The following is a 329,789-nucleotide window of genomic DNA, read 5'->3' as shown; positions in this document are numbered from 1 at the left end:
GGTTACGCGTTACGCACCCGTGCGCCACTAGTGTATTGCTACACCCGTTCGACTTGCATGTATTAGGCCTGCCGCTAGCGTTCATCCTGAGCCAGGATCAAACTCTCCATTGTATAAATTCTACTTATCTCACCCGAAGATGAGACGATGTCGAGTGCTGATCCGACTCGTATTAACGAGCTTAATCGTTTTGTTACGCTTATTGAACTTCTATCTAGCAAATACTAAAATAGAAGCCTTACCAATTTGTCTTTTCCAAACATTCAAAGAACGTGTGATAGTCACTACTTGACTAACGCAGAGCTTACCGAAGCAGCTTTGTATTCATAGCATCCTCGATTAGGCTGCCTTTGATTAACAACAGTGAAACCTATTTTCGTTCACACTGCTGTAACTTTTTTTCTTAGTGCTCGTACCCTGTTGGTGAAGCGGGGTGCAAAGGTATAAAGCTTTTCTCAACTTCCAAAAAAACTTTTTATTTTTTTGGCGGCCATGTTCGAGTGTTTTCTCTAACTGCCGTTAAGAGTAGGCCACTCTCCATTATCCGTTTGCTAAGCTTTAAGCTTATTTCAAGTCACCGTCTGTGGCCTTGTTGTTAAGCGGGGTGCAAAGGTAGAAATACTTTTTCTTGTTCCAAATACAGGCGCCAAATTTTTCAAGAAAATTAGCTCTTTTCCTTAGACACAGATACAGGACACGGCAGAGAAGACAACTGTATCGAAGGCGTAGTTCCTCTTAAGCTATCATTTACAATCTAATAGCACCAACATTATAGGTTGTAACTACAGCCTTTCGGCTATTACATCGATTTCCCTTACCTCTAAGTGTTCTTTTCTTCTCCTTACGTGGTACGGTGAAGCTAGTCGCGGTAGTTGAGAGCGGGTTTACGGTCACCTAGAAGTGGCTTATATGTATAAGACCCAACATCATTCTTGAATTCATTCTTTGCCTGGAGTAGCAGGTCTGGCATACTGAACATATCTATAGCTGTTAACGCCATTGTCTTAGCTGCAACCATCATGCCCTTAGTGCCTACTTCAGTGCCATCGCAGGCGACGGCTTGCCAACTATGGGCTGGTGTTCCTGGTATCCAAGTGGCCGCCTCAAGGCCCACAGTAGGTACTACATAGCTTACGTCGCCTACATCCGTGCTGCCGCCTCCCTCCCGAGTTTCAAACTTTCCGACGGTAGCTGCCGCAGTTAGAGGTGGTACTGTAAAGCCTAATGAAGCTTGAATTTTGCGACCGAAATCCGCTTCCTGAGCGGTATATATCACTCCGCCAACTTGGTTGAGGTTGCGCTGTAGAGCGCGGGCTAGCGTTTCGTTGAGCAACAAATCATGGGTGCCCCCAATGATTTCGTAGTCCATAGTCGTTCCCGTACCCAATGCGGCACCTTCGGCAGCTTTTACAACCCGCTCGAAAATTTGCTTAACGTCGTCTTTTTTGGGATGACGCACATAGTAGTATACTTCTGCATAGTCGGGTACGACATTGGGAGCTTTACCTCCGCTGGTAATTACATAGTGAATACGGGTTTCTTGTGGGATGTGCTCACGCATCAGATTCACCATGTGATTCATGGCTTCTACAGCATCTAAGGCACTACGGCCACGCTCAGGAGCCATGGCTGCGTGAGCTGATATGCCATGAAAGCGAAACTTGGCCGATGAGTTTGCCAAATAATTATTCATCATTGCTCTGTTCTCGCTGCCTGGATGCCAGTGTACAACGGCATCAACATCCTTGAACAGCCCGGCCCGGACCATATAAACTTTGCCACTCCCACCTTCTTCAGCCGGAGTGCCGTAAACTCTGACAGTGCCCTTGATTTTGCCAGCAGCTAGTAGCTTTTTCAGTTCGATACCAGCCGCCACACTGGCAGTGCCGAACAAGTTGTGCCCACAACCGTGACCCGCATCTTGGCCGGCAATAGGGCTTTTCTCCGGAGTGGCTTGTTGCGACAACCCTGGTAGGGCGTCGTATTCAGCGAGAAGCCCAATAACTGGTTTGCCGCTGCCATATGTGGCTATAAACGCAGTAGGAATGTCGGCTGCTCCTGCTTGCACGTCGAACCCTTGCTCACGTAATGTTTGCTGCAACAAAGCTGAGCTCTGCGTTTCCTTGTACCCGACCTCGGCATACTTCCAGATTTGCAAGGCAATTTTACTGTAAGTTGAATAGCCTGCCTCAATGTTCTTGAGTGCTTGCTCTTTCATACTAGTATTACGATCTGGCCTGTCTTCGGAAACTGGCATTGCTGACAAGCACAATGCAGCAAGTAATAGCGTAGGAACGATTGGTCTCATATGCTTTCAAGTTTACGGCAGGTAAAGAAAGCAAGTATTCGTTATCGTTCTTATAAGTACAGTTTTGAGTGAGTAATACTTCTAAAGCCGCGCAATAGCTCGAGAATCTCTATAGATACTGATGAATATACTGCTAGCGGAATGCCGCTATATACAACAGCATTAGTGAGTTTAAATTATCCACTCTGAAATTCTAGGATAAGAAAACGCTCGCAATACGCTTAGTCTTGACGCTTGCTTATAAAAGTTGCTTACTAAAAGGCTAGCACCTTACTTTTTGGTAGGTACTTGACAGATGTAAAGGACTGTACGACATTTGCCGAATATTTCTCGTCCGTAGCTGGCATTCGTCTCGAATCACCCCCTGTTCTAACAATTCTGGTAAAAAAGCGGCTATACACAATCAGTCTCACTGAGGGATTAACCTTAATCTACGGAAAGTAAAATAGCTTCCTTTATTTATGTATATACATTTAATGTATATACATTTGTGCCGATGGGGCACTTGGCCCTGTGAGTGGCAGATTCATCAGCGCCCTTTCCTGCTTTACGGCAGAAATAGTCCGGTAGCATCAGCATCCAACTACTCTTGTTGCTTGACAGGCCTCTGCTGGTAATACACCCTTTTTTGCTTGCTCTTTATCAGGTTTAACCCTGTTAGGCTCGCAACGCAACCAACTTCATACAATGCTTTATTTTAAGAAAGTGGTTCTTGCCTTATTGGCTGTGTCAACTGGTGCTGACACTGACCTGATGACGAGCAAGTCAGACAGCCAATTGCTTCCCGAAATAGCTGGTTTAGAGTCTGATGTCCGGCGTGGAAGTTGGCAGGCAACAAAGTTTGTTGGCGCATCGCTTGGGAAGGGTACTGTTTTGAGCAGTCGATCCTATATGCTGTTGACCTCAACAAGAGGGCGCATAAACGGGGTTTTCTTTCAGGCAGGTCAGCAGGTACGTAAAGGTGATATTCTGGTGAAATTTGCTGATCAGAGCTTCTTAGTTGCACCCGCCAACGGGATTGTAACCCAACGGTTGGTAGAAACTGGTGAGTATCTGCAAAGCGAAGTGCCAGTTGCCGCTTTCGTGGAGTTGTCGTCGTTTCGGCTACAGTTAGTACTTAATGACCGTTCATTGGCTTTACGCCCTGAGCAGTTGGTGCAGGTGCAAAGCCGCGAACAGCCTAACCAGGGTCTGACTGCCGCCGTGGTGGCTAGCACCTTTGAGGGCGACGTGCTTACTTTAGACTTACGCCTTCGAACTTCCAGTTCGGAACCGCTGAAGGCAGGCACTTCAGTGCACGTGCACGCACTTCAGTTTTGATGCAACAGGTTTTTGTTATCTAACATAAATGTCTCTTTTTGCGCCGCTTATGCGCATGAAGAAGAGCCGAATTTAGGGTCTATCTGGCTGAAAACGTCAGGCAATCCTTCTCGGGTTGGATTCAACGCTTACCCCTTTGCTTTATGCTCGACTTAGTCATCGACGCTCGTGCTGCTTCTATCGGTCCATTTGAGGTACGACGGATACTGCCTTACCGGCTACGACGAATGTTGGGGCCATTCATATTTATGGACCATGCTGGCCCGGTGAGTGCGCTGCCTCAACAACAATCGGCGCTAGATGTGCTACCCCATCCTCATATAGGGCTTTCTACGGTAAGCTATCTGTTTGGAGGTCAAGTCACACACCGCGACAGCTTGGGGGTGGAGCAAATCATTCGGCCGGGCGAAGTGAACTGGATGACAGCTGGAAGCGGCATTGCGCACTCGGAGCGTTTCGAGGACCCGGCAGCTTTGGTAGGTGGTGCACTGGAAATGGTACAAACTTGGGTGGCCTTACCTGAGGCAGACGAGGAAATGGCCCCTACTTTTACCAATTATCAGCCGCACGAGCTACCCATATTCACCGACCAAGGGGTATGGATGCGCTTAATTGCAGGTGATGCTTTTGGTCTGCGCAACGACGTTAAAACTCACTCCCCTCTCTTCTACTTGCATGTGGTGCTACAAGCCGGCGCCCGTTTTGGCTTGCCTAAGGGCTATCCAGAGCGTGGTGCTTATGTAGCCAAAGGCAGTGTAGAAGTAAGTGGACGTACTTATAAAGTGGGACAACTGCTGGTCTTTACGCCCGGTATAGACCCAGTATTGGTAGCCCATGAACCCAGCACCCTGATGCTATTAGGAGGCGAACCACTAGGCGAGCGGTATATCTGGTGGAATTTTGTGTCGTCGCGCCGGGAACGGATTGAGCAGGCTAAAGCTGATTGGCAAGCAGGACGTATTGCGCTACCTCCTAACGACAACATAGAATTTGTGCCTTTGCCGGAAGACAAAACCCGGCCTGCTGGAACGGGCTCACCTCCACCACAAGCATTATCCTAACTGTCCGTTCCACTTGCAAATTACTGGCGTAGTTGGCACTTCAGGAGCCGCCATATCCACTCCGCGACATGCTTCGCTAATGATTATAGCTATAAGTAACCAAGCTGTATAATGGCACCATCTAAGTGTTTGGTCTTACACAGTTGCTTAAAGCTTAAATTAAATAGAAAAATTAGTAGCAGCACTTGAGCTTTTCTATTGCGAAGACTCATTGGCTCTTACACCAAAAACTTATAGTATTTATAGCATACTTTATCTTCAGCAACCATTATCTTGAAACAATACTAGCACGTCTTTGTATGTATCAGCTTTCTGCTTGATTTTCGACTCAATAACCTTTCCGGTCTAAATTTTAGATGCGGAATTATGAAAACCCGCTAATCCTACTTATTCTTGATTTATTGTAGCCAACCAAGATAAGTTAGGATTCAGCTTGTAACTCAACATTGAATGGAACACCCTTACACCAAACTTGACTCTTTCTTTCGGCTGGACTTCATACAGTTGTTGCCTTGCGCCTGCTTAGTAGAGTCATAAGTCGGGCACAGCTTTTCCAAACAAGTCCTTTGTCCGTGATGGCAGCTTTCGAGCATTTAGCTTGGGCTTTGATACAAGGCAACCACTCATAATTTTCCATCAGCCGCGCTATGGTTTTGTCTCCGTCGGCGCACAAAATGCAATTGAGATGAAGTGCTTTGCTATCGTGGTTTCAAATTCTTTTAAAGTTTTTAAAGCAAATAGGTCGTGATTTCGACTGCAGCTAACAAACCCAAAATAGCTCTAGCCAGCAGGGTTGATAGCTGCATTTTCCCTTAGATTTTCAACCGCGGCATAAGAATGATGCCGGGTGAAGAGCACAATAAAAGAGCCTTGAATATGGATATGTTATCTGCTGCGACACCCCCAACTCGCCCTAATGGGCCAAGCTTGTGGAAGTGGTTTTTGCGTAGCGTGGGGTTGGAGGCATGGTTTCAGAAAACGTCCGTGACCGCCCAGGATGGTCAAGAAGAACGGGTATTTTTGCGGCTAGCGCTATCGGGCGTTTCAAGCTCTGCCAAATCTCCTGACCCGACCCCACTGACTGAGGCATTAAATGAGTGCATGGCCGCTATTCGAGCGGGTGGCGGCCAGGTTGTTAGCAACCAAGGCACCAATTTATTATTGACTTGGCCAGTGGAGCTAGGTGCCCGTCAGGTGGTTCCTATCTATTTCCAACTGCGCGAGCGGTTGCAGCGCCGAACTCGCCAACAAGAGCTATTTGCCGCAGCTAGTCTGGGGTTGGTTACAACCCGACATAGAAGAGCACGGCTTGATTACCAGGGCGAGGTAGTGAAACACGTAGCAGGCATGCTGCGCGAAAACCAACAACTAGGGCACGACCTGCTGATTTCGGCTGCTTTGTACCACCGCCTCGATCAAACGCTGCCCTACCAGTACGAACTCCACGTTGGCTTCGACTTGCCGGGTCATCGTTATCCGGCAACACTTTTCAGAGTAACGGCTGAATCGCCTGCCGAACCAACCCAACCGTCTTTTCCTGAGTTAGCCGCCACTGCTGAGAAGGCTCCGTCTCTTCCCTATTTGTAGGTTGATTTAGTTTCTTCATTTACTCCGGATTAGCTGCCTTACCCGAGGCCCAAGGGCAACAATCCATCTTACGAGGGCATCGCAAACTCCACCACATGACACAGCAAAAGGGCAATATTGCTCCAGCAGAAGGCAAATTAGGGATTCTACTACCTGGTATGGGCGCCGTTGCGACCACCCTTATTGCGGGGGTGCTAGCAGTACGCAAAGGAGGGCCTCAGCCTATCGGCTCGCTTACGCAGATGGGCAATATCCGCATCGGCAACCGCAGTGAAAACACCTATTCGAAAATCAAGGATTTTGTGCCACTGGCGCCTCTCGACGACATAGAGTTTGGAGGATGGGATGTGTATGACGACAACGTGTACCAAGCCGCGCTGAAAGCCGAGGTGCTGGATGCTCGCCTGCTCGAAACCATTCGCCCTGAGCTCGAGGCTATTAAGCCCATGAAAGCGGCGTTTGACCAGCACTATGTGAAAAACCTGGACGGCACACACGTAAAGACTTTCACGACCAAATACGACCTGGCCGAGCAGCTCATCGACGACATTCGTACTTTCAAGGCTACGCGCAATTGCAGCCGCCTAGTGGTGGTATGGTGTGGCTCGACGGAAATCTACCATGAGTTGTCGGCGGTGCACCAGACGTTGGCTAGCTTCGAGGAAGGCTTGCATACCAACTCGCCCAACATTGCGCCAAGCATGATTTACGCCTATGCTGCAATCAAGGAGGGCATACCGTTCGTGAATGGTGCACCTAACCTGACGGTGGATGTACCTGCTTTGCTGGAACTGGCTCACGCTACAAACACACCCGTAGCAGGCAAAGACTTCAAGACTGGTCAGACCTTGATGAAAACCATTGTAGCGCCGGGTCTCGCGGCTCGCGCACTGGGCGTGAAAGGCTGGTTTTCAAGCAATATTCTCGGCAACCGCGACGGCTTGGTCTTGGATGACCCCGACAACTTCAAAACCAAAGAAGTGTCGAAGCTAAGCGTGCTAGAGGATATTCTTGACCCTGAGGGCAACCCCGATCTGTACGGCGATATGTACCACAAGGTGCGTATCAACTACTACCCACCCGCGGGCGACAACAAAGAAAGCTGGGACAACATCGACATCTTCGGGTGGCTAGGCTACCAGATGCAAATCAAGATCAACTTCTTGTGCCGCGACTCTATTTTGGCGGCGCCGCTGGTACTGGACTTGGCGTTGTTTATCGACTTGGCAAAGCGCTCTAACCTGAGTGGCATTCAGGACTGGCTGTCGTTCTACTTGAAAGCGCCGCAAACCTTGCCTCACCACCGGCCCGAGCACGACATCTTCAAGCAACTCACGACGCTGCATAACACGCTACGCCGCTTGGTAGGTGAAGAACCCGTAACGGATATGGCGCCGGAGGAATACCAGAATGCGCTTGGCGTTTGGTAGGGAAACCGGCCGTAGCGCGAGCAAGGTAATTGCCTCGGTACTGGGCATCGGGTATGTGAAAGGAGGCGGTACGGTAGCCGCTGTGGCCTGCTGCCTCCTTTTATACCCGATGCGCACCTGGGGTTTGACGCAGCATTTGCTGCCGGTTGTGTTGCTTACAGGAGCCTTACTCTTTCTAGGCACCTGGGCGGCTCATAAGGTTGAGCCAATCTGGGGCAAAGATAACTACCGGGTGGTGATAGACGAAGTGGCGGGCATGTGGATAAGCATGCTTTTTGTTCCACTTACCGGACCTCGCTTACTGGCGGGCCTGGTACTGTTTCGATTTTTTGACATGGTGAAGCCTCTGTTTATCAGAAGAATGGAGAAGCTACCGGGTGGCGTGGGCGTCATGATGGACGACGTACTAGCCGGCGTTTACGCCAACTTACTGCTACAAGCCGGAATTTACTTCCGCTTCTTCTAAGTGTATTATCCTCGCTTTATTAAGGCCCAAGCGGCATCGTTGGCTTCTACAGTCGTCGATTTCGTGGTTACTATCGGCTGCGTAGAGGTACTGCACAGCTGGTACCTAGCCGCCACTATCTTAGGCAATATTGCCGGGGGCATTACCAACTTCTGCCTCGGGCGCTACTTCGTTTTTGAAGCTACTCAGCAAAACGTTCGGACCCAGAGTGGCCGGTATCTGGGGGTGTGGCTAGGGAGCCTGCTATTGAATGCAACCGGCGTTTATTTCTGTACCCAAGTGCTGCACACCAACTATGTGGTCAGCAAAGTAGTGGTTTCGTTTTTAGTTGGCATTGGCTTCAACTACCTGTTGCAGCGCCACTTTGTATTTCCAAAATCATGACTAATCTGTTGGTTAGGTGTCACTACCTCGCGGTGGTGTATGCAATGCTACTGTTGGGTTGCCCCACAATAGCATTTGCCCAAACCACTATTGCAGGAGTTGTAACGGACGCTACGACGAAAGAGAAATTGCCTTTCGTGAGCGTGGCCGTGCCGGGCGCGGGCATAGGCACTAACACTGACGAGAACGGGCGTTTCACGCTCCAGATACCAGCCCAGTACACCTCGGTGGTGTTTACGTCGGTGGGGTATGGCACCGTCACGAAAACGATAGTGCCTGGCCGTACGCAAGAAATCAACGTGCAACTCGCCACTACGGCCACCGCGCTTAAGGAAGTGGTGGTGCAAGGCAGCAAGGCGCCTCGCTACCGCAACAAAGAGAACCCGGCCGTGGCACTGATCCGCCAAGTAATCGAGCACAAAGAGCAAAACCGCCCCGAGCGCTACGATTACGTGGAATACGACAAGTACGAGAAGATGTCGTTCTCGCTCAGTAACTTATCGGAGAAATTTAAAAACCGAAAGTTCTTTCGCAACTACCAGTTCTTGTTTCAGCAGCAGGATTCTGCCGCCGCGGGTGGGGTAAACATTTTGCCGCTTTACCTGGAAGAAAAGCTCACCCGGGAGTACTACCGCAAAAACCCGGAGAAGCGCAAAGTGGTGGCGCTAGGTACCAAGCAAGCTCAGTTCGACAAGAGCTTTATTGATAACGGGGGCCTGAGTTCCTACTTCAATAGAATGTACCAGGACATTGATGTGTACGACAACCGCATCACGCTGCTTGGCAATCAGCTCCTAAGTCCGCTGGCCAATACGGCTCCTACGTTCTATCAGTACTTTATTACGGATACGCTGCGGGAAAACACGCCGCCGCTCGTTGAGTTGACCTTTGGGCCGCGCAACCGGGAGGATCTGCTGTTTCAGGGCAAGCTATACGTGACGCTGGATGGAAATTATGCAGTGCAGCAAGCCGACTTGTCGGTGGACAAGCGCATCAACCTCAATTTTATCAAAAGCCTGGATGCCCGCCTGCAATTTGCGGAAAACCCCGACCGGCGCTACCACCTAAGCAAAAGTGAGCTAGCCATTGATTTTGGCGTGTCGTCCAACAAGGGCTCCGGTTTTTACGGCGAGCGGACAGTTGTGTACCAACAGTACCAGGTCAACCAGTCGCGGCCGGAGAGCTTCTACGAAAGCACAACGCCTACTGAGGATACTACTACCGCCCGGAGTGCAGCGTTTTGGCAGCAACACCGGCCCGATAGCCTAAACGAGCGGGAAAGTGCCATTTATAAAAATGTAGACACCCTGCAAACCATTCCCTCGTTCCGGCGGACGCTGGAGCTGTTCACATTTCTGCTGGCGGGCTACAAGTCGTTTGGTCCATTCGAGGTGGGGCCGGCCAACACATTCTATAGCTTCAACCCAGTGGAGGGTTTTCGGCTGCGCCTAGGCGGCCGTACTACCCCGGAATTCAGTAAGCGCCTGTACTTTGAAACGTATGCGGCTTACGGGTTCAAGGACGAAAAGTGGAAGTATTTCCTGAGCTCCACGTATTCGCTCAACAACAAGTCGATATACGCTTTCCCACAAAACTTTGTGCGCGCCAGCTTTCAGCGCGACACCAAGATTCCGGGGCAGGATTTGGAATTTGTGCAGGAAGACAACTTCTTACTGTCCTTCAAGCGCGGGGTAAACGATAAGTGGCTCTACAACGACACGTACCGCCTCGACTACGTGCACGAGTTTAATAACCACTTCTCGTACACCTTAGGCCTCAAGAAGTGGCAACAGTCGCCGGCGGGAGGGCTTTATTTCCGTACGGGCACCCCCGATACCAGTGTTGAAGTCGGGGCGCTCAACACCACAGAAGCGACGTTGGGGTTACGCTGGGCGCCGCAAGAAGCATTCTATCAAGGCAAGCTTTACCGGGTACCTATTGTGGGGCCGTTCCCCGTTGTTACGGCGCGCTTTACAACCAGCCTCAAGGGGTTGCTCGCCAGCCAGTACTCCTACCGCAACGTGACGCTTAACGTCACCAAGCGGTTTTATATGGCACCGCTGGGCATTGCATCGGTCACGCTGGAAGGAGGTTACACGTTTGGGCAGGCACCGTTCCCACTGTTGACTATCCATCGGGCCAACCAAACGTATTCGTATCAGTTGAACTCGTATAACCTGATGAACTTCCTGGAATTCTCGAGCGACCATTATGCCAGCCTGTTCGTGGACCATAACTTCAACGGCTTCTTCTTCAACAAGCTGCCGTTGATTAAGCGACTGAAGCTGCGCGAAGTAGCTTCCCTGAAGTTGCTGTACGGTGGGTTGCGCCAAGAGAATAACCCGAACGTTCAGCCGGAATTGTTTCAGTTTTTGCAGGATCAACAGGGCCGACCTACTACGTTTGCCTTAGGCAAACAGCCCTATGCCGAAGCCAGTGTGGGCGTGTCCAATATCTTTAAGCTGTTTCGGCTTGATGTTGTGAAGCGGCTCAATTACCTGGACCATCCAAACGTGGCGGAATGGGGCCTCCGTGGCCGCTTCAAGCTAGATTTTTAACGAGCACTCGCTCCCCGACCGCATGAAATTTGACACCCTACGCATTGCCCTTCAGCAAGGGATATACAAGGTTATCAATCCCTTCGTCCGGCTGCTCATCAAGATTGGCTTCACCCCTAATGCTGTCACGCTCACCGGCTTGGTATTGAACATTGGGGTGGCCGTGCTTTTCATTGTGGGGGCCGAGGAAGGCAACCGTGGCGACTTGCGTTATGTGGGTTGGGGCGGGGCACTCATCTTGTTTGCTGGCCTTTTCGATATGCTCGATGGGCAAGTAGCACGCATTGGCAATATGAAAAGCGACTACGGCGCCCTCTTCGACTCGGTGCTGGACCGTTACAGCGAGCTGTTCACGTTTTTAGGCATCTGCTACTACTTGGTGGCACACGACTACTTCTTCAGTTCGTTGTTTGCGTTTATTGCCCTAATTGGGTCGATGATGGTGAGCTACACTCGGGCGCGGGCCGAAGGGCTTGGCATAGAATGCAGCGGCGGCCTAATGCAACGGCCCGAACGGGTGGTGCTGTTGGGCGTAAGTGCGCTGGCTTGCGGTATCAGTTCGGCGTATCTGGGCGACGACTACAAGCTGTTTGTGCCGGGCTTGCCTTTCCACATCTTCGAGACGATGTCGATTTTCACGCTGCCTATTACTGTGCTGGCCATCCTCTCCAACATCACGGCGGTTTCTCGGCTATTGCAAGCCAAGAAAGGACTAGCCATGAAAGCGGCCACTACACCACCGCCAACTTCGTCGGCGGGCAAGAAAGTGGCGGCTTCGTTGCTGCTGGTTGCAGGCACCCTGTTCACGCATTCGGTAGGCGTTGGTGCTACGCCGTTGCCGGACCCCTCCTTTCCAACTCCGAAAGGCATTGCCAACCAGCTGTTTTATTTACAGCGCGACCCCAACACCAATACGGTCATTTATCAGCTCAACGTGAACGGGGCGGGCAAGCTCGACGAAGACGAGCCCATCCGCATTTTCTGGATACGCTATGCCGAGCAAAGCCAGCGCCAAGACTTGGATTTCATTCAGCGCAAATTCGCGTACGGGGTGAACGCCAAGAAGCTAGCCCCGGAAAAGTACGAGCTGAAGTTTTTCGCCTATGGCAAAATTCGCTTCTATCTGATGCGGTCCGCTACCGACAAGGCGTTTCACGTGTACACCACCGTAGCCAACCAGCAAATGGTGCTCGACCGTATTTTCCTGCGCATCGAAGGGGGCACGTTTTGGGTGCCCAACGTGAAATACGTTGAATTGACTGGCTGGAACCCCGCGACGCGCGAACCGGTAGTGCGACGGTTCAACGTGTAGCTGCGCCCTACTGAATGCCAGCAGCACCCACACGAGTCTGAAGTTTGTAGTTTATTTCAATGCCCACTCCTTTGCTAGCAACCAACACCTCGAACACCAGCCGAAAAGGCGGCTTGCTTGTTTTGCTTTTGTCGGCTGCGTACCTGCTGTTGTCGTACGTGTTGATTGGCTTTCGGCCGGAGCAGTTGGTGCTGGTAGGGCTATGTACTGCGTGTTACTTCTTGTCGGATACCACGCGGCGCTTCATCACCGGTTTTTCCATCTTCGTGGTCTTCTGGATTCTGTACGACTACATGAAGGCCTTCCCGAACTATACCTATCGGGCAGTGGACATTGCGCCGCTCTACAATGCCGAAAAGCTCTTGTTCGGCATTCCGTTTCAAGGAAAGTCCCTCACCCCCAACGAATTTTGGCTGATCAACCACAATGCGCTGCTAGATGTGGTGTGTGGTATCTTCTACCTGTGTTGGGTGCCCGTGCCGCTGGCTTTTGCGGGGTATCTGTTCTTCAAAAACCGGCCGCTATTCTTTGAATTCTCTCTGACGTTTCTGCTGGTAAACCTGCTCGGCTTTACCGTGTATTACCTGCACCCCGCCGCGCCGCCGTGGTATGTGCAGCAACACGGCTTTGCCTTTCAGCCCCTAACGATGGGCAGCACGGCTGGGCTATCGAGGTTTGATGCCCTTTTTGGTGTCAACATCTTTGCTTCCATCTACGCCAAGAACTCCAACATCTTCGCGGCCATGCCTTCGCTGCACTCGGCGTACCCGGTAGTTGTACTGTACTACGCCATCCGCAACAACTCTGGCATCTTCGTTCAAATCTTCGGGGTTATCATGGCTGGCATCTGGTTTGCGGCCGTTTATACCAGCCACCATTACGTGCTGGACGTAGCAGCCGGCGTTTGCACCGCATTGTTAGGGCTAGGGCTGATGCAGTTACTACTCGCCAAAAGCCGGGCTTTCAATCGGTTTGTAGCCCGTTTTTCGGAGCTCACCGCGCCCAGGGAATAGCCAGCTCGATTCCAAATGAAATCAGTTATGCCTACAGGTTTTAGTCCTGAGGCATAACTGACTTCAATGGTCTGCCGAAGTAGAAAGCATACTCTAGCAGCAGCTAACGGCTATTCACGACCACCCTGCAAATCCAAGTGCAGCTTTATTTCGGGTAGGATGTAGTGCTCGTCCGGCAGAGAGGGGTCAGAAGCGTAGGTGATACCCCACCGTGTACGATCCACTTGTACGTCGGCCTGCACGGTTATCTTTTGCTTGTTCACGTTGATCTTCGCGGGGAAGGAAATGGAGTGCGTTTGATCGAGCATGGTTAAGTCACCAGTTACCATGTAGTTGGCTCCGCTGACGGCCTTGGTGTCACCGCTTGTATAGCGGCTGACTTGCGTGATAGTAAAGCGCAGATTGGGGTGCAGGGCCATGTTGAAGAAGTCCGCGCTCTGCAAGTGGCCAATTAACAGGGGCTTTTGCGCGTCGGGCAGGTTGAAATTGACCAGTGAGGAAAGGGGCAGCACGAAGCGGCCACTTGTTACTTGCCCATTAACAACTTCCAGCTCTTCGCTGGCGACACTGATAGAGCCAGCATTGAAGTAGCTATTGCGCAAGAAGCCCTGCCACTCCGCCACCGACTTAGTTTCATCGAGCTTGTAAGAAGTAGAGGCCTCATTATGCTCTTTTTCACAGCTGCTGAAAAGAGTTATTCCAGCCAGTAATAAAGTGGTGAGGGCGAATTTCATTGTTCTTGAAGAGTTTAGTAGTTACTTGATTTCGAGTTTATTGCTCTAGCAAAAAGAAGAGCATACAAGGTCCTTCGCCACCAGAAAGGGGCTTGCGGGCTTGTTGATTTAGAAGGATAGACACTACTCAGTAGACACAACTGGGCCGGTGCGGTGAGCGTGCCAGTCGAGGGCGCAGCCCAAGCGGGCAATCAGGTCAGTGATGACTGCGCGGGGCAAGGAGCCTGAGTAGCGAGGCTGATGCTGCAACAAGTAGTGGCCGATGAGGTGATGCAGCCGGTGCATAGCGGCTTGTTGCTTTAGCGGTTGAAAACTGAGCTTGATCAGCAACAGATAATCGGCCAGCAAGTGGGCGGCTTCTTCGCTTAGCCACACGGTTTGGCCAGACAACACCAGTTGAGAGTCGCCCGCTTTGCGGAGGGCGGCCACAGTGCGTGCTCGAAACACAAAGGCCGAAGCAGGCATAACGAAAACTACAAGTGATTCTTAGGCAGCGAGCTACTCATATGAAAAGCACGCCGTACTGCTCGTGTAAGGAGCGCACCATGCCTAAGATGACATCGGCTGGGGGCGGCCCCTGCGGCGGAGTAACTGGCCCTACAGTTGCTAGCGGCTGGCTGTACTCCAGGAAGTGCCCCATAAACTGACCCGGCGTGAGCAGCACCAAGAACCGGGCTTCGGGCGAGGCAAGAACAAAGTTGTGGGGTACTTTACGTGGGGCAAATACCGTATCGCCTGCCTGGGCAACCACTGTGTCGGCCCCAATATGGAAGGTGATTTCGCCTTCCAAGAGGTAGAAGGTTTCGTCTTCGTGGGTGTGTACGTGACGTGGAGGCTCGGCGCCGCGGGGCAAAGTCAGTTCAAGCAGCGAGAAGTTGTTGTCGGTTTGTTGAGGCGTTACCAATACGCGGAAGTAACCTCCTTGGTACGCGCGCAGCTCGCCGATTTCAGCTACCAGGGTTTGGGGAAATGTCGTTTGCATAATGCTGAGTGCTTAAGTGATTGAACACTACAAAGAACGGCTTCCCAATTCACCTAAACTTGTACAAAAGCGACTGACAGATAGTACTTTGCTGTACAAATGCGACATGCTAGCAGCTATCTTTCCACAGCCGATTAAGGCGCAAAAAAGCCGACCACTTAGGGTGGTCGGCAGCGAAAACGACTATAGCAAGCTGTTCACAAAGGCAACTTAGGCAACTCCAGCAGCCAACCAAGCCGGGCGAGCGGCGGGTGGGCGCATGGAGGTGAAGCAGCGGCCGTGGGTTACAAACAGTTCTTCGGGCCGTTCGGCAAGCAGCCGCGAAGGGCGCAAGCCGGTTAGGTTGAGGAAGTCGCGAGAGAAATGCGCCTGATCGAAGTAGCCGCAGTCGTGGGCCAAGGCGGTCAGCGACAAGGTAGGATCGGCATCCAAGCGGTGGAAGGCTTGATTGAGCCGGATGATCTTCCCTAGCTCCTTAGGGGTAAGGCCCACTTTGGAGCGAAACAACCGCTCTAGATGCCGCCGGCTGATGCCCAGCTGGCTTTCCAACGCGCTTATGGTCAGACTGCCACTGGAAGCTTGCAGTTGCCCTACGGTGTACTGTACATAGTCGATAAGGGCGTCTTTGGGTACTAGGCGGCGGAGCAAGAAGGCATCAAGCTGTTGAACACGGGCTTCATCGGTGGCAGCTTCGTGCAGTTGGTCGAGCAGCGTATCAACAGGGCGGCCCCACACAGCTTCCAGGTCCAGGCTAGGCACGTCGGTCAGAGCGTCGAGGGCCAAGGGTAAAAATTGAGACATACCCGCAGGCTTTACCTGCACCTTGATTAGGCGGGTGTGGCCCGAAAACTTCAGCCAGATAGGCTGAGTAAGCTGGCCAACCAAAAAAGCCCGGGTGGTACGCTGCATAGCATCCTGCCGGCTACGGTAGCTATACTCGTGCAGGTCGCCGTAGAGGAACAGCAGTGAGGGTTGGCCGTAAGGCAACAGGCGCCACGTGGCCGCAGTTGCATCGAGCGTCGACCAATCGGCATCTACCAGCACGTAACTATCAATGTAAGGCTGAAGGGCGGGCGAGGGCGTAAATACCTGAGCTTTCATAGGGCAAGCAATAACAGGGCGTAACGTGGCCCAAAGGTGCTACTTCAATGGTCGGTCTACTTGTACAAAAGCGACCTGCTAGCTGGCATTATACTACAGTTAAAGCAAGCTCTGCGGGTAGGTTTGCTTTCACGCGTAGAGCCTGCTGCACATGGCGCTGCTCGTGCACAATCACGAATTCTATTGCCTCACCTAAGCGCAACTTCAGCAATTGAAAGAACTCGACCGGCACTGCTTTGCGGTTGAGGTCGGCATGTTGCGCCTGTCTTAACAATTCCAGCAACTGCTGCTGATGCTGCAAGAACTCTGCTAGCACCTCGCGGCCAAGCCGACTGCCGCTCGGGTTCATGCGCTTCAGCGTCTTGGCTTTTTTGGTGTTGCTGGGGGCCATCATGGCAATGGACTTACGACCAAACCAGCTATAGCCAACTTCGGCTTCAACAGCTGTACCAGCCTTAGCTAAAGCCTGAGCAAAGCGCGGGTTGTAATAGCGGCTGTAGCGGTTCAGGTGTTCGAGGCATTCGAGCACGCTCCAGGCATTGGGCGCTGGCTGCTGGTTGAGCTGAGCGACTTCTAGGGGCTCGAATTCAGCTTGTACGGTATTGATAAGCTGGCGAGTGGCTTGGGCTAGCTGGGCGAGGAAAGCGTTGGTAGTCATGGCGTTTGTTTTTGTCAAAGGTCCGGGCCACGTACCTCTTTTACCTTGATTGAAATCAATATTTACTTAAGCCTACTCAGTGTTTCGGGCGTCATGCGCAAGTAAGACGCAAGGTACTTCTTGGGTATTGTTTGGAAGATGTGCGGACTGCGCTTGCGTAGGCGTTCTAGGCGCTGGGCTGGTTCGGGCAGCAGCAAATCTATTTCGTGCTCCATGCGGCCAACAAGTGCCTTCTCCAACTCGTGGCGCCAAAGCTGAGACAGGGCCGGACTATTGTCGAGGCAGGCCTGAAATTCAGTGCGCGCTATGGCAATCAGCTCGCTCGGCTGTAGCGCTTGGATGGCGTATTCAGAGGGCTTGCCCATGGCAAACGAAGGGAACGAGCACACCATGTCGCCGGAGTGCACAAAGCCCACGCATATTTCCTCGTCCTGGGTTGGGTAGATAATGCGCAAGGTGCCGCGGTAAGCGAAGTACAGATACTGCTCGGTTTGGCCGGGCGCCACCAAATAGCCGTTGCGTGGCACGAACAGTTCCTTGGTCCAGCACGCTATGAATTGCGCTGTCTCAGTGGGTGGCAGATACGGAACGTTGCTTAGCGTGCTGGCCAGTAAGGTGCGGGCCGCAGCGGCAAAGGCAGGCGCAGGAACCATCAGGAAAATCAATCGGTGTGTTGAACTGCCTGAAATACTGAAATCGTCGGCTTACATCCTACAGCTATTCGCCTTAGCGACTGGTCTATGTCCGCAGCCCTAGACTAGGCCTGTTGAGTACCTAAGGAGTTCTACAAGCCTAGAAGAACCGCTTAAACCGCAGGCTGCACCGGATTCAAATCAGAAGGAGGCGTCAGGGGCGGCGCGTCTAGCTCTTGCGGGTGTGCATCCAGGCTTACTTCGTGGTGGCCGCGCTGGTATTGAGCCAGGGCTTTTTCGCCGAACAACCAAAACACCACCGGCGTCACGATGATGTCGAGGAAGGTAGACGAGAGCAAACCTCCGAGAATCACGGTAGCCACCGGATACAGGATTTCTTTGCCGGGCGCATCTTTGGCCAGCGTGAGGGGCACCAGGGCCAGGGCCGCCACCAGGGCCGTCATCAGCACCGGCACCAAGCGTTCCAGAGAGCCGCGAACTATCATTTCCTTGCCGAACTTCTCGCCCTCGTGCTCCACGAGGTGGATGTAGTGCGAAATCATCATGATGCCGTTGCGCGAGGCAATGCCTGTGAGGGTAATAAAACCTACCAGTGAGGCAATGCTAAACGTGCCGCCCGTGAGCAGCACGGCCACCACCGAGCCAATCAGCGCCAGCGGAATGTTGAGCATGATCTGGCCCACCATCAGTGGCGACTTGAAGTGCGAGAACAGCACCAGAAAGATACCCGCCAGGGAAAACAAGCTGAGCCACAGAATCTTGCTAGAAGCCGACTGCTGGCTCTCGAACTGTCCGCCATACGTGAGGTAGTAGCCGGGCGGCAGCTTTACTTGCTGCGCTATGCGGGCCTGTACTTCCTGCACCGTGGAGCCCAGGTCGCGGCCGGCTACGTTTAGTGAGACCGTGATGCGGCGCTGCGTGTTTTCGTGGTTGACGGTGTTCGGGCCCGGCTCGTAGCTTACGTCGGCCACCTCACTCACCGGAATCAGGGCACCGGAGGGGGTTTCGATGCGGGTGTTGGCAATGGTCGTCACGTCGTTGCGCTGGTTTTCGGGCAGCTTGACTATCAGGTCAAAGCGCTTCTGCCCGTCAAGCATCTGCGACACCACGTCACCCTGAAATAAGGTTTCTAAAGTGGCTACCACCTGTCCGCGCTCCAAACCGTAGGCCCGCAAAGCCTGGTCGCGGGGGCGTACCAGCAGCTGCGGAATCTGAACCTGCTTTTCCACTTGCAGGTCCACTACGCCAGGCACAGTACTGGCTGCGGCGCGTACTTCGTTGGCATAGCGGCGCAGCTCCAGCAAGTCGTTGCCGAATACCTTGATGGCAACTTGGGCCCGTACGCCGCTCAGCAAGTGGTCGAGGCGGTGGGAAATAGGTTGGCCGATGTTCACGTTCACGCCGGTTATCAAAGCCAAACGCTGGCGCAAATCGGCTAGAATTTCGTCGCGGCTACGCATGATTCGGCCTTCTTTCTCCAGCTCGTCTTCGGTTTTGAAGGCCACTTCGATTTCCGAGTTATTCACCGACTCGGCGTGCTCGTCGAGTTCAGCGCGACCGGTGCGGCGGGCGGTGTAAGCCACTTCCGGCAGCTGCAAAATCTGCTCTTCGCCAAGCGTTCCGAGCTTGTTGGACTCGGCGAGAGAAGTGCCAGCCGGCGCCGAGAAGTTGACGGTCAGGGAGCCTTCGTTGAAGGGAGGCAAGAACTCGGTACCGAAGAAAGGCACTAGCGCTGCCGCCAGCATAAACAGCACGCCCGTAACAGTCAGCACCACCTTGGGGTGCGTCAGACCCCAATTCAGTAGGCTGGTATCTTTCCGCTTCAGCCAACGCACCAAACCTCCCTCCTGCTCGGCCTGCCGAATCTGCTTGATCTTCGGCAACAGGTAGTAGCACAACACCGGCGTTACGGTCAGGGAAACGAACAGCGAGGCCACGATACTGGTGATGTACGCAATGCCGAGCGGGGCAAAAATGCGGCCTTCCATGCCTTCGAGGGCGAACAGCGGCAAGAACACCAGCACCACAATAATGGTAGCGTACACGATAGAATTGCGCACCTCCGACGAGGCCGCGTAAATCACCTGCAACGCCGGTTTGGGAGCGGGCAGCTGCTGGTTTTCGCGCAGCCGCCGAAACACGTTCTCCACGTCCACAATGGCATCGTCTACCAATTCGCCGATAGCAATGGCCAGCCCGCCGAGGGTCATGGTGTTGATGCTGATGCCAGCGGCCCGAAACACCAGCGCCGTCACGAGCAAGGAAAGCGGAATGGCCACCAGGGAAATAAAGGTGGTGCGCACGTTCAGTAGGAAGGCAAACAGCACGATAACCACCAGAATAGCGCCGTCGCGCAAAGCATCTTCCACGTTGCTGATCGACGACTCGATGAAATCAGCCTGCTTAAACAAACGGGTATTGATTTGCACATCTTTCGGCAACGAAGGCTTGAGCTCCACCAGCGCTTTTTCCACGGCTTCGGTCAAGCCGACGGTGGCGGTGCCAGGCTGCTTTTCTATGCTCAGAATAACGGCCTGCTTGCCATTCACGCTGCCGTCGCCACGCTTGAAGCGGGCCCCAAACTCCACGTTGGCTACCTGCTTGACGGTAACAGGCGACCCTTCGCGGTAGCCGACAATAATGTTCTCGATGTCCGAGACGGAGCGCAGGCGTCCCAAGTTGCGGATCAGCACTTCCGAGCCGTTGCGGTCGAAGAAGTTGCCGGTGGTATTGAGGTTGGAGCGACGTAGGGCTTCTTCCACTTGCGTGATAGTCAACCCTACGGCGTTCAGGCGAGGCATATCCAGCAGCACCTGATACTGCAAATTATCGCCGCCGATGGGAATTACCTGGGCTACACCGGGGATGCTGAGCAGGCGCTGACGCACAGTATAGTTGGCCAGGGTGCGCAGGTCGGCCGCCGAAGTGGCCCCGCTCCGCGGCCCGCCATCTGAGAGCGAGGAACCCGCCGAGGCACTCGGCGTCTGGTTGGTTGCTTGTGAGTAATTAGATGACAATCCCACCAGCATAATCTGCCCCATCACCGACGAAATGGGTCCTAGCACCGGCGTAATGCCGGTGGGCAGTTGCTCGCCTACAGTTTGCAGCTTTTCGGCCACAATCTGGCGAGCCGTGAAAATATCGGTGCCGTAGTCGAACTCCACGAACACCATACCTAATCCAATGGCGGAGTTGGAGCGCACTGCCGACACGCCCGTAGCGCCATTCAGCGCCGTTTCGACCGGCAGTGTCACCAGTGCCTCCACTTCCTCGGGCGCCATGCCCGCCGATTCCAAGAACACGGTTACCCGGGGCCGGTCGAGGTCGGGCAGCACGTCCACTGGTAGCTGGCGCGCCGTGTAGGAGCCAGCTACTAGCAGGCCCAAGGCGAAAGCCAGCATGAGCAGGCGGTTTTGCAGAGCAAAGCGAATGATACTATCAAGCATAGTATTGGAGCTGTTCGTATTCGGTATGTATACTCAGGGCGTAGAGACGAGCAATTCTATCTCGTCGTGGCTGAGGTTGATTATTTAGCTGTAGCGCGCAGCCTGAGCTTCGCGTATTGGTGCACGAGGTTGTTATGGCGCGGTTATTTATTGTTTCACGATTCGCGAAGCTCAGGCTTCGCGCTACATCCTTCGACACCGAACCTGCTATAGGCCAATCATTCATCGACGAGGCGCGAACCGAAGATTGGTGAAGCCAAGTGTCGCGTCACGCGTAGCGACATACAACTCAGCCATTACTGATTTAGGTAGATGGACTTCAATTGGTAAGTACCCACGCTCACCACCCGGTCGTTTTCGTTGACTTCGCCGGCGAGCAGCACGGTTTGCTGGCCATTGGCTGAGCCCGGTTGCACGTAGCGAATTTTGAAAGTTTCAGGCGCGCTGTGCACAAACACCACGGGCTTGCCGTTGAGGTCGGTGAGGGCCGAGGTGGGCACTACCAGCTCTTTTTTGCCGCTACTGCCAGCGCCCATTACCTGCACGTTGACGGCCTGCCCGGCCCGGAACAGGTTGCTGCCGGCGTTATCGAGTTCCAGAATCAGTTGGCGCGCTTGGTTGACGGGGTTAACCGTGTTGCTAAATACTACCAGCCGCGCTGGGGCGCTGCCTTGTTGGCCTTGCAGGCCTTCAACCATGAACTGGGCGTTGGCCGGAAGCTTTTCCAGGTCTTGGGCAAATACCTGCGCTTCCACGCGCAACTTGCCGGGGTTTAGCACCCGAAATAGCTCGTCGCCCTGGTTGACTTGCTGACCCACAGCGAGGGTAAACACATCTACAGTGCCGCTGATGGGGGACGTAATGCTCACGCGGCGGGTGCGGGCCTGCCCGTTAAGAATAGTGGCGTTCTGCCGAGCCTGGCGCAGGCGCAATTCGGCCGCCACTACGTCTTTGCGGGCGGCAATATCGGCTATGGTTTGCAGGCGGGCGTAGTCTTGTTGAGCGGCCCGCAGCTCGGCTTGCGCATTGGCCCGCTCCGTAGCCAACCCGATTTGCTGCGTGGCATCCAGTGTTTGATCAACAACGGCTAGCACCTGGCTGGCACGCACCGCCTGGCCTACCCGCGCGTCCAAGCGCACGATGCGCCCGGTTTGGGGCACTACCACCCGGCCTTCTCCCCCGTTGGCGGCCGATACCGTACCGTACAAGGTCAGGCGGTTGTAGGTAGTGGAGTAGTTGGCCAAGGCCGTCCGTACACCAAACAAAAACTGGCTTTCCTTTGGCAACAGCACGGCATCGGTCATAGCGGCACCGGCGTTTGGTTGGGCGGTAGCGCCGTGGTCTTCACCATCGTGGGCCCACAGGGGCGCGGGTGGGGGCAGTAGCACGACCATACCCAAGGCCAGGGCACCCATAGCGGCAAGTAGCTTATGCTTGGTTTTCATACACAACAGGTGAAGTGGTGGACACGGGCGCCTCAACGCGCCGCCGACGCAGAAACAACGCCGTCAAAACAATGCCGAGGGCGAAGGCCCCAAGCAGCAGCAACACGTTTTTCCAGGACGAGAACAGAGAAGGAGTTGCCGCTAGGGGCGCCGCCGCGGGCAGCTTTTTGCCCACTTCCAGGCCGGAAAGCAGCATCAAGTCGGCTTGGTCGCCGGCCACGATTTGCACGGCCAAGCTGTATTTCTGATTAGCTGGAAAAGCGCCTTCCACCAAATAGGAGCCCGCCGACTTTTCCGTAACCGCAAACTTCAGATCGGTAGCTTCTGGGCAGGTTACAGTTATTTTCGCGCCTTTAATAGGCGCGTTGGTAGCATAATCCGACACGAACAGGCGCATATCGGCGTCCTGACCTTTTTCCAGGGGCTCGTAGCGCAACAGCAGTTCGAACTTTTCGGACAGTGCCGCTACGGAAAATGTGGTAGCCACCGGGCCGGCGTTTGGTTGGGCGTCGCCGTGGTCTTCGCCGCCGTGGGCGCGTGCGCCAGTAGCCAGCAGCAACGCGAGCAGCAGCAAAAGCAGATTCTTCATTATTGTCCGCGCAGGTAGTTAAGTTCAACAATGGCCTGACGGTAGTCCCGAATGGTGGTCAGGTAGGTATTCTGGATGGTAAACGCTTGGTTCAGGCTCTGAATCAGCACCAAATAGCTGATTTCGCCAGCCCGAAACAGGCGCTGCGACTGGCTGATGATGGCGCTAGATTGAGGCAGGCCGGTTTGCTCGTAGTAGCTGAGCGAGGAAGCAAACTTGCGCGTATCGGCCAGGGCCTGCTGGTATTGAGTGCCGAGTTCAAGGCGCTGCACTTGCAGTTGTGCCTGCGCCGCCTTGCTACGGGCCGTGGCGGCCTGCAATTGCGAGCGGTACGTCCAAAACCAGATTGGCAATGACACACCAAACTGTAGGCGGTACTTGAAGGGCGAATTTTCAAACGCCTGGTTTTGGTATCCCACCGTCAGAGCTGGCGTCCGGCGGGCGCGCACCAGACTGATGCCGGACTGGCTGAGCGTCACGTTTTGGCTGTAGTAGGCTAACGTAGGGCTTAGCGCCACTGCAGCACTATCCTGGTTGGAGAGAGTTCCCAATAGCTCGGCTCCGGTGCGGGCCAGTTCGGGGCCGGTTTGCCGCAGGTCGGTATCCACCGCCAGGTCGGCGTTGGGCTGGCCAAGTAGTAAGCCAAGCCGCCGTTGCGCCGAGCGCTGATCCACTGTGGCTTGTTCGAGCTGATTACGCACTTGCCGGGCTTCCGCTTCGGTACTCACCCGCTGCAAGGCCGTGACCTCGCCGGCCGCGTACAGACGGTTGGTGGCTTGCTGCAATGCCTGAAACAAACTGTCTTGGTAGGTGAGCTGCCGTACTTGAGCTTCGGCAAATTGCAGCGCGAGGTAAGCCAAGCGTACGTCGCGGCGGACGGTAGCCCGATTTACGTCCAGCCCCCGCTCAGCCAGCACAATGCCCGCCTGCGCGGCCCGCGCCTGGTTGCGGTACACATTCGGCAAATCGATGGTTTGCACCACGCCGGGCGCCCACCGCTCGCCCGTAGGCGCCGACCACAAGAAATCGGGATTGGCCGGGGCAAAGCTACCTCGCTTCAACGCCCGCTGCTCCTCGATTTCCTGCGTTGACTGGCGCAGCCGCGGATGCAACCGCAACGCCTGCTGCTCGGCGCTGTCTAGATGCACGGGCACCCGCTGCGCCAGCGCTGGACTAGCCAAGAGCAATAGCAGAACCGTGAACCTCACGGGACCCCTCCAAAGCTGTTCCCCTTTCCATAAGAGAAGGGGTACCAGACGGCTTAACCAGTTTTGTTTTCGATGAAAACTCACAGTTGACTAATAGTAAGTAGCTCTTTATCAGCAAGAGCGTGTTCAGGAATTGTCATGCATTGGCAGCACGCTTCATAATGGCCCATCAGGTAGAGAGTAAGCTAGGAGCGCATCAAGCCTCACAATGGCTATGAAAGTAAATGCATGGCACTTACGCCTTTTTCTCTAGGTTCATGCCGCACTTCGGACACTGGCCAGGGGCGTTACTTTGGCCACCGTCGCCCATGGGACACTCGTATACTGCTGCTTCGGCCTTGGGCTTGCTGGCGTTTTTGGCCTGCCAGTCCTTGAACTGCTGGATTTCCTTTTGCTGCGCGGTTATCATCTGTTGCGCCATTTCCTTCAGCTTGGTATCGCGGCCGTGCGCCAGCTCCGCCTTGGCCATATCCACGGCGCTCTGGTGGTGAGGCACCATCAGCATGGCGTAGTCCTGGTCGACGTTGCCGCTGCTCGTACCCATGTCTTTCATCATGACATCCATCGAGCTTTTCATGGCGCTGGTGAATGGATCAGTAGGGTCAGCGGGCTTATAGTTGGTGGGCGCGCCGTCGAGGCGGGTGGCAATGGCTTCGAGGTCACGGATTTCCTTTTTCTGGTCGGCACTGATTTTCTCGGCCATAGCTCGCAAGGTGGGGTCCTTGCCTTCCTTAAGTTCCAGCGCCGACATATCCACGGCCCCTTGATGGTGGGCCATCATCATGTGGGCGAAGTCATGGTCGATGTTGCCAGCAGGCTTCTCGGCATTCATTTGCTCCATCATCGAGTGCATCAGAGCCATCATGCCCGTAGCGCTGGCCCCGTGGTTCATGCTGGAGTGGTCCATACCTGCCATGTCGCCGTGGCTGGCAGCGGTGTCCGTCGTTGTGGCTCCGGTAGCCGCCGTGGCACCTGTTTCAGCAGGTTGGTTGCTGTTGCAGCTGCCGAGCAGCAGGGCACCAGCAAGAGCGGCAAAGGAAAAAGCAGAGAGTTTCATATGTGCGAGTTCAGGTTGCAAGTGAGGACGAAGGCGCTAGGCAGTGACGTGGATGGTGAAGTCGGCGGTGTGAATCTGACCGGCGTGGTTGAACTGCAGGAACACGCGGTACAGGCCGGGCGCCTCGAAGTTGGTGTTGAAGCCGATGTTGGGGCCTTTGTCGGCTTGGTCGTTGGGGTGCACGTGCAGGTACTTATCGGTGTCTTCGCTGATGACCACCACGTGGCCGAGGGCGCCGAGGTAGTTGTCGAGGTCGGTAACCGGCTGGCCGCCTTTGGTTATGTTGATCTTCATGCCGAGCAGCTGGCCTACTTTCAGCGCTTTATCAAACGACAGAGTGGCTTGGTAGCCGTCCTTCTGCCACTGCATCTGGTCTTTGGTGAACTTTACGGGCGTGTATTTGGGGCCCTGCACCGTGATGGGCTGGCGGCCAAGCTGGTGGCTGCTACCATCGGGGGTGTAGTCCTGGAACAGCACGTAGTCGCCGCCTTTGCTGAAGGTGAAGGGCACTTTGTAATTGCCATCAGCGGAGAACTCCGGGTGCTCGTGGTGAAACTGCGCGAGGTCCTTGCTGACGATGATGAGGTGGATTTTCTTTTCGTGCACCACGGCCAGCGGCACCGGCGCTTTCTCGTTACCTACTTCTTGCGGCGTGAAAGCCAGCGTAACGGGCTGGCCCGCCACCGGCTGCGTGGGGGTGGCCTCGTACTTCATCTGATACGACTTACCGTTGGAAACCGCGTCGTTGTGTACTAGGTCCATGCCGCACTTCGGGCACTTTTCCCCCGGCTTAGTGCTAGTCACTTCGGGGTGCATGGGGCATGCATAGGTATGGGCGCCCGCATGCTCCGCGGAGGCAGCGGCACCAGCCTCGGTGGCGTCGGTTACAGTGTTGGTGGGGCTGCTGGAAGTATCGGACGAGCAGCTAGCAGCAAACAGGCTGGCAACAGCCAGCGCATGAACGAAAATGCGGTTCATAAAACAGGATTTGAAAAAATTGGGAAACGGGGGGCCTATCCTCACCCCTAGTTCTGGTTCACTTGAGGCGTGAAGCCTCAGGGAAAGGGCTTGGCCTTGAACCAGAAAGAAATAGCAGCCATTGGCCTATAGCTCTTCTTCAGAAGAGGCGGGTAACTCTAGGAGGATATGCTTCGATGAACCGCGCATGACAACAGACACGGTAGATGAAGCCACTAGAGTTTGGTGTTAGTCACTCTCCCTAGGGCTTCATGCTTGAAGCAAACCAGAGCCTGGAGTGAGGCTGATCATCCAGGAGGACGCATAAAAGCCAAGGCCCGCCCCGGACATAGCAAAGCCATGCCGGCGCGAGCCTTGGCGCGTCGAAGCAATCAGACAGTCAGGGACTGAATGAAGATGCGGATGTCGGGGATTTTGGGTTTTAACTGCCGCGGGGGCACCAACAAGACGCTGGCCGTCCGGTCCCAAGGGCCAGCCATAGGACGAAACTGAAATTCCACTGCCGCTGGCAATAAAGCAGGCACTGGCACAGCTACATGCTTTTCGGCCGGCGTAGTCAGCGACTTCAGCAATGAAACAGACCTGTCCTTGCAGCAGTCGTGCTTGCCCGAAGAGTTATGCGAATTGTGTGTCTTGCCTTTCACATGGCCAGCCTTAGCCCCACCGTGCATTTTGCAACCGGCAGGCATCGGCTTGGCCGGCTTCATGTGGCAGTCAGCCAGCAATGCCTTGCCTGTAGCGGCTGGAGTCATGGCGGCACACCAGCACTGCCCCACAAACACGTTGACGAAGACGACCAAGAAGGTCGTCGCCAGCAAGCGTCGGAATAGGAACAGGTTACGAAACATGACAGGCAAATTCTACTGCGAAAGTAGAGCACTTTCGATAAAAGTGCTTCACTGCCTCTTAACCCCGGAACAACGCATCAAGTTTCTAGCCTGGAACTACTTGTCTTCAAAACAACAATTGAGTAGTGCTAGAAGCTGTTTTCAGGCCTTACCGATCTGCTTTATCCGCCCCCTGCTGAGCAGAATTATGCATAAGCAAAGCGCAATTATATAAACGTTTTGGCGGGGCTAGGGGCACTACAAATTGTGTAACTATTGTTCAAGATTACATACCGCGCAGAGTAGCTGTGAGCAGTTCCTTTGCAGGGTTACTTGGTGTAGCACGTGCTTGTTTGAAGCGGCCCTACGCCTCCATCTAGCTGATTTGTTATGTCTCCCGAACTTGAAACCACCACGCTTGATATCGAAGGAATGACCTGCGCCTCGTGCGCTTCCTTCGTGGAGAAGTCCTTGAGCCGCACACCCGGCGTGCAAAATGCCATGGTGAATTTTGCGACCGAAAAGGCTACCGTTCACTACCTGCCCGACCAAGCCTCCCCTACCACCCTCAAAGAAGCCGTGGTGAAGGCTGGTTACGGCGTTATCGAGCGGGTCCCGGATACCAGCGCTGCCGAGCGCAACGCAGAAATCGACCGGCAAAAGGCGGTAGCCTACCAGAAGCTAAAGCGCCGCTTTTGGGTGGCCTTGGGCTTAGCCATTGTCATCATGCCGCTGAGTATGCTCATGCTTTGGCCTGCCCTGATGCAGCGCGTGAACATGCAGTGGCTGAACTACACGCTGCTTGTGCTGACGCTGCCGGTGTTGCTCTACAGCGGCCGCGAATTCTATGTATCGGCCTGGAACGGCTTCAAGCACCGGGCCGCCAACATGGATACACTGGTGGCCGTGGGCACGGGCGCGGCGTTTCTGTACAGCCTGGCCGCGACAGTAGTTCCGGGTTTCTTTACAAGCCGCGGCATTATGCCCGAGGTGTATTACGACACCACCGCCACCATCATTGCCCTAATTTTGCTTGGTAAGGTGATGGAAATGCGCGCCAAAACGCAGACCTCCGCTGCCATGAAAGCGCTGTTGGGCTTGCAAGTCAAAACGGCGCGCGTGGTGCGCCCCAACGGCCAGGAGCTGGATGTGCCCATCGAGCAAGTGCAGCTCGGCGACACCGTGGTGGTGCGTCCCGGCGAGAAAGTAGCTACCGACGGGGTAATCCTGGAAGGCCATTCCTCGCTCGACGAAGCCATGCTCACTGGTGAGAGCCTACCCGTAGAAAAAAAGGTGGGCGACGCCGTGTTTGGTGCCACGCTCAACAAGACCGGTTCGTTCCGCTTCCGCGTCACCAAGGTCGGCGCCGATACCATGCTCTCGCGAATTGTGAAGCTGGTGGAAGATGCCCAAGGCAGCCGTGCCCCCATCCAGCGCCTGGCCGACAAAGTCAGTGCCATCTTCGTGCCGACGGTGGTAGTCGTTGCCATCCTGACCTTTGTGCTGTGGTTTGATTTGGCCACGGTGGCAACTCGCTTACCGCTGGCATTGGTCAACTTTGTGGCGGTGCTCATCATTGCCTGCCCCTGTGCTTTAGGCTTGGCCACGCCCACGGCCATCATGGTTAGCACGGGCAAGGGAGCCGAGCACGGGGTGTTGATTCGCAATGCCGAGGCGCTGGAAAAGGCCTACCAGGTAAACACTGTACTGCTCGACAAAACCGGCACCATCACCAACGGCCAGCCCGCCGTGACTGATTTCGTAGCGCCTGGCCAAGATGCCAAGCACCTGTTGCACCTCATAGCCGCCGTAGAGCGGCAGTCGGAGCACCCGTTGGCCGAAGCCGTGGTGCGCTACGCCGACGCGCAACATGCGGCGAAAGTATCGGCTACGGGTTTTCGGGCGGTGGAAGGCAAGGGAGCCGCTGCTACGGTAGCCGGGCAAGCGGTACTTATTGGCAACCGCCGCCTGCTGGCCGACGAAGGCGTGGCGCTTTCACCGGAACTCGTCACCCAAGCCGAACAACTGCTTGATCAAGCCAAAACGGTGCTGTACGCGGCCGTAGCCGGCGAAGCCGTAGCCCTGATTGGCGTGGCCGATTCCGTGCGCGAAACGTCGGCCGCGGCCATCCGAAAGCTGCAAGCACTAGGTATAGAAGTAGTGATGATGACCGGCGACAACCCGCAGACGGCAGCCCAAGTAGCCAGCCAAGTCGGCATTAAGCGCTACTTCGCGGAAGTGCTGCCCGGCGATAAAGCCGGCAAGGTGAAAGAGCTGCAAATGGAAGGCCGAATAGTAGCCATGGTCGGCGACGGTATAAACGACGCGCCCGCGCTGGCCCAAGCCGATATCGGGTTGGCCGTTGGTTCGGGAACCGATGTGGCCATGGAAGCGGCGGGCATCACGCTGATGCGCTCGGACTTGAATGGAGTGGTGACAGCTATTGAGTTGTCGCGCCAAACCATCCGCACTATCCGGCAGAACCTGTTCTTTGCCTTTATCTACAACATCTTGGGCATTCCTATTGCGGCCGGGCTGCTGTATCCGGTGCTTGGCTGGCTGCTCTCGCCCATGCTGGCGGCCGGCGCTATGGCGCTAAGCTCGGTGTCGGTACTTACCAATTCGTTGCGCCTACGCGCTTTCACTAACCGTTAATTGCTCTTTCTCATGGATACCGCTGAAATCATGGTGACGGTTGGGGGCTTGGCGCTGGCCGTGTTTGTGGTGTGGTACTTTTTCTTTTCGTCACGTCAGACTGCGGCGGCGGTTTCGTCTTCGGGTGGCGTGCAGGAAGTGGCCGTTACGGTGAAGGGCGGCTACTCGCCGGCCGTAATTGAAGTGGAGCGTGGCAAACCCGTGCAGCTAAGCTTCTACCGCGACGAGGAAAACAGCTGCTCTGAAGAACTGCTGATGCCCGACTTCAGCGTCCGCCGCGACCTGCCTGCCTTCAAAACCACGCTGGTAGAGCTGCTGCCGCAGCAAGCCGGCACGTTCGAGTTTACATGCGGCATGGGTATGCTGCGGGGCAGCTTGGTAGTGAAATAGATTCCTATAGCAACACAACAAGGACAACCTTCTACTTACATATGCCTCACCCCTATGGGTGGGGCATTTTGGTATCCACCTAGAGCAGCCGATGGAGGTAGCTAGGGTTTCTAAACGAATGCTGTGCGGGCAACCTAGAATAGGTCCCCAAGCGCAGTAGCAGTTTGCAGGGTAGTGCTGGTCAATGGCAACTTTCCAGTAAATCGACCGGTAGAGAAAAACTGCTCTTGCTGGTGGATTAGAAGTGACATTACATGCCTCCCTTAGCTTTGAGCATAACGCCTTCAACACCGAAGCATGACTTCTAACCCTATAGGTAACCGGGAAGTAGGCCGTCCACTCGACCGGGTCGATGCGCACCTCAAAGTCACTGGCCAGGCGCGCTATACGGCCGAGATGCCGGTACCGCACGTAACGCACGGCGTGCTAGTACGCAGCACCATTGCGCGGGGCCGTATCACGCACATAAACACAGAGGAAGTGGCGCGGTATCCGGGCGTGCTGGCGATACTCACGCACGAGAATGCGCCCCGCATGAAGCAACCCGATGAGTTCGATCCAAGCAAAAGTGAGCCGAGTGCGGCGCCCACAACTTTGGTCGCCCTCAACACCGACGAAGTGTTCTGGCATGGGCAGCCGGTGGCCGTGGTGGTAGCAGAAACGCTCGATCAGGCACAGGAAGCGGCAGCGCTGCTGCAAATCAGCTACGAGCCCGGCGCACCCGGCCGCTTGTCGTTGCACGAAGAAAAGCCTCGTGCGTTCGTGCCGAAAAAGGTGATGGGCGAAAAGCCGGAAGTGAAAAAAGGCGATGCCGAAGCGGCCCTGGCCGCGGCTCCCTACAAAGTAGATTGCATCTACACCACGCCCCCTTACAATCACAACCCCATCGAAGCGCACAACACGCTGGCGTATTGGGAAGGCGACCATTTGACGGTGTACGATTCCAGCCAATACATTACCGGGGGGCAGAAAATGCTGGCCGAAATGTTTCATCTGCCTAAAGGCAACGTCCGCGTAATTTCTGCCTTTGTGGGAGGCGCCTTTGGCAGCAAGGGCCGGGCTTGGCCACACGTAGCCCTAACGGCAGCGGCGGCTAAGGTGGTGGGGCGCCCGGTGAAAATCGACTTGCCACGCAAAGACATGTTTTACATGGTGGGCGGCCGCACACCTAGCGAGCAACGCGTAGCCTTAGGCGCCGATGCAACCGGCCAGCTAACGGCCCTGATTCATACCGGCATTACGGCTAGTTCCACCAAAAACACGTTTCCCGAGCACTTCTCGTTTCCGGCTCGTCACCTCTACGCCTGTCCCAACCTGCTAATCCAGCAGCAACTCGTGCGCCTCGACATGGTCCCTAACACCTTTATGCGCGCCCCCGGCGACGCGCTGGGTATGAACACGCTGGAAGCCGCTATGGACGAGCTAGCCTACGTGCTGCACATGGACCCTGTCGAGCTGCGCCTCCGCAACGATACGGCCACCGACCCTACTGAACGAGTCCCGTTTTCCAGCCGCCATTTAAAAGAGTGCTTCGAGCTGGGCGCCGAGAAGTTTGGTTGGCAGCAGCGCAACCCCGAGCCACGTTCCATGCGCGACGGTGAGTGGCTGGTTGGGTGGGGTACGGCTAGCGCCTATTACCCGGCCAACAAGCGCCAGTCGGAAGTTAAACTTATGCTGCAAGCCGATGGCACGGTCGTGGTGCAGTGCGGAACCCACGAAATGGGCAACGGCACGTCTACTATCATGACGCAATACGTAGCCGAGCAGCTAGGTTTATCTGTACAGCAAGTTCGCTTCGAGTACGGCGATACGCGCCTGCCCAAGGCCAGCGGCAGCTACGGCTCTACTACCACGGCAACTGTGGGAGCAGCCCTTGCGGAAGCCTGCGCTACCCTGAAGCGGCAACTACTCAAGCTTGCGCGCAAAGACCACGCGTCGCCCCTATGCTATGCCACCTCAGCCAAAGTGGACGCTCGTGATGGGGGCTTGTTCTTGAAAGCTGAGCCGACCAAGGGCGAATCGTACGTTACCCTGCTGACTCGCCTCGGCCGTAACAGTTTGGAGGTTAGTGGCCAGACTCCTTCTGGCTGGTACGACAAGCTGACGCAAGCTGCTTACTCGTTCCAATCGTTTGGGGCGCATTTCTGCGCGGTGCGTGTGCACCAGGATACAGGGGAGGTACAGGTTACGCGCTGGGTGGGCGTGTACGACTGCGGCCGCATCCTCAACACCAAAACGGCTAACTCTCAGTTTCTTGGCTCCATTACCATGGGCATTGGCATGGCGCTGTGGGAAAATACCGCCTGGGACCAGCGCGACGGCCGCATTCCCAATGCCAGCCTAAGCGAGTACCACGTGCCCGCGGCGGCTGGTCTCCCTCACATCGAGGCCTATGCCCTTGACATTCCCGACCCACACATGGCCTTAGGAGCGCACGGAGCAGGCGAAATAGCTATGACCGGCGCGGCTGCCGCCGTGGCTAATGCGGTATACCACGCCACCGGCAAGCGTATCCGCGACTTGCCTATCACACCCGATAAATTGCTGTAAGTTAGTGGCCTTGGATACTTGTAGCCATCAAGCACAGTGTTGGATGAAGCCGTTAGATTCACGTCGAGAATGTTGTGCTACTGTGCATGAGCTGTTTACTATAAAAGCAGCAACGATAGCTCGACCAATACCCCAAGTGGCTCCGATTACAACAGCGGAGTTTACTACGAGTCTGTTGATACGGCAGGTGCAGTGAACTGATTACCCATGATCAAGCTTCCAGGCAATGTTGACAGCAATGGGATGCAACTAAGAATAGTTATGCTGTAGCACAGGAATCGCAGCAGTATGATAGGGAGTGCGAAGTAATAGTGCTAGTTTAGCAGCACTTACACTTTCTATTCGTTATGCTCCGGGTTACTGTCAAGCGGACTATAGGTATCGACACAGGTCTGCTTAAGCCTGATAAAAAAGCGGAGGCGTATTACGTGGCTCAGATCAAGAAGAAGCTTCAGGATGTGCAATGCACAACCCACGGTACCCGGCCCTTTATCCACTTGCTACCCGAGCTCGGTGGCTACTCGGTGAGTTTAGAGAATGAGTGCTGTGCTGCTTTCAGCGACTTGTGCCTCCGAAAGCTACACTAACCTCTTACAAAAAGCACGAAGCTTTAAGTAGTGTTGAGCGGCCTTTTGTGCGCCGCTACCAGCCGTAACGCCATACGGCGCAGGTCAAAAACAGAAAGACCAGGACTAAAAGAGCCCAGCCAATTTTATCACTCGTGCGTAACTCTTGATATACAGGCCGGCGGCGCTTTCTGGAATGAGCCCTCCCAAACATAACCAGTTCTATCTATACGTGAGCCCCGAAGGTAAGAACTCGGTTTCTAATACTCTTCGTTTAGGGGACAACTATTTCCTGGCATTGTACAGCTAGCTGAACACTAGATTTAAGGAGACCTGCGGGCTCTTTTTTCTATAGCTCGCATTTTGCGTAATCCGCCTGCCAAGCACAAAGCTCACTTTAGCAGCTCAAGCAGTAGCTTATTCTTCGCGTGCCAACCGTACTACTCGGTCACTTAGTATGTCTAGCATAGACCGGCTACTACGGCAGCTATCCTTAACTCTTTACTGGCCTTTGCAGCTAGTAACCGTAGAGGTTTCTATTAGAAAAAACCTGGTTAATAACAAGCATAAGCTGCTGGAAATTTGGACATCAGAAGACAAGTTAATTCTGAAAATGCTTCGTCCTATTTGTGCAGCTCTACACGAAACAAACTAATGCGTTATCCTGCTTCCATAAAGCAATTATGAGCTGTTTTTGCTTAATCAAGAGAAACTAGCACCTAGGAAATATTCTAATTCTCGAAAAAAGTTTAAAAATTCATCGAAAATTCTTTTCGCTTATTGAGGTATTCACAAAAAATATCAGAAAATTTACATCTGAAATTATAGAGCACAACCATTAGAGTATTTCAGATACGCAACTGAAAAGAAAGCTTACACATACATTAATCTAGCGCGGGAAATGATATGAATTACGGCTACTTCTTATCTAGAAAATTGAATTATTCCGTCTGCGATCCAAAAGTCTGGCGTATTCGCGTCATCTAGATTGCACCTGTCAGCGCACGGCTTTACGAGTTCGTCTTGCTTAGGATACTAACACGGCTACTTCCAGCCAATCAAACTTATCCCGCCAACGACGGCCCCGTGTTCAAGCAAGCATTCCTAAGTCGTGAGGCCCTTCCACCCACCAGCCTTTCATTCGACCTTCCAAGCTGCCTCTGTCAAGCAGTTGGTACATCAAAGCGCCTGCTTCGATGTGCTAAATGCGCAGATACAGCTAGCCGACCATCGGCCACTCACGAAGTATCTGTCAACCTGTACAGGCGAAAGCAACTGCTCAGCCAAGTCTACTACAACCAGTACTTGCTAGTCAACAGTTGCCGCCTACCTCTACCACCAAAAACAAACTATTAGCTGCTCTCAAAGCAAAGGTCACCTTCCTTGTAAATCCGCTACCATGAATAAAAACCTTTACTACGGCAAAAGAAGCCTCTACCAAAGGAGCCTTTGGGTGACTTCTTTTCTTTACTTCTGCTTTGGCGCTATCCTTCCCGGGGAAGTGCTAGCTCAGTCACCAGTTAACAAGGGCATAAGCCAAGCTGCCAGCCAAGCCCAACAGAACAAAGCGGCAGCAAACGACAAGCCCAAAAAGAACGCGAAATTGCCCGCTGCGCCGCTCATTGGAGCGCGCCTAGCGAATGCGCAATACAACTTCTCGTTCTCGCCGAGCGCCCTGAAGGGCGCTACACTAGAGTACCCAACCTCGTTGCAGTTCGGCCCCGATGGTCACCTGTACGTTTCGCAGCAGAACGGTATAATCAAGGACCTAACTATCCGGCGCAATGCAGCGAATGATTATACCGTAACGAGCGAGAAAGAAATCAACTTAATCAACTTAATAGCCAACCATGACGATAACGGACAGGTCAACTCAGGCGTTACTGTCCGCCAAGTAACAGGCATCCTCGTCAAGGGCACATCGAGTAGCCCTATCATCTACGTGTCGTCGAGCGACAGCCGCGTGGGTGGTCCCGGCGGCGACCTCAACCTCGATACCAACTCCGGTGTGGTCTCGAAATTAACCCGCACGGGCACTACTTGGAGCAAGGTGGATCTGGTGCGGGGCCTGCCCCGCTCCGAGGAAAACCACGCTGTCAATGGTATGCAGCTCGACAACAATAAGCTGTACTTGGCTGTCGGCGGCCACACCAATGCCGGCTCGCCTTCCGTCAACTTCGCTTTCACTCCTGAGTATGCTCTTTCGGCGGCTATCCTCTCTATCGACCTCGATGCCATAGCCAAATTGCCTGTTAAAGGCACTGGCAACAGCTCCTACATATACGATCTGCCCACGCTTGATGACCCCGACCGGGCGAACCTAGCCGATGGCAGCGACCCATTTGACCCCTTCGGCGGCAACGATGGCTTAAACCAAGCCAAGATTGTGGCGGGCGGGCCGGTGCAGATCTTCTCCCCTGGCTACCGTAACCCCTACGACATCGTTATTACGCGCGCCCGGCGCATGTATACCATTGACAATGGCGCCAACCAGTATTGGGGCGGCTACCCTGAGAACGAAGGGGGTGGAAACGCTACCAACAACTATGTCGACGGCGAGCCCGGGTCCGGTGGCCCTACAGCCACGGAGAATATAGTCAACAACCTCGACAACCTGCACTACATTGGCAACCTTGCTACGTACACGCCCGGTAGTTATTATGGTGGTCACCCTGCTCCCACTCGCGCCAACCCAACCAAAGCTGGTTTATACACCCACGATGGTACAAGTGGCGTGTTCCGCATTAGCAAAACGGGACCTACTCCCTTGCCTGCCGACTGGCCACCAGTAAGCCAAGCCAACCCCATTGAAGGCGACTACCAAGCGCCTGGAAGCGCTGCCAGCAAATCATTGCTCACCTTCGAAGCTTCTACCAACGGGCTTTGCGAATACACGGCCTCCAACTTCGGTGGCGCCTTACAGGGCTCCTTGCTGGCTTGTAGCTTCAATGGCGATATTGTTAAGATTTCACTTACGGCCGACGGCACAAACGTAACCAACCCATACAACCCAGCCAACAAAGTCAACTCTGACTTGCCCTTCGCTTCGGGCTTTGGTTCCACTCCTCTTGATATAACAGCGCAAGGCGACGGCGAAATCTTTGCTGGTTCGGTGTGGGCGGCTACCTACGGGGCTAGCGCCATCACCATCTTCGAGCCACAGGACTTCCTTACCTGCTCGGGTGCCTACAACAGCAACGACGACGACCAGGACGGCTACACCAACGCCGACGAAATCGACAACGGCACCCAGCCCTGCTCGGCCGCCAGCAAGCCCAACGACTCCAACAGCAACAACATCTCTGACCTCAACGACCCCGACGATGACAGCGATGGGCTGGCCGACAACAAAGATTTCTTTGCCATAGACAAAGACAATGGCCTGGCCACAAACCTACCTGCCAAGTACGACCTACTTAACAATGGACCAGGAGGGTTGTACAATGTTGGCTTCACGGGCTTGATGTGTAACGGCGACACTACTTATTCTGATTCGTATGTGTATGAGAACATTACCGGAGGCGGAACGGCTGGCATTTTTACTATCGTAAAGGTGTCGGAAGGTGATGCGCTGGGAAAATTGAACACGCAACAGAACGGTTTCCAGGTAGGCATCAAGTCCACCGGTTCGCCCTTTACCGTGCAAGGGCGAATGCTAGCTTCTTTCTTCGGTGGTCAAGCGCCACAGGGCTCTCAATCGCAAGGCATCTACCTAGGTACTGGCGACCAAGACAACTATCTAAAGATTGCCTTAGCCGCAAACGGCGGCGCAGGAGGATTGCAGATTGTACATGAGAATGCTGGCGTACCGGTTACCACCAACTTTGCTTTACCCGGCGGGCTGCCAAGCACGTCCATCGACTTCTTCTTCGCAGTAAACCCGGCCGCAGGTACAGTACAAGTCAAGTATGCCATTAATGGTGGTAGCACCATAACCAACATAGGTAGCCCCATACAACTGAGTGGGGCACTGCTGGCGGCGGTACAAAGCGGCAAGTCTTATGCGGTAGGCTTGATCGCTACCTCGCGCGGCGCATCCCCTTTTGGGGCCTCGTGGGACTTTATCTACGTAACTGCGGATCAGGTAACTGCCTTGGGTACCTGGAGCACGGTAGCACCAACTACTGGCAATTTTACGGGGCGGCAAGAAAACGCCTATGTTGCTGCCGGCAACAAGTTTTACTTGCTCGGGGGCCGGGGCACGCAGCCCGTGCAGGAGTACAACCCAACCGCCAAGAGCTGGGCGACGAAAGCAGCACCACCCGTAGAACTCAGTAATTTTCAAGCCGTGACGCTGGATGGCCTCATCTACGCCATGGGCGCTATGAACGGGACGTATCCGCGCGAAATTCCGGTACCGAACGTGTACGTCTACAACCCCGTCTCCGACAAATGGAAAGTGGGCGGCACTATTCCGCAGGCACGCCGGCGTGGATCGGCAGGCACGGTGGTGTATAAAGACAAAATCTACATGGTAGGTGGCATCACCGATGGGCACTGGGCCGGTTGGGTGTCGTGGTTTGATGAGTACGACCCTGCCACCAACACCTGGAAAGCCTTGGCTGATGCGCCGCGCGCCCGTGACCATTTCAACGCTACCATCGTCGACGATAAGTTGTACTTGGTGGGTGGCCGCCGCTCGTCTGTGTCGACCAACCAACCCGTCGAATTGACGGTTGCTGAAGTAGACGTGTACGATTTCACGACCGGCAAATGGTCGACGCTACCCAATGCGAGCAACTTACCCACCCCACGGGCTGGCACCGCTACAGCGGTATTAGGCACTGAATTGCTCGTTATCGGCGGCGAAAGCAGCCTAGCTACGGCACACAAAGAGACACATTCGCTGGACGTAACAACCAACACCTGGCGCCGGGTGGCCGACCTACAGGCAGGCCGCCACAGCACGCAGGCCATTGTCAGCAACAGCGGTGTATACTTGGCTGCTGGCGCTACCACGCAAGGAGGAACTTCGCTGGCCTCTTCCCAAGAAGCATTCTACCTTTTCGCTCCTACCTCGCCGAATGGCACTGCTCTTACGCCGAGCAAGCTGACGGCAGTAGCTACTTTGGATTACGGTTTCCAGGCTCCGAATACGGATAGCACCCGGACGGTCAAGCTAACCAATACGGATGGCAACCAAGCCGTTTTGGTATCGGCCGTTACGCTCAGCGGATCGTCGTCCTTCTCTTATACCACTCCTTACATCCTGCCTTTCGTTGTTGCGGCTGGGAAGAGCATTGAAGTCCCCGTAAAATTCAGCACGGCTGTTGGGGGCACTCAAACCGCGAAGCTTGTTGTATCGCACTCTGGCGCGGGCGACACCACCGTTACGGCTCTTAAAGGAGGCGGCAGAATGGCACCGCTGTACCGTGTTCGAGCGGGCGGTGATGCCGTAACTACTTCGACTGGGACCTTCTCGGCCGACCAGAACTTCAACGGCAACGGTAGTACGTATTATGCTGGCAATGCTATTACGGGCACGGAGGATGACGCACTGTATCAAGCTGAGCGCTATGGCACTTCCTTCGGCTACGCCTTCCCCGTCAGCAGCGGCCAGCAGTACCGCGTCGTGCTCCACTTCGCCGAAATCTACGCCACCGCCGTCGGCCAGCGCGTCTTCGACGTGAGCCTAGAAGGCAGCAAGGTGCTCGACAACTACGACATCTATAAGAAAGTGGGCACCAACGTGGCCACCACCGAGACCTTCACCACCACTGTGGCCGATGATGTGCTCAACCTGAGCTTCAGCTCGCTGGCCGCTGACGGGGGCGTGGACAACGCCAAGATTTCGGCCATCGAGGTCTACCGCCTCAGCTCGGGCACCAACCAGCCCCCCCTGGCTAATGCCGGGCCCGACAAGACGGTTTCCTTGCCCGCTACCAGCACGAGCCTAAGTGGCTCGGGCAGCGACACGGACGGCACGATTGCCAACTATGCGTGGACGCAGGTAAGCGGACCTAATACGGCTATCTTCTCCAACAAAAACGTGGCGGCTCCAACGCTTAATAACCTGGTAGCCGGCTCGTATGTGTTCAGCCTTATCGTCACCGACAACGAAAACCAAGCCAGCACCGCCGACCAAATAGTAGTCAAGGTGAATCCGGTTCCGGCAGGGGTGGCGCCAATTTACCGTGTGAATGCAGGTGGCTCAGCGGTTAGCGCGTCTATTGGCACCTTCGAGGCGGACCAGTATTTCAGCGGCGGTACTGCCGCCGACACGCAAAATCCTATTGCGGGTACCACCGATGATGCCCTGTATCAGACCGAGCGCTGGGGTACGATGTCGTATAACCTACCGGTTAGCAATGGCACTTACACCGTGAAGCTTCACTTCGCCGAGGTGTACTGGAGCAATGCTGGTCAGCGTGTATTTGACGTGACGGCTGAGGGCACTAAGGTGCTCACAGCCTATGACATCGTGAAGAAAGTGGGCCAGAACACGGCTACCACCGAAACCTTCACCGCTACCGTAACGGACGGCCAACTCACCATTGCTTTCACGAAGGGAACGGCTGGGGCCGATGAGCCCAAAGTGTCGGCCATTGAAGTATTGACTACTGCCACGCCCAATGCAGCACCAGTGGCAAATGCTGGTCCTGATAAGAGCACGACACTGCCCGAAAGCACTGTTATTCTTACTGGCTCGGGCACCGACTCCGATGGCACAATTGCTAGCTACGCCTGGACGCAAGTCAGCGGACCAAACACCGCTATTTTCTCCAGCAAAACCGCAGCCGTACCTACTGTTAGTGGACTGATTGCCGGCCCATACGTGTTCAGCTTGGTTGTGACCGACGATGCGGGTCAGGCTAGCACTGCCGACCAAGTAGCCGTAACCGTCAACGCGGCGGCTAACGCTGCCCCAGTAGCCAATGCTGGCCCCGACAAGACTGTGACGTTGCCTGCCAGCAGCACCGCATTGGCTGGCTCAGGCACTGATACCGACGGCAGCATTGTCAGCTACGCCTGGACGCAAGTCAGTGGGCCGAATACCGCTACTTTCTCTAGCACAACCATCGCTACTCCTACTGTTAGTGGGCTGGTAGCTGGCGCGTATGTGTTTAGCTTAATTGTGAGGGACAACGCCGGACTAGCTAGCCCCGCCGACCAAGTGACAATAACCGTAAATGCTGCAGCCAATGTACCACCAGTAGCCAATGCTGGCCCTGACAAAACTGTAACACTGCCAGCTAATACAACTACCCTATCTGGCTCGGGTACCGACTCGGATGGCAACGTTATTACCTATGCCTGGACCCAAGTAAGCGGACCGAATATTGCTACGTTCTCTAATGCCGCCGTAGCAGCTCCTAGTGTAGGCAATTTGGTAGCTGGCGCTTACGTGTTCAGCCTCATCGTGAAGGACAACGCCGGACTAGCTAGTACAGCGGATCAAGTAACCGTGACCGTTAATTCCGCCGCCAACGCTACACCAGTAGCCAACGCCGGGCTTGACAAAGCCATTACGCTGCCGGTAAGTACTACCACCCTGGACGGTTCCGGCACGGATGATGGCACTATCATAACGTATGCCTGGACGCAAGTGAGCGGCCCGAACACGGCTGTCTTCACCAACAAGGCCGTAGCTCAACCTACGGTTAACAGCTTAATTGCCGGCTCGTATGTGTTCAGCCTGGTGGTCACCGACAACGCCGGCCTCGCAAGTTCTGCCGACCAGGTGACGGTGATCGTCAGCCCCGCTTCCTCCGGCAGCGTCACTGCCCTCTACCGCCTCAACGCGGGTGGCCCGGCCCTGACTACCTCGGGCATGACCTTCTCGGCCGACAACCAGTATGTGACGGGCGGCTTCCCCTCCGGCGGCGGCTCGGCCATTGCTGGCACCGTCGATGATGTGTTGTACCAGACCGAGCGCTGGGGCACGATGACCTATAACCTGCCCGTGACCAACGGCACCTACACCGTCAAGCTCCACTTTGCTGAGGTGTACTGGGGTGCTGCCGGCCAGCGCGTGTTCGACATCGCCGCCGAGGGCACGAAGGTGTTCACCGCCTACGACATTCTGTCCAAAGTTGGTCAGAACACAGCTAGAGTCGAGACACTGACCGTGACGGTGACCGACGGCACGCTGAACCTGGCCTTTACCAAGGGAACGACCGGCAAGGACGAACCCAAAGTGTCGGCCATCGAAGTGCTGTCCACGGGTGCGGCCAACACAGCCCCCGTGGCCAATGCTGGCGCCGACAGAACCATTACGCTGCCCGTTAGCAATGTTCAGCTGCTAGGCGCAGGCACGGATGCCGAGGGTAGCCCCTTGACCTATGCCTGGACGCAAGTGAGCGGCCCAAGCACGGCTGTCTTCACCAGCAAAACGGTAGCGCAGCCCACGGTTAGTAACTTGGTGGCCGGCCCGTATGTGTTCAGTTTGATCGTCACGGACAACGCGGGCTTAGCTAGTCCTGCCGACCAAGTGACGGTAACAGTCAATGCTGCCGCTAACGCGACGCCAGTGGCTAACGCTGGGGCTGACAAAGCTATTACGCTGCCAATAAACAACGTAACGTTAAATGGTTCCGGCACGGATGATGGCACTATCATAACGTATGCCTGGACGCAAGTGAGCGGCCCAAACACAGCTGTCTTCACCGACAAGACAGTGGCCCAACCCAGCGTCAGCGGGCTCATCGCTGGGTCTTATGTATTCAGTCTGGTGGTAACAGATAATGCTGGTTTGGCCAGTCCCGCAGATCAAGTAACGGTGGTAGTGAACCCGGCCGTTGCCGGCACGCCGGTCTACCGCCTCAACGCGGGTGGCCCGGCCCTGACTACCTCGGGCATGACCTTCTCGGCCGACAACCAGTATGTGACGGGCGGCTTCCCCTCCGGCGGCGGCTCGGCCATTGCTGGCACCGTCGATGATGTGTTGTACCAGACCGAGCGCTGGGGCACGATGACCTATAACCTGCCCGTGACCAACGGCACCTACACCGTCAAGCTCCACTTTGCTGAGGTGTACTGGGGTGCTGCCGGCCAGCGCGTGTTCGACATCGCCGCCGAGGGCACGAAGGTGTTCACCGCCTACGACATTCTGTCCAAAGTTGGTCAGAACACAGCTAGAGTCGAGACACTGACCGTGACGGTGACCGACGGCACGCTGAACCTGGCCTTTACCAAGGGAACGACCGGCAAGGACGAACCCAAAGTCTCAGCTATCGAGGTGTTAACCACTTCTACCACGGCTGCTCGTACCAGCGCGGCTACTAGCACTAGCGCAAGCACGCTTGCTACCACCTCGACCGTACAGGCGGCGCAGGTAGCCAACGTAAGTGAGCTGGTGCAGGTTTATCCTAACCCGTCGACTGATGGGCGCTACCAAGTGCAGCTGCCTTCTGTCTTCCAGGGTGAGGTAAGCTACTCGCTTATTTCGGCCCAAGGTGCCCTGGTGCGCCAAGGCAAAGCAACGCTTAATGGCAGCACGCTTCTGCTCGACTTCTCGCAGCAGATGCCAGCTGAAGGAATTTACCATCTGCAACTGACTACTGACAAAGCACACGCTAAAGTCAAGCTTCAGCGTCACTAATCCCCCGCAGTAGGATGCACTACGGCAGGTAGGTTAGTGGTTGGTCGTCGACTAATCACTGAGCTACCTGCCGTTATGCAATCAGGCCACTTACCACTCTATTACACTCCCTTCCATACCCCTCCGATGTGCCCCTAGTCCGCTTGTTCGATCCACCGAACCAGCTAACGCAAAGGGCGTGCTTGATGACCTGATTAGAGCAAACTACACTTTCCTACTCCACAAACAATGAGAAGATTATTTACACCATGGGCACTGGTGCAGTTGCTAAGTGCCTTACTGCTGATGTGGCTCCCTTCCACTGCATCAGCCCAAACCTGGACCACTATAGCCCCTACCGGCACCCCCCGCTGGGTGGGGTTCAGTGTGATGATCAACAACAAGATGTACGTGTTTTCGGGGTTCGACAACCCCGAGGTGCATACCACGCCCAAGTGTGAAGTGTACACCCCAACCACCAATACCTGGGCATACATAACCGATATGCCGTATCCCGTCACCCACGCGGGTATTGCCGTGGATGGCACAAAGGTGTATGTAGCCGGTGGCTTTTTGGGTGGCTTAGGCGGCGACCCGAACTCCGACTTGCTACAGATCTACGATGTAAACTCTAACACGTGGAGCTTTGGGCCAAAGCTGCCAACACGAAGCGGCGGCAACCAGTTGGTACGCGTCGGGAGGAAGCTCCACTCGTTTGGCGGTATGCTGGACGACCGGCAAACCGGGGCTACCGCGCACTATGTGCTCGACCTGAGCAATACCGCCGCTGGCTGGACCACTGCGGCCAGCATGCCCGTTCCGCGTTGCCACTTTGCTTCAGCCAATGTGGGCGGCAAAATCTACGCCTTCGGTGGTCAGACTGGCCACGACGGCCCCATCGAGGACGTGGATGTAGTGCAGATGTACGACCCCTCAACCGACACCTGGACGCAGCTCAAGAACATGCCGTACGTCCGCTCGCACAGCGAGCCGGGCACCTTTGTGCTCGACGGTAAAGTAACCCTGGTGGGTGGCCGTAGCGGCCGCATCAACGGGACGGACGTGGTGCTCAACAAGGTGACCACCTATGATCCGGCTACCGACAGCTGGACCGAGAAAACTCCGCTGCCCGTCAACCTGTTTGGCCCCGCCGCCGAAGTTATTGGCAGTGAGCTGTTCGTGGCCGATGGTGGCCTCAACCAATCAACCAACCCACAGACCACCGCCCGCAAGATTAGCTGGGCCAGCACGCCCATCAACAAGATTGGCTTCCTGCCCACCACGCTTAATTTGTCGGCGGCCGTTGGCTCCAGCGCAACCAAAGAAGCGGTGCTGTGGACCCTGAGCGGCACGCCCTCCTACACAATTGATACCAGCACGCTGCCGTCTTGGCTTAGCGTGAGTCCCACTTCCGGCACCATTGATCTGCTAGGCGGCACGGAAGTAAAAGTGACAGCCACGGCTAGCACGGCGGGCTCTTACTCGGCTACCGTCACGGCCAAGGCCGCCGGCTACCCCGATGCTACGCTTACGGTCAACTTCAACGTTTCGACCTCTAAGCCCCAGGTGCTGTATCTGTACGGCAGCATACCACCGTCTATCCACGACATGAAGCTGACCGACACCGGCGACCGGGGCATGTCGCAGTTCAACCAAGTGCTTCAGGATGCTGGCTTTAGCACCACCCAAGCCCTAGATGCTAGCGTTACGCTGGATGCGGCCACTCTCAACAAGTACAAAGTGGTGATTCTGAGCTCCAACAACCGACGGTTCACGGCAGCCGAGCGCACGGCAGTAGCCGCTTGGGTGAATGCCGGTGGTGGCTTAGTTGCGTGGTCGGATGCGGCTTTTGGGTGGGAAAATGGCGGACTGAACAGCTCGGAAGGGTCGGTGAGTGACAACGACTTAACGCAGCAGTTCGGCATGCAGTTTTTGCACGACAACGGAGCGCCAGTTTTCACGCTCAACCAGTGGGCCGTCAATCACTACCTCAACAAGTTCAACAGAAACGGGGGCGTGACGATAGAAGCAGAAGGTGCCAGCCCCATCCGCACCAGCGCCCCGGCCACTATTCTGGCGTATTTGCCGTCTGCTCAGGCATACCTCAATTCCCAAGACGGAAACATCACCTCGGCTGATGCCGCCATGGCCATAGCCAAAGTCGGGCAAGGCCGCGTACTCGGCTGTTTCGACCGGAACGCTTTTTGGAACAATGGGGAAGGCACCTTCCTGAGCCGCGCCGAAAACCGAATATTCGCGCAACGGTTGGTGCTTTGGGCTTCAGGGGCCGATGATTCGACCACGCCGACTGCTAATGCGGGCCCCAACAAAGCCATTACCCTGCCTACTAGCAGCACTACGCTCAACGGCTCCGGCTTCGATGATGGTCCTATTGCCAGCTACTCTTGGACGCAGGTGAGCGGCCCGAACACGGCCGTCTTCTCCAGCAAAACCGTAGCCACACCTACGGTTAGCGGATTGGTTGCCGGCTCCTACGTATTCAGCTTGGTGGTAACTGACAACAGCGGCCAGACCAGCGCCGCTAGCCAAACCACTGTCACCGTCAACCCGGCTGGAGTAGGTGGTACGCCGCTGTACCGCATCCACGCGGCCGGGGGCGCGCTCAACACCTCGATAGGAGCCTTTGCCGCCGACCAATACTACAACGGCAACGGCCAGACCTATGGCAATACGAACCCCATAGCGGGCACGGAGGACGACGCGCTGTATCAAGCTGAGCGCTACGGCACCAGCTTTGGCTACGCCTTCCCCGTCAGCAGCGGCCAGCAGTACCGCGTCGTGCTCCACTTCGCCGAAATCTACGCCACCGCCGTCGGCCAGCGCGTCTTCGACGTGTCCATTGAAGGCAGCAAGGTGCTCGACAACTACGACATCTTCAAGAAAGCCGGCACCAACGTGGCCACCACCGAGACCTTCACCACCACCGTGGCCGATGATGTGCTCAACCTGAGCTTCAGCTCACTGGCTGCTGACGGGGGCGTGGACAACGCCAAGATTTCAGCCATCGAGGTCTACCGCCTCAGCTCGGGCACCAACCAGCCTCCGGTGGCCAATGCCGGCTCCGACAAGACCATCACATTGCCTGCCAATAGCACCGTGTTGAATGGTACAGGCACAGATTCTGACGGCACGATTGTTACCTACGCTTGGACCCAGGTCAGCGGCCCCAATACTGCTTCCTTCTCTAATGCTGCAACAGCGACACCTACTGTCAGTGGCCTCGTAGCGGGTGCGTATGTGTTCAGCCTCGTGGTGACCGACAATGCGGGCCAAGCCAGTGCCGCTGATCAAGCAACTGTAACCGTGAATCCTGCTTCAACGGGCGGAGCCACGGCCGTCTACCGTATTCGTGCGGGTGGTTCGGCCGTAAGCACCTCAATCGGAGCCTTCGCGGCAGACCAATATTTCAACGGCGGCAACGCGGCCGACACCGGCAACCCGATTGCGGGTACCGCCGATGATGCCCTGTATCAGACCGAGCGCTGGGGCTCAATGACCTACGGCCTACCGGTCAGCAATGGCACCTACACTGTCAAGCTTCACTTTGCTGAAATCTATTGGAGTGCCCCCGGCCAACGGGTATTCGATGTAACAGCCGAAGGCACCAAAGTGCTTAGCGCTTACGACATTGTGAAGAAAGTAGGGCCGAACACCGCTACCATCGAGACTTTCACGGTAACTGTGACCGACGGCCAACTCAACCTGGCATTTGCGCCGGGCGCGTCTGGGGCCGATGAACCCAAAGTATCGGCTATCGAAGTGCTGACCACGGGTTCTACAACCAACCAAGCCCCCGTAGCTAACGCCGGCGGCGACAAGACAATCACCTTGCCGACCAGCAGCACAATCTTAAGCGGCTCGGGTTCCGACCCGGACGGCAACGTCGTTAGCTATGCCTGGACGCAAGTCAGTGGACCCAACATGGCTACCTTCACTGATAAAACCGCGGCTCAACCCACCGTCAGTGGGTTGGCTGCTGGCGCCTACGTCTTCAGCTTAGTAGTAACCGATAACGCGGGCCAAGCCAGCGCCGCTGACCAAGTAACCGTAACCGTGAATTCTGCGCCTACAGGTGGTGCGACGGCCGTGTACCGCCTCAACGCCGGCGGGCCAGCAGTTAGCACTTCTATCGGTGCATTCACTGCCGATCAGTATGTGACGGGTGGCTTCCCTTCCGGAGGCGGCTCGGCCATTGCCGGTACCAACGACGATGTGCTCTACCAAACCGAGCGCTGGGGCTCGATGACGTACGCCTTGCCTGTGAGCAATGGCACCTACACTGTCAAGCTCCACTTTGCGGAAGTGTATTGGGGCGCCGCTGGCCAGCGCGTGTTCGACGTCTCGGCCGAAGGCACGAAGGTGCTTACGGCCTACGACATCGTGAAGAAGGTCGGGCCAAATACGGCTGCCATTGAAACCTTTACCGTCAACGTCACGGATGGGTTCTTAACTCTGGCCTTCGCTCCGGGCGCATCTGGAGCCGATGAACCCAAAGTGTCGGCCATCGAAGTGCTGACCACGGGTTCTACAACCAACCAAGCCCCCGTAGCTAACGCCGGCGGCGACAAGACAATCACCCTACCGACCAGCAGCACGATCTTAAGCGGCTCGGGCTCGGACCCGGACGGCAATGTTGCTGGCTATGCCTGGACACAAGTCAGTGGACCCAACACGGCTACCTTCACTAACAAAGCTGTGGCTCAGCCTACAGTTAGTGGGTTGGCTGCTGGTGCCTATGTGTTTAGCTTGGTGGTTACCGACAACGCGGGCTTGGCCAGTGCGCCCGATCAGGTGAACGTGACGGTCAACCCCGCCGCAGGTTCTGGACAGCAAGTGGTAAGCTTCTCTTTGATTAATGCCGACACCGATCAGCCTCTGCAAACGCTCGTTGCCGGTCAGGTGCTCAACCTAGCCACCTTACCCACGCGCAACCTTAACATTCGCGCCAACACGAACCCTGTTACGGTGGGCAGCGTGCAGTTTGCACTGAGCGGTGCCGCCACCCAGAACCGCACCGAAACGGCCGCTCCTTACGCTCTCTTCGCCGATGCTAGTGGCGACTACTACGCCTGGACTCCGCCCGTCGGCTCCTATTCGCTAGTGGCGACTCCTTACACCGGTGCCGGTGCTACGGGCACGGCAGGCACGCCACTCACAATCAATTTCTCGGTTATCGACCAAGCTGCTCGCACGAGCGCTAGCCAGTCGGCCACGGTGCAAGCGACGCAGACAGCGAAGATGAGTGCGCAGGTGCAGGTGTATCCTAACCCATCGGAGGATGGACGCTACCAGGTGTTGCTGCCGGCCGCCTTCCAAGGCGAGGTTAACTATACGCTTGTTTCGGCACAGGGCTTGATCGTGCGCCGGGGCACCGCAGCCGTGAGTAGCGGAACACTGGCGCTCGACTTCTCGCAGCAGATGCTAGCGGAAGGTATCTATCAGTTGCAACTGACCAGCAACAAAGCACAAGCGCACGTCAAACTGCAGCGTCGCTAGATGGTAAGGAGCGGTACTGCTCAGTACCGCTCCACTATTCAGTAGCTGGTGATGATCAAGTAAGCTTGTTCTAATGACCTCATAAAAAAGCTCTGGCCACTAGGTCAGAGCTTTTTTTATAGAATCTCACTGTCTGAAGCATCGTCACTGCTGCATACAGCGGCAGTAGAGACCGTATGTATTCTAATCAGGCTTTTTCCTTATTGGCTCACGACAAGCCGTTGCGTGTAGTTTTTGCCGTTGAGTTGGAGCCGGCAGATATAGGTGCCGGGCTGTAAGCCCTTGGCCGCTAGCAATTGCTTATAGTCGTGTCCTGCTTCCACTCTGCCTTCGAAAGGAGTTGCTACTAGTTGGCCGAAAAGATTGTAGACCTGTAGGCGAGCAAAACCTGTTTCGGCTATGCGCCAGTGCAGGTTGGTACGCGTCGAAAAGGGGTTGGGATATGCCTCCAACAAAGCTTGCACTCCTGCTGCTTGCTTGGCAGTTTTGGCGGGCGCTTGGGCTACTGCCCCCGGGGGTGGCACCACCACTTCCAAGGCCGCAAGCTTGGGATTGTCGATGCCTCCGTCGGCGGCGAGGGCGCTGAAATCAAGGTTGAGTTCCCCGTCGGTGACGGTGACGAGGAACGTTTCGGTGGTGGCCGTGTTGGGAGCTACTTTGCGCAGGATGTCGTAGTCATCGAGCACCTTTGTGCCCTCGGCAGTTACGTCGAAGAGGCGCTGGCCGGGAGTATCCCAATAGATTTCGGCGAAGTGCAGCGTAACCAGGTACTGGTTGTTGGGCAAAGGCAGCGCATAAGAGAAAACTGCCCCCTGGCCGTAGCGCTCGGTCTGGTAGAGTTCATCGTCGATGGTACCCTCGATAGCGACATTGGTGGCGAATGTGTTGCCAGGCAGAGGTGAAAAGTACTGATCACCCGAAAAAGTACCCCGAGTTGATTCCACCCGCCCGGCACCAGCCTTGATTTTGTACACCACCAGCGGCTCGGTGCGGGAGTTCAGGCGCACACTGGCCGAACCACCACTCAGGCTCGGCGAAGCAGCCGTGACAAAATCCAGAGTACCATCGTTGTCGAGGTCCCCTACGGCCAGTGTCCGCGGGTTGTCGTTTACGATGACGGCTTGCTCGCCACTGAAATTGCCCTGGCCGTCGTTGAGCCGCACGCTAACGGAATTGGGTGGGCCGCCGGCGAGCAAGTCTAAGTCGCCGTCGCCGTCTACATCACCGAACTTGCCGAAAACGGAATAAGAACCCAGGTTGATGTAGCTACTCTCGCTGAACGTGCCCTGCCCGTTGTTGAGCAGTATCGTCACGGTGCTGCCGGAGTTGACGGCAGCCAGATCCAGGTCACCATCGGCATCAACGTCGCCGAGCAGGAGCCCTTCCTGCATGGTGGCTATGCTGAGTTGCTGGCCGCTGCTCGCAAAAGTGCCTAACCCATCGTTGAGCCGCACACTAATTGACCCGTTGCTGATGCTGGAAGCTATCAGGTCGAGGGCCCCGTCGTTGTTCACGTCGCCGAGTACCACGTTGGCCGAATTGGCGGCTACGGGCACTAGCTGGCTTTCGCTGAAGTTGGCGTTGCCATCGTTCAGGCGCACTCGCACCACTGGGCTGCGGGTAGGCGAATTGGTAGTAGTACCTTCGGTCAGTAAATCCAGGTCGCCGTCGCCATCTATGTCGCCGAGTGTGTGGCCTCCCAAGCCAGCGGCTTCGCGCTCACCAAACACGCCACCGTAGTTGAGCCGCACTCCGTCGGTGGCTATTAGGTCGAGGGTTCCATCACCGTTTAAGTCGCCGAGCCGCACATTGCCCGTACCCGTGCCACTTATTTCTTGCCCATTGGTGAAAGTGCCGTCGCCAGCATTGAGGCGCACACTTACCGTACTGGTGGTGCCGGTAGTAACCTGGTTGGCCGCGAGTAGGTCGAGGTCATTGTCGCCGTCTATGTCGCCCACCGTGATGCCATACAGGTTGCCGAGGGGCACATCGGGTCTGCTTCGGAAAACCGCGGAGCTAGGAGCCGTTGCGATATTGAATTGAAACACAAAGGGCTTGGCCAGATTCTGCAGATTGCGGTTTTGCACCCCGGTAGTAACAGTTGCAAAAGCCGTTTCGCCGGCGCGGAACAGCTTGTTGGAAAGAAGGCCGAGCCGGCTGTTTACCACAACGGGGCTACCGGCTCGCTTGCCGCCACTCTGGTGGCTAAATACCGACAATGCCTGGAGAGTAGGCAGACTGTCGCTCAGAAACTGGTCGAACTCCACTGCTACTCCCACAAATGGTGGCGCAGTTGTGGAGTTACGATCAGGAAATGTGCGAACAACGGTTGGACCTTGCGCGTGGGCGCTAAAAGCCACCAAAAGTAACAGCATAGACAGCCTTAGGCGCTTGCTGCCGTGCGTAGAAGCGGCAGTAGTAGGCTGCTTGGAAGTGGAAATGATGGGTGGGAGTAGGAAAGGAGGCATAGGCGTATAGTACCAGTAAAACAGATGATTTAGGTACCCGCAGGCGTCGCCAAGGGGGTAAGTAAAACTAAAAAACGCCTCCTTTAAAGTCTAGACAAACATTCGAATTATCATATAAACATTGCCTTCCCTTTGCACATATCCTTTAGCCTTAACTCGGAGGAAGCCATCATTATAAACGCATGTTGCAGATTGATTTACAGCTAAATCGACTGTAGTAGCTTAGCAGCTTCGGCTGGATAGGGCAACCGTTGCGGTGGCGTTATAGCTGCTATTCTATTCAACCAAAGCGCACTCCCTAAGCCTGCTTCACCACCGCTTGCCTTAGTCGCGTAAAATCAGATGCTACTACCCTTGTAGTGGCCGCCGCAGGAGCAACAATATCCAGCTTCAAGCGGAGCGCCTGCTTCTCAACCAGGTGCCACGATGCCCACCCCAGAGCCCATACCGTAGGAATGCTCAGTAGCGCCAGCACGGGCTGGGAAGGATGCAGCCCGTGAACCAATGCTTGCTGCACCGGCCACCCCCAGATGTAGACACCGTAACTGATGTCGCCGTAGCGGTGCAGCCAATTCAGCCAAGGATAACTGGAAGTCCCGAGGGCAAGCACGAAGACGGGCACCAGTAAGAATTGTGTCTGGTAAAAACCGCCAAAGTACAGCACCGCCACCAGCCCAAGCCCTGTGGTCCATACCAAAATAGTCCGCACGCGGGCTTGGCGTAGCACCGCAGGAAATAAAGCTAGCAGCGCGCCAGCCATGAAGTGGAGACCCAGAAAAATCAGTTGGTCGGAGTACAACGACAGCTTATAAGTGGAGTAGAACACTTGCCCTGTGTAGTGCAGCACGAGCAAGCCCATAAATCCAGCCAGCACCAAGCCCCGCACCACGTAGAGGCGGTGCCGGATAAAAAACAACGGCGTCAGCAGCAAGTAGAAAAACACCTCGTAAGGCACCGTCCAGAGCGAACCGTTGACCTCGTACGGGTCCGGATTGTTTGGAAAAACTCCGTTGATGCTGATATGCAGCCGCAACACTAAATTCAGCAGGTAAAGCGGCACCGAGTGGTCGGTGAAGTAGGCCCCGACACTTTTACTGGAGAAAAAATAGCCCCCTACCAACGTAATTCCTACCATGATCCAGAGAGCAGGAAAAACGCGAATAATGCGCTTGAAGCAGTATTCGGTTATAGACCGGCTCCGCATCAAGCTCTTCAGAATCAGGAAGCCAGAAATAACAAAAAAGCCCCGCACGCCAAGCTTCGAAAGTAGCAATTGGCCGTGGGAGAAATGCCACAAAGTGTCTTGCTCGGGTAAGCCAGCCAGCACGTAGGAATGGGTAACGAGCACAAGCGTAGCAAAGAGCAAGCGCAAAAAATCGAAGTTGTTGATATGATCCGGTGAAATGGCATCGGTTGTTTTCATGAGCAGAGCGCGTTCAGGTTGGAGAAGCATAGCCCAATAAGTTTTCGCAGGTAAGCAGATAGCGGAGTAGTATTTCCAGCTCTTGCTTGTTGGCCTGCGGCCTGTTTCCAAGCAGCTTATCTTCTGGCTAGGCAGATAGGTAAGGCAGGGCGTACTCTTCCAAGGGTCCGCATTTGGTTGCGGCCCCAAGGGGCACACCGGTTCCATGCGCTCTAAAAGCGGAATAGAATGGCCATAAGAAATTTCGCCAGGCACGTAGCCGCGAGGTAGCCTAACTGCAGGTTGCAGCCGAATAGCTGGTGCCAACACCGACAGGCAACCACACAGAGCTGCACCCGAGTACTGGCGCCGTAGCGGCGCCAGTACACAGTGTTATTGATGCAGTGGTAGCGAAGATGGATTTGGCAGGGAATTGTTGAGCGGAGAACTCACTTCTTGGGCTACGAGCCAAAGTGCATCACCCCAAGAAATGACTCTCGGATCAACCGCGCGTACGCGCAAGCAAGAAGCTACTAGTTGCTACTACGTTGCCAGGCAGCTATAGCAGCAAGGCTACCATTGATGTGCCCTGAAGCACCCACTTTAGAATAAACTGAAGACAGCTGGTGAATGGCTGAACTAGGCCAAGAAGCGTTGTGGCTGATATCGGTTACTTGGTTCTGGATGAGCAAGGCCAAGCGGTGGCTTTCACGTTGTAAAGCAGCGGTGTCGAGAAAGAAATGTACCGGCGAGAAAACCACGCGCCAGCCCCGATAATTGGTTGGGCTCATCGTTAAGCTGCTCCAAAAAGCATGGGCGCGCTTCACACGTGTTGACGGAAAAAATAATAAGCTGGAAAAAGAGCCAAGGCAATACATGAACAGGACATGTAAGGGTTGAAACCAATGAAGTGATGCTAAGGGCATGGAAATGCCCAAATAGCGGAGCCACGGCAAGCCTCCAGCCCGAATACGGGTGGAGATAGTGCTGCCAAAGCAAAAAGAGCAGAGATGCGCTGCCAGCATGCCCGAGAAAGGACATGAAAGTCTTGGGGTCGAGTAGCCGAGGTGGGCGGGCATGCCGCAGAACCCACCTTTCAGCTGTTCGACAGCTGACTACCAGACGCTTCAAGAAATGCAAAGGCCACTAGGCCAAGTGCCAGGCAAGAACAAGCCGGAATGCATATCCGCTCACCTACGATGCCGCAGGGACGTATTTCGGAAACCCAGCTCCGAAGTAGAGCCGGCCGATAAAAATTCGGCTAAACAGATTTCGTGGCGCTACGCCCGTACGGCTTGAATCACATTGGAGTAGAATGGCTAGTGTAAAACGAAGATAGAACACGAAAACAATAAAAACCTATTTTTAATTCTATTTTAACTTGATTAATTCGCATTTAAGGCGACTAAAACCACATTCATCTGACCAAGAATCCAACTTTACTCTACCAATCCACCCCAGCCGCTGCATGTACAATGCATAAAGTTGTTTTCAACCATAAATTGAATATCCGCGCTTTATTACAGGCTTACAAATAAGCATGTATAACCGCCACATAAAACATAAACTACTGTTATAAAGGCATTTATTATACAAATAACAGCTAGCTTATTCTAGACTGTTTTTATTACTCTTATCATAAGCCATATTCGCCTAATGTGACTGCATAGCCAGAGCAACAGATTCACTTCTTCTCCGCAGCTTTGTCTATAACCGCAGCAGTAGCATAGCCATAATATTATTACTGCGCTAATCAGTTGTGTGCGAGCAAACGGGCAAAATTCCCGCCATCGACTCCAGTTGGATTCTAGTTGAAAGACGAGCATAACTTAAGCTCATTTACCGGAGTTTGAACCTTTGCGTTGAGCCGCTATTCGATTCGAAACCAGTCGATGTCGGTATTGCCGGCATCGTTGAATTTCGTGGGGCGGGTGCTGAAGAGGCCGACTTTGGCGCCAATCCATTTGCCTTCTCTTGCCTGAAATTCGGCCCCGAGGGGCTGAAATGTCTGCCCATCGAGGCTATAGCTGAACTGGCACTTGGCGCCGGCTTTCGTCGCGACGCGCAAGTACAGCGGCTTGCCGGCGTAGGCAGCGGGCACCTCCACCGGGGAGGTGCTGGTCTCAGGGGTAAGCTTGTCGGCATCTAGGCAGGTGCTTTCACTAAGTTGCAACTTGCCGCCTTGGTTGGTGATGGAGATATAGGCGTAGTTTAAGCCCATCATCAGTAGCCCGACCTTTTCGCCTTCCACGCGTGGCATAAACGCGAGTTTGGTGGTAGCGGTAAACACGTCGGCGGGCAGCTTTTGCAGGAGGAGGTTGGGCACCTGCCACAGGTTCTTATAGCCTTCGGGCAGCAGCACGGAGTACAGGCGCAGATAGCCCTGTGGCCCGTTGAGGTAGGCCCAGTAGTCTTGCGGGTTGGCGTGCCACTGCCATTGCAAGCCGAGCGTGCGGCCACTGAACTCGTCGGAGGTGGCGGGGGTGGCCCGCGGCTGCGGCTTGCCCTTGATGTTGGGCTTGCGATACGTCAGCACGGGCTGGCCTTTACCGTCGCCATCGGGGTCTTCGCCGATGACGGGCCAGTCGTTTTTCCAGACCATAGGCTGCAAGTGCACCACGCGGCCGTACGCATACTGGTCCTGGAAGTGCATGAACCAGTCTTCGCCGGTGTTGGTGTTGATCCACGCCCCCTGGTGCGGACCGTTAATGGGCGTCTTGCCCTGATCCATCACAATCTTTTCTTCGTAGGGGCCGAACACATTCTTGGAGCGCAGCACCAGCTGCCAGCCGGTGGGCACGCCGCCGGCTGGCGCGAAGATGTAGTAGTAGCCGTTGCGCTTGTAGAACTTGGGACCTTCGAGCGTGGGGTGGTGGGCATGTCCGTCAAATACCAGGGCATCGGCGCCGATTAGGCTGAGTCCGTCGGGGGCCATGGGGCTCACGGCCAGAATGGTCTTGATACCGGCGCGGCTACCAGCAAAACCATGCACGAGGTAAGCTTTGCCGTCCTCGTCCCAGAGCGGGCAAGGGTCAATCCAGCCGCTAGCCTGCTTGACGCACACCGGCGCCGACCACGGTCCGGCGGGATTTTTGGCCTTAGTGACGAAGATGCCCAAGTCCGGGTCAGGGTAGTAGATATAGTACTCCTTATTATGGTAGCGGATAGAAGGGGCCCACACGCCATTGCCGTGCTGGGGCAACGCGTAGCGCGCCAACGGTGGCTGCTGCTCAAACACGGCCCCGATGAGCGACCAATTGACCAGGTCCTTGGAATGCAGAATTTGCAGGCCGGGCACGGCGTTGAAGCTCGAGGAAACCAAATAAAAATCGTCGCCGACCCGCACCACGTCAGGGTCAGAGTAGTCGGCGTAAAGCACCGGGTTCTTATAGGTACCGTTGCCTAGGTCCGGCACCCACACCTTCGACAACGATGCATCCTGTGCCTCCACCGAGTTGGTCAACAAACTGAGTATCAGCAAAACGAGCAGCAAGCTGGGCCACCAGCGTGACTTTACCAGGATGGGGAGGTGAGAGGGCCTAACGCATACAGTCTTCATGTTGAGGAAAGCAGAATGAAGCACCCGAGGGTGACCGAAAGAGAAGCGTGCGGTTGAAAGGTAAAGGATTATTGCAAATTCCAGCCACTAAAAGCAAAGCACATAAGACAACGCCGATAGGCTGTATCGGATGAAATTATACTTTACCAATGATTCTTCATCTCTATAAAACGCAATAGATTTTCAATGCATAACCTAAAGTATGCTTCATCTAACGGCAGCCATTTTGCGAGCCTTTATTACTTATAAAGCACTTATTATCAGTTATTTAATCTATAATTCAGATGTTTACTCAACTATTAAATGGCTCAAATACCTGCTTTGCGTTTTACTACAGCGGCCTTTCCGGCAACGTTGCCGGCAACGTTGCCGGGAGTATTTAGTTGAATTTGCTTATTTCTTACTAAAGTTCTATTCATATTTAACCGGCATCAACTTCTGATTTACCGGTTCCTTCTCTACTCTCAACCCCCCATCCCTACAGTACAGGTGAGTGCAACACAGGATATTTCTCATATTTATTACGCTCGACGGCAGTCTGCATGCAAGTAGAATGGGCTGCCTTTCAGATTAACCTGCTCTCAACACTCACTGTATGCGCAACTACCTTCTGAAAACCGTTGCTAGCCTGATTTTGCTTTGGTTAACTGCTTTCAGCCTGCCCCCTAGCAAAATCACTGTCTACCTTGTGGGCGATTCAACCCTGTCGATAAAGGAAACAAAGAACTACCCCGAAACGGGGTGGGGTATGCCTTTCGCCTACTTTTTCGATGAGACCGTGACCGTAGACAACCGCGCCCAAAACGGTCGCAGCACCAAAACCTTTGTGGCCGAAAACCGGTGGCAACCCGTGGCCAGTGCCCTCAAAGAAGGCGACTACGTTTTCATTCAGTTCGGCCACAACGACGAGGTACCGACCAAGCGGAGCTACACCCCGGAAGTGGAGTACAAAAACTACTTAGTTCGCTTTATCACGGAAACTCGCGCCAAAAAAGCAACGCCCGTGCTGCTGACTCCTGTAGCACGCCGCAAGTTTGACGCGGCCGGTAAGGTAGAAGGTACCCACGAAGTGTACTCCGAAATTGTGCGCACTACGGCTCGGGAGCAGCAAGTTGCCCTCATTGATTTGGACCGGGAAAGTCAAGCATTGCTCCAGCAGTTTGGGCCCGAAAACTCGCGGCTCTTGTTCAACCAGCTTGCGCCCGGCGAGCACCCCAACTACCCCGACGGCAAAGAAGACAACACGCACTTCAATGAACTTGGGGCCCGCAAAATGGCCCAGATTGTGCTGGCCGACATTCGCACTCTTAAGCTGGAATTGGCCAACCGCATTGTACAGCGAGCCGCCGCTAAAGCCGTCGATCCGCAGGCGCGCTAGCCTCTCCAGAAACACTTTATGAAGCATTTTCTCTCTTTTCTGTGCCTAAGCTGGTTGATGCTTGGGCGAGCCTTTGGCTACGATTTTGTGGTGGCTCAGGACGGCAGCGGCACCTACCGCACAGTGCAGGAAGCCTTTAATGCGGTGCCCGATTTCCGGAAAAAGGTTACCACCATATTCATCAAAAAAGGCATCTACAAAGAGAAGCTGATTTTGGCCGGCTCCAAGAATTTGGTGAAAATCATCGGCGAGGACCTCACCAAAACGGTTCTAACCTACGATGATTACAACCAGAAAAAGAACATCTTCGGTGAAGACAAAGGCACGTCGGGCTCGTCGAGTATCTACATCTACGGCGCAGACTTTTCGGCCGAGAACATTACATTCCAAAACTCCTCTGGGCCAGTAGGCCAGGCCGTGGCCGTATGGGTGGCCGGCGACAAAGCCCGGTTCAAGAATTGCCGGTTCCTCGGGTTCCAAGACACCTTATACACCTACGGCTACGGCAGTCGGCAATACTACCAAGACTGCTACATCGAGGGTACTGTGGATTTTATTTTTGGCAGTAGCACGGCCTGGTTTGAGAACTGCACCATCTTCTGCAAGCAGAATGGCTACGTAACAGCTGCTTCTACGCCTGACAGCACCCGCTACGGGTACGTGTTCAACCGTTGCACCATCACCGGCGATGCACCGGCGGGCAGCTTCTACCTCGGCCGGCCTTGGCGGCCGTATGCTAAAACAGTGTTCCTGAACTGTGCACTAGGCCCGATGATTAACCCGGCTGGTTGGGACCCTTGGGGCAAGGACAGCAACAAGCAAACGGCCTACTACGGCGAATACAACAACAAAGGCAAAGGGGCGCAGCCCAAGCAGCGCGTGCCTTGGTCGCACCAGCTTACCGAGCAAGAAGTGAAGCAGTACACCCCCGACGCAGTGCTGCGCCACTGGAACCCCACCCAAGATTAACTGATGCCTCCTCTGAAATATCTCGTAGTCAGTGGCCTCTTGCTAATGGCCGCTCCCCTATTCGCTCAGGTTACGCCCCCGCCGACGGCTACAACTAAGCCAGCCGAAGCGCCCTCGTTCAATAAAGCCGTACGCCTAACCGTAGCGCCGGACGACTCCGGCGACTACCGTACCATTCAGGAGGCCGTTATGGCGGTGCGCGACTTTATGCAGGTGGAAGCGACCATCTTTATCAAGAATGGGACCTACCGCGAAAAGCTGGTGGTGCCCTCGCAGAAGACCCACATCACCCTGCTGGGTGAAAGCAAGGAAGGCGTGGTCATCACCTACGGCGACTACTCTGGCGACGCCGAGAAACACACTACCTACACTTCTTCCACGGTGCGCGTGCAAGGCAACGACTTTACGGCTGAGAACATCACGTTTGAAAACTCGGCGGGCCCGGTGGGGCAAGCCGTGGCCCTGCACGTGGAGGGCGACCGGGCTACCTTCCGCAATTGCCGTATGCTTGGCCACCAGGACACGCTGTTTCTGGCCATCGAGAACAGCCGGCAGTACTACCAGGACTGCTACATCGAAGGCACCACCGACTTTATCTTTGGGGCCAGCACCGCCGTCTTCGACCACTGCATTATCTATAGCAAGCGCGACTCCTACATCACAGCGGCTTCCACTACCCCGCGCCAGCAATTCGGCTTTGTGTTCTTCGACTGCCAACTCACGGCCGCCCCGGAAGCCAAGAAAGTCTACCTGGGGCGGCCTTGGCGCCCGCACGCCCGCACCGTGTTCATCAATACCGACATGGGCGCCCACATCACCGAAACTGGCTGGGACAATTGGCGCAACCCCGACAATGAAAAAACAGCCTACTACGCCGAATTCAACTCCCGTGGCCCCGGTGCTCCTGCCAAAAACCGCGTAGCATGGTCGCATCAACTCAAGGCCAAAGACGCCAAGCAGTACACGCTCGAGAAGATCTTCGCCGGACCTACTGCGTGGACACCACAACGGAAATGACGAGGGCAGACGTGTAAGCTAGCTGCTAGGCGTTCAGCTTATTTTTGCTCTTCCTATTGGTATCTCAGCCATCTAGACGGCAAGTAGTTGCACGTCCCTTATCTTGGAAAGTATACGCCTTACAAGATGCCAGGAGAGCAGCCAGAACGTGACACAACACTTGCCGCTGTTGCGCAGCAGCGCATACTGAACCAGCGCATTGGGGCGCAGAAATGCGCTGATCCGGCGGCGGCGGTACGTTGGATGGGAGCAATGCAGGCGCAGGATTAAGGGCAGGCCATGTGGGCTGTTGGATTGCGCACCCAGGCTTCGTCTAGGCTAGAAGTTGAACAGGCTATTGCCCGCAAAAGCATAGTCCTGACGTGGCTTATGCGAGGCACTATTCATTTGGTTTCTGCCGAAGATGCCCGGTGGATGGTGCAGCTCTTTGGGCCCAGACTGTTGGCAGCCGCTAGCACCAGACGCCAGCAGCTTGAGATAGATCAAGAGTTACTTAGTCGAGTTAGAACGCTTTTTTGCGGCGCCATGCAAGGCAGCCAGCCAGTCCCGCGAACGGAGCTTATGCAGTTGCTGACGCAGGCAGGTATCAGTCCGCAAGGGCAGCGCGGCTACCATCTGCTGTGGTCTTTGGCATTGGAAGGGCTTATTTGCTTTGGCCCCCGGCAAGACAACGAGCAGACCTTCGTCCTGTTGGAAGAATGGCTACCCACCTTGCGAAGTCTGTCGAGAGAAGAGGCGCTGGCTGAGCTGGCCATCCGCTACTTCACCAGCCACGGCCCGGCCACTTTACACGACTTTGCTGGCTGGGCTGGCTTACCTATAACCGAGGCCAGACAGGGCCACGAAGCTATAAAAGGCAACCTACTAGTAGAGAAAGTGGCGGGTAGCACCCAGTGGCTGTCCACGCCAACGGCCGATGCTGCCGCGCTTGTGCCGCCGCGGGTTTGCCTGCTGCCTGGCTTCGATGAATATTTTCTTGGCTACAAAGACCGCCGCGCAGTGGTAGCTACCGAGCAGCTCTCTGAAATCTGTCCGGGTGGCAATGGGATATTTAAACCGATGGTCGTAATTGACGGGCAAATCGTGGGCACCTGGAAGTCAACAATCCGCAAGAACAAAATGCTTATTAAGGCCCACCTATTCTTGCCAATGCACGTGCCGCATGCGGAGGTTGAAGCTGCCGCGGTGCAGTACTGCCAATTTGTAGGGGTGCCGCTTGAAGCAGTAATACTAAACGAAGGATCAACTACCTAGGCTATGGATGTCTCCTTACTAGTAGTGCCCTATGACTCGGCTCGTGAATCTTGGCGCATGGGCGCGGGACCAATACGGTTGCTGAAAGAGTTGGAACCACGACTCCGCCAAGCTGGCCACACCCCTACCCCGGAAATAATCAAGCTACAAGACCCTTTCCCAACCGAAATCAGCTCCAGCTTTGCGCTGAATCGGCAGCTGGCTGAACAGGTTCGGCAGGCGCAGAACCAGGGCCGGTTTCCGCTGGTGCTAGCCGGCAACTGCGGAGCATCCCTGGGCGTAGTGGCGGGATTGCCTTACCAAGAGGTAGGGATAGTTTGGCTGGATGCGCACGGCGACTACAACACCCCGGAAACCAGTACAAGCGGCTTCCTCGACGGCATGGGCTTGGCTGTAGTCACCGGGCAGTGCTGGCAGCCCTTGGCTTGTTCGGTGCTCGGTTTCAAGCCGGTACCGCCAACGCGCGTGCTCCACATCGGGGGCCGTAATTGCGATACGCTGGAGCTAGCGGCCCTTCAGCAAGCTGGCATAGCACTGGTAGCACCCCAGCAGGCAGGCGCACCAACTTTTGCGGCCGCACTTGCGCCCTTGGTGACAGCACTGGCCGCGCAGGTAAAGCATTGTTATGTACACATAGACCTGGACGTGCTGGACGCCGAGCTAGTGGGGCGCGCCAACACGTATGCCTCAACGGGCGGACTCACGTTGGTCCAGGTACTTGCCGTAGTGGAAACCCTGCAACAGTCCCTTTCCATTAGCGCCGTCACGTTTGCCTCGTACGACCCACAAGCCGATACGGAGGGCCATGTTCTGGCCGCTGCCTTGCGCATAGCTCAGCAACTGCTGCCTTCTTCTTAAAAGTGCTACTTAGTTGTGCCCGCCAGGTTAGATCAATCTGGCGGGCACGACGTAAGCTTATCCTAAATGCCAGCCATTGCGGTATTCGCGCTTCACGAAGCGGTTCACCTCGTCCAGGTTGGTCACTTTCATCTGCTGGTTGTCCCACAGCAGCTCCACGCCTCGACCGGGGTACGACATGCCCTGGCCGCTGGCATTTGGGCGCTGCAAGTCGTAGCCTCGAATAGCTAGGTTGGCCATGTGCAGCGCTTCCGTCAGAGGACCTGCTAGCTCGAAGGGTGAACTAACCTCCTTGTTGCCGTAGCCAGCCAAGCAGGCTTCCACCCACTGACCGTAGTGGCCGTTGGCTCCTCCGGGTACGCGCGCTAAGGTCTGCTTTACTTTCACTTCCTGCGTGCGCGAAGTGGGCAGCAAGCGTGGATCAGCCGAGTAGGTGCTAGCCATCATCTTGCCTTTCTTGCCCACGAAAAGAATGCCGTTGCCGCCATCGCCAAACACTTCGTTGGGCCCTAGCTCCTCGGGGCGCTCAGGCTGAATGCCGCCGTCCATCCAGTGCACCGTCACTTCACCCTTGGTTTTTTTAGTTTTCGGGAACGTGAGCGTGACGTGGCTGGAAGGTGGGCAGCTTTCGGGGAAGTAGCCTCGCTTGAATTCATCGACGTACACGCTGCCCACGCTGGCTTGTACTGATGTTGCATACTGTAGGTCAAGCACGCGGAAAGGCGCTTCCAGCAGGTGGCAGCCCATGTCGCCTAGGGCGCCGGTACCGTAGTCCCACCAACCCCGCCAGTTGAAGGGCACCAGCTTGTCGACATACTCCCGATAAGGTGCCGTACCGAGCCACAAGTCCCAATCCAACTCGGCGGGTGTGCTGGCTTTGGTGGTAGGCCAAGCTATGCCCTGGGGCCACACAGGCCGGTCGGTCCAGCAGTACACCGTGTGCACATCGCCGATGACTTTGGCATCGTACCACTCCTGAAGCTGCCGTACGCCGTCGTTGGAGGCGCCTTGGTTGCCCATTTGGGTTACCACTTTGTAGCGTTTGGCGGCTTCGGTTAGGGCGCGCGCTTCGTGCAAGTCGTGGGTGAGCGGCTTTTGCACGTACACGTGCTTGCCGAGCTGCATGGCTGCCATGGTCACAACGGCGTGGTTATGGTCGGGCGTCGACACCGAAACGGCGTCGATGTTCTTGCCTTCCTTATCCAGCATCTCCCGCCAATCCTTGTAGAACTTGGCCTGCGGAAAAGCCTGCACGGATTTGGCTGCCCGCCGGGTGTCCACGTCGCAGAGGTAGCCGATGCGGGCTTTACCGGTTTTGGCAAATGCGGCAATATCACTTTCGCCTTTGCCTCCCACTCCTACGCCAGCCACTACCAATTGGTCGCTCGGGGCGGTGTAGCCGCGGCCCCCGAGCACAAAGCGTGGAACAATCATGAAGGTGGCCACAGCCGCAGCACTCTGCTTTATAAACTCGCGGCGTGACGAAGAATCGGGTGTTTGACTCATATAAAATGGGGTAGGACGAAAGATGGAAAGAACAGAACGGGGAAAAGATACGGAATTGTCTCGCTTATTCCTCCAAAGCTAAATCGTTTTTGCAATGTACACCTAACAGTTGCTGATTTCTGTAGCAATTCTGACATTCTGGTGCTTAGGCTCGCGCAAATCCGGCCATGTAAGCTAGCCGAAACGCACAGGTAAACTTTGGGAGAAACAGAAACCAGAGGGCTGCCACTGCCCGCCTCGCCGACTAGTTAGGGAGCATAACAAAATGGTAACTTCTCTTAGAATATCTTGGATCGTTGCCGGGCACTAGCTTTGGCCTAGCGTCCAATTGATTCAGGAACGCAAGCAGAATTCCATTACCCTTGTTCTCACTCCTGCTCCGTGCATACCACTCGTAAGATACTTTTTGGCTGCTGGCTGGCACTCAATGCCTCCACTGTACTCACAACGCAGGCACAGCAGCCCGTTTTCACTAGCCAGGCAGGGCGAGTGTTGCTGCCCAATGGCTGGTACTTGAGCCCCGCGGGCACCAGTTCATTGCCCCTTGGCGACTTGCCGCTGAACCTGCAGGTGTCGCCCAACGGGAAGCTACTGGCCGTTACCAACAACGGACAGAGTGAGCAGAGCATTCAGCTGCTGGACCCGAAAACGGAAAAGCTGCTCGATGAAAAGGTAATCACTAAATCCTGGTACGGTCTGAAATTCAGCGCCGACAGCAAGCAGCTCTACGCATCCGGCGGCAACGACAATGTGATTCTGGCTTACAGTACGGTAGGCAACAAGCTCGGCCAAGCCGATACCATTCGGCTGGGGAAGGCATGGCCCAAAGACAAAATCAGCCCCGCTGGCATTGAGCTTGATGATAAGCAACACCGCCTGTATGTCGTCACCAAGGAAGATAATTCGTTGTATGTGGTGGACACCGACACCAAAGCCACTCTAAAAAAGGTTGCCCTCGGGCACGAAGCGTACGGCTGCTTGCTGTCACCCGACAAGAAGACGTTGTTCGTCTCGCTTTGGGGCGGGGATAAAGTAGCTCTCTACGACACTCAGACCGGGCAAGTAACGGGTGAAATTGCTACCGAAAGTCACCCCAACGAGCTAATCCAGACGCGCAACGGCCGGTACCTGTTCGTGGCCAACGCCAACGACAATTCGGTTTCGCTGATTGATACCCGCGCCCGCAAGGTGCTGGAAGTAATTTCTACAGCGCTTTACCCCACCAAACTAACAGGCTCGACCACCAACGCGCTGGCGCTTTCGCCCGACGAGAAAACCCTGTACATCGCCAACGCCGATAATAACTGTTTGGCGGTGTTTAATGTCGCTACTCCTGGCAAAAGCTCCGCGCGGGGTTTTATTCCGACGGGGTGGTACCCGACGAGCGTGAAAACCCTGGGGCGCAAAATCCTGGTGGCCAATGGCAAGGGCTTCTCATCGTTGCCTAACCCGGCGGGTCCGCAGCCCGTGAAGAAAACCGACAACAGCGGTTCCCACACGGGCATCACCGGACAGCAGCAGGTACAGTACATCGGCAGCTTGTTCAAGGGCACCTTGTCGTTTATTCAGCAACCCGATGAAGCGCAGCTAAACGCTTACTCCAAGCAGGTGTATGCCAACTCGCCTTTCACGGGTCAGCTGGAAGCGAAAGGCACGCCTGAGGCTGGCAACCCCATTCCGAAGCGGGCTGGGGAAAAGTCTCCTATTAAGTATGTCTTTTATGTAATCAAAGAGAACCGTACGTACGACCAGCTCCTTGGGGATATGCCCGAAGGCAACGGCGACTCGACCCTCTGCATCTTCCCTGAGAAGGTAACGCCCAACCACCACGCGCTGGCCCGCGAGTTTGTGCTGCTCGACAATTTCTACGTGAATGCTGAAGTAAGCGCCGACGGCCACAACTGGAGCATGGCTGCCTACGCCACCGACTACACCGAGAAAACCTGGCCCACCAACTACGGCGGCCGAGGCGGCACCTACGACTACGAAGGCACCCGCAAAATTGCCTATCCCCGCGACGGATACATCTGGGACTACTGCCAGCGGGCGGGCCTGAGCTACCGCAGCTATGGCGAGTTTGCCGATAACGGCAAAGCCACCCTCAAGTCGCTGGAAAACCACATCTGCCCAAAGTCGCCGGGGTTCAACATGGACATCAAGGACGTGGAGCGGGTCCGGATCTGGAAGCAGGACTTCGACTCGCTGCTGGCAAAGGGTACCATACCGCAGTTCAGCACTATCCGCCTCAGCAACGACCACACCAGCGGCCAACGCAAAGGCAAGTACACGCCCATTGCGGCCGTCGCCGACAACGACCTCGCCCTCGGGCAGTTGGTGGAGCACTTATCTAAGAGTGCCATTTGGAAAGAGTCGGCCATCTTCGTGCTGGAAGACGACGCGCAGAACGGACCAGACCACGTAGATGCGCACCGGTCGCCGGCCTTTATTATCAGCCCCTACACACGCCGCGGCACCGTCAACCACACGCTCTACTCCACCTCCGGCGTATTGCGCACCATGGAATTGATTTTGGGCTTGCCGCCGATGAGCCAGTACGATGCCGCTGCTCTGCCCCTATCGACTTGCTTCACTGCCACGCCCACCCTCACTCCCTACCAAGCAAAAGCCGCCCGCGTGAATCTGGATGCCCGCAACGTGGCTTGGAACAAAAGCGCAGAAAAGTCGGAACGCTTCAATCTCTCCAACGAGGACGCTATTCCGGACCTAGAACTGAACGAGGTCATTTGGAAGGCTATTAAAGGCGAAAACGCCGTGGCGCCCGCTCCCCGGCGCGGGGCCTTCTTGCAGCTAGAGCAAAAGCGCAAGGACGACGACGATGACGATTGAGTTCTGCGCTCATAGTTTAAACTATCAGAGCCCGTAAGCACGTGTCAAGCAGAGCAGATTTTAATGGAGTCGAAGTGCTGCCATGTCTAACATCATATATGTATCGTCATGCTGAGCGGAGGCGCAGCCGGAGTCGAAGCATCTCGCGTGCTAACGTTGCCAAACTAACAGTCATGCTGAGCGCAGCCGAAGCATCTCGCGTGCTGACGTTGTGATAGTAAATGATTTTACCACACTAGCGAGATGCTTCGGCTTCGTTGCACTGCGCTCAGCATGACCGTTCATTACGATTACTATAGCAAGGTCATTAGTGCAGAGAAAGCAAGGCGGAAAGCGTACCTCGGAATAGTTTTCTCTATTAGCGCTTCGAGAGGCTGTTGACTGGACCGAGATTTTTGCGGCGCAACAGGGCTTCCATGAAGTAATAGTCGGCGTAGATGAGGGGCACGTCAACTTCGCTGTTGGCGGGTTTGGAACCGGTGCTGTGCAATAGCAGAAACCCTCGGCTGCCGCCGGGCTTGGCGGTGTAGTGTTTGGTCAGGCTGCTCATCATCTTGTCGGCTTTGCTGCGGTAAAGAGCACCGTTAGCAGTGTAGGTGCTCAGCTCATACAGAGCCGAGGCCATAACGGCTCCTGCTGACGCATCGCGCGGCTCGTTGGGGATGCTGGGAGCGTTTAAGTCCCAATAAGGAATCAGGTCCTTAGGCAAATTGGGGTGGTTGAGCAGGAAACCGGCTACGTTCTCGGCCTGCGTGAGGTAGGCCTTATTTTTGGTTTCGCGGTAGCACATGGTGTACCCGTAGAGCGCCCACGCCTGCCCACGCGCCCACGCCGACTCGTTGGCGAAACCCTGGTGGGTGGTTTTCTTTACTACTTGCCCCGTAAGCGTGTCGTAATCGACGACGTGGTAGGAGCTGAAGTCAGGCCGGAAGTGGTTGCGCAGCGTGGTGTTGGCGTGGCTGACGGCTATTTTATAGAACGAGGAATCACCGGAGAGGCGGGTAGCGGCAAATAGCAGCTCCAAGTTCAGCATGTTGTCGATGATGACCGGGTAGCCCCAGGTGTCGCGGTGGTGGTCCCAGGAACGCAGCGCTCCTACCTTCGAGTTGAACCGCGTGCTCAGGGTGCGCGCCGACTCCAGAATGACCGCACGGTAGGCAGCATCTTGCGTGAGCCGGTAACCGGTGCCGAAGCTACAGTACACCTTAAAGCCCATGTCGTGGGTGGTAGCGTTGGTTTTCTCGGGCTCGATGTTGGCGGTGTAGGCTTTGGCCGCGGTGCGCCATTTCTCCTGACCGGTGGCTTCAGCTAGCAACCACAAATAGCCGGGGAAAAAACCGCTGGTCCAGTCGCGGGAGGCTACCAGCACCAGTTCGCCCGTGGGCGTGAGCGTGCGCGGCGACACGAGTGCGGGTTTGCCGGACGGAGCGGGTTTCGCCTGCGCGGCCTGCGGCACCTGTTCCAGCAGAAGAGCCGCCTGCGTTTCGGCCAGCTTCATGGTTTTCTTGGGCAAGACTGCCTGGCCCAGCGCTTGGGTGGACAGCAGTGCCAGAACTAAGCCGATGCGTATTGTTTTCATTGCAAGTTGCGCTGAGAGTGTAGCTCCCGCGTAATGTCCGGGAGCAAATGGGAAAGCGGAATCAACAGCTAATTCTCGTTCAGCCAGATGAGGGGGTTGCGGACAGGCAGGTTGCGAATCACTTCTTCTACCTCGGGAGCATGCTCCAGGCGCTGCCAAGTGGCAAACCAGTCTTTATTGCCGAACTGCACCGCCCCCATTATCAGGAAAGGCTGCGCCACCGGCCAGTTGTCCCAGTACATCACATCTTTGGCGAAAGGCCACTTCTGCTTGTCGGCCACATAAGGATATAGATACTCGATGCCCCGGCGAATACCTCGCCCATCGGGGGTTTGGTAAGTCCAGAGGTTTTCGCGCTTATCGCTCAGGATCTGGCAGATCATGGTCATGGCGTCCAGGTTGAACAGCGAGTAGCCGTAAGGTTTGGTGCGCTTGGTTTCCAAGGGGAAAGAGCCGTTGGGTGCCATTTGGGTGGGCAGCAGTACGGTTTTGTACCGCTCCCGGCAGAAAGTTAGCAGTTGCTGATTACCCGTTAGTCGGGCAAAGGCTGCTACCTGCATCACCCAACACGTGCCATGGTTGTTGGCGGCGTTCATTTCGTCTTTGCCGTATGGGTGCGTTGTGAGCCAGGTGAGATACTGCGCAAACCAGTCTTTGATGCCCGTTAGATCTTGGCTGTTGATAGCCTTGGCTTGTTTAAAAACCAACACACCCTGCGCTACTTCCATCAGCTGAATGGTGTCGATAATGCCGATGCCACGGCCTGTGAAGCGCCCCATGATGGCCTGCGCATATTGCAACGATGGGTTCATGCGCGTGGCAGGGTCCGTAAACCAAGCCCGCAGATGCACCAAGGCATGCTGAACGTATTGCGTGTCATGAGTGAGCTGATAAGCAGAAGCTAGCGCCCCGATGATACGGCTAAAGCGGATCATAGCTTGCCGGTGAGCCACGAAGTTTTCGGGGTTGGTGAGGCCGTCGCGCTGGATATAAGGCCCAGTGGGGTTGGCGGGGTCGGGCCACCAGTAATCACCCTCGGAAAAGAAGTCGTGTGGGCCGCCCGCGCTGCGTGGGCTGGTGCTGCTCGTCACCGTGACCGGAGCTTGCTGCAAGGCCCAAGCCGCTTGCGCCAGTACCTGCGCCCGCAGTACCTCTGCTGCTTGTCGTTCCAGCTTACGGTCCGGGCGACTGGCTTGGCTACCGAACGTTATCAGCCAAAGCAGCAAGAGGCAAAGTGTCTTTCGGGTCATAGCAGTGAAGCGCAAGCAAAATGATTCATCGGTGTTTCCTAGACGCTGTAGAGACGCGACACTTCGCGTCTGCTTATTGCTGATGTTGTTAAGTCTTCTTGTTGCTGAGGTTGTTAAGGTTGTATGGTTCCAGTCGTTCAACGCCGAGACGCGACCCGGAGGTCGGCGAAGCCAAGTGTCGCGTCTCTACAGCGTTCAGAAAACCTAGCCTATTTACAGCGTCAGAAGCACTGTTTCCAGGCCCGGGGACTGAACAGCTACAGCGGTTTTACCCGGTTGTGCGGCTAACCGAATAATGGCGCGGCCGTTGTACACCTGCACCTTACGGGAGCCACTGCTTGTGCCCAAGTCGTCGAGCAGTTTGCCCGCGCCAGCTAGTGAAAACTCCACCCAATTGGCGGCGTCTAGGCACGGCACGCCTTCGGCATCGAATAGCTTTACTTCCACGGTGGTAAGGCCATTGGCTTCCGCTACTTTTTGCAGCGTGAGCTTGGCGGGCTTACCCCATTTTTGGGTTTGGTAGCGGAAGCTAATATGGTCTTCTACGGTCTGCTTGCCTTGGCGGGCCACTACTCGCACCTGGTTTTCGCCACTCGCAAAAGGCACGTTCCAGTGCAGGCCCGCCGCCGGGAAATCTTGGCTGTCGCGCTTTTTCACGCCGTAGCTTTTGCCGTTCACAAACAGCTCGGCTTCAACGCAATTCGAGTAGACTTTCACCATTTTCAACTCGCCCTCTGCCCCCCAACGCACTGGCCAAGAATGCCCATACAGGTGCACCATGGGCGCCGTGGTCCAGTACGACTGGAACACGTAGAAGGCTTCTTTGGGCGTGAAGTCGCGCTCCACTACGCCCTTCTGGTTCATGTAGGGAATGGGATTGTCGGGGCGTACGGGCGTCGAGAAATCCTTGAAGGGCCAGTAGGCTGTGCCGCTCAGCCATGGCATGGTTTCCTGCTCCTTGAGGTGCCAATCCACGAGGTTGCAGAGGTAGCTTTCGCTCCAGTCGCCGTCCTTGGAAACGCGGGCACTGCCCCCAAACAGCGAAGCATCGCCAGCTCGCTCGTCGGCTTCCTTGCTGGCGGTGACTTCCGCCAGCGCGTTGTCGGGGTTTTCAGAGTGGCGGCCGGCGTGGCTGTCGCCGCCCCATTCCACGTGCAGCATGCGCTTCACTCCCTGAAATTCTTTCTCGGTGGCTTCCTTGTAGTCGGTGTAGATGCCGCGGTACCAGCCGGCCCAGATCGAAGGCGAATACACGTCCACAATGTCCTTGCAGAAGTCGCAGCGGCGGATGGCGGTGTAGCGCGAGCGGTCCAGCTGGTGCGACAAGTCGTTGAGTTCGGTCATGAAGGCCCGAATTTTTTGCTTGTCGAATTCGGGAAAGTCACCGGGCCAGTCGTTTTCGTTGCCCAGGCCCCAGATGATGATGCTCGGATGGTTATAGTGCTGCTGCACCATGTTGGTGAGCATGCGCTTGGCTTGCGCTTGGTACACTGGCCCGCCCAGCCCGCCGCGGCACCACGGAATTTCCTCCCACACCAGTATCCCGAGCGAGTCGCAGAGGTTGAGTACGATGCGCGACTGTTGGTAGTGGCCCAGGCGGATGAAGTTGACGCCCATCTGCTTCATCATCACCATCTCCTGCCGAATCATGGGCTCGGTCATGGCGGCGGCCACGCCGGCGTGGTCTTCGTGGCGGTGGGTGCCACGCAGCAGCAGGCGCTGGCCGTTAAGCTTGAACGGGCCTTTCTCCACAAACTCGGCGTGGCGGAACCCTACTTTTTCTCGCCGTTGATAGGCCTGCGGACCGGTACCCACCGTAACAACCACCGTATAAAGCTGCGGCCGCGTCGGGGACCAAAGCTGCGGATTCTTCACCGCAAACTGGTGCACGTCCTGCTCCTGCGCCCCTACAGACAGCTTGCCTTGATAGTTGCTGACCTGCTTGCCCCGCGGGTCCAGCAACCGAACCACCACCGGAACCGGCGCCATAGTGGGTGTTGCAGTGGGCAGGAAGCTTGCCTTCAGCGCCAACGAACCTGCTTTGCCCGCGGCATCTACCTCCGCCTTCACCGCCAAGCGCTCCACCGACACGGCCGGCAAGTACTCTAGGTTCAGGTAGCGGTACAGCCCCCCGTACACGTTGAAATCCGACAGGTTGGAGGGTATCATCTCCAGGTCACGGGAATTGTCGCAGCGGATGCTAAGCGGAATTTTGCCTTTGAACTGCTCTTTGTACGCCGGCGTCTTCTGGAAATCGGCAATGGCTTGCGTGAGGTCCACGGTCCATTCGTCGTAGCCGCCCACGTGGCTGCCTACTTTGGTGGTGTAGAGGTACACGTCGGTTTTCTGGCCCGCGCCCTCGAAATGCAGGCGAGTCCGGCCGTTGGCGTATGGGTTTTGCACATCTAGTTGGGTGCGGTACCAGCCGGGGCCCTGGTAGTAGTTGACGCTGGGGTCTACGGCGTCGCGGGCGTTGAAGCAATGGGGCAGCGTCACGGCTTCCCACAGCGGCACACTTTCGGGGTTGCCGGCACCTACAGGCCGCACGGCTTCCCATACGCCACCTAGCTCTTGCTGCACGTATTCCCACCCGGTGGTCAGGCGGGTAACACGCTGGGCCGAGCCGGGAGATACAGTTGCCAGTACGACGAGCAGGGTGGCAATCAGTTTAGCTTTTAACACGGTTATACTTTTCCTATTCGGTTATCGAGCCGCCTTGCTTTGCGCTAAGGAAGCGGCCGGGCAACCGGTGAAGTGTTCTGGTAATCGAGAATCAGGACGTGAAACGGGTCAGATAGCCCAAGGCGCCGCCCGAAAATCTGGGTACAGCGCCAGCACTTGCGCGGCGTTTAGGGAGGAGTACTCCTGTGCTGCGCGCTGGTAGAGCATCAGCGCCGTTTCGTTGGAGGTCGGCGTCACGTCGGCGCGCTCTAGCTGCTTTTCCCGCAGCAAATACGGTTGAAACCACGCCACGGCTTGGCGCAACCCGCGGCCGTCGGGGGTGCTGTAGTTCCACAAATCCACGCCTACGTGGCGGGCCAAAACGGCCAATTGCACCCACCCTTGCAGGTTCATGGAGGTATAGTTCCAGGGCCGGGTGCGGTCCAGTTCCAGCGGCTGCGAGCCGTCAGGGGCAAACTGCACGGTTATGCGCGGCAGCGTCTGGGTTTCAATAGTGCGGCGGGCCAGCGCTTTGTTGCCCGTGAACAAAGCAAAGTCCACCACTTGCAAATCGTAGAAGGTGCCGTGGTTGTTTTTGTTGCCACTTTCGGCCTTGCCAAGCTTGCTGGTTGTCAGCCATTCCGTGTACTGGCTGTACCAAGTTTTCAGGCCAGATACCAACTTGGCGTCCACCTTGGTATTGCTACCAAGCAGGGCCAGTGCCTCCGGAATTTCCACCAAATGGCGCGTCTGGATGATGCCGTAGCTGCGGCCATCGGTCGTGCCGGGAATACCCTGCCCGAAATTCAAGTTCGGGTTCATGCGGGTGACCGGGTCCAGGAAAAAGTTGCGCAGCTGCTGGGTGGCCTTGGTGGCGTACTTGGCGTCACCGGAAAAGTAGTACGCCAGGGCCAGCGTCTTCACGTCCTTGCACACGCCCGCCAGGTTGGCGTCGTCTTTCATGGCCTTGGCCTCCGGGTTGACCAAGCCATCTTTTTGGATGTACGGTTTGCCGTCGGGCTTAGTGGGGTCGGGCCAGAAGTAGGGCGCCTGCGACATGAAGTCGTGCTTGTCGCCACTGGGCGGCAGCTTGGTTTTGGTGGTAATGGTATACAGCTCGTGCGCTAGCGCCTGGTCGGCTTGCCCGAGCAACGCCTTGACTTGCTGCGTTTCCTGCTGGTCACCGCGCTTGTAGGCCGCTTTGAAGGCGGACATCTTGGCGGCATCGAGCAGCAGGAAGGGCTGAACCGGAGCCGCTTGCGCTACCCCAGCTGCGGCCCACAGGACCCAAAGCAGGAACCACGTGGGCCATTTCGTAACGGTGCCCATTAGATATGACCCGGGTTTTGCGTTAGATTCGGGTTCAGCAGCAACTCGGGCTGCGGAAGCGGGAACAAGTAGTACTTGTCGTCAACTACCCGCGTGGGGGTGCTAGCTTGCACGGCCTGGCGCAGGCGCTTAAAGCGCACCAAATCAAACCAGCGGTGGCCTTCTTGGCACAGTTCCCAAGCACGCTCTTTCACCAGCAAATCCACAAAGGCGTCCTTAGTAGTCGTGCCCGTCAGCGGGGCCAAGCCCGCACGAGCCCGCACTGCGTTGATGCCTTGGTATTTGGTGACGTCGTTGGCATTCAGGTTGTTGAGCACCTCCGACTGCATGAGCAGCACGTCGGCGTAGCGCGTAATCAGATAGTTGACGCGGGAGTCGTTGACGATGCGCTTGGGGTCACGAAACTTGTTGAAGTAGTAGCGCGGTAGCGTGGTAGTGCCGGCTTGGTTGCTGATGTTCCAGGCCCGGCGCACATCGTTGGCGGCGTAGGAGGCCACGAAGGCATCTTCCACGGTGAACGTGCCCAAACCGGTCAATTGCGAAGGCAAAAACTGCCGCACAATGATGCTACCCGTGTTCGGGGGCAAGTCAAACTGAATCGAGAAGATGTGCTCGGGGCCGTTTTCCTTGTCTGGGTCGAATACGTCGCCGTACACTGGCAGCAGGCGGTAGGTATTGGAACCAATAACCTTGTTGCAGGCGCTCAGCGCGTTCTGGTTGTCGGTGCCTTGCGCGGCGGAGGTGGTGGCACGGGTTAGGTACACTTTGGCTAGCAAGGAGGTGGCAGCACCGCTCGAAACCCGACCTTTCTCGCCGGCGGGTATCTGGTTCTCAGGCAAGCAATTCGCTTCGGCAAACTGCAAGTCCGTGATAATCTGCTCGTACACCTGCGCCAACGGCGCACGGGGCGGCCGAATGTCGTCGGAAGGGCCCTTCACGGTGGCTAGTACCAAGGGCACGTCGCCAAAGCAGCGCACCAAGTCGAAGTAGCCCATGGCCCGCAGAAACCGCGCATTGCCCTCGATGTTGTTGCGGCGCGCTTCGTCCATGCTCACGGTAGGCACCTTCTCGATAACGTCGTTGGCCCGGTTGATCATCCGGTAGGTGTTGGTCCACCAGCTGTTGATTTCGGTGTTGGTAGACGTGTAGGTGAAACGCGAAAGTTGGGCCCGTTCGTCGGTGCTGGAGCCCACCCGAATGAGGTCGGCGGGCAGTTCCGTGATTTGCCAGCCGGTACGGCCGAAGTAGGTTTGGGGCAGCAGCGCGTTGAACACGCCGTTGAGGCCAGCCACGGCGTCGCCTTCGCTTTTGTAGAAGTTTTCGGCGGCAATGAAATCGTAGGGCTTTTCTTCCAGAAACTTCTCACAGGAAGAGAGACTTAGCATAGCCAAGCCCAGCAGGATGGTATATTTTTTCATCGGTAATAGGAGTTGAAGAGAACGGTCATGCTGAGCGCAGTCGAAGCATCTCGCTAGTGTGGTAATCTCAACGAGGCGATAGAAGTGCTTCGGCAAGCGGACGCCTGAGCGAGCATGACGCTTTTGGAAATTAGAAGCCCAGCTTCAGGCCGGCGATAAAGGTGCGGGTACTCGGGAAGGCGTTGTAGTCGGTGTTCAAGCTCAAGTTGTCGGAGCCGAACGAGTTGACTTCGGGGTCGTAGCCGGAGTAGTCGGTCCAAGTCACCAAGTTTTGCGCTGTCACGTACACGCTGGCCGACTTAATCACCTTGCTGAACTTAGGCAAGGTGTAGCCGAGCGTCACCGTTTTCAGGCGCACAAAGCTGCCATCTTCCAGCACGTCGTTCACGATGCCGGTGGAGCGCCGAATAGTGCTGCCCGCCCGCGGAATGTTGGTGTCGGTGTTGGTTGGCGTCCAGCGGTTTACCACTGTTTTCAGTTTGTTGGTTGAGGTTATGCCCGATTCCAATTCGTAGCGGTTCAGGTTCAGCACGTCGGTGCCCTGTACGCCCTGGATGAACACGCTCAAGTTGAAGTTGCCGTACTTGAAGCCGTTGGTTACCCCGTAGATGAAGTCGGGTTGGGCCCGCCCAATAATGGTGCGGTCGGCAGCCGTAATAGCGCCGTCGCCGTTCAAGTCGCGGTAGCGCGGGTCGCCGGGGCGGACTACGGTTCTGGTGCCGCTGTTGCGAATCTCCTCGGCCGACTGCCAGATGCCATCGAACTCGTAGCCGTAGAACGAGCCGATTGGCTCTCCAATTCGCAGAATACTGGTCTGGCCCAGACCCGAGCCCACAAACAAGCTAGAGCTGGAGCTGCCCACAAACCGCTCGTACTCGCCGTTGAGGTCCAGCACTTTGTTGCGGTTAAAAGAGATATTGAGGTTGGTGTTCCAGGAAAACTTCTCGCCATCGAAGTTGGTGGTGTTCAAGGCAAACTCGACCCCCTTGTTTTGCACGCTGCCCGCGTTCAGGTAGATGCTGTTGTAGCCCGTGGTGCGCGGCGTCGATACTTGCAGTAGCAAGTCGGTGGTTTTCTTGTAATACGCGTCGGCTGTAACGGAAATGCGGTTTTGCAGAAACGCCAAGTCTATGCCCACGTTGCTGGCCGCCGTCGATTCCCACCGCAGGTCGGGGTTCACGATGTTGAGCGGCACCAAACCTACCAAGCGGCTGCTACCCGAGGCATAGGCGCCCACGTCGTAGCGCGCCAGCGACTGGTAGTTGCTGATTTCCTGGTTGCCGGTCACACCGTAGCCGAGGCGTAGCTTCAGGTCGCTCAGGAAACTGAAGCCTTTCATAAATGGCTCGTCGATGAGGCGGTAAGCAAAGGCCGCCGAGGGGAAATAGCCCCACTTGTTGTTGCGCCCGAAGCGCGACGAGCCATCGGCCCGCATCGTGAACGTAAACAAATACTTCTCGAACAAGCGGTAATTGACGCGCCCAAAGTACGAGGCCAACGAGTTGGAATACCGGCCCGAGCTTGGCGTCAAAATATTGGCGGCCAAGGCCAAGTTGTCGGAGCCGAGCGTGTTGGTAAAGAAGTTGTTGGCCGAGGCGCCGAAGTCGTTGCCGTAGAACCGCTGGAAGGTAAGCCCCCCTACCACATTCAGAGCATTGTTCTCGTTGAGCTTACGGTCGTAGGTGAGCGTGTTTTCGTTGAGCCAGCTGTAACGGTTGGTTTCCCCACGCGTGGCCGAGCCGTTGGTAAGGCGGCCCAAGAAGATGTCGGAGGGTCGGTACACGTCGTTCTGCGTAGTCCGATAGTCAAAACCCGCCGTCACGCGGAAAGTCAGTCCCTCCAGCAGCTCATAGTTGCCAGCCACGTTGAACAGCCCGCGGCCGGTGGTGCGGTTGTCCTTGGTTTTGTTGGCGTACGCCACCGGGTTGCCCACATCGTCTACGTATGGCAGCGGGCTGTTCGAGTAGGTGTAGTTGCCAAACTCGTCGCGCACGGGCACCACGGGGCTGATGCGCAACGCGTCGAGCAGCACTCCGCCGAAGCTGCCGCCCTGCGAGTTCACCAAGGCTCGTTTTTCCAGCGTGCCCGCAATTTGGCTCGCCAAGCTGAAGCTCAGCTTGCGGCTGATTTTGCGGTCCAGGTTCAGGCGGATGGTGCCGCGCTGAAAGCCCGAGTTGAGGATGATGCCCTGCTGGTCGAAGTAATTGAAGCTAAGGTTGTAGCGCGTTTCGTCGTTACCGCCGTTGAAGCTCAGCTGGTAGTTGCTCATCCGGGCTGGCCGCAGAATTTCATCCTGCCAGTCGGTGCCCTCCCCCATGGCGTCGATTTGCTCTTGGGTGTAAGGCAGCGGCAGCGGATTGGCAGAGCCTTCGTTGCCCTGCGCTTGCACGTCGTTGAGGTAGGACGCAAACTCGGGAGCGTTCATCAGCTCGTACTTGTTGCGCACCACCTGCACGCCGGTATAGGCCTCGAAGTTGATGGTGTTGCGGCCAGCTTTGCCCTTTTTGGTGGTGATGATTACCACGCCGTTGGCCCCGCGCGAGCCATAAATAGCCGTAGCCGACGCGTCCTTGAGAATCTCCACCGATTCGATATCCGAGGGGTTGATGGAGTTCAGGTCGCCGCCGCCGGGGAAGCCGTCCACCACAAACAGCGGCTCGTTGCCGGTGTTGATGGAGTTGGTGCCTCGGATACGAATCGAGACGTTGCCGCCCGGCTCGGAATTGGTTTGCGTTACTTGCACCCCACTCACGCGGCCCTGCAGAATTTGGTCGGCGCGGGCAATGGGCGTTTCTGCTACTTGCTCGGCCGAAATGGAAGCCACCGAACCCGTCACGTCGCGCTTGCGCTGCGTGCCGTAGCCAACTACCACCACGTCATTGAGTTCGGTGGTTTTTTCCTTTAGCTGCACGGGCTCGACCACCGAGCCGCTGCCAACGCGCACTTCGGTTGGCTCGAACCCAATGAACGAGAAAATCAACACCTGGTCGTTGCCGGCCGCTACCGGCAACGTGAACTTGCCGTTGGTATCGGTGGAAGTGCCAGTGGTAGTACCCTTGATGATGACCGATACGCCCGGCAAGGGTGATTTGTCGGTGGCGCTGAGCACGGTGCCCGTTACTTGTCGGGTTTGGGCATGTGCTGATAAGGAGAGGGCTAAAGCCGCGGGGAGCAGCAGGTGGGTAAATTTTTGCATGGTACTCAGAGCTAGTGGGAAGGAAGTAGAGACGTCTCGGTTGGCTTGAAGCAGCTATGTAATTGCTGTTCGGGCTAGTCAGGCGGAAAAGCAGAATTGCGAGCTAGCTTAGTCAGCCAGAAGAAAGAATAGGGCGTTCCACTCGAGTGGGTGGGGCATTGACCGTGCTGGCTCGTCGCAGGCATTCGGCGGGGTCGCGCTGCTGCAGCCAATCAACCAGCAGAGATGCCAGGAAAAAGGACCCATTAAGCGGCTTATCCTGGCTAGCTGCCGGTGGGCAGGTATATATTTCGTGGTTATGCCAGAGCAGAGTGCAACCCGTTTCCTGCAGCACGCAAATGGTCTGTAACCCAAAGCGCCCGGCCAGCCAGGGCAGCGCAATGGCGGGCTCGGCAGGTTGATTCAGCCATCCCATAATTTCCGTCAGCTCCTGCTCATTTAGCTTCACCAAGTCGGCCTGCTGGAGCAAGTATTTCACTACTTCGCGGCTGTAGTGCTGCGGCCGCAGGTTCACATCAAATACTTTGAACGGGGCGTCGAGCAGTAAGCGGTAGAGCGTTTCCCGGGAAGTGAAGTGGCGGGCCACCAACGAACTATAGACCAGCATCTGCGCTTCCCGAACAGCTGTGCGAACCGCCGACGAGCACTGGATATAATCCCAGGCCACAGGCTCGACTATTTTCCAACTGGCAGCGCGGCCGTGGTGGTGCGTGGTTTTAACGACGCCGGTTAGGTGCGTTTTGCTTTGCTGAATCAGGTGGTTTTCCAGGCCTCCATCGGCGGTGTAAGCAAGCAGCTCGCGGCCCAATTCGTCGTCGCCAACGGAGCTGATGAGCTGCACTGGCTGGCCGAGTTGGTGCAAGTGCAGCGCCACGCGCAGGGCATCACCGGCCGGCCGCCGGCCTGTTGGCAGCATGTCCCAAAGAATATCTCCGAAGCAGGCGATGGTAGCTGGCAAACTCATTTCGGCAGTGGTTTATGCAAATGTGCGCTACCACTCCTGCTCGCTGTTTGCTGATTTCTTTCAAAGAATGTTCAGATAAGTAAATTTATCTAACACTCATTCTATCAACATTTTGCGCAACAAAAAACCGAGTCTAAACTAGGCTCGGTTGTAATTTTGTAACATGCGTTTCAACAAATCTTTCAGTTGGGTGGAGCCAGCTGCAAAGTCCGAAACTCGGAGGGTGAGAGCTGGTAACGCGCCTTGAAGCTAGTCGAGAAGTAAGACAGCGAAGAGAAGCCCGTTTCGTAAGCGACGTCGGTAATGGTGAGCGATTCATCGAGCAGCAAGTCGCGGGCTTTGCTTAGGCGCAAGTTCTGAATGAAGTCGGTGACGCCAGTGCCCAGCACGGCCTTGACTTTGCGGTAGAGTTGCATCCGCGAGATGCCCAGGCTGCGGGCCACATCCTCGACGCTCAGGTTGGCTTTCGTAAGGTTAGCTTCCACGATGGCCGTCAGCTCGGCCACAAATTTTTGATCGGGATTGGCTGCTGGCGCCACTGCCGCCACCGATAACTGCCGACGGAAATGCTCGCGTTGCCGGTTGCGGTTGGCGAGCAGCGTACGTAGGCTTTCGAGCAGGAAGGTAGGATTGAAGGGTTTGGTGAGATAGAGGTCGGCCCCGGCCTGCACGCCTTCCACTTGCTGCTCGGGGGCATTGCGGGCTGTGAGTAGCACCACCGGGATGTGCGAGGTCCGCCAATCGTCGCGCAGCTGCGTTACCACTTCCAGCCCGGTAAGGCCCGGCATCATTACGTCGCACACTATCAGGTCCGGAATCAGATCGGTGGCCAGGCGCAGACCGGTGTGGCCGTCGGTGGCACTTTCCACCCGGAAATGGGGCCGCAGCTTGCGGGCCACAAAGTCGTTGACTTCCGGGTTGTCTTCAATCACAAGGACCAGTGTTTCGCTTTCTGTTTCCGGGGCTGGCTCTTTTACCTCGGTATCGAAACTGCTGACAATGGCTTCGGGCTCCTGCAGCGCAAAGCTGGTGGGCGCTACATTGCCGGTGGCGCGTAAGTTTTCGGGCAACTCGCGGGGCAGCGTCACGGTGAACGTGCTGCCTTGGCCCACGCGGCTACTGAAGGTGAGTTGGCCTTGGTGCAAGCGTACCAGCCCTTGGGCCAGCGCCAAGCCCATGCCGGAGCCTTTGGCGCCAGCCTCTTGGTCGCCTTGGTAGAACCACTCGAAGATGTGGGCCCGGTCTTGGTCGCTGATGCCGCGGCCGGTGTCGGCCACACTCACGCGCAGCGCTTGGTTGTCATGGCTGGCTTGCAAACTCACGGTTATCTGACCTTGGTCGGGTGTGAACTTGAGGGCGTTGGATAGCAGGTTGAAAAACACCTTGTCGAGCACGTTGCCGTCGAACCACGCTGTTAGCTCGGGCTCGGCAGCCAGAAACTTGATGCGCACACCGCGCTGCCGCGCTGGCTTTTCAAACAAGTCTACAATGTCGCGCACAAACGCCACTAAGTTGCCTTCAGTGGCGCGCACCGCCATCTTACCGACTTCGATTTTGCGGAAGTCCAGCAGCTGATTCACTAGTTGAAGCAGCCGTTGGGTGTTGCGGCGCACCAAGGTCAGGTCTTGCTGCTGGGCTACCGTCAGGTCGGGGCTGCTGGTTAGAAGCTCTTCCACAGGACCCAGGATCAGGGTGAGCGGCGTACGGAGCTCATGCGAGAAATTGGTGAAGAAGCGCAGCTTGGCTTCGGTATCGGCGCGGGCTTGCTGGGCCAGCAGTTCCAGTTGGTTGCGCTGCGAGAGTATCTCCTCGTTTTGCTTAACCAACTGGTGGTTGATCTTCACATTCTCAGCGTTTTGATCGGCTAGCTGTTGGTTAATCTGGCGGTTGCGCCGAGCCGAATGCCATGCAAAAGCGCCCAATACCACTGCTCCAAACAGCGTGGCTATCAGGCCGTACAAGATGCTTTGCTGGCTGGTATACGTGGCGCGTAGGCTTTGCAGCAACCGGTGCTGCCGCTCGATGTCCCGCTTATCAGTAAGTTGCTGCATGTCCAGCACGTTGGTCGAGTCGATGAGCAGCGTGCCCATGATATTTTCGCGCTGGAAGGGCTCGTTATTGAGTATTTTCAGCGCCGTCCGAATTGCTTCTTCGCCGCCGGGCGTGTACTGCACCGTAGCTGTCAGCACGCCCTGCTGCACCAAGTCTAGGCCCCGGCCTTTGCCCACAAGCCCATCTACGCCGATAATGCGCACCTGTTTGGTTAGGCCAAGCTCCTGGCACACTTCGTAAGCACCGCGGGCCATACCGTCGTTGTGCGAGAAAATCAGGGTTACTTCCGGATGCGCCTTCAAGGCGGCGGTTAAGGCGGGTTTCAGGGCTGCTTTTTCCCAGGTACCCTGGATCTGGCTTACCACGTGCACCCCAGGCGAAGTGGCCAGTGCTCGAACAAACCCTTGGTGGCGGCCGGAAGCAGCCGAAGAACCGGGCAGCCCGAGTATCTCGATGATGCTGCCCTGCTGGTGTAGGAGACGCGCCGCAAACCGGGCCGCCAACTCCCCCACTTCCTCGTTGTTGCCTCCTACATAGGCCGTGTACTTATTAGAAGTAATGCGCCGGTCGAGCAGCACCACCGGAATGCCCCGCTCGTAGGCTTCCTCTACCGCCGGGGTCAAGGGCTCGGCCTCGTAGGGCGAAACGATGAGTAGGTCGATGTTGCTGCGCAGCAACTCCTTGATCTGCTGCTGCTGGCGGCGGCTGTTGCTTTCCGCGTTCAGCATTTGTAGCTGTACTTCCGGATGAAAGCTAAGCTCCCGTTCCATGCCTTCCAGCAAGGAGCGGCGCCACGGGCCCGTTACGCTATACTGCGAAAACCCAATTCGGTAAGCGGGGCGCTGCACCGATTGCGCGCAACCTGCCAGCAGCCACCAAATAGGCGCCAACAGCAAGAGCAATCGTAATCGGAGTCGTAACACGCTGTTCAAAGAAAGTTGCGCGGTGCAGTGGGTAAAAGCCAAGCAACTAATCAAAGATAGAACATTCGAGCGAGCCTGCCACGTTGAAAATAGCACGGTTCGGTGCAGCCAGAAGCGGATTTATCAACGAGAATAAGTTGCCTGCAACTACCGCGTTATCAGGCCACAAACCCTACTTGCCTTGGCTCCCGCAACCCATACGCGGTAAGATAGAGGCCAGAATTTCTAATGCTATCTACTGTTGAGTGTTCACCTGTTTGGAGCCGTTTTTGCTGGCGAGGAGCCTATTTTTCAACGGTAGTAGTAGGAGGTAACAAGGCTTCACGACGATATGTAAAAACTATAAAAGCTGCTCAAGGCTTCGGTTGGTGACTTGAAGCAGTTGCTTGCTTGGTACTAGCGAAAGCTGGCAGTACCTGTACCCCGTCGCTTCTGCAGCTACCAAGCTCCAGGCAAACCAAACTTACCGGCTAGTGGTATATTCTTTTATCCTCCTTTCCCCTGTTTATCCTAATGCTGAACCCCGCTGCGTTTTTTCTCAACCAAGCTGAAGCTAGCTCTCAAATTCATTTCGTCTATAACTTAAAGGATCAGCGGGTTGAGTACGTCAACGCTGCCTACGAACGGGTGTTGAATGGAAAACAAGCGCAGGCCAACGACGAGTTGCCGGCTTTGCTTGCTCACCTTCCCCCCGACGACTTGCCGTGGTTGCGTCGCTGCTGGCAGCTCTGGACTCAGGGGCGGCTCTCCGACGAAGTGGAAATTCGCTTGCTGCGCCCAGGCAAGCCCGATCAGTGGCTGTGTCTGATGCCCGGCTGGCAGCAGGACGCAGAGGGTACCGTCCGGTTGGGAGGCTCACTGCGCGACATTACCACCAGCAAACGCACCCAGCAAACGAGCTTGAAATTCAGCACCAAGAAAAACACGATGCTGGAAATTCTAGCGCACGACCTAGCTGGGGCCTTCGTTTCGCTTCAGCAGTTGGCTGGCTATATCCGTGAGGAAATGACCGTCCAAGCCAATCCGCAGGTAACCGAGATGCTGCACCTCATGCAGGACACCAGCCAGCGGGGGGTGCAACTCATACGGGACCTTGTCGATCAGGAGTTTCTGGAGTCGGCGGCTATTCCGTTGAAGCGCGAACGGGTGGACTTGCGCGAAAAAGTGCAGCAAAGCTTGGAACTGTTTCAGCGCGCAACTGGCCGTGAGGCGCAGCAGTTACGGATAGAGCTACCTTCCGAGCCCGTGTATGCCGATGTAGATGTCAGCAAGTTCATGCAAGTTGTCAACAACTTGATAAGCAATGCTTTGAAGTTTACCCCGGATGATGGTCGTATTATCGTGCGTGTAGAAGCTGCACCCGACGGTGTGCTTTTTGTAGTAGCCGATAACGGCATTGGTATTCCCGCCGCACTACAGCCAGTTTTGTTTGAGCGCTTCACCAAGGCCCGGCGCCCCGGACTACGCGGAGAGCCTACCACTGGCCTTGGTTTGTCGTTGTGTCAAACTATAGTGTCGCTTCACCAAGGCACCCTCACAGTAGACAGCACTGTAGGCGAAGGCACCACCTTCACCGTAAAGTTGCCCAAATCGACGCCTGCTCCTTAAGTGAAGCGGAACAGAACTATAAGGCATTTTTACACTCGTCTACTCACCTGAAAGGCAGGCCCTTACTGCACAGACCGAATACTTACATCCAGTCCGGTTTTGGCGTGAGCTGAGCGCAAGGATAAATCATTTGTATCTGCTGCAGGATTTGAATTACAGTTGATACTGTATTCGGTTTGGTTATTGTAACATCACCGAAATTCCTGGGTATAGCCTGGAAGTTTTCTTCGATAAAAATTTTAAATAAATTTACTTCTCTTGCCTGTTTAGGCTATTACTAGTTGTTTTATATTTACTAAGCAGCGGAAATCAGCTATTGTATTTTATTAAGGCAATGAATCAATTATATTTTCAGGCTCCACCGGCCATGCTTTCGTCGGTTGAAAAGGAGCATTGGCTACAACGTTTGAGAAAAGCCGAGAACCTTGTTGGTATTGCTGATGCTGGAATACCCCAAGTTAGTTTAGCAACCCTGGACTTACTTCAACGCTATGTCCGTGGCGAATTAACCTTGGAGCAAGTTGTTCGGTTACAATCCCAACGCCTGCCTAATCATTGAGGTTAAAGGCTTATTACTTAAAAGAATATACCGCGTCATTAGGCATAAGCAATTAGCAACCACTTATTAATTAGTAGAATCATTTATTCACTAAATTGAGGGGTAAGCGGATTGGAGAGGTTCAGGCAGATTGGCTAACGAATATAATTGCTGAAGCCGCCTGCGTATTTAAGCAGAAGTGGGCTTTACCTTTTACGAGCTTATTTCTAGCTGCCTTCAGTTAACACACATTGTGCAACTACACTACCGTGCGAGGTAGAGCAGTATCGTTATGGCTAGGCGCCTTTAAGCCTGTAACCTAACTGCACATTGTTTATTAAGTTTTTTATATATTTAATTGCTCTTTGCTTTTGGGTACGTTCCTTAACACGGGTACCCTGAAATCAACCGGCTGCTTACAATCCGTTCAGCAAGACTTGAAAGAAGCTAAATCTGTGACCTCCGATGTTCCAGCAGTTCTTTCGTTTTCTAGGAAACTTATACACGTTGGTTTGGGGGTTCCTGCTGACTGCTTTGCTGGGTGTGGCTGTACTGGTAGCGTGGCATTTCTATCAGGAAGAGGTATTTCAAACTCAACTCCGAAGCCAAGGTGAGCCAGTAACTGTACAGGTCAACCGCGCCGACCGTACGCACCGGGCTCTGTGGGATGTGCTAGGCACCGCCGTTTACATTGGCTTCACGCACCACAATCGAGCTTACGAAACCCGTTACGTGTCTGATACTCTGTGGCTCTCGGAAGGAGACCGAGTTACCTTACTTTACCATCCGCCATCGGATCGGTTTGGACAGCTGCAACGGGCACCTACTACTCCCGACACCCGTGTGGTTTCCCGGCTGATTGACTGGAGTGTGCTAGCCGATTTCTCCCGCGAATCGAAGTCGCTAGGGCTGTTAGTTCTGCTTGCACTGGCCTTGTTCTTTGTGGGAGGCGGCCTGGTAGTGCGTGTTACGGGCCTGACTTTCATTCAAACCATCGCACGGGCGCTGTTAGTGGTTGTGATGGGGGCCATGGCCTTGTTTATCTCCTACGATGCTTATCAGTACTATCAATACGGCTCCCAACTGAAACGCAACGGCCAAAGAATGGACGTTACAGTAATGGATACCGACCGCCTTTCGCATGGGCGCAAGTACCATTGGTATACGTATCAAGCTACATTTCTCTTCAAAAACCAGCAACGCGTAGTGGCCATCACCGAAGCAGAGTATGGTCGGTTGAATGCTGGCGCAACCCAGCTTGCCGTATTGTATGATCCTACCCCGAACGACTTTGTTGCCGCCGACTATTCCCTTTCCATATCACCAGTGGGAGCAGCATTATTTTGCTGGCTCATGTTATTTCTTTTGCTCCGGCCAACACCCGCCAAACCAGCCGCCGTTCAGCCAAACCGACTGTGAACGTAGCTAAACGTGTTTACATGCTCAGGGCTTGCACCCGAAACCAAAGTCGGGCCTGACTACTGCAGCTACTACATTGCTTTCGTGTGTGCCGGTGTCCTACCTTGCACGCTCTAGTGTTTGCTGCCCGTGTTTGCTTTTTCGTCGCCGTTGTTTTCTTGGTTTGCTGTGCTGCTAGTGCTGGCCGCGGGCATGGTTTACAGCGTACGAACCGGTAAGCTAACCATCCCGGGCGCCGCTACCGGTGGCCTTTTGGGCATCCTGTTGTTTCTGGGCGCGGGTTTTACTGGCTTGGCACTTCTGGCAGTATTTTTTCTGCTTGGCTCGGCAGCTTCCGCTTGGAAACGTCCCGATAAGCAGCGCCTCGGTTTGGCAGAGGCCAATAAGGGGCGGCGGACTGCTGGGCAGGCGCTAGCCAATGCAGGCGTGGCTAGTGTTGCGGGGCTGCTGAGTTGGCTGAGTCCCGCTCATGCGCCGTTCTTCCAGCTTCTGCTGGCTGGTAGCCTGGCCGCCGCTACCGCCGACACGCTTTCCTCGGAGCTGGGCAATGTGTACGGGCGCCGCTTCTACCACATCCTCACGCTGCGCCCCGATGTGCGGGGGCGCGACGGGGTAGTTAGTCTGGAAGGCACCGCGCTAGGGCTGGTTGGTAGCGCCCTCATTGCAGGCGTTTATAGCGTTGGGCTGGGCTGGCACCCAGGCTTCGGATGGGTTCTGCTGGCAGGCGCCGTTGGCAACATAGCTGATTCGGTGCTGGGTGCTACACTCGAGCGCAAAGGGCTACTTTCCAACAACGCCGTGAACATGCTCAACACGCTCGTGGGCGCAGGTACCGCCGCGCTTTGCTATGCGCTGTTTGGGCCACTATAGACTATACCGAAGTTAAGTCGGCATTCGTGCGTCCCAAATACCCTGCCTATTGAGACCCTCTGCAACGTTTTTCAGGAGCAATAAAGGCATCTGTGCGATTCCTAAGTTGCGCTTTACTCTTGCAATTAGGCTCGGTAGACGATCTTCACCAGAGTTTAAACCGTCAGCATCCTTAATACTTGCGCTGCCAGAATCGGTACCAGTGCTTGTTGGCCGGGTAGTGACGGGTGGGCGTTAGGTTGTTTACCAGCATAGCCACTACCAACAGAATCAGTACGCCTGATAGCACGGGCACCAGCACGTACCAATAGCCGAGTGCCTTAAGCTGTGCGGAGCCAATAATGGCAATCAGAGCCGTGGCGCCGCCGGGCGGATGCAGCGTCTTGGTAATCTGCATCATCACAATGGACAATGAAACGGCTAATGCACCTGCCAACCATTGCTCTTGCGGAAATAAACGATACATCATTACGCCAATAAGAGCGCTAAGCACATGCCCACCTATCAGGTTGCGCGGCTGGGCCAGCGGACTATTGATGACGCCATAAATCAGCACTGAAGAAGCGCCAAAGGAACCAATGAGCAGGGGTGCATCGGAGGCAGGCAACCGATACCGATTCAGCAAGCCTATCAAACCAATTCCTAAAAACGCCCCCAGAAAGGTGTACAGGTGCTCCTTGTAGTCGAATAGAGTTTCCTGGTAGACAATTACTTTGATGCGGCGGGCGTGCCTACGTAATCTGGTTCGCATGCTTTGTGTTGGCCTTCGATGCCTCCGCTACCTGCGAGTACACAAGGCAAGCAACAGACGCAACTGATAAAGGAGAATACTCTCCGCAAGATTACGGCCGGAATTTCAAATACTCCGGTTGGTACTACCCTGCCTCTCCCCTACCCTCTCCAAACAAAGTATTTCTACCCCACTTTGCTGTTATTGGGCCGCTTAAACCACAGCTTAGGTAGAGTGGCGTAAACGCAGACAAGTAAGGTGCGCCTAACTTCGATACTGTTGGGCGCACAAAGACTGCCTTGGTTGAGTAACCAAGGAATATAACTTGAAACAATGCGGCAGTTAGCGCACGAAAAACCCTTTGGCTTCCCAGGCTTTTACGTTCTGGGTACGCACAAAGCGCGTTTCAATATGGCCCCAGGCATCCTGCTTGTACATCACGGTTTTGCCTTCTTCTCGCTGGTGTAGCGCAACCAGTTGGTCGGCATGAGATACGATAGGGGCAGCAACTTCAATGGTTTTGCGCGGGCGCGGGCGTTTAGGAGATGTCGACATACCTACGCAACGAGAAGTGATTGAAAAGGGTGCATTTCCGGACCGGCATTACGCTGAGGACATTGTTCATGTGGTAGTTAGGCCTCTACTACTCTTAGCTTCAACCCACTCAATAAAAGCGGTTTACATGCCATGCTAGCAGCTATAGCGCATAACGGAACTATACCTATTGATGCACGAATGCCACTACTTTACTCTGTTTTCACTTGTCTGAAGTGAACTGAAACACTGCACTTTAACTTGGTTTATGAATTTTTATAAGGCAAAAAGACCAACCTAACGTGCTTACTGGCAGTAGTAAGAGAATAACAGTAGAGTTACACAGAGGAGAAAATACGACGTTGGCAGGAGCGATGGAGAGGTCACCTATTTCAAAGTCAGTTTCAAGGTTGGATTTACTGGTCTTGCATCAATTATTGTTTTAGGCTTCTATAAGAAAGTGCTTATGAGTTCTTTTTCCTCATTGATCCCCCTAAATGATGTCGCCCGGCTGGAAGCACTCCATCAGTATCAGCACTTAAGTGTTTTTGGCGAAGAATTATTTGATGACTTAGTGCACTTAACGGCCAAGCTATTCATGGCTCCGATTGCGCTAGTTTCTCTGGTGGAAAAGGACACCGTTCAGGTTATTAGCTTTGCAGGAATTCCAGATTCTGAGCGTATTGGCCGGCACGAAAGCTTATGCTCGGTGGCCATCCTTCACGAGGGAACCACTGTGTTCGAGAGTTTAGCTGATACCCCCTGCCCCCTCATTGACCCATGGGTGATTGAGTGTTTGAATCTACAGTTTTACGCCGGGCACCCCTTGCGTACACCGCGCGGTTATGCTATTGGCAACTTGTGCATAATTGATTACCGGGCCCGGGCTTTTTCAAAATTAGAACGAAAGCTACTGGCATCGCTGGCGAAAGTGGTGATGCATTTATTGGAGTTGCGCGCACTGATGGGACAAGATGCCGAGGTGGCCGCTTTGTGGTCGACCATTTACCACCGCGTACTGCCCCCACTAACACGTATCCAAACGTTGGCCGAATTAAGTAGCCGCCACGAAGACCCCGATACGACAGTGGTTCATTTTTACCGCAAAGCAGTGTGCGAGGAAGCAGCCCTGATGGCGTGTATTCTCAAGGAAGAAGTTCACGCGTCGCTCGCGCGCTTGCCATAATAGCTAAGACGAACAAGAAGCTCAGACATCTGCCTGACTAGAATATGTTCCAAGGATATAGTTACAGAGCGTCTACGCTGCACTAAAACCTTTGTCATCACACTAGCACCTTGTTTCTAATAGAGGTTGACTAATGCAATCCGACCATTCAGTGGGGTTTAAGCATCTGTAATTCAAAAATGACTGCAACACATTACAAGTATTTTTATAATTTTTATACACTTATCTCACATATTGCATAGTACATATTTCATAACATTATAAAAAATAACTAACAGCTAATATATTAACTTACAAAGTTCAAATTTTCATAAAGCCTCAATTCGCCCATAAAATCAATTATTTTGAACGACAATCTATAAGTCCAGTGTTGCGATAGCACGAATCAACCACTAGCTTATTTTGAATTATTCTTCTAATAAACAATTAGCAAAGTGTTGCCATATTATAGCATTATTCCTTCTGCTGTTTTCTAAAGAAGGTTTCGCTCAATCTGGCTCTTGGCGCCCTGTAGGAGCCGACTTTTCATACCCACGAACTTTACTTAAGGCAGAAGCTCTACCCGGTGTGCGTGCTTCGTTGGCAACACTGGTGCCTTATACGCTCTTTAGCGGCTTGTATAGCAGTGTCTTTACAGCGCCGCCTAGCGCAAACAACACAACCGACACTCGACGCGCACGAGCTACGCTGGCTAAGAACATGGCATTCATCTTCTTGCTCGACCGCTCTCCGAGTGCCGGCACCATACGGCCCCTGACTTTGGCCGAGCAAGACACCCTTCGGGCCCGTACCATACGCCTGCTTGCGCAATGCAATACGTCAGTCGACAATCCTACTGCTTATAGTGAGTGGCAGTGGCGCTCAAAAGAATTGATTGACTATCTGATTGCCTACGACCTACTCCGTGGGGCCGGTATTCCGGCGGCGGCACTGGCCGCCGGCCAAGCCCGACTGCAGGAATTTGCCAGCAACATACAGCGCCAATCGACTACTGCGGCGTTTGGTTTATTTTACAGCCAAGTAAAGAACAACCACGCCCTAATGACGGCCGCTGCCCTTGGCATGGCTGCCGTAGTACTCAACGATGTGGCGGGCACGGCCGCGCATCAGCAGCCCCTCACTTGGATTAATACAGGCCTCTACACCATCGATAACGTGCTGTGGCGTGACCCCCAACGCCAATCGGACTCTACGGCTATTGCTGGCTATGCCGAGGGGCCCTACTATTTCAAGTACGCCTTTCTGAATTGCCTGCCGTTTTTCCGCGCCATGGGCCATTTTCTGCCCGACCAACGTGGGCGCTATTCGTTTGGCACCACAACCCGCTCGATTCGTAACCCTTACTACGACCCCAAATACAACCTGCTCTACGAGTGGATTACCCGCATTCAGATGCCGGACGGGCGGTTTCCAGCCCTCGAAGATTCGTATGTGGATATGGGCATGCCAGAACTGGCGCTTACTGGCCAAAGCCGCTACCTAAATCCTTTACACATTAGTCAACTATCTGGCTCCGGCCTGACCTCGCTCACTGCTCAGCTGCGCGACATTACCGTAGACATGCGAGCCGCATACTTGGCTGCTAACCTAACTCCTTCCGACCCATCTAATCCAGCCTTGACTGTATTGCCGGAAAGTGGCAACCTTATTTTTCGCTCGGGTAACGATTCCCTTTCCAGCTATTTGCACCTGTACGGCCAGCACGGCCTCGCCCAAACCAACGGTGGCGGCCACAGCCAGGGCGACGCCAGCAGCTTTATCCTATATGCCCAGGGCGAGTTGCTAGCTTTGGATGCGGGCTACCTAAGTTATACCCGTCGGGGTGAAGTCAGCCAAGCCCTCAATCACAACTTAATTCTGGTCGATGATGCGGGTCCGGCCCCCGGTACTCCAGGAGAAGCCAACGATGCCGAGGCCACCATCCAAAACGGCTTCGCTTCGCGGCAGCTAACCTACGGGGAAGTGCAGACCACTTATCCCAAGCAGAAAACCACTATTACACGCAAAACCTTGTTTGTGCGCAACTCCTACTATCTGCTAGCCGATTTTGTGGAGGCCGCTGTACCGCACACCTACACGTGGCAACTGCACGGGCATGGTCTGCAAAACAGTCCCTCTCCTAGCGTCACGGGCTCTTTCACCGACCACCTAGGCACTCACGAGGGATTTTGGCAAAAAAACCAGGCCCGCTTAAGTGCGCACGTAACGGCCACCAACGGCGCCTCCAGCTACTCGACGGCCACGCGCCAACACGAAACCACTTACAACACCGCCGCAAATCATACCACACTGCTTGTGCGCAAAAGCGGACAAGCCCAAACCCAGTTTCTGGCAGCCCTCGTGCCCGGCACTACCACAAGCCCAGGCCCAGTGGTGCGCACCATCACGGCGCCCAACTCGGCTGCCTTGGTTGCAGCAACAACCGATTTTCAGGATCTAGCCTTTGCTCAGGCTGATACGGTAGCCACTTCAATTGCTGGCGGCGCGCTGCCGCAGCCCCTCGAAGCCGACGGATTGCTAAACTTCTATTCTCTTACCGCAACCAACACCTTCGCCCAAGCTTTCCTTGAAGAGGGTACCAGCCTGCGCTACGGCGGCACGCCTTTCGTCTCTTCCTCGAAGCGGGCCACCATCAGCTGGCAGCAAGATGCCACTTCCTTTGAAGGGTACGTGAGCCGGGGCACCGTCCTTACTTTGCGGGTAACTGAGACACCATCGGCTATTTCTGGCGAAGGATTAACCAGCTACGCCTACGATGCCGCCACTCAACAGCTGAAGCTAACCTTCGCGCAAGCCAGCCGCTTTCGTGGGCAACTGGCCGCTCGCCCCCTACCTGTACAGTTGGTAGACTTCACCGCGCAGCGTCAAGCCGTTGCAGTGAAACTGACGTGGCGAACCGCATCCGAGTATAACAACCTAGGCTTTGCAATAGAGCGTAAGAGCACGGCCACCGCAGAGTTTCAGCAAATCGGATTTCAGCAGGGCGTAGGCACAACTACCAAGCCCACTACTTATTCCTTTCAGGATGTCGCCCCGTCTGCCTCTCTCACTTACTATCGGCTCAAGCAACTTGACCAGCAAGGCGGCGTGCAGTACTCGCCGGTGGTGGCTGTGGGGGCCGCTACTTCCCCTGCCTCGCTGACTGCTTTCCCTATCCCGGCCCGGCAGACACTTACCGTTTCATACTCCGAGCCTGATGCAACTGTGGAGATATTCTTGCGCAATCAGCAAGGCCAAGTTGTGTTGCACCGCCCTTTACATCAACAAGCCATTTTGCCGGTGCACTCCTTGTCTCCTGGGCTTTACTATTTGCAGGCTATAACTGCCTCGGGTTCAGTGGCTGCTAAGCCAGTCAAAGTAGCTATCAGCCGGTAAGAGAGGGTTAGGGCCTTTGGTTACTTCTTCCACTTCTGGGCAATGTGGATGGCGGTTTCCAGCATGTACGGCTCCCAGCTTTCTATTTTCCAATCGCTCTGAGCCAGTGAGGAAGCAGCTAACAGTTGCCGGGCCCTTTCGAGGGAAGGAGCTGTTTCCAAAATCTGCGAAAGTTGCAACTGCTGCTCATAAAGCGGCTCGTCTTCTACCGCGGGGCCAGTCAGAAGAAGCTGTGGTGGTAGAAACAACTCGTTCGGGCGTGTAGATAAGCTGCTTGCATTCAGCTTCACGATCCTCTCCATTTCCAAAAAATCGTGGCGGAATAGGGTTCTGCTGCTTTCCGTTTTCAGGCCGTTTCCTAATTGCTCCAGCACCACATATTTCAAGTTGGGGCACCTGCATATCGTACGCTCCAAAAGTTGAAATACCTCTTTCGGCACAGAATCGTCGTGGGTATCTCTTCTTACTTTCTGATCGGGACCTAGCGCTGAGTCCTCCCAACTGCCTCCCGAGATATGGATTTCCCGCACCCGATCCATGGGGTAGAGAGCTATCAATTCGTCGTATGAAACCGAGAAGTTGTGGAGCTGGCAGTACAGGTTGTGCAGGTCGAGAATGACGAAGCCATTCACTGGCTCAATTAACTTTTCCAGAAATTCACCGTGTTGCTTTACCTCATCAAGTGAGTAAGCAAACGCTAAATTTTCCAGCCCCACCGGGCACTGGCAGGCCTCGTAAATTCTCTTCAGCCTGTCCTGCCCAATACGCAAAGTAATATCTGTGTACGGTATGGGAAGGGGCGCGCCGTAATGAAAGTTTTGACCCGTAAAAAAGCCAAAATGCTCGGTAATATGATCGAAGTTGAACTCCAGCGACAACTGCTGTAGCTTCTGCAGCCATTGCTGCTGCTCTTTGGTCCACCTACTCGACAGCAAAGAAAAGAACACGCCATGGCCGATCAGTCTTTTCTGCTCGCTATAAGCGCTTAGTAGTTCCGTAAACCAATCAGGAACTTGCTCGGCCCAATAGAGCGTGTCAAAAGACCACTCCAGGGCCTCAACTTTGCCTTCTTCCAGCAATGGAAATGCCGCCGACAGAATATTTGCGTCTAAATTACAGGCAATCGAAGATAGAATGGTTGGCTGCTTTTCCATCGCTGAATCAGGATGCATTTGATCCGCTTATCCCATGCCGCAAGCCGGGCAGTTGAAGGGTACTTTAGCTTCTTCTTTGCCCTTCTTGCCAACATTCTCCCCATTGGGTTCTGGGGCGTCCTTCTTTGTGCAACTCGTTGTTTGCACAGTTATACCAACCAATATGGCACCGAGTAAAACTTTGGGCAGCTTCATAAGTGTATAGTTTTGAGTAGGTGAGGTTCTTCTCCTAGAAGAGCCACTTGCTTATACAGAAGTTGCATGCCGTTTTAAGACCTTGCTATTTTGTTCTAGTATGGCAGGCTCTCGTCTGGGTTCAAGCCATCTATTTAGGGTGAGCAGATCAACACTTCTTTTAAATACCCAAACTCGAAAGAGAAAGGCTCAGTGAAACCTTTACTTAGTAAGGATTTCACTGAGCCTTTCAGCTTTTATAATTCAAGAAAGCAAGCAGTAGCATTACCAAAGCAGCGACCCTCAACATGCCTTCCAAGAAGTCGATGGTAATTCTACTTACGATTTAGCCACGCTTCTTATAGCCTTTGATTTTGCCTTGGTTGAGCACTTCCTGCAATACTTTGGGAGGAAGCGGCGTATTTGCCCCTTCGAACTGGTCAAGATAGTAGTTCAGAGCCTCATCGGTGAGGTCCTTGATCTTAACACGGTCGTAGAATTGAGCCTGTTTGATGCGCAAATACGTTTCAAACTTGATCTGTGAGTTGAACGGAACCTGCTCCGGCACCGACGAAGGAGTTGCAGTGCTTTCTACTGGAGTTGCTACTGGCCGCGCCTCTCCCCTACTCTGAACTTGTGGCGTGCGAACTACTGGTACGCTTTCCTCGGCCACTGCCGGGCGGCTTGGTGGCGTGTCGCGCAAGGCTTCAATAACGGGTACCGGTGGCGGGGTGCCGGCCGGGTTGTCCGATAAGGTTGGCCGGGGTTTGTCCTTGTAGCGGTCCAGCGCCGGCCGCGACGTAGTTTTGGCTGAGTTAGTTGGCATGGAGGTGCAGTAAAATTTCGTCGGTCAAGGCTTCGTAGTCTTCTGCTCCCGTCGAATCCGGAGCGTAATCGAACAGGCCAGTACCGGCCATTTGAGCGTTCGGAATGGCCGTGCTTTGGCGAATGGTGGTTTGAAATACAGGCACCTCTTTGCCGTAATGATCTTTAATCAAATCGACGACGTCGTGGCGCAGGCGAGCTCGGTAAGCTGGAGAGTACTTAGTGAAGAATATGCCCCCTACTTGCAACGTCGGGTTGATACGCCGACGCAAACGGGTGCAGGTATTGATTAGGTTAGTTAACCCTTCAAACCCATAAAACTCGGGGTCGACAGGGATATAGAGTAGGTCGGTAGCAGCTAAGGCAATCCAGGTGAGAGTACCAATGCTGCCTTTGGTATCAATTACGCAATAATCGTATTCCGGAGCCACCATCTCTAAAATGTCAGCTAGCCGAGTGGAGTGTTCTGCATCCCAACCGGGAAGCTGGGCTTCATTGGCTTCCATTTCGGCGCTAGCAGGCAGTAAGTCTACGTTCTCGCCCACTGGCCGAATCACTGCGTGAATATCGTCGAGGGAGAATTCGCCTTTGCGCATGAGTAGCATGCCTACATGCTCTGGGATGTCAGCTCCCTCAAACGAAATAGTAAGGCTACGTTGGGGGTCGCAGTCGCAGAACAGCACTCGGTGGCCCCGTCGAGCTAAAGCCAAGCCGACATTAAGAGCAGAGGTAGTTTTCCCTACCCCACCCTTGTTGTTAGAAAAGCAGAGGGTTCGCATAAAAGACAATCTAAAGGTGTATGGCTGCAAGTAAAGGATATTTACGCAAATACGTCAAAACGATAAGACATATATATTTTCTCACGTTTATACGTATAAACGTAAACACACAAGAACATTCGTCTCATACTAACAAGAATTTAGATCGAATTCTTGTATCCAAAAAGCTCTTATTATTAACGTACGTTTATACGTAAATACGTTTTTACATTTACATATATACAATCGGAACCAATGAGAGCAATCACTAGGAATTAGCACCCAAAACTAGTTTTGCAAGCTGATTTTAGCGTAACGAAGGCAAAATTGTATTCTGTTACGCTAGAACGTTCATACGTTCTAGCGTAACAGAATGTATGCAACCAAGTGTGGAAACAAAAAGATTTGACGCACGGATGTTATTACATTTTTACGTATAAACGTTTATCTGTTTCTGCGTAATTACACGCTTATGTATCTCTACGTATACATATAAGAGTTTACACATAATGGCATACGAATGCAAAACGCTTTTACGTTCATACGCTTTTACATAATAGCATACATATGTAAGGAAAGTAATCGTAGCTACAGGCTAAACTAGAGGTTACACTTATAACAAACGTTCCTGTGTCCCTCCCCCTTAAAGGTCAGTAATAGCCCTTATCGAAAGTTATAATTGTGCAGAAGACCAGGAGTAGTGTAGAGCTAAATGCTCTTAACTAGCCATTCTACTCCATCAGCATCTTTCTCTTGATGGAAGCCCTGAGACAGATAGACAAGCGTTAGGTTCTCTTGAAATGTAGCACCCTTGGCCGTTTTTTGACGAGCCATTAGTTCGTACGCTGCTTGCGCTTCTTCAAGCCGGTAGCGGATAGGGGATACGGGTGCACTGCTCTTGTTGCCTGAGGTCTTACGAGATGCACCCTTTTGGCGCTGCATAGCCTTCCGGTATTCATCTGCTAAGTGCCCTTTTGTAAGGGCGGTAAACACGGACCCGGCCAGGCTTTTGATCTTGCCCTCGCTGCTTTTGCTGCGCTGGTGTTGCACCACGTACTGCACGTAGCCGGGCTCCATCTCACCTCGCTCAATAAGCTCGCCAATAGCTGCAATGCTACTAGCCGAAACCCCCACTTCCAGGAGCGCCTTTTGCCACTCAGCAGTGGCCGGCAAGGAAGGCAAAAGAACTTCGCTGGTAACCGGTGTGAAATGAAAACGGATTTCCTCGACACTGTTGCTTTTGCCGCGGATCAGCTCGTATTGAAACGCTAGGTTTGTTTGCGAAAGCTCCTGCTGGGCTCGGTCTAGAACCCGCAGTTTGAAAAGGGGAAATTGCTTGTACTGTCCTTCCAGATCCAGAACCCGCTTCAACTCATCGACCCGGATAGTACGGGTACCGAAACTGCCATACTGCTTTAGTAACCAGTAAATGCGGTAGGAGTGGGCACTCTTCAACTTCAGCAGCTGCATAAGCTGGGCCTGCGTGAAATTGCCGTCATTGAGTTGCAACAGATGCTCGCGCACCCGGTCGTTGAAACGTACTACCAGCGCCCGCTCCTCGCTGCTATAGTCGGCATACGCCATTAGGGGAGTGTTGGAGAAGCTCGGTGCTTCTTCAGTTGTCTGCCCGGCTCTTTTCGACTTTTTCTTGCTAGGCCGCTCAATGTAAATCACTCGAGAGGCGAGAAGCGCGCACATGTCTTTTAGCTGCTGATAATCGTTGCTACTCGGCCGGCGCCCCGACAAAGCCACCACTTCCGTTACTGGAATTCGTAGCTCATGAAACTCGGTATCCTCCCGGTTGATGCGAGCGAGCATGGCCATAAACAACCGCATTTCCAGGGTTGTCAATGCAAAGCGTGCGTTGACCAAATCATTGCGCTGCACCACCAACTTGCTGATGGGCTCCGGCTTATCACTGACGAAAAGTTCTCCTTGCATAGTGAATAGGAGGGGAGAGTAGCAGGTAGTACGGCAATAGTATCACAAAAAATATTTCGTTAACAGGTATTCGTGCTTTTTGTAATAGCAAGAGGCTCCGCGCTTTTACGTTACTCTAGAAAACCCTTCGTGCTTTTTGTAATAGGCATTCGTGCTTCTTGTAATACTCACAAGAAGAGTACGTCGTGGTTTTTGTAATAGATAGATAAATCAAGTGTTTGTCAATCAATAATTTATTGAGCTATAACACATATCAAGTTAAAAAGCAGGGTAATAGAAGCAAGAATTTGCTCCCTAACAAGCTGCAACTGATATGGCTTTATCAGTCGTTCCACAGTTTAGCCTCACATTTAGCTACCCGTTACAAACGCTAGCTGGTTAGGAGTGGCATTACCTTTCGTGCTTTTTGTAATATGACCTCAAGTTGTTTTGCTTCGTAAGCACCTTGTAATCAACTGTTCATTGTGTGGTGCCTGACGCAATACTTTTATAAAATCCTGTAGCTAACTATTACAAAAAGCACGAACCACAGAACTCACTTCCCTAATCGGCTCTATCTATTACAAAAAGCACGAAAACTTTATTAAGGGTTTTATATACATCAATGCCATCCTTCGTGCTTTTTGTAATAGATAAGGCTTTTGTGTACATGCATCAAGACAGAGAGTACGATGTAAATTGAGCCTTCATAGGTTTAAACAGCATAGATCAGCAGTATTATTAAAGAACAATTAGCTTGCGCAATTACAATCAAAATGTAACTGCTTGATAAACTGATAGTAGACTCACACTTCCTTGATGCCATAGCAAGAATAGTAATGCTGGAAGAGGAAACCGCGTTGCATGAACAGGACGCGCAACGACAATCATTAGGATCGGTAAGATGCAGGCGCGTTTACCATCAATGGGAGTTGAATAGCACGTTGAATGCGCTAACCACAAGCCTTTGGCGTCTATTACAAAAACCACGACGGTCTCTTCTTAGTGTTAATGCTTAGGCTTTCCAAACAACAAAAAGGCTTCTTGCTGCCTGTTATGAGGCAATCCTGCGTGGTTCTTGTAATAGATGCCCTGTAAGATCTATATCTGAGAAGAACAAGTGTTTGCGCCGTCGTGGATTTGGTAATAGAAAGGTGCTTCCTGGCGAATGCAATCGGTCAGTAGCTTTTAGCTGATGACCTGAAATGTAGCTAAAATGCCTTGTTGGAAGCTCCTAGAGGGCTTTATAAGCAAAAAACGGCTGTATAGGAAAGTAACTATTACAAAAACCACGACGGCCCGGCGGCCCGCCCCTTTCATACCCGCTATTGGCTCTCCTCTTTCTTTGTTCCAATCTTCACCAATACCTTTTTCTAAAAATAAAAGACGACCTGTTTAAACCAGTTGTTTCCTTTATTTATAAACCTTTATAGGTTTAGGGGTGCCACAACTACCTTAATTTCAGTAAATTAAACGGGTTATCTATTACAAAAACCACGACTATCTATTACAAAAACCACGCAGGGTTATTACAAAAAGCACGAAACAGCTATTACAAAAACCACGACAATACTTGGGGTGCCTATTACAAAAACCACGTAGGCCTATTACCAGAAGCACGATTACCTATTACAAAAGCACGAAAGCGCACTATTGGTGTGGATAACTATTACAAGCTTGTCGACTTGTAATAGTTGGGGGCATTGCCGAACTTACTGCCGGTAGCCACTAGGTGTACTATCCATGCAAACCAACCTGTTCGACCCCACCCCTACGCCCGAACTGCCCGTCAGCAAGATAGTGGTCCAGCACAATGCGCTGGTAAATGCTCGTTTCGACCTCTCTACGGTTGAAATGCGCTTGTTTATGGCCATGCTTTCCCGCATTGGCCGCGACGATAGTGAGTTTCGGGAAATGCGGATTCCTTTGACGGAAGTAGTGGCTTTATCGGGGCGCCGGCCAAGTAGCAAGGATTATCAACAAGTAGCAGGCATGTGCAACCAGCTGGTGAGCCGCATCCTGCACATCGAGCGGCCTAACCCTGCCCGCCGGGCTAATCGTAAAAACTCCGATCCGGACTTCGACAAGATTCCCCTGATGGCGTACGCCAAGTACCGCGGGGAAGAAGGCGCCCTGCACGTGCGCTTCAACGATGAAGTAATGCCCTACCTGCTACAGTTGCAGCGCAATTTCACCAAGGCACAGGTAGTGCAGCTACTGAAGCTGAAGAGCCCCCATTCGTACCGCATTTACTGGTTGCTCAAGGAATATAGCGCCTTTGGCACCCGCACTATCGGCGTCGACCAGCTTAAGGCCTTGCTGAATCTAGAAGGGCAATACAAGCAGTTTCCACTGTTCCGGCTGCGGGTGCTGGACCGCGCGCAACTGGAGCTAGCCAAAACCGATCTACCCTTCGAATACGATTTGATTCGGCAGGGCAAAGGGGTTGCGGAAATCAAGTTCCGCTTCACGTCTTTGGCTGCCGGAGAAGGAGAGGCCTTGCTAGCCGCCAGCAGCGCCTGGGAAGAAGCTTTGCTGCAAGCTGGAGTGGCCGCGGCCAGCATTGTAGCAGTAGGCGAGCTTATTGAGCGGGGCGAGGTAGAGCCTGGCTACGTCCAGTATGTGGTGCAACACCAGCGCAGCAAAAGCAACGAGGGCAAGATCAAAAGCCTGGCCGGGGCTATTGTTTCGGCCATCACCAAAAAGCACCTAACCGCTGAGTACAAAGAAGCGCAGAAGCGTAGCATAGCACCTGCAAGGAAACCAGCGCCGGCCCGCCAAGACTCGAAGGAGGTGCGTTACCGGCTCGATGAGTTGCCAGCCATTTACCAAACGATGGTGCGCAAAAACTTAACAACGGCGTCTAGCTTCGAAGAGCATTTCCAGTCTGTCTACCTCGACCAGGGATTCGTAGTCGAGACCGATGGGGGAGGTGTGCAGTGGGCGGTGAAGAGGGACTAAAGAGTCAGTGGCCTTAACGAGCAAGAACTAGATAGGGGAGCAGGTAAGCTTAAAGGCTACGGTTGGCGTTTGAGAGAGTCGCGCCGGTTGATAGCATCCATGGCCTGACGAGCGGTGAATTCTTTGTTGACGTCGATGTAGCCAGTGGGGGAGATAGAGCGGCCACCGCTGGTGATGAAAGTAGGCTTTAGGCGTAGCGTCAGGCGCATTGGTTCTTCGCCACGGTCCGATAGCCCGAAAGCAAAGTTAGCGAGGCTCTCGCCCGACTGCTCACCTAGGGCATCGCGCAGATTGCTTTCCAACGTGACCGGAGCTAGTGCCACTCCGCCGTTGGGAGCCACTTCAATACGTTGGGTGGTTCTTCCGGTGGCTATTTGCTTGCCATCGAGCAGGGCGATGTAGTCGAGGCCGTTGAGAGCCGCCATCTCGTCGTTGGGATTACGGATTTCCAGGTTCACGAGCATGCGTAGAGGCAGATTGCCAGAGGCATAAGCAGCAGCCAAGCGAGCTTGGTTAAGCGTGCTCAAGTCACTGACCTTGCGAACTTTTAATACGTCGATACCCGCTACAGTAGCTTGTTCCACAGAAGCCAGGCGAATTTCAGCGTCCTTAAAGGCTTTGGCTTGTTGCACTTGCTCGCTGATGCCACAAGAATTGATGCCTATAAGGCAAACCAAGCTAGTGACGAGTAATAACACGTAGTACTGCGCGGAGGTGAGAAAACGCGGCATAATCAGACAGTAGAAAGTGAAGCCGACGTGGCCCTCTTCCTACTCCTCTGCTTGGAAATAGTTGTATAGCCTACCTGCCTTTGATTACAAGCTGCCCACCGTTACTAAGTTTGAAAAGCTGGTTTAAATAGCTTCTTTCATTGCCATGAGTATAGCGCATAGATTTTGACTCGCGGTAGAGGCAACGCTCTGGCTACAAATACTATCTGCTGATTGGAATGGCCGTTTGTTGTTTGAACTCGGGCCTCGCTGTTCTTTACCGCTCTACTACAGATTCTTATGCAGCTGAATTCATTTTCGCACCGCAAGCTACTCTGCATCCTGTTTATGCTGGTTTGTTCCGTCAGTTCTTGGGGGCAAGGAAAAGACAATGGTATAGCTGACCCTAATTCCGAAGCTCGCAAAATCGTGGATGACCTCGGCAAGATTGTAGCTCCCAATGGGGTGCAGGAGTCGTACGAAGCTAGCATTGGAGGGCTTAAGCAATGGGTGTTTGTGAGAGGGCAAGACCGAAGCAACCCCATCATCTTGTTTGTTCATGGCGGTCCTGCTTCTCCCATGGCTCCGGTAGCTTGGACGTTTCAGCGCCCCCTCGAAGAGTACTTCACCGTGGTGCACTACGACCAGCGGGCTGCGGGCAAAACCTATGCTTCCAACGATACCGTCAAGCTAGGTGCTACCTTATCCATTGCGCAGTATGTGGATGACGCCGTTAAGATGGCCGAATCTATCAAGAGAAAATACGGCAAAGACAAGGTGATACTAGTGGGCCACAGCTGGGGCACGATTGTGGGCATGAAGGCCGCCCTCAAACGCCCTGATTTGTTTTACGCTTACGTCGGAATTGGGCAGGTAATCAATACCCGAGACAACGAAGAAGTAAGCTTCCGCTACGCGCTAGCACAGGCCACTGCCCACAAAAACGAAGCTGCATTGAAAGAGCTTCGTTCTATTGCGCCCTACCCAGGCAACCAGCCCATCACCCGGGAAAGAATCATTATTGCGCGCAAGTGGCCGCAGTACTACGGCGGCCTGTCGGCCTACCGCGACAAATCCTCTTACTACTTCCAGGCACCGCTGCTCTCGCCATTGTACACCACACAGGATGTAGCGGCAATCGATCAGGGTAGCTTGTTTACGTTGGGGCGCGTGTTGCCTGAATTCTTGGCGGTTGATTTCAAGCCCGTCACTTCATTTCCTATTCCGGTCTTTATGCTGATGGGGCGGCACGACTACACCACTCCCTCGGAGCCGACGGCTGCATGGCTTAGTAAGCTAAAAGCGCCCTTGAAAAAAGGAGTTTGGTTCGAGAATTCAGCTCACTTGATTCCGTTGGAAGAGCCGGGTAAGCTGCTCGTCACATTACTTACCGACGTGAGGCCCGTGGTCACAAAGCAGGCTGGAGGAGCTAAAAAGGGAAAAGTGCAGCAGCCTTAGTGAGTACCCTATTCTGGATAAATAGTGCTACTACCCGCAGTAAGTAGATTGAACGCCAGGTTCGGGGTTAGGCCCGAAGCTTCTACCAAGCCCCACTGTTGGTTTTGCACCCTTACTGATTTGGCACTTGAAGCCGGTGGACGTGAATCCCACCGAAGTATGCTTCGTCGGTGGTGAGCTCAAACAGCGTGTTGCCGGATTGGAGCAGGCAGCTATAGCCGGTATTGTTGGCGTAGCCACTTGGGGCGGCATCGAGGTCATGGAACTCGGGTTGGTCGCGGCTGTAGCGGCCGTATTGGCCTAGGTAGGTGCCGTCCTGCTTGAAGAGCCAGTGCTGATTGGAAAAGAAGCCGTTCTGGCCGTCGTAGCTGCACACCACGTACTGCCCTACCGCATGAACAGCGACGCCAGTATGGCCGCCAAAATCGGAACCGGAGCCTTGCGCTGGATAGTAGCCCGGTACGATTTCCTGGATGTTGGTCATTAGCTTGTTGGGCAAGGCCAGCCAATTCCACTTGGTTTGACCAGGCTTGATGCCGCCTAAGTGGAAAGCGCCCACTTTGGTTTGGGGCGCCCGAAAGCTGATCCAAGTACCGTCGGCCGTGACGGGGCACTCGTCTTGCTGATTCCAGCCGCCATAGCTAAGCGGCCGGTTGTTTTGCTTGGCCAGCTCGGCAATGAAATCCACCTTTTTCTGCACTGCCCCAAATACGGGATTGTTGTTTTTGTCGAAGCCTTCGAAGGGTTGGAAATAGCCGCACTGCCGCTTGTTGCCGGCCCCGTCGTCGGTGATTTCCCACCACCGGATACCCTCCGGATAGATAATCTTACTGCGGCCGGTGTTGGGGCCGTAATCGATATGAATGCCGGTGCGCCGGGCCACTCCGGAAGCAGGTAATTCCACTAATTCAGTTTGCCAGCCTTGGTTGTTGAAATCCGAATCGTGGCACTGCGCAAAGGTGCGTTTCACCCCTTTGCTGCTGTAAGTCACGACGTGCAGAAACGGTCCGAGCTTACGACTAAACTGCGCGGACCAGTTCTTCTTCAGGAGCCAGGTAGGATGCGCCAGCTGCGTTTGGTCGCCACCCCGGATGGGCCGCGTCCAGTCCACTTCCAGTTCCATAAAATCGGAGTGAACTCGCTTGACGTCGTTGGGGTCCACGGCAATTTTGTAGTGGCAGGGCAGCCAGCCAAACTGCCCTAGGTATTTCCAGGCGGCGCTGTAGTGCATGACGCGGTAGTTGCCGGCGTCGAGCAGCCAGATCGAGCCGTCGGGGGCTACGTCGAGCGAGCCCAGCGGCTTGTCGTAGTCGCTGTTGGTGGTGTCCTGGGTGCCGAGGCTTTCGCGGTTCACAAACAGGAAACTCGACAAGGTAACGTCGGGGCGCAACTTGTTGCCGCCGGGCTTGGCTGGGAATACGCCTGCGGGTCGTCCGTCGGGCAGAAATTCTTTTACCTGCTGGTGGTTTCCGCCGTCTTGCACCAGCAACGTACCATTGGGGCGCATGGCCAGCGCCACGGGCTGTTGCAAGCTCTTGATAGTGGTTTGCAAAACGAAATTGGGCGTAGTGCGGGTGCTGCGGTTTACGTACCGCTTCACCGCTCCCTGACTTATCACCCAAAAGTCGCCCGAAGGAGAAAACACGCACTTTTCCGGCGCTGGCAGGCGAAGCGTGGAGAGCAACGTGCCAGTAGTTTTGTGGAAGAACTGAACTGTGCCCTGGTACTTTCGGCTAATTGCCAGCAAACTGTTGTTCCGCTCCACCCGCATGCCGCTGATCTGCTGGGACTTTACAAAGGCCGGGTCCCAACCGCCGATCTTCTGCTTCAAGCCGATTACCCCGTCGTAGCCCGCGTCGCTGTCGTGGGCTTTGTCGCCGGCAAAAGTTGCTCGGTCTCCTTTCGGAAAAGGGTGCAAGCCCCGATCCGAGCAGCGCCGTGCCACCACGTACACCGAGCTGTTCTTGTCCCAACCGTTGTTGTTGCTGGCTATGTAATACAGCTTACCATCGGTATCGACGTGGTCGACTACGGACAGCATGTTGTTGGCCAGCGCCCGCCGCGCGTTGCGCGTTTGGTCGGTGAAGGTGCTTACGTTTTCGTGCGTTTCGGCGTAGCCCGCCCCCACAATGCCGCCCGCCGGACCATACGCCACGGAGCGGACAAAGGACGCACCCCGCCACGGTTTCACCGAGAAATTGTCGCTGGTAGTGCCGATAATGCCCGCCCACTGGTAGGGGCCAGACGGAGGTGGGGGAGAAGGGAGCACAGGTGGCTCGCCGGGTTGAAAACTCTTCGCAAGCAATGCTTCCACTTTAGAGCAAGAATTTGCTGAAAGCAAAAACAGTAAAACGAAAAATGCACTCCTCATACTTCCTTTTATCGGGTAACGCTTACGCAAGCGAAGAACAATATAGCGCGGTACAGAAATTTTAGGGTGCCAACGGAAGGGAGCTTCTAGCGCATCAATTTCTTGCGCGTCGAGGAGATACGCACAGCAGCGAGGGCAAAATCAGTAAGCTGAAAGAAGCGGCGTGCAAGGACCTACCCGAACATAACTGGGGTTGGTTGCCGCAGGGCGTAGTAAACATGCACTACCCGGAGCATCGGGGCTATGTGCAGTTTGCCAGCCAAACCGGCACTGCCTTCCGGCCGTCCTATGCCGAGTTGCAGAAACGCTATTTGTGGTTGAACTACTATCGTCAGAAACAGCACCGCAAGAAGTTCGGGCGCTATGCTGCTACGCTATGCGAGTTGAAAATCACGTCTTAGGTTATGCGGAAGAATCAAGTCAACTAGCTCCAACTAGAAGCCACGGCTCAATAGTTTACAGCCACGATTACAGCCCAAACAACGCCTCCGTCCGACTCAACGACTAAGGACTACCTACTTATTCAACGCCATAATGAGCCGCCGATTTGTTGATGACTGTTTATTCCTCTTGCTTGCTTGCAGGCAGTTAGGGTTGGCTTAATACAGATTGAGGACGGTTTTGCTTAGCTACGCCCCACGTAGTGCTCGGTTTGTTGCCCATCTGGAACACCAACTTGCCGCCGGCCATTAAGTCCTTGTGCAGGATATACGACTTTGAGTACGGTTTACCGTTAAGCGTCACGCTTTGGATGTACTTGTTGGCTGGGCCGTTGTTCTTCACTTCGATGGATAGTGTTTTGTTGTTGGCTAAGGCCACAGACGCCCGGTTTACAACTGGGCTGCCAAACACATACGAGCCATTGGCCGGGTTCACGGGGTAAAAACCGAGCGACGAGAAGATGTACCAAGCCGACATCTGCCCGACGTCTTCGTTGCCGATGATACCGTCCGTTTTGGCGGTGTAGAAGTTGTCTACTATAAACCGAACCTGATTGGCCGTTTTCCAAGGCTGCCCGACGTAGGAATACAGGTAGGCAATGTGGTGGCTCGGCTCGTTGCCGTGCGCGTACTGCCCAATCAAGCCGCTGATGTCGTTGGAAGCCTCGGCGCCCATGTCGCCTTTGGCGGTAAAGAGCGAATCCAGCTTCTGACCGAACGCCTTGTCGCCGCCTAGCAAGCCAACGAGGCCTTCCACATCTTGCGGCACCAGCCAAGTGTATTGCCAGGAGTTGCCTTCCGTAAAATCGTCTTTGCGGTGGCGCGACTCGAAGGGGTTGAACGGGGTGCGCCACTGATTTTGAGCTACTCGGCCCCGCATAAAGCGGGTCTGCTTGTCGAAGTAGTTCTGATAGTTTTTGCCGCGCTTGCTGAAGTAAGCGTAGTCGTCGGCTTTGCCCATTTTCTTGGCCATTTGGGCAATGCACCAATCGTCGATGGCGTATTCCAGGCCTTTGGCTACGCTTTCGGTTTCGCTGTCGGCTGGGATGAAGCCTAACTCTTTCACAGATTTAAGGCCGTAGTCGTCGCGCATGGCAGTAGCTTTTACTGCCTCATAAGCAAGGTTGGCATCAAAGCCCTTAAACCCTTTCAAGTAAGCATCCACTACTACCGGCACGCCGCTGTAGCCCACCATGGTGTTGGTTTCGTTGCCCATCAGGTGCCACACTGGCAACTTGCCTTGCTGCTGATACACTGCCAGCATGGAGCTAATCATGTCGTTGACCCGGTTTGGCTGCAAAATGCTGAACAAAGGATGAGCCGCCCGGTACGTATCCCAGAGGGAGAAGGTAGTCAGGTTGGTGAACGGAGCTTTCTTATAAACCTTTTTATCGGTGCCCAGATAATCGCCATTGTGGTCGTTGAAGATAGACGGGGCAATCATGGTGTGGTACAGAGCGGTATAAAACGTTTTTAGCCGCGTCTCCGAGTCAGCTTCGATTCGTACTTTCTGCAACTCCTGGTTCCAGGCTGCATCGGCCGCCGCCACCGTTTTATTAAAGTTCCAATGTGGAATTTCGGCGCGGATATTAGCCAGCGCGTTTTCCGAGCTTACCGGCGAAATCCCCACCTTCAGCTTCACTTTTTCGCCGGCCTTGGTAGTGAACGTAGCCACCCCTTTGAGACGGGTACCTTTGGTAGCCGCGGTGGTAGTGCCCAAGGAATCGATTACCAGCAAGCTGGTAAACTGGCGGATAGGTTTCGAGAACACCATGGCAAAGTACACGCGTTGGTCGTTGGCCCATCCTTTGGAATAGCGGTAGCCTACTACGGTGCTGTCGTTGCGTTGCTCGATGAACGTATCAGTTGGTTGGTCCCAGCCGATACCCTGCTCTAAATCGAGGATGATGTGTGCTTCGGCTGCTTGAGGAAAGGTGTATTGGTGAAAGCCCACCCGCGAAGAAGCTGTAAGCTCTGCCTGAATATTGTAGCGCTTCAGCTTAACGGCATAGTAGCCCGGCTTGGCGGTTTCATCGCGGTGCGAAAACAAAGACAAGTAGCCTTTGCTCGGGTCTTTCAATCGGCCTTTCGTCACTCGGATGGGCCCCGTTGTGGGCATCACGGCTATATCGCCAAGGTCGCCGATTCCGGTACCGCTGAGGTGAGTGTGCGAAAAGCCCACGATGGTAGAGTCCGAGTAGTGGTAGCCAGAGCACCAGTCCCAGCCCTGCGACAAGTTGACGGGCCCCAGCTGCACTGCGCCAAACGGCACGTTGGCTCCCATAAACACGTGGCCATGGAACCCGGTACCAATGTAAGGATCGACGTAGCGGGTAAGGCTAGTGCTATTTCCTTTGCTGGCAACCTGTTGGCTGTTGGCATACGTGGTCATGAACAAGACCAAACTGGAAGCCAGCACAACAACAGATTTCACCATATGCACAGCGTTACGCTTCATAACAGACTCGGAAGTAATTGGAAAGGTGGTAGGGGTTCTGATTCAGCTATTGCCGGCTCGGCAAAACAGGTAATCGTAGTTGACGCCTCTTAAAGAGAAAGCGCCGTCTGAGGCGTAAAACTCAATTCTAGTTTGCTTTTGCAAACCGCGGCGGCCCCCAATACGGCAGCGTTGCCAAGTTCCGACGGGGCTATTACCAGCCGGTCGGTAATTATCTTGAACGGAAACTCCCGTACGCTTCTGTGAAGAGCTTCCTGGAAATACTGGTAGCATTTGCTGATCGAGCCTCCCAGAAATATGGCCTCCGGCGACAAGGTGTACAAAATGATTTTGATGGCATTGCCCAGATGCTCGCCATACTGCGAGAAGGCCTCCAAGGCTTTCGAGTCACCACGCTGGGCAAGAGCATGAAATTCGGTGCCGGGCAAACCGTAGTTCTGGACGAAGAACTTGCCGCTGCAGTAGTCTTCTATGGTCTTGTCACGATAGGGGATGCACCCAAACTCGCCGGCACTTGAGAGCGTGCCCGAATAGACGCCGTTGTTGATGATAATGCCTGCCCCAAGCCCGGTTCCGAGCGTTATACCAACCAAATTGGTGTACTCTTTACCCTTTCCGTACATCTTTTCGCCAATAGCAAAAGCGTTGGCGTCGTTGGTGATGTAGACGGGCTCCTTGAAATAGCTTGCCAGGTGTTGTTTCAAGCCTACTTCTCGCCAGGAAGGTATGTTCTGTACGTTGTGGACAATACCATTCTGCTCATCAACCAACCCTGGTACGCCGATGCCTATACCGGCCACCTCACCATCCATCACTGTTTTGATGCTGTCCACCAACGCGCCTAGGATCTGTTCTTTGGGTGCAGCAGCGGAAGTTTCGAATTGAATTTCCTGGATGATGCGCTCATTCTGCACCACACCGATATGAATTTTGGTGCCCCCAATATCTATTCCGATGTATTTACTATGGCGGCTATCAGTCGGGTTGGTGTAGTTCATAATTTGCGGTAACAAGGTGAAACATCAGGCTCACCGGAATGATATCTATGAAAGGCGTTTTGTGGAGCAGAGGCTGTAAACCAGCTAGTTACTTTCGAGTAGCTCAGTTTATTGAAGAAGCGAGCTGTCCGAATTTCTGCGCCAGGTTGTTAGGCTTGCTCCGCGACAATAATCTCTACGCTCTGCTCCTAAAAGCAACCAACAGCTACCTCCTGCTAGACCAGGGGTGCTAGCCATAGTTTTCCGGAACCCAAGTCCTTTACTGCTCATACAAGAAGCTGCCTTGCGAATAAGTTGACCGTCTGAAATGCAGTCTAGCCGGGTCAAGGTAATAAACTATTTAAATTAATTATCGAAAAAATGAAAAGTGTGTGCGCGCACACCTGCTAGGTTTAGGTTAACATTGCTATACCATTGCCAAAAATGGAAGCTTGTGCTATAGCAAGTCATAGAGGACTACAGAGGATAAGTAACAGGCCGCAAGCCGTGATGGAGCGTGCCTAGCAAAGGGGTATACAGTAGAACAGGTGCTTCGGAAACAATAAAAACTTTCTTTCTTTGGGCTTCACTCCTTAGTTCGCCTTCCCTATGCCTTCTCGCAGAAAGTTTCTTACCTCTTCCACCGCTGGGCTGGCAGTACTCACCTTGGGCCAACGTGCGGAAGCCGCTGGCATCGGATTGCCCCCGCAACCCGTAGTTGGCAAGCCATTGGTAATTTCCACCTGGGATACGGGTTTAGCGGCCAACCTAGGAGCCTGGAAAGTATTAAGCAAAGGGGGCCATGCCTTGGATGCAGCAGAGGCGGGAGTGATGGTAACGGAAGCCTCCCAAAACTGCTGCGTAGGCCTAGGCGGCAATCCAGACCGGGATGGTATTGTGACGCTGGACGCCTGCATCATGGACGATAAGTTTAACTGTGGCAGCGTCGCTGCTCTGGAGCGCATTAAGCACCCTATTAGCGTAGCGCGGCGCGTTATGGAACGCACGCCCCACGTGATGCTGGTTGGTGAAGGAGCGCAGCAGTTTGCCGTAGCCCAAGGCTTTCCGCTAGAGCCTCAAAAGCTCAGTCCTGATGCCGAAAAAGCGTATCGAGAATGGTTGAAGACCAGTCAATACAAGCCCGTAGTCAACATCGAGAATTCGGGCTCGAAGAAACCCATAGGACCTGTAGGTGGCGCTAACAACCACGATACCATTGCCCTACTAGCTCAAGATGCGCAAGGCAACCTCAGCGGAAGCTGCACCACCAGCGGTATGGGTTTCAAAATGCGCGGCCGCCTCGGCGACTCCCCTCTGATCGGCTCGGGTTTGTTTGTTGACAACAGCGTGGGTGCGGCCGCTGCGACTGGTCAGGGCGAGGACGTGATACGCATTGCTGGTGCGCACACAGTTGTGGAACTCATGCGCCAAGGACTCTCCCCGAAAGCAGCCTGCAAGGCCGCCATCGAAAGGGTGGCTAAGATTAAAGGCGACAAAGCCCGCGACATTCAAGTTTGTTTTATAGCAGTCAACACCCAAGGCGTGCACGGTGCTTTTGCCTTGCAAAAAGGATTCAGCTACGCCGTTTGCGACGCCAAAAATCAGCAGCAGCTTATTCAAAGCGAATACTTACTATCGTGAAGCGGGTGCTGGAAATTTGTGCTAGCTCGGTGCAATCGGCCGTGGCGGCGCAGGCGGGCGGAGCCCAACGGATAGAGTTGTGCCAGAATCTGGAGCAAGGAGGAATTACGCCTTCCTTCGGTTTGCTAAGCCAAGTACTGAAACTGCTTTCTATTCCGGTGTTTGTGTTGATTCGGCCTCGGCCTGGCAATTTCACATACGATGCCAATGAACAAGCCATTATGGTGGCTGACATTATCCAGTGTCGGGAGGCAGGGTGCGCGGGGGTGGTACTAGGTGCCCTTACCCCTGACGGACATGTGGATTTGGCTTTTTGCCGGACACTTATGGAAGCAGCCGGCTCTTTGCCCGTAACATTCCATCGGGCCTTTGACGTGTGCAGCGACCAGGCGCAGGCGCTGGAAGAAATAATAGTATTAGGCTGTCAACGCGTTCTTACTTCAGGAGGTGAAGCCACTGCACCGGCTGCTCAAGCACAACTAGCTGCGCTGGTCAAGCAGGCTGCTGACCGTATTAGCATCATGCCGGGTAGTGGCGTAACGCCTCACACCATTCGAGATTTGGTGGTAAACACCGGTGCTTATGAGTTCCATGCTAGTGCCAAGCGTTCGGTGGTTAGCTCTAATGCACCCTTTTCCCCAATGTTTGATGCTGTTCTGCCAGAAGCTGACCCATTGGTTGTAGCAGAGCTAGTCGCGCAACTTGCTACATGAGCACGCATTAAGTTTTGCAAGAGCTATCCTGTACTAGCCTTGCCAATCAAGTAAGTTGTTATAGCCCATGCATGCCGTATAGCCATAGGTGTTTATCCTTACCTGCGTAGAGCAGTACTCAAACCGTGGCTTCAGCTCTAAAAGCTCTCTGATTTGGCCTTAACAAAGCGCTTCTTGTAGCACTTGGGGCCATGCTAACACGCTAAGTTCTTCGTCTTGCTCTTGGTATCGGGTTGACCCTTTTTTAGGGAATGAGTCCGATATCGGATCGTACCCTATTGGCCACTCCTCGCTTGGCAGTTCATTCCAAGAGCAGATGGGGTACGGGGGAACAGGATCAATTGGCCAGAAATAGGTAAATAAACCCAACAATAGCTTGTGTACAAGTTGCATAATAGGCAGGTAGGAGCAGTATAGTATAAACTTAATACTTGGCCAAGTATAATTCAACAAGTAAGGTATAATTATTTTAGATATGGCTTCAGGGTCAAGTACTAATTCTGAAAACAGATTAATGGACTTGCCTTTTAGAGAAGCTAAACCTTCAGTGAATTGTAATATCACGCGTTGCGTGTTGAATATATACTGTAGTGAAAAAGCATTTTTTAATAATGCCACGGCATCTATAGTCTTATAGGGGAGCGTCAGCTTAAAAAGAGCTAAATACGTCCTAACACAAAAGCCTCATCCGACGACGAGGCTTTTGTTGCATCTACTATCAATTTCAACATAAACGCTTTGGCACTAATGAAGCTCGAAACTTTAGTGGTGTTATAAGGCTGCTTCGTTGATGCTCATAAAGACGATGTCACTTTTCTTAAGGGCTTTGCTGGATTGGAACGTCACACTCTTCTCTTTACCCGGAATCAAGTCGAAATAGTTATCCGAGAAGATGATGGCGTCGTCGCCGGCTGATACGCGCAGGTTTTTAGCTAGCTGCGTGCTGTTAAGCTTGAGAACGTAACGGTCTTGGTCTTTGGTTAGGGTGTAGTTGATGGCGGGTTTGTTGAGCTTCAAATTCTTGGGGTTTTCAAAGTACAAGCAATTCTGCGCTAGTTCTTGATTTTCACTAAGCAAGCGCACATCAAGCAATACGTTGTTGCGGTTCGCGCCTTTTAGCAACGTTTTCACTGAAACCCGATACACGTTGGTACTTGTGTTGGCCGACACATTGACACTTGTTTTACTTTCGTTGAGCACTTTGCCGCTGAAGTCCAGCAACCGGATTTGCAACTGCGCGGCTACGGGTTTCAATTGGTCGGATACTACGTATACCTGTACAGAATCCTTTTTCACAATCGGCGATACTAGCAAGGGCTCGAAAGCCCGCTTCGATTCGTACTGCTGGGCTTTCCAGAAACCGTTGTAGTCCATACTCGACCACGAGGCTGCTGGCCAGCAGTCGTCGATCTGCCAGTACAACGAGCCCATGCAATAAGGTTTAGCGCGGCGGTGCGCTTCAATAGCCAGCTTAATAGCCTCGGCCTGTAGTACTTGGCCAGTGTACAGAAAGTTGGGGAAGGACTTTGGGACTTTATACCAAGCTTGCATGTACTGCAGAATGGCGCCATTGCCCACGTAAGAGCGTTGGTGCGCCTTCATAATCTCGGAATTGATATCGTAGTCTTGGGGTGTAGCAAAGGTTTTGATGGTTTGCATGTCGGGAAACGACTGGAATCCATACTCGCTCATGAACGGCCCAATATTTTCGAGGTACAGTTCGATGGGCTTTTTGCCACCCCATACTTCCCAGTAGTGCACGTCGCCGGAGGTGCGGCTGTCCCGATTGGTCGTAGACCAGTTGGTTGGTTGCGGCGAAGAGGACCAGTAAAACTTCTCGTCGTCGTAGCCTTTCACAACGGCGGGCAATATGCTGTGAAACACCTCCTTGTAAGCATTGATAACACTCATGGAATCTTGCCGGTTGCGGAAAGCTCCTTTGGCATTGCCCCAATAGTTGGAGCCCATGTAGATGGCAATTTCGTTGTTGCCGCACCACATGGCAATGGAGGGATGGTTGCGCAGGCGTTTCACGTTTTCTACAGCTTCCTCATAGATGTTCTGCATGTGGTTTTCCAATGGGGGTACCATAGCGCAGGCAAACATAAAGTCCTGCCAGATCAAGATGCCTTTCTCGTCGCAGAGGTCATAGAACAAGTCGTTTTCGTAGATGCCGCCGCCCCATACCCGTAGCATATTCATGTTGCTGGCCACGGCCGTGTTGATGACGTGCTCGTAGCGGACCTTGTTCACTCGAGGCAAGAAGTTGTCTTGCGGAATGTAATTGGCACCTTTCATAAACATCTTCACCCCGTTCACCAAGAAGTAAAACGAGTTGGCTTTCGGACCAGTCTCCTGTATGACTTCCACTGTCCGCATCCCGCGACGTACCTGTTTTTCGGTCAGCGCCTTCGAGCCATCCTTCAGCACTGCCCGAAACGTGTAGAGCTTTTGCGCTCCGTAGCCGTTGGGCCACCATAGCTCGGGCTTAGGCAGCGTGAAGCTGCATACCAAATTATTCATCCCCTTATCCAAGTACACCGGTTGGGAGTAGATAGGGGTAGCACTGCCATCTACAGTTACTTCCAAGTGCTTGGTGCCGGCAGTCAAACTTTCCACTTCCAGATGGGCTTCCAAGCTAGCCTGCTCAGTGGTGAGCTGCTTCTGTTTGATGAACAGGTCCTGGATGCGGGCAACGTTCATAGGCACTAAATACACGGGGCGCCAGATGCCCGCGGTAACCAAGCGCGGGCCCCAGTCCCAGCCGTAGTGGTAGCCGGCCTTGCGCGTGAACACGCTCACTTTGTGCTCCCCTGGTCCGGCCTGGTCGTTGTCGCTAGCAGGTACCTGGAACGGCAGGCTTTTAAACAATTCCTCGCCCTTCACCACAGGGGCGTGGAAGTACACCCGTAGCGAATTATTCCCGGCTTTGAGTTGCGGCTTCACATCCTTTTTCCACTGCCGAAACATGTTGTTAGCTTCTAGCACCTTCACGTCGTTCACGTATACATCGGCGTAGGTATCGAGCCCCTCGAAAACCAAGTACAGCTTGTCGCTCTTGAGTTGGTTGGCATCGAAGGAAAGCGTGGTTTTATACTCCCAATCTGTTTTGCCGATCCACTGCTGGTCTTTCTCGTTTGTGCGGTAGAAAGGGTCCTGAATCTGATTGGTGTTGAGCAGGTCGGTGTGTACAGTGCCGGGAACTGTAGCCGCACCCCATTTGCTGTCACCTGCTTTGCGAAACTCCCACTTGTCGGTTAGTTGCATAAGCTGCTGGGCCTTTGCATTGAAGGCAAGCAGTAACAAGAGCAGCACCCCAAATAGATTCTGTTTCAAGGTAGATATGAGCATTTTAGACAAGGAGTATAGGTGCGTCAGGGCAGCCAAAAAGGCAAAAACGATTTAGCCCCAGACGTGACAATCTACTTAATTCTGGCGTGAATCCGGAAAATGAAGCTCTCCTAGCTAAGTAACTCAACCGACACTACAACAAGTATTTTTCTCCCTACTTACAGCACGGATTTGTCCTGGTCATAAGCATGACAAGTGATACGCTTCTCTACAGAAAGGGAAGCAGGAAGATCCTAGTTGGCGAGCAAGGGCGCATTAGTGGCGGGTAGCACGTTTAGCGCCGGCCACTAATGATTTCGCTAACTTATCTGCCTGCTAGAGTAGAGCAAAGTTTCTGCGCTTATGGGCGCGGTGCAGTGCCTAGTACCAATGCTCTTTAATAAAGTTTTGGTGGTAGTTGAACTGCTCTACCCAATGCGGTTGTGCATAGAAATTTGTCCACACGCGGGTGACGCAGTCCACTGTCAGCGGGAGGTCTTGCGCATTGCGGTAAAGAAATCCACGGGTAGGGTCCCACACAACGTAAGCAAAATAAGAAACGCCTTGGCTGTCGCCCCGCTGGAATACCTGCACAATATCAGCTTCGTAAACTTCCTGGCCTTGATCGTCCAACACGCCGCTTGCTAGCATCAGCCGGTATTTGCGTTTGGCTTTGTAATCTCTTAAGTCCCGCGCCGTTACCTGATAAGGATGCCCGTCGTACTCGATAGTGTCGCCAACAGTTAGGTCGTAGCGCATATACCCTCTGGTATGGGGCGCAGTCCAGTGGCGAAAACGGAGCGTATTTCTCATAGGCAAGCGGAAACGAAAGCTATTCAACTAGGTTGCAAGCGGGCATATAACGCCTACGAGTAGACTCGTTTCTTACACCGGTAAAACATTCCGAAAGGTAGGAACGGCAACTAAAATATAAGCTTGTCGACCTACCGAATAGTTGGCCTTGGATGTGGCAACGATGTAGTAAGCTTCTTGCCTTGGTTGTTGATAGCGAAAAAACGCCATAGCTGCCCCCATACCGCTTTTGATATTGCAGTATGGGGGCAGCTATGGCGTTTTCTTGAGTTAACCCGCTTGCAGGGTCGCTAGTCGCTCAGACGAAACAACGCTTATTCCGTTTTGCTGATGCGTTGTACCAATCGGCCATCTACAGTGAGCAGATAAGTGCCAGCCGATAAACCGCTCAAATCAAGCTTACCTGACGTAGGCAGAACGCTCGTGCGCTGCAAGCGCCCCATTAAGTCATGTACTTCGGCTACATGACCAGCCGAACCGTTTGCCAGGCGCACGGTTACGCTTTGCTGTGCGGGGTTAGGGAAGGCTGTAGCCTCTGCTTTGTTGAAGGCAGAACGAACAGCCAATGCCGTAGCAACCGGGCTCAGCGCAACACCACGGAACACAGTATTATTTGGCGCCGTCACAAAGGCGGCAGGTAGGGCCGCAGTGGTGGGAGCCGCATTGTAGCCAGCAGTATCGTCAACCGTGTAAAGTCCATCCACACCACTTGCAATTAGCGTTACAGTGGCGCCCGTTACTTTGCCGGTTAGGCCCCGCACACCTGCCGTAGCGCTAGCAATAGTGCCATTTTGTGTCCAAGTGCCGCCCACCAAGCTCCACTTTTGAATTCCGCCACCGTTGGGCGTAGTGCCACTTGATGGAGTCCGGTCGTCGGCCACGTATATTACGTCGATACCAGGCACGGCGCTGCTTTGATCTGTGCAGAAGAAACCGTACGAGCTTAATCCAGAACTAGGAAAGCCCGGCAACAGCGTCAGTGCTTGCCCTGCCGCCGTAGGGGCACCGGTCCCTACTTGCATTACCCCAAAGCTGCCCGAATTGGATGCCCCCACGTACAAGTTGCCACCGAAGAAGTTGATAGTACGTAAGTTGGCAGGAGTACCAGTGCTTAAAGCAACTGTTGCACCTGAGTTACCGAAAGGCAGGTAACGAACACCGCTGTTGGCTCCTACTGCGTAAAACGAGCTGCCATCTAATGAGGCGGCCGCACGGATATTGTTGCCATCAAAAGCGTCGTTGATCCGCGTTGAAGTGTTGATGGTGCCATCCGCCGCGATGCGCCCAATTACGCGGTTGGTTGTGGCAACCGCCGTGTTGGCCACAGATGCGGTGCCGATAGGGGAGTTGTAACCCGTCAGCATCAGAAAGCGGCCATCGGCAGAGCGCGTGAGGTTTGCATCTGAAGTGGCAGTGCCGCTTTCATTCAGCGCGTAGTTGGAGCCGACAGTTGTGGTAGGTAAGGGCACTTCCTGTACCAGCGTACCGGTAGGAGAGTATTCAACTAAGTAGGCGGCAGTGGCAGCATTAGTTAGGGGAGCTGAGCCGTTGCCAATGCGCACAACCACATAGTTGCCTACCGTGAAGGGTTTGACCGTTTGCGCTTGCGCTACCTTGCTTCCTAAGCTTAAGGCAACACCTAATAGAAAAAAGCTTCGAACTGGAGTAGAGAAATACTTCATAGATGAAAAAGAGGGGATAAAATCTGTTGCTTACAACTAGCGGTTTGTTCTTCAACTAGGCCATGAACTGTGTCCACCCAAAATGATTTAGCTTTTTAAACAGCGTTCCGTAATGCACAGATACAGCTACATAAACTTGTTGCCGCCATGCAGCCCCGTACCAATAAAAAGCTAAATGTTATAGGCGAGCAAAAAATAGTACTATAAAGGGGTGATTCTTAGGTGATAACAACCCTTTATTGGCGCAAGATGCAATTATGCGTCTATATTCTTGTTGCCCCAATGTTTCCTTTTCACTTGCTAGTGCAAGGCTGACGATAGAAAAAACGAGTAGGTGCTAAGAGATAATCAAGGTTGAAACGACCAGAAATTTAAGTCAGATGCCTTCACTCAATGGCTATTTTAAAGCACTGATGGCAGAGGTTTGCCTTGATAGAAATCCAAGGCCTTTTGCTTGAAAAAGCAGTCGTATTTGGCTTGCACCAATTCTGATTGGGCAGTTACTAGCCGACTACGCGTCACGCTATATTCCATAGCATTCAGGCCGCCGAGCTCCAGCATTTTAGCCGCGTACCGATGTTCTTCGCTTAACAGGTTGTATTGCAATTGCAGAACCCGATACTTCTTAGTCGCCGCTTTGTAGTCCAGCAACGCACCCATTACCTTGCCACTCACGTCTCGCTCCACTTGCTGATAGCTTAGTTTCGCCGACTCTGCATTCAATTTGGCTAGTTGGTCGGTATTCCGCAACTGATAACGGTTGGCAATGGGTACGTACAGAGATAAGCCAACCCGCCGATTTAAGTTATCGAGTACCTGGTTGGTAAATACCTCAGTCTTGTAGTTCGATGTGCGCGTAGCTAGTTGAGCAGTAAGTGCAAAGGTGGGTTTGTAGCTAGCCCGTTCTAGCTGCCAAGCGTGTTGGGTAGCTTCAACGCGAGCTTGCGCAGCTTTCAAATCGGGCAGCGTAGTGGCTGCGCTGCTTACCACTTCCGCGCTACTTAGCTCCGTCGGCAGCCAGTCGTCTGGAATTTTGCCAGTCTGCACCGTTATATCCTCGGTAAGTGGCAAGCCAACAGCTTGTTTCAAGTTGAGTATGGCTTTATCCACTCCGTTTTCGGCGTACACAGTTTGCAGCTCTTCGGCCGCAACCTGAGACTGTATGTCCAACCAGTCTCTTTTGCTGAGCACTCCCTTATCTACTTGGTTTTTTACTTTTCTCTGCTGTTCTGCCAGGTAAGTGGCCCGTTGCTTGGAGTTTTTCAGTTGCTCTTGGCCTAGCAAAACTTGCAGAAACGCATAGACTATATTCAGCGAAATGCTGTTGCTGCTTACTTGGTAGTCATAGGTTGCGGCGGCGACCTGTTGCGTCCGAAGCCTTATTTGATGCGAAGTGGCGAATCCATTAAATAAATTCAAATTCATGTTCAGCGCCGCCTGATTGCCGAAATTGAATTGATCAGATAATTCGTTGGTAGAAGGATCAATAAGGAAACCCCAGTTGCCCGTTGTGCGCACCCGGGCATTTACTGTGGGCAGGAAAGACTTCTTGGCCGTGTTCAGTTGCACTACACTTTTATCCTGCAGCAAGCTAGCCTGCTGCACTTGCAGATTATTTGTTTGGGCAAAGCTTAGACAGTCGCCTAGCGTCCAGGTTTTTTGCGCGGAAGCAGCGTGGCTTGCCAACAATAGCAGAACTGCCGTGCAATTTTTTAAAAGCACTGTGCCTGATAGTCTGGCCTTTTCTGAACCGAAAGTCCAGCTGCGGAACGGTAGGGGTAAAAGTTGATGCATAGACTTGGTAAGGGTAGCCGCTATACTTCCAAAGCGAGGGTTACTTGCTTAATACCTTCCACTTCCTTCAGGGCATCTACCAAAGCCTCACTGCTACTGCCATCTTTCAAATTTGTCACGTATGAAAGCTGCATAAACAGGCCTTTCTTCTCCCTTGAGGCTTGCGTACTTACCACCTTGTAGCGCTGGCAGAAAGCCTGCAGAATGGGAGCATAATCACTTTCTGGGCTGACGGATGCTTCCCGAATGATGGTCAGTATCAAATTTTCTGGTTGGGAGTTGACCATGGCGCGGGCCATACCAATAGTCACCAAACCAATAAGCAGGCAACCGGCCAACGACACAGCATATAACCCCTCGCCGCAAGCCAACCCTATGGCTAGGGCGAAAAAGAGAAACATAAAATCCTGCGCGTCCTTACTAGCCGTCCGAAACCGGATGATAGACAAAATACCCACCATGCTAAATGCCTGCGCCAGGTTGTCTCCCACAACCATCATCACAAAGGAGGTAATCATGGTCAGCATCACAATGGACTTAACCAGATTGACCGAGTAGGTTGCCTTCCGAAAAGCAATAGTGTAAAAGAAGGAGATAAGCAGGCCGCAAAGCGTGGCCCATACGGTGTGGCCGAGTACTTCCCGGACCGTAATTGAAAAATTGAAAACCTGCTGAACGTCCTGATGCATAGAAAGAAAAGCTCAACGCGGAGCATCAACCAAAGGAATAAACCAACCCAGAAGAATAACAGATATAAGCGTGGAGCTTAATAAGTAAGCAACGTTTGCGCTATCCGGGCCACATGGTCGGCCACGGAAATAGATTCGCACGAAAGGCTAGTTCTAACGACCATGCCCGGAACGAGCGGCGCATTCTTTTCTTCGATCAGAGCAGTTACAAAGAAGGCTTGGCGACCATCTACAATCTGCACCGTGTTATCAATGCCAATTATTTTGCCGACTGCCGTTTGCGTTGTGCCCGTAACCGCTACTTCTATTCGCTGCTGCTCCTGCACATAGTTGCGCTCCAAATAATTCACTGGCAGAATAGCGACGAATGAAGAGTTGTCGGCTATCGATACAAGCACTTCTTCGGTAGGATTTACCGGAGCTTTCTTCAGCAATACTGCCCCTGAAACCGGCGAAACAACGGTGAGCTCCTTCAAGCTTTGCTGAATATGACGAATTTGTTGTTGTAATGAAATAATTCGGGTACGTATGACTCGTATCTGCTCCGGTTTGCCACCGGTTGTAACAGATTTGTACTCCGCCACAATCATGCTTACATTCAATTCGCGTACCCGGAGCTTATTGAGTGACAACTCGTAATTCTGCAAAGAGGTCAACGAGTCTTGATGCAAGGCCTGGGCGCGTGCTGTAAGTGCACGTTGGGATGCCAATTCCTGCTTAGCCAAAGCCAGTTGATTGGCAACTTCCTCTACATCAGCCGGTTTCTGGCCAGAGTTGACAAGCTGCAACTCTGCTTCTTGCACTGCCAATTCTCCTTGTAACTGCACCAGCCGCTCCTGGTCTTGGTTGGAGTACATCCGGGCTACGGTGTCTCCTTTAGTTAAAGATGCCTGATGATAAATTTTCGGGTTAAGCTGAAAGTCAGCCTGATATCCTCTTTGAAAAACGGAAGCCGAAAACGCACTCAACCGACCAGTGCGGTTGTCTTTCAAAGCAGAAATCAAGTTGCCGTTTTGCGCCCTACTTAAGGTCCATTCGCTGACGGGCATTATTAAACTGCTCGTCTCTATAGTATAGGGAAGCGTGAATGGCCCTTGTATCAGCGCCATTTTGAATAATAAGACAGGGGTAGCTGCCAGAAATAAATTTCTTTTCAAGAACATTTTAGCCATCAGTACACAGCACCCTCGTCAGTCCTAACTCAGAAAAAATTTGCCTATTGGAATCGTTATATTATATTAAGTGGTAAAGGTATCGATAAATAAATTATAAAGCCAATGTTAGATAATTGGATCATGCCAATAGAGTGTGAGCTTTAAGATTTCGGTTAACGAGAAAAGTATGCCTTGGTCTATAGGATGAGGTATCTGCATTGAGCTGAGTATGCTTCCTGGCGAAAATTGCATACTGCTGTTATAGCTCTTTCGATAGATGAATTTCGATAGAGAAAACGCAGCAGGACGGCCACAGAAAGACCTATGCTGCGCGTCCTTGAAGCGGCTGTTGCCCTAGCACACAGGTAGCCGCTTCGTCATTTGCCTATCTGAACAGAGGTATTCGGTTTGTCAACTGAAACTCTTTAATGCTGTAAAACACCAACCCCTACTGAGTAGCAATTGCTCGCCGTTAAGAAAGCAGATGCTACTCAGTAGGGGTTAGTCTGAAAAGCTGAAGCGTAGAATACGCTGGCTGTTCTTGCTCGGTATTTACTGCCCTAAGTAAGGGCGCAGTAACGCGTATGCTTGATTGGCGCGCTGTGTATCACCGACTTGCTGCGCTGCTAAGTAGAGTTGCTGGAGAGTGGCAAGGAGTTGGCCTAGCTCCCGGTCGAACACGGAATTGGGGTTGCTACTGTAGTAACTCAGAGCGTGCTGCGTCCGCCTAAATAGTATATCCTGAAGCTCTCTGGCACGCTTTTGCTCTCCACCGGCTATCAGCGCGGGCATTAATTGTGGAATGTAATAATCATACGGAATGGCCTTGTCGGGCATCACTGCCAAACATTTGTCGGCTACTTTGCGGGCTGTGGCCGAGTCGCCGGCGGCTAGGTAGGTTGTGGCCAAGCGCGCAAACTTTTCGCGGTAGCTGGCCGGGAACATCAAGCTGTTGTCGTCGTGGAAAAGGGACGGATTGTCGAGGCCGCGGTAAGAGAATTGCCGCATCAGCTTGTCGTACAGAATGCTTTTCTCTACGTATCCGGCTTCTCCGCGCGGGTCGTAGTTAGGGTCCTTCAGTGGCAGGACGCGCCAAGCCAAGCCTTCTAGCTGGAAATAGGGTTCGAGGCCTAGATGATCCTGCGGCAGCGCCACGCTAGTGGCAAAGTAAACGGGGCGTTTCCATTGGTTTGCAGCCAGTATATCGAGGACTAACAAGCCTTTCTTCTCGATGGCACCCTTGCCCAGATTGAACTCCATCTTGTCAACCAATTGACCACGCCGGCTAGGCGGAATGATGCCAAGCTTTTTTACGGCGGCAGTATCCACGGGTAGATAGAACTTGGGCGAGGGAAAAGACATCAAGGTGCCACTGCCGTCGCCGTAGCTGACTTTCAGCAAGTCGCTGTTCTCACGTACTAGCCCAATGAAGTCGTAAAGGTTGACTTCGCGGACATTCGGGTTTTCCACGTAGGGCAGGTAATCGTTGGTGCCTTGGCGGTAACGGTCGGGGGGCAGCGAAACGGGCAGCGGCTGCGACTTATACGAGCGGTTTCGCATCTGCTCGACGTACCAGTCCGTGTTCAAGTAGCTCAGCACGGCCACCCGTACGTCGGTGCGCACGCCTTCCACGGTTTGGGCATACCAGAGCGGAAACGTGTCGTTGTCGCCGTTGGTAAACAGGATGGCATTGGGGGCGCAGGAGTTAAGTAAGTTTTTGGCAGAATCTACAGAACTGAAGCGGCCTGACCGGTTGTGGTCGTCCCACCCCTGCGCGACCATAATGCCCGGCACCACCAAGCTTAGCAGCGTTGCCACACCGGCGCGGACCATTTCGCCCTGCCTCAACTTCTGCAGCAATTCGGCCAGCGCAACCACTCCCAAGCCTATCCAGATGGCAAAGGCATAGGTAGCCCCGGTGAAGGTGTAGTCCCGTTCGCGCGGCTCAACGGGGGGCTGGTTGAGGTACACGATGATGGCTAGGCCTGTGAACAGGAACAGCAACGCTACTACTAGCGCGTTCTTGGAGTCGCGGCGCACCTGATGTACTAGGCCTAGCAACCCTAGCAGCAGGGGGAGCGCCAGAAAATTGTTGCGGGCTTTGTTGTCGGCAATGCGCTCGGGCACTTGCTCGCTGCTGGTCGTGGGCCACAGAACGCCCGCGTGCTGCACGTCGCTTTCGCGGCCCACGTAGTTCCACAGGAAGTAGCGCCAAAACATGTGCCCCATCTGGTAGCGGAACAAAAAGCTAAGGTTTTGCCCCATGGTAGGTTTAACGCCTTCCTCGATATCCACCCATTTCTGATAATAGGCCAAGCGTTGGGCGGCAGTGGCACTGCCATCAGCATATATGCGGGGCAGCAGCATCTTGTCCTCGTCGCGGTACACCAACTCCTGTCGTTGCTCGGCTACCACATACTTGTTGCCTTCGCGCACGTAGCGCGGGCCGGTATTCACTTGGGCAATGGGCTGCGCAAACACATGCGGCCCGTACAGCAGGGGCCGCGAGCCGTACTGCTCGCGCTTTAGGTAGCTCACGAAGCTGAGCACATTGTCGGGCGCATTCTGATTGATAGTTGGATGGTAGGAGCTGCGAATCGGAACGATCAGGTAAGACGAGTAGCCGATCAGCACAAACACCAATGCCAGCAAGCTGGTGTTGAGCAGGCGTGAACGGCGGCGGTACGAAAAGCGGAATCCGCCGATCAATAAGCCCAGCAACAACAGCACGAAAACAACTACGCCCGAATTGAAAGGCAGACCAAACGAGTTGACGAAGAAAATTTCGAAACTACTCGCCAGCGTAGGCAACCCCGGAATAACTCCCACCAGAATAAAGCCGACTACTACACTACTCACGAGCAAAGCCAGTACGCCGCCCCACAAGGTAGGAGCGGGCTGTCGGCGGAAGTAGTACAGCAGCCCTAGTGCCGGAATAGCTACCAGGTTCAGTAAGTGCACCCCGATACTCAAGCCCACCACGTAGGCAATCAGCACCAGCCATTTGTCGCTGTCTGCTTCGTCGGCCCGGTTTTCCCATTTCAGCATCAGCCACACCACGGCGGCCGTGCACAATGCGGATAAAGCGTACACCTCGGCTTCTTCGGCATTAAACCAAAACGAATCAGAGAAGGCAAAAGCCAGTGCCCCAACTGCCCCCGAGCCTAGAATAAGCATTGTCTGGCCGGGCGTGGGGGAGAGCCGGCGGGCGTAAGGCTGGGTGGCAGCGCGCAGCACCAGCTTGCGGGCCAATAGGGTGATGCTCCAGAACAGAAACAACACTGTGAATGCGCTGCTCAGTGCCGAAAGCGAATTAACTAGTACCGCCACTTTGCTGGTGTCGCCGAAGCTGAGCAACGAAAACAGCCGGCCCAGCAGCAGAAACAAGGGGGCACCGGGTGGGTGGGGCACGAGCAACTTGTAGGAACAGGCAATGAACTCGCCACAGTCCCAGAACGAGGCTGTAGGCTCCAGTGTGAGCCAGTATATAATGGCGGCAATACCAAACACCAGCCAGCCAACCAGATTATTAAGCTTTTGATAGGAGCGCATACTCGACAGTAGAAAACCTGCAAGAGCAGAAATAGCCTGCCCAGGGTTGCGCCAACAAAGGACCAGAAGCGGGGTGTAAACGACTGTTATTTTGTGTTAATGATTGTTAACAGCTTGGTTGAGCGTGGCATCCCCCGTACTTTCGACTAGTTGCTTATCAGCAGCTTCCACCCGTCATGAAAAGCCGTCTGCGTATTATCTTTTGGCTGATGAGTTTGTGTATGCTGGGCATCAACGGCTTCCAAGCCTACTGGCTCTACACCACGTATCAGTTGACCACGGTCCAGTTCACGCGCACGGCGCACGAGGCGCTGCTGGCGGTGTTGCAGAAGCAGCAACTAGCCGAATTGCAGACCCTGCTACAGCCCACCGCGCCCGGTCATGAAGCATACAGCCACGTTGCGCTGCCCATCCAAAACCTAGATGATGCGGGCCGCGCCCAGCTGCGGCAGCTCCTGCAAGCTAGTAGCCGGTTCCCGGCCGATAGCCGCGTTGCGCGCCGGCAAGAAGACAGTGTGGCGCAGGCATTTCTGCAGTTTTTGCTGCGCAACACGGGTGCCTCGCCCACGCTCAACCTCACGCGCCTCGCCACGGCCTATCAAGCCGAGCTGAAGCTGCGCGGAGCCGAAGCGGCTTTCCTCTTCGACACCGTCGCGACGGCCGCCGACCTGCGCCTGCAGCCAGTGCAGGCCGGCTATGTGCTGCACACCCCACCCGTAGCATTACCCGCCTTGCCAAAGGTGGCGGTGCGGGCTTCGTTCCAGCCGCCCTTGCCGTATGCACTGCGCCGAATGGGGGGGCTGCTGGCTGGCTCGTTGGGCTTGCTGTGCTTAACTACAGCTTGCTTCGGGCTAATGCTTTCCACCATCCTGCGTCAGAAAAAGCTGTCCGAGATTCGCGAAGACTTCATCAACAACATGACCCATGAGCTGAAGACGCCCTTGGCCACGGTAACGGCGGCCGTAGAGGCGTTGCAGCACTTTGGCGCTCTGCAGAATCCGCAGAAAACGCAGACGTACTTGGCTATTTCGCAGCAGGAGCTGCAGCGGTTATCGGGGCTGGTTGATCATGTGCTGCATATGGCCGTGGCCGAGCGCCAACCGCTGCAACTACGCCCCGAAACCGTGCAACCCGCCGAGCTGGTTGCCGAGCTGGTAGAGCAGCACCAGCTCACTACGGCCAAGGCCGTCCGCTTTGCGGTGGATGTGGCGCCGGCTGCTATCCACTGCGACCGGCTGCACCTGCGCAACGTCATCAGCAACCTGATCGACAATGCCATAAAATATTCCCGCGAACAAGTAACCATTACTATTCAGGGGCAACCAGAGAATGTCGGTTGGCGACTTACCGTAACCGACGACGGCATCGGAATTCCGAAAGACTATCAGCCGGCCGTTTTTGACCGCTTCTTCCGAGTGCCGACCGGCAACCTGCACCCAATCAAGGGTTTCGGGTTGGGGCTCTTTTACGTTCGGCAGGTGATTGAGCGACACGGTGGGCGGTTGCAGGTGCAAAGCGAGTTGGGTAGCGGCAGCGCCTTCTCTTTCTGGCTTCCCTCGCTTTAACTGCGGCGTATGGCAACGGTTCTGCTGGTTGAAGATGAAGCGGCCCTGGCTTTGATTATCAAAGACAGTTTGGAAATGCGGGGCTTCACGGTGCAGCATGCCTCCGACGGCGAGCAAGGCCTACACCTGTTTCGGCAGCAAGCCCCCGATATTGTGGTGGCCGACATCATGCTTCCGCGCCTCGATGGTTTTTCACTAGGCGAGCAACTGCGCCGCGAAAACCAGACCGTTCCGCTGATTTTCCTAACGGCCCGTTCCCAACCCGCCGACGTGGTACGGGGCTTCGAGCTAGGCGGCAACGACTACTTGAAAAAGCCCTTCAGCATGGACGAGCTGGTAGTGCGTATCCAAGCGCAGCTCAACCGCTTGGGGCTACCTACCAGCTCGCCGCCCCACGAACCGCTCAGGATAGGCCGTTACATTTTCGCGTATACGCAGCAAAAGCTCCGCCTCGGGGAAACCGAAATAGAGTTAACCAACCGCGAAGCCGAACTCCTCAAACGCCTCTACGACCACCGCAACCAAGTCCTCGAACGCTCCACCGTACTGCTTGACCTGTGGGGCCAAGACCATTTCTTCAACGGCCGCAGCTTGGATGTATTCGTGACCCGCTTGCGCCGCTACCTGCGCGACGACCCACAGGTACAGATTCTCAATGTCCGGGGCATTGGGTACAAGCTGATATTTTAGAAGAGTGACCTGCTGGCTTTCATACTTTATGCAATAGTCTCATTTAGCTAACTGCGAGGCCGTTTATTATAAGCTGGATTGCAGCGCAATTTCAATTTTCCCTTGAGAAATAGGTGCTTATTTTTTAGCCCCTATTTTAGCTTATAAGTATTATTAATATGTTTCCCGAGTGTTATAAGTAGTTTATCAACGTTCTGTAAATATAGTTCTAGGCAATTCTTATTTATAGTTTGGTAATATAGGTTTGATTTTACCTTAATAGGGTGCCGATACTTTTGCAGCGAAACAAAAAATCCTGCAAATGGTACAAAAAATACAAAAACTACTAAGCTTCTTTTTGTTCTTGCTCGTCTGTTTAAATCAAACAGAGGTGCACGCGCAAACTTCGCAAGCAGGCATCAGTGGCACCGTCACCGACGAAAAGAAAGAGCCGATTCCGGGGGCAACCGTGCTGGTGAAAAACGAAGCGACCGGATTTAGTACGGGTACCAGCACCAGCGCCAAAGGGGAATATACCTTCCGGCAATTGCCCTTGGGCGGGCCTTACACCATCACGGTTTCTTTTATCGGGTACAGTACCCAAACCCGCAGCGGCTACACCCTTAACTTAAGTGATATTCTGCGACTGGATGTGCAGATGCAGACCTCCACCAACGTGCTGGATGCCGTAGTGGTCAACGGGTCTAGCATGCAAAACAACATCCCTAACTTAGGAGCCTCCACCGCAGTAAATGCCCAGAACATCAGCAAGTTGCCGGTTCTTGGCCGCAACTTCACGTCGCTGATCGACCTTTCTCCTTTGAGCCGCGGTGGCAACCTATCCGGGCAATTGGCGACTTCTACCAACTATACCATTGATGGGATGACCGCCAAAAACGCCACGTTTGGCGGTACGGCGGGCACTGGCGCACCTTACTCGATTTCTATTGAAGCAGTGCGGGAGTTTAAAGTCGTGACCAACCAGTACGACGTTACGTACGGACGCAGCGGCGGAGGTACCATCAACACGGCTACCAAGGCCGGCACCAACACCTTTAGCGGCAGTGCCTTTTCTTTTGTGCGGGCCGATTGGTTGTCGTCACAATACGATATCCGCGGCAACAAGCGCAACGTGCCGTTTTCTACCTATCAGTACGGCTTTTCATTGGGCGGGCCCATCATTAAAGACAAGGCGCAATTCTTCGTGGCATACGACCACCAGCGGGATGCACGGCCTTTGCAGATTGCCGATATTCAGGGGCCTGCCGATGAGCAGCGGTTAAATATTACGCAGGGTAGCTTGGACCGGTATTTAGATATTGCGCGCAATAAATACGGAGTTGCTAGTTCGCCGCAATTTGGCTCGTTCGATAAACGAGAAAATACCGATGCTATTTTTGCGCGGTTGGATTTTCAACTCAACGATAAAAATTTATTAACCATTAGTAATAATTACATCTACGACAAAAACAATCAAAATATTGGAGATAATACAGCTATTAATCTTTATGAAGTGTATGGCACTAGCCGCAATAAAAGCAACAGTACGTTGGCGTCGTTGCGCTCTACTTTAAGTTCGCGCCTTACAAATGAATTGAAGGTGCAGCAATTATCGGCTTCGGTGGAAAGTATTTCCGGTAGCCAGTTGCCGTCTGGTTTTTCAACTATTCCGCGTGCTATAGTCGAACGAATTCAATCGACGGTGGCGGACCGCAGCGTATTCACTTCTGTTCAGCTAGGTGGGCAACGGTACGCGCCGGAATACTTTTTCAGCAACGTGTCGCAGCTTACCGACAACGTGTACTTCAACACCGACAAGATCAACTTCACCTTCGGGACGGATTTGATGTATTCTCACCTTAATTCGAGGTACGGCAGCGAGGTAAACGGCCGCTTCTATTTCACGGGTCTCGATAACTTCGAGAAGCAGGCTCCCTACCGGTATGCGCGCGAAATTCCGTTGGTAGCCGATCCGAGCGTAAAGCAGAACTTTATCAACGCGGGCCTCTACGCCCAAATGCAAACCAAGCTGGCCCCTGGCCTGGACGTAATGGCCGGCATCCGGGCCGACTACACCACGTACCTCGACAAGCCTAACTTCAACCAAGTGGTATTCGAGGATCTGGGGTTGAAGTCCGACCACTCCCTGAATACGTTCCAGCTTCAGCCCCGGGCGCAGCTGACTTGGGACGTGGGTGAGCGCCAAAAGGATATCGTCCGCTTGGGGGGTGGCATCTTCGGGTCGGATATTCTCAACTATACCATGATCAACAACATGGTATTCGACGGCACCAAGCTGGCTTCCGTAGACATCACCAACTCGGCCGCACGGCCCAACCTGGTACCTACGCCCAACTTTCCGGGCTACCGCAACGACCCTTCCACTTCGCCCGGTGCCGAGCTGTTCAACCTACCCGGTGTGCAGCGCCTGTCTACCATCAACCTGAACCGGGAAAACGTGCGGATACCCGTGGTGTATAAAGCCAACTTCTCTTATAACCGCTTCCTGACGGAGCGTTTACGGGTGGGAGTAAGCGCCTACGCTAGCCTGGGCCGCAACAACTACATGTACACGGACGCCAACATGGTGGACCAGCCGTACTTCCGCCTAACCAACGAAGACAACCGCGGCGTGTACGTGCCAGCCAACACCATCAGCCCAACCAACGGTGCCGCCGACTGGACCCAGGGCCGTAAAACCAACCGTGTAGGCCGCGTGCTGGCCTTGAACAGCGACGGTAAAGTAAACCAGTATGCCTTGGTGCTGGATGGTACCTACCGCTACTTCAAGGACGGTGAGCTTTCGTTTAGCTACACCTACAACGATTCCCGCGACAATACTTCCTACAACGGCAACGTAGCCAACACCGCTACCCTGGCCTTGCCCGTGCGCGACGACCCGCGCGACCTAAGCAACCTCACCGCCTCCGACAACCAGTTTCGCAACAAAGTGGTGGTGTACGGCACCCTGCCTACCCTCTATGGCGTGAGCATTGGATTGCGCTACTCCGGCATCGGGGGCACCCGCTACTCCTTGCTGGTTGGCGGCAACGTGAACGGCGACTTTGTGGCTTCCAATGACCTTGCTTACGTGTTTGACCCCAATGACCCGAGCGTGCCGGAGACAATTCGCAACGGCATTCAAAGCATCCTCGACAACCCCAACGCCAGCACCAGCCTCAAGAACTACGTGCGCCGCAGCATTGGCAAAGTGGCGGAGCGCAACGGCGGCGTCAACGACTTCTATGGTCAGTTCGATATTCGCGTAGCTAAGCGCTTCAAGACCTTCGGCAACAAACAGTACGTGGAGTTTTCGGGCGACTTGTTTAACGCGGCCAACTTCCTGAACAAGAAAAACGGGGTTATTGAAACGCTCGGCAACCAAAGCATTTACTCTATTGCCAGCTTCAACCCCACCACTAGCCGGTACAACTACAACGTCAATGCTAACACGGGCGTGGTGTCGCCTTCCGGCAACCCGTACCAGTTTCAGATAGGCTTGCGCTACGGATTCTAAGTGTTTAGCTAGTCTCTTAGGCCATACAGTTCTATCATGAAAAAGCCCCATTCCATTGCGGAGTGGGGCTTTCTGTTGTCGGTACTAGCTAAAGATTCTCGCGAAGCAGGTTTGCAGTTCCTCGTACAGTTCGAGCGGCACACTCGGCTCGACGTAAAGACGGGCGCGCTGGTTGGTTAGCTCTAATTTGTAGCAGGCCTCAATGGCCAACCCGTGCGCTAGCAAGTAGGCCCGGTGGTTGTAGGCAACCTCCATTACGCGTGCTAAAAACATCCGCTTCCGCGTAGCATTGTTCTCTCCTAATAGTAAGTCATTGAAATTGTCGTGGTCCATAGGGGGTTGGGCATTAGGTGTGCCTAGCTAGGTAGGTATAGAAATCAGGGCTTCAATTCAGGTCTACCAGTAGTGGTAAACTTCGGGAGCAGGGGTAATTCTGCACGCGCTACGTGCCTCTCACGATGAAGCATTACGTAAGGTTTTCTTTTTGTTGAGTGCGGCCCCGCGTTGTTCAGTTTAAGCGTAATACGTTAGGCAAATTTCCTCTGGTACACACGCAACAAAGCCCCAACCATACGGAAGGGGCTTTGCGGTGTGCCGCCTTCTGACCATCTAAGACGTTCAGAAGGCTGCTTTGCTTGTTAAGTTATTTACGCATCAGTTTCACGCGGGCTTGGCCCTTTTCTCCTTCTAGTTGCAGGTAATACACCCCTTCGGCCAGCATTTGCTGCGAGAAGTCAAACGAGAGTTGTGGAGTTCCGGCGGATACAGCGCGCTTGCCGCTGCTAACCGTCTTACCGTGCGACGACACCAAGGTGTATGAAACCTCTCCTTGGAAAACAGCGGGCAACCCGACGCTGAATAGTCCGTCGGCCGAAGGGTTCGGGTACAGCGTCACTTGCGAACTGTACTCGGGAAGAGCACCTGGTTTGGCAGCGGCTAGTGGGCTAGAGTTGGAACTGGCCGCCAGCGTGCTGGAGCTAGCGTCTGAACTAGAGCGAGTGGCCGAGCCAGTCAGCACCTCAATAGCCGAGACTTTGGGTTCGTCTTTACCGGTTGAGCCTTTGGCAAAGGCCAAAGTCAGGGACCCGTCACTGACGGTGACGGTGAAGGTCTCAACTCTGGCGGTATTGCGCGCTACTTTCGACAGGATGTCATAAGCGGCAAGCACTTTGGTGCCCTCGGCCGAGACGTCGAATACGCGCTGGCCAACGGCACTCCAGTACACCTCGGCGAAGTGAAGCTTGACTGTGTAGGTGCCATTGGTTACCGGCAAGGCATACGTCATGGTACCCCACCGCTCACTCTGGTAAAGCACATCATCGGTGGTGCCCGCAATAGCCGAACTACTAGTGGAAGGGAAGCCACCCGAGAAGTACTGATCTGCTGCAAAAGCGCCTATAGAGGTAGTGGCCGCCGAACCGCCGGCGTTGAGGCGGTACACTACCGTGCCGCCAACCGGAGCCGAATTCACGGTCACGGTTACCTGATCGGCAGGGCTGCTGAGGCCGCCGTTATCCGTCACAACAAGGCTGAAGACGTACGCGCCAGCCACTAGTCCACTAACGGTAGGTTGCGCCACCGCTTTGTTGGAGAAGACGGCCGTATTCGGGCCACTGACCTGCGCCCAGGCGTAGCCGGTAATGCTACCGCCCACATCGGTGCCAGAGCCCGTGAGTACAACACTGTTGGTAGGCAGCGTCACGCTCTTGTCCGTGCCGGCATTGGCCACTGGCGCTGTGTTACCTGTAGAGCTGAGGCTATAGATTTCGATGGCCGAAATCTTCGCATTATCAACTCCCCCATCAGCAGCCAAAGAGCTGAAGTTGATGTTAAGCTGATCATCGGCCACCGTTACTGTGAAGGTTTCGGTGGTAGCTGTTAGGGCTACTACTTTCTTGAGGATGTCGTAGTTGTCCAACACCTTGCTGCCTTCAATGGACACGTCGAAGACGCGCTGCCCAACATTGCTGGCAAAGATTTCGGCGAAGTGCAGCACAACGCGGTATTGCTTGCCGCTGCTGACAGGCATAGCGTAGCCAAACGAATTGCCGTAGCGCTCCGATTGGTAGAGGGCATCATCGTCGGTACCGGCAATAGCACTGGTGGTAGCGTAGGAAGCGCTGCTGTTCGAGAAGTATTGGTCGGCCGCGAAGATGCCTTGTGAGGTTGTGGTCTGGCCGCCGCCCGCATTTATGCGGTACAAGGGCGTGCCAGTTGAAGCCGGGTTCACGGTCACCGTTACCTGATCTGCGGGGCTACTCAGGCCACCATTGTCGGTGACAACGAGGCTGAAGATGTAGGCGCCCGCTACCAGGCCGCTAACCGTAGGTGTAGGTACGGTTTTGCTGGAGAAGACAGCCGTATTGGGGCCGTTCACCTGGGTCCAGGAGTAAGTTGCTACTGTGCCGTCGGCATCGGTGCCCGAGCCAGTTAGATCCGTACTGCTAGTAGGCAGCGTGATTGTCTTGTCGAGCCCGGCATTGGCTACTGGTGGCGTATTGCTTGAGCCAGCAGCAAGCACCTCGATAGCCGATACTTTCGGCTCATCCACACCCGCCGTTCCCTTCGCGAAGGCCAGGGTCAGTACACCATCCGCAACATTGACCGTGAACGTCTCGGTGGTAGCGGTGTTCTGGCCTACTTTCTTCAGGATATCATAGGCCGTCAGCACCTTGGTGCCCTCGGCTGAGACGTCGAATACGCGCTGGCCGGCGGCATTCCAGTAGACCTCGGCAAAGTGGAGCTTGACGGTGTAAGTGCCGTTGCTCACGGGTAGGGCGTAGGTCATCGTACCCCAGCGCTCGGTCTGGTACAAGGCATCATCGGTGGTACCAGCAATGGGGTTGCTGCTGCTGGCTGCGTTACCCCCGCTGAAGTACTGATCGGCAGTAAACGCGCCGATGGAGGTAGTGAGGGCGGGGCCGCCGGCATTCACGCGGTGCGTTGACGCGCTAACCGGTTTCAGAACCTCGATGGCGGAAATTTTAGGCTGATCCACGCCAGTAGTGCCGGGGGCAAAAGCCAACGTGAGCACGCCGTCGGTGACGTTGACATTGAAGGTTTCGGTAACAGCCGTGTTGGGAGCTACCTTCTTAAGAATATCGTAGGCGGCAAGCACCTTGGTGCCCTCGGCCGACACATCGAACACGCGCTGGCCCGCAGCGGTCCAATAAAACTCAGCGAAGTGCAGCTTAACAGTGTACTGCCCATTGGGTACGGGCATAGCATAAGTGGAGGCTCCGTAACGCTCTGATTGATAGATGACATCATCGGTGGTGCCCGCAATAGCTGCCGATGAGGTAGCCACACTGCCGCCCGAGAATAATTGGTCGGCGGTAAAGGTGCCAATAGAAGTGGTTGCTTGGCCGCCGCCCGCATTCACGCGGTACACCGCCGTGTTGTCGCCGGTGGGTTGATCGGCCGTGACGTAGATGAAGTCCCACTTCGCTACGAAGGGCGTAGCCCCGCGCGAAGTAGCAATCAAGCCCACCGCGTAGGCTTTGCCGCTTTGCACGGCTGCCAGTAGCGCCCCACTCAGCTGCACCGGACTGCCAATATTGGTTGCTGTGCCCCCGTTGGTTGCGTATTTCACCTGCACAGTGCCCGTGGCTGGGTTGACGCTGAAATAGAAATCGAGCGACGAACTGGGCAGCCCGCCCGGCAGCGCGAAGTTGGTTGTAGTAGGCACCCCGGCATTCTCGTATACGATTTGCAGCCCGCCTACGCCGCCGTTAGCCGTGATGGCCGCTTTAAGGTAGTTGTTCTGGTCGCCGGTGCCGAGGTAGATGCCCTGCGACTGGAAGTTCTGCGGCACTTTACCACTGAAGAAAGGCCCGAGCAGTCGGCTCTGCACCGTGAAAGGCGAGCCAGTGGACTTAACCCCAAACTGGAACGCGTCCTCCTGCGTGTTCAGCGTGCCAAGCGCATCTCCCGGCGCTACCGCCGTGATAGAGAAACTACCCACTGCCCCGCCGGCCGTTAGGTTCTGCTCGTAGAACAAGTCGGAATAGATGCTGTCGCCATTGCTCATCAGGCCCGTGAAGCCAAGGCCGAACAGGCCCGTACCGGGGAAGTTGTTGAACAGGTCGTACTTGATGGGCAAGTTTGTGGTCAAGCCATTGTCCTTGTCGAGCGCGAAGAAGTCTTTGTTGTCGGCCAGCCCATCGCTGTCGTCGTCGGGGTCGTTGAGGTCCGAGACCTTGTTATTGTTGGCATCGTCAGGGCGGCTGGCAGCCGAGCAGGGCTGGGTGCCGTTGTCGATTTCGTCGGCGTTGGTATAGCCGTCCTGATCATCGTCGTTGCTGTTGTAGGCGCCCGTGCAGGTCAGGAAGTCTTGCGGCTCGAAAACGGTGATGGCACTTGCTCCATAGGTAGCCGCCCACACCGTGCCGGGGAAAATGTCGGTGTCGCCTTGCGCCGTCACGTCCAGTGGGGTCGAGCCAAAACCCGAGGCAAAGGGTAAGTCGGTGTTGAGCTTGTTAATTGGGTCGTAAGGATTGGTCACGGCGGTGCCGTCGGCCGTGAGCGAAATCTTGACGATGGTACCATCAAAGGTGCAAGCCAGCAACGAGCCTTGCAACGCGCTACTGAAGTTGGATCCGGTGTACTCGCACATGCCATTGGTGGAATTGGCGAAGGTGAGCAAATCCTTGCTAGCGGCGCTGCCGGGCATTCGATAATCACCTTCCACAACATTAGCCTTGGTTACTGGTGGCCAATCGGCAGGTAGTGGGTTGGCGCTGCTGGTGCTGGTGCGGAATACGCCAGTAGTGCCATTGTGCGTGTAAAGGCCAGCTCCGGTGGGATTAGCGCGTGTAGGATTGGGGTGGCCGCCGTAGTAAGTACCAGCTTGATAAGTAGCCAGGTCGCCAATGTAATCGAGGTTGTCGAGGTTGTTGACCATGCCTTCGGTGGCCGAAGGGCCGTTCGAGCCTGGCTCGTTGACAACGTAGTTGTTGGTGACGTTTACGGTGCCCTCGTTTTGCGGATAGCCCCCCCAGCCCTGGTTGGCCCCGTTGTCGATGGTGTACATGCGCCGGTTGCGGGTGATAACCAAGTCGTAGGGGTTGCGGTAGCCAGGCGAGAAAATCTGCACTGGCCCATTGGGCACAATCTTAGCTTGGTTCAAGCCGTCGTTGCCGCCGAAGGGGTCCATAGCGTCGGGGTTGCCAGCGCGGGTAGGGTCGTCGAGTGTTGGCAGGTCGTATTTGTAGGCTGTGTTGCCACTGCCCTTGGTGGCCATGGCATCAATAGCAGCCAGGTTGATGGAGAGAATGGCCGCAGAAAGGGTGTACTCGGGCGTGTAAGCAAAATTGGTGGAAGGCGAACCCGCGTTGGTATGGCCACCCTGGGCCAGGTAGAGAATGTTGTTGTCGAGCTGCATGCCATTGGAGGAGTGGTTTTCCTCGGAGCGGGGCAAGCCACGCACCAGGTCCATCTTGCTCCAGGTGCCATTGGTCCGCGTCAGGCGCGACACAATACCAGAGTTGGTATCCAGGTTCAAGTCCCCCTCGGGCCCACCAATGCGACTGTCGGAAGACGAGACGTAGAGGATGGGGCTGGCAGAAGTGCCTTTAACCAGAATGCCCGTCACTTGCCGCGTAGTTACGCTCGGATTGAGGGTGCCGTCGTCATTGTGATTGGGAATCTGATTGATTAGAGTAATGGTTTCGGTAGCCGTTACCGAATAGTCGTTTACTCCATTCCGCTTGATTGTGAAAGCCTTGATTAGGCCATTTTGCTGCGAAACGTAAAGGCGGTTGTCGGGGCCGAACTGCAGCGACGTTGGGTTTTCCAGCGTAATGCCTTTCAGAGCGCTAGGCGAGAACGAGAAGTTGTACTGCGCGTTGGCCAAGCGCGCACCTATCAGTGGCTCAGGTGGCAGCTTCGCCTTTTTCTTTTTCTTCTCTTTATCATTATCTGCCGCTGCAGCTGTACGGTTAGTCGGCCCTTGTGCCAATGGGCGTAGCAAGGAAGATTGGGCCTTCACGGGTACCGGGGCAGCCGTTGAGAAGCAGAAACCAACAAAGGCGATTAACAGGTAGCCCAAACGAATACACCTGCTTGGGGAGTAGAAGTTGTAATCCATGGATGTGGGAATAGGAAAGGGGGTGGACGTTTGCTGTCAGCAGCAAAAGGCATCGGCCCTGCTGCGACCGGCAATTGAGAGAGTAGTTTTGGAGAGCTAACTGCCTGTACCTAGTGCCCGATAAGGCGAGCTCAGGCATTGAGAAAATTGGGGGAACCAGTTGTTGAGTTAGCAGGTGGAGCTGCCAACCAAGCCTGCCTGCGAGTGCCACAAATTGGACGAGTCAGGCTGTCGAGCCAAGAGCTATAAAAGCTTAAGTACACCAAGCCCTTGCTTCCGCAGAGAGTTGTGCAACGCGAGCGAGAAGCAGGCGTGAGTTATCGGTTTTCCTTACAGGCAGTGAACAAGTGAATGTCTTGTTCAGAATTAGGTGTAGCTACATTTCAATAATGTAATTTTTAAAATATATTTTAAATCAGCCAATCTTCTGTTTCACGCTAGTAACTACTCGGATTTTGATATATGCGCTTACTCTCCACCTTCTCAGCACGATTTCCTGTAGTTTCTAGACCAAGGACCAACAACAACTCCGTGTCTATGCTTATGTAAACTATCAAATAATTATTGTAAATACTCTAATAAAAAAGCAGTTTTTTTGGGTGCTGATCAAGCATGATCACAAGGATTTGGATATTTAATTGACTAGCCACAGTTAGTGGTCTTAATAAGTTGGCTCTATTTCATGCTAAAGGGAAAAACGGTAAGTATGCATCAAAAAAAATATGCACTATTAGGATAATTTCAATAAATCAGTATAGTTGTATTTTGCCAGTTACAACCTGCGAACAGTGAGTTTTGCCTAGCCTTCAGCCGGTATGATATTCCCATTCAGAATTACTATCCGATGACACAATCCGTATTGGTACAGAGTTACTTCATTACAAATCCGTACCTCTTGCCATGCCTAGTTTTGCTATGAGTAGCAGGTTTGAGGAGCACTTATGACAAGCAGTAGGTTGAGGCAACAGGATGTTTTATGTGCTACTAGCCAGGGAGTAGGAAACGTTGGCCAGCATACATTCCTGCCTTCCAAGTTGTTATTAGATTAGTGATATTAGAAAATACGTAACATCGTGTACTGAAGTGACTTAACATTTATATTATTAGAGATGTTACGTTAGTTATATTTGTTGATCTATACACTCTATATTCTTAAGCTGCATGGCTGTTGCTGTCGCATCTTCTTTTACTTGTGATTATCTAGCTTCTTCCCCCACCGATGAGCGGGCGTGGCGCGTGTGGGCCGAAGAACGCTTGGCGATGCTGCAGCAGGCATTGCTTGCGGCCCAAGCTCAAGCTCAGTTTCAAGAAGCCCGTTTCAATAGCTTGGTGGAGGCCTTGCCCGGTCACGTTATTGTCACTGCCGAGGATGGCAGTGTGGTAGCCGCTAACCCGGCTGGCCATAATTGGTTGGAAACAGCAGAAGCCAGTAAAGCAGGGGCAGATGCGGCATCGACCTTGCAGCAGCAATTTCAGAACGCAACAGATTTCTTGTCGCGCGCGCATGCTCTGCAGGCAACTAAGCAAAGCGTATACGACCAGTCAGTAGTATTAACTGACGGCCAGGCAACAAGATGGGACTACTTGGCGCTAGGCAACGGGTCCTTGGGTTACGTACAATGTTTCCAGCCATATGCACCCGACCCGAATGGATTGCTAGCCAACCATCCCCATCCCGTATTCCAGCTGTCGGCAGCCGGGCATGTTCTTTATGCCAATGCCGCCGCTACTGCGCTAGTAGAAGCCCTCGACCCGCAAGCCGCCGACATTAACAGTCTCCTTTGGCCTATAGCAGAAGCTGCCTTACAAGCGGATATTCCGCTAGAGAAAGAGTTGCAAGTAGCAGGCCGGCACTACCAAGCTACCGCTGTAGCCGCGCAAGGTGGTGTACAGCTTTACTTAACTGATACTTCGGCTTTACAGCATGCCAAAGCCGAGCTTGATACGCAACGAGAATTCTACGAAGCTGTTTTGCACGAGCTGCCAGTGGAAGTTGCGGTTTTCGACGCCTTGCATCGGTACCGGTTTGTGAATGCCCATAGCATCTCTGACCCCGAGCTGCGTGCGTGGGTAGTGGGGCAGGACGACTTCAGCTATTGTGCCTACCGACAGCGCCCGCTCGAGGTAGCTGTCCATCGGCGGCAGCACTTCGAGCAGGCGGTGCAAACTCGTTTAGCCTCTACGTGGGAAGAAACTAAAACAACTGCTACGGGGCTGCGGCATGTGCAGCGGCATTACCGGCCCATATTTGCCGCAGATGGCTCATTGCATCTGGTAGTAGGCATGGGCGTAGATGTAACGGAGCGGCGGAATGCGGAAAAGCAACTCGTCGACCAGCGGGAGTTCTACGAATTTGCCCTAGATCAACTGCCCTGCGACGTGGGCATATTCGACAATCAGTTCCGGTACTTATACGTCAACGCCAGCGGAATTAAAGATCCGGAGGTGCGAAAGTGGGTGATTGGCAAAGACAACTTCGAGTACTTCGCCCGCAACAAGCGCCCGGTAGCCATGGCCGAGGAGCGACACGCCCGCTTCGAAGAAGCTGTGCGCGAGCGTCGGTTGGTGACGTACGAGGAAACCTTCTTCCGCCCCGAAGGCACCCGGCATCAGTACCGGTGCTTGCAGCCCGTATTCCACCCCGATGGCTCTTTGCACTTGATTATAGGATACGGGTTGGACGTAACGGACCGGGTTGCCACCGAACAAGCCTTGCGCCACGCCAAGCTGGCAGCCGAATCGGCGGTGCGGGCCCGCGAGATTTTCTTGGCCAATATGAGCCACGAGATTCGCACGCCCATGAATGCTATTTTGGGCATGAGCCAGTTGCTCGCCAAAACATCGCTCACTCCAACTCAGAATAGCTACCAGCAGGCAATCAGCACCTCGGCAGAAAACCTGCTGGTTATCATCAACGATATCTTGGACCTCTCCAAGCTGGAAGCCGGCAAGATGGTGCTCGAACAAGTGGGTTTCGCGCCAATTCAGTTGCTGAACCAAGTAGAGCAGACGCTGCACTACAAAGCTGCTGAAGCGGGCCTCACGCTACTCACGCAGGGCAGTTCGCAGCTGCCAGCCGTACTGCTAGGCGACCCGCACCGCATTACGCAGGTGCTCTTGAACTTGGCCGGCAATGCCATCAAGTTCACTGAAAAAGGACAAGTGGTAGTTTCGTGCGACATCGTGAGCACAGACCAAGAGGGGGTAGCAGAAGTGGTGTTCCAAGTGACGGATACCGGCGTCGGTATCGATCCGGCCTTCCTGACGCGCATCTTCCAAGAGTTCAGTCAGGAAGATGCGTCGGTAACGCGCAAGTTCGGTGGCACCGGCCTAGGGTTGTCTATTTGCCGCAACTTAGTGAAGCTGATGGGCAGTGATTTGCAGGTAACCAGCCAAAAGCAGCAAGGAACGGTGGTGCAATTCACGTTGCGCCTGCCAGTAGGTTCCTCTTCCGACTTGCTGCCCCAAGCGCAATTACCAACCGATAGCTCGGTCTATCAGCAGCTGCGCTACAAGCACGTGCTCTTGGTGGAAGACAACCATTTCAACCGGCAAATTGCCAAAACCTTCTTGCAGCACGCCCAAATGCAAGTCACTGAAGCTGAGCATGGTGCACAGGCAGTGGCTTTGGCTCAAGAACAGCCATTCGACCTAATCCTGATGGATATTCAGATGCCGGTTCTTGATGGCTACGCCGCCACCGATGCTTTGCGCCAACAATTGCACCTGACAACTCCCATTATTGCCCTTACAGCCAACGCCATCAAGGGGGAGCGGGAAAAATGCTTGGCCGCCGGGATGAATGCCTACCTGACGAAGCCGTTTAAAGAGGCAGAGCTATTGCAGGTAGTAAGCGAATGGATAACGCCTTGCTCAACCGTGCTTGCTCCTACCAAGAGCTTGCCGACGGACATAACTCCAAAGACTGCTCTTTACGAAGTAGACGAGTTGTTGCAGGTCGGCCAGGGCGACCTTTCCTTCGTGACCTTCATGCTGGAAACCTTTATTGAAAGCGTCGAGGAAACGCTGCAGGCCTTTGGGCAAGGGTTACAGGAACAGTCTGTGGCGCAGCTGAAAAGCGCTGCGCACACGCTCAAGCCAAGCTTGGCCCATTTACACATCTGGCACTTGCTGCCCCCCGTAAGCCAAGTAGACGAGTGGCAGGCAGAGTTTCAGGAGGCGCCTTTGGCTGCTTTGGTAACTACTATTTCGCGGGGGCTGCAAGAAATTGTAACCCATATGCAGCAGTCATTCTCGTTGGCCTCGTCGTCTGCGGTCAGCTAAAACCCGGCAGAACCTTCCATTAAATAAGGATAGAAGAGAGGGTCTTGCCAATAGTAGCTGAGTGCTGCTCGCAAAGTATGAGGCCTGTGGTAAGTTATTAATTACCACAGGCCCAGGCTCGTGCTAGTACCAGATCCGTAAAGGTGCGCAATTCAAATGGCAGCTTCTGCTCGGCTGTTTCTTGAACTTTGCCAATCAGCATTTTATTGAGCGGGTCCGTCGCCTCGATGCGAGCGAACCGCTTGACTCCCACGCCTACTAGCTGAGGTAGCACCTCTTTCGCAATCCAGTCCAGGTCGACGGGCCGCACCGGGCCGAGCAGCCGGTCGTCGGCAATCCAGCCGCTAATGCGGTGCTGGCGAGCTAGCTTCACAGCGTCTAGTGTCACCTCGCGCAGGAGGGCGCTACTCACAAATCCTTGCCATTGGGCTTCTATGGCGCGGGAAGCACCTTCGTGTAGAAAGAGGTTTACAAAGGGGTAAGAATCCAGGAGTTGCATGTGTGACGTTCGGATGGGGTGTGCTAGGCCAGCAACTTCATATTTGCTGTTGTGCTTGCAACGCACACGCGGCGCTTTAGTTTAGGTCGATAAACAAAGAATTATTCGCAGCTTATAGTTCTGCTTACAGTTCAGGCGCACTAGGAGGTAAAGCGCGGGCATCAGACACTGGAATGCCGAGAAAAGCACTATCGTTGATTCTAATATTCAACCACTTTTTGGGGTGAACTTCTAAGCTATTCAGCAAGAGTCTCGGTCAGAGAGGGTTGCCATCAATGAAAAGACTGCAAGAGTTGCCTCACAACGGGAAAGCTGAACTATGTTGGGAAGCTCTTGTTCCAAGCCAAGATTCTCAACAGCTTTGATTTAGTTTGACTCTTATAACGTTATGAATAGGCTCCTTCGCCATCAGGTTTCTATGTACGGATCCGGTACAAAGCCTATGGTGTTTTCGCACGGGTTCGGCACCAATCAACACGCATGGCGCTTCGTTGCCCCAGCCTTCGCTGCTCAGCATCAGGTAGTGCTTTTCGATTTGGTAGGAGCTGGAAACTCCGATAAAGCAGCCTACGACTTTGCCCGCTACCGCACCCTTGATGGCTATGTAGACGATCTGCTGGCTCTGCTGCGGGAGCTGCAACTACCTAAGGTGGTATATGTTGGTCATTCCGTGAGCGGTATGATCGGCGTTCTGGCTGCTATTCGCGAACCTGCCTTATTTGAGCGGCTGATTTTGCTGGCCGCTTCTCCTTGTTACGTCAACGATGGCGATTACCAAGGCGGCTTTGAGCCTTCCGATTTAGAAGAGTTGCTTGGGTTCCTTGACCGCGACTACCGCGCGTGGTCTTATTCGACGGTACCCGCGTTAGTGGGCGGCGACATGCGGCCTGATTTGCTTGATGACTTGCTAGACAGCTTTTCGCAGGTAGAGCCGCCCATTGCCCGGCAATTTGCGCGGGCTGCGTTTCTGTCTGATTATCGCACTGATTTGCCTAAGCTACAGGTCCCGGCGCTTATTGTGCAGTGTGCGGAAGATTCGGTGGCACCTTCTTCGGTGGGCCACTACCTGCACGCTCATCTGGCGGGCAGCACGCTTGACATCTTGAATACGACGGGACACTATCCACATCTGAATGCACCCGTTGCCACTATTGCGTCGTTGCAACGCTACCTAGGGTTGGGAGTTTCACAGTATGCAATAGGAGCATAATGCCAGCGCCGAGGTGCTGACACGCAGCAGCCTCGGCTTGGTTTGTCTACTGATTAGGTAAGTTGCTTGTTGCTCCAACGTAGTGGAGTTCTCCGTTTTTGTATTCGGCGCTTATTAGAACCGCTAGTCTTTGCGTGGCGTCAAAACGAAGGTTTTCATCATCTGCAGCAGCAGCGCGTCGGCGGCGCTTAAGCCGGGGGCTTGCATGTCCATATTGCGGGGCTCGACGTAGCCGGTAAGTTCCGTAAACTCTTCGGGAGAAACCACCTGAAAGCCCATAGACCAGTCCTCGAAGCTGCGCTGTAAAATTTGTTTGTCGGCTAGCTTTACCACGTTGATGTGGCGTGGGTCTTGCAGCAACTTTGCGTAGAGCGTAGCCAGCACACTTTCTTCTCCTTCAATGATTTGCATGAACTGGCCGTCGCCATATACCAAGGCGCCGGTGATGCCTTGCCGCTCGTTTTCACTCCGGGCTTGTTGCAACAAGGTTCTCAAATCAGTTTCGCTCATCGAGCCCACGCCGCGGCTCATATAAATAATGTGATGCATGAAAACTACAGTAAGTGAATTGGCAAGATAGGCATCCGAGGTATGTACTGAAAGCAGCTTGCGGCACGGCTTTCTTACCTGTTAGGCCGAGAGAAATAAGAAGGTTATTAGAATGTGGTGGCGGCGCAAGGTGTGAGCGTGACCGGTCCTAAGAGGCCAGACGGCTGCCACGACCAACTGGCCGCATCAAACGGCTTGTAGGCTAGGTTTACGAAGTTGATTTCGTGGTACTTGCGCCAAGTAACCTTGCGCTGGTCTAAGTCGATAATGCGGTTGGCCATTAAGTTAGCTACCTCGATTTTCAACTCGTTGCGCCCCTTTTTCAGGTAGGCGCCAAGGTGGCACTCGTAAGGAAAGCTCCATACCAAGCCTGCGTCGTGGCCGTTGACCCATACGTGGGCACTTTCGCGCACGTCGCCCAACTTCAGTACGTAGTCGGCAACGGGCTTGGTGGGTAGGGTGAAGGTGGTGGTGTACTCGGCGCGGCCGGAAAAACGGGTGGCACTGGCTTCGGGTAATTCCGTCCATGACACTAGTTTGGCGAGTTGCTGCGCCTTGGGTAGCTCGGGGCCGCCCTGCGTGAAGCGTAAGCTCCAGGGGCCCGCAATAGACTGCGCCGGTCCGGCTGGTGCGAGGTAGGGCCACGCCGGGCCCCCGGGAGTTGCGCCGGTTGATGTTTTCACAATCATGGCCTCGCCGGGTTGCAACTGGAGCCGAACACTGGTGCCGTTGCCTTCCGACTTGCTAGCAGCTAGGCCACTGCGGCCGGTTTGCGGGTCGAGAAAGAGCACCGAGCTAGCGGCTGTGTTCAAGGGCACCCAAGAGTTTACGGGTTTCGCAGTGTGGTTAACAAGGTAGTAATAGCGGCCATCAGGTACGGCGCGGCGAATGAATTTCAGGCCGGAATCCGTAAGGGTTTCTCGAGTGATTTTCTGATAGTCGAGGGCTTGCTGCACGTTGGGCGCCAGCAAAATCTGGCCGCTGCCGACTTTGGCCAGCTGCACGCCCGCGCTGACGGTAGAGAAGTTTAGGCCTGCCACAATACTGCGCAGTCGTTGCCGCCGGTTTTCGAGCTGGTGAAAGCCGGGCACATCATTGGGCATTTCCTGGATGATAACCGTTGCACCCTGTTGGGCCCGCTGCACTATGTTTTCTAGGGTTTCAACGGGCATGAAATCAGCCTTGGGCACCACCAGCGCCTGGTAGATGGCACCTTGGGGCGCCACTTGCAACCGGCCACCGCTCACCTGCGACTGTTGCAGGAGCTTGTCGGACACGAAATCAACAGCGTAGCCGCTTTTTATCAGCTGCTGCGCATCCGGGTAGAACGCGGTGGGTTGCAGCCACTGGTCGATGGTGTGGATGCTAACCATCATATCGAGCTTGGTGGGCGGGGCGTAATGGCGCACGTCGTAAACGGGCCAATAGAGCAGCACGTCGCTTTCGGGGCGGCCGGCTTGCAGCACCGATTGGCAGCGGGTGATGTAGTCGTTCAGGCCCGTTAGGTGGGGCCACCAACTGTTGGAAGGCGCGAAATTGGTGGAGGCGTAGAACAGCCAGCCGGGCCAAGGGGCCTCAGCCGGCGAGTAGGTAGTGCCGTGGTAAAACACGTGGTTGACGCCCGCCAGAAACACCTGTTCCACTTCTGGCTTGCAGTTAGAAAGCGGCACCTTGAAATGCTCGCCCAGCCACGTAAACGTCTCCGACGACACCAGTGGTTTGCCCAGCACATGACCGGCCGACGACGCAAATTTCAGCATCACCAAGTCCGGCGGCGGATTCGTGTAAGCGGCTTCTTCGGAGTAGTACCGGATGTCGGGAATCGGGAAACGGGTGATGCCGAACGTTTCGCACTCCGGTATATCAACGGTGGCGTAGAGGTCGAGTAGGTTGCCGGGGAAGCCGTGAGACTGATTGCGGGACAATCCCTTTTTGCCGTGAATCCAGGCTGTCCAAGGAGTCACGAAGTTTTCCTGGACTAGCTCGGCCATAGTTTCGCGGTAGTCGTCGCGCAGGCGGGCCGCTTCATCGGTAGTGCTTTTGCTTACCAGTTCGCGCAGGTAGGGCCGCACGTCGTAGCCGCGGCGCTTCTGAAACTCGTCGAGTAGACGCGGCGTAAAGTCGGCCTCGAATACTTCGTAGCTGTCGTTGAAGAAGGACCGCACGCCGGTTGGCTGGCCGGCAAAGGCTTGGTCGAAACGGTTGAGGTAGGTTTTCAGCGCCTCTTGCGAGAGGTGGTCGAGCACGAGGCCGGCGCCACCGGGAGCCGCCCGTTTCACCATCTGGCGGGTGTTGCCGCCAAAGGCCGCATATAGTTCCCAAGTGCCAGCGGTTGGTTGCCAGTTCAAAGTACCATCGGTGGCAACTTTGCTGCGTAAATCCAGCCGCTCGCCTTTGCTGCCGTAGGCGGTCAGCGCCACCAGCGGGGCGGCGCGCAATTGCTTGGGGTCTTGCAGCGCTAGTTTCTCCTTGAGGCGCTGCCCAGCACTTAGCGAATATTTCTGCACCACGAGCTTACTGGCTGCTTGCTCGGGTGTGATTTGGGGGCCGCCGTAGGGCCAGCCAGTGCCCACGTTCATATCCACGCCCAAACCGAGGCTATCGGCCGTGCGGGTGGTGGTGCTTAGCATCTTCAGCCAGGTTGGCGACAGGTAGTCGATGTACTGCTGCTCGTAGCCGACTGCGCCGTAGATAGGCGTGATTTCCGCCCCGCCCAAGCCAACGTCTTTGAACTGTGTGAGCTGTAGGCGCAGGTTTTTGGCATCAACCGCGCTGCCCATCCACCACCAGCGCACCCACGGGCGCGTCTGAGTGGTAACGGTGGGCCAGGGCGAAGCGACAGGGGTGGTGGCCACACTGGCGGTAGGTGCGGGTAGCTTCTGGCAAGTTGTTAGCCCGCCGAGGAGCAGGCCAGCGGCCACCAGAAGTTTGCTGTGTTTGCTATGCATGATATGGGTAGCCAAGAGAGGCACAAGGAGAAAAGAATGGTTCCCGGAAAGCCTGTGGTTGCGTGCTACAGTGGTTCTGCGGGAAACCATAAAAGCGTTGCTGCTACTTGCGTTGCAATAGGTGGACGCGCATAAACTCAGCGAAAACCGGGTAGTCGGAGGGGATGATGCCGTGGCCGCCGTCGTGCATATAGTAGCTTAAGGTGCCACCTACTTGTTGGCTGGCCGCGGGCAAAGTGTTGGTTTCAATTCCCTTCTTGCCAAGCAGGCGGTAGACGGGGGTAGCCGCTATGGCCGCTAGAAACTCGCCTTTCGGGTCGCTCCAATTGTCGGTATTGCCGGTTTGCAGCAACAGCGGGCGGGGCGCCAGCAAGGCCACGAGCATGTGCGAGTCCATGGGCGCATCGGTTTGATTGGCGAGTTGCTGATAGTTCTGGCAGAATTGGTAGGCGTAGCGGGTGGGAGCCACCAAGTGGGCAATGGTTTCGCCGTAGTTGCGCCGAGCCAAGGCCGCCCCGCCTTCACCGGAAACGCTGGCGATAACCATGGCAAACCGCGGGTCGTTGGCCCCGGCCCAGAGCACCGTTTTGCCTAGCCGCGATGCGCCCAGCAGCACTACCCGCTTGCTGTCTATGGCTTTGTCTTTCTCGAAATAGTCGAGGGCTCGGCTCAGGCCCCAGCTCCACGCCGCAACAGCGCCCCACTCGTCGGGGGCCACTTGGGTTTGGCCGGGTTTGAGGTAGAGGCTGCGCACGCCGTACTGGATTCCGCCGTTGAAATCGGGCTCGATGTCGCCGTAGTACACCGTGGCTACGGCTATGCCCTGAGCCAGGAACGGCTCTACGGCGAGCTTCGCGGGGCCAGCGGGGTTATAGGCAGGGGCGGGGACTTTCTGCTTTTCTTTGTTCCAGATCTGCCCAGGCCGCACGCCCGGATCATCTACCAGCGAGGAATTTGCTTGAAAATTGACATTGAGCAGTAGCGGTACGGGCTTGGTGGCAGCCGCTGGCAGGTACACCAGCAAGTCCATCTTCGGGCCATCGTTGCGCTCCGAAAAGTACACCGTCACTTGCTTACGGGTGGCTTTACCGTTAAAAGCCGGAGTGCCTTTGTCGAACACGTCGAAGCGCAGATTGCGGGGCCGCTCGGGGGCGCGGCCGTACACATTTTGTTCAAACCAGGTCCTGATTTCCGGCCGGCGCTGCTTGTTCCAAGTGGCGGCATCGGTTACTTTCTGGCCGTTCGGTAGCACCAGCGGGTCAGGTAAGGAGTAGGTGCCGACCAGCTCTTCGTTGTAGTTCACCGCAATGCCGGCCACGGTATCAGGCGGCTTGTTGGCTACTTGGGCTTGCACCAGAGCCGGTAGCAAGCCACTACAAATGAGCACCAATAGGCTGAATAGGAAGTGTGTTTTCATAGCTTAGGTTGCAACGTCATGGCTTGGGGTTTGCCGCCGGAGCTTGCGGCTGGCTCTACCAACACAATTCTTACCGGGCCCAGTAAGCCCGAGGCGCCTAACTCGTACTGCCCGCCGAAGGGCGCCGTGTACGAGTCCAGTACTTTCTTGTCGGGCCCCGCGAGCTTGTCGCCGATCAGGCGGTTGGTCCATTCATTCGTTACCCGGATTTCCAGCTGGTTTTTGCCGGGCTTGAGGGCACTTGTTACGTCCACCCGAAAGGGCGCCTGCCAGAGCAGTTCCAGCTTCTTCCCATTGACGGTGACTTCGGCCAGGTCGCCGACGCGGCCTAGGTCGAGCAGCAGTTTCTGCCCACTGCGAAACCAGCTTTTCTTGATTTCCAGCGTTTTGTGGTAGGTGGCCGTGCCCGAGAAGTACTTGATGCCTTCATTGGGGCTATCTGTCCAGGAGGCAAGCTGCGTGAACGTAGTTTCCGGCGGGGCACCGAGCTTGGGCGCAAACTCGACGCGCCACGGACCCGTTACAGGAATTGAAGTGGTAACACGCGCAGGCGCCACGCGGCGGGCGGTGGCAGGGGCGGCGTGGTTGAACACCACAAACACTGATTCCCGCTCCTGCAAGCGCAGCGGCACGGTCGTATGCTCGCCGCTGATGGTGTAGCTGGCCGGCTCCATTGCACCGGTAGTGGCGTGCCACAGTGTCACGTCTTTGCCACGCACCCGAAACTGCGCCGTCAGGTCCTGGGCGCTGTCCGAGCGGTTGACCACGAAATACACGTCCGCGTCGCCCACGCGGCGGTGAATCCAGGGCACTGCACTGCCTAGCGGCTGACTGCATTCCATGTCGGGCGTGAGTCCGGCCAGGGGCATTACCTGTGCTAGGGGTAAGCCCCACACCACTTGGCCTTTACCGTAGCGGCGCTTGGTTCGGCTGCGGCCATCTAAGTCGCCCCACACCTCGTTGATCATGGCATGCAATTCGGCGCTGCTTGCCGGATAGGCTGCGTAGTTCGGGGTCTGCTCGGGTTTGGGGCCCACTACAGTAGCGCCGCCTTGCACTAGCTCCTGTACCTTGCGCAGCACGGGCAAGGTCATGGCGTTGGTTTCGGGCAGCACCAGCACGGCATAGCTCATGCCATCTGGCAGCACCAAGCGCCCATTGGCATTCACGCTCATGCGGCCAAGCAACGCGTCGGCATTGATGTAGTCGAAGGCGTAGCCGGGAGGCAGGGCCGGCTGCAAACCTGCGCCCCAGAACGGCATGGTTGAGGGGGCGCCCTCATTGAGCAGGTACGCTACGTCGGCTACGTATTGGCCTTGCTGTAGCATAAAGGAATTGCGCGCCAGGTAAGTCATCAGCGGCCGGGCTTGCTCGGCCCAGGTGATGTTGCGGTTTAGGTGCGTACCCACCATGGTATTGCCGGGCTTGGTATCGAGCGGCTGATGCGCAGAGGTGTGAAATACCAGTTGATTGAGGCCCTGCGTAAACCAATAGTCACTGATCTTTTTCAGCGTGTACGGCGACTCGAAGTTGCCGCCCGTGAAGGCTTCGGCAGCCACCACGTTTTTGCCGTACACGTGGCCAGCCGAGGCGGCCCCGCGCACGTCCTCATAATACATAGATGAGGGGTGGAGGTCTTTCACCCAGAACTCGCCCATCGGAATGTCCACGTACTTCTTATAAAGCAAGGCATCTTCTATGGTTTCCAACGACACGCCACCCGCTTCGCCGTAGGTCCGGATGCCTTGTTTATGCAGAAAGTCGGTAACGGTGCCGTAGTGGTTTTCAGCAAACATATCCACGAGCGTGCGGCGAAAGTCCCACAGCACCCGGTCGCTGATGTCGGCGTTGCCCACCACCCGGCCGGCCAGCACGGGCAGAAAGGGCGTCAGGTCGTAGCCGCGGCGCTTCTGAAACTCGGGCAGCATCTCGTCGGTCCAGTTCTGAATGCCGGCTTCCCAGCTGTCCATCAGCAGGTAACGCAAGCTCTTGCCATAGTGGGGCCCCAGCGCTTGTGCAATGGGACCGAGGTAGCCTTGTAGGTAGGCTTCGGTGTGCTTGCGGCTGAGCTTGTCGACTTCTAAGCCGGAAGCAGCCGGTACGGCGGGCCGGTTCTTGGCACCCGTCAGCGAATACCCTATGCGCATGATAGTCCACTTGCCCGGTGGTACTTGCCAGAAGAGCGTGCCATCGGGCTGCATCTTCGAGGTGAGCACCACCACGCCAGCGGGGCTGATAGTAGCCGGCGCGGCTACGGGCGGTGTCGCCGTCGATTCATATTCGAACAGAAAGTTGAAGCCGGCCTTGTCTTCCCAGCGGTGCACTCGGGCGCCGGTATGTAGCTGAAACTCGTTGAGCACATAGCTGCTGTCGGGTTGGGCGGGCGCTTGCGAAACAACGTCGGCGGGCTTCATGGGGGCACCGCTCAGCTCCAGACGATAGTAGTGGGCCGTAGTGACCGGGACAGCGAAGGTGCGCACCGTGCCACCGCGGTATCCCTGCTTGCCCGGCAGCACCGCCAAGGTGGTAAACCGCTTGCCGTCGGTGCTAGCCAATAGCCGCCCGAAGGGGATGCCGCGGGTGCCTGCTACCGTGAAGGCCTGCACTTTGGTGGGTTGCGGAAAGCTGTACTGCACCCAGGCCGTGCCGCGCTGTTCGGTGGGCTTCACGGTCAGGGCGGTATTCAGGTCATCATCGAGCAGCGCTCTGGCATCAATAGGGCCGGTGTTGGTTGTTGTGCTCGGTTTTAGGCGCGTTGGTTCGGTTTCGGAGGTTGGGGTGCGGTAGGCTACCACGGCACAGTCGCCGTAGAAGCCCGTGGCCGGGCTGGATTTGCTGCGGGCCAGGTTGCGGATAGGTCCTTCGTTGGAAGGTGGTAGTGGCAGTTTGCCTTTGAAAGTTCGGCCACCTTCTACGCTTAGCTCGCTCCACACCAGCTTTTTCATGGCCTGCTCGGGCTTCACCCACGAGCCGCCCGTCAAGCTCCAGCCCGGCGACGAAAATAGGGTCATTTCCAACCCCAAACGGTCGGCTTCGGCGGCGGCGTGGTGCATGGCATCTAGCCACGCCGGCGTGCCAAATACCACCTTCTCGGGTACCGTTTGGCCACTGCCATACGCCACATCTGCCACTTGAAAGCCAGCAATGCCGACCCGCTTCATCCATTCCAGGTCCTTGGTGATGCCTTCCTTACTGACGTTGCTGTTGGTCCAGTGCCACCAAGTGCGGGGCCAGGCAGCTGGCGGCGGCTCTTTAAACCCTTGCTCCAAAGAAACCGCGGCGTTCTGTGCCCCTACCGAAAGCGGCATCGCCAGCGCAACCAAGCAGCCCCAAGTTGTAAGCCGGATCTGGAAACGTAGATCAACCATGTGCTTTCGGTCGAATAAAGTGCAGAAGGAAAAACAAAGGACAAGAAACCGTGGGGTTTGCTGCAGCCTTGGAATTGAATGCCAACGGGTGTGGCGTGCGTGTGCTCAGAAGTCGTTCTGGTGCAGGCAAAAGAGCAGCTACAAGCTACACAACTCTAGTAGCGGAGTGGGGCTATAGCCAGTACCCTTCCTCAGCTAAGCAGCGAAATGGGCCTTTCTAGTCTTCTAGCGCTTTGCTATTCCACAACCTGAGCTAGATAGTAAAAAAAGGCAGCCAAAAGGCTGCCTTTCTTCAGTTCAAGAAGTGGCTACGAAAACCCACTGCTTATTCTTTTACAAGCTGGATTGCTTTGGACGTGCTGTCAGTGGTAATACGCACCACATAGTGCCCAATAGGCAAGGACTCGCCTAGCACTACTTCGTCTTTGCCAGTGCCTTCTTCCAGCTGCTTCCCATACTGGTCGAGTACTACGTAACGGAAGTCGCCAGCTACTTTGAGGTGGAAGCTGCTGTTGGAGGGGTTTGGGTACAGGGTGGCATCATTCAGCTCTTCCCCACCGCTCTTGCCTGGCTTATTGGTGTCAAGCTCCATATCGGAACCGAGGTAGAAGCTCGTGTGCGGTGGCTGGTTGTAGGCCACGTTCTGCCACGCAACGCTGAGGCGGTACTGCGGGTCGTGCATGAGCGTGGTAAGGCGGTGCGTAGTTGGAATGGTGGTCGTGAAAATCAGCAGATCCTTGTTGTTGATGTCTCGCCAGATTACTTCCTCGCGCCAGTCGCCAAACAGGTCGGCCGATAAGCCGGGGTTGGCCTTGGTGCCATTGTTGCGGTCGGCGCCAAAACTGTTGGCCGTGAGCAAGCGCGCACTGCGGTTGTTTGCGTAGTCCCACTTATCAATGACGGTGCCATCGAGCAGCTCCCGCGACAAGTCCCCGTCCCACCACACAGCAAAGTTGATGCTAGGCTTGGTCGTAGTTATCTGGTCGCCTTTGGCCGAGTATAAGCCACCTCTCGAGGCCCAGGCCTCGAAGCCGGGAAAGCGCGGGTCGATATCGGCAGCCAAGCCCCGGCCGACGTCACCTTGCGATGGGCCAGGCCGACCCCAGATGAGTTTTCCAGTGCTTGCCTCGCGGAAATCGGCAGGAGCTGCACCATACGACCCCTGGTCTTCGTGCGGCGAAAACACTTCCAGGCCTGCCCGCTTAGGGTCCATATCCGACACGTGCAGGGCATCGCCGTGGCCGCGGCCCGTGGAGTAGATTCCCTTGCCGTTGTCGTCGATGGCGCACGAGCCGTACACAATCTCGTCTTTGCCGTCGGCGTCAATGTCGGCTACCGTCAGGTTGTGGTTGCCTTGGCCGCGGTAGGCAGCATTGCCGGGCGTGTTGTCGTCGCTGTCGAAAGTCCAGCGCTGCGTGAGCTGGCCGTCTTTGAAGTCCCAGGCTACAAGTACTGTGCGCGTATAGTAGCCGCGGCACATCACCAAGCTCGGATGCACGCCGTCTAAGTAGGCCACGGCCGCCAAGAACCGGTCGACGCGGTTGCCGTAGTTGTCGCCCCAGATGGTTCTGAGTTCGGCTGTCGTTGGGTTGTCGCCCTTCACCGGGTGACGCTGCGGTAGATAGGTAGTGCTGGGGTAAGCAGCCCCGGTAAGGCCGTTGAAGACAGTGAGGTACTCCGGGCCATTCAGAATATAGCCGGCGGTGTTGCGGTAGTCAGCCGTGGCGTCGCCGAGCACTTGGCCGGTGCCATCAACGGTGCCATCGGCCGTTTTGCAGGCTAGCTCAGCTTTGCCGTCGCCGTCGAGGTCGTACACCATAAATTGCGTGTAGTGTGCCCCAGCCCGGATGTTTTTGCCCAGGTCGATGCGCCAAAGCTGTGTTCCATCGAGCTTGTAAGCATCCAGGTACACGTTGCCGGTGTAGCCACTCTGTGAGTTGTCTTTGGCGTTGGACGGGTCCCACTTCACAATGATTTCGTACTGGCCGTCACCGTCCAGGTCGCCCACCGAGCAGTCGTTGGGGCTGTATGTGTAGGCGCCTCCGGCGTTGGTGCCGCCCGCGGGTTGTTGGAGCGGTAGCCGCAGGTACTGCTGCGCCCAGACGGGGGCAGTTTCCGGCTCCGATGAGGCCTCTCCCTGGTCGGGGCCGCCGTTGCGCACCGTGCGCACAAAATACGTAGTGCCCGGCGTAGAGTCCGGCGTTTCATCAACCCAGTTGGTACTCGACGTGATGGGCTGCTCGTTGAGCTTTACTGCGTCGCCGCCTACCGGTTTACGGAACAGGTTGAAGCCGACTTTAGGGTCGTCAGTGGCCAACAAACGCCAGCTAACAAACACGTTGCCGTTGCCTTGGTCGACGGCAACAATGCCCCGGCCTAGCGTCTCGAGCTGCCGCACCGATGGGGTAGTTGTGGGGTGCGAGCTACCTTGCCCGAAGGCTCCAGCAGATGAGAACAGGGCGGCTGCAAGCAGTCCGTACGAAGTCAGTTTGCCGGCGCCCGATACAAGCCGGTGACGCAGAGCGGCATTGAGGCCTAACGTCGGCAAGTAAAAGTTTCTTTCCATGAATGGTGGGTTAGTGGATGCCTGGAAAGGCAGAGTGAAACAATGACCTCGAAAGGCCAGGTAAAATCAGGAGTACTTCTCAGAGCTAGGAGGCTGCGTAATGCGCAGTTGCATTTGGTCAATGCTTACCAGAGGCACGGCGTCACTAGGCAAGAGCAATGAGTGGTGGCCGCGAGCTAGCATTAGTTGCTTTCTCATCTGTAGTGGAGACTTAGAAATGGGAAAGAAGGAATTAGCTTTTTGCTAGGCCCAAACTAATTTCCCCTACCAGCCGCACTCTCCTGTAGACTACTGTTTTATGGATATTGCAAATGCTATATAAATTAAAGCAGATACTTGTGGGTTATTTCCTTTACACCAACGAAAAAGGCTTCCTGCAGCGATTTTCAACAGATGGAGCTGCACATTAGCAGGCACTGAGTTGCAGGCAATAAAAGGAAATGCTAGCGCGTATGAACATAATTATATACGTCTTGCTAAATAGCTATTTTCGCAACCCTCCAGCTTTGATGATGGGATGTGCCTGCTTGTTTGCTTTAGTGAGCCGCACGATAAGTGAATGAGCTGCCTCAGAAATCTTGGCGTGAGGCTACTATCACGCTAGGAAGTAAGGAATATGAAAAGTACACAGGCTTTAGTGGCAATATTTAATAGATTCAGACTCGATAAAGCGAGGTTTACTTCTTGTGTAGGTGCCACCCCACTTGGATATTTGCCTATGCTATTTCAGATTAAAAAGGTGAATTTCTTGACAAGCAGTGCTAACGATTGCTATTTGCAATAAGCGTCTGATTTTCAAATAATTGTATTCCATATTGAAGAGGTAGCTAATTATTTTAATCTATGTTAATCTTAGATATAATTAGAATACTTTAATTTTTTATAAATAAATTACAGAAAATTATCCATGCAGCTACATTATCGACGTCCTACTATGCTAGCTCAACTCCGTCCAGAAGTCTCTGTTTTGCGGAAGCAACACCGTACCAGCCGATACGCTTTGGCTACAGCCTGTATTCTCTTTTTAGGCATCTCCCTGCGGCTGTTTCATTACTTCTACAACCGTTCGCTGTGGACCGACGAGATTTATCTGGCGGCGGGATTGGTAGATTTCAATTTCAAAGAATTGCTTACTAAGCCGCTGCCGTATATGCAGAAGGCGCCTGTTGGCTACATGCTCATTACCCACCTGTGCGTGGTGCTGTTTGGCAAAAACGAACTGGCGTTGCGCCTGTATCCTTTGCTCACGGGTATTGCCGCCTTGTTCTTGTTTTTGCCAGTAGCCAGGTATTTCCTGAAGCCTTTCGGGGCGTTGATTGCCCTGACGGTATTGGCGTGCGCGACCCCCATCATCTACCATTCCGTTGAAGCGAAGCCCTACGGCCCCGACTTGTTTATTACCATTGCGCTGCTATGGATGTATGTCCGGTATCGGCACCAAACCCGGTGGAAGTCGCTGTTGCTGTGGGGAATTGGAGGAAGTGTAGCCGTCTGGTTGTCGTATCCGAGCATCTTCGTGCTGGCCGGTATGGCGCTAGCCGTGGGCATCACAAACTTGGTGAAAGGAAACTGGCCAGTGATATTCCGGCTGGTAGTTCCTTTCACTATGTGGCTGCTTAGCTTTTTGCTGAGTTATTTCTTGTTTACCAAAGAGGGTTCGGATGCGGGCTGGCTGGTATTCTTCTTTTACAAGTTTGATGGGTACTTCCCGCTGCAACCCGTTAGCGCAGTTGGTTGGTTATTGAAGAAAGCGGCTGTCTTTTTCCATTACCCACTCGGCTTAACCTGGATCGACGACTTGTCGGAGCACACCTACTTGGAGCGCTTCATTCAGCGCATGACCATAGTGCCAGTGATATTGAGTGCTTTGGGTGTTCTGTATTTCTACAAAACCAACAAGCGCTTTCTGTTTGCGGTTGGCATCGTCCTGCTGATTGCCATCGTAGCTTCTTCCTTGCGGCTATATCCGTTCCATGAGCGGATGATTGTTTACTTGGCGCCTTTCGCCATCCTTTTATTGGCTGCCGGCTGTGACTACTTACGAAATAAAACAGTCCCGCTGAAGTATGCGGGCCATGTACTGGCGCTACTGCTACTGTTCGGGCTTCTTAAGAACGCCGTAGCCAATACCCTAACCCCTTACCTGCTAAGCGGCTACAAGATGTCGTACTACCGGCAGGCCATGCACTACATCAACAACAACTACAAACCCGGCGACGGCGTCTACGTGTATTGGAATGCAGCGGCCGGGTACAAGTTTTATAAGTCGGTTGATGGCCTGAAGTTCGAGGGGGTAGTAGATCCGGATTACCGCTATACGGTGCGCAACTATCCCGACTACTATGCCAAGGTAGATGCCGATCTGTATTCGGTGCCTAATACCAAGCGCGTATGGGTGGTGTACAGCGGCGTAGACATGAACCAAGGCGATTATGGCGGGCAGCCTGCCTGGTACTACCAAGGGCACGATTTCCGAGAGGGCTATGGCGTGGAGCAATACAGCAAGCACTTGCTGCAAATCGGGAAAGTGCTGGAAAAGTACGTTCCCGCCGATGGCAACCCAAATCCTGATGTGCGGGTGCAGTTGATGGAGCTAAAATAAGCACTGCCTAAACCGCTCAGAGCCTAAGCGCTGACAAGGCATTGCTCGGCTTAGCAATACTTAACGTAAAAGCCAGCCGCTCCTCCAAGGGGCAGCTGGCTTTTACGATATATCAGGCGGGTGTTTTTTCAAGGGTAGCCAGACCCATACAAACAGCGAATGCTTTCCTGTTAAGAAATATCGGGGAGCGTAACGGTGAAGATCGAGCCGACACCGAGCTGGCTTTGCACGCTGATGATGCCGCCCGCATTGTTCACAATGCGCTTGATCATGTAGAGGCCTACCCCCGAACCGTCGACGTGGGAGTGGAGGCGTTGGTAGAGCTGAAACAACTTGCTTTGTTGCTGCTCACTCAAGCCTAGGCCGTTGTCGTGCACTTCGAGCACAATAGACTTGTCGGCGCGACGACCGCGCACTTGCACGCGGGGCGGTCGGTCGGGCGAGTGGTACTTAAAGGCATTGCTGAGCAGGTTGTAGAGGATGCTGCGCAGATTTTTAGGTGAAAAGCGCACGGTCAGATAAGGCGGCAGTTGCAGCGAAAGCTCGCCTTCGGTAGCTTGTATTGTAGGCAATAAGTCGAGGCGTACGGCTTCCGCCAGTGCCGGCAAGTCCAGTAGCTCTGCGGGTTCCGCGTGCGCCTGTTGTAGCTTGGCTACGTCGGTAAGCTGGTCGATGGTATGTTGGAAGCGGACAACCGTGTTCTGCAGCAAGTCGAACACGTACGCCACGTCTTGTTGTTGCTGTACGCTAGTGGGCACTTCCTCGCGTAATGCTTGCACCAGTCCTTCGATGTTGCTGATGGGCGCGCGCAAGTCGTGCGAGGCCATGTAGACGAAGGTATCGAGGTCGGAGTTGGTGTGCACCAGTTGTTGATTGGTTTCACCCAGCTCTTCATTGGTGGCCCGCAACTCCTCGTTGATGGCGGCCAATTCCTGATTGAGATGCTGCACCCGCTCATGGGCCAACACTTGCTCGGTTACATCAGTTATCAGGCTGAAGCAGCCCATCACCCGCCCCTCTTGCACATCAGGCACATATATCGTGTGTATGCGCTTGGTCAGGTTGGGGCTGTAGCGCATCATGGTCTCGAAGTCCACTTGCTCTCCGGATAGAGCCCGCTCTAGGTAGGGCTGAACCGTGACATAGGCCTGCTCCCCAATTACCTCGCGAACCTGTTGACCAAGCAAATCAGCTGGATCTTGTTGAAACCAAGCCCCGTAAGCGCGGTTGGCAAAACGGTACTTCTGCTCTTGATCCACGTAGCCAATCAGTACGGGAAGGGCATCGGTGAGTAGGCGCAATTGCCGGGTGCTAGCCTCGGCCGATTGCCGGGCGCGCACCTGCTCCGTGACTTCAAAGGCAAATACCAGTACTCCATCTACGTGGCCCTGCTCGTTGCGGCGCGCTTGCTGAATGTAGTTGAAGTAACGGTCTTCCAGCTTGCCATCGGCAGGATTAACAAAAGGAATAAGCATTCCCCGCTCCTCATGCGTTTGCCCCGTGTTGTAGACCTCGAGGAAGGATTGATAAACAGGATTGTGCTCTATCTCCGGTAGAGCTTCTAATAGCGGCCGCCCTAATAGCTGCCGCTCTGGAAACAGCGCCTGATAGCCCGGGTTAACAAGCTCGTAAATGAAATCGGGGCCGTCGAGAATGCAAATGGCAGCGGGCGCTTCCAGAAAGAGCGTATATAGGAGTTGCTCTTGCCAGACAGCCTGCTGCTGCGCCTGCACCTGTTCGCTCACATCATAGGCAAAGATGGAAATACCCGCAATAGTGCCGTTTTCGCGGTAGGCTTGGTAGGTGAAGGTGAAATACATCTGCTTTGGAGGCTGACCATCAGGCTGTTCCAAGCGCAGCGGTAGTTCGTTTCCATAAAACGTTTCACCCGTCTGGTACACTCTATTCAGCAAATCAACAAAGCCATGGTTCAGCGCTTCGGGCAAGACCTCGGCAAGTGGCCGCCCAACAAGTTGTCGGCCGGGGAACAGCTGCTGGTACGCCGGATTCACGTATTCAAACGTGTGTTCGGGGCCACGTAGCAACCCTATGCAAGCCGGGGTTTGCTCGAAAACCTGGTAAAAGCGCTCTTGTTCCTGTGTCCGCCGCTCGGCCGCTTCCAATAGTTCTTGCTGCGTGCGGGCCTGGCTTTCGCGCAGGGCAATTTCCACGGCACTGCGGGGATGGTCGGCGGTATCGGTGAAGCTGACCAACAGCCCCTCACCCGAGCGGCGCGCAGCTAAGCGGTAGTAGTTGTCGTGACCGTCGGCTTGGTAGTTGACGTTGAAGTGCCGAGGCTCCCCCGACACAAACGCATCGACGTGGAAAGCGAATGTGCCGTGTTCCTCACTGTGCGGCCACTGCTGCCGATGCGTTAGTGTGGGCTGCGCCGGCATGTTCATCATGCGTTGCGCTGTAGCATTGAGGTAAACAAACGTGAAATCCACTATTTCGCCGCCGGCGCCATACACGGGTGTGTAGAAGATGATGCCGGTCAGCGAAACGGCAAGTATGTCGCGCAACAACTCGTCGGCGGGGGCAAAAGCAGCGAAAACACTAGCCAAAACAGAATCGGTAGAAGCTAGAGAGGAAGACATGGCATCGGCTCTAGGCAAAGAAAGACGTAAAATGTAAAGCTAGGCGAAGCGCGGGCAACTCGCTAGTAAGAGTTCAAACACGAGCTAGCGTTCCGGACATCAACCCAAAGTTCCTGTAGGCTCAAGCCTACAGGTTTTACATTCCCCTAGGATGAAAATTGGTGAGCCGAGTAATAAGTTACGGAAGCGCTGTGCCCAACGCGTGAAATCTGACGTTCATGTAAGGGTATTCCGAGGCCACGCAGCCCTACGCAGCCGCTATGGCCTTAGTGCAAAATGCCACTGCTACGTAACTCACCATAAGGATATTAGTGTACGGTTTAGTAGTGTGAGGCGCGCTCAAGCAAACCGTAAATCTCTAAACAAGAAAGACTTGTAAAGGCTTCATAGCGCGGTCGATGCAAGCACTCTTGTTCTAGCCATCGTTCGCAGTAGAAGTTGCCCAAGTCGTATAATTCTACACTGAAGTTTTCGTGCCAGCGGTGGGCAACTAGTTGGCCGTGCTGCTGTACGTAGCGGTCTTGCTGGCTATACGCCAACGCCTGGAAGTGATAATAGGAGAAAGACATGATAACAAGAGGTGTAAGGAGTGGGCATAGAAGAGACGAGTACTAAGGGATAAGCAAGCAACGATGATACCAACTCGGAAAAAGCAAGCAACGATGATACCAACTCGGAAAAAGCAAGCGACTACCAGGTGCAAACGACTAGCGTAAGCTGGCCTGTAGCTGCTAACAATGTGGACTAGTTTTGATACAATATGTTAATTTATTTAATACCGGATTACTACTTAGCGTCCTTACTGCAACTCACAAATATTGCAACTGTGAGATGCACCTTCCTACACTTGTGCTCCACAGTTAAGTCATAAACTCAAAGAGCGGAGTGCAACTTTCTGAGGTGAAAAGTAGCTTGTGCCAAGCAGCTTATGAGTTGGTGCCCTGCACGTATCTGTAAGGTAATCTTCCTCAAAATCCTTGATTTTATACCTACATTTGGGTAAGCTCTTACGAGGTGTATACGCCTTGGAGCTGCTGTAAATAAATTGAGTGCTTTGCTTCCTCTTCGGCCGCATACCTTTCTGCCTTACGTACTTAGCTTGCTGTTGCTCGCTGGGTGCACACAAGCCCCCACTACCCCAGCCTACCGCATTGGCTTTTCGCAGTGCAGTACAGAAGGGCCCTGGCGCATGGCCATGCTCGAAGGCATGCAGCGCGAATTGAGTTTCCATCCGGAAGTACAACTCAGGATGCTGGACGCAAAAGACAACAGCGAACGGCAGCAGCAACAAATACGGGAGCTAGTACGCGACGGAATCGACCTGCTTATCGTCTCGCCCTACGAGTCGGGGCCGGTTACGCCGGCCGTGGAGGAGGCCTACGAGCGTGGCATTCCGGTGGTACAAGTCGACCGGCGCATTACTTCCGAGAAGTACACGGCCTTTGTGGGCGGCAACAACATAGAAGTTGGGCAAACGGCGGCTCGTTATGCGGCTCAGCTACTGCACCAGCACGGAAACGTAATTGAAATTAAGGGAACCCCTGGCTCTTCGGCTACCACTGGTCGGCACCAGGGCTTTGTACAAGGGCTGCGAAACTACCCCGGTCTTACAGTGGTGAGCGAAGTAACCGGCGACTGGCGGGAAGACGCCCTGAAGCCTGCCCTCACGGCCGCGCTAAAGGCGCATCCAGAAGTGACGCTCATCTTCGCTCACAACGATGGGATGGGCCTCGGCGCCTACGAGGTGTGCCAGAAGCTTGGGATAACCAAACGCGTGCAAATCATTGGGGTAGATGGACTTGGCGGCAAAAACCTTGTGCATCGGGGTGTTCTGAAGGCTACTATGCTGTATTCGCCGGGAGGGGAAGACGCCATCCGTACGGCGCTACGCATCCTGCGCAAAGAACCCTTTAAGCGCGAAAACACGCTCGGTACCATAGTCATCGACTCAACCAACGTTTTGACCCTCATCGAGCAAGCGGATAGGGTGGTCAGCCAGCAGCATGATATTGAGCGGCAACAGTCTCTGCTGCATCATCTGGAAGCTACGTACGCTAGCCAGCGCACGGGCCTGTATGGGTTGTTGGTGTCGCTCTTGGGCTCGGTGGTGCTAGGTACTATGGCGTGGCTGTCAGCCCGCAAAAACCGGCAGATCAATCAGCAACTCGCCGTCCAGAATGCCGAGAACGTGAAGATCAACCATCAATTGGTCCAGCAGAACGAAGAAATTCTGTCGCAGCGTAACCAGCTGGAGTTGCTGGCCGAGCAAGCCCGCACCGACACGGAAGCCAAGCTGCGCTTCTTCACCAACTTCTCACACGAGCTGCGCACCCCACTCACTCTTATTTTGGGCCCTGTGGAAGAGTTGCTCAGCAGCAGCCCTGACCTCACGAGTACTCACCGCCAAGACCTGGCGCTGGTACGCCGCAATACCCAACGCCTGCTTCAACTGGTGAATCAACTGCTGGACTTCCGCAAGATTGAAGTCGGCAAAATGACGGTACGCGCCACCGAAGGCAACCTAGTGGCGTTTGTGCGTGAAATAGTGGAGGCGTTTGAGAAGCCCGCTCAGCTCCAGGGCGTGCGGCTTCAGTTTCAAACTGCGGCGCCGGTCTTGCTGGCCTGGTTCGACGGCAATATTCTGGATAAGGTCTTCCTAAATTTGCTGTCTAATGCTCTGAAGTTCACGCCTGACCAAGGCACCATCACCATCAGCATGCAGCCCACCGACGACGGACAATTTCTGCGGGTGAGCGTGGCCGACACCGGGCGGGGCATCAGTGACCAAGACCGGGCCCACATTTTCGAATGGTTTTACCAGGGTGACCAGGGAGCTGTGGCCAAGGGCTCGGGTATGGGTTTGGCGCTGGCGCAGGGTTTAGTCCGCTTGCACCAAGGGCAGCTTGCCTTTAGCAGCCAGCCCGGCCGCGGGAGCACCTTCACCGTGACGCTGCCCCGCGAGTTGCCCGAGAACCTGCGCGCCACTGAACCGGCACTGCCCGTAACCTTCACTCTCGACGAGCCCGAACCGATTCATGCCACGCTCGGCTCCGAATCGGCGGTGGGCTTGGAAGTAAACAGCGAGACGCTGGTACTCGTGATTGAAGACAACTCCGAAGTCAACGACTTTCTGACGCGCAAGCTGCGCACCGAGTACCGAGTGGAAAGTGCCACCGACGGCCACACCGGATTTCGGATGGCTACCGACTTGATTCCGGACCTGATAGTGTGCGACGTAATGATGCCGGGCCTCAGCGGCTTGGAAGTGGTGGCGCAGCTGAAAGGTGACTGGCGCACTTCCCATATTCCAGTGGTGCTACTCACGGCCCGCAACGCCCCCGAGCAGCAGGTGGAAGGCGTGCAGGCCGGCGCTGACCTCTACCTGACCAAGCCCTTCAACCCCACGTTTCTGGCCGAGAGCGTGCGCACGCTGCTGCGCAACCGGGAACGGCAGCGCGAGCATTACCGCCGCGAGCTGAGCATAGATACGGCCACGGTGGCGGCCACCAATCCCGATCAGAAATTCTTGGCCGACCTTACGGCCATTGTCGAGGCGAACCTCACCAAAACCGACCTCACTGTGGAAGAGGTGGCCCGCAGTTTGGGCATCTCGCGGATGCAGCTTTACCGCAAAGTGAAGGCGGTGCTCGGCACCGGCGTCACCGACTTTATACTGAGTTTGCGCCTCACCAAAGCGCGCGAGTTGCTGCTCGATGAGAACCTCACCATTACCGAGGTGGCGTATGAGCTGGGTTTCTCTTCGCCTTCTTATTTCTCGACCAGCTTCCGCACGCGCTACCAGCTTTCTCCTTCCGAGTTTAGGGTCCTGCACCTTTCCTCGGCCCACTGAAACATTATCAAAAGTGGTGCAATAAAAGCTAATCCCCGTCCAGTTTCAGGCGGGGATTAGCTTTTATTATTTTATTGTATATCAACATGTTGCGTGGAATTATACTCGTGAACGGATTTTGAAATAAATAAGCAAGAAGACGGGGGAGGGGACGGTGAATTTTGTGAGAAATCCACTCACCCATGAATCCGTCGGCTGCTGTCGTTTGTATTGGCGAAATACTTTGGGACGTGCTTCCTGCTGGCCGACAGCCGGGCGGCGCACCGTTCAACGCGGCCGTTTACTTGCACCAATTGGGCTTGTCCACCCAGCTGGTTAGCCGCATCGGAGACGATGAACTGGGCCGGGAGCTGCTCGCCGTTAGTACGCAAAAGGGACTAAACCCCGACCTGATTCAGCGGAGCAAAACCCATCTGACAGGCGTGGTAAAAGCCAACGTACGTAGCGGCCACGAGGTGCAGTACAAGGTGGTGGAACCCGTGGCCTGGGACTACCTCCGCTACACGGCCGAAGCCGTGGCCGCCGTTAGCGAGGCCCAGGTAGTGGTGTATGGGTCGTTGGTTGCGCGCAGCTCCACTGCCCGCGAAACTCTGTACCGGCTGCTGCAACACGCCCTGTTCCGGGTGTTCGACGTGAACCTGCGGCCCCCGCACTACAGCCGCGAAGTGGTGAAATACCTGCTACGGCAAGCCACTTTGGTGAAGCTTAACAGCCAGGAGTTAACAGAAATTATGGGTTGGCTGGGGCAGCCCGCCACCGAAGCTACGGCGCTGCCGTGGCTGGCCGGGCGCTTCAATTTGCAAGCCATATGCGTGACCAAAGGAGCCGACGGCGCTACGCTCTGGACCGATAGCCAATTCTTTCATTGCCCCTCTTTCGATGAAGGCGCGCCGCCCACCATTGGCAGCGGCGACGCATTTCTGGCCGCGCTGGTTGCCAGCCAGCTGCAAGGCCGCTCCCCCGACGACTGTCTGCGCCGCGCGTGCGCCGCGGCGGCTTTGGTAACCCGTCAAGCCACTGTGTTGCCGACCCTGACAAATCAGGCCATTGACGCCCTAGCCGATTCACCCGCCGATAGTCATTTCCCTAAGGCAACCGGCTCTTTACCAGCCCGCTAACGGTGTGGCATTGCGACAAGGCTGCTGCTTTCTTTTTGGTTTCTCATTTACCTTAAACCACTTTTTTATGCCGTTTCCGCTACAATTCCCACGCGGCCCCAGGCCTCTCAAGCAGGTCCTGCTTACCCCCGCGCTGAGCAGCTTGGTACTATCCAGCTTCGCGGCACCCATTGTCCCTGTTCCTGCTGGCTCCCCCAATGGCTTGCGCCTCGCAACCGAGTTCCTGTCTCCTGTTGTAGTAGCAGGGGGCACGGTGAGCGGCAAGGTAGTGGACCAAAAAGGTGAAGGCGTCCCCGGCGTAACGGTGGTCGTGGAAGGTACCAAACAGGGTATCGCCACAAACGCCGACGGTTCCTACCTGATTGCCGACATACCGGCGGGTCCGCAAGTCCTGATATTCTCCTCGGTAGGTTTGATTACCGCCCGCGTACCGGTGACGGTGACGGAAGGGCAAATCACGCAGGTGAGTGCCACCACGCTGGCCGAAGATGTAAAAGGGCTCGGTGAGGTTGTGGTAGTAGGCTACGGCACTCAGAGCCGCCAGGAACTGACCACTTCCGTAACATCTGTAAACGCGGCGGCTATTGAGCGCCAACCAGTGGCCGGTTTTGACCAGGCGTTGCAAGGCCAAGCGCCCGGCGTGCAGGTAACGGCTCCTTCGGGGGCACCCGGCGCCGGCATCAACGTGCGGGTGCGGGGCAACGCCTCGCTGAGCTTGAACGGCTCGCCGCTGTACGTGATTGACGGGGTGCCCGTGCTGCCTGATTATCAGCAGGAACTCACGACCGGCAACCAGCGCCTCAACCCGCTCAATACCCTCAACCCCAACGATATCGAGAGCATCGACGTGCTCAAGGACGGGGCCGCGGCTGCCATCTACGGCGTGCGCGCTGCTAACGGGGTAGTGGTTATTACCACCAAAAAAGGCAAGGTAGGTCAGGCCCAGGTTGGGTTAAGCATGTACTACGGCCGCCAGTATTTGCGCAAAAAGCTGGATGTGCTCAACACCTCGCAGTTTGCGCAGCAATACAACGAAACACTCACCAACGCCGGCCAGGCACCCGCCTTTGCCAACCTCGACGACTTGCCTCCTTACAACACCAATTGGCAAGACGAGGTGTACCGCCCCGCCAGCATCGAGAACTACCAGCTCAACGTGAGTGGCGGCACCGAGAAAACCCGCTACTACGTGGCCGGTGGCTACTTCAAGCAGGAAGGCATCAATATCAACTCGGGCTTCGACCGGTACAACTTCAAGGTCAACCTCAACCAAACCCTTAGCAACCGTTTCCGGCTGGGTACCAACCTGAACATGAGCCGCACCTTCACCAACGGTAGCGTGCGCTCGGAGTTAGGAGCCGGCAACTCAGGTACGGTGCTTGGGGCCCTGATTCAGGTGCCTACCATTCCGGTGTATAACGCCAACGGCCTGTACAGCGTCAACCCGTTTGCGTCTAACTTCGACAACCCGGTTGGTAACCTGCTGGAAAGCAGCAACAAGGCCGTGGTGTACCAGGCCATTGGCAACGTGTTCGGGGAGTTTGACATCCTCAAGAACCTGACCGTGCGTTCGTCGCTGGGTATCGACTTCCGCACCCAAACCGAAAACACCTTCATCAGCCGCAACTACCCGCCCCTGGCCTTGCCGGGCGTAGACCCCTCGCTGCGTGGCTCGGCCCGGACGGCCACCAACCAGCAGGTTATCTGGCTGTTGGAAAACACTCTGACGTATAATCCTACACTGGGCGGCCGTCATAACCTGACGTTGCTGGCGGGCCAATCCATGCAGTCGTCGGAGCGCTTTACCTCGGGAGCAGGCACCCGGAGCTTCGCTTCCAATGCGGTTCCTTACCTGAGCGGGGGCGCTATTGCCGATGGTATTCCGGGTAGCTACGCCGACCAATGGGCACTGGAAAGCTTCTTCACCCGCGCCATCTACAACTTCGACGAGCGGTATTTAGCCACCGTTAGCTTCCGGGCCGACGGCAGCAGCAAGTTCAGCACCGACAACCGCTTCGGGTATTTCCCGGCAGTAGCATTGGGCTGGCGAATTTCCAAAGAAGCTTTCTTCCCGCAAATTGATGCCGTTTCGGAGTTGAAGCTGCGTGGTAGCTTCGGGGCCAACGGCAACCAGGAATTCTATACCTACCAGCGCTTCCCGCGCTTTGCGTTGGGCTACAATTACCAGGGCACGGGAACGGCCATTGTGGGCGGTATTTCGCAGAGCGACATTGGCAATGAAGTGAAATGGGAAACCACATACCAGTACAACGGTGGGGTGGACCTGGGCATGTTCAACAACCGCCTCTCGTTCACGTTCGACATGTACAGCAAGCAAACCAAAGACCTGCTGCTGTCGGTGCCTATTCCGCAGAGTACGGGCGGCCAAAGCCTAAGCATTCTGCAAAACCTGGGTGAGATTCAGAACCGCGGCATTGAAATCGGCTTGGTGACGACCAACGTGGAGGCCAAGGACGGCGGCTTCGGCTGGACCACCAACTTTAACGTGTCGGGCAACCGCAACAAGATTATCGACCTCGGTACGCAGGTCAACGATGCCGGCGAGCGGAGCCCCCGCGTCATCATCACGGGCAACACCATTCAACAAGCCGGTATTCCGCTGAGCGTGTTCTACGGCTACGTTGCTGACGGGATTATTCAGTCGGCCGACGAGCTGAACGCCCTGAACGCTGGCTCGCCCACCAAAATCTACCAAGCTGCCCGCACCGCTCCCGGCGACATCAAGTTCAAGGACCTGAACGGGGATGGGGTAATCAACAACAGCGACCGGCAGATAATTGGCAACCCGAACCCCAAAGCCTTTGCGGGCGTGACCAACAACTTCTCCTTCAAGGGCTTGGAGTTGAGTGTGTTCTTCCAGGGTAGCTTCGGCAACGACATCTACAACCAGACCCGCACGGTTATCGAGGGGCAAAGCGACCCGATCAACCAGAGCACGGCGGTGCTCAACCACTGGACGCCGACCAACACCGATACCAACATTCCGCGTCCGGTACGCAGCGACCCAAACAGCAACAACCGCCTCTCCACGCGCTTCATTGAAGACGGCACCTACGTACGCCTCAAAAACCTGACGCTGGCGTACACCGTGCCCGCCAGCCTGACCAAGCGGGCGGCCATCAAGAATCTGCGCGTGTACGTGACCGGCCAAAACCTGCTCACGTGGACCGACTATTCGGGCTACGACCCCGAGGTGAGTGCCGACCCTTTCTCTTCAACCAGCCTGGGCCGCGACTTTGGCGTGTACCCCCAGTCGCGCACCTACACCGTGGGCTTGAACGCCTCTTTTTAAGCTGATTTCTTAGCCTGCAATTCCCAATGAAAAAAGCCTATATCCTTTCGCTCGGCGCGCTTGCGCTGCTAGCCAGCTGCGACGACTTCCTGCAGAAAGAGCCGTTGACCAGCATCACGCCCAACAACTTCTTTACCTCCGCCGATGATGCCGAGTCCAGCATTACGGCCGTCTACGACGCGCTGCAAGGCGCCGGAGCTTACGGCCAAGACTTGTTCACGATGGGGGAAATGCCCAGCGACAACAGCACCAGCGTCAGCAACGACGTGAATGCCCTGGAAACCATTGCCTGGACGCCCAACACCAGCCAGGTTGGCAACGTGTTCCGGCAGGCCTACCTAGGCATCAACCGGGCCAACATCGTGCTCAAGTACGTGCCTACCATCACGATGGACACGCTGCGGCGCAGCCAGATTCAGGGCGAAGCCCGCTTTGTGCGCGCCCTGTGCTACTTCAACCTGGTGCGGGCCTACGGAGGCGTGCCGCTGCGGTTAGAACCCACTGAGTCGGCGCAGCCTTCTGAGCTGAACCTGCCCCGGGCCACGCCTGAGCAAGTGTACGAGCAGGTGGTAACGGACTTGCAGCGTGCGGCCGTGCAGATGGCCGCCGCCAACCCCAACCGAGCTACCAAGAACTCGGCCAACGCCCTGCTGGCGCGGGTGCAACTCACCCAGCGCAACTGGGCCGCAGCCCAGGCGGCGGCGAGCAAAGTAATTGCCACCAACATTCAGCTCAACAACAGCTTCCGAGCGCTGTTTCCGGCAGAAAACAAAGGAGCCGAGTCGCTTTTCGAAATCCAGTTTGCGGGTACGCCCGACGGAGGCAACCTGCTGCCCGACGAGATACTGCCCTTCCCGCTCACTACGTACTCGTTTTCGAAATTCAATCTCCCAACGGCGGAGCTAATTGCGTACGCCGACACGGTGAATGACCAGCGCTGGAGCTTCGTGGGCAACGTGGTGAACAGCACAGGCCGCCTGATTGGGCGCAACCACGTGAGCTACATCGACTCCCGCAAAAACCAAGCGCCTAGCATCAACAACACCAACGACCGGGGCGCTTATCCCTACAAGTGGACCAGCAGTGGCAATAACTTCAACTCCGTGGACAACTCCTACGTGTTGCGCTACGCCGAGGTGCTGCTGAACTACGCCGAAGCCGTAAACGAGCAAAACGGCCCGACTGCCGACGCCTTAGCCAAGCTGAACTTGGTACGCCAGCGCGCTGGCTTGGCCGCACTGACCATGGGTTCAGCCCAGGCGGCCAGCAAGCAGGCGCTACGCAACGAAATCGACCGGCAGCGCCGGCTGGAGCTGGCCTTCGAGGGCGAGCGGTGGTGGGATTTGCTGCGCTATGCACGTCACAACCAAGCGGAAGCCGGCGCGCACACCGTTACGGCCCTCGACCTAATTGCGCAGTTCCGCAAAGGCGAGCGTGACGTGAACTACCTGCTATTCCCACTCCCGCAGGCCGAAATCAATAACAATCCCCAACTTCAGCAAAATCCTGGCTACTAACCTGAACGGTAGCTCCGGAGTACTTCGGGCAGGAGGCATAGGTATACCTTTCGCTTCCTGCCTGAAGCTATGGGGAAGGAGGGTGTCACCTGTCCTTTCCTGCTTGTTGAATTATCACCTGTACTTTTCTTAGTTTGCTGATGCTATCCGTTTCTGTTTGCCGTTGGGGGCTAGCGGCCCTGTGCACCCTCACACTGTTGCCGGGCCACGGCCAAAGCCGCACGCAGCGGGGCAAGGCCGCCGCCCCGGCGCGCGTGTCGAGCTGGATTACCACCGCCGACCAAACTCAACTCTTGCAGCCGCAGCCCAGCGGCCTAACGTTTCAGGCGGAAGCCGCCACCGGTGCCGTGATTGAGGTAGACGACAGCCAGACCTACCAGACGATGGATGGGTTTGGCTACTGCCTTACCGGGGGCAGCGCCGAGCTGCTGAATGCTATGGGCGCGACCGAGCGCAACCAACTGCTACGCGAGCTGTTCGGCACCACCGACAAGGGTATTGGCGTAAGTTACCTGCGTCTGAGTATTGGTGCCTCCGACCTTGACGCGCAGGTCTTTAGCTACGACGACCTGCCGGCTGGCCAAACCGACCCCACGCTGGCGCGCTTCAGCTTGGCTCCCGATGAAAAGCATCTGATTCCGGTGCTGAAGCAGATTCTGGCCATCAATCCTGCCATTAAGCTGCTGGGTTCGCCCTGGAGTCCGCCCGCCTGGATGAAAACCAACGGCGAAACCAAAGGCGGCTCCCTGAAACCGGAGTTTTATGGTGCCTACGCCCAGTACTTTGTGAAGTACATACAAGGCATGCAGAAACACGGTATCAAGCTCGATGCCATTACAGTGCAGAACGAGCCCTTGCACCCCGGCAACAACCCGAGCTTGCTGATGCTGGCCGAGCAACAGGCCGAGTTTATCGGTAAGCACTTGGGGCCTGCTTTCAAGGCCGCGAAGCTGAAAACCAAAATCATCTGCTACGACCACAACCTCGACAAGCCGGACTATCCACTTACGGTTCTCAACGATGCCACGGCCCGCCCGTACGTGGACGGCTCCGCGTTTCACCTTTACGCTGGTCCTATTGACGCTATGGGCAAGGTGCACGAGGCCTTCCCGACCAAGAATCTCTACTTCACCGAGCAGTGGGTGGGCTCGCGCACCAAGTTTGAAGGCAACTTAGGCTGGCACGTGAAAAACATGTTCATCGGGGCGCCGCGCAACTGGAGCCGCAACGTGCTGGAGTGGAACCTGGCAGCCGATCCGCAGCAGAACCCCCACACCCCCGGCGGCTGCACCGAATGCCTCGGCGCTATAACGCTGGCTGGCAACACGGTAACGCGCAACGTGGCTTACTACACGGTGGCACATTCCAGCAAGTTTGTGGTACCTGGCTCGGTGCGCGTGAACTCAACTAGCACCGGCGTGCTGCCCAACGTGGCGTACCGCACGCCCGGCGGCGGGCACGTGCTGCTGGTTCTCAACGACCAAACTTCGCCCCAAACTTTCAGTGTGCGCTACTCGGGCAAAAACGCCCAAGCCACGCTGCCGGCTGGCGCGGTAGCTACCTACGTGTGGTAAACGGCCCGCGCCGACGGATTTCATTCACTGGTTTTCTAGCTCGCCCCATGACATTGCCCACCCACTTTCGCTGCCTGGCCAGCTTGTTTCTGGTGCTTTCACTGTTTGGCGGCTGCCAAAAGGAAAACAGCCCCGCCGGCCCGACGCCAACTCCTACGCCAACCCCGACTACGCCCACGGGACCGTCGCAGGTAGCGCAGTGGCTGACCATGCCCGACAAATCCGCCCTTTTTGCTCGTCAGAAGGTGAATTTGCAATTCGGCACCAACACCAACCAGGACCCCACCATCATAGTGGACACCACCCAGACGTACCAGACGATGGATGGCTTCGGTTACACCTTCACCGGCGGGAGTGCCCAGGTTATGAGTCAGATGGCGGCTGGCAGCCGGGCCGAGCTACTCAAGGAATTGTTTGCCACGGATAGTACCTCGTTGGGTATCAGCTACCTGCGCGTAAGCATTGGCGCTTCCGACCTCAACGACCAAGTGTACACCTACGACGACTCGAACAGCCCCGACCCAACGCTGGCCAACTTCAGCCTCGCCCCCGACCAAGCCTACTTCATTCCGATGCTCAAGGAGATTCTGGCGGTAAACCCCAACATCAAAATCCTAGGCTCACCCTGGACGGCTCCATCGTGGATGAAGTCCAACAATAGCCCCAAGGGCGGCAGTTTGAAGCCGGAATACTACGACGCGTACGCCCAGTACTTTGTGAAGTACATCCAGGGCATGAGAGCGGCCGGCATTACCGTTGACGCCGTGACGCTGCAAAACGAGCCCCTGAACCCCAACAACAACCCCAGTATGGTAATGCAGGCTGGCGAGCAAGCCACCTTCATCAAAAAACATGTGGGGCCGGCTTTCCGGGCGGCGAATATCAGCACCAAGATTATTGCCTACGACCACAACGCCGACCAACCCAACTACCCCATCACCGTGTTCAACGACGCCGGGGCGCGGCCGTTTGTTGATGGCTCGGCGTTTCACCTCTACGGCGGCACCATGGATGCCTTAACTACCGTGCACGATGCATATCCGGGCAAGAACGTGTACTTCACCGAGCAGTGGACCCAGGCCCCCGGCAACTTCGCCGCCGATGTAACCTGGCACGCCAACAACCTGCTGATTGCCGCGCCGCGCAACTGGAGCCGCAACGTGCTGGAGTGGAACCTCGCCAACGACGCCGCTTTCGGGCCGCATACCACCGGCGGCTGCACGCAGTGCCTCGGGGCCATTACAATTAGCGCCAATACCGTGACGCGCAACCCGGCGTACTACAGCGTTGCGCATGCCAGCAAGTTTGTGCGGCCCGGCTCGGTGCGCGTGGCCACCAATGTGCCCCCCAATCTGCCCAACGTGGCCTACAAAACCCCGAACGGCAAGCGTGTTTTGATGGTGGTCAACACCGGTTCGACACTGCAAAAATTCAACATCCAGTTTAAAGGCAAAGAAGTAAGCACCTCGCTCTACGGCGGCGCCGTGGCCACCTACATTTGGTAGCCTGCCCTGCCTCAGCCTTGCTCACCTGTTTTCTATGAAAATAAAGTTTTTGGTGCCGCTCTTGGCGCTCGGCTTAGGCCGTGTGCTGGCGCAGCCTGCTCCGTATTCGGCTGCTGGCAAAACGGCGCAGGTATACACCACCGCTCAGAACACCGACCAGCGCCTAAGTGCCGGTCAGGCCGTACCCTTCCAGCCCGCGGGGCAGCCCCTCGAAACCCAAGTCTGCGTGTTCGTGGACCCGTCGCACTCGTTTCAAACCTTGCTCGGCATTGGGGGCGCGCTGACCGATGCCTCGGCCGAAACCTTCTTCAAGCTGCCCAAGCCGCAGCAGCAAGAGTTTATGCAGGCTTACTACAGCCCGACGGCGGGCATTGGCTACTCGCTGGCGCGCACGTCTATTGGTAGCTGCGACTTTTCCAGCGGCAGCTACACCTACGTCAAGGACAACGACAAGGAGCTGAAAACATTCAGCGTCAAGCACGACGAGCAGTACCGGATTCCGTTCATAAAGCAGGCCACGGCCGCGGCTGGTGGCAAGCTGCCCTTATATGTAAGCCCGTGGAGCCCGCCTGCCTGGATGAAAGACAACAAGAACATGCTGCGCGGCGGCAAGTTGCTGCCCGAGTTTCGCCAAAGCTGGGCCGACCACTATGTGAAGTTCATTAAGGCATACGAGCAGCGCGGCCTGCCCATCTGGGGCCTGACGGTGCAAAACGAGCCCATGGCCACCCAAAAGTGGGAGTCGTGTTTGTTCACGGCCGAAGAAGAGCGCGACTACATCAAGCAATACCTAGGGCCCACGCTTGAAAAAGGCGGCTTGGGCGACAAAAAGCTGATTGCTTGGGACCACAACCGCGACCTGATGTACCAGCGGGCTAGCACCATCCTCGACGACCCCGAGGCAGCCAAGTACGTGTGGGGCATCGGTTACCACTGGTACGAAACCTGGACCACCAGCGGCATGCTGTTCGACAGTGAACGGCGCGTGCACGAAACCTACCCCAACACCAACCTGATGTTCACCGAAGGCTGCATCGAAAACTTCAACTTCGACCAGGTAAACGACTGGAAACTCGGCGAGAGGTACGGCCATTCCATGATCAACGACTTCAACGCCGGCACCGTGGGCTGGACCGACTGGAACGTGCTGCTCGATGAAAAAGGCGGCCCCAACCACGTTGGCAACTTCTGCTTCGCGCCCATCATTGCCGATACGCGCGCTGGCAAGCTGATTTACACCAATTGCTACTACTACATCGGCCACTTCTCGAAGTTCATCCGGCCCGGTGCCCGGCGCATTGCCAGCACCACCAACCGCGAATGGCTGCAAACCACCGCGTTCCAGAATACCGATGGCAAAGTAGCCGTGGTGGTCATGAACAGCGGCGACAAAAAGCAGGAGTTCCAGCTGTGGATCAAAGGCCAGGCGGCGGCCGCGGTTAGTTTGCCGCATTCCATCAGCACGTATGTAGTGAACTGAGGCGGTAGCTACTTCGAGCGCACCTGTTTTGTCAAACGCGCACGCCGCCGGCACGGACGCTTAAGCCGTGTCGGCGGTTGTGCTATACTAGTCTGGCCCCGAGTGGTACCTTTCCTTATGAGCAAGCTTTTATTCTCTTGGTCGCGCCGCCTACAGCTTGGCCTGCTCCTGCTGCTAGCTGTTCCGGCAAGCGCCCAGCGCCTCGTGCAATCCATCAGTTCCGACTGGCTGTTTCGCAAAGGGGAAGCAACCACGAGTTCGGATGGGTGGGAAAAAGTGTCCTTGCCCCACACCTGGAATGCTACCGACGTTCTCGACGATGAGCCGGGCTACTATCGAGGAGTTGGCAGCTACAAGAAGACGCTCACCGTGCCCGCCGATTGGCAGCGCCGCCGCGTGTTTCTGCGCTTCGAGGGGGCCAATCAGGAAGCCGAGGTGTATGTGAACGGTCAGCTGGCCGGGCGCCACGTGGGTGGCTACACAGCGTTCAGCTTTCCTATCAGTAAGTTCCTAACCTTCAGCGGCACCAAGCCAACAAAGGCCGAGGTGGTGGTGAAGCTCACCAACCGCTACAACCCTGATATTCCGCCGCTAACGGCCGACTTCACATTCTACGGGGGCCTCTACCGCGACGTGTACCTGGTGGCCGCCGAGCCCGTGCATTTCGACCTCAGCAACCACGCTTCCGACGGGGTATTCACCACCACGCCCACCGTATCGGCCACGGCGGCGGCCGTGGTGGTGGCGGGCACGCTCACCAACGAGGCTGCTACCACGCGCCGCGTTACGGTACAAACCCAGTTGCTCGACCGTGCTGGCCAGCTGGTAGCCCGGCAGCAGACGCGCTTAAACCTGAAAGCCGGCCAGGCGCAGGCGTTTCGCCTGGCATTGCCTAGCGTGCGTCAGCCCCACTTGTGGACCCCCGACGACCCGTACCTGTACCGCACCGTAACCCAGGTGCTTGAGGGCAACACCCCACTCGACGAAGTAAGCAGCCCCGTAGGGTTGCGTTGGTTTCGCTTCGACGCGGCCACCGGCTTTTTCCTGAACGGCCAGCCGCTGAAGCTGATCGGCACCAATCGGCACCAAGACTATCCTGGCTTAGGCAACGCCTTGCCTACCGCCCTGGCCGAGCGCGACGTACAGCTGCTCAAGCAAATGGGCGGCAATTTTCTGCGGGTGTCGCACTACCCTCACGACCCCGCCGTGCTAGCGGCCTGCGACCGGCTAGGTATTCTGGCTTCCGTTGAGATTCCCATCGTTAATGCCATTACCGACTCGGAAGCCTTCTTTCAGAATTGCCGGATCATGCAAACCGAGATGATACGGCAGAACGGCAACCACCCGAGCGTTATCATTTGGGCCTACATGAACGAGGTGCTGCTGCGGCTGCCCGCCGGCATTAAGCGCGACAACGAGCCCGGCCGCGCCTATTTGCGCCGGGTAGCCACCCTGGCCCGGCAGCTCGACAGCTTAACCCGACACGAAGACCCCGCCCGCGCCACCATGCTGGTGTGCCACGGCGACCTCAACCTCTACCAACAAGCCGGCCTCACCGCTATTCCGCAAGTCATCGGCTGGAACCTCTACCCCGGCTGGTACTCGCCCGACTTGCAAGGCTTCCCCGATTTCCTCGACCGCCACCGCAAAGAGCTGCCCGACAAGCCGTTGCTAGTAACCGAATACGGCGCCGATTGCGACGTGCGCCTGCATGCCGCGGTGCCCAAGCGCTTCGACAAGTCGATGGAGTATGCCAACCGTTACCACGAATTTTACTTGAAAGCTATCCTGGATCGGCCGTTTGTGGCTGGTTGCGCGGTCTGGAACTTAGCTGAATTCAACTCCGAAACCCGGCAGGAAGCGGTGCCCCACATCAACAACAAAAGTTTGCTGACCGGCGACCGGCAACCCAAGGACACCTACTGGTTTTACCAGGCCCACTTGCTCCGCACGCCGGTGCTGCGCATTGGCTCCCGCGCCTGGACCTTACGCGCCGGACCTGCTGCCGGGCCCGATTCTCTCTACTGCCGCCAGCTAGTAGAGGTGTACACCAACCAGCCTACTGTGCGCTTGCAGCTTAATGGCCGCGACTTAGGTACCAAGCCCGCTGTGTTTGGAGTAGCGCGCTTCATGGTGCCCTTCGGCAACGGCCTCAATCAGTTGCGGGCGCAGGCTCCGGGGCAAGCTATAGAGGACCAAACCGATATCGAGTTCCAGCTTCTCCCTCCCCGGTTAGCTTCCGCTGACCAGCCATTCACTGAGTTCAACGTAAGCCTCGGCGACGAGCGCACCTTCACCGATGATCGGCTACACCAAGTGTGGGTGCCCGAGCAGCCCTATACCCCCGGCAGCTGGGGCTACGTGGGCGGCCACGTCTATAAGCTGCCCGGCGACCGGCTGCCCTACGGCTCCGACCGTGACATCCTCGGCACGGACTACGACGCCATCTACGAAACCCAGCGGCAAGGACTTAAGCAATTCCGGCTGGACGTGCCCGATGGCCAATACGAGGTGACGCTGCATTTCGCTGAACTCGAAGCCGTTCCCGCCACCGAACAGCTAGCCTACAACCTAGCCGGTGAAAAAGCAGAAAGTGGCTCTGCCGCCCCGGCTGCGCGGTCATTCACGGTACTACTCAACGGCCAGCCCATACTGCCCAACTTAAGCACCGACGCCTACCTGCGGCCTTTGCAAGCGGCTAGCTTCAAGGTGCCCGTCACTGCCAGTGGCGGTAAGGGCATCATCATCGACTTCACTGCTCAGGCCGGCGAAGCATTTCTAAATGGCCTGCAAGTAAAGCGAAGTTACTAACCCTCAGTGGCTTTAGGTTCGCCAGAGAAGCAAGGTAGAGGCAGGCGCGTTCTGTAAGAATATCTTGAACGGCAGTGCTAGCTGCCGCTAGATGATGTGCCCGCCGTTGTGGGCTGCAAAAGTGCTAACTCGCAGCCAAGACAGTTTTCTTACAGTTCTCCCAGTCAAATTCGCGCATGGTTTCTCATCAGTTGCCAACTCAGCTAGCCAATATCCCGCGCTTTTCTCTGCTAGAGGGGGCTACTCCCATTCAGCCGCTGCCCCGGTTAAGCCAGCAGCTAGGCGTGAACCTCTTCGTTAAGCGCGACGACTTGATGGGGCTAGGTGGCGGTGGCAACAAGCTGCGCAAGCTAGAGTACCTGCTCGGCGAAGCCCTGGCGCTTGGGGCCGACACCATTATCACGGTGGGTGGACGGCAATCCAACCATGCCCGCCTAACGGCCGCTGCCGCGGCGCGGGCAGGCTTAGCCTGCGAGCTAGTGCTTACGCGCAACGTGCCCCGGCACGACGAAGCGTATCAACACAACGGCAACATTTTACTGGACGAGCTACTCGGCGCTACACTGCACGATCTGCCGGGCGAGGCGGATGCGCTGGCCTATGCCGAAGCCCGGGCAGAAGAACTCAGAGTCCAGGGGCGGCGGGTGTACGTTTGTCCGCTGGGCGGATCTAGCCCCCTGGGCTGCCTAGGCTACGTTGCCTGCGCCTGGGAAATTGCTGCCCAGGCAACCGCCATGCAACTCGACTTCACCCAGCTGATTGTTCCCAATGGTAGCGGTGGCACACACGCCGGCCTGGCCGCGGGTTTTGCTTTGCTGGAAGGCCACGCCCACCGCGTGAAGTCCTACACGGTACTCGCGTCCCTGAGCCAAGCTCAAACTACCACCGAGCAGAAAGTTGCAGACACGCTCGCCTTGCTTGAAACCAGTCACCTGCACCCTCAGATCCTGCTCGATGGCGAGCACCTAGGCGAGGGCTACGGCATTCCTACCGAAGAAATGAAGGAAGCCGTGCAGCTCCTGGCCCGGACGGAAGGCCTGTTGCTGGACCCCGTGTATGGCGGCAAAGCATTTGCCGGACTCCTACACGACATTCGTTCGCAGCACTATCAACCAGGAGCATCTATCCTGTTTTTGATGACTGGCGGGCTGCCCGGCTTGTTTGCCTACCGCTCGGCTTTCTAGTGTGCTAGGCTTCAGCGCTTTCTTGCGGTTTTGTGGTGGCAACTTACCAAGTGGAGTAAGTTATATGGGCTAGTGGAATAGCAGGCGAAATCCGGTAGGTCAAGCTCTTGGGTGGCACGATAGGCTGTGCTTAGCACAGCCTACTGCATCGAGTGTACGTACTGCTTAGCTAGCGGCCGTTGGTACTTATGTGCACTACGCCGCTGGACTAGCAGAAACCATGATAAAACAACCCGCTATTCACGCGCTGGCCGTTGTCAGTGACCGGCATACGTGCGCTTTACTAGACGAGCAAGGTACCCTTTGTTGGTACTGTCCGCAGCGCTTTGATAGCAGCGCCGTCTTGTCGTTGCTGCTCGATGCCGAGCAAGGCGGCTACTGGTCGGTTGCCGGAGCCGACCAGCAGTTTGTGGGCCGTGCGTACATCGAGCGGAGCAGCATTCTAACCACCGAGTTTACGGTTGCTGGCCAGCCTTTCCGCATAACAGACTGGATGCCGCTCGATGAGAATTTCACTGGGTTGTGCCGACAGTTTTCGGTGGCGCCGGCTCCGCTCACCGTAACGCTCCGGCTCCGCCCGGAATACGGGCTTCATGCTACTGCGGCCGAGTTGGGACCCACGGATACTACCGTGCACTTTCCTGAGCTAGGGCTGTGGCTCAAGGCTTCCCACCCAGTACGGCAAGTTGCGGACACGCTGGTATTTACGGTGCCTGCGGGCGAGTCGGGATGGGCGGTGTTGACGGAAACGGGAGCGGTTGTGCCCGAGCTTTCGGAGGCGCGCTTGGTTGCTTCACGGCAGCACACGCTGCAAGGTTGGCGCAAGCTGGCGGCCTTGTTGCCCTACGAAGGGCCTTACGAGCAGCCGGTGCTTGACTCGATTCGGGCTGTGCAGCAGCTGACCTATCAAGAGACGGGCGGCATTATTGCGGCGGCTACTACGTCGTTGCCGGAAGTGCCCGGCGGGCAGCGCAACTACGACTACCGCTACGTGTGGATGCGCGACGTGAGCCTCATTGTGAGTGCGCTACTCCAGCTTGATGCCGTGGGGCAGCCCGAGAAAAGCTTTATCGAGTTTCTGGCCCACGCTCGCCGCGAAAACCAGCAGGTGCAACTCACGCCCTTCTATGCCGTCGACAAAACGAAGCCAATCAGTCCCCGCGAACTAGCCCTGGCCGGCTACGAGCACAGCCAGCCCGTATTGGTAGGCAACACTGCTACCCACCAGTTGCAGCTCGACGCCCATGCCAACGTGCTGCTGGCCGCCAAACTGCTGTACGACCGGTTCGGCGAGAAAAAGGAGTGGGAGATGGTAGCGCAAGTGGCCGATTTTCTGGCCGAGAACTGGGCGCGCGACGACAACGGCATCTGGGAAGAAGGCGCTACCAAACCGTACACGTCATCGAAAGTGTTGGCCGCTCGGGGCTTACAGTTTATTGCCGACTATGCTGACACCCTTGAGCAAGCAGAGCGGTGGCGGCAAGCCGCCGACGAGATTAGAACTTTTGTCGACCAGCATTGCCTAACCGAATCCGGGGCGTATGCCGTGTATGCGGGTTCGCAGGAAGTGGACATCACGGCGGTGCAGTTCCCACTTTGGACGTATTGCGCCCCCGACAGCCCGGAAATGCTGGCTACCATTCGCGAAATTGAGCAGCACTGGAGCCGCGACAACTTGTACTGGCGCCGGCTCGAAGAATTTGATTCGCACCAAGAAGGCGCTTTTCTAGCGGGCACCTGCTGGATGGCGCATTACTATGCCGTAGCCGGCAACCTCGACAAAGCCCGTCAGATTTTGGATGCCGTGCTGCGCTACCAGAACGACCTAGGCTTTTTCGCGGAGGAAGCTGGCGTGGATAGTGGGGCGCAGATGCTCGGCAACTTTCCTCAGACTTTCGTGCACTCGTCGTTTATCTGTGCCGTAAATGGCCTCAAGCAAGAGCAAGCCGGCCACGACAGCCGCGTGCACGCCAGTCGGCCGCCCTCGACCGACGAAGCTCGAGGCGTAGCAGAGGCTAGCGCGCAGCCCCGCCAGAAGTAGCAGAAGTGTAACGCAACAACTTTTGGGGTTTGCCAGCCAGCTCGGTGGGTTCCCCGTATTCTTTCTCTAAACAAGCCTTCCAAACCTATGACAACCGACCAAAACGAACCACGGCCAACCAATAGCGAAATCAACCCCAAGCCGATGCCGTATCCCACGAGCGAGGCGGACATGAAAGAGCAGCCCGATTGGGATATGTCGAGCTACCTGCCCGCCGGCAAGCTCAAGGGGAAAGTAGCCCTGATTACGGGCGGCGACTCAGGCATCGGGCGGGCCGTGGCCCTTGCCTTCGCTATGGAGGGCGCAGATATTGCCGTAGTCTATCAAACCAATGCCGAAGATGCCGCCGTGGTAGGCAAAGCCGTGGAAGCGCAGGGACGCAAGTTCCTGGCCATTCAAGCCGATGTGCGTTCGGGCGAAGCCTGCCGCGAGGCTGCCCGCCGAACCAACGCCGAGCTAGGGGCTATCAACATCCTGGTGAATAATGCGGCCTACCAGCAAGGATACGAAAGTTTCGAAACAATCCCCGAGGAAAACATCCACCGCACCTTCGATACCAACATCAAGGGGTACATCTTCATGGCGCAGTCGGTGCTGCCGTACATGAACGAGGGCGACTCTATCATCAATACGGGCAGCATTGCCGGCATTGTCGGCAACAAGCACCAGATTGACTACGCTTCCACGAAGGCCGCTATTCACATCTTCACTAAGAGCTTAGCTGCTTATCTGGGCGAAAAGAAAATCCGGGTGAATGCCGTGCTGCCGGGCCCCATCTGGACGCCGCTCATTCCGGGTACCATGCTGAAAGAAGACCTGAAAAAATTCGGTGACGAAACCATGCTGGGCCGCCCCGGCCAGCCAGAAGAACTGGCTCCCGCCTACGTGTACTTTGCTTCCCAGGATGGTAGCTACTCAACCGGTAGCTTGCTGGAAGTAACAGGCGGCATGCCGAAAGGCGGCTGAGTTAACCAACTCAAGCAAGCTGTAACAAGGCTCATTGTGGCCAGCAAAGAACATCTAAAGTAGGTGTCCTTTGCTGGCCACAATGAGCCTTTTTTGTTGTCGTAAACAGGTGTCTAGAAGTGTTATATCTAGTAGAATGCCGTAGTGTGTAGAAGCGTAACATATTGGGTCTCGTCGTTGCTGAGGTTGCTTTATTGGCTGTAGCGCGAAGCCTTTGCTTCGCGCATCGTTGAACGACAATTGTTGCGACGATATGGTCCTGCTAGTTCTACGATGCGCGAAGCAAAGGCTTCGCGCTACAGCTTCCGACACTGTGAAAATTGCCTATTGAACCGGTAGTTTAACCTTAAGATGGAACTGAAGGTCGTCGTAGGTTAGTGTCGTGTCTTTGCACTCCATTGCCAATCAGCAAGTGCAACTTACCCCTGGGGCATACAGATGGAGGAGAAGTAGGCGCGGCCCGCCCTCGGACAGGTAGGTACAGGTTGCGGGCCAGTTTTGCTTTTGCGAGCTTGACCACTGCAGTGTTCACGCAGAAAAAAGCAAGACAGATGAGGCGTAAGAAAGGAAGTTTGCTGATCCTATTACCACTGGCCGGGCTGTTCCTGAGCCTTATGCCGGCTCGCCCTCAACCAAAGCAGCCCAACGTCATCATCATTCTAGCCGATGATATGGGCTACGCCGACATCGGCTGCTTTGGCTCGACCACGCAGACGCCGAACCTGGATGCCATGGCGCGCGAAGGACTGAAAATGACGCAGTTCTATAATGCGTCGCGCTGCTGTCCGAGCCGGGCCTCGCTGCTGACCGGCCTCTACCAACATCAGGCGGGGGTAGGGGATATGATGAATACGCGCCCCCAGCCTGCCTACCAGGGCTACCTAAACAACAACTGCGTCACGATTGCCGAAGCTCTGAAAGGCGGCGGCTACAACACGTTTATGGGCGGCAAGTGGCATGTAGGGCAGGCTCCCGAGCATTGGCCCACCCAGCGCGGCTTTGACCACTACTTCGGTTTGATTGACGGCGCCAACAGCTACTTCGAAAACCGCCCGTACCGCCCCAACCAAAAGCTTACCATCACCCTCGATGGCAAGCCCTACACGCCCGGCCCCGGCTACTACTCCACGGATGCCTACACCGACTACGCCATCAAGTTCCTGAAAGACAGCAAGCCTTCAGGGAAGCCGTTCTTTCTGTACATGGCGTACCAGGCCCCACACTGGCCCTTGCACGCCCTGCCCGAGGATATTGCCAAATACAAAGGCAAGTACATGGCGGGTTGGGACAAGCTGCGCGAAGAGCGTTTCCAGCGCTTGAAGCAGCTCGGCATCCTCAACGCCAGCACCCGCCTTTCTCCCCGCGACTCGAACGTGCCCGCCTGGGAAACGCTGAGCCAAGAAGAGAAAGAGCAGTGGGACACCAAGATGGCCGTTTACGCCGCCATGATAGACCGGATGGACCAAAACATTGGGCGGTTGCGCCAGACGCTGCGGGAGCTAGGCCAAGACCAGAACACGGTGATTATGTTCCTATCCGATAACGGCGGCAGCAATGAGAGCATCAAGGGCCCTGGCTTCCGACCAGAGATTTTGGAAGCCAGCCGCAAGCCGGCCAGCGACCCTACCTCGTTTACGTCCTATGAATTTTCGGGGGCCTCAGTCAGCAACTCGCCCTTCCGCCTTTTCAAGCACTGGGAGTACGAAGGCGGTACGGCCACCCCTTTCATTGCTTACGGCCCCGGCATCGTGCAGCCCGGCCGCTCTGTGGCCCAGCCCGGCCACCTCGTCGACCTGATGGCGACCTGCCTGGAATTGGCCGGCGTGCCCTACCCGAAAACGTTTAAAAACAACCCTATTACGCCCACCGAAGGCATCAGCTTGGTGCCGGTGCTGAAAGGCAAATCTTGGGCGGGGCACGAGGCGTTGTTTTTCGAGCACGAAGGCAACCGCGCCGTGCGCCAAGGCAAGTGGAAGCTGGTCTCCGATTTTCCTGCTAACAAGTGGCAGCTATACGATACAGACGTGGACCGCTCGGAGCTAAACGATTTGAGCGCCCAAAACCCTCAGAAGGTGCAGGAGCTGACAGCCCTTTACGATAAATGGGCCGCCCGGGTCGGCGTGATTCCCTTCGGGCAGTTAGCCAAAGGCAAAGGAGAATAGCAGCAGAATCGGTTGCGCCATGAAACGTGGCGGCATGCCTGCTCAATACTAGAAGTTAACAAGCCACATAGCTTACCGATAAGCAAGCTATGTGGCTTGTCTGCTTATGCTCGCGCAGCACAGCAACCCAATGAGGGCGTATTCGCATGCCGTGGAAGCAGTATTGGTATGATTATCAAGCTGCTACGAGTAAGAGTATCCTCGGCGTGCTGTTAGAAGAAGTTGGCAGGTAATGGGCCTAGCGTTCGGTTGGGAAGGAGGCCGATAAAGCAGGTTGAAATGAGGGCGAAAGTGTGACGTAGGGAAGAAAATTTTAATGTTTTCTAATGTGCAACTCATGTGGCTTTAATGCTGCAGGTGCTCTTTTGTTGCATCGTTGGGTTGGTGCTGTTGCTTCTGGTTGCCAATCAGCGCGTTACTGGCGCTTGCCAAACACAAGCCTTAGGTTATTTCTCTCCTGTTCCTTATTCCACCTTTCCTTACCCTTTCATGGTTTCTGATGCCCCAGCCCACCCAGCTCCTCATGTCTTATCTCTTCGTTCTCAACAGGACATGGCGTTGATTGACGCCGCGCTTGCCGGCGACGCGAAAGCATATGCTGCTTTACTGGATACTTACCGCAAGCCCGTGTCGTATGTGGTGCTCAAGATTGTGGGCAACACCGACGATGCTGAAGACCTAACCCTGGAGGTTTTCACGAAGGCCTTTAAATACTTAGCCAATTACCGCCCCGATTTTGCTTTCAGCACCTGGCTGTTTCGGATTGCTACCAACCACAGCATCGATTTCATTCGGCGCCAAAAACTGCCGATGCAGTCCTTGACCCAAAGCGACGAAGAAAACTTACCTCTGCAAGTGCGCGACCCGGCACCTAATCCGCAGGAAGCGTTTATCCGGCAGCAGCGCATCGACCTGATGCATAAGCTAACCAACGTCCTGCCACTGAAGTACGCCCGTCCGGTGCGCTTGCGTTACTTTCAGCAGTTGAGCTACCTGGAAATGGCAACCGAGCTGAAGCTGCCCGTAGGCACGGTGAAGGCGCGGTTGTTCCGGGCCCGGGTTATGCTCCGCGCCTTGCTCCAAAACAGCCGGGCCGCTATTTAAGCTGTTCTCATTTTTTGTTAACAACACCCCAAGACTAGAGGAACCAGCCCCAACGCCGGCTGCCTCTAGTCTTTTGCCGTTGTGCACCGGGTATCTTGGTACCTTTGCCTTGGGGGCCAGCAACTCGGAAGGCAGCGTTTGCCCCGCCGGAAATATTCTGCTCTGATGAAGATACTGTTAGTCGAAGACGAACCCAAGCTGGCTTCTTTCGTCAAGAAAGGCTTTGAAAACGAAGGCTACGAACTGGAAGTGGCCTACGACGGGCGCATGGGCCAGTCGCTGCTGCAGCAGAACCGCTACGACTTGGTGGTGCTCGACGTGAATCTGCCTTATATCAACGGCTTCGAACTGTGCCGGCAGATCCGGCAGCAAGATCCCCACCAACCTGTTCTGCTGCTCACCGCCCTCGACAGCCTCGACGACAAAGTAGCGGGTTTCGAGGCCGGCACCGACGATTATCTGGTGAAGCCCTTCGAGTTCAAGGAGTTACTGCTGCGGGCGCGGGTCTTAACGCGGCGGCACAACGAAGACGCCACCGTCCGCCGCGTGTTACGCCTAGCCGACTTGGAGCTGAACCTGGAAACAAAAGTAGTGACCCGCGCCGGCCAGCGCATCGACCTAACCACCAAGGAATACACGCTACTGGAGTATCTGCTTTTAAACCGCGGCCGGGTGATTTCACGTGTCGACATTGCCGAAAAGGTGTGGGAACTCAACTTCGATACTAACACCAACGTCATCGACGTGTACGTGAGCTACCTGCGCAAAAAGCTCGACAAAGGTTACGACACGAAGCTCATTCATACGGTGGTAGGCATGGGCTACGTGCTGCGCGAAGGGTAATGGCTGGATTGGCATGCTGATTCGCAACAAGCTTATACTGCGTTTTACCTTGCTGGTGCTTGCCATTCAGCTTTGCTTTTCCGCGTTTATCTACTACTTCCACGCGGCCACCCGCGAGCAGCGCTTCAGCCAGCGCCTAGCCGGCAAAGGCACCATGACGGCCCGCCTGCTGCTGCGCCAGCCGCAGTCCAACGAAGAAGCGCTGCGTACCTTTCGCCGCCGCGACTTGCTTACCATTCTCGACGAGCAAATCAGCATCTACGACCCAGATGGGCACCTGATTTACACCAGCGACGACAGCTTGAGCCAACGCCAGAATTCGTATTACCTGCCGCAAGTAGAGGTGGGCAAGCCCGTTCAATTCACCGATGGCGAGCTGGAAGTGGTGGGCCTCACGCACGAGTACAGGGGGCGGCAGTACCGCATCTTTGCCGCGGGCCGCGACCAGTTCGGCTTGCTGCAGCTCGATAAGCTGCGGCTGATATTGCTGGTGGGCAACGCCGGGGCGTTGGTGCTCATCATTCTGGCGGGCTGGTACTTTGCCGATGAGTCGTTGAAGCCCATGGAGCGGGTGGTCAAGCAGGTGGAACGCATCACGGCGGGCCGCCTGAGTTTACGGGTCGATGAGGGCAATGGCACCGACGAAATAGCCCAGCTGGCCGTCACCTTCAACCAAATGCTGACCCGGGTAGAGCAGGCATTCGAGATGCAGAAGAACTTTCTCAGCCACGCCTCCCACGAGTTGCGTACCCCCCTGGCCACGGCGCTCGGCACCCTAGAAACCTCTTTCGCCTACGACACTGACTTAGCGGAGGCCAAGGCGAGCACGGCCTCCGCGGTGGAAGAGCTTAAGCACTTGATTGGGCTAACCAATGCCCTGCTAGCGCTAGCCAAAGCCGAGGATGCCTCGTTCCGGCGCGACATCGTGCGGCTAGACGATTGCCTCACCCAGGCGCTAAGCTATTGCCAGCGCAAGTACCCCCACCATCACGTGCAGCTAACGTTCGGGGAGCTACCTGCTACCGACGACGACCCGTTCCGGGTGCTTGGCAACGAGCAACTGCTGACCACGGCCCTGCTCAACCTGCTCGACAATGCCTGCAAGTACAGCAGCCAAGTGGTGCACGTATGTCTGGGCTACCAAGGACCCAAGCTGGTGGTGACGGTGCAAGACACCGGCATCGGCATTGCCCCAACCGAACTGCCGCGGGTAACCAACGCCCTATACCGAGCCGAGAATGCGCGCCACGCTCCCGGCTACGGTTTGGGCCTAACCGTGACGCAGAAAATAGCGGAGCGGCACGGCGGCTCGCTCACGTTGGTATCGGCGCCGGGCCAGGGAACCACGGCCACCCTCGTGCTGCCGGGCGCCTGAGGGGCTTCTAATGTTTTCTAATGTGCGCCTCATGTTGTTCTAATGCGGGGCCGCCTCCTTTGCACCGTTTACTAGTGTAAAGAGTTGTTATGCAGGAATTTCGAAGCCGGTTGCTGCTGGGCTTGTTGCTAGGGGCGCTGCTGTTGTCAGTGGGCCTGAACGTGTATTGCCTGCGCCAGCTCGACGCCCGTCCCCTGAATTACGAATTAGAAGCGGGCCTGCCCGTTTCGGTGACGGAACTGGAATTGGCCCAGGCCCGGGCAGCCCTCGAAGCGTGTCAGCAAGCCAGCCGCCCCACGGCCAGCACCTCGTCCGATACGCTCGTGCCGTAGCCCCCGATGGTTTCCTTCGGAAGCCTCGCCAAACCACGTTTCCGTTTAGCTGAATTATCTATTCTTATTTCTTCATGCTTCCGCGTCAAGAATACATTCTTGCCACCCTGCAAGCCTGTGTTACGGCCTGTCAACAAACCAACCGCCTCGTAGCCCAGCAACCCGACGACAACCAACTAAGCCGCGCCGCCCGGTTGAGCCTCGACTGCGCCGACCTGTGCCAACTCACTGCAGCCTTTGTAGTGCGTGATTCAGAACACTTGATTTACGTACTGCGCGAGTGCGCCGAGCTGTGTCGCACGTGTGCCGACGAGCAGGCCCGGCACGCAGCCATTGTAGCAACGTGCCGGCAGGGTGAGCAAGCGTGCCGCCGCGCCGAAGATGCGTGCCGAACCGCCTACCACTAGGCCCTCAAAGCAGTAGCCCTGCTATGATGAAGGTAGTAGGTGAGTTACAACTAGCAGTGTGTGGCAGCATGGAGAGTATGTGCCAACGAGTGGCCTATTCATGAGAAGGATGGTTTATGAATTATGGTTTTGGGGACTTAATGAAAATGAGGGTGCTGTAGAGGATGTCGTTGTCCACTCCGCCTTTTCCGCCGCCGCTGATTGTGCTTTGTAGGGTATAGCCTTGCTCGTACAGTTTACTGATAAAAAGCTGGTAGCCGATAGCCGCAGGAATAGCGCGTTTGTCGGAGGAGCCGTTGGCAAATTCAACCGTTTCGGGCGTGGCTGTGCCGCGTGCAATAACAACTAGGATCGAACTGGTTCTTTCCAGCACCCGCACCACTACCACAGTTGGATCTTCAGGTGCGGTTACTGCTAGCGTGCTGTTCCAGGCCAACCAGCAATCATTAAAAGCACTATTTTTTTCATAGCACTCAAGGTAGATTATCTCGACTATAATCTATCGAGTAATTCAGCCTACCTTACTATGTCGGGTGCTATCAAGATAAGGGCGCTACCACAAGCGGATAGAATGGAAATTAAAAAGCTATTATTGCTTTTCAAGCTATCAGGAGCAGCAACATGGGCATTGATGTAGCCTCCGGCTAAAGCAGATGTTGCATCCCGAGGTCAAGAATTTTTCGGCCGTTTGCAGCATTAAAAGAGGTGTTCAACCAATTACCCAAACTTTAACTGAATAAAGATTAAGGTCATCCATAAAATCAGGAAAGCCGTACAATACAAAACAATTACGTGTTGATTGTACTATAAAGCTTCAGTAACAGCGCGTTATGCTCGTTGCTCTTTTTCTTGATCAAGATTATGGAACATAATAGTCCGTCGCTTCACCAGCACAGTTTACAGCAGCTATACGATAAAGTAGGGCAATTAATGCGGCAAGGCAAGTCCAACAAACAGGTGCAAACCTTGCTACAAGCTACAGGTCTAGATGCTCAAAGTGCCGCCGTTGTTACCCGCAAAATACGCAGCCAGTTTCGGGAGATACCGCGGACGCAAAATCGAAACGCCACCACTTGGGGGACGTTGTTATCGAGAGTTTGCAAAGCATTCAGCAGTACCTACGATGGAGCTAGTAGGGCTCAAGTTCTGTAGTAAAATAGCAGAGCACGAGTTCTTCCTGAAAGAACTGCTTTAAGGCGTTCCATCGTGCGCTGCCGTGCCAGCTGTTCAGCTTATCAAGTAAGTTTGAAGCGGCATTCCAACTTGTGACGGACTACGTTACGTGTTGCAGAGTGAAGATTAAGGGTTGCTGTAATTTAGCAGGCCTATCATTTGTAACGTAGAACTGCATTAGCCTTAAACTGCTTAAGCGCGTCGACTCTTCTCGGCCAATAAAATTCAAGCTGCTATAGCGGCTATAACCTTGTTCGGCTTTCTTATAGGGGAAGAAGCTTGTTTGCTAGAAGTAGGTAATAGGTCAGATTGAGCCAGTAACCTGCTTTATTGTGCAGCACTTGATCACCGAACTTTGCAGCAGGAAGAAGCTCGTTTAGCATCACCAACTAAAAATAGGTAGGCTACTGTTGCGCTCATATACATGAGCGCAACCGATTGCACTTTTCTCCCTTCATCGGTGCTAATTAGTTTGTTCAGAGCATAAACAAGCGGTTTTTGTTAGGGCGCTTATGCATATAAGCCTTAGTGATACGATGAGAATAGTACAATATTTGTTTTAAGATAGGCCAATTGTTCTAGTTTATATCATATATAATAAAACAGTAATACTACTAATTGCACTTAGCGGTACCAACAGTTAAGGCAATCGATTATCGGTAGAGTTCGCAGCAGAACAGGTGTTGTGTTATTGAGTTTATAAAGAATAAATAAAATTTATGAAAGATTTGCAATAACAGCAAATGCTTTTTACCATTGTCATAGGTCATGTTTCTGAAGTCAGCCTTTCAGAAACACAGTGACCTTATCCTAGGTAACACTCGGATCCGCGCGTTAAGCAGCTATTGGTCGCTACCAAAGCTGTTGGTGAGGCACGCCCACTGCCTCAATTGATTTTACGCCCTGCCGGGATGTTTCCCGGCCTGCTCTGCCCCCTTGTTGGATTTAGAGGTATTCCCACTACCTCACTTGGTTCTTCGCACCCAAAAATGCGTGATAAGCCTTCCTACGCCACAAAAGCAGCTACTCCCTCTCTAAAGTTGCGGTAACTCCGCGCCGGCTCTGTTGAGCTTTTTCCAGTGAAGTTTTACGCCCTGGCAGCCAAAGCTGCTCTGAATCGACCTGCGCTCTAGCGCCAGCAATACAGCCTGGAGTTGCTTGAATATGATGCTCTCACCAACATACCCCAAGCATGAAAAAACTTTTACTAGCCTTGCCGACACTGCTCTACGCAGCACAAACTAGCGCGCAAAGCCAAAAAATCACTGGCAAAGTAACAGAAGCAAATGGCTCGCCTCTGCCCGGCGTAACGGTGCTTATTAAGGGCACTACACGCGGCGGCGCTACTGCCATGGATGGCACCTTCACCTTGGAAGGCGAGCCAAACAGTGTGCTGGTTTTTTCATTCTTAGGCTACAAATCGCAAGAAGTACCACTAGCCGGGCGGTCCTCGGTGACCGTAGCCATGGGTGCCGATGCCAAAGCCCTCGATGAGGTAGTGGTGGTGGGCTACGGCACCCAAACAAAGGCAGAATTTACGGGTTCGGCAGCGCGCGTGTCCGGCGATGCTGTAAAAGATATGCCTGTGCAAAGCTTCGACCAGGGACTAGCCGGCAAGGCTACTGGTGTGAGCATCGGCCAGCCCAACGGGGTGCTCAACAATGCCCCCGTTATCCGGATTCGGGGCATCAACTCGATTTCGCTTAGTTCGTACCCGCTGGTGGTTGTGGACGGAATTCCGATTAATACGGGCAACGCGTCGGGGAGTACTACCGTGGCCAATAACCCGCTCGGCGACATAAACCCAGCTGATATCGAGAGCATTGACGTGCTGAAGGATGCGGCTTCCACGGCTATTTATGGCTCCCGGGCTGCTGCCGGTGTGATTTTGGTGACCACGAAGAGTGGCAAGGCAGGTAAACCCCGCGTGACATACGAAGGTTGGGCTGGTCTGACGCAGGCTGTGCGCCTGCCCAAAATGCTTAACGCCGAGCAGTTTATGCTCATCAAAAACGAGGCCGTACTCAACTCGAAAATCCTTTCGGGCAACGCCAACAACGCCAGCGTACCGTCGGCTTCCTTCTTCCCGACATACAACGAAGATGGCTCCTTGGTAGACACCAATTGGTACGATGAAGTGTACCAAACTGGCTTTTCGCAAAACCATAGCCTTAGCGTGGGCGGGGGCTCGGAAAGCACCAAATACTACTTCTCCACCAACTACAGTGACCAGAAAGGCATCCTCAAAACCAATGAGTTCACCCGCAAAGGGGTGCGCTTCAACCTGAGCCACAAGCTGACGCCGTGGTTGAGCTTGTCGGGCAATGCCAACTACAACAACAGCCTCAACGCCTCGCCCAACACCGGTTCGTTGGAAGGCAACGCCTTCGGGTTGGTAGGGTCGGCCCGCTTGGCTTGGCTGTCGGCGCCCAACGTGTACGCCATCAACCCCGATGGCAGCTACAACCTAAGCACGGCCAACACCTTGGGCATGGGCAATAACACGGTATCCAGCAACTTCTACAACCCGGTGCCGCTGCTCGACCTCAACAAGTACACCTCGGAGAACGACCGGATTATCAGCAATTTCGCGGCAGATTTCACGCCGCTGAAAGGCCTGGCCTACCGCCTGAGCTACGGCATCGATAGGCTGAAAATCGAGAATGAGACATTCCAGGCTGGACTGCACGGTCCCGGCTACCCGAGCGGCAACGCCACCAACAGCAGCTTGCTGATCGACAACTGGAACCTGACGCACACGCTCACTTACCAGCTGCCGCTGCCCACAACCAAGCACAGCGTAACCTTGCTGGCCGGCTACGACGTGCAGAAGTTCAATAACTCGTCGTGGGGCGCTACCCGCTCCATTCTGTCCGACAATTTCTTCGACGAGTTTCAGGGCAGCTACGGCAGCATCGTGCCGGCCAATAACTCGCTGAACGAGCGCGCTTTCGCCTCGGTGTTCTCACGCGTTACCTACGACTTCGACAAGCGGTATTTTCTGACCGTGAACTTCCGGCGCGACGGCAACTCGGCTCTGGGCGCGGGCAAGAAATACGGCAACTTCGGGGGCGTGTCGGGTGGCTGGTCGTTGGGAGAAGAACAGTTCTACCAGAACTCGCCGCTGGCCGCGGTGCTCACCAACGTGAAGCTGCGGGCCAGCTGGGGCAAGGTTGGCAACGGCAACTTGTCGAACTCGTACGGCTCGTTGTCCTTGTACAACTCGGCACTGTATGGCTCGGTGCCCACCTGGACATTCAGCCAGGGCGGCAACCCCGACCTAGGCTGGGAAACCAGCAAGCAAACCAACGTAGGCGCCGATTTAGGCTTGTTCAACGAGCGGATCCGGCTCGACATGACCTATTACCGCAACAATGTGGACGGCCTGATCTTGAACGTGCCACAGTCGCCCTCGAAAGGGATTCCCAGCAACGCTATTCTGATGAACGTGGGCTCGATGTACAACCGCGGCTTCGAGTTGGGCATCAACGCCAGCGTGCTCAATGCGGGCAAGTTCACTTGGAATACCAACTTCAACTACACCACCAACCAAAACAAGGTAACGGCCTTATTTGGTGAGGGAACCGAGATTGTGGGCACTACCAGCGCCACGGCCGAAACCACCAACATCACGCGCGTCGGCTACTCGGTGGGCAGCTTGTACGGGGCCAAAACCGATGGGGTGAACCCCGCCAACGGCCAGCGGATATTCATCAACAAAGCCGGCGAGAAAGTGCAGTACAGCCACGCCGTGGCCTCGGGACAGAGCCGCTGGACGTACTTGGATGGTTCGCCCGCAGCGGCCATCAGCGTGAGCGACTACCAGCTACTCGGCAATGCGTTGCCTACTTGGTACGGCGGCTTCAACAACACCTTCAAGTACGGCAACTTCGACCTCGGCATCAACTTCACTTACTCCGGCGGCAACTACGTGATGAACGGTACCAAGGGCACCTGGCGCGACCAACGCTTCTGGAACAACACCACCGAAGTGCTGGACCGCTGGACCACGGAAGGCCAGGTAACCGACATTCCACGCGTCGTGTACGGCGACTTGCTGTCCAATGGCTCCTCGTTTCCGATTTCGGAAAACGCCGAGAAGGCCGACTTCCTGCGTCTGCAGTCCGCGGCGCTCGGCTACACGGTGCCGAAAGAGCTATTCGGCAAATCGGGTATCAGCTCGGTTAGGGTGTATACGCAGGTGTTCAACGCCTTCATCCTGACCAAGTACAGCGGCACCGACCCGGAAATCTCCTCGAACGGCAACACCAACACGACGCCCGGCGTGGACAAAAACTCTATTCCGCAGGGCCGCACCTTCACCCTAGGCGTGAACGTGGGCTTCTAAGCCTAGGCCGCTGTCATGCCAACATTCCGCGCATCAAGTGGAAAGAGGCATCTGGATTGTAAAGCTGGAGCAGTAAGCTCAGATTCCTCGCTCCACTCGAAATGACACCGCCTTTGCCACTTGGGAGGCGGTACCCAGGTTGCCCAGCACAAATACATAGTAGTCAGCCTGCAACCCGGGTTGTCGGGTCCTGAGAGCCAAGCGGCTGGCTACCCAAACATCAATCTGAAATCGATGAAGACGATAACTCAATCTGCCGCTCGCAAAGCGGGCACGCTCCGCCTAGCTTCCTGCCTCTTACTCTCCTGCACATTGTGGGCCACTGCTTGCGACGAAAAAGATATGTTGAACCCGGCGCCCGAAACCTCATTGCCGGATGCGGCGCTTTTCGCTAGCCCAACCCGCGTGCTCGGTCAAGTGAACGGCATGTACGCGGGGCTCAAAAACGGCAGCTTTTTCGGCGGGCGCTACCTAATGCTCAGCGACATCCGGGGCGAGGAATTTATCAACCGCCTCCAAAACGTATTCACCGGCTACGACGCCTGGAACCACACCATCAACTCCGGCTCCAACGACGCCCTCACCACCTGGAGTACCGCCTACGCCGCCATCAACTCGGCCAACCTGCTCATTGATGGCTTGGCTGCGCACTCAGGCGCTGTAGATGCGGCCGTGGCGACCAACTACACAGCCGAGGCCAAATTTGTGCGAGCCCTGAGCTATTTCAGCCTGATTACGTTCTACGGGCAGCCTTACATCAAAGACAACGGGGCTTCGCCCGGCGTGCCCCTGCGGCTGCAAGGCCAAACCACTTCCGCCAACAACGACATGGCCCGCAGCACCGTGGCGGAAGTGTACGCGCAGATTATCAAGGACCTGAACGAAGCAGAAGCCGGCCTGCCGCTGACGTACAGCACGCCGCTACTCAACACCACGCGGGCCCACCGCAACACGGCCATTGCGCTCAAAACGCGAGTGTACTTGTCGATGGGGCAGTACGCCAACGTGGTGACCGAAGCGCAAAAGATTGTTTCGGCCACGGCACCTTTCAAGGCCAGCAGCGGCGTGCCACACCAGATGCAAGCCAGCATCAGCACCGTGTTCAACTCCGACTATACCACCACGGAGAGTATCTTCTCGATGCCCATGACCGAACTCGACAACGTGAGCGGCCAAAGCTCGCTGGGCTACGAGTACACCGTCAATCAGGAGTACAACCTGAACCCGACTGGCATTTTGGGCAACGCGCAGTGGCGCACCGCCGATGAGCGCCGGACCATGCTCCGTACCGCCGGTACCACGGTGTATCTAACCAAATACAAGAAAGCCAACCCCTACCTCGACTACGTTCCTGTCATTCGCTATTCGGAAGTGCTGCTGAATTACGCCGAAGCCTTAGCCAAAACCAGTACGCCGGATTTAGCCTTATCGGCGCGTATCTTGACTGCTGTGCATCAGCGCGCTGACCCGATGTACACGTTTGCTGCTACCGCTACTGCCACGCCCACGGCCTTGGTAAACTCAATTTGGGTGGAACGGCGCATCGAGTTGCTAGGGGAGGGGTTCCGGTCCATTGATTTGATGCGCAACATGTTGCCGATTCCGGCCAAAGGCACGGCGCCTTCTATTTCGCCTGCACAGCCCGAGTACATTTTCCCAATTCCAAACGCTGAAATTTCGTCCAATAAGCTGCTCTAACTCGCTGCCAGAATCCGGTGGAGCCGTGCTTGTTGCTTCGCCGGATTCTGGTACGTTAGGTTTCCTTTTCAACTACCCCAACCACCCCCGAATGAAGCTACGCAAACAGCTACCCCTTGCCTTGCTACTGGCAGTTCCCGCACTGGCTAACGCCCAAACCCCGGCCACCGATCCGGCATCGGCGGCCAGCAAACCTGCCCCAAAACCCGCCGCTTCCATTGCCGATTTCACCAAGGGCATGAAGAAGTACGACGGCTATTTTCCGTTTTACTACGACGAAAAAACCGGCAAAGTCTTTCTGGAAATTGACCGGTTCGACCAAGAGTTTCTCTACTTCAGCTCCCTAACCGAAGGGGTTGGCTCGGGTGGCCCGGAGAAGGGGCAGGCCTCGTCGGCCATTGTGAAATTCATGCGCATGGGCCCGAAAGTGCTGCTACTGGCGCCCAACTACAACTACCGCGCCGTCACGACCAATACCGACGAGCAAAAGTCAGTGGCCAGCGCGTTTGCCAAGTCCGTTATCTGGGGCTTCATGCCTGCCGCCACCGAAGGCAGCAAAGTCTTGGTGGACTTCACGCCTTTCATCGTGCGCGACAGCCAGAAGATCGGCGACCGGCTTGGAGCCCGCTCGTTTGCCGGCCTGCGCGGCGCGGCGGCTCCGGCCGCGGGTGGTGCTGGTGCCCCGTATCGTTTCGACGAAACTCGCTCGGGTGTGTTTTTGGAGAGCACCAAGAACTTCCCCAAGAACACCGAGTTCGAGGCGCTGGTTACGTTCACGGGCGGTTCCACGGCCGGGGGCCGGGGCTTTGGCGGCGGGCCGGAAATTGCGCCCGACCCCAATGCCGTGACCGTGAACATGCACCAGTCGCTGGTGGAATTGCCCGACAACAAGTACAAGCCGCGCAAATTTGACCCGCGTTCCGGCTTCAACATGTTCAGCTACCTCGACTTTTCGGCCCCCATGACCGACCCCGTCATGGTGCGCTACTCGCGGCGGCACCGGCTAGAGAAAAAGAACCCGAAAGCGGCTTCTAGCGAAGCCGTTGAGCCTATTGTTTACTACGTAGACCGGGGCGCCCCCGAGAAAATCAAGCAGGCGCTGATTGAAGGCGGGGCCTGGTGGAACCAGGCGTTTGAGGCCGCTGGCTACAAAAATGCCTTCCAGGTGAAAGAACTGCCGGCTGGCGCCGATGCCATGGACATTCGTTACAACGTGGTGAACTGGGTGGACCGCGCCGGTAACCCGCGCGCGTTTTCCTACGGCTCCTCGTACATCGATCCGCGCACCGGCGAAATCATCAAAGGTGTCGTGACGCTAGGTTCGGACCGGCACCGGCAGGACTACCTGATTGCCGAGGGCCTGTTGCAGCCCTACGGCAACGGCAAAGCCAACACCGATAAGATGGAGCAGTTGGCCCTGGCCCGCATCCGGCAACTGTCGGCCCACGAAATCGGACACACGCTGGGCTTCTTTCACAACTTCGCGGCCAGTCCCAATGGCCGGGGCTCGGTGATGGATTACCCGTTTCCGCGGTTTTCGCTGAAAGCCGACGGCACCATTGACGTGTCCGACGCCTACGCCAAGGGCATTGGCAGCTGGGACAAACGGGCTGTGTTGTGGGGCTACCAAGACTTCCCGAACGGCACCAACGAAGACGAAGCCCTCGAAAAGATCATGCAGGAAACCCTCAAGCAGGGCCACCTCTTTATCCCCGACATTGGGGGCTACACGCACCCCACTTCCCACCAGTGGGACGACGGCGAGAACGCCGTGACGCAACTCACCAAGCTCATGACCGTGCGCCGGCACGTGCTCGACAACTTCTCGGAGAAAGCCATTCCTGACCAAGCGCCCATGGCGACGTTGGAAGAAGTGCTAGTGCCCATCTACCTGCTGCACCGCTACCAGATTGAAGCTGCTGCCAAATCGTTGGGAGGCCTGTACTTCTCGCCGGCCGTGAAAGGCGACGGGCAAGTGGCCACTAAAATGGTGGCGCCAGCCGAGCAGTGGAAGGCGTTTGACGCCCTGCTGACCACCATCACGCCCGATGCACTGGCCCTGCCCGAAAAGCTAATCCAGAAGATTCCGCCCCGCCCCTCGGGGTACAACAACATGTCGGAGCTGTTTAGCCGCCACACCGGGCCCACCTTCGACCCCATAGCTGCCGCCGAAGCTGCGGCCAGCGAAACCATTTCGTCGCTGCTGAACGCCGAGCGGGCGGCTCGCCTGATCGAGTATCAGGCCCGGGACAGCCAGCAGCCCGGCTTCATGCCTGTAGTCGACAAACTGCTGGCCGCCACTTGGAAGGCTCCGCTGCCCACTGGCTACAAAGGCGAGCTGCAAACCATGGTCAACAACGTCACGCTAAAGACCCTGCTGGAGCTAGCCGCCGACAACCGAGCATCGGAAAGTGCCCGTGGCCAAGCCTTACTGAAAGTGCAGGAACTGCAACAGTGGATGACCACAAAGATGCCCTCGGCCGAAAGCCACCAGAAAGCCAACTTGGCCTTCGGCTTATCACAGATTTCGAAGTTCAACGAAGACCCCAACAAGTTCCAGCCCATTCCCGGCCTGGAAATGCCACCCGGCGCCCCCATCGGCATGCCCGGCATAGATTTCCTGGACGATGACGTGGCATACTAAGGCAGCTCCAACGTCCAAAGTTGCTTACACAACCAAGCGGTAAGCTGAGCCGTCGGTGAGGGCGCCCCATCCCTTTTTTCCTTGCTGCCCACCCGTTATACTGAGCATGTGGCGCCTCAAGCCAGGGGCCGCAGCGTCGCGTCTGCTGCCATTGCCAAAGCAATTGTCATGCTGAGCGCAGCCGAAGCATCTCGCTAGTGTGGTAACCTCCTACAGCAACGATTCGAGCGAGATGCTTCGGCTTCGTTACACTGCGCTCAGCATGACAATAGTATTACAACGTCAGCAGGTGATAGGCTTCGCTGCACTGCGTTCAGCAGAACGTTCTGGTTTGGTCTGGTTAGCACTATCAGTACTAATCATACCAAGTGCACAGGCGGCTTAGCGACATGATAACCTTCTTTCCTTCAGGTTTCTGCATTTTCTTATCAGGTACCCTAAACTCCGAGAGCTATGAAAAACAACTTTACTTTCGTTAGGCGCGTGTTGGGCGTGGCCGGTTTGCTGGGCGCGCTGGCGCTGCCGCAACAAGTAGCGGCTCAAGCCACTATGTCGCCGGCCAAGCTGGAAGCACTGAAAAAGGAACTGGCCGTTGAGATTGACAAGCAGCAGAAGGCCACGCAGCAAATGGTGGACATGGTGTTTAGCTTTGGCGAGCTTGGGTTTCAGGAAACCGAAACCTCCCGTTACCTAACTGGGATTCTCAAGAAAAACGGCTTCACCATCGAGCAAGGCATTGCGGGCATACCCACGGCTTGGGTGGCGAAGTGGGGTTCAGGCAAGCCTGTAATTGCCATTGGTAGCGACATCGACTGTATTCCAAAGGCCTCGCAGAAACCCGGTGTAGCCTACCATGACCCCATTATTGAAGGAGCACCGGGCCATGGCGAAGGTCACAATTCCGGCCAGCCGCTGAACGTGACGGCCGTGTTGGCTCTCAAGAAAATCATGGAGCGCGAGAAGATTCCGGGCACGCTCATGCTCTGGCCGGGCGTGGCCGAAGAACAACTAGGCGCCAAGGCCTACTTTGTGCGCGATGGCTACTTTAAAAACGTGGATGCCTGCATCTTCACTCACGTCGGCGACAACTTGGGTGTCTCGTATGGTGACGGTGGGGGCAACGGCATGATTTCCGTGAAGTTCAACTTCGATGGGCAGGCCGCGCACTCGGCGGGTGCGCCGTGGCGCGGCCGCAGTGCCCTCGATGCCGTGGAGCTGATGGACATTGGCTGGAACTTCCACCGCGAGCATATGGAAGTAACGCAACGCTCGCACTACGTAATTCCCGACGGTGGCGACCAGCCCAATGTGGTACCGTCTAAGGCGTCGGTGTGGTACTATTTCCGCGACCGGACCTACCCCAAGATCATCCAGATGTATGACGACGCCAAGAAAATGGCCCAGGGTGCTACGCTCATGACCAATACCACCGTGACGCACGAAGTAATGGGTAGCGCCTGGCCCGGCCACATGAACAAGCCGGTGGCCGAGGCCATGTACCAGAACATTCGGGCAGTGGGCTTGCCTACCTGGAGCGCCGACGACCAAGTGCTGGCCCGAGCCATCCAGAAGGAGATGAAAGCTCCCAAAACCGACCGCCGCAACAAGCCGATTGATGGCTTGGCCATGAAGCTTGATACGCTCACCAAACCCGACGAATTCTCTATTGGCGGCGGCTCCGACGACATTGCCGACATTTCCTGGAACGTGCCGACCGTAGTGCTGCGCTACCCAGCCAACATCCCCGGCCTGCCCGGCCACCACTGGTCGAATGCTGTTTCCATGGCGACGCCCATTGCCCACAAAGGCGTAACGGCCGGCGCCAAAGCCGAGGCCATGACTCTGCTGGATATGCTGGTGAAGCCGGAAATCCTGAAAGACGCCTGGACTTACTTCAACGAGGTGCAAACCAAAGACACCAAGTACACCCCCCTGATTTCAGCCACTGATAAGCCGGCAATCAAGTTGAACGAAGGTATCATGGCGGAATTCCGCCCCGAGATGAAGAAGTACTACTACAACCCCGCTAAGTATAAAACCTACCTGGAGCAGTTGGGTATCAAGTACCCCATGGTGAAGCCAGAAAGTGAACCCAAAGCCGTTAGCGGCGGCCAGTAGGCGTATTCTCTAGACTTCAAAACATAAAGTAAAAGTAAAACAAGTGTCCGTCATGCTTGATCTGGCGTCCGCTTGCCGAAGCATCTCGCGTGCTGACATTGCCAAACTATACTATTGTCATGCTGAGCGTAGTCGAAGCATCTCGCTAGTGTGGTAACCTCCTACAGCAACGATTCGAGCGAGATGCTTCGGCTGCGCTCAGCAAGACAGTTACTTTGGCAATATTAGCACAGCAGGCCCGTTGAGCCCAATACTGGATTCCGGCAGAAGTTGGATTCCGATACTGGTGCTCAACGGGCCTGCTGTGCTGATCTTGCGCTAAACTAGTTCAAACAATTTCAGAGTACGGAAGCTTCATAGCCAGTCATCATCTTGCTAGCTCGACTAGCTTTTGGATTTGCTTACCTTGGTTTCATGGGCGTTCCGCAACGGATTGGTGCCACTACCGGGGTTACCTTGGTCAGGGCGTTTGGAGTCACCACGGCTACTCTATTAGTAGCCGGTATCGTGATTGGGTCGGGGGTTTTCAAGAAGATAGTGCCCTTGGCGCAAACCGGCCTGAGCGAGGGCTGGATTTTGGCGGCGTGGCTGCTGGCCGGCTTCATCACCTTGTGCGGGGCATTCAACCTTGCCGGGCTGTCCTCGCTCACCGAAGAATCTGGGGGCATCTATGAGTACTTGCGCCTCTCGTTCGGAAACTTTGCTTCTTTCCTCTTCGGCTGGACTGACTTTACCATCATCGGTACGGCCTCCGTTGCGGCATTGGGCTTCATCTTTTCCCAAACCATCAACACCCTGATTCCGCTGCCCAACCCCTTGCAGCCCTGGGCACAGGTGTCAATCGGTGGGTTCATTTATCCGTTTGCCGACTCCGGTATAAAAATCCTGGCTATAGGCATCATCTGTGCGCTTACTTGGGTGAACTACCGTGGGGCTGCTGTCAGTGGGACGCTAAGCAACGTCTTTACCGGTGCAAAACTCCTGGGCATTTTGCTGCTTATCATGGTAGGACTGTTTTTAGCTGCTCCAGCCCCCGAAACGGCACCTGTGTTAAATGCTCCCGCTACAACGAGCAGTACCTCTTTTATTAGTGCTTTCCTCACTGCTCTACTTAGCGTGTTCTGGGCCTATGATGGCTGGGTGGACTTATCGTTCGTAACCGGCGAAGTCAAAAACCCGACTCGTAACGTGCCACGAGCCCTAGTTGCCGGCGTCAGCATTGCTATTGGGGTGTACCTGCTGGTCAACTACGCGTACTTGCGGGTGCTGTCGTTGCCCGAGCTGGCTGCTATCAGTCCGAATGAGATTGGCGCTGCCGTGGTGGCGGAGAGCGTGCTGGGCAAGGCCGGTAAAACGGGGGTGACCCTGCTGATTATGGTAAGCGTCTTCGGGACTCTCAATGCGGTGTTGCTCTCGCATACCCGCATCTACTTCCGTATGGCCCAGGAGCGGTTCTTTTTCCCGAAAGCTGCCACCGTGCATCCTCGCTACCGCACGCCCCACGTTGCGCTCGGCTACACGCTCGTGTGGAGCTGCCTGTTGGTGCTATCGGGCACCTTCGAGATGCTGACCGACTTGGTCATTTTCGCGACTTTCCTTTTCTATGGACTGCTGGCCTTGGCCGTGCTCAAGATGAAGCGCCAGGGAAGGATAACAGCCAAGGTAATAGGCTACCCTTTCGTGCAGCTATTCATCTTGCTGTTCGCAATGTCCTTGACAGTCAATACGCTGGTGACTCAGCCCAAACAGTCGTTGATAGGTATTGGGTTGGTGTTGAGCGGACTGCCGTTCTATTATTACTTTAAAAAGCAAAGCGCCGTACAGCTGTCCAGCGCCCCGGCAGGCGACTAACGAGAAGCTAGAACTCAACAGCATCGTTCGGTAATAGGGCCGTAACTAGCACTATACAGAAGGTGATTTGCCTATAACTAAAAGCACGAAACGGGTTGCTTTAGGCCAGCTTATTTGCGCCTACTCTTACCTTCGCTCTGTAACGTTGGCAGTGCGCTTGTCACCACCTGCTGGCGCCTGACTTATGCTTTCTTCTGTTGCTTATGCGTAGAATTACCTACTTTTTACTGCTCTGGCTCCCGTTGCTGACGGCTTGCATGCGTCCGGCTGCGTCTTCGACTACTGCATCTAACAGCTCGAAAGTTTACTTTCCGGCACCAGGCGCGTCCTGGCAGCACCAGTCACCTAGCGCTGCTGGCTTCGATTCAGTGCGCCTCGCCGAAGCGGTGGCTTTTGCCCGCACGCAAGAAACCACCCAGATGACGCCCAACTTCTCTACGCAAGAAGAGATTTTCGGCAAGCTGCTGGGGCCTATGCCCACAAGCCGTGCCGCCACCAATGGCCTTGTGCTGCGGCACGGCTATGTGGTGGCCGAATGGGGAGAAACAGACCGCCCAGACCCCACCTACAGCGCAGCCAAAAGCTTCCTCTCAACTATTCTCGGTCTGTCGATTGACCGCGGGATGATCGAGGATATTCACGACCCGGTGGCGAAATATATCCAGGACGGAGGCTACGATTCCGAGCAAAACCGGGCTATTACGTGGGAGTACCACGCCCGGCAAACCAGTGAGTGGGAAGGCGAGCTATGGGGGAAAAACGCCAATTTTATCGGCCACGAAGCTTTCGGTAGGGGAGAGCGTAAACCCCGCGCTTTGCAGGCGCCAGGCACGTATTACGAATACAACGATGTGCGCATCAACCGGCTAGCCTTGTCGCTGTTGCGCCTGTGGAAACGCCCGTTGCCGACCGTGCTGAAACAGGAAATCATGGATCCGATTGGTGCGTCCTCCACTTGGCAGTGGGTGCCTTATCCCAACGCCGTGGCCACCGTGGATGGCAAACCCATGCCCTCGGTAAGTGGAGGCACGCGCTGGGGCGGCGGGCTAGTCATCAGCGCCCGCGACGAAGCGCGCTTCGGCTACCTAATGCTGCGGCAAGGACGTTGGGGCCGTCGTCAATTGGTATCGCCCGCGTGGATCAAGCAAGCCACCACGCGCGGCCCCGTCGGCCCCGACTACGGCTACCTCTGGTGGCTCAACACCGAGCGAAAAGCCTGGCCCGATGCGCCCGCCACCAGTTATGCGGCGCTCGGTGCGGGCCAAAACACCATCTGGGTAGACCCCGAGCATGACCTGGTTATTGTGTGGCGCTGGCACGATGGCAGCCCCAACGAGTTGATTAAGCGCGTGCTAGCGGCTCTCAAATCCGGCCAATAGCTTCCGTTGCTGCTAGCCATTTCACACAGATCGTTTCTTTTCCTATGCCGCTGACCTCTTCATTGCCTTGCACGTTGCTGCTACACGGTGGATCAGGCCGGCTGCATCCGGCAGGCACTCCTTTTCCGCAGCAAACTGCCTACACCGATGCTCTTACCGAGGCAGCACAGGCTGGTTATGCAGTGTTGTCGAAAGGCGGAACCAGCGTTGAGGCAGTGGAAGCTAGTTTACGGATATTAGAAGACTCGCCTCTGTTCAATGCCGGCCGTGGGTCGGTATTCTCGCATGCTGGAGTCAACGAGATGGACGCGGCCCTCATGGATGGCGCTACCCTGCGGGCCGGGGCAGTGGCGGGTGTACGCACCGTTCGCAATCCTATTTCTGCCGCTCGCGCCGTCATGGAGCGTTCCAGCCACGTACTGCTCACCGGTGCGGGCGCCGACGAATTTGCCGCCGAAATGGGCTTGGCAACCGCAGCCCCCGAATGGTTTCGAGTGGAAGCGCGCTGGCAGCAATGGCAAGCTTTGCAACAGGCGGAAGCGCTTGCGCAAGCTCCTTCGCCATCTAATCTTTCCACGCCGAAATATGGCACAGTGGGCGCCGTAGCCCTCGACCAAGCCGGCCACCTCGCGGCAGGTACTTCTACCGGCGGTATGCTCAACAAAAAGTACGGCCGGGTAGGTGACTCTCCGCTGATTGGAGCCGGTACCTACGCCAACCATGTTTGCGCCGTATCGGGCACTGGTCACGGGGAGTTCTTTATCCGCCATGCAGTAGCCCACGACATTGCTGCTCTAACGGAGTACCGCGGCCTGAGCGTACAGCAAGCGGCCGAGTTAGTCATTCATCATAAAGTAGCGCCGGCCGGGGGCAGGGGCGGGGTCATCGTCCTCGATGCGCAGGGTAACGTAGCCATGCCGTACAGCACCGAGGGAATGTTCTGGGCGTTGGTGCGAGCTGATGGCCGCGTCGAAACCAACATCTGCAACATGGTAATCGAATAGAGTGCAGTAAACCCACCAATGCCGTACGGCATGGCAGTACTGACCTGCTCTAGCTCAACTAGTTTTTGCCGATGGTCAGATAAGTTGGAGTGCAACCAGACAAGAAAACTGGCCGACTAAAAACGTCTGAAACGCCAACTAAGGCAATAAAAAAGGCGGGTCGCTTGCGGCCCGCCTTTTTTATTGCCTTAGTTGAAAACCAACTGTTTCGAAGTTTCAGGCTGAGGTATCTCCTGTAACGCCTCCGCCAAAATCTGGTAAGAATGAAGGCGAGCTTCGTGGCTGTAAATATGCGACACGGCCATGAGTTCGTTGATTTGTGTTTTCTCCATGAAGCGCGCTAAGCTTTGCTGGATAGTAGCCTTGCTACCAACGAAAGACACCCCTAGCATCTGCTCCACGAACTGTTGCTCAGCGGGTCCCCAAAGTGCCTCCATCGACTCTACGGGTGGTTGCAGCAACGCTTTCTTGCCCGATACCACGCCCAATGCAAACTGTTGTTGGGTTGTGCGCAGCCATTCTGCCTCTGCATCGGTATCAGCGGCCACTACGTTCACACAAGCAATAACGTAAGGCGCAGCCAGGGTTGCCGACGGGCGGAAATTGCTGCGGTATATGGCAATAGCCGACATCAACTGCCCCGGCGCAAAATGGCTGGCAAACGCATAAGGCAAGCCCATGGCCGCCGCCAAGTATGCGCTGTCGGTGCTGGAACCGAGTACATAAATCGGAATGTCCAATCCTTCGCCCGGAATGGCACGCACGGCACTGGTGCTGTTGCTGGCCGAGAAATAGGTTTGCAACTGTTGGATGTCGCGCGGGAAATCGTGTGCGCTAGAAAACCGGCTGCCCCGTATAGCTTGAGCTGTAACCTGATCGGTGCCAGGAGCGCGGCCCAGCCCCAGGTCGATGCGGTTTGGGTAAAGGGATGCCAACGTGCCCAGCTGCTCGGCCACCACCAGCGGTGCGTGGTTCGGCAGCATAATGCCGCCCGACCCCACCCGGATAGTATTGGTGCCAGCCGCAATGTAACCCATCAATACCGTTGGCGCCGAACTAGCCACGCTAATCATGTTGTGGTGTTCCGACAACCAAAAACGACGGTAGCCAAGCTGTTCAGTGTGTTGCGCCAAGCTCAAGCTGTTCCGAAACGAATCGGCTGGCGTATTGCCTTGTGCAACAGCAGCTAAGTCTAGTACGGAATAAGGTATGGAGGACATGGAGTTGGTAGCCATGGGAGACTTCAATTAAGGTAAAGAAGGAAGCGTAGTTGAATAAGCGTTTTCTGGAACGGTTGTTTCAGAAAAAGCAAAATAGTTAGGTTCGTAAGTGGGCTTTAAGCAGTCCAGCCATTTTCCTTATCAAAGCAGGATCTTGGAACAGAAGATGTGACTGCCACCAGCCACAGAAGCTATTGGAAATGTAGCTGGCCACTACTTCAGGGCTGTCTTGCAAATTAATCTCGCCCGATTGCTCAGCAGCTGTCAACAGGTTCTGAAGCAGCGTAATGATACAAGTGTGAGCCGCACGCAGAACGCGCTGTACTTCTGGGTCGTGCCCCGCCATTTCAAAGCAGGATTTGACGCTCAAGCAAGAGTTTTCCCGTTGAACCGTCATTTCCACCACGTGGTCGATGAGAAGATCAAGGGCTTGCAATGCCGAGGGGCCTTGCTGGCGCACAACCGCTTCGTACGCATTACGAGACAGCTCGGCATAGCTGCGGAGGCACTCCAGGAAAAGTGAGTGCTTGTCTTGGAACGAGTTGTACAGGCTGCTGCGGTTGATTTGCATGGCATCAACCAAGTCCTGCATAGACGTAGCATGGTAGCCTTTCTGCCAGAAAACGTGTAACGCCTTCTCTACCTTTTCCTGAGGAATAAATTCTACATTCCGAGCCATTGTTACCACAACCTGAGTTCTGAAACAATTGTTTCAGAATTACCCCAAATGCGAAAATGATTTCCGAGTTCTATTCTAAACGACTATTAGGCTAATACTGGCAGATGCTACTTTCGTGGCTCTAGTGATACGCGCAATGGACGCTAAAACGAGAGGTAATACACACAATCGGCATTTCACTTGTCGACGCCAATACTGTATTGGACGACGGATCTGCGGCCTTCGACCGGACCGCGCCTAGAGGAGCTTGCTGGAGCCTTCGAATACGAGGATCTTTATTCATGCAATTTCTTCTTCTTCTTTGGCTAAGCCAGCACCCCGAACTTGTGGGAACCGAGCAAGGAAGCCACCAATTGGTACTGGCCGCGCTGGCGCTTACGCACGATACCGCCCAGGTATTAACTCCCTACGAGCGTAGCCTACTCGACCGAGTTGGGCGGCGGGAGATGACTTTGCCGCATTTGCTGGCCTACTTACAGGTTCACGAACAAGCCTAAACCGGCTACGTTCATCGCTCAGCAGCTAATTCTTTGCATGGCTCAACTGTACTTTGAAAACGCAATGGGGCGCATCCATGAGCATCCCAACGGCTACGCCTGGCTGCGCTACTATTCCAACCCTCGGTCGCTGCCGGATGTGCAGGGTTTCTGACGCACACAGGGCGCTTACTTCAGCGCTACAACTGGCATCGGTTGCTTAGTGACCAGCGGCTGCTGTTGCCGTTCACGGAAGAAGAGCGGATGCTGATCCTCGATTACTGGCAGACCCGTCAGGTGGCTTATGGGCCGGTCACGGGGGCTGTAGTACTGTCACAGGATGTGTTTACGCGTCTCTCGTTTAGTCAGATCCAGCAGCAAGCAAAAGGGGCGCTAACGTATCGGGTGTTCGAGCGTGAAGAGGCAGCCATTCAGTGGCTTTCGGAAGAGGTGTGAGTTGCTAAAGCCTTTCATAGCAAACGCCAATCATCAAGTTGCAATAAAATGGGGGCATTGGGCGCCGCTTAGTGGTTTATGAACTCACTTTCGCATGCCGAGGGGTGCTGCTCGGCGCATACCCAAAATGGCGCGAAAAGCTGGTAGAAAAGTTGGCCGGATTGCTATACCCTACTTGGTAGGCAACTTCCGAAACCGTAGCAGTGCCGCTAGCTAGCAGCTCGTGGGCTCGTTGCATGCGTACCAAGCGAATAAAATCGCCGGGGGCCTGGTTGGTCAGGGCTTTGAGCTTGCGGTGCAGCTGGGTGCGGCTTAAGCCTAGCTCGTGGCCCAAGACTTCGACGCTGAGCGTTTCATCATCCAGAAAGCGTTCTATTACTTGCTGCACTTTCGCCAGAAATACCTGCTCCATAGAAGGCGGACCGGGAGGCGGAGCGGTTACATTGCGGCGGTACGCTTCTTGGAGCTGCTGGCGGCCATGCACTAAGTTGCGCAACTGGGCCAGTAACTCTGCACGCAAAAACGGCTTGGTGAGGTACGCATCAGCGCCCGTATCTAGGCCGTGGAGTTTGCTGGTTAGGTCGGCTTTGGCCGTAAGCAAAACGATAGGAATATGGCTGGTGCGCTCGTCCTGTTTTAGGGTACGGCACACCCCATACCCATCGAGGCGAGGCATCATGGCGTCAGTTAGTACCAAGTCGGGAAGATGCTCTACTGCGAGGGCTACGCCAGCAGCTCCATTTTCAGCTTCCAAGAGTTGGTAGTCGGCTGCCAAGAGGGTGCGCAGGTAGGCCCGCATGTCGGCGTTGTCTTCAACCAGCAGCAGCAATGGCGCTTGCGGTAGAGCGGGAGCGAGTTTGAACTCGGGAACAGACAATCGGGCGTGCTCGGCTTGTGGAGCTGCTGCGGCTGCTAGCGGAACCGTGCTGGCAGCAGCCAGGGGGAGCGGCAGCCGCACCAGAACATGGGTGCCTTGCCCTACCTCGCTGACCAACGTAATAGTGCCGCCGTGCAGCTCCACGAGTTCCTTGCTGAGGGCCAAGCCAATGCCGGTGCCTTCTTGCTCGCGGGTGTCGGTGCTATCGGCTTGGTAGAAACGGTCGAACACGTGCGGCATTTGGGTTGGTGCAATGCCGCATCCAGTGTCACGAACTGTCAGTTCCATCCACATAGAACGAGCGTCTAGCTCCGGTGCGGCTTCCGCTCGCAACTGTACCGTTACTTCGCCACCTTGGGGAGTGAATTTGAAGGCATTAGAAAGCAAATTAGCCAGCACTTTCTCTAGCTTATCGGCATCAAACTCCACGTGGAGTATGGGCGGAACAGCCTCGAAGACATACGTGATGCCTCGTTGCTGGGCCAATAATTCAAACGAGCCTACCAAGCCGCGCACAAACCCGACTATCTCGCCGGGCACAAGGTGCAGCACTTGCTGCCCGGCTTCGAGCCGACTCAGGTCCAGCAGCTGGTTGATGAGATGTAAGAGGCGCTGAGCATTACGGTGCACCAATTCCGCTTGCTGACGAGTGGTAGGTTCACGGGTGTCGGCGGCAATCTGCGCAGTTGGGCCAAGCATGAGCGTGAGCGGAGTCCGAAATTCGTGCGTGATGTTGGTGAAGAAGCGGGTCTTCTCTTGGTCCAGTGCACGCAAACGGTCGGCTTGGGCACTGATTTCGTCGCGCTGCGTGGCCAGCGTGTGGTTTTGGTGTATGATTTCTTCGGTGCGGGCCTGCACGGTAGCTTCCAAACGCTCGTTTTGGGCACTGATAAGCTGGCGGCGCTCTGCCTCCTGCGCTAGAGTTAGAGCAGAAAGCTGCTCGACCTGCCGCAGCTGCGCCTCTAAGTTGCGGTGGGTGGCGGCAAACTCGCGCGCCAAGTACACCGACATGCAAATCGGGAGCAACAATCCGCAGAGCTGAATAACGAGTTGGGCAGCGAGAAAATCTTGGCTGTCCCATATATGAACTACTTGGAACGCGCTGCTGGCCGCGAATGGAATCAGCATAGTTCCAAGCGTACCAAGTATCAGCAGCCCAATACCGGGTTGCCGCCGCCACAGGGCCAGACCTAGCACCCGCAACATGTCGAGCCAGGCAACGAGGAATATCACCGTGGGTAGTAGCCGTATTTCGTTGCCAGAGGTGGGCTCCAGCAGCCACCACACCACTTGCCCAACGCTGGTTAAGGCCAAAATTCCAAGCCACGGCCAAGGCAGGCGAAGGCGGCAAACCGAATAGAGAAACATCAGCATCAGCCCAGTACCGAGCGACGCACCCACCTGAAACCCTAATTGGGACCACCAACGGGCTTCGCTGTCCATGAACGTGGCGCGCAAAAACACCATTAGGCTGGTGCCGCCAACCACGGCCATGAAGAGGCTAAAGTAGAGGTTGGCTCGCTGGGACCGATAAAACCAAAACAACCAGAAGTGCAGCAAGGCCAGTACGCCCGCGCTGGTCACATTAATAAGGTTAAGCGTGTCGGAGCGCGCTTGGCGAACCCGCTCGTTTAGTAGGCGCTCGGCCGGAGCTACCCACAAAGCCAAGCCGCCGTAGGGTGGTGGCCAGAAATCGAACTTCGCGTAACGTACGGCCAATAGGTGCGGGCCCGCTTCGTGCAGCATAAAGGGGAGCATGCTGTAGCGGGGCCGTATGCCGCGAGTAGTGCTACCCGAAGTGCCTACGGTGCCATAGCGGCCTAACAGGTGGCCATCAAGGTAGATTTCGGACGCGCCTTCTTGCAGGATATGCAGCCCCAAAGGTTTGCCTAGCAGAGCGGAATCGAGAGTGAAGCGTAGCCGGAAACAGCCCGTGCCGCGCCAGCCGGGCGGCCCTTCCCCAAACAGAAAGCCGGTGCTAGCCAGCAGCCAATTCAGGTCGTTGGTGGTAGGGCTGGCCCAGCCTGGCGGATGGCCGGGCCGGTAGCGCCACCGCCTGGTGCCACCTAGCCGTTGCATAGCATTGGAATATACCTGCGCAGCGCTAAGATGAATCAAGGCGCTGTCGGGCGAGGCCGAAGCAACGGCCTTTTTGGGGTCGGGGTTGGCGAGGCTACTCAATCCACTAAGTAGACTGCAGCAAAAAAGAACGACAAAGCAGCGAATGTTCATCGGCAGCAACTCGATGGAGGCGAGACGTGAAGGTGACGCCGTAGCGCGAGCCAGCGCTATCTAGGGTGTAGGGCGTATCTGGCTGACAGTATTTGACTTGCAGTGTAAATCGATAGCAAGTAACACCTTTTTCAAACGAATGAAATTGAAAACGGCGCCCGCGTTACATCTGCAAACACATTTGCAACATCTGCAAAAGTTGCTGCCACACTGCCATAGGCTTTAGAGACGTGCGCAAAGGCGAAACGATACAACCTCCTCTTCCTTTGCAACAGTTGCTTCGCTTGAAATTTTGCCGTTGTGGCTCGCTTATCCTAACGGCTGTACCTCCCAATTGCCGAGGCTATCCAGCTGGCCGCCACAGCAAAACTACCTGTCTTTCTGCTGTCGGCGTTGCTCCGTGCATGCTGCATTATCCATTCCACACTTATACCACTCAAGTCATGAAAACCACTCTCCTTTTCCGTCTGGCTATAAGCCTACTGTGCCTGGTGGCTTCCACAAGCAGCATTGCCCAAACACGCCCTATACCCGACGTGCACGGCTATTGGAACGCAGAAACCAACCTCACCACCCGCAACTACACCCTTGTGCGCTTTTACAACGAGCAAGACCAACTTGTGTACGAAGAGCGCCTCGACAATCTGTGCCTCGACCTAGCCAAAGGCAATGGCCGTTGCCGACGCACCTCCCGCAAACTTGCCACTACGCTGCAACGTGTGTTGCGCGATCCTTCGGTGTGCGCGTCGGGTACGCTTTTAGCCCAGCAGTTCAGCTCGAAGAAACGGCTACAGCGTGCTTACGCCGTTCGGTAGGCTCGTTCTGCTGCTGTCCTTACTCGACCCCAGAGGGTACTAGGTTTTACTGTTCAGGGGCCGGTTTTGATAAGTGCGTCCCGCGTTATAAGGCTGGTGCGTAGATAAGCAGGCGCAGGAAGTGATATAGTGAGTTACGAAGCTCTACTTACAACCAAACACGAACGGTAAAACCGTTTAGTTGATTTTAAAATACTGTAGGTCTATTACTTATTTAAATCTATCCAAACAGCAAAATCTCATTTATGCTATAGGTTGCGCCCGACTATTGCCTGCTGGGTGGCGTATGCCGCCTAGGGGTAGTGGTCGGGCGTAGTAATTTACTACATGAGGAGTAAGCGTTTTTATGCACTAGGGCAATGGTGCAAATGCCTTACTGCTGCTAACAAATCCCGGATTTTTGCGCCAATGATTTACGAAGGATCGTTAGCCGAGCTCTCCAGTTGTGCAAGCACCTGTTCGAGAGTTATCTCGCCACGAACAAACTGCGCCAAGAGTGCTTGTTCTTCAAGAGTTGGTGCCAAACGTGTGCCATGGGTTAAGGTCAACAAGCCAGTAACGAACCGCTGGCGAACAGACTCAGGTGCAATGGTAGAGAAAGGTTGGTTCATAATAGGAGGTAAAGTCTCAATTTGAATCAAATTTCTCTTTAAGACAATCTTAATAGCCTAATACTACTATCTTCTCGATTAACACATACTAATGCTAGCTGAACAGTAACAGGGTATAATTATTGCGTTTGGTTTCTAGTTAACTGAGTGAATCACCCTGCACCCACACACATAAGCTGGACAGTACTACTTCAGCTTTATCTGACATTGTTTGATAAACGAGGCACTTAAGAGTTTTCCTCTCAGTATTTAATGAGGTCTTATACTTCTGATACTATTCAACAGATGTCAGGACACATGTTCTTACTAGTTAACTGAGTACGCACACTTGGCGAGTTTTAATGGGTGTTCCCTAAATAAGCTGATTTAATAACTCTGTTGGTTGCGCTATTAAGCTAATCCCATTTTTAGAATAGGCGCAAATTAAATAGTACGAGTAGCCGAGGAGCTATATAAGCGTAAAGTCCTATTTTTGCTAGTTGTAGTAGCAGCTGATTAATGGTGTAACCAATTAATTAGTTTCTCTCAGTTATTTAATTTATTATGTTAAGCATTAAGTGAAGTCTAAATCAATCTTACTGTTCTTAGTGGTTGGTTTGTTGAGTTCTTGCTCGCCCGAAACAAAGAGTTCATCCCACCTTCTACCTAGCAACCCCCAAACCACCTTGCTAGCTTTGGACTCAGCACGTGGAAGCCTATCCAACCGCCAAGACTTGGCATCTAGCAAACAGGCTACTACGTCGGTGCTTAAGCCCGGGGCTGCCGCCAAAACCATCTATCAACTGCTGCAAGGCAAGTGGCGCAGTACCGATGATGCTCAATACGTACTCGAACTGAGGGAGCATTACTATATGGATTATTACGGGGAAAAGCTTAGTGATTCTACGGAGTTTATCCTTGATAAAGCGTGTCCTTCCGCTCCCAATGCTGGCCATCCCGGAGATAATGAAAGGTATCTGGTCCAACCCAAAGAAGATATGTGCTGGGAGATAGTAGGAGTAGATGAGGAAAGCCTTGAACTCATTTACTCCGGCCGAGGCAACAGCCTATCTTTCAAAAGAATCAACTAGCCTCTTGATAGATACTCGGCAGTAGGCTGAATTTTATCTGTCAGGAGAGAGGCGCATGCTCACGCACGGTTGCAGTTGCAAAATCTTATTTAGACCAGACTGTTAGTCAAACGGAAGGACGAGTTCTAGGACTCCTCACTATAGTGGATTAAGAGTGGTTGTTAGCTTGAGCAGTGAAAGTCTGATTCGTCTCTTCCTTCACCAAACTTTACGATGGCAGAAGAAAACGCTACCGAATTACTGAACCGCGTCACTCAACTTGAGCGGCAATTGAAGCGCCAGCGGCAGATCGGAATCTTAGTAGGTTTGTTGCTAGCCGGAGCCGTTGCTACCAGTTTTGTGGCTGATAAGCCCACCTATTTGCGGGTGCGGGGCATCACGGTTGTTGATGCGAAGGGTAAGCCGCGAATTTTGCTTGGGGCGCCTCCCGAAACAGCGGGCCGTAACCGCAAAGACGCCTCGACGGCTTCTCTGGTTGTACTAGGACCTCAAGGTCAGGATCGAGTAATCCTAGGCGAGTCCCCCAATCCGTTGCTCAAGGGCAAAGTATACCCCCGCATTGCCGCCTCGTACGGCATGACTATTCACGACTCAACTGGCCAAGAGCGTGGAGGTATGTCCTTCCTTGATAACGGCCGCGGCGTCATTGCCCTGGATCGGCACAATCAAGATGCAGTGGAAATGATAGTCAACGACAAGACCGGGTTTGCAGGCCTGACCATGAACTACGAGAAGCCTTTTGGGCAGTATAAGGAGGCTGTGCGCATTGGTACGAAAGGTACCCAGGTATGGTGGGCCTTATCGGACACCAGTGAGGTAGAGCGCGCCAGCCTTTACATTAAAGATCAGCAGGTTCCGAAGCTCGATTTACAGGCAGCCCAAGCGAAATAAAGGCAAGCCCTAGGTGACTGCATACTAAAATAAATGGTGCTGCACCAAAGGCTATTGACGCTTAACGATATCCGCTACCCTCTCGAAACAAGCAACCAAGTTCTAATTGAGGAATGTTGGTTTAGACCATTTTACTGTTGCCAGCACTCACTGCTTGCCATAATGCTTGCAAGCAAGGTTCCTCGAAACAAAGCTCCTGAACAGGTTTGCAGGCCTGTACTGCACCAACGAGTTGAGTTAGGGCAGCAGCGGGCACTTGCCCAAAGCCCATGCTCCATTGGGGGAAAGAGCGTTTTTGAGCTACGCCTTGGAGTATAAGCTGCACTTGCTTGTGTCGCCGATCTTGCTTGATAGCCGCAAATAGTGCCTGTACGTCGGTTTCGGCTCCTTCCAAGAGCTGAACATAATGCCCTTCGCTGCAAAGCAATAGCCCTGTGATATGATGTTCGGCATTGTAGCTACGTGAGTGGTGCAGAATATCACGCAGCTGAGTTAGTTTGGGTAATGGAGGCATGGTCTGGCTTTCGTAAAGCAATCGATATAAACCAGTCTCACGCAGAGGGAGAGCCTGCTCATTGCTTTGTTCACCGTATTCATAACTGGTCGGCAACGGGCTTTCGTATGGACTTTGACCCAAGATAGAGGTATCGAGGAGGGAGAAGGCCAAGGCCAACGACCGACGATGAAGGCGCACCAGTTCCATGGCGCCAATTTCGGAGTTGGTCTTCTAGCGCACAAGCTCGACGTTGAGCTTTGCGGCAGAAACAAATGCCTCCTTGTAAGGAAGCATTGTCTTTCTACTTTACCATTAGCGTGGTGACTTTGCCCGTCTGCTTATCTACTTCAAACGCGGCTGCGTTAGGCATGCGTTTAGCCCAATCGGTGCGGGGAACCATCACCTGCCAATGAGTATCCACGTCAGTGACTCGCGCAGAATCAAATTGGTAAAGGGCACTATTAGGCTGCTGCTGCAGATGCTGAGCAACAGCGGCGCGGGCAGCTACTTCAGTAGTAGCACTTGTTGGCGCCGCCTGGCTTGTAGGATTCACAGTCTGAGGTTGACTTGTCTGGCAGCTACTAATACTGCCAACAGCAACTAGAAGCATGGATAAGGAGCGAAGTTTCATCATGGCGGCAAGTTATGCAAGGAGCAAGCCAAGCTCGTGCTTAAGATGAAAATCAAGCGAGAACTACACGGTTGCTGCCTTTAGTATGGGCGTATAAAGGTACCTAGTGCAGCAGCTAGGAGTGCTGCTTGCTCAGCAAGGAAGGTAAACCGAGAATATTGAGCCTACTCCTTCTTCACTCTCGACGCCGATGGTGCCGCCGGCGTTTTCGACCATCTTCTTAACCATGTAGAGCCCAATGCCTGAGCCATCGACGTGGTCGTGCATGCGCTGGAACATGCGAAACAGGTGCGCCTGCTGAGCCAACGCTAGCCCCAGACCGTTGTCTTGAACAGTAAGCACCTGCCAGTTGTCTCCCGCCGGCGAGCAGGCCAACCGAATGTACGGCAGGCGGTCAGGGTGGCGGTATTTGAGGGCATTGCTGAGCAGGTTATAGACGATGCTCCGCAGATTTTTCACGGAAAACAGCAATGTTGGGCAAGCCGACAAATCAATTTCCAGCTGAGCCCCGGTTTCACGCAATATGGGCAACAAATCTTGGCGCACATCTTCCACTACGGCCGCCACATCCACTGGCTCGGACTGCAAAGCGTGTTCCTGTTGCAGCTTGGTAATGTCGGTTAGGTGGTCGATGGTTTTTTTGAAGCGCTCCACTGCTTCCTGCATCATACCAATGATGGGCAAAACCAAGTCCGCTTCACGGGCAGCGGGCGGCAATTGGTGTTGCAAGGCATCAAGCAAGCCGTCGATGTTGGTGATGGGTGCTTTTAGATCGTGCGAGGCGGTGTAGATAAAATTGTCGAGGTCGGCGTTGGTGCGCATCAGCTGGGCATTGATGGTGCGCAACTCGGCGTTGAGCGTTTGCGCTTCGTCGCGGGATTGGCGAAGCTGCCGGGCTAAGCGTTGTAGACCCTGCTCGGCCAGCTGCCGTTCGTGGATGTCGAGGACGGTACCAACGATGCCTTCGTATTCGCCAGCAGCATTGAAGCGTGGCATACCCGCATCCAGAGCCCAGCGGTAGCGCCCGTTGCTGCGCCGCAGCCGGTAGAGCACTCGGAATGATATTCGTTGGGTATTGGCTTCGGAAAACGCCGCGCGGGCGGCTGGGGCATCGTCGGGGTGGACGGCTTCAAGCCAGCCAATACCCAGAGCCTGCGCTTCGGTTTGCCCAGTATAAGCGTACCACTGCTGATTGAGGTAGGTGCAATGCCCTTGAGGGTTGGTGACCCAGATCATGGCAGGCACATGGTCGGCCATGGCACGGAAGTACTGCTCGCTTTCCAGCAGTGTTTGTTGCAGATGCTTAAGTTCATGAATATCAATGGCCGCGCCCACCCATTGCGTTACGTGTCCGGCAGCATCGAATACGGGAACGGCCCGATCCAAGTGCCAGCGGTACTCACCGGTGGCCGCTATCCGCAACCGCATTTCGGCCTGAAAAGGCTGCGCGCTACGTACCGCCGTAAGCCAAGCCTCTAGGAAAGCGGCTTGATCGTCGGGGTGCATGTATTCTTTCCAACCTAACCCTTGCCCATTGTCTGCGCTAGTAAACCGCTCCCAATGCGGACTCAGATACGTGGTGTGGCCCTCGGCATTGGCTTCCCAAACCACCATGGGAGTTGTCTCTGCCAGCCGTTGGAAGCGGGCTTCGCTTTGCTCGGCCCGTTGCAGGTCACGCACCTGTGCTGGTGTGGTGCTAGCCGCCGCTGCTTCCGGTTGCGACTCTAGAGTAGGTGCGGAAGCGAGGCTTACCACTAGCATTTCTTCACTGCGCTGAATTGCTAGCTGCCAGAGGGTGCGGGAATCGTCGGGCAGTGAGATAGTGTCGTTGAGGAAGGGCAGGCCCGCTTCGCAGAGTTGCTGGCAAGATGAGAGTATAGCCAGTGCTAGGGCAGAGGGTAACTCACTCAGCAGGATTGTGCCCGTTGCATCAGGCCAGTGTAGCAAGCGGTGGGCGGCGGCATTGCCGTGCAGCACTACAAAATCTAACTTTTCGCCCTTGTTAGCCTCCTCCGTTAAGGGGCGCAAAATGAGAAGGCCACTCGGCGATACCTCAAGCAGAGCCTGCGCCAAAGCAGGCAGGGGAAGGGCAGGAACGAGCTGATTTTTCAATGGCAATAAAGACACGTACAGAGGCAAGATACTGCGTGGCACCCACTTCGCGAGTAGATCAGGTGTTATTGGCCAGTTACTAAAGCACTCTTTGGCTGCAAATGTTGGCTCCGTTGCCCCCTGCTGATGAATTGCTATTTCTATGCTGTGCCCTCTTATTCTGAAGGGCCTAAGATTAATTCCGCAAGCGAATTGCAATAAGCAACAAAAGCAGGGGAGTGGGTTAGCAGTAATTTCAGGAAGGCAGTAAAGCACTTTCAACTGCTACTCAAATGGCTTGGCGCACCGCCTCAAACCTAGGAATCTTGGCGCTTTAGTAGCTTTAAGTCTTATTACCGTTCCCGCTACTCAAGTTCTTTCTATGGCTGACCTGATTACAAGCTGGCGCGCAAGCTCGCGAGGGAGCTGTCGGCCTACTCTGCTGCAACGAGCAGTACTCTTTTGGTGCGTGTGTTGCTGGCTGACCGGTTGCGGGCCATCTACCCCGGCACCCACTTACCGCATCGGCTTTTCGCAGTGCACCAACGGTGATGCCTGGCGCCACGCCATGCTGGCAGGCATGAAAAAGGAGCTAAGCTTCTATCCGGAGGTGAGTTTCCAGATAAAAGACGCCAAATACAACAGCGCCCTGCAGGAGCAGCAGATTAAAGAATTTCTGCAAGAAGGTATTGACTTGCTGATCGTTTCTGCCAACGAAACCGAGCCGGTGACGCCTATTGTGGAGGAGGTATACAACCGTGGTATTCCGGTAGTGATTCTCGACCGCCGTACCACCTCCAAACTCTACACATCCTACGTGGGCGGCAACAACGTGGAAGTGGGGCGGACCGCTGGCAACTATATAGCGAGCTTGCTCGGCCAGAAAGGGCAGGTGCTGGAAGTGCTAGGCGCCCCCGGTACTTCGCCGGCCGTCGACCGTCACCGCGGCTTTGCGCAAGCGCTGGCCTCGTATCCTCAACTACAGTTGGTGGCGCAAGTCAACAGCAACTGGGAGCGGCCGTCGGTGCTGGAGCGGCTGCCGGCCGTGCTACGCCAGCATCCGGAAGTGGACTTAATTTTCGCGCATAATGATCGGGTGGCCCTTGGGGCGTATCAGGTGTGCAAGCAGTTGGGCCTGGACCGCCACATCAAGATTGTGGGCGTCGATGGACTGCCGGGTATGCACGGGGGAATTCAGTTGGTGCAGGACGGCATCATCAACGCAACGCTACTGTATCCGCCGGGTGGGGAGGAAGCCATTCGCACGGCCATGAAGATTCTGCGCAAAGAGCCCTACGAGAAAGAAAACAGCCTTAGCACGATGGTTATCGACTCGACCAATGTGCTAACGATGCGGCTGCAAACCGAAAAGCTGGCTAGCCAGCAGCAGGATATTCAGCGCCAGCAACAGCTCCTGCGGCAGCAGCGCGACACCTATGCCAGCCAGCAAATTGTGCTCTACGTGCTAGCAGCAGCCTTACTCGGGGCGGCCGTGCTCGGACTGATTGCCTTCCGGGCCTTCCGGGCCAACCGGCGCATCAACCAACAGCTTGGGCAACAAAACGAAGAGATACGCTCTCAGCGCAACCAGATTCAGGAGTTTGCCGAACGGGCGCGGGTGGAAACTGAGGCCAAGCTGCGCTTCTTCACCAACTTCTCGCACGAGCTGCGCACCCCGCTTACGCTGATACTCGGGCCAGTAGAGGAAATGCTGACTAGCAGCGACCTACCTGCTCCGCACCGCCAAGACGTAGGCTTGATCCGGCGCAATGCGCAACGCCTCTTGCAACTGGTTAATCAGCTCATGGATTTCCGCAAGATTGATGTGGGCAAGATGCCGGTACGGGCTACTGAGGGCAACTTGGTGGCGTTTGTGCGCGAAATCATGGACGTGTTCGAGAAGCCGGCCCGGCAGCGCGGCATCATCATGCGGTTCCTGCCCGCCGAACCCGTTATTGCACTCTGGTTCGATGTCAACATTCTCGACAAGGTGTTTTTCAACTTGCTGTCCAATGCCCTCAAGTTCACGCCCGACCGGGGACAGATAACCGTGAGCTTGCAGGCAGTGCCCGCCGAGGGTAGCGTGCGGGTGAGTGTGGAAGACACCGGCCGGGGTATTTCCGAGCAAGACCGGGCGCACATCTTCGAGTGGTTTTACCAGGGCCAGCAGTCGGCGGCGCGCGGCTCGGGCATGGGACTGGCGTTGGCGCTCGGCCTGACGCGCCTGCACCAAGGCCAGCTTACATTCACCAGTCAACCCGGCCAGGGCAGCACCTTTGTGGTGACGCTGCCGCTGGACCTGCCTGCTTCGCTTAAGCAGCACGACGCCGCGGCGCTGGCGTTGCCTGCCTTTGCGCTAGAAGAAGGTATCAGTCCTGCACCGGCTTACGGCGAGCAAACGCCCGTCGTCTACGGCAGCAACGAGGCATTGGTGCTCGTAATTGAGGACAACCCGGAGGTCAACGCTTTCCTGACGCAGAAGCTGCAACCCCACTTCCAAGTCAGTACCGCCTTCGATGGGGCCACCGGCTTGCGGCTAGCCGCCGAAGCCATTCCGGACTTAATCGTGTGCGACGTCATGCTGCCCGAAATCAGCGGGCTAGAAGTGGTGGCGCAGCTGAAAGGTGATTGGCGGACCTCGCACATTCCGGTGGTGCTGCTCACGGCCCGCAACGCCCCCGAGCAGCAAGTGGAAGGCGTGCAAGCCGGCGCCGACCTCTACCTGACCAAACCGTTCAATCCTACCTTCCTGCTCGAAAGCCTACGCACCTTGCTAGCCAACCGCGACAAAATGCGCGAGCATTTCCGCCGCGAGCTGTCGGTCGATACGGTAACTGTGGCCCCGCAGCGCGTCGACCAGAAGTTCCTGGCCGATCTTACGGCCATCGTTGAAGCCAACCTTACCCGCTCCGACCTGAGCGTGGAAGACATTGCCCGCAGCCTCGGCATCTCACGGGTGCAGCTCTACCGCAAAGTCAAGGCCGTGCTCGGCACCGGCGTCACCGACTTCATCCAGGGCATCCGGCTCACCAAAGCCCGGCAGCTATTGCTCGATGATGAGCTAACTATTGCCGAAGTGGCGTATCAGCTCGGCTTCTCTTCGCCTTCGTATTTCTCCACCAGCTTCAAGGCGCGCTACCAGGTGTCACCATCCGAGTTCCGAGCCTTGCATACGACGCCAAGTGTGTGAATCAATTTCTAAAAACAGGTATCAAAACTGAAAGTAACAAGGGTTTAAAAAGTGAACGTGTGCAGTTATATGGTTGATTTATAGAGTTTTGTTATTCATCAGACAGGCGTGTAATTATTGAAAGGTTTTGAGTGAATAAAGTAAGACGGCGGCCGGGTTTGCCCTGAGATTTGGGTAACAACTCGGTTATGAAAACACCTCACGCTCCTTAGTTCGCCACCGCGCCTCTCCTTGCACCAAGCTCCTTATGCGGGCCGTGCGAGGGGAGGCGCGGTTGTGCTTTGTGGTGGCCACCCCACCTCCCCTGACGCTGTTTCCACTGTCTTCCTTTTCCACACAATTCCCATGAAACACACTGTCCCTTTGCTGCGGCAAGCCGTCAGGCTCTCGTTGCTTACCACCCTGCCACTGGCGCTTGCAGTGCCGGCTCTAGCGGCCGTTCCCGGCGCTGCTGGTGCCGCAAGCATACTAGCTGATGTCACGATTACCGGTCGGGTAACCGACGACAAAGGCGTTGCGCTACCCGGCGTAACGGTGGTGGTGAAAGGCACCACAACGGGTACCAGCACCGGCCCCGATGGCGACTTCAAACTCACCGTGCCCGACGACGCCACCCTGCTCGTTTCCTATATCGGGTACAAGGCCCAGGAGGTGCCCGTGACGGGCCGCACCACCTTCACCATTACGCTGGTTACGGATGCGGCAGCTCTGGACGAAGTGGTGGTGACCGGCTACCAAACCCAGCGCAAGGCGGATTTGACTGGGGCGGTGGCGGTGGTGAAAACCGAGGAAATTCGGGACATGGCCTCCAACGACGTAACCCGCAATCTGCAAGGCCGGGTGGCCGGCGTGCAAATCAACTCCGACGGGGCGCCGGGCAGCTCGGCTACGGTGCGTATCCGGGGCATCGGCACGCTCGGCAACAACGACCCGCTCTACGTCATCGACGGCATTCCAACGCGGGAAGGCATCAACCAGATCAACCAGAACGACATCGAGAGCATACAGGTGCTTAAAGATGCCTCGGCGGCCAGCATCTACGGGTCGCGCGCTTCTAATGGCGTGATTATCATCACCACCAAACGGGGCAAACTAGGAACCACGAAGGTGGATTTCTCGACCTTCTTCACACTCCAAACGCCGGGTCCGCACGTCAAGCTGCTTAACACCTTGGATTACGGCCGGGTGTACGGCCAGGCTGCCATCAACGATGGCACCAACCCTAGCCTGCCATACTACAACTTCCAGACAAGTGTGGACGCCAGCGGCCGCCGGGTGCTGAATGGGGTAACAGTGCCCGAATTCATTGACGCGGCCAAAACGCAGCGGGCTTCCGATACCGACTGGTTCAAGGAAACGCAGCAGAATGCCCTGATCCAGAGTTACAACCTGAGTGTGAGCAGCGGCAGTGAGCGGGGCAGCGCCTTGTTCTCGGTAAACTACTACGACAACTCCGGCACCCTGAAATACTCGGGTTTCGACCGGTACACTGCCCGCCTCAATAGCGACTACAACTTCCTGAACGGCCGGCTGAAAATCGGGGAAAACCTAACCGTCGTGAAGTCGCAGCGGGCTGAGTTCGACCTAAATCTGGTGCGCGACCGGACCACGCAGCTGCCGTCCATCGTGCCGGTGCATACCGTGGATGGCGTGGGTTGGGGCGGACCCGTAGCGGGCATGAGCGACCGGGACAACCCGCTGCGCCTGCTCACCGACAACAAGCAGAACCGCTCGAACACGGGCCGTGCGTTCGGCAACTTCTACGCCGACGCTGAAATCCTGAAGGGCCTGCACGTACGCAGCAGCTTCGGCATCGACTACAACATCTACAAGTTCCGCCAGATCTACAAAACCTACCAGGCCGGCTTCCTCTCCGAAGCCAACAACCGCGTAACCATCAACGACCGGTTCTGGGGTAACTGGGTTTGGCAGAATACCATAAACTACGACATTCTGCTAGGTGGCAAGCACCAGCTGGGCGTATTGGCCGGAGCCGAGCGCATCAGCTACTACGATGAGGGCTCCTACGCCTCGCGCACCAACTTCGCCAGCGAAGACCTGACCTACACCTACCTAGATGCCGGCGCCGCCAACAAAGACAACGGCGGTAGCGCCACGGCGTACCGGCTGGCTTCCACATTCGGCAAAATCAACTACTCGTTTGCCGATCGGTATTTGCTGTCGGGCACGCTGCGGCGGGACGGGTCGTCGCGCTTTGGTGAAGACAACAAGTTTGGGGTGTTTCCGGCCGTGTCGGCGGGCTGGCGCCTGAGCGAAGAAGCCTTTGTGAAAGACAACGCGCCGATTCTAACCGACTTAAAGTTGCGCGCTGGATGGGGCCAGACCGGCAACCAGGACATTGCCAATTTCGCTTCGCGGGGCCTCTATCAAGCACTGCTCGGTACCATCGACCCCAACTTCGAGTACGACCGGGGTACCGCCTACGACATCTACGGCAACGACATCAACCTGCCCTCGGGCTACCGCCGCTTCCAGCGTGCTAACCCGAGCCTGAAGTGGGAAACTACCACCCAAACCAACGTAGGCGTGGACTTCGGCTTGCTGCAAAACAAGCTCTCCGGCTCGGTTGACTACTTCGTAAAGAAGAGCGAGGATATTCTGGTGAACCTGCCGTACCTAGCGGTAGTAGGCGAAGGGGGCGACAAATTTGTGAACGGCGCGTCCATCGAAAACAAGGGGTGGGAATTTGTGCTCGGCTACCAGAACGAGCTAGCCAACGGGTTGACTTACAGCATCTCGGGCAACCTCTCGACCTACCGCAACAAGCTCACCTATTTGCCCGACGAGGTGATAAACGCCTACGGCGGCAATGGCCAAGATATTACGCGCCTGGGGCACTCCATCAATGCAGTGTACGGCTACGTGGCCGATGGCCTGTTCCAAAACGAGGCCGACGTGACCAGCCACGCCACGCAGGTAGGGGCGGCGCCCGGCCGCATTCGGTACCAGGACCTGAACGGCGACGGCAAAGTGGACAACTTCGACCAGACCTGGATTACGGAAGGCGTGCCCGATTTCAACTACGGCCTCAACCTAGGCGCCGGCTTCAAGGGCTTCGACTTGCAGATCTTCTTTCAGGGAGTGCAGGGGCTCGACGCCTACAACAACGCCAAATTCCGGACCGACTTCTCGTCGTTGGCTTCCGGCGAAAATTGGGGCCAGCGCCTACTCGATGCCTGGACGCCGACCAACACTGGCTCTACCATTCCGGCCGCTACGCTCATCAACACCAACAACGAGGGCCGCGCTTCCACCTACTTCATCGAAAACGCTTCTTATATGAAGCTGCGCAACCTCCAGCTCGGCTATTCGCTGCCTAACAGCCTGTTTAGCAAAGTGAAAGTGCAAGGGGTACGCGTCTACGTGCAAGGCCAAAACCTCTTCACCATCAAGAGCAAGGAGTACACCGGCGCCGACCCCGAAGTAACCAACTACCAGTATCCGGTGCCCCGCATTTTCTCGGCCGGCCTTAATCTTTCTTTCTAACCTCTGCCAACGCTAATTCCCATGAAACTAGTCAAAACCAGCGTGTTGGCATTGTCGCTGCTCGCTTTCACTTCCGGTTGCAACGACGAGAAGTTCCTTGATGTGCAGCCCACCGGCGCCCTGAGCGACGAGCAATTGAACACGCCCGCCAACATTGAGAAGCAGGTGATTGCCGCCTACTCGCAACTCGGCAACGACGTGTACCGCGCCCCTTACACCTCGATGTGGCCCTACGGCAACGTGCGCGGCGGCGACGCTTACAAAGGCGGCAACGGCACGGCCGACGTGGATGCTTTCCACTTCTACGAAACCTTCACCTTCAACCGCGTCGATGTTGGCAATACCGATGAGCTGTGGTTTTTGCTCTACATCGGCGTTTCCCGCGCCAACGACGCCCTGCGCCGCCTCGATGCCGTGGATGCTACTGCGCTGCCCAATAAGGCGGTGCGCCAAGGCGAGATGCGCTTCTTACGGGGGCACTTCTACTTCTTGCTCAAAGAGCTGTTCAAGCAAGTGCCTTACATCGACGAAACCGTGCCCACCGATCAGTACGGTACGGTGTCGAACGTGGAGCTGAACAGCGACGCACTATGGGGCAAGATTGCCGAAGACTTTAGGTTTGCGGTAGCCAACCTACCCGAAACGCAGCCTGAAATCGGGCGGGCCAATAAGTCGGCGGCGCAGGCCTACTTGGCCAAAACGCTGCTCTACCAGGCCTACGTGCAGAACGACAACCACGCCGTGACGAGCGTCGACCAAGCCAAGCTAAACGAGGTGGTGGCGCTAACCAACCAAGTCATTGCTTCGGGCAAGTACTCGTTGCACCCCGACTACGCCACCAACTTCCTGACCGTAGGCGACAACGGCGTGGAGTCGGTGTTTGCCATCCAGTTTTCGCGCAACGATGGCACGCCCAAGGGCCGCACCGATCGGGGTAACTGCCTGAACTACCCCATGAACCCCGACTACGGCTGCTGCGGGTTCCACCAGCCAAGCCAGAACCTGGTGAATGCCTACAAAACCGACGCGCAAGGCTTGCCGCTGTTCACTACGTTCAACAACTCGGACCTGCTAACGCCCACCGATTTCCAGACCAACACCGTGGACCCGCGCCTCGACCACACCGTGGCCGTGCCCTCGCACCCCTACAAGTACGCGCCCACGTTTGTGTTTGAGAATTCCTGGCTACGCGACAAAAACACGTATGGCGTGTACATGTCGATGAAGGAAAACGTGCTGCCTTCCGACCCGAGCTTCCAGAAGACGCCGCCGTTCATGACCACGTCGAAGAACTGGACCATCATTCGCTACGCCGATGTGCTGCTGTGGAAGGCCGAAGCTCTGATCGAGCTGAACCGGCCGGCCGAAGCCCTGCCTATCATCAACCAAATCCGGGAGCGGGCCGGCAATAGCACCGCTCGCCTGAAAAACGCCGTGGGGGCCAGCACGTCCAACTACCGTATCGGGCAGTACCCGGCCACCGGCTGGACGCAAGCTTACGCCCGCGAAGCCTTGCGCTACGAGCGTCGTTTGGAGTTTGCTTTGGAAGGCTACCGCTTTTTTGACCTCGTCCGCTGGGGCATTGCTGCCAACTACATGAACACCTATTTCGAGAAAGAGAAAACCAAGCGCCAGCACCTGGCTACCGCCCGCTTCACCGCCGGCCGCGACGAATATTTGCCTATCCCGCTCAACCAAATCAACTTCAGCAAGGGCCTCTACAAGCAAAATCCCGGCTGGTAGAGGGAGCTCAGTAGGAAGCTGGCTAATTCTGGTTAGCTTCCTGCAACTAGTCAATACGTTAGCTGCTTTCAGCAAACAGCTAGGAAAGTGTTTCCCTCTCGCACAAGTCACGTATTTGGTAGAGCTTATACGCGACAAAATCAACTCTCAATGAAAACTAGCAACGTCTTCTTCTGGTCCCTGGTGGTGGCGCTAGGAGGCTTTTTGTTCGGCTTTGATACGGCCGTTATTTCCGGAGCCGAAAAAGCTATTCAGCAGCTTTGGGGGCTGAGTGCCGTCGAGCACGGCTTTACCATTGCCGTGGCCTTGATTGGCACCGTGTTCGGCGCCATATTCGGGGGCATCCCGTCGGACAAGCTAGGGCGGCGCCAAACCCTGATCTGGATTGCGGTACTCTACTTCGTTTCGGCGCTCGGCGCGGCTGTTACCAATAGCTGGGTGGCGTTTATGATCTTCCGGTTCCTGGGCGGGCTCGGCGTGGGAGCGTCGTCGGTGACGGCCCCGCTCTACATTTCCGAGGTGTCGCCGGCCGATAAGCGGGGGCGCATGGTGAGCATGTTCCAGTTCAACATTGTGTTCGGAATCCTGGCGGCCTACTTGTCTAACTACCTACTGACGGGTACGGGCGAGCAAGACTGGCGCTGGATGCTGGGCGTGCAAGTGGTGCCGGCCGCTGCGTTTTTCCTGCTCTTGTTCCGGGTGCCCGAGAGCCCCCGCTGGCTGATTGGCCGCGGCCGGGTGGAACAAGGCCGGCAGGTGCTGCGCCTCATCAATCCCGCTACCGCCGACGAGGACGTAACGGCTATTCTGACTACCAACGCCGCCGATGTGGCCGAGGGCGGCCACTCGCTGTTTGCCCGCCAGCACCGCAGCCCCGTTATGCTGGCCGTGCTGTTTGCGGTATTCAACCAAGTGTCGGGCATCAATGCCATCATCTATTTCGCCCCGCGCATTTTCGAAATGACGGGCTTGGGCAAAAGTTCGGCCCTGCTGTCGTCGGCTGGCCTCGGACTGGTCAACTTCGCCTTCACGCTGCTGGCGCGCCAGTTTATCGATAAGCTCGGCCGCCGCCAGCTGATGCTCATTGGCTCGTTTGGGCTGATTACCACTCTTGGACTAGTAGCGTGGGCTTTTTACTCCGAGAATTTCCAGGCCTTTGGGGGCATGCTGGTGCCAGGGCTGCTCTTTATCTACATTGCCTTCTTTGCTTTCTCGCAAGGCGCTGTCATCTGGGTGTTTATCTCGGAAATATTCCCCAATACGGTACGTGCCAAAGGCCAGGCCCTGGGTAGCTCCACACACTGGGTTATGGCCGCCCTCATTGCTTTCACCTTCCCCTACTTCGCCGAGAAGTTGGGTGGCGGCAACACCTTCCTGTTTTTCTGTTCGATGATGGTTTTGCAGCTACTGTTCGTGTGGCGCCTGATGCCCGAAACCAAGGGCACTAGCCTCGAACAGATGGAGAAGACTCTGGTAATTCACTAAGCAATGCAGCTAGGAGTGCCTACAACGTGCATGGACGGGGGTGGGGCGCCCGGTGACTGGAGAATGCCTTTTCCCTCTCTGCTCTCCTTTCCAACCTCTCATTTCTAAGACTTCACTTCTCATGTCTGACAACAAGATAGTTTGCTTCGGCGAGGTGCTGTGGGACGTGCTGCCCACCGGCAAGCAGCCCGGCGGCGCGCCTTTCAATGTGGCCGTGCACCTGCACCAACTTGGTCAGCCTGTTGACCTAATTAGCCGCGTAGGCGACGACGACCTGGGTGCCGAGCTGCTGGCTTTCATCGAATCCAAAGGGCTAAGAACCGACTTGGTGCAGCGCGGCAAAACGCACCTGACGGGCGTGGTAAAAGCCAACGTGGACGATGCCAACGAGGTAACCTACAAGATTGTGCAGCCCGTGGCCTGGGATTATATCCAGTACGACGCAGCCTTGGAAACCCAAGTAGCCCAGGCCGATATGTTGGTGTTTGGCAGTTTGGCCGCCCGACAGGGTGCCACGCGCGAAACGCTGTACCGCCTGCTCGAACATGCTCGCTTCAAGGTGTTTGACGTGAACATGCGTCCGCCGCACTATACCAAAGGCGTAGTGAAATACCTGCTCGAAAAAGCCGATCTGGTGAAAATGAACCACCACGAGCTAGCGGAAATCATGGCTTGGTTCAGCGAGGAAACCGAGGAAGTAGCCGCCGTACAGTGGCTGGCTTCGCGCTTCAACTTGCAAGCCGTGTGCGTCACCAAAGGCGCCGATGGGGCCATCCTCTGGACCAACAACCAACTGTACCGCGCCCCTGGCGTGTCTGTAACCGTGCGCGACACCATTGGCAGCGGCGACGCTTTTCTGGCGGCGTTGCTTAAAGGTTGGCTAGCCGGCCAGGAGCCCGGCGAGTGTTTGCGTTTCGCCTGCGCCACCGGCGCGTTGGTAGCCACACACCAAGGAGCCACCCCCGATTTCAACGAAGCCGACGTGCGCGAGCTGCTGGCCGTGCAAGCCGTGTAGCTGCGCCCTAAATACCTGTAAATCTTCCGAGTAGAGCCGAAGCATCTCGCGTGCTGACACAGGATTACTATTCCAACATTAGCACGCGAGATGCCTCGGTCGCTGGCTTGATGCGCCACATGCTCAGCAGGGCAATGGTATTGCAACTTCACCATGGTATTAGCACGCGAGATGCTTCGGCAAGCTCAGCATGACGGATATAGTTTAGCAACGTCAGCCTACTAAATGCTGCTACTTGCTTAGTATGACAGGCACAGTTGGGCGGCGCCAGTATGGTCCATGCTGCGCTTGTTGAAGACAACTATGCCTTTGTTGGACCATTACCCACCACTTTCCTATCCCACCCGCATGAAAAAGGCTCTTCTACTGTCCCTTTCTTTGCTTGGCTTCCTCGATGCCAGTCTAGCACAGACCACTAAGCCGATACCTCCTGCTACGCTACAATACCGCCCGGCCTACCACTTCAGCCCGGCCAAAATGTGGATGAACGACCCCAATGGGATGGTGTACCACAACGGCACCTACCACCTGTTTTTTCAGCACTACCCCGACGGCATGGAGTGGGGCCCCATGCACTGGGGCCACGCCACCAGCAAGGACTTGGTTAGCTGGCAAGAGCAGCCCATCGCCTTGTACCCCGACAGCCTAGGCTATATTTTCTCGGGCAGTGCTGTAGTGGACGCCAACAATACAGCTGGCTTCGGCAAGAACGCCCTAGTGGCCATCTTCACCCACCACGACCCCAAAGGCGAGAAAGCCGGCAGCAAAACCTTCCAAAACCAAAGCATTGCCTACAGCCTTGACGAAGGTAAAACCTGGAAGAAGTACGCCCAAAATCCAGTGCTGAAAAACCCCGGCATCACCGACTTCCGCGACCCGAAAGTGAGCTGGTACGAAGCCGGCAAAAAGTGGGTGATGACGCTAGCTACCAAAGACCGAATTACGTTCTACTCGTCGCCGAACCTGAAGGATTGGACCAAGCTGAGCGAATTCGGCGAAAAGCTAGGCGCCCATGGCGGCGTGTGGGAGTGCCCCGACCTTTTCCCGCTTACGCTCGAAGGCAAGACGCATTGGGTACTGCTGGTGAGCATCAACCCCGGCGGCCCCAACAGCGGCTCGGCCACGCAGTATTTCGTGGGGCAGTTTGATGGCAAGACCTTCACGCCTGGCAGCACGAAAACCCAGTGGGTAGACTACGGCAAAGACGATTACGCCGGCGTCACCTACGGCAACACGGGCAACCGACGCATCTTTCAGGGCTGGATGAGCAACTGGGAGTACGCCAACCAAGTGCCTACCTCGCCCTGGCGCAACGCCATGACAGTGCCCCGCGAGCTAGCCCTGCGTAAAGTAGGCACAAGCGTGTATTTGACGTCGCAGCCCGTGAAGGAAGTAAGCCAGCTGATGCAAGCCGGCCGCGTGACGCTGCAGAACTTAACGGTGAGCCAGGAACTGGATTTAAGCAGCCGCTTGCCCAACCCCGGCGACAAGCTCCAACTCAAGCTTAGCACCAAGCAGCTCACCGATTTCGCGCTGGTACTCTCCAATTCGCGCGGCGAGGAATTGGTGATTGGCTACGATAAAAAAGCCAACGAGTACTACGTGGACCGCAGCAAAGCCGGCAATAGCAGCTTCAGCACCAAATTTCCCGGCCGCCATGCTGCGCCCCGCTACGCTACCACGCCGGCTGCCGATATTACTATGCTCTTCGACGGCACCTCAGTGGAACTGTTTGCCGATAACGGGCTAACTGTCTTGACCGAGCTGTTTTTTCCTAACGAGGTGCTCAACACGCTTAAGCTAAAGTCAAGCTCAGGCCTGGTAATCACACAGTTGGACTGCGCCAAGCCAGCTTTGGCGGTCAAGTAACGCCTTTGCCTGCACGGCTGAGCAGTAGCAGTTCAATGGTCTGCTTTAATTTGTTGGCTCGTCTTTTCCAACCAGTAAGGGTAGCACCGCTGGCTGGATGGGCGAGCCAATAAAAGTATAGGCTACTCCTAAACTGTCCATTCAAAACAGTTGGGTGCTCCTATCTTAGCACCTTGTCTGTCAAGACCAAGACTTTCTCCTGCTTTTAGGCTTGCCGATGGGTAGGAGGGAGGTTGCACTAGCCGCCCAAGGGTATGAAAACAACTTGTCGTTTGCATCTGCGTTGCCGCCCCGTATCAGTCTTCTCCGGCAACTGGTGTCGATTGGCGTGTTGCCTGCTAGTGTTGCTTGGTTTGGGGCCTACCGCATATGCGCAGGAAGATTGGGGCTACAAAGTCTACCAGTTTCCGGCCGACATGATACCGCGCATCGACGGCCAAGTGGATGATTGGGCCAGCTTCCCGAGCGAATACGTTGTGGGCACCGACCAACTGTGGGACGACTCCAAGCATTACCCCGCCCCGGACCCCAAGAACCTCGATGTGAAAGTGCGGGTGGCCTGGGTGAAGGGCCTGAACCGGCTTTACGTCCTGTATGAAGCCTACGACGACTATTGGGACTTCACGCTGCCCGGCCTCCACAACGACACGTTTGAACTCGTTGTGGACGGCGACTTGTCCGGCGGGCCGCTTATTGCCGAGCAGCATCCCAACCAGACGCTGCCGCTGTGGGACCGGTTCGTGTCGTTTCACGGGGTCCATGCCCAGAACTACCATATTTTCACGCCCGCTGTGGGCAAAGATTGGGCGCTGGCTTGGGGCAGCCAGCCTTGGATTAAGCGGCTGCCGTACGCCAACATTGCCTATTCCTACCAGTTCAAGCCGGGTGGGTCGGGCAAGCTCGTGGCCGAGTTCTGGATTACGCCCTTCGACTACGCCGGTGCCGAAGGACCAGCGCGCGCCGTAGAATCGGTACTAACGGACAACAAGAAAATCGGGCTGACTTGGGCGGTAATCGACTACGACGACGTGAAAGACGAAACCAAGAAGGGCTTCTGGAATCTGTCGAAAAACCACAAGATGTACGGCAATTCCAGCTTGGGTACCGTTTTCACTCTCATGCCGCTAGACGCCAAGTACCAGCCGAAGCTGCAAGCCCAATGGTCGTTCCTGGTTACGGACATGGCGCGGCGGCAAGTGACCTTCCACGACGACAGCCAAGGCACGGTTACGCGCTGGCAATGGGATTTTGGCGACGGCACTACGTCCAAGGAGCAAAGCCCGGTGCATCAGTACCAGAAGGCTGGTAATTACATCGTGGTGCTGACCGTGGAAGGTCCGGCCGGCAGTTCGCGCATGTCGAAAGTGTGGGAGGTTGTCCTTAAATAAGCATGCGGTTTGTTTTGCTGGCACAAAACCAGATTGTTTATCCTGGTATCGGCAGGACTTCGTAGTGCGTCACGTAAGGCTCCATTTCCAGCAAGTAGGCTGTATCTTCGGGGTAGTAGCGAGCTTGCTCGTAAGCCGGACCAGCGAAGGCCTGGATAGCCTCGTACGACTCCCAAAAAGTAAGAAGCTGAAAATGCGCTATTCCATCTTGCACGCGGCGTAGGACGGTTACGCCCCGGTTGCCCGGAGTGTGCTGGTAGTCGGCTAAGCCCGTGCGCAATAGGTACTGATAATAGGCTTCCGCCTGTAGTTCAGGAACGGCTCCATGCCATAAGCGAGCAATCATAGTCACTAAGATTTGATGATAGATCAACTGGCGCGGCTTTGTTCCGTAAGCCCGCCTTTCAAATCAAAGCTAGTAGCCTGAAAAGCAACACGATGTGCAAAAATCCCTTTTTGCCAAGTGCATTCCCTATGGGCTTGTTTGAATGTAAGCAAGTAGGAAAGGCGTGCTGCTATCGTCTTATGGATGCAGGAAAGCAGTTAGCCCCAGTTGCTACTCGCCTGAACTTCGCTGAACTACTTATGTGGTAGCAAGTCAACTCGAAAAGCTGAGCTGTATAAGCATAAAAAAAGGGTGACTGTATAGTCACCCTTTTTTGGTTGTTCAATAAGATGGTCTACATGGTAACTAGACGGGGCAGTTCTACTTCGAACAGGCTAGCGAATTCTTGAGCAGAAAGAATATGACCTTGCTTCTGAGCGTTGTTGGCCAGTTCATATCCCCACTGTGCAGCCGCTAGGCGTTGGGTCGGCGTCCCGTGGTGGCCGGTGCTGGTGAACGAGCAGTCTCCGATGTTTACGAACACTTGCAAGAACTGCTGAACGCGCTTCCACTGCATGGCTGCTCCTCTCGCATGCGAGAGGTAATAGGCCGAATAAGCATCTGCCATGAGCTCTGTTCTGCGAGTGCCTTCTGGAGTGCTTGGGCCCTCTGGGAACAGCTTCAATTGGAATTGAACCTGGTGGCCAAATTCGTGAGCCAGAATGGCTTGAGGCGCAACGTCATTATAGCCGATAGCCGTGTACGCTTGCATAATTCCGTCGCCCATCACAATCTTATCCGGGATTGTGCCAAATGGCTCTTCCGTAAAGCCTTCTAAGGCAAAAGCGTTGAAGGTGAAAATGGGGTGGTTACCATTTCTCAACTCAGGGTAGGTCTTAAGCGCATTGATAACGCGGTCGGCATAGATGGCTGCACTAGCATTGCTCAAGCCGTAAGCATTCACATACGTCCGGATTAGCTTTTCCCGGTTTTGCAGCATGTTTCCATGCATAGCAACCAGCACGATGTCCTCCGACTCGATATTCCAGAAGCGCTGTAAATCTTTGAATGCTTTGGTTAGCCGTTGGGTGTACTCCCCATTTGGACCGAAATACTGGTTTTGGGGGCTGTTTTCATACAACAAAGCGTCGTAGGTAGGCAGGTTAGTCATAGCAGTGCTATTGACAGCCGTGCGAGCTCCAGGAGTCCAATCAGTTAGTTGCGTGCCAAGCCATTGGTTCAATGGCGTGTCGTCGTCGCAAGGGGTTGGTTCCAAGGCCAATGCCCGGCGAACCATGTCTCGGAACTGAGGGTCCGATTTCAGTAATTGTGTTAAAGTAGGATCTAGTGTTCCCTCAAGTGCCGTAGCATTTTGCTGGGTTGATTGGCTTGCTGCGTTAGGCTCGAGCGTACTATCAGTTTCCTTTTGGCAACCCGTTAATACGGTAAATGACAGGGCAAGGGATGCCGACAGGAGTTTGAGGTGCTTCATAAGTACTGTTTTTGGTTTTGGGGAAAGGAAGGTTGGCGAGAAGTATAGAATGCAAAATGTTCTATACTTTATTAGGTCAATATAGTGTGCCTCAAGTTATTGCATGCTAATGTTCAAAAACGAGCAGCACCTATGTTCGCCCTAATGTATAATCATATCTTGAAATCGCCTAATCTTTCACAACCGATGAACAAGATTTTATACGTAACCTTTTTTGTGCCCCACATTCAACTGTAAATACGTACGTAAGTATGTATAAATGTTTATACGTATAGACTAAATAGTCCCTGTCTAGGACGTATATTATATAATATTATATAGATGGACTAATTTCTATTAACACAAAGTAACCCCCTCTTTCATAGCTAGTTGAATTACTAGCGTTAAGAAAGAGGGGGTTGCCTTAAGGGTGAATGCTGATGTGAAAACTCTAGAAAGGGGGAGATGCAGGTAACTTCAAGAGGGAGTACACTCAACAGCATTAGCTACTATCTACTCGCAAAGCATCGACGCATTGCTTGCGTTATTCTAGAATTTGATAGCCAATGGGCTTGAAAGAATAGTTGTTGGACATCTCGGCCGAACAAGCAGTCATCCCAACCAGCAAATCTGTTTTGGCTTCTAGTATTACGTAGTCGCCGGCTTTGCTTTTAGGAGGAAGCACGTCCACTTTCCCCGTTTCCCCGTCCACGGTTACGTGCATGAAGATGTTGAAGCAGATCGGAATAGTGTCAGGACTAATGCCGTACTCCTGCAATGCCTCGCAAAGGTTGCCGAAGCAGCCACGGTGTGGATGCGTGTGGCCGTAGATAATGCGGAACGTGTCGGCACTACAGGGCGTGAGCAAAAAATCGTGGCGCCCTACTGTGTCTTCCACCAGCTCGAACATGATGTTGCTGCGGTTAGAGTAGAAGGGGTGCCCCTTGGTCAGAAAGATAGTCTCGGCATAATCAATGGTACGCCCCGAGGAAAGATACTCGGCTTTGTCGGCGAGGCTATAGCAGACGAAATCAGAGACTTGCTCGCCTTCTATGTCAACCACTTTAAGGCGCTGGCCTTGGCGCAGAATGAATGCGGTGCCGCTACGCGGCGGTATGATGGTCAATTGATCCATGTTGGCTTAAAAAAGGGCATTTCCAGGCTTGATCATATGCTTTCCCGCTGTATTGGTAGGCTTCGGAGGAGTCGCCGAAATCGTGCAGCATCGGGTTGACAGAGCCTGAGTACGCTATGTCGCGGGTACGAATGGTGTTGCGGATGGTATCGTAGCGGCCGTTTGTGCGCAACTGCTCGAACTGCGCGTGGGCATTGAATACCAGTGTTGGATACTTGAACCGGCGGGCGGGCCGTGAACTACCAGGGTGCAGCCCAATCACAAAAAAGGCTTCCTCCTTGAGGCTAAAGCTAAAATTAGCCGAGTTGGGGTCGGCAACTACGCGCCGGTCGTACCCATAGCGCTGGGCATCAAGATTGGAGAGGGCCTGCATGCGCTGCCAGAACAACTCTTCAAACAATACTTCGTCGGGCACTGTTGGACCTTTAAAGATGATGGCCGCACTATGATAGGGCTTTTCAGCTTGCCGGTAGGTGTCCACAAAGTCGTAGATGAACTCCAGAATGTCGGTGTCATCCTTAGGGCAAGCGAGGTGGTCAACCACCATGTAGTGGAGCTGATTAAAAGTGAGTGCGGTCTTGGCGACTACGCACGGGAAATCCTTCTGATTTATAAAAGAAAGATATTCGTCACTGTATATATTGTTTTGAACGTCAGGCATGTGAGAATTCTTGGGTCGGAGGTAAGCCAGGAATAGTTTAAATTCCTTGCTGAGCTTTACGCAAGAATTCGCCGTGGTGTTGATGAGCTGAAATTGCTCTAGTTGAGCTTGCTGCTACAGCCAGTATGCTTCAGCTTTGGGTGGCAACGTGAGAGGTAAGAAAGCCCAACCATTTAGCTAGACAGTACTTACTCGTCAGTACTGCATACGAACGACGGCTAAAAGAGCAGCTTGGAAGCACAACTGTAGCACTGGTTTTTATGCCAGAATTAGCATAAAATCTTATACAAAATAAGTTAGTGAGACAACGATATTCTCGTTATGTAGCGGGCTCTTGCTGGCAGGATAGTGTCCTCTGATGAAAAGAAACACCTGTTTTTAACCTCGACAGTAAGGAGCAATGCTATACCGATACAAAGCAGGTTAGCATTTCTTGTATCACTTATGGATGTAAGAATAGGAATATAGAATAGTGATATTATATAATCGGGGTTGTAGCTTTTTTATAATAAATGTCGGTATATTCACTTTGCTTATCATTATATAGTCTTTGCTATGAGTATGCTATCATCAGCTGAAGGATCAGCCTTTCACGCAACGTTGCCCCCGTACCAGCAACTTGGCAATGTAGAGGAACAAGTATTTGATGAGCTTGTGTTGCTCGCGGCTCGTCTATGCAAAGTGCCCATTGCTTTTATTTCGCTGCTTGAAGACGAAACGGTCTGGTTTAAGCACACCACAGGTTGGAGTGGGGCCGAACGCCTACCGCACAATTTTACACTTTGCTCGGTAGCTGTTGCGCAGCAAACCGCCACCATTTTTCCGGACCTGCGGCAGGAGCCGTGTTTGCGTATCAATACGCAAAAGATAGATGCCTTAGGGCTCCGCTTTTATGCCGGCATGCCGCTACGCTCGGCGCAAGATCAAGCCGTGGGGGTGTTGGCCGTTCTCGACCAGCAACCACGTCAGCTCTTGACTACCGACCAGACTTTATTAGAGCAATTCGCTCGTTTAGTGGAGTCCTTGCTTGACCTCTACCGGGCCACAGCGCAGCAGAAGTGTAACGCGCCTGCTGAGGACGCCCAGGTTTACTCTACCATCGTGGAAAGTATCCAGTGGATGCAGGCTTTAGCCAAACGGACTACTATTGGTGCGGAGGACGGTGCTCCTGGCCTCGACAACAAGCCTGCTATCGGGCAGGAAGCCCACGAGCTAACGCATTTGATTCGGCATCATCTAAACCGGCCCCAATACTTTGCTTAACAAGGATAGTAGCCAAGCAGCAGAGCTAACTCGCCACTAGAAGTTAGCTCTGCTGCTTGGCTGCATGCCGTTGCCGACGGTAGGTGCTGTGCCACTTGTCGAGCAGTAAATAAGCTAGACAGATGCCGCCAGCAGCCAGTAAGTGCGAACCCATAGTAGGGGGAGCCGCACCACGTACTGGTTGTAGCAGTTCAACGCTTGAGAGCCAAGCGCCAAAGCCTGATTCATCCGGTGCTAGTTCTGCGTAGAAAGGTAGAACACAGAGCAGTCGGGATGCACTGAGTAGCAAACCAACTGCGAGGATGATACCGCGCCAGGCTTGGCGTGAAAGCAACGGCTCATAAAGCAGGGCCTGCTCCGCGGCCTCCACCTCAATTGCGGCCATTATTGAGGCCGTGAAATTTTTGGGCAGCGCCGGCGTGGAATCCACTTCCCGCAGCAGCGTGCCCAACAAAGTATCTTCTTTCAATTCATCGTGGCTCATAGAAGGTCGGCTATTTCCTGTTTGAGTAGCTGATGCAGCACGGCGTACAGTTTGCGCCGGGTACGCAGCAGCTTCACTTTGATGTTGGCTTTGCCCAAGCCCACAATCTGACTGATTTCTTCCACAGAATGCTCGTGCTGATAAAACAAGGTGATCAACAGAGCCTCATCGGGCGCAAGCGTAGCGAGGGCTGCCTCCAAGTACACTTTCTGGTCGTGGTGGGCTAAAGCCTGAAACTGAGTTCGCGCATCATCGACTAGCGGGTAGCTGGTGGCAGCATTTTCGTCGCTAAGGGAAGAAGTTGGTAGCTGCTTGCGCCGAGCGTGCGAAACAGCCGTGGTGTACACGATGCGATATAGCCAAGTGGAAAACTTGGCATCGCCGTGGAAGTTAGCCAAGCCTCGGTAAGCTTTCAAAAAAGCATCCTGCGTTGCTTCCTCCGCTGTCTGCCGGTGGCGCAGCAATTTGTAGGCAATATGAAAAGCCAAGCTCTGGTAACGCGCCACAAGCAAGCCAAAGGCTGCCGTGCTGCCTTCAATTACCTGCTGGATCAATACGCTGTCGGGGACGGGGGTAGCCATGTGCCGCTTGGACGCTGCATGTACTGGAGCGGTTACAAGATAACAAGTCCTGAAAAAGCTTCAAGTGCGTTGTAACCGCTCCAGTACACGCAGCGTCCAAGCGACCAACCAACCTTTCTTACACTAATCAACCGGTAGTAGCTATGGACTTTTCGCCCCTAATAGCGGTAACACTAACGCTCTTGCTTTGCAGCACCGTTTTCGGTGTTGCATATCTCTATTTCACGGCCCGGACCCGGGAGCGGCTAGCGCTGATTGCACGGGGCATGGACCCGAATACGTTCCGTCCGCGCCGTACCAATCTCAAGTTCGGGATGCTTGTTTCGTCGGTGGTGCTAGGCACGCTCCTAGGCGACCTGATAGGGCGGCAACCGTTTGGCTATCCGATAGGCGTACCCTTAGCAGCTTTCTTAGGTGGCATTAGCCTAATTGTCTACTACTTCATCATCGACAAACGCTTAAACAGCCGCGATAAAGCAAACGGTATAGATAACGATTCCATCAACTGAGTCTCATGTCAGGAGATAGAGAATAGGCACTGTAACTAGTAGATTATTTGCTTTTTCTGCGCCCCAAACAAAACCAACCAGCCGCTAGCCACCTGTTAAAGGCTGACTAGCGGCTGGTTGGTTTTGGGCTGTAGGATTTAGGACTTGTTCTGATGAACTGCCGCCAATTTTACCACTTTCGCAATGCGTTCTGTCAAGGCTGCGTGGTCGTCGCTGTTCTTGAACAGCCTAGAGCCCATCCCGACTACGCTTACTCCCGCCTCGAACCACGCGCGCAGGTTCTCTTCCGTAGGCTCAACGCCTCCGGTTACCATGATCTTCACGTTGGGCATCGGCGCCAGTACTGCTCGCACGTAGTCGGGCCCCACAATGCTGCCGGGGAAAATCTTGACCAGCGCTGCTCCTAGCCGCGTCGCATGAAAAATTTCGTTGGGTGTCAGCGCGCTAGGAATCCAAGGAACATCGTAATGGCGGCAGATGGCTGCTACGTCGGCGGTGGTGATGGGTTGTACCACAAAGTCGGTACCCGCCTCTAGAAACAGCTCCGCGTCCTTGGCATTATAGATGGTGCCCGTCCCGAGCAGTAAATCAGGATATCGACTGCTTACATGTTCGCGTAGTTTCGTAAATACCGCAAAGGCATTTGCTCCTCGGTTAGCGAATTCAAATACGCGGATGCCTGCTGCGTAGCAGATGTCAACGATTTGTTGGGTGTAGGAGGCGTCGTCGTGGTAGAAGACGGGAACCACTTGCTGACGTAAGATGGCTTGAATAACGAGGCTGGAAGGGGAACGCTCGGACATGGAAGTGGAAGCGGTGTGTTGACTTGAGTGGGCGGAAAAAAGGCAAGCGCTGAGCTGATAAAAAGCGCCAGAGCAAGCTAAGGTTTTAAAGTAGCTTTTTCTTGATTGCTTTAGCTTCCTGTACTCTCCCGGCTTGTGCTCTCGTGTTTGCGCTGTCTTCTGGCCTTAACTTGAAAAATCAGGTTCTAGACACCCAAATCCATTGCTGCAACTCATGTTAACAATACTAGGTGCAAAAGGGGCGCATACCTCATAAATAGCGGTATTAAGCTACCAGAGCTTTTCACAGCGGGATAGTAGCGCTTATCTTTGCTACGTCCAAAATATTTATTTAAGACCATGGTTAAGTTAATAGTTGCTAATACTACTGATTATATATAGTAAAGATTAACGCCACCAGAAATTTAATTGACAGTAAATAGGAGGGAAGGCGTACTAAAAACATTGTGTACGCGTTCTAAACTAGATTTTAGTTAAGTTTCTCTGGTTGCGAGCTTCTTAGTCTCGTCTCTTGTGCTCGTGCTTGCCATTATGCGGCACGCCCTTTGATTACGCGCTTACTTCTTAGTGGCTCGTCTTCGATTAGGAAAATTTTTAATACTGTTTGTGAGTGAGCCGAACTCTCTTGTTTTAGCTCATCGTTCTCGGTTACTGGCTTACAAATTCCGCATTGATGAGGCACGGACTTCTGTGCAAGCTCCACGACATAACTCTTCAGTCTGCCATTTACGCTCACAACCTCACCAATCGCTCTGCATCTCAGCGCCCTTAGTGTCCCATGAATTATCTCGCCCTTCTTCTGCTTTTGTGGGTTGTTCCGTTCACCAATACCACTGGTTCAAAGGTGACGACTGCAGCACCTGCTGTTAGTGTAACTGATTTAAGGACCACACCTAATCTCCTTAGGCAGCTTAATGACTATCGGCAGCACGCCGGATTGCCACCATTGGTACTGAGTGAAACGGCTTGCCGGGCGGCCCGCATGCAGGCAGTCTACAACATAACCCACCGGACCCATGGGCATTACCATCCTTACTACCCAACTCCCCGGCAACGCCTAGCTGCCGTTGGGCATGAGTTTGAGAAAGCTAATGGCTTCATGAGCTATGGGTTTGAAAACTGCGTACGATTTCGGGGTATGCGTCCTGATAAACTGAGAAGCATTGAAACTCAAATTCTGCGGGCTTATATACTATCTCCTAAGCACAACGCAGCTCTCCTAGACCCAAATCCGACGAAAGTAGGTATTGCAACTATCTATGATGGTGATGAACTTCAAAACTCTATGGTCTTCTGTATTTAGTGAGTTAGGGTACAGCTATTAGGATTGCATGTAAGCACAAACGGGTTTACTGGTGGTTTCCTAATCTTGTGCTGCACCAGTGTGGGTTTAACACCAGGCAAAAAAAACAGCTAAAGAAAAGTTGAGTAAGAGTTTAAGAACATGACAATGATTTGGTATATAAAAGTAAAAAAATTTGATATAAAATATACTTTTTTATACTCTGAAACATTTGCCAAATAAGAGTTTTAGTATATAAACGCTGCTGTATTCCGTCATCTTGAAGGCCAAATTGCTATCGTAACACTAATGCTTCGGGCAGCATAGTGATAACTGGACGTTGAAGTATATGCACCGCAATAGAAACGAGCAGTGTACCAGCAACTTGGGTGCGGCTACTACAGTACGCTTACCTGGGTTGTGAACCATAGTGGCCATTCAGCCTAGAACTCAATACGATAGTTGAGAAACGGGACTAAGGAGGTTTGGTAGGACGTTTCGATTTGCTGGGAAGACCGGTCGTAGAAGCGCCCGTAGATATTCTGGTTGTTGGTGGCGTTCTGTAGGTCCAAAGAAATGATGTGCGAAGCGTGCGGGCGGTTTTTGCGGTAGCTTGCTCGCAGATCAAGCCGGAAGTAAGCTGGCCCTTGCTCCGACCAAGCTTGGTCTTCGCGCAGAATACCGTAGCCAGCCTCACGAGAGGCGGCAATATCTACGGGCGTGTAGCGGTTGCCGCCGGCCCACAACAGACGCAGGTTTAGCCCCACGAGGTTGTTGTCGCCTCGGCCTACTTTTAACTCCCGACCCCCTAAGGCGTTAGCGACAAAATTGCCGTTGTAGCGGGTATTGCGCCACTTTCCATCGGCGGCGCGGTAGCGTGCGTCATAGAGCGAGCCAGTAAGTTGGAAGTAGTAACGGCTGGTGAAGTATTTTTCGAGCGTAACATCTACGCCATAGTTCTGGCCGCGGCCACGGGCTACCAATGCCTCAGAAGGTGCCCCACCGCTGTAGTTGAGGGCGGCAAATGTGCTGGGCGGGTCCGGGCTAATGGCTACGTGGTAGAGATATTGGTAGTAAGGCTCCACACGCAAGCGCAGGTCTTCGCGCAGCAAGTTGTCGTAGCTAAGCACATAGTGCACGGCGCGGGTTAAGCCCAGGTCCCGGTTCGTTTCACGGTAGCTGCCATCGGCCTGCGGCAGCCGGGTGTAGTACACAAACGGCGCTTCCAAACGGCTGTGCAGACCCAGACCCGCCGAAATAGACTGTTTGGGAGAGAAAGCCCAGCGGGCCCCCACCCGAGGTTCCACTGCGGTATTGCTGTTGAGCCCAAAATGCAACACGTGCATCCCGCTCGTGAAGGTAAGTTGCTCGGTGGCGCGGTACTTCCACTGCCCGTATGCCTGGGTAGAGGTAGCATGGCCGGTCTGTTGCAGAAACTGGACAAACTGCCCGCCATACTCATCGGACCGGAAGCCGTTGCGCGCATCAAAACCCAACCGACTAACTATAGCCCCGGTACGAAAGGTGTGCCGGGCGTTGAGCTTGTAATTATAGAGCACCGAAGCCCGCACCGACGTATTCACGTACCGCTCATCATCGTCGAGAATCCGGGCGTAACCTTCGCTTAGCTCGTGTGCTTGGTAGGCATGCCGGTCGCCGGAACCGGTAAGGGCGGCTTCTAAGTAAGATTGGTCGTTGAGCACATGCGTATAGGTGATGCCACCGATGGCTAGATCCGACGAGGCTTTATCGTCGAACCGTTCGTAGTACCGCTCCCACTGGGTGGAGTCGCGGGCGGCGCGTGAACTGGTGCTGCTCAGGCCCCCAATACCCCACACTGCGAGTTTGTGGCGGCCAATAGGCATGTCAAGTTTGAAGGCGAGGTCTTGGTATTTCGGCACGCCTCCGTCGCCGGTCAAGTCCAGCCCTAGATTGTTGAGCAACGCCAGCGAAGAGTAGCGGTAGTTCACCAAGTACGAACCTTTTGAGTTGCTGCTGAGAGGACCTTCGGCCGCAAACTCAACACCCAACACTCCGGCCTGAAAAGCATACTCGCGCTTTTCGTTGTTGCCGGACCGTAGCCTCACATCAAACACCCCGGATAAGGCGTTGCCATACTCGGCCGGAAAGGCGCCGGTAAAAAAGTCGGAGTTGCTGAGCACGTTGGTGCTCAGTACGCTCACGGCCCCACCGCTGGCGCCCGCGTCGGAGAAGTGGTTGGGATTAGGCACTTCCACGCCTTGGATGCGCCAAAGTAACCCCCGCGGCGAATTGCCCCGCACCACAATCTCATTGTTTAAATCCCCGCTCGACGTACCCGACACCCCAGCCAACGTTTGGGCTGTACGGGCCGGATCGGAGAGGCTGGCGGCGTAGCGCTTGCTTTCCTCCACAGAAATCGAACGAGCCGAAACAGTTGCCATGTCGTTGCGGGCGGTGCCTTTTTCCCGCTCCCCGGTCACTACCACTTCGTTTAGCCCAGCGAAAGACTCGCTCAACCCTAGATTGAGGACCAGTTCTTTGCCTGAGCCTAGCAGCAATTCCGGAATAGTCTGCTCTTCATAGCCCAGGAAACTAATCTTAAGCGTGTGGCGACCAACGGGTATTTGCTCGATTTTGAAAGTACCCGTAGCATCGGTGGTAACGGCGCGGGGCGGACTAACGCTAAGCACCACCACCGTAGCACCCACCAAAGGCTGTTGCGACTCCCGGTCGAGGATGCGCCCCCGAATGGTTTGGCTCAATCCCTGAGCATAAGTTTCGGACGCCAACAACGCGAACAAGCTGATTAACAAGAATATACACCGCATTTCAGTTGAATTTTGAAGGCATGGCGCAGCCTAGGCAGCAAGTGAAGGCTGTCGATTGAAAGTCAAGAAGTTAGAGAAGCCAAGCGTTGTAGCTAGGCAAAGCAGAAGGGTAGCGGCTACGCGCAGCCGCGTGAGGAACGTTCCATGGACAAGACGCGCAAGTGGCTGCTTACCCCTACGTGCGCTGGCAATTATTTTTCAAGCAAGATGCCCGACAAAGCTCCCTACTTTGGGAGCCACCAGCTTAAAAGCGCACCCCGGCGCAGTAGCCAAACCAGCCTAGCACGCGAGTAGCAGCGCTCCCCTGATTTAACCAGAGCCGACGGTTATCGCTTAGGTTGGAGTGTATCTGCCCGGTCTCGGCATCGTAGCGTTGCGTGACGAGTACGCTCACCGTAGGGCCAGCCACGAAACGAAAGTGTCCTCCCGCTTTGAAAGGTGCCAGACCCACGAGCAGGCGCAGTTGGTTGTGTAGGTTCAGATCGTCGGTCCAACCGCGTTGCGCTTCGTTTACCTGCAGGGCAAGAGCGTCTAGGTTGACGCTCAGACGGTGGCGAGCCAGCATTTCGGTACCAACTCCGTAGCCAAGAGCCCAACGGCGGTTGCCACTCCCAAACCCGTCGTAAGTGCCTGCTAAGAACGTGTAGAACTGCGGCGAACCTCCTAGCTTCAAGGCCAAACCCACCGGCCAAGACTCGGTGCTAACGGCCTCTACGCGGTGGTAGCCACGGCGCACAAAGTTGAAGGGGGCAATGCTGACGCCATCAACCGAATCGGCTACGTTGAACAACCCGGCTAACTGCACGCCATGCACGGTGCCTGCCGCGTTGAACAAGCCGGCCGCTTGCACACCGCGCACTTCGGGCGAAACATTGAAGAGACCAGCAGCCTGTACCGTACCATGGCGGGAGCCGGATTCAGACTCAGTGCCTTGACTTTGGTTGTCGCTGGCTGGCCTTCCCTTTGCGAGACCGGAGTAGTTGAATAAGCCGGCCGTTTGCACACCGTTCAGAGGACGGGTAGCCACGTTAAGTAAGCCCGCCGCCTGCCAACCCGTACCCCCACCAGCCACTACGTTCATTAGGCCTGCCCCTTGAAACCCATCGAGGTGGCGACCTACTATATTAGCAAGGCCAGCCAGCTGAGTGCCGGCGACCGTGTCGCGGTCCACGTTGAAAAGACCTGCTGCTTCAAAGCCATCTACCCCGGCCGCGTAACCGCCCAGCACGTTCAGGGACATTTTGTTTACAGTTTGCCCGCTCCGCAGACCATTTGAGCCTAGCGGGCCAAGAAACGATATCTGCGCTTTTTTGGTGAGCGTAGGGCGCGCCAGCTCTTCCGGCTCTTTTGCGGGGGCTACGGAATCTGAGGCCACGGGTGCCGAAACTTTGGCACCCGCGGTGGCGCTTGAGTCGGTTGCGGGTGAGGTGATAGGCTGGCGGACTGCTACCTTCTTTTCTGCAACCTGCGCACCAGTAGTTGGCCCGCGTCCCGAACTAGCTACTCCTACTCCGGGTGACTTTGGAGTTGTTGGTTTGCCTGCGGTTGGCTTAGCAGCGCGCCGCTTCGCAGGAGTTGTGCTGGCGAGTTTACCGCCAGCGGCCGTTGAGTTGGTGGCCGACACAGTAGCCGAGGAGCCTGCTGGCGAAGAGGATGGGCCTGAGTCGGTGCTGGATGCTTTGCCGGCGGAAGAAGTACCAGGGTTCGGTGCGGATTGCGGTTTCTCTTTCCGGGCCGGATGCAGCACCACTTGGTCGCCAACGAGTTCATACCCAATGTTTTTGTCGGCGAGAACCGTGTTCAGGACGGCGCGCAAGGATTGGTTTTGCACGTTCAGCGTCACCGGCTGCTGTAGGTTAAGGGCCGTGTTGCTGTACGAAATCCGTAGCCCGTACTGACGCCGCAGCGTCCGCAGCACCGACTCTAGTGGGGCTTGGTTGAATACGACGGTCACCTTGCGGTCAAGCACCGAGCCCGGCCGGCCTTGGGATAAGGCGGGTTGACCAGCCAGCGAAAAAAACAAGGCTACGGCCAAGCATATGCGGTTTAGCATAGCAAATAGGGTAGTAAGCGGTAGAAGAAAGCGGTTAGGCGCTAGTGGCAGCCCGTTCCACTGAATGTGTAGCCCGTACCAGATTTGTTCACGGAAAGGTTGGTCGATAAGCTTACCACGCGCAAAGCCTGGCCTAGCTCGGTGCGCACAAAGGTACCCGTGAAGCGACACTGATTTAAGCTCGAGTCCGCCAGCGTCACGGGCACGTTGTAGTAGCGGCTTAGGGTTTGCGTTACCTGGCTTAAGGTTTGGTTATCGAACACTAGCTCGTCGCGCTGCCAAGCCCGGAAGTTTGGGTCTACGATAGGCTTTTGCACGGCCGCTGCCGGTATAGCCCGCCGAATCACCCCACGCAAGCCCGGTGTAAGCAGCACCGAATCGGCAGCGGCACTCAACCGTTGCAGCGGGCTGAAAGCTACACGGCCAGTCACTACCGATACTTCCACCGAATCCTCCGTGTTGTAGGCCCGCACGTTAAACGACGTGCCTAGTACCCGAGTGCGGGTGTCGGGAGTAAGCACAGTGAAAGGCTGCCCGTGCGCTTTTTTCACTTCAAAAAACGCCTCGCCTTGTAGCTGTACTTCCCGGGCTGACTCGCTGAACTCGGCCGCATACCGCAAAGTGGAGTTGCGGTTCACCCACACCTGGCTGCCATCGGGCAGGGCCACTTGCCGGCGCTGCGCACCAGCTGCCACAGTTATCATCTCCGGCGTACGGGTAAGCAGAGGGCGGAGCAAGGCCCACACACCCACGAGCAGCAACACTGCCGCGGCCAACCGGAACAAGGGCTGCGCAGCGGGCCACAGCGGCACCGTGCGCCCTACAGGCGCGGCTGGAGCTGGAGATGGTACCAGTTGCGGCGCCAAATCGGCGGCAATTCGAAACCGCTGCCAAGCTGGCTCTACATCGGCTTCCGTGAAAACTTCGGCAACCGTACCACCCCGTTCCCAAGCGCGCGTGGCATCGGTCAGGAGCGGCAAGTGGGCGGGCGCCGCCGTAACCCAGGCATGCAGTTCTTGTTGCTCCGACGCCGTAGCTTCGCCTGCCAAGTGCTTGGCCAGCAACTCCCAAGGAGCTTGCTCTGCGTCGGAATACAAGTCAGGCATGAATCAAGTCAACAGCTGAACTCTGCGGATACGGCACTTTGGGGGTCAACCGCTGGAAAACGGCACAGCCGGCAGTTTAGCAGTTCACTCGCAGCAAAGCAAATTTTCACTTGTCGGCCAGCACCCGCCCCGAGCCCGTAATGCGGGTGTTGATGGTCGGGCTGCCTTTGTAGTACACTGTTCCGCTGCCGCTGATTTCCGCGCTCAAAGTCCGTTCGGCCCGCACGTAGCTACGCCCCGAACCCGTAATGGCCACGTACGTGTCCTGTGTGGTTAGGTCGGTGGCTTTCACTTGTCCCGAGCCGCTAATGTTGATATTGTGGCTTTGCGAAACCCCTTTCACCTGCGCTTCGCCCGAGCCCGAAACGTTGGTGCGCAAACTGGTAGCTTGCGTGAAGTCCATTGCTACGCTGCCCGAACCCGATACTTTCACTTCACAGCTGCTCGCTGACCAAGGCGCACTGCTGCGAATTTTACCGGAGCCCGAAAGCTGCACTTCCGTAAGGTTGGGCACCGTGATATAGATCTTGATGGGGTCATGGTCGCGCACATTCACCCGGCTAAATTCGAGTTGTAGCTCATCCCCATTCAGTTCGGTTTCCAGCACATCGAGCACATTGCGCTGCGCTTCCACGCGTACTTGCTGCGGGCTACCCTGCGTCAGGATCACCTCGGCGTCCATCTTGAGGTCCACGCGGTTGAAATTGTCTACCGTTCGGATTTCCGACTCGGTGGGGCCGGTGCCGCGCACTCGGGGCCCAATTAAGTTGTGTTCGTCGTTGCAGGAAGAAAGTGCAAGCACCGACAAAAAGGAGAGTAGAAGCCAGTTAGTTTTCATGACTGGAAGAAGATAAGGTTAGAGTTTGTCTTTAAGAGCCACAACCCGCCGCTTACCCCTACGCGCCCCTCAAAAAAATTTATAGCAGACCGAGCAACAGCAGAAGTGCACCCGAGAAAAAGCCTTTCAAATGCTGGCGAAGCAGCCGCAGGGCCTTGCCCATTTGGTTTTCCACGGTTTTGGGAGCTACTTCCAACGTGTCGGCTATTTGCTGGTAGCTCAAGCCTTCTTGCCGGCTCAAAAGAAACACGGCCCTGCATTGGGGCGGCAACGCGGCCAGGGCTGCGGCTACGGCTTGCTCGGCCTCTTGCCCGTCCATATGTTCGGCAGTGCTGTTGGTTCCGAAGTCTGGGCTGCCAGCTTGCTCGAGGCTGACTTGGCGCTTTTGTCGCTCGGCATAGCGCAGGGCAGCGTTCATAGCAGCTCGGTGCAGGTACGCTTTGTAGGTAGTAGTAATCTGAAGCGTGTCCCGGTTTTTCCACACGTTCAGCAGTACATCCTGCACGAGATCCTCGGCTACGTCACGGTCTTGCACCACCTGAAATACAACGTTACCCAACGACCGGTAAAACGCCTTAAATAACGCTTCCATAAATGCCTCCGGGTTATTGCGCTGCAACTCCGCCAAGCGAAGTTCGAGGGTAGCAGCAGCGTCAATAGCGGTAAGCATAATGGTTATCAGAAAAGTGGGTCGCAGTTTCCGAACCTACTTTCGCGAATCATCCCATGACCCGCCAAGCACTAGATGTAAATGTCATGGTGAATAGCTATTCAATAATCGCTCTTTACAGGATTAGCGAATTACTCTATGCCCATGCTAGTTACACGGGTGCAACAATACGGATTTGCCATTTCATGCACCATCTCAAATCAATCTATTTTTCTCTATATAAAAAATAAGTTAAATGCTGCTGAAACCGTCACTGTACAGTCAAAAGCATTTCTAGTCCTTGTATAAAGTTGGAGCTAATAGAACCTGCCTAGATTTATAAACCTTTTTTATACTAAAACATATGCCTACAGCAACTGCTATAGCTCGTTGCCTTAATCTACTACATGGAAAAGATATTATGAGTAGCTTTTCATTATTTCAATTGCATGCAAGCCACTGTCGCATTCACACAACTCAAGCTCTTCCGAGGATGCAGCATTATGCATTTGCTACTGTATACTCACGCTATAATTTCGAATTACCCTTGATAATGTTTACTTATCGAGGGTAATTACTTTATATTGCAGGCAGTATAACGGCATACTTAACGTTATTTGTTGATTATAAGATAGTTAAACGGAATTTAGCATATAAAGCGACGAAACTCATTGCTTTTCTCATGGATCAAGCACAGTCCGAAGACCAAAACCTGCCCATAATTCCAATACAGCAACTTGGTGCAGCGCGCAGCATCGATGACTACGCCGAATCGGCGGCGCGGTATGTCACCACAGGACAACAAGGAGCACTGAACACGCAACGGGCATACGCGGGCGACTGGCAGCGTTTCACGACTTGGTGCTTGGAGCACGGCCGCGAGTCGCTGCCTGCCGACGTGCCGACGGTGGCGGCCTTTGTAACCTCGCTAGCTGATTCCAATAAAAAGGTAGCCACCATTCAACGCCACTGCGCTTCGATTAGCAAAGCACACCAACTGGCCCGCTTGCCCACGCCCACCGACGACCGTCAGTTCAAGGAACTGATGGAAGGCATCAGCCGTGAGAAAAGATTGCGGCAAAAGCAGGCGCCCGCCTTTACGCTGGCTTATTTCAAGCGCGTGCTATTTGGCATCGATTCCACGAGGCCCGACGGATTGCGCGACCGGGCCTTGCTGTTACTTGGTCTGGCCGGTGCCTTCCGCCGCGACGAGCTAGCTAGCATTGATATCGAGCACCTCCGTTTCGACGAAGACGGACTAGTAGTGGATTTGCCACATAGTAAAACCAACCAGAAAGGTGAAGCCGAGGAGAAGGCCATTTTCTTTAGTCCCGACCGGCGCAGCTGCCCAGTACGCGCCGTAAAGGAGTGGCTAACACACTTAGAACAACACGGCCGCACGGATGGCCCTTTGTTTGTGTCGTTTCATAAAGGGCAGCGCCTGAGCCGCCGCCGGCTAAGCACGTTTAGCTTAAACGAGATTGTGCAGCTGCGGCTCGGAGCCCAGTACACGGCCCACTCACTGCGCGCTTCCTTCGTCACCATTGCCAAACTCAACGGCGCCGACGATAGTGAAGTAATGAACCAGACGAAGCACAAAACCACGGATATGATCCGTCGCTACACGCGCCTCGACAATATTCGGCAGCATAATGCTTCGCAAAAGCTAGGCTTATAAAGAAACACCCCAAGGCAGCTTACCGGATTTCCAACTGGTACGTGCCGGCTACTAGCTGATAATCGGCGGTCTCACCCCTAGACTTTACCAGACGCATATGGGGTGAAGCCACCCCGAGCAGTTTGCCGCCTTCATATACCTTTTGCCCGGCTGCCACGGGCAAAGACAAGGTAGCCGTCGTGTTGGGTGGGACCGTAACGGTATACGAAACGCCCTTACCTACTTTTTTCCAAGCCGATTTGATTTCGCCGTAAGGGCTGTTGTGAGTCGCCTCGAACTGGTCTAGCCCGGCTACGAAGTGCGGGGTCAGCAAGATGTTTTTAAAGCCCGGCCGTTGTGGGTCGGGCTTGATGCCGCCCAGCCCCTTGTAGAACCAGGCCCCAATTTCGCCGAACATGATGTGGTTCTGGGAAATGTCGCTTTTGGCGTCGATGGGCCAGTTTTCGTAGAGGGTGGTTGCGCCGTTGGCAATCCACCACCCCCAGGAAGGAAAGGTTTCTTGCGCGGCCAACTCATAGGCAACGTCGGCGTAGCCATTTTCGCTGAGAGCATCCAGAATGGCTTTTGTGCCGAGCAGACCTACGTCTAGGTGCATATTATCCGCCTTCACCCGACTAGCTAAGTTGGCTGCCACCCGGCTTTTCAGCTCTGGGGGCACTACACCCCAGCGCAACGGCACACTTAGTTCGGTCTGCAAGCCGCTACCGTACACGGCGGTTTCCCGGTTCAAGTATTTAGCGTTGATTGCAGCTTTAACTTTTTCAGCCAGAGCTGAATAATACGTGTAATCAGCCCGCTTACCGAGCACTTTAGCCGCTTGGGCCAGAATGGATGCGTCCACGAAATAGTACGTAGAAGAGGTCAGCTCCACCGGCGATTTCGATTTTACGGGCACCCAGTCGCCTAAGCCCCACTCCGTAAGCCCCGTGGGATTTTGCTCGTTGATGTGGTCGACATACCGCTTGATGTTACCGTAGCAGGCCGACAGCAATTTAGGGTCGCCGTAAAACAGGTAGATGTTCCAGGGAATAATGGTGATGGTGCTGGTCCAGTCCGGGCCGTTGCCCCACTCGTAGCCCCAGCCGCCGGTTGGCACAATGGAGGGCAGCACACCATTGGGCTGCTGCTCGTCGCGGTGGTCGGCCAGCCACTTTTCGTACACCGTGATGCCATCAAAATTGTAAAGGCCAGTTTCGCTGGCGATGTGCGCGTCGCCGGTCCAGCCGTTCTTTTCGCGCTGCGGACAATCGGTGGGGTAGCCGAACAGGTTGGATAAGTACGAGTTGTTGGTGGCCCACCAAATCTTGTTGATGGTCGGGTTGGAAGTATTTACCTGCCCGGTTGGGGCCACGTCGCTATGCATGAAGTAGCCGGTTAGGCTGCTTGCGGTTAGGGTGATGGGCCGGCTGCTGGTTACCTCCACATATTGAAAACCCTTGTAGTTGAAACGCGGCATGAAGGCATCTTCAGCCTTGCCGCTCAGCGTGAAAATATCGGTCTGGAACGGGTCGCTCTTATCGGTGGGCCGGTAGTGCACGTCAATATTCGACTGGTCTACGTGGCCGTTGGGGTAGCGCCGTTCAGCGTGCTTGAGCCGCAACACAGTGCCAGCCGGACCCTGCGCCCGAATATGGCTGACCCCGGCAATATTGCGGCCCAGATCGAACACGTAAGTGGTGTCGTTGAGTTTGGTGAGCGTTTTCGTTGGAATTGCTTCCACGTTGCGGATGGGTACCATTGCCTGGGCCACAATATTGGTGGAGGGCGCATTGCGGTAGATGACGGGTTTCCAGCTGGCATCATCGAAATTGGCGATGTTCCAGCCAAGCTGCTCCAGGCGGGCATCGTAATGCTCAGCCGTGTAGAGGCTGTTGAATACCAACGGCCCAAGGGCCGTTTTCCAGTCCTTACCCGACGTGATGGTTGCCACCGAACCATTGGCTTGCGTAACGCGCAGGTCCAGGCAGAAGGCGGGGCGGTTGCGCCACGGAGCCTGGTGAAAGTCCCAAACTGCCGTGGACTGGTGGTTGTACCAGCCGTTGCCGAGCAACACAGCCACTGCGTTTTTGCCGGGGTGCAAATACTTGGTTACGTCGTAGGTTACGTAGAGCGTCCGGCGGTCGAAGCGGGTGTACATCGGGTCGAGGCGGTGGTTGCCCACTTTTTCACCGTTGATGTATAATTCGTAGAGCCCAGCCACGGCAATGTAAGCCCGCGCCGCTTTTACGCTGTGCGGCAGATAGAACGTTTTGCGGAAGTATGGCGCGGGTTTGAGCGCCTCGTCCTGCGAGTCACTGATCCAGGCGCCCTGCCAGTTTTGCTGGCGCATCATGCCAGTTTCAAAGCTAGCCACGCGGCTTACCAGGGCTGGCGCTCCGCTGCGATTCCACACCTGCACCCGCCAATAGTAGCGCGTAAACGGCCGCAGGGCTGGCCCCGCGTAGGTTACCAGTTGGCGGTCGGAAGTCACCTTACCGGATGTCCACGCTGCGGTGCTGCCTCGGCTTACGCTCAATGAGTCAGGCCCAACGGTAAGTTGGTAGGCTGCTTGGGCCGCGCCGCGGCGGCTGTCATCGAGTCGCCAGGTCAGCCGGGGCTGGGAGGCATCCAGCCCCAGCGGATTAGTTAAGTATTCACACCGTAGGTCAACGGGTGAGCCTAGCGTTTGAGCACGGGCCGTAAAAGTCCCGAACAACAAGCTAACCCAAAGAATGCCTGTCCGAAAGAAGGTAGCAAGCGACAGGGTTTCTTGAAAGCAATGACGGAAGATCATATAGCAATAACGCGAACAAATTGGCTGCGAGACCAATGTCTATGCATTATACCTCATCAGAGTCATAAGAGCGAGGTATGAATGCACGTCTGTCCAAGATTACCACTGAACATAATCGTAGTGCATCATCGAAACACTTACCCTGATAGACGCATTAAATCTGATAGAACCTTATTTAATGATAGAAAGTGAAAACTAGATATTACCAATACCAAAAGCTCTATATTTGATGCGACCTATAAAAATATTACAACCACCTTTGCAAATTTATGTTTTTCACTTTACCTCTTTTTCACCCTTCCGTTTCGCTTCGTACTGTCTTCTTGGCCGCAACTTTATTAGGAGTCAGCTCCAAAACAGCAAGCGCGCAGTCATCTTATCTGCAGCAAACATTTGAACCTGATGGCAACGGCACCCTTGCCGGCACACTCAATTATACGGTTACAGGCACGGCTAACAAGGGAACATTCACTGGTACCTTAGCACAAGCAACCTCCGCTAACAACACAAATGCCTTCCCAACCACAGCCTCGGTTGCTTCACAAGGAACAGCAGGCTATGGCGTAGTAAACAACCAAGGAGGGGGCCTGGAATCAGCCATTTTAACCTTTAACCAGGTTTCATTTCCTGCTCTTACAGGAAATTACCTCACCTTTCGCCTAGCTTCCTTCCAAACCAATAGCGGCGGCGGCATCGATAACAGCACCAATGCTGCGAGCGACAACGGAGCTTTAGTTAGCATCGCCTACAACGGGTCGTCAACTTTCACGCCGACATTGCAGGTAAATGGCATCTCAAATGGGTCTATCTTTACTTTTGATGCTCTTGGCATTGCTACGACGACAGCCCCTATCAATACGGCCACTCCCTCTCTAACGACAGTCGAATCGCCAACTGATGTTACGCAGGCACAAGGGAACACCCCACCTACCTTGAGTAGCACGCGAGGGTACTCCACAGTTAAACTAGAGTTTGGACCAAATATCACTCGAATTCAGGTTAGAATAACAGTGGCTGCTCAAGGGAAAACGGCAGTCTTTATCGATGATGTTCGGATTGGTAGTAGTGGCCCATTACCTGTAAACCTCAAAGCGTTTACTGCGCTTCATTCAGAACAAGCGGTTCGCATCAACTGGACGACAGCAAGTGAGCAGAATGCTGCTCGTTTTGAGGTGCAACGCTCTGCCGATGGCCGTCACTTCACCACGGTTGCGTCGGTGCCAGCACAAGGGCAAAGCATGTTACCTCGTCACTATGCAAGCCAAGACATGCAACCGCTACAGGGCCTGAACTACTACCGGCTATTGCTAATTGACTCTGATGGTACCACCTCGTTTTCTCCGGTAGTAACAGCCTTTTCCGAAAAGCAAATAAGCATTTACCCCAACCCTGTGCATACAGATCTACAGCTAGCTCTGCCTCCTATGGCGCACTATCGTGTACTCAATCTTTTAGGAAGTCAGGTCATGGAAGGGTCATCATCGGATGGCACAGCTACATTGAACGTAGCCCAACTTCCAGAGGGACTTTACCAAGTTGAAATAAATTCGGCTGAGGGACGCTTGCTGCGCACATTTAGCAAGAAAAATTAATTCATCAGTTTATCATAAACGGACACGGGTCTCTTCCATCAATGGAAGAGACCCGTGTCCGTTTATGATAATCTAGGCCCTATCGAGACTATAATCATGAGAGAATAAGCTCGTGGCTTTACACGCATAAGTTGTAAACAAACTTCTGCCTGCAACAGCCCAATTCCTACAAGGAACTGTTTGCCCCAGAAGGCTATTGAACTGCCCGAAATTCAATGGCTTTCCCTTTCAGCCCCGGCGACTGAAGCGACACTTTGATAGTGCCACTAGCCGCGGTTGACTGCACGTAGACGAGCAGCTTGCCTTGGTAAGCGAGGTGCTTAGCTGCTTTGTAGTCTTCGTGACTGGCTAAGTCGCCGCTTTCGATGCCGAGCAGCTTGGCTGGCCCTTCTATTCCTACGGTTACTTCGTTGGCAGCGGTAGTCACTGAATGGCCGTTTTGGTCGGTGATACGGACTTCGATTTGGGTTAGGCCTGACGCTTTGGTGGCTGTAGATCCGGTATATGTAGTGGCTTGGATGGCAGCGGGAGCACCAGTGGTTTTGAGTGTGCTACGGCTTGTTTCCTTGCCGTTTTTGTAGCCTTTTGCCACCAACTCGCCGGGCTGGTAGGGTACATCCCAATAGATTTCCTGGCCCTGCTTGCGGCCCAAGGATTGGCCGTTGAGAAACAGCTCCGTGGCGTCGGCGTTGGTGAAGCCTACCACCCGGACCGTAGCACCCGCGGGCCAATTCCAGGTAGGCTGCAGGCGCCGGTGGCTACGGGCTGCTTGGTCATCGGCTTTCGGTGCCTCGGCAGCGGACAGGTAGAGCATGGGCTTATCTGACCATAGGCTTTGGCGGAAGTAGTATTCTGGCTTTGGGAAGCCCGCCAGGTCCAGTAAGCCGGCGCCGTTGCTGCGCTGGGGCCACTTGCCGGCTTCGCCCATGTAGTCGATGCCGGTCCAGAGGTACTGGGCGGAGATGTAGGCCAAGGAATCAACGGGCCTCCAGGCCTTAAGGCCCATGCCGTTTTCGCTGCCGTAAATCACGCGGCTGGGGTACTTCTGGTGGTCTTCGGGGTAGCGGAATTCCTGGTAGTTATAGCCTACTAGGTCGAGAGCCGCGGGGTAATCAGTGAAGTTGGACATGACCACACCGGCCAAGGCGGCGGTGATGGGCCGGGAAGTATCTACCTGCTTGGCTACGGCTACTAGGTGCTTGGCTAGCTCGCCCAAGCGGCTTGCTGGCGGGTGGTCGGGCAGGTAGCCTTTGCCATAGATCTGCGGGTTGCGGCCGGTATTCAGGACCTCGTGCGAGTACGGGTCGTTGGGGTAGTCGATTTCGTTGCCGATGCTCCACATGATGATGGACGGGCGGTTGCGGTTGCGCAAAATCATGTCGCGCAAATCCCGGTCGGCCCACTCCTTGAAGTACTCGTGGGTGCCAAATTTGGCGGGCGTGCCCACGTTCCAGCCTTCCACCCACTTGTTTTTGCCTTCTTCCCATTCATCAAACGCCTCGTCCATCACCAGGAAGCCGAGTTGGTCGCAGAGAGCGTAGAAGTAATCAGCGTGCGGGTTGTGGCTCATGCGAATAGAGTTACAGCCCACTTCCTTTAACGCCCGCAGACGCCGCTCCCACACTTCTGGGGGCACGGCCACGCCTAAAGCACCAGCATCGTCGTGCAGGCATACACCCTTGAGCTTGAGTTTTTTCCCGTTCAGAAAGAAGCCCTGGTTGGCATCAAACCGGATGCTACGCACGCCCACTTCTTCTACCACTTCATCGGTGACTTTGCCCTGCACCGACAGCGCCACCCGCAGCTTGTAGAGCCGTGGGTTGTCCACCGACCACAAGGCGGGCTTGCTGATGTTCAGGGTCATGGCGGCCGGCGCTTCGACGTTGGGTTTCACTTGCACTTGCTGCTGGCCGGTAGCCACCACTTTGCCTTGCGCATCAAGCAGCTTACTTTTCACCAGTACGCTCGCGGCAGCGGCCGTGGCATTGGTGACGGCTACTGTCACCTTGCCCGTTGCAGCGCTGGCCGAAACCTCGGGCGTGGTGAAGCCCACGCCCCACAACCCAACGTGTACCGGCGCTGTAGCCACCAAGTACACGCTGCGGTAAATACCCGAGCCGGTGTACCAGCGCGAATCCGCCACCTGGCTATGGTCGGCTTTCACAGCCAGTACGTTTTTGCCGTTGGCGTTGAGGTACGGCGTCAACTCGTATTGAAAAGACGCAAAGCCGCTGGGCCGCTTGCCTAGGAAATGGCCGTTCAGCCAGACTTCGCTGTTTTTGTACACCCCGTCGAAGTACACGAATACCTTCTTGGCGCGGAAGCTAGCGGGCACGTCAAACGTTTTGCGGTACCAGCCGATGCCGCCCGGTAAGTAGCCCGTAGCACTGGCCCACTCTTGGCTGAACGGTCCCTCAATGCTCCAGTCGTGGGGTAGTTCGAGGCGGCGCCAATCCTGGTCGTTGAAGTCTGGCTTTTCGCCGGCCGTTACGTCGCCCCGGTGAAACTTCCAGTCGGCGTTGAAGAGTAGTTGCTGGCGAGGCGTCGGCGCTTGCGCGCGGACAGTAAACCAGGAACAAGCGAAAAGCAGCAGGAGTAGAAAGTTACTTCTCATAGGGTGGGACAAAAGGCACTGATGGAACGGCTGTTAGCTATTTTCTGTGGCGAGCATCTACTATGGCATCCATTTACTTAAGCACCACTCATGCTAAGCGTAGTGCGCTGACATTGAATGTATATCCGTCATGATACTATACCCGTCATGCTGAGCGCAGCCGAAGCATCTCGCTAGTGTGGTAAACCCTAACGCTTGCCTTGCGATTCGAGCGAGATGCTTCGACTGCGCTCAGCATGACCGGTAGTTTGGCAACGTCAGCACGCGAGATGCTTCGGCAAGCTCAGCATGACGGTAGAGAGTGTAAGGAGCGTAGAAAGCAAGGAGAATACTCGAAGGAGGATTAGGCATGCGGACCTTAAGTGCAGAAGGACGGCATGAATGACTTTGCTGGTCATTCTATGGCCTTACCTGCATAGTTACTAGCGGATTTCATTTACCACAGTGGTGATGGAGCGGGGCGCTAGACGCACTAGTTGATCGGCTTTCAGGACCGGGCCGGGCTGAAGGTCGGTGGTGGCGGAGGTGGTGTAGGTGCGCACGGTGCCGAGCTTCTTGCCAAGCTTGAGCTGCAAGTCGGTGGCGGTGGTGGCGGAGTTTACAACTACCGTTACGAGCTGCTTACCGCCGGCGTTTTTGTAGGCGGATACCAGCAACTGGTTGTCGGGGTTGGGGTCGGGGTTGGGGTCGGGAGTGAGGCGGGCGTCGATGCGGACGGCCCCGGGGCGGATGAAGCGGCTGTAGTTGCCGAGCGCCCAAAGCATCTTGCTGGTTTGGTAGTTACCGTCTTCTTTGGTTTTATCGACGTAAATCAGCCCGTCCTTGTAATCGTAGGGCGAAACGGCCAGCCACCATTGCCAGGCGGCAGCATTGGCCGTGGCCAGGTCGTTGTGAATGACGCGGGCCAAGTACAGCGCGGGCTCTATGGTTAAGTCGCGCTTATTGCCGTTGATTTCCCCTCCGTTGTCGCCCAGGATGCAGTATTCTGATTGCCAGAAGGCGAGTTTGGGCACGGTGGCTACTTTGGCAGCTAACTGCTGACGCAGGGCTACGGCTTCGCTGTAGGGTGAGGTAGTGAAGTAGCTATGGGCGGCCACCACCGGCGCCATGCGGGGCAAATTGCCTACGTACGTAGGCGAGGCAACACTGAAAAAAGCACTGATTTGCTCGCCCCGCTCAGGCTTGTCTTCAGTGGCCAACAAGTAGTTGATTTTGCCTGCTTCCGTAATCAGGATTTTGGTGGGTAGCTTCTGCGCCTCTAGCGCTGCGTTTAGGGCTTTTGTTACGCCCGCAATTTCCTGATTTCGGAACGGGCTGCCTTCCTGCTTGGGGTCACTCCAGTCCCACTGCGGCTCGTTGATGGGGCTGATGTAGTCGAACAGGATGCCGGTGGTGCGCTGTACGCCCTGCACTACATCGGCCATGAATTTGGCGAATGCCTCGTACTGGGTTGGCGCAATGTTGGTTTTGCCGTCGGCGGCGAAGGCTCTGCCCGTAACCGTGTATTGTACCGGTGGGCTGTTTAGGAAGCCGAGGAACTGCTTTACCCCGCGCTGTTTGGCCGCTTGCATAAACCATACTTGTCCGGCCTGCCGGGTCCAGTCGTAGCGGCCATCAGGGAGCATAAAAGATTCGGCCCGGTGCCACTCGTCTTTGATGCCGCTTGCCTCGCCTTGCTGCGTGCTGCCAGCCCCAATGTTGAAGCGCCACATCGATAAGCCAATGCCTTTAGGCCTGCCATTGGACCCGTTTTCAGTGCTAAACAGCAAGTCGGCAATAGCTTCTTTCTTGGCCGCAGGCCACTGCCCCACAAACTGACACGCCCACGCATCGGAAGCGCTGAAGTTGTCGATGGTTTGATATGTCTTGGTGTCGTCGAGCAGCACGGTTACCGGTTTCACGCTTGCGCTAGTCCGTACTTGGCTGCCCTGACCGTTGCTTGGTTCGGAGGCCGCTAGCAGAACCAGGGCACTCAGCAAGAAGCGCGCATCAAGCACATGCTGACGGCCGCAGCGAAAGTGGAACGTGGAAGTGAAAGCGCCCGATTGAGCTGAAAGGCTCATTGCAAGTCGTTTAAGTGAAACAAAGGAACAAGGAGAAGATAGCCGTTTACTGAGCTTACCCAGAAAAACCGGCCGGTTAACCTTCGTCAACCAGCCGATGTGCTTTTGTGCGGGTCAGTGCTCTACTCAAGAAGCAGATTAGTACCCAGGATTCTGCGCTACGTTGCCGCCGGAAAGCTGAATCTGCGGCGTCGGAATCGGGAACAGGTTATTTTTATCGGATATCTGGTCTTTCACTTTGCCTTTATCGTAGGGGTCGTTACTGGTTTGGTTGTAGGCATTGAATGCCGTAATGACAGCCACCAGCCGGTGCTGCCGCACTAAGTCGTAGTAGCGGTGGCCTTCCATGGCAAGCTCCAGGCGGCGCTCCAGCCAGATGTGGTCCAGCAGAGCCGTGCCCGAGGATGTGCGGGGCAACACGGTGCCGGGCCGCAAGCGGTTGGCCCGGGCGCGCACCAAATTCAGCGAGGTGCGGGCTTTGTCTTGCTGGCCCAGGCGGTACGAAGCCTCGGCGTGCATCAGCAACAAGTCGGCGTAGCGCAGCTCGATGCGGTTGAGCGGCGCGTGGTTTTGCTCGTTGGCCGGCCGGTCTTTCAACAACAAGAACATTTTGCGGCTAATGCGGCCCGACTCGTTTTCAGAAGGCTTGGTGTTGTATTTCGTGTAATCGAAGCTGTTCGTTTTCACGTCCACACTATCACCCTCTTTGATAATGGTCCACTTCAGGCGGGGGTCGTTTTCCCGCACAAAGGCCTGCTCGAGGTTGCTGCTCGGGGTGTTGAAACCCCAACCGCCATCGGCCCGGCTCCGCATAACCACTGTGAGGGCAGTGCCGAGGTTGAAGGTTTGATTGGCGTTGTAATTGAACTCGAAAATGGACTCGTTGCCATTGGGGTTGTTCACGCTCCACACTCGGCTGAAGTCGTCATTCAGGTTATACTGATTGGAGCTGATTACTTTTTCAGCATAAGCCTGAGCGTCGGCCCATTTCTCCGTGAACAGGTAGGCTTTGGCTAGGTAGGCATTGGCGGCTCCCTTGGTGGCGCGGCCCCGGTCAGCAGCGGCGCGGGCACCCTTTTCAGGTAGCGCATCGGCGGCGTCTTTCAGGTCTTGGATAATCTGCGCGTAGCATTCTTCAGCACTGGCGCGCTGATACGTCAGTGCTTCTTCGGCCGTCACTGGCGTGAGTACCAGCGGCACGCCGCCAAAGCCTTTCACCAACTCGAAGTAGTTGTAGGCCCGAATAAACTTCACTTCTCCTAGCAATTGCTTCTGCAACTCCGGGTCAATGGGCGCCTTGGCAATGCCCACCAGCGCAGCATTGCAGTTGCCGATGGCCTGGTAGAGGTGGGTGTAGCGGTTATCAAACCACTCGTTATTCGGCAGCCAGAAGAAGCGGGAGAAGTCGCCGAACTCGCGCTGGTCGCCGGCAATGGCGTTGCCCTTCCAGGCGTCGTCCGAGCCGGCGTCGCCGAACATGCGGGTGCGGTCGAGCTGCCACCAGTCGTTTTGGTCGGAGAGGGAGTAACAGCCCATTACAGCCGCTTTGCACTCATCGGCGGTGGTGTAGTAGTTGTTGGTATTTTGCTGCCCGCGGGGTGGCTCGTCCAAGAATTCCTTACAGGATTGCAGGCCTAGGCCTAACACCAGCGCAAGGAGGAAGCTATATTTTTTCATGATTGCAGTTGCTTGGGAGGGAATTAGAAAGCAATGTTGGCGCCGACCAAATAAGTGCGGGTAGTAGGATAGTTGCCTAAGTCAACCCCGCGGTTAAGCGCCGACGGCGCATCGGTGTAAGAGCGGCCATACCCAATTTCCGGGTCGAGGCCCGAATAGTTGGTGATGGTGAAGAGGTTCTGAGCACTCACGTACAGGCGCAAGCTGCTCATGCGCAGCACGCTAGAGGCAGCCTTGGGCAGCGTGTAGCCGAGTTGCAGGTTACGCATGCGGGCGTACGAGCCATCTTCCACGTAGAAATTCGAGAAGCGCGTAAGGTTCTGGTTGTTGTCGTTGGCTACGATGCGCGGCACCGAGTTCGAGGTGCCTTCGCCGTGCCAAGCTTCGTTTTCCAGCCCAGATATCTTGTTGTAGTTGTAGCTACCCGAGTACCACCAGCCTTTGTTGGCATTGACCAAGTCGTTGCCCAAGCTGCCCACCAACGACACCTGCAAGTCGAAGCCCTTGTAGCCTGCGGTTAAGTTTAGGCCGAAAGTCAAGTCAGGCGTGGGGTTGCCGATGAACTTTTGGTCCTTGGCATCAATGACGCCGTCGTTGTTGAGGTCGGCGAAGCGGAAATCACCAGGCTTGGCGCCGGCTTGGATTAGCTTGCCATCAGGACCGGTGTAGGCGTTGATATCTTCCTGGGTCTGGAAGATACCTTCGGTCTGGTAGCCGTAGAATGCGCCCACGTAGCCGCCTTCCTCGGTTTTGGAGGGCCGCCCGAAAATGGGCGTGTTACCGGAATACAGCGCTTGGCCGTTGGCTAGCTTCTTGATTTTGCTGATGGCGCGGGTGGCGTTGATGTTGGCGCCATAGGTGAAGTCGCCCGTCGATTTGGCATAGCCCACCGAGAAGTCGAGGCCATTGGTTTTCATGCTGCCGATATTGGTAACGGGGCTGTTGTAGCCGTAGCCGGCGTGGCCCGGAATGGCTTGGCTCATCAACATGTCCATGGTGTTGCGGCGGAATACGTCGGCCGTCACCGTTAGCTTGTTATCCAGGAAAGCCAGGTCGGCCCCGATGTCGTAGTCCTCCACGGTTTCCCACTTCACGTTGGGGTTGGGCACGTTGTTCTGCACCACGCCGAGCTGCTCGGTGCGGGTGTCGCCCGTTACGTAGTACACCTGGTCCAGCGTACCGATGTAGGCGCTGTTCGTGATGCTGCGAATGTTCTGATTGCCCACGCGGCCCCAGCTGGCCCGCAGCTTAAAGAAGTTAACAGGAGTTATTCCCTTCATAAATTCCTCGTCGGAAATCAACCAGCCAGCCGACACCGAGGGGAACACGCCCCAACGATTAGCCGACGGAAACACCGAAGCTCCGTCGCGGCGGATGCTAGCACCCAGCAAGTAGCGCCCCTTGTAGTCGTAGTTTACCCGGCCTATCAGCGAGGCAATGGTGTTCACAAAGTCGTTGCCCTCGATGCTGAAGTTGGCCGTAGCCGCGTCGGGATAACGTAAATCGGGCGAGTTGCTTGGAATAGCTTGCCCAATGGACGCATCCGTGCGGGTGGTGAATTTTTCCAGCGTCACGGCGGCCAGCGCCGAGAGATTATGGTCGCCAAACGCCTTGGTGTAGTTCAGCGTGTTGGTGTTGTTCCAGTTGATTTCCAGGTTATGCTCTCTTCGGAGTGAGTTGACCTGGTTGCGCTCGTTGGGGTCGATGGTGTAGAACGGCGAGAAAAGGTTGCGCTCATACACGTTGTTGTTGGACCCAAACCGGGTTTCGAAAATCAAACCCGGCACAAATTCGTAGTTGGCGTACACTGTGCCCACCAGAAAGTATTGGTTGCGCTTGTCGTCGTTGCGCTCTACCAGGGCCAGCGGGTTGCCGATGTCCGTGGGCGAGGCGCCGTAGTAGTCGTAGGGGTTGCCCGAGGTGCCCGGCACCCGGGCCGGCGTGATGGGGTCGTCGTTGAACGCGTCGCGGAATAAGCTGCCACTGTTCAAGTACTTCTGGTTGGTCATCGAGATGTTGAAGTCCTCGCCCACTTTCAAGCGCTTGGCGGCTTGGTACTCGGATTTCATGCGCAGCGAAAGCCGTTCGAAATCGGAATTACGAACCAGACCCTGCTCTTTGAAGTAGCTGATGCCCGTCGAGTACACCACCCGGTCGCTGCCCCCCGACAAACCCACGCTGTAGTTCTGCGTGCTGCCGCTGCGCGATATTTCGTCCCACCAGTTAGTGGTTTGGGTGAAAGAAGAAGGGTCTTGGTACACCAAAGGCCGACCCGAATTGGTGGCCGCCAAATTCATAATGCTGGCGTATTCGCTGGCCGAGGCCATGTCGGGCGTTTTGGTGGGGTTCGACACCCCATACGTTACATCGAGCGTGATTTTCGGGTCGCCTTTTACCCCGGCCTTGGTCGTAATCAGCACAACCCCGTTAGCGGCCCGCGACCCGTAGATAGCCGCCGAGGCAGCGTCTTTGAGCACGCTCAGGGTGGCTATATCTTTCGGGTTCAAGTAGTTGATGTTGGCTACCGGCAGCCCGTCCACCACGTAGAGCGGACTGTTGCCGTTGATGGTGGATATGCCCCGTACTAGGATCTGCGGCGTTGAGCCCGGCTCCGAACCAGCACCCACTACCGATACGCCGGCAGCTTTGCCTTGCAGGGCGCTACCCACGTCGGCTACCGTGAGCTTGGCAATATCCTCGCCTTGCACAGTGGTTACGGCGTTGGTGAGGCTGCGCTTTTCCTGGGTTCCGTAACCTACTACCACTACTTCGTCTAGCGCCTTGGTATCGGCTGCCAATCTGATGTCTACTGCGGTGCGGCTTGAAATCGGTACCTCCTGCTGCCGGTAGCCTACAAATGATACTTGCAGTACGCCCGTGGCCGCGTTGGGCACGCTCAGGGAGAAGTTGCCTTGGTTGTCGGTGGCGGTGCCGGTGGTCGTGCCTTTCACCAGCACAGTCACGCCGGGCAGCCCCGCCCCCGATTCATCGGTGATTTTCCCGGTCACGGTGCTCGTCTGCGCGTAAGCCCCGGTCACGGACAGGAAAAAGAGAGGTAAGCCCGCGGCGTACTCCCTTCTGAATAAACGGTTTGTCATAAACAAAGAGGTGAGAATTTGGATGGAAAGGAATGGAGCCAGCTGTGGTACTTAGTTTGATTTTCCCACGGCCGGCGACGGGAGGCGGCCCAGAATGGGCGTCGATATACTCTTCACAGTTTTTTGCTCGGGCTTGAGCAGTTCCAGCACTACTACTTCGTTCTGGCCCTTCTTCAGCCACTCCACCGGCACGTACAGCGTCTGCTGCGGCCCAATGCCCCAGTAGCGCCCTAGGGAGTGGCCATTAACCCAGACGCTGCCCTTGCCCCAAGCTTGCATGTCGAGGTAGGTGTCGCCGGTTTGGGTGAGCGTGAAGGTGCCGCGCTTCACCACCGGGCCATTTGCACTTGTGGCCGTGGATTTAGATTTGAACAGAGAAGCATCAACCTGGTCGAAGGGCAGCCCGAACATCTGCCAGTTTTTCACTTCCTGCTTGCCGAGCATTACCTTCTCGGTGATGCCTTTGCGGTTTTGGAGCAGGTACTTGCCGAAGTTGATGCGGCCCAGGTTTTCAACCAGAATATCCAGCTGCACCTCGCCTTTGGGTAGCGTTACGCTGAGGCTGTCTTGCTTGAGGCGCCTGTCGAGCACCCCCACCCGCTTGCCGTTGACATACACCAAACCATAGTCTCGCAGATCTTTAATCTTCAGCACCTTGGTGCCGCCACCCGCTACTTTGGTCCGGTACAGCACAAAGCCGTAAGCCTGGTTTAAGTCTTCGAAGGTGAGCGGCGTGGCATTCTTCTTCGGAGCTGGCAGCACGTCGAACAGGCTGGCGGTTTGGGTAAGCTGAATGGCGGGCAGCGCAATAGCGGGCTTGGCCGCGGGCACGGCCGGCAGCTTGGTACCCGCTGGCAAGTGCTTCTCGATTACGTTGCGGAAGGCCATGAACTTAGGCGTGGCGTTGCCGGCCTCGTCGAGCGGGGCGTCGTAGTCGTAGCTGCTGATTTGGGGCTCGTAGGCGACGGTGTCGCTGAAGTTAGCGCCGTTCATGAAGCCCCGCGTGGTACCGCCATGAAACATGTACATGTTGATCGACAAGCCAGCAGCCAGCACCGTATCGAGGCGGCCGGTGTAGTTTTTGGCGGGCACCGTGTGGTGCGGGGCACCCCACCAGTCAAACCAAGCCGGGTACCATTCGGCAATGAAGTAGGGTCCCTTGCCGTTGTGGTTGGTGCGCACAATCTTTTTCACCTCCTCCGGCTTGTCGAGCCCATTGACGGCGGGCAGCAAGCCAGGCAGGTGACCTTGCGCTACTTTGGCGGCTGGGTCGCACGTGTAAAGCAACCCGTCGAAGCCAGCTTCCAGGAACAGCTTGCGGTTCAAGTCGAGGTATTCTTTGTCACTGGCGTAGAAACCGTACTCGTTTTCCACTTGCACCATTAGCACTGGCCCGCCGTGGTTGATTTGCAGCGGCGCTAGTTGCTTGCCTACTTGCTGAATGTACGCCCGGTACTCGGCCAGAAACTCCGGCGACTTGCTACGCACTACAAGACCTTTCTCGTTTTGCAGCCAGTAAGGGTAGCCGCCAAATTCCCACTCGGCACACACATACGGGCTAGGCCGCAGCACCACCCACAGCCCTTCTTCCTGAGCCATTTTCACGAAGGCGGCAATGTCGTTGTTGCCAGTGAAATCGAACTTGCCTTTTTGGGGTTCGTGCAGGTTCCAGAACACGTACGTGCCGATGGTATTCAGGCCCATGGCCTTGGCCATTTTCATGCGGTGCCGCCACGCCTCCCGCGGTACGCGGGGGTAGTGCAGCTCGCCCGAAATCATCTGGAACGGCTTGCCATCGAGCAGGAAGTTTTCGTCGCCCAGGGCAAAAATATGCTTGGCTTGCTGGGCTACAGCAGGCAGTATAGTAATAGCAAAAGCGAACAGCAGAAATAAGTGAAGTACTCTTTTCATAAAGGGTTAGTGAGGTTCTCGACCAAACAGCTTAGCTAGTGCCGCCGCAACATCAATCGATTGTGTTATCCAGCTACATACCATCGTGCGAGGCTCGCAACGGGGGTAGCTAGAACTATTGAGTGAAGCTGATTTTCCTTTCTAAGAGGAGAGCGGCAGCCAGACCAGCGAGCAGTGCATTGGTTGTCTGCTTGGCTGGTAGTTGGGTGTTTCAAAATTCGATTTGATAAAACTACTAGGTCAAATCGGGCTGAAACAGGGGAATTCTAGTAAAAAAGCAGGGGGGAATTGGTCTGAACCAAGGAGCGACGAGGTTGCTTTACCCTACCTCGCTAAAGAGCCCGGGGCATTCAAGTCAGATAAAAGGGATAAATTGGTCTGGGTCGGAAAAGGGGCAAGGGTAGTGCGGCACCAAGCCGTGAGGTTCTATTTGGTGCTGCGAGACTTTATCAACTGCTCTCGGCTTGCTCTGAACTGCTTGCCAACTTCTACCTTCCCTAAGTTCAATCCCTGCCCAGGCAGCTTTTTTGTTTTCAAGCCTGTTGCAAGGCTCAGTACTTATGAAGTGGTTAATTACCCAAGCCGCATGTCTGTTCCTGTTGGGGTTGGCATGCACTTCCAGCTTGGCTCAGAGCACCCCCAGTGAGTTTCGCTTCGAACACCTAACCGTCAACGATGGCCTGTCGCACAGCGACGCCATGGCCGTTACGCAAGACCACCTAGGCTTCCTCTGGATTGGAACCAACCGGGGCGTCAATCGGTACGACGGCTACGAGTTGAAAAAGTATATCCTGCCCGTCAACCCCTTAAACGGCTTGTCCGGCAACCGGGTCAGGGCCTTACACGTGGGCCGCGACGGACGCCTGTGGGTAGGGGCCGAAAGCAGCGGCCTCAGCTTGTACGACGCTGACCACGACCGTTTCGTAAATATCAACGACCGCCAAGTGCCGGCGGGGCTGCATACTCTGGCCCACCAGCTCGCCCAGGCCGACGTGACCGTTATTGCCTCCGACCCACACGGGCGCTTGTGGGTAGGTACCCAGCGCCAGGGCATGTTTGTGCTGGACTTCGACGCGCAAGGGCAACTGCGCCGCATGCAGCAGGTTCCATTAACCGAGGACAGCCGCCGCAATTACCAAGTAATGAGCGTGGTGGTGGCGCCCGAAGGCCAAATTTGGTTTGGCACCCTCGGCGCCGGGCTCCGGATAGTAGAGGCCGGTGCCACATTACCCAAGCCACTTATTGCCCGCAAAGCGCCCCTGGCCTTAGCCACCGTGCGCAGCGTGCACCTCGACCGCCGCGGCGACTTGTGGCTAGGCACTAATCGACAGGTGTTTTGGGTGTCGCGGCAGGATCGGCTGCGCGCTTTAAACTTGGCCGCTCATCCCCTACCCCAGGCCTGCCGCGATATTCACGATCTTCGCCTCGACACGTTTGGGCGCTTGTGGGTAGGCACCGACTACGGCTTGTATCTCTGGCAGGCTGGCACGGTTACGGGCACCACCCCACCCGTGCAGCTCACCAAGCCCACCTTGTTTCTACCGGTGGGCGGCGACCCATTCAGCTTGCAGTCCGAGCGGGTGCATCAGTTTTTCGAAGACCAAGACCAAGTGCTGTGGCTGGCAGCTTCGGCCGGGGGCCTAAACAAAGTGGACCTGCGTCAAAAGCCGTTCGGGCAGTTGCAGCACCAACTAACAACCAAACCTACCCTACCAAATAACTACGTGAATGCCATTTACAAAGAGGAAGCGAAAAACCTGCTTTGGATTGGCACGCGTAACGGCTTTTCCTGCTACGACTTAGCCCGTAAAACTTACCGCAACTACCTGAGTTGGCAGCAGTCCAGCGACTCTACGGGCGTGGACGTATCGGCGGTGGTACAGGCTTCGGATGGCACCTTGTGGCTTGGCACCCGCACGCACGGCTTGTACACGCTTAAGCGCGAAGACGGCCGCGAGAAGCTCACTCCCTTCGCGGCCCTATCCAACCAACCGGACCAAGTGACGACCAGCGTGGAAACCATCGTGGAGGACCGTTTCGGGACCATGTGGGTAGGCACCTTCAATGCGGGGCTGGCCCGGTTTAGCCGTTCCGGCAAGCACCTCAAAACTTACAGTGTAGCCACCGGCCTACCCACCGACCACTTCACATACCTGCTCTACGACCAAAAGCAAAATTTGCTGTGGGCGAGCACCCGCGATGCGGGCCTGCTGAAGCTGCGTGTCACGGCCGACTCACTGGTACTGCTCAAGCAGTTCACGCACAATGAGCGCAGCACCAATAGTCTCAGCGTTAACTACGTATGGCCATTGCTGCAAGACCGCCAGGGTACGCTCTGGATTGGCACCATCGGCGGGGGCCTGCATCAGCTAAGCACCGACGCTCAGGGCCGCGAACATATCGAGCGCTGCCAGCAATGGCTGCCCGAGAGCGACGTAGAGAGCTTACTGACCGACGAAGACGGGCACCTGTGGGTTGGGGGTACGGGCTTGTATTGCGTCACGCCCCGCACGCACCGCTACCTGCGCTACGACGTGGCTGATGGGCTGCAAAGCAATGCCTTTAAAGTGGGAGCCGCCTGCCGGGCGCAGGATGGCACCCTATATTTTGGGGGCATCAATGGCATCAGCTACTTCCAGCCGCGAGCTATTCGGGCCAATCCCTATCCGCCCGTTGTGCGCATCACTGGCTTTCGGGTTGCCAACAAAACGGTGGCCGTCGGCGATACCATCAATGGGCGGGTATTGCTGACCAAGGCCTTCGCTCACCCGCAAACGATTGCCATTCGAGCCGACGAAAACGACTTCTCGGTGGAGTTCGTGGGACTGAACTATGCCACTCCCGAGAAGCACCGATACGCCTATCAATTAGTGGGTTATAACGCCGATTGGGTGGCCGCCGCCCCTGGACAGCGTACCGCCAGCTTCGCCAACTTACCGCCCGGCGACTACACGTTTCTGGTGAAAGCCAGCAACGGCGATGGGCTCTGGTCGACTAAACCGGCCACTTTGCAACTTACTGTACTGCCGCCCTGGTGGAAGACCTGGTGGGCATATCTGTTGTACGGTATGGCTTTTGTTGGGGCGCTGCTCGTTTACCGCCGCGTAACTGTGGCACAGCAAAGCCTGGAAAACAAGCTTGCGCTAGAGCAATTCCGCGTCGAGAAAGAAAAGGAGCTGACGGATTTGAAGCTGAGCTTCTTTACCAACGTTTCGCACGAGCTGCGCACGCCGCTCACGCTGATTTTAGGGCCTATGGAAGAGCTGCTTTCGGCTGCTAACCGCTTTACGGGTTTAAAAGACAACATCGTGCTTATGCACAAGCAAACCCGCAAACTGCTGGAGCTAGTAAATCAGCTACTCGACTTCCGAAAAGTAGAGGCCGGCAAGGTGCCGCTTCGGGCCACCCGCGCCGATATTGTCGGTTTCCTAACCGAGGTCTTTTTGATTTTTAAGCTGAAAGCCGAAGAGCGGCAACTCTCCTACTCGCTGCTGGTGCCACCCGAGCCCGTGGAGCTTTATTTCGATGCGGGCAAACTGGAAATTGTACTGACCAACCTGCTGGCCAATGCCTTCAAATACACCAAAGAAAGCGGCAGCATCACGGTTACGGCGGCGGTAGTGGGGCAACCAAGTGGCAATGCAGTCTTCGAACCGCATGGCTTGACCGACAATTACCTGGAAATAAAAGTCATAGACCAGGGTATTGGGATGCCGCCTACTGAGCTAGCCAATATTTTCGATGCCTACTACCAAGCTTCTCAGACGGAAACCCTGCGCATGTTGGGCACGGGCATCGGCTTGTCGTTGGTAAAGCAGTTTGTGGAGCGCCACGGCGGCGAAATCACGGTAGCTAGTGAAGTGAATCAGGGGGCTACGTTTACGGTCCGCCTGCCCTTCGGCCACGAGCATCTGCATCCCACTGACCTAGGACCCGAAACAACGGCTTTTGAGCACTCTATTTCTGCGCATACCCCGTCAACTTCTCTGGCCGCTGACCACCACGTTGACCTCACAGAAGGGGCCTTCAGTACTCCGCCGCGCCTGCTTATTGTCGAGGACAACACCGATTTGCGGCAGTACCTGGAGCAGCTGTTTGACACGGAGTTCGAGGTGACGGTGGCCGCCGACGGTGTGGAAGGTTGGGAAAAAGCGCAAGCTCTACTCCCCGATTTGGTGTTGAGCGACATCATGATGCCGCATAGCGACGGACTAGAACTCTGTCAGAAAATAAAGCAGCACCCCAAAACGCTGCACATTCCGGTGCTATTGCTTACTGCTCGCACTGCGGCCGTGCACGAGTTGGAAGGCATGGAAAACGGAGCCGATGACTACATCAGCAAGCCTTTCAACCCCAAGATCCTGCACGCCAAAGTTTCGGCCGTGCTGCGCAACCGCGCCAAGCTGCGCGAGTTCTACGAGCGCCAAATCTTGCTGGAACCAACCAAGGTGGTTATTCCCGAAGCCGACAAGGTGTTCCTTGAACAAGCCATGAAAGTGGTGGAAGACAACCTCGCCGACCCGGAGTTCAACGTGCAGGTGTTGCTCCGGGAAATGGGTATGAGCCAGTCCTTTCTGTATCGCCGCGTGAAAAGCATCACCGGCCAGTCGGTGGTAGAGTTTATCCGCGATGTGCGCTTGAAGCGGGCCGCGCAGCTGCTAGCCAGCACGCAGCTAAGAATCTCTGATGTAGCCTACCAAGTAGGCATTCAGGACTTGAAGCACTTCCGCACCATGTTCCAGAAGCTATACGGCATGTCGCCCTCCGAATACGCCAAGCAACACCGTGGCGGCGAACAAGTTGGGTTGGTGGCACACTAAATAGCTTGCTTGCACCGAGCATCAACAAGCAAAAAGCCCGTCCGGCAACCGGACGGGCTTTTGGTTTGAAGCGCTGAAGCTTATTGGCCTAGCTTGGCTTTGAGGTTTTGGTCTAGCGCTTCGAGGAATTCCTCGGTGTAGAGGTAGTCGCGGCCGTGCTCCACTTTGTTGCCGTGGATACAAACGGCGAGGTCCTTGGTCATCTTACCGCTTTCGACGGTCTCGATGCACACCTGCTCCAGGGCGGTGCAGAAGTCGATGAGTTCCTGGTTGCCATCGAGCTTGCCGCGGAACTCCAGGCCCCGGGTCCAGGCGAAGATGCTGGCAATCGGGTTGGTGGAGGTGGGTTTGCCTTTCTGGTGGTCGCGGTAGTGGCGCGTTACGGTGCCGTGGGCCGCTTCGGCTTCCATCACGGTGCCGTCTGGCGTCACCAGCGTGGAAGTCATCAAACCCAGCGAGCCAAAGCCTTGCGCTACCGTGTCGCTTTGCACGTCACCGTCGTAGTTTTTGCACGCCCACACAAAGTTGCCGTTCCACTTCAGGGCCGAGGCCACCATGTCGTCGATCAGGCGGTGCTCATAGGTGATACCAGCGGCGCTGAATTTGTCGGCGTAGTCCTGCTCGTAAATCTCCTGGAAGATGTCCTTAAAGCGGCCGTCGTACTTCTTGAGGATGGTGTTCTTGGTACTCAGGTACAGCGGCCAGCCCTTCATCAGGGCCTGGTTGAAGCAGGCGTGGGCAAAGCCCCGGATCGACTCGTCGGTGTTGTACATGGCCAGGGCCACGCCGTCGTTTTTGAAGTTGAATACTTCGAACGACTGGGTTTCGCCGCCGTCTTCGGGCGTGAAGGTGATGGTGAGCTTGCCTTTGCCCTTAGTAACGAAGTCGGTAGCACGGTACTGGTCGCCGAAGGCGTGGCGACCGATGCAAATCGGAGCGGTCCAGTTGGGCACGAGGCGGGGCACGTTGCTGGTCACGATAGGCTCGCGGAAAACAGTACCATCCAAGATGTTGCGGATGGTGCCGTTAGGCGATTTCCACATCTGCTTTAGGTTGAACTCCTTTACCCGCTCTTCGTCGGGGGTGATGGTGGCGCACTTGATGCCGACGCCGTACTGCTTGATGGCGTTGGCGGCATCAATGGTGACTTGGTCGTTGGTTTCGTCCCGGTACTCAATACCCAGATCGTAGTACTTGATATCGAGCTCCAAATACGGCAGGATCAGCTTGTCCTTGATGAACTTCCAAATGATGCGCGTCATTTCGTCGCCATCAAGCTCTACTACGGGGTTTGCTACGTTGATTTTGGCCATTATCTGTGGTTGGGCTTGGGAGGTTGTTGCGGTGAAACTAGACTTGGTGATACAGATTTGCGTGTTTCCCGCCTAGCAGATGAGAGCACGCAAAGGCTTTTTGCCCGCGCCAAAGTATATAATAATCCTCGTTATAGCGGGCATCCCAGTCTACATTAGCGAGGATGTACTTGGCAGTCAAGGACGTTGCGCAGAACTTGCTTGGCGGACTTCAAGGGTGGAGGTTCTAAATTGCCGCCACCGCGTACTCGCCTGGGCCAGCTTGATTTGTTTGCACTGAAGCTTTAGCTCGGTCCTTTACGGCCTGCGTGGTATAACTTGCTTTGCTCACTGCTGCTTACTTATGCAAATTCAGCTAACTGAAACCGACCAAGACCTGCGCGACATTCTCGATTTGCAAAAGCAAAATCTCGTCGGGAATCTACCGGCCGATGTGCAGGCGCGCGAAGGGTTTGTTACGCTGCAATACACCCTGACCGAACTACAGCAGCTCCACGCCGCGGCGCCGAGTATAATAGCCCGCGCCGACGGACGACTAGTAGGCTACGCGCTAGTAGCCGTACCCTCCGTTCGGGGCCTCGTGCCGCCCCTCGACGAATTGTTTACCATGGCCGAAACGTTGCCCTACCGTGGCCGTCCGATAGCTGACTACTCCTACTACCTGATGGGCCAGATATGCGTTGCCGATGGCTACCGGGGCTTAGGCCTCTTTGACAAACTATACCAGGCGCACCGCGTCTTCTACAGCTCTCATTATCAACTACTCGTGACGGATATTGCGGCTCGTAATGCCCGTTCCCTCCGCGCCCACGAGCGGGTTGGGTTTCAACCCCTGCACCACTTCCTTAATCAGGCGACACAGCAAGAATGGGTGGTGGTAGGATGGGACTGGCAACTAGATAAGTAAAACCGAACAGCTGCCTTATGGCATTGAAAGCAAAAGGCAAGGCGTGGTCCTAGTTACGACTACACCTTGCCTTTATAGCGTCTAGATGCACAGCTACTAGTTCAAGCCTACTTTACCCTTCATCGATTCAAAGAGTTTAACGGAATCGAAACCTACCCCTTTTTTGAAAACCAAGCTCATTTTCCGCACCTGCGCCATATTCTGCTCCGGGTCTCCGTCAATCACAACCAAGTCAGCTTGCTTGCCGGCTTCAATCGAGCCAATATCTCGGTCGCGGCCCAGGTACTTAGCTCCGTTCAGGGTGCTGATTTTGATGGCTTCCACTGGCGTAAAACCGGCCTCGACTAGCAACTCAAGTTGCCGCCGATTGGCGTAGCCCGCCACGGTGCGGCCTGCGCCGGTAGGGTCGGTGCCGGCTACGAGGAGGCCACCGGCATCGTGAAATTGCTTTTCCCAGGCCAACTCTTTCTTGAACAGCCGAGTGCTGGCCGTGTCCTTGCCCTGGTTTTGCTGCCAAGTGGTATTCTCCCTTTCCTGCAACTGCGGAATCAGCGCTTCCAGGCCGCCCCCAAGCACTACCTCACGGCCCGTATAGGGCTCGAACACCGGCAGCGTGGAGGTAAGGGCCACGCGCTTGGCAACCAGTAAATTGATAAGGCTTTTAATTTGCGGACTGTTAACCGGCAAATCCAGCAGGCCCTTACGAGCAGCGGGGTAATCCGCAACGTCCACCTGTTTGTTGGCGGCGAAGTCCGAGCTGGCCATGAAGCCGTGTTCAAGGTTGTCGATGCCAAGTTCGGCGGCTTCCTTGTAGGTGATGGCGCAAAGGTGTCCGGTTACCTTGAGTTGGCGGGCGTGAGCCTCCCGCAACACGGCCGTCAGGTCGGCGCGGGTGGCGTGCATGTACATTTTAAACGAGCGGCAGCCTTTGTTGGCCCAGAAGATGGTGGCGGCGGCAGCTTCCTCAGGGCCTTTGATGGTGTTCAGGGCCGGAATATCAAGAGCGGGCTCCTCGATGTAAGGGGCCGTTATTTCCATGTCAGGCCCAATCAGCTTACCTTCCTCTATCATGCGCTTCACCGCCAAATCGGTTTGCGGCTCGATGCTGCCCGCCGTGCGGATGGTGGTAGCACCGCCCGCCAGATAGAGCCGCGGAAACGAATACGGCATCTGGGCAATGTTGAAATAGCCCCCCACCGGCATTGTATAGTATAGATGCTCGTGCAGCATCACCAACCCCGGAATCAGGGTTTTACCGGTGCAATTAATCACCTGCGCGCCTGCTGGCACCTTCACTTTTTTGGTGGCTCCTACCTGCGTAATGCGCCCTTGCTCGATGAGGACGGTTTGGTGGAGCTGCGCTGGCCGACCAGTCCCATCAATAACTTTGGCATCGGTTAAGGCGATGGGGCCGGGGCCCTGCACCCTGATGAACGGTTGCACCTGCGGCGTGAACTGCTGCGCGCGGCTTGGCAGCACCGAAGCCAACAGAAACGAGCAGACACTGAGGGAAATCAACCGGGGAGTAGCAAGTGTCATAAGGAAGTTGAATGCGGTTAACTTCCTAAGTATACGACATCCGGCCGACGTGACTAGACCAGCACCAATCAGGCACGAGGTAGCTGCTAACAGGCCATAGTGCGCCTGCTGTACTGGTTACAGCGTTTAGAGGTAGCTGCAACACCCGCCAATACGCCTTCCAGTTTCGCACCACTTTTAGCGCCTAGCCGGAAGGCGTACTCGACTTCCTAAGCGGTTGCCGCAACCGGCCGACGCAACCACAGAATCACCAGCAGCAGCGCAAGCAAAACCAATGCGGGTACCCCATTGGCTATGCCGCCAGGAATAACAGTAGCATGTATCACGACGGCGCCTATCATAATGATTACCAAGCCGATGGCAGCCAAACGGGTAAAGCGCGGTATCAGCAGGCCGATACCGCCTAGCAATTCTGCCACGCTGATGACGTAGGCCAGGGCACCGGGCAAGCCGATGCTGCTAAACATACCTACCGTACCGGGTAGGTCGGTTAGTTTCTTGATGCCGAAACCAATGAAAGCGAGGCCAACTAAACCTTGCAGGACCCAGGCAATGATGTTGCGCGTGGAAGAAGACATAAAATGGGGAGTTGGGTTAAAAGAGAACTTTTATAGTCAGCCCGTTAGCGGCTGTTTGCTGTTAGCAAATATGCCGCTCGGTTGGTTTACTTTGTCTAGCAGTTTACCTAAGTATACCGGTATACTTCGAGATACCAATCTAGCTGAAAGTCAGTTAAAAAGGTATAGATCAGATACATCTTATTAGGTTCAGCAGCCTTGCTTTGCAACTACCGGCTGTTTGCTGACTACCTTGGCTTGTCTGCTGAAGCCATCAGCCAACGATAAAGTAGACTTCTGTTGAAAACTGGTGTTGTCCGCTACCTCTATGAACTCACCCTTTCCCCGCTTTCAAGCAGCTCTCGAAAAGTTTGATGCGGCTAACGCCGAAGACCCCAATCAGGAAGCAGATGCTGAAGGCCACCTCTGGCCTAAGGAGTTGTTATACGGCCACCGAATGAGTGCCTGCCTAACCCGCGTAGCTCCCGAGGCTCCCGAGGCCGTGCATTTAGCCGCCCGTTGCCAGCATATTCGCCGCTGGACCATCCCGCGCCAAGATTTTCCCATGGACCGGGTTGGCTACCATAAATGGCGTAATACACTCAAAAAATACCACGCGGAAATAGCCGGACAGCTATTAGCTGAAGTCGGCTACGACGAAGCCACCATTACGCGCGTTCAGGCCTTACTGCAGAAGCAGCAGCTCACGCGGGACCCTGATATGCAATTATTGGAAGACGTTATCTGCCTGGTGTTTCTGGAATACTATTTCGTGGATTTTGCCCGCCAGCACCCCGAAGAGAAAGTCATAGACATAGTGCAGAAGACTTGGGCTAAAATGACCACTAGAGGCCATGAGCTTGCCTTGCAATTGCCTTTCACCGACGCTGCCCAAGCTCTGCTAGCAAAGGCTCTAGCCTAGCCAGCTTGTCGCCGGCCGTAAGGTCGTGCCCCAAAGCCACGACCCCACCAATAACAATCAGGGCCGGGTAGGTGATGCCACTGCTTGCAACCAGCGTAGGCAATTGCCTGACCGGCCCTACCGCCAGTTTGCGGTGAGGTAAGGAGACGTGCTGCACGATGGCGGCGGGCGTGTCGCCGCGGCCCATTTCGCAATACGTAGCGGTAATTTCCGCAGCCTTGGTTAACCCCATGTATATCACTACGGTGGAGTTGCTTTGCATAGCCAGCCGCAGGTCCGCCGACAGGGAACCGTCCTTCTTGGTGCCTGTCAGCATCCAGACGCCTTCGCTGACAACGCGGTGTGTGAGCGGAATGTCTTCGTAGCCAAGGGCCTGCATGCTGGAAATGCCGGGGATGTAATGCGTAGCAATGCCATGAGCCCGGGCAAACAGCACTTCCTCGAAGCCGCGCCCGAAAACAAATGGGTCCCCTCCTTTCAGGCGCACCACCCGGCCACAGGTCAGCGCTTTCTCCAGAATTAGCTCATGAATGGTTTCTTGAGGCGTGTACTCTCCATAGGGTTTTTTGCCCACGTAAATACATTCGCAAGCCGCCGGGGCCAAGGCCAGCAGCTCCTGATTGGCCAAGTTGTCGTAAAGAATTACAGCTGCGGTTTGCAGCACCTTGTAAGCTTTGAGGGTGAGTAGCTCTGGGTCACCGGGCCCCGCCCCTACCACATACAACTCGGGCACAATTTCCGCCATACTATAGGGTAATCAGCAAAATGCTTTAGTTTGAATTTATGATCCCCACTGCTGTCGGTTCTTCCCACAGCTCGAAATCTGTGGCAGGGGCTTCGCAAGTCGGGCACTGATAGTTAGGCAGCGCGTTCCAAGGCGTGCCGGGTGCTACTCCCTGCTCGGGGTCGCCGTAGGCTACGTCGTACACGGTGAAACACCGGCGGCAGCGTGGCAATAAGGCAGGTGGTACCGCTATTTGGTCGATAGCTGCCGTAGGGTTTTCGCTGGCTAGTTCTTCAGGGGCAGCGCCTACTTGCTCGTAAAAAAGGTGACATAGCTCGGCCAGATACCAGCCTAGCCGGTCGCGGCGCACGTGCTGGCGAAACAGCACAAAGTCACGAGAATTGGGATTGAAGTCGCGGGTGTGCAGGATTTCGTACTGCTCGGTGGCGCGACCTGGCTGCGTACGAATGATGATAGAGCCGAAGAGCCCAGTTTGGGGCTGCGTCTTGATGGCAAAGCACAGCTGGTAGGTGCGCACATCCTCGTCGTTGAGGTAGCGAACCAACTCGTGCTTGAGGGCCAGCCCAGCCGGGCAGTTGTCTTCCACTTGCCAGTTCAGCTCGTTGGCCGCGTGCCGCACGTTCACACGGTGGCGGCAAAGCACGGCATCCCACAGAGCCCGGTCGGCGGGCGCAATACCCTTCACGATCAACGATTTCCAGGGTGTCGTGCAGAGCTGGCCCACGCGCGTCTGCAAACACACCCGGCACAAATCCTGCAGGAAGGCTACCGTAAACAACTCGTTGCGCCGGTAAATGCCGAGCCATAGCTGCTGCCCACTGCGATTGAAGCCTTCGTAATACGGCAGCATGAAAGCTGGCAGTGCCAACGGTCCGGCCACGAGGCGTTGCCCCAGCGGCTGCACGGCACTCACTTGCGCATGTAGTTGCTCTCCGGCAACAGACAGATTAGCGAATTGGGTTGGCTGAGCAAGCAACACCCGTTCTACGGCCGCGCTTATCACGGGCACGTCTTCGGAGTACACCAAATGCGGCCAAGCGTAGAGCTGTCCCGTGCGAGGAAAGCGCACGTACAAGTGCCAGTAGTTGCTGGTGTCGGCGGCAATGAAGTTGAGGTGGCCGGTGAAAAGCGGCACGAAAGTCTGGCGGCTATCCACCAAGTTGATTTTCAGGCGGGGCCGGTAATCAAACAAGTCCAAAATGTCCTTGTAAACGCCCTCGCGCAGCCAGGTAGCGTTGTAGAAAACGTCCTCGCCCACGTAGGAGCTCACAATGTTGGGATGCAGCTCAGGTTCGGGTTCGACCAGAACGCCAGCGGCTGTCAGCGCCAGTAGCAACGCCTTGCGCCGCGGCTTCTCCACGGCCAGCAACAGCTGCTGCCGGTGTCCAAGCTGCACCTGCTCGATTCCGGCGGCTTCGGCGGCGGTCAGCACAGCCAGTAAGTCCCCGGCCGGCACTATGCCCCCCGGCAAGTTTACGGCGATAATGGAAAGCGAGGAATCAGTGGACTGCATAAGCATCAGGCGGAAGTAGCGGCTGCCGGAGGGGCGTATTAGTTATCGGCGGGGGCAAGCACGGCCATTTCGGTTGCTAGGATTTGTTGGACTTCGGGCCGGCATGAGCCGCAGCCAGTGCCAGCGCCGGTGGTGGCGCAAAGTTGCTTGAGCGTGTCGCAGCCGGCGGCTATGGCCTGGCGCAAGTTGTCGGAGCCTACGCTGTTGCAGCTGCACACCAGTTTGCCGAGCACGGGCACGGCAGGCCGGCCGCTGCGCAGTAGTTGCAGGCGCTTGTCGCTGAGCTCCGTCTTGTTGGCTATCAGCTCACGAAATTCCTGGAACTCACTTTTGTCGCCGATCAGGATGGCGCCTACTAGTCGGTCCTGATGGATGATGCACTTCTTGTAGTAGCGTTGCGCCTTGTCGATAAACACAATTTCCTCGTAATCAATTGGATTTGGGCATTCGGGCAGGCCGATGCTGCACAAGTCGAAGCCATGAATTTTAATGATGTTCATAAACGTGCTGCCGCGGTAGCAGCTGCCTACGTCGCCGCTCAGGGAGCGAGCCACTACGGCGGCTTGCTGCTCGGCCGCGGCCGTAATGCCATAGAGCACGCCCTGAAATTCGGCAATCTCGCCGAGGGCGTACACGCTCGGGTCGCTGGTTTGCAGCCGCTCGTTCACCACCACGCCCCGCCGACACTCCAGGCCGCACTCACGGGCTAGCTCTAGGTTGGGCACCGTCCCGATGGCCAGAATCAGAGCGTCGCACTCCAGGCGTCGGCCGCTTTTCAAGCCCACGCCCGTGAGCCGGGAGCGGCCGTAGTAGAGTTCGACTTCGTCGTTGAAGTATAAGTCGCAGCCTTGGTCGAGCATTTCCTCCTGCAATAGCTGGCTGCCTAAAGGGTCGAGTTGGCGGTCAAGGAAGCGGGAAATGCGCTGGATGATGGACACTTTGGTGCCTACTTCGCGCAGGGAAGCGGCCATTTCCAGCCCAAGCAACCCCCCGCCCACAATCACGACGTGGGCCTGCGCGGGCAGGTGGCGCTTGAAGTCGTCGGCGTCGGTGCGGCTGCGCATGGTGAAGATGCCGGGCAGCGCAGGCACGTTGCGGGGCACGGCCGCGCGGCTGCCAGTGGCCAGTAGCAGTACGTCGTAGGGAGTGCGCTGGCCGCGCGAGTCCACTACGTACTTTTCGGCTCGGTTCACGTGCTCCACGCTCACGCCCCGCCGCAAGCTGATGTTGTAGGCGGGCTCTTCCTCGTCCCGCATTTTCACTAGCTGCGCCCACTCCTGGTGGCCACTGATGTAGTCGGGCAGCATCACCCGGTTGTAGAATGGGAAGTCTTCCTTGCTGAAGATGGTGATGTCATCGTCCTGATTCAGCTCCCGGTACGATTTCACGAAACCGTAAGCCCCGGCCCCGGCGCCCACCACCACAATGCGCTGCTTGGGCTTGCGGTACTTTTCCAGCTGCACCGCGCAAAACTTGAAATCAGGCTCTTTGGAAACAGGGTCCACCGCACCCGACGTCACGTTGTTGGCCCGGTGCAGGTCCGAGCCCAACATCTTGCCCCAATGCATGGGCAAAAACACCACCCCCGGCCGGATGTTAGCCGTCAGGCGGGCCGCTACCCGCACGCTACCCCGCCGCGACTGCACTGTCACTAAGTCGCCCTCCTCTATTTCCAGGGCGGTGGCATCCTGCGGGTGCAGTTCCAGGAAAGCCTGCGGAGTGTGCTGTTTGAGCTTGCTGACTTTACCGGTCTTGGTCATCGTGTGCCACTGGTCACGGATGCGGCCGGTGGTTAGAATGAACGGATAGGTATCGTCGGGGGCTTCGCTGCGGAACACCGCCGGCACCGGGTGAATCATGGCACGGCCCGAAGGCGTGTAGAATTGCTGATCGGTGAAGAGGCGGGCGGTATCGGGCGTGGCTTTTCCGGCGCGGTAGGGCCACTGCACCGAACCCCGCTCGCGCAGAGTGCGGTAGTTGAGTCCGGAAATATCAAGCGTGGTGCCGGCCGTCAAGCGGGTGTGCTCTAGGTAAATGGCCTCGGTGTTTGGAAAGTCGAAGCCCGCAAAACCCATGGCCCGGGCGAAGCGGCAGATGATTTCGGCGTCGGGCAGCGCCTGGCCGGGGGCGGCTACCACTTTGGGCAAGTAGCTGATGCGCCGCTCGGAGTTGGTCATAGTGCCTTCCTTCTCAGCCCAGGCTGCAGCGGGTAGCACCACGTCGGCGTAGGCTAGGGTTTCGGGCTTGTTGCTGATGTCCTGCACCACAACGAACTTGGCTTTGGCCAGCGCCGCTTCAGCCTGCCGCACGTTGGGCAAACTGGTCAGCGGATTGGTGCAGACGATCCAAATGGCTTTGAGGCGGCCGTTTTCCAGCGCTTCAAACATCTCGGTGGCCGTGTACCCAGGCTTATCGGCCAGGGGGCCACTGCCCCAGAACTGCTGCACCTCGGTCCGGTGCGCGGGATTGGCCAGGTTGCGGTGGGCCGGCAGTAGGTTCGATAGGCCTCCCACTTCGCGCCCGCCCATGGCGTTGGGTTGCCCCGTGAGGGAAAGTGGGCCCGCACCGGGCTTGCCAATTTGCCCGGTGATGAGGTGCAGATTAAGCAAGCTCAAGTTCTTATCGACACCCACCACGCTCTGATTCAGGCCCATCGTCCACATTGACAGGAAGCCCTGCGCCGCCCCGATGTAGCGGGCCGCCAACCGGATATCGGCCTCGGCCACTCCGCATACTTGCGCCGACTCGGCGACGGTGCGCTCGAACACGAGGCGCTGGTATTCCTCGAACCCTTCAGCATGCTGTTCAATGAAAGCTAAGTCGATGTCGCCGTTTTCGATTAGGGCCCGCGCCAGGGCTTGGTTCAGCACTACATCGGTGCCAGGTATCAGTTGCAGGTGTACATCGGCCAGTGCGCAGGTGTCCGTCACGCGGGGGTCCACTACAATGATTTTGGTAGTCGGGTTGGCAGCTTTGTGGGCCTCCACGCGCCGCCACAAAATGGGGTGACACCAAGCCGGGTTGGCCCCGGTTACCAGCAGACAATCGGCCAGTTCGATGTCGTCGTAGCACACCGGAACGCTGTCCTCGCCCAAGGCCATCTTGTAGCCGACCACCGCGCTGCTCATGCACAGGCGCGAATTGGTGTCGAGGTTGTTGCTGCCGATAAAGCCTTTCATCAACTTATTGAGCACGTAGTACTCTTCGGTCAGGCATTGTCCGGAGGCGTAGAAAGCCACCGAATCAGGACCATACTGCTGGATGAAAGTTTTGAACACGGCGGCCGTGCGCGCCAGGGCATCGTCCCAGCTTACCTGCTGCAACGGGCGGCTTTTGCTGTAGCGCATCTGCGGGTACAGTAGCCGGTCGCTGCGGTCGTTGACGGTGTATTGTAGGTTGAGGCCCTTGCTGCACAATGCGCCGCGGTTGACCGGATAATCGGGGTTGCCGACTACCGATACGTCGCCGTTTTTTTCCGGCTTGACTAGCACCCCGCAGCCCACGCCGCAGTAGCAGCAAACAGAAGGAGTAGCGGCGGAAGGCAAAGACATAGGCACTAGATTGTATCTTTCAGATAGTAAGTCCGCCACTTAAGCGCCAGCCAACGTCAACGACTCTGGGGCCACTTCGCCGATTTCTTTGCGCACTAGCCGCACCAGTAGCACCAGCCCGCCCACGGCGGCCACGCCCAGCCCGATGTAGAGAAAAGCCATGCTGTAGGTGATGGCCGAAGACTTAAACAGGAAGCCGACTAACATGGCCCCCAGGTTGCCACCCGCGCCCACCACGCCGCTCACACTGCCTAGGGCTTGCTTGTTGACGAAGGGCACAATGGAGTACGTACAGCCGTTGGCCATTTTCAGGAACAAGGCAAACACCAGCATGGCCGCAATAGCCAGGGGCAGGCTCGGAGCCACCGCAAACAGCACGATGCCGAACCCTTCGAGAATAAGCAGCGCGCTAAGCAGCAGCCACTTGCCCTTGAGGCCGTAGCTGCGCCCCATCCGGTCGCTGACCCAGCCGCCCAGGCCGCGGGCGAAGATGTTCATAAACCCGAAGATGCCCGCCAGCACTCCCGCCAGCACCAGCGTAGCCCCGAAGTGGTCGACGAAGTACACAGCCGCCACATTATCAATGGTGATTTCAATACCAAAGCAAGCGCCGTAGGCCAGGGCCAGCACCCAGGTGCGGTAGTCGCGCAGAGCCAGCAGAAAGGTACCCTTGGGTTTCTTGGCAGTAGCCTGCTGAATGTCGGCGAAGTTGCCGCGGGGCGTGTCGGTGGTGTACTTGTAGTACAGCCAGGCCATTACGAGCAGAATAACGCCCGGCACGACCATGGCCAACCGCCAAGAGTTAGCTTCATCGATGTAGCCAAGCGACACGAAAGCGGCGGCTACCAGGGGCATGACCATGTTGGCAATGCCGCCGCCGAGGTTGCCCCAGCCGCCGGCCACGGCGTTGGCTGTGCCCACTACATTGGGGGCAAACATCATGGAGGTGTGAAACTGCGTGATAACAAAAGAGGCCCCGATGATGCCAATGGCGAGCCGAAACAGCAAAAAGCTTTCGTAGCTATTGCTCAGCCCGATCAACATCACCGGAATGGCACCCACTACCAGCAGCAGCGTGTAGGCCAGGCGCGGCCCGAGCGTGTCGCAGAGCTTGCCCATGATCAGGCGGGCCAGAATAGTGGCCGACACCGACGCAATAACGATGTTGCCCACTTGCCCTTTGTCGAGGTGCAACTGCTCGCGCACCAGCGGCATCAGCGGCGCAATGCCAAACCACCCGAAAAAGCAGAAAAAGAACGTAAGCCAGGTCAGGTGAAACGTGCGCATCTGCACTCCCTTGGCGGCGAAGATGTTGAGGTGGCTGAGAGGCTGCTGATTGGCAAGCGGAGCGTCCATGAGCAAGGGGTTAGGTACAGGTTAAATCAAATCCGTTAACTTATTAAGCCTAAGCCCAGCCGATGTAGACTACCCCGTCTTCGACCTTAATGGGGTAGGTTTGGATGCTGCACTCGTCGCCGTTCAGGCACTCGCCGGTGAGCAGCGAAAAGGTGCGCTTGTGGAAGGGGCAGGCCACTTTGGGCTCGCAGGCTTCGCCGGTGCTGCCAATCATGCCGCGAGCCAAGGCCATCTGCTGCTTGTGCGGACACAGGTTTTGGGTGGCGTACCACTCGCCGCGGCGCGCAAAGTTGAAAATGGCGACCTGCTCGCCTTCCACCAGGGCGCAGGCGCCTCCGTCGGCCGGAATATCCGTGGTTTTGCACACGGGCAGCCATTCTACATCGACAGTAGTTTCCATAAATATTTGGTTTTGAGTTGACTGCAAGCTACACCGGGAATCTCACCCCTAGCCCCTTCTACTACAGGATAGGAAGACTAGAAGGTGAGAGTTCTACCACGCCTTCACCACTTTCTGCCCGCGCACGGGCTCGAACTCGATGGTCGGGTCTTTCACTTTAGGGGCATTCACGAAGTGGGTGAACTGCTTGCGCAATTCCGGGTTTTCCACCACTTCCTTCCACTCGCAGTGGTAGTTCTGGATGAGCAGCGCCATTTCCGCTTCCAGGTCGGCGCAGATGCCGAGGCTGTCGTTGAGTACCACGTTTTTGAGGTAGGCCAGGCCGCCATCCATCTTGTTGAGCCAAGTGGCGGTGCGCATCAAGGGGTCGGCGGTTTTGATGTAGAACATCAGGAACCGGTCCAGGTACTTAATCAGGGTTTCCTTGTCGACGTCGGTGGCTAGCAGTTGGGCGTGCTGCGGCTTGGAGCCGCCATTGCCGCACACGTACAGGTTCCATCCTTTTTCGGTGGCAATGATGCCGAAGTCTTTGGCCTGCGCCTCGGCGCACTCGCGCACGCACCCACTCACGCCGCTCTTTAGTTTGTGGGGCGAGCGAATGCCCTTGTAGCGGTTCTCGATTTCAATGGCTAGTGATACGCTGTCGTGCAAGCCAAACCGGCACCAGGTGCTTCCCACGCAGCTTTTCACGGTGCGCAACGACTTGCCGTAAGCGTGTCCGCTTTCGAAACCGGCGTTGATAAGCTCTTCCCAGATGTCGGGCAAGTCACTGACGTGGGCGCCGAACATGTCGATGCGCTGGCCGCCTGTAATCTTGGTGTAGAGCCCGTATTTATGCGCTACCCGCCCAATCACCATCAGTTGCTCGGGAGTAACTTCCCCGCCTGCTATGCGCGGCACCACCGAGTAGCTGCCGCCTTTCTGGATGTTGGCTAGGTACCGGTCGTTGGTATCCTGAATGGTGTTCTGTTTGACAATCAAATCATTCCATAAACCCGACAAGATGCTGCCAATAGCGGGTTTGCAGGTTTCGCAACCGTCGCCTTTACCGAAATGGTCGAGGGCCGCATCGTAGGTGCGGATGTCGTTGATTTTCAACAAGTCGAACAGCTCCTGGCGCGAGTAGTCGAAATGCTCGCACAGCACGTTCTTGATGTAAGCACCCTGCGCGGTGAGGGTGCCGTTGATCAAATCCTTAATCATGGGCACGCAGCCGCCGCACCCGGTGCCCGCCTTGTTACACTTCTTCATGCCGTCTACCGACGTCACGTTCAGTTCGGTTACAGCGGCGCAGATGGCACCCTTGGTTACGGCCTCGCACGAACATACCAGCGCTTCTTCGGGCAAGCTCATCACGCCCGCGCCTTCGTTGGCTTCGCCTCCGCGGGCTCCCAAAATTAGGTCTTCGGGGTGCGGCGGCAGCACGATTTTGTTGTTCACCGTTTGCAGCAGCATGTTGTAGGCCTCGGCATCGCCGATGAGCACGCCCCCGAGCAGGTACTTGCCATCGGGGCTGATATTGATGCGCTTATAGACGCCGTTGTGCGTGTCTTCGAACACAATGGCGCGGCTGTGCGGCTCGGCAATAAATGGGTCGCCGAAGCTGGCTACGTCCACACCAATCAGCTTAAGCTTACTGCTCATGTCGTAGCCCGTGAAGGCACGGGCTCCTTGGGTGAGTTGGCTGGCTACTACCTCGGCCATGTCGTAGCCCGGCGCTACCAAGCCGTAGATCATGCCGCTGTGGAGCGCGCACTCGCCGATGGCGAAAATGCGCGGGTCGGTGGTTTGCATTTCATCGTTGACCACAATGCCCCCGCGCATGCCTACCTCCAGACCGGCCAGCTTGGCTAGCTCGTCCCGCGGGCGAATACCGGCCGAAATTACCAGCATATCCACTTCCAGAATGGACCCGTCGCCGAAGTGCAGTGCTTCTATCTTGCCTTCTCCGGCTATGCTGGAAGTGGCTTTGCTTAAGTGAATCTGGAGGCCCAGGGCTTCGAGCTTGGTTTGCAGCATCTGGCTGCCGGCCGCATCAATCTGCCGGGGCATGAGCCGGGGCGCGAATTCCACTACGTGGGTTTGCGGTACGCCCAAATCGAGCAGGGCTTTAGCAGCTTCCAGGCCTAGTAGCCCCCCGCCAAGCACAGCCCCACTGCGGGCAGTGGCGGCACAGGCTTTGATTTCCTCTAAGTCTTCGATGGTGCGGTACACCATCACGCCCTCCTTTTCCACACCCGGAATGTCGGGCACGAAGGCCGACGAGCCGGTAGCTAGCACCAGGTAATCGTAGGGCTGCACTAGGCCGCTACGTGAATGCACGGTTTGATGGGCCCGGTCGATTTCCTGGACTGCATCACCAAGGTGCAGCGTGATGCCGTGCTCGTGGTACCATTGCAAGGGGGCCATCAGCAGGTCATCGGCGGTTTTGCCGCCAAAGTACTCGCTCAGGTGTACCCGGTCGTAGGCCACGCGGGGCTCTTCACCGAAGACAACCAAATTGAAGGCGCTGGTTTTGGCGAGGAGCTTCTCACAAAACTTGTAGCCGACCATGCCATTGCCAATCACAACGACGGTGGGAAGGTGCTGCATTACCATAAGCCCTTGCGTTTAGGAATTCATGCTGGAGTCAGATTTAGGGGTGGGAAAAGTGGTAGGGGACAGGACGCACACCAAATTGAAAGGCCCTAAATAGAACAAGCACCCTTTCAAATCAATAGTCCTTCGGAGCGTATGTTTACAAGTGTAAGCAATATGACCCTATTTCCAAAGGTATATTTTCATAAATCACATAGTTATTCAATAAATACACCCTTGTTTTTAGGGTATATTTGAAAAAATTGCAATTGCCGCATGCCTATTTTTTGATGTGCAGATATTCGTGAGAGTCTACCATAGCCTATCTGCTGATTGCTTGCAAAGAGTCCATTAAAAGTAGCGTCTTGCTAAAAGCTTCAAGTGGGTGTGCTGTACCTCATTAAGCTTTCGTCTTAATCTGGTGGCTTACTGCAATGCACAAAAAGGCCTGACGAGGTATGCTCGCCAGGCCTATCGTAATATTCGCAACGTCGCCTGTTTCGGCTTTAGCTCTTAATAGTGTCTAGCCAAGCCTTAGCCATCAGTTGGCAGCCCGCCACGCTAGGGTGCACGCCATCGGGCGTCCAGTACACACCGGGCGCTTGCTTCTGGGCTTGGTCGAATATGCTTTGGTAAGGAATGAGTGTGGCATTGAACTGGGCAGCAATGCTGCGAGCGGCAGCCTGATACTCCTTGAAAGCCGGAAACCAGCTTTGGTCAACGGCACTCGTGCCTTGCACAGCAAACGGCTCGCCTACGATAAGCTTTACCTGCGGCAGCTGTTGCCGGGTACGGTTCAGCAGCGCCGTATAATCGTCGGTGTAGGTTTTGATGGTGCCCTGATAGCCGTTTTTGATTTTGTGCCAAAAGTCGTTGACGCCGACCAGTAAGCTCAACACCGTCGGTTTCAACTCCAGGCAATCCGCATCCCAGCGCTCGGCCAGTTGGTACACTTTGTTGCCGCTGATGCCACGGTTATAGATTTTCAAGTTCTTACCAGGGTTTCGGGCCAGCAGCTCGGCGGCGGCCAGATAGACGTAGCCGTTACCTAGGGTACCCGTTGTATTGGGCTCATTGGCGTCTTTACTTTCTTTTTTACGGCCGGCATCCGTGATGGAGTCGCCTTGAAACAGGATGATGTCGTTGGTAGCCAGGGCTACTTTAGGGGCTTTCGCGCTAGCCTCGGCGGCTAACAGCTTGGGGGCACCTAAAGCAACAACACTACCGAGTGAGGCTTTTTTCAGAAAATCTCGGCGAGCAGAAGCAGATGATTGGGACATGGTGGAAATAGTCGGGCAAAAGAACAAGGAAAGGAAGTTGGCAGGAAGCTACGCTAAAAAATGGTCCAGCACGCAGACAGTTGCTAACCGCTGCATAAAAACAGCAATTCGTAGTTGCAACGCTAGGAGTAGTTTGCTTGAGCAGAAGCTTTTGCTCAGCCTATTTCACTTTTATGCTCGGGGGCTGACTTTCTGTAGTCCAACTCAAACCTTATTTTCTACATTTGAAATAGTGCCTACTCGGCGTTAGGCTACTCATGTTCTATTTAATCCAACCTGAATGCAAACTTCTATTCCTCGATTAGGGCTGGCGGGCGGTCTGCTGCTGAGTGGCTTTGCGGCCTACGCGCAACCAACTACCTACCCACGCAACGGTGTGTATGACCAGCGGCCAAGCTTGTACGCATTCACGCACGCCACTATTTTCACGGACTACAAAACCAAGCTTACGGATGCCACTTTGCTGATTAAGGACGGCAAAGTGACGGCCGTAGGGACCAGCGTGAAAATTCCGGCTGGGGCCGTGGTGCAAGACTTGAAAGGCAAATACATTTATCCGGGCTTTGTAGACTTGGCGAGCGGGTATGGGTTGCCGGAAGCCCGACCGCTGGAGAGGACTGGCCGTCGTCCGCCGCCGCAATTCGTGACCAACAAAGTGGGGGCTTACGACTGGAACCAGGCGGTACACCCGGAAACCAACGCGGCCAACGACTTCAAGCTCAACGACGAGCAGGCCGATGTGTACCGCAAGCTCGGTTTTGGGGCGGTGCTTACTCAGCAGCCCGACGGCATAGCGCGTGGCACGGCCGCCCTCGTGACCCTGGCTACGGCCGGCCACCGCGAAAACGAGGTGATACTGACCGAGCGCGCCGCTGCGGGCTTTTCCTTCGATAAAGGCTCCAGCACCCAAAACTACCCTGGCTCCCTGATGGGCAGCATCGCGCTGCTGCGCCAAACCTACTTGGATGCCGACTGGTACCAGCGCAATCCGGGCAAAGAGCAAAACCTGTCGTTGCAGGCCTGGCAAGCTCAGCGCAACCTGCCGCAGATCTTCGAGGTAGCCAACAAGCTCAACGCCCTGCGCGCCGACAAGCTCGGCGACGAGTTCAAAACGCAGTACATCATCAAAGGCCGCGGCGACGAGTACCAGCGCATTGCCGACATCAAAGCCACCGGTGCTTCGTTTGTAGTGAGCCTCAACTTCCCCGATGCGTATAACGTGGACGACGTGTACGATGCCTCGCGCATCTCGCTAGAAGAGCTGAAACACTGGGAAATGGCGCCCGCCAACGCGGCCATGCTAGCCAAGGCCGGGGTGCCGTTTGCCTTGTCGGCCGCCGACTTGAAAGACAAAAAGAAGTTTCTGCCCAATGTGCGCAAAGCCATTCAGTATGGCTTAAGCGAAGAACAAGCCTTACGCGCCCTCACGGCCACTCCTGCCGAGTTTATAAAAGCACAAGACAAAGTAGGCAGCTTGAAGCCAGGCCTGACCGCCAATTTTCTGGTGTGCTCCAGCCGCCTTTTCGCTGACGACAACGTGCTGCTCGACAACTGGGTGCAGGGCGAGCGGTACCAAATCAGCAACGTGCCTACCGACTACCGCGGCGTGTACACCTTGCAAGTAGGCACCCAACCTGCCATGCAAATGCTGGTAGCCGGCAAACCCGAAGCTCCCGAGCTAAAAATAGCGGTGGCCCCCAAAGACACAGTGCGCGGGGCAATAGCAGTGCAAGGCGAGTTGGCTACCATCGTCTACAACCCCACGCCCAAAGACAAAACAAGTTCAGTGCGCTTAAGCGGGTTCTACACGCCTGCCACCCGCGTGTTTCAGGGTGATGGCCAGCTGCCCGACGCGTCGCGCGTGAAATGGACAGCCCGCCGCCAGGAAGTGGCCAGCCAAGTAGCCAAGCGCGACTCTGCCAAGGCGCCTGCGCCCGTGCAGCTTGGGTCGGTACTGTATCCGTTTGCGGCGTACGGGCGCATTGCTATACCGCCGCAGGAAACCGTGCTCATTAAGAACGCCACTGTGTGGACCAGCGACGCAGCCGGCAAGCTGGAAAACACCGACGTGCTATTGGTAGGTGGCAAAATCTCGAAAGTAGGTAAGAGCCTCGCGGCCAAAGATGCCCGCGTGGTTGACGGCACAGGCAAGCACCTCACGCCGGGCATTATCGACGAGCACTCGCACCTGGCCATTGTGGGCGGGGTGAACGAAGGCACGCAGGCCGTGACGTCGGAAGTGCGTATCGGCGACGTGCTCGACCCCGAAGATGTGGACCTGTACCGCGACCTAGCCGGGGGCGTAACGGCGGCCCAACTGCTGCACGGTTCGGCCAACCCCATTGGGGGCCAGTCGCAGCTGATCAAGCTACGCTGGGGCGCTGCGGCCGAAGACTTGAAGGTGGCCGGGGCTGATCCATTCATCAAGTTTGCGCTCGGTGAGAACGTGAAGCAATCCAACGCTGGCGAAGCCAACGTGCTGCGCTTCCCGCAGTCGCGCATGGGTGTGGAGCAAGTGTTTGTCGATGCTTTCACGCGGGCCAGAGAGTACGAAAAAGAGTGGGCCACCTACAACAAGCTCAGCAAAGGCCAGCAAAAGAAGACAGAGGCTCCGCGCCGCGACTTAGAGCTGGATGCGCTGGTGGAAATCCTCAACAACAAGCGCTTCATCACCTGCCACAGCTACGTGCAAAGCGAAATCAACATGCTGCTGAGCGTGGCCGACCGCCTGGGCTTCAAGGTGAACACCTTCACGCACATTCTGGAAGGTTATAAAGTGGCCGACAAAATGAAGGCCCACGGTGTGGCCGCCAGCACCTTTGCCGACTGGTGGGGCTACAAAAACGAAGTGCGCGACGCCATTCCGTACAATGCCGCCATCATGCACAATGCCGGTCTGACAGTAGCCATCAACTCCGACGATGCCGAAATGAGCCGGCGCCTCAACCAGGAAGCCGCCAAAACGGTGAAGTACGGCGGCTTGTCGGAAGAGGAAGCTTTGAAGCTAGTGACCATCAATCCCGCCAAGATGCTGCATGTGGATAAGCAAATGGGTAGCATCAAAGAAGGCAAGGACGCTGACGTGGTGCTGTGGAGTGCGCACCCGCTGAGCATCTATGCCCACGCCGAGCGCACCTTTGTGGATGGCCGTCAATTCTTTGATGTGGAATCGGACAAGGCGCTGCGCTTGGAGATGGAGAAGGAGCGGCTGCGCATCGTGCAGAAAATGCTGGCTGCCAAGAAAGGCGGCGCGCCCACCCAAACGCCCGTTACCAAGGCCACTGGCCACTTCCACTGCGACACGGAAGGCGAAGAAAAGGAATTGGATAAGTAGAGAGTCTCCTTGCTCAACCGAGCAAGGCAACACTCCAGACAGCCTTTAACCAGACATCAACATGAAACATATATTCTTCTCTCTAAGCTTGCTTGCCGCGCTGCCAGCGGTGGCGCAAGTGCCCATGCCGGCCCCGGCCCAAAGCAAGCCAATTCTGTTGGTCGGCGGCAATCTCCACGTAGGCAACGGCACGGTGGTACCCGACGCGGCCGTGGCCTTCGACAAAGGCCGCATCACGTACGCAGGAGCACAAAACGGCTTCGCTCAGCGCGACGGGTACGAGGTGATTGACGTGAAAGGCCAGGAAATCTATCCGGGGCTGATTCTGCCCAATACCACATTGGGCCTCACCGAAACCGAGTCTATTCGTGCAACGGTAGACGAGCAGGAAGTGGGCATGATGAACCCCAATGTCCGCTCGCTCATTGCCTACAACACCGACTCCGACATCATCCCAACGGTGCGGACCAACGGTGTGCTGATGGCCCAGATTACGCCCCGCGGCGGGATGCTTTCGGGGCAAAGCAGCATCGTGCAGCTTGATGCCTGGAACTGGCAGGATGCCGCCGTGCGTGCTGACGATGGGCTGCACCTGAACTGGCCGCTGATGGTGCTCAAGCTGGACCCCGCCGAGGACGAAAGAGCAGTGGAAAGGCGTACCAAAGACCGGCAGGCGCAACTGCGGGAATTGGAGGCGATGTTTACGGAAGCGGCCGCTTATAAAAACTCGCCGGCTAACCGCCGTGAGAACCTGCGCCTGTCCGCCTTGGCTGGCATTTTCGACGGCTCCAAGACGCTGTTTATCCACGCTGACTACGGCAAGGAAATCGTGGAGGCGGTTAGTTTTGCCAAGCGGCTCGGCGTGCAGAAAGTGGTGGTTATCGGGGCCCGCGACGCTTGGATGATGCTCGACTTCCTGAAGCAAAACGATGTGGCCGTGGTCCTCTCCCGCACGCACGCCCTACCCCGCCGCCCCGGCGACGACTACGACCTGCCTTACCGGCTGCCAAGCATGCTACAACAAGCCGGTATTCGCTACTGCTTGGATTACGAAGGCAGCATGGAAACGGCCGGTTCACGCAATCTGGCCTTTATTGCCGGTACTTCCGCCGGTCACGGCCTCACCCCCGAGCAGGCCCTGACGGCCGTTACCCTGAGCCCCGCCCGCATCCTGGGCATCGACAAGGACTATGGCAGCCTCGAAGCGGGCAAAAGCGCCACCTTGGTGGTAAGCCGCGGCGACCTGCTGGACATGCGCACCAACAACATCACGAAGGCCTACATCGACGGCCGCGCGTTCAGCTCGGAAAACAAGCAGGTGTACCTAAACCGAAAGTTTAAGAGCAAGTACAATATGCCATAACAAGCACTAAACAACGCAGGCGGCCCCTATCTACTCACCTCCGGGTAAGTAGATAGGGGCCGTTTTTGTGACTTTCGGTGAAATCGTTTAGTGCAGAGGCCGTCTTTTCAGCATGCCACCTACGGCGTCGTCGACGCTGTGCTGCACCAGGAACGCGCGCGGGTCTAGGCGCTTCACTTCTTCGCGCAGGCGCGGGAGTTCTAGCCGGGTAACTACCGTGAAAATGATGTCGATTTCCTCGCGCTGCTCGCCCCGCTTGCCGTAGCCGCTCTGGCCTTTGTAAACGGTCACGCCACGGCCCAGGATTTTGGTAACCACCAACCGAATGTCTTCACTACGCTCCGAAATGATGGTGACACCGGTGTACTGCTCGATGCCATTGAGAATAAAGTCCAGGGTTTTGGAAGCGGCTACGTAGGTCAGGATGGAGTAGAGCGCCTGGTTGACGCCCAACACAAAGACAGCCACCCCAAAGATGAAAATGTTAAGGATCAGGATAATGTCACTGACCTTAAGCAAAGGGGTGTTTCGGTTGATAAGCAAAGCTAGAATTTCGGTACCGTCGAGCACGGCCCCGCCGCGCATAGCCAGGCCGATGCCCGCCCCAATAAACACGCCCCCGAACACGGCCGTCAGTAGCAGATCGTGGGTGACGTCGGGGTAAGGCACTACTACCAAGCAGATAGCCAGTCCCGCAATAGCCAAGGCGCTTTTCACGGCAAACCGCAAGCCCATTTGCCGGTAGCCAAGCAATAGAAAAGGCAGGTTAATCAGCAAGATGCCCCACGACAGAGGTAACTGCAGAGCCGCCGACAGCAGCATGGATATACCGGTGGCACCCCCATCGATAAAGTGACTGGAAAGCAAAAAGCCCTTCAGACCCGTGCCGGCCGATAAAATACCCGCCAGAATAAAGGCAACATTCTTTACGGCCGTGAGTGTGCGCGTCGGCGATGGGTTGGAAGGCGGCCGTGACGAATGAGTTGCCGAAGCTGATTGCATCTTCTTCAAAAAAAACAGTTGAGGTATCAACATAGGCAATGACAAGGAGTGAGCCTGGTGAGCTTTTCACCGGCTGCCCCCATCAAAAGTGTATACTACAGATTGCGCCGATCGTGCGGCGCTCATGTAGTACTTACGTTGGGACTCTGCGCCGGGTAATAAAACGCAAGGCAAACGGTGCGCTAACCCGCTGTGTACTACGCAGAAATAAATCGTATCCGTACTGTTCAGTAGTAGCGGCATCCTACTAGTCCCTGCCAGTTCCTCTTTAGGGTGTAGGCTGCTTTTCGCTGACGTCAGGACGCTCACCGTGGGCGCTATGGCCTAGAACAGTGTCTTAAGCGCCAATGCCGTGTATGAGTACTCGGGCCAGCATACTGATGGCGAAGTCTTGCTTGCTGGGGCTGTTGCTGTTGTGCACCATCTCCAACTCCAGGCCATTCAAGCCGCTGAGCATGATAAACACCAATGCCTCCTGCTCTTGGGAGCTTAGGGTGCGTATCTCGCCGGTTTCTATTCCGAACGCCAGAATGTCTTTGAGCAGTTTGCTTTCACGCTGTAGGTAGCGTTGGCGCATGGTACAGCCAAATTCGGCATTGCTGAACATCTCGCTGCAAACCAGCGAGTAAAGCGCCAATTTTTTGCGGAGCGCTCTGAGTTTGGTAGCGCAGAAAGCTTGAAGCTTTTCTTCGGCCGTGCCCGCTCGTTTTACGGCGAGGGCTACTTCGGTTACCACCTCACTGATTTCACGGTCCATGACGGCCATGAAAATCTCTTCCTTGCTTTTGTAGTAGTAATAGAGGGTGCTTTTGCCTTTGCCAATAGCTCTGGCCACGTCTTCCAGCGTGACATTGTTCAACCCATGCTGCTGAAACAAATGCTGCGCTGCCCGCATCACGTTTTCGCGGATAGCATCCTCTTTAGTTTGAGGACTGATGGGCATCGATAGAGTGGTTCGGGCCATATGCCCACGAAGGTAACTGATTTTCGACCGATTTACTTGAAGGGTCGAAGCTATTGCACTCCACTTGCTTGGTGGCTGCTCGCCCCGTTGCTGCTATTCCGGTTTCTCACTACTAGTCTGCATAAAGGTGTGCTTTCCTTGCTAGCAAAACCGAAGAGCGACCTTAGGCAACCTCTGTATTTCTAGCCCAGATACTGTGAATGCGCTTACTTACGCTGCATCCGATTCGTTCAACCACCCCTGGGTCATGGCATACCGAATTAACGCGGCCGTGTTTTTGACGCCGGTCTTCTCGATGATGTTCTGGCGGTGCGTTTCGACGGTGCGCTTGCTGGTAAAGAGCTTGTCGGCAATGGCTTGATTGGTGAGGCCGCTGCCAATAAGCTGTAACACTTCCCGCTCGCGAAACGAGAGACCAGTGTTTTTCTTAGCGCTCGGACTTGGCTCGCTGTCTTCCAGTGTTAAGACTTTACGCAGCATCGAAAGTCCTAGCTCGCTGCACAGAAACTGCTTGCCAGCGGCTACTGTCAAAATACCCGTCACGATTTCCACCTTGTCGGCATTTTTGAGCACGTAGCCATGGGCCCCGGCATCGAGCACCTGCCCAACACTGCGCTCATGGTCGAGCATGGAAAGCATCAGGATGCGCAACTCAGGAAATAACTCGCGCAGCCGAGTGGTGGTGGCTAACCCATCGAGCACGGGCATGTTCATGTCCAGCAGCACCACATCGGTAGGCGTATTGGGTAGCTTATCCAGCAATTCCTGCCCGTTGGCGGCCTCGCCCACAACCGTTAGTTCGGGTTGGCCTGATAGAACAGCGCGCAGTCCATCCCGCATCAGCGTATGGTCGTCAACAAGAAATACTCGGATCATAGCAACACGAACGTAGTGAAAGCTGAAACCTATGAGAACAACTTGCTTTGTGATGGGTCGGTTCCATCTACGGGCTCCCTGTGCCGGTTGCAAACTCCCAGTTGCCCTTGGCCTGCCTTAGGGTGAAGGAGGCGCTTGTTCTGTTTTCAGCGCCGTACGGGGTATTCGGATGGTGATTTGCGTGCCATGCTCGGGCGAGGAAAGAATTGTCATCTCTCCTCCTAGCAGCTTTACCCGGTCGCGCAGCGCGTTTAGGCCCATACCCTGCGTGCGCGCCTTCCCGGGGTCGAAACCACGCCCGTTATCATCGGCTTGCAGCTCCAGCCAGCCGTCGTGCTCGACCAAGTTCAAGTGAGCTTGGGTGGCATCGGCATGCTTCACCACGTTGTTGGCTAGTTCCTGAGCCATGCGGTAGAGCGCCAGCTCCAACGACTTGTTGAGAGAAGGAAAAGAAACCACCGAACACGACAGATGCAGCTTCGAGCTATTCAGATCGTGGCAGATGCCTTTCAGGGCCGCTTTCAGCCCGAAGGTTTCCAGAGCGGTTGGCATGAGTTGGTGCGAGAGGGTGCGGCCCTGCGAAATAGCATCCGAGAGCAGCGCCATAGCTTTCTTTTTGCCTTCGGCGAAGTTGGGAGCAGTGGGGGGCACCAGTTGCTCTAAATGCAGCTTGGTAGCGTAAAGCAGTTGATTGAGTCCGTTGTGCAGACTTTCGGCAATACGCCGCCGCTCGCTTTCTTGGGCTTCCAGCACGGCGTTGGCTAGCTTTTGCTGCTGAGTTAGTTGCAGGTGCAGCATAGCCGCAGTAGCTCGTTTGCTGGCCGTGATATCCTGCCAGTTGACTACCAATCCATCGTTGAGGGGCGCGGCCGCAATATGGTACCACGCGTCGTTGCCATCATAAGGATAGTGCTCTTCGAAATCAGTGGACTGCTTCTGTTCCACCACTTGACGCAAGCGCTCAAACACGCCGCTTTGCTTCATGGCAGGCTCTTCCGCCAGCAAGCGTTTGCCGGTCAAGTCGGTGCGCTGCACCAGCCGATGGGCTGCTTTATTGGCTAGCACCCATTCAAAATCCACCACTTGGCCGGTATCGTCGCGCACGCTCCGAAACACTTCCAAGCTATTGAGGGTCGCTTCGAAGATGGCTTCAAGCAGCCGTTTGCTAGCGGCTTGCTCCTGCTCGTTTCGCTTACGGTCTGTGATGTCGAGGAAAGTCAGAATGATACCATCCCCGTTCTTGACGGCCGATACATCAAACCACCGCTCGTGGTAATGCTCGCCCGTATAGCACCTATCAAGGCGCAACGGCTCCCCGGTTTCCACCACGCGCACGTAGTTATCGAAAAAGACACCTCGGACCCCGGGGAAGTACTCCAGCAAGCCATGGCCAAGCAGGCAAGCTTCACTCTTTTGGTTGAGAATTTCCGAAGCCTGGTTGGCTCCCCTGAAAATAAAGTCGATGATCTGGCCGGTTTGCTCGTCGCGCCGGGCTTCCAGCAAGCAAATAGCGGCCGGCGAGCCATCCAGCATGTGCCGGATGGTCTGGGTGGCCTGAAGGAGCTGGGTTTCCGCTTCATGGCGTTCCGTGATGTCTTGCACCTGCCCAACCAGCTTGATGGGTTCCCCTGCCTCGTCGCATACCACATACCCGTGCGATTCGAGTTGGCGCGTTTTTCCGTCGGCATGGTGGATCCGGCGCAAGTAGTGGTACGATGCTTTATTGGCAATGGCCTCGTCGAGAACTTGCCGGACTAGCTGCGCATCGTCGGGGTAAGAGCGAGCATCTATAAAATCCAGCGTCGGTACGAATGACTGCGGTTTTTCACCGAACAGGTGGAACATCCCGTCGGAAAAGCGAAAGCGCATAGTTTTCAGATCAGCCTCGTAGCTGCCAGTACGGGCTACTTCCTCGGCTGCCGACAGAAACTGATTGGTAGCCCTCAGCTCGACTTCGGCCTGCTTGAGCTCGGTGATGTCGTGCGCAATGGATAATACCTGCGCCACCTGCCCGTCCAGCCAGTCAGGAACCAAACGTAAGTGAAAATGCCGTTCCCCTTCGGGGGCAGTAAAAGCAAGGTAATGATCCGACGGCTGCCCTGTAGCAAGCACTTGCTTTAAGGCTGGGGTATAAAAGTTGCTCATGGAAGCTGGAGCTCCCATTTCCGTGAGCGTTTTGCCAAGCAGCCCCAACAACGGTTGATTTAGCTGGGCAACCAAAACGGAATTAGCGTAGCGCAAGCGTAGGTCTGGGCCCCACAGCGCAATACCATCGGTTAGATTGTCGGCTAGGTCCTGGTACTGGCGCTTCTGATCAACTACCTCGGTGATGTTTTGCCAATACACCAGCACCTCACGCTCGCCCGGCTCGGTGGTCATGGCAATCCACTGCTGGCTGTGGGGCAAAAAGAACGTGCCCGACACCGAATCGGCCGCTGTTGCCGTTGCGTGCAAGGTTTGCCGCAAATCCTCTGGAAAATCAGGAGGTAGTACTTCCGTGAGCAGCTGGCCAACCGCCTCAGTTGCAGAAAGCCCTGTCAGGCGTTGCACCTCCGCGTTAAGGAGCGTTACGACGCCCAACCGATTCAATGCCAGTACGCCCCAGGGCATAGTCTGTACTAGCCGGCCGAAAAGCGAAAGGCTGCTGGTAGCGGTGAGGCCCTGGTATACGCTAGTTGGTTTGGGGGCAGGATTAGTCATCCGAGTAAAGGAACTGCCTATGTAATGGCAGAAAGGTGCCTGGTAGTTCACCAGACATGTGTACGATGACTGATAGATAGCCACGCTGGCTATATAGTATGAAGAAAGCCATTTTCAAGTTCTTACACAAGCTCAAGCATAGCTAAACACATTGCAATGAACGGCTTACGTTGCAATTCAAGAGTTAGCAGACAACTCAGCCTTGTACACTATGCCTATGCCTAACAAGGAACCGAGTCATTAATGCTCAATGGTGATTACTTGCCTTCGCAGGTTACTATTATTCGCTCATTATGAATAGCTTAAACCGAGTGGTATCTTTGCAGTCGAAGCGGTGAAATATCTTGCTAATCGGTGCATAAACGCTAAAAACCGATTTTTGGCTAACCAGTTTGAACAAGATTTTCCTTGCCTCCTGTAATTCTGCAGCTCTGAATAATTATAAACAGAAATGTTGTTTTTCCTATTACCTCTTGTATGTAAAAAGGTGATTCGGCAAGAAATGTTAGAGTTGGTTGGGTTGGGAGCGTTGGTGGGAATAAGCCTATTTTCATTTATTTATCTATTTATTGCAATACAGTAAGCCCTGGCATCTGCCCACGAACTGGTCGTACGCTGTTCACTTTCAATGAGACACCCTTTACTTACGTTCCGTCAGCTGCTTTTGCCTCTGGCCCTACTTGCCAGCCACTTCACCGCTCACGCCCAAACGGCAGAACGCCGCACTGGCTTAGGGCTGACCTATAGCGCCTTGCAATACGAAGGCGACTTTGGCTCCAATTACTGGAAGTTCGACGCCAACGAATACGCGCCGGGTTTGGCAATCAACCAGTATCTGACGCGCGGCTTGGATTTGCATACGCAAGCCATCTACGGGCAGCTGAAAGGCCGCCGCAGTGCTACCACGTTCTTCAACACCACCGTAGTCAATGTGAATGTGGGCTTCAAGTTCAAGCTCAACAACGGTTGGGCGTTGAAAGAAAATGCCCTGGTGCAGCCTTACCTACTGGCTGCCCCCGGCTGGACGTACGCCAGCCAAACCGGCCAGGCCGATGGCACCCGCATCGACGAAGACAAAAGCTACTTTGATCTGCAAGCAGGTGCTGGCATCAACTTCCGCTTAGGAGGAGGCGTTGGTTTTTTCGTGCAAAGCAGCCAGCATCTCCCTTTGCAAGCTAACCTGGATGGCTCCACTGAAGTGAATACCCCACGCTGGGCCGACCGTTTTCTTCAGCACACGGTTGGTATAACTATCAACCTGGGACAAGGCCCTGACTCGGATGAGGACGGCGTGCCCGACCGGTTGGATCATTGCCCATCCACGGCTAGCAATATAGATGTTGACGAACACGGCTGTGCTTTTGACGATGACCAAGACGGCGTTCCGAATTATCTAGACCAATGCCCTGGGCAAACGGGCACGGCCGAACTGCACGGTTGCCCCGATACTGATGGTGATGGAGTTGATAACAGCGACGATGCCTGCCCCGACAAAGCCGGTAAGCCCGAATTGCACGGCTGCCCCGATGCTGATAACGACGGCATTGCCGACCAGGACGACACCTGCCCCGATACGCCCGAAGGGTCAACCGTCAATGCCAGCGGCTGTCCATTGGCTCCGCCGCCACCCGCGGCCCCTGCTACCAACCTCACCGATACCGATGGTGACGGGGTACTTAACGCCGACGACCGTTGCCCTGACCGTGCTGGCCCGGCGGCCAACCGCGGCTGCCCCGAAATCAAAGCCGAGAGCCGTCAACGGTTAAATGAAGCGACCCGCTTAATTGGGTTTGAGCGCAATCAAGCCACTTTGCTGCCTTCCTCCTATCCTACTCTGGATGCCCTTGCCGAACTCCTACAAGAGTATCCTGACTACTCGCTAAGCATTGCTGGCCACACGGATAGCCAGGGACCCGCGGCTTTCAACCTGCGTCTCTCGCGCGAAAGGGCCGCAGCTGCTCGCCAGTATCTGCTCGGCCGGGGTTTGCCCGAATCCCGGATCGAATGGCTAGGCTACGGCATCAGCCATCCGATAGCCACCAATGCAACCGAGGAGGGTCGCATTCAAAACCGTCGCGTGGAATTCGACATGTTCTTGACGGGTGACCCCAATGCAGCTCAAGTGAAATATGGCCCCGAGCCAACTATTCCCAAGGCCGCTGCACCAACGAAAAAGAAAGTCATCAAAAAGAAGGCAAGCTTGAAAGCCACTCCACGCAAGAAGTTGACTTCCACTCGCGCCAAGAAAGGCTCCGGGACAACGCACCGTTCTCAACAGAGCACAAAAAGGAAGCGCTAGGCAAAGAGCTACAAAACACACGGGCCGCGACAGTAAGGTGTTGCGGCCCGTGTGTTTTGTAGCTCTTTTCAAGTTCGCTAGTTTTTCCTCACTTCAGAGCCTGTTGCTGTTGACGAAAAGGTTCGGGCGTTTGTCCTACATACTTCTTGAAGTAGCGCGTGAAGTAGGATGCATCCTCAAAGCCGAGTTGATCGGCAATCTGGCTCACCGTCTGAGTTGAATGCGCCAACAACCGCTGAGCCTCAACTATCACTCGTTCGTGAATCAGGTCGCTAGCTGTCTGGTTGACGATGCGGCGACACAACGCATTAAGATGATTCGCCGTCAGGGCAAGTCGGTCGGCGTAAAAGCGCACGCTCTTCTCGGTGCGAAAATGGGCGTCTAACAAGTGGCTAAAGATTCGCACCTGCTGGAGGCCATGCGAAGGCATAGGCTGCGCTTTTTCCTGTGGATATGAGCGCGCCGCTAGCTCGAGTAGCAAATACAGGTAAGCTCCTACCACTTCCTCTTGGTTGGTGGCAGCCGTCGTTTTCTCTTCGAGCATGCGTGCTAACAGTTCCCGCAAGTTGGTTTCTGTGGGTAGCAGATACAGCACAGGCGAATGAGCAGGGTTAAAGAAAGGGTAAGAGTTCAGACGGTCGGCCGGATAGTGACGCAAATAGAAAGCAGCACTGAAAAATAGTATGTAGCCTTGCGCATCGGCCGACAGCGTCCAGCTATGCGCCTGCCCTGGCACCAAGAAGTATAGCCCACCCACACGCAGATCGTACGTGACTAAGTCGATGGTGTGCGTGCCCTTGCCTTGTGTGACGTAGAGCACTAAATAAAAGCTATGCGCATGAGGCAAACTTACCATCGGGAAGCGAGCCAAATGCTCTTCCAGGCGCTCAATATAGAAGTGATGCCCCGGGCGATGATCTTCAGAAAATTGATCAAGAGCCAGAACTGGCAGCTTCTTATTTCTCATAGTTAGCTTCGCTACAGATAGGCCAGACAGTGAGCTGCAACCTACAAAAAATGAAGCGTCCGAAGTTCCGAGTACTTATGTTGCGGCAACTCAGTCACGAGGTTCTGTAGAATTAATGGTTCGATAGGTAGGTAGCTAAGCTGAAATCGTTGATTTGTGCTGTAGGTGCCCGGTTTTGGGTCTCACTTAGCCTTCTAGTGCAGTCTACCTTTGCCGAGTACTTAATGCATCTGTCTTATGCAACCTATCGATTCTTCTGCCCTTGCCTTATTGGATTTGCGTTGCCCTCGCTGCCACCAAGGCCATCTGTTTTCTCACCCTGCGTACGCCTTAACTAAGTATGCTGTAATGCCAGAAAGGTGCCCAGTTTGCCAGGTAGCCTATGAGCCGGAACCAGGCTTTTATTGGGGCGCAATGTTCGTAAGTTATGCCTTCTCAGTAGCCTGCTTCGCAGTTGGTGGCGTCCTTGCGTACTACCTTTTCAACGATCCTGCCGTTTGGGTATATGTCCTGTTAGTTACCAGTCTGGTACTACTCTCGGCTCCGGCCACATTGCGTTATTCGCGTGCCATCATGCTTTACTTATTTGGCGGTATTCACTTTGATAGTCGCTATAGACGCACACCAATTCCTAGTGTCACTAAGTTACCGGCCGGCACTCAACGGTCCTGATACTAATTGGACCCGGCCCTGAAAGTAGTATTGCATTAGCCAAACAAGGAGGTTACCAGCTACAGGCTTCCTGTCACGTCCTGTACATACATCAGATACAACGTAAAGTGCAACAAGCCGGCGAAAGACGCGGAATCAGGATTCTTAGTGGTCCTAATTCCCACGTCTTTTGCCGGCTTGTTGCACTCTATGTTACAGCCTCTGTCTAACTATTTAATCGATGACTAGTTGATTAGCAGCTTTTTAGTTTGTACAGCCTTGCTATTTTTTACAGTAACCACGTACATTCCCTTAGCAATAAGGCGAAGATCAACTTTATTGATAGCGCCTTTCAAATTAGATTTCAGAACCGTTTTCCCTCTCATGTCCAGAATACTTAACTCATACGGTAAAGCGTCTGACTCTATAGTGAGGTAATCACTAGTCGGATTGGGATACAGCTTCAACTCCACTTCTTGCTTGGCAGTAGGAGCACTCAACGGTGCACATTGCTGGCTGAATACACCATCTAGATAGCTCAACCTATCTCTAAGCCAAGTGGTTAAATACGGCAAATGGTTGGTATCGACAGAATACGTATTCCAGGCGATTTCCTCTCGTTCATAAACCCTATTATGAGAAAGGTATTCTTGATTTGCCTGAATTTTTGCTAAAATATTGTCTTCTGTTATGATAGACGCTCTTAGCTCGGTCCAGCGCTGAATCAACTTTGAACGAAATCCACCAGGTGAACAATCATTAATTAAACGATCATAAAACCCATTAGAAAGAATGCCATTTGTAACAACTATTTTATTGCCTTGCCAATCAATACCAAATACACCATCCAAATCCCAAGGAACGTAGAAATAAGGATCTCCCGTTTTATATTTAGCAATATATATATTTTTCCCATAGTTATCTCCTGCACGTAAAAAGTTAAGAAGGATATAATAATCAACTGCGTTATTGATATCAAATTTTTGTTTATAAGCGCTATAGAAATTTTGGTTGCTACTGTTTTTTACAAAATCGACAAAATTATACAGATTTGTCCAATTAACTTCTTCCTCAGGATGCTTGTATTCGAAGCCTCCCCAATTTGAACTAGTATTTTCGAATGGGGGTAGATCAGTGAAAGTTACCGCGCCGCCCCAATCAACTCCTTTATATAATTCTCCTTTAATACCGTTGTTATATTTCTTAAGCTTTAATTGCTTACGGTCAACCCGCTCACTAAGTGCATAAATCCCTCTGTAATTATCATTCACGAAGAGTTCTACATAGGCCATTGATATACCGTTCTTAGCGGTTGGCTCTAATGCTTTGTAATAAACCTCATGAATATCCAGCCATAACTCGTTGGCTACTTTGCTGTTAATGCGCAAAGGCTCATTATACATGGCTTGTAAATTCCACTTATTATCCTCTCTCATATTTAATAACCTCACATCCCGATCAACGGCACCTACTGTGTCGTTCCAGAAACTTAGCTCGTAAGATTTCTTGGGAAACGTCTGTGAGTAAGCACCTCTAATCTGAACTCCTATATTGGATTGCGTAATTAATCCGCTCTCTTCCACCATAGTAAACTGTGCGTATACATCTGGGGAGTCCTCTATCGCCTTAGAAGTATTAATATGAATAATTGGAAGTTGAGTGAAATATAATGTGTACACCGAATCTGCTAACGAAACTTTGTAAGAAGAATCAGTAGAGATTTGACGAACTGGTTGATCGAACTGGTACGTATGATCTAAGGAAATATGGCTTTGCGTGTTAGTATTTCTTATATTTATAGCGTTAGTGGACTGGCTAATAATAATAATATTCTTATTATGATCTATATGATATAAACGCGGAGATATACTCAACGTATCTCCTGCAATTACTTTTGTTGTAAATATTAATAATAGATATAGGAAGCTAAAACTCTTTAAAGTAATTATTTTTCTCATACAATTATTTCAACGATTAAAGTATTTTCAATGTGCACTAAATAGGCTTTGTCCCTATCCTTATTTTATAATCGTGAATACTACCGCTATTTTTTACAGAAATTATTCACTATTTACCCTGAGAAATTGGCTTGCATTATGTGTGCGCTTGCATTAACATTAAGTCTTATCGCATTATGATTTCTTGATTGAACATGATTAATGTAGTTCTCAATAAGAGTAACCTTATATAATAAAGCATGAATGGGATTAATATTGTATATTATGATGGAAGACATTTCATTAAGTTAAGCAACGGTTACACAAATGAAATGTGAATTCTTAGCTCTGTCGAGAGACCTAAGCAACTAGAAGAGCGTGTCACCTTAATATTGGTTGCATTGCAATTACTCTAAAATCTTTGCCTGCGAGTATCCTAAAGGCTTTTGGTTGCGCATAAAAAAGTCAGCAGGGTTTTAACGACATGCTGTTAAAACCTAGACCTTATTGGATATATTCTATAAATCGGTACAAATTAAGGGCTAAAAAATTAATTTTCTTTATATTTATGAAATGTTCTTAAATCAATACTGTTTTCAATAAGGCTAGTCCAATGCACCTTCCTTTATATAAAGGTTTGTTCCGATACGTCTTACTATTCCAGTTGTGGATTGTGGCAGGTACTTGCTACAGTCAGCGCTTTGCTGCCATTGGAGACTACGGCTTTGCTGGACCTGCTGAGCGAGATGTAGCGGATTTGGTGAAAAGTTGGGATCCTGAGTTTATCATTACTCTCGGCGACAATAACTACGACTTGGGGGACTCCACTACTATTGACCAGAATATTGGGCAGTATTACCACTCTTATATTTACAAGTACAGAGGACGTTATGGTCCGAGTGCCTCTACAAACCGCTTTTTTCCTTCGCTCGGCAACCACGACTACTACACTCGCAACGGAGAAGCATACCGCGACTATTTCACTCTGCCAGGCAATGGACGCTACTATGAATTTGTGCGAGGCGATGTGCACTTATTTGCAGTCAACAGTGATCCGGCTGAGCCAGATGGAATCAAGGCAAACTCCGTGCAGGCTCAGTGGCTTAAAGAACGGTTAGCTGCTTCCAAAGCGCGTTGGAAAGTTGTGTATTTCCATCATGCTCCTTACTCTTCGGGCTCGCATGGTAGCACCCGCAATTTGCAGTGGCCTTTTAAGGAATGGGGAGCGTCGCTGGTACTGGCCGGCCACGACCACCACTATGAACGGCTTATGGTTAACGAGCTACCGTATATAGTAAACGGTTTGGGTGGCCGCAGCATCTACCGCGTCAGTCTAACACGTCTACCAGAGAGCCAAGCTATCTTCAATTCAGACTTTGGGGCTATGCTACTCCAAGCGAATGTCGACAGCTTGACACTGCAATTCTACACTCGGCGCCGAGTGTTACGTGACACGTACGTACTTCATCAGCCACTAAGCCCAGAACCCAAGCTTTACCCAATTACTCCTAATCCATTTGAAGACGCCACTAGAGTTGTGTTTTCTCTTCCTAGCCTGTCAACAGTAGATATTCGGGTGTATAATACGCTTGGCAAAGAAGTAACTAGCCTATACCAAGGCACATTGCAGGCAGGGCATCATCAATTCACTTGGCAGCGCAACTCTTTGCCAGCGGGCTTATATTTTGTGCAACTGCAAGCTAACAACCAAACCCAAACTACACGGGCGATAATTATGTAATAACCGACTTACTAATAGAGCGTGTGTGCATGTAGCCTACTGGCACTCATTGATATGCCAACTACCTACATAGGGCGGCAATTGCTCATCGATCTATACAGTCCAATAGTGCTGAACCCCGCCTTGGGCCCCAGTTAAAGGATCTAGCATAGGACGAGGCAGGGCAGCAATGTGCTGGTCGGCACGGGGTCTTTCACCAGGCTCGCCTCGCAGCACATCATAGGAGCGCCCGTCTGGATAAGCTCCTACTACACCGAAGTCCTGGGAGGCTTTCAATTTTTTATGGCCAACACCAGCTGGAATCACCAGAATATCGCCTGCCGCAACGCGTATCTGCTTGCCTTTCTCGCCACCCATGTGTAGTAGGGCCGTGCCGCTGTACACACCTAACACTTCATGAGAGGTACTGTGATAATGGTGATAGGGAAAAACGCCGTTACGCCAAGAGTTTGTCCAATTGTTGGTAGCAAAACAATCCTCTAGCCATGCGGCTCCGGTTGAGCCGGTAGTTGTGAATGCTTTGCGGTATACTAACAGCGGATAACGGCTATTAGGAATGCGCCCATCGTCCTGGAGAATGTAAGTTTCGGGAGACGGCACGGCGCCATCGGCAAAGAGCGAGGCAGCCAGTACACTGAGAGTTGAAGCACTGCTTAAACGCAGAAATTTCTTTCGATTCATTACTTGAAATGTTCTCTGTGCAGATCCAATGCATTACGCTACTTGGGATGAATATCCTTCCACAACCAACGTAGCCCGTTATGCTAAGTTGACTTCAAAGGAAACAGTATTAACTGTAGAGTTGGCGGTGTTATCGGTGAAAGCACCCTAATTATGATAAGGAATAGTTCTCGACTGAAAGTGCAACTCGCGTCAAGGAGAAAATTGATTACGCTCTACCAATAGCACGACAGTTGTAAAATTTTGTCAGGTATCACGGCAATAGCTACCGTGGTGCAGTCAATTAATCACCCACCTTAAGCTCTTAAATAACAATGCGTTAACTCCCCTACCCTATCTCGTTTAGCTTACGTAGTAAGGATAGTCGATAATCTTAGCGTAAAGTGCTTTAATTAGCCTACCGCCTACCAGCTTGTTCTAGCTCCCGACATAGTGAACCACAAGCTGTCAAGCTTAACAGTACGCCTTATGCGTGCTTAATACGCTCACTAGTTATGCCTGCCGACTTACCTTTCCCACCGACAGAAGGACCAAATCACTTGACGCCCGAGCCAATGCAAGGCCAGCAAGCTGAGTCCGCCCTAGCCGCCGCTCAAGCCAGAATAGTTCAGTTAGAACAGCAATTAGCGGAGGCAACAGCGTCTACTGAGCGCCATCAGAAGCAGCTGGCAGCATTGGTTGAAAACCTACCAATGGGTTTATTGCTCCTAGACCCGACTGGTGACATTCAACTGGTCAATTCTTACTTTCGCAACCTGTTCAAATTACCTACGGGTGCAGCTACTACCAACACTTGCTCCCCCATTCACCCCGCTACTATTTGTATTGATGATGCCTTTCTAAACCCGTTAGAGTTTGGTGCGAGAACTAGAGCTTTGTATGAGACTGGTAATACAACCCTCAACGAAGAGTTTGTGCTGGCAGATGGGCGTGTAGTTGAACTCGATTATTTGGTGTTAGAACAAGGGCAAGCTGGGCGCCTGATCTGTTACCGCGACGTAACCGAACGTCATTTGCGCGAAGCCCAGCTACGCGCCCTGTCTTACGTTCCTGAGCAGAACCCCAACGCTATTGTCCGGCTTTCGGCTACCGGAGAAGTAATCTACGCCAATCCTGCGGCTAACCCACTGCTCCGAGCTATGGCCGATGACGAACCCGATGGATCCGGGGTGATACGGTCGCGGCTGCTTACGCTAGTACAACGGGTGTTAGGTACCAGCCAGCAGCAGCAACAAGAACTAACGGTGTCGGGAAAGCACTACTTGTTTACCGCGGCGGCTGTACCAGACGAAGCGTATGTTACGCTGTACTTAACCGACGTGACAGCGCGCCAACAAGTAGAGCAGCAACTAGCCGAGCAGCGCCTCTTTTATGAAAACACGCTTAGCCAAGTACCAATGGCTGTAGCTGTTATCGATACCGACTTCCGCTATCTGTTCGTCAACCCCGCGCTTGAGCCCGATCCGGCTATACGGGCCTGGATGGTAGGAAAAACCAACGAGGAAGCAGGTGCTTTTCGGGAACGTCCGCAGGCGCTAATTGCGCGCCGTCGTTTGTGTTTCAATCAGGCCCTACTTGAGAAACGAGAAGTAAGCTGGGAAGACACCTTTTATAAGGGAGGGGAAATGAATTCCATCCTTTTCCAGCTACGGCCTGTTGTGGAGCCAGATGGCTCAATCCGGCGGCTCATTGCTTCAGGCATTGATCTAACAGCTCGCAAACAAGCCGAAGAGCGCCAGCGCCAGAGCGAGGAGTTGGTGCGCGAGCAGCAGCAATTTATTCGCTTAATTGTAGATACGCTGCCCACAGTTGTGTACGTGGCCAACGCCGAGAATGTCGTTTCGTTTCGCAACGCGGCTTTTGATGCTCTTGCAGCTCGCAGTCAGCACGTGCGTGGGGTCCAGAGGAGCCCCGAAGTAGAAGAGCAAGTGCAGCAGATTCGCGCTTGGCGCCATCAAGTGTTAGCCACGGAGCAACCCCTGGAAACCGAAATACCATTGACCCTTAGCTCTGGCGAAACGTGCTATTTACAAGTGCACATGCGTCCGTTGCGAGATTCGAGCGGGCTCAAGGAGGTACTTGTGGTGAGTACGGATATTACGGCTCTCAAACAAGCCCAGTGGCAAGCCGAAGAGAATGCCCGGGCCAAAGAAGCTTTCCTCTCGCGCATGAGCCACGAAATCCGTACGCCGCTAAACGGAGTGCTTGGTATGGCAACACTGCTTGGCAAAACCTCTCTAACACCGCAGCAGCAAGATTACCTAACCACTATGCAGCAGGCAGGCCAGCATTTGTTGGCGTTGGTCAATGACGTGCTGGACTTAGCCAAGATCAACACGCAACATTTGCAGCTTGCCCACGCTGCCTTCGATGTAAATGGAGTAGTGCAAGGAGCAACTCAAATGGTAGCGGCCCTCGTTACCCAGAAAAACCTTTTCCTACACTTAGAACTACTAAGCCAGCCTGAACTACGCGTGCTCGGCGATGCTTACCGTCTGCATCAGGTGCTCCTGAATTTATTGGGCAACGCACTGAAGTTCACCGAGCGTGGACAGGTTCAGATCGGGGTAGAGCTAGTAGGAGAATCGCCTACCAATGTCACTCTGCGCTTTTGGGTTCAGGACACAGGCATGGGCATCGCCCCGGGGCAGCAAGAAAGTATCTTCGAAGTGTTCACCCAAGCCACAGCGGGTACCACTCACTCATTTGGCGGTACGGGATTAGGTCTTTCTATTAGCGAGCAATTGGTGCGCTATATGGGCGGCGCTTTGTACGTATGCAGCCAACCTAACGAGGGCACAACGTTTTCCTTTACCCTCACTTTGCCCCGGGTTGAAGAGACCAAGCAGGAAAGCCAGACCGCTCAATTACCGCCGAGTAGCTTTGAAGAGTTGCGGGGCCTGCGGGTTCTGCTTGCCGAAGACAATGTCGTCAATCAGTGGATTGCGACCGTGGTGCTCCAGCATTGGGGAGTACAGATCGAGACTGTAGACAACGGAATAGATGCTCTCACGGCACTAACCACTAAAAGCTACGATGCAGCGCTACTCGACATTAAAATGCCAGGGCTGTGTGGGGTTGAAGTTACCAAGGCTCTACGCCGGCATCCTGATCCGCAACGAGCCCACCTACCTCTGATTGCCCTGACGGCCAATGCCTTTGAAGCAGACCGTAACAGCTATTTAGCGGCCGGCATGGACGCATGCGTGAATAAGCCATTCGAGGAAGCCGATTTGTGCCAGATACTACTGAAACTTACAAGGCCCACGCATAAGCCACTATAGCGCTGGTTATCGGGCAATGCGGTGCTTATAAAAGATTCCGACACAATAGAAGCGCAGAGGATGGGGTAGTCCGCCTCACCAATACATCCTTACCTATAAACAGGGCGGAGATTATTGCAGCCTCAGGCGCTGGTCAATGATTAGTGAAAGGGTGAGTAAGTCAACACATACAATGGTTTAATGTCTTACTATTGTAGAGTAATGCCGAGCATATCTTGCTGATAGATAGTTTGCAGGCTGCGCTTCTGGTTGTGTTATTCACTAAGCTTCCACCTATCTGAATCTCCCATTCCACCGACATTGGCTAGCCCTTCTCCTTTTACTGGAGCTAGGTAGCTGTGCCCCAGTCGAACAAAAGCCTAAGTACCGCATTGGCTTCTCGCAGTGTACTACCGACGATGCCTGGCGGAAGGGTATGCTAGCGGGCATGCGGAAGGAATTGTGCTTCCACCCGGAGGTAGAATTCCAAATGCTAGACGCGCATAACGACAGCGACCTGCAACGAAAGCAAGTGCAGGAATTAATTCGGCAACGGGTTGACCTGCTCATCATTTCTCCAAACCAGTCAGGACCTTTAACAGAGCTAACCGAGTCAGTTTATAATCAAGGTATTCCGGTAGTAATCCTCGACCGGCGTACGGCTTCCCGTTCCTACACTGCGTATGTAGGCGGCAACAATCTGGAAGTAGGCCGCACCGCCGGGCACTACGCGGCCCAGCTACTGCAGCGGCACGGCCAAATACTGGAGATTCTGGGCGCGCCTGGCTCGTCGCCGGCTACCGACCGCACAAAGGGCTTTCGAGAAGCGCTAAGTCATTATCCTCAACTGCAACGGGTAGCTCAGCTCGACGGTGACTGGTGCGCCAGCTTAGTGCTTCAGCAACTACCCGCCCTGTTGCGTGCGCACCCCGATGTTGATCTTATTTTCGCTCACAACGACCCGATGGCTCGGGCGGCTCACCAGGTGTTGCAGCAGCTTGGCTTAGAAAAGCGCGTGCGCATCATGGGGGTGGATGGCTTGCCCGGCCCCGGCAATGGGCTGCAATTGGTAGAAGATGGTGCGCTGAATGCAACTCTGCTCTACCCTACCGGGGGCGAAGAGGCTATTCGGACTGCGCTGCATATCCTGCGTCATGAGCCTTATGCCAAGGAAAACGTGCTAGGCACCATGGTAGTGGATTCAACCAACGTTGGCACCATTCGCAACCATACCGAGCAACTGGCCGCACAACGGCAAGACATCCAGCGGCAGCAGCTGCGCCTCCAAGAGCAGATGCGCCGGTATGCCAGCCAGAAAACGGCAGTCTACTTACTGTTAGCTAGTCTGACGGGGGCCGTTGTGTTGGGGGCCATGACGTGGCGCTCATTGCGCCTCAACCGCCGCATCCGGCGGACGCTTGAGCACCAAAACGCCGAGATTTACGCCCAACGCAATCAAATCGAGAACTTAGCAGAAGAAGGCCGTCGTTCATCGGAAGCCAAGCTGCGCTTCTTCACCAATTTCTCCCATGAGCTGCGTACCCCGCTGACTCTCATCCTCGGGCCCCTCGAGGATTTGCTCAGCAGCCCAGCCGACCTGACATCTGCACAGCGGCACGATCTGCAGCTCATGCGCCGCAACACCCAGCGTTTGCTGCAGTTGGTCAACCAACTTCTCGATTTCCGCAAGATTGACGTCGGCAAGATGGCGGTACGTGCCACTGAGGGCAACCTAGTGAGCTTTCTGCGGGAAATTATGGACGTGTTCGAGAAGACGGCGCACAAACGCAACATCACGTTTCGATTCTTGCCAGCCGAGCCAGTAATCAGCCTGTGGTTTGATGGCGACATCCTCGACAAAGTGTTTTTCAACCTGTTGTCCAACGCCTTCAAGTACACGCCAGATGGTGGTCAAATCAACGTAAGCATACAGCGCGGTTCTGCTAACACCGTGCAGGTGAGCGTGGAAGATACCGGCCAAGGCATTGCCGAAGCCGATCAGCCGCATATACTAGAGTGGTTCTACCAGGGTAGCCACTCGCCGGCTAACAGTTCGGGCCTCGGGCTGGCTCTCGCCGAGGGCCTGACTCGTTTGCACGAAGGCAAGCTTACTTTCCGGAGCCAGCTCGGACACGGTAGTACGTTCAAGGTAACCTTACCACTGGCCAAGCCAGCGGCTTTCCTTGATGCCAAATCGAATGGGGTGCCAACTGTACCCTTAGCCTTTATATCCGATGATGAGTTAAGCGAATCAGCTGATCAAACGCCCTCCTCTCGCTCTGATGCCACTGCCCTTATCATCGAAGACCATGAAGAGGTGCGCAACTTCTTGGCACAGAAGCTACAGCCGCACTTTCAGGTAAGTACCGCTACCGACGGGGCCACGGGCTTGCGCCTAGCAAGCGAAAATATTCCCGACGTGATTGTCTGCGATATAAACCTGCCCGAACTCAGCGGCTTAGAAGTAGCTACCGCCCTGAAAGGCGATTGGCGGACTTCGCACATTCCGCTGGTGCTACTCACAGCCCGCGACACGCCGGAGCAGCAGCTTGCTGGTGTACAGGCCGGGGCCGACCTCTACCTGACTAAACCCTTCAACCCAGCATTCCTGCTCGAAAGTCTGCGTACCCTCCTTCGCAACCGCGACCAGCAACGCGAGCATTTCCGTCGGGAACTCAGCGTTGACACAGCTACGGTAGCCCCGCAACGCGTCGACCAAAAGTTTCTGGCTGACTTGACCGCCATTATCGAAGCCAACCTCGATCGGTCGTCTTTAAGTGTCGATGATATTGCCCGTAGTTTGGGAGTCTCGCAGATGCAGCTCTATCGGAAAGTGAAGGCGCTATTGGGCACCGGCGTCATCGACTATATTCAGAGCTTGCGCCTCACCAAAGCGCGGCTGCTTTTGCTGCAGGAAGGCAGTGCCATTGCACAGGTAGCGTACCAAACAGGCTTCTCCTCACCTTCGTACTTTGCTACCTTATTTAAAAGCAAGTATCAGGTATCTCCTTCCGAATACAGAGCTCTTCATACCCCAAGCCAACAGTGATAGATTTTTGTAAGTCGTGCAAGATTACTGATACTGAGGCAGCTCCCGCAAACGTTTGTTGCTTTATAACGCACTAATTATCAATTATTTACATAACCAATATCGAATTGTAAGAATCCTGTAAGGATTTGAAAGAAAGCAGCAAGTAGGTATAAGCAGTTAAATAGAGGTTTGGGTAAACGTTTCAGGAACACCACCCATGATTCTACGCAACGTGCTTTCACGAGCTATTGTTACGGCCCTCGAAAGTTTCCTTTTCAGCATCAACGGGACCTCGAATCGAGAGGCTGCTAGTGGGATGCCTACACTACGACTACGCTTAAATAAGAGGCGAGATATAAGGCAATTATTGGCCTTTTCTACAATCGCTGTGCTTGTCTCTGCCTTGGCTTTCCTTGTTCCACCAGGCACATAGTCAAACAAACATTCGTGCTCTTCTGCACTACGCGGGAGATACTACTTAGTCTTCCTAGGTGGCACTTCATGCTCGAAACAAGAGCACCTGCTTCTAGCAACCAGCCCTCGCTTGTACCTAGCTGTGTTGCCTGCTTTTAAGCGTGACGCTCCTAAGCCCTTTCCTTCCCACCCTCCTTACTGTTCCACCATATGGCGTTTGCCTGCTTCGGAGAAATGCTCTGGGATGTGCTCCCAACAGGCAAACAGCCCGGTGGGGCTCCGCTTAATGTGGCGGTGCACTTGCACAACTTTGGGTTGAATGCCCAGCTCATTAGCCGAGTGGGCCACGACGACCTGGGCAGCGAATTGATGGCCTACGTCGAATCGACCGGCTTGTGTACTAGCTACGTGCAGCAGGGAGAAACGCACTTGACGGGAGTGGTCAAAGCCAATGTGAGCGACAGCAAAGAGGTGACTTACCAAATAGTAAAGCCTGTAGCCTGGGACTATATCCGCTACGATGCCGCCTTAACCGAACTAGTAGAGACCTCCGACGCATTCGTGTTCGGCAGTTTGGCTGCCCGCCTTTCTCCTTCACGTGAGACGCTGTATCGCCTACTCGAGCATGCTCGCTTTAAGGTGTTCGACGTGAACATGCGCCCGCCGCACTATACCCGCGAGGTGATAACCTACCTTTTGCAGCACAGCGACTTAGTGAAAATGAACCACCACGAATTAGCGGAAATTACGGGTTGGTTTGGCGTCAGCTCCGACGAAGAAACGGCCTTACACTGGCTCGCCGACCGATTTCAGCTGCAAGCAGTATGCGTCACGAAGGGGGCTGATGGAGCGGCACTGCGTGTAGGCCAACAGCACTTTCGCAGCCCCGGGATTACAGTACAGGTGCAGGATACTATTGGCAGCGGCGACGCCTTTCTGGCTGCTCTGCTACGGGGCTGGCTTACTGGTGAGCCACCAGGACAAAGCTTGGCCTTTGCTTGCGCGGCTGGCTCGTTGGTAGCTGCTCACCAAGGCGCAACGCCAGTTATTTCGGCCGAACAGGTAAGCGCCCTAGCTACTTCGTCCTCTTCGCGCTAAGTGGCCTTTAGCTGCTCTTAGTGTCCTCTCTCAAGTTGCTCAATATCACCACACTTGTAGACCTCCGCAAAGCTTTACGCCGGGGTAAATCAGGTCGAGTGCCTTTCAAATTTCCCACTTTTAACTTTTCACTCATGACCAACAACTGGTACAAACGGCACAAATCGTATGAGCAGTGGACTCCCATACGGGCGGGCGGCATCCCACCCGCGCTGCTCAAGCTGCTAGCCTTCAGCATGCTGCTCATCCTCATGCCTTTACTTAGCCAAGCACAAGGTACCCGGGCTATTTCTGGTAAGGTGGTTGACGCAAAATCCAACCCCTTGCCTGGGGTAACGGTCGTCGTGACGGGTACTACTGTCGGCGCCAGCACCGGAGCCGACGGTGGTTTCGAGTTGCAGGCCCCTGCTTCTGCCACCACGCTGACTATTTCCTACGTAGGCTTCACTTCTCAACAGGTAAGCATTACCGACAAAACCTCTGTTCAGGTAACGCTTCAGGAGAATACCCAAGCCCTCGGCGACGTAGTGGTGGTCGGCTACGGTACGGCCCGCAAGCAGGACGTAACCGGGGCCGTTGCGGTCATTGGCGAGAAGGACTTCAACCGGGGCACCTTCACCTCACCCGACCAGCTGCTTCAGGGACGGGTATCAGGGGTGCAGGTAAGCAACAACAGTGGCCAGCCAGGTGGGCCGTCCAGCATTCGTATCCGGGGCAACTCGGCCGTGACGGGCACAGGTCAGCCCTTGTACGTAGTAGACGGTGTACCACTTGATGGCCGCACAGCCCGGCCGGGGGCCGGATTGGCGTCCTCAATCGACGCTGGTGCCGGGGCCGACAGCAACCCGCTTAACTTCCTCAATCCTGATGATATTGAGACCTTTACTGTGCTCAAGGATGCTTCGGCTACGGCTATCTACGGCTCGCGGGCGGCATATGGGGTAGTGCTTATCACCACCAAAAAAGGCAACGCGGGTGCCCCAACGCTCAGCGTGGGAGCCTCCACCGGTTTCTCGAAGCTATTGCGCAGACCCGAATACCTCAACGCCAGCCAGTATCGTGAGGCGCTGGCCTACTACGGACTGCCCACCAGCGGACCTACTAGCGCCGACAAGGGCAGTAGCGTAGACGCCCTGGATGAGATTTTGCGCACTGGCTACTTCCAGAACTACAACGTGTCCATGAGCGGCGGCGGCGAAACTGGCCGTTACCGCCTCTCGCTGGGCTACCTCGACCAAGACGGTATCGTACGCAAAACCGGCTTCAAGAAGTACAGCGCAAACCTCTCGACCAACCTCCAATTTTTGGAAAGCAAGAAGCTGGGCGTGGACGTGAACATCTCTACCAGTCAATTCCGGGAAGGCCTTGCCAACATCACCACCGATGCTGGCTACCGGGGCAGCCTCATCGGGCAGGCCTTACAGTGGAACCCAACTCAGTCCCTACGCAACCCCGATGGTACGCTCTTCATTCAGCCCGGCGACGTAATTAACCCTCTCGCTGCCCAGGAGCTTTACGACGACAACTCACGGGTCAACACCGTACTGGCCAGCCTTGCACCCTCGTATAAGTTCACCGACTGGCTTAACTACCGCCTGCTGCTGAGCGTGAACTACAACAGTGGTGAGCGGCGCACGTCCATCGACCAACGTCTGATTAACTATCCAGGCATCCTCAACCAGGGCTTCGCCGCCATCAGCAACACCGAGCTGTCCACTCAGCAAATTGCCCATACCCTCAACTTCAATAAGGCCATCGTCACGGACCTGAATCTGAATGCAGTACTGGGCTACGAGTACACGAACTTCATCAACAAGGGTTCTAGCTTGAGCGGTTTCGGCAATGCGGCTGCAGGCGGCTTTGGCAGCCTCGGTCTCGACTACACCGACTACATTCAGACGAGCTCTACCGGCAACCGTAGCATCCGCTCGTTCAACGACCCTACGTATGAGCTACAATCGTATTTCGGGCGGGCTATTTTCAACTTCAAGGAGCGCTACGTACTGACTGGTACAATACGCCGCGACGAGAGCAGCAAATTCGGCTCCAACAACCGGGTGGGTTACTTCCCCTCCTTCGCTGCAGCGTGGGACTTGAGCAAAGAGGCCTTCTTCCCAGCCGAACAGCTAACACAACTTAAGCTGCGGGCCGGCTACGGCTTGACCGGTAACCAAGAGTTTCCGGCCGGAGCGGCGCAGGACCGTTTTGAAATACTCGACAACGGGGCACAACGGCCCTCCACTAGCCGCAACGTAGATTTGAAATGGCAATCGGACCGCCAATTCAACGTCGGCATCGACATCGGGGCATTTAATAACCGCCTCACTTTCTCAGCCGACTACTTCAACAAAGCCACTTCAGACATCCTGTTTCCCACTATCCCAGGCCAGCCCGCCCCGCAGGTACAAGCCCTTTATTGGAAAAACCTTGACGGCAAAATCGTGAACAAGGGGGTAGAAATGGCTTTGAATACCACCTTAGTGAGCACCGAGAAAGCAGATGTGAGCTTCAATGCTAACGCTACGTTCATTCGCAACGAAGTGAAGGATTTGGAAGGTGCAGCCATCATCACGGGAGCTATCAACGGGCAGGGGCTGTCGGGAGCTACATCGCAGCTCATCACCAACGGCTACCCCATCAACGCCTTCTTTTTGAGGGAATACGCAGGCTTAGATGACAGTGGTAGATCTCTCTATCCCAACGGGGATCTGGCGACTTACGCGGGCAGCCCCAACCCCCGCACGTTGCTAGGCTTTGGCTTAAATGCCCGCTATAGCAAGCTCTCTTTGGTGGCAAACATGACGGGCGTGTTTGGTCAGTACATCTATAATAACACGCTCAACGCCGTAGGCAACATCGGTCAGATTGGAGCCAGCAAAAACATTGCTCTTTCTACGTTTAGGAGTTCGGTCAAAGAAGCGCTTGGCAACGCAGGGTCTGCTTCCACGCGTTACCTGGAAAAAGGCGACTTCCTGAAGATGTCCAACCTAACACTTGCTTATGACTTGGGCAACGTGGCCGGCTTCGTGAAGGGCGCCCGCGTGTACGTAACGGGTCAGAACCTGTTTGTTATCACCAACTACGACGGGTTTGACCCAGAAGTTAACACCGTGAAAACTGGGGCCAACCGAGTGCCTTCTGTCGGCATCGACTATTTGCCTTACCCTAGCGCCCGCACTTTCACGCTCGGAGTCAACTTCAACCTGTAACACTTGATTTTTTGCTGCCATATGAAACTCTCTAATATTGTACGTGCGGCCGCCGTGCTGGCACTGCTCCAGGGGGCCGCAAGCTGCGAGCTTGACGAAAAGCTGCAAGGTGAGCTAACACCCGACCAAATTCCGAAGGGTGACCCAGCTGCCCTGCTCCAGGGCGTTTACAACGCCCAGCGCGACCCCATCCAGGGCCACGTCAGCGTATTTGCTCTGCAGGAAGTATCCAGTGATGCCCGTATCATGCCTACCCGCGGGCCTGACTGGGACGACAACGGCAAGTGGCGGGCACTTTACAACCATACCTGGGATGGTAATAACGAGCGGGTGCGTGACACCTTCAATCAGTTAGAAGGCATCATTTTTGCCTCCACTGACCTATTGCGCTTTGGTCCTACGCAGCAACAGCAAGCCGAAGCACGGTTTATTCGTGCCTGGGCCACGTATCTACTGCTCGACCTCTACGACCAAGTGTTGTACCGGGAGCCAGGCGAACAGCTGAGTAATTTAGCCAGGGTACGTAAGGGTACAGAGGCCCTCGACTTCGTTGTAAGTGAGTTGAACGAGATTCAGAAAGACTTGCCCGACGCGCCCGTCAGCCGCGCTACCAAGGATGCCGCCCGCGTACTGCTAATGAAGTGCTACCTGAACAAGGGTGTGTACGCCAACCGGCAGTCACCAACCTTCGCCGCGGCCGATATGAATCAGGTAATCCGGCTGGCCGACGAGATAATCAACAGCAACAAGTACTCGTTTACGCCTAACTACTTCGACAATTTCGCGCCTAACAACACGGCAATTGGGCGGGAAAACATCTACACCCAGGAAAACACGTACGGTAACAGCGGCCCGGTGCGCGACTTGTGGAAGTTCGTGTCGCACTACAACATGCGGCCCGTTGATGGCTACAACGGTCCAGCCGCAACGGCCGAGGCGTATGACTTGTTTGAGGCTGGCGACAAGCGCCGCGGTGTGGCCTATGACTCACCGGATGGCCCCCCCAACCCTGGTCGGCGCATCAATGCGGGTTATCTTATTGGGCAACAGTACAATTTGATTACTGATGCTCCGCTCACCACACGGGGCGGCGGCCCCTTAGCTTTCACCAAGGACATCAACTTGTTTGAAACCGGTCCTGACCTTGAAGCCAAAGGTATCCGACCCATCAAGTATCCTGTCGACTACGCGAGCGAAGCCCAGGGTGGCAACGGAGCCAATAACGACCACGTGACCTTCCGACTAGCCGATGTACTGTTGATGAAGGCCGAAGCCATTCTGCGTGGCGGCACGGCTACCAGCGCTGGCACGTACGGAGCTACGCCGCTTGCCATCGTCAACTCCCTTCGCACACATCCCTCGCGCGGAGCTAGCGCCCTGACCTCACTTACCCTCAACGTATTGCTTGATGAGCGAGGCCGTGAGCTTTACAGTGAGTCGTGGCGGCGGCAAGACATGATTCGGTTTGGTACCTTCTTGCGAGCCCGGAAAGACAAGCCCGAGAGCAATCCGAAATACCTAGTGTATCCCGTGCCGCAAAACCAGGTAGATATCAACAGCAACATCACCCAGAATCCGGGCTACTAAAGTAGAAGCAGGAAAAATCGAAACGTATTCTGCACAGTAAGCAGGCCGTTGGTTGGCTGCCAGTTAGCATTCAATCAACGGCTTGTTTGCGTATTGCTTGGCCTTTATTACCCGATGAGAAACGCCTTTCTACTACTTGCTACAGCTCTGCTGCTAACCTTACTTGGCTGTGGCGATTCACCGAAAACGGTGGACAAGAGCCCGTCCTCGGCGAAACCGGCAGCCTCGGACGCAAGCAATACTTGGTGGAAAGAAACGGTGGTCTACCAAATCTACCCGCGCAGCTTTCAGGACAGCAATGGGGATGGAGTAGGCGACCTGCGCGGCCTTACCTCGCGCCTCGATTATCTGAAAAGCCTGGGGGTAGGTACTATTTGGCTGAATCCTATTTATGCTTCGCCCAACGACGACAACGGCTACGACATCTCCGACTATCGCCAGATCATGCCGGAGTTTGGCACGATGGCAGACTTCGATGCGCTGCTCAAAGGCTTGCACCAGCGCGATATTAAGCTGGTGATGGACTTGGTAGTCAACCACAGCAGCGACGAACACGAATGGTTTAAACAAGCCCGCAGCTCACGCACCAATCCTTACCGCAACTACTACCACTGGTGGCCCGCCGAAAAAGGCAAGCCTACACCCCGGTGGAGCTTCTTCGACGTCAACAGCGACGCCTGGAAGTACGATTCACTCACGAACTCCTACTACCTGCATTACTTCTCGCGCAAGCAACCCGACTTGAACTGGGAGAACCCTAAGCTGCGCCAAGAAGTGTACCAGCTCATGCGCTTCTGGCTCGACAAAGGCATCGATGGGTTTCGCTTGGATGCATTTCAGTTTGCTGCCAAAGACACCACCTTCCCGCGCTTTCCCGCGGGGTATGAAAAGAACATCATCAAGTACTACGGGCACGGCCCGCACCTGCACGACTACTTGCAGGAGATGAACCGGGAGGTACTCAGCAAGTACAACGTCATGACCGTGGCCGAAGGTGCAGGCAGTGGGCCCTCCGACGCCATGCTCTTTGTCGACCCGGCTCGTAAAGAGCTGAACATGGCCTACCATTTCGAGGGGGTAGACCTTGGCAATGGTCCGAAACTCTACCAACTAAGAGAGTTCAAACGAATATACACCCGTTGGGACAGTGCGTTTGCCACCAAAGGCTGGCTTTCTATTTTCCTAGGCAACCACGACCAACCCCGAATGGTCAGCAAGTTTGGCGATGATAGTCCTGCCTTTCGGGCCCCGTCTTCCAAGCTGCTCACCACCTTTATCTTGACAATGCGGGGCACGCCCTACTACTATAACGGCGACGAGCTAGGCATGACCAATATCAAGTTCACGTCCATCAACGACTACCGCGACGTGGCCACCCGCAACGAGTATCAGCGCCTGAAAGCGCAAGGCGGCGACTTACCAGCATTTCTGACGTTGGCCCAGCGCGTCGCCCGCGACAATGGCCGGACGCCCTATCAGTGGGATGCCAGTACGAATGCGGGTTTCACCACGGGCACACCTTGGCTGAAAATCAATCCTAACTACCCACAGGTAAACATGGCCGTGGAGGACAAAGACCCTAATTCCGTCCTCAACTATTTCCGCAAGGCAATAACTACCCGCAAACAGCATAAAGTACTGGTATACGGGCAGTACCAAGTGCTCGACGAAGCCAACCCGCATATCTACGCTTACACGCGCACCCAGGGCAATGAAAAGGTATTGGTTGTGCTCAACTTTTCATCGGAACCCCGCAAATGGGCTTTGCCTACTGGCTTGAAGCTGAATGGAGAACCCTGGCTCAACAATTACCCCACGTTTGCCCCAGCCGCCACCCTAGCCCTACAACCTTGGCAGGCCTTGGTCGTGCCTCTACACTAAGCTCATCCTGCACTTAACGGTTTTCTTAGCAGCTTACGCTATCAGCGGCTAGTGCCGCCTTGTTGCTCTTTCGTCCATCCCTACAAGAATCAGAATCTTCGCTTCTTCGCTCGCATGCTGCAAACCAAGTTCCTTTCAGTCCGCTTTTACCTGTGCGCGCTAACACTGCTGTTGCTTGCAACCTCTGGGCCAGCAAATGCCCAGCAGCCTGACCCTTGGCGCATCGTGGCCGACAAGGTTGACCCAGCCACTTATTATGGCGTCACGGTGGCTAATGGCATGCTAGGCATTGTCTCGTCACCGGAGCCATTTCAGGTGAAGGCAGTGGTGCTGGCCGGAGCTTACGACCAGTACGGGCGGGGCCGGGTCAGCAACTTTCTCAACAGCTTCAACCTGCTGAATATGTACCTGGAGGTGGACGGCAAGCGGCTGTCCGGCAAGGACGTTTCCAACTTCCGGCAGCAGCTGGATATGCGTCACGCGTCCCTCACTACTACCTTCGACTACGCCGATAAAGCGACCATCACCTACACCCACTATGCCTTGCGCCACCTGCCGTTTACTGGCCTGATGGAAGTATCGGTGACAGCTAAGAAGGACGTAAGCCTCACAGCTGCCAGCGTGATGGATGCGCCCGACGCGTTGCGCGACGTGCAGAACTACTACAACGAAATAAACCGGCCGCATGCCACGCTTAGCTTGCTGACGTCTTCGGGCCGGAGCGCTACTGGCAAGCTGCAATTATGCGCCTCGACTAGCTTTCTTTTCGACGAGCCACACGGGCAAGAACCACGCGTGATTCACGAAATGTGGGACAGCAACATGCACCTGATGAAATTCGGCAAGGCCTTGAAAGCTGGGCAGAGCTACACCTACGCCGTGGCAGGCTCGTCTATCACGTCAGCTCACCACGCCGATCCGCTCAACGAAGCCGAACGCCTAACCATCTTCGCCCGGCTCGAAGGCAAGCAACGCCTGCTGGCTTTTCATGCCAAAGCTTGGGACGAACTTTGGAAAAGCGACATTCAAATAACTGGTGACGCGCAGGCTCAGCAGGATGTGCATAGCATGTTGTATCACCTCTACAGCTTTTCGCGCGCCGGCACCGACTATTCCCCCTCTCCTATGGGCTTATCTGGCCTGGGTTACAACGGGCACGTATTCTGGGATTCCGACCTGTGGATGTATCCGGCGCTGCTCGTGATGCACCCCGAAATTGCCAAGTCACTGATTGAGTATCGCTTTCGTCGGCTGGCGCCAGCGCGCAACAACGCTTTTGCCCACGGCTATCAAGGGGCTATGTACCCCTGGGAAAGCGCCGATTCGGGCGTGGAAGAAACACCGGTCTGGGCACTAAGTGGGCCGTTCGAGCACCACATTACCGCCGACGTGGCGCTAGCCGCTTGGCAATACTACTGCGTGACGCAAGACAAGGCCTGGTTGCGGGAGAAAGGATGGCCCATCCTGTCGGCTACCGCCGACTTTTGGGCGAGCCGGGTGGAACGCAACGGTCCGGGCCACTACGACATCAAAAATGTGGTGGCTGCCGACGAGTGGGCCGAGAATGTCGACAACAATGCCTTCACCAACGCAGCGGCCCAAGTGAACCTGCAAAACGCTACCGCGGCTGCCAAACTACTGGGCTTGCCTGCCAACCCTGACTGGCAGCATGTGGCTCAGAACATTCCCCTACTACGCTTCCCCGACGGCGTCACCCAGGAACATGCCTCCTACAAAGGCGAAGGCATCAAGCAAGGCGACGTAAACCTGCTGGCCTATCCGCTGAACGTTATTACCGCTCCAGCACAAATCAAAAAAGACTTGGTGTACTATGAAACGCGTGTACCCAACGAAGGTACCCCCGCCATGACCCAGGCCATCTTCGCCTTGCTTTATGCCCGCCTCGGTGACGGCGACAAAGCCCAGCACTTTTTTCAGGATTCATATCAGCCTAACCTGCTCCCACCATTCCGGGTAATTGCCGAAACTAAGGGCGGCACTAATCCTTACTTCGCTACGGGTGCGGGGGGGGTATTGCAAGCCGTACTGATGGGCTTTGGTGGGCTCGATATTACCGCCAACGGTATCCGTCAAGTTAAAACTACCTTGCCCAAAGGCTGGCAGTCGGTGAAGATTACTGGGGTCGGTACGCAGCGCAAAACCTATACAGTAACCCGCTAACTACTTGTCTCGAAAAATTTTTGCCAGGTACATAAAATTAAATTTAGGAGCATTCTGACATTTCTTGCGGGGTTAATGAACAGAAATTATTTCCTGAATATGCGTGCTAAAACGTATTAGTAGACTGCATTCCAACTACCTTTCCAGCTAATACACTTAGGTTTGCAGTGAGTTTTGGTGGCTGCTAGGGTACTGACAACGTTTGCGATAGCAAGCAAATAAGAGCGCATGTTTCTTGCAATCGATAGCGGCCTCGTGAAAACCTTGAAAAAAATATAATCAAAGGGTGATAAATTATTTATTATCATTACCAACCGCCGAGGCATCATTGCCCGGATTTGCTGTTTGCCAATCGGGCTCAGCTCTTTTCAGCAACCACTGATTCCCACCTTATCATTGTTCCATATCATGGAAAAAAACACATATGATGCTATCGTCATAGGCTCTGGTATATCCGGCGGCATGGCCGCAAAAGAGCTGACCGAAAAAGGCTTGAAAACTATCATGCTGGAGCGGGGGCGCAACATCGAGCACATCAAGGACTACGTGAATGCCAACAAGAACCCGTGGGAGTTTCCACACCGGGGCGGCAAAACGCAGCAGATGATTGAGGATTATCCGGTGCTCGGCCGCGACTACACTCTCAACGAAAGCAACCTCGAGTACTGGGTCAACGAAAAAGAAAGCCCATACGTGGAAATTAAGCCCTTCGACTGGTTTCGGGGCTACCACGTAGGAGGCCGCTCCCTGATGTGGGGCCGGCAGTCGTATCGCCTAAGCGATTATGACTTCGAAGCCAATGCTAAAGATGGCATTGCGGTAGACTGGCCTATCCGCTACAAGGATTTGGCACCTTGGTATAGCAAAGTCGAGAAATTTGTGGGCATTAGCGGTTCCAAGGAAGGCCTGCCCCAGCTCCCCGATGGCGAGTTCATGCCACCTATGGAAATGAACATCGTGGAGAAAGATGTGGCGGCCCGCATCAAAAAGAACTACGAGCACCGGCGCATGGTCATTGGCCGTACGGCTAACATCACCCAGAACCACAACAACCGCGTAAGTTGCCAATACCGCAACAAATGCTGGCTCGGCTGCCAGTTTGGAGCGTATTACAGCACTCAATCGGCGGCGCTGCCTGCGGCTGTGGCTACCGGTAACCTAACGTTGCGCCCGTTTTCTATCGTTACGCGCATTCTTTACGACAAAGACACCAAGCGCGCTAAGGGTGTGGAGGTGCTTGACGCCGAAACCAACCAAACCTACGAGTACTACGCTAAGGTCATTTTCCTGAATGCCTCGGCCCTGAACTCGGCGTGGGTGCTGCTGAATTCTGCTACCGACGTATGGCCTGGTGGCCTAGGCAGCAGCAGCGGAGAACTTGGCCACAACCTAATGGACCACCACTTCCGGGCTGGAGCCCGTGGCACTGCGGAAGGCTACGAAGATAAATACGTGTACGGACGCCGGGCCAATGGTATTTACGTACCACGCTACCGCAACCTGTTCGGCGACAAGCGCAACTACATCCGCGGATTTGGCTATCAAGGCAGCGCGGGCCGCGAAGGTTGGTCACGCGAAATCCCTGAAATGAACATTGGGGGCGAGTTTAAGGATGCATTGACCGAGCCCGGCCAATGGGGTATGGGTCTGACTGGTTTCGGAGAAACGCTTCCCTACCACGACAACCAAGTTACGCTCGACAAAACCAAGAAAGATAAATGGGGGCTACCCGTCCTCGCCATTGACGCCCACATCCGCGACAACGAGCAGAAAATGCGCGTTGATATGATGAATGACGCCCAGGAAATGCTGGAGAAGGCTGGGCTGAAAAACGTGAAGACCTATAACGGCGGCTACAACCTAGGTGGTGGCATCCACGAAATGGGCACTGCGCGCATGGGCCGCGACCCGAAAACGTCGGTGCTCAACCAATTCAACCAAGTGTGGGACGCCCCTAACGTGTACGTAACCGATGGTGCTTGCATGACCTCAGCTGCCTGCCAGAACCCTTCTCTAACTTATATGGCTCTCACCGCCCGGGCTGTGGATCATGCTGTGGGCGAATTAAAGAAGCAAAACGTTTAAGCTCCACCGTTATGAACCGCAGAGACGCCCTCGCCCGAGTTGCCCTCATTATGGGCAGCACCGTAATCGGTGCCGACTTTTTCTTGACTGGCTGCAGCTCGCCTGCCAAGAAAGACGCGCAAACGGGTACCGAAAAGCCCGTTGCCGCCGCCAAACCGAAAGATGTATTAAACCAAAAGCAGATTCAACTGCTCGACGAAGTAGGCGAAACCATTTTGCCAACTACCAAAACGCCCGGAGCAAAAGCCGCGCAGGTGGGCAGCTTTATGGCCGTAATGGTTCGAGACTGCTACACGCCCGAAGATCAAAAGGTATTCCTCAACGGCCTCACCCAGTTGGATAACGATTGCAAAAAGCAGTACGGCAAGACGTTCATGGAGTGTGATGCCACCCAGCGGACTGCTTTCCTGACGGCACGTGATAAAGAGCAGAAAGCCTTCACTGCCAACCAGCGCAAGGACGACCCAAGCCGGTATTTCCGGATGATGAAAGAGCTAACGCTGCTAGGCTACTTTACTTCGGAAGTAGGTGCCACCAAAGCGTTGCGCTACTTGCCCATTCCCGGCCGCTACGATGGCGATGTGGCCTACAAAAAAGGCGACCGAGCCTGGGCTACCACCTAAGGTATCGACCTTCTGGAGGGCGCGCTTCGCGCCTGATCTAGCTATTTACCGCGACGTTCGCTGGTGTGCCTAGCATATCAGCGAACGTCTCGATAAGTAGACGCATCACTAAGCATCCTGCATCCTACATATCTGCATTCTGACTGCCCAACCCATCTTAGCTTATGACCCCTACCATTCGCTTTAAATTGTCCCTGATGATGTTCCTGGAGTTTTTCATCTGGGGCGCCTGGTTTGTAACGTTGGGTACGTACTTGCTGCAAAACTTGCATACCACTGGCACGCAGGTTGGGGTAGCGGTGCTTACGCAGTCCATCGGGGCTATTGTAGCTCCATTCATCATCGGGCTGATTGCCGACCGGTTTTTCTCGGCTCAGAAGATCCTTGGGGTGTTGCACTTGGCTGGAGCTGCCCTGCTCTGGCGGGCTTCCATGGCTGCTGATTTTAACAGCTTCTACCCTAGCATCCTCACCTACATGATTTTGTACATGCCCACGCTGGCTTTGGTGAATTCCATTTCCTTCCGGCAGATGCAAAATCCACAGAAGGAATTTGCTATGATCCGGGTACTGGGCACGCTAGGTTGGATTATTGCCGGTCTTACTATTGGTTGGTTGCAGTGGGAGCAAAAAGACGCGAATGGCCTAACTTCCCTAGGACTTACGTTTAGAATGGCAGCTGGTGCTTCAGCTATACTTGGCTTGTTTAGCTTCACCTTGCCTCCTACGCCGCCTATCAAAAAAGAAGGCAAAAGCAGCATCGGCGACATGCTCGGACTGGAAGCTATTGGCCTGCTGAAAAACCGCTCGTATTTGATTTTCTTCCTGGCGTCGGTGGCTATCTGTGTGCCTCTCTCCTTCTATTACGGCTTCACTAACCCATTTCTCAACGAATCGGGCATGAAATCGGCAGCCGGTATTCAAAGCTTAGGGCAAGTATCGGAAGTGTTGTTCATGCTGCTGATACCCGTGTTTTTCGTTCGCCTTGGCGTCAAGAAAATGCTGGCCATCGGCATGTTGGCTTGGGTGATTCGGTATTTGTTTTTTGCCTACGGCAACGGCGAATCTTCGTATTGGATGCTAGTTGTGGGCATCGTGTTGCACGGTATCTGCTACGACTTCTTCTTTGTTACGGGCCAGATTTACACCGACAACCTAGCCGGTGAGCAGTCAAAGAGCGCCGCTCAAGGCTTTATCACACTCGCCACCTACGGAGTGGGGATGCTGCTTGGCTCACTGCTTTCGGGGCAAATTGTGGATGCGCACAAAACCAGCGACACACTGCACGATTGGCAAACCATCTGGCTAATTCCAGCTGCTATTGCGGCGGGGGTGTTGGTAGTGTTCCTGCTGTTGTTCCGCGACAAAAACGCCCCTGTACCCGCTGAAGAAATCAGTTATGCCGAGGCCAATGCGCGCCTCGAGGTATAAGACCATTCACCACAAAATCCACACATGAAACTACGACTGGGCATGATAGGCGGCGGGCAAGGTGCCTTTATTGGAGCCGTGCACCGCTTAGCCGCCGCCCTCGACGGCATGTATGAATTAACGGCTGGCGCTTTCAGCAGTGACGCCGAAAAATCTCAGGCCACTGGCGTAAGCTTGGGCCTTTCCGCCGACCGAGTATATGCCTCTTATCAAGAGCTGATCGAACAAGAAAAGCAGTGCCCCGAAGCCGAGCGGGTACAGGTCATCACCATCGTGACGCCCAATCACCTGCACTTCGAGCCGGCCCGGCTGGCCCTAGAAAACGGCTTCCACGTTGTCCTCGACAAGCCTATGACGTTCTCACTGGCCGAGGCAAAACAACTAGAGCAAGTAGCCGCCGCCAGCGGCAAAAAGCTGTGTTTGACCCATACCTACTCCGGCTACCCTATGGTGAAGGAAGCCCGCCAATTGGTTGCCAACGCCACCATCGGCAAGGTCCGAAAGGTATATGTTGAGTATCCGCAGGGCTGGCTAAGCAACTTCGAAGAAGGCGGCGACAACAAGCAGGCTGCCTGGCGTACCGACCCTGCCCGTAGCGGCATAGCTGGGTCCATGGGCGACATTGGCACTCACGCCTTCAACCTGTTGGAGTACGTGACGGGGCTACAAGTAACTCAGCTCTGTGCCGACATCAACATTGTAGTAGCCGGCCGCCAGCTCGACGATGATGGGTCTGTGCTGCTAAAGCTTTCCAACGGGGCCAGTGCTGTACTCATGGCTTCGCAGATTGCTGCTGGCGAAGAAAACAACATCCGCATCCGGGTGTATGGCGAGCTAGGTGGCCTGGAATGGCAGCAAGCTGATGCCAACACCTTACAGGTGAAGTGGCTTAACAAACCAACCGAAATTCGGCGGACTGGCGCTGGCTACGTCAGCTCTTTTGCGCAGCATAATACGCGCACCCCAGCGGGCCACCCCGAAGGCTACCTAGAAGCATTTGCCAATCTTTACCGCAATTTCGCTCTGACTTTGCAAGCCGAGCTAACCGGCAAAACAGCTTCGCCCGAAGCTCTAGATTACCCGAGCATAGCCGAAGGCGTGCGGGGTATGGCTTTCATCGAAAGTGTTATTGCCTCGGGCAAATCCGATAAAAAGTGGACTGATTTCCTCGTCTAAGCTACCTATGAAAACTATTCAGGGACCCGCTATTTTCCTGGCTCAATTCATCAGCGACGAGCCGCCCTTCAACAGCTTAGAGTCCATTTGTGCTTGGGCCGCTAGCCTGGGCTACAAGGGAGTGCAGATACCTACCACCGACCCGCGCTTCATCGACTTGCAGAAGGCAGCTGAAAGCAAGACGTACGCCGACGAAATAACGGGCATCGTGCAGGCAGCTGGGCTCCAAATCACCGAGCTTTCCACGCACTTGCAAGGTCAGCTAGTGGCCGTAAATCCTGCCTATGACCAGTTGTTTGACGGTTTCGCCCCAGAGGCCTACCGCAACAATCCTTCAGCTAGGCAACAATGGGCTGTGCAGCAGTTGCACTATGCGGCCAAGGCCTCACAGAATTTAGGTCTTAAGGCGCATGCCAGCTTCAGCGGGGCCTTGCTTTGGCCTATGGTGTATCCTTGGCCCCAACGGCCTGCTGGTTTAGTAGATACAGGTTTTACGGAGCTTGCCCGCCGCTGGACGCCCATTCTCAACGCCTTTGATGAATGCGGTGTAGACTTGTGCTACGAGGTGCACGCCGGCGAGGACTTGCACGACGGCGTGACCTACGAGATGTTTCTCGACAAAGTCAACCATCACCCACGTGCCTGCTTACTCTATGATCCTTCGCACTTCATCCTACAGTGCCTCGACTACCTAGAGTACATCGACCTCTACCACGAGCGCATCAAGATGTTCCACGTCAAGGATGCCGAGTTCAACCCTAGCGGCCGGCAGGGCGTGTATGGAGGCTATCAGAGCTGGCTCGATCGTGCTGGGCGCTTCCGCTCGCTCGGCGATGGACAAGTAGATTTCAAGGCCATTTTCAGCAAGCTCGCTGCCTACGACTTTCCTGGGTGGGCGGTATTGGAATGGGAATGTGCTATTAAGCATCCCGAAGACGGTGCGCGCGAGGGCGCTCCATTCATCAAAGACCACATCATCCGGGTCACCGACAAAGCCTTCGACGACTTTGCTGGTACTGGCACTGATGCCGATTTCAACAAAACCCTACTAGGGCTATAATTCATCTTATATGAAAAACCCCATTCTTTTCCTTGCTGTAGGTGCCATGCTCGCCGCTTGCGGATCGGAGCCTAAAAGCAACAGCGCCAACGAACCTTCCATGCAGGCCGCATCATCCGAAGAATTGAATAGCGACAGTGCTTCGGCTACCAACCTTTCGGCCGTTGCCCACCAGCCGCAAGTCGACACCAACGTCACGAAGATTGGCACCGAGCATGCCGGCGGCGTAGTAGCCAAGGGCGCCAAGCTCATCACATCATCAGACTGCACCAGCTGTCACAAAGAGCGCGACAGACTAGTTGGCCCCGCTTACTCGGCCGTTGCTGAAAAGTACCCTTCCACGGATGCCAATATCACCATGCTGGCCAACAAAATTATCCAGGGCGGTAAAGGCAACTGGGGTGAGATTCCAATGACACCCCATCCGGATTTGGCAGTAGCAGATGCCAAGGAAATGGCCAAGTACATTCTGAGCTTGAAATAGGCAGTGACCACGGGCACATAGCCCTTCCTGCACGTTTATCAACCTTACCATAAACTCGCCATGGCCCCGCTTCCAAACCGTCGCACGGTGCTCAAGAATATTCTGGCCAGCACGGCCGTAGCCGGAACCACGGGCGGCCTAAGCGCTTTTATGCCTGAAACCCAGCCCACCGAAGCTCCTGACCTCAAGAATAACATCAATCATTCGGTTTGCCGTTGGTGCTTCAACGACATGCCGCTCGAGCAGCTGTGTGAGTCGGCCAAGAGTATGGGCATCAAGGGTATCGACTTGGTAGGACCCAAAGAGTGGCCAACCCTGAAAAAGTATGGTTTGGATTCGTCCATGTGCAATGGGGCGGAAATAAACCTGACAGATGGCTTCAACGACCCGAAGTACCATGCTACTCTGCTGAAGAATTACTCGGAAATGATTCCGTTAGTGGCCAAGGCTGGATACAAGAACCTGATATGCTTCAGCGGTAGCCGCCGGGGCATGGACGATGAAACAGGGTTAAACAACAGCGTGAAAGGTCTCAGACCACTGGTTGATTTAGCCGCCAAGCACAAAGTCGTGCTGGTGATGGAGCTGCTCAACAGCAAGATCGACCACAAAGATTATCAGTGCGACCGGACGTCGTGGGGAGTAGCACTGGCCAAAAAGCTAGGCTCAGAAAACTTCAAGCTACTCTACGACATCTACCACATGCAGATTGATGAGGGGGATGTAATTCGCAACATCACCGATAATCACGCTTACATCGCCCACTACCATACGGCGGGCGTACCAGGCCGCAACGAAATAGACGACACGCAGGAACTCTATTATCCGGCTATTATGCGGGCTATTAAAGCTACCGGATTCAAAGGCTATGTGGCGCAGGAATTTATTCCCAAGCAAGCCGACAAGCTAGCTTCTCTGAGAAAAGCTATTCAGCTATGTGACGTTTGATAGGCCCGCTACTTCCTTCTGCCATTCCTTTTACCTTCCTTACCATGATGCAAAGAAGATCTTTCTTAAAGCAGGCCAGCCTGCTGTCAGCGTTATCTGTGGTAGCGCCTAGTAGCTTGTTGGCTGCTCCATCTTCCCTAAAAGTTGGGCTGCAACTGTACACGCTGCGCGACTACATTGGCAAGGATGTGAAAGGTGTACTTGCTAAAGTAGCCAAGGCCGGCTATCAGGAAGTGGAAACCTATGGCTATAGCAAGGAAAACGGGTTTTGGGGCATGAGTCCCGCCGAATTTAAGGCAGTCTTGACAGCCAATGGCCTAACTTCTTCTAGTGGGCACTATGAGATGAATGGTTTCGTGCGGGACGGCAACCCTGAAGCACTGAACTCCTATATCGAAGCTGCCAAGGCTTGCGGCCAAACGTATATAGTAGTTCCTCACCTCGACGACAAGCTCCGCACATCAGTAGCCGACTTCAAATCCATTGCTGAGAGGGTTAACAAAGCTGGTGAACTATGCAAAGCGGCTGGTTTACGGGTAGCCTACCACAACCATGATTTCGAATATAAGGCTATAGGTGGCGTCACGCTGTTCGATGTATTGCTCAAGGAAACCGATCCAGCTTTAGTGGACTTCGAGCTCGATTTGTATTGGGTGGTACGCGCAGGTCTCGACCCTGTCAAGCTGATGGCGGCTAATCCCAAGCGCATCACTATGTGGCATGTCAAGGACATGGACAAAGCTCAGCCCGAGCACAACACCGAAGTAGGTGCAGGCAGTATCAACTTCAAAAAAATATTCCAGAGTTCATCCTCCGGAGTGAAGCACATCTTCATGGAGCAAGAATACTTTGCAATGGATGCCTACCAAAGCATCACGCAAAGTGCTGCCTATATCAAGAAGAATCTACTGACTTAGTGTTTAAAACACTCTAGTAGCACAATCTTTTACGGCTCATGCCTCCTAGCGTGGTATTCCTACGCACAGTACACCCTGCTCTAAAATCCCACCCGCTCTTATTGTTCTTCACATGAAAGTATCTCTTCTCGTTGCCACTGCACTGTTTATACATAGTGCTGAGACTGTAATGGCCCAGCAAGCTGGTAAGCCGGAAGACACCGAAGTTTGGGAACCTGTACCCAAAGTAGTGACCCCAGGTCCGAGCAGCACCGCCGCTCCTTCCGACGCTCTCATACTTTTCGACGGTAAAAACCTTGATCAGTGGGTATCAACCGAAGATCGTGCTACTCCTGCTAAGTGGACAGTAGCCGGCGGGTTGATGACGGTGAACAAAACAGCCGGTAACATTGAAACCAAACGATCGTTCACTAATTATCAATTGCACCTAGAATGGCGCGTACCCGCCAATATTAGTGGTACAGGCCAAGCCCGAGGCAATAGCGGCTTGTTTCTAGCTTCTATTGGTAAAGGCGACCTAGGTTACGAGCTCCAAATCTTGGACTCCTACAACAACAAGACCTACGTCAACGGCATGGCGGGCAGCATTTACAAGCAAATCATTCCGCTGGCCAATCCTACACGCAAGCCTGGTGAGTGGCAGACCTACGATGTAATCTGGACAGCGCCAACTTTTGCTGCTGGTGGCGCTGTCCAAACTCCCGCTAGAGTAACTGTTCTTTTCAATGGGGTACTCGTTCAAAACAACGTTACCCTAGCAGGACCAACTGTGTACATCGGTAAGCCTGCATATCAGAGCCATGGTGCGGCTCCCATTAAGCTTCAATCTCACGGCGACAAGAGTGAGCCATTGAGCTTCCGTAATATCTGGATACGGGAGCTGCCAGCAGCAAGCCAATAGCCAACCTACTTAGAAGCAGCGACGCTATACCAAGTTCTTCTTGATATAGTTAATACTTTTGGTAACGCTATCAAAAGGTGAACCTGGAGTCGCATCCTGTTCCACAAAAAAGTATTGCAAGCCAGCTTGATCAGCTTGAGCGAATATCTTTTTGAAGTCGATGCTACCATTGCCAACTTCTGTAAACGCTTGTTGCGGCGTTCTATCCATGTCCTTCACGTGCCAGAGCGGGAACCGGCCAGGATGCTGCTTAAATAAGGCCAGTGGGTCCTGCTTGGCTTTGCTTACCCAGTACAAGTCCAGCTCCATCTTTACCAACTGCTTATCAGTCTCGCTAAGCAATAGGTTAAATGGCATCTGTCCATCCTGAGCTTGGAATTCGAAATCATGATTGTGATAGCAAAGCTGTAGGCCTGCTTTCTTGCAGCGCTCCCCAGCCTTATTCAACTGCTCGGCTACGTACTTGTAATGGTCTATGTTGCCACGTTCCGCTTCTGATAAGTAAGCGCATACCATGTATTTAACCCCGGCGGCAGCAGCGTCGTCTACCGCTTGGTCCCAACCATGCAACATCGTTCCTTGTACCGGCGCCCCTTTCATCTGCTCTTCGCCCAACCGATAATGGCTGCTAGGCATTATCAAGCCGTTTTGCTTCAACAAAGCCGCAAATGCCTTGGAGGTCATACCATAGAATTTCTGCGAACCAGTGTAAGTAGCGCCCTCTACTGAATTGTACCCAATCTTAGCAAGTTTAGCCAAAGTCCCTGCTGGATCTTTTTCCATAGCTTCACGCACGGTATAAAGTTGTAAACCTACGTAGCGTTTATTGTAAGCTAAAAGTGAGGGTGAAATCAATAAGCCAGTTGAAAGTAAGGCAGCAGAGGTTAAAAAGGATCTTCGGGTAGTCATGATGAGTGGGAAGAGAAGAGTGGGAAGAACAATCCGGGGCAAATGAAGACATACAAGTTGATCCAGAGTAAAATTTTATTTACTCTAGAATATAAACCCGCTGAAAGAGGATACCTACTTATTGCTAATCTCAAGCAAGAAAAATGAACCTTTGAAGAAACAATCTATGCCTAATCCGCAATGCATAGACAACTATTGTTCCAGTTGTGATAAATAAAACTCTAAATATTCGATATAACAAAACAAAAGTCGATATACAGTACGTATAAAGCTAATATTAAAAAATACAATTAAATTATATTAGTACTAATTTTAATGATAAACTCCTACCTTGTTTAGACTAGCAGCTTTCTAGTATTTAGAACATCGTAACAAGCAATGTTATCGAAAGGACAACTTTACTGTAAATATGTGACGTTGTACTAAATCTCAATTGGCTTGATCTATGCTAATACTTTCATCTCCATCCTGTTTTAAACAAGCTTTTCATTAAGCTCCTTTTTTTACTCTCCATGCCTAATCAGCAACTTCACTCATCGCGCTTTAGCCGTCTTCTTACCTATGGATTAGCAGTATTTGCGGCTCCCCTGCTTCTAGTTGCTTGCAATGGCAACGACATCGATATTGATGAGCTAAACGCGCAAGCTCTACTACGCCAGAAGCAAGTTCAAAAAGCTGATTCTCTGGCTATCACTAAATACATTGCTGATAGTAGCTTCACTAATGTGCAACGGCAACCATCAGGACTTTATATTGTTACAAAGAAGGCCGGAACAGGTGCTTTACCACAAGTAGGTCAGCAAGCATCAGTCATTTACAAAGGCACTTTTCTCAACAATCGCATATTCGATCAATCAAGACCCGGAGCGGATGGTAAGATCGAACCATTCACTTTTTTACTTGGTAGAGGCCAAGTTATTGCTGGGTGGGACGAAGGCATTGGGTTAATGCGTAAAGGACAAAAAGCCATTTTGTTAATTCCCTCAGCTCTGGCCTATGGACCATCTGGCGCACAAAATACCATTCCTCCAGACACTCCTTTACGCTTTGATGTAGAGTTAATAGATGTGAAGTAGCATGACGCTGACTATCTAAAAAAGAGCGGAGCCTTAGCAATATGCTAAGGCTCCGCTCTTTTTTAGATAGTCAGCGTCTTCTATAACGTTGCTCAGGACGAAACGGCTGCTTATCAATATTACTGGTTCCTGGCGTTTTAGCATGAAAACTAGGTAATACTGATGCTTTTAATTCTTGTTTTGCCGCTGCAGCATCGTCTATAGTCTGTAAAGCCCTGGATTCTTGCCATTCCATAAAAGCATTCCTTATCTTTTGCTGAGTATATGGCAAGTAAAATTGAACTAGATCTTGATTTCGGTTAGTCTTCAGCGAAATCAACTTAGTCATCGATGTATCTTCTTTTCTCATGAATAAAGGCGACTTAGAACAATACTTTAATAATAAGCAATAATGTATAAGTATAAATGCTATAACAGGATATGGATTAAAAATTTAAAACAGATGTATGACAGTCATACAATAAACCATAAAAAAGCTGCCTTCTGCAACTCTAGAGAGCGCAAAAGGCGGTGGATCCTCGGACCCACCGCCTTTTATGTACATCTACCCGGCTGCGACTGCCTGGAAACAAGTTCGCCCCTCAACGGCACAGGGCCGGAGGGGCGAACAGGTAGTACAGTAAGGTTGGCGGCGACCGACTCTCCCACCGATGAAGGCAGTACCATAGGCGCTCCGGGGCTTAACGACTCTGTTCGGAATGGGAAGAGGTGAACACCCGGGCTAAAGCCACCATTACTGGTGTCATACGCGGCCCTTACACGACCACATATGCATAAATCATTGACACAGATAACAAGTAAGAAGTTAAAAGAGCATGTGTTAGCGAAGCGTTCGGCTCATTAGTACGGGTCAGCTGTGGCATTCCGGCCTCTACACTTCCCGCCTATCAACGTGGTCATCTCCCACGAGCCTTCCTATATCGGAGATCTCATCTTCAGGTGAGTTTC

203 protein-coding genes and 3 rRNA genes are annotated in these 329,789 nt (G+C 54.8%); 105 read left to right on the top strand and 101 right to left on the bottom strand.

Annotated features, from left to right (window positions below; translation table 11 throughout):
• Together P1X16_RS25990 and P1X16_RS25985 are read right to left on the bottom strand one after the other, a co-directional pair.
• A 16S ribosomal RNA gene (locus tag P1X16_RS25990) occupies window positions 1-113 on the bottom strand; the annotation flags it as partial.
• A 746-nt stretch (window positions 114-859) separates the two neighbouring features.
• Complete coding sequence (locus P1X16_RS25985) at window positions 860-2,218, bottom strand: amidohydrolase (RefSeq protein WP_277235236.1); 1,359 nt, start codon at window positions 2,216-2,218, stop codon at window positions 860-862.
• A 777-nt stretch (window positions 2,219-2,995) separates the two neighbouring features.
• Here P1X16_RS25985 and P1X16_RS25980 point away from each other — a divergent pair.
• The 9 genes from P1X16_RS25980 to P1X16_RS25940 all read left to right on the top strand — a co-directional run bounded on the left by P1X16_RS25980 (window position 2,996) and on the right by P1X16_RS25940 (window position 13,439).
• Window positions 2,996-3,628, top strand: a complete 633-nt coding sequence (locus P1X16_RS25980; protein WP_277235234.1) for an HlyD family efflux transporter periplasmic adaptor subunit — start codon at window positions 2,996-2,998, stop codon at window positions 3,626-3,628.
• 143 nt (window positions 3,629-3,771) lie between these two features.
• A complete protein-coding gene (locus P1X16_RS25975) occupies window positions 3,772-4,689 on the top strand; it encodes a pirin family protein (protein WP_277235232.1) in 918 nt (305 codons plus the stop codon).
• 882 nt (window positions 4,690-5,571) lie between these two features.
• Window positions 5,572-6,276, top strand: coding sequence for a hypothetical protein (locus P1X16_RS25970; RefSeq protein ID WP_277235230.1), 705 nt, complete (start codon window positions 5,572-5,574; stop codon window positions 6,274-6,276).
• A gap of 95 nt (window positions 6,277-6,371) precedes the next feature.
• On the top strand, window positions 6,372-7,706 hold the full coding sequence (locus tag P1X16_RS25965; protein WP_277235229.1) for an inositol-3-phosphate synthase: 1,335 nt from the start codon (window positions 6,372-6,374) through the stop codon (window positions 7,704-7,706).
• Window positions 7,687-8,172 carry a phosphatidylglycerophosphatase A gene (locus tag P1X16_RS25960; RefSeq protein ID WP_277235227.1) on the top strand — a complete coding sequence of 162 codons (486 nt, stop codon included), beginning with the start codon at window positions 7,687-7,689 and terminating at the stop codon, window positions 8,170-8,172. The genes P1X16_RS25965 and P1X16_RS25960 overlap by 20 nt, the downstream gene beginning before the upstream one ends.
• Window positions 8,173-8,556, top strand: coding sequence for a GtrA family protein (locus P1X16_RS25955; protein WP_277235225.1), 384 nt, complete (start codon window positions 8,173-8,175; stop codon window positions 8,554-8,556).
• A complete protein-coding gene (locus P1X16_RS25950; RefSeq protein WP_277235223.1) occupies window positions 8,553-11,114 on the top strand; it encodes a DUF5686 and carboxypeptidase-like regulatory domain-containing protein in 2,562 nt (853 codons plus the stop codon). Before P1X16_RS25955 ends, P1X16_RS25950 begins: the two co-directional genes overlap by 4 nt.
• Window positions 11,115-11,136: 22 nt before the next feature.
• Window positions 11,137-12,426, top strand: a complete 1,290-nt coding sequence (locus tag P1X16_RS25945; protein WP_277235221.1) for a DUF4833 domain-containing protein — start codon at window positions 11,137-11,139, stop codon at window positions 12,424-12,426.
• 59 nt (window positions 12,427-12,485) lie between these two features.
• Entirely contained in the window at window positions 12,486-13,439 is a 954-nt protein-coding gene (locus P1X16_RS25940) for a phosphatase PAP2 family protein (protein ID WP_277235219.1), read from the top strand.
• A 110-nt stretch (window positions 13,440-13,549) separates the two neighbouring features.
• Here P1X16_RS25940 and P1X16_RS25935 read toward each other — a convergent pair whose 3' ends face one another.
• From P1X16_RS25935 to P1X16_RS25875, 13 genes are all read right to left on the bottom strand, one after another.
• Window positions 13,550-14,173, bottom strand: coding sequence for a YceI family protein (locus P1X16_RS25935; protein ID WP_277235217.1), 624 nt, complete (start codon window positions 14,171-14,173; stop codon window positions 13,550-13,552).
• A 123-nt stretch (window positions 14,174-14,296) separates the two neighbouring features.
• Complete coding sequence (locus tag P1X16_RS25930; protein WP_277235214.1) at window positions 14,297-14,638, bottom strand: hypothetical protein; 342 nt, start codon at window positions 14,636-14,638, stop codon at window positions 14,297-14,299.
• A gap of 37 nt (window positions 14,639-14,675) precedes the next feature.
• Window positions 14,676-15,155 (bottom strand): cupin domain-containing protein, encoded by a 480-nt coding sequence (locus P1X16_RS25925; RefSeq protein WP_277235212.1) that lies wholly within the window; start codon window positions 15,153-15,155, stop codon window positions 14,676-14,678.
• A gap of 210 nt (window positions 15,156-15,365) precedes the next feature.
• The gene (locus P1X16_RS25920) at window positions 15,366-16,256 is read right to left on the bottom strand and encodes an AraC family transcriptional regulator (RefSeq protein WP_277235210.1); all 891 of its coding nucleotides are present in this window, start codon (window positions 16,254-16,256) and stop codon (window positions 15,366-15,368) included.
• 88 nt (window positions 16,257-16,344) lie between these two features.
• Window positions 16,345-16,914, bottom strand: a complete 570-nt coding sequence (locus tag P1X16_RS25915) for a DinB family protein (RefSeq protein WP_277235209.1) — start codon at window positions 16,912-16,914, stop codon at window positions 16,345-16,347.
• A 62-nt stretch (window positions 16,915-16,976) separates the two neighbouring features.
• Window positions 16,977-17,567, bottom strand: coding sequence for a Crp/Fnr family transcriptional regulator (locus P1X16_RS25910; RefSeq protein ID WP_277235207.1), 591 nt, complete (start codon window positions 17,565-17,567; stop codon window positions 16,977-16,979).
• Between the two features lie 152 nt (window positions 17,568-17,719).
• Entirely contained in the window at window positions 17,720-21,013 is a 3,294-nt protein-coding gene (locus P1X16_RS25905) for an efflux RND transporter permease subunit (RefSeq protein ID WP_277235205.1), read from the bottom strand.
• Between the two features lie 296 nt (window positions 21,014-21,309).
• On the bottom strand, window positions 21,310-22,458 hold the full coding sequence (locus tag P1X16_RS25900; RefSeq protein ID WP_277235204.1) for an efflux RND transporter periplasmic adaptor subunit: 1,149 nt from the start codon (window positions 22,456-22,458) through the stop codon (window positions 21,310-21,312).
• Window positions 22,442-23,047 (bottom strand): hypothetical protein, encoded by a 606-nt coding sequence (locus P1X16_RS25895; protein WP_277235202.1) that lies wholly within the window; start codon window positions 23,045-23,047, stop codon window positions 22,442-22,444. The genes P1X16_RS25900 and P1X16_RS25895 overlap by 17 nt, the downstream gene beginning before the upstream one ends.
• Complete coding sequence (locus P1X16_RS25890) at window positions 23,047-24,228, bottom strand: TolC family protein (protein ID WP_277235200.1); 1,182 nt, start codon at window positions 24,226-24,228, stop codon at window positions 23,047-23,049. The genes P1X16_RS25895 and P1X16_RS25890 overlap by 1 nt, the downstream gene beginning before the upstream one ends.
• Before the next feature lie 262 nt (window positions 24,229-24,490).
• Entirely contained in the window at window positions 24,491-25,312 is an 822-nt protein-coding gene (locus P1X16_RS25885; RefSeq protein ID WP_277235198.1) for a DUF305 domain-containing protein, read from the bottom strand.
• Window positions 25,313-25,348: 36 nt separating this feature from the next.
• Entirely contained in the window at window positions 25,349-26,290 is a 942-nt protein-coding gene (locus tag P1X16_RS25880) for a heavy metal-binding domain-containing protein (protein WP_277235196.1), read from the bottom strand.
• Between the two features lie 371 nt (window positions 26,291-26,661).
• Window positions 26,662-27,138, bottom strand: coding sequence for a hypothetical protein (locus tag P1X16_RS25875; protein ID WP_277235194.1), 477 nt, complete (start codon window positions 27,136-27,138; stop codon window positions 26,662-26,664).
• Window positions 27,139-27,507: 369 nt separating this feature from the next.
• On the opposite strand from P1X16_RS25875, the gene P1X16_RS25870 reads away from it, so the two are divergent.
• The 6 genes from P1X16_RS25870 (at window position 27,508) to P1X16_RS25845 (ending at window position 48,315) form a co-directional block, all read left to right on the top strand.
• Window positions 27,508-29,772, top strand: coding sequence for a heavy metal translocating P-type ATPase (locus P1X16_RS25870; protein ID WP_277235192.1), 2,265 nt, complete (start codon window positions 27,508-27,510; stop codon window positions 29,770-29,772).
• A 12-nt stretch (window positions 29,773-29,784) separates the two neighbouring features.
• Complete coding sequence (locus tag P1X16_RS25865) at window positions 29,785-30,162, top strand: cupredoxin domain-containing protein (protein ID WP_277235190.1); 378 nt, start codon at window positions 29,785-29,787, stop codon at window positions 30,160-30,162.
• 297 nt (window positions 30,163-30,459) lie between these two features.
• On the top strand, window positions 30,460-32,712 hold the full coding sequence (locus tag P1X16_RS25860) for a xanthine dehydrogenase family protein molybdopterin-binding subunit (protein ID WP_277235188.1): 2,253 nt from the start codon (window positions 30,460-30,462) through the stop codon (window positions 32,710-32,712).
• A gap of 347 nt (window positions 32,713-33,059) precedes the next feature.
• Window positions 33,060-33,299 carry a hypothetical protein gene (locus P1X16_RS25855; RefSeq protein WP_277235186.1) on the top strand — a complete coding sequence of 80 codons (240 nt, stop codon included), beginning with the start codon at window positions 33,060-33,062 and terminating at the stop codon, window positions 33,297-33,299.
• 1,378 nt (window positions 33,300-34,677) lie between these two features.
• The gene (locus tag P1X16_RS25850) at window positions 34,678-42,819 is read left to right on the top strand and encodes a malectin domain-containing carbohydrate-binding protein (protein ID WP_277235184.1); all 8,142 of its coding nucleotides are present in this window, start codon (window positions 34,678-34,680) and stop codon (window positions 42,817-42,819) included.
• 228 nt (window positions 42,820-43,047) lie between these two features.
• Window positions 43,048-48,315 carry a malectin domain-containing carbohydrate-binding protein gene (locus P1X16_RS25845; protein ID WP_277235182.1) on the top strand — a complete coding sequence of 1,756 codons (5,268 nt, stop codon included), beginning with the start codon at window positions 43,048-43,050 and terminating at the stop codon, window positions 48,313-48,315.
• A gap of 200 nt (window positions 48,316-48,515) precedes the next feature.
• Here P1X16_RS25845 and P1X16_RS25840 read toward each other — a convergent pair whose 3' ends face one another.
• The 4 genes from P1X16_RS25840 to P1X16_RS25825 all read right to left on the bottom strand — a co-directional run bounded on the left by P1X16_RS25840 (window position 48,516) and on the right by P1X16_RS25825 (window position 55,744).
• Window positions 48,516-50,783: an FG-GAP-like repeat-containing protein gene (locus tag P1X16_RS25840; RefSeq protein WP_277235180.1), complete on the bottom strand. Its 2,268-nt coding sequence runs from the start codon at window positions 50,781-50,783 to the stop codon at window positions 48,516-48,518.
• Between the two features lie 298 nt (window positions 50,784-51,081).
• On the bottom strand, window positions 51,082-52,206 hold the full coding sequence (locus P1X16_RS25835; RefSeq protein WP_277235178.1) for an acyltransferase: 1,125 nt from the start codon (window positions 52,204-52,206) through the stop codon (window positions 51,082-51,084).
• A 512-nt stretch (window positions 52,207-52,718) separates the two neighbouring features.
• Complete coding sequence (locus P1X16_RS25830; RefSeq protein WP_277235176.1) at window positions 52,719-53,264, bottom strand: hypothetical protein; 546 nt, start codon at window positions 53,262-53,264, stop codon at window positions 52,719-52,721.
• 791 nt (window positions 53,265-54,055) lie between these two features.
• Window positions 54,056-55,744, bottom strand: coding sequence for a glycoside hydrolase 43 family protein (locus P1X16_RS25825; RefSeq protein ID WP_277235174.1), 1,689 nt, complete (start codon window positions 55,742-55,744; stop codon window positions 54,056-54,058).
• A gap of 595 nt (window positions 55,745-56,339) precedes the next feature.
• Here P1X16_RS25825 and P1X16_RS25820 point away from each other — a divergent pair.
• The 5 genes from P1X16_RS25820 to P1X16_RS25800 all read left to right on the top strand — a co-directional run bounded on the left by P1X16_RS25820 (window position 56,340) and on the right by P1X16_RS25800 (window position 61,220).
• Complete coding sequence (locus P1X16_RS25820) at window positions 56,340-57,122, top strand: rhamnogalacturonan acetylesterase (RefSeq protein WP_277235171.1); 783 nt, start codon at window positions 56,340-56,342, stop codon at window positions 57,120-57,122.
• Window positions 57,123-57,140: 18 nt separating this feature from the next.
• Window positions 57,141-58,091: a pectinesterase family protein gene (locus tag P1X16_RS25815; protein WP_277235169.1), complete on the top strand. Its 951-nt coding sequence runs from the start codon at window positions 57,141-57,143 to the stop codon at window positions 58,089-58,091.
• Between the two features lie 3 nt (window positions 58,092-58,094).
• Window positions 58,095-59,108, top strand: a complete 1,014-nt coding sequence (locus P1X16_RS25810; protein ID WP_277235167.1) for a pectinesterase family protein — start codon at window positions 58,095-58,097, stop codon at window positions 59,106-59,108.
• Between the two features lie 279 nt (window positions 59,109-59,387).
• Entirely contained in the window at window positions 59,388-60,362 is a 975-nt protein-coding gene (locus P1X16_RS25805; RefSeq protein ID WP_277235165.1) for a winged helix DNA-binding domain-containing protein, read from the top strand.
• A 3-nt stretch (window positions 60,363-60,365) separates the two neighbouring features.
• Window positions 60,366-61,220: an arginase family protein gene (locus P1X16_RS25800; protein WP_277235163.1), complete on the top strand. Its 855-nt coding sequence runs from the start codon at window positions 60,366-60,368 to the stop codon at window positions 61,218-61,220.
• Between the two features lie 57 nt (window positions 61,221-61,277).
• Here the strand turns inward: P1X16_RS25800 and P1X16_RS25795 are convergent, their stop codons facing one another.
• Complete coding sequence (locus P1X16_RS25795; RefSeq protein WP_277235161.1) at window positions 61,278-62,726, bottom strand: Gfo/Idh/MocA family oxidoreductase; 1,449 nt, start codon at window positions 62,724-62,726, stop codon at window positions 61,278-61,280.
• A gap of 381 nt (window positions 62,727-63,107) precedes the next feature.
• On the opposite strand from P1X16_RS25795, the gene P1X16_RS25790 reads away from it, so the two are divergent.
• Window positions 63,108-65,573, top strand: a complete 2,466-nt coding sequence (locus P1X16_RS25790) for an alkaline phosphatase family protein (RefSeq protein ID WP_277235159.1) — start codon at window positions 63,108-63,110, stop codon at window positions 65,571-65,573.
• A 358-nt stretch (window positions 65,574-65,931) separates the two neighbouring features.
• Here the strand turns inward: P1X16_RS25790 and P1X16_RS25785 are convergent, their stop codons facing one another.
• The 8 genes from P1X16_RS25785 to P1X16_RS25750 all read right to left on the bottom strand — a co-directional run bounded on the left by P1X16_RS25785 (window position 65,932) and on the right by P1X16_RS25750 (window position 80,945).
• Window positions 65,932-67,152, bottom strand: coding sequence for a glycoside hydrolase family 88 protein (locus P1X16_RS25785; protein ID WP_277235157.1), 1,221 nt, complete (start codon window positions 67,150-67,152; stop codon window positions 65,932-65,934).
• 68 nt (window positions 67,153-67,220) lie between these two features.
• Window positions 67,221-68,402, bottom strand: a complete 1,182-nt coding sequence (locus P1X16_RS25780) for an alginate lyase family protein (protein ID WP_277235155.1) — start codon at window positions 68,400-68,402, stop codon at window positions 67,221-67,223.
• Between the two features lie 213 nt (window positions 68,403-68,615).
• On the bottom strand, window positions 68,616-71,084 hold the full coding sequence (locus P1X16_RS25775) for a glycoside hydrolase family 2 TIM barrel-domain containing protein (RefSeq protein ID WP_277235153.1): 2,469 nt from the start codon (window positions 71,082-71,084) through the stop codon (window positions 68,616-68,618).
• A gap of 108 nt (window positions 71,085-71,192) precedes the next feature.
• Entirely contained in the window at window positions 71,193-72,392 is a 1,200-nt protein-coding gene (locus P1X16_RS25770; protein ID WP_277235151.1) for an alginate lyase family protein, read from the bottom strand.
• Complete coding sequence (locus tag P1X16_RS25765; RefSeq protein WP_277235149.1) at window positions 72,392-73,810, bottom strand: RagB/SusD family nutrient uptake outer membrane protein; 1,419 nt, start codon at window positions 73,808-73,810, stop codon at window positions 72,392-72,394. The genes P1X16_RS25770 and P1X16_RS25765 overlap by 1 nt, the downstream gene beginning before the upstream one ends.
• A gap of 130 nt (window positions 73,811-73,940) precedes the next feature.
• Window positions 73,941-77,006: a TonB-dependent receptor gene (locus P1X16_RS25760; protein ID WP_277235147.1), complete on the bottom strand. Its 3,066-nt coding sequence runs from the start codon at window positions 77,004-77,006 to the stop codon at window positions 73,941-73,943.
• A 112-nt stretch (window positions 77,007-77,118) separates the two neighbouring features.
• Window positions 77,119-77,970: a PfkB family carbohydrate kinase gene (locus tag P1X16_RS25755; protein ID WP_277235145.1), complete on the bottom strand. Its 852-nt coding sequence runs from the start codon at window positions 77,968-77,970 to the stop codon at window positions 77,119-77,121.
• A 182-nt stretch (window positions 77,971-78,152) separates the two neighbouring features.
• A complete protein-coding gene (locus P1X16_RS25750) occupies window positions 78,153-80,945 on the bottom strand; it encodes a substrate-binding domain-containing protein (protein WP_277235143.1) in 2,793 nt (930 codons plus the stop codon).
• A 513-nt stretch (window positions 80,946-81,458) separates the two neighbouring features.
• Here P1X16_RS25750 and P1X16_RS25745 point away from each other — a divergent pair.
• The 4 genes from P1X16_RS25745 to P1X16_RS25730 all read left to right on the top strand — a co-directional run bounded on the left by P1X16_RS25745 (window position 81,459) and on the right by P1X16_RS25730 (window position 85,380).
• Complete coding sequence (locus P1X16_RS25745; RefSeq protein ID WP_277235141.1) at window positions 81,459-82,553, top strand: HAMP domain-containing sensor histidine kinase; 1,095 nt, start codon at window positions 81,459-81,461, stop codon at window positions 82,551-82,553.
• 334 nt (window positions 82,554-82,887) lie between these two features.
• Window positions 82,888-83,112 (top strand): antitoxin VbhA family protein, encoded by a 225-nt coding sequence (locus tag P1X16_RS25740; protein ID WP_277235139.1) that lies wholly within the window; start codon window positions 82,888-82,890, stop codon window positions 83,110-83,112.
• A gap of 444 nt (window positions 83,113-83,556) precedes the next feature.
• On the top strand, window positions 83,557-84,510 hold the full coding sequence (locus P1X16_RS25735; protein ID WP_277235137.1) for a hypothetical protein: 954 nt from the start codon (window positions 83,557-83,559) through the stop codon (window positions 84,508-84,510).
• A 129-nt stretch (window positions 84,511-84,639) separates the two neighbouring features.
• On the top strand, window positions 84,640-85,380 hold the full coding sequence (locus P1X16_RS25730; RefSeq protein ID WP_277235135.1) for a DUF92 domain-containing protein: 741 nt from the start codon (window positions 84,640-84,642) through the stop codon (window positions 85,378-85,380).
• A 172-nt stretch (window positions 85,381-85,552) separates the two neighbouring features.
• Here P1X16_RS25730 and P1X16_RS25725 read toward each other — a convergent pair whose 3' ends face one another.
• A complete protein-coding gene (locus P1X16_RS25725) occupies window positions 85,553-86,131 on the bottom strand; it encodes an HPP family protein (protein ID WP_277235133.1) in 579 nt (192 codons plus the stop codon).
• 321 nt (window positions 86,132-86,452) lie between these two features.
• Window positions 86,453-86,665: a hypothetical protein gene (locus tag P1X16_RS25720; RefSeq protein ID WP_277235131.1), complete on the bottom strand. Its 213-nt coding sequence runs from the start codon at window positions 86,663-86,665 to the stop codon at window positions 86,453-86,455.
• Window positions 86,666-87,110: 445 nt separating this feature from the next.
• Here P1X16_RS25720 and P1X16_RS25715 point away from each other — a divergent pair, with 445 nt between their 5' ends.
• Together P1X16_RS25715 and P1X16_RS25710 are read left to right on the top strand one after the other, a co-directional pair.
• Window positions 87,111-87,830 (top strand): GAF domain-containing protein, encoded by a 720-nt coding sequence (locus tag P1X16_RS25715; RefSeq protein ID WP_277235130.1) that lies wholly within the window; start codon window positions 87,111-87,113, stop codon window positions 87,828-87,830.
• Between the two features lie 699 nt (window positions 87,831-88,529).
• Entirely contained in the window at window positions 88,530-91,205 is a 2,676-nt protein-coding gene (locus tag P1X16_RS25710) for a heparinase II/III family protein (RefSeq protein WP_277235128.1), read from the top strand.
• A gap of 20 nt (window positions 91,206-91,225) precedes the next feature.
• Here the strand turns inward: P1X16_RS25710 and P1X16_RS25705 are convergent, their stop codons facing one another.
• From P1X16_RS25705 to P1X16_RS25690, 4 genes are all read right to left on the bottom strand, one after another.
• Window positions 91,226-92,377 carry a DUF692 family multinuclear iron-containing protein gene (locus P1X16_RS25705; protein WP_277235126.1) on the bottom strand — a complete coding sequence of 384 codons (1,152 nt, stop codon included), beginning with the start codon at window positions 92,375-92,377 and terminating at the stop codon, window positions 91,226-91,228.
• A 502-nt stretch (window positions 92,378-92,879) separates the two neighbouring features.
• A complete protein-coding gene (locus P1X16_RS25700; protein ID WP_277235124.1) occupies window positions 92,880-93,359 on the bottom strand; it encodes a hypothetical protein in 480 nt (159 codons plus the stop codon).
• Window positions 93,349-94,137 (bottom strand): ParA family protein, encoded by a 789-nt coding sequence (locus P1X16_RS25695; RefSeq protein ID WP_277235122.1) that lies wholly within the window; start codon window positions 94,135-94,137, stop codon window positions 93,349-93,351. The genes P1X16_RS25700 and P1X16_RS25695 overlap by 11 nt, the downstream gene beginning before the upstream one ends.
• 687 nt (window positions 94,138-94,824) lie before the next feature.
• Window positions 94,825-96,057: a replication initiation protein gene (locus P1X16_RS25690; RefSeq protein WP_277235120.1), complete on the bottom strand. Its 1,233-nt coding sequence runs from the start codon at window positions 96,055-96,057 to the stop codon at window positions 94,825-94,827.
• Window positions 96,058-97,779: 1,722 nt separating this feature from the next.
• On the opposite strand from P1X16_RS25690, the gene P1X16_RS25685 reads away from it, so the two are divergent.
• On the top strand, window positions 97,780-98,997 hold the full coding sequence (locus tag P1X16_RS25685) for a replication initiation protein (protein ID WP_277235117.1): 1,218 nt from the start codon (window positions 97,780-97,782) through the stop codon (window positions 98,995-98,997).
• A gap of 56 nt (window positions 98,998-99,053) precedes the next feature.
• Here P1X16_RS25685 and P1X16_RS25680 read toward each other — a convergent pair whose 3' ends face one another.
• Complete coding sequence (locus tag P1X16_RS25680; protein WP_277235115.1) at window positions 99,054-99,728, bottom strand: LEA type 2 family protein; 675 nt, start codon at window positions 99,726-99,728, stop codon at window positions 99,054-99,056.
• A gap of 279 nt (window positions 99,729-100,007) precedes the next feature.
• Here P1X16_RS25680 and P1X16_RS25675 point away from each other — a divergent pair, with 279 nt between their 5' ends.
• Complete coding sequence (locus P1X16_RS25675; protein WP_277235114.1) at window positions 100,008-101,165, top strand: alpha/beta hydrolase; 1,158 nt, start codon at window positions 100,008-100,010, stop codon at window positions 101,163-101,165.
• 112 nt (window positions 101,166-101,277) lie between these two features.
• Here P1X16_RS25675 and P1X16_RS25670 read toward each other — a convergent pair whose 3' ends face one another.
• Window positions 101,278-103,434, bottom strand: a complete 2,157-nt coding sequence (locus tag P1X16_RS25670; RefSeq protein ID WP_277235112.1) for a hypothetical protein — start codon at window positions 103,432-103,434, stop codon at window positions 101,278-101,280.
• Between the two features lie 320 nt (window positions 103,435-103,754).
• On the opposite strand from P1X16_RS25670, the gene P1X16_RS25665 reads away from it, so the two are divergent.
• Entirely contained in the window at window positions 103,755-103,937 is a 183-nt protein-coding gene (locus P1X16_RS25665; protein WP_277235111.1) for a hypothetical protein, read from the top strand.
• A 187-nt stretch (window positions 103,938-104,124) separates the two neighbouring features.
• Here the strand turns inward: P1X16_RS25665 and P1X16_RS25660 are convergent, their stop codons facing one another.
• Window positions 104,125-106,434 carry a GH92 family glycosyl hydrolase gene (locus P1X16_RS25660; RefSeq protein WP_277235110.1) on the bottom strand — a complete coding sequence of 770 codons (2,310 nt, stop codon included), beginning with the start codon at window positions 106,432-106,434 and terminating at the stop codon, window positions 104,125-104,127.
• A gap of 89 nt (window positions 106,435-106,523) precedes the next feature.
• Window positions 106,524-107,432 (bottom strand): ROK family protein, encoded by a 909-nt coding sequence (locus P1X16_RS25655; protein ID WP_277235108.1) that lies wholly within the window; start codon window positions 107,430-107,432, stop codon window positions 106,524-106,526.
• 588 nt (window positions 107,433-108,020) lie between these two features.
• On the opposite strand from P1X16_RS25655, the gene P1X16_RS25650 reads away from it, so the two are divergent.
• Together P1X16_RS25650 and P1X16_RS25645 are read left to right on the top strand one after the other, a co-directional pair.
• Window positions 108,021-109,052, top strand: a complete 1,032-nt coding sequence (locus P1X16_RS25650) for a N(4)-(beta-N-acetylglucosaminyl)-L-asparaginase (protein WP_277235107.1) — start codon at window positions 108,021-108,023, stop codon at window positions 109,050-109,052.
• Window positions 109,049-109,765 carry a copper homeostasis protein CutC gene (locus tag P1X16_RS25645; protein WP_277235104.1) on the top strand — a complete coding sequence of 239 codons (717 nt, stop codon included), beginning with the start codon at window positions 109,049-109,051 and terminating at the stop codon, window positions 109,763-109,765. Before P1X16_RS25650 ends, P1X16_RS25645 begins: the two co-directional genes overlap by 4 nt.
• A gap of 771 nt (window positions 109,766-110,536) precedes the next feature.
• Here the strand turns inward: P1X16_RS25645 and P1X16_RS25640 are convergent.
• From P1X16_RS25640 to P1X16_RS25610, 7 genes are all read right to left on the bottom strand, one after another.
• Window positions 110,537-113,101, bottom strand: coding sequence for a glycoside hydrolase family 2 protein (locus P1X16_RS25640; protein ID WP_277235103.1), 2,565 nt, complete (start codon window positions 113,099-113,101; stop codon window positions 110,537-110,539).
• Between the two features lie 375 nt (window positions 113,102-113,476).
• Window positions 113,477-113,908 (bottom strand): hypothetical protein, encoded by a 432-nt coding sequence (locus P1X16_RS25635; RefSeq protein ID WP_277235100.1) that lies wholly within the window; start codon window positions 113,906-113,908, stop codon window positions 113,477-113,479.
• A 314-nt stretch (window positions 113,909-114,222) separates the two neighbouring features.
• Window positions 114,223-115,590: a T9SS type A sorting domain-containing protein gene (locus P1X16_RS25630; RefSeq protein WP_277235097.1), complete on the bottom strand. Its 1,368-nt coding sequence runs from the start codon at window positions 115,588-115,590 to the stop codon at window positions 114,223-114,225.
• Between the two features lie 402 nt (window positions 115,591-115,992).
• On the bottom strand, window positions 115,993-117,276 hold the full coding sequence (locus P1X16_RS25625) for a TolC family protein (protein WP_277235095.1): 1,284 nt from the start codon (window positions 117,274-117,276) through the stop codon (window positions 115,993-115,995).
• 128 nt (window positions 117,277-117,404) lie between these two features.
• Window positions 117,405-118,073: a DUF4956 domain-containing protein gene (locus tag P1X16_RS25620; RefSeq protein WP_277235093.1), complete on the bottom strand. Its 669-nt coding sequence runs from the start codon at window positions 118,071-118,073 to the stop codon at window positions 117,405-117,407.
• Between the two features lie 77 nt (window positions 118,074-118,150).
• The gene (locus P1X16_RS25615; protein ID WP_277235091.1) at window positions 118,151-119,245 is read right to left on the bottom strand and encodes a hypothetical protein; all 1,095 of its coding nucleotides are present in this window, start codon (window positions 119,243-119,245) and stop codon (window positions 118,151-118,153) included.
• Window positions 119,246-119,779: 534 nt separating this feature from the next.
• Window positions 119,780-122,779 (bottom strand): DUF2723 domain-containing protein, encoded by a 3,000-nt coding sequence (locus P1X16_RS25610; protein WP_277235090.1) that lies wholly within the window; start codon window positions 122,777-122,779, stop codon window positions 119,780-119,782.
• Window positions 122,780-122,955: 176 nt separating this feature from the next.
• On the opposite strand from P1X16_RS25610, the gene P1X16_RS25605 reads away from it, so the two are divergent.
• The 4 genes from P1X16_RS25605 (at window position 122,956) to P1X16_RS25590 (ending at window position 128,710) form a co-directional block, all read left to right on the top strand.
• Window positions 122,956-124,344, top strand: a complete 1,389-nt coding sequence (locus tag P1X16_RS25605; RefSeq protein WP_277235088.1) for a HAMP domain-containing sensor histidine kinase — start codon at window positions 122,956-122,958, stop codon at window positions 124,342-124,344.
• Between the two features lie 9 nt (window positions 124,345-124,353).
• On the top strand, window positions 124,354-125,034 hold the full coding sequence (locus P1X16_RS25600) for a response regulator transcription factor (protein WP_277235086.1): 681 nt from the start codon (window positions 124,354-124,356) through the stop codon (window positions 125,032-125,034).
• Between the two features lie 343 nt (window positions 125,035-125,377).
• Window positions 125,378-128,530, top strand: coding sequence for a carboxypeptidase regulatory-like domain-containing protein (locus P1X16_RS25595; RefSeq protein ID WP_346771267.1), 3,153 nt, complete (start codon window positions 125,378-125,380; stop codon window positions 128,528-128,530).
• 36 nt (window positions 128,531-128,566) lie between these two features.
• Window positions 128,567-128,710, top strand: coding sequence for a hypothetical protein (locus P1X16_RS25590; RefSeq protein ID WP_277235084.1), 144 nt, complete (start codon window positions 128,567-128,569; stop codon window positions 128,708-128,710).
• Window positions 128,711-129,173: 463 nt separating this feature from the next.
• Here P1X16_RS25590 and P1X16_RS25585 read toward each other — a convergent pair whose 3' ends face one another.
• A complete protein-coding gene (locus P1X16_RS25585; RefSeq protein WP_277235083.1) occupies window positions 129,174-134,519 on the bottom strand; it encodes a malectin domain-containing carbohydrate-binding protein in 5,346 nt (1,781 codons plus the stop codon).
• 1,260 nt (window positions 134,520-135,779) lie between these two features.
• On the opposite strand from P1X16_RS25585, the gene P1X16_RS25580 reads away from it, so the two are divergent.
• Window positions 135,780-138,902 carry a PAS domain-containing hybrid sensor histidine kinase/response regulator gene (locus P1X16_RS25580; protein WP_277235081.1) on the top strand — a complete coding sequence of 1,041 codons (3,123 nt, stop codon included), beginning with the start codon at window positions 135,780-135,782 and terminating at the stop codon, window positions 138,900-138,902.
• Window positions 138,903-138,999: 97 nt separating this feature from the next.
• Here P1X16_RS25580 and P1X16_RS25575 read toward each other — a convergent pair whose 3' ends face one another.
• Window positions 139,000-139,401 (bottom strand): hypothetical protein, encoded by a 402-nt coding sequence (locus P1X16_RS25575; RefSeq protein ID WP_277235079.1) that lies wholly within the window; start codon window positions 139,399-139,401, stop codon window positions 139,000-139,002.
• A 442-nt stretch (window positions 139,402-139,843) separates the two neighbouring features.
• On the opposite strand from P1X16_RS25575, the gene P1X16_RS25570 reads away from it, so the two are divergent.
• Window positions 139,844-140,611 (top strand): alpha/beta hydrolase, encoded by a 768-nt coding sequence (locus P1X16_RS25570; RefSeq protein WP_277235078.1) that lies wholly within the window; start codon window positions 139,844-139,846, stop codon window positions 140,609-140,611.
• A gap of 123 nt (window positions 140,612-140,734) precedes the next feature.
• On the opposite strand, the gene P1X16_RS25565 is transcribed toward P1X16_RS25570, so the two are convergent.
• The 5 genes from P1X16_RS25565 to P1X16_RS25545 form a co-directional block, all read right to left on the bottom strand.
• Window positions 140,735-141,160, bottom strand: coding sequence for a BLUF domain-containing protein (locus P1X16_RS25565; RefSeq protein WP_277235076.1), 426 nt, complete (start codon window positions 141,158-141,160; stop codon window positions 140,735-140,737).
• Between the two features lie 107 nt (window positions 141,161-141,267).
• A complete protein-coding gene (locus P1X16_RS25560; protein WP_277235075.1) occupies window positions 141,268-144,108 on the bottom strand; it encodes a glycosyl hydrolase in 2,841 nt (946 codons plus the stop codon).
• 103 nt (window positions 144,109-144,211) lie between these two features.
• Window positions 144,212-145,525 carry an acetylxylan esterase gene (locus P1X16_RS25555; RefSeq protein WP_277235072.1) on the bottom strand — a complete coding sequence of 438 codons (1,314 nt, stop codon included), beginning with the start codon at window positions 145,523-145,525 and terminating at the stop codon, window positions 144,212-144,214.
• The gene (locus tag P1X16_RS25550) at window positions 145,522-148,893 is read right to left on the bottom strand and encodes a glycosyl hydrolase (protein ID WP_277235070.1); all 3,372 of its coding nucleotides are present in this window, start codon (window positions 148,891-148,893) and stop codon (window positions 145,522-145,524) included. The genes P1X16_RS25555 and P1X16_RS25550 overlap by 4 nt, the downstream gene beginning before the upstream one ends.
• Before the next feature lie 325 nt (window positions 148,894-149,218).
• A complete protein-coding gene (locus P1X16_RS25545) occupies window positions 149,219-151,459 on the bottom strand; it encodes a rhamnogalacturonan lyase (RefSeq protein ID WP_277235068.1) in 2,241 nt (746 codons plus the stop codon).
• Window positions 151,460-152,459: 1,000 nt separating this feature from the next.
• On the opposite strand from P1X16_RS25545, the gene P1X16_RS25540 reads away from it, so the two are divergent.
• Window positions 152,460-154,061, top strand: a complete 1,602-nt coding sequence (locus P1X16_RS25540) for a glycosyltransferase family 39 protein (RefSeq protein WP_277235066.1) — start codon at window positions 152,460-152,462, stop codon at window positions 154,059-154,061.
• A gap of 170 nt (window positions 154,062-154,231) precedes the next feature.
• Here P1X16_RS25540 and P1X16_RS25535 read toward each other — a convergent pair whose 3' ends face one another.
• Window positions 154,232-156,658, bottom strand: a complete 2,427-nt coding sequence (locus P1X16_RS25535; protein WP_277235064.1) for a PAS domain-containing protein — start codon at window positions 156,656-156,658, stop codon at window positions 154,232-154,234.
• Window positions 156,659-156,978: 320 nt separating this feature from the next.
• Window positions 156,979-157,227, bottom strand: a complete 249-nt coding sequence (locus P1X16_RS25530; RefSeq protein ID WP_277235062.1) for a hypothetical protein — start codon at window positions 157,225-157,227, stop codon at window positions 156,979-156,981.
• Between the two features lie 485 nt (window positions 157,228-157,712).
• Between P1X16_RS25530 and P1X16_RS25525 the strand changes: the two genes are divergently transcribed.
• From P1X16_RS25525 to P1X16_RS25445, 17 genes are all read left to right on the top strand, one after another.
• Window positions 157,713-160,508 carry a substrate-binding domain-containing protein gene (locus P1X16_RS25525; RefSeq protein ID WP_277235060.1) on the top strand — a complete coding sequence of 932 codons (2,796 nt, stop codon included), beginning with the start codon at window positions 157,713-157,715 and terminating at the stop codon, window positions 160,506-160,508.
• Between the two features lie 182 nt (window positions 160,509-160,690).
• A complete protein-coding gene (locus tag P1X16_RS25520) occupies window positions 160,691-161,626 on the top strand; it encodes a PfkB family carbohydrate kinase (protein WP_277235058.1) in 936 nt (311 codons plus the stop codon).
• Window positions 161,627-161,693: 67 nt separating this feature from the next.
• Entirely contained in the window at window positions 161,694-164,939 is a 3,246-nt protein-coding gene (locus P1X16_RS25515) for a TonB-dependent receptor (RefSeq protein ID WP_277235056.1), read from the top strand.
• Window positions 164,940-164,965: 26 nt separating this feature from the next.
• The gene (locus P1X16_RS25510; RefSeq protein WP_277235054.1) at window positions 164,966-166,456 is read left to right on the top strand and encodes a RagB/SusD family nutrient uptake outer membrane protein; all 1,491 of its coding nucleotides are present in this window, start codon (window positions 164,966-164,968) and stop codon (window positions 166,454-166,456) included.
• 140 nt (window positions 166,457-166,596) lie between these two features.
• The gene (locus P1X16_RS25505; protein WP_277235053.1) at window positions 166,597-168,030 is read left to right on the top strand and encodes a glycoside hydrolase family 30 beta sandwich domain-containing protein; all 1,434 of its coding nucleotides are present in this window, start codon (window positions 166,597-166,599) and stop codon (window positions 168,028-168,030) included.
• 47 nt (window positions 168,031-168,077) lie between these two features.
• Window positions 168,078-169,535, top strand: coding sequence for a glycoside hydrolase family 30 beta sandwich domain-containing protein (locus tag P1X16_RS25500; RefSeq protein ID WP_277235052.1), 1,458 nt, complete (start codon window positions 168,078-168,080; stop codon window positions 169,533-169,535).
• A 34-nt stretch (window positions 169,536-169,569) separates the two neighbouring features.
• On the top strand, window positions 169,570-171,015 hold the full coding sequence (locus P1X16_RS25495; RefSeq protein WP_277235051.1) for a glycoside hydrolase family 30 protein: 1,446 nt from the start codon (window positions 169,570-169,572) through the stop codon (window positions 171,013-171,015).
• Between the two features lie 117 nt (window positions 171,016-171,132).
• On the top strand, window positions 171,133-173,826 hold the full coding sequence (locus P1X16_RS25490; protein WP_277235049.1) for a glycoside hydrolase family 2 TIM barrel-domain containing protein: 2,694 nt from the start codon (window positions 171,133-171,135) through the stop codon (window positions 173,824-173,826).
• A gap of 176 nt (window positions 173,827-174,002) precedes the next feature.
• Window positions 174,003-175,010 carry a D-cysteine desulfhydrase family protein gene (locus P1X16_RS25485; protein ID WP_277235046.1) on the top strand — a complete coding sequence of 336 codons (1,008 nt, stop codon included), beginning with the start codon at window positions 174,003-174,005 and terminating at the stop codon, window positions 175,008-175,010.
• A gap of 220 nt (window positions 175,011-175,230) precedes the next feature.
• Window positions 175,231-177,051: a glycoside hydrolase family 15 protein gene (locus P1X16_RS25480; RefSeq protein ID WP_277235045.1), complete on the top strand. Its 1,821-nt coding sequence runs from the start codon at window positions 175,231-175,233 to the stop codon at window positions 177,049-177,051.
• Between the two features lie 87 nt (window positions 177,052-177,138).
• Window positions 177,139-178,017 carry an SDR family oxidoreductase gene (locus P1X16_RS25475; RefSeq protein ID WP_277235043.1) on the top strand — a complete coding sequence of 293 codons (879 nt, stop codon included), beginning with the start codon at window positions 177,139-177,141 and terminating at the stop codon, window positions 178,015-178,017.
• 614 nt (window positions 178,018-178,631) lie between these two features.
• Window positions 178,632-180,179 carry an arylsulfatase gene (locus P1X16_RS25470; protein WP_277235042.1) on the top strand — a complete coding sequence of 516 codons (1,548 nt, stop codon included), beginning with the start codon at window positions 178,632-178,634 and terminating at the stop codon, window positions 180,177-180,179.
• A 489-nt stretch (window positions 180,180-180,668) separates the two neighbouring features.
• Window positions 180,669-181,283: a sigma-70 family RNA polymerase sigma factor gene (locus tag P1X16_RS25465; protein WP_277235040.1), complete on the top strand. Its 615-nt coding sequence runs from the start codon at window positions 180,669-180,671 to the stop codon at window positions 181,281-181,283.
• A 165-nt stretch (window positions 181,284-181,448) separates the two neighbouring features.
• Window positions 181,449-182,126 carry a response regulator transcription factor gene (locus P1X16_RS25460; RefSeq protein WP_277235039.1) on the top strand — a complete coding sequence of 226 codons (678 nt, stop codon included), beginning with the start codon at window positions 181,449-181,451 and terminating at the stop codon, window positions 182,124-182,126.
• Between the two features lie 13 nt (window positions 182,127-182,139).
• Window positions 182,140-183,501: an ATP-binding protein gene (locus tag P1X16_RS25455; RefSeq protein WP_277235038.1), complete on the top strand. Its 1,362-nt coding sequence runs from the start codon at window positions 182,140-182,142 to the stop codon at window positions 183,499-183,501.
• 89 nt (window positions 183,502-183,590) lie between these two features.
• A complete protein-coding gene (locus P1X16_RS25450; RefSeq protein ID WP_277235035.1) occupies window positions 183,591-183,833 on the top strand; it encodes a hypothetical protein in 243 nt (80 codons plus the stop codon).
• A gap of 74 nt (window positions 183,834-183,907) precedes the next feature.
• Window positions 183,908-184,240: a four-helix bundle copper-binding protein gene (locus P1X16_RS25445; protein ID WP_277235033.1), complete on the top strand. Its 333-nt coding sequence runs from the start codon at window positions 183,908-183,910 to the stop codon at window positions 184,238-184,240.
• A 121-nt stretch (window positions 184,241-184,361) separates the two neighbouring features.
• Here the strand turns inward: P1X16_RS25445 and P1X16_RS25440 are convergent, their stop codons facing one another.
• Window positions 184,362-184,676, bottom strand: a complete 315-nt coding sequence (locus tag P1X16_RS25440) for a hypothetical protein (protein ID WP_277235031.1) — start codon at window positions 184,674-184,676, stop codon at window positions 184,362-184,364.
• A gap of 1,929 nt (window positions 184,677-186,605) precedes the next feature.
• Between P1X16_RS25440 and P1X16_RS25435 the strand changes: the two genes are divergently transcribed.
• The 7 genes from P1X16_RS25435 to P1X16_RS25405 all read left to right on the top strand — a co-directional run bounded on the left by P1X16_RS25435 (window position 186,606) and on the right by P1X16_RS25405 (window position 200,455).
• Entirely contained in the window at window positions 186,606-189,761 is a 3,156-nt protein-coding gene (locus tag P1X16_RS25435) for a TonB-dependent receptor (RefSeq protein WP_277235028.1), read from the top strand.
• Between the two features lie 234 nt (window positions 189,762-189,995).
• Window positions 189,996-191,459: a RagB/SusD family nutrient uptake outer membrane protein gene (locus P1X16_RS25430; protein ID WP_277235027.1), complete on the top strand. Its 1,464-nt coding sequence runs from the start codon at window positions 189,996-189,998 to the stop codon at window positions 191,457-191,459.
• 91 nt (window positions 191,460-191,550) lie between these two features.
• On the top strand, window positions 191,551-194,103 hold the full coding sequence (locus tag P1X16_RS25425) for a zinc-dependent metalloprotease (protein WP_277235025.1): 2,553 nt from the start codon (window positions 191,551-191,553) through the stop codon (window positions 194,101-194,103).
• Between the two features lie 549 nt (window positions 194,104-194,652).
• The gene (locus P1X16_RS25420) at window positions 194,653-196,221 is read left to right on the top strand and encodes a peptidase dimerization domain-containing protein (RefSeq protein ID WP_277235246.1); all 1,569 of its coding nucleotides are present in this window, start codon (window positions 194,653-194,655) and stop codon (window positions 196,219-196,221) included.
• 414 nt (window positions 196,222-196,635) lie between these two features.
• Window positions 196,636-198,072: an amino acid permease gene (locus P1X16_RS25415; RefSeq protein WP_277235024.1), complete on the top strand. Its 1,437-nt coding sequence runs from the start codon at window positions 196,636-196,638 to the stop codon at window positions 198,070-198,072.
• A 203-nt stretch (window positions 198,073-198,275) separates the two neighbouring features.
• Window positions 198,276-199,451, top strand: a complete 1,176-nt coding sequence (locus P1X16_RS25410) for a serine hydrolase (protein WP_277235022.1) — start codon at window positions 198,276-198,278, stop codon at window positions 199,449-199,451.
• 44 nt (window positions 199,452-199,495) lie between these two features.
• Window positions 199,496-200,455, top strand: a complete 960-nt coding sequence (locus tag P1X16_RS25405) for an isoaspartyl peptidase/L-asparaginase (protein WP_277235020.1) — start codon at window positions 199,496-199,498, stop codon at window positions 200,453-200,455.
• A gap of 188 nt (window positions 200,456-200,643) precedes the next feature.
• Here the strand turns inward: P1X16_RS25405 and P1X16_RS25400 are convergent, their stop codons facing one another.
• Window positions 200,644-201,675: an LLM class flavin-dependent oxidoreductase gene (locus P1X16_RS25400; protein ID WP_277235019.1), complete on the bottom strand. Its 1,032-nt coding sequence runs from the start codon at window positions 201,673-201,675 to the stop codon at window positions 200,644-200,646.
• Between the two features lie 97 nt (window positions 201,676-201,772).
• A complete protein-coding gene (locus P1X16_RS25395; protein ID WP_277235017.1) occupies window positions 201,773-202,354 on the bottom strand; it encodes a TetR/AcrR family transcriptional regulator in 582 nt (193 codons plus the stop codon).
• A 281-nt stretch (window positions 202,355-202,635) separates the two neighbouring features.
• On the opposite strand from P1X16_RS25395, the gene P1X16_RS25390 reads away from it, so the two are divergent.
• The gene (locus P1X16_RS25390; RefSeq protein WP_277235015.1) at window positions 202,636-202,851 is read left to right on the top strand and encodes a hypothetical protein; all 216 of its coding nucleotides are present in this window, start codon (window positions 202,636-202,638) and stop codon (window positions 202,849-202,851) included.
• A gap of 195 nt (window positions 202,852-203,046) precedes the next feature.
• On the top strand, window positions 203,047-203,286 hold the full coding sequence (locus tag P1X16_RS25385) for a hypothetical protein (protein WP_277235013.1): 240 nt from the start codon (window positions 203,047-203,049) through the stop codon (window positions 203,284-203,286).
• A 76-nt stretch (window positions 203,287-203,362) separates the two neighbouring features.
• Here P1X16_RS25385 and P1X16_RS25380 read toward each other — a convergent pair whose 3' ends face one another.
• Complete coding sequence (locus tag P1X16_RS25380; RefSeq protein WP_277235012.1) at window positions 203,363-206,344, bottom strand: ATP-binding protein; 2,982 nt, start codon at window positions 206,342-206,344, stop codon at window positions 203,363-203,365.
• Between the two features lie 494 nt (window positions 206,345-206,838).
• On the opposite strand from P1X16_RS25380, the gene P1X16_RS25375 reads away from it, so the two are divergent.
• Window positions 206,839-207,210 (top strand): hypothetical protein, encoded by a 372-nt coding sequence (locus tag P1X16_RS25375; RefSeq protein ID WP_277235010.1) that lies wholly within the window; start codon window positions 206,839-206,841, stop codon window positions 207,208-207,210.
• A 413-nt stretch (window positions 207,211-207,623) separates the two neighbouring features.
• On the opposite strand, the gene P1X16_RS25370 is transcribed toward P1X16_RS25375, so the two are convergent.
• A complete protein-coding gene (locus tag P1X16_RS25370) occupies window positions 207,624-207,821 on the bottom strand; it encodes a hypothetical protein (protein WP_277235008.1) in 198 nt (65 codons plus the stop codon).
• A gap of 713 nt (window positions 207,822-208,534) precedes the next feature.
• On the opposite strand from P1X16_RS25370, the gene P1X16_RS25365 reads away from it, so the two are divergent.
• Together P1X16_RS25365 and P1X16_RS25360 are read left to right on the top strand one after the other, a co-directional pair.
• Window positions 208,535-208,891 (top strand): hypothetical protein, encoded by a 357-nt coding sequence (locus tag P1X16_RS25365; protein WP_277235006.1) that lies wholly within the window; start codon window positions 208,535-208,537, stop codon window positions 208,889-208,891.
• A gap of 213 nt (window positions 208,892-209,104) precedes the next feature.
• A complete protein-coding gene (locus P1X16_RS25360; RefSeq protein ID WP_277235004.1) occupies window positions 209,105-209,782 on the top strand; it encodes a hypothetical protein in 678 nt (225 codons plus the stop codon).
• 121 nt (window positions 209,783-209,903) lie between these two features.
• Here P1X16_RS25360 and P1X16_RS25355 read toward each other — a convergent pair whose 3' ends face one another.
• From P1X16_RS25355 to P1X16_RS25345, 3 genes are all read right to left on the bottom strand, one after another.
• Window positions 209,904-210,485: a BLUF domain-containing protein gene (locus tag P1X16_RS25355; RefSeq protein WP_277235003.1), complete on the bottom strand. Its 582-nt coding sequence runs from the start codon at window positions 210,483-210,485 to the stop codon at window positions 209,904-209,906.
• 94 nt (window positions 210,486-210,579) lie between these two features.
• Window positions 210,580-210,831 carry a hypothetical protein gene (locus P1X16_RS25350; protein ID WP_277235001.1) on the bottom strand — a complete coding sequence of 84 codons (252 nt, stop codon included), beginning with the start codon at window positions 210,829-210,831 and terminating at the stop codon, window positions 210,580-210,582.
• Window positions 210,832-211,041: 210 nt separating this feature from the next.
• Complete coding sequence (locus P1X16_RS25345) at window positions 211,042-213,036, bottom strand: PAS domain-containing sensor histidine kinase (protein ID WP_277234999.1); 1,995 nt, start codon at window positions 213,034-213,036, stop codon at window positions 211,042-211,044.
• Window positions 213,037-213,469: 433 nt separating this feature from the next.
• On the opposite strand from P1X16_RS25345, the gene P1X16_RS25340 reads away from it, so the two are divergent.
• The 7 genes from P1X16_RS25340 to P1X16_RS25310 all read left to right on the top strand — a co-directional run bounded on the left by P1X16_RS25340 (window position 213,470) and on the right by P1X16_RS25310 (window position 227,197).
• The gene (locus P1X16_RS25340) at window positions 213,470-216,190 is read left to right on the top strand and encodes a substrate-binding domain-containing protein (RefSeq protein ID WP_277234997.1); all 2,721 of its coding nucleotides are present in this window, start codon (window positions 213,470-213,472) and stop codon (window positions 216,188-216,190) included.
• A 345-nt stretch (window positions 216,191-216,535) separates the two neighbouring features.
• Window positions 216,536-219,697: a TonB-dependent receptor gene (locus P1X16_RS25335; protein ID WP_277234995.1), complete on the top strand. Its 3,162-nt coding sequence runs from the start codon at window positions 216,536-216,538 to the stop codon at window positions 219,695-219,697.
• A gap of 21 nt (window positions 219,698-219,718) precedes the next feature.
• Entirely contained in the window at window positions 219,719-221,440 is a 1,722-nt protein-coding gene (locus P1X16_RS25330) for a RagB/SusD family nutrient uptake outer membrane protein (protein WP_277234993.1), read from the top strand.
• A 150-nt stretch (window positions 221,441-221,590) separates the two neighbouring features.
• Window positions 221,591-222,925 carry a sugar porter family MFS transporter gene (locus tag P1X16_RS25325; protein WP_277234991.1) on the top strand — a complete coding sequence of 445 codons (1,335 nt, stop codon included), beginning with the start codon at window positions 221,591-221,593 and terminating at the stop codon, window positions 222,923-222,925.
• Between the two features lie 121 nt (window positions 222,926-223,046).
• Window positions 223,047-223,940 (top strand): carbohydrate kinase, encoded by an 894-nt coding sequence (locus tag P1X16_RS25320; protein ID WP_277234989.1) that lies wholly within the window; start codon window positions 223,047-223,049, stop codon window positions 223,938-223,940.
• A gap of 348 nt (window positions 223,941-224,288) precedes the next feature.
• On the top strand, window positions 224,289-225,809 hold the full coding sequence (locus P1X16_RS25315; RefSeq protein ID WP_277234987.1) for a glycoside hydrolase family 32 protein: 1,521 nt from the start codon (window positions 224,289-224,291) through the stop codon (window positions 225,807-225,809).
• A gap of 254 nt (window positions 225,810-226,063) precedes the next feature.
• A complete protein-coding gene (locus P1X16_RS25310; RefSeq protein WP_277234986.1) occupies window positions 226,064-227,197 on the top strand; it encodes a PKD domain-containing protein in 1,134 nt (377 codons plus the stop codon).
• A gap of 37 nt (window positions 227,198-227,234) precedes the next feature.
• On the opposite strand, the gene P1X16_RS25305 is transcribed toward P1X16_RS25310, so the two are convergent.
• The 4 genes from P1X16_RS25305 to gntA all read right to left on the bottom strand — a co-directional run bounded on the left by P1X16_RS25305 (window position 227,235) and on the right by gntA (window position 230,789).
• Window positions 227,235-227,543: an antibiotic biosynthesis monooxygenase gene (locus P1X16_RS25305; protein WP_277234985.1), complete on the bottom strand. Its 309-nt coding sequence runs from the start codon at window positions 227,541-227,543 to the stop codon at window positions 227,235-227,237.
• Between the two features lie 334 nt (window positions 227,544-227,877).
• Window positions 227,878-229,014: a hypothetical protein gene (locus P1X16_RS25300; RefSeq protein ID WP_277234984.1), complete on the bottom strand. Its 1,137-nt coding sequence runs from the start codon at window positions 229,012-229,014 to the stop codon at window positions 227,878-227,880.
• 523 nt (window positions 229,015-229,537) lie between these two features.
• Window positions 229,538-230,128, bottom strand: coding sequence for an urea carboxylase-associated family protein (locus P1X16_RS25295; protein ID WP_277234982.1), 591 nt, complete (start codon window positions 230,126-230,128; stop codon window positions 229,538-229,540).
• A complete protein-coding gene (gene gntA, locus P1X16_RS25290) occupies window positions 230,097-230,789 on the bottom strand; it encodes a guanitoxin biosynthesis heme-dependent pre-guanitoxin N-hydroxylase GntA (RefSeq protein ID WP_277234981.1) in 693 nt (230 codons plus the stop codon). Before gntA ends, P1X16_RS25295 begins: the two co-directional genes overlap by 32 nt.
• Before the next feature lie 561 nt (window positions 230,790-231,350).
• Between gntA and P1X16_RS25285 the strand changes: the two genes are divergently transcribed.
• Window positions 231,351-232,052, top strand: coding sequence for a GAF domain-containing protein (locus P1X16_RS25285; RefSeq protein WP_277234979.1), 702 nt, complete (start codon window positions 231,351-231,353; stop codon window positions 232,050-232,052).
• A gap of 43 nt (window positions 232,053-232,095) precedes the next feature.
• Here P1X16_RS25285 and P1X16_RS25280 read toward each other — a convergent pair whose 3' ends face one another.
• Both P1X16_RS25280 and P1X16_RS25275 read right to left on the bottom strand, forming a co-directional pair.
• The gene (locus P1X16_RS25280; RefSeq protein ID WP_277234976.1) at window positions 232,096-232,536 is read right to left on the bottom strand and encodes a hypothetical protein; all 441 of its coding nucleotides are present in this window, start codon (window positions 232,534-232,536) and stop codon (window positions 232,096-232,098) included.
• Window positions 232,533-233,117, bottom strand: coding sequence for a sigma-70 family RNA polymerase sigma factor (locus P1X16_RS25275; protein WP_277234973.1), 585 nt, complete (start codon window positions 233,115-233,117; stop codon window positions 232,533-232,535). Before P1X16_RS25275 ends, P1X16_RS25280 begins: the two co-directional genes overlap by 4 nt.
• Before the next feature lie 143 nt (window positions 233,118-233,260).
• Here P1X16_RS25275 and P1X16_RS25270 point away from each other — a divergent pair, with 143 nt between their 5' ends.
• Window positions 233,261-233,626: a DUF6249 domain-containing protein gene (locus P1X16_RS25270; RefSeq protein WP_277234972.1), complete on the top strand. Its 366-nt coding sequence runs from the start codon at window positions 233,261-233,263 to the stop codon at window positions 233,624-233,626.
• Between the two features lie 137 nt (window positions 233,627-233,763).
• Here P1X16_RS25270 and P1X16_RS25265 read toward each other — a convergent pair whose 3' ends face one another.
• Window positions 233,764-234,429, bottom strand: coding sequence for a bifunctional 4-hydroxy-2-oxoglutarate aldolase/2-dehydro-3-deoxy-phosphogluconate aldolase (locus P1X16_RS25265; RefSeq protein ID WP_277234969.1), 666 nt, complete (start codon window positions 234,427-234,429; stop codon window positions 233,764-233,766).
• 778 nt (window positions 234,430-235,207) lie between these two features.
• On the opposite strand from P1X16_RS25265, the gene P1X16_RS25260 reads away from it, so the two are divergent.
• Window positions 235,208-235,732, top strand: a complete 525-nt coding sequence (locus tag P1X16_RS25260; RefSeq protein ID WP_277234966.1) for a CAP domain-containing protein — start codon at window positions 235,208-235,210, stop codon at window positions 235,730-235,732.
• Between the two features lie 422 nt (window positions 235,733-236,154).
• Here the strand turns inward: P1X16_RS25260 and P1X16_RS25255 are convergent, their stop codons facing one another.
• From P1X16_RS25255 to P1X16_RS25235, 5 genes are all read right to left on the bottom strand, one after another.
• Window positions 236,155-238,482 (bottom strand): TonB-dependent receptor, encoded by a 2,328-nt coding sequence (locus P1X16_RS25255; protein WP_277234964.1) that lies wholly within the window; start codon window positions 238,480-238,482, stop codon window positions 236,155-236,157.
• A 283-nt stretch (window positions 238,483-238,765) separates the two neighbouring features.
• A complete protein-coding gene (locus tag P1X16_RS25250) occupies window positions 238,766-240,574 on the bottom strand; it encodes a secretin and TonB N-terminal domain-containing protein (protein WP_277234962.1) in 1,809 nt (602 codons plus the stop codon).
• A gap of 41 nt (window positions 240,575-240,615) precedes the next feature.
• Window positions 240,616-241,680: a FecR domain-containing protein gene (locus P1X16_RS25245; RefSeq protein ID WP_277234960.1), complete on the bottom strand. Its 1,065-nt coding sequence runs from the start codon at window positions 241,678-241,680 to the stop codon at window positions 240,616-240,618.
• Window positions 241,681-241,786: 106 nt separating this feature from the next.
• Complete coding sequence (locus tag P1X16_RS25240) at window positions 241,787-242,518, bottom strand: head GIN domain-containing protein (protein ID WP_277234958.1); 732 nt, start codon at window positions 242,516-242,518, stop codon at window positions 241,787-241,789.
• Between the two features lie 79 nt (window positions 242,519-242,597).
• Complete coding sequence (locus tag P1X16_RS25235) at window positions 242,598-243,188, bottom strand: RNA polymerase sigma-70 factor (protein WP_277234956.1); 591 nt, start codon at window positions 243,186-243,188, stop codon at window positions 242,598-242,600.
• 661 nt (window positions 243,189-243,849) lie between these two features.
• Here P1X16_RS25235 and P1X16_RS25230 point away from each other — a divergent pair.
• On the top strand, window positions 243,850-244,845 hold the full coding sequence (locus P1X16_RS25230; protein ID WP_277234954.1) for a tyrosine-type recombinase/integrase: 996 nt from the start codon (window positions 243,850-243,852) through the stop codon (window positions 244,843-244,845).
• 19 nt (window positions 244,846-244,864) lie between these two features.
• Here P1X16_RS25230 and P1X16_RS25225 read toward each other — a convergent pair whose 3' ends face one another.
• A complete protein-coding gene (locus tag P1X16_RS25225; protein WP_277234952.1) occupies window positions 244,865-247,618 on the bottom strand; it encodes a glycoside hydrolase family 78 protein in 2,754 nt (917 codons plus the stop codon).
• A gap of 269 nt (window positions 247,619-247,887) precedes the next feature.
• Here P1X16_RS25225 and P1X16_RS25220 point away from each other — a divergent pair, with 269 nt between their 5' ends.
• Window positions 247,888-249,210: a T9SS type A sorting domain-containing protein gene (locus P1X16_RS25220; protein ID WP_277234951.1), complete on the top strand. Its 1,323-nt coding sequence runs from the start codon at window positions 247,888-247,890 to the stop codon at window positions 249,208-249,210.
• Between the two features lie 193 nt (window positions 249,211-249,403).
• Here the strand turns inward: P1X16_RS25220 and P1X16_RS25215 are convergent, their stop codons facing one another.
• The 5 genes from P1X16_RS25215 to P1X16_RS25195 form a co-directional block, all read right to left on the bottom strand.
• Complete coding sequence (locus P1X16_RS25215) at window positions 249,404-251,824, bottom strand: sugar-binding domain-containing protein (RefSeq protein WP_277234949.1); 2,421 nt, start codon at window positions 251,822-251,824, stop codon at window positions 249,404-249,406.
• A gap of 422 nt (window positions 251,825-252,246) precedes the next feature.
• On the bottom strand, window positions 252,247-253,887 hold the full coding sequence (locus P1X16_RS25210) for a glycoside hydrolase (protein WP_277234947.1): 1,641 nt from the start codon (window positions 253,885-253,887) through the stop codon (window positions 252,247-252,249).
• A 138-nt stretch (window positions 253,888-254,025) separates the two neighbouring features.
• Window positions 254,026-255,564, bottom strand: a complete 1,539-nt coding sequence (locus P1X16_RS25205; RefSeq protein WP_277234946.1) for a RagB/SusD family nutrient uptake outer membrane protein — start codon at window positions 255,562-255,564, stop codon at window positions 254,026-254,028.
• A 23-nt stretch (window positions 255,565-255,587) separates the two neighbouring features.
• On the bottom strand, window positions 255,588-258,662 hold the full coding sequence (locus P1X16_RS25200; RefSeq protein ID WP_277234944.1) for a TonB-dependent receptor: 3,075 nt from the start codon (window positions 258,660-258,662) through the stop codon (window positions 255,588-255,590).
• Between the two features lie 51 nt (window positions 258,663-258,713).
• A complete protein-coding gene (locus P1X16_RS25195; RefSeq protein ID WP_277234943.1) occupies window positions 258,714-260,573 on the bottom strand; it encodes a glycoside hydrolase family 35 protein in 1,860 nt (619 codons plus the stop codon).
• 560 nt (window positions 260,574-261,133) lie between these two features.
• Between P1X16_RS25195 and P1X16_RS25190 the strand changes: the two genes are divergently transcribed.
• On the top strand, window positions 261,134-265,393 hold the full coding sequence (locus P1X16_RS25190) for a two-component regulator propeller domain-containing protein (protein ID WP_277234942.1): 4,260 nt from the start codon (window positions 261,134-261,136) through the stop codon (window positions 265,391-265,393).
• 80 nt (window positions 265,394-265,473) lie between these two features.
• Here the strand turns inward: P1X16_RS25190 and P1X16_RS25185 are convergent, their stop codons facing one another.
• Complete coding sequence (locus P1X16_RS25185; protein ID WP_277234941.1) at window positions 265,474-266,706, bottom strand: NADP-dependent isocitrate dehydrogenase; 1,233 nt, start codon at window positions 266,704-266,706, stop codon at window positions 265,474-265,476.
• Between the two features lie 343 nt (window positions 266,707-267,049).
• Between P1X16_RS25185 and P1X16_RS25180 the strand changes: the two genes are divergently transcribed.
• Window positions 267,050-267,613, top strand: a complete 564-nt coding sequence (locus P1X16_RS25180; protein WP_277234939.1) for a GNAT family N-acetyltransferase — start codon at window positions 267,050-267,052, stop codon at window positions 267,611-267,613.
• A 96-nt stretch (window positions 267,614-267,709) separates the two neighbouring features.
• Here P1X16_RS25180 and P1X16_RS25175 read toward each other — a convergent pair whose 3' ends face one another.
• Both P1X16_RS25175 and P1X16_RS25170 read right to left on the bottom strand, forming a co-directional pair.
• Window positions 267,710-269,152 (bottom strand): amidohydrolase family protein, encoded by a 1,443-nt coding sequence (locus tag P1X16_RS25175; RefSeq protein ID WP_277234938.1) that lies wholly within the window; start codon window positions 269,150-269,152, stop codon window positions 267,710-267,712.
• 209 nt (window positions 269,153-269,361) lie between these two features.
• A complete protein-coding gene (locus P1X16_RS25170; RefSeq protein WP_277234937.1) occupies window positions 269,362-269,730 on the bottom strand; it encodes a DoxX family protein in 369 nt (122 codons plus the stop codon).
• Window positions 269,731-270,037: 307 nt separating this feature from the next.
• Between P1X16_RS25170 and P1X16_RS25165 the strand changes: the two genes are divergently transcribed.
• The gene (locus P1X16_RS25165) at window positions 270,038-270,631 is read left to right on the top strand and encodes a DUF4202 domain-containing protein (RefSeq protein WP_277234936.1); all 594 of its coding nucleotides are present in this window, start codon (window positions 270,038-270,040) and stop codon (window positions 270,629-270,631) included.
• Here P1X16_RS25165 and cobA read toward each other — a convergent pair.
• The 7 genes from cobA to P1X16_RS25130 form a co-directional block, all read right to left on the bottom strand.
• The gene (gene cobA, locus P1X16_RS25160; protein ID WP_277234935.1) at window positions 270,588-271,376 is read right to left on the bottom strand and encodes a uroporphyrinogen-III C-methyltransferase; all 789 of its coding nucleotides are present in this window, start codon (window positions 271,374-271,376) and stop codon (window positions 270,588-270,590) included. The genes P1X16_RS25165 and cobA overlap by 44 nt on opposite strands.
• A gap of 25 nt (window positions 271,377-271,401) precedes the next feature.
• Window positions 271,402-272,889, bottom strand: a complete 1,488-nt coding sequence (locus P1X16_RS25155; protein ID WP_277234934.1) for a rubredoxin — start codon at window positions 272,887-272,889, stop codon at window positions 271,402-271,404.
• A gap of 38 nt (window positions 272,890-272,927) precedes the next feature.
• Window positions 272,928-276,440, bottom strand: a complete 3,513-nt coding sequence (locus tag P1X16_RS25150; RefSeq protein ID WP_277234933.1) for a nitrate reductase — start codon at window positions 276,438-276,440, stop codon at window positions 272,928-272,930.
• 39 nt (window positions 276,441-276,479) lie between these two features.
• On the bottom strand, window positions 276,480-277,796 hold the full coding sequence (locus tag P1X16_RS25145) for an MFS transporter (protein WP_277234932.1): 1,317 nt from the start codon (window positions 277,794-277,796) through the stop codon (window positions 276,480-276,482).
• Between the two features lie 49 nt (window positions 277,797-277,845).
• On the bottom strand, window positions 277,846-278,196 hold the full coding sequence (gene nirD, locus P1X16_RS25140) for a nitrite reductase small subunit NirD (RefSeq protein WP_277234931.1): 351 nt from the start codon (window positions 278,194-278,196) through the stop codon (window positions 277,846-277,848).
• 93 nt (window positions 278,197-278,289) lie between these two features.
• On the bottom strand, window positions 278,290-280,788 hold the full coding sequence (gene nirB, locus P1X16_RS25135) for a nitrite reductase large subunit NirB (RefSeq protein WP_277234930.1): 2,499 nt from the start codon (window positions 280,786-280,788) through the stop codon (window positions 278,290-278,292).
• Window positions 280,789-281,279: 491 nt separating this feature from the next.
• The gene (locus P1X16_RS25130; RefSeq protein WP_277234929.1) at window positions 281,280-282,053 is read right to left on the bottom strand and encodes an SGNH/GDSL hydrolase family protein; all 774 of its coding nucleotides are present in this window, start codon (window positions 282,051-282,053) and stop codon (window positions 281,280-281,282) included.
• A gap of 280 nt (window positions 282,054-282,333) precedes the next feature.
• Here P1X16_RS25130 and P1X16_RS25125 point away from each other — a divergent pair, with 280 nt between their 5' ends.
• Together P1X16_RS25125 and P1X16_RS25120 are read left to right on the top strand one after the other, a co-directional pair.
• Window positions 282,334-285,387, top strand: a complete 3,054-nt coding sequence (locus P1X16_RS25125) for an amidohydrolase family protein (RefSeq protein ID WP_277234928.1) — start codon at window positions 282,334-282,336, stop codon at window positions 285,385-285,387.
• A gap of 61 nt (window positions 285,388-285,448) precedes the next feature.
• Window positions 285,449-286,750, top strand: coding sequence for an amidohydrolase family protein (locus P1X16_RS25120; RefSeq protein WP_277234927.1), 1,302 nt, complete (start codon window positions 285,449-285,451; stop codon window positions 286,748-286,750).
• A gap of 87 nt (window positions 286,751-286,837) precedes the next feature.
• Here the strand turns inward: P1X16_RS25120 and P1X16_RS25115 are convergent, their stop codons facing one another.
• The 4 genes from P1X16_RS25115 to P1X16_RS25100 form a co-directional block, all read right to left on the bottom strand.
• Window positions 286,838-287,752: a YitT family protein gene (locus P1X16_RS25115; RefSeq protein ID WP_277235244.1), complete on the bottom strand. Its 915-nt coding sequence runs from the start codon at window positions 287,750-287,752 to the stop codon at window positions 286,838-286,840.
• Window positions 287,753-288,089: 337 nt separating this feature from the next.
• Window positions 288,090-288,716: a TetR/AcrR family transcriptional regulator gene (locus tag P1X16_RS25110; protein ID WP_277234926.1), complete on the bottom strand. Its 627-nt coding sequence runs from the start codon at window positions 288,714-288,716 to the stop codon at window positions 288,090-288,092.
• 210 nt (window positions 288,717-288,926) lie between these two features.
• The gene (locus P1X16_RS25105) at window positions 288,927-289,592 is read right to left on the bottom strand and encodes a response regulator transcription factor (RefSeq protein WP_277234925.1); all 666 of its coding nucleotides are present in this window, start codon (window positions 289,590-289,592) and stop codon (window positions 288,927-288,929) included.
• A 117-nt stretch (window positions 289,593-289,709) separates the two neighbouring features.
• Window positions 289,710-292,292, bottom strand: coding sequence for a PAS domain-containing protein (locus tag P1X16_RS25100; protein WP_277234924.1), 2,583 nt, complete (start codon window positions 292,290-292,292; stop codon window positions 289,710-289,712).
• A gap of 628 nt (window positions 292,293-292,920) precedes the next feature.
• On the opposite strand from P1X16_RS25100, the gene P1X16_RS25095 reads away from it, so the two are divergent.
• Complete coding sequence (locus tag P1X16_RS25095) at window positions 292,921-294,591, top strand: OmpA family protein (RefSeq protein ID WP_277234923.1); 1,671 nt, start codon at window positions 292,921-292,923, stop codon at window positions 294,589-294,591.
• An 88-nt stretch (window positions 294,592-294,679) separates the two neighbouring features.
• Here P1X16_RS25095 and P1X16_RS25090 read toward each other — a convergent pair whose 3' ends face one another.
• Window positions 294,680-295,558: an AraC family transcriptional regulator gene (locus tag P1X16_RS25090; RefSeq protein ID WP_277234922.1), complete on the bottom strand. Its 879-nt coding sequence runs from the start codon at window positions 295,556-295,558 to the stop codon at window positions 294,680-294,682.
• A 237-nt stretch (window positions 295,559-295,795) separates the two neighbouring features.
• Here P1X16_RS25090 and P1X16_RS25085 point away from each other — a divergent pair, with 237 nt between their 5' ends.
• Window positions 295,796-296,230, top strand: a complete 435-nt coding sequence (locus P1X16_RS25085; protein WP_346771266.1) for a DUF983 domain-containing protein — start codon at window positions 295,796-295,798, stop codon at window positions 296,228-296,230.
• 224 nt (window positions 296,231-296,454) lie between these two features.
• Here P1X16_RS25085 and P1X16_RS25080 read toward each other — a convergent pair whose 3' ends face one another.
• Complete coding sequence (locus P1X16_RS25080; RefSeq protein WP_277234921.1) at window positions 296,455-298,167, bottom strand: CotH kinase family protein; 1,713 nt, start codon at window positions 298,165-298,167, stop codon at window positions 296,455-296,457.
• A gap of 652 nt (window positions 298,168-298,819) precedes the next feature.
• Here P1X16_RS25080 and P1X16_RS25075 point away from each other — a divergent pair.
• Window positions 298,820-299,887: a metallophosphoesterase gene (locus P1X16_RS25075; protein ID WP_277234920.1), complete on the top strand. Its 1,068-nt coding sequence runs from the start codon at window positions 298,820-298,822 to the stop codon at window positions 299,885-299,887.
• A gap of 93 nt (window positions 299,888-299,980) precedes the next feature.
• Here P1X16_RS25075 and P1X16_RS25070 read toward each other — a convergent pair whose 3' ends face one another.
• Window positions 299,981-300,568 (bottom strand): cupin domain-containing protein, encoded by a 588-nt coding sequence (locus tag P1X16_RS25070; protein WP_277234919.1) that lies wholly within the window; start codon window positions 300,566-300,568, stop codon window positions 299,981-299,983.
• Between the two features lie 494 nt (window positions 300,569-301,062).
• Between P1X16_RS25070 and P1X16_RS25065 the strand changes: the two genes are divergently transcribed.
• From P1X16_RS25065 to P1X16_RS24990, 16 genes are all read left to right on the top strand, one after another.
• The gene (locus tag P1X16_RS25065) at window positions 301,063-303,852 is read left to right on the top strand and encodes a PAS domain-containing protein (protein WP_346771265.1); all 2,790 of its coding nucleotides are present in this window, start codon (window positions 301,063-301,065) and stop codon (window positions 303,850-303,852) included.
• Window positions 303,853-304,129: 277 nt separating this feature from the next.
• Window positions 304,130-306,880 carry a substrate-binding domain-containing protein gene (locus P1X16_RS25060; RefSeq protein ID WP_346771268.1) on the top strand — a complete coding sequence of 917 codons (2,751 nt, stop codon included), beginning with the start codon at window positions 304,130-304,132 and terminating at the stop codon, window positions 306,878-306,880.
• Between the two features lie 606 nt (window positions 306,881-307,486).
• A complete protein-coding gene (locus P1X16_RS25055; protein ID WP_277234918.1) occupies window positions 307,487-308,374 on the top strand; it encodes a carbohydrate kinase in 888 nt (295 codons plus the stop codon).
• A gap of 134 nt (window positions 308,375-308,508) precedes the next feature.
• Entirely contained in the window at window positions 308,509-311,583 is a 3,075-nt protein-coding gene (locus P1X16_RS25050; protein ID WP_277234917.1) for a SusC/RagA family TonB-linked outer membrane protein, read from the top strand.
• Between the two features lie 21 nt (window positions 311,584-311,604).
• Window positions 311,605-313,170 carry a RagB/SusD family nutrient uptake outer membrane protein gene (locus P1X16_RS25045; protein ID WP_277234916.1) on the top strand — a complete coding sequence of 522 codons (1,566 nt, stop codon included), beginning with the start codon at window positions 311,605-311,607 and terminating at the stop codon, window positions 313,168-313,170.
• A 114-nt stretch (window positions 313,171-313,284) separates the two neighbouring features.
• Window positions 313,285-315,051, top strand: a complete 1,767-nt coding sequence (locus tag P1X16_RS25040; RefSeq protein ID WP_277234915.1) for an alpha-glucosidase — start codon at window positions 313,285-313,287, stop codon at window positions 315,049-315,051.
• Between the two features lie 171 nt (window positions 315,052-315,222).
• Window positions 315,223-317,232: a glycoside hydrolase family 65 protein gene (locus P1X16_RS25035; RefSeq protein WP_277234914.1), complete on the top strand. Its 2,010-nt coding sequence runs from the start codon at window positions 315,223-315,225 to the stop codon at window positions 317,230-317,232.
• Window positions 317,233-317,640: 408 nt separating this feature from the next.
• Window positions 317,641-319,317 (top strand): GMC family oxidoreductase, encoded by a 1,677-nt coding sequence (locus P1X16_RS25030; protein ID WP_277234913.1) that lies wholly within the window; start codon window positions 317,641-317,643, stop codon window positions 319,315-319,317.
• An 11-nt stretch (window positions 319,318-319,328) separates the two neighbouring features.
• Entirely contained in the window at window positions 319,329-319,940 is a 612-nt protein-coding gene (locus P1X16_RS25025) for a gluconate 2-dehydrogenase subunit 3 family protein (RefSeq protein WP_277234912.1), read from the top strand.
• Window positions 319,941-320,104: 164 nt separating this feature from the next.
• Window positions 320,105-321,370, top strand: a complete 1,266-nt coding sequence (locus tag P1X16_RS25020) for a nucleoside permease (RefSeq protein ID WP_277234911.1) — start codon at window positions 320,105-320,107, stop codon at window positions 321,368-321,370.
• A gap of 24 nt (window positions 321,371-321,394) precedes the next feature.
• Window positions 321,395-322,546, top strand: coding sequence for a Gfo/Idh/MocA family oxidoreductase (locus P1X16_RS25015; protein WP_277234910.1), 1,152 nt, complete (start codon window positions 321,395-321,397; stop codon window positions 322,544-322,546).
• A 7-nt stretch (window positions 322,547-322,553) separates the two neighbouring features.
• Window positions 322,554-323,606, top strand: a complete 1,053-nt coding sequence (locus tag P1X16_RS25010; RefSeq protein WP_277234909.1) for a sugar phosphate isomerase/epimerase — start codon at window positions 322,554-322,556, stop codon at window positions 323,604-323,606.
• Window positions 323,607-323,616: 10 nt separating this feature from the next.
• Window positions 323,617-324,090 carry a c-type cytochrome gene (locus tag P1X16_RS25005; RefSeq protein ID WP_277234908.1) on the top strand — a complete coding sequence of 158 codons (474 nt, stop codon included), beginning with the start codon at window positions 323,617-323,619 and terminating at the stop codon, window positions 324,088-324,090.
• 60 nt (window positions 324,091-324,150) lie between these two features.
• Complete coding sequence (locus tag P1X16_RS25000; RefSeq protein WP_277234907.1) at window positions 324,151-325,038, top strand: TIM barrel protein; 888 nt, start codon at window positions 324,151-324,153, stop codon at window positions 325,036-325,038.
• A gap of 44 nt (window positions 325,039-325,082) precedes the next feature.
• Complete coding sequence (locus P1X16_RS24995) at window positions 325,083-325,955, top strand: sugar phosphate isomerase/epimerase (protein WP_277234906.1); 873 nt, start codon at window positions 325,083-325,085, stop codon at window positions 325,953-325,955.
• A gap of 112 nt (window positions 325,956-326,067) precedes the next feature.
• Complete coding sequence (locus tag P1X16_RS24990; protein WP_277234905.1) at window positions 326,068-326,856, top strand: DUF1080 domain-containing protein; 789 nt, start codon at window positions 326,068-326,070, stop codon at window positions 326,854-326,856.
• A gap of 24 nt (window positions 326,857-326,880) precedes the next feature.
• Here the strand turns inward: P1X16_RS24990 and P1X16_RS24985 are convergent, their stop codons facing one another.
• Window positions 326,881-327,765 carry a sugar phosphate isomerase/epimerase gene (locus P1X16_RS24985; RefSeq protein ID WP_277234904.1) on the bottom strand — a complete coding sequence of 295 codons (885 nt, stop codon included), beginning with the start codon at window positions 327,763-327,765 and terminating at the stop codon, window positions 326,881-326,883.
• A gap of 512 nt (window positions 327,766-328,277) precedes the next feature.
• On the opposite strand from P1X16_RS24985, the gene P1X16_RS24980 reads away from it, so the two are divergent.
• Window positions 328,278-328,841 (top strand): FKBP-type peptidyl-prolyl cis-trans isomerase, encoded by a 564-nt coding sequence (locus tag P1X16_RS24980; protein ID WP_277234903.1) that lies wholly within the window; start codon window positions 328,278-328,280, stop codon window positions 328,839-328,841.
• Window positions 328,842-328,911: 70 nt separating this feature from the next.
• Here the strand turns inward: P1X16_RS24980 and P1X16_RS24975 are convergent, their stop codons facing one another.
• The 3 genes from P1X16_RS24975 to P1X16_RS24965 all read right to left on the bottom strand — a co-directional run.
• Window positions 328,912-329,190, bottom strand: a complete 279-nt coding sequence (locus P1X16_RS24975; RefSeq protein WP_277234902.1) for a hypothetical protein — start codon at window positions 329,188-329,190, stop codon at window positions 328,912-328,914.
• 274 nt (window positions 329,191-329,464) lie between these two features.
• Window positions 329,465-329,576: ribosomal RNA gene (gene rrf, locus P1X16_RS24970) — 5S ribosomal RNA — on the bottom strand.
• 85 nt (window positions 329,577-329,661) lie between these two features.
• A 23S ribosomal RNA gene (locus P1X16_RS24965) occupies window positions 329,662-329,789 on the bottom strand; the annotation flags it as partial.

This window comes from Hymenobacter sp. YC55 (assembly GCF_029433095.1).
Classification (GTDB): Bacteria; Bacteroidota; Bacteroidia; order Cytophagales; family Hymenobacteraceae; genus Hymenobacter.
This window is presented reverse-complemented; position numbering and strand designations above follow the sequence as displayed.

Coding starts and splice junctions, on each gene's coding strand:
- P1X16_RS25040 (WP_277234915.1), top strand. CDS start 313,285: ATGAGAAACGCCTTTCTACTACTTGCTACAGCTCTGCTGCTAACCTTA.
- P1X16_RS25455 (WP_277235038.1), top strand. CDS start 182,140: ATGCTGATTCGCAACAAGCTTATACTGCGTTTTACCTTGCTGGTGCTT.
- P1X16_RS25615 (WP_277235091.1), bottom strand. CDS start 119,245: ATGGCTAAAATGTTCTTGAAAAGAAATTTATTTCTGGCAGCTACCCCT.
- P1X16_RS25200 (WP_277234944.1), bottom strand. CDS start 258,662: ATGACAAACCGTTTATTCAGAAGGGAGTACGCCGCGGGCTTACCTCTC.
- P1X16_RS25855 (WP_277235186.1), top strand. CDS start 33,060: ATGCTCCGGGTTACTGTCAAGCGGACTATAGGTATCGACACAGGTCTG.
- P1X16_RS25725 (WP_277235133.1), bottom strand. CDS start 86,131: ATGCGAACCAGATTACGTAGGCACGCCCGCCGCATCAAAGTAATTGTC.
- P1X16_RS25020 (WP_277234911.1), top strand. CDS start 320,105: ATGACCCCTACCATTCGCTTTAAATTGTCCCTGATGATGTTCCTGGAG.
- P1X16_RS25935 (WP_277235217.1), bottom strand. CDS start 14,173: ATGAAATTCGCCCTCACCACTTTATTACTGGCTGGAATAACTCTTTTC.
- P1X16_RS25395 (WP_277235017.1), bottom strand. CDS start 202,354: ATGGCTCGGAATGTAGAATTTATTCCTCAGGAAAAGGTAGAGAAGGCG.
- P1X16_RS25895 (WP_277235202.1), bottom strand. CDS start 23,047: ATGAAGAATCTGCTTTTGCTGCTGCTCGCGTTGCTGCTGGCTACTGGC.
- P1X16_RS25885 (WP_277235198.1), bottom strand. CDS start 25,312: ATGAAACTCTCTGCTTTTTCCTTTGCCGCTCTTGCTGGTGCCCTGCTG.
- P1X16_RS25370 (WP_277235008.1), bottom strand. CDS start 207,821: ATGAACCAACCTTTCTCTACCATTGCACCTGAGTCTGTTCGCCAGCGG.
- P1X16_RS25175 (WP_277234938.1), bottom strand. CDS start 269,152: ATGACACTTGCTACTCCCCGGTTGATTTCCCTCAGTGTCTGCTCGTTT.
- P1X16_RS25685 (WP_277235117.1), top strand. CDS start 97,780: ATGCAAACCAACCTGTTCGACCCCACCCCTACGCCCGAACTGCCCGTC.
- P1X16_RS25335 (WP_277234995.1), top strand. CDS start 216,536: ATGAAACACACTGTCCCTTTGCTGCGGCAAGCCGTCAGGCTCTCGTTG.
- P1X16_RS25475 (WP_277235043.1), top strand. CDS start 177,139: ATGACAACCGACCAAAACGAACCACGGCCAACCAATAGCGAAATCAAC.
- P1X16_RS25555 (WP_277235072.1), bottom strand. CDS start 145,525: ATGAAAACACACTTCCTATTCAGCCTATTGGTGCTCATTTGTAGTGGC.
- P1X16_RS25975 (WP_277235232.1), top strand. CDS start 3,772: ATGCTCGACTTAGTCATCGACGCTCGTGCTGCTTCTATCGGTCCATTT.
- P1X16_RS25630 (WP_277235097.1), bottom strand. CDS start 115,590: ATGAAGTATTTCTCTACTCCAGTTCGAAGCTTTTTTCTATTAGGTGTT.
- P1X16_RS24975 (WP_277234902.1), bottom strand. CDS start 329,190: ATGAGAAAAGAAGATACATCGATGACTAAGTTGATTTCGCTGAAGACT.
- P1X16_RS25275 (WP_277234973.1), bottom strand. CDS start 233,117: ATGGCTACCCCCGTCCCCGACAGCGTATTGATCCAGCAGGTAATTGAA.
- P1X16_RS25860 (WP_277235188.1), top strand. CDS start 30,460: ATGACTTCTAACCCTATAGGTAACCGGGAAGTAGGCCGTCCACTCGAC.
- P1X16_RS25225 (WP_277234952.1), bottom strand. CDS start 247,618: ATGATCTTCCGTCATTGCTTTCAAGAAACCCTGTCGCTTGCTACCTTC.
- P1X16_RS25820 (WP_277235171.1), top strand. CDS start 56,340: ATGCGCAACTACCTTCTGAAAACCGTTGCTAGCCTGATTTTGCTTTGG.
- P1X16_RS25085 (WP_346771266.1), top strand. CDS start 295,796: ATGCAACCTATCGATTCTTCTGCCCTTGCCTTATTGGATTTGCGTTGC.
- P1X16_RS25170 (WP_277234937.1), bottom strand. CDS start 269,730: ATGTCTTCTTCCACGCGCAACATCATTGCCTGGGTCCTGCAAGGTTTA.
- P1X16_RS25535 (WP_277235064.1), bottom strand. CDS start 156,658: ATGTCTTCCTCTCTAGCTTCTACCGATTCTGTTTTGGCTAGTGTTTTC.
- P1X16_RS25120 (WP_277234927.1), top strand. CDS start 285,449: ATGAAACATATATTCTTCTCTCTAAGCTTGCTTGCCGCGCTGCCAGCG.
- P1X16_RS25610 (WP_277235090.1), bottom strand. CDS start 122,779: ATGCGCTCCTATCAAAAGCTTAATAATCTGGTTGGCTGGCTGGTGTTT.
- nirB (WP_277234930.1), bottom strand. CDS start 280,788: ATGCAGCACCTTCCCACCGTCGTTGTGATTGGCAATGGCATGGTCGGC.
- P1X16_RS25330 (WP_277234993.1), top strand. CDS start 219,719: ATGAAACTAGTCAAAACCAGCGTGTTGGCATTGTCGCTGCTCGCTTTC.
- P1X16_RS25850 (WP_277235184.1), top strand. CDS start 34,678: ATGAATAAAAACCTTTACTACGGCAAAAGAAGCCTCTACCAAAGGAGC.
- P1X16_RS25285 (WP_277234979.1), top strand. CDS start 231,351: ATGCTATCATCAGCTGAAGGATCAGCCTTTCACGCAACGTTGCCCCCG.
- P1X16_RS25355 (WP_277235003.1), bottom strand. CDS start 210,485: ATGGAACTGGTGCGCCTTCATCGTCGGTCGTTGGCCTTGGCCTTCTCC.
- P1X16_RS25800 (WP_277235163.1), top strand. CDS start 60,366: ATGGATGTCTCCTTACTAGTAGTGCCCTATGACTCGGCTCGTGAATCT.
- P1X16_RS25470 (WP_277235042.1), top strand. CDS start 178,632: ATGCCGGCTCGCCCTCAACCAAAGCAGCCCAACGTCATCATCATTCTA.
- P1X16_RS25825 (WP_277235174.1), bottom strand. CDS start 55,744: ATGAAGACTGTATGCGTTAGGCCCTCTCACCTCCCCATCCTGGTAAAG.
- P1X16_RS25450 (WP_277235035.1), top strand. CDS start 183,591: ATGCAGGAATTTCGAAGCCGGTTGCTGCTGGGCTTGTTGCTAGGGGCG.
- P1X16_RS25490 (WP_277235049.1), top strand. CDS start 171,133: ATGAGCAAGCTTTTATTCTCTTGGTCGCGCCGCCTACAGCTTGGCCTG.
- P1X16_RS25090 (WP_277234922.1), bottom strand. CDS start 295,558: ATGAGAAATAAGAAGCTGCCAGTTCTGGCTCTTGATCAATTTTCTGAA.
- P1X16_RS25520 (WP_277235058.1), top strand. CDS start 160,691: ATGAATCCGTCGGCTGCTGTCGTTTGTATTGGCGAAATACTTTGGGAC.
- P1X16_RS25515 (WP_277235056.1), top strand. CDS start 161,694: ATGCCGTTTCCGCTACAATTCCCACGCGGCCCCAGGCCTCTCAAGCAG.
- P1X16_RS25830 (WP_277235176.1), bottom strand. CDS start 53,264: ATGCCCGCCCACCTCGGCTACTCGACCCCAAGACTTTCATGTCCTTTC.
- P1X16_RS25110 (WP_277234926.1), bottom strand. CDS start 288,716: ATGGCCCGAACCACTCTATCGATGCCCATCAGTCCTCAAACTAAAGAG.
- P1X16_RS25755 (WP_277235145.1), bottom strand. CDS start 77,970: ATGAGTTTGCCAGCTACCATCGCCTGCTTCGGAGATATTCTTTGGGAC.
- P1X16_RS25655 (WP_277235108.1), bottom strand. CDS start 107,432: ATGAACTACACCAACCCGACTGATAGCCGCCATAGTAAATACATCGGA.
- P1X16_RS25435 (WP_277235028.1), top strand. CDS start 186,606: ATGAAAAAACTTTTACTAGCCTTGCCGACACTGCTCTACGCAGCACAA.
- P1X16_RS25905 (WP_277235205.1), bottom strand. CDS start 21,013: ATGCTTGATAGTATCATTCGCTTTGCTCTGCAAAACCGCCTGCTCATG.
- P1X16_RS25765 (WP_277235149.1), bottom strand. CDS start 73,810: ATGAAAAAATATACCATCCTGCTGGGCTTGGCTATGCTAAGTCTCTCT.
- P1X16_RS25065 (WP_346771265.1), top strand. CDS start 301,063: ATGCCTGCCGACTTACCTTTCCCACCGACAGAAGGACCAAATCACTTG.
- P1X16_RS25920 (WP_277235210.1), bottom strand. CDS start 16,256: ATGAAAGCTCAGGTATTTACGCCCTCGCCCGCCCTTCAGCCTTACATT.
- P1X16_RS25930 (WP_277235214.1), bottom strand. CDS start 14,638: ATGCCTGCTTCGGCCTTTGTGTTTCGAGCACGCACTGTGGCCGCCCTC.
- P1X16_RS25025 (WP_277234912.1), top strand. CDS start 319,329: ATGAACCGCAGAGACGCCCTCGCCCGAGTTGCCCTCATTATGGGCAGC.
- P1X16_RS25125 (WP_277234928.1), top strand. CDS start 282,334: ATGCAAACTTCTATTCCTCGATTAGGGCTGGCGGGCGGTCTGCTGCTG.
- P1X16_RS25590 (WP_277235084.1), top strand. CDS start 128,567: ATGAAAAAGCCCCATTCCATTGCGGAGTGGGGCTTTCTGTTGTCGGTA.
- P1X16_RS25980 (WP_277235234.1), top strand. CDS start 2,996: ATGCTTTATTTTAAGAAAGTGGTTCTTGCCTTATTGGCTGTGTCAACT.
- P1X16_RS25030 (WP_277234913.1), top strand. CDS start 317,641: ATGGAAAAAAACACATATGATGCTATCGTCATAGGCTCTGGTATATCC.
- P1X16_RS25560 (WP_277235075.1), bottom strand. CDS start 144,108: ATGCATAGCAAACACAGCAAACTTCTGGTGGCCGCTGGCCTGCTCCTC.
- P1X16_RS25460 (WP_277235039.1), top strand. CDS start 181,449: ATGAAGATACTGTTAGTCGAAGACGAACCCAAGCTGGCTTCTTTCGTC.
- P1X16_RS25100 (WP_277234924.1), bottom strand. CDS start 292,292: ATGACTAATCCTGCCCCCAAACCAACTAGCGTATACCAGGGCCTCACC.
- P1X16_RS25310 (WP_277234986.1), top strand. CDS start 226,064: ATGAAAACAACTTGTCGTTTGCATCTGCGTTGCCGCCCCGTATCAGTC.
- P1X16_RS25795 (WP_277235161.1), bottom strand. CDS start 62,726: ATGAGTCAAACACCCGATTCTTCGTCACGCCGCGAGTTTATAAAGCAG.
- P1X16_RS25510 (WP_277235054.1), top strand. CDS start 164,966: ATGAAAAAAGCCTATATCCTTTCGCTCGGCGCGCTTGCGCTGCTAGCC.
- P1X16_RS25965 (WP_277235229.1), top strand. CDS start 6,372: ATGACACAGCAAAAGGGCAATATTGCTCCAGCAGAAGGCAAATTAGGG.
- P1X16_RS25145 (WP_277234932.1), bottom strand. CDS start 277,796: ATGGACGCTCCGCTTGCCAATCAGCAGCCTCTCAGCCACCTCAACATC.
- P1X16_RS25505 (WP_277235053.1), top strand. CDS start 166,597: ATGCTATCCGTTTCTGTTTGCCGTTGGGGGCTAGCGGCCCTGTGCACC.
- P1X16_RS25105 (WP_277234925.1), bottom strand. CDS start 289,592: ATGATCCGAGTATTTCTTGTTGACGACCATACGCTGATGCGGGATGGA.
- P1X16_RS25770 (WP_277235151.1), bottom strand. CDS start 72,392: ATGGGCACCGTTACGAAATGGCCCACGTGGTTCCTGCTTTGGGTCCTG.
- P1X16_RS25295 (WP_277234982.1), bottom strand. CDS start 230,128: ATGGATCAATTGACCATCATACCGCCGCGTAGCGGCACCGCATTCATT.
- P1X16_RS25900 (WP_277235204.1), bottom strand. CDS start 22,458: ATGAAAACCAAGCATAAGCTACTTGCCGCTATGGGTGCCCTGGCCTTG.
- P1X16_RS25805 (WP_277235165.1), top strand. CDS start 59,388: ATGTGGGCTGTTGGATTGCGCACCCAGGCTTCGTCTAGGCTAGAAGTT.
- P1X16_RS25915 (WP_277235209.1), bottom strand. CDS start 16,914: ATGACTACCAACGCTTTCCTCGCCCAGCTAGCCCAAGCCACTCGCCAG.
- P1X16_RS25740 (WP_277235139.1), top strand. CDS start 82,888: ATGAATCAATTATATTTTCAGGCTCCACCGGCCATGCTTTCGTCGGTT.
- P1X16_RS25045 (WP_277234916.1), top strand. CDS start 311,605: ATGAAACTCTCTAATATTGTACGTGCGGCCGCCGTGCTGGCACTGCTC.
- P1X16_RS25230 (WP_277234954.1), top strand. CDS start 243,850: ATGGATCAAGCACAGTCCGAAGACCAAAACCTGCCCATAATTCCAATA.
- P1X16_RS25245 (WP_277234960.1), bottom strand. CDS start 241,680: ATGCCTGACTTGTATTCCGACGCAGAGCAAGCTCCTTGGGAGTTGCTG.
- P1X16_RS25570 (WP_277235078.1), top strand. CDS start 139,844: ATGGTGTTTTCGCACGGGTTCGGCACCAATCAACACGCATGGCGCTTC.
- P1X16_RS25600 (WP_277235086.1), top strand. CDS start 124,354: ATGGCAACGGTTCTGCTGGTTGAAGATGAAGCGGCCCTGGCTTTGATT.
- P1X16_RS25580 (WP_277235081.1), top strand. CDS start 135,780: ATGGCTGTTGCTGTCGCATCTTCTTTTACTTGTGATTATCTAGCTTCT.
- P1X16_RS24990 (WP_277234905.1), top strand. CDS start 326,068: ATGAAAGTATCTCTTCTCGTTGCCACTGCACTGTTTATACATAGTGCT.
- P1X16_RS25530 (WP_277235062.1), bottom strand. CDS start 157,227: ATGTCTTTCTCCTATTATCACTTCCAGGCGTTGGCGTATAGCCAGCAA.
- P1X16_RS25925 (WP_277235212.1), bottom strand. CDS start 15,155: ATGCAAACGACATTTCCCCAAACCCTGGTAGCTGAAATCGGCGAGCTG.
- P1X16_RS25215 (WP_277234949.1), bottom strand. CDS start 251,824: ATGAGAAGTAACTTTCTACTCCTGCTGCTTTTCGCTTGTTCCTGGTTT.
- P1X16_RS25010 (WP_277234909.1), top strand. CDS start 322,554: ATGAAAACTATTCAGGGACCCGCTATTTTCCTGGCTCAATTCATCAGC.
- P1X16_RS25680 (WP_277235115.1), bottom strand. CDS start 99,728: ATGCCGCGTTTTCTCACCTCCGCGCAGTACTACGTGTTATTACTCGTC.
- P1X16_RS25430 (WP_277235027.1), top strand. CDS start 189,996: ATGAAGACGATAACTCAATCTGCCGCTCGCAAAGCGGGCACGCTCCGC.
- P1X16_RS25815 (WP_277235169.1), top strand. CDS start 57,141: ATGAAGCATTTTCTCTCTTTTCTGTGCCTAAGCTGGTTGATGCTTGGG.
- P1X16_RS25710 (WP_277235128.1), top strand. CDS start 88,530: ATGGCATTCATCTTCTTGCTCGACCGCTCTCCGAGTGCCGGCACCATA.
- P1X16_RS25270 (WP_277234972.1), top strand. CDS start 233,261: ATGGACTTTTCGCCCCTAATAGCGGTAACACTAACGCTCTTGCTTTGC.
- P1X16_RS25180 (WP_277234939.1), top strand. CDS start 267,050: ATGCAAATTCAGCTAACTGAAACCGACCAAGACCTGCGCGACATTCTC.
- P1X16_RS25745 (WP_277235141.1), top strand. CDS start 81,459: ATGCTGAACCCCGCTGCGTTTTTTCTCAACCAAGCTGAAGCTAGCTCT.
- gntA (WP_277234981.1), bottom strand. CDS start 230,789: ATGCCTGACGTTCAAAACAATATATACAGTGACGAATATCTTTCTTTT.
- P1X16_RS25195 (WP_277234943.1), bottom strand. CDS start 260,573: ATGAAAAGAGTACTTCACTTATTTCTGCTGTTCGCTTTTGCTATTACT.
- P1X16_RS25880 (WP_277235196.1), bottom strand. CDS start 26,290: ATGAACCGCATTTTCGTTCATGCGCTGGCTGTTGCCAGCCTGTTTGCT.
- P1X16_RS25185 (WP_277234941.1), bottom strand. CDS start 266,706: ATGGCCAAAATCAACGTAGCAAACCCCGTAGTAGAGCTTGATGGCGAC.
- P1X16_RS25575 (WP_277235079.1), bottom strand. CDS start 139,401: ATGCAACTCCTGGATTCTTACCCCTTTGTAAACCTCTTTCTACACGAA.
- P1X16_RS25305 (WP_277234985.1), bottom strand. CDS start 227,543: ATGATTGCTCGCTTATGGCATGGAGCCGTTCCTGAACTACAGGCGGAA.
- P1X16_RS25690 (WP_277235120.1), bottom strand. CDS start 96,057: ATGCAAGGAGAACTTTTCGTCAGTGATAAGCCGGAGCCCATCAGCAAG.
- P1X16_RS25465 (WP_277235040.1), top strand. CDS start 180,669: ATGGTTTCTGATGCCCCAGCCCACCCAGCTCCTCATGTCTTATCTCTT.
- P1X16_RS25940 (WP_277235219.1), top strand. CDS start 12,486: ATGCCCACTCCTTTGCTAGCAACCAACACCTCGAACACCAGCCGAAAA.
- P1X16_RS25695 (WP_277235122.1), bottom strand. CDS start 94,137: ATGCGAACCCTCTGCTTTTCTAACAACAAGGGTGGGGTAGGGAAAACT.
- P1X16_RS25375 (WP_277235010.1), top strand. CDS start 206,839: ATGAAAACCACTCTCCTTTTCCGTCTGGCTATAAGCCTACTGTGCCTG.
- P1X16_RS24980 (WP_277234903.1), top strand. CDS start 328,278: ATGCCTAATCAGCAACTTCACTCATCGCGCTTTAGCCGTCTTCTTACC.
- P1X16_RS25500 (WP_277235052.1), top strand. CDS start 168,078: ATGACATTGCCCACCCACTTTCGCTGCCTGGCCAGCTTGTTTCTGGTG.
- P1X16_RS25390 (WP_277235015.1), top strand. CDS start 202,636: ATGCAATTTCTTCTTCTTCTTTGGCTAAGCCAGCACCCCGAACTTGTG.
- P1X16_RS25405 (WP_277235020.1), top strand. CDS start 199,496: ATGCCGCTGACCTCTTCATTGCCTTGCACGTTGCTGCTACACGGTGGA.
- P1X16_RS25985 (WP_277235236.1), bottom strand. CDS start 2,218: ATGAAAGAGCAAGCACTCAAGAACATTGAGGCAGGCTATTCAACTTAC.
- P1X16_RS25785 (WP_277235157.1), bottom strand. CDS start 67,152: ATGAAAACAATACGCATCGGCTTAGTTCTGGCACTGCTGTCCACCCAA.
- P1X16_RS25260 (WP_277234966.1), top strand. CDS start 235,208: ATGAATTATCTCGCCCTTCTTCTGCTTTTGTGGGTTGTTCCGTTCACC.
- P1X16_RS25015 (WP_277234910.1), top strand. CDS start 321,395: ATGAAACTACGACTGGGCATGATAGGCGGCGGGCAAGGTGCCTTTATT.
- P1X16_RS25155 (WP_277234934.1), bottom strand. CDS start 272,889: ATGCAGTCCACTGATTCCTCGCTTTCCATTATCGCCGTAAACTTGCCG.
- P1X16_RS25545 (WP_277235068.1), bottom strand. CDS start 151,459: ATGGAAAGAAACTTTTACTTGCCGACGTTAGGCCTCAATGCCGCTCTG.
- P1X16_RS25265 (WP_277234969.1), bottom strand. CDS start 234,429: ATGTCCGAGCGTTCCCCTTCCAGCCTCGTTATTCAAGCCATCTTACGT.
- P1X16_RS25325 (WP_277234991.1), top strand. CDS start 221,591: ATGAAAACTAGCAACGTCTTCTTCTGGTCCCTGGTGGTGGCGCTAGGA.
- P1X16_RS25205 (WP_277234946.1), bottom strand. CDS start 255,564: ATGAAAAAATATAGCTTCCTCCTTGCGCTGGTGTTAGGCCTAGGCCTG.
- P1X16_RS25055 (WP_277234918.1), top strand. CDS start 307,487: ATGGCGTTTGCCTGCTTCGGAGAAATGCTCTGGGATGTGCTCCCAACA.
- P1X16_RS25095 (WP_277234923.1), top strand. CDS start 292,921: ATGAGACACCCTTTACTTACGTTCCGTCAGCTGCTTTTGCCTCTGGCC.
- P1X16_RS25005 (WP_277234908.1), top strand. CDS start 323,617: ATGAAAAACCCCATTCTTTTCCTTGCTGTAGGTGCCATGCTCGCCGCT.
- P1X16_RS25605 (WP_277235088.1), top strand. CDS start 122,956: ATGAAAAGCCGTCTGCGTATTATCTTTTGGCTGATGAGTTTGTGTATG.
- P1X16_RS25080 (WP_277234921.1), bottom strand. CDS start 298,167: ATGAGAAAAATAATTACTTTAAAGAGTTTTAGCTTCCTATATCTATTA.
- P1X16_RS25050 (WP_277234917.1), top strand. CDS start 308,509: ATGACCAACAACTGGTACAAACGGCACAAATCGTATGAGCAGTGGACT.
- P1X16_RS25550 (WP_277235070.1), bottom strand. CDS start 148,893: ATGGTTGATCTACGTTTCCAGATCCGGCTTACAACTTGGGGCTGCTTG.
- P1X16_RS25420 (WP_277235246.1), top strand. CDS start 194,653: ATGTCGCCGGCCAAGCTGGAAGCACTGAAAAAGGAACTGGCCGTTGAG.
- P1X16_RS25700 (WP_277235124.1), bottom strand. CDS start 93,359: ATGCCAACTAACTCAGCCAAAACTACGTCGCGGCCGGCGCTGGACCGC.
- P1X16_RS24995 (WP_277234906.1), top strand. CDS start 325,083: ATGATGCAAAGAAGATCTTTCTTAAAGCAGGCCAGCCTGCTGTCAGCG.
- P1X16_RS25415 (WP_277235024.1), top strand. CDS start 196,636: ATGGGCGTTCCGCAACGGATTGGTGCCACTACCGGGGTTACCTTGGTC.
- P1X16_RS25445 (WP_277235033.1), top strand. CDS start 183,908: ATGCTTCCGCGTCAAGAATACATTCTTGCCACCCTGCAAGCCTGTGTT.
- P1X16_RS25320 (WP_277234989.1), top strand. CDS start 223,047: ATGTCTGACAACAAGATAGTTTGCTTCGGCGAGGTGCTGTGGGACGTG.
- P1X16_RS25845 (WP_277235182.1), top strand. CDS start 43,048: ATGAGAAGATTATTTACACCATGGGCACTGGTGCAGTTGCTAAGTGCC.
- P1X16_RS25970 (WP_277235230.1), top strand. CDS start 5,572: ATGTTATCTGCTGCGACACCCCCAACTCGCCCTAATGGGCCAAGCTTG.
- P1X16_RS24985 (WP_277234904.1), bottom strand. CDS start 327,765: ATGACTACCCGAAGATCCTTTTTAACCTCTGCTGCCTTACTTTCAACT.
- P1X16_RS25150 (WP_277234933.1), bottom strand. CDS start 276,440: ATGTCTTTGCCTTCCGCCGCTACTCCTTCTGTTTGCTGCTACTGCGGC.
- P1X16_RS25910 (WP_277235207.1), bottom strand. CDS start 17,567: ATGGTTCCTGCGCCTGCCTTTGCCGCTGCGGCCCGCACCTTACTGGCC.
- P1X16_RS25960 (WP_277235227.1), top strand. CDS start 7,687: ATGCGCTTGGCGTTTGGTAGGGAAACCGGCCGTAGCGCGAGCAAGGTA.
- P1X16_RS25705 (WP_277235126.1), bottom strand. CDS start 92,377: ATGCATCCTGATTCAGCGATGGAAAAGCAGCCAACCATTCTATCTTCG.
- P1X16_RS25400 (WP_277235019.1), bottom strand. CDS start 201,675: ATGTCCTCCATACCTTATTCCGTACTAGACTTAGCTGCTGTTGCACAA.
- P1X16_RS25000 (WP_277234907.1), top strand. CDS start 324,151: ATGGCCCCGCTTCCAAACCGTCGCACGGTGCTCAAGAATATTCTGGCC.
- P1X16_RS25635 (WP_277235100.1), bottom strand. CDS start 113,908: ATGAGAAATACGCTCCGTTTTCGCCACTGGACTGCGCCCCATACCAGA.
- P1X16_RS25300 (WP_277234984.1), bottom strand. CDS start 229,014: ATGAAGCACCTCAAACTCCTGTCGGCATCCCTTGCCCTGTCATTTACC.
- P1X16_RS25315 (WP_277234987.1), top strand. CDS start 224,289: ATGAAAAAGGCTCTTCTACTGTCCCTTTCTTTGCTTGGCTTCCTCGAT.
- cobA (WP_277234935.1), bottom strand. CDS start 271,376: ATGGCGGAAATTGTGCCCGAGTTGTATGTGGTAGGGGCGGGGCCCGGT.
- P1X16_RS25715 (WP_277235130.1), top strand. CDS start 87,111: ATGAGTTCTTTTTCCTCATTGATCCCCCTAAATGATGTCGCCCGGCTG.
- P1X16_RS25360 (WP_277235004.1), top strand. CDS start 209,105: ATGGCAGAAGAAAACGCTACCGAATTACTGAACCGCGTCACTCAACTT.
- P1X16_RS25240 (WP_277234958.1), bottom strand. CDS start 242,518: ATGAAAACTAACTGGCTTCTACTCTCCTTTTTGTCGGTGCTTGCACTT.
- P1X16_RS25835 (WP_277235178.1), bottom strand. CDS start 52,206: ATGAAAACAACCGATGCCATTTCACCGGATCATATCAACAACTTCGAT.
- nirD (WP_277234931.1), bottom strand. CDS start 278,196: ATGGAAACTACTGTCGATGTAGAATGGCTGCCCGTGTGCAAAACCACG.
- P1X16_RS25760 (WP_277235147.1), bottom strand. CDS start 77,006: ATGCAAAAATTTACCCACCTGCTGCTCCCCGCGGCTTTAGCCCTCTCC.
- P1X16_RS25070 (WP_277234919.1), bottom strand. CDS start 300,568: ATGAATCGAAAGAAATTTCTGCGTTTAAGCAGTGCTTCAACTCTCAGT.
- P1X16_RS25425 (WP_277235025.1), top strand. CDS start 191,551: ATGAAGCTACGCAAACAGCTACCCCTTGCCTTGCTACTGGCAGTTCCC.
- P1X16_RS25650 (WP_277235107.1), top strand. CDS start 108,021: ATGCCTTCTCGCAGAAAGTTTCTTACCTCTTCCACCGCTGGGCTGGCA.
- P1X16_RS25660 (WP_277235110.1), bottom strand. CDS start 106,434: ATGAAGCGTAACGCTGTGCATATGGTGAAATCTGTTGTTGTGCTGGCT.
- P1X16_RS25280 (WP_277234976.1), bottom strand. CDS start 232,536: ATGAGCCACGATGAATTGAAAGAAGATACTTTGTTGGGCACGCTGCTG.
- P1X16_RS25865 (WP_277235190.1), top strand. CDS start 29,785: ATGGATACCGCTGAAATCATGGTGACGGTTGGGGGCTTGGCGCTGGCC.
- P1X16_RS25950 (WP_277235223.1), top strand. CDS start 8,553: ATGACTAATCTGTTGGTTAGGTGTCACTACCTCGCGGTGGTGTATGCA.
- P1X16_RS25675 (WP_277235114.1), top strand. CDS start 100,008: ATGCAGCTGAATTCATTTTCGCACCGCAAGCTACTCTGCATCCTGTTT.
- P1X16_RS25115 (WP_277235244.1), bottom strand. CDS start 287,752: ATGCAATCAGCTTCGGCAACTCATTCGTCACGGCCGCCTTCCAACCCA.
- P1X16_RS25870 (WP_277235192.1), top strand. CDS start 27,508: ATGTCTCCCGAACTTGAAACCACCACGCTTGATATCGAAGGAATGACC.
- P1X16_RS25210 (WP_277234947.1), bottom strand. CDS start 253,887: ATGAGCCTTTCAGCTCAATCGGGCGCTTTCACTTCCACGTTCCACTTT.
- P1X16_RS25945 (WP_277235221.1), top strand. CDS start 11,137: ATGAAATTTGACACCCTACGCATTGCCCTTCAGCAAGGGATATACAAG.
- P1X16_RS25780 (WP_277235155.1), bottom strand. CDS start 68,402: ATGACCCGAAAGACACTTTGCCTCTTGCTGCTTTGGCTGATAACGTTC.
- P1X16_RS25840 (WP_277235180.1), bottom strand. CDS start 50,783: ATGCCTCCTTTCCTACTCCCACCCATCATTTCCACTTCCAAGCAGCCT.
- P1X16_RS25410 (WP_277235022.1), top strand. CDS start 198,276: ATGCGTAGAATTACCTACTTTTTACTGCTCTGGCTCCCGTTGCTGACG.
- P1X16_RS25235 (WP_277234956.1), bottom strand. CDS start 243,188: ATGCTTACCGCTATTGACGCTGCTGCTACCCTCGAACTTCGCTTGGCG.
- P1X16_RS25565 (WP_277235076.1), bottom strand. CDS start 141,160: ATGCATCACATTATTTATATGAGCCGCGGCGTGGGCTCGATGAGCGAA.
- P1X16_RS25720 (WP_277235131.1), bottom strand. CDS start 86,665: ATGTCGACATCTCCTAAACGCCCGCGCCCGCGCAAAACCATTGAAGTT.
- P1X16_RS25735 (WP_277235137.1), top strand. CDS start 83,557: ATGTTCCAGCAGTTCTTTCGTTTTCTAGGAAACTTATACACGTTGGTT.
- P1X16_RS25220 (WP_277234951.1), top strand. CDS start 247,888: ATGTTTTTCACTTTACCTCTTTTTCACCCTTCCGTTTCGCTTCGTACT.
- P1X16_RS25810 (WP_277235167.1), top strand. CDS start 58,095: ATGCCTCCTCTGAAATATCTCGTAGTCAGTGGCCTCTTGCTAATGGCC.
- P1X16_RS25495 (WP_277235051.1), top strand. CDS start 169,570: ATGAAAATAAAGTTTTTGGTGCCGCTCTTGGCGCTCGGCTTAGGCCGT.
- P1X16_RS25165 (WP_277234936.1), top strand. CDS start 270,038: ATGAACTCACCCTTTCCCCGCTTTCAAGCAGCTCTCGAAAAGTTTGAT.
- P1X16_RS25480 (WP_277235045.1), top strand. CDS start 175,231: ATGATAAAACAACCCGCTATTCACGCGCTGGCCGTTGTCAGTGACCGG.
- P1X16_RS25620 (WP_277235093.1), bottom strand. CDS start 118,073: ATGCATCAGGACGTTCAGCAGGTTTTCAATTTTTCAATTACGGTCCGG.
- P1X16_RS25875 (WP_277235194.1), bottom strand. CDS start 27,138: ATGTTTCGTAACCTGTTCCTATTCCGACGCTTGCTGGCGACGACCTTC.
- P1X16_RS25250 (WP_277234962.1), bottom strand. CDS start 240,574: ATGCTAAACCGCATATGCTTGGCCGTAGCCTTGTTTTTTTCGCTGGCT.
- P1X16_RS25665 (WP_277235111.1), top strand. CDS start 103,755: ATGCACTACCCGGAGCATCGGGGCTATGTGCAGTTTGCCAGCCAAACC.
- P1X16_RS25190 (WP_277234942.1), top strand. CDS start 261,134: ATGAAGTGGTTAATTACCCAAGCCGCATGTCTGTTCCTGTTGGGGTTG.
- P1X16_RS25485 (WP_277235046.1), top strand. CDS start 174,003: ATGGTTTCTCATCAGTTGCCAACTCAGCTAGCCAATATCCCGCGCTTT.
- P1X16_RS25130 (WP_277234929.1), bottom strand. CDS start 282,053: ATGTCCCAATCATCTGCTTCTGCTCGCCGAGATTTTCTGAAAAAAGCC.